The following is a 453,546-nucleotide window of genomic DNA, read 5'->3' on the forward strand; positions in this document are numbered from 1 at the left end:
ACGAGCAGCGACGTGCCGCGGAAGAACTCGATCACCACGCGAGCGAAGCCGCGGATCAGGATGTTGTCGAACCGGGCGAGGAGCCCGAGTGCGATGGCGATGATGAACGCCAGCAGGGCGCCGCCCACAGTGAGCTCGAGGGTGATGAGAAGCCCGTCGAGGATCTGGGGCAGCGCCCGCTGGAGCGCTTCGAGGTTGTCAGCCACTGAGAGAGATGGACTCAGCCGAGCTCACCGGCGCAGAGCTGTTCGGTGGTGAGGTCCGCCGGGGGCAGGTTCTCCGCGGTGAAGCCGAACGGCTCGACCAGGTCGAGATAGGTCTGCTCGTCGCCCGTGATCTTCGCGAGCTCCTCGTTGTACGCCTCGAGCAGTTCGGTGTCGTCCTGGCGGAACACCGTCGCACCGGCGCCGATCTGCTCGACACCGTCGATCGTCTGCACGAAGGCCTCGGTGGTCTCGAGGTCGTCCATGTCCTCGGTCATCCAGTTAAGCGAGACCGCAGTCAGAGCGAACGCATCCGCGAGGCCGGCCTGCACTGCCTCGAGGCCCGCGCTTGCGGAGTCGACCTCGACGGTGTTGGTGATTCCGAGATCCTTGGCGTAGCCGTCCTCGATCGCGCCGGACTGCACGGCGAGCTTGACGTCGCCTGCTTCAGCGACGGAGTCGAGGTCGGTGAGGTTCTTCGGGTTGCCCGCCGGGACCGCGAGGGTCGTGGTGTACATGATCTCGGGGTCGCTGAACGCGGCCTCGGCGCAGCGATCGGGAAGGATCGACATGCCGGCGCTCACGACGTCCCACCGGCCGGCGTTGAGGCCGGGGATGAGGTTGTCCCACGCGACTTCTTCGATCTCGATCTCGTCGATGCCGAGGCTGCTGAAGATCTCCTCGTGCATGGCGATCGTAGCTCCCGTGGGCTCGCCGTCCTCCACCCAGGAGTAGGGCTGCTCCGAGGCGATCGCGAGAGTGATCTTGCCCTCTTCCTGCGCCTTCTCGAGCGTGTTCATGCCTTCGGTGTCCTCGCCGCCGCCCGATGCGCATCCGGCCAGAAGGCCCAGGGTCAGGGTGCCGATCGCCGCAGTGGCGATGCCGATTCGTGTCGTTCTCCTGGTCATGATGTCCTCGCGTTCCGTATCGGGTTACGTTCTCGGGCGCGCCGTAGGGCGGCCTTCGACCGTGCCCCAGACTAAGGGAACCTGTCGGCCGATGTACAGTCAGACGCGCAGATTGTCGACACGTATACAAAAATGTGATCTTGAGGCAGACTGAATTGCCGGGTCGACTTCGCCATCCGGACGCGGAGGATCGACAATGAGATGTTCGCTGTTTCGCGCACGACAGGACGGCGACGGGCTGAAGGGATGCACATGGCCTCACACACTCCGCGCTCGGTGACCCCGATCTCGATGGTTCGCGTGGCGCGCCCGTCGACCGTCGACCTGATCACCGCAGAGCTGCGCAACGCCATCTTCACGGGCGCCCTTCCGGTGGGCAGCCCCATCGGCGAGGTCGAGATGTCGTCACAGCTCGGCGTCAGTCGCAGCCCGCTGCGGGAGTCCACGCAGCGCCTCGTGCAGGAGGGGCTGCTCACGGCATCCCCCGGCCGTGGCATGCGCGTCAGCGTCATCGGACCGGAGCACGTGGCCGATGTCTACGACGCCCGACTCGCGATCGAGGCGCAGGCGGCGCGCCTGATCATCAATGCCGGCGCTTCGGCGGTCATCGGCCCGCTCGAGCGCGCCTACGCGACGCTCGTCGAGGTCAGCAAGGGCGAGGATGCCGTCGCCATCGGCGATGCGGACATCGAGTTCCACCGGCTGCTCGTCGACTCGGCCGGCAGCAGGCGACTGAGTCACTACATGTCGACTCTGGTCATCGAGACGCGCATCGCCAGCTTCAGCGACCCGAACGGCTACACGGTGCGCCGTTCGATCTCGGAGACGTACCGACAGCTGCTCGACGCGCTCGCCGCGGGCGACACGTCGGCGGCGTTCTCCGCTCTCGAGCGGCAGTTCGCCGAGGCCGTCGCACGACTGACCGGCGTGGCTGAGAACATCGACACGGTCGAGCGCCCCGTCACCGAGGCGATCCCGACCATGACGCCGATCGAGTTCACCGAGGAGAGCTGACCCTTACTTCCTCGGCGACAGCACCAGCGTCTCGACAGTCGCCTCGTCGACGGCATCCGGCGTGTATGCCCAGACGGTCTGGATGCCGGCGGCCCAGTTGTCGGTCTGATCGACGTAGTGCGGGTGGAAGGCGTGGCCGGACGCACCGGTGAGGTGGTTCCACGATGAGGCATCGAAGTCCGCCAGGTCGATGACCATGCGCATCGAGGGCACAGTCGTGGTCGCGTAGGACTCGCCGATCATCCAGCCGGTGGCGTTGACGACGGATGCTCCGCCGCCGACCGGGTACGGACCACGGTTGAACAGAGCCTCGATCGGGGCGATGCCGGACGAGCCGAAAGTCTCGTTCGTCAGCGTGATGGCGTGCAGGCTGCCCCAGTTCCAGCGCGAGGAGACGTTTCCCTGCAGGGAGACGAGCTCGTCGTAGGCCTGCTCGGCAGAGAGGGCGAGCATCTCCTCCATGCCGGAGACATCGATCTGCTCGTTGGTCCACAGCGGGTCGGCAGGGTCGTCGAGCAGCGCGTCGACCACGGTGAACAGGCGCCCCTGGCTGTCGTACGGCAGCGGCTCCTCGCGGTTCGCGAACAGATTCAGTACCAGATTCGACCAGAGCACGTTGGCGTATGCCGCGGCGGGGGAGTCGGCGTTGTTCTGCGCGTCCCAGGTGCGCAGCAGCGCGACCGCCTCCTGCGGGCCCTTGCCTTCCACGTCGACGTCGCCCATGACGGTGGCGAGCTTCTTGCCGATCCACATCTCGTTGTCGTTCTGGATGTCGCGCAGGTCGGCGGCCGTGAGAGGGGCCGCGGCCGCCTTGCGCTCGATCAGGTGCGCGATGCGGGCGGCGCGGTAGCCGTAATCCCAGTCGCGCGAGAGGAAGTGGTCGTAGTCGTCCGTGACGATCGCGTTGTTCGCCGTGACGATGTAGCCGGAGCTCGGGTTGTACGCCACCGGCAGCTCTTCGAAGGGGATGTAGTCGGTCCAGTCGTACGCGCTGTCCCAGCCCGGCTGCGGCAGCCAGCCGTCGCCCGCGCCGCGGATCGGCAGTCGGCCCGGCGCCTGATACCCGATGTTGCCGTCGACGTCGGCATAGATGAGATTCTGCGCGGGGACGTCGAAGAGGGATGCCGCTTTGCGGAAGCCGTCGAAGTCCTGCGCGACGTTCATCGCGAAGAGGGCCTGCGCGGTGGTGCCGGGATCGAGAGCCGTCCAGCGCAGGCTCACGGCGTAGTCGCCCGACATGCCGGCCGCGGCATCCGTCTCGCCCTGGCGGATGTCGGTGTCGTCCGCCCAGACCTCACCCTCGGCGATCGCGGTGAAGTCGTCGGTGAGTCCGGAGATGATCGGGCCGTGCACGGTGGATCGGATCGTGAGGTCGATGTCGTCGCCGCCCGCCACCTCGATCGTCTCCTCGCGGATCTCGAGCGGCTCGAGAGCGCCGTCACGCCAGTACTGGTCGCCGTCGACCCTCTCGACGTACAGATCCGCCACGTCGGTGGTGAGGTTCGTGAAGCCCCATGCGATCCGGTCGTTGTGGCCGATCACGACGCCCGGCATGCCGGAGAACGAGAAGCCGCTGACATCGAAAGGGCACTCTTCGCTGACCGTCGAGCAGCGCAGCTGCACCTGGTACCAGACGCTCGGCAGGGCTGCCCCGAGGTGCGGATCGTTGGCGAGCAGCGGCATCCCGCTCTCGGTGAGCTCGCCGGAGACGACCCACGAGTTCGATCCGATGCCCTCGCCTGCGTCGCCGAGGAGCATGCCGGCGGCCTCGATGACGGTGTCGGCCTCGGCCCACTCGACCGTCGTGACGGCGTTCTGGATTCCGTCGCCGTCGCCGGGGTCGGTGAGGGATGCCGTGGCGGCATCCGTTCCCGCATCGACGGCGGGGACCGTGGAGATCTTCGGGACGATGACGGGGTTCTCGTCGAACGGGTAGGCGGGGTAGAGCTGTTCCAGGAGGTCGAGGCTGTCGTCGGGCGCTGTGGCGTCCCCGGTCTCCGCGACGAGGATCGCCCGCTCGATCTCGTCCTCGATGTTGGTGCGGAGATCCCAGGCCATGGCCTTGAGCCAGGCGACGGAATCCGCCGGCTCCCACGGCTCGATCTCGTAGTCGGGGTTCTGCATGCCGAGAACGGCATATTCGAGAGAGGCCGCGGCGCCGTCGTGCTCGGTGAGGTAGGCGTTCACGCCGTCGGCGTAGGACTGGTAGTACGCCAGACTCGTGTCGTCGAGCGCCTCGACCTCCTGCTCGGCGATGTCGCGCCACCCGAGCGTGCGCAGGAACATGTCGGTCGCCGCCTGGGACTCGCCGAACATCTCCGAAACGCGGCCGCTGGTGACGTGCCGGCGGAAGTCCATCTCGAAGAAGCGGTCCTGCGCGTGCACGTAACCCTGGGCATAGAACAGGTCGGCGGAGGAGTCGGCGGTGATGGTCGGCACCCCCAGCGCGTCGCGCTGCACGGTTACCTGCGACTGCAGACCGTCGACCTGGAGCTCGCCCGACGTCTGCGGGAAGGAGCGCTGGATCGTCCAGACGACGAAGAACGCGGCCGCGACCGCGATGACTGTGAGTCCGGCGACGACGAGGAAGGCGATCCGCCCGATTCTGGCACCCAGGCGCGGGCGGGCAGGGTCAACGGGTTCGGTCGTCATGACACAGCTTTCAGGGTCGGCAGTGGGATTCGGTCTCACCGCATCCCGGAGCGCGTTTCGGGTCCGCGCCCTGGAAGCCTAACCGATCAGGGGATTCCCGGCCCGGAGACATGTGGATGACCGCGTGAGCCGGACGATCCCCAAAGTGTCAGGGACGCCGGAGCAGGGGGCGGCCTCAGTCGGTGCCGGAGTCGAACGCGGCACCTTCGGACGCCGTGTCGACGGCATGGGTGAGCTTCTCGTCCGTGTCGGAGACCGAGCCCTCGACGCGATCCGTGATCTCGGATGCCTCGCCGGCCGTGACGCGTCCGACGAGCTCGCCGGTGGCGCCGCCGACGAGGCCCAGGCCGGCGTACTGCTCGAGGCGCGAGCGCGAGTCGGCGATGTCGAGGTTGCGCATGGTGAGCTGTCCGATGCGGTCGACCGGGCCGAACGCGGCGTCGCCGACGCGCTCCATGGAGAGCTTCTCGGGGCCGTACGACAGGTTCGGGCTGGTGGTGTCGAGGATCGTCCAGTCGTCGCCGCGACGCAGGCGGATCGTGACAGAGCCGGAGATCGTCAGGCCCACCCAGCGCTGGATCGACTCGCGCAGCATGAGCGACTGCGGCTCGAGCCAGCGGCCCTCGTACATGAGGCGGCCCAGGCGCCGGCCCTGCTCGTGGTAGGTCGCGAGGGTGTCCTCGTTGAGGATGCCGTTGACCAGTCGCTCGTACGCGATGAACAGCAGCGCCATGGCCGGAGCCTCGTAGATGCCGCGGGACTTCGCCTCGATGATGCGGTTCTCGATCTGGTCGCTCATGCCGAGGCCGTGGCGCCCGCCGATCGTGTTCGCCTCCTGCACCAGCGCCACGGGGTCGCTGTACTCGACGCCGTTGATGGCCACGGGGCGGCCGCCCTCGAACGTGACGGTGACGTCCTCGGACTCGATCGCGACCGAAGGATCCCAGAACTTCACGCCCATGATCGGGTCGACGGTCTCGAGCGAGACGTCCAGGTGCTCGAGGGTCTTCGCCTCGTGCGTGGCACCCCAGATGTTGGCGTCGGTCGAATAGGCCTTCTCGGCGGAGTCGCGGTAGGGGAAGCCGTGCGCGACGAGCCATTCGCTCATCTCCTGGCGTCCGCCGAGCTCGGTGACGAAGTCTGCGTCGAGCCAGGGCTTGTAGACGCGCAGGCGCGGGTTGGCGAGCAGGCCGTAGCGGTAGAACCGCTCGATGTCGTTGCCCTTGTAGGTGGAGCCGTCGCCCCAGATGTCGACGCCATCCTCCTTCATGGCGCGCACGAGCATGGTGCCGGTGACGGCGCGGCCCAGGGGTGTGGTGTTGAAGTAGGTCTTGCCGCCGGAGCGGATGTGGAACGCGCCGCACTGCAGCGCGACCAGGCCCTCTTCGACGAGTGCCGTCTTGCAGTCGATCAGACGCGAGGCCTCGGCGCCGTACTCGAGCGCACGGCCGGGGATCGACTCGATGTCGTCCTCGTCGTACTGCCCGAGATCGCCCGTGTAGGTATAGGGCACAGCACCCTTGTCGCGCATCCATGCGACGGCGACGGAGGTGTCGAGACCTCCGGAGAATGCGATGCCGACGCGCTCGCCGACGGGGAGGGACTGCAGGACCTTGGACATGCCCTCCAGTCTATCGGCGCGCGGCGTGTCGCCCTGCGGACTGGGGTCAGGGGGAGGCGAGCTCTCCCTGCGGAGCATCGGCGTCCACCATTCCGCGGAGGAACCGGATCACCGCCGCGCGGTCTTCGGTGCTGATCGCAGCGACAGAGGAGAACCGCCTGGCGTGCTGGCGCCCGATCGTGTCATGGGCGGATCTCCGGGTGGCCGCCGTCACTTCCAGGCAGGTGGTGCGGCGGTCCTTCGGATGCGGCACGCGAATGACGTGGCCTCCCGCGACGAGCCGGTCGACGAGTTTCGTCGTCGACGCGCTGGAGATCCCGACTTCTCGCGCGATGTCCTTCGGCGTGACGAGCAGGTCCTGATCCTCTGCGCGGATCATCATCCGGATCGCTCGCATGTCGCTCTCGTTGAGCTTCATGTAGCGATTGGATGCCTCCGACAGTGCCCGCGATGCGACCTGCCACTCCCGCAGCGCCTCGAGGACGCGGTAGCACTGGTCGATGTCTGCGTCCGAGAGGCCGGTGCGGTCGATGAGATCGGAATCCGTTGCGAAGTACCGGATCTCTTTCTCTTCGCCCCGCCCTCGCGTCGACTCGTGCATGATGACATCCTAGCTGTTACGCTAGGCATAATGTTTGCCAGGCGAGAGAAAAGGAGCATTTCGGGTGGAGATGGTCATTCTGGTCGACGACCACGGTGAAGCCGTCGGGACGCAGAGCAAGGAAAGCGTGCACGGCACGACAACGCCTCGGCATCTCGCGTTCTCCTGCCACATCGTCGACAACGCCGGCCGGGTGCTCGTGACTCGCCGGGCTCTTGCCAAGCGCACCTGGCCGGGAGTGTGGACGAACGCGGTGTGCGGGCATCCCGGTCCGGGGGAGCCGCTGGAGCAGGCAGTGCGCCGCCGGGCGGCGTTCGAGCTCGGCTCGGAGGTGTCTGACGTCGTCTGCGTCATCCCCGACTTCGGTTACTCCGCCCGCGATGCATCCGGCATCGAGGAGAACGAGCACTGCCCAGTGTTCGTCGCGAGGACCGCATCCCCCGTCGCACCGAACCCCGACGAAGTCGCCGAGTTCCAGTGGACAACGCCGTCGGCGCTGACCGCGGCCGTGGACGCGGCGCCGTGGGCGTTCAGCCCCTGGCTCGTCGCCCACCTGGACGAGCTCGCGCCGCACCTGGAGCGCATGACCGAGAACACCCATGTCTGAGATGGCCATTGCCACCGCGCATCTCGCGCCCACCTTCGACGCGCGCCTCGGCGAGCTGCTGGCAGCGGCGCGAGCGCGGGCGCGATCCTTCTCTCCGCCCTTCGAGCAGCTGTGGGAATCCCTCGAGCACATCGCACGTGGAGGCAAGCGGGTCCGGCCGCGAATGCTGATCGACGCCTACGCGGCCCTGGGCGGTACCGACGAGCGGGCAGCGATCGACGCGGCCTGTGCCGTGGAACTGCTGCACATCGCCCTGGTCATCCACGACGACGTGATCGACCGGGACCTGACCCGTCGAGGCGAGCTGAACATCACGGGCAGGTTCGCGACGGATGCGATGCTGCGCAGCGCCGAACGCGACGCCGCACGCGCGTGGGGTGAGGCATCCTCCATCCTCGCCGGCGACCTCATGCTCACGATGGCACACTCGATCCTCGCCCGGATGGACGTCGAGACGGAACGACGAGACGCGATGCTCGACGTCTTCGAGGATGCCGTGTACGAGAGCGCGGCGGGTGAGCACCGTGACGTGTGGCTCAGCCTGCATCTCGATGACGCCGGCCCGGACGAGGTGCTGAGGGTGGCGGAGCAGAAGACCGCCGCGTACTCGTTCCAGGCGCCGCTCGCTCTGGCGGCGATCCTCGCCGGCTCTGCAGAGCCGGTCGTCGCCCAGCTTGCCGAGATCGCACGGCGCATCGGGGTGATCTATCAGCTGCGCGACGACGTCCTCGGCCTGTTCGGCGACGAGCGGCTCACCGGGAAATCGACGCTCGGCGATCTGCGAGAGGGAAAGGAGACCCTCCTCGTCGCATACGCGCGCTCCGGGACCGGGTGGGCCGATGTCGCACCCTTGTTCGGAGACGAGCAACTCGACGAGATCGGCGGTCAGCGGCTTCGCCGGGTGATCGAGGAGTCGGGCGCGCTCGCCGCCGTCGAATCCGTCATCGCCGAACGCTGTGAAGATGTCCACCGGCTGATCAGGGACGCGCACGTCCCAGCGGCCCTGAGGGAACAGCTGGCGGCGTTGACCCACGCCTGCGGCTCGCGGGAATCATGAGCGACACGGGGATCGGCCTCTACAACGCGACCGCGAAGGCCAGCGCCTCGACGGTCATCCGCCGCTATTCGACGTCGTTCGGATGGGCGAGCAGACTCCTCGCCGCTCCCATGCGCGGGCATGTCGCGCACATCTACGCGCTCGTGCGTCTCGCCGACGAGCTCGTTGACGGGCCGGCCGAGAGCGCCGGCGTGGATGCCGCCACCTGTGGCATCCTGCTCGATGAACTCGAGGCCGACACTGCACGGGCACTCGAGCTGGGGTTCAGCACCAATCTCATCGTGCACGCGTTCGCGCTGACCGCTCGTGAGCACGGGATCGGCGTGGACCTGTGCCGGCCGTTCTTCGCATCGATGCGGAGAGATCTCGGCGATGCCACGTTCGACGAAGCCGGACTCGACGAGTACATCTACGGCTCGGCCGAGGTGGTGGGTCTGATGTGCCTCGCGGTGTTCGAGGCGGGCAGGGTGAGAGGGGAGGACGAGCGCCGCGTCCTGAGCGACGGCGCTCGTCGCCTGGGCGCCGCCTTCCAGAAGGTCAACTTCCTGCGCGACTTCGCCGAGGATCGCGACGAGCTGGGACGCGCATACTTCCCCGGCACGGCGAAGGAGCTCACGGAAGAGGCGAAGGATGAGATCGTCCGGTCCATCAGAGAAGACCTGTGTGCGGCGGATGCCGCCATCCCCCTGCTGACGAGAGCGTGCCGCCCGGCTGTCTGGGCCGCGCAGGCGATGTTCCGCGAGCTCACCGACCGCATCGAGTCGACGCCCGCATCCGTCGTGGCGCACGGCCGCGTTCGCGTGCCCGATCCCGTCAAGGCGCGCATCCTGATGCAGGCCATGGGAATGAAGGCCGCACGGTGAGGGGATCGCGCGTCGTCGTGATCGGCGGAGGCGTCAGCGGGCTCGCCGCAGCCTGCCTGCTCGCCCGTGACGGGCACCGTGTGACCGTACTCGAGAAGAACAACGGGTTCGGCGGCAGGGCGGGGTCGTGGCAGCAGGACGGGTTCACCTTCGACACGGGTCCGTCGTGGTACCTCATGCCCGAGGTGTTCGACCACTTCTACCGGATGATGGGCACGTCGACGGCGGAGCAGCTCGACCTGGTATCCCTCCAGCCCGGCTACCGCGTCTACCCGGAGCCGTCTGGCGACGTGCCCGGTGCGCCCACCGACGTGACGACAGGAACGGAGGTCGCCGCCGCACTGTTCGAGGAGCGGGAGCCTGGCGCGGGCATTCGCGTGCGCCGCTACCTCGCCTCTGCGACGAAGACATACCGCGCGGCCGTGCGCTCGTTCCTGTACAACCCGTTCTCCTCGCCGAGGAGCTTCCTGGCGAAGGAGGTGCTCCTTGCCGCCCCGGCGGTCGTGCCGCTGCTTGCGCGCCGCCTTTGGTCATTCGTCGCCAGGCGGTTCGACGATCGGATGCTGCGCCAGATCCTCGGCTACCCGGCGGTGTTCCTCGGCACCTCGCCCTTCGAGGCGCCCGCGCTGTACCACCTGATGAGCCACATGGACCTGGTGGACGGCGTGCAATACCCGCTCGGCGGATTCCGCTCCTTCGTGACCTCGCTCACCGACATCGCCGACGCCCAGGGCGTGGAGCTGATCGCCGACAGCGATGTGGTGGGGATCTCCAGCGCCGACGGCGCCGTCCGCGAGGTCGAGTACCTGCGCGACGGCCGGACGCACCGGCTGCCGGCGGACATGGTCGTCTCGACGATCGACGAGCACCATACCGAGACCGTCCTGCTCGCGCCGACGGACCGCTCGTACTCGCCGAAGCGGTGGGACCGGCAGGTCTCCGGTCCGAGCGCCGTGCTGGTCATGCTCGGCGTGAAAGGATCACTGCCCGAGCTTCTGCACCACACCCTGCTCTTCTCTGACGACTGGCACGACAACTTCGATGCGATCTTCGGCGGTGACAAGCGCGTGCCCGCGACGCCGTCACTCTACGTGTGCAAGCCCAGTGCGACAGATGCGGCGGTGGCGCCCGAAGGGCACGAGAACCTCTTCGTCCTCGTACCGCTGCCGCCGGATCCCGGATTCGGACGCGGGGGGATCGGGGGATTCGGCGATGCAGCCGTCGAGGCCGTCGCCGATCGGGCGATCGCCCAGATCGCAGAGTGGGCAGGAATCCCGGATCTCGCCCTGCGCGTCGTGGTGCGCCGCACCGTCGGCCCCGCCGATTTCGCCACGCAGTTCAACAGCTTCCGCGGCACGGCACTCGGACCCGCGCACGTCCTCGGCCAGAGTGCGTTCTTCCGGGGCGTCAACCGATCCAAGAGGGTCGACGGCCTGTTCTATGCCGGCGCGACGACAGTGCCGGGCGTCGGCCTGCCGATGTGCCTGATCAGCGCCGAACTGGTGCTCAAGCTCGTACGCGGCGATCACGCTCCAGGGCCCGCGGAGGTGCGATGAACGCCGTCTACGCCGCATCCCTCCTGGTCAGCGCGGCCTGCCTCGTGCTGCTGGACGTGCGGTTCGCGCTGGTGTTCCGCCGCCGGCCGGTCGCGGCGACCGTCACGATGGTCGTGGGGGTGCTGTTCTTCATCGCCTGGGATGCCGTCGGCATCGGCTTCGGCGTGTTCCGGCACGTCGACTCGCACTGGGCGACCGGGCTGCTGCTCGCACCGGAGTTTCCCGTCGAGGAGCTGGTGTTCCTCATCTTCCTCAGCTACCTCACTCTCATCTGCCTGAGCGGCTGGCAGCGGTGGCGGGAGAGGTCGGCGCGGCGATGACCTACCTGCTCTTCTCCCTTCCGTTCGTCGCTGTCGGCCTCGCGGTGTTCCTCGTCGGTGCGCTGCACAGCCGCCGCCGTGGCACGGGTCGTGCGTACCTCGGCTCGTGCGGCGCTGCGACCGTGATGCTGCTCGTGCTCACCGCGGTGTTCGACAACGTCATGATCGCGGCGGGATTCTTCGACTACGCGGACACCGGGATCTCCGGCATCCGACTCGGGCTCATGCCCGTCGAGGACTTGCTGTACCCGATCGCCGGTGCTCTGCTGCTCGCCGGCGTGTGGCAGTCGGCGGGCGGGAACCGTGACGCGGCGGAGAAGGGGATCGAGGCCCCCGATGCCTGAGCGTCCGTCCGTCCTCCGCGCCCTGTTCATCGCCTCGCGGCCGTTGAGCTGGATCAACACTGCCTTCCCGTTCGCCGCCGCCTACTACCTCTCGACCGGACGCATCGATGCGGCGCTCGTCATCGGCACGGTGTTCTTCCTGGTGCCGTACAACCTCGCGATGTACGGCGTGAACGACGTTTTCGACTACGAGTCCGATCTCGCCAATCCGCGCAAGGGCGGGGCGGAGGGGGCGAAACTCCCGCCCGACATCCATCGCGCGACTCTGCTCGCCTCCGGCATCCTCGTGGCGGTCTTCACCGTCGCGCTCGTGCTCCTCAGCGCGGACCGTCCGATGTCCTGGCTCGTGCTCGCGGTGAGCCTGTTCGCGGTGCTGGCGTACTCGGTGAAGGGGCTGCGGTTCAAGGAGATCCCGGTGCTCGACTCGATCACCTCGAGCACGCACTTCGTGTCGCCGGCGCTCTACGCCTTCGCGCTCGCCGGGACGACGATGACAGCGGCACTCATCGCCACGATGGTCGCGTTCTTCTGCTGGGGCATGGCCAGTCATGCGTTCGGCGCCGTGCAGGACATCGGTCCCGACCGCGAGGCGGGCATCGGCTCGATCGCGACGGTGTTCGGCGCGAAGGCCACGGTGCGGAGCGCGGTCGGCCTCTGGGCGGTCGCCGGACTGCTGATGCTGCTCGTGCCATGGCCCGCGAGCCTTGCCGCGCTCGCCGCCATCCCTTACATCGTCATCGTGGCGCCCTACCTGAACGTCGACGACATCCGTTCGGCGACCGCGAACCGCGCCTGGCGGCGCTTCCTCGCGATCAACTACGCCGTCGGCTTCGCGATCACGATGCTGCTCATCCTCTGCACGATGGAAGGAATGTTCTCGTGACCCGTGTCCTCGTCACCGGTGCGACCGGCTACGTCGGCGGACGCTTGGTTCCCCAGCTGCTCGATGCCGGCTTCGACGTGAGCGTGTACGTCCGCTCAGCGTGGAAACTGCGCGACGTGCCCTGGCGGAGCCGGGTCAGGCTCTTCTCCGGAGACCTTTCCGATCCGATCGCGACCCGACGGGCGATGAGCGGAGTCGACGTCGCGTTCTATCTCGTCCACGCCATGAGCGCCGGCCGCGGGTTCCGCGCCGCCGAGAGGAAGACTGCCGAGACCTTCGCCGATGCCGCGTCCGCCTCGCGTGTGAACCGCATCGTGTACCTCGGCGGGCTGCATCCCGACACTGGCGTCCTGTCGGAACATCTCGCATCCCGTGCCGAGGTCGGCCGGGTGTTCATCGACTGCCCGGTACCTGCCATCGTCTTCCAGGCCGGGATCGTGATCGGGTCGGGGTCGGCGTCCTTCGAGATGATCCGGCACCTGACCGAGGTGCTGCCTTACATGCCCGCACCGCGCTGGGTGCGCAACCACGTGCAGCCCATCGCCATCCGCGACGTGCTGCGCTATCTCGTCCGCGCAGTCGACGTCGCGGAGACGCTCAACCGGACGTTCGACATCGGCGGACCCGACATCCTCCGGTACGGGCAGATGATGAACGGCTACGCGGTCGAAGCCGGCCTTCCGCAGCGTCACATCGCAGCTCTCCCCGTTCTCACGCCATGGCTCGCTTCGCAGTGGGTGAGTCTGGTGAGCCCGGTCCCGCGACAGATCGCGGTGCCGATCATCGCCTCGCTGCAGAACGACTGCGTGGTGACCGAGCACGACATCGACGCATACATCCCGCCGCCCGGTGAGGGGCTGCTTCCCTATCGCACCGCCGTGCGGTTGGCGCTGCGTCGCGAAGCCGACGGCGAGGTCGAGACCAGCTGGCAGAGCGCGACCGTGCCCGGCGCGCCCAGCGATCCGCTGCCGAGCGACCCGGACTGGGCGGGGCACACGGTCTTCACCGACCTGCGTGAGCGCAGGACCGCGGCATCCTCCGACGCCGTGTGGGACGTCGTCGAGGCGATCGGCGGCGAGAAGGGCTGGCACTCCTTCCCGCTGGCGTGGGCCGCTCGCGGGTGGATCGATCGGTTCGTCGGCGGGGTCGGCATGCGTCGCGGCCGCCGGCATCCCTCGCGGGTGAACAGCGGAGACGTCATCGATGTGTGGCGGGTGGAGTCCATCGAGCGCGGACGGATGCTGCGGCTGCGCGCCGAGATGAGGATGCCGGGCCGCGGCTGGCTGGAACTCGGAGTGGAGCCGAGCGAGAACGGAAGCACGTATCGCCAGCGTGCCGTGTACTTCCCCAAGGGCCTGAGCGGCCGGCTCTACTGGCTCGTGCTGCTCCCGTTCCACGGCATCATCTTCAACGGCATGGCCGCCAGCATCCTGCGCGAAGCGGAGCAGAAGGACGGAAAGGAGCGAGGACGATGAGCGCTGACATGAACGCGCGACCCCGGCGGGAGACCAAGCCGCCGGCGGCCACGGCCGTGCACGTGGAGGACGGCGCCGCCGTCCCCTCCGCCACGGCTGCGACGCAAGAGGGGGCGGAGCACGCCACGCGACCGATGGCCTACGACGCCATCCTGCTCTCCGGATTCGGTGGCCCCGAGGGCCAGGACGATGTGCTTCCGTTCCTCCGCAACGTCACCCGCGGTCGCGGCATCCCGGATGAACGGCTCGAGGAGGTGGCGCATCACTACCGCCACTTCGGCGGTGTCAGCCCGATCAACGGACAGAACCGCGAGCTGCTGCAGGCGCTGCGCGCGGCGCTCGCGGGCGAGGGGATCGACCTCCCCGTGTACTGGGGCAATCGCAACTGGGCGCCCTATCTCGACGAGGCGCTGGCCCAGGCAGCCGGCGACGGCATCCGCACGATGATCGCCGTTCCGACGAGCGCGTACTCCTCGTACTCCTCGTGCCGTCAGTACCGGGAGGACTGGGCCGACGCCCTCGAGGCGGCGGGCCTTCAGCAGGAACTGCAGATCGACAAAGTTCGGCAGTACTTCTCGCATCCCGGTTTCATCCGCCCGTTCGTCGACGGTCTGCGCGACGCGCTCGCCGCCGCGCGTCAGGCCGGCCACGACGACACCCGCATCGAGGTGCTGTTCTCGACGCACAGCATCCCTTCCGACGACGCCGCACTGTCGGGCGGCGAGCCCTTCGCCGGTCTCGACGGGGGAGGCTACGTCGCGCAGCACCTGGCCGTGGCACGCGAGGTCGTCGCCAAGACCGCGCCGGAGATCTCCTGGCAGCTCGTCTTCCAGTCGCGCTCGGGCCCGCCGTCGCAGCCGTGGCTCGAGCCCGACGTCAACGACACGATCGAGGCTCTGCGGGATCGCAGCGCCGTGATCGTCGTTCCGCTCGGGTTCGTGAGCGACCACATGGAGGTCATGTGGGATCTCGACACGGAGGCGCGCGAGACGGCGGAGGAGCACGGCCTGTGGTTCGCGCGCACTCCTACTCCTGGCACGCACCCCGCCTTCGTCGCGGCGCTCGTCGACCTGGTGCGGGAGCGGATCGGCGGAATCCCCGTCGAGCAGCGTCTGAACGAGACCGAGATCGGCCCGTGGTACGACGTGTGCCGGGGCGGATGCTGCGCGAACCCGCGCCTGGGCTTCAAGCCGGCCATCGCGGGGTTGCAGCCGTAGTCCGGGACGCCCCCGCTACGGTGGCTGCATGGGCGAGGCGATCCTGTGGGGCGCGGTCGCGGCGGCGCCGCTGCTCGTCGGGGCAGTGCTGGCGATGCTGCGGAAGTGGCCGCCGCGCCTGCTCGGCATCGTGCTCGGCTTCGGTGCCGGAGCACTGATGGCGTCGATCGCGTTCGCTGTGGACCGGCGTCGCTATCGTGTGCGCCCTCGCGACGATCGCCGGTTTCGCACTGGCGGATGCCGTCGGGGCCGAGTTCCAGGCCGGCGCGAGCGGCTTCGCGGCCGGGGCGCTGCTCGTCATGCTCGTGGACTCGATGGTGCCTGACGCGCAGTCCAAGGCGAAGGAGTCGACCGGCCTCGCCACCGTCCTTGGCTTCGCGCTCGCCGTAGGGCTTTCGCTGGCGTCCTGACGGCTAGACCAGCCGGACGTCGACGCCGAGCCTGGCGTACGTCGGTTCCGCACGCCGGTCGCAAGAAAGCAGAGGAATCCCGGCGGCCCTCGCGGCGAGACCGACGAGCCCGTCGTACGCCGCGCCTCCCGCGATTCCCGCTCGCACGAACGTCTTCGTCGAATGCAGGGCCTCCGCTGCCGGCAGCGCGACCGACTCGGGGAATGCGCGTTCCATGATCTCGGCTACTCGATCGGGCCGCAGCCGCGCGGAGCCGGGGAGCCGCGTCAGAACCGAGAACGTCTCGAACAGGGCGTGACCGGCCAAGCCGAGAACCGAGCCCGCCGCCGCTTCACTCACGGCCTCGTGCGCCGGGTCTGCATCGCGGATCAACGCAAGCGCGGCGCTCGTGTCGAGGAGCAGATCAGCGCTGGTCGGCAAGACGCAGCTCGCGGATGTCTTCGGGGGTGAGGACAGGGCCACCCGTGATCACGAGCCTGCCATCCTTCTCGATGACGTTGTCGTGGGTCTCGATCTCGATGCGGATGCCGGTGCCGTCCATGACGAGATCCACCGGTCCGGGAACCATCCCGAGGCGCTCTCTCAACGAGGCAGGAATGACTATCCGACCCGCCTTGTCCATGGTTGCCTTCATGCCATCACGATACCATTCGAATGGCACGTACGGTCAGAACCCCGGGTACTCCCGCATCCGCTCCTCGAACTCGGCGCGGTCGTCCTCGCTGAGCAGCTGCGGCGCGAGGAAGTAGATCTGCAGCCCCTCCAGCGGCTCGCCGGTCTTCGCGCCGTCGGCCTCTCGCTCGGTGCGCAGCTCCCCCGACGGGTCGTTGGAGAGGTCGTACATCACGGCGTAGAAGCGCATCGGGTCGGGATAGTTGTCGGTGTACCACTCCCAGGTGTGCTGCGTGCGCGGGTCGGCCGATCCGTAGAAGTCCTGCAGGACCCCGTCATCGAGACTCGAAGACGGATCGTTGAACGAGTACATCCCGAACATCCCGTACTCGACGAGCACCTCCTCGATGACGCTCATCACGTCGAGCTTGCGCTCGTAGTCCTGGATCTTCTCGTTGGTCATCCACGGCACCGAGATGTACTGCACGAGCATCGATTCGCCGCTGTAGCCGTTGCGCTCCGGGCGCAGATCCTCCGGGCCGACCTCGGTCCAGGTGTACCCGTACCGGTCGCTGAGGCGACTCCTGATCTCGGCCAGCGCCGCATCGCTCTGCGCGCGCACCTCCTCGAGCGAGGGCTGCGCGAGAATCGTGCTCGAGGCGGTGTCCTTGACCCCGGGGAACGCCTCCTCGTGCTTCTGCTCGGAAGTCTTCTGACCGCCGTAACTGCCGGATGCCGACGTCTGCAGCGCGCTCGCCGCACCGACCGTCGCCACGTTCAGCAGCAGCGTGATGACCAGGGCGGATGCTCCGAGCACCCGACCGCGCCTAGTGAACATCGCCCCCACGACGACGCCGAGCACGATCAGCTGCAGGGCCAGCATCGTCGGGCCGTAGAGCAGCTCCGTGCCACCGGCCAGCAGCGCGCCGAGCAGCACCAGCGCGAACAGGATCGCGCTCACCAGGGCGACCCAGCCGATCGCGTTCGCCGGCTGCTTCTCCTTCGCCACCTCCGCGGTGCTGAGGATCGGCGAGGGCGCACCCGTCGGCGCCGTCGCGCGACGTGCGCCGTGGTACCCGCCGGGCGGCGGTACGGGAGGCGCACCCTCGACGCCTGCGATGTAACGTGCGCGCTGCGGATCTACCATGGCTTGTCCGTCCCGCCGCCAGGGCCCTCGTCGTCGCCCTGGTTCTCCTGACGCTCCTCCGCACCCTGCTCGAGCTTCTCCTGCAGCTCATCCAGGTCGTCCTGGCCGGGCTGTGGCTGCTCCTCGCCCTCTTCGCCGCTGTCCGGGTTCTGCTGCTGGTTCTGCTCGCTCTGCTGCTGCTTCTCCTGCAGCCGGTCCTTGATGTCGTCGAGCGTGTCGCTCATGTCGCGGTTCGGATCCGGCGACTGCTGATCGGCGTCTTCGCTGTTGCACTCCTCCGGCGTCTCCGCGGTCACGCGCAACGCCTCGCCGTAGAGCTCTGCGGCGCCCGGACCGTCGCCATCGCTCAGCGCCGCATCGCCCTGCCGCTCGATCACGAGGGCGAGATTGACCCGCACCGCGCACACCTCGAGACCGGATGCCAGCGTCAGCGCCTCACTGAGTTCGCCGCGCGCGGCGACCAGCTCCTCTGCGCCGGCGAGGGAGGTGCCGACGTTGTACGGTGCCTTGAACGGCTCGAACCAGTTCAGGAACTCCTGACCCTGCGCCGCGGTCGTCGAACCCGAGTAGTCGCCGACGACATAGGTCGAGATCGCCTGATGCGCGAAGCCGTACATGCTCAGCAGCTTGCCGACGAACAGCAGCGCGGCCAGCGTGATCGGCAGCGTGCCGATCACGACCCAGCGGCGGATGCTGCGACGCCGGCGATTCGCGGCGAGCAGGGCGGCCGCGGCATCCGCCTGCGTCGGAGTGGGCGTGGGGATCATGCGTCGCCTCCCCGCAGCGCGAGCCCGCGCAGCTGCGCGACGAGCATCGTGGCACGCGCGAGCTCGACGCCCAGCAACAGCACCATGATGATCGCGAACACCCAGTACAGCTCGGTCACGTTGCCGACCTCACCGGATTCGGCGTAGTTGGTCGTCGTCGTGGGCGCCTCCGGCAGGTCGATCGCGGTGCCTGCGTCGCGCACCTGCAGCGGCACGCCGAGCTCATCGGCGATGGTCTGCAGGTTGGCGTCGTCGCGCACCGACAGGGCCGGCTCGCCCTGGTATTCGATGTACCCGGGGTCTTCGGCCTCGAACGAGCCCGACGTGATCCGCATCGGGCCGCCCTCGCTCGTGCCGTAGCCGAGCACAGCGCCGCCGTCGACGAACTCGGCGCTGCCCGCGAACGACTCCGGGTCGCTGGCGGCCGTCTGCTCGCCGTCGCCGAGGTAGAACACCATCCGCGAGCGATCCGGTGCGCTCTGGGCGGCTCCGGCCAGCGTCTCCCGCAGCATGGCGCTGGCGATGCCGATCGAGCTGCCGCGCGAGCGCGAGGTGACCTCGGGGGTCAGGATCTCGAGCGACGACATCAGCGCCGTGGTGTCCGTCGTGAGGGGAAGACGCTGCTCGGCGGCCGCGTCGAAGGTGATGAGCGCGAAGCGCGCGCCCGGGTACTCGTCGACGATCGCCTGCACGTCTGCACGCGCCCCTTCGAGCCGCGGCCGGTCGGCGTCCCAGTCCTCCGCGACGATGCTCGCGGTGGTGTCGAGCACGATCACGACGTCGGTGTCGGTCGCGAGCGTCTGCACCGCCCCGCCCGGGATGCCGGGGCGCAGCAGCATCATGAAGCAGGCGAGCACCATCGCCAGACGCAGCGACCACATGACGGGCCCGGCGCCGGATGCGCTGTCGGCGGGGTGACGCGTCGAGCGCACCAGCATCCACACCGCCAGTCCCGCCATCGGCGCGAACAGCAGCACGAGGAGGAGGACGTTGAGCACGGGCTGGAAGATCACAGGCGTACCCTCCACAGCAGAGCGATGAACCCGAGGGTCAGCACGAGCAGCACGGCGATCCACAGATTGGGGGTGTCGGTCCACACCACCTGCGCCTGGCCGCGCAGCTCGGTGGCATCCTGCTCCTGCACGTCGGCGATGATGTCGGCGACGGTCGTCGTCTCGCGCAGTCCGTACGCCTCGCCGCCTGTGGCGCGTGCTGCCGCGACGAGTTCATCGCTGATCTCGGTGTTGACGCCCTGCACGGGATTCAGTGCGAAAACGCGGACCCCGGCGGATGCCGCATAGTTCGCGGCCTCCTCGAGCGACACGATCGAGGCCCCGGCGAGCTCGTTGTCGGTGGCGAGGATGATGGAGCGGCTGCGCTCGTCGTCCAGGTGGTCGAAGCGCATCGCGCACGAGGCCAGACCGTCGCCGATCAGCGAGGCGCCCGGGCCGTTGAGCGTGCCGACCCAGTGCTCCGGGATCTCCTCCATGAAGTCGAAGCTCGAGCGGATGCTCTCCAGGTGCGTGCGGATGAAGTCGTAGTCGTCGGTCAGCGGGAACACCTGCACCGGCGAGCTGTTGAAGATCGTCAGCCCGATGCGCTCGCCTTCGAAGCCGTCGAGCAGATCCTCGAACACCGTCAGCACCTCGACGTCGACGTCGCTCATGGAACCGGAGACGTCGAGACACAGCATGATGTCGCGGCTGGTGTTGACCGGCTGGATGGTCTGCGATGACATCGGCCGGGCGGCGACGACGCCGCCGACGACGGCGGCGATGATTCCGAGTGCGAGGACTCCGGCCAGCGCCGCGGTCCGCCGCTGCACGGCCCTGTGGAACGACGGCAGCGTGCGCAGACGCTCGGCGCGCGCGATGGGCGCGCTCGGCGCGGCACGGTGACGCGCACTGCGGCGGAGCCCGATCACGAGCCCGACTGCGATCGCGACGACGGAGACCACGGCCGCGACGAGAAGGATCCACCCGTTCGCTAGTGCCACGTCCTCACCACCAGGCGTGCGGCTTCGGCACCGGCGTGCGGGTCGACCGCGGATCCGCGGCGGAAGATGCTCGGGTAGTAGTGTCGGCCCACCGCGTCGACCAGCTCGGGCTGGACCCCCAGGCGCACGAGGTCGTTGAGGGTGAGGACGGGCGCCTCCAGCCCGCTGTACTCGTTCACGAACGTGCGCACGACGCGACTGAGCTCGAGGTTCGCGGCTCGCGCGTCGAGGGCGCCTGACCGGTATGCGCCCTCGATGCGATCGATCTCGCCGTTGTATTCCGTTCGGAGCATGGACAGGACATCGACGGTCGGCGGCGTGGACTGCTCGGCGCCGTGCAGGACGATGCTGCGCTTCGGGCGAGTGAGGAAGAAGAGCAGCCAGCCCAGCAGGATCAGCACCGCGATGATGCCGAGCGCCAGCAGCATCCATCCCCATCCGTACTGCGCCGGAGGGTAGAGCTCGTCAGCTGCGGACATGCGCCCTCCGGTTCAGCATGCGCAGCAGTTCGCCCACCGCGGCATCCTGGGTGTCGAGGGCGGCCCTGCTGATCTCGAGCCGGTCGAGCAGGTCGTCGCGCCGGGCGGCATCCGCCTGGTTCTGGGCGACGATCTCGCCCAGAACCTCCGCGTCGCCGTGCACGAAATCGGGGATCGCCCAGCGGGTGCCGACGTCGGCGCGCGATTCGTGCGAGGCATGGTCGAGCACCGGGTCGGCGTCGCGGAGCGTGACCCAGACGACGTCATGCTGCACGCGCAGCCGGCGCAGCATCCGCTCTGTCTCGTCAGTGACCGGCGCCTCGTCCGTGACGATGACGACGATGCAGCGGCGCGCGATCGTGCGCGCGACGAACGAGAGCAGCGCGTCGCGGTCGCTGGGCGCGCTCGCAGTGGCGATCGCCTGATCGATCGTGCGCAGGGCGTGCTCGAGCGCCCCCTCGCTGCGTCCGGGCGCGCGACGGCGGATGCGCTCCGTGTCGCCGTGGATGACGCTGAAGTCGTCGCCGTGCCGCAGGGCGAGGATGCCGAGGGCGCCAGTGGCGAGGATCGCGAGCTCCTTCTTCGGCTTCTCGTCGTGCGCGAGCGCGGTCATCGACAGTCCGGTGTCGACGACGAACAGGACCGTGTGCATCCGGTTGGCGCGATGCCGCTTGACCATCGGCACGTCCATCCGCGCCGTCGCCCGCCAGTCGATGTCGCGCACCTGATCGCCGTACTCGTACTTGCGCAGGTCCTCGAAGTCGAGGCTGCGACCGTGCAGCAGCGACGCGTACGCGCCGTCGAGTGCGTGCATCGACTTCTGCGACGAGTGGATGAAGAGCTTGCTCTTCACCTGCGTGATCAGGCTGGGCATGGTTACTACGGCGTCGGCACTGCGGAGAAGATCTCGTCGATGATCTCCTCGCTCCTGATGCCCTCGGCATCCGCCTCGAAAGTGAGCAGCACCCGGTGGCGGAGCACGACGTGGCGGAGTGTGCGGATGTCCTCCGGCAGTACATGCGCGCGGCCGTTCAGCAACGCGAGCGCGCGGGATGCCTGGAGGAAGGCGATGCTCGCGCGGGGGCTGGCGCCGTACTTGATGAACCGTGCGCGATCCTCGCCGATGTACGGCGCCGGGTTCCGGGTGACGTACGCGATCGAGACGATGTAGTTGCGGATGGCGGCGTCGACGTAGATGCGGGATGCGACGTCCTGCAGCAGCCGCACGTCCTCGAGCGAGACGGCACTGGCGACGTGCCGGTCGGGGTCGAGCACGCCGGAGTCGATGCGGCTGAGCACCTCGAGCTCCTCGGCGGGGCTCGGGTACTCGACGATCTCCTTGAGCAGGAACCGGTCCATCTGCGCTTCGGGCAGCTCGTACGTGCCCTCCTGCTCGATCGGGTTCTGCGTCGCGATCACCAGGAAGGGCTTCGGCAGGTGGTGCACCTCGCCGCCGATGGTCGTCTGGTGCTCCTGCATCGCCTCGAGCATGGCCGACTGCGTCTTCGCGCTCGAGCGGTTGATCTCGTCGAGGAGCACGAAGTTCGCGTGCACCGGGCCCAGCACGGTGCGGAACGAGCCGGCCTGGGCGTCGTAGATCTGGTTGCCGGTGATGTCGCTGGGCAGCAGATCGGGCGTGCACTGGATGCGCTTGAAGCTCGCCTTGACCGTGTCGGCCAGGGTGGATGCCGCAGTCGTCTTGGCGAGCCCGGGGACGGACTCGAGCAGGATATGGCCGCTCGCGATGAGCGAGATCAGCAGACTGGTGCGCAGGCGGTCCTGGCCGACCATCTTCGCCGAGTAGGAGTCGGAGATGACCTTCAGGATTCTGGAGGCGCGCGCCATCTCGGCGTCGGTGGGGGCGCTTCCCGCGCCAGTCGGCGCGGCCCCGGTCCCTGAGCCTGTCGAAGGGTCCGGAACGCGCGGTGTCGCCGGAGCCGCCGGCGGCCGAGGCGGGGGCGGCGGGGCGGCGGGTGTGCCCGTCGTCTGGGCGTGCGGCTCACTCATCACTGTCTCCTCGCATGCGGGACGGTCGCGCGCCCTCCCTCGGAACAGCGTAATCGTCACACCATGAGGACGATCGTCACATCATGAAGACGGTCACGCTACCGGGACGACGGCGGCAGCTGCATGCGCGACAGCCGCTTCGCGTCGGTGATCGACACGAGCGCGACGATCCGGCCATTGGCGACGGTGCAGGCCATGAGCGCGATCGGACGACCGGTCGGACCCCAGGCGAGGATGCCGGGCCGGCCGTTCACGCTCACCCGGCGCGCCTGGACGCGTTCGGGGTTGCCCTGCCGGACCGCGGTGAGCACTTCGTTCGCGCCGACCATCACGGTCGTGCCGTGCGCGGTGCGGTGCTGCCAGGTCACGTCGGGCGCGAGCGTGCGCATCAGCGCCTCGAAGTCGCCCTCGCGCGCCGCCGTGAGGAAGGCGTCGACGACCTCGCGGCGCCGGCGACGCTCCTCATGCGGCCGGGGCTGCTGCTGCACTTTGCGCCGTGCTCGGCTGGCGAGCATCTTTGCGGCATCCGTCGAACGGTCGAGGATCGGCCCCAGCTCGGAGAACGGCACGGCGAAGACGTCGTGCAGCACGAACGCGAGGCGCTCGGCGGGCTCGAGCGAGTCGAGGACGACCAGCATGGCCATTCCGATAGCGTCGGCCTCGACCGCGGCATCCTCGGGCCCGTCGGCATCCTCCGTGACGATCGGATCGCTGTCGTCGTCCTCCAGCGCCGATTCCGCGCGCGCGGACCTGCTGCGCAGTATGTCGATGCAGATGCGCCCGATGACGCGGGTCAGCCAGGCGCCGAGGTTCTCGATCTCGTCGCCGGCATGCCGGTCCAGCCGCAGCCAGGTCTCCTGCACGGCATCCTCGGCGTCGGCGTGCGAGCCGAGCACGCGCCTCGCGACCGCCAGCAGGCGCGGACGGTGCTGTTCGAACGCGGCGCTGAGTTCGATCTCATCCATCACCGTTACCTTTCCACGTCTTGATCCGTCATCACAGTGACCGGCCCGAACGGGCGAAGCGACCAGAAGGAACCCCATGAACATCGCACTGTGGATCATCACCGGATTGCTGGCCGTGGCTTACGGCGCCGGAGGCGTCAGCCAGATCGTCCTCACCAAGGAGCGCTACCGATCGCTGGCGACCAGCCAGCACTGGGTCGACGACTTCGACGCAGGGCACATCAAGGCGATCGGAACGATCAAGCTCGTCGGTGTCGTCGGCCTCGTGCTGCCGCCGCTGGTGGGCATCGCCCCGATCCTCTCGCCGATCGCGGCGTGCGGACTCGCCCTCCTCATGGCCGGCGCGGCCACGACGAGGTTCCGCCGCAGCGAGTGGGCGTTGATGGCCGGGGACACCGCCTTCATGCTGTTGTTCGTCTTCGTGGCGTGGGGTCGGTTCGCGTTCGCGCCCTATGGCGGGTGATCGCGGCCCGGCCACCGTGATCGCCAGGATCTTGCTCGGAGTCTCATACTTGTGCAGTCCTATATATGTGTTGTCTAATAGCGGCATGCAACTTCGCCACACGATCCTCGGCTTGCTCGATATCTCGCCCCAGAGCGGTTACGACCTCGGCCGTGCCTTCGCCGGTTCCGTTGCGCACTTCTGGCACGCCGACCAGTCGCAGATCTACCGGACCATCGATCGCCTGGAAGTCGACGGCGCCGTGGCGACCGAGGTGGTGGTGCAAACCGGACGCCCGGATCGTCGCGTGCACGCGTTGACGGAGGCCGGGCGTGCCGAGTTGCAGGAGTGGCTGCGGTCGCCGGTCGAGACTCCGCTGCCGAAAGAGCCGTTCCTGGCCAGGTTGTTCTTCGCCGAACCGCTCGGTGCCGAGGGGGTTCTCAGGCTGCTCGATGAACGGGCGGATGCCGTCCGCACCGAGCGTGCGCAATTGGATGACCTGCCCCGTGCCGCCGATGGGTCACGCGCCGCAGAAGGGCTCGGTGCCGTCCTGCGCACGGCGACGCTCGACGCCGGTCTTCGTGCGGCCGACGCGGAGCTCGCCTGGCTCGACGATGTCAGGGCCGCCGTGCAGACGCGGATGCCGTGATGGAGAGGTATCCGGTCGAGCACGGCGCACGGAGCGGGGAGTCGATCATCCTGCTGCACGGCGGGAACGTGGGCAACTGGATGTGGGAACCACAGGTCGAAGGACTCGCCGGCCGCCACGTCATCACTCCGGATGTGGTCGCCTTCAGCTCGCGCTCCGCAGAACCGTGGCCGGGGCTGCGCGCGGCAGCGGACGATATCGCCGGCATCATCCGAGCATGCGCGATCGATGGACGCGCGCACGTCGTGGGGCTGTCGATGGGCGGCGTCATCGGAGTGCACCTGGCGATGCGGCATCCCGACGTCGTGCGCTCGTGCATGGTGACCGGGGCGATGATGACCGGCGTGGGCGGATTTGAGCGCCGGCTGGCGGAGCTGCAGCTGCGGTTCTGGGACCGGCGCTGGTTCTGGAGCGCACAGGCGACGATGTTCCGGATTCCCAGCGACGCGCGCGGGCTGTTCATCAGCGATGGGATGGGCGTCGACCGGGCTGCCGCGAGCGGCATGTACCGGGAGATCTTCGATGGCTCGATGCCTGAGGGCCGCAGCGCCTACTCCGGACCGATGCTCGCGATCGCCGGCGAGAGGGAGTCCAAGAGCGTGGTCGCGGCGTTTCCGGCGCTCGTGGCGGCGATGCCGCAGACGCGCACGTGGATCGCGCCCCGCATGCGCCACGTGTGGAACATCCAGGACGCGGATCTGTTCACGAAGACGATCGTGGACTTCGTCGATCGCGACGTCGTCCCACCCACACCACGAACGCCGCCACCGCGATGATCGCGACGGCGATACCGACGATGTACGCGATGACGCCGAGGTAGCCGCCCTGCAGGTGCGGGTCGAGGAACGGGTACGGGTACCACCACGGGCCAGCCCCGTGAGCGCCGTGGTCACCGCCTTGCGCGCCGCCGCATCCGCGTGACGAGAACGCCGAGCAGAGAGAGCGCCCCGCCGATGAACATCATCGGCGTCGGCACCTCGCCGAGGATCATCCACGACATCAGGATCGCGATCGCCGGCACGACGTAAGTCGTCGCCGAGGTCTGTCCGGCGGTGCTGCGCTGAAGCACGTACGCCCAGGTGGTGAAGGCGATCGCCGTCGGGAAGATGCCCAGGTATACGACCCACAGGGTCGCGTCCAACGGCGCGGTATGCAGGTCGGCGACGAGACGGCCCGCTCAGGGCAGCAGGGCGACCGTGCCCGCGATGGCCCCGAGCCAGGTCAGAGTCGTCGCGTCGACCCCCGAGGTGAGCAGATGCTTCTGCACCAGCGTGCACCCCGCGTACATCACGGCGGCGAGCAGAGCCAGCAGCAGACCGGTGATGTCGAGCCCGGCGTCCGCGTCAAAGTTCATCCCGATCAGCACCACGCCGAGGAAGGCGATCGGTGCCCCGACCAGCAGCGGCTTGGGGAAGCCCTCGCGGAGGAAGAGGCCGCTGAAGACGACCACCATGAGAGGCGCGAGGTTCACGACCATCGCCGCCGTGCCGGCGTCGAGCGTGCGCTCGGCACTGTTCAGCGCCAGGTGGGCCCACGCGGCCAGAGGCTCAGCGCAGCGCGAAGCGATGCGCGGAGTGGCCGTGGGGAGAGACGCAGAACCAGCCGACGCCCCACACGATCACCAGCAGCCAGTGACGACGCGCCGGCAGACGGATGCCGTGCCTGAGGGCGAGGATGCTGAGCGCGGCCGCGCCGACGGCCATGCGCAGCAGTGCCAGTGCGCCCGCGTCGAAATGCGGGCCGGCACCGCGGATGCCGATGAAGGCCGATGCCCACAGCACGACGGTCACGAGAGCCGCGATGAGGGTGAGCGACCCGCGCGATCGCGGCACGGTCTCGTCTGACACGTGCGGTGCGGGGCGGATCGGCGATTTAGGCATGACCTGATCCTCGCAACGACCACCGACACCGTCGATCGGCCGGGAGGTCGACTGCCGTTCATTTCCTGCCAGCTTCGGGTGCGCCGTTTCGCCCAGGCAGGCGCTTCAGACCGCTTCGCTAGGATGGAATCGCCCGTTCGGGCCAGCTCATCCGCCGGTGCAATCCCGGCGAGAAGCACCATCCAGGGGGAACACCCATGCCAGGAATCGTGATCATCGGCGTCCAGTGGGGCGACGAGGGCAAGGGAAAGGCAACCGACCTGCTCGGTGACCGGACCGACTGGGTGGTGAAGTTCAACGGCGGCAACAACGCCGGTCACACGGTCGTGGTCGGCAACGAGAAGTACGCGCTGCACCTGCTGCCGTCCGGCATCCTGTCTCCCGGCGTCACGCCGGTCATCGGGAACGGCGTCGTCATCGACCTCGAGGTCCTCTTCGACGAGCTCACCGCGCTCTCCGCACGCGGCATCGACGTCTCCAAGCTCAAGGTGAGCGCCAACGCGCACATCATCACGCAGTACCACCGCACGCTCGACAAGGTCACCGAGCGCTTCCTCGGCAAGCGCAACATCGGCACCACCGGCCGCGGCATCGGCCCGGCCTATGCCGACAAGATCAACCGCGTCGGCATCCGAGTGCAGGACCTCTTCGACGAGAACATCCTGCGCCAGAAGGTCGAGGGCGCGCTGGATCAGAAGAACCACCTGCTGGTGAAGGTGTTCAACCGCCGCGCCGTCACGTGCGACGAGATCGTGGAAGACCTGCTGTCGTACGCCGAGCGGCTGCGTCCGATGGTCGCCGACACCGGGCACCTGCTCGACGAGGCGCTCGACCGCGGCGACATCGTCGTGTTCGAGGGCGGTCAGGCGACCATGCTCGACATCGACCACGGCACCTACCCGTTCGTCACCTCGTCCACCGCGACCGCGGCGGGGGCGGCATCCGGCTCGGGTGTGGGGCCGGGGCGGCTGGATCGCATCGTCGGCATCGTCAAGGCGTACACGACCCGCGTCGGCTCCGGTCCCTTCCCGACCGAGCTGTTCGACGAGCAGGGCGACTGGCTGCGCTCGGCCGGCTTCGAGTTCGGCACGACCACCGGCCGGCCGCGCCGCGTGGGATGGTACGACGCCCCGATCACGCGGTACGCCACGCGCATCAACGGCATCACCGACCTCGTACTCACCAAGCTCGACATCCTCACCGGGCTCGACCGGATCCCGGTGTGCGTCGCGTACGACGTCGACGGCACCCGCTTCGACGACGTGCCGGTGAACCAGACCGAGTTCCACCACGCGAAGCCGATCCTCGAGTACTTCCCCGGGTGGAAGGAAGACATCTCCACCGCCCGCACGTTCGAGGACCTGCCGCAGACGGCGCAGGACTACGTGCTCGCGCTCGAGAAGATGAGCAGGACCCGTATCTCCGTCATCGGCGTCGGCCCGGAGCGCGACCAGGTGATCGTCCGCCACGACCTCGTGTGACTCTTCGCACCGTTGGGGAGGGGCGCAGATGGTCGCTGAACCGCGTCCGGTGAGGCATTTAGCGCCCCCTCCCGCGGGGCGCCGTCCGGGAGGGGCGCAAATGGTCGCCTCAGCGGCGCGGAAGAGACCAGATGCGACCCCCGGCAGGGCTCGAGCGTGAGGATGCCATGACGCAGTTCTGGATCGGCGGGTACGGGCCGGACATGGACGGGGATGCCGGCGGCATCGGCCTGCTCGAAGGCGATGAGGGCCGCGAACCCGCGACGCTCGCGTACCGCGGAGTCGTCGCCGCGGCCGCATCGCCGTCCTGGCTCACCGCGCACCCGAGTCTCGACGTCGTCTACGCCGCGCTCGAGGGGTCGGGAACGGTGCAGGCGTTCGTGCGGAACGGCGAGCGGTCACTGACCTCGATCGGAGACGCGATCGATGCGGGCTCCGGCGTGTGCCATCTGGCCGTCGCGCCCGGCGGCGGATACCTGGTGGCGAGCTGTTACGGCGACGGGCGCGTCGTGCGCATCACTCTGGATGCCGCCGGACGGCTCGGCACGGCGTCGGCGGGGGATGCCGCGACCGATCCCTACGGGACCGATGCCGGTGACGACCAGCCGCGGGCGATCGACTTCGCCGAGGTGCTCGCGTCGCTGAAGGAGCCGCAGAGCGAGGCCCCGCGCACCGGACTGCTGTTGTTCGACGAGGCGCTCGGGCTGAACACGGCGCCCGCTACAGAACCGGAGCCTGAGCCCGAACCCGTCGAAGCCCCATCCCGCGCCTCGCACGCGCACGCCGCGGCGTTCCTTCCGGACGGCCGCATCGCGACCACCGACCTCGGGCTCGACCTCGTGCGCGTCTGGCGCCCCGGCCGGTCCGGGCTCGTGCTCGACCACCAGATCGTGCTGCCGCACGGTGTCGGACCGCGGCACATGGTCGTGCACCCCAGCGGTCACCTGCACGTGGTGACCGAGTACTCCTGCGAGGTGTTCACGCTCGCCGCCGGAGCGGACGGACGGTGGACGCTCGCCGCGGCGACGACCGTGAGCCCGGCGGCTCAGGTCGGCGTCGACTTCCCGTCCGAACTGTCGCGGTCGCGCGACGGCGAGACGCTCTATGCCGGGGTGCGCGGCAGCAACACGATCGCCGCCCTGCGCGTGCGAGGAGCCGGTGAGCTCGTCGAGCCATTCGCGCTCGCCGAATCGGGTGTGGACTGGCCGCGGCATCACCTCGTGCACGACGGATCGCTGCTCGTCGCCGGGCAGCGGTCGGGTGAGATCGCCGTGCTCGACCTCGACGAGCGCACCGGCGCGCCCCGCGGCATCCGCCACCGCACTGCGGTGCCGTCGCCGACCGGCATCCTGCTCGCCCGCTGACACTGATCGCGGCCGTTCGCCGGCGCGGTTCGCCGGTTCCGGCGACACGCATGCAGGGCGGATGCACGGATGCCGGGCGGGTGCACGGATGCATGGCCGATGCACGGATGCATGGCGAAACGCCGTCATTCGGCCATGCATCCGTACTTTCCCCCTGCATCCGTGCCGAACGCGGCACGCGCGCACGCTGCCCCGAACCACCCATACGGAACAAACCCCGTGACACGCGGTTGCAGTTCGGGAAGACTTGCCCCGCAGGCTGACCGGAAGAAGGCGTCACGATGTCGACAGACGAATACGACCTGATCGTCCTGGGCGGAGGGCCGGTGGGCGAGAACGTCGCCGACCGCGCCGTGCAGGCCGGTCTCACCGCGGTCATCATCGAAAGCGAACTCGTCGGCGGCGAATGCTCCTACTGGGCGTGCATGCCCTCGAAGGCGCTGCTGCGCTCGGCACAGGCGCTGCGCGCGGCGCAGCACGTCGACGGCGCGGCCGAGGCGGTGACAGGGCCGCTCGACGTGCGCGCCGTGCTCGCCCGCCGCAACTCCTTCACGAACGACTGGTCGGATGACGGTCAGGTGCAGTGGCTCGAGTCCGCCGGCATCGACCTGATGCGCGGGCACGGCCGCCTCAGCGGCGAACGCGAGGTGACGGTCACGGATGCCGAGGGCACCGCGCGCGTCCTGAAGGCGCGCCAGGCGGTCGCGATCACCACCGGCACGGATGCCGCCATCCCGCCGATCGACGGACTGAAGGGTGCCGCACCCTGGACGAGCCGTGAGGCGACGAGCGCGCAGGAGATCCCGGCATCCCTCGCGATCATCGGCGGCGGAGTCGTCGGCGTCGAGATGGCGACTGCCTACGCGGGGTTGGGCTCGGCGGTCACCCTGATCTCCCGCAGCGGTCTGCTCGAGCAGATGGACCCGTTCGCGGGCGAGCTCGTCGCAGAAGGCCTGCGCCAGCTGGGCGTCGACGTGCGCACCGGCACCGGCACGACCAGCGTGCGCCGCGACGAGGATGGCGTGACGGTCACCATCGGCGACGGTGAGCAGATCATCGCGGCCGAGGTGCTCGCCGCGACCGGCCGCACCCCGCGCAGCGGCGACATCGGCCTCGAGAAGGTCGGACTGGAGCCAGGGAAGTCGATCGAGACCGACGACACCCTGCTCGTCCCCGGCACCGACTGGCTGTACGCCGTCGGCGACGTGAACGGCCGCGTCCTGCTCACCCACCAGGGCAAGTACCAGGCGCGCGCCGCCGGCGATGTGATCGCCGCCCGCGCGAAGGGCGAGGACGTCGACGACGGCGCCTGGGGGCGGCACGTCGCGACCGCCGACCACGCCGCCGTCCCGCAGGTCGTGTTCGCCGAACCCGAGGTCGCCTCGGTCGGCCTCAGCGCACGGGCGGCAGAGGATGCCGGATACACGACGCGAGTCGTCGACTACGACCTCGGCTCCGTCGCCGGAGCGAGCCTTCGGGAGGACGGCTACCAGGGCAGGGCCCGCATGATCGTCGACACCGACCGGGACGTCATCCTCGGTGTCACCTTCGTCGGACCCGACGTCGCCGACCTGCTGCACGCCGCGACGATCGCGGTCGTGGGCGAGGTGCCGATCGCGCGACTGTGGCACGCCGTGCCGTCGTACCCCACCGTCAGCGAGATCTGGCTGCGGATGCTCGAGGAGTACGGGCGGGACTCCGCCTGAGGCCCATCCGTTCGCGGTTCTGCTCCGAACACCCAGTGCTTGTCAAGACCCACGGAATCTTCCCCGCATGTCTGCGGCATCCCATACGCTCGAAACCGAATCCGAGGAGGCATCACCATGAAAGCTGTACTCGCAGGAACCGTCATCGCCGAGGCCGACGAAAGCGACCTCATCCAGATCGAAGGCAACTGGTACTTCCCGCTGTCGTCCGTGAACGAAGGCGTGCTCGTCGAGAGTCCGACCCCGTACACGTGCCCCTGGAAGGGCGAAGCGCAGTACTACTCCGCCGTCGTCGACGGCGAGACCCACGTCGATGCGGCATGGGGCTATCCGAATCCTTACCCGACGGCGTTCGAGCGGGTAGGCAAGGACATCTCCGGGCACATCGCGTTCGCCCCCGACGTGGAGGTCGGACCATAGCCCGGGCGAGAGGACACGTCCGCGCATGATCGAGTTCCGCTCGGCATCCAAACGCTTCCCCGACGGCACGCTCGCCGTCGAGGATTTCAGCCTCGTGCTGCCCTCACGCAAGACGACCGTGTTCGTCGGATCGTCCGGATGCGGCAAGACGACGCTGCTGCGCATGATCAACCGCATGGTCGAGCCGACCGGCGGCGACGTCGAGATCGACGGCGAGAGCGTACTGGGCAAGAACCCGGTGGCCCTGCGCCGCAGCATCGGCTACGTCATGCAGAACTCCGGCCTCATGCCGCACTTCTCGGTCATCGACAACGTCGCGACCGTGCTGCGCCTGAACGGCACGCCGAAGAAGCAGTCCCACGAGCGCGCCCTCGACCTGCTCGACACCGTCGGGCTCGATCGTGCGCTCGCCGACCGCTATCCGAGTCAGCTCTCGGGCGGCCAGCAGCAGCGCGTCGGTGTGGCACGTGGCCTCGCGGCCGACCCGAACATCCTCCTGATGGACGAGCCGTTCGGTGCCGTCGATCCGATCGTGCGGGCCGATCTGCAGCAGGAGCTCATCCGGCTGCAGCGCGACCTCGACAAGACCGTCGTGTTCGTCACGCACGATATCGACGAGGCGTTCCTGATCGGCGACCAGGTCGTCATCCTCGACAAGGGCGCACGCGTCGTACAGGTCGGTAGCCCGAGCGAGATCATCGAGAACCCGGCCGACGACTTCGTCTCCGCCTTCATCGGCGCCGAACGCGGCCGCCGCGCGCTGCGGATCAAGGAGACACCGCGCGGCCGGGTCGTCGTCGATTCCGAGGGGCGCACTCAGGGGGCGCTGCTGGATGACGCGGCGAGCGTGGCCGGGGACGGCGGATGACGTGAACTGGGTCGCCGACAATCTCGATCTGATCCTCGAACTCACTCTCGTGCACCTGCGCCAGAGCGCGATCGCGATCGTGCTGGGCTTCATTCTGTCGCTGCCGCTGGGCTGGATCGCGTGGCGGTACCGGCTCGTCCGCGGCCCCGTGATCGTGCTCACCGGCCTGCTCTACACGATCCCTTCGCTCGCGCTGCTCATCCTGCTTCCCTCGGTGGTCGGCTACTCGGCACGAAGCGAGGCGAACCTCGTCGTCGGACTCACGATCTACGCCATCGCCATCCTCGTGCGCTCTGTCGCCGACGGTCTCGACTCGGTCGACCCCGACGTGCGACAGGCTGCCACGGCGGTCGGCTACGGCGGAGCCCGACGCTTCTGGATGGTCGACCTCCCGCTCGCGGGCCCCGTGATCCTCGCCGGTCTCCGGGTCGCGGCGGTGAGCACGATCTCACTCGCCACGGTCGGCATCCTCGTCGGCGTTACGAACCTCGGTTACCTGTTCACGAACGGGCTGCAGCGGCGCATCATCCCCGAAGTGCTCGCCGGGGTCCTCGCGGTCGTCGTCATCGCCCTGATCATCGACCTGCTGCTCCTCCTCGCCGGCCGCGCGATCATGCCGTGGACGCGCAGCGCCGGTGCGGCGGGCGCACGACGACGCATCCTCCCGATGAGGGCCGCCGCATGAACCTGTTCGCCGATGCCTTCGCCTGGTTGTTCTCTCCGGAACGATTGGAGGGCCAGTACGCGCTGCCGATCCTGCTCGGTCAGCACCTGTTCTACACCGTCATCTCGGTGCTGATCGCCGCGGTGATCGCCGTCCCGATCGGCTGGCTCATCGGCCACACCGGCCGGGGGCGCGAGGTCGCCGTCGCCGTCTCGGGGGCCGCGCGCGCCGTGCCGTCCTTCGGGCTCATGGTGCTGCTCGTGCTGCTGCTGGGCGTGCTGCGCGTGCCTGAGGCCGCCACCATCACGTTCGTGCTGCTGGCGATCCCGTCACTGCTCGCCGGCGCCTACACCGGACTCGAGGCGATCGACCGCCACGCGATCGACGCCGCTCGAGCGACCGGCATGACCCAGTGGCAGGTGTTCTGGAAGGTCGAGGTGCCCCTCGGCATGCCGCTGCTGGTCGGCGGTCTGCGCTCGGCAACCCTGCAGGTCATCGCCACCGTCACGATCGCCGCCTACGTCAATCTCGGTGGCCTCGGTTGGCCCATCATCCAGGGCATCCCGCTGCAGCGCTTCGACCAGGTGCTCGGCGGCGCGATCCTCGTCGCGGTGCTCGCCCTCATCGCGGATCTGCTGCTCGCCCTCGCCCAGCGTGCGGCCGTGCCGGCCGGCATCCGTGTCGCGAAGCCCGGCACCCGCACGCCGCGCGCGGCGCGGCGTGCGGCGTCCGCCACAGCATCTTCAGCTCCCGCCTGAACTCCCCACCAGAGAGGAACACCATGTTCACCGCACGCAAGTCACGTCTCGCACTCGCGACCGGAGTCGCACTCGCTGCGACCCTCGCCCTCGCCGGCTGCGCGAGCAGCAATCCGCTGGACACCCCCACCGACGAGTCCACCGCCGACGGCGGCTCCGACACGATCGTCATCGGCTCTCAGGCCTACTACTCCAACGAGATCATCGCCGAGATCTACGCTCAGGCGCTCGAGAACGCCGGGTACACGGTCGACAAGCAGTTCAACATCGGTCAGCGCGACGCGTACATGCCGGACGTCGAGTCCGGCGCGATCGATCTGTTCCCGGAGTACACCGGCAACCTGCTGGAGTTCTACGACGACTCGACGGACGCGACGAGCCCCGATGACGTCTACGCCGCGCTGCAGGACGCGCTGCCCGAGGGGCTGACGGCGCTCGACTACGCCGAGGCCAGCGACCAGGACACCTATACGGTGACGAAGGAGTTCGCCGATGCGAACAGCCTCACCTCGATCGCCGACCTCGCGGACGTCGACGGACAAGTGACGCTCGGCGGCGCGCCCGAGCTCGAGCAGCGTCCGTACGGCCCGGCCGGGGCCAAGGAGGTCTACGGGGTCGACCTCGCCTTCTCCGCGACCGGCGACACCACGTTCGAGGCCCTGATGGCGGACGAGATCCAGGTGGCCGATATCTACTCGGCGGATCCGCGATTCCAGACCGAGGACATCGTGGCGCTCGAAGACCCCGAGAGCCTGATCCTCGCCTCGAACGTGGTCCCGATCGCATCCAGCGAGATCGCCGACGAGATCGCCGATGTGATCAACGCCGTCAGCGTCGAGCTGAGCGTCGACGATCTTGTGGCGCTGGGTGTGCAGAGCACGGTCGACCAGATGTCGCCGGAGGACATCGCGACCGGATGGCTGACGGAGAAGGGTCTCGTCGAGTAAGGGACCCGGACGAGTGGTCTCGGACAGGAAGCGCCGGCGAGCGGCGAAGAAGGTCAAGCCCGGCGACGGGCACGCACTCCGGCGCTTCCGGTGGTGGCAGCTGTTCTCGCGCACGCTGTTCCACGCGCGCTTCGCCGAGGAAGACGGGCTTCCGCATACGTGGTCCGTTGACGTCCCGCTCTGGGGCGATTCGAACGGCGAGGTCATCGCTCGGCTCTACCGGGACGGCGTCAACGTGGCGATGTCGAAGCTGCCGGCCGCGTTCGCGGCGCCCGGCGGAACGATCGAGGTCGTGGCGAGCGGCTACGGCCTGAAGCGCTGCCACTTCATCGCCGCCGACGGCAGCGAGTCGCAGCTGTCACCGGATCGCGCATCCGCCGAAGGGCGTCGGGCGCGGCTGGACCGTGAACATCCCACCGCGAGCCGCGCGATCGGCGCGGGGTCCTTCATCGTGCTCGGCGTCGCTCTCGTGCTCGGTGTCCCGCAGATCGTCGAGCAGATCACGCACATCCCGTGGGTCGCGGAGAACATCGGGGCGTTCACGTCACCGGTCCAGTTGCCCGCGTGGGGGAACATCTCGCTCCTTGTGGCGACCCTGTTGGCCAGCACAGAGCGGGCCCTCCGTCTGCGCAACCACTGGCTGCTCGACGGAGGGCTCTTCGACGGCGACGCCTAGACCCGGGAGTCCTGGCGCGGGATCCACACCTTCTTGATGATGATGAGGATGGATGCCGTCACCGGCACGGCTACGAGTGCTCCGAGCAGGCCCAGCAGGGTGCCGCCGACGAGGGCGCCGATCACGACCAGTGAGCCGGGGATCGAGATCGCCCGGTTCATCACACGCGGCGTGAGGAAGTACGACTCGAGCTGCATGTACACGAGGTAGATCACCGCGAACACCAGCGCGAGGATCGGGTCGGCGAACAGGGCGATACCCGTGCCGATCACCCAGAAGATGAGCGATCCCACCAGCGGGATCAGCGTGATGAGGAATGCCACCACCGCGAGCAGCAACGGGAACGGCAGTGCCATCACCGTGTAGAGCAGCAGAACGACCATGGCGTTGATGAACGCGAGTGTGACCATCCCCATGACGTACCCGCCGACCGAGTCTGTGATCTGATCCGTGATGACCTCGGTGTTCGCGCGGTCGCGGGCCGGCACCAGACGCAGCATGGCCTGCTTCATACCGGGCAGCGTCGCGACGAAGTAGATGACGAGAACGAGCACGATCACCACGCCGGAGATGGCGTTCGCGATGGATGCACCGACCTGCAGCGCCCCGCCGCCGATGACCGCGATGTTGCCCGGGTCGGACAGGAAGCCCTGCACGTCGCTGACGAGATCCTCGAACTGATCCCCGAACTGCGCCTCGAGAGCGGAGTAGATGTCGCTGGCCATGAAGTCGCTGACGAGCGACGGCACGCTCTTGACGAACAGGGTGATCTGCTCGACGACCACCGGGATGATCGTCCAGAGGATCAGCGCGAGTACCGCGATCAGCACGACGAGCACGACGAGCACGCCCCAGCCGCGACCCAGCCCACGACGCTCGAGGAACCGCACGGCGGGATCCAGCCCGAGGGCGGCGAACAGGGCGAGTGCGATGTAGATGATCACCGTCGACAGGTTCGACAGCGCGAGTCCGAGCACGATCGCGGCGAGTGCGCCGAGCGTGACGAGGAAGCCGAACACGAACGGTTTGTCGATGCGCGTCCAGAACGAGCGGGACGACGGCACAGGCTCCACGACGGGCTTGGGCGTGAGCGGCGGGTCGACGGCCTCCGGCTTCTTCGTCTTTCGTCCTGCCTTCTTCGACGCGGCATCCGCACGCGAAGCGGGTGCGGGCTGTTCCGCCCCCGGCGCTTCCAGCGACGACGCCGCCGAGTCCTGCGGCGGCTGCGCCCCCTCCTGCGCGCGGGCGTCGTCTGTCGCGGGAGGCAGATCGTTGGTCATGCGCCAACTCTATGGCTCGGTCCCGCGATATCGTCTTAACCGCCGACGAACAGGGAGAGCCATGACCGACGCCGAGGACGCCCGGGCCGAACTGCTGCGCCTGCGCGGCACGATCGACAACATCGACGCCGCCCTGATCTACATGCTCGCCGAGCGCTTCCGCGCGACCCAGCAGGTCGGGGTGCTCAAGGCCCAGCACGCCATGCCGGCGTCCGACCCGGCGCGCGAAGAGCAGCAGGTGGCGCGCCTGCGCGCGCTCGCCGAACAGGCCCACCTCGACCCGGAATTCGCCGAGAAGTGGTTCAATTTCGTCGTCGCCGAGGTGATCCGTCACCACACCGAAGCGGCCGAAGGCCGCTAGAGCGTCAGGACGCGCCCGCGCACGAGTCCTTCGACCGCGAGCGTGTAGGCGCGCGCGATCTCAGCATCCGGCACCGGCCGCTGGCCGGCGAACAGCGCGTGCAGTCCGTCCGCGCTCTCGAGCACGTTCGGTGAGACGGCATTGATGCGGATGCCGCGCGGCGCCTCCGCCGCGGCCGTGACCACGAAAGACTCCACCGCCCCGTTGGCCACGGCGCCGGCCGCTCCTGTTGCGATCGGCTCGCGGGCGAGCACCCCGGTGGTCAGGGTGATCGAGCCTCCGTCGCGCACGTGGTCAAGCGCGCAGCGCACGATGTCGATCTGCGGCAGCGCCTTGGACATGAACGCCTTCAGATAGTCGTCTCTGTCCAGCTCGGTGAGGTGCGCGAACGGCACCGAACCGGCGGCGGCGACGACGGCATCCACCTCGCCCACCTCGTCGAACAGCGCGCGCACCGACGTGGGATCCGTGATGTCGACCGCCCACTCGCCGCTGCGTGACGCGCGCAGGACGTCGTGTCCGTGGGATTCGAAAGCCGAGGTGACGACGCTGCCGATGCGTCCGGATGCGCCGATGACCAGGATCCTCATGTCGTCGATCCTATGCGCGGAGCCCGCGAGCGAGCGCTGTCGCCGACACCACGTGTTCACCCGACGTTCCAATGCGAGTACGGCGGTCTCGTAATTCCCGGTCATCTTCGCGAGTTCGAATACAGGTGTTCTCGAAATCCGGAGGACACCCCACACCTCTGAAAGGTCACCCCCCCATGCGCCGCTACACCCTGCCCGCCGTGGGCATGTTCGGTATCGCTGCTCTCGCCCTCACCGGATGCACCGCCGCGGCATCCGACGCCTCGACCCCCGACGCCGACGCGCCCATCACCATCGCCACGCTCCCGCTCGGTGAGGATCCCACCGCCGAGAACCCGATCGAGGTCTTCGCCGAGCTGTTCGAGGAGGCCACCGGCCGCGACGTCGAGGTCACCGACGTGCCCGACTATCTCAGCGTCGTCGAGGCGATCCGCAACGACCACGTCGACATCGGCATCATGAGCGGGTTCCCGTCTGCGCTCGCGGTCAACACCGGCGAGGTCGACCCACTGGTCGCCTTCGAGGGCGACGACGAGCCGGTCTCGACCTGCGTCGTACTGAACGATTCCCCGATCCAGGAGGTCGAGGACTTCGAGGGCAAGACGGTCGCGTTCGCCGACCAGGCGTCGAGCTCGGGCTACTTCATGCCGGTCTACATGCTGCATGAGGCCGGACTCGAGCAGGGCGTCGACTACGAGGCGATCTTCGCCGGCGGCCACGAGGGCAGCTTCGCCGCGCTGGCCCAGGGCCAGGTGGATGCCGCGTGCACCGCGAACATGCTCACACAGCTCGGCGCACCGATGTTCCCGTTCGCCGACGGTGAATGGCGCGGTGTCGGACAGAGCCCGTCGATGAGCGTGCAGGGCACCGTCCTCGGACGTCAGTCGCTCGACGAGGAGACCCGCACCGTGATCGCCGAGGGCATCGCCGCGGTGTTCAGCCCCGAGAACGAGGAGCGCCTGGGGGCCATGGGCTCGTTTGCCACGCTCGAGCAGACGGTCGCCCCCGACGCGTCGCTGTACGCCTCGTTCGCGGAGATCGCGGGCGTCGCGGGCGTCGAGCTCGAGGACCTGGAATGAGCCAGGCGGTCAAGACGGTGAAGGGCGGGGCGGATGCTGCGGCACCCGCCCCGGGCCGGGCAGCGGCTGCGGGATCCGCTCCTGTGATCCGCACCAGCACCGAGGAGCTGCGCCAGGCGCTCCCGCTCGTGACCGTGCGCGACCTGCGCGTCGCCTACGACAGCGACACCGTGCTCGACGGCGTCGACCTCGACCTGTTCCCCGGCGAGATGGTCGCGCTGCTCGGCGCATCCGGATCGGGGAAGTCGACGCTGATGCGGAGCCTCACCGGATTCGCGCCGATCGCGGGCGGATCCGTGCGCGTCGCCGGACACGACGTCACCAACCTCGCCCGCGGTGAGCTGCGCACGCTGCGCTCCGAGGTCGGCCAGGTGTTCCAGCAGTTCAACCTGATCCCGCGCCTCAGCGTGCTCACCAACGTGCTCACCGGCGGGCTGCGGGGTGCTGGTGCCATCAACCTCGCCGGCGGGTTCTCCTCCGCCGACCGGCGCCGCGCTCTCGAACTGCTCGACCGCGTCGGCATCGCGTACAAGGCCAAGGCCCCGGCCCGATCGCTCAGCGGCGGGCAGCAGCAGCGGGTCGCGATCGCCCGTGCCCTCATGCAGCGGCCCCGCGTGATCCTCGCGGACGAGCCGGTGGCCTCCCTCGATCCGAAGCTCGCCGATTCGGTGCTGAGCCTGCTGCGCGAGATCGCCGTCGAGGACGGCATCCCGGTGCTGGTGAGCCTGCACGTGCTGCCGCTCGCGCTCGCGCACAGCGACCGGATCGTCGGGCTCCGCCACGGCGAGATGCTCGTGTCGGCGCCGACCTCCGACCTCGACCCCGAGAAGCTCGCACCGCTGTACGCGACCGAGGAGGACGACGATGACGACCACTGAGACGCGCACGCGCGAGCGTCCGACGCTCCCCGCCGCCGAGCGCGCCCGCATGGAGCGCGCCGTCTCCGTCCCGCGCGCCCGCTTCCTGATCGGCATCCCGGTCGCGCTCGTCATCCTGTTCTGGTCCGCCGGCGGCGTCGGATTCGACTTCGTGAAGCTCGGCGAGGGTGCGGTGAACATGGGCGAGTTCCTGTCGCGGCTGTTCCCGCCGGACTTCTCGAAGTTCGGCACGATCGCCCTGCTGCTGGTCGAGACGCTGCAGATGGCGATCATCGGCACCGTGCTCGGCGCCGTGCTCTCGCTGTTCGTGGCGGTCGCCGCGGCATCCAACATCGCTCCGAAGTGGCTGTACTACCCGGCACGCTGGCTGATGAACATCATCCGCTCGGTGCCGGATCTCGTCTTCGCGCTGATGTTCGTCTCCGCCGTCGGGCTCGGGCCGTTCGCCGGCATCCTCGCCATGACGCTCGGGTCGATCGGATCGATCGGCAAGATCTTCGCCGAATCGATGGAGTCCGTCGACCGCGGGCCGATCGTCGCGATGCAGGCCGTCGGCGCCTCCAAGCGACAGGTCATCCAGTACGGCGTGCTGCCCCAGGCTGCCCCTTTGCTCGTCTCGTACACACTGCTGCTGTTCGAGGGCAACGTGCGCGGAGCGACCATCCTCGGCCTCGTCGGCGCCGGCGGCATCGGACTCGAGCTGACCACCGCCATGCGCATGTACGACTACGGCCACCTCAGCGCGATCATCATCTGCATCATCGTGCTCGTCACCGCTCTCGACCAGGGGAGCGCGCTCATCAGAAGGAGAATCACATGACCACGATCGACATCACCCTGAGCGCACCGGTGAATCTGCGCGACCTCGGCGGCATCCCGATCGCCGGCGGCGTGCTCCGCGACAGGTTCGCGATCCGCACCGACGACATCGCCTACGTGACCGAAGAGGTCGCCGACGAGCTCGTCACGGCGGGCCTCACCGCGATCATCGACCTGCGCTCGCCGCTGGAGGTCGCCACCACCGGCCGCGGTCCGTTCGCCGATCGCCCCGTCTCGTACCACCACCTGCCGTTGATCGCCGATGTCGGCGACTCCATGAAGGAGGGCGCGCAGAACCGCCTCGGGCACGAGGCGATGGGCGAGATGTACGTCGCTATGGTCGAGCGGGCCGCGCCCCAGCTCGTCACGGCGCTGAACATCATCGCGTACGCGCCCGGCGCGACCGCGTTCCACTGCGCCGCCGGCCGCGACCGCACCGGCGTGCTCGCCGCGATGCTGCTGCTCGCGCTGGGCGCAGACGACGACGACATCGTCGCCGACTACGCGCGCACCGGTGAGAACATGGCCGCCATCATGGAGCGGAACCGCCCGGTGATGGGCGCGATGTGGAAGGCGCTCGGCTTCGACATCGACGCGTTCGACGGTCGCACGCTGCTGGAGGGATCGATGGAGGTCTCGATGCGGATGCTGCTGACGACACTGCGGGAACGGCACGGCGATGCACTCGCACCGCTGCGCGCCGCCGGTCTCGGCGACGACACGATCGCGCGGCTGCGCGCCAGGGCGCTGGCGTGACGATCGCGGACGCCGGGACCGTCGCGGATGCCGGGGCCGCCCGCCGCGGGCCCGGCCGCCCGCGCGACGAGGAGATCGACGGGCAGATCATCGCCGCGACGCTCGCCCTCATCGACGCCGAGGCGGAGGTCACGGTCTCGCGGATCGTCGAGCGCAGCGGCGTGAGCAGGGCGGCGCTGTACCGGCGCTGGCCGGCTCTGACGACACTGGTCGCCGCTGCGCTCGACGTCGGGCGCACCGTCCCGCCGGCAGTGGATGCCGAGGGCGATCTGCAGGCTGCGGTCATGGGAGCGGTGTTCGGCGACTCGGCGGCCGCGACGGCATCCGGCTATTCCGAGGTGCGGTTCCGGCATCGCATCCGTCTGGTGATGGCGGACCGTGCGCTGCAGAAGGCGTACTGGCGCTCGCACGTCTCGCGGCGGCGGGTGCCGGTCGAGGCCGCGCTGCGCCGGGGCATCGAACGCGGAATCCTGCGCGCCGATCTCGATGTCGAGGCGTGCTTCGACGCCATGGCCGGCGTGGCGTACTACCAGCTGGTCGTCCGCGGCGACCGCTTCGAGGAGCCGGAGTCCCAGGCGCGCATGAAGGCCGCGCTCGACGTCATCTGGTGCGGCATGCTCGCCTGAGCGCCAGGTCGCCGGTCGACGTGCTCAGGTCACCCGGCGCTGACGCGAAGCGGAGGGCGCCGCGGATGCAATCCGCGACGCCCTCCTGAGCAGTCGGTGTCCGTCGCTGCGTCCCCACGCATCCCCAGAGCGACCGCGTCACCCTCTTGCCCCGGTGGGGCTTCCGCGTGACACCTTCCGATGATCAAGAGCGCACCGGTCGCCTCCTGATACATCGAATGGAGAAATTCCTCAGAACCCCGTGCCGTGGCACTGGAACGGCGTGCGCAGTCCGGTCTGCGCGGATGCCGCCGCCAGCGCCGCCGCGGGGGGTTCGCCGGCGCTGAGTCCGGTGTGCAGGGCGCTGAGCAGCGCGCTCGCCTCGTCGTCCGGTACGAGGGCGGGGGCCGCGATCACGCTCCGGGTGCCGGCGTGCAGCCACACCCTGGTCATGCCGAGCGCCTCCTCGCCCCAGCGCACCGACGACCGGCCGAGCTCGCACGCCGAGAGCACGACGGTGTCCGGCACGCGCGGGATGAGGTCGATGTCGTACCCGAACAGCGCACCGTCGGCGAGCTCGAACCCGGCGAACAGCGGGTTGTCGGCGGTATGCCGGCCGTGCGCGGCGATGTGCAGCACGTCGACCTGCGCGGCCAGGCCGGTCACGGCATCCACCCTGGCGCTCGCGCCGGTCAGCACGGTCGCGCTCTCCCAGACGGATGCCGCGGCGCTCACCTCGTCACCGGCGCGCGGCACGCGCGGCCCTGCGGCGAAGCCGGCCGAACGCAGGTCGTGGGCGGCATGACGCTCATGCGCCCAGCGCGACATCGAGGTCGCCAGGGTGAACGGGCGGCCGGCCATGGTGGGCAGCATGGCCCAGGGGATGCCGGCGAGGATGCCGGGAACGGTCAGCACGACGCGGCGGTCGCCGATCAGGGTGCGGGCGGGGCCGAGGAGCGCGTCGTCGAGGCGTCGCATCCGATCGTCGAGCGCGCGGGCGACGATCCCGGCCATGGGACCGGAGCGGATCGAGGCCGACACGTCGAGGTCGGCGCGCAGGCCGTCGGCGGCGTGCATGATCGCCGCGTGGTCGAGGCTCACGATCGCGCTGGATGAGGCGGTCGTGACCACGCACAGCATGGTGTCGCCGGTGTAGACGAAGCAGAGGGCGGCCGTGGCGTCATCGCCGAGCTCGCGCTGCAGTGCGGCGAGGGCGATGCGCGGTCGGGTGTCGCCGGCGCCGGTCGAGGTCCACTGATGCTCGCGCACGCGGTCGCGCAGCAGGCGGACCCGCTGATGCGTCGACCAGTCCTGACCGGTCAGCTCTGTGCGCAGCATCCGCAGTTCTCCGAGATCGGCGGCGTGCTCGCTGTCGTGCGGCGGGCGCACCGGGGCGACCTGCTGGCTGAGGTGGCGGGCGCGCTCCGACCAATCGAACAGCACCTCGGGGTCGCGGCTCTCGCCGGCGGCGGACAGACCGGCGAACACGAGGTTCGTGCCGTGCATCGCGAGGGAGGCCTGCAGGTCGAGGGCGCCGAAGGACTGCTGCCAGTCGGCGAGCAGATCGAGGCCGTCGGCTGCGTGACGGCGTGCCTTCGCGCGCTGGGAGCGGGACCGCGCGCGTGCGGCGCGGACCTCGGCGGCCCGCAGTCGCAGCGGAACCGGGGCGTCGTCCGCCAGCCGGATCGCCGGGCTCGGCTCGTCACGGCGGGTCGCGGCGAGAGCGGCGCTCAGGCGCACGGCCGTGGCCTCGTTCGTGAAGCCGGCGCGCCGCAGCTCTGCGGCGTTCGCGGCGAAGTCCTCGGCGGGCGGGGCGGCGCCGGTATCCAGCTCGGCGTCCAGGCGGATCGCGTCACTGCGCGCGGCCCAGCTGTGCGCGCCCAGTGCGCGGAAGCGCCGCGCAGCGGCTTTCGCGACCTGTCGCGCACGCCTCGGGTCGTGCTGGAGGAGGGAGCGGGCGAGGTGGTACTCGGCCTCGGCGCGGGCCTGGCGCATCCGGGCGGCGCCGAAGGTGGTCGCGACGTCCTCGAGCAGGTGCTCGGCCTCGTCGACGAGGCCCGCATCGCGCAGCACCTCGGCGCGGTCCAGGTCGCTCATGGCGGCGTTGACCGGGGAGAGGGCGGCGATCACCGGCCGTGACTGCGCCATCAGTTCGAGCGCCTCGACGAGGTCGCCGCGCAGCAGGGCGGTGTAGCCGAGGTTGTGCCGCGCTTCGGCGGCGGCTGCCTCTTCGCCGGCATCCTCATAGATCGCCACTGCGCGCTCGAGATCTTCCGTGCAGGCGTCGAACGCACGGCGGTGCATGTGCACGACGGATCGGTTCAGGAGGCAGTTCGCCAGGGCCGTCCCGGTGAGCCGGTCGATGGCGCGAGTGAGCATGGTCTCGGCCTCGTCGAGGCGGCCGGCGCGGGTGAAGAGCACGCCGAGCTGGCCGGCCAGGATCGCCCTGGTCTCCTCGCCGGCGCCGTCCTGCTCGAGCGCCTCGCGGCAGAGGGCTTCGGCGCGTGCGGGTTCGCCGGTCTGCGCGAGCACATACGCGGTGGTGCCGGCGATGCGTGCGCGCAGGTCGGCATCGCCGACTTCGGCTGCAGCCGCCGCCGCGCGGCCGAGCAGACGTCGCGCCTCGGGGTAACGCTGTGCGTTCGATGCCGCGCGCCCGCGCTCGTACAGCTCACGAGCAGAATTCCCCATCCGTTCAGGATGCCCTGTCCGGTGCCTGCGCGGAAGCGGCGACTTCCGTGCGAGGCGTTGCGGGCGGGTCGTTGAGCGAGCGGAGCGAGACGAAACGGGGTGAGCGAGCCGGAGGCGAGTCGAAGCCACTCGTGCGGGTGTTGAGGCTTCGACTCCTCGCTGCGCTCGTCGCTCAGCCCGTTTCGTCTTCGGCGGCTGCGCCGCCTGCGCTCAACGACCCGCGGGGACGGCGACGACTCTGGTCGCGGGTCGTTGAGCGAGCGGAGCGAATCGAAGCCGCGCCAGGCGTACCGCTCAGCCGAGCGGGGCGTCGGGCGGCAGCGCGGCGAGCACCTCGCTGACGGCCTTCTTCGTCGCCGACGCGGATGCCGCAGCATCCAGCGGCAGCGCCCCCAGCAGCGCCGCGACCTTCCCCGCGACGTAGGGAGCTGCGAACGATGTGCCGCTCCACGCGACGAAACCGCCGCGGTAGTCGTCGGGGTCGACGGTCTGCCGTTCGAACCCGTCGAAGTCCGCCCGCGTCGCCGCCTGCGTGCCACCGGTGAACGCCGGAGTCGTCGAGACGACCATCGCGCCCGGAGCATAGGTGCGCACCCACGGGCCGACGTTCGAGAACAGCGCGAGCGACCGTCGCGACGGGTTCAGCGCCCCGACCGACACCAGCGGCACGGCCTTGTCCGGCCTCAGACCGTTGTCGGCTCCCGGCCACGCCCACAGCGACGCGGGGAACGAAGGGCGATCGATCGCATCGTTGCCCGCCGAGCAGATCACGACCGTGCCCAGCGACCGCGCGGTGTGCAGCAGCTCGTGCAGCACGAGCGAGAACTGTCCGTCCAGCGGCGTCTCGTGGTAATACCCGAGCGACAGGTTCAGCACGTCGACCGGATGCCCGCCGTCGTCGCCCTCCACGAACCGCCGCTGCAGCTCGATCACGGCTGCGAGCGCCTGCAGGAACGTGCTCTCGTCCACCACGCCGAGAGAATTCGCGATCCGGATCGAGAGGATGTCGGCATCCGGCGCCGTCTGGCGGATCAGTCCCGCGATGAACGTGCCGTGCCCCGCCACCGCGTCGATCTCGCCGTCGAGCTGGCCGTACAGATCCGGGTACCGCTCCGGGTCGTCGTCGCCGGTGAGCCCGACCGGCACCCCGTCGAGGTCGATCGACCTGGTCACGATGGAGTCGGGCAACCACTCGTGCTCGCCGCATCCAGTGTCCAGCACCGCCACGACGACGCGCCGGTCCTTGTCCGCGAGCCGGCTGCGCACCGGAGCCGCCCCGATCCACGCGATCGGCTGCCGACCGCCACGCCCCGGTTCGAGGTAGTCGTCGCTGCCGACGGTGCCCGCCCCACGCACCGGGTTGGTGCGGGTGAACGGGTTCGTCCTGGTGAACGGGTTGGTGCGGGTGAACGGGTTGAGGCCCACCGGATCGATGGCCAGCACGTGCTCGAGGCTCGCCCTGGGCATCGGCCCGCCGACGATCCGCCGCGCCCGCTGCAGCACCCGCCACGCGTCTGGCGGGACGGGCGACTCTCCCTCACGCGGGATCTCCGGCGTCGTCAGCACCGCACGGTGCACGCCCGGGATGCCGGGCAGCATCTGCGCGCCGCGACCGGAGCGCACGACGTCCGCGTCCTCGACCTCCAGGTTCCAGCCGAACGAGCCGGCGGCCTGTGTCAGTGCGCGGATGTCGCGGTCGTACGCACCGTTCTCACCGTCCAGATTCGCGGAGATGAGCATCCGGTCGGGCAGATACGCGGTGGGGAAGGCGCGGATGCCGTCTACCGGCTCCACGGTCGGATCCAGCGCCGCGCCGCGGGGGATCGACCCCTCCGCACGGTCCTGCCAACTCCACTTATCGGGCTGCGCCATCGCTTTCCCTCTCGGTTCGACGCTTCAGTCCTCACACCTCGAAGTGCGGTGTGAGCAGATCCTTCTGGTCGCCGCCGACGACGAGGCGTACGCGGCTGAGCCCCGGCGCGACATCCTCGAACGCGAAGCGCCCCTGGTCGTCGGGGGCGGTGGTCCAGGTGCGGTCGTCCTGGGTGAGGCGCACCTCGACGGCGCCGGCATCCACCCAGCCGTCCACGCGCCGGCGGCCGCGTTCGGTGTGCGTCACGTGCAGCAGGATGGTCGCCGACCCGTCGCTGAACTGGAGCGTCGTCGTCTCGCCGTCGCCGCGCTCGCCCTCGCCGCCGCGAACCTCGGCCTCGGCGTTCTCGATCAGGGTGAGCAGCGCGTACTCGCGTGAGATGTCGGACACGGCGATCGCCGCGATCACGCGGTCGACGAGATCGCGCGGAACGGGGTCGATCTCGCCCGCGGCCGTGCGCAGTCTTGCGAACAGCTCTGCGTCGGTGTCAGCCATCGCCGGTCCCCTCGGTCGAGTATCCGTCGCGCGTCAGCTGAGTGCGTAATTTGACCAGGCAGCGTCGGCGGGTCGGGCCGATGCTGCCGACCGGCATCTCGAGCTGAGTGGCCAGCGTGGCGTAGTCGGGGCGATCCTCGAACGCGACGACGCGCAGCAGCCGGCGGCAGCGCTCATCAAGGGCGGCGACAGCCTCCCACATGCGGCGCGACTCATCGGATGCCGCGACTTCGGACTCCGCGGATTCCTGTGCCGGCAGCAGCGGCTCGAGAACCTCGTCGGCCACGGCATCCGCTCGCCTTCGCCGGGTGGAGACCTTCCACGCCTCGCGGCGCGCGGTCGTCGTGAGCCAGCCGGAGATCGCACGGAAGTCGGCGATCTTCTCGTGGCTGCGCACGAGGGCGAGCCACGTCGACTGCACGACATCCTCGGCGAGGGCGCGATCGACGCCGTATGCGCGCACGACGTGCCACAGTACGGGCGTCATGAGGCGCACCAGGTCGTCCATGGCGCGCACATTGCCGGAACGCCAGTCGGCGAACAGATCGGCCGCACGCTCCCACCGCGCCGAACCGTCACTGACAGCGCCCCCGGGTGAAGGGTCGGTCATGAAGATCATTGTGCTCACACCTACCAGGAGCACGGCAAGCTTTTCCTGATACATCGGGCGCTTAGGCTGGAGCGGTGATCGCCCTCGCCGTGCTGCTCTTCCTCAACGCCGCCTTCAACGTGGTCGTGTGGCCGCAGTTCTACAAGCGGGTCGCTCGCGACCCGCGGGCCCGGGATGCCGAGGGCAGGGCCACCGCGTTCCTCAAGGTGCACGCGGTGCTGATCGCGGTCGCGCTGGTGCTCGCACTGGTCTCGGTGATCGCCGGAATCGCCGCGCTCGCCGGGGCGCTGTAGCCGCGGCATCCGCCCGCGTCACGCCATCAGGCACGGGCGACCGGCTGCTGCAGCTCGGTGACCCAGTCGGACTGATCGTCTGAGACCGCCCGCACGTACAGCTCGCGGCAGGGGCCGGCGGGAACGAAGCCGCGGGCGATGATCTCGGCATGGATCGCCTGCCAGCTGTCGGCGATGCCCGCCATCGATCCGAGATGGATGCCGCAGACGGCAGCGTCCTCGGCGGGGAGCTCCACGATCTCGAACCCGTCGCGCTCGGGGCCGCTGTACGCGTACCCGGCGACGATCGAGACGCCATCCTCGACGTTCTCGTACTGCGCGATCGGCGTCTCCAGCGCGCCGCGCAGATCGCCGATGATCTCCGCGACGGCATCGAACGCCGGCCCGACGACACCCGCGACGTCGGGTTGTGAGGCCACGACCGCGCGCTGCGCGGCGAGGCGGACGGCGGGCAGGGGCTTCTCGATGATCTCGATCTGGGACATCTGGTTCTCCTTCTCGATGAGGTGGAGCCTCCGCTCGACGTCGACGAGTCGTTCGGCCGCGATCCGGTGCTCGTCCTCGACCTCTGCGCGGCGCACACGCAGCAGCGCGCCGATGCGATCGGCGTCGACGCCCTGCTCGAGGATCATCGTGATGTGATCCAGGCCGAAGCCGAGCTGACGGAGCGCCACGATCCGGTGCAGCCTTTCGAGCTGCGACGGATCATAGGAGCGGTAGCCGCTGAACTCGTCCACGTGAGCGGGCACGAGCAATCCGGCGGTGTCCCAATGCCTCAGCATCCGGTGGGTCACCTGGCCGATCTGCGCGAACGCTCCGATGGACAGCATGCTTCCGTTCTCCTGCCTGCCACAGTGTCAGGGTCAAGTATCTCGTCGCGTGATCTACCGGATCGAGAACCGGGCGGCGTGGGCGGACCAGCCGGACTCGGCGGGAAGCGCGCGCAGCGCGGCGTTCGAGATCGCCAGCAGCACGGCGATCGCGCAGATCACGGCGCCGACGATGAGGGTCGCCTCGCGCCCGATCAGCGACAGGCCGGTGCCGGCGACGAGCGGTGCCAGCGGCATCGCTCCCATCCCGAGCACGGCGGAAGCGCTGTTGGCGCGCCCGAGCATCTCGGTGGGTGTCGCGACCATGAAGTAGCCCATCAGCGCCGCATTGACCGCGGGGATGAAGATCACGATCCCCGCCAGCACGAGCGTCAGCGGCAGTGGGTCGTGCATCGGGATGAGGCCGAAGACACCCACGGCCGAGACGGCCAGTCCGCCGATGATGACCGTCCCGGCCGGGACGCGTGAGACGAGAAGCGGGGCGAACAGGGCGCCGACGAGCATGGCGACCCCGGCGCCGGTCGCGAGCAGCCCGATCGTCACCGGCGACTGTCCCTGCTGCTGGAGCGCATAGATGACGGTTGTCAGGGCGCTGCTGAAGCCGAGGTTGATGATCGTCGCCACGAACAGCACGCCGCGCAGGTCGACGCGGGAGAACAGCCAGCCGAACCCCTCGCGCACTTCGCGCATGGCGTTGGGCCTGCCGACGGCGATCGCGGCTGCGACGAGGCCGGTGTCGGATACCGCGGCATCCGCGCCTCTTGCCTCATCTGCGACTTCAGTTGGAAAACCGGGAGCATCTGGCGTGTCGACGGCGAGTCCGGCCCCGACGCGCCGGCGACGCGCCGACTCGTCTCCGTTTTCCCCGGCGCGAGGGGCGGGAGGGGCGGGACGGGCGGTCTCTGGTCGCACGGCCGAGCGCTGCAGCATCCATGCCGTCAAGGCGGCGATCAGGTGGCACACGGCCATCGCGGCGCCGATCAGCCAGGCGCCTGCGGCGAGCAGCACGCCGCCGAGCGGCCCGCCGGCCAGCTGCAGCACGGCATCCCGGCCCTGATTCGCGGCCTGCGCCCTGCCCATCGCGGCGTCCGGCACGATCTCCTTCAGGGCGCTCTCGCCCGCGATGTCGAACAGTCCGGTGCGGGCGGCCAGCACGATCTCCATGATCAGCAGCGTCACGAACGTGAGCGCGTCGGTGAGCGCGAGCACCGTGAACGCGACCGAGAGGACGACGCCGACGAGCGAGCCCATCACCATCATCACGATGCGGCGGTGCCGGTCGGCGAGCACACCGCCGAACACGGTCGTGACCGTGCGGATCGTCATTCCGACGGCGCTGATCGCGCCGGCCTGAGCCGGCTCGTTCGTCACGAACAGAGCGATGAGCGGAATGGCGAAGCCGAACAGCGCGCTCGCGAGGCCCTTTGCCGTATCGCTGATCAGCCAGGCGAAGTAGCGCCCGTTGCGGATCAGGCTGTGCGGAGCGGTGGCGGTGGTCATGCGATCGATGGTAGATCCGCAACATCAATTGCGCAATAGAAGTTGCGCAAGTTTTGCTGTGGGTAGACTCGGGCCATGGCGGACGAGCGACCACAGCCGGTGCATCCGGACGCGAAGCAGGCGACGACGGAGATGCTGAAGGCCTACGCCCACCCACTGCGCCGTCGCATCGCCAAGGTCATCGCCGGCCGCGGGCACGCTCGGGCGGCCGATGTCGCCGCTGATCTCGACGTTCCGGCGAACAGCGTGAGCTTCCACCTGCGCGTTCTCGCCGACGCCGGGCTGATCGAAGAGGCGCCGGAGCACGCCCGCGACCGCCGCGACCGCGTCTGGAAGGCGGTCGAAGGTGCGTGGAACATCGGTTCGCCGGAGCATCCGGTAGCCGACGAGGTACTCGGCGGTGTGCTGATGAGCGCTCTCGCCGAGGATCACCTCGATGTGGTGCGGCGCGTGATGGCGTGGGCGCCCGATTACGTGTCCGGCCGCGATGCCGATGTGCATGGGACGTTCGCGCAGAGCAATCTGAGGCTCACGGCCGTGGAGTTCCGAGAACTCGAACGGCGGATCCAGGAGCTCATCAAAGAGGTGCAGGACGCCCACGACCCTGACGACCCCGACAACCGCCTCTGGGCCCTCGACATCATCGCCGCCGACGACACGATCTGAGGGGTGGATGCCGACAGCATCCACCCCTCAGATCTCAGGAAGCTACGGCTTCGCCCTCCGGAACGCGAGGAATGACACCAGCGAGAGGGCCGCGACCACCACCAGCCCCCACAGGGCGAGCCCGAGGGCGCCGAGGTTCATGATGGCTGCTCCGACGTCGCCCCACAGCTCGAGCCTGGTCACGAGGAACACGAGTCCGACCAGCACGAGTGCCAGCGTGACGCTCGCGATCGTCAGCACCACCGGGCCCCAGCTCTTGTAAACGGTCGCCCCGGTGAAGCCGACGACGAAGAAGAACAGCGCGAGCGTGAAGAAGATGACGAACGCGCCGAGCGGGCCGGCCTCCCACAGCCACGGCAGGTGGAACACGTAGCCGTTGACGCCCCAGCCGTTGGTGAGCAGCTCGATGCCGCCACCGATGAGGAACACGATCGCCATGAAGGCGCTGCCCATCACCGCGGTGAGGAGCGTTCCGACGAAGAACTCGCGTCGGGTGATGCTCATCGCCTGCGAGAAGGGGAACGTCAGGGTCATCGCCGACATCCCGACGGCGAAGAACACCCACAGCGGGGCTTGCCCGCCGCCGCCGTACTTCGGTTCAGAGACCGGGATCATCGCGTAGATCAGCACCGAGATGACCACGGAGGCTCCGAGCACGATCAACGGCACCCAGATGAAGGTCTGCTTGTTGATGAGCTGCAGACGGACGACATTCAGTGTGCGAGACATCAGCGGACCTCCTGGGTTCCTGCGCCGGCCGTCGCGCCGTTCTCCGCGGCGGCCTTCTGGGTGAGACGGACGATGAGCTGCTGGAGCGAGACCGGGGCGAGATCCAAGCCGGATGCCGCGACCTGCGCCCGCTCGTCGACGGAGAGGTGCCCGAGAACGGTGACCGACGCCACGGATCCGAGCGCCTCGCGATGCAGCACGTCGCGTCCGGATGCCCAGGTGTCGACCTTGGTCGCATCGCCCACCACGGTCACGGCGCGGTCGCGGACAGCATCCGTCTCCTCGTTCAGCAGGATTCGGCCGGTGTCGATCACGATCACGCGCTCGATGAGGTTGGCGACCTCGTCGATCAGGTGCGAGGAGAGGATGATCGTGCGCGGGTGCTCCGCGTAGTCCTCGAGCAGCCGGTCGTAGAAGATCTGCCTGGCGACGGCGTCGAGTCCGAGATACGGCTCGTCGAAGAACGTGAGCTCGGCGCGGGACGCGAGCCCGATGATCACGCCGACCGCCGAGAGCTGTCCGCGCGAGAGCTTCTTGATCGTCTGCTTCATCGGAAGCTGGAAGTCCTCGATCAGCTGCGCGGCGAACTCCTGGTCCCAGTTCTTGAAGAACAGGCTCGCCGCCTTGAACGCGTGGCGCGGCGTCGCGTCATCCGGATACTTCTGGCTCTCGCGGACGAAGCACATCCGGCTGAGCACACGGGAGTTCTCGTACGGGTGCTCGCCGAACACGCGGACTTCGCCCGACGAGGCGAAGTTCTGCGCGGTCAGGATCGACATCAGCGTGGTCTTGCCGGCGCCGTTGCGGCCGAGCAGGCCGTAGATCGCGCCGGCGTCGATGCTGAGCGAGACGTTGTCGAGCGCGTTCTTGTCCTTGTAGTGCTTGGTGAGGTTCTGCACCTCGATGACGGCGGTCATGCCGGGTTCCCTTCAGGTTTCGTGGATGACGCGGTGGTGTCGGACACTGCGGCTGCTCTTTCGCGCAGCAGAGCGGCCAGGTCTTCGGCGCCGAGCCCGAGCGTGCGGGCTTCGGCGAGGAGCGGATCGATGTACCGGTCGGCGAACGCGGAACGCCGCTCGGTGAGCAGCGTCGTGCGCGCGCCGGTGGCGACGAACATGCCGATTCCGCGGCGCTTGTACAGCACGCCCTTCTCGGTGAGCATGGCGACTCCCTTCGCGGCGGTGGCGGGGTTGATGCGGTAGAAGGCGGCGAGCTCGTTGGTGGAGGGAGCCTTCGACTCCTCCTGCAGCGAGCCGTCGAGGATCTGGTCCTCGATCTGCTCGGCGATCTGGAGGAAGAGCGCCTTGCCTTCTTCGATCACGATGCCTCCGCGGGTCAGTTGGTTACTTACTCGACTAGGTAACCATGTGACCAGCGATGTGTCAACCCGTTCTCCTAGCCATCTGCGCGGGCGGTCGTCAAGTCCCCTTCGGTCTGAGTGGTGAACGCGTATCGTCGCCGACGAGGCGCCGCCTGTGCGCCCACCGCCGCGGAAGGGCAGGAGACAGTGACGGACGTGATGCCAAAGGCGACGGCCTCGACGTATGAGCTCGGGGCCGTCTCGATCGAATCCCGCGGTGCGCTCAGCGATGCGATCCTCGGGGTCCTGGCCGGCGACGCGAATCGCGCGGACGACCTCATCGCCCTCGCCGCGGCCGCCGAGGGGGCGGACGATGCTACTCGGAACGAAGATCTTCAGCTGTCGCTGTTCCTCCTGTACGCGCTGAGCTACGGCTCCCTCGCGCAGCACGGCGCCGAGTGGGAATGGGACAGGCGCGTGATAGAGGCCCGCCTGATCCTCGAGCATGCTTTCGAGGCATCCGTTCGCCGGCAGGTCGGACCGCTCGCCGTTCCCGCACCGCGTTCGGCCGAGGTCGCCGAAGCTCTCTTCGAGATGACCAAGCCGACACCTGGTCCGAGCCTCTCCCGCTACATCGCGCGACACGCTGACGCCTCCCAGGCGCGCGAATACCTGGCCCAGCACAGCATCTACACCCTGCGCGAAGCGGACGCGCACTCGTGGGTCATCCCCCGGCTGACCGGCAGGGCGAAGGCGGCGCTGCTCGAGATCCAGGCCGACGAGTACGGCGGCGGAAGCCACCAGCGGATGCATCAGGTGATGTACGCGCGCAGCCTCCGCGCCGCTGGACTCGACGACACCTACGGCCGTTACGTCGACGCCGTTCCCGCGATCACGCTCGCGGCGTTCAATCTCATGACGATGTTCGGCATGAACCGGCGCCTTCGCGGAGCCGCTGTCGGACATCTCGCCGCGTTCGAGATGACGTCGTCCATTCCCTGCCGCTTCGTGGCCGAAGGGCTCCGTCGGTTGGGCTTCGACGACGACGTCGCCGCGTACTACGACGAGCATGTCGAGGCCGATGCGGTACATGAGCAGATCGCGGGGCGTGATCTCGCCGGATCGCTGGCCGAAGACGAGCCGGGGCTCGTGGACGACATAGTGTTCGGCGCGGCCGCCTGCCTCGCCCTCGAGGGCTGGGCCGGCGATCACATCCTCGAATGCTGGCAGGCGGGTGAGTCGTCGTTGCGAGACTCCGAAGCGGCACGCGGGGTCGACCGGACGGCCGCGGCATGACGGACAGGCCCGTCACCATCACTCCGTGTCCCAACGGCCCTCTCCTGGTGCGGGGTGACATCGAGATCGTCGACGACGAGGGCAGGCCGATTCCGCGCACGCGACGCACAGTGGCGCTCTGCCGTTGCGGGGTGTCGACGATCAAGCCGTACTGCGACGGCACGCACAAGTCGGTCGGCTTCCGCACCGACTGAGGCGCTTGCCCTCGCCGCGGTGGGCTGGCGTCAGCCGCGGAGGTCGCGGGCGCGCAATGCCAGAGCGGATGCCGCGGCGAGGGTCAGTGCGATGCCCCAGGTGAGTGCGAGCCCGCCGAAGTCGACGCCCTCCGCCAAGGGCGACTGCCGATACACCCAGGAGTACGGCGACAGCGCGTTCAGCCACTCCAGGTCGTCGGACTGCTTGGCCAGCGCCTGCAGGATGTATCCGAGCACCGCGATGCCGGCACCGACACCGGTGGCCCAGATGCGGCGGCCGGTCGCGGCTCCGGCCAGCAGCGCGGCGCCGGCCGCGAGGAATGCCAATCCGACGAGGGCGGCGCTCGCGCCGATGATGCGCACGGACTCGAGTTCGAGCTCAGCCGGTCCGTTCAGTCCCCACACCACGATGCCCGCGAACGCGCCGAGCCACAGCAGTCGCACGAGCACCGACAGCGCCGTCTCCAGTGCATACTGGCTGCGCCCGATGCCATGCGCGAGATCGAGTTCGGCGCGTCCGCTCTCCTCGGCCGAGGCGAGCGACGAGCCCCAGATGACGGCGGCGATCGTCAGCAGCAGGAATCCCATCAGTCCATAGAACGTCGCCTCGGCGTAGCCGGCACCGCTGGAGATCTGGTTGTACCCGAGGGTGTCGACGAGTTCCTTCGGCAGCGAGTCGATGAGTCCCTGCAGCTCGGCGCTCGCCCCGAAGCTCGGATACAGCGGCAGGTAGAGGAACAGCACGGCGGCGATGCCGATCGACCAGCCGAGGAGGCTGCGCCACGATTCGCGCATGCTGCGCCGGAACACCGGCAGGATGCTGCGCATGTCAGCGCCTCCTTCCGCGTGCCGAGCGGCGAGACCGGGGTGCGCCTTCATCGACGCCCCCGGTTGCCGCCGAGGCCCCCACCGGGCGGCGTCGTTTACTGGGGGCGTCGGCGGAAGGAGGGGGCGTCGACGCATCGGCGGCGCTCGCGTCGCCGTACAGCCGCAGCACCGACTCCTCGAGGTCGGGCTCCTCGACCGTGAGCTCCTGCACCTCGTACTGTGCGAGCGCTTTCACGAACGGATCGATCGCGCCCTCGATCGTCGCGGACAGCTGCACGCCCTCGGTGTGAGCCGCGGCATCCACGGTCTCGACTCCGGGAACCCGCTCGAACGCGGCGCGGGTGGCCGCGGCATCCGCCACCGCCAGCCGCACGCGCACGCGCCGCACGGATCCGAGTCGCAGCGAGGCGACGTCTCCCTCGGCGACGATGCGCCCGCTCGCGAGCACAGCGACCTCGTCGGCGGTCTGCTGGATCTCGCTGAGCACGTGCGAGCTCAGTAGCACGGTCTGCCCGGCATCCCTCGCCTCGCGCACGAGCTGCAGGAACTCGCGCTGCATGAGCGGGTCGAGGCCGCTGGTCGGTTCGTCGAGGATGAGGAGTTCCGGCCGGTGCATGAACGCCTGGATCAGGCCGAGCTTCTGCTTGTTGCCCTTCGACAGCGTGCGCACCGGCCGGTCGAGATCGACGCCGAGCCGGTCGGCCAAGTCGCGTGCGGTGCGGAGGACGGATGCCGCCCCACCGGCGGACCCCGACACCTGGGAGTAGAACGCGAGCAGGCGGTGGCCGCTCGATCGGCCCTCGAGGCGCAGCTCGCCGGGGACGTATCCGATCCGCCGGCGCAGCGCGGCCCCGCCGTGGCGCGGCTCCTCGCCGAGCACGCGCACGGTCCCCGACGATGGGCGGATGACGTCGACCAGCGTGCGCAGCGTCGTGGTCTTGCCCGCGCCGTTCGGTCCGATCAGGCCGAAGATCGTCCCGGGCCGCACGCGCAGGTCGAGCTCGTGCAGCGCGACATTGCGGCCGTACCGCTTGTGCAATGCGCGGACTTCGATCGTGTCGGTCATCGCTCCTCCTCGGTCTCTGCCGTGTCGGCGGCCGCGGCATCCGCGGTCATCGCGGCACGCGCCCCCTCGAGGAATGCATCGGTCGCGTAGATGCCGTGTGTGAGCAGCTCCATGGTCGGCAGGGTCGCGCGCCGGAGGCCGGCGGGGCTGAGCTGATCCTGGCCGAGCGCGCGGGCGATCTGCGCGCGCATCACGACCGGCCCGAGCCCCATCAGCGCCATCAGCAGCGCGGTCATCTCGGGATCGCTCATCGGTACGAGCAGGCCCGCGTCGCGCTGCTCGTCGAGCGTCGCTCGCGTTCCGGCGAGGATGCCGTCGAACAGGCGATCCGCGGCGGGAGAGCCGTCGACCAGCATGCGCCCGAGGTAGTCGATGTACGGGCCGTAGCGTTCGATGTCGTTCAGCGCCGCACGGATGCGATCGGTCGTCGGGGCATCGATGAGCTCGTGGTTCTCGTCGGTGAAGACGCTGACGACATGCTCGTCGCATGCCGCGCGCAGGGCGGCCTTGTCGCCGAAGTGGTGCACGATCAGCGCCGGGCTCACGCCCGCGTCGCTCGCGATCGTGCGCAGGGTCACGGCGTCGAATCCGCCACGGGCGAAGGCGATTATGGCTGCGTCCCGGATGCGGGCGCGAGCGGTGAGGTCATCGGATGCTGAACGCATGTACAGCATACTAAACAACTGTTCAGCCATCGTCAAGAGGTGCGGCTCGTACGCTGGGGACGTGGACTTCTCGTACGCGTCGCTGCGGCGCTTCCCCGATGTGGAGGCTCCGAACCTGCAGGCCTGGAATGCCACGGATGAGCTTCTCGCCCAGCGCGCACTGGCCGCCGGCGTCGATGGCGCGGAGATCGCGGTCATCGGCGACGAGTACGGCGCGATCACGCTGGCGCTCGTGGATGCCGGGCGGCGGGGTGTCCGCGTGCACCAGGACCTCGCGACCGGGCGGCGGGCGCTCGCGCGCAACGCCGCGGAGCTCGGGCTCGACGGATTCACACCGTGTGAATTGGGTCCGGAACTGCTGGAGGGCGCGCGGCTGGTGCTGCTGCAGCTGCCGAAGGCGCTCGCCGAGCTGGAGGAGATCGCGGATGCCGTCGCCCGCTGGGCGTTGCCGGATGTGACGCTCATCGCCGGCGGGCGCGTGAAGCACATGACCCTGGCGCAGAACGAGGTGCTCGGGCGGAGCTTCGAGAGCGTCCAGCCGCAGCGTGCCGAGCGGAAGTCGCGGCTGATCGTGGCGAGCGGGGGTCGGGAGGTTCCGGCCGAGCCGCCGTACCCCATCACCATGCAGCACGACGGACTCACGCTCGTCGCGCACGGCGGGGCGTTCGCCGGCGCGAAGCTCGACATCGGGACCCGGGTGCTGCTGGAGGTGCTGGAGCGGCTTCGACTCGCTCCGCTCGCTCACCCCGTTTCGTCTGCGGCGCTCCGCGCCTCCGCTCAACGACCCGCACCAGAGGCCCGCGAGCCTTCACGGGTCGTTGAGCGAGCCGAAGGCGAGACGAAACGCGTTGAGCGACGAGCGCAGCGAGGAGTCGAAACGGTCGTCGACCTCGGCTGCGGCACGGGCGCGCTCGCCGCGGCCTACGCCCTCGCCCACCCCGATGCGCGCGTCATCGCCACCGACCGCTCAGCGGCGGCCGTGGCATCCGCCCGTGCCACGATGATCGCGAACGGCATCCACGACCGCGTCACTGTGACCCACGACGACGCCGGCTCGGAAATCCCCGATCACAGCGCAGATCTGATCCTGCTGAACCCGCCGTTCCACCTGGGTGCCAGCATCCACACCGGCGCCGCGACGCGGCTGTTCGACGCGGCCGCCCGCATCCTCACACCGGGCGGCGAACTGCTCACGGTCTACAACTCGCACCTCGCCTACAAGCCCGAACTGACGCGCCGGATCGGCCCCACCGAGCAGCTCCACCGCACTCCGAAGTTCACCGTCACCCGCAGCATCCGACGCTGAATCCATTCCGCGCCGCAGATTGTCGACATTCGACACAGTCCGCGACTTTTGTTAGGTTGAAATGTAGACCTTTGGTCTGAGACCAGTCCGCGACCGCGTCCTTCTTTCGAAAAGCTGTGCTGCGAAGAGGCGCGGACGTATGGTCGATGTTCTTTGCGGCGGGACCGACTCCCGTCGCCAGTGCCGCCAGCGCAGCGATGTCGAAACGGCCGTGTGGATGTCACCCGGGCGCAACCGAAGCAGGCTCACCGTCACCCGAAGTCGGGAGCCGCGGGGGAAACGTGACCGAAACCGCTCTTGAAGCGCGCCATCTTTTCAAAGTTTTCGGACGGAATCCGAAGCAAGCCGTCCAGCGTCTGAAGTCCGGAGAATCCCGCGCCGAGGTACGGGATGCCGGAACCGCTGCCGTCATCGACGCCAGCTTCACCGTGAACAAAGGCGAGATCTTCGTCATCATGGGCCTGTCCGGATCGGGCAAGTCGACCATCATCCGCATGCTGAACGGCCTGCATGACATCACCGACGGCACCGTGACGATCGGCGGCGAGACGATCACCGGCATCCCGGCCGCGCGCCTGCGCGAGATCCGTCGCGAGAACGTGTCGATGGTGTTCCAGCACTTCGCGCTGCTGCCGCACCGCACGGTGGCCGACAACGTCGCCTACCCGCTCGAGCTGAAGGGCGTGCCGAGGTCCGAGCGCCTCGCGAAGGCCGAAGAGGTCCTCACGATGGTGGGGCTCGATGGCTGGGGCGACAAGCTGCCCAGCCAGCTCTCCGGCGGAATGCAGCAGCGCGTCGGCATCGCTCGCGCGCTCGCCGCCGACACCGAGATCCTGCTGATGGACGAGGCGTTCAGCGCCCTCGACCCGCTGATCCGCCGCGAGATGCAGGAGCAGCTGGTCGAGCTGCAGGAGAAGCTGCAGAAGACCATCGTCTTCATCACCCACGACCTCAACGAGGCCATGTTCCTCGGTGATCGCATCGCCGTGATGCGCGACGGCCGTATCGTCCAGATCGGCACGCCGGAGGACATCCTCACCGACCCGGCCAACGATTACGTCGCGCAGTTCGTCCAGGACGTCGACCGGGCACGTGTGCTCACGGCATCCAATGTCATGGAGCTGCCGCGCCCCGTCGTGGCAGAATCGGCGGGCCCCCGCACAGCGCTCCGCCAGATGCGCGACGCGTACATGTCGGCCGTGTACGTCACCGGCCGTGACAAGAAGCTCCTGGGCATGGTCACCGACCGGGATGCCGTGAAGCTCATCCGCAAGGGCGAGTCCGAGCTGTCGTCGATCATCAAGCCTGTTCCGCAGAGCGTGAACGAGGACGAGGTGCTGATGAACCTGTTCATCCCCGCCGTGGAGTCGCCGCTGCCGCTGGCAGTGACGGATGCCGACGATCGACTGGTCGGGGTCATCCCGCGCGTCACGCTGCTGGCGGCCCTCGGCCCCGGCCCAGGTGCGACCGAGGAGATCACCCTGCCGCTGCCGCCCGTGCCGCACGCAGAGATCGATGCGGTGCTCGAAGAGGCCGACGCCCTGCTCGGGGAGTCCGATGCCGTCGCGGCAGAGGCATCGAATGAAGGGACGGTGAACTGATGGACGGATTCCGCCTTCCCATCGGCCAGGCCGTGGACGTCGCTGTCGACTGGATCCGCGACAACCTCAAGATCCTGCTCGACATCATCTCGAACATCGTCGGCTTCCTCGTCGAGGGCCTTGCCGACGTGCTGAACTTCCTGCCGGCGCCGATCATGATCCTCGCGTTCGCGCTGGTCGCGTGGCTGCTGCGGTCGTGGCAGCTCGCAGTGGGAACCCTGGTGACCTTCACGATCATCGTCGGGATGGATCAGTGGGACCACGCCATGGAGACGCTCGCGCTGGTGCTCATCGCCGCGCTGGTCACCGTGGCGATCTCCGTGCCGCTCGGCATCTGGGCGGCACGCAACGACCGGGTCAGCGCGATCGTGAAACCCGTGCTCGACTTCATGCAGACGATGCCCTCGATGGTGTACCTGATTCCCGTGATCGTGTTCTTCGGCGTCGGCTTCGTGCCGGGCGTGATCGCGACCGTGATCTTCTCGCTGCCCCCTGGGGTGCGGCTCACCGAGCTGGGCATCCGCGGGGTGGACTCCGAGACCGTCGAGGCCGGGCACGCGTTCGGCGCGGCCCCGGGGCAGATCCTGCGCGGCATCCAGCTTCCGCTGGCGATGCCGACCATCATGGCCGGCATCAACCAGGTCATCATGCTCGCCCTGTCGATGGCGGTCATCGCCGGTATCGGCGGCGCCAACGGACTCGGTAAGGAGGTCGCTGCGGCCCTCGCGACCATCAACATCCCTCAGGGCGTCGAGGCGGGCCTCGGCGTCGTGTTCATCGCCGTGTTCCTCGACCGCGTCACCGCGGCGCTCGGAACGCCGGGCGATCATCCTTCGTCGCTGCTCCAGATTCTGTCGCGCCGCCGCTCCTCGCAGCAGGCGGCGAAGACGGACGCCACCGCGCAGCCCGTTCCCGCATGACCTCCCCGAACTCATACGAAACGCAGCAGAACATACGAAAGGAAGCACTATGAAGAAGTTCCGGCACATCACAGCCATCACAGCACTCGGTGTCACAGCATCCCTCGCCCTCGCGGGCTGTGCGGCAGGCGACGGCGGTGAAGGCGGCGAAGGCGGCGACAAGGGCACCATCACGCTCGGCTACCTGCCCAGCTGGACCGACGGCCTGAGCATGGCCTACCTCGCGCAGGACCAGCTCGAGAAGCTCGGCTACACCGTCGAGATGGAAGAGATGACCGAGGCCGGCCCGCTGTACACCGGTCTCGCCCAGGGCGACTTCGACGTGTACCCCTCGGCATGGCCCGAGGTGACGCACGCCGCGTACATGGAGCAGTACGGCGACGACCTCGAGGACCTCGGTGCCTACTACGAGGGCGCCGTGCTGACGCTCGCCGTTCCGACGTACATGGACGACGTCAACTCCATCGAAGACCTCAAGGGTCAGGCCGACCGCTTCGGCGGCCAGATCGTCGGCATCGAGCCGGGCGCCGGCCTTACCAAGCAGACCCAGGAAACGGCCATGCCCGAGTACGGCCTCGACGGCGAGTACGAGCTGCTCACCTCGTCGACTTCGGGCATGCTCGCAGAACTCGACACCGCATACGCGGCCGAAGAGGACATCGTCGTGACCCTGTGGCGTCCGTTCTGGGCGTACAACCAGTGGGAGATGAAGGACCTCGAGGACCCGAAGGGCGCCATGGGCGACCCCGAGACGCTCAACTTCATCGCGCACGCCGGTGTCACCGAGGAGTTCCCCGAGGCGGCCGAGCTGTTCGGCAAGATCAAGCTGGACGACGAGCAGTACGGCTCGCTCGAGGGTCTGGTCACCGGTGACGAGTACAAGGACGACCCGGTAGGTGCCGTGGACGCTTGGCTCGAGGAGAATGGCGACCAGTTCGATTGGGTCGTCGAGTAAGACCCGCTTCCCCGGCGCGCGGCGTTGGGCGGAGATCACGCCGATGGGCGGAGCTTTCCAGCTGGAGGCTCCGCCCATCGCTGTGTTCTCCTCCTGAGTGCGGGCGCGCAACCCCCTTTTCGGAGCGGGATCGCGCGCACGACGATGGCTGCATGGACGGATTCGCAGCTGTCGACTTCGGCTTCGCACGCGAGGTGCTGCAGCGCGGCATCGCGGCGCTGTACCTCGTCGCGTTCGTCTCGACGCTGAATCAGTTCCGTCCGCTGCTGGGTGAGCGCGGCCTGCTGCCCGCACCCGAGCTTCTCGAGTGGGCATCGGCGTCGAAGGCACGCAGGCGGATGCTGCGCCCCACCCTCTTCACGCGGATCCGCTACACCGACAGGCGCCTCGCTGCACTGTGCTGGGCCGGCATCGTGATCGCCGCCGCACTCATCCTCGGCGTCCCGCAGTTCGCGCCGCCCTGGGTGCCGATGATCTGCTTCCTGCTGCTGTGGGTCGGATACATGTCGATCTCGAGCATCGGGCAGACGTTCTACGGCTTCGGGTGGGAGATGCTGCTGCTCGAGGCCGGCTTCCTCGCGGCGTTCCTCGGCTCCCGCAACGAACCCCCGCCGACCGTCGTGATCGTGCTGTTCTGGTGGCTGTTGTTCCGGCTGGAGTTCGGTGCGGGCATGATCAAGATCCGCGGCGGGCGCGAATGGCGCGATCTCACCGCGCTCACCTATCACCACGAGACGCAGCCGATGCCGGGGCCGCTCAGCCGGCAGGCGCACCTGCTGCCGCGGTGGTTCCACAAGGGCGAGGTGCTCGGCAATCACTTCGCGCAGCTGGTGGTGCCGTTCTTCCTGTTCGCGCCGATCCTCGGGCTGTTCGTGCCCGGCCCTGTCCCCGCCATCGTCGGCGCGGTGTCCGGCGCGATCGTGATCCTCACCCAGACGTGGCTGGTCCTGACCGGCAATTTCGCCTGGCTGAACTGGGCGACGATCGTCATCGCGTTCTCGGCGATCGGGCTGCCCCACGCAGCGGTGCCCCGCGCCCCGGAGTTGGGTGTGGGGTGGCTGGTGATCACCTCGCTCGTCGGCATCCTGTACGTCGTCCTCAGCTGGCCGGCCCTGCACAACCTGTTCGCGAAGCGGCAACTGATGAACGCGAGCTTCAACCGCTGGCAGCTCGCGAACGCCTACGGCGCGTTCGGCACGGTCACGAAAGAGCGGATCGAGATCGTCGTGGAGGGCACCACGGTCGCCGACCCGGATGCCGCGGACTGGCGTGAGTACGAGTTCAAAGGCAAGCCCGGCGATGTGCGCCGCGTGCCGCGGCAGTTCGCCCCGTACCATCTGCGACTGGACTGGCTGATGTGGTTCCTGCCGCTCGGCCGCTCGCTGGAGGACTGGTTCACGGCGTTCCTGGTGCGGCTGCTGGAAGCCGACGAGCCGACGCTGCGGATGCTGCGCGACGACCCGTTCGCGGGCGAGCGGCCGCGATGGGTGCGGGCGGTGTCGTACCGCTACCGCTTCACGACGCGGGAGGAGAAGCGCGAGAGCGGCGCGGTGTGGGTGCGCGACCGGCGCCGGGACGTGCTCGGGCCGTTCGGGCTGCGGTAGCGCGAACGATCTGCCGAAGGCGTCAGTCCTGCCGCTTCTGCGGCATCCGCTCCGGTTCCGGGGCCGGAGCGGGGGCCGGAACCGGCGGGGTGGCGGGCCCGGTGATCTCCCGCGCGACCTGCTTCTCGAGCACCTCGACGGCCTGGTCGCTCAGCACGATGAGCCCGTCGAGCTCCTCGCGTACGCGCTTGTAGGCGACGTTCCGCTCGGCCTGGGTGGCGGAGTCGTCGACAGCGACCTTCAGCAGCTTCTGCGCCCGGTCGAGCTTCTTACGCTCGGCTTCGCTGAACGTGGAGTTGCGCAGTCGGCGGGCCTCTTTCTCGGCGATCTCGAATGCGACGGCGGTGTTGCCGACAGCATCCAGGTATTCGCTGACCTGCTGCTCGCTGATCTTGGCGTTCACGGATGACGGCCGCAACGTGTCGGCGGTCTTCTTCGCACGCAGGAATGCCGCGGTGAGCGGCTGGCGCCCGTCGCTCATGGCGGGGAAGGCGATGAGTTTCGCGACATCGAGCTCGTAGTCGAGCCAGCGCGCGGTGATCTCGTCATGCTCGGCGAAGAGGCGCTCGAGCAGCTCCTTCGACGAGAGCTGCGAATCGGATGCGACGTCCTGTGCCTTCGCCTTCGCGGGAAGTGCCTGTCCTCGCGCCGCGAGCTGCGCGGCCTTGAGTTCGCCCTTGAGGCGCAGCGTCTCGAGCCGGCGCTCGTGGCGGCGCTTCGCGCCCTGCTCCCACGCCTTGGCGGCACCGCCGGCCATCCCCATGATCGGGAAGATGAGCCACCAGAAGTTGCCCGCCCACTGCCAGAACTCTTGCATGATGCGTTCAGCCTACTGCGACGGGGTGTCGCAGAGACCGACGACTTCCCTGGCCTCGCACCCGACCACCGCGTAGCGTGGCACGCGCAGCATCCATCATCGAAGGAGGCCACGTGAGCACTGATCAGACCGCCCAGCAGGCGCTGACGCCGGAACCCGCAGACTCTGCCGCCGACTGGTGGCGGCAGGCGGCGGTGTACCAGATCTATCCGCGGAGCTTCGCGGATTCGAACGGCGACGGCATCGGCGATCTGCGCGGGATCCTCTCCCGGGTGCCCTACCTCGTACAGCTCGGCGTCGATGCGGTGTGGCTGAGCCCGTTCTACCCCTCGGCGCTCGCCGACGGCGGCTACGACGTGGACGACTATCGCGACGTCGACCCGAGGATCGGCACGCTCGCCGACTTCGACGAGATAACCGCGGCGCTGCACGACGTCGGCATCAAGGTGATCGTCGACATCGTGCCGAACCACTCGTCCGACCGGCACGCGTTCTTCCGCGCGGCGCTCGCATCTCCGGCGGGATCGCCTGAGCGGGACCGCTACATCTTCCGCGACGGGCTCGGCGAGAACGGCGAGCTGCCTCCGGCGGACTGGCGATCGGTGTTCGGCGGCTCCGCCTGGGAGCCCGTCGGCGATGGCCAGTGGTACCTGCACACGTTCGCGAAGGAGCAGCCCGACTTCAACTGGGACCACCCTGACGTCCGGCAGGAGTTCCTCACCACGCTGCGGTTCTGGTCGGATCGCGGCGTCGACGGATTCCGGGTCGACGTCGCCCATCTGCTCATGAAGGATCTGCCAGGTGACCTGCCGAGCGCCGCCGAGCTGGCGCTGCTCGACGAGACCTCCGGCCGCCACCCGCTGAAGGACCGTGACGAGGTCCACGACATCTACGCCGAGTGGCGCGAGCTGTTCGACGAGTACGACCCGCCGCGCACCGCGGTCGCGGAGGCGTGGGTGTCGACCCCGGAGCGGCGCGCGAGGTACGCCTCGCCGGAGGGACTCGGTCAGGCGTTCAACTTCGATCTACTCACGGCCGACTTCGATGCCGGCCAGTTCCACAGCATCGTCACCGACAACCTGCGTCACTCGGCGGCGTCGGGATCGTCGTCGACCTGGGTGCTCTCGAACCACGACGTCGTCCGGCACGCGACGCGGTACGGCCTGCCGCCGCTGCACGGGCGGGACGTGAAGCAGGGCGCCGAGTGGATCATCGCCGGTGCCCCGGCCGACGGTGTCGACCTCGAACGCGGAGAGCGCCGTGCACGCGCGGCGACGCTGTTCCTGCTCGCGCTCCCCGGCAGCGCCTACATCTACCAGGGCGAGGAGCTGGGCCTGCACGAAGTCGCCCGCATCCCCGGCGACCAGCGGCAGGACCCGGCCTACACCCGCTCGCTCGCCCAGGGGGAGTGGAGCTCCGACGGCCTCGGGAGGGACGGATGCCGCGTGCCGCTGCCCTGGACCACTAAGCCGCCCAGCTTCGGCTTCGGCGCCGACGGCGCGCACCTGCCCCAGCCCGAATGGTTCGCCGACTACTCGGTCGAGGCCGAGGAGGCAGCGCCCGACTCGACTCTGAACCTCTACCGCCGTGCGCTGGCGCTGCGGCATCAGCTGCAGACCGAGGAATCACTGGAGTGGGTGCCCACCGACGACGCCGACGTGCTCCACTTCCGCCGTCCGGACGGCTGGGAGGTCATGACCAACTTCGGCGAGGAACCGGTGCCGCTGCCGGGCGGACAGGTGATGCTGTCGAGCCGGCGGGTGGACGGCGAGCTGCCCGGTGAGACGACGGTGTGGATCGTCCGCTGAGGACGTGATCGCCCCGCCGCAACCCGATGCAAGGTGGTGGCATCCCGCCGATCGCCGTGCCAGGATGACCACGACTCGGCTCGCGAGGAGCCCGGATCGGGAGGAGCAGACATGCAGCTGGCCATGATCGGACTCGGCAGGATGGGCGCGAACATCGTCCGACGCCTCATGCGCGACGGGCACGAATGCGTCGTCTACGACGTGAACGCGGATGCCGTCGCCGCTCTCGTCGCGGAGGGCGCCACAGGCGCCGACAGCATGGCCGATCTCGCGGCGAAGCTCGAGCCGACCCGGGTGGTCTGGATGATGGTGCCCGCATCGCTCACCGGTTCCGTCGCCGAGGAGGTCGCGTCGGTGCTCGAGCCGGGCGACATCCTCATCGACGGCGGCAACTCGAACTACCGCGACGACGTGCGCCGGGCGAAGACGATGCGCGAGAAGGGGATCGAGTACGTCGACGTCGGCACCAGCGGCGGGGTGTTCGGCCTCGAACGCGGCTACTGCCTGATGGTCGGCGGCTCCGACGCGGCGTTCGAGCACATCGAGCCCATCCTCCGCACGGTCGCGCCGGGTACCGGAGAGGTCGAGCGTACGCCCGGTCGCACCGGCGACCTCACTGCTGAGGAGCAGGGCTTCCTGCACTGCGGCCCCTCGGGCTCGGGGCACTTCGTGAAGATGGTGCACAACGGCATCGAGTACGGCATCATGGCGGCGATCGCAGAGGGCCTCAACCTGCTCCAGAACGCGGATGCCGGCGTGCGCGAAGCGGAGCACTCCGCCGAGGTCGCGCCTCTCGAGGAGCCCGAGTACTACCAGTTCCCGATCAAGACCGACGAGGTGGCGGAACTGTGGCGGCGCGGATCGGTCATCTCGTCATGGCTGCTGGATCTCACCGCTGCCGCGCTGCACGAGAACCCGACGCTCGACGGGCTGGCCGGTCGCGTGTCCGACTCCGGGGAGGGCCGCTGGACGGTCAAGGCCGCGGTCGACGTCGGCGTTCCGGTTCCGGTGCTCGCGGCATCCCTGTTCGAGCGGTTCGCATCACGTGGCGAGGATCAGTTCGCCAACCAGGTGCTCTCGGCGATGCGCCTGCAGTTCGGCGGGCACAATGAACTCCCGGCGGGAGACGTTCTCGAGGCGGGCGGCCGCAAGTCCGACGTGCGCTGAGCCGCATTCCCGGTCATGAAAGGAGGAAACTGTACGCCACAGCGGTCTCAGGCGGGCAGTTTCCTCCTTTCAACGGGCGGGCGCGGGAGCGACACCTGAGATCCGGGGCCCGACCTCGTCAGGCGTCGGCATCCGTCTCGTCGGAATCGACGTCTTCGGCGCCGTCAGCGGCGTCGGCGTCGTCCTCGGCCTGCGCCGGCGGCAGGTCGTCGAGGAACGCACGGTCGTCGTTCGGGTCTCCGGTGCCCTTGTCGAAGCCGGCGGAGGGATCGTCGGTGCGGGGATCGCTCATGGGATACTCCTTCTCTTTGCTGGTCTGCGGTGGCTTGCGGTGGCTCAGTCCTCGGGGCCTCGGCCGGCGTCGAACGCGCGGTGATACCGTTCGGAGGCTTCGTCGAGCGCCCGTTGCGAGACGGAGGCGATCGCCATCGTGTCGACGAGCAGGGGCTCGCAGTCCGGTCCGCGTCCGGCGATGGCGCCCGTGAGCAGCCATGCGAATCGGCGCGGATTCTTGTCGGCGAGGTGCTGGTACTGGCACAGCTGGCGCGCGACCCAGTCCTCGACGGGGCGTGCCCACCACGACTCCGGGGTCATCGGGTTCACGGAGAGTCCTGGCAGTTCAAGCCTGCTCTCGAGGTCGAGGCTGCGCCCGCCGGCGTCGTGGTCCGGCCCCTCGCTGTACCGGACGTAGAGCGGCTCGATCTGCTCGACGAGGCCGACGACATCCCTCAGCGTCTCGCAGGCGAGCAGGCGCACTTCGCTGAGCGGCATGAGCGGTGGCTCATGCGCTTCCGAGATCGTGAACGACGAGGGTGCCATGGTGCGTCCAGCATCCTGGTTCGCGAGACCGGGTGCCAGAGGCTTGACAACCCGTGCGCGCAGCGCCCAGCCTTCAGCGCCCGAGCTTCTCCGCGCACGGCACGCAGAGTTCCGCGAACGGACGCACGCGCAGGCGAGCGACCGGGATGCCGCGACCGCAGTTCGCGCAGACGCCGTAGGTGCCGGCATCCATGCGCGCCAGCGCCTCGTCGACCTGCTTCAGCTCTTCGCGGGCGCCGTCGAGAAGCCCGCTGAGCCGCGACCACTCCGCAGAGAGCGGCACCCCCTCGGGGTCGTGCTCGTCGTCGTCGCTCTGGCTGCTGCGGTCGTGCGTGAGCTGCGCCAGCGTCGCCGATAACGCCTCGGTGCGGTCACTCGCCTCGCGCCGCAGCACGTCGAGGAGTGTGCGCAGCTCGTCGTCGCTCATGCCCATACCCTAGGCCCAGGGTTACGTCGAGCGGCTCTGGTGTGACGATCCGGTACGGACGGCTGGCGAAACGGACGGATGCCGGTCGGATCCGGGTGTTTCGCCAGCCAGGTGTGCGGATCACCAGCCATCTGGCGGGGGTCGACAGGCTCAGGGGTCGGCCGGGACCGGCCGACAGGCCTAGCCGAAGAGGAGGCTCAGCACGGTCGAGCCGCCGCCGACCAGGATGAGCGCGATGATCGTCACCCACGCGATCATGCGGATGCGACGGTTGCGGCGCTCACCGAGGTCGCCGTAGTCCTCGCTCGGGTTGTCGCTCATCTGCTGCTCCTGATCGTCTCGCTCGCCGCTTCGTGGTTGGCGGTTCGCGCTGCTGCTCCCTGGTTCGCGCTGCTCAGATCTGTTGACGATGCAGAAACTTCAGCAGCGTCGACAGATATCGACAGCGCGAGCGGCGGGGTCAAGCCACCGGCTCCGCGACGGTCGGGCCGAAGGCCGCGGGAAGCGTCGCCTGAGACACGGAGCGCAGCTCGGTTGCCGAGACCGTGAACAGCCCGGTCACCTCGAGGTCGGGCTCGGTGTCGGTCACGCCGATGCGCAGCACCGGGTAGCCGCGTCCCTCGCACAGGCCCTGGAACTTCACGTCCTCCTCGCGCGGCACGGTCACGATGACGCGCCCGGTCGACTCCGAGAAGAGAGCGGATGCTGCATCCACCCCGTCGCGATCCATGAGCTCGGTCAGCCAGACGCGGGCGCCGACGCCGAAGCGCATGACACCCTCGGCGAGTGCCTGGGCCAGGCCGCCCTCCGACACGTCGTGCGCCGAGGAGATCAACCACTCGTCGCGCGCGGCGGCGATGAGCCCGGCGAGGGTCCTCTCGCCGGCGAGGTCGACCTTCGGAGGGACGCCACCGAGGTGGCCGTGCACGACGTCGGCCCACGCCGAACCCGAGAGCTCGGTCGCGGTGGTGCCGAGCAGGTAGATGTTCTGCCCCTCGTCCTGCCAGCCCGACGGGATGCGGCGCGAGACGTCGTCGATGATGCCGAGCACGCCGACCAGCGGAGTCGGGTGGATCGGGGTGTCACCGGTCTGGTTGTAGAAAGAGACGTTGCCCCCGGTGACCGGGGTGCCGAGTTCGTAGCATCCATCGGCGAGGCCGTCGACGGTCTGCCCGAACTGCCACATGACCTCGGGGTTCTCCGGGCTGCCGAAGTTCAGGCAGTCGGTGATCGCGGTGGGCTCAGCCCCCGTGACGGCGACGTTCCGATAGGCCTCGGCGAGAGCCAGCTGGGCTCCCGCGTACGGGTCGAGCTGGCAGTAGCGTCCGTTGGCGTCGGTGGAGATCGCGAAGCCGAGACCGGACTCCTCGTCGACGCGGATCATGCCGGCGTCGTCGGGGAAGGCGAGGGCGGTGTTGCCGAGAACGTAGTAGTCGTACTGGTTGGTGATCCAGCGGGTGTCGGCGAGGTTCGGCGAGCCGACCAGCGCGAGGAACTGCTCGCGCAGCACGTCGCCGTCGTTCGACCGGGGCAGCAGCTCGGCGGCATCCGCCTGCAGCGCGTCGATCCACGTCGGGTAGGCGACCGGACGGTCGTAGACCGGGCCGTCGACCGCGACCGTCGACGGGTCGACGTCGACGATGCGCTCGCCCTGCCAGTCGATGACGAAGCGGCCGTCGCCGGTGACCTCGCCGAGCACGGACGTCTCGACGTCCCACTTCTTCACGACCTCGAGGAACGCGTCGAGCTTCTCGGGAGCAACGATCGCCATCATGCGCTCCTGCGACTCCGACATGAGGATCTCTTCGGCGGTCAGCGAGGGGTCGCGCAGCAGCACGTTGTCGAGCGAGACGTGCATGCCGGAGTTTCCGTTGGCGGCGAGCTCGCTGGTCGCGCACGAGATGCCGGCAGCGCCGAGGTCCTGGATGGCTTCGACCAGCTCGCCGCGGTACAGCTCGAGACAGCACTCGATGAGCACCTTCTCGGCGAACGGGTCGCCGACCTGGACGGCGGGGCGCTTGGTCGGGCCGGTGCTGTCGAAGGAATCGGATGCCAGGATGCTGGCGCCGCCGATCCCGTCGCCGCCGGTGCGCGCGCCGAAGAGGACGACCTTGTTGCCGACGCCCTCGGCGTTCGCGAGCTTGAGGGCTTCGTGGCGCAGGACGCCCACGGCCAGAGCATTCACGAGAGGGTTGGCCTGGTACACGGAGTCGAAGACCGTCTCGCCGCCGATGTTCGGCAGGCCCAGGCAGTTGCCGTAGAACGAGATGCCGGCGGTGACGCCGTGCACGACGCGGGCGGTGTCGGGGTGGTCGATCGCGCCGAAGCGGAGAGCATCCATCACGGCCACGGGCCGTGCGCCCATCGAGATGATGTCGCGGACGATGCCGCCGACGCCGGTGGCTGCGCCCTGGAACGGCTCGATGAAGCTCGGGTGGTTGTGCGACTCGGCCTTGAAGGTGACGGCCCAGCCCTCGCCGACGTCGACGACGCCCGCGTTCTGGCCCATGCCGACCATGAGGCGTTCCTTCATCTCGTCGGACACCTTCTGGCCGAACCTTCTGAGGTAGTTCTTGCTGCTCTTGTACGAGCAGTGCTCCGACCACATCACCGAGTACATGGCCAGTTCGCCCGAGGTGGGGCGGCGGCCGAGGATCTCGCGGATGCGGGCGTACTCGTCGTCCTTCAGCCCGAGGGCGCCGTAGGGCTGCTCCTTCTCGGGCGTCGCCTCGGCGTTGGAGACGGAGTCGGGGACGTGCTGACGAGCGGATGCTTCGGGGGCGGTGGTCACGCGCGCTCCAAGTGGCAGAAGAGGTGTGGCGGGGCGGTTTCAGTCTACTTGGGACCGGCGCCGACCGGTCTCGCCGGTCGGCCGGGGGCGTGCTGCGGCGGCGACTCGCTGGGCGAGCGCATCCGCCGCCGCGCGCAGCGGCTCGGGGCCGACGACCGTGAACGGGGCGTCGAAGCGTGCGACCGAGGCCAGCACTCCTGTCCACGACCAGGAGCCGACCGTGATGCGGCAGGAGTGCGCGTCGACGTCCTCGAGCGTCCCGTCGCCGATCCACGGCGCGACGTCACGGGCGGGAAGCGCGATCACGATTTCGCCGATGCAGGGCCAGCGGTCCTCGGCATCCGAGCCCTTCGCTCGTGCGGCGAGGTAGGTCTCGGCATCCGCCGCCGGCAGCGGGCGCGGCGTGAACGACGGGCCGGTCGGGACGCGGGGCGACATCCGATCGAGCCGGAACGTGCGCCAGTCGCCGGCCTCGAGATCCCAGGCGAGCAGGTACCAGCGGCCCTCGCGCACCACGACGGCATGCGGCTCAGTGCGCCGCGGCGGGCGGTCGTGGTTCGCGCCGTAGTCGAGCCGCAGCACGTGCCGGTCGCGCACGGCTGCGCTGACGGCTTCGAGCACGGCCGGGGCGACGCTGATACTCACGTCTATCGCGGGGCCGGTGAAGCGGATGCCGTCGACCCGATGCCGCAAGCGGGAGGGCATCACCTGCCGCACGGTGGCCAGGGCGCGGTCGGCTCCCTCGGCGATGTCGACGCCGGTGGCGGATGCCGTCTGCAGCGCGACCGCGATCGCCACGGCCTGCTCGTCATCGAACAGCAGCGGCGGCAGTTCGGAGCCCGCGGCCAGGCGGTAGCCGCCGTCGGGACCCTTGATCGCGCTGATGCGATACCCGAGCTCGCGCAGTCGGTCGACGTCGCGGCGCACGGTGCGCGGGCTCACGTCGAGCCGCTCGGCCAGCACGTGGCCAGGCCAGTCGCGCGGGGTCTGCAGCAGCGACAGCAGCGTGAGCATGCGCGACGAGCTTCCTGTCATGGCATCCAGTCTGCGCCCAGTAGAGGACTGAAACTGACCTCTACTGCTGTGATCGTGGTTCTCGACGGCAGTTCCGCCCGTCGACACGTTCCGCACCAGGAGAGAATCATGACCCTCACGACCACCACCCACTTCAACTTCCGCGGCGTCGCCCGGCAGGCGCTCGAGTTCTACCAGTCCGTGTTCGGCGGCGATCTCACGATCGCCACGTACGGCGACTTCGGGATGCCGGCGGGCGTACCCGGTGCCGACAAGGTCGTCTTCGGCGCGCTCGCCGCGGCCGACGGCATCCGGTTGATGGCCTACGACATCCCGGGGCAGGACGACGCCGATCCCGCGGCGACCGCAGGCTCGACGCGGCGCGAGAACGGTGTGACGATCACCGATCGCACGTTCTTCCAGGCGCTCGACGGCGGCTCGATCGCGGAGGTCAGCGTCTATTGGGAGCGGCTGGCCGATGGGGCGGCGATCATCGAGCCGCTGGCGGCATCCGCCTGGTCGGCCGGCTTCGGCATGCTCACGGACCGCTTCGGCGTGACCTGGACGTTCACCGTGACCGCTGATTAGTCGCGCCCCGGGAGGCGGCTGCGCGTCACGGACGGAAATGCGACGTGCGGCCGCACCGCGGCGGTCCTTAGATTGGTGGTTCCCCGCTGTGAAGGAGTTCCACCGTGTCCGAGATCCAGACGACGACCGCCGGCAGCCTGCCGCGTACCCGGGCGCTGCTCGACGCCAACGCGTCGCGCACGTTCGCCGAAGACGGCTTCACGCTCGAGTCGACGCCCGAGTTCGAGGCGCTGGTCGGCGAGGCCGTGGCCGACGTGGTCGAGCGTCAGCGCCGAGCGGGCATCACGCAGCCGGGCGACGGCGAGTTCGGCAAGGCGTCGTCGAGCTCTGTGGACTACGGCGCGTGGTGGGGCTACTCGTTCCAGCGGGTGAACGGCCTCTCGCTCACCGAGGTCAACGCGTTCAACGAGCCGGCGCGGCAGTCGTCGCCCGGGAACGTCGTGCTGACCAGCTTCCTCGACCGCCGCGACCGTCAGGCGTTCGCCGACGCCTACGCCGATCCGGAGGCCGGGATCGGCACCGGACGCAACGCGACGGCCTTCCCGACCACGACCGGTGCGATCTCGTACCGCGGTCAGGATGCCGTCGCCGCCGACATCGCGCACCTTCGCGGTGCGCTGCGCGAGGGCGAGACCGGTTTCCTCACGGCGATCGCCCCCGGTTCGGCGGCGCGCGTGCGCAACGAGTACTACCCGAGCGACGAGGCGCATATCGAGGCGTGGGCCGACGTGCTGCGCGAGGAGTACCGCGCGATCACCGACGCCGGGCTGATCCTGCAGCTCGACGACCCCTCGCTCGCCGAGAACTGGGACCAGATCACTCCCGAACCGACCGTCGCCGAGTACCAGGAATTCACCCGCATCCGCGTCGAGGCCATCAACCGGGCGATCGAGGGTCTGCCGAAGGAGCAGGTGCGCCTGCACCTCTGTTGGGGCTCGTGGCACGGACCGCACTCCACCGACATCGAGGTGCGTCACATCCTCCCGGTCGTGCTGCAGGCGAAAGTCGGGTCGATCTCGTTCGAGGCGGCGAACGCCCGTCACGAGCACGAGTGGGCGCAGTGGGCGGATGCCGCAGCCTCCGGCCTCATCCCCGACGACCTCGTGCTGGTGCCCGGAGTCGTCGGCCATTCCACGAACCTCATCGAGCACCCCGACCTGGTCGCGCAGCGGATCCAGCGCTACACGGACATCGTCGGTGCGGAGCGTGTGATCGCCTCGACCGACTGCGGCCTCGGCGGCCGCGTGCACCCCGACATCGCCTGGGCCAAGCTCGAGGCGCTCGGCGAGGGCGCGCGCCGGGCGGCACGGCCCGCGGCGGTCATCGCGTAGGGGGCGGGGGCGTCACCCCGGGCGTCCGATCGACCACGCGCCAGGTCGCGGGCAGCAGCGCCGACATCGCGGCGATCTTGATCGCGTCGCCGATGAGGAACGGCACGACGCCGAGCGTCAGCGCCGTGACGAGGTCGACGCCGAGGAACGCCGCGAGCCACGGCACGCCGCACGCGTAGATCGTCAGCGACCCTAGGGTCGCGAGTCCCAGCGTCGACCACACCGTGCGGTCCGAGCGACGGCGGGCCAGGATGCCGACGAGCAGAGTCGCGAGGACGTATCCGAGGATGTACCCGAACGACGAGAACGCCCAGCCGGACGAGCCGTTCGCGAACAGCGGCACTCCGACGATGCCGAGCGCGAGGTAGATGCCCGCACTGAGGCCGCCTCGGAGGGGCCCGAGCGCGGCGCCGGTGAGCAGCACGGCGAAGGTGGCGAGCGAGAGCGGTACTGGCGTCAACGGCAGCGGGATCGCGATGTACCCGGCGACGGTGATGAACGCCGTGCCGGCGAGCGTGAGGATCACGTCACGGACGCGGGCGCTGTTCCGCGAGTCAGCGCGGATCAGGTCGGCGAGCACGGGGACGCGGTCGAGGTGGGCGGCGGATGCGGACATGGTTCTCCTCGGGCTTCTCGAACACTGTTCACCTGAACACCGTTCTATAGAACGCTGTTCGGTAGACTAGCAGGATGAACGCCACACCAGCATCCGCTCGCAATGACAAGGCGGCCGTCGTCGCTGCGGCCATGCGCGTGCTGGCGGAGAGCGGTCTGCCCGGACTCTCAATGCGCCGCATCGCCGACGAGCTCGACGTGCAGGTCAGCGCGCTGTACTGGCACTTCCCGAACAAGCAGGCGCTGCTCGCGGCCGTCAGCGCGCAGATCGTCGGCGCGGCCCCGGCGGCGACCGAAATGGATGCCATCGCGCGAGGCCTGCGCGATCGACTGCTCGCGCACCAGGACGGGGCCGAGATCGTCTCCAGCTCGCTGGCGCTCGGCCGGCTCGACCTCCCGGCCCGCACCGCCCTCGTGACTGCCGCCCGGGAGGCCGGGCTGACGGATGCCGGCGCCGAGGTCGCCGCCAACACGATCGTTCACTACGTGATCGGCTACACCTTCCACGAGCAGCAGTGGCTGCATGCGTCGGTCGTCGGCGCCGCCGATGCGTCCGTCGACCTCGTCCCGGATCGCGCGGGCGAGCGTCGCGACGACTTCGACGCCGGACTCGCCATGGTCGTCGCAGGGGTTCGCGCGTCGGTCGCCGTCAACTGATCTCGGCGGGCGAAGCCGCAGCGGTCCGTCCGTCGGCGAACCGCGCCTGCGCACGATCATGGCGCTTGCCGACCGCGACGTGTTCGGTGGCCTTCGCGAGCCCCATCGGCTTGGTTGCGACGTAGACGCTCTCGGCGCGCTCGGTGAGGAAGGTCTCGTGCCAGATGCCGACGGCGCCCGGAGCCTTGCGGGCGCGCTTGTTGAACGCGGTCCAGGCCGGGCGATGCTCCTGCAAAGGAGCGGATGCATAGGCGTAGAGCTTCTCGATCGATGACCAGTACTGCACGACGTACGGGCCGCCGTCGCCGAACAGCAGCTGGTACCCGAGAAGGCCGGACTCCTTCTCCATGGACAGCTCGCGCAGCATCCGAGGCATCGCCACGAACGCCGGCATCCAGAGATCCGGGCGCCACCAGCGGTTGATCTGCATGCCGATGTGGAAGACGACCAACTCGCCTTCGTGGTGGTGGGTCGAGCGGGCGTTGACGACTTTCGACATGATGTCCTCCTGGCTAGATAGCGACACTATCCATAATGGATAGCGCTACTATCGAAGTCAAGAGGTGACGATGAGAATTTCCGAGCTGTCGGCGCAGGCAGGCGTTCCGGTGCCGACGATCAAGTACTACCTGCGCGAGGGGCTGCTGCCCGAGGGTGAGCGCAGCGCACCGACGCAGGCGGCCTATGGCGAGGCGCATGTGGAACGGCTGCGTGTCATCCGCGCGCTGATCGCGGCGGGGGTCAGCATCGCCGAGACGCGGCGGGTGATCGCTGCGCTGGACGGCCCGCACGAAAGCGCGCACGCGCTGCTGGGCGCGGCGCACTCGGCGATCACTCCGGCGGCGGACGACTCGCTCGACCTCACCGCGGCGATGGAGGTCGTCGAGGGTCTCGGCTGGAAGCCAGGCATGTGCGACGACGCCGTGCTGCACGAGGTCGCGCGTGCGCTGCGGGGGCTCGAGAGCGCGGGCTTCGAGGTCCCGGCGGAGACGATGCCGGTCTACCTCAAGAGCATGCGGGAGATCGCGGATGCCGAGATCGCCGGCGTTCCGACCGAATCCGCGGAGGCGGCCGTGCGATACGTCGTGCTCGGATCCGTGCTGGTCGAGCCGCTGCTGCTCGCGCTGCGACGAGTGGCGCAGCAGGTCGCGTCGGCCGAGAGGTTCGGCCCCCCGCCCTGAACGGTCGGGCTGGACGCGTTCGACCGGGATGTCGTGGCGCTCTGCGGCGGCAGCGAGATTCTTGTCGAAGGTGAGGATATGCGAGGGCTTACGCTGGAGGCGTGAACAAGAACACCCTGTGGACCATCGTCGGCGTCGTGATCGCCGTGGTCATCGCGTGGGCCCTCGTGAGCGTCCTGTTCAGCGTGCTCTGGTTCATCGCCAAGCTCGCCGTGGTGATCGTCGTCGCGGTGGTTGTGTTCCTGGTGCTGCGCGGGGTCTTCAGCAAGCAGGAGTAGTCGTCACTTCGGGGCAGGGCGGGTTCCCGGCGGAGCCTGCTGCTCGACCTCAGTCCACACCTCGGTGAGCTGCACGATGAGACCGTCCCTCATGCGGGCGAAGCTCGCGCATTCGAAGTGCTGAGCGCCGGCGGCGTCGCGACCCGTGATGTGCGATCGGCACGCGGCTTCGGTCGGACCGGCGACGATCTCCTCGATCGTCAGATGCTCGAATCCGGGATAGTCGCGGTTGAAGCGGATCCACTCAGCGCGATCGAACGATTCTCCGGTGTGCACGAGCCGGCAGACGAAGTCCGGGTGCAGAAAGCCCTCGAGATCCTCCCATCGCATCTCGTCGATGGCGGTCATGACTCCTCGCAGCGCAGCTTCGGCATCCATGACGGCAGGCTACGCGCGGCTGCCGACAATCAGGTGTCCGCAGGAATCAGAGATTCGTATTGACGTCTGGATCAGGACTGGTATCGTTACCAACACCGATCGAGGAGGATCACATGGGACAGAGGCACACAGCATTGAAGAGGGTGGGCGGCTTCGGCGCCGCCCTTGTACTGGCCGTAGGACTCGCAGCCTGCGCACAGGGGTCGTCTTCAGGGGGCGGCGACTCGAGCGTCGTCACACTGAACGGCGACCGCGCAGACTTCACCGAGGCATACGCCATCGCGGGTGAGGCGCTCCAAGAATCAGCCGGTTTCGGGCTCGAGGCACGCAACGTGCCCTCCACCGAGAACTACCAGCAGATCGTGCGCTCTTCGCTGAAGACCGACAGCACCACCGATCTGGTCAAGTGGTGGAACGGGTACCGGCTGCAAGAGCTCGCGCGGTCCGGTGGGCTCGCGGACCTCAGCGATTCCTGGGACGCCGCCGTCGAGAAGGGGTGGGTGAACGAAGACACCCGCGACAGCTTCTCCTACGACGGCAAGGTGTACGGTCTTCCGATCTACAAGTCCTACTGGACGATCTTCTACAACAAGAAGGTGTTCGAAGAGGTCGGCATCGAGGTTCCCACGACGTGGGCGGAGTTCGAATCGAACAATGACGCTCTCAAGGCAGCCGATGTCACGCCGCTGTTCGCCACTCAGCAGGCCGGTTGGACATCATTCATCTGGTACGCGGAGATCCTGTCGAAGCTCGATCCGGACTTCTACCAGAAGCTCATGGACGGCGAGGCGAAGTACACCGACCCGACTTCCCGCAAGGCCATGGAGATCTGGTCCGACATGTATGCCAAGGGTTGGTTCACCTCGCCTGACACCGCCTGGGACAACGAGCCCTCGCTGTTCGCAGCGGGCACCGTCGCACAGGTCCCGATGGGATCGTGGCGAAACGGCCTCTTCGCAGACACGATGGACCAGGCCGACTACGGCGCCTATCTGCTGCCGGTTGTCGAAGAGGGCGTGCAGCCGTCGGTGATCGTGGAGTCCGGAGTCATCACCATGGCCGAGAACGCACCGAACCCCGAAGGCGCGAAGGCCGTCATGGACAGCTGGTTGAGCCCTGAAGTGCAGCAGCCCTGGGCTGATGAGATCAAAGACACCTCGGCGAATCCGATGGTCGGCACCGACGACCCCGTGCTCGGCTCGATCCTTGAGCAGGTCGAAGCCAGCGAGCCGGTCGAGCTGGTGCGCTATTGGGAGGCAGGTCCTCCCGCGCTGATCGAGAGCGGCGTGCAGTTCTTCGGCGCATTCATGGCGAACCCCACGCCGGAGAACATCGATCCGACTCTGCAGAAGCTGCAGAATCTCGCTGACACCGAGTGGGCGAATTGGAAGGCAGACGAGAAGTGACAGAAACCGTCACGACGGCGACGCTGACCGGGGCGCCCCGGTCAGCGCGCCGTCGCGCGGGATCGCACGGCGAGCGGGTTCGCAGCATCCCGTTTCTGATCCCGGCCGTCGCGCTGGTGGGGATCATGCTGCTCGTGCCGTTCGTCGCGACCGTTTACCAGAGCCTGACGAACGATGACGGTTTCAATGCTGAGTTCATCGGGTTCGACAACTACGTCCGACTCTTCCGAGACCCGCTGTTCGGGCAATCGCTGCTGAACACGGTGATGTGGACGGTCGGCACCCTGGTGCTGCCGGTCGGCATCGGCCTGCTGGTTGCCGTCTTCACATCGCAGATGAGGGGCGGAAAGTGGCTACGGCTAGCCTTCATCCTGCCCTACGCGCTCTCGGGTGCGGCAACTGCGGTGATCTGGGGATTCATTCTTCGCTCGGATGGTGCGCTGAATCAGGCCATTGCCTTCTTCGGAGGCAGCCCGGCGGCATCCGGCTGGCTGCTGGAGTGGCCGACGAACACAATCGTCATGATCCTTGCCAACACGTGGCAGGCGACCGGAGTGGCCGTCATCCTCTTCCTCGTCGGGTTGCAGGCGATTCCTCCCGAGACGGTAGAGGCGGGAACGCTGGATGGTGCCACGGGCACCCGTCTGTTCTGGCACATCATCGTTCCGCAGTTGCGACCGGTCACCGTGGTCGTCATCGGCATGTCGATCGCCAACAGCCTGCGCGTGTTCGACATGATCTGGCTGCTTACCAAGGGCGGACCCGGAGGCTCGTCGGAGACCCTCGCCGTGACCATGTACCGAGAGACATTCATCATCAGCGACTACGGATACGGCGCTGCGGTCGCCGTTGTGCTGTCCATCATCGTCGTCGGCGCATCCTGGGTGTACCTGCGACAGCAGCTGAAGGAGAGCTGAGCCATGGGCCGCCTCATCCGCAACATCGTCCTATCGGCACTGGCGATCGTCTGGCTGGTGCCGGTCTACCTGCTGATCGTCAACGCGCTCACACCGATCTCGCAGTATCACGGAGAGCCACGCTGGTTCCCCGGCGGCTTCGCGATCGTGGAGAACATCGTCGCCGCGTGGAACCAATCCTCGCTGGGCCTCGGAATGCTCAACAGTCTGCTGTACGCGACCTGCTCCGCATTGATCGCCGTGCTGGCTGCTGGACTCGCTGGATTCGCCGTCGTCGTGATGCCGGTCCGCCGGCCGACGGTGTGGTTCTGGCTGATCTATCTCGGCACGCTGCTTCCGTTGCAGATCTTCCTCGCACCGCTGTTCAAGGCCTATGTCGGGGCGAAGATGTACGACACGTCGATCGGCATGATCCTGATCTACGCCGCGATCTGCGTTCCGTTCGCGTTCTTCATCGTGCGCAACTACCTCACGACCATCCCGCCGGAGATCGCCGAGGCGGCGAAGCTGGACGGCGCGGGGTGGGGAAGGCTGTTCGCACAGATCCATCTGCCGCTGATCCGATCTTCGCTCTTCGCAGCCTTCATCTTCCAGTTCACCTGGGTGTGGAACGACCTGCTGTTCGGCATCACTCTCACGACCAGTCCGGATCGACGTCCGGTGATGGCGGCCCTGGCCGAGATAAACGGCGGATTCGTGAACGTCGGCCCACCGGTCGTTCTGGCCGCCGCGCTGCTGGCTTCGCTGCCCACGGTGGTGTTGTTCCTGTCGTGCCAGAGATTCTTCGTGAGCAGTCTGCGCGCCTCTACTTGAGCAGGTCACAGAGCTGGGAGGTCACATCATGCGATGGCACGGCGACCCGAACTGGCTGATCGACGATCCTGAGCACCGATGGATGCTGTCGGGCGAGGCGGATCGTCTGCGGAGCTTCTTCGCCCAGCCATCCGGGTGGAAACGATACGGCTGGCGCGGATTCGACGGATCGGTTGACGCGGAACGACCGCTCGAACTTTACAGCGCCGCTCGGCTCGTCCACTGCTTCGGCATCGCGCGGATGCTGGGCGACGAGCAGGCAGGCGGCTGGGCCGCCGAGGGCGTGAGGCTGCTGCTTTCCGTGTTCATCGACCCGCGCGGTGGCTTCCTCGACATCGTGGCACCGGACGGTTCGCCGGTCTCTGGGCGGCGCAACGCCTACGGGCATGCGTTCGCCCTGCTCGCCGGCGCGACTGCGGTTCAGGCCGGCCTGCCCCGTGGGGCCGAGCTGCTCGGTCGCGCTCGAGAAGCGATCGACGAACTCTTCTGGGACGACGACGCCGGAGCCGCGGTCGACGAGGTCGATCCGCAGGGGCTTCCGGTGTCCGACTACCGGGGGCAGAACGCGAACATGCACCTGACCGAAGCGTTCCTCGCGTGCTTCGAGCTCACGGGAGAGGCCGAGTTCCTGAAGCGCGCGCGTCGACTCGCTGAGCGCTTCGTGATCACAGGCGCGGCGCCACGTGGATGGCGGGTGCCGGAGCACTACACCCGCGAATGGGAAGTCGACGAGGAGTACGGACGCGAGCAGCCTCTCGATCAGTTCCGACCCTTCGGCGTGATGCCGGGGCACGCCCTCGAGTGGTCGCGATTGATCCTCGGCATCGCTGCCCACGATCCGAGCTTCGTCCGTGCTGACGAGGCCGCGCGCGGTCTGTTCACCCGTGCCGTGCAGGACGGGTGGGATGAGGACAACGGCGGTGTGCGCTACACCACGGACTTCCACGGCGCGGTCGTCGGGTCCGCGCGGATGCACTGGGTGATCGCAGAAGCGCTCGCAGCGTCCGTCTGGTTGGCGCGGACCACTGGCGACTCGGGGTACGCGGACTGGTACCGAAGGTTCTGGGACTGGACGAATCGGCACGTGATCGATCGCGTTGGCGGCTCGTGGTGGCACGAGCTCGACGCAGACAATCGTCCGGCATCACGCACGTGGCCGGGTAAGCCGGATCTCTACCACGCGTATCAGGCGGTGCTCAGCGCCCGTCTGCTGCGGCCGGCCGGGTTCGCGGCCGCAGCGCATCACGACCTGTGAGCCTTCGCTGAACCGGGGTCTCCGGTTCAGTTGTCGCTCGTGCGTGATCCTCGCACGTAAGCCTTGATCGTCGCGAGGCGCTCGCTTCGCGTGCGCTCGGTGCGTTCGACGCGGTACGCCCCGACGGCGGCCGGGACGATGAACGTCTCGGCGTAGTGCACGACGAACGGCTCGAACGCCCCGGTCGGGCTGACGATGCGAGCTTCGTCTCCCTCGACCAGGTTCAGCACGTTCACGGTTCCCTCGGTGTCGTGATCGGCGCCCTGGGCGAACCAGTGGCGTCGGGTCTCGATGAACTCGAGCTCGTGCAGGCCGGTGCGCTCTTCGACGACGTCGCCATCGGTTCGCAGCGTCTCGACCTGCTCGAGCAGGTGCTCGTTCACCCACTCGGTGTCGCGGTCCCACTGGATGTTCTTCACACCGTGGTCGAGATGCACAGGGCGAGGGATGCCGTCGAGCCCGACCCGACCCCAGTCCCAGAGCTTGAACGTGAAGGTCGACGGGGTGGCCGAGATCTCGAGAACCATCGAGTTGGCGCCCGAGCAGTGGATCGTCCCCGCTGGGATCGCGAAGTGGTCGTGCTTTCTGGCGGGGAAGGAGTTGATGTACTTCTCCGCGGGGAAGGGGGCGCCGCCCTCCTGCGCCGTGGTGAGGTCCTCGACCATCTGCTGCCGGTCGATGCCGGTCTTGGTGCCGAGGAACACCACGGCGTCATCGTCGGCGTCGAGCAGGTAGTAGCTCTCGTCCTGCGTGTAGGCCATGCCGAACGTGTTGCGGATGTAGTCCTGGAGCGGATGCACCTGCAGGCTGAGGTTGCCGCCGCCCATGGTGTCGAGGAAGTCGAAGCGGATCGGGAAATCCGCACCGAAGCGCGAGAAGTTCTTGGCGCCGAGCAGGTCGACCGGCTGCGCGAACACGAGGTCGATCGAAGGGATCTCGACGACGCCGCCGTCGCCCTCGAGCAGCAGAGAGTTCTCCTCCGGCACGCAGTCGAAGCACCAGGCGTAGTTGTCCTTCGCCGGATCGAGCCCGATGAGATTCTTCATCCACTGCCCGCCCCACACTCCGGGGTCGAAGAACGGCACGACGCGGAACGGCCGCGCCGCGGCATCCTGTAGTGCCTGACGGAAGGCATCGCCGGTGATCATGCCCGCATCGGGGGAATCGGGATGCGGAACGGTCGGCGCGATCGCGTTGCCGTCCACGACGAAATCGACCGTGTCGAAGAGCGTGCGCTTGTGGCGATCGGCGGTGCGCCACTCGACGTAGAAGCCACGCTTGTACTTGCGGAGACTGTCTTCGCCGGCGTTGTCGGCGCGCCAGTTGGTGGCGCCGGCGCGCTGGCGCAGCTGAATCTCCCAGCGGGCCATGTCGACGAGCACCGTGGCGGGGTTCTCGAGTCGGTCTGCGAGCAGGGCGGCGCCCCAGCCGATGACGACCGTGGATGCCGCGACGCTCTGCGCCAGCTCGGAGAGGCGCTCCGAATCGTAGAAGTCGCCGAGCGCGAAGTGGCTCATGACGCCGAGCACGCGGTCGTCGGTGAGGTGCGGGGCGATGAGCTGCTCGACCTCGGCGCCCGGGCGGGCGGCATCCTCGACATTCACGATCGTCCAGTCGGGAAGCGCCTCCTGGATCTGCGCGCTGAGGGCCGGGATGTCGACGCCGGGGTAGGTGTCGACGAGGAGAACCGGTGTTGCGCCGCGCACGGCCGCATACTCGGCAGCGGCCTGCCAGCCGGCGGATCCGCGGAGAATGCGCTCGCCGCTGGGTAGCGGCACCGTGGGCTGGGTGTCGTAGCGGCCGCGTTCGGTGTGTCCCTCGTGCATGTCGCTGATCGGCGTGCTCAATGTGTCTCCTGGTCTTTCTCGGTGCGGGCGTGCGCGTGGCGGGCGAGCGTGCTCAGCCCGCGCGCGACGGAGTATTCGGGCTCTGGCGGCACGATGAAGCGGGGCGCGGTCATCGACGGCCAGAGGTGTTCGCGGACGTAGGTCTCGATCGGCGTGCGGACGGCGTCGCCGGCGCGCAGGATGCCGCCGGAGAGGATGACGACCGTCGAGTCGTACATGTGGCAGAGGGTGACGACGGTCGCGCTCCACACCTGCAGGAAGTGCTCGCGAGTCTCGGCGTGCTCGTCCGACGCGAACAGGTCCTTGACGGTGCCGTTTTTCAGCGCCCACGCACTCGCCAGCGCCTCCGCGCACCCGACGTTCCCACAGGGGCACACGGGCCCATGGATACCGGTCGTCACGTGCCCGCCGAGGATCCCGGCATGCCCGGTGACTCCGCGCAGCGCGACGCCGTCGATCATGGCGGCGGTGCCGATTCCCGTGCCGAGGGTGACGAGCACCGCGTCGCGCTCGCCGCCGGCGGATCCGGTGGACGTCTCGCCGATCAGCGCCGCGCGTGCGTCGTTCTCGATGGCCGCGGGGAGGCCGAGCCGGTCGCTCGCCCAGTCGTGCAGATCGAAGCCCTGGAGGAAGTCGTATTTGTCGTTGGCGTGCAGCATGCGTCCGGATGTCGGGTCGACGACGCCGGGAACGGCGATGCCGACGGCGATCGGGTGGCCTTCGACGCTCTCGATCAGTGCGCGGGATGCCGTGACAGCCGCGTCGAGATCGGCGGTGCCGCCCGTGACCGGAACGCGGTCGGATGCCAGAATGCCGACGCCATCGATGATCGCGAGCTTGATCTCGGTGCCACCGAAGTCGATGCACAGCTCCATCGCCACACTCCTGTTCTCTGGTAATTGGTAACGTTACCAAGAGCCGATGAGAGTGTCAACATCTCGGCGGGTCGCAGGGCTGCCGGAGCGCCCCCGGCATCCCGCAGCGGCCACTACCGCAGGTGCATCCGCAACTGCACCGGAAGCTCCACTTCGCGCACGGCGCCGGTGTCGTCACCGGCATCCAGTCGATCGAGAAGCAGCCGCGCAGCGGTCCTGCCGAGCTCTCTCGGGTCGTGGTCGATGACGCTGATCGGCACGGGCGAGAGCTCTGCGAGCTCGAAGTCATCGAAGCTCATCACCTCGGGGAACTCTGCCGCCGGCTTGAGTCCCGATGTGATCTGCTGGTTGATCTCCTTGAGCGCGCCGATGGCGTTGCGGTTGTTGGCGCAGAACACGGCGGTAGGCGGATTCGCCATGCGTAGCATGGCGCGGGTGGCTTCTCGCGCCTCGTCCACCGTCTGCTGTCCGACGGCGATCAGCGTCGGGTCGAGGGGGATGCCGCGGTCCTTCAGGGCTCGGATGAAGCCATCGTGGCGACGCTGGCCGGTGAAGATGGCCAGGGTGTTGCCGAGGTAGCCGATGCGGCTATGGCCTGCATCGATGAGTGCGGTGGCGCCCTGATGGGCCCCTTCTTCGTCGGCGAGCACGACGTTGTCGGCATCCAGTCCCTCGATGCGACGTGAGGCGAGGACGACCGGAACGCCCTGCTTCTGACTTTGGGCGAGATGGTCTGGCGCGGTGCTGGCCGGGACGACGATGAGCCCCTCGACGCGGCGGCCGAGGAAGTCGCTGACCAGCTCAGCCTCGCGATCCGCATCCTCCGATGTGTTGCCGAGCAGGATGCGTCGGCCGGTGAGTGCCGCTTCTTCTTCGACGCCCAGCGCGAAGGTGCTGTAGTACGGGTTCGCGATGTTGGTGATCGCGATGCCGATGAGTCCGCTCGAATGGCCAGGCCGGATGCTGCGCGCATTCTCGTTGCGGTGATACCCGAGCTCGGCGACTGCGGCGAGCACGCGCTCCTGCACATCAGGTTTGACGTTCACGCCGCCGGAGAGCGTGCGAGAGACGGTCATCGGGCTCACGCCGGCGTGCTGCGCGACCTCTTTGATGGTCGGGCGGTGTGCGGCCATGCCCAGCCTCCCTCCGATGTAGGGAACGTTACCAGTCACCAGGAGCCTGAGTGCCCGACCATCCGAGGGGTCTACCCTGGCGGCATGAATACGGACGCTCAGACTCCTGACCGCGACGACGATTCTGCAGGGAGCGCTCTGGACAGGGACTTCCTGCAGCAGTCGGTGAAACTTGCTCTCGAGAATGTCGCCGACGGCGGCGGCCCGTTCGGCGCGGTGGTCGTGCGCGACGGCGAGGTCATCGGCACCGGTCAGAACAGGGTGACGCGCGACCACGACCCCAGCGCGCACGCCGAAATCGTGGCGCTTCGCGCGGCCGGGCAGCAGATTGGTGACTTCTCGATGGAGGGCGCCACACTGTACTCGTCATGTGAGCCGTGCCCGATGTGCATGGCCGCCGCCCTTTGGGCACGCGTCGATCGCGTCGTCTACGCCGCCGATCGTCATGATGCCGCTGACGGCGGTTTCGATGACCTTGCTTTCTATCGGATGTTCGAAGCCGAGCGCTCCGAATGGGCGGTGCCGGTGGAGGCGATGCCCCTCGCCGAAGCGACGGCGCCGTTCGAGCGGTGGTTGAGCACGGCGGACCGCACCGAATACTGACGCCGGGGCCGGACTCCCGGCGGGAGGGGGCGCGAAGTGTCGCCAAATCGCGCGTGAAGCGAACGTTTGCGACCCCTGCCCCGCCCACGGACCCCGCGCCGCGCCCACCCCGGCCTTACGGCCGCGTGTCGTCGTGGTGCACGACGCGGCTCAGCTCGATGACGCCGCCGGCCAGCTCCCAGTAGTGCAGCCGCCGCGCTCCCGGAGCGTTCTGCTCGATCGACGACCGCCAGCAGCGCGCGCCGTCCGACCGCACGACGTACGGGTCATCGCCGCCCTCACCCGAGCGCAGCCGGTGCAGCTCGCGCGCCGGGATCTCGCGGTCGCGCCCGGTGATGGCATCCACGCAGGCGCGCACGGCCTTGCTCAGCTGGTTCTCGTCGAGCGCGTCCAGCGAGTCGATGAACGCGGGGCCGAACGAGAACTCGCGCAGCGGCCACCGTTCCCGCTCACCGGGTGCGGTGCGATTGCCCCAGGTGCGTTCGATCTCTATCCGGATGCCGTCCGCCGTCGGATCCACGTGCGCCCGCTCGGCCGCCCGACGCGCGTCACGCAGCGCCCGCCCGGCTTCGCGACGATCCTGCGAGGCATCGGCCAGCCGCGCTTCGACCTTCGCGCGCTCGGCCCGCTCGTCGGCCAGGCCGGCGCGCAGCTGCTCGTTCTCCGTCCGCAGGCTCTCCAGCTCCGACGCGTCGGGAGCCGACCGTCCGCCTCGCGCGACGAGGTTGGTGAGTGCGAGGATGTCGCGCCTCGCCGCCGCCACCTCGCTCGACAGCTCGTTCAGATCGTGCCGGATAGCGGAGTCGTCGCCGGGCGACACCCGAGGCTCGGATGCCGGCACCGCCGCCTCCGCCACAACCGGCGCCACGGCATCCGGCGCGGAGGCACCGGCCGAACGCCCCTCACTCAACCACGGAGCTCCGCCGGCGACGAGCGCGAGCGGCGGGGTGAGTGCGGCATCCGGCTCGACGTCCTCGCAGCTGAGCGCGACCTCGGCGCCCGCATCGCGATGCACCCGCACGCGGATGACGTCGCCGACGTGCAGCAGCTCGCTGACCGGCCCCTCATCCACGTCGACATCGCGGCGCCTCAGCACAACCGAGACGCGCGGATGCAGCTGCACGGTCGCGCGCAGCTCGGTCACCTTCACGACGAGCGCGAGCGTCTGGGAGCCGTCGGCGAAGACCGAGAGGTCGGGCGCGAGCGGCTCGGGGTGCAGCTCGAGTTCGTCGAGGACGCCGGTGACCGGCCCGCCCTCGACGAGAGCCGCGATCAGCGGGATGTCGGGCGGCAGCAGCGCGCCGGTGGCCGTCACGGTCGTGCCGTCGTCGAGGCGGACGATCGCGACGGTCCCGTCGGCGACGAAGCCCCGCACGGTGCCGCTCGCGCGGCGGATGCTGGACGCGGGAGCCGACTCGACCGTGCGCCGGCCGGTCTGACCCATCGCATCCTCTATGAGATCGTCGGCGTCGGAGTGGCCAGGGAAGCGGAGCTGCGAGCGGGTCCATTCCGGCGCCTCACCGAAGTCGGGCGGATACGAGCGCGCGGCACCGCCGAACGCGTGCGTCTTCGGCGGCAGCAGGTGCTCGAGGTCGTGGCTGGCCGAGTCGGTCTCGATCGTGACGACCTCGGCGATCCCGTCGAGCTCCGTGCGCAGCCGCGCCAGATCGAAGTGGAACAGCCCGTCGGCGTCGGCCGACACGAGTACGAGCGGACGCTCGCGGCGCCCGAGGATGCGCGTCGCGAGCGCTTCGACCTCGGCAGCGGTGCGGACGTCGGCGAGGCTCATGGGTGCGAGTGTAGGCGAGGCATCCGACGATCGATCCGGGGCGCGGCGCGGACTCGAGAGCGCCGTCGTCTGCCACTCTCAAGGAATGGAATCTGAGACCACCCCGGTGTCCGGGCGAGCGCCCGCGTGGCCGTCGCTGCTGATCGGCGTCGCATCCGCCGCCGTCATGCTGTTCCCGTCGTGGGTGGGCGGTGGCCGTCTGCCGCTGCAGAACCTGTGGCACGTGCAGACCATGCCGGACGACATGCCGTTCGCGCTGCTCCCAGTGAGCCAGTACTACGCGATCAACATCTTCGTCATGCTGCTGCTCGGTGGCGTCGTCGCGGGTCTCGTGGTGCGCGTCGTCCGACGGAATCGGATGCTGCGCACCGGCGCCGCCGCGCTCGGCGTGCTGCTCGTGCACCTGGTCGTCACCGTGCAGGCGTTCGCGGTCGTCGGCGCCGGGCACGGCATCTGGGAAGGCTCGGCCGGCGGCCGCGAGATGCTGTACTTCGCCGGGATGCTGGGCGGGGTGATCGCCGGCATCCTGCTCGCGCAGCTCGGCCTGTGGCTGACCTCGCGCGCGTCGGTGACCCCCGTAGCGCTGGGAATCGTGCTCGCCGCGGTGCCGTTCGCGAATTGGATCGGCACCGCGATCACCGCTTTCACGACGTACATGGGCTACCCGCAGTTCGTCGCCGAGATCCTGCGCTGGCTGCCCGCGGTCATCGTGGGTGTGACGCTCGCGTGGTGCGGTGTGCGTCCGCTCGTGCGGCTGATCGTATGGGTGGTCGGGGCGCTCGCCGTGTGGATCGTCCCGGCGCTGTTCACGGCGATCATGTACGCGCTCGGGTCGCGGGTGTTCCAGGGTGATCTGGAAGTGATGTCGGAGGCGGCGGCGCAGATCTTCCCGCAGGCGGTGGCCGTGCTGTGGCAGCCGGCCGTGGTCGCGCTCGTCATCGGTGCGGTCGGCGTCGTAGTGCGGATGCTGGTGACACGAGTGCGTTCACAGCCTCACGCGCGCAGCAACCCCGCCGCGGCCGAATGACGCCGGCTCAGAGATCGACCTTGCCGCTTTCGCCGCCGTCGTAGCGATCGCCGGTGATCTTCGACTTCACGAAACTGAACGCCGTCGCGATCTTGCCGCCCGGGGTGTCCCAGTACTCGGCCGAATCCGCGGTGAACTTGAGCACGCCGACAGCGGGGTCGCTCGGGCCATCGGGGAACCATGCCTCGACCACCGGATTCCACAGCTCCTCGATCTTCGCGCGGTCTTCGACGAGTCGTGCCGTGCCGGAGAGCGACACCCATGCGTCGTTCGAACTCAGCGAGACGTTGGCGTGAGAGTCGGCAGCGAGATCTCTGATCGGCGAGGAGGTCTTCGAGACGAGGAACCACAGGTCGCCGTCGAATTCCGCCTCCTGCACGGTGAGCGGGTGCGCGACGAGCGAGCCGTCGGGGCGGTGGGTGACGAACATTGCGAATCGGAATTTCTTCACGAGTTCTGCGACCTTCGTGCGATCGTCGGTGGAGTCAGTCATGGCGTTCACCTTTCTCTTCCGTTCCATCTGTCGCGGCCAACGATGCGCTCTTTCCGCGCTCGCGGGAAAGGGGTTGAAAGCGAAGCGTGCGCGGGTTACGGGCTCCATGGTCGCTACTCGCGATCTTCCGTCTCGGCAAGGGTCTCCTACCCACGAGGCAGATGTCGTACAAAGGACTCTGCGACAGATGGGAGGCCCGGACATGGCCGCAGGAGACATCGAGACGTTCCATCAGAACGGCACCTGGTTCAACCGGATCGAGGGCGAGTCGCGCACGCTCGGTGCGGGCTACGAGAACCGTGAGGATGCTGTCGCAGCGGGCCGTGAGGCAGCCGTCGCCCGCCAGGTCGAGCACTCCGTGAAGAGCGAGGAAGGCCCGTCGGACGATTACAGCCCCTACGGAACCAATCCGCGCGACCGGATCGGCTGACAGAAGCGCCGTCATGTTGATCCAGGCGTGCGTCAACGGAGTTCGAGACGTCACAGAGCATCATCGGCTCAGCGCCGACGAGCACGTCGTTGCGACCGAGGCGGCTCGCGCAGTCGCGGTCGGTGCAGGGGCGATCCACGTGCACGCGAAGGATGCCGAGGGGCGCGACAGTCTCGACGGTGTCGATGTCGCGCGGTGGCTCACCGCGGTGCGGAGTGCGTGCCCCGGCATCCCGATCGGCGTGACGACCGGAGCGTGGGCGGCGCCGGACCTCGAGGAGCGGCTCGCCGCGATCGCCGCATGGACGGAGCTGCCGGACTTCGCGTCGGTGAACTGGCACGAGGACGGTGCTGACGACGTGGCTGCCCTGCTGCTGAGCCGGGGCGTCGATGTCGAGGCCGGACTCTGGGATGCCGAGGGAGCAGAGGCGTGGTCGCGCTCTCCCGTGCGGGGTGAGTGCCAGCGGGTGATGGTCGAGCTGCCGGACATCCCCGTCGCGATGGTGCGCAGCGAGGCGCAGGATCTGGCCGCTCGGGTCAGACGAGTGGAGCAGGCCGTGCCCATCCTGCTTCACGGCGAGGACCTTTCGACCTGGGCCGCGTTCGATCTCGCCGTGGAGCACGGATGGGACACCCGCATCGGGTTGGAGGACTGCCTCACATTGCCCGACGGAAGGCACGCGTCTGGCAACGCCGCGCTGGTTCGGGCGGCGGTGGAGAGAATCCCCGTGCGGTGAGACTGTGCTTCGTTCCCGCACCGATCAGGCGCGCCCTGTCGTGTGCCTCGAAACGGCGGCGGACGGCTCAGAACGCGTAGGCGACTTGGTGCAAACCGTGCTGCGCGGTCGCCTGCTCTGAGGCCGACACGCTGACGGTGACGGGCGTATCGTGAAGCTTCAAGAACTCCACGTACATCGCCATCGACGTCGCCTCGTGCACCTGCTGGATCGGTGCAATGTCATGAGCGCCAGACCCGTTGATGAACTCGATCAGTGCGAGCCAGTCGGGAAACGCGACAAAGACGTTGGCTCGGCCGCCGAATGCTTCGACGCGCTCGAAGACGGTGTTCAGGTCGTCGTCCGGAAGCGCGACGACGACCGGTCGCGTACCGTCCTCAGCGAGGACTGGAAGAGGCTGAATCGTGGACCGGCGGGCGACGGTCTTCATCACACGACGAGTTGCGATGTTGCGCGCATCCATCAGTGTCCACCCCCGCAGTTCCGATCGTGGCGATCCTGTACCAGGTCGTATCCCCGGTCGAAACATTCTTGCACGTCGACATGGGAGTACAAGGGGCGCAGGTTCCGCGCATCGTTCGACTTACGATGGCCGGTCACGTGCTCGTGAAAGTGTCCGTGCCCGGTATCACAGGAGTACTGCTCTTCCCACGTCTCCAAGTCAACCTTCTTCGCCCACACAATCGCGAAATAGACCAGCGCGAAGTTGGAGGACACAAGGCGCTGCACGATGCGGCATCCGCACACGAGGTCCGTCGGATACGTCTCCTCGAGGAGGGCGAGATCGTTCGGCGCCTCGTAGAGGCTGAACTCGGTCTTCGCCCGATTGGCGCGCGCACGCTTCGCGTTGTGCATCCGCTCTTGTTTTCGGGCCATGCCGGGAGCGTATCGACTGCTTCGGACGTCGAGATCAGGCTCAGCGCTTGCGGGCTTCACGGATTGAGCGCGCTCTACTGCACCGACCACCCACCATCACTCGCGAGCACCGCTCCGTTGATGTTCACAGCGTCGTCGCTCAGCAGGAACGTGATCGACGCGGCGAGGTGCTCGGCCGTGGCGACGGTCGGGATCGCCTGCTGGAACGGCGCGAGGCGCGCGGAGCCGGCCTCGGACATGTTCGGGGGCATCGGGATGCCGGTGGCCACACCACCTGGAGCGACGGAGTTCACGCGGATGCCCTTCGGCCCGTACATGAACGCCGCGGACTTCGTGACTCCGATGATGCCGTGCTTGCTAGCCGTGTAGGCGTTGCCCGACGCGTTGCCGCGCAGGCCCGCTTCGCTCGCGACGTTGAGGATCGCGCCGCGGCCGGCGGCTTCCATGACCGGGAGAACCGCGCGCATGAGCTTGAACGGAGCGGTGAGGTTGATCGCGATGACGCGGTCCCACACGGCATCCGTCGTCTCGCCGGCGGGCGAGAAGTCGTCGTTGATTCCGGCGACGTTGGCGAGGCCGTCGATGCGGTCGCCGGCTGCGGCGAGCACGGCGTCGATCGCGTCCTGCTTGGTGAGGTCGCCGGCGACGGCAGTGATGTCGACATCCGGGAGTTCGGCCTTGAAGGCGTCGAGCTTGTCGGCGGCGATGTCGGAGGCGATCACGCGGCCGCCTTCGCGGGCGATGCGGGATGCCGTGGCCTTGCCGATTCCGGATGCCGCGCCCGTGACGATCACGGTCTTGCCGGCGAAGCGTCCGGCGGTGATCTGCTCGGTCCAGCCTGTTGCTGCGGCCTTTTCGAGGATCTCGCCGCCGTTCGCGGCGCGGACTAGGTCGTCGACGACCGACTGCGGCATCGCGCCCTGGCTCAGGGTGACGAGCTGCTGCAGCGGCAGGCCGAGAACCGGGGTGAGGGATTCGGGGTCGGCGCCGGACTGCGCGAGGAGCCCGCGGACGAGGTCGCCGCCCGTCGGGTCGTTCAACCATTCGCCGATGGTGGAGTGTGCGGTCAGTGCCATGATTCCTCCTGAGGTCGTATTCCGTATAACGCAACGCACCGTCTACTTATTGCATCGTACGCCCGATAACCTGGATCCGTGCCTCGTCCTCGCAGCGAAAAAGCCCGCCAGTCGGTTCTGGCGGCGATGCGTGCCGCGCTCGCGTCGGACGGATACGCGTCGGTGACCATCGAGGGTCTCGCCGCCGAGGCCGAGGTGTCGAAGCAGACGATCTACCGCTGGTGGTCGTCGAAGGCCGCGATCCTCGGGGAGGCGCTGCTGGAGGGTTCGCTGCCGACACCTTCCTTACCCGTGACGGATGACTTGGGTGCCGACCTGCGCGCCTGGTTCGCGGCGATGTCCGCCCAGGCCGGCAATGGCGCCAGCGTGGAACTCGCGCGGGCGCTGATCGCGGTGACCGCGACGGATGCCGAGCTCGGCGCCGCCCTGAACAAGAGGCTCGCCGACCCGATCGTGGAGCAGATCGTCGCGCGGCTTACGGTCGCAAAGAATGCGGGGCAGGTCCGCGAAGACGTGGATGCTGCGGCCGTCGCAGATCAGTTCATCGCGATGTCGTCCTACGCGGCGCTGCTGGGGCGGCCGTTGGATGAGGGGCGGCTGGATGCTTTGGTGGAGGTGCTGATGCGGGGGATCGGCGCTGGCGGCTGAGGGTCCGAGGTGAGCGGCTCGGCGTGAGCAATTGCGGTGACAGTGGGTTCAAATCCCACCGTCACCGCCAAAATGAAAGCCCCGATTCTCCTAGAAAGCACTGGGAAGTCGGGGCTTTCGTCATGTCCGGGAACGGGCCGCGGTAATGCAGCGGTAACAGAATTCTGGAGAGGCTCATCGCAGATGAGCCGCGTTCTGGAAGGATCGAGCCATGTCCGCCCCCTCTACAGCCGATGTGTTCTGGTCTTCCCACCCGATGCTCATGACGGCAGGTGAAGTCGCGCGGTTCCTTGACCGGACCGAGGTGACCGTCGTGTCGCTCGCACGGAAGCACGAGATCGGGGCGTACAAGGTGGCGGGAAAGTGGCTGATCGCACCGATCGACCTTCGTGGCTTCGCCGCCGGAGATGCGCGTGCGATGAAGTCCGACCTGCGCCTCGTGATCGAGCCGGCGCCCGAGTTCACAGGAGATGTCGGCGGTGCGCTGTCTCATCTGCCAGAGCGGTTGTCCGCGAGTGCGGTGGCGGAGGTGTTGCGCGTCGAGGTCGCAAGGCTGAGTGGCCTCGGGCTCGTCGCCGGTCCAGACGGGAACATCGAACAGGAAGGTGTCGTGGCATACCTCCGTTCTGTGTCGAATTTCGGGCCGCACTACTCGGACGCTTCCTGACGCCAACGCGCACAGCAGGCCACGAGTGCCAACGCATACTCCAGTGCGACAGCGCCACGCTCACTCGCAGTGTCGGCTGCATACGCCAGAATGAGTTATGCGGAAGGTGATGATGACGGGAACCACAATGATCGAGCCGCGGCACATCAAGTCTCGGGAGCGGGTGCGCGACCTTGGTGAGGTCTATACGCAGCCGCGTGAGGTGAATGCGATGCTCGATCTCATCCCCGATGCCTTCACCGACATCGACACGCGCTTCCTCGAACCCGCAGCCGGCGATGGCAACTTCCTCGTCGCGATCCTGGGACGGAAGATTGCAGCGATCGACGAAGTGAAGCACGGCGGGAGCGTGTACTGGTATGAGTTCGCCCTGCTTCGTTGTCTCGCCTCGATCTATGGGATCGACATCAGTGATGAGAACATCGACGAGGCTCGCGAACGGATGAGCGCGGTCATGGACGCGGCACGTGTCTTCCGGGGCGAACCCGCGACCGCGGGCTTCGACGGCGCCGTCGCCGCGATCCTCGCAACGAACATCGTCGTGGGCGACTCGCTGAATGGGGCGGATCAGATCGTCTTCGTCGAGTACACGCCGCTCCCGGGAGAACACTTCCAGCGTGTGCGATCGGAACTCGAAACTCCCGCGATGGACCTGTTCTATGAGCCTCCAGCCGCATTGCCGACGATCCACTACTCGGAGCTCGGCGCATGATCGCCGGGCCTGTCGCAGCATGAATGCGCCAAGCGATGCGCATGTTCCCGACGTGCTGGAGACGCTCGCTCAGCTGCCGAACGACGATGTCTATACCCCGCCGAAGGTCGTCGACGCGATGCTCGACACCTTGCCCAAGCACGTCTGGGCAGAGCCCACCTACCGGTGGTTGGACCCTGCCACGAAGTCGGGTATCTACCTGCGTGAGGCTTTCCGGCGGCTCATGGCTGGCCTCGTCGAGTGGGAGCCGGACGGAACCAAGCGCCGCGAGCACATCCTCAAGAACATGCTGTTCGGCGCTGCCACGACGCAGATCAACGGCGAGGTTGCCCGCCGCTCTCTCTACCAGACAAAGAACGCGACGGGCACGGAGATCGAAGACGTCTCCCTACTCGACCTCGTGATCAGCTTTGATCAGCCCGACGGCAACGTCCCCTTCGTCGATACCGAACATACTTTCAGAGGTGAGGGAACCAACCGGCGCTGCATCTGGTGCGGCGCGCCCGAGGCGCTAGTTCGTGAGAGCCGTGAGCAGTTCGCCTACTCGTTTGTGCACCACTCAACTATCGCGACAAGATGATCAACGACCGTCGTCTCGCGAAGCTGGTAGACAACCCCAAGCTCTTCGACGTGTTCCCGGGTGTCGAAATCAAGGGCGGTGTGTCCTACTTTCTGTGGGACCGCGAGCACAACGGTGACTGCGAGTTCTCGACTCGCATCGACGGCCGTGTCGTCTCCACCGCGACCCGTGACCTTCGCGAGGGGCACGGAGTCGTGATCCGCGACAACGTTGCGTCGGCACTCGTGCACAACGTGACGAAACACTCGAACGGGAGCGTCGAGGAGTGGTTTTATCCATCTCTTGCTTTCAACCAGGAGTGGCGGACTAACTACCGTGGCGAGAGCGACAGCCACTTCGCGGGGTCCGTCCCGCTCATCCACAACAGCGGCGTCGGTTACGTGTCGCCCGAGAACTTCGAGCGCAACCTGGACCTCGTCAACAAATGGAAGGTGCTGATTCCCAAGGCGAGCGACGGGCACGGCCGTGAGGTGTCGTACGTGATCGGGGAGCCGATCGCTCTGGCGCCGGGTTCGGTCTGTACGCAGTCGTACTATGTGGCTGGCGCGTTCGATTCCCGCGACGAGTGCGAGCATTACGCGCAGTACCTCTGCACCAAATTCGCTCGGTTCCTAGTGCTCCAGAGGAAGGCGACTCAGGACATCACATCAGAGAGGTTTCGCTTCGTGCCGGCCCTGCCCATGGATGCGCTCTGGAGCGACGAACGTCTCTACGCTCATTTTGGCTTAACAGACGCTGAAGCTGCCTACATCGATGCGAGCATCCACCCGCGGGAACCTGTCTTCTCGCTCGACTCCGCTATCCCAGCATCCCATCTTGCGGGAGGAAGCAAGCACCGCGCTGGCGACGTTGCTGTCGAATCCGACGATGAAGGTGATGACGAGTGAAGACCGACGTCGTAAAGCCTAAGGACGTCTTCTACAACCCGACGCGCCTTGTCGTACCGCTCTTCCAGCGTCCCTACGTTTGGTCGAAGGAAACGCAGTGGAGCCCGCTCTGGCAGGACATAGTTCGGCTGATCGAGGTGATCTCTCAGCACAACCAGACTGCGACGCACTTCCTGGGGGCGATCGTCATCCAGCAGGTGCCAACGACTCTCGGCGCCCTGCCCACCTGGAATGTCATCGATGGTCAGCAGCGCCTCACGACGTTGCAACTGCTACTCGACGCGCTGCACGCAGAGCTCGAACGTCGAGGGTGGGCGCAGTTGGCCGGCCAGATTCTGCCGCTCGTTGAGAATCCGTCCGACTATCGCGACGACGAGAACGATCGCTACAAACTGTGGCCGACTAATCGCGACCGCGACGGGTTTACCTCGGTGATGTCGGCTCCGACACCGGTCGATTACTCCGCACTCGTCAAGTCCCGACTTGGTGACGCGCACGAGTTCTTCGCGGAGTCGATCGCTGGTTGGCTCGGGGACGATAACGCGGCTGAACGGCGAGCACGGATGCTCGTGGCCACCGTCATGGATCGGCTGGAGATCGCGAGCATCCGTCTTGATGCGAATGAAGACGCACAGGCGATCTTCGAGACGCTCAACGCGCGGGGCACGCCTTTGTCGGCCGCTGACCTAATCAAAAACTTCGTGTTCCAGAATCTCGCAGGGACACCACATGACGCCGAGCAGGCCTACCTGAACTATTGGGCCGAGTTCGAGACGCCTTGGTGGGAGAAGGAGATCACGACCGGGCGCATCAAGAATTCACGCGCGTCGCTGTTCCTGTGGCAGTGGCTCACCGCCCGCACCCTCATCGACTTCCCGATTCGTGAGGTGTTCACGCAGTTCAAGCACTATGTGAACACCGTCGCGAAGGACATCGGCGTGCTGCTTCCACACATTAAGGCTGCGGCCGACCGGTATCGGTCGATCATCGAGGGCTCCGAGAACGTCAACGGCCAGCTCAGCCGACCGGAGTTGTTCAGCTACCGTGTCGGGACGCTCGACTCTGAGATCGCCCGTCCGCTGCTCATCTGGCTCGACGAGCCGGAACAGGCGTCGGTCCCCGTTGCTGATCGGGAGCGCATTCTCGAGATTCTTGAGAGCTGGTTCGTCCGCCGCGCGCTGGTCAAGGCGCCCTCACAAGGTTCGAACCGGTTCATCATCGACCTGATGCAGCATCTCAGCACGCAGCCGCACGACGCGCTCCCTGACGCGACCGAGGCATACCTCGTCGCCAATCACACAGCCGTTGGATACTGGCCGGGCGACGCCGAAGTCAGGGAAGCGTTGACCGGAGCGACAACGTACTGGAAGTATCTGCGGGGCCGCCTGCGCATGGTTCTCGAAGCGCTTGAGGACGCGAAACGCGGGTACCCGAGCGGGAAGCAGCTCGCGATGGGACCGGTCGTCCGAAGCAAGGGCACCATCGAACATCTGATGCCGCAGGGATGGCGCAAGCACTGGCCCGCTGAGCTGACCGACGAGCAAGAGGCTGCACGAGACCGCATTGTCCAGCAGCTCGGAAACCTCACCCTGGTCACCCAGAAGTTGAACAGCAAGATCAACAATGGGCCGTGGCATTCAAAGCGAGAGCACTTCCTCAACCATGACGATGTGTTGATCACGAAGGATGCGATGAACCTTGCGCCGAAGAGCTGGGGCGAGACGGCGATCGAGCAGCGCACCGCGATGCTCATCGATCAGATTCTTGATATCTGGCAAGCGCCGGCGGGGCACGTTGGTCTCGGGGGAGGCGCCACCGTCGCGCCGGCGACTTCTGTGACCGTCGACATCGCGCAGCTGGTCTCGTCGGGCTGGCTGGAGGTCGGCAGTGAGCTAACAACCCGGCACCCGAGATCGATGCACGCGGGTGTGCGTGCATCGGTGGCTCAGGACGGGCGCATCTTCATCGGCGACGTGGCATACGCAACGCCGTCCGCGGCGGCAGTGGCGGTGACCGAAACCGACACGAACGGCTGGTGGTGGTGGGTGGTTGCCGCCACCGGAAAGTCGCTTCAGGATCTCCGAGCTGAGTACCTGGCGAGCGTCGGCGAGGCCGACGCGGATGTCGTAGACGAGGTCTCCGACGACGTTCATGCACTCGACGCGGACGACCCTGAGCCGGCCGAGGAAGACACCGCGTGACCAAGTACATCTATGCCTATACGCATGCTGGAAACGCGAAGCCGTGGACTCGGCCGAGTGGGCAGGTAGGGGACACCTGGATCAAGGTCGGCGAGACCGTCAATCCGGGAATCGACCGCGTTCGCCAGCAGGTGGGAACTGCATTCCCAGGTCTTCATGGCGTCCAGATCCTCTTCCATTCCGAGCCCGCGCTACGTGCTGACGGCACCGAATTCAGCGACCGTGGTGTGCACCGTGTCCTGCGGAATGCAGGAATCGTTAATCCGGGCGGCGAGTGGTTCGAGGCGACTGAGGCTGAGGTCTGGGCAGCGATCAGATCGCTGCAGCGCGGGCTTCCGTTTGACCCGACACGTGTCCAGGACTTTGAGCCGCGGCCCGAGCAGAGACGTGCCGTCGAGCTCACGGCGGCGTTCTTTCGCGCGCACGGGACGCCAGAACTCGCAAGCGCACCGAAGTTCTTGTGGAACGCGAAGATGCGTTTCGGAAAGACCTTCACGACCTATCAGCTCGCGAAGGAGATGGGCTGGACTAAGCTGCTCATCCTCACCTACAAGCCTGCGGTGCGAAGCGCATGGCGCGACGACCTGTTGGGTCACGTCGACTTCATCGACTGGCAATACGTCGACCGCGACACCCCGCCTTACGAAGCGGATGCGCTGGTCGACAGTGGACGGCCAACCGCTTGGTTCGCGTCTTTCCAGGACGTCATTGGCCGCGACGCGAACGGCAAGCCCAAACCTCGAAACGAGACGCTCCATATCGTGGATTGGGACTGCATCGTCATCGACGAGTTCCACTTCGGCGCCTCGACCGCAGCAGCCCGGGAAGTCTACGACCCGCAGGACAGCGCGGAGGCAGCGCTGGCGCAGCTCTTCGAGAGGGCATCGGACGAGTCGAGCGACACGGACGCCGACGTCGTGCCAGAGCTCGACTACGGGCTGAAGACGAAGTACCATCTTCACCTGTCCGGCACGCCGTTCAAGGCCATCACCAATGGCGACTACGACGACTCTGAGGTATTCAACTGGACGTACATCGATGAGCAGCGCGCGAAGTCAGAATGGAACCCCAAAGCAGGACGCAATCCGTATGCGGAGTTGCCCCAGATGCGTATGTACACGTACGCGATGGGGGCGCCAACGGGCGACTGGGTCGATGGCGGCGAGTTTAATGGGTTCGACCTGAACACCTACTTCAAGGCGAAGCGAGTGGCGGGTGCCTATGAGTTCGAGAAGCCGGACTACGTGGCATCATTCCTGGACCTCATCCGTGGGAAGAAGGCGCTACCCGAGCGGATCGAGGACGGGGACGATGCAGATGCACAGTTCCCCTACGAGGCCGCTGAGTTCAAGGAGGCGGTGAAGCACTCGGTCTGGTACATGCCCGACGTTGCCGCCTGCGAGGCAATGGCAGCTCAATTGCGCGCAGACCCGTTCTTCTCCACATTCGAGATCTACGTCGCTGCCGGCGCGAAGGCGAGGATCGGGGCGCTGGCCCTTCCGCCGTTGCAGGCGGCGATACGACGTGCGGATGAGACCGGAAAATCGGGGTCGATCACGCTCTCGTGCGGAAAGCTGATGACAGGCGTGACCGTCCCCGAGTGGTCATCAATATTCATGCTTCGCTCGCTGAAAGCTCCCGAGTCCTACTTCCAGGCGGCGTTCCGGGTCCAGTCGCCATGGAAGGTCGACGGCGAGATCAAAAAGCAAACCGCCTACGTGTTCGAGTTCGACCCGAACAGGGCTCTATCGCTCATCGCTCTGTACGGGACGGAACTCGCGAACAACTCTGCCGACAAGAAGGCAACGCAGGCGTCGGTGCTGGGCGAGTTGATCAACTTCCTCCCGATCTTCGCGATCGATGGTGGCCGGATGGAGCAGCTCGATGTGCAAGCAATCCTCGACTGGGCGCACGGTGGCATCGGTGCAAACGCCCTCGCGCGACGCTGGAAGTCGACGGACCTGTACAACCTCAATGGGGTCACGATGGACCGACTCCTTCATGACGCGGACCTCATCGCAGAGTTGGAGCAGATCGAGGACTTCCGGAGCATTCGGGAGGAGGCCGAAAAGATCGTCACCGCGTCGAAGAAGCTTGCCACCGTCAAGCGCGACGGCGGGGGCGCGAAGGAGCAGCGCCCACACAAGAAGGCGATCGCGGATCAGCGTAAGGACATCCGAGCCAAACTGAAGAAGGTTTCGGCGAAGGTCTTGATCTTCATGTACCTCACCGACTTCCGCGAGGAGCGGCTGAAGCACGTCATCGAGTCACTCGATACCGAACTCTTCCTCCGCTCGACGGGGCTCTCGCTCGAGTCGTACGGCAAGCTCACGGAGATCGGCGTCATCGATGTCGGCAACATGACCGACGCCATCCAGAAGTTCCGCTACTTCGAGAAGAAGAGCATCGAGGCGCTGGTTGGATTGGATCGTGATGCCTGAACGATTGCGCCCTCAGCGGACCCAGCGTCGAGGCCGTTAGGGACGAGCACATGCATCCAGATTGGTTCGATTGGCTCAGCCTTGCGGTGACCGTGCTTGCGGCGGTTGTGCCGGCGTGGCTCGCCATCGCCCTGTGGCGGTCGGATCGTCAGAGTTCAATCCGCGAACGCCGCAGCGCGGCGACGCGCGAGTTCACGCACCTCCTCGCAACAGGCGACCCAGTTCTTGTGCGTTTCCGTGACCTTGGATACTTCGCCGAGACGATGGGTCGAGGTTCTAGTCCGCTCCTGCAACTGATTCATCGCTACATGGAGTGGGACCGGGATGAAGAGCGCGAGGAGGAGCGCCAGGTCAAGGGCGGCGAGATTCAGAAGTCGCGTGAACCGCGATTGGACTTGTCGGTTGATGCCAACACCGCGATCTTGCGCTGGAACCGTGACGCTGACTACCGGGCTGACCTCACCGAAGTCGTTCTTGCCAACGGTGAGATTTTCCCTGCCGAAGAGGACAACCGAATCATCTCTCCGACCACTCGTCGAGCCGCCGAGGATGAGATCCTGAGCGACCCCCGTGAGTACCGTGAGTGGCTGGCGGGAACGAGGCTTGCACCGGGCCGCATCCGTCGTCGTCGGCTGCTTGAGCGGCTGCGCTTCTGGCCCACGGGCACCGTGGTGCTCACGGAGCCGCTCAATCCGGCTGCGACCAAGGACTACCTTGACAACGACGAGATCGACGGCGACGAATGGCTGCGCGAGCGCTCGACAGTTCCGCCCGAAGAGCGCGACTGGTAGCGGCGCTACCTCGTCCAGAGCGGCAGTTCGTTCCAACCTTTGGGGAACCCCATGGTGTTCTCAAGAGTCATGCCGCCCACGGTTCCGAGCTTGTTCGCCTGTGTCGCAAGGGCTGACCACGCCCAAGTGCTTGAGGGGTTCGAACCCACGTGTCGTGCGCAGCCTTCCCCTCGCAGGTGCGCTCTCGCGTGTCGGATCATTCCGATCCGATGCGATGCCGAGCAGGTGTTGCGCGACGAGTAGGCACAGCAACTCAACATCGTTGAGTGCAGGTTTGCGCCCTGCACGATGATCCCGCGTGAACCCGATCGCGGGCAGGATGCGGTCATCGAGACAGGCCTCGAATCGCAATATCGGGTGGCTCTGAACCGCAATATTTAGTGGCCCTCAGACCTCCAAATACGCACACCGTCGCGCCGCCGAGTTGAGGGTTCGGGCTGGTCGCTTCGTCGGCACGGGGGATTCGAGCGGAAGCCACGCGCGAGACTGTTGCGCCAGCCGTCGCGCTCTTTGCGACGGCTGGCGCCCCCTATTCATCCGCAACTGACCACGGCGTACGGGCCGGTCGATGTGTTTGTCTTCCGCAGCTCTCCGTTGACGTAGATGTTGCACGTGATGTTCGAGCCGTTCATCGTCTGCGCGTTGAAGTTCCGATAGTCCGACTCGGTCTCCCAGGTCTTCTTCCAGGGTAGTTGCGCGTCTGTTGCCTGGCTGATGTCGAAGGTGCCCGGCGCAAACCAGGTGATCGTTGCCCGAGTCCCGTCGCCGACGACCTCGTATGCGACAGTGGGCGGAACTAGGGTGAGTTCGATCGCCTTCGCGGGGTCGGCGATCGTTCCTGCGGCCGGGCTCTGCTTCATCACCCGGTGTGTGCCGTACGCTGACCCGTCCACGCTGAAGTCGGCGTCCTTCAGGATCGTGACTGCATTCCCTTCAGTCTCGCCAACGACATCAGGGACCTTGACGCCCCACTTCAGCTGCACGCTCGAGCCGATCGGCAGTTGCCCGTCTGCTGGGGCTGGATCCATCGTTCGAACGAGTATGGCGCCTGCCGCGTGGGTGAACGGCATGGATGAGAACCCGGCGGCGAGTCCGACTGATTCGAGCTCCGTTTTCGCCTCGTCGAAGGGCATCCCAACGACCTCGGGTACATCCACAAGCGGGGTGTCGAGGACGACTTCGAGCATCGTCCCGGCGTGGACTGTCGCGCCGGCCGCGGGCGTTTGCGAGAGAATCGTCCAGTCTCCGTAGCCCGAAAGCTGCCGAATCAGCTCGTTCTCAGACCTCAGGTCGAGGTGCGCCTCGAGGGCGCGATCGCGTGCCGCATCAAAAGCTAGACCGACCACATCAGGCGCGGATGTTTCCGCAAGCTCAATTGCGATGACGAGAGCCGTTCCGGGACGAACCCGCTCGTCCGGCGTGAGGGACTGTCGCGTCACCTCGCAGAAGTCCGACAGCGGGGGTTCTATCGTGCACTCCACGTCCGAAGCAGCATCGTCGCTCTCGTATTCGAGCCCCGCGTCGGTGATCGCTTCCAGGGCTTCCGCACGGGCTTGGCCTACGACGTCCGGAACGGCCACCCTGTCAAGACTGTCGACTACTATGATCGCGGCGACGACTGCCAGGACCAGCGCGACGAGCCCACCGAGCGCGAAGTAGTGAACTCGCCGTGGCGGCCAGAACCGGCCCCAGAACGTGCGGTTAACTCGATCCTCGACGATCGTCACGTGCGCCTCCCCCAGCGACGGCTCCAACGGTTCTTCAGGAGCGCGATGAACGGCAACGGGCCGGCGCACCTGCCATGAGCTTAGCCAACGATCGACAGGCCGTTGGCGCCCCGCCCCCTTCCTGCGCGGACGCCCCGTGCAGGAAGGGGCCCCCAGGAGCCCTCAAGCACACGTAGCCAGCCGTGAGGTCGCGCAGCACGGTGCCGCACTGCTGAAGTGTCACTCGGCGTGATTGCCCACTCGCCTGCAAGAGACGGGTTCTTACGCATCCACCCAGCGGCGACGAACTCAGAGCTGGCAGACCGTCAGTTTGTAGCATCCCTGGGCAAGCTTCTTGTGTTGAGCTCTGACTCGAGGTGCAGGGGGAGTCGCGTGCCGGACACGCCAACGGGATTGGGATGCGAACGCAAACGGGGGTTCGGGCAACTGGCCCGGACCCCCGTTCACGTATAGAGCCTTACGGCTGAACGAAGACCTCGTCAGCGAACATCCCGGGGCTTACCCGGATCAGCGCGGTCTCACCGTCCGGCACGAGGAAGGCCTCTGAGCCCGTCGCCGATGCGCCGTTGTAAAGCTCGTCCATGCCGAAGCCGTCTTCGAGAATGACGATGTTGTCGTAGCTGTTAACGACGTTCCCTGCGCTCGTGACGAACGCGACGCTGGCCTCGGCGGCCAGCCCCGACTCGTCACCCGTGTAGGTGACGGTGTAGTTGACGACTTCGTAGTGCGAACCCGCGGGAGCAGGGTCGTTGAAGCCGTTGGCGGCAACGGCAGCAGCACCGTCGACCGTGTGGCTGTTCACGACGACGGTCCAGTCCGATGAACTGATCTGAGAGCCGAGCGGGTACGGGTTCTCACGCGTGCCCTCGGCCGCAGCATCCGCCGGCTCTTCCTCGGCAGCAGCCTCGGCATCCTCGTCGGCGGGCTGCGAGACCACGGTGTCGCCGCTGCCGAACTCCTCGTCGAACGCCTCGCTCGCCGCATTGGCGACCACGGCGAAGAAGACCACGAAGCCGACGATCGTGCCGATGACGGAGAGGACCAGGCCGACGACGCCCATCCACTTGCGGTCGCCCTTGAGGAACAGCGAAACGATGCTGATCACGAAGGCGATCGGCAGCAGGATCCAGCCGATGATCAGCGCGCCCGGCACGCACGCGAAGACGAATCCGACGGCTGCGGTGATGAGCGCGATGAGCGCCAGGACGTTCGTCTTCTTCGGTGTGGTTGCCGGCGCGTCAGCCGGCGGCATCGAGGGAGGCATCGGCTGCGACGACGGCGCAGCGGGAGGGGTGGGTACGGACATGTGATTCCTTCAGGAGTGTGCGCGGAGCACCGGCCTGCCCCACGACGGATGCCGTAGGGCGCGCAGGTTCGCACGCACTCAGATGCTGCTCTGAATCAGGGTATGAATCGGGAGCGCGGGTAAGGCTCCGTGGTTCGTGCGGACCGGCTTGGAATCACAGTATCGAAAGGTGGGGACATTGGTTGCGCCCCACGTTCGTGGATCAATCCCAGCGACCATCATCAACGTGGCCATCACTTCCTGCTGCATGATCGGCTCATCCAGAATCGCATGCGGAACGCCACCGCGAACTAGGCTCAACCCGTGCCCTGGAGAACCGTCGAACTGCGCGTCGACCGCGACAGCGTCGCGATGGGCGATGACGTCGAGTCCCACGCGAGAACAGTGACCGTCCCACGCGGGACGCCGTTGAGCGTTGCGATCGAGCAGTCTTCACCTGAGATCAGAGCCCGAGGCTGGTCGTGGGTCGCGGTCGTGGACCGCGAGGTCGTTGCCGTCTGGTCCGTCGATCACGGAGCACAACTGCTCGTCCAAGACCGCAAGCTCACTCGCGGCCCGGTCGACATCCACTTCCGGTACTTCGTTCAGATCGACCCCGGCTGGCTCTTCGATCGCCTGGCGCAGGGCGCTGCGGCCAACCGCCGCGAACTCGAAGCGGAGTACGCGCCGATCGCGCGCGAGAGGTACCTAGCCGAACTGCGTCGCCGCGAGCGCGTGATCGATGCCCGACTGCTGAGCGCCGAGTGTATCGAGGCTATTCAGCACCTCGGGGCCGTCATCACTCTGCATGCCGACGTCGCCTGCGACTTCACCCACGCCGGCGACGCCTGGGCGGTGCGCCGCGCCGACACGATGCTCCAGGTGTTCGTCGGCGGCGGGGCGCCGTTCGCGTCGATTCGACCGCACGCCCTCGGTGAAGCGTGGCTCGTCGGAACCCTCGGCGCCTCCGCGCGCATCGCGGCGGGTCTGCCAGACCTGCCCGACGTCGACCCCCTGCCGGGCCTGGAACTCACCCAGCACGGTGGGCGCTGGATGTCACACGGAGCGACGGTCGTGCAAGTCAGAACAGAACTCGCGGCCCGCGTCGCGAGACTCGTCTTCGGGCGTTCAGTCGCTGAGGTGCGGGCACTTCTCGAGGTCTGAACCCGTTACCCGACGTCCCCGAGTCCACCACCGCTCACGGAGCCGTGTATCCACCATCCACGAGGTGGTAGCTGCCGGTGATGAAGCTTGCGGCGTCGCTCGCAAGGAAGACGATGAGGTTCGCGACCTCGTCGGCCTGCCCGAGCCGGCCGATCGGATGCTTCGACACGAGGAACTCTCTCGCCTCAGCATCCATCTGCGCCAGCAGAGGAGTGTCGATGAAGCCGGGACCGACCGAGTTCACACGCACGCCCTGCGCCGAGTACTCCAGCGCGGCCGTCTTGGTCATTCCGACGACGCCGTGCTTCGCCGCGACGTACGCGGGGGAGGTGGCGAAGCCGACGCTGCCCAGGATCGACGCGACGTTCACCACAGATCCACCGCCGTTGTCGAGGATCGAGGGGATCTGCGCCTTCATGTTGCGGAACACCGCGTTCAGGTTGATCGCGATGACCTTGTCCCAGTCATCGTCCCCGTACTCGGCAGTCGGGGCGGCCGCGCCGCCGATGCCGGCATTGTTCACGCCGATGCGCAGAGGGGCAAGGCTGTTCGCCTGCTCGATGGATGACGCGATCCACTTGGTGTCGGTCGCGTCGCCCGGGGATGCCTCGGCGACACCACCTGCGGCGCGAATCTCGTCGACCACCGACTGGGCCGCCTCGGCGTTCAGGTCGTTCACGACCACGGATGCGCCGTTCTGCGCCAGCAGCAGCGCGGTGGACTTGCCGATGCCGCTCCCTGCTCCGGTGACGATCGCCGATCGGTCTGAAACGTCGTATTGCGCCATGACGACTCCCTCCAGGGCGAGCACTGCACCGGGAGAGCTTCTCGGTCGGTCCGCCCTCCTCGACCATACGTCGCGTGCGCATTCGTCGCCGTGGCCTTGACATTGACGGGTGCGGCCGTCGGCCGTCGCCGTGATCTGCCGACGGCCGCCCCTTCTACCGCTCTTCCGGCTGCTCCGCCCCGACGAACTCGCCCTCGCGCGCACCACGACGGTTCGGGGCTTCGACCTCGGCGGCATCCAGGAAGGCCCGCGCCACAACGGCGCCCGCAGCATCCGTCGCCCAGATCACGAACCGGCCGGCACCGTCGCGCGCGGGCACGCCGAGCGGCACAGCATCCGACAGCGCGAACGGGGCGACCTCGAAACGAGACGTCGACGCGAACCCGGCCGAGGGCAGGGCGTCCGTCGGTGCACCGGCCGGCACCCACGCGCCGTGCACTGCGACCGACACGGTCGAGCGCCCGTGGTGCGAGACGTGCACGTCGAGGTCGAACGCGGACACCGGCAGCGCCAGATCGGCGCCGGCCCGGGAAGGAACTAGATCGAGCACGAGCACGGTCTCGGCGTTCACGTCGGCCGGGACGCATCCGCCCCAGTCCTTCGTCCGCCGATCCTCGGTCAGCAGCCCGGCGCACTCGTGCTCGACATCCGAGAACTCGGTGTACACGTACCCGGAGTAGCGGTCGTGGCGACGCAGCTCCTGCGTCTCCCACCGCAGGTGCCACGCCCGCTCGAGGCTTGTGAACCCCTCGCCGTACTCGCTGTTCAGGATCGGCACCCCGGTACGCGGGAACGACGCCGACCCGTAGAACGACTTGTCGACGGTGAAGTCCGGGCCCAGACGCACGGGGAAAGTCTCGCGCTCACCGGAGGCCAGGTCCTCCACCGCCTGCTTCCACGTCGCGAGGTCAGGCTCGTAGTAGTGCCAGTCGACGAGGTCGCTCTTCACGTGCGACCAGCCGGAGTTCTCCACGATGGGCCTCGTGTCGTCGAGCGCGCGCAACAGGCCATAGGCCCGCACTGCGGCCTCGGCGCGAGCGGCGCTGCCCGGGATGTCCCAGTCCAGGCCCCACTCCTCGTTGTACAAGCCCCAGATGACGATGCTCGGGTGGTTGCCGTCACGCTCGACCATCGCGGGCAGCTGCGCCTCGAACGCGGCGGCGGCCTCCGACGAGAAGCGACTCGGACACGCGGGCTCCGCCCACACGAGCATGCCGGTGACATCGGCCTCCTGCAGCCAGATCGGGTCCTCGAACTTCAGGTGCTTGCGCACGAGGTTGTAACCGAGCTCACGAGCCAGCGCGATATCCCGGCGCAGCGCCTCGGCATCGGGCGCCGTGAGACCGGTGTCGGGCCAGTACCCCTGGTCGAGCACGCCGCGCACGTACAGCCGCGACCCGTTCAGCACGAGCTCCTCGCCGCGCGTCTCGATCCGCCGCAGGCCGGTCGTCGCGATGACGCGGTCCGCGAGCTCGCCGTCGCCCACCGTGATCTCGACGCGGTACAGGTGCGGATCCTCCGGCGACCACAACCGCGGCTCGGCGAACTCGATGCGACCGGAGGCGTGCCCCGTAGCATCCGAGACCAGCTCGACCGCGACCCCGTCGACGAGAGCCCGCACGACCGTGCCGCCCACCTCATCGCCCGCCAGCCCGACAGAGATGTCGATACCGGTCAGGCTGTCGCCGCGCAGCGCGACAGTACGTGCGTAGGTGCGCCCTCGCGCTTCCAGCCAGACCGACTGCCAGATGCCCGAGGTCGGCGTGAACGAGACGCCGTCGTAGTCGTCGCGAGGGATCGACCGCTGCTTGCCGTGCGCGATCGCGCGCTTGTCGGCCGGGGCCTCCACCTCGACCTCGAGCTCGGACGCGACGCCGGAAACGACGAAGTCGGTGACGTCGAACTCGAACGACTCGTAGCCGCCGACGTGCTCGCCGATCGTCGTGCCGTCGATGCGCACCACGGCACGGTGGTGAACGGCGCCGAAGCTCAGCACGACACGGCGACCCGTCCACTCGACCGGAACGACGACCTGCCGACGATAGACCCCGCGCTCGAGCCACGTGCGGCGGATGCCCGACGCCTCGCTCTCCCAGGCGAACGGCACCGTGATGTCCGACCGGATGCCGTCGGCCTCGAAGTCCCAGCGGCCGTTGAGCGTCAGCCAGCGCTCCGAGCGGTCGCGGTCGGGCCGCGGGTACTCGGGCCGGGGGGCGGCTCCGGTCTCAGAGGAGACGAGGGCCTGGTCGGTGATGGAGAGTGACACGTTCAGCCTTTCACGCTGCCGGCGAGGATGCCGTTGATGAAGTGACGCTGGAGCACGATGAAGAGCACCAGCAGGGGAATGAGGGCGATGGAACTCGCCGCGAGGAGCTCGCCGGTGACCGTCGCGTAGTCCGCGCCGATCCGGTTGCCGGTGATGTTCTGCGCGAGCGTGGACAGCACGACCTGCAGAGTCGCCATCTGCTCGGAGCTGGCCACGATCACCGGCCAGACGAAGTCGTTGTAAATGTTCATGATCGTCAGGACCGCGAGACCGGCGAGGCCCGGGCGGATGACGGGCACGATCACGCGCCAGAAGATGCCGAACTCGCTGCAGCCGTCGACGCGGGCGGCATCGAGCAGCTCGTCGGGGACGGCGCTGATCACCTGCCGCATCCAGAAGATCGCGAACGCGTCGATCGCTCCGGGCAGGATCAGTGCCTGGTACGTGTTGACCCAGCCGAGCGCCTTCATCTCGAGCAGCAGCGGGATGATCAGCACGATCGTCGGCAGCATCAGCGTGATGAGCACTGTGCCGAAGATCAGGTTCTTGCCGACGAAGCTGTACTTCGCGAAGGCGAAGGCGGCCAGCGGCGCGAAGAACAGCGTGATGCCGCCCTTCACGACGAGCACAATCCCGGTGTTGAGGAACCCGTGAGCGATCGGCACGTCCTGGAACATCGCGGTGAAGTTCTCGAGCGTGAAGGTGCTCGGGTCGAATCCGAGCGGGTCGCGGATGATGTCGTTCGGCTGCTTGAAAGACGACACGATCGCCCAGGCGACCGGCGCGAGGAACGCGACCAGCAGGATCATCAGGAAGACGTGCGATCCGATTCGCAGGCTCGGACGGCGCGTGATTCGGGTTCGAGGGGCGGATGCCGCGGCATCCGTCTCGGGGCGGATCAAGGTATCGGTCATGATCAGTCCTTCGCTCTCAGCATCCGGACGAAGAACAGCGAGAGCACCATCACGAGGATCACGAGCAGGAACGAGTTCGCCGCTCCCGTGCCGAGGTCGCCGCGCGTGATGTGGTTGTAGAGGTAGTAGCCCGCCGTGGTCGTGGAGTTGTACGGACCGCCCTGAGTGACGACGAACGGCTCGGCGAACATCTGGAACACGGCGAGCGTCTGCAGCACCACCGCGAACATGATGGTGCGGCGCAGCAGCGGCACGGTGATGCTCCACAGCTGCCGGAGCCGCGATGCGCCGTCGAGTTCTGCCGCCTCGTACATCGAGTTGTCGATCGACTGCAGGCCCGACAGCAGGATGATGACGATGAATCCCGTCGTCTTCCACAGGAACAGCAGCGCGAGTGTCGGCTTCGCCCACGCGCTCGTCGTGAGCCAGCCGATGTCGGAGATGCCGAACATGCCGAGGAACGCGTTGATCGCACCGTACTGCTGATCGAACAGCACCACCCAGATCTGGGCGACGGCGACGAGCGGGGTGACGAACGGCACGATGAACGCGACGCGGTAGAGGCCGCGCAGCTTGAGCTTCGCCGAGTTCAGCAGCACCGCGACGATGATCGACAGGACGATCTGGATCGGGACGATCAGCAGCCACAGGATGGCCGAGTTGCCCAGCGAGCTCCAGAACGCCTCGCTCGTCAGCAGGTAGGTGTAGTTGCCCCAGCCCACCCACTCCGCGGCCCCGGATCCGCGCCAGTTCGTGAAGCTCAGCCGCGCCGTGAAGATCAGCGGGTAGACGCTGAACGCGACGAAGATCACGAGGAACGGCAGGACGAAGAGGTACGGCGCGGAGCGCCGCCTGAACTTCGCCATGCTGTTCCGGCGCGTGACGCCGGGGGATGCGTCACGGCCTGGGCGCGGTGGCGCCGCGGAGGGGAGGGTGGAGGTCGTCATCGTGGGGAGTCCGTCACTGCCTGTCGATGAGGTTGGTCTGGATCGCCTCGGTCGAGCTGCTGATGACCTCGGCGGGAGTCAGATCGCCGTCCAGCATCTTCTGGATGTCGTTGCCGAGGTAGTCGACGGCGCCGTTCCACCAGGACGGGATCGAGGTGCCGCTCGGGATCTCGGCACCGGCCGTCGTCGCGACCTCCCAGAGGTCCTGTCCGCCGAGGGCTTCGAGGGGCTGGAAGAGAGGCTTCGCCGGATCGGCCGCGGGGAGGTAGGCGGGGATCGACGTGTTCAGCCCGGTCGGGTAGATCTCGTTCTCACCCCAGACCGCGCTGTAGCCGGCCTCGTCGTACATGAGGAACTCGTAGAACAGCCAGGCCAGTTCGGAGTTCTCGCCCTTGGGGAGGACGAACGACGAGCCGCCCATCGCACCGCTGCGGGCTCCGCCGTCCTCCCACGCCGGGAGCTCCATCGCGCGCCAGTCTCCGCTGGTCTCGGGGAGCAGCTGCTGGGGTGCGAAGTCGTACCAGATCGCCCACGGGTAGAAGACCTGGTTGCCGTTCTCGAGCTCTGCGATATCGGTCGGGCTCAGGTACTCGGCGCGCGTTCCGAGGCCCTCGGACTGCACGGTGTCGAGGAAGGTCAGGATCTGCTCGTACTCCGGGCTGTCCAGGCGCAACTCGCCGTCGGCATCCGCGATCGACGTTCCGAGCTGGCTCGCGTACATCTCGAGCTGGAGCTGCCCGAGGAACGCGCTCTGCTCGAGGTGGATCGGGTGCGACTCGGGGTTCGCCTCCTGGTAGGCGCGGGCGGCGTCGAGCAGGTCGTCGTAGGTCTCGATCGCCGTGGCGTCCACGCCGGCCGACTCGAGCGCCGCGGCGTTGTAGAACAGCAGGCCGGGATTGAGATCGTACGGAACGCCGTAGATGCCGTCGCCGACCGTGGTCGCGTCGATCTTCTGAGGCGCGATGTCGTCGGCGTAGGGGGCGAGGACGTCGGTGAGATCCCACAGGTGATCGGCGAAGCCGCCGACCAGTGCGTCGTCGAGGAACACGCCGTCCGGAACGTCGGTGCCGGTGATGAGCGTGTTCTGCAGCTTGGCGTTGATGTCGACGGCTTCGTGGTTGACCTTGATGCCGGGGTACTTCTCGTTGAAGTCGTCGATCACGGCGTCGAAGACCTCGTACAGGTCGCCGGAGCGGTCCCAGATGGTGATCTCGCCCTCGGGCTGCTCGGCCGTGGGCGCCTGGAGGCGATCGGCTGCCGCCTCGTCGCCGGCACCGGCCGTGATGTCGGGACCGCAGGCGGTCAGAGCCAGCGCGGTGACGGCGGTGGCGCCGACGGCGGCCAGGCGCAGGCCGGGCCGTTTCGGGTTGCTGTTCATGAACACTCCTTTGTGTTGTGGTGCAGGGTCGGGTTTGTGTTGTGGTGCCGGGTGCGGTGCAGGGACGTTGTTTGCCAACGTATGCAAACTGTAACCCAACTTTGCACACGTTGCAAACGATAGGATGCTGTCATGCCGGCCACACTTCGCGACGTCGCAGAGCGCGCACAGGTGTCGATGCGCACCGTCTCGAACGTCGTGAGCGGATATACGCACGTGAGCGAACGGATGCGGACGAAGGTGCTTGCCGCGATCGAGGAGCTCGACTACCGGCCCAACCCCGTAGCGCGGACGCTGCGCACCGGTCGCACCGGGATGCTGGCACTCGTCGTGCCCGAGATCGACGTGCCGTACTTCAGCGAGCTCGCGCGGGACGTGATCGAGGCCGCCGCCGAGGTCGGGTACCGCGTGATGATCGACCAGACCGGGCACGATCACGAGCGCGAGCGGCAGCTGCTGACGGGCGAGGATCGGACGATGCTCTTCGATGGGCTGCTGTTCAGCCCGCTCGTGACCAAGTCGGAGCTATTGGATATGCACGGCTCGTCGCGCGTGCCGCTGATCCTCCTCGGCGAGCACGACTTCGACGGCCGCTACGACCACGTCGCGATCGACAACGTCGCAGCCGCTCGGGATGCTGTCGGCCATCTCATTGCGTCCGGGCGCGAGCGGATCGCGGCCATCGGGTCGCAGCCTCTCGAGGAGTACGCCACCCCGCTACAGCGCTCGGCCGGATACGAAGCGGCGCTCGCGGATGCGGGGATAACCGTTCACGCGGACTACGTCACGACCGCCGCGCACTACAGCCGCACCGAGGGTTACGCCGCGGCGCGTGCGCTGCTCGAACTCGACCCGCGCCCCGACGCCATCTTCTGCTTCTCGGACCTGCTCGCGATCGGTGCGATGCGTGCGGTGTTCGATGCAGGATTGAGCGTGCCGGAGGACGTCGCAGTCATCGGCATCGACGACGTCGAGGAGGGGCGGTTCGCGCGCCCATCACTCAGCACGATCTCGCTGGACACGACCTTCATCGCACGGGAATCCGTGCGTCGGATCATCGAGCGGATCGAGGATCCGGAGCTTTCCGCGACCGAGATCGTCGCCCCGCACAAGCTCGTCGTGCGGGAGAGCACCGCGGTGTCTCCAGAATCCTGACCGGCCACGCACCTCACGCCGCGAACTTCGACACCAAGCCGACGATGGAGTGCCGTCTACCCGACGCCGGGCTGTCACGCTCTCGCTTGCGTGGGTAGAAAGATTCGATTTTGATGCGCTTGCGTGGAGATCGCGTCGAAGTCGGGCGCCTGATTTTGGTGTGTTCAGTCGAGAATATCGAATAAAACTTCGATAAAGTGACAGCATTGCGGTAGCATGAGGATATGCCAAAGCTGACTGGTCTGCACGAGGCGATCTCTCGCCTCGATGAGGTGTGGGCGGATGCCGGCGACTCGAACGATCTTTCGCGGGAGCAGCTGATCGCGGCCAATGAGGCGATCGGAATATTGCAGCGTCGTGTGGACGCTCTGCATGTGGAGGTTGCAGCGGGCATCGCGAGCGAGTCGCGCACCGAGTTGGGCGCGGACTCTTTGGCGAAGCAGCAGGGATTCCGTACGCCGGCGAAGTTGATCGCAGCGGCTACGGGCGTCTCGACGGGTGACGCCATTCGCCTGATCAAGGTGGGCGAGGCGACGGCGACGCGCACCGATCTGCTCGGTGCTCGGTTGCCCGCGAAGTATCCGCTGGTGAGTGAGGCGTTGTCGACCGGATCTCTCAGCGCGCAGGCAGCAGCATTGATCACCGCAGTGCTGGAGAGGTGCCGCATCGCCGCTGGACCGCTGCGGACGTCCGAAGGCGAGCAGCTGCTGGTCGACGCTGCTCCGGGGCTCGCGCTCGATGAGGTGCGCCGACTCGTGGTGCGAATCGAGGCGTGGCTCGATCCTGATGGCGTCGAGCCACGCCTCGACGAAGAGCGCGGCAAGCGTTCGCTGACTTTCTATGAGCGCAATGGCCGCCTGCATCTCGACGGGAGCTTCGACGTCGAGACCGGTGCGCCGATCGTCGCTGCGCTCCGCGGGTATGTGAGCGCCTCGTTCGCGTCGCGGGAGGACTCCCCCGATCAGGATGCTCCGGATGCCGACCATCGCTCGATCGCGATGCTGCAAGCTGACGCGCTCGCGCTGTTCTGTGCGCATGTGCTGGGCTGCAAGAGTGAGAAGCTTCCGTTGGCAGGGGCGACTGTTGTCGTCAGGATGAACGTCAGCGACCTGGAGTCCGCCAAGGGAACGGCGACGATCGACGGCATCGACCAGCCGATCAGCGCGGCAGCCGCCCGCCGGATGGCGGCCGACGGCGGCGTGATCCCCTGCGTTCTCGGGGGAGACAGCGAGATTCTCGATTGGGGCCGCAAGAAGCGCTTCTTCACCAAGGCGCAGCGTCTCGCTCTCGTAGAACGCGACGGCGGATGCGCGATGTGCTACCTGCCACCCGAGATGGTCAGAGCGCACCATTTGCGATGGTGGAAACGGCATCACGGTCGAACCGATCTCTCCAACGGAATACTCCTGTGTGAGAGCTGTCACCATCGCATCCATGACAACGGCTGGGACATCCACATCGATGGCACCGGCGTGAACGCGCGGGTCTGGTTCATTCCGCCCGCTCACGTCGATCCTGCCCGCATGCCCAGACTCGGTGGGCGCGCACGCTTCGATGTTGCCGCCTGACGGCAGCGGTGTGACCTGAGTCCTAAGCCGTGAAAGCCGGCACGGCCTCGATCAGCATCCGCGTGTACTCCTCCTGCGGATCCGTGAAGATCTGCGCGGCATCCGCGCACTCGACGAGCTTTCCGTTCTTGAGCACCGCGACCCGGTCGGCGGTCTCGGCCACGACGCCGAGGTCGTGCGTGATGAAGAGATAGCTGAGCTCGCGCTGTCGCTGCAGGTCGTCCAACAGCTTCAGGATCTGCGCCTGCACCGAGACGTCGAGCGCCGACACGGCCTCGTCGAGCACGATGAACTCAGGGTCGAGCGCGAGCGCGCGAGCGATCGCCACGCGCTGCCGCTGCCCGCCCGACAGCTCGTCGGGGTAGCGGTCCAGCATCCCGTCGGGAAGCGCGACCTGCTCCGACAGCTCGACAGCGCGCTTCGACCGTGAGCCCCGGTCTCCTTCGCCGAACGATAGTAGCGGCTCGGTGATGAGCTGCTCGATCGTCATGCGCGGGTTCAGCGAGTCGAACGGGCTCTGGTAGACCATCTGGAACCGCCGCCGCAGCTGCCGCAGCTTCTCGCCCTTGGTGTGCGTGATGTCCTCACCGGCGAACGAGATCGCACCCGTCGTCGGCTCGTCCAGGCGCAGTACGAGTCGTGCCAGCGTGCTCTTGCCCGACCCCGACTCGCCCACGACCGCCAGTGTCTCACCGCGCCGCACCTCGAGCGATACAGCATCCACGGCGGTCAACGAACGGCGCCCGCCCTCGCCCTTGGGCAGCGGAAAGACCTTCGTCAGATCAGTCACCTGCACGATCGGCTCGCCGTCGAACTCGATCCGGGCCTGCGTGGCTGCCGTGCGCCGCTCATGCGCACTCAGACGCGGAGCGGCGGCGATGAGCTTGCGCGTGTACTCGTGCGTCGGTGCGGTCATCACCTGCGCCGCCGGGCCGGAATCCACGATCTCGCCCTGCTTCATGACGACGACCCGGTCGGCTCGCTCGGCGGCCATGCCCAGGTCATGGGTGATGAGCAGGATCGCCGTACCGAGCTCGCGCGTGAGGTGCGCGAGATGGTCGAGGATCTGCTTCTGGACGGTGACGTCGAGCGCACTGGTCGGCTCGTCCGCGATGACCAGGCTCGGCTGCGCGGCCAGCGCTCCTGCGATCAGCGCACGCTGCTTCATGCCGCCGGAGAACTGATGCGGATACTGCTTCGCCCGCTCGGCCGGATAGGTCAGCCCGGCCATCTCGAGCAGCTCGACCGCTCGATCCTCAGCGTCGTGCTTCGACGCGAGGCCGTGCACGAGCAGCGGCTCCGCCACCTGCACGCCCACTTTCCGCACCGGGTTCAGCGACAGCGCCGGGTCCTGCGGAACCAGCCCCATCAGCCGGCCCCGGATGCTGCGCCACCGGCGCTCGCTCAGCGGAAGAAGATCCTCGCCATCGAGTTCGACCCGGCCGCCGGTGATCTCGGCGTTCGGCGCGAGAAGGTTCATGATCGCCTGCGCGACAGTGCTCTTGCCCGACCCGGATTCGCCCACGATCGCTACGACCTCGCCGCGCTTCACGCTCAGGCTCACGCCCCGAACCGCGTCGACCTCGCGGTCGCCGATCCGGTACGCGACGCGCAGATCCTCGACGCGCAGGATGTCGTCCTGCACGCGGTCGTCCTGCACCGGGTCACCCTGTACTACCGGGTCACCCTGTACTGCGCGATCAGACGATGGATGCTGCGCGGCAGCCTCCTCACCCGGAGCGGGTTCGACCGACCCGGCCTGTCGAGCGGGTTCATCGACGGTCGCGGCGACGTCGTCCTGCAGCATGCGTCCTCCTCGTCGAGCACGTTGGTCTTCATCGAGCACTGATCATGTTCTCGTTCACGCTATGCGGGCGGATTCATCCTGATCAAGACCTACATGCGCATTGGGCAATGCGCACGCTGCATGGATCACTCGTCTCCGTCCACCTCTTCGACCAGGCTCAGCAGTCGTTCGACGAGAGGATTGGGCGACTCGGAGTTCCATGCGATGTCGAGCTCGACGCTGTTCACCCGCGACGACGGATCAGCCTCGCTGATCGGGAGCAGAGTCACCGTGTCGGGAGCGATGCGCGCGGCCGACTCCGGCACCAGCGTGAACCCGAGCCCGGCACTCACCAGTGCCAGCAGCGCGGGCACCTGCCCGGCGTACTGCACGATGTGCGGGTGCACCCCGCTCGCGACGAACATCGACAGCAGCAGGTCATGGAAGTACCGTGCGACGCTCGGCGAGTACATCAGCAGCTGCTCGTCCTTCAGGTCGATGAGCTTCAGCGGCCCTTCGCGCTGCGCCAGATCGGAGTCGCTCGGCACCGCCACCGCGAGCCGCTCGCGGAACACAGGCCGACTGCTGATCTGCTGCCGCGCGAGCAGCGGCCGCATCAGGCCGACGTCGACCGTGCCCTTCTCGAGCTCCTCCATCTGATCGAGCGACACGAGCTCACGCAGCAGCAGCGTGACACCCGGGAGTTCGGCAGCCGCGCGCCGCAGCAGGTCGGGCACGACGGCCTGGCCCGCCATCGCCGTGTACGCGATCGTGATGGTGCCAGCGGCGCCCTGCCCGACTGAGCGCACATCCGCGACCGCCTTGGCGGCGAGGTCGATGAGCCGGCGAGCGTTCGGCAGCAGCGCCCGCCCGGCCTGGGTGAGCGCGACCCGGCGGCTGGTGCGATCGAACAGCCGTGTGCCCAGCTCGCGCTCGAGCTGCTGGATCTGGCGACTCAGCGGCGGCTGCGTCATCTTCAGGCGCGTCGCCGCCGCTCCGAAGTGCAGCTCCTCCGCGACGGCGATGAAGCATTCGAGTTGCACCAGTGAGATCATCGATCCACTCCTGATATCAGTCAGTGCGCATTTTGGTTTGTCCGCGCATCCGTCCCACCATAGTCTCGGGGGCATCCCGACGCACCGAATCCACCAACGGAGGCGCGATGCCTGAAGAGATCCTGCTGTCCGTCCCTGCCGCCACCCGGCTGCCGGAGAACGCCGTGCGGTCGATCCGCATCACCCCCGTCGCGTTCCAGGACCCGCCGCTGCTCAACACCGTCGGCGTGCACGAGCCGCTCGCGCTCCGCGCCATCGTGCAGGTGACCACCGAGTCCGGAGTGCTCGGGCTCGGTGAGACCTATGGAGACTCCGCGCACCTTCAGCGCCTGCGGGTCGCTGCTGACGCCGTGCTCGGCTGCGACGCGTTCGCCGGCAACGACCTGCGGGCGCGGGTCGAGCGCAGCCTCGCCGGTGACGGCATCCAGGGCGGTCACGGCATGTCGGGCATGGTGACCCGCACGAGCACTGGCGACCGCGTGCTCTCGCCCTTCGACGTCGCGGCCATCGACATCCGCGGGAAGCTGCTCGGGATGCCGGCCAGCGAACTGCTCGGCGGGCGCGTGCGGGATGCCGTGCCCTTCAGTGGATACCTCTTCTACAAGTGGGCGGGCCACCCGGACGCAGCATCCGATCAATGGGGCGAGGCACTGACGCCTGCGGGCATCGTCACGCAGGCCCAGCACATCGTAGACGGGTACGGATTCACCGCTCTCAAGCTCAAGGCCGGCGTGCTGCCGCCCGACGAGGAGATCGCCGCGATCCTCGCGCTGCGCGAGGCGTTCCCGGATCACCCGCTGCGCATCGACCCGAACGGCGCCTGGACCGTTGAGACCTCGCTGCGCGTCGCCGACGCGCTGAAGGACGTGCTCGAATACCTCGAAGACCCCACCCCGGGGCTCGAGGGCATGGCCGAGGTCCGCAAGGGCACCGACCTGCCGCTCGCGACGAACATGTGCGTGGTCGCGTTCTCGCACATCGCGGATGCCGTGCGCCTCGGCTCGATCGACATCGTGCTGTCGGATCACCACTTCTGGGGCGGTCTGGAACGCTCGCGCCTGCTCGCCGGGTTCGCCGAGACTCTCGGGTGGGGCCTTTCGATGCACTCGAACTCCCACCTCGGCATCAGCCTGGCCGCGATGACGCATCTCGCCGCCGCGACCCCCGGTGTCGGCTACGCCTGCGACACCCACTGGCCATGGAAGCGAGAGGACGAGGACGTCATCGCGCCCGGGGTGCTGTCGTTCACGGACGGCGCCGTCGCCGTGCCCACCGCACCGGGACTCGGCGTCGAGCTCGACCCTGACGCACTCGAGCGGCTGCACCGCCAGTACGTCGATGGCGGCATCCGCGAACGCGACGACACCGGGTACATGCAGCGCGTCGATTCCGGATTCGTGCTTGAAAGCCCGCGCTGGTGACTGCTCCGCTGCGGATCGCCGTCACCGACCCGATCATCTCCGCCTTCGCCGACGACCTGCGCCGCACCGAGCGGGAGCACGAGTGGACGTTCGCGGATGCTGCCGACCCGGCATCCGTCCGAGCGGCCATCGACGGCGCCGATGTGGTCGTGTGCTCACGGCTCACCGCCGACGACATGAACGGAGGCGGGCATGTACGCCTCGTGCACTCGATAGGCGCCGGCGTCGACCGTATCGATCTCGCGCAGCTCCCCGCGGGGGCAGCCCTCTGCAACACCGGCCACCATGGTTTCGCGATCGCCGAGCACGTGCTGATGACCGCGCTCATGCTGCGTCGCCGGGCGATCGAGGCCGATGCGCAGATGCGCGGCGGCGAATGGCGCACGATCGCCACGGCGCCCGGAACCCCGTACCACCGCACCCTCGACGGAAGCACGCTCGGCCTGATCGGCTACGGCGAGATCGGCCGCTCGGTCGCCCAGCTCGCGAAGGCGTTCGGCATGCGCGTGATCGCGATGCGCCGTCATCCCGACGCCGCGGGCCCCGGGAGCGAACTGCTCGACCGGGTGTACGGCGAGCATCAGCTGCATCCGTTGCTCGGCGAGAGCGACGTGGTGGTCGTCACAGCACCCCTCACCGAGAGCACCCGCGGGCTGATCGATGCCGAGGCGCTGTCGCACCTGCATCCCGAAACCCTGATCATCAATGTCGCCCGCGGTCCGATCATCGACGAGGATGCGCTGTACAGCGCGCTCGCTGACGGCCGAATCGGGGGAGCGGCGATCGACGTGTGGTGGGATGCTCCGCAGGGCACCGAGGCTCCTCCGGTCGTGCACCGCTTCGCGGCGCTCGACCGCGTCGTGCTCACGCCGCACTACTCGGGCCACGCGCGGGAGGTCTTCATCGCGCGGGCCGCTGACATCGCCAGGAACATCGACCTGCTCGACGCCGGGCTGCCGCTGGAGCGGCAGGTGCGCTGACCGCGCTCGCCGCCGCGGCATCCTGATTCGGATCAGCCCAGCCCGGCGAGACGGGTGACGATCAGCGTCAGCGCGCCGAGAGCCGAAGCGCCGAGCGCGATCGCGCGCGTGCGACGGCGATTCAGGAACCGGTTCACGAAGCGCGACAGCACGACGCCGGCAACGGCGAACGGCGTCATCCACGCGGCCGTGACGAGGGCGTGCGGCGGCACCACACCCCACAGGAACAGCGCGACCAGTGACAGCGACGAGCCGACGAGGAAGAACGCCGACATCGTGCCGCGCAACCGTGGCCCCTCGGCTGCCTGCCAGACGATCGCCATCGGGGCACCGCCGACCGAGGTGGTCGTGCCCATGATCCCCGACATCGCCCCCGCGAACGCCTGAGTGGTCCGGGTCACCCGCGGCCGCCAGCCGCGCAGCGAGACGACCACGCCCAGGAGCACGACCGCGGCGACCGCCCATGACAGAACGGCCGTCGACATGATCGTGAGCAGGCCCGCGCCCACGACGCTGCCGGGAACTCTGCCGGCAAGCGCCCAGCCGGCACCGCGGAGGTCGAGTGATGCGCGATCGAGGATGACGACGATCAGAGTCACGATCATCGCGAGCACGATCACGAGCACCGGCAGCAGAGTGGCGTCGATGAGGGCGATGAACGGGGCCGCCAGCATCCCCATGCCGAACCCGATCGAGCCCTGTAGGCAGGCGGCGGCGAGGATGACGAGCGCGAGCAGCGCGAACTGAAGGGGTATCACCGACGGGGGACGACGGAGCCGATCAGCCGACGCCGCTTCCTGGTCTGCAGGCGCCAGCGCTGCCCCGGGTCGGTCGCCAGGCGCAGCCAGGCGGCGAGCACGTTCGCGGAGACGGTGGTGATCACGATCGCGAGACCGGGGAGCACCGACTGCCACCATGCCTCGGCGAGGTACTGGCGCCCCTGAGCGACCATGAGACCCCAGCTGACGTCCGGCGGCTGGATGCCGATGCCGAGGAAGCTCAGCGACGACTCGGCGAGCATCACGTAGCAGAACTCGAGCGTCGCGAGCGTGACCAGGGTCGGGAGCACGTTCGGGACGATGTGCCGGAACACGATCGCGCCCTGCTTGGCGCCGAAGTTCGTCGCGGCGTCCACGAACATGCGCGAGCGCAGCTCGGCCGCATCCGCCCGCGCGGTGCGCAGGTACAGCGGGATGCGGGTGATCGCGAGGACCAGGACGATGTTCGCCGCGCTCGGGTTGAACACGTACAGGATCACGACGGCGAGCAGCAGCGATGGGAAGCTCATGATCACATCGGCGATCCGCATCGAGACCGACTCGCGCCAGCCGCGATGGAAGCCGGCCCACATGCCCCAGATCGAACCCACGACGGCCGAGACGAGCACAGCGGCCGCGGCCACGCCCAGCGTCGTGCCGGCAGCGGCGATGATGCGGGCGAGCAGGCTGCGGCCCAGCGAATCGCTGCCGAGGATGTACTCCCATCCGAGCTGCATGCTGAACGGCGGCATGTTGCGGGCGCCGAGATCCTGACGCTGCGCGAGCTCGCCGAACACCGGCGGACCCACGATCGCGGTGAGGACGATGAAGGCCAGGACGATCGCGGCCACGGTCGCGACCTTGTCCTTCAGCAGCAGCTGCCAGAGGTTCAGCCGACCCGAGGCGCGGTTCTTGCGCGTCTGGTGGGTGAGGACGGTGACGGTGGATGCGGAGTCTTCAGACATTGGTCAGCTCCTCTGCCTTCGTGTCGGAGATCACGCCGGGGCCCTTGCGACGAGCGCGGGCTCCGGAGGTCGGCCGCACTCGCGGATCGAGCAGCGCGTAGCCGAGGTCGATGATGATGTTCAGGGCGAAGATCGCCAGCGCCGTGAGGAGCACGGCGGCCTGCAGGACGGCGAAGTCGCGCTGCAGGATCGAGTCGATCATGAGCTTGCCGATGCCGGGCCAGCCGAAGATCGACTCGACGACGACCGCGCCGTTGATGAGACCGACAGTGAGGTCACCGGCCACGGTGAGGGCGGGAGCGGCGGCGTTGCGCAGCGCGTGCTTGCTGACGATGTGCATCTCGCCGGCACCGCGACTGCGGGCGACCTTGATGTACGGCTGGCCCAGGACCGTCACCATCGAACCGCGGACCACCTGGGCGAGGACGCCCACCGGCCGCAGCATCAGCGTCGCGACGGGCAGGATCCACACGAGCGCGCCGGAGGTGCCGGAGGTGGGCAGCCAGCCGAGAGTGATCGCGAAGATCCAGATACCGAGGATCGCGACCCAGAAGTCCGGGACACTCGCCGCGGTCATCGAGAAGAAGCTCACGATGCGGTCTGCGACGCCGTTCGGCTTCAGCGAGGCCCAGCTGCCGAGGATCACGGCGATGATGATCGCCAGGACCATGGTCACCGCAGCGAGCTGCAGGGTGGCGGGGAAGGCGCGCAGCGCCATCTCGGCGGCCGGCTCCCCGGTGCGCAGCGACTCACCGAAGTCGAGCCGCAGTACACCGAGGAAGTAGTCGCCCATCTGCTCCCAGATCGGCTTGTCGAAGCCGTTGCGGGCGGCGAAGTCCGCGCGCATCTGATCCGTCGCGTTCAGCGGCAGGTACAGCTTGGACGGATCGCCGGTGAGACGGGCGAGCACGAAGACACCCAGTACGACTGCGATCAGCGGCAATGCGCTCTGCAGGATCCGTCTTCTCAGGTAGGTCCACATGTTCGCCCGCCTCTCTCAACGCTCGCGGGTCAGCCCGCGAGCGTCACTTCCTTGATCCGCAGCTCGTCGCCGGTGGACGAGTTCGGCTCGTAGTTCACCCGGTCGGACAGACCCAGCATGACGGTCTGGTGCGCGATCGGGGCGAGAGCGACGACGTTTTCACGCTCGTACGCGAACACCTCTTCGTACGCGGCCTGGCGCTCGTCGCCGGTGAGCAGGCGCGCCTCGCCGATGAGTTCGTCCAGACCCGGGTCGCCGAATTCCGCCTGGGCTCCGCCGGTGAGCATGTACTGCTCGACGGTGAACTGCGCGTCGCCGGCCTGGTTGCCGTGCTGGATCAGCATCGAGATCGGGCCCTCATCGGTCACGAACGGGCTCAGCTGATACTGCAGGTGCTGAGTGGTGTCGACCATGCGGAGGTCGACGTTCAAGCCGATAGCCGCGAGCTGCTCGCGGAGCACTTCACCGAGCTCGCTGACCTTCGGGAACTGCGCGGTGCGCACAGGCATGACGATCTTCGTGTCGACCGGAACGCCGTCGGCCCTGGCCTCCTCGACGAGCGACTTCGCCTCCTCGGGGTCGTACGGCCAAGGCTCGAGCTCGGAGTTGAACCCGACGATGCCCTCGGGGATCAGCTGGGCCGCGACCTTGTCGCCGTCGGGGTACAGCGACGACACGATGCCCTCGCGGTCGATGGCGTAGTTGATCGCCTGGCGGATGCGGATGTCATCCAGAGGAGCGGTCTCGCCTGAGAATCGCAGGGCGATCGTCTCGTTGTTCGGGTAGCTGACGCCCATGTCGTCGATGCCGTCCTCGGCGCTGAGGCCCAGGGCGATGTCGGCCTCGCCGCTGGTGATCATCGCCGCGCGGACCGTGCCCTCCGAGCGCCACTGGTACTCGACCGTGGCGAACTGCGGCGCGTCGCCCCAGTAGTCCTCATTGCGCTCGAGGGTGAGCTTCGTGCCGGCCTGCCATTCACCGATCGAGTACGGGCCGGTGCCGATCGGCTCGCGCACGAATTCCTCGTTGGACGTCTCGGGGGAGACGATCTCGATGAACGAGAGCTTCAGCGGGAGGATCGGGTCGGGATTCGGCGTGGTGACCGTGAGCGTCGTGGCGTCCGTGGCCTCGACCTCGAGGTCGTCGTCGCCGAAGATGTACCCCTCGACGTTGCAGCCGAGGTCTCGGTTGACGGCGCGATCGATGGAGTAGGCGGCCGCCTCGGCGTCGAAGGGCGTGCCGTCCTGGAAGGTGACGTCGTCGCGGACGCTGAAGGTCCACTCGGTGTCGCCGGTCTGCTCCCACTCGGTGGCGAGCAGGGGCTCGAGATCACCGGTGGACGGGTTGCGCTCGACGAGCGGCTCGGTGACCGTGCTGCGGACGACCACACCCGTCGAGGTGAGGTTCGCGTCGCAGGCCTCGAGGGTGGGCGGCTCCTGAGTGAGCACGACACGGAGGGTCTCATCGGTTCCGCCGCCGCCGTCGCCTCCTTGCGGGTCGGAGTTCGCGACAGAGCACGAGGCGAGAAGTGCGATCGACGCGATGCCGGCTGTGACGGCGGCTGCTCGGGTGCCTCTGCGTCGAGGGGAAGAAAGCTTCATCGGGTTCCTCCAGATAGGGATGGCTGAGGCCCACTGTGGCTCTCGGCTTGTTGCGAATGTCGCAGAGCGCTTCACGAGCGTCAACCGATTCGCCGCATGGATCTGTCGCGGACCCCGGCCCTCAGAGCCGGGTGGCGTTCAGCGGCCGCAACGCGATCCGCGGGATTCCGCCACTCTCCCCCCATGGATACAGCAGGCGCATCAATCCATGCAAGTTCGCTTTTGGACGTGCATCGTTCGCCCGCCGTAGTCTCGCGCCATGACGAACATCCCCGATCCCGCTTCCCCGGTCGACCCCGGCACGATCGCCCAGGCCGGCCCGCTTCTCGCATCACTCGAGCAGATCCTGCAGGACGAGCACTCCGTGGTGCGCCTCCCCGACGACGTCGCCGCTCTCGATCCGGCGGATGCCGCGAAGGTTCGCGCCGTCGTCACGAGCGGTCGCGTCGGTGTTCCGACCGACCTCATGGCGGCGCTGCCGAACCTCGAGATCGTGACGAACTTCGGGGTGGGATACGACACCACCGACGTCGCGCAGGCGGCGGCTCGCGGCATCCAGGTCACGAACACGCCGGACGTGCTCACCGACTGCGTCGCCGACACCGCGCTCGGACTCATGCTCGATGTGTTCCGCCGGTTCGGAGCATCCGAGAGATTCCTGCGCGACGGGAAGTGGGAGTCGGGTGGATTCCCGCTGACGCGACGCTTCTCGGGCAGCACGGTCGGCGTTCTCGGCCTCGGTCGCATCGGCCAGGCGATCGCGCGACGCGCTGCCGCCTTCGACACGACGATCGTGTACACGACCCGGCGTCCCGTCGAGGGCGTGCCGTGGGAGCACGTGGCGTCCGCCGTCGAACTCGCGCGGCGATCGGACGTCCTCGTCGTCGCCGTGCCCGGAGGGCCGTCGACCGTGAATCTCGTGGATGCCGAGGTGCTCCGCGCGCTCGGACCGGACGGTTTCCTGGTGAACATCGCTCGCGGCACGGTGGTCGACGAGGATGCCCTGATCGAAGCTCTGGAGGCGGGCGAGATCGCCGGGGCCGGGCTCGACGTGTTCGCGAACGAGCCGAATGTCCCCGAGCGGCTGATCCGCGATGACGTAACCCTGCTGCCCCATGTCGGAAGTGGCACCCAAGAGACCCGTCAGGACATGCGGGACCTCACGCTGGCGAACCTGCGGGCGTATCTCGCCGGCGAGCAGCTGCCCACGCCCGTCCCTGAGACGTCCGGAGTTTGATGCACGCACTGTATTGATCTATCCACCATTTGGTTTGTAAGCGCATCGTTTCGCGCATAGCGTGACGATTGTCCAGATCCGCGCCGGACCCCGGCGAGAACCCCAGGAGTGCACCGTGGCACGATTCACGCCCACCGAACTGGCCGACCACCTCCGCGATGGTCTCCTCTCCTTCCCCGCAACGGCGTTCACGCCCGAGCTCGACTTCGACGAGAAGCGCTACCGCGAGCACGTGGAGTGGCAGGCCGGCTACGACGTCGCCGGTCTCTTCGCCGCGGGTGGCACCGGCGAGGGTTTCAGCCTCGACCCGGCCGAGGCCGCAGCTGTCGTCCGCGCGGCGGTGGAGTCGTCGCGGCCGGAGGTGCCGGTGCTCGCATCAGCCGGCGGCTGGACCCGCAACGCGATCGCGAACGCTCGCGCCGCCGAGGAGGCGGGCGCCGAGGGCGTCCTCGTGCTGCCGCCGTACCTGACGGAGTGCGACCAGGCAGGTCTCGTCGAGCACGTCTCGGCGATCGCCGCCGCCACGAGTCTCGCGATCATCGTCTACAACCGTGGCAACGCGATCTACTCGGCCGAGACCATGGCCACGCTCGCCGCGCGGCACGAGAACGTGATCGGGTTCAAGGATGCGACCGGGGACATCGAGCACCTGGCATCCGTCTACGTCCGCAACGGCGAGCGGCTGTTCTACCTCGGCGGTCTGCCGACCGCGGAGACCTACGCCCTGCCGCTGCTGCAGATGGGCATGAGCACGTACTCGTCGGCGATGTTCAACTTCGTGCCCGAGTTCGCGCTCGACTTCTACCGCGACGTCCGGGCGCAGGATCGCGCCGCCGTCACCGAGAAGCTCGGCCGGTTCGTGCTGCCCTACCTCGCGATCCGCGACCGCGGCCGCGGGTATGGTGTGTCCATCATCAAGGCCGGGCTCCGGGTGACCGGACGTGGTGTCGGACCGGTGCGTCCGCCCCTGCACGATCTGTCGGAGCAGGACGACGCCGACCTCGCCGCCCTGATCGAGCGCGCCGGATTGCGCGTATCCGTTCCTGCCTGACCCGTCCCCGCTGGACTCTCGACCGCAAGGAGTGTGTGACATGACCGCCGCCGTTCTCACCGGGCATTCATCGATCGCCGGACGTTCCGTTCCGGGCAACGGCGCGCCGCTGCACGCGATCGCACCCGCCACCGACGAGAAGCTCGATCCGCCGTACTCGCAGATCGACGTCGAGCAGCTTCGTGAGGCGACGGCGGCGGCGAACGACGCGTTCGAGTCGTTCTCGCGCCTCGCTCCCGAGGCTCATGCCGCCTTCCTCGAGACGGTCGCCGACGAGATCGACGCGCTCGGCGACGCGCTGATCGAGCGGGCGATGCAGGAGACCGGGCTGCCGCAGGCGCGGATCCTCGGCGAGCGGGCGCGCACGACCGGACAGCTGCGGCTGTTCGCCTCGGTCGTCCGCGCCGGCCTGCATCGCGGAGTGCGGATCGACCCTGCGCAGCCGGAGCGCACGCCGGTGCCGCGTCTCGACATCCGTCAGCGAAAGATTCCGCTCGGGCCGGTCGCCGTGTTCGGGGCATCGAACTTCCCGCTCGCGTTCTCGACGGCCGGGGGAGACACGGCATCTGCGCTCGCCGCAGGCTGCCCGGTCGTGTTCAAGGCGCACAGCTCGCACCCGGGCACGAGTGAGCTCGTCGCCTCGGCGATCGCTCGCGCCATCGATGCGCACGACCTGCACCCCGGGGTGTTCTCGCACATCTTCGGCCCCGGCCGCAGCGTCGGTCAGGCGCTCGTCGCCGATCCCGGCATCCATGCTGTCGGATTCACCGGGTCGCGAGAGGGCGGTCTCGCGCTCGTGCGCACGGCGCAGGAGCGGCCGGTGCCGATCCCCGTGTACGCCGAGATGAGCTCGGTGAACCCGGTCTTCATCCTTCCCGGTGCGCTGGAAGGCGACATCGAGGCACTTGCCGCGGGGTATGTGCAGAGCGCGACCGGATCGAGCGGGCAGCTGTGCACGCAGCCCGGGATCGTGTTCGTTCCGCGCGGAGAGCAGGGGGAATCGTTCCTGCTGGCTGTCGGGGCGGCAGTGAAGGGCGCGTCCGGACAGACCATGCTGTCACCGAGCATCGCCGGCGCATGGCGCGACGGCGTCGAGACGCGGGATGCCAACGCCGAGGTGCTCGCGCGCGGATCCGACGGCGAGGGCCCGCACGCGCCGGCGCCCGTGATCCACTCCGCGGAGATCGCGGAGTTCGAGGAGAACCATGTGCTGCACGAGGAGATCTTCGGAGCCGCGTCGCTGGTCGTCCGCTACGGCGATGCAGCGGAGCTGGTCGAGGCGGCATCGAGGCTTGAGGGTCAGCTGACGGCGACTTTGCAGCTCTCGCCCGATGACAACGAGCTCGCGGCGGCGCTGCTGCCGGTGCTCGAGCGCAAGGTCGGCCGGATTCTCGCGAACGGCTGGCCCACCGGGGTCGAGGTCGGGCACGCGATGGTGCACGGCGGTCCCTTCCCGGCAACGAGCGACTCGCGCACGACGAGCGTCGGAACGCTCGCGATCGAGCGGTTCTTGCGTCCGGTCGCGTATCAGAACCTTCCGGACGAGCTGCTGCCCGAGGCGCTGCGCGACGCGAACCCGTGGCAGTTGCCGCGTCTCGTCGACGGCCGGTTCGAGGCATCGGAATGAGCGCTGTTCCCACGATCGAACGGGTCGAGGTCGTGCCGGTCGCCGGCCACGACTCCATGCTGCTCAACCTCTCGGGTGCTCATGCGCCGTTCTTCACGCGGAACATCGTCATCGCGACCGACTCGGATGGACGCGAAGGGCTGGGTGAGGTTCCGGGAGGCGAGGCGATCAGGGCAACGATCGCCGAGGCCGGGGAACTGCTCGGGGGAGAGCCGGTCAGCAGGTACCGCTCGCTGCTGCGGATGATCGCGACGCGGTTCGCCGACCGCGACGCTTCGGGCCGCGGGCTGCAGACGTTCGACCTGCGTACGACCGTCCACGCCGTCACCGGAATCGAGTCGGCGCTGCTCGACCTGCATGCTCAGCACCTGGGCGTGCCGGTCGCGGAGCTGCTCGGCGACGGCCAGCAGCGCGACAGCGTGCCGATGCTGGGTTACCTGTTCTTCGTGGGCGACGCCGACCGCACCGACCTGCCCTACCTGCGTGAAAGCGGCGACGCCGGCTCGTGGGAGAGCGTGCGTCGTGAGGAGGCGATGACGGCCGAGGGCGTCGTGCGTCTGGCCGAGGCTGCGCAGAAGCGGTACGGCTTCGCCGACTTCAAGCTCAAGGGCGGCGTGCTCGACGGCAAGGTCGAAGCCGACGTGGTCACCGCTCTCGCGCAGCGGTTCCCGGAGGCGCGGATCACGCTCGACCCGAACGGTGCGTGGCTGCTGGAGGATGCTGTGCGCATCGGCCGTCGTCTTCGCGACGTGCTGGCGTACGCCGAGGATCCGTGCGGCGCGGAGGGTCGGTTCTCGGGACGCGAGGTGATGGCCGAGTTCCGTCGGCGCACCGGGCTGCGCACCGCGACGAACATGATCGCGACGGACTGGCGCGAGATGGCGCATGCCATCCGATCGGATGCCGTCGACATCCCGCTCGCCGATCCGCACTTCTGGACCATGGCGGGTTCGGTGCGGGTCGCGCAGCTGTGCAACGACTTCGATCTCACCTGGGGCTCGCACTCGAACAACCACTTCGACATCTCGCTGGCGATGTTCACGCAGGTGGGGGCCGCGGCTCCCGGCGAGATCACGGCTCTCGACACGCACTGGATCTGGCAGGACGGGCAGCAGCTGACCGTCGATGCGCCGCAGATCCGCGACGGCGCGGTGCGTGTGCCCGACCGTCCCGGGCTCGGTGTGACCGTCGATCGCGCTCGGCTCGCCGAGGCGCACGAGCTGTACGTCGAACACGGGCTCGGGGCGCGCGACGACGCGATCGGGATGCAGTACCTCGTGAAGGACTGGGTCTTCGACAGCAAGCGGGCGTGCCTGGTGCGCTGACTACTCCTCGGGCTCCCATCGCAGCAGGTCCCCCGGCTGGCACTCCAGCACCTCGCACAGGGCATCGAGAGTCGTGAAGCGCACGGCCTTCGCGCGGCCGTTCTTCAGCACCGCGAGGTTCGTCGGCGTGATGCCGATGCGGTCGGCGAGCTCGCCGACGGCCATCTTGCGGCGGGCGAGCATGACGTCGATGTCGACGATGACGGGCATCAGATCACCTCGCCGAGCTCGGTGCGCAGCTTCTGCGCCTCGTTCTCGCGCTCGATGGCCTGGCGCAGCAGCGCCTTCATCACGAACACCAGCAATGCCATGCCGCCGAGCACCAGCGCGGCTCCGCACACGAGCCCCACGACTCCGGGTGCGATGTCCGTCGGCGCGAGCACGAACGCGAACGTCAGTGCCAGAAGGGCGGCAGCCCCGATCGCACCGATGATCACGTCGACGTAGCGGAACGACGACTCCTGGAAGATAGATCCGCGCCGCACCTTGGTCAGCAGCATCCATACGCACACGGCGAAGACCTGCATCGTCAGCACGCCCAGAATCACGACCACGACGAAGCTCACGCGGAACCACATCGGGGCACCGTCGAGGTCGATCCACATCAGCGGAGCGATCACCGTCTGCACCACCAGTGAACCCAGTAGCGCCAGTGCGATCACTACGCGCAGGATCACGATCGTCGTTCGTCCCATGACGACATCCTCTCATCGAATTACAGGCATAATCTATCGTTAATCGTTCGATTTCGGAAACTGCTCGACCGATTGCCCAGAAGCGTCGCTGCGGCGGGAATGGCGTTCGGAGCGTGGTGCGCCTCGTACGATCGTTCATATGGCTTCTTCTGCTCTCGTCGAGAGACCCCTGCGCCGCGCGCGCGTCGGCGTCGCCCTGCTGTTCCTCACCAACGGGGCGCTGTTCGCCAACATCCTGCCGCGCTACCCCGAGATCAAGGACGCGCTCGGGCTGGATGCCGCCACCTACGGCCTCGCGATCGCCGCCTTCCCCGCCGGCGCGATCGTCGCGGGCCTCGCGGCCGCGATGTTCATCCGTCGATTCGGCTCGGCACGGGTCGCGGTCGCCGGAACCATCATCACCAGCCTCGGCATCCTCGCCGCCGGCTTCTCTCCGTCGGTGATCCTGTTCGCTCTGGGCCTGTTCCTCGGAGGGGCAGCGGATGCCATCACCGACGTCGCCCAGAATGCGCACGCGCTGCGCGTTCAGCGCGGCTTCGGACGCTCGATCATCAACTCCTTCCACGCGATCTGGTCGATCGGCGCGGTACTCGGGGGATCGATGGCGGCTGCGGCGATCGCAGTCGCTCTGCCCCTCGGCATCCACTTGATCATCTCCGCCGTCATCTTCGGCACCGTGTCGCTCATCGCGCTGCACCTGTGCCTGCCGGGCCGCGACGACCGCACCGAAGAGGACGCGATCGCCGATGGCGAGGAGATCGGCGGCGCGCTGCAGCGCATCACGGCGAAGACGGTCATCATCATCGTCGCGCTGGTTCTGATCTCGATCGCCGGTGCGCTCGTCGAGGATGCCGGGATGTCGTGGGCGACCCTCTACCTCGCCACCTCGCTCGACGCCCCCGCAGCGCTCGCCGCCACCGGCTACATCGCCCTCGTGGGCGCACAGTTCGTCGGACGCATCGTCGGTGACGGCCTCACCGACCGGTTCGGCCAGCGCGTCGTGGCGATCACGGGCGGGTTGATCACGTCCGTCGGCATGGGTCTCGCGCTCGCGTTCCCGTCGATCCCCGGCACGATCCTCGGGTTCGCGGCCGCCGGCTACGGCGTCGCCACCCTCATCCCCGCCGCCATGCACGTCGCCGATGAGCTGCCGGGACTCAAGCACGGCGCCGGCCTCACGATCGTGTCGTGGCTGCTGCGCCTCGGATTCCTGTTCTCCCCTCCCATCGTCGGGCTCGTCGCCGACAACGCCGGGCTGCGGACCGGCCTGCTCGTCGTGCCGATCGCGGGCGTCGTGGCGGTGTTGTGCGCGTGGGCGCTGACGGGGCGGCCGAAACGCAATGTGCAACTCTAGGGTTGCGCTCAGGCTCCGATAGTGCAATCCTGGGGTTGCAGATGACCACCCGGTCGTCGCATACTCGATTCAGGAGGTTCACTCATGGTCAGCACGACTCAGAACCCGGCAGCCGTCGTCGATGAGGACACGTTCTCGATCCGCCGAACGATCCGGGTCGCCGCATCCATCGACAAGGTCTGGCAGGTGGTCGCAGAGCCCGCGCACATCTCGCGATGGTTCGGTCGCACCGAGCTCAATGGCACCGGCGTCGGAGCCACCGGGACGGTGACGTTCCCCGATACGGAACCGTTCTCGCTGCGCGTCGAGGCCCGCGAGGAGCGGCGACTCATCGCCTATCGCTGGAACAACGACGATGCCTACCGTGACGCCCACGGTGGCTCCGTCGGCGATCACGCCGACCCTCTCGCGGAGGATCGCACGACGGTGTTCACCTTCACTCTGGAAGAGGTCGACGGCGGCACGCAGCTCACGGTCGTCGAGGCCGGATTCGAGCACACATCCGACCCGGCCGTGAACCTCGAGAGCCACCGCACCGGCTGGACCGAAGAGCTCGACAAGCTCGTCGTGCTGCTCGAGAGTGCGGCATGACAGCCGCCACACTCGCCCCCATGTTCGCGGCACTCGCCGACGAGACGCGGTGGAGCATTCTGGTGGCGCTCGGCGAGGGGGATGCTTCGGCATCCGCCCTCGCCGGGCAGCTGCCCGTCTCTCGTCAGGCCATCGCGAAGCACCTCGCCGTGCTCCAGGAGGTGGGGCTCGTCGAGCCGGTGCCGGCGGGGCGCGAGGTGCGGTTCCGGGTGGTCGGCGCGTCTCTGAGCGCGACGGCTCGGCGGCTCGATGAGATCGGCCGCGAGTGGGATCGCCGTCTCGCCGCGATCAAGGAGATCGCGGAGGGGCTTTAAACCTTCGCGGCGTCCGCGTAGGCGAGCCCCTTGCGCATCGCCTCGCGCGACGCGGCATCCCACGGTCCGGAGCACGCGAGCGGGATCTCGGTCATGTGCCGCCGCACGGCGTCCAGCCGGCATCTCGGAACGCGCGCTCGGCATCGTGGTGGGTGGCATCCGCGGGCAGGCTGTCGACGATGGCAGTCATGGTCTCCATCGTGAGGCAAAATGCTGTCTGCCAACTCAAAATGGCAAAACTGAAGCAAATCGCCAAGCCAGCGCGTGAGTCTAGTTCTCAGTCTGTTGTTCGGTTTGGAAAGCGAGCCAGTGCGGCGCGATACTCATGGCGAATCAGAGCCCCTCTTCATCAGCTCTGCGAACACGACATGAAGCCATCGAACTCCCTTCTCTCGGCATCCGCGCGCGTCGCCGTCATCGGCGCCGGTCGCCTCGGCGGCGTGCTCGCCGGCGCCCTCCGCGCAGCCGGGCTCGACGTGCACGGACCGTTCGGGCGCGACGCCGCCGTGCCCACCGTCGACATCGCCCTGCTCTGCGTGCCCGACGCCGCGATCGCCGCCGCCGCCGACGCCGTGAGGGACCGCGCGCGGTTCGTCGGTCATGTCTCCGGCGCGACGACCCTGGATGACGTCGACTTCAGCGTGCACCCGCTGCAGACCTTCACCGGCGACGAGACGCCGGACGTCTTCCGCGGCATCGGCTGCGCCATCGACGCGCGCACCGACGAGGCGCTCGCGGTCGCGACCGGTCTCGCCGACGCGCTCGGGGCTCGCGCGTTCCGCGTCGGCGATGCCCAGCGCGCGGGCTATCACGCCGCGGCATCCACGGCCTCGAATCTGCTGCTCACGGTACTGGACGCTGCCGAGCAGCTCGCCGTGACCGCCGGCCTTCCGTCGGCTGACGCGCGCGCTCTCCTCGCACCGCTCGTGCGCCGCACGGTCGAGAACTGGGCGGATGCCGGTGCCGAGGCATCCCTCACCGGCCCGATCGCACGGGGCGACGAGGGAACAGTCGCACGCCAGCGCGCTGCTGTAGCCGGCGCCACCCCCGACCTCGTCGCGCTGTTCGATCAGCTGTGCGGCAGCACCCGCGAGCTCGCCGGCCGTACGCAGGAAGAAGCAGCATGAGGATCATCGGCACGATCGACGAGATGCGCGCCGCCGTCCGCACGGCGCGCGCGGCAGGCCAGACCGTCGGCCTCGTCCCCACCATGGGTGCCTTCCACGAGGGGCATCTCTCCCTCATGCGGCGGGCGCGCGCGGCATCCGATCTCGTCGTGGTCTCGCTCTTCGTCAACCCGACCCAGTTCGGCCAGAACGAAGATCTCAGCTCGTACCCGCGCGACGAAGCGCGCGATGCGGCGCTGGCCGAGAACGAAGGCGTCGACATCCTCTTCGCGCCCGAGGCGGCCGAGATCTATCCGGACGGCTTCGCCACCAGCATCCATGTCTCGGGAATCACCGATGTGCTCGACGGCGCCTCGCGCGGAGCGTTCCATTTCGACGGCGTCGCGACCGTCGTCACGAAACTGTTCGGCATCGTCGCCCCCGACGTCGCCTACTTCGGGCAGAAGGACGCGCAGCAGATCCTCGTGGTGCGTCGTGTCGTCGCCGATCTGAACCTCGAGGTGCGCATCGAGGCGTGCCCCATCGTGCGCGAGGCCGACGGGCTGGCCATGAGCTCGCGCAACGTCTACCTCGACCCGGCGGCGCGTCAGCAGGCGACGGCCCTGAACCGCGCGTTGGATGCCGCGGCAGCCGTGCGCGGGTCGGGCGAGCGAGACGGCGAGCGGATTCTGGATGCCGCCCGCCGCGTCCTCGCCGACGCCGACATCACGCCCGAGTACCTCGAACTTCGCGACGTTCTCACCCTGAACACCGTCACCCGCGTCGAGTCCGACGCCCTCCTCGCCGTCGCCGCACGCGTCGGCGCCGCACGTCTGATCGACAACCACATCCTGAAAGGCGACGTCTGATGCGACGCACCATGCTGAAGTCGAAGATCCACCGCGCGACCATCACCGGAAGCGACCTCAACTACGTCGGCTCGATCACGATCGACGCCGACCTGCTTGAGGCCGCCGACATCCTCGAGCACGAGCAGGTCCACGTGCTCGACGTCGACAACGGCGCGCGCTTCGAGACCTATACGATCGCCGGCGCTCGCGGCTCGGGTGTCATGCAGGTCAATGGAGCGGCCGCTCGGCTCGTGCACTCCGGCGACACGATCATCGTCGTCTCCTACGCCGAGTACTCGGCCCAGGAGCTCGAAGCCTATGAGCCCGTCGTCGTTCATGTCGATCGCGGCAACGGAATCATCCAGGTCGACGATGCGGTCGACCAGCTGCTGACCGGGGCATCGAAGTGAGCGTCCACCCGGCGTCCCGTTCGCGGGTCACCCTGGGATCTCTCGCCGCGAAGAAGGCGGCCGGCGAGAAGATCGTCATGGTCACGGCGTACGACTATCCGGGCGCGCAGATCGTCGAGGCCGCCGGAGTCGATGTCGTGCTCGTCGGGGATTCCGCGGCGATGACGGTGCTCGGCTACGACAGCACCGTGCCGGTGACCATCGATGAGATGATCATGCTCACCGCCGCGGTGCGCCGCGGACTCTCTGCCCCGCTGCTGGTGGCGGATCTGCCGTTCGGCTCGTACGAGGCGTCGGATGAGCTCGCGATCGCGACGGCGCAGCGCTTCATCAAGGAGACCGGGGCGGATGCCGTCAAGATCGAGCGCGGCGGCACCACGGTCGATCGGGCCCGCGCTCTCGTGGCCGCCGGAGTACCCGTCGTCGGGCACGTCGGACTCACGCCGCAGACCGCCACGTCGCTCGGCGGCTACCGCGCGCAGGGGCGCACCGCCGACAAGGCCGCTCGGGTGATCGAGGATGCCGTTGCGCTGCAGGATGCCGGATGCTCACTGATCGTCGTCGAAGCAGTGCCCTCTTCGGTGACGGCCGCACTCATACCGCGCATGGAGATCCCGGTGATCGGGATCGGCGCAGGAGCGGATGCCGACGGCCAGGTTCTCGTCTTCCACGACCTGCTCGGCATCTACGACGGCGGGGCCGCCCGATTCGTGAAGAGGTATGCCGATCTGCGCACGGATGCCGTCGCCGGCGTCACGGCGTACGCGAACGAGGTGCGTACCGGGGAGTACCCCGCTCCCGAGCACGGCTACGCGATGCCGGCGGACGAAGTGGCGCGGCTGGGCGAGCTGCTTCCGCAGCGGTGATCAGGTCGCGTCTGAGGCCTGGTGCAGAACACCGCGAGCAGTCCGTCACACCCCTCGCGCTCGCGGATACGCTTCCGCGGTGGACCTGCCCCGGGAATGGTCGCGTCAGTCCTCGCTGGAGTGCAAGCCTCTTCGCGCCGACAGCAGCGTGATCTCCGGATGCTCTTCGGCCAGCATCCGATCCGCTCGATCGAGCACGTCTCTCACGTGGGCGGCGTCCGCGCCGATCACGGACACGCCGATCGCAGCTCTGCGGTGCAGGTCGTGGTCGCCGACTTCGGCCGCCGCGGCCTCCGTGCGCCGCGACAGGTCGGCGATGAGCGGGCGGATCACGCTGCGCTTCTCCTTCAGCGACTGCACGTCGCCGAGCAGGATGTCGAACTCCACCCAGCCGATCCACATGCCGAAGAGTCTGTCATGCGTCCGACCGATGCCGCGAGTTGCAACCCAGGGTTGCAAGAGGTTTGCCAAGCCGTCGAGTGAGGGCGGGGCGAGTTATCCATAGTGCGAACAAATCTTCGAGAATGTCGGAGGCGGTGCGTACGCTGGAGATATGTCAAAGCTGGCCGCACTGCACGAAGCGATATCTCGCCTCGACGAGGTATGGGCGGATGCCGATGATTCGAACGACCTTTCGAGGGCGCAGCTGCTGGCCGTCAATCAAGCGGCCGCGGTTCTCCAGCGCCGACTGGATGCCTTCCACGTCGATGTCGCCGCGGGATTGGCGCGCGAGTCGCGGCCGGAGCTCGGCGCCGAGAGCCTTGCGAAGCAGCAGGGATTCCGCACGCCGGCGAAGTTCATCGCCGCCACCATGGGCGTGTCGACCGGCGATGCCATGCGGCTGATCAAGGTCGGCGAAGGGACGGCGCCGCGCAGTGACCTGATCGGGTCGCGACTGCCCGCCAAGTATCCGCTGGTACGTGAGGCGCTCGAATCGGGTGCGCTGAGCGCGCAGGCGGCGGCGATGATCATCGGGCTGCTCGACCGATGCCGCGTGGCGGCCGGCGCCGAGCGTATAGCCGAGGGCGAGCGGATGCTGGCCGAGGGGGCTTTCGGGCTCGGCCTCGACGAGCTGCGCAAGCTCATCACGCGCGCTGAGGCGTGGCTCGACCCGGACGGTGTTGAACCGCGCGAAGACGAGAAGCGCGCCCAGAGGTCGCTGACGGTCTTCGCGCGCGATGGCATGGTGCACCTGGAGGGGAGGCTCGATGCGGAGAGCGCCGCGCCCGTGGTCGCGGCGCTGCGCGGATATGTCACGGCGACGTTCGCCGCCCGAAAGGACGCGGTCGATCCCGACGCGCCGGATGCCGATCGTCGCACGGTTCCGATGCTCCAGGCCGATGCGCTCAGCCTGTTCTGTGCACACGTGCTGGGATGCACCACGACCGGGCTCCCTCTTGCGGGCGCGACAGTGATCGTCCGCATGACCCTCGAGGATCTCGAGTCGGGCACGGGATCCGCGACAGTCGACGGCATCGACCGGCCGATCAGCGCCGGGGCGGCACGACGGATGGCCGCCAGCGGCGGAGTGATCCCCTGGGTCCTCGGCGGCGATAGCGAGATCCTCGACTGGGGGCGGCGAAAGCGACTGTTCACGCGAAGCCAGCGGCTCGCTCTCGTCGAACGGGATGGTGGCTGCGCGATGTGCGGACTGCCACCCGAGATGACGAAGGTGCATCACATTCGATGGTGGCGACGAGATACGGGAAGAACCGACCTTTCGAATGGCGTGCTGCTGTGCGAGACCTGCCACCATCGCATACATGACAACGGGTGGGAAGTCCGCGTCGAGGGGGCGGGAACGAGTGCACGGGTGTGGTTCATTCCACCTCCATACGTCGACCCGGCGAGGACGCCGCGGCTCGGCGGTCGAGCGCGATTCGACATCGCGGCGTGAGCCGGGTGTGGGTTCGCTGGGAACACTTCCTGAACGACTTATAGCGATATATCGTTGACGCAATCGGCGTGCACGTCCGCGCACCGTGATCCAGGAGGTCATCATGAACGGCTCATCCCCCAACAACGGATTCGGATCAGGCTCGCCATTCGGCGGTTTCGGCGGCCTGGGTTCTGGCGGTTTCGGCGGCGCAGGCGGTCCGGGAACCGCGATCTTCGATGCGCTTGATCAGATCCGCAAGTCGTTCGAGTCCCGCCCCAGCGGATCCACGCGCATGGCGCGCGGCGACGTGCGCGCGGCGGTCCTGTCGCTGCTCGCCGAGGAGCCGATGCACGGCTACCAGATCATCCGCGAGATCGAAGACCGTTCCGGTGGATCGTGGAAGCCGAGCGCCGGTTCGGTCTACCCGACGTTGCAGCTGCTTGCCGACGAGGGCCTCGTCTCCGCCGAGGAGCAGAACGGTCGCAAGACGTACTCGCTGACCGAAGCCGGTCGCGCGGTGGCCGATGAGGCGGAGGCACCTGCTCCGTGGAAGTCTTCTGGTGGCGCCCAGGACGGTGCTCGGCATGGTGGTGAGAGCCAGCGCGCGCTCGCGAAGGCGGGTGTCGACCTCGCAGGCGCGGCCGCGCAGTTCGCCCGCAGCAACCCCGAGCAGATCGACCAGGCCGTCGAGGTTCTCGAAGACGCCCGCCGTAAGCTGTACGCGATCCTTGCCCAGGACTGAGCTGTACCGGCACGGCGTCGCGGGAGGGGCATGATGGCTGACGCGGGACATCCCGGGCCCCATCGCGCCCGATACCGCCGGATTCTGCGATTCGCATCCCTTCAGCTCATCCAGCTGTGGTGGTTCGAACTCTTCCTGCCGCGCATCGGGCTCGCCCGCATCGCCGAGCGCACCAGAACCGACCGGATGCTCCGGATCGCCCGCCGCTTCCACGTGCTCGCTGTCGAACTCGGCGGGCTGATGATCAAGGTCGGCCAGTTCATGTCGTCACGCCTCGACGTGCTGCCGCCCGAGATCACCGCTGAGCTCGCAGGGCTCCAGGACGAGGTTCCCGCGGTGCCGTTCACCGAGATCAAAGCCCTCGCAGAGCGCGAACTGGGTGTTCCGTTCGACCGCGCCTTCGCCTGGGTCGACGAGACCGCGCTCGCCGCGGCATCCCTCGGCCAGGTGCACCGGGCGCGACTGTCCGAACTCGACGCCGCCGACACCGGGCTCGAGAACGTCGTCGTGAAGGTGCAGCGTCCCGGCATCGACGGGATCGTCGCCGTGGATCTCGCCGCTCTCCGGAAGGTCGCCGGCTGGCTGCGGCGCGTGCGCATCGTGTCCGACCGGGTCGACGCGCCGGCGCTCGTCGAGGAGTTCGCGCACACGTGCATGGAGGAGATCGACTACCTGCACGAGGCCGCGAACGCCGAGCGGTTCGCGGAGAACTTCGCCGGCGATCCGCGCGTGTCGACCCCCGAGGTCGTGTGGGAGCGGACGACCCGGCGTGTGCTGACCCTCGAGGACGTCACGGCGATCAAGATCAACGACACCGCTGCCCTGCGCGCCGCGGGCATCGACCCGGCCGAGGTCGCTGACACCTTCGCGGAGGTCATGTTCGGGCAGGTGTTCACGCACAGCTTCTTCCATGCAGACCCGCATCCGGGGAACATCTTCGTGACGCCGGCATCCTCGTCAGGCGGACCGGGCTGGCGCCTCACCTTCGTCGACTTCGGGATGATGGGCGAGGTGCCGGAGGGGCTGCGCGGCGGACTGCGCGCGGTCGTGATCGCCGTCGCCGCCCGCGACGGCCGCAAGCTGGTGGATGCTGCGCAGGAGGTCGGCGTGCTGCTGCCCTCCGGCGACACCAAGGAGTTCGAGAAGGCGCTGAGCGCACTGTTCGCGCGTTTCGGCGGCATGGGGTTCGCCGAACTCAGCCACGTCGACCCGCGGGAGTTCCGCGACTTCGCGCTGGAGTTCGGCGACACCGTGCGGGCGCTGCCGTTCCAGCTGCCGGAGGGGATGCTGCTGCTCTTCCGTGCCGTCGCACTGACGTCGGGCATGTGCAGCGGGCTGAACCCGGCGTTCAACGTGTGGGATGCCGTGGAACCCTATGCCGCGCAGCTGCTGCGCGACGAGTCCGGCAACACAGTGAAGGCGTTCGCCGAGCAGGCGTGGACGACGGTCGCAGTCGCAGCCCGGCTGCCCGGCCGGATCGACGCGGTCATCACCGAGATCGAAGAGGGCACGATCACCTTCGACACCTCACGTCTGGAGCGGCGGCTGGACTCGCTGATCCGCATCGGCCGGCGCGTCGTCTCGGGCGTACTGTTCGCCGGGCTCGTGGTCGGTGGGGCGCTGCTGCTGGGCGTGGCTCCGCCGCTCGGAATCGTGCTGCTCTCGGTGTCGCTCGTGCCACTGGCGCACGCGGTGTTCGCGGGAGTCGGACGGCGCTGAGAGTCGCGTCGTCTCGCCGTTTGCGGCTGACTTCGGCAAGAACATCGCGCTGGGCAGGCGGATCTTCGTCAACTCCGGATGCCGGTTCCAGGACCAGGGCGGCATCACGATCGGCGACGACTGCCTGATCGGGCACAACGTCGTGATCGCCACCCTCAACCACGACCTTGCGCCGAGCCGCCGCGCCGACATGCATCCGGCGCCGGTCGTCATCGGCTGGAACGTCTGGATCGGCGCGAACGCGACGATCCTCCCCGGTGTCACCATCGGAGACGACGCGGTCGTGGGTGCGGCATCCGTCGTCACCAAGGACGTGCCGGCCGGCGCGATCGCCGTCGGATCACCGGCGCGGGTGGTGCGGTCCGTTCCGGAGTGATCCGGTCTTCAGAAAGCTCTTGACACGGCATCCGCTCAGTCGTAACGTACAACCAAATGGTTACACAATCTGGACTGAGCGAGACGGAGATCGACCGTGTGTTCCATGCACTGGCGACGGCGACCCGGCGTGACATCCTGCGCCGCACGATCACGGAGGAGCAGTCGGTGTCGGCCCTTGCGGGCGATTACGAGATGTCCTTCGCGGCCGTGCAGAAGCACGTCGCCGTCCTCGAGGCCGCGGGCCTCATCATCAAGCGCGCCGAGGGACGCGAGCGGCTCGTCCGCGCGAATCCTGAGATGATCGCGCGCGCCCGGGCGCTCCTCGCCCGCTACGAAGAGCTCTGGCGGGCTCGCATCTCCCGCCTCGACGACCTGCTCGCCTCCGATGCACCCAACGAGAACAAGGGAGTTTGAAATGCCTGTCACCGATGTCGCCACCGACACCGAGAACCTGACGATGACCGTCACGGCCGACTTCGCCGCTCCGATCGAGCGCGTGTGGAACGCCTACAGCGACCCGCGCCAGCTCGAGCGCTTCTGGGGCCCGCCCGGATGGCCCGCCACCTTCACCGCGTGGGATCACACGATCGGCGGCCGCGCGAACTACTCGATGTCCGGCCCGCGCGGCGAGAAGTCATCCGGCTACTGGGAGTTCCTCGCGATCGAGGAACCGCGCCGCTTCGAGGTGCTCGACGGCTTCACCGACGAGGAGGGCAACCCGAACGAACAGTTCCCCGCTATGCGGATGGAGTTCACCTTCGCGCCCACCTCCGACGGCACGCACATGGTGACCACGAGTCACTTCGCCTCGCTCGAAGCGCTCGAACAGGTCGTCGAGATGGGCATGGTCGAGGGCACCAAGATGGCGATGGCGCAGCTGGATGCCGTGCTGCAGGACCTTCGCGAGTACGCCGAGGGCAAGGGCACGCGCGTCGAGATGCTCGACGACACGCACGTGCGCATCACGCGGCTCGTCAACGGCCCGCGCGAGCTGGTCTGGCGCGCGCACCACGAGCCGGAGCTGATCCGGCAGTGGATGCTCGGCCCCGACGGGTGGGAGATGACGGAGTGCGTCGCCACGACCACGGTCGGCGAGAGCTATCGCAACTCGTGGGCTCCGGTCGGCGACACCGAGGGGCAGCCGTTCGGCTTCGAGGGCGAAGTGCTGCTGAGCGACGCTCCGCGACGCGCGGTCACGACCGAGCGGATGCAGGGACAGCCCGTCGAGACGCTGAACGATCTGAACCTCTATGAGGAGGACGGCGCGACCCTCGTCACTGTGCTCATCGAGTACCCGGACAAGGACACGCGCGACATGATCCTCGCCACCGGCATGGCCGACGGCATGGAGGCCTCGTTCGAGCGGCTGGAGCGCGAGGTGCTGGCAGCGGCGCGGTCGTAATCCCTCAGAAATCAGCGAGTTCGGCCCCGGATCTGGTGGATTCGGGGCCGAACTGCTGTGAACCTTCGGATCCCCGCCGGTTATGCGCGAATAGATAAGTCTTATGTAGAAAACACGCGGAAGCGGTTAGCCTGAGGAGAGCGAAGACGCCCGTCCCACAGAGAGTGAGCGCTGATGCTTCTCGAGCGAGACCTCATCCAGTCCGTCGGATTCCGCAATGTCCGCGAGGGCGGCGAGATCACCGGTTTCCAGTTCCGAGTGCGCATGCCGTCGTACCGCGGCATGGCCGCGTCTCTGATCGACGGCATCGGCGTCCGCATCCCTGGCCTGGTCGATGTCGCGCCGGACGTGCCGATATGGACTCTGCAGGGCCAGACCTACACGCTCGACGAGCTGTGGCAGAGCGAGGGCATCCGCTGGCAGCTGGAAGACGCAGCCGTCGTCACCGTGCCGCTCGCAGGTGGACTGCCCGACGGCATCCATGAGCTGTCCATCGACCTTCGCCTGCGGATGTCGTACATCCCGCAGGAGCATCAGCCCAGCCAGTACCAGGTCACCAAGCACGTCACCCTGTCGCCGGAAGCTGAAGGCGCGCCGTTCAAGTACGGCGTCTCGCTTTACAGTTTCATGGGCGACTACGGCACGAACCTCGACCTCGAGACGGCCCTGCGCTCCATCGCCGATCTCGGCGCGACGGGAGTCGAGATCCTCGGCGAGGGGCACGTGCCGAACTATCCCGACCCTCCTCAGGAATGGGTCGACGAGTGGTTCCGCCTGCTCGATGTTTACGGCCTCGAACCCACCAACTACGGATCCTGGATCGACACCCGCCTGCACTCCAGTGGCGAGCACGGGCGCGACATGAGCGTCGAAGAGGGCGCCGCCGCGCTGCAGCGCGACCTCCGGCTCGCGAAGCGGCTCGGCTTCCGCTTCGTGCGGCCGAAGATCGGCGTCGTCTCGGGTGACCTGATCCCGCACCCGATCTGGACCGAGGTCGTCGAGGCGAGCCTTCCCCTGGCCGAAGAGCTCGATGTCATCATCTGCCCGGAGATCCACTCTCCGACACCCATCAAGCACGAGGTCGTCGACGACTACATCGATCTGATCACGCGCACCGGAACGAAGCACTTCGGGCTCCTTCTCGACACCGGTATCTTCCAGGACCGGCCCATCCCGCTGAAGCCGGGCGAGCTGCCGGGTCGTCGCCCGGCGTTCCTCGACGGCATCGGCGTCGACCCTGCCGACGTCTTCGACATCATCGACCATGTCGTCTTCATCCAGGCGAAGTTCCACGACATCGACGATGCGCTCGAAGATCAGCAGATCCCGTGGGAGCCGGAACTCCGCGCCCTCAAGGATGCCGGGTACACCGGCTACCTCTCCAGCGAGTACGAGGGCGACCGCATCCCATGGCGATCCATCGAGCAGGTTCGCCGCCAGCACTCGCTCATGCGCCAGGTCGCAGACAAGCTCTGAACGGAAAGACATCATGCCCAACGGACTCATCCACGCCGACAGCCTCCGCCCGCACCCGGACGGCCTCGCACTGCGCCTCACCATCCCCTGGTACCGCAGCCTCTGGCTGTCATCGGTGACCAGCCTCGAGCTGACCGTCGACGGCCAACAGGTGCCCCAGGAGAACCTCCGCCTCGTGCTGCACGATCGCGAGTACCAGCTGGACGAGCTGCCCGACCAGAGCGAGACGCTGTGGTTCCTGCAGGATCATCCGCTTCTGGTGGCCAAGGGGGAACGCCCGGTCGAGGCGGGCGAGCAGTACCAGGTCACCCTCGTCGGTCAGCTGCGCCTGCCGTACATGCAGATCGCTCCGGGGCAGGACGGCGGCCCCGGCATGTATGTGCCGAACTTCGTCCGCGACTCGTTCTCGCTCACCGTGACGGATGTCGATGCACCCGCTCCGGCGCTCATCAGTGACGTTCCGGAGGCTCCGCCTGCGACCGAGGCCGACCCCTTCCAGCTCGGCCTCACCCTCTACTCGGCATCCGCGGAGTTCCGAGCCGGCTGGTACGACTTCGACGGACTGCTCGACCGTGTCGCCGAACTCGGCATCGGCCCCGGCATCGAGATCGTCGCCTCCCAGATGGTGCCGACGTACCCCCTCGTATCCGACGAGTTCGAGCGCACCTGGCGCACGGCTTTCGACCGCCACGGCTTCGACGCCAGCTCCTTCGGCGCGAACCTCGACATGGGCCGCCGGCGCGACCGCGACATGACCCCCGACGAGGAGTTCGAGTTCAGCGAGCTGATGTTCCGCGGTGCGAAGAAGCTCGGCTTTCCGCTGGTGCGCATCCAGAGTGCGAAGCCCGAACTGCTGCGCCGCCTGCTGCCGATCGCCGAGGAACTCGAGCTGAAGCTCGCCTACGAGATCCACGCACCGATGGGCCCGAACGCCGAGCCCATCATGAAGGTGCGCGACACCTACGCCGCCCTCGACTCGCCGCTGCTCGGTTTCGTCGCCGACTTCTCGTCGACCATGCATGCGATGTCTCCCACGCTTCTGCGTGCCGTGCAGCGCGCCGGCCTCGACAGCGAGGCTCTCGCCCGTCTGCAGCAGATCTGGGCGACGGATGCCACGATGCAGGAGCGCCAGCAGGAGTTCATCGGATACCTCAAGGGGCGCGATTTCGACCCTGGCCGGCTCGGATCCTTCGCGCACCTCGCCTTCAACATGCACGGCCACGTCGACCCGCGCGAGTGGGCCGACATCATGCCGCAGATCATGCACGTGCACGCGAAGTTCTACGACATCGACGAGAACGGCCAGGAGCCCGCGATCGACTACCCCGAGCTGGTTCGGGTCTTCGTCGAGGGCGGGTACCGCGGCTACTGGTCGAGCGAATGGGAGGGGCATGCGTTCGCCGAACTCGGCGAGGTCGACCCGCTCGTGCTCGTGCGCAGGCAGCACGACCTGATCCGCACGACGATGAGGTCGCTGCAGGCCGTGTGAGCTCAGGCGAGATCGTTCAGGCGTGCTCGCCCGCCTGAACGACCTCGCCAGCCTCGCGGAGGAGGTCGATCATCCAGGCGTGCTCGGGGTCTCGGCCATGCACGGGATGCCACCACACCGCGTTGACGATCGGCGTCGCATCGAACGGCAGCCCGACGACCCGCACGCCGCCGAGGCGCGTGACCACGGGCGCCAGCGCTCGCTGCACGAAGCCGACGCGATCTGTCCCCGAGACGAACAGCGGCATCGACAGGAAGCTCTCCACGACCGCCTCGACGCGCGGCTCGATGCCGAGCTGCTGAATCTGCCTGCTCGCCGATGTGAACGCCGATCGCGACTGGTACGTCATCACGAAGGGCAGGGAGCCGAGATCCTCCATGGTCAGCTCCTCGCCGACCGACGGATGGTCGTCGGAGACGATCGCGACCCAGTCGTCCCGCCACAGATCGGCGTACGCGAGATCGGTGAGGAACCCGTGCGGGATGATCAGCGCGTCCGCGGAGCGCAGACGCGTGGCGGCATCTTCGACGACGGACGGGTTGTGCAGCATGAACCGGAACCGGATGCCGAGACCGCGGTCGGCCGCGAGCTTCGAGACAGCAGCGCCGACCGTGGCGAACCCGTAGTCGGAGCCGTAGATCGAGAACTCCCGGGTGGAGTCGGACGGTGTCCACGTGGCCTGGCTCTCGAACACGCGGCGCGCGGCCTCCAGCGCCGTCGAAGTGTGCTCCGACAACCGCAGCGCGAACGGCGTGAGCTCATACGTGTTGCCGCGTCGCGCAAGGATCTGGTCGTTGAAATGCGTCCTCAACCGCGCGAGCGACGCGCTCAGCGCCGGCTGGCTGAGGTGAAGGCGGTCTGCGGCTCTCGTCACACTGCGCTCGGTGAGCAGCGCATCGAGTGAGACCAGGAGGTTGAGGTCGAGACGAGAAAGAAGCGCGTGATCTGTCACAGCGATGTGACCCTTCGGGAGAGGGGATCGGGTGACATCAGTTTATCGACGCAATCTATGTGCACGCCAGGCGTCATCGTTCAGCCGGATGCGGACGCTCGCGATTCCGGTTCGTGGCGGCTTATGCCGCATATCGAAACAACTTATGTGTGTTTCTGGCACATCCGGACGATACTGGCAGAACAGCGGGTGGCTCGACGAACGAGCCGCCGACAACGAAGTCAGAAAGGCTGGACATGACACAGCACCGCCGCACTCACGTCCTCCGCACCGGCACTCTCGCCGTCGCGACCGTGGGAGCCCTCATCCTCGCCGGCTGCTCCGCCGGTGGAACCGACGACGCCGGCGACGGAGGCGAGTCGCAGTCGTTCTCGTTCACTTTCGCCACGTCCAACAACCTCGAGAGCCCGTACGAGTCGCTCGCCAAGGCCTACATGGAGGCGAACCCGGACGTCGAGATCACCACCAACCCGACCCCGAACGACAAGTACGGCGAGACCATCCGCACGCAGCTGCAGGCCGGCAACGCCGCGGACGTCATCCAGACGACCCCCGGATCAGGCGACGCGCGCGGCGTCATCCCCCTCGCCGAGGCCGGATTCCTCGAGCCGCTCGGCGCGACTGCCGAGGACCTCGTGCCGGACGGCAGTGAGTCGATCTTCGAGATCGACGGCAAGACCTACGGCCAGCCGATGGACTTCACGATCGCCGCAGTCGTCACGAGCATGGGCACCGCCGCGATGAACGGCCTCGACGAGTGGCCGGCCACCGAGGCCGCGATGTACGAGGCGTGCAGTGCGCTCGCGGCAGACGGCAAGTCGCTCATCGCCCTGGCAGGTGCAGCCGGACCGAACGCGGGTCTCACGGCGCAGGGCATCGCGGCGACGCGGGTGTACGCCGAGACGCCCGACTGGAACCAGCAGCGCGCGGACGGCGAGACGACCTTCGCCGAGAGCGAGGGCTGGGCCGAGACCCTGCAGACGCTCATGGACATGCACGACGGCGGCTGCTTCCAGCCGGGTGCTGAAGGCGCCGGCTTCGACGCCATCACGAACGGTCTCGCTCAGGGCGGATCGGTCGGCAGCTTCATCCCGTCCGGTTCGGCCGTCGAGATCGCAGCGGCCGCCCCGCCGGAGGCGAACTTCAAGGTCCAGCCCTTCCCGGCAGCCGACGGCGGCGATCCCTACATCCTCGCCAGCTCGAACTACACGATCTCGATCAACGCGGAGTCGGAGGCCAAGGATGCCGCGACGGCCTTCGTCGAGTGGCTCGCATCCCCCGAGGCGCAGACCCTGTACTACGAGAAGTCCGGGCTGCTGCCGGTGTCGTCGTACCAGGACCTCGATCTCGAGGACACGATCTACTCCCCGGTCGTCGACCTTCTCGCTGAGGGCGCGTACACGCCGCTGCCGAACAACATCTGGCCGAACCCGTCGGTATACGAGGCGCTGCAGGTAGGCGTCCAGGGACTGCTGACCGGGCAGAAGGACATCGACCAGGTCCTCCAGGACATGGACGCCGCTTACGGCGACTGATCGCGCGACTGCCCGGGGAGCCCAGCTTCCCGGGCAGTCGTCGCCCCAAAGCAACCGACGAGCACACGAGGACCTCATGCCCACCAAGATGATCGACACGGAAACAGAGACAGAGCTGGTGATCGTCCCGAAGCGCACGCGCCGGGGCCGTCACCGTAATCCCGCGCCGCGCCGCCCGGGGCTGCTGAAGTTCGGGCACTGGTGGTGGGCACTGCCCGGCATCCTCCTCGTCATCGCGATCCACTACGCCGCGACGACCGTCGGAGGCTTCTTCGCATTCACCGACTGGTCGGGAATCGGAGCGTTCAACTGGATCGGATTCGCCAACTTCGTCAAGATCTTCGGCGACCCCACGCAGGTGGGCGCCCTCAGCAACACCCTGTTCCTGGCGTTCGTCTCGGTCATCCTCAGCAACATCGTCGGTCTCGCACTGGCACTCGGTCTCAACCGCGGACTCAAGACCCGCTACGCCCTGCGCGTGCTGTTCTTCATGCCCGTCGTGCTCAGCCCGCTCGCCGTCTCGTACGTGTGGAAGTTCATCTTCGACTTCAACGGACCGATCAACGCGTTCCTGCGCAGCATCGGCCTCGAGGAATTCGCCAAGGCCTGGGTCGCCGATCCGATCTTCGCCATCTGGACCATCCTCATCGTGGTCGTGTGGCAGAACACCGGGTTCGCGATGGTCATCTACATGGCAGGGCTCGCCGCCGTCCCGGTCGAGATCGAAGAGGCCGCCGCGATCGACGGCGCGAACCTGCGTCAGCGGTTCATGCACGTCACGTTCCCCTCCATCCGTCCCGCCGTCGCGATCGCGACGACGCTCGGCCTCGTCAACGGGCTGCGCGTCTTCGACCAGATCATGGCGATGACCGGCGGCGGTCCTGCCGGGGCCACCGAGACGCTCGCCACCCAGGTGTACAAGGAGTCGTTCGCGCTCGGCAACTTCGGCTACGGCGCTGCGCTCGCCCTGCTGCTCACCGTCGTCATCCTGGTCTTCGCGATCATCCAGCAGCGCGTGACCAACGGCCGCCCAGAGGAGTCCTGACATGTTCCGCTACACGAAGCTCACCGCGCTCCGCGAGGTCCTCATCTGGGTGTTCGCCCTGATCTTCCTCGCCCCGTTCTACTTCCTGATCACCACGGCGCTGAAGTCGGACCAGGAGGTCATCACCTCGTCCAACCTCGCCCCGCCCACGAGCGTCGACTTCTCCAACTTCGTCGAGGTGCTCACTGCGCAGGGGAACTCGAACGTCGTGATGGGCCTGGTCAACAGCATCCTCATCACGGCGGGAAGCATCCTCGGGCTCGTGCTGCTGGGGGCGCTGACGGGATACGTCATCTCCCGCAGCACCCGGCGCTGGAGCCGGACGGTCTACTACCTCTTCCTCATCGCCATCGTGCTGCCCACCCAGCTCGGCACCGTGCCGCTGTACATCGGCGCGCGTACGATCGGCCTCACCGGATCGATCTGGGGCATGATCATCCTCTACACCGGGATGCTGCTGCCGCTGTCGATCTTCCTCTACGCCGGCTTCTTCCGGAGTCTCGGCACCGAGTACGAAGAGGCGGCAACGATCGACGGCGCATCGCGCACGCAGATCTTCTTCCGCATCGTGCTGCCGCTGATGTCGCCGGCGACCGGCACCGTCGCGATCCTCGCGGGACTGATCGTGTGGAACGACTTCTTCACCTCGCTCATCTTCCTCGGCGGCTCGGAGAATCAGACCCTCCCGGTCGCGATGTACTACTACATCGGCTCGCTCGTGTCGTCCTGGAACAAGATCTTCGCGATCGTCATCGTCTCGATGATCCCGATCCTCGCCTTCTACCTGTTCGCCCAGAAGCGCTTCATCCAGGGCTTTGCCGGCGGGCTCAAGGGCTGATCACGACGGATGCCGCGGCATCCGTCAGCGCGCCCTCTCCCTGAACACGACTCACGAAAGAGCATCATGTACCAGCTGTCCCCCAACATCGAACTCCTCTTCACCGAAGCCGGCGATTATCACGATCGGGTCCGCGCTGCGGCCGCCGCAGGGTTCACCGCGGTCGAGATGTGGGGGCCCACCGGCGTCGATGCACCTGCGACGCCGAAGGACCTGCCGGCGCTCAAGGCCGCCCTCGAGGAGACCGGCACGCAGCTCACGGCCCAACTGTCCGAGCCGCGCACGCAGTTCATGATCCCGCCGTGGGATCACTCGGAGTTCTACCGCAGGCTCGACGAGGGCGTCGCGATCGCACACGACCTCGGCTGCCCGCGCATCGTCGTCGGCAGCGGTACGGGTTTCGGCGGCTGGAAGCGCCAGGTGCAGCTCGACAAGCTCGTCGAGATCTACCAGCAGGTGATCACCCAGATCGAGGGCTCCGGCGTCACGCTGGTCCTCGAGCCCGTAAACGTCCGCGTCGACCACCCCGGTTCGCTCCTGGATCGCACCGCAGAGGCCGTGTACGTCGCGCGCGGGGTCGGCTCCGCCCACTTCGGGGTGCTCTACGACATCTACCACTCGGCCGTGGAAGGGGAGGATATGGCCGCCGAGCTCGAGAACGGCGGCGACCTCATTAAGTACGTTCAGCTCGCTGACGCCCCCGGTCGCGGTGAGCCGGGAACCGGCGAGCTCGACTGGGCCGACCGTCTCGGCATCCTGCGCCGCTCGGGGTACGACGGCCCGATCGGTCTCGAGTACTACCCGCAGACCGCCTCGGAGGCCTCCGTCGAGCGGATCGTCCGAGTGGCGGCCGAGGTATGAGTTCCCGGTCTTATCCGCGGAACGTCGACGTCGTCATCGTCGGGAGCGGCCCGACAGGGTCGGCTTACGCCCGCGTCCTGACCGAGCGCGCGCCGGATGCGACGATCGCTATGTTCGAGGTCGGCCCGACCGTCTCGGATCCGGCAGGTGCACACGTCAAGAACATCGACGACGCCGACAAGCGCGCCGCGGCTCAGCGCGCCTCCGAGGGGCCGGGCGCTCGCGCGGCGACCGTCGACTCGCCCGGTGCGGTGAAGTCCGGCCAGCGCCGTGCCCGTCCCGGCACCTACCTGCTGGAGGACGGATTCCAGGAACCAGGCGAAGACGGGATGCCGGTCGCCGCGATGTCGAGCAATGTCGGTGGGATGGCTGCGCACTGGACAGCGGCATGTCCGCGTCCCGGAGGGAGCGAGCGCATCGCGTTCCTGGACGACCTCGATGAGCTGCTCGATGAGGCCGAGCGGCTGCTCGGCGTCACGACCGACGCCTTCGACGCGACACCCTTCGGTGACATCATCCGGGAACGGCTCGCCGAGGCTGTCGACGAGGGCCGCGTTCCGTCTTCACGCGTGCAGAGGATGCCGCTGGCGGTGCACCGCCGCGACGATGGCCGGCTCATGTGGTCGGGCTCGGACGTCGTGCTCGGCGATGTCACGCGCGACAATCCTCGATTCACCCTTCACGACGAGTCGCTCGTGACTGAGATCCTCGTCGAGAACGACCGAGCCGCCGGTGTGCGGGTCACCGACCTGCGCACGAAGGAGAGCAGCGAGGTCCGCGCACGCTTCGTGATCGTCGCCGCCGATGCGCTGCGCACTCCGCAGCTGCTGTGGGCATCCGGCATCCGGCCCGCCGCCCTCGGGCGGTACCTCAACGACCAGGCGCAGATCGTGTTCGCGACCCGCATCCGGGATGCCGCCGAGGTGACCACCACCGCGCGCGCCGGGGCAGGTCTCAGCGAGTACAGCGGCGTCACGTGGGTGCCGTTTACCGACGACACGCCGTTCCACGGCCAGGTCATGCAGCTGGACGCCTCACCCGTGCCACTCGCCGAAGACGACCCAGTCGTTCCCGGGTCGATCATCGGAATCGGATTCTTCTGCGCAAAGGATCTTCGCGCCGACGATCGCGTCGAGTTCTCCGAGACGAAGACCGACGGCTACGGGATGCCGGCGCCGCGAATCCGCTACCGCCTCACCGAGACCGACCACGCGATCCTCGAGCGCGCGGAACGCGAGATCGTGGAGCTCGGCAAGGCAGTCGGCGACCCGCTCGATGACCGTCCCTTCCGGATGCCGATCGGCAGCTCGCTGCACTACCAGGGCACCACCCGCATGGGCGAGACCGACGACGGCACGAGCGTGTGCGGTCCCGACAGCGAGGTGTGGTCGACGCCTGGCCTGTTCGTCGCGGGCAACGGCGTCATCCCGACCGCGACGGCGTGCAATCCGACCCTCACCGGCGTCGCGCTCGCCGTCCGGGGCGCACGTGCCATCGCCGCCGCCATCAGCGGTTGAGCGTTGCTTATGTCGGAAAAGAACATTAGACTGCAGGAATACGAAAGAAGAACGAGGAGGTTCTCGTGATCCCGGATCGCATCATCGAACAGGGGACGCTGACGACCGAGGGCGGCCGTGCCGCCGTCGAGGTTCGCATCCCCTGGTACCGCGCACTTCCCGGTTCGTGCATCGCCGGAGCCAGTCTCACCGTGGACGGCGTCGCCGCCCCAGCCGCGTCCCTGCGCTGGCAGATGAACGGCAAGGAGTTCACCTTCGAGGAGCTGGCGACGAACACCGAGGAGTGGTGGTTCCCCGTCGACTCCGCCGTGCTGTCGGGGGATCTCGATCTGGCTGTCGACGCGGAGCACTCGGTCGAGGTGGGTCTCACGCTGTTCATCCCGTACATCATCATCTCCGACTCCGAGGTGCTCCACATCGAGGAGCACGATCGCAAGACCATGAAGGCGGTGGCGGCATGACCGACCTCGGCACTCCGATCCAGGGCGTGACGCTCTACAGCTTCACGCGGGCGTTCCACGGTCGCGAGTACGACCTCGATGCGCTCATCCGAAAGGTCGCAGCGGAGGGCTACGGCCCGGGCCTCGAGATCATCGGCTTCTCGAGCTTCCGCGGATTCCCCGAGATCGATGACGCCTTCGCCGGGCGCTTCCGCGACCTGGTCGACGAGGTCGGGCTCGTCACCACCTCGCTCGCCGTCAACGCCGACATCGGCATCCACCGGGACCGCCTGCTCGACCAGGACGAGCTCGTCGCCTACATGCGCCGGCAGATCGCCGCCGCCGCGAAGCTCGGGTTCCCCATCGCCCGTGTGCAGATCTCGATCACGCCCGACTCGATGGAACAGCTCGCGCCGATCGCCGAGGAGTACGGCGTGACGCTCGCGCTCGAGGTCCACGCCGATCAGTACGCCTCGCACCCGCGCATCCTCGCGTTGCGGGACCGTTACGAGAAGGTCGGCTCGCCATTCCTGGGATTCACGATGGACTGGGGCGCCACGGTCTCCGGCTTCGCGCCCTCGCTCATCGAGTCGTACCGTCGACGCGGCGCGTCCGAAGACCTGCTCTCGCAGGTCGTGTCGCTGTGGGATGAGTTCTATCAGCAGGGGCCGCCCGCTGATCAGGCCGAGCACGGGCAGCGCTTCGGACGCTTCATCGGACTGGCCGCCCAGAACGGCCGTCCCGAGCTCGGGATCGACTTCGGCATCAACGGCACGGGCTTGTTCGGTCCCGCGCGAGTCGACGACTGGCTTGAGATCATGCCGTGGGTCAAGCACGTCCACGGCAAGTTCTTCGGCATCGACGAGAACAAGGAGGAGCCCTCGGTTCCGGTCCGCGATCTCATCGGCCTTCTCGTCGAGAACGGCTACTCCGGCGCGGTGTCGAGCGAGTACGAAGGCTGGCACTGGAACAACTGGGAGAGCCCGTTCGACATCGTCCGCGATGAGCAGGCCGTGCAGCGGTCGGCCGCGCAGAACGCCGGCAGTCGCATGATCACGGATGCTGCGGAGGCGCGCGCCGCGCTCGCCGCTCACCTGCCGCACGCAGCTCTGAAGGGAGCCCGCGCATGACCGTTCGACCAGCTCAGGGATCGGGGATCGCCGGCACCGGCATCAAGCTCGGCATCACCCTGTACTCGCTCACCAGCGAGTTCGCCGCCGGTCTCTACACGCCCGAGACGCTGATCGCCGCGGCGGCCCAGAACGGGCTCGGTCCCGGCGTCGAGTTCAACATCGCGCAACTGCTGCGCACCTACCCGGACGTCGACGACGAGTTCATCAAGCTCTGGTTCGACAGCCTGGAGAAGTACGAGCTCGAGCCCAGCGCCGTGGGAACGAACCTCGACATGGGGCGCCGCAAGAACCGTGACATGACCCCTGACGAGGAGCATGACTTCCTCGCGCGCCAGCTGAAGACCGCGCACCGGCTCGGGTTCAAGAACATCGTCATCCGTTCGCACGGCAAGGAGCTGCTGCGCAGTCTCCTGCCGCTGGCGGAGAAGTACGACCAGCGCCTCGGGTACGAGATCCACGCGCCGTCGGGGCCCAACAACCCCCAGGTGCTGCAGATGCGCGAGATGTACGACGAGCTGCAGTCGGAGCGACTCGGGTTCACAGCCGACTTCTCGTCGACGATGCACTCGCTCTCGCCGACGCTGCTGCGGACGCTCAGCCAGATGGGCATGGACGAGAAGCACTTCCCGGTCATGGACGAGATCTGGCACGAGCCGACACCCATGCATGCGCGGAACCAGAAGTTCGAGGACTACCTCACCGGCGAGGGTGTGGACTTCCTCCGTTTCGGGCCGTTCACGCGCCTGGCGTTCAACATGCACGGGCTCGTCCGGCCGGAGGAGTGGCTCGACATCATGCCGCAGATCTTCCACGTGCACGCGAAGTTCTATGACATCGGCGCGGACGGCGAGGAGCCGGCCATGGACATCCCGCGCATCGTGCGGCAGTTCGTCGCGGGCGGCTACCAGGGCTACCTCTCCAGCGAATGGGAGGGCCACGCGTTCTCCGACCTCGGCGAATCCGACCCGATCGACCTCGTCCAGAAGCAGCACGCGCTCATGCGGCGTGCGATCGAAGAAGCCGTCGTCCCGGCCTGAGGTCGGGCGCAGACAGGAGCCGACATGGCAACGCACAATTCGCTCTTCGCCGAGAAGGACGTCCGTCGCACCGACGACGGGATCGCCGTCTCGGTGCAGCTTCCCTGGTATCGCAGCCTCTGGCTCTCGGCCGTCGACGACGTCGCGGCGACCGTGAACGGCGTAGCGATCCCCAAGGACGATCTGCGCTTCGAGCTCGAGGGCCGCTCCTACACGATCGACGAACTGCCCGAGCAGTCCGAGACGCTGTGGTTCGTGGCCGACCGCCCCGACGTCGTGATCAGGCTCGACTCGCCCCCGGCCGCAGGCGAGAGCCTCACCGTCGAGGTCGTCCTCACCATGCGGCTGCTCTACATGCAGATCATGCCCGGTGAGGACGGCGGCCCCGGCCGCTACGTGACCAACCGCGTCCCGGTCGAACGAGAGGTCGTGCTGGCATGACCGCGAGTGCGGCGTTGCGTGTCGCCATGATCGGCTACGGCTTCATGGGTGCGGCGCACTCGGTCGGCTGGCGCCAGGCGCCGCGGATGTTCTCGCTTCCGAGTGGCGTGGAGATGGCGGTCGTCGTCGGACGCAACGAGTCGGCTGTGGCGGATGCCGCGGCGCAGTGGGGCTGGGCGGAGCACGCCACCGACTGGCGGGAGGTCATCGCCCGCGACGACATCGACATCGTCGACATCGTCACCCCGGGGGACTCCCACGCCGAGATCGCGATCGCGGCGCTGGGTGCCGGCAAGCACGTGCTGTGCGAGAAACCCCTCGCCAACACCGTCGCAGAGGCCGAGGAGATGCTCGTCGCGGCCGAGCGTGCCGCCGCGCGGGGCATCGTCTCGATGGTCGGCTTCACCTACCGACGGGTCCCGGCTGTCACGCACCTGCGCGACCTGATCGCAGCCGGCGCGATCGGCACGGTCCAGCAGGTGCGTGCCGCCTACCGACAGGATTGGCTCGTCGACCCGCAGGCCCCGCTCGCATGGCGCCTGCAGAAAGAGCACGCCGGTTCCGGCGCGCTCGGCGACATCGGCGCGCACATCATCGACATGACCCAGTTCGTCACCGGGCAGGGCGTGGATGCAGTCGCCGGCGTCGTCGATACGATCGTCACGCGGCGCCCCCTCCACGACGGAGGATCCGGACTCTCCGCAACGGCCGGCGATGGCTACGGCGACGTCACCGTCGACGATCTCGCGATCTTCACCGGACGGCTCGAGGGCGGCGCGCTCGTCTCATTCGAGGCGAGCCGGTTCGCGACCGGGCGCAAGAACGCCCTCACGATCGAGGTGTCCGGCGACCGCGGAGCACTCGCTTTCGACCTCGAAGACCTGAACTCCCTGCAGTTCTATGACCGCACCGCACCCGCCGATCGTCAGGGTTTCGCGAAGATCATCGTGACCGAGGCATCCCACCCCTATGTCTCGGCGTGGTGGCCGTCCGGTCACCTGCTCGGGTACGAGCACGGCTTCTCGCACCAGGTGGTCGACCTCGTGAAGGCCATCACGGACGGCACCCAGCCGCACTCGAGCTTCGCCGAGGGGCTGGCGGTCCAGCGCGTGCTCGCCGCCGTGGAGGCGAGTGCCGAACGCGACTCCGCCTGGGTGGGCGTAGGCGCCATGGCGACGGCATCCGTCTGACAACGCCTTTCGAACCAGAGCGAAGGAGCTCACGATATGACCGATGTCCTCAACGTCCTCATCCTCTCGGGGCACATGACCCGCGAGCACGACAACGAGTTCCGCAGCTTCCGGCAGCACAACCAGTGGCTCACCACGCTGCTGGAGGACACCGGTCGCTTCCGGGTCCGCGTCGTCGAGGACCCGCGGGGTCTCGGCGCCGAGATCATCGACAAGTACGACGTCGTCATCGTCGTCTTCGAGGGTCGCGACGGCTACCACGAGAAGGCGGTCGGCTTCGGGCCGGAGACGGATGCCGCGCTGCTGCGCTTCGTGCACGAGGACGGCAAGGGGATCGTGTGGTTCCACGGCTCCGCGGCGCAGGAGGACGACTGGGGATACCCGGAGGAGTACAACGTCATGCGCGGCGCCAAGCTGAGCGTGGCGACAGGCCTGCGACCGCGGCCGTGGGGTGAGGCGCTGCTGCGCACCGCAGAGCCGCGTCACGCCATCACCGAGGGCATCAGCGAGACCTGGACGGTCACCGGTGACGACATCCTCACCGGCGTCGAGCTCTACGACGGTGCGCAGGTGCTGCTGACCACGTTCGACGATCTCGAGTCCTACGAGAAGGCGCCGATGTGGCCGATGTCGCACTACCCCGTCGCGATCCCCGAAGGCGGAATCGCCGACCTTCCGGGCATGAACACCGATCAACCCATCGCCTGGATCAATGAGTACGGCGCGGGTCGCTCGTTCACGATCACGATCGGCCATGACATCGACACCTTCCGTCGCATCGAGTTCATCCGGATCTTCCCGCGCGGCGTCGAATGGGCGGCGACCGGCGAGATCACCCTCGACGGCCCGGACCGTCGCGGCGAGCGGCGCTTCCTGCCCTGGCCGTATTACAACCACGAGGGCTGAACACCAGGGCGTGCCCCGCTGACGTCAGTCGTTCAGCGCGGGCCGCGCGAGTTCGAGGTGTCGTCGGGTCATCTCCGTCGCGTCGTCATCGAGCCACTCATGGCCGCCCCACTCGCTGGTGAGTGAGCCGGTGAATCCGGCTGCGCGCAGCTCGGTCGCGAAGTCGCGGATGGGTCGCGAGACGCGACCATCGGCATCGTGGAGGTCCCAGAACTTCAGGTGTGCTGCGCCCGCGAACGGGAGCACGTCGTGGAGGTCGGCGGCATCGGAGCGACCGAAGCGCACGAGCAGGTTCATGAACATGGTGTGCACGTCGGGCGGCACTGCCCCTGCGCGCAGCAGCGCGACGGCGGCATCCGACGTCGCCGCATCCTGCCATTCGCGCTCGAGTCGATCGACGAACGCGGCGGGAAGATCGCTCTGGCGGAGCCGGTCGAGATAGGTGACGGGAAGCGCGGGCATCAGCATGCTGATGTCGATGAGCAGCCTCAGATGCGGGTCGTCGAAGCTCGCGATCGCCTCGTAGTGCGCCCGATGCGCGGGCGACGACGGGGTCTGCGGACCCTGTGCCTCTTCGAACAGCACGAGGTCCAGGTCGTGGAGCTCCGGCAGCAGCCGCTCGAGGAGCGCGTCGCCGGCCTGGCCGATCGGCAGGCGGACGCCGGTGGCGCCGAGTCGCTGCGCTGCGCGCAGCTGCGGCAGGAGGAACGCGAGTCGCTCGTCCTCGTCGCGCCTCCGCGACGGCGACGCCCAGTCGTCGATGCTCGCACCGACGATCGAGATGCGACCTCCAACTGTGGCGAGTGCATCCCGCAGCGCTTCGGCCTCGGCATCCGAGGTCACGGGGAACGAGCGCCAGAGCTGGCCGAGCTCGACTTCGATCACGGAAGCGATACCGCCGTAGACGATCCCGACCGCGATGTCGGTGGCGCTGGATTCGGCGCGGATCAGATCGGGTGTCCAGTTGAAGGCGCTCGCGGCAACGGTCCAAGCGGGGGAGGGCGTGGTCATGTTCGGTGCCTCCGGTTCAGGCGACGTCGAGCGCCACGGTGGTGAGCGCCGAGGGGTCATTCAGACTCAGCGTTCGGTCGAAGCGGAAGGGCAGCCGCAGCGGGCCGTCCGGACCGGCCTGGAGGTACGGCACGACCAGATAGAAGGAGACGCTCACCTCGTGATCGCCGGGAAGGACGGTCTGATCCCCGCGCAGTACGAGGCGATCCTGCACGAACCACCAGCCCGGCTCGTCCGCGAGGTCCGGAGGCGCGATCGCCCGGCCACCCATCTCGATCCGCAGCCGGGGTTCGGGGCAGCCGTCGATCGTGACCTCGAGCTCCGTGAGGCTCCACAGCGGTAACGAGCGGATCCACGGCAGCGAGAGCCGGAGCACGAAGCCGTCGCCGGTCGTGCCGAGAGCATCCTCGCGCAACGCACTGAGCATGGCACTCCTTCGTGTCTGTTCAGACTGGTCAGTTCAGACAGAAAGATACACGCTTATGTCGATTTATGGAATAAGACCCAGGTGGTCACTGTCAGTGGAATCGGGCGAGCGTCGGCTTTCCGTCCGCGAACCAGCGCGGGAACGTGACCTCGAAGAGCTGTTCGCGTGCGAGCTCCGCACCTCCGCGCAGCGGCTCCCCCTCGTCGTTGACGGAGTTGACGATCGTCAGATCGCGCGTGGCCAGCGGGAGCGAGAGCTCATAGACCCGCTGACGCACCTCGGCGAGATAGAGCTCGCCGGTGCCGGCTACCACGCCTCCGATGACGATGACACTGGGGTTGAACATGTTCACGAGGGCGGCGATCGACTCGCCGACGATCCGCGCGGACTGCTGGAGCAGGCCGGTCGAGAGCGCATCTCCGGCCTCGGCGGCGCGGGTGATGTCCTCGGGAGTGATCGCCTCACCGGCGGCGTGCTGCGCGGCCAGTGGCCCGTCGGCGCCCTCCGCGATCGCGGCCTCGGCCTGATTGACGAGCGCCCATCCGCTCGCGACCGCTTCCAGGCAGCCGCTCTTCCCGCACCGGCAGAGCGCGTCGGATTCGCGCACGCGCACGTGTCCGATGTCGCCGGCGGCCCCGTTCGTACCGCGGTGCACGCGGCCTTGAGAGAGCAGGCCGGCGCCGATGCCCGAACCGATCTTCACGTAGATCAGGTTGGCGTCCTCGCCGGCGCGACGAACGAGCTCGCCGAAGGCCAGGAGGTTCACGTCGTTGTCGACCCACGTGGGGGCGTCGTAGCGCTGCTCGAACGCGGAGCGGATGTCGAAGCCGTTCCATCCGGGCATGATCGGCGGCGCCACAGGGCGACCGGTCTCGAAGTCCACAGGGCCCGGCACGCCGACCGTGACAGCCCAGATCGGGGCACCGGGAGTGCGTGCGATCAGCTCGTCGATCAGCTTCATGGCCGTCTCGAGCGTCTCCGCAGGGCCGCGGGAGATCTCCCACGGCGTATGCGCCTGGTCGACGATGTCGCCCTCGAGGTCCGCGATGCCCACGCGGATGTGCAGCGCGCCGAGCGCGCAGACGATCAGTCGACCGCGGTCGGAACGGAACCGTACATGCCGAGGTGCGCGGCCACCGGATGACGGACCGTAATCGCCGTCGGCCAGATAGCCCATCTCGTACGCCTGGTCGACGCGCTGCGTGACGACACCTCGGCCGAGCCCGGTGATCCTGCCGATCTCGGGACGCGTGGTCGCTCCGCCCGTCCGGACCATGTTCACGATGCGAAGGAGACTCGTCACTTCGTCGGTCTGGGCGCCGAAGCGCAGCGTGGATTCGTTGGCCATGCTTGATTTTTACATGCCGTTCAGCGCGGACAGCGCGCAATCGCCGATCTATGGTCAACTATCTCGCAACTTACGTATACTTCTGACAAAAGCGAGGAGGCGAAGATGCCATCGGGAGTCGGGGTCATCGGTGCAGGGCCGGGTGCATCTGCGCTGCACCTCGCGACCCTCGCCCGGCTGAGCGACCGATTCACCGTCGTGCACGTCTCGGATGGCGGCGGCGGCCGTGCTGAGGAGCTCGCGGCGCGTTTAGGTGCAACGGCGTCCACCGGGACGGACGAGCTGCTCGCCGACCCGCGGGTGGAGGTCGTCGCGATCTGCAGTCCGCCGGATGCGCACGCGTCGCAGATCCTCGCCGCCGTCGCCGCAGGCAAGCACGCGATCCTCTGCGAGAAGCCGATCGCGACCTCGCCCGACGACGCGGCGCGCGTCATCGACGCCTGCCGGAACGCCGGCATCGCGCTCGTGGTCGGAACGAATCATCTCTTCGATCCGGCATGGGGGCGGGCACAGCATCACCTCACCGCCGGGGGCGCGCCGGTGCGCGCGATCTCCATCACCGTCGCGCTCCCCCCGAACGAGCGGTATCACGACGCCGTGAGCGAACTGCCGCCGGCCGCCGCTCCCGCCAGAGGCGCGCCCGACTGGGGTGACCCCTCCGTCGCCGCAGCGGTGCTCCGCCAGCTCACCCTCGGTCTGGCCATCCACGACCTGCCGCTCGTGCGCGACCTCGCCCGGCGTCTCGATCGCGTCGTCTTCGCCCGTCCCGTCTCCCCGATCGGCTACGTCATCGGATTCCTCGCCGAAGACATCGCCGTGCGACTCACCGCGGTCATGGTGCCGGGTGGTGCGGACGCGCTCTGGCGCATCGGAATCGTCACCTCGCGCGATCTCATCGACATCGAGTTCCCGCCCGCCTTCGTGCACGTTGGAAGCGCCGCGGTGCGGGTGCGGACGCCGGACGGCCGTCGCACCTCGTTCCCCCTCACCGCGGACGACGGTTATGTCGCCGAATGGCGTGCACTCGCGTCGATCCTCGACGGCGACGCGGTCGTCGAGTACGACGAGATCCTCGCGGATGCCGGTTTCGCGTTCGATCTCGCGGATGCCGTGGAGGCTGCGGTCCGCGCGGGGGCGATCGCATGATCGGGGTCTGCACGAGCGTTCCCGCTTACCGCGTCGCCGCCGTCGAACTACCGTTGAGCGTCAGGCTCGTGGCGAGCGCCGAGCGCGCGATCGTCGTCGTGCCGGGTGATCGCCGATGGGCGCAGACAGCGTGCGCCGTTCTCGAGGACGGCGCCGCCGCAGTGGTCATCGCCGATCCGGATGCCGTCGACATCGACGAGTGCATCCGCCTGCAGGAAGCCGCCGACGGACGGCCGATCGTCATCGACCGTCCGATGCTACGCGCCGACCTCGTCGAGGTGGCGTCTGCGCATATCTCGCCGCCGAACTACGCCGCCGTCGACGTCGCCGCGGTGGCAGGATGTCGGTCCGCGGGCATCCGCGACGCCGCGGGCTGGATGCGGGTGCTTCTCGGTGGCCCATGCGAGGTGCTGGAGGTCGACCGCACGGGTTCCGCCGTCCTCGCACTCCTGCAGCGCGCGAACGGCATGGTGCCTGGCGCGCTCACCGCGACGACGATCACGGGCGCCGATGAGGGGCCATGGATCCGCGCCGTGGCGGTCGCCCCCACACGCGTCGAGGTGGTCATCGACGAAGCGGATGCGCAGGCGTCGGTCGATGTGGCGACGAGGGAGGGCGTACTGCGCGCCCCTCGTCTGTTCGAGACGCACCAGCGGGTGTCGCTGCGTCGCGCCGTCCACGCCCTGTCGACCGCGGCCCAGCCGGTCACCGACCTCGCCGATCTCCGCGCCGACGACGCCGTGGCGGAGGCCCTCAGGCAGGAGCGCCGGTGATAAACAGCGCTGATCCCCCGCATAGGAAGAATCGGGTTCCTTGATGGTCGATTTCCGACAAAAGTAGGAAGCGGGGCAGATCCCAGAGCCCCGTCGGAAAGGAAAGATCGAGGATGATCAAGCTACTGTCCCACCTCTCGTATGTCGCGATCACATCGCCCGACGTCGAGGCGTCCGTGAAGTTCTATGAGGAGCAGGTCGGGCTCACGGTCGTGGATCGCGTCGACGGCGCCGTCTACCTCCGCTGCTGGGGCGACTACTACGCCTACTCGCTGGTCGTCGTTCCCGGTGACGAGCCGGCGCTCGAGACGATGGCATGGCGCACCTCCAGCGCCGAGGCGCTCGAAGAGGCCGCGAAGCGCGTGGAAGCCGCCGGCATCGCGGGCGAATGGCTCGACGCCGTGCCGCACATCGGCCGCGCCTACCGTTTCACCGGTCCTTTCGGCCACTCGATGACGCTGCACTGGGACGTCACGCGTCATCAGTCATCGGGCGAGACCGCGTCGATCTACCCCGACCGTCCCGAGAAGCGCTCCAAGGTCGCCGGCGCGCCGCGTCAGCTCGACCACGTCACCGTCGCGACGAGCGACGTCGACGCGTTCGTCAAGTGGTACGTCGATGTCCTGGGCTTCCGTTTCATGGCGCGCACCGTGCTGGACGAGGCCCCGGTCTCGGTCTTCTCGGTGCTCACCACCAACGAGAAGTCGCACGACCTCGGCGTCGTACTCGACGGCTCCACCCGCGCCGGACGCGTCAACCACTACGCGTTCTGGGTCGACACCCGTGAAGAGCTGCTCATCGCAGCGGACGTCCTCATGGAGAACGGCATCCCGATCGAGTACGGCCCCAACATCCATGGCATCGGCGAGCAGACGTTCCTCTACTACCGCGAGCCCTCGACGCTGCGCATCGAGCTCAACACCGGTGGCTACCGCAACTACGTCCCCGACTGGGAGGCGAACACCTGGAAGCCATCGCAGGGTTCGAACAACTTCTACCGCAACGGCGCCATGCCCATGTCGATGACCGAGTCGTTCCCGCGCGCAGACGGACCGAGCGCGACCGAGGAGGGCGTTCCCGACGAGATCAAGGACGCTCTGCTCAACCCGTACGCCAAGCACGGGCACGGCTGACAGACTTCCCGGCGCGACGGATGCTCCTTCATCCGCCGCGCCGGGAAACCAAACGCGCGAAGATGAGCGAGAGGATCACCGAATGACGACCACCACCCCCGAGGCACCGTTCGCTCTGGTGCGCTACCGAGACGCCGACCGCGCGCAGCTCGGGCTCGCGGTCGAGAACCGGGTGCGTGCGCTGACGCCGGCCGACCTCGGAGCCGCGGATCTGAACGCGTTCCTCGCACAGCCGGACTGGGACCGCATCGCCGCACTCGCAGCTCCGGACGAGACCTGGCTCCCTCTCGCCGACGTCACGCTCGCCGCTCCCGTGGAGCCACGGCAGGTGCTGCAGACCGGTGCCAACTACCGCCAGCACGTCATCGAGCTCGTCGCCGCGGGTCTCACCCAGAACACCGAGCGAACGCCCGACGAGGCGCGTGTCTTCGCCGCGAAGATGATGGATGACCGCAAGGCGAACGGCGAGCCCTACTTCTTCATCGGGCTGCCGTCCTGCGTCGTGGGTGACGACGTGCCCCTCGAGCTGCCCGCCTACAGCGAGGTGCACGACTGGGAGCTCGAACTCGCGATCGTCGTCGGCCGTGAGGCGTTCCGGGTGTCGCGCGCCGACGCCTGGAGCCACATCGCGGGGTACACGATCGTCAACGACGTCACGACGCGCGATCTCGTATTCCGCAAGGACATGAAGGAGATCGGCACCGACTGGTACCGCGCCAAGAACGCCCCCGGCTTTCTGCCGACAGGGCCGTTCCTCGTGCCGGCGCACTTCGTCGACGCGGAGGACGCGCGCGTCACGCTCGCGCTCAACGGCGAGGTGATGCAGGACGCTTCGACGAGCGACCTGCTGTTCGACATCCCCGCACTCCTGTCGGCCGCTTCGCAGACGCAGCGCCTCCTCCCGGGCGATCTGCTTCTGACCGGCAGCCCGGCCGGCAACGGCCAGCACTGGAAGCGATTCCTGCGTGACGGCGACGTGATGACGGGCACGATCGCCAACCTCGGCACCCAGGTGGTGCGGTGCGCCGCGGAAGGAGCCGCATCGTGAGCCTTCCGAGCGCGAACCCCGCAGAACTCGACCGCCAGGATCCCGCCGCCGAGATCGCCGCGCGCGCCGAAGCGTTCCGCAACTGGGGCCGGTGGGGCGCGGACGACGTGCTCGGCACCCTCAACTTCATCGACGAGGCCAAGCGCGTCGAAGCCGCAGCGCTCGTGCGCTCCGGTCGGGTCATCTCGCTCGCCCAATCCTTCGACACGAACGGTCCGCAGAAGGGCTGGCGCCGTCGCACCAACCCGGTGCACACGATGACCGACACCGGCACCGACGCCGAGCGCGGCAACCAGGGCTTCCCGCACGGCATGGGTGGGGCGGATGACGTCATCTCGATGCCGCTGCAGTGCTCGACGCAGTGGGACGGACTGGGCCATATCTTCGACGGGGGCATGGCCTGGAACGGCCGCCGCGCCGGCGACGTCGTCACCAGCGACGGCGACCTCGTCACGGGCATCGAGCACGCGGCATCCGTCATCGTGTCCCGCGGTGTGCTGCTGGATGTCGCCCGCCATCTGCGTCCCGACACCGGCGAGCTCGACGACGGTCACGCCATCACGGTCGCCGACCTCGAGGCGACCGCCGCAGCGCAGGACGTCACGATCGGCCGGGGCGACATCGTCCTAGTGCGCACCGGACAGTATGCCCGCGCCCGCCGAGACGGATGGAACGACTACGCCGGCGGACCGGCTCCCGGACTCTCGCTCACGACGGCAGGCTGGCTCCACGCCACCGAGCTCGCCGCGATCGCGACGGACACGTGGGGATTCGAAGTGCGCCCGAACGAGTTCGACGTCCCGGCCTTCCAGCCGCTGCACCAGGTCGTCATCCCCAACATGGGGCTGACGATCGGCGAGATGTGGAACCTCGACGAACTCGCCGATGCATGCGCGCAGCGCGGCATCTGGGACTTCCTGCTCTCGGCCGCACCGCTGCCGATCACCGGAGCGGTCGGCTCGCCGATCAACCCCGTCGCCATCCTCTGACAACCGCACGAACACCACCGCACAGAACAGGGAGGTTCTGAAATGACCGCAGTGCACAAGGTCGCCATCGCCGGAAGCGGCGTCGTCGGGCTCGCCGCCGCCATCCAGCTCGCGGACGCCGGCGTCGCCGTCGACGTCTTCGAGGCCAAGCCGGAGTTCAACACACAGGGCTCGGGCATCTCGCTGCAGGGCAACGCGCTGCGCGCGTTCGGCCAGCTCGGCATCTGGGACGACATCCGCGCCGCCGGCTACCCCTTCGAGGGCCTCAAGCTGCGCGCACCCGGGCCGGACGCTCCGGTCGTCGCCGCGCTTCCGGACGTGAAGATGGGCGGTCCTGACTATCCCGCTGCGATGGGCATGCCGCGCCCCGCACTCGCGCGGATCATGTTCGACCACGCGCAGCGAGCCGGCGCGAACATCCGTTTCGGAGCGAGGGTCTCCGGCATCGACGTGCGCGAAAACGGTGACGTCGAGGTGTTCGTCAACGATGAGTCCGCCGGCGTGTACGACCTGCTGATCGGCGCTGATGGTCTCCATTCAGCAGTGCGCGACCTCATCGGCATCGAGACCAGACCCGAGGCGAACGGGATGGGCATCTGGCGCACCTTCGTGTCGCGGCCGGCAGAGGTGGAGAGCAGCGAGCTCTACTACGGCGGACCGGTGTACATCGCCGGCTACACGCCGACCGGAGACGACACCATGTACGCCTTCCTCGTGGAGAAGGCGCAGGACCGCTTCGACGTGTCGCCGGAGGATGCAACGCGCATCATGCTCGAGGAATCACGCGCCTACGGCGGCCCCTGGAACTCGATCCGCGCCGACCTCGAACAGGGCGCCACGGCGAACTACACCTGGTTCACGAAGCACATCGTGGAGGAGCCGTGGAACCGCGGTCCGGTCGTCATCATCGGCGACGCGGCGCACTCCTGCCCTCCCACGATCGCGCAGGGGGCCGCGCAGGGTCTCGAGGATGCCGTCGTGCTGACCGAGCTGCTCCTGAACCGGGATCACATCGACCAGGGGATGTGGGACGAGTTCCACGCCCGGCGTCTGCCGCGGGCGAAGACCGTCGTCGACGCCTCGTCGCAGCTCGCACAGTGGCAGATCGACGGCGATCGCGATGCCGACGCCGGCGGATTGATCTTCGGTGTCGCGCAGAAGATGGCGGAGCCGGCATGACGATCGATGTCCACGCACACGTGCTGCTGCCCTCGCTCCAGGCAGGCGTCGAGGCGCGCGCTCCAGAGCTCGTGCAGGAGGCCGCCGCGCTCGAGCTCAGACGCAACGGTGCCGAGAGCCTCGCGGTGTCGGGGCCGATGGTGGGCTCGCGCATCCCCAGGCTCACGCAGGTGACGGAGCGGATCGCCGCGATGGACGCGCAGGGCGTCGACGTGCAGTGGGTCAGCGCATCGCCCAACCACTTCTATCCCTGGGCGCCGGAGGGCCTCGCGGTCTGGGCCGCGAACGAGGCCAACCGGCTCGTGGCAGAGCACGTCGCGCAGGTCCCGGACCGGCTCGTCGGTCTCGGTCTCGTTCCGCTGCAGCATCCCGAGCGCATCGTCGAATGCCTCGATGACGCGGTCCTCGGGCGGGGACTCGCCGGCGTCGAGATCTCGTCGTTCGCGGGGGACGTCGAGCTGTCGGACGAGCGGCTCGAGCCGTTCTGGGCGCGCGCCGCCGAACTCGGCTGCGTCGTCTTCCTGCACCCGTTCGGCTGCAGCCTCGACGAGCGGCTCGACCGCTTCTACCTCTCGAACACCGTCGGTCAGCCGACAGAGAATGCCGTGGCGCTGTCGCACCTCATCTTCGCGGGAGTGCTGGACCGGCATCCGAGTCTCAAGCTGGTCGTGGCGCACGGCGGCGGATACCTGCCGTTCGCGATCGGGCGCTCCGACCGCGCGTGGCAGGTGCGCCCGGAGGCACGGCGCTGCGCGCACGCGCCGTCGTCGTACCTGTCGAAGATCTGGTTCGACACCGTCGTGCACGATCCGTCTGCGCTGCAGCATCTGATCGCCGCCGCCGGTGCCTCGCAGGTCGTGCTCGGCAGCGATTACCCCTTCGACATGGGACTCGATGAACCGGTCGATTTCGTCCGCGGCGCCGGCCTCTCCGCGGACATCACCGACGGCATCCTCGCCGGCAACGCCGCGGCGCTGCTCGCGACGAAGGTGCCGGCGTGAGGATCGCGCGCTGGCTCACCGACGCAGGTCACGCGGAAGGTTTCGTCGACGGCGACGTCGTCATCCCCTTCCCCGATGCGCTGCGCGTCGCCGACGTGCTCGAGCAGGGGCTGGATGCCGCGCACGCGCTGTTCGTCCGACGTGATCAGGCGGCTGCCCAGCCGTTGGCCGGCGTGACGCTTCTCGCGCCGCTCGTTCCGGCCGCGATCCGCGATTTCGTCGCCTTCGAGGAGCACGTCGAGGGCGTGAGCGCCTCCGTCGACGGCAAGAGCGAGGTCGTGCCGGAATGGTACGAGGCACCGACGTTCTACTTCACGAACCCGCACACCGTGCGCGGACCGGGCGAGGTCGTTCCGGTGCCCGAGACGTCTCGGCTGGACTTCGAACTCGAGATCGCCGCGGTCATCGGCGGTGCCGGCGGGGAGAACCTCGACGTGGATGCCGCGGCCTCCGCGATCTTCGGCTACACGATCATGAACGACTGGTCCGCACGCGACCTGCAGTCGCGTGAGATGAAGGTGCGCCTGGGACCGGCGAAGGGCAAGGACTTCGCCACGACGCTCGGCCCCTGGATCGTCACCGCCGACGAACTCGCGCCGTACCTCGACGCCGAGGGGTTCCTCGCCGTGCGCGCCGAAGTGCACGTCAACGGGGAGCTGATCGGCGAGGACCTCGTCTCGAACATGGGCTGGCCGTTCGCCGAACTCGTCGCATACGCCTCACGCAACTCCAGGGTCGTCCCCGGAGACGTGCTCGGCAGCGGCACGGTGGGCAACGGCGGATGCCTCGGCGAGCTGTGGGGCAGACACGGTGAGCTGAGCCCGCCGCCGCTGAAGACCGATGACGAGGTGCGCATGGTCGTCGAGGGCATCGGCGAGCTACGGGGCGTCGTGGGCGAGATCGTGGCGGCTCCCGTCGTGCCGGCGGCGCGGACGCGCAACCGGGCGCGGTATCGCACCTGACTTATGTTGAAAACAAACTAAAGGTCGGGTAGGATGGACGTGGCGTCGGGGTTCTGCGGAACCCGATCTCTGCGCGAAGATGCCGCAGAGGCACACAAGGTCGCGTCGACTGCCCGATCTCTCGGGCGACTCGCCATGCCACTGACTCCCCTGCGGCTTCGTCTGCTGGTCGCATCCCTCCTCACCGTCTCCTTCTTGGGGGCGCTCGACCACACCGTCGTCTCGACGTCTCTCGCCACCGTTGCGGGTGAACTCGGCGCGCTCGAGCACATGAGCTGGGTCGTGGTCGGGTACACCCTGGCCAGCACCGTCCTGCTGCCCGTGCTCGGCAAGCTCGGTGACGTCGTCGGTCCCCGCAGCATCTTCCTGGTGTCGCTCGTCGCGTTCCTCGCAGCATCCCTCGCGTGCGGTTTCGCCCCGAGCATGGTCTGGTTGATCGTCGGGCGCGTGCTGCAGGGGATGAGCTCGGCAGGGCTGCAGCTGATGTCCCAGACGATCATGGCGCAGGTCACGACGCCGAGACAGCGTCCCCGGTACATGGCGATCATCGGCGCGGCATTCCCGATCGCGATCCTCATCGGTCCAGTGCTCGGCGGTCTCATCACCGACTTCTGGGGATGGCAGTGGATCTTCTGGGTGAATCTGCCCTTCGGAGTCGCGGCGCTGGTGCTGGCGGTCTTCGCCATCCCGCACATCGCCCCCGGCGCCCGCCGCTCGTTCGACGGCGCCGGGGCGGTCACCTTCACGATCGCGCTCGTCGCACTGGTGCTCGCCGTCACCTGGTTGCCGGATCCGGGGCTGCGCCTGGGCGCTCTGGTGGCGACGACGATCGCGGTCCTCGCGTTCGCCGGATTCGTGCTCGCGGAGATGCGGGCGCCAGAGCCGATCGTGCCGTTCCGGCTGCTGCGCAACAGGACCGTGGGCGCCTCGATCGCGCTCTCGGCGATCATCGGCGTCGGGATCTTCTCGATCACGGCCTACCTGCCGACCTACTTCCAGATGGCCTATCGCACCAGCGCGACCGTCTCGGGGCTCGTGCCGATCGCGACCGTCTTCGGCATGCTGGTCAGCAACCTGACCACCGGGCATCTCGCCAGCCGGACGGGTCGCTATCGGGCCTTCCCGATCCTGGGAACGGCGCTGGGCGCCATGGGGCTCGTGGTGATGGCCGCCCTGCCTGTCGGCCTGCCGCTGTGGGTGCCCATGCTCGTGATGTTCGTGGTCGGGGTGGGCACTGGCGCGTTCATGAGCCTGATCATCACCGTCGTCCAGAGTGCTGTCCCCAGCAGCGAGACGGGCGCGATCACCGCGACGACCAACCTCGTCCGCCAGATCGGCGCGACCGTGACCACGGCGATCATCGGCGGCGTCGTCGGCTTCGGAGTCGGAGCGCTCCTGCCCGGCGGTCTGGATGCCGCATCGCTCACACCGCAGCAGGTGCACGGCATGGATGCTGCGACGCAGCTCCTCGTGGCCGGCATCTACCGCGACGTGTTCGCGCCGATCTTCCTGGCGCTCTCCGCCGTCTACCTCGTGGGGTTCATCGCCGCGCTGATGATGCCGCAAGGCCGCCTGTCCGACGAGCATGTGTCCGCCGCCGCCACCGAGCCCCTTCCCGCCTGACCCCTTGAGGAGACAGCATGACCGAACAGCCCACCGTCGCCATCGTCGGCAGCGGACCGATCGGCTCCGCCTACGCGCGCACGATCCTCGAACAGCTCCCGACCGCGCGCGTGGTGCTGTTCGAGGCCGGTCCGCAGCTCACCGAACGGCCCGGCGCGAGCGTGCGGAACATCGCCGATCCCGATGAGAAGTCGCGCGCGCGGGAGATGTCACAGGGCCCGCAGGCCGGGGCCTTCCGGGAATCACTCGGCATCCCGGAGAGCGTCGTCGTCGAGGGCATGTTCACGGCGAGGCAGGGAACGCACCTATTGGACTTCGGCGGAGAAGGATCCGCTCATGCGCCGACGTTCCCGGCCGTGGCGGCGGCAACCAACGTCGGAGGGCAGGGCGCGCACTGGACCTGCGCCATTCCGCGGCCGGCGTTCAGCGAGAAGATCTCGTTCATCGACGACGACGAGTGGGAGGACCTCGTCTCCACGGCCGAGCGACTGCTACACCATCAGGCCGCGGCTTTCGCCGATTCGCCGATCGGCGGTGCGATCCGGTCGCTGCTCAGCGACGAGTTCGGAGCAGGGCTGCCCGACGGCTACGGCGTCGGCACGCTGCCCGTCGCCGGCGACCCGCAGCCGGACGGATCGATGGTGTGGGCCGGGGCCGACATGATCCTCGGGCCGCTCATCGAGGAGGGCACGGAGGAGAGTGCACGGTTCGAGCTGCGCGACCTCACTCTGGTGCGCCGTGTCGAGCACGAGGACGGACGGGTGCGCGGGGTGACGGTCGAAGACCTCCGCACGAAGGAGAGCTCCTTCGTCGCGGCTGATCTCGTCGTCGTCGCGGCAGACGCGTTCCGGTCTCCGCAACTGCTGTGGGCGTCCGGTATCCGTCCCGCTGCGCTCGGGCGCTACCTGACCGAACATCACGTCGTCATCAGCACGGTCTCGCTGGACGGCGACCGCATGAGCGCGCTCGTCACGGAAGAGCAGCTGTCCGCAGAGCTCGAGCACCGCGCCGTGCACGCGGCGGATCCAGTCGCGGCGGTCAACCGCATCCCGTTCTCTGAACCCGATCATCCGTTCTCGCTGCAGGTCATGTACGCGGAGAACCCGCCGTTCCCGCTCGACCCCGCGAGCCCCGAGGCCGGCAATCGCTGGGGATACGTGAACATGGGGTACGGCGTGCGCAAGCACCCGCGAGTCGAGGACGGCGTGCGGTTCTCAGATGAGGAACTCGACTACCGCGGGTTCCCGAACATGACGATCGAGTACGCCCTCACCGAGCGCGAGGAGGCGGAGATCGCCCAGGTGACCGAGCGGCTCGAGCGCGCCGGAGCGGCGCTCGGCACGTTCGTCGCGCCGCCGCGGCTGCTGCCGAACGGCTCGAGCCTGCACTACATGGGCACGATGCGCATGGGTGAGAGCGACGACGGCACGTCCGTCGCCGACCCGTACTCGCGGGTGTGGGGCGTTTCGAACCTGCTGGTCGGCGGCAACGCGCTGATCCCCACGGCGAACACCATGAACCCGACGCTCACCAGCGTCGCGATCGCGGTGCGCGGGGCACGCAAGGCGGCGGAGGAGCTGCAGAAGCGAGGCTGACGGCTACCGCTGGGCGGCGAGCCGGATCGGCGCGTTCGCGCCGCCATACCCGTCGTAGCCGCCGCGACGCTCGACCACCTCGAAGAACACGTCGCCGATCGTGCGCGTGTAGAAGTGGATGAACTCGCCGTCGGCATCCCGGTCGTACAGCAGGTCGAGTTCCCGCAGCGACGTCAGCATCCCGTCCGGCAGGTCGAACCGGGCCGCGAGGTCGTCGTAGTAGTTCGCCGGGATCCGCAGGTGGTCGATGCCGCGCTCGCGCGCTCGCCGCGCCACCTCGAACACGTCGGCGCAGCGCACCGCGATGTGCCGCGCCGGCGGCTTCGCCGTCGGGGGAGCGAGGTTGATCGGTACCCGGATGATGCCGTCCGGCGTGCGCATCACCTGGCTGCGGATGAGCCCGAGAGGCCCGGGCACGTCCGCCGGCGCATCCGCCTGCAGCGACAGCGCGCTCGACATGAACAGCACGGCTTCGTCGAAGTCCTGCCAGGCGTAGGCGAGGTTGATGTGGTCGACCTCGCCCACCAGGCCGCCCGTGCCCGCCGTCCCTCCCTCGAACTCCTGCAGCCACGACCGCTCTGCCGGCAGCGAGCTCCAGAACACCTGCGTGCCGTCCGGGGCTGCGACGCCCTGGAGGTCCTGCTCGCCCTCATAGGTCCGCCGGAACACCGACGGCGACCCGAGAGCCAGCGCGCGAGAGACCGCGGCCCCGGCATCCGCCGTCTGCAGACCGATCCCGGCGAGCACCGGCTCGCCGTGCCGCACCTGCTCGTTCAGGATGATCCGCGCCGACCCCGCGCTCCACAGCCGCACCGGCTTCGACCGATGCTGCCCCTCGAACGCGAATCCGAGCTGGGCGAGCAGCTCGTCGACCTCGGCGAGATCCGCCCCGGCCACCTCGACGAAGTCCAGCCCCGTCGTTGCCGGTGCCTCGCCCAGCCGTCCGTCCTCCCAGTCATTCGCCGCCGCCGTGCGATCGGCGAGCCAGACCAGCGAACGGTGCGCGTGCGCGGCCGTGCGCACGGTGTCGGTCTGCCGGAACGTGTCGTTGAACACCTCCAGCGACCATGGCCCCGCGTACCCGGCCCGCATCACATGCGTCATGAAGCCCACCAGATCGAAATCGCCCTCACCGGGGAACAGTCGATGGTGACGGCTCCACGACAGCACGTCCATGTCGAGCGCCGGCGCATCCGCCAGCTGCAGGAAGAAGATCTTCTCGGCATCGATCTGCTCGATGCCCGCCGGGTCATGTGCGAGCGAGAGGATGTGGAAGCTGTCCAGGCAGACGCCGAGATTGGCCCGGTCCGCGCGCTTCACGATCTCCCAGGTGCGGCGGTAGTCGTCGACGTACCGGCCCCAGGCGAGCGCCTCATACGCGAGACGGATGCCGTGCACCGCCGCCCTGTCGGCCAGCTCGCCGAGCTGCCTGGCCACGACCTCGTCGTCATCGACGGTCGCTGTGGCGACGTTGCTGCACACGAGCATCAGATCGGTGCCCAGCCGCTTCATGATCTGGAACTTCGCCTCCGCGCGCCGCAGCGTGTCGGCGAACAGGTCGTCCGAGACCCCCTCTGCATCGCGGAACGGCTGGAACATCTCGATCCTCAGCCCGAGGCGATCGCACAGGGCGCGGATCTCCTCGGGCGACTCGGGTGCGGCGATGAGGTCGGCATCCATGATCTCGATGCCGTCGAAGCCTGCTTCCGCGCAGGCATGGAGCTTTTCGACGAGTCCGCCCGAGATGCAGACGGAGGCGATTGAGGTGCGCATGGCAGTGAACGTACCAGTTTGTACATTAATTTCCCAGAGATCTTGCCCAAACAATGTACTAACCAGTACATTCAGTTCCAGCACCCGATCCACCTATGACGAAGGCGTCTTGTGACCTCAGATCAGCAACATCAGCGAACCGGCATCCTGCGCCGGATCGCGCGATACATCACCGGCTTCGAGCTGGTCATCGGCGGTGTCTCCGTCATGATGATCCTCGTCCTGGTCTTCTACCAGGCACTGCAGCGCTACCTGCCGTTCGAGAGCGTCGCATGGACGGGCGAACTCGCCCGATTCGCGCTGCTGTGGGCGACGTTCGCCGCCATGGGCGTGCTCGTCACGACGCATGGGCACATCGCGCTCGAGCTCGTGGACTCCATTCGCAACCCCATGACCGTCCGCGTCATCCAGGTGATCTCCCTGCTCGTGGTCGCCGCGACCGCCTTCGGAATGGCGATGGAGGCCTGGGCACTAGTCGAGACCCAGAGCATCGTGAAGTCGCCCGTGCTGCGCGTGCCGATGTCGTGGGTGTACGTCCCCGTGCTGATCGGCGTGATCAGCACGACGATCCGCGCGCTCATCGCCGCGGCCGACATCGCCCTGCACGGGCCGATCGTCGCCGACGTCGAAGAGGACCTCCCGGAGGTGACAGGACTGTGACTCTCCTCCTCCTCGCCCTCGCGATCGCCGTCCTGCTCGCGATCCGCGTGCCCGTCCCGTTCGCCTTCCTGGGGCCGTCCCTGGTGTACATGGCGATCGAGGGCCAGTCGCTCGGCATGGCACTGCGCACCGTCACGAACGCCGCCAGCAGCTTCCCGCTGCTCGCTGTCCCGCTGTTCATCTTCCTCGGCGCGCTGGCCAACCATGCGGGTATCGCCGACCGGCTGTTCCGCTTCGCGCAGGCGCTTCTCGCCAACGTCCGCGGCAACCTCGGCTATGTCGCCGTCGGCACCAGTGTCGGCTTCGCGTGGATGAGCGGCTCCGCCGTCGCCGACGCCGCAGCCCTCGGCAAGGTGCAGATCCCCGCGATGATCCGCGCCGGCTACGGCCGCCGCTTCGCCACCGGCGTCTCGGCCACCTCCGCACTGATCGCCCCGGTCATGCCGCCGAGCATCCCCGCGGTCATCTACGCGGGACTGGCAGCGGTCTCCACCGGCGCGCTGTTCGCGGCATCCGTCATCCCCGCCCTGCTCATGGCCATCGGCCTGTGCATCGTGGTGTGGATGCTGGTGCGTCGCATGCAGAACGTCAAGAAGGGCACCTTCGACCGCGCGGAGTTCGTCGCCTCGAGCAAGGGCGTCATCCTGCCGCTGATCGCACCGTTCATCATCCTCGGCGGCATCCTTGGCGGATTCTTCACCCCGACCGAGGCCGCGGCCGTCGGCGTCGCCTACATCGCCCTGGTCGGCGTGCTGCAGCGCTCGCTCAGCCTGAAGAGCTTCATCAAGGCGCTCACCGAGACGGTCACCACCACCGCGTCGATCATGATCATCGTCGCCTCCGCGTCGCTGCTCGGCTACATCCTCGCCCGCGAGCGGCTGCCGCAGATGCTCACCGAGCTGGTCTTCGCGATCACCGACAGCCCTGTCGTGTTCATGATCCTCGTCACCGTGCTGATGCTGATCCTCGGCACCGTGATCGACGCGACCGCGATCCTCGTGCTCACGGTGCCGATCATCCTTCCGATCGCGAACCAGATCGGCGTCGACCCGATCGTGCTCGGCGTGCTCATGATCCTGTCGCTCATGATCGGGCTGCTCACCCCACCCGTCGGCACCGTGTTGTTCGTCACGGCGGCGGTGTCGAAGACGCGCATCGGCGAGGTGTTCCGCGGCAGCCTGCCGTTCATCGTGCCGCTGCTGGTCATCTGCGTGCTCATCATCCTGCTGCCCGATGCCGTGATGTGGCTGCCGGGGGTGCTGGGCCTGTGACCCTCGCCGACTTCCCCGGGACGGTCAGCGCTCGCCGGCCGGCCGTGCTGATCGGACTCATCGGCGAGGGAGTGACCCCGTCTCTCACCCCGCCGATGCACGAGCTCGAGGGCGCGCGGCACGGCATGCACTACGTGTACCGCACCATCGACCTCGCGCGGGCGGAAGGCACGCCGGAGTACCTCGGCATGCTGCTGCGCGCTGCGCGGCGCCTCGGCTTCAACGGTCTGAACATCACGCATCCGGTCAAGCAGGCCGTCATCCCGCTGCTCGACGATCTCTCCGACAGTGCGCGGGCGGTCGGAGCGGTGAACACCGTCGTGTTCACGGATGCCGGTGCCATCGGCCACAACACGGATGTGACGGGTTTCGGCGCCGCGCTGACCGACGCCTTCGGCGCGGACCCCCTCGGCCGCGTGGTGCTGCTCGGCGCCGGCGGTGCGGGCTCCGCCGTCGCGACGGCACTGGTGCAGCATCCGGTGGACGAGCTCATGCTGATCGATCAGGTCGGCGAACGCGCCGACGCCCTCGCCGCCCAGGTGAGCGCACTCGGCGGCGCCGGCGCACGGGTCGTCCCTCTCGGCGCCCTGCCCGCAGCGCTCGCCGGCGCCGATCTCGTCGTCAACGCCACGCCGATCGGCATGGCTGCGCACCCCGGCGCACCGTTCGACCCCGCGCTGCTGTCGGGCGCCATCCGCGTCGCCGACATCGTCTACCGCCCGGCCGACACCGCGCTGCTGCAGGCGGCGCGCTCCCGCGGCATCCGCACCATGTCGGGCCTGGGCATGGCCATGCACCAGGCAGCGGACGCCTTCGAGATCTTCACCGGAGAGCGCGCGGACCGCACGGCCATGCTCGCCGACCTCCACGACCTGGTCGCCGGCGAGGCGGCCGCATCCCCCGCACCCGTGACGACAGACGCAACACCCGAAACAGCACCAGAAAGAGGAGAGAACCGATGAACGCACGACGCACGCGGCGAACGATGTGGATCGCCCTTGCCGCAGCACCGGCGATGATGCTGGTGGCCTGCGCAGGCGCAGACACGGGCACCGGTGGCGACGGCGATGCCGGCGCGACGCAGAAGCTCACGCTCGCCCACAGCTACAACGAGGATCAGCCGCAGCACCGTTGCGGCGCACAGATCATCGCCGACGAGGTGAATGCTGCCGAGGTCGGACTCGAGATCGAGATCTTCCCATCCAGCCAGCTCGGCGGCGACGCCGACCGCATCGCCTCCGTCGCCTCCGGGGACATCGACATCGACATCCAGGGCGCCTCGGCGCTCGGAGCCGTGTACGAGCCGATCAGCGTGCTCGACGCGGCATACGCGTTCGACGATGCCGACCACCTCGCGCGCTTCATGGCCAGCGACGAATCCGATACGGTCACGGAGGCGTTCGAGGAGGCATCCGGCGTGCACACGCTCGGTGCCTGGTCGGCCGGCGCCCGCCAGTTCACGGCGAACACGCCGATCCGGACACCGGAGGACCTCGAGGGGCTGCGCATGCGCTTCCCCGGCTCGCCGCAGTTCCTCATGAACGCCAAGGCGCTCGGCGCCGAGGCCACCGAGGTGGCTTACGAGGAGCTCTACCTCGCGCTGCAGCAGGGCACGGTCGACGGCCAGGAGAACCCGATCACCAACATCGTGGCCTCCAACCTCAAGGAGGTGCAGGACTACGTCAGCATGAGCTCGCACCAGCTCAACACCAACCTCGTCATCGTCGGACCGGTCTGGAACGACCTCGGCGAGGAGCAGCAGCAGGCGCTGACCGACGCGACCGAGAAGGCCGTCACCGAGGTCACCTCCTGCGTCGCAGAAGACGAGGAGGCCATCCTCGAGGAGTGGCGCACCGGCGGCGAGTGGGAGGTCATCGAGGACGTCGACCGCGACGCGTTCAGCGAGAAGGCCGAGGAGTACCTCTCGGGCGTGCTCACCGGTGACTCGCTCAGCGTCTACGAGGCCATCCGCTCCACCTCGGAGTGATCCTTCCTGCATGGCGCGTTCGATACCGACGTTCACGGGTTCGCTTGACGGGGATGCGCTCGGGATCACTCTGATCCACGAGCACGTCTTCGTCACCGACCCCGAGCTCGACGTCAATATGCCTCATCCGGAATGGGATGAGCAGGCGTGGATCGAACGCGCCGTGCAGACTCTCTCGTCGCTGTTCGACCACGGCGTGCGCACGGTCGTCGATCTCACCGTGATCGGGCTCGGCCGGGATGTGCGCCGGGTCGCCGAGGTCGCCGCCCGAGTGCCGGTGCGGATGATCGCTTCGACCGGATGCTACGCCGCAGAGGTCCTGCCGCCGTACTTCCGGCTGAACGGGCCTGGACTCATCGTCGACGGCCCCGACCCGCTCGTCGAGCTGTTCACGGGGGACATCGAGCGCGGGATCGCTGGCACGGACGTGCGGGCGGGCATGATCAAGATCGCCTCGGATGCCGGCGGCCTCACCCCCGACGCCTCCCGTGTGTTCGCGGCCGCCGCGGAGGTCCATCGGCGCACCGGCGTGCCGATCACGACGCACTCGCACGCGGCATCCCGCGGCGGGATCGTCCAACAGGATGCGCTCGAGCGTCTGGGGGTGCCGCTGGACCACGTCGTCATCGGCCACAGCGGCGACTCGACCGACCTCGCATACCTGCGCGGGCTCGCCGATCGCGGCTCGTTCCTCGGCTTCGACCGGTTCGGCATGGAGCACGTCGGCCGCGATGCGGATCGCGAGCGGATGCTGCTGCAGCTGCTCGACGCCGGATACGCCGACCGCATCGTGCTCTCGCACGACGCCGCCGTGTTCAGTCGGGTCACCCCGCCGTCCTGGCGGGCGGTGCACACGCCGTCGTGGACCATGTCGCATCTGTTCGAGAACGTGCTGCCGCGGCTGCGCGCCGCCGGACTCGATGAGGCCACCGAGCACCAGCTCATGGTCGCGAATCCGCGGCGGGTCCTGGCGGGTGGGGCATGATGTGGGAGTGGACAGCATGAGCGAACCGGTGGTGCGCAAGCGCGACGCCGAGCGGACGCGGGCAGAGCTGCTCGAGGTCGCCACCGAGGCGTTCGCCGAGTCGGGGTACTCCGGCACGCGCGTCGACGAGATCGCCGAACGCACGCAGACGACGAAGCGGATGATCTACTACTACTTCGGCGGCAAGGAGCAGCTCTACCTCGCCGTGCTCGAGAACGCGTACCGCGGCATCCGCGAGACCGAGCAGTCGATCCACGCCGGGGATCTGCCTCCGGTGGAGGCGCTGCGGCAGATCGCGGAGCTCACCTACGACCACCACCTGAACCACACCGCGTTCATCCGGCTGGTCTCGATCGAGAACATCCACCGCGGAGAGTTCATCAAGCGGCTCGAGGGCCTGCGCACGCTGAACCAGCCGGCCGTCGACGTGCTCGAGACCGTGCTGGAGCGCGGGCGGGCAGAGGGATCGGTGCGCAGCGACGTGGATGCGCTGGACGTGCACCTGCTGATCAGCTCGTACTGCTTCTTCCAGGTCGCCAACCAGCACACCTTCGGGTACCTGTTCGACCGTGACCTGCTCGCCGCCGACCGGCGCGAGCACCTGCGCTCGATGATCGGCGACGTCGTCGTCGCGTGGATGACGGCCGGAATCTGAGTCGACGTTTCGACTCGCCTGCGCTCAACGACCCGCGGCTTCCGCTGCGATGTTCGTGGTGCGAGTCGTTGAGCGAGGAGCGTCAGCGACGAGTCGAAGCGAACCGGTTCAGATCAACCGGCGGAGCGCCTCTTCCAGCGAGATGCCCTGCGCCTCAGCGCGGTCGCGCAGCCGGGCGTGCTCATCGGGCGTGAGCGCGAGCTGCAGCTCGATGGGGGATGCCGCGGGCTCGTTGAACACGTCCAGGAGTGAGGATGCCTCGGCCCACAGCGGCTGGTCCGCAGCAGCAGAGACGGCTGCAGAAGAAGCCAGGTCTCCGGCCGGCACCATGGTTCCGGCATCCACCCCGACCATCGTGAATCCGGGACCGCGTCGCGGCTCCCGCTTCGCCTGGTACGCCTTCGCCGCCGCGTTCGCGCGCTCGTCGGCCGCCTCGTTCAGGTCGTGGCCTGCGTGCCCCTTGACCCACGCGAACTTCACGTCGCGCCCCTGCATCGCCTCGTCGAGAGACTCCATCAGGTCGCGGTTCAGCACCGGGCCGCCGTCGGCCTTGCGCCAGCCGCGGCGCTTCCACCCCGGCATCCACTTGGTGATCGAGTCGATCACGTACTTGCTGTCGCACATGATGATCAGCGACTCGTCGGTGCCGGCGGTCGCGCGCAGCAGCTCGAGCACGGCCTGCAGCTCGCCCTGATTGTTCGTGCCGTGCGGCGATCCGCCTGCTGCCCAATTGTCGTCGTCGATGTACCAGGCCCAGCCGTTGGGGCCGGGATTGCCGAGGGCGGAGCCGTCTGCCGCGGCGGTGATCGTCATGATTCAACCGTAACGGGGGACGCGGCGAGCTCACGCCCGGCGGGACACCGCGGGCACTACCGCAGCATCGACAGCAGATGGGATGCGACCTGCACGGGCGTGAGTGCTGTCATGGAAGGCAGCAGCAGCACGTAGCGTGCGAAGATCACCCCGATGATCGCCGTCGCCATGCGCCTCGCGCGTTCCTGTCCGAAGTCGGCGGCCAGATCTGCGAACACCGTGTTCTGCAGATACGACATCAGCGTCGGGGAACGCTCGTCTCCTGTCGCGAGCCGGCGGGCGAACTCGACCAGCCGCGCGCCGTTGTCCGGATGCTCCCACACACGGACCAGCCCGTGCACGAGGCGGGCGAGATCGATGTGCCCGTCATCGTCCCTCGCCGATGCGAGCACCTGGTGCGGGGCGGCCCGCAGCGATACGGCCGCTGCGATCAGGGCGTCGCGCGAACCGAAGTGATAATTGACCAGCGTGTGGCTCACACCCACTTCAGCCGCGATCTGCCGCGCGGACAGCGAAGTCGGATCCCCGGCCTCGAAGTGCCGATGCGCGGCATCCAGAAGTCGCTGACGCGCCGTCGCATCCCCTCGCGGCCGACCACGAAGTTTATTGACCATGCTCGCATCCTGCCACGCACGGGATCATCGTGGACCCATGAGCACCCACATCGAAACCGACTGCGTGATCGTCGGCGGCGGCCCGGCCGGACTCATGACGGCGCTGCTCCTGCTGCGCCAGGGGCTGGCGGTGACCGTCGTCGAGAAGCACGCCGACTTCCTGCGCGACTTCCGCGGAGACACGATCCACCCCTCCACCCAGGAGCTGCTCGGCGAACTCGGCATCCTCGACGAGTTCCTCACCCGTCCGCACGCCGACATGGCCCGCGTCAGCCTGAGCTGGCACGGTACCGAGCTCACCCTGGCCGACTTCAGTCGTCTGCCCACTCGCCGCAGGGTGATGACGTTCATGCCGCAGTGGGACTTCCTCGATCTGCTCGCCGACAGCGCGACGCGGCATCCCGGATTCCGCCTGCTCCGCAAGACGCGCATCGACGACCTGATCCGCGACGGCGGCTCAGCAGACGGTCGTGTGGTCGGCGTCACGGGAACCGGGCCCGACGGTGACGTCATCGTGCGCGCGCGCCTGGTCATCGACGCATCCGGCCGAGACTCGGAGGTGCGCGCAGCCGCCGGCCTCACCCCGGTCGGCAGCGCCGCGGCGATGGACGTGCTGTGGTTCCGACTGGCGAAGCACGCGGGTGAGACCTACCCCTTCGTGCAGGCGGGAGCCGGGATGATCATCACGATCGACCGAGGAGACTTCTTCCAGATCGCGCACGTGATCCCCGCCGGCACCTGGCACGGCACGGACGCCGACCTCGCGAGCATGCAGGATCGCATCGGGCGCATCTCACCCCGGATGGCGGATGCCGCCACAGCTGTCACCATCGACGACGTGCACCTGCTGCGGGTGCGTCTCGAGCGGCTGCGCCGCTGGTTCACCGACGGGATGCTGTGCCTCGGCGACTCCGCGCACGCGATGTCGCCTGCCGGGGGTGTGGGCATCAACCTGGCGATCCAGGATGCCGTCGCCGCAGCCCGCATCCTCGGACCGGTGCTGCGCGACGGCGATCCCACGACCTCGGATCTGCGCCGCGTGCAGCGCCGCCGCGCCTGGCCGACACGGATCACCCAATTCGTGCAGCGCCGGCTGCAGGGACCGCTGATCGCATCGCGCGAGGCCGACGCGCCGCTGCCGCTGCCGTTGCGGCTGCTGCGCGATCATCCGCGGCTCACGCACCTGACGGGGCGCTTCGTCGGCATCGGCGCGCGCCCGGAACGGCTCGACCTCACCTGAGGCCTACGGCCGTTCGATCGCGATCACGGTCGTACGCTGCACGCCGTCTCCGCGTGCCGAGACTGCATTCCGCGGATGACTCGCCGCGGAATTCCCGGCATCTCGGCCGCGGAGTGCAGTCTCGGAGGAGGCTTCGGGGTGGGTCTCGTAGCGCACCGGCATCCCGGGGTGCGCGGTCGCGAACCAGAACGTGTCTGGCTCGGCATCCGCGGATTCCCGCACCTCGTAGCGCAGGCACTCCACGCGTCCGATCGGCAGCTTGAGCGTCTCCGACGACAGGGTCGTGAGGTCGGCGGGGAACGCGGCGTGCCCCTGCAGCTCGCGCCAGGTCACGCGCGAGCTTGTGATCTCCCCCTCGACGATGCCGGTCGGGCCCGAGGTCCAGCGCTCGAGCATCGCGCCCTCGTCGTCCGGGTCACGGAACCTGTTCACACGGAAGCGCGTGGAGCCGTCGGGCTCCTCGACCAGCATCCGGATCGTCTTGCCGCCCCGCGCCGCGTCGCGGATCTGGTCGGCCGTGAACGGGGTCGGCAGGAGTCCCGGACCGAGCACGTGCGGGTCGGGTTCTTCGGCGAGCGGGTCCTTCGGCGCGGCGTCGCTCGCCTCGGCCGCTTCCGGCGCCGGAGGTGCGACGGGGAACACGATCGACGTGTACTGCGCACCCAGGCCGACGGTGAGCGGATCGACCGTGGATGCCGCATCGAGCACGTCCGCGGCATCCTGATCGCGCGGTTCGCCCGGCAGCGCCGCCCAGGTGTTCTCCTCATCCTTGCGCTGCGAGAAAAGTCCCATGGGTCTCCAGAACGTTCAGAAGTCGGCGATGATGAGCTTCTTCATCTCCATCATCTTCGCGTATGCGCCGGGACGCTCCATGAGTTCGCCCATGTTCGCCGGCACGATCTGCCAGCTGAGCCCGTAGCGATCGGCGAGCCACCCGCACACCTCGGCGTCGGGCACTGCGGTGAGCGCGTCCCAGTAGTGGTCGATCTCGTCCTGGTCGGCGCAGCGGACCTCGAGAGAGACGCCGCACGTGAACGAGAAGTCCTGTTCGGCGGCGGAGTCCATCATCGAGAACCACTGCCCTGCGAGCCGGAACTCACCGAACATGACGTCGCCGCCCTCGGCCGCTCCCCTGTGCTCGGGGTACTCGGCGATGTAGCCGACACCGGCATCGGGGAACAGCGACGAGTAGAACTCGGCCGCCTCGCGCGCGTTGCCCTCTGCGGGCCCGCCGAACATCAGCTGCGGGATGAGGAAGGGGCGCGAGTCGCCCTCGGGGTGGGTGAGGATCAGCTGCCAGCTCACGCCGTAGCGATCCTCGACCCAGCCGTAGCGGGGGCTGAACGGATACTCGTCGAGCTCCATGAGCACGCGGCCGCCGTCGGCCAGCGCCGCCCAGGTCTCGTCGAGGCGCGCGCGGGCGGCATCCCGGTCTCCGTCGAACCGCAGCGGATCGAAGTTCAGCATGAACGACACCGACGGATTCGGACGGAACTCCGACCCGGCGTTGATCAGCGTCAGCCGGTACCCGTCGATCACGACATCCACCGTCAGGGTCTTGCCTGCGAACTCGGCCTGCCAGTCGGGGACGTCGTCCGGGTAGGTGGCGACGACCGTGGCGGTCGCATTCGGGAAGACCTCGGCATAGAACTCGCCGGCCTCGTCGGCATTCCGGTCGAACCAGATGTTGGGGATGATCTTCTGAGACATCTCGACTCCTTTGTCGCGACAGTTCCCGCGTGAGTACAGCGTGCTCCGGAGCGCATGGGGAAACAAGGGGGTTGTGCCCCTTTCGCCCACCGTGCTTAGGGTGGAGCGATGGCTTCTCTCGCAGAGTTCACGCTCGAATGGACCTCCTGGCTCGGCACGCTCATCGCCGCGCTCGTGGCGATCGTCGTGGTGGCGGCGATCGTGATCGGCGTGCGGTTCATCGCGGGGCGCACCCGCGGCCGCTCCGCCTGGATCGCCGACCTGGAACGCCGCATCCGCACACCCGGGATGACGCTGGCACTCGTCATCGCCGCCTGGATCGTGTGCGCGGCGACCGCTCCGGCGGCGCTGCCCTGGTGGCCGGTTCTGGAGCGCCTCCTCCTGATCGTGACCGTGCTGGTCGGCGCCTGGCTGCTCTCGACGCTGGTGACGTTCGGCATGGAGCGGCTCATGCAGTACGACAGCCGGAAGGGCACGACGGGTGCCGAGGCGCGTCGCCGGCAGACGCAGCTCACGGTGCTCAATCGCCTCGTCGTCGTGCTGATCGGCGTCATCGCGATCGGCGTCGTGCTGTTCTCGTTCCCCGAGGTGCGGGCGGTGGGCACCAGCATCCTGGCGTCGGCCGGTGTGGTCAGCATCATCGCGGGCCTCGCGGCGCAGTCGACCCTCGGCAACCTGATCGCCGGGGTGCAGATCGCGTTCACCGATGCCATCCGCGTCGGCGACGTGGTCGTGATCGAGGGCGAGTGGGGGCGGATCGGCGAGATCAACCTGTCGTACGTCGTCGTCTACATCTGGGACGAGCGCCGGCTGATCCTGCCGTGCACCTACTTCACGTCGCAGCCGGTGGAGAGCTGGACGCGGAGATCCGACAAGATCCTCGGCACCGTCTACATGGACCTCGACTGGCGGGTACCCGTGGATGCCGCGCGCGAGAAGTTCATGGAGATCATCGAGGGATCGGATGCCTGGGATCGTCGTGCCGCGAACGTCCTGGTGACCGGGTCAGAGGGCGGGCACGTGACGCTGCGGTTCCTGATGTCGTCGAAGGACTCGGGTGACCAGTGGGATCTGCGGTGCCTGGTGCGCGAGCAGATGGTCACCTGGCTGCAGCGGGAGCACCCGGAGGCGCTGCCGGTCAGTCGCGTGGTGCTCGATCGTCAGGAGTAGCCGCATCACGGACGGCGTCGACGAGTTCGCGCCATGCGCCCTGCAGTTCCGAATCGGCGAGTTCTCGCTCGCGCTGCTCCTGCGCCATGCGCACGCGGATGCTCCACACATAGCGGTCGGCCCCGGCATCCGTGTCGGACGGAGCATCCCAGGGGCAGCGCTCGATGAGCGCGATCCAGACGCGGGCCTCGGGTCGCGGCGGTTCGACCTGCCAGCGACGGCGGATGCCGGCGATGCCGCCCGAGCGGACGACGGCCACGACGACACGGTCGTCGTCGTCCGGTGTCTCGCTCGGTGTCTCGTCACTCGGTGCGTCGAGTTCCCTCGGCATCCAGCACTCCCACGGTCGTCCACGCGTCGCGTACTGCGGCGGTCACCTCCTCACCGTACTCGCGCTCGGCCGCGGACACAGTGGCATCCGCGAACTCGCGGAACGTCGCCGTGGCCGACAGCCCACCGGTGAGCGCCCGGTACCAGACGGTGCCCGCGCGCTCCCAGGCATTGCCGCCGAGCGTGCGGGCGGCCAGGGCGAAGGCCCGGTTCGGGATGCCCGAGTTGATGTGCACTCCGCCGTTGTCCTCGGCGGTCTGCACGAAGTCGCTCATGTGCGCCGGCTGCGGATCCTTGCCGAGCTCGTCGTCGTCGTAGGCCGTGCCGGGCTCGATCATGGATCGCAGCGCCTTGCCCTGCACCTCGTCGGTGAAGATGCCCGCACCGATCAGCCAGGTCGCCTGCTCGGCGGTCTGCCCCTCGGCGAACTGTTCGGTGAGCGCGCCGAAGACGTCGGCGATCGACTCGTTCAGGGCGCCGGGTTGCCCCTGGTACTCGAGGTTCGCGGTGTGCTGGATCACGCCGTGCGCGAGCTCGTGGCCGATCACCGTGAGCGATCGTGTGAAGCCCAGGAACACCTCGCCGTCGCCGTCGCCGAACACCATGCGCTCGCCGTCCCAGAAGGCGTTGTCGTAGTCGGTGCCGTAGTGCACCGTGGCGTTCAGCGGTGCGCCGGCGCCGTCGAACGAATTGCGCTGGAACGCCGAGAGCAGCAGCTCGAACGTGGCGCCGAGACCGTCGAACGCCTCGTTCACCGACGCGTCGTCGACGGGTGGGTCGTCCTCTGCGCGCACCACGGCGCCCGGCAGGGTCTCGGTGCCACCCGCGTCGCTGATCGTGCGGTTCGGGGCATCCCCGAGTTCGGCGACGAGAGTGCCGTTCGCATCGATCGAGAAGTTGAGGCGGGCGCGGAACTGCGGGCGCCCGGCGAGCAGGGTCTGGCGCGCAGCATCCGCCGCCTTCACGAAGCGCTCCGACTGGGCGAGGCGTGCGAGCAGGTACGCGGGAACGATGCTGTGGTCCATGTCGCTGACGATACGCGCGGGTGCCGACAGTGTCACGGCCTCTCCCAGCTCGCTCGCGTAGAATCGGCCCAATGACCGGAGCCTTCACCGACAGCGCAGCCGACCTCGGCGACGGCCTCGATCCGGACGATCTCGCCACCACGCTGCGCGTGCTGAAGCAACTGGACAGCATCAGCGAACAGCATCCGGATTACATCGCGGTCCGCCGCGCGACCGCCGCCATGTTCAAGGCCGTGAAGCGCGTGCGCCGCAAGGAGATCCGCGATGCGATCGCCGAGGCCGACAAGGCCGTCGTCGCGAAGACCGCGACCGGCGCTCCCGACCGCATCGACGACGAGACGCGCGGCCACGACCTGAAGACGACGGCGGATGCTCCGACCGCAGGAGAATTGCTCAAGCCCCGCAACTGCTACATCTGCAAGCAGCCGTACACGCTCGTCGACGCGTTCTACCACCAGCTCTGCCCGGACTGCGCGCGCTTCAGCCACGGCAAGCGCAACGCCCGCACCGACCTCACCGGCCGCCGCGCGCTGCTCACCGGCGGGCGCGCGAAGATCGGCATGCACATCGCGCTGCGCCTGCTCCGCGACGGCGCGCACCTGACGATCACGACGCGCTTCCCCCGCGACGCCGTGCGCCGCTTCTCGTCCCTGCCGGACGCCTCGGACTGGCTGCACCGGCTGCGCATCGTCGGCATCGACCTGCGCGACCCCGCCCAGGTGATCGCGCTCGCCGACTCCGTCGCCGCGCAGGGCCCGCTCGACATCCTCATCAACAACGCCGCACAGACCGTGCGGCGCTCGCCGGGTGCCTACTCGCTGCTGGCGGATGCCGAGATGCAGCCGCTTCCCGACGGGCCACTGCCCGAGATGGAGACGTTCGGGCACACCGCCGACCCGCATCCGCAGGCGCTGCAGGCATCCGTCGACGCCAATCCGCTGCTGTCGGTCGCAGCCCTCGGCGGCACCGTGGCCGAGCAGGGCGGCCAGGCGCTGACGGCCGAAGACCTCGCAAGGCTCGCGATGGCACCGGGATCGTCGTCACTGGAGAAGCACGCCGACGGCTCGGCGATCGACGCCGGCGGTCTCGTGCCTGACACCGACCACGTCAACAGCTGGGTGCAGTCGGTCGAGCAGGTCGATCCGCTCGAGATGCTCGAGGTGCAGCTGGCGAACACCACCGCGCCGTTCCTGCTGATCAGCCGGCTGCGCGCCTCGATGGCGGCGTCGCCGGCGCACCGCAAGTACGTCGTGAACGTCTCGGCGATGGAGGGGCAGTTCTCGCGCCGCTACAAGGGCCCAGGGCATCCGCACACCAACATGGCCAAGGCGGCGCTGAACATGCTCACGCGCACCAGCGCCGGCGAGATGCTGGAGACCGACGGCATCCTGATGACCGCGGTCGACACCGGCTGGATCACCGACGAGCGCCCGCACCACACCAAGGTGCGCCTCGCGGAGGAGGGCTTCCATGCCCCGCTCGACCTCGTCGACGGTGCGGCGCGCGTGTATGACCCGATCGTGCAGGGCGAGGCCGGAGTCGATGTGCACGGCGTCTTCCTGAAGGATTACAAGCCGAACCCCTGGTGAGTTCAGCTGCTACGGCTGTTCGTCCTCAGCACGGCTTCGCTTCCCGCCATCCACGCGGCGAACACGGCGGCGCCCGCGCTGAAGGAGACCAGCCTGGAATCCCATCTGCGGCGCCCGGAGGCGACGCCGCGCACGAGCGCGAGTCCGCCGAGAAGGTTCATGAGCCCCCACACGGCATTGACCCAGCGCGAGGAGTGGCGGCCTCCCAACGGCGTCAGATGCTCGTGGCCGGTTACGGCGGTGGCCAGGTGCGGTAGGGAGTTGGCACACAGAACGCCTGCGGCAACGGCGCCGGCCAGACGCTTCCGGTCACGCATCTCGGTGCTCCTCTGCTCGTGTCGTATTCTTGCAGACCGCCGGCTTTGCTCGTCGACGAATCGCAGGACGATCTCGTAAGCGTGCGATCATGTCGGCGACGATCTTGGCCGATCCGTCCGACATCCGTGCAACGGGCCCCCGGGTGACGACGGGCCGGCGGTCGAGGCGACGCGCCGGCCCGTAGCCTCCTCAGCTGACGAGGGTGATCACCAGCCGGATCGACAGCAGCACCACGGCCACCAGTCCGATGATCCCGCACAGGTTCTGCCACCAGCGGTTGCGCATGTCGCCCATCAGCGTCACGCGGTTCGCCATGATGATGATCAGCGCTGCGAGGATCGGCGCGATGAGAACGGTCAGTGCCTGCGCGATGACGATCAGCTGCACCGGCGACGACTGGAAGACGACCGCGATGAGCACGCCGAACGCCAGGATGCCGCCGCTGACCAGCTTCGCTGTGGCCGAGCTCGACGAAGGACCCTTGCCCAGTCCGTCGGAGAGCATGGTCCCGCCCGCGGTGGCGTTGGCGATCATCGAGGAGAACGCCGCGGCGAAGAAGCCCAGCCCGAAGATGGTCGCGCCGACCGGTCCGGCGAGGGGCTCGAAGACGCCGGCGAGGGCCACGATGGTCGGGGCGGCCTCACCGGTGTGGCCGAGGACGGCTGCGGCGACCACGATCACCAGTGCCGTCATGATCCCGGGCGCGACGATCCCGGGGATCGTGTCCACCACGGTGACGTCGCGGTAGTCCGCCTCGGACCGGCCGCGCTCCTTCGTGCCGTACGAGGTGTAGAACGCGGCATTCACCGAGAAGTTGGTCCCGACGAGCGCCACGATCAGCAGCCAGGCGCCTCCCGGAGCTGTGGGGAGCAGACCGGCGCCGGCCGCAGCCCAATCCGGGTTCGCGATGAAAGCCGATGCGATGAACGTGATGGACATGAGCGCCACCGCGACGACGAGAACCTTCTCGATGACGCGGTAGACGTTGCGCAGCAGCAGGATGCCGGCCACCACGACAGTGCAGATGACCGTCCACATGATCGGGCTGCCGCCGAGGAGCATCGACAGCCCGAGTCCCGAGCCGACCGCGTTGCCGACCGAGAAGCAGAGGGTGATCAGGAAGACGCCGATTCCGGCGACGACGCCCACCCAGCCGCCCAGGTGATCCTTGATCGAGGAGATGAGCGAGATCGGCGACTTGATACCCAGTCGCACGCTCATGTCGGTGAGGAAGATCATGAGGATCGTCGATACGACGATCACCCAGATCAGCGCATACTGATAGCCGCTGCCGGCCTGGACAGCGGTGGTGAGGTTGCCCGGTCCGAACTGCCATGCCCCGGCCACGAAGGCCGGCCCGATGAGCGTCAGCTGCTGCCAGAACGACCGGCGGGTTCTGCGAGTTTCGACGATGTTCCTCATCGTCTCAGTCGAGACCCGGCCGTAGCCAGTGCCCGGGGTGGTCGAGGTGCGCCGCGTGGTCGATCGGTCACTCATGTGTGTTCTCCTTCATTGGAGGGCGACCCGATGGCCGCATAGTCGTCATTGACTGAGGTTCGACGCCTCGGTGACGCGCCGATGGTTCCGTCGGTGCTGCGACCGTGGGGCCGCAGCACCGACGGGGTTCATGCGGGGACAGCGACCTTGCCGAGTCCGGCCAGGGCGAACGCCGCCGCGATCTCGGCATCCGCTCCTTCCGGCAGGGGCAGGAGGGGAGTGCGGACCGTCGCGTGATCCAGGATGCCGCGCTGCACGAGGCCCCACTTGAGGGCAACCGTGCCCTCCATGTGGGAGCCGCGGTGGTACACGTTCTGGGTCACAGGGAGCAGTCGTTCGTGGATGGCGTGCGCGGTCTCGTAGTCGCGCGCCTTGCCCGCAGCGATGAGCTCGACGAGCGGCTCCGGTGCGATGTTTCCGTAGCCGACGAGCAGCCCGTCCACATCGAACATCGTCGGCAGGAGGTACTCGTCGTGGCAGGAGAGGATCTGCAGCTCGGGGTACGCGGCCCGAAGCGCGGGGATCTCGGTGTACCAGCGGCGCATGTTCCGCACGCCGTTCTTGGTCGCGAACACGCCCTCCTGGCCGGCGATCTCCAGCTGCGTGTCGAGGTCGTAGGTCGCCTTGGTGTTGTCGGGGTACTGGAACAGGATCAGCGGCAGGCCCGACTCCTCGTAGATCTCGCGATACCGCGACTGCGGCGCGCCCTGCTGGTATCCGAACCGCAGCCAGCCGTGGGAGGGGTAGACGAGCCCTGCCGCAGCGCCCGCGTCGACGGCGGCCTTCGCCTCCAGAGCGGCGGTCTTGTTGCCCTCCTTGGTGATGCCGGCCACGACCGGGACGCGTCCGTCCGTCGAGGCGACGAACGCCCGGATGACGTCGAGCTGCTCGCGCTCGGTGAGGAAGGTGCCCTCACCCGCGTGGCCGAGCACGACGAGGCTCTTGACGCCTTCGATCGAGCCGAGCCAGGAGCCGAGTCGCTGGATCGCGTCGAAGTCGACGTCTCCGTCCTCGGTGAACGGGGTGACAGGTGCGGGGCTGAGGCCGCGGAGATCGAGAGTCATCATCGTTTCCTTCTCTGGTTGCTCTTCTTCGAGATTCTCGCGTGAGATCGTTACCGGGAACGTTTGCAAGAACGATTGCAAGTATCATCGACAGTGCGCATCGTGTCAAGAGGCCGAAGCTAGAATCGCGAGGGGAGGGGGTCGTGATGGATACTCACGCCGAACGGCGCATCGTGACGCTGAAGGATGTCGCCGCGGCATCCGGAGTCAGCGTCTCGACGGTCAGCCGCATCCTCGACGACCGGACGCCGCCTTCGCGCTCCGCCACCGCGGAGCGCGTGCGAGGCGTGGCGGACGATCTCGGCTACCGGCGGAACGTCTTCGCCTCCGGCCTTCGCCGCGGCGCGACCGGAACCATCGGTGTGCTGGTGCCCCGGCTCACCGACAACGTCATGGCCCTGATGTTCGAGGCGATCGAGAGGGCGGCGCGGTCGCGCAGTTCGTTCGCCGTCGTCGCGACCTGCGGTGATGACCCGAACGAGGAGCGGCGCGCCACCGAGACGCTGCTCGGGCGCAACGTCGACGGGTTGATCCTTGCGACGGCCCGCTTGGACGACACGCTGCCGGCATCCCTGCGTGAGCGTGGCGTGCCGCACGCGCTGGTGCTGCGCACCGATGGGCAGAGCCCTTCGGCGCTCGGAGATGACGAGTCGGGCGGTTACTTCGCTGTCCGCCATCTGATCGACCTCGGCCACCGTGACATCGCCCTGATCACCGGCCCGTGGTTCACCTCGAGCGCCCGCGACCGTCTTTCCGGGGCGCGGCGCGCGCTGGCGGAGGCGGGCCTGGAGCTGCCGGATGAACGTGTCATCTCGACCGGGTACGGCATCGAATCGGGCAATGAGGCCGCATCGCGACTTCTTGCAGACGAGCCCCGGCGCCCTACGGCGATTTTCGCGGCCAACGACAATCTCGCGATCGGCGCGATGACGGCCGTCGGCGCGGCCGGATTGACGGTCGGCACGGAGGTGTCCATCGTCGGGTACAACGACATCCCGCTCGCAGGGATGCTCCCGGTCCCTCTGACGACGGTGCGCACACCGTTCGACCAGATCGCCGCCAGCGCGATCGAGCTGTTGGATGCGACGGGCATCGGCCAGCATGTCACTCGCACGCTTCCCACCCTGATCCCGCGATCGTCCACAGCACCGCGCGCCGACCGGTAGAGATGCGACCGGCGAACGTATCGCTCTCGACAACCGAGTCGAATCGGCGGATGCTGGACGCATGGCAGCTTTCACAGTGGATGGTGCGTTCAGCGGTTTCAGCGTCGACGACATCGACGCGGCGAAGGAGTTCTACGGAACGACGCTCGGGCTCGAGGTCGAGTCCAACCCGATGGGGTTCCTCGATCTGAAGCTGCCCGGCGGCGGATCGATCCTCGTCTACTCGAAGCCGAACCATACGCCGGCGAGCTTCACGATCCTGAACTTCCCGGTGGCCGATATCGATGCGGCGGTCGATGACCTCATCTCCCGCGGTGTGCAGACGAAGATCTACAGCGATGCGGAGTTCGCATCCGACGAGCGCGGCATCGTGCGGGGCGAAGGCCAGGGGCCCGACATCGCGTGGTTCCGCGACCCGGCGGGCAACGTGCTCGCGGTCATGCAGGGCTGACTGCGGCGACATGGACGCCACAGCCGAAGACCTGATCGCCCTCGAACACGACGGCTGGCGATCCCTGTGCGACGGGACCGGCGGCGACTACTACGGCGACCTCATGACCGCAGAGGGCACGATGATCCTGGCTCACGGATTCGCGCTGACGCGGGCAGAGGTGATCGCATCCCTCGCCGATGCACCGCCGTGGGAACGGTACGAGATCGAAGACGAGCGGGTGATCGCACTCGCTGAGGACGTCGCCTCGCTCGTCTACACGGGCCGCGGATTCCGGCCGGACGAGCCGCCGTTCGTCGCCCTGATGTCGAGCACCTACGTCCGTGAGGGCGGGCGTTGGCGGCTCGCGATCTACCAGCAGACCCCGGTGCCCCAGGACTCGTAGGAGGCGGGCGATTCAGAGCCGGTCGACGGCGGTGACCGTGACGACGGCTTCGCCGGCCTCGTCGGATGCTGCGAGGTCCACGGTCGCGGAGATGCCCCAGTCGTGGTCGCCGGACGGGTCGTCGAAGATCTGACGCGCGGTCCATTCGCTCGCGCCCTCGGTGAGGATCAGCAGCTTCGCGCCGCGGGCATCCGGACCGGTGAGGATCTCGTCGTGCTCGGCGAAGTAGGCATCCAGCGCGGCATCCCACGCGTCGGCCCCGAAGTCCGGATCGAGTTCGGCGAGAGCATCCACGTCCTCGAGGGCGGCGAGCTGGACGCGCCGGAACAGCTCGTTGCGCACCAGCGTCCGGAACGCTCGCACATTCGACGTGAGTCGCTTGGGCGCCGGAGGGACGATCGGTTCGTCGACGTGATCCGCTGCCTTCAATGCGCGCAGATCGACGACGCCGTCGTCGGTGCCGGCGCGCAGCTCCTCCCACTCATCGAGCAGACTCGAGTCGACCTGCCGCACGAGCTCGCCGAGCCACTCGATGAGATCTCGCAGATCCTCGTTCTTCAGCTCCTCGGGAATCGTCTGCGACGCCGCCCGATACGCGTCAGACAGGTATCGCAGCACCACGCCCTCTGAGCGCGCGATCTTGTAGTACGCGACATATTCCCCGAACGACATGGCACGCTCGTACATGTCGCGGACGACGGATTTCGGATGCAGCTCGAAGTCGCGGATCCACGGCTGCGCCGAGCCGTACGTCTCGAACGCCTGCTCGAGCAGCTCCTGCAACGGCTTCGGATACGTGATCTGTTCGAGCAGCTCCATCCGCTCGTCGTACTCGATGCCCTCGCGCTTCATCTCGGCGACGGCATCCCCGCGCGCGAGGAACTCCTGCTGGCTCAGTACCGCGCGCGGGTCGTCGAGCGTCGACTCCACGATCGAGATCATGTCGAGGGCGTAGGTGGCGGCATCCGCATCGAGCAGCTCGAAAGCGGCCAGTGCGAACGGCGACAGCGGCTGGTTCAGCGCGAAGTTGGGCTGCAGATCGACGGTGAGGCGGATCTCGGTGCGGCCGCTGATCTCGTCGAACCGCTGCTCGACGATCCCCGACTCCCGCAGCGTGCGGTAGATGCCGAGCGCGCGCAGCGCGAGGAGTCGCTGACGTGCACGCGGTTCGTGGTTGTCGTATACCAGCGCGCGCATATTGGCGAACACATCGCCGCCGCGGCCGATGACGTTGAGCATCATCGCGCTGGTGATCTGCATGTGCGAGGTCAGCGTCTCGGGATCGGCATCCACGAGCTTGCGGAAAGAGGGCTCGCCCCACGACACGAACCCGTCCGGGGCTTTCTTGCGGATGAGCTTGCGCTTCTTCTTCGGGTCGTCGCCGGCCTTCCTGATCGCCGCCGCGTTCTCCGACTCGTGCTCCGGCGCCTGTGCGACGACCGTGCCGGCGGTGTCGTATCCGGCCCGGCCCGCGCGTCCGGCGATCTGATGGAACTCGCGGGCGTTCAGCTGCCGCATCCGCGTGCCGTCGAACTTCGTCAGCGCCGTCAGCAGCACCGTGCGGATCGGCACGTTGATGCCGACGCCGAGCGTGTCGGTGCCGCAGATGACGCGCAGCAGGCCGCGCTGTGCGAGCTGCTCGACGAGCCGGCGGTATTTCGGCAGCATCCCGGCGTGATGCACGCCGATGCCGGCGCGCAGGAACCTCGACAGTGTCTTGCCGAACGCCGTCGTGAAGCGGAACTCGCCGATCAGCGCCGCGATCTCGTCCCGCTGCTCCCGCGTGGCGATCTTCGTGCTCGACAGCGCCTGCGCGCGCTCCATCGCGGCGGCCTGCGAGAAGTGCACGACATAGATCGGCGCCTGCCCGGTCCTGAGCAGGTCCTCGACGGTCTCGTGGATCGGCGTGAGCTCGTAGTAGAAGTGCAGCGGCACCGGCCGCTCGACCCCCGTCACGGTCGCGGTCTCGCGCCCGGTGCGACGGGTCAGATCCTCGGCCAGCTCGGTGACGTCGCCGAGTGTGGCCGACATCAGGACGAATTGCGCCTGCGGCAGTGTCAGCAGGGGAACCTGCCACGCCCACCCGCGATCGGGGTCGGCGTAGAAGTGGAACTCGTCCATCACGACCTGGCCGACTTCGGCCGACGGGCCTTGCCGCAGGGCGATGTTCGCGAGGATCTCGGCGGTGCAGCAGATGATCGGGGCCTCCGCGTTGACCGACGAATCCCCGGTGACCATGCCGACGTTGTCCGGCCCGAAGATGTCGACCAGCGCGAAGAACTTCTCGCTCACGAGAGCCTTGATCGGCGCCGTGTAGTAGCTGCGGCGGCCTTCGACGAGTGCGGCGAAGTGCGCCCCGATCGCGACGAGCGACTTCCCGGTTCCGGTAGGGGTCGACAGGATCAGGTTGTTGCCCGAGACGATCTCGATGACCGCCTCGTCCTGGGCGGGGTACAGCTGGATGCCGGTCGACTCCGCCCATTCCACGAACGCCGTGTAGACGGCATCGGCATCGGAGCCGTCGGGAAGGGTGGCCGGGTCGAGAAGCGAAGGCATGATCCTTCGATCATCCCTCATGCGCCACCGGCGACGGGGCGGTGGCGCAAGGCGTTCTCAACCCTGTGCGAAAACTTCCAGGAATGGCGGGTTCGAGCGAAGGTCGACTTCGAGCGCAAGGCGCAGTGCACCATGGGCGGAAGAGGCGAGGGGCTCTACAACAATCGCGTCAGGCCGCGCGGCGAGAAGCTCCGAACGGAACGACTCGAGAACGAGGTCGCCCGCGGCGAAGACGCCGCCGGCCCACGAGAACACCGGACCGACGTCGCGCGCTGCGGCCGCGGCGGTCAGCGCCAGGTGCCGGCCGGCTTCGCGCCAGATCGCCTGAGCGATCGCGTCGCCGGCGCGCGCGGCGTCTGCGACAGCCGGCGCGAACTGTCCGAACAGGATCGCCGGGGCGCTTGATGCGTACAGCTGACGAACGAGGCGGTCGGTGCCGTCGAAGCGATCGATGAGTGAGTCGAGCAGCATCATCGACCCGCCGCGACGGCCGTCTGCGGCGTGCATGGCCGCGCGCAGTCCGCGCTGACCGATCCATGCGCCGCCACCCTGGTCGCCGAGAAGGAGGCCCCAGCCGTCGGCACGCACCCATGCCGTGTCGTGGTCTGTTCCGAGCGCGATCACGCCGGTGCCGGCGGCGACGACGGTGCCCGATCTGAGGCCCAGAGCGCCGACGTGCGACGTGTACGCATCGGCGGCGAGCACCACGCGACGTGCGCCGAGCTGCGACAGAAGCATGTCGGCCAGACGGCGCGGTGAGTCGACGAGGTCGGGAAAACCGGCCATTCCGATGGTCACCGCATCGATCGTGGGAGAGCTCTCCGAGAGCTGGGCCCGCACCTTTGCTCCCAGCAGGCGCGCGAGCGCCTCGACATCGACATGCCCGTTGAGTCGGGGCAGCGGTTCCTCGGTGACGATATCCGCTCTCACGCCATCGAGGAGCGTTGCGATCCGGATTCCACTTGCTCCGACGTCGATTCCGACCGCTCCCTGCGTCGGGCTCATATCTTGCTCATGGCGCGTCGTACCGATCCCGTTTCGTGCAGAGCCTTTGTGGCGGAATCCACCGTACCGCCGGTGAGAAGGGCGATGAGCGCTACCGGCACCCGTCCCGCGGCCTCATCGAGAACTTCACGGCATCGCGCCTCGGGCGCCTCCGATGCCTCGACCAGAATCTGTATCGCGCGCTCGCGCAGTTTCCGGTTCGTCGCGACCATCTCGATCATCAGGTTCGAGTATGTGCGACCGAGGCCGATCATGACAGCGCTGGAGAACGCGTTTAGCGCGACCTTCGTCGCTGTTCCTGCCTTCATGCGCGTCGAGCCGGTGATGGGTTCGGGACCGGTGTCGAGGGCGACGAGGATGTCGGCGAGCGCGCCGAGGTCGCTCGCCGGGTCGTTCGTGACGAGCGCGGTGAGCGCGCCCTGCGCCCTGGCTGAGGCGAGGGCGCCCTTCACATATGGCGTCAGGCCCGATGCTGTGATCCCGACGACGACGTCGTCGCCGGTCACCTCCGTGGCGTCCCGCGCTCCGGCGTCTTCGGCATCTTCTTCGTCGATCGAGGAATCGGCCAATGCGGCCGGCCCGCCGGGAAAGTGAGCGATCACGCGATCGCGCGGATAGCCGTATGTCGGGTTCAGCTCGGTGGCGTCGAGCACCGCCAGCCGACCGGATGCACCGGCGCCGAAATAGTGCAGGCGCCCTCCAGCAGCCAGGCGCTCGCGTGCGCCATCGACGAGCTTCGCCAGGGAGGGGATCGCGCTGCGCACAGCCGTGACGGCGACGGAATCCTCGTGGACGATCATCTCAAGAGCCCGCGCGCTGTCGACGAGGTCGATGTCGGTCGTCGCGGGATTGCGTTGCTCCGTCGGCCGATCGATCATGACCGGTGCTCCGTCTTCTCTCGTGTCGTGTCGCCTCGCGGTCGCACCAGGGTGCGATAGATCTCATCGAATCGCAGGAGAGCGGCGCGGGTCAGCGTGGTGATGTCGTCGGCTGTCCGCGGTGCTTCGCGCACGCCGGTTTCGATGAACTCGCGCCACACCTCGTCGAGCCGTCGTTCGAGGTCGTCGCCGTCGTACTCGAACCAGGCCTGCCACCGGTGCCGGTAGTAGCCGAGGAGGCCGTGCCAGGCGCGTGCCGAGTAGTCGTCGAGCTGACGGCGCGGCTCGTTGTTCCAGCTGGTGAGGATCTGACGCGAGGCTCGGATGGAGACTTCGTCGCTCGACGGCGACCCATCGGTGCCGCCGAGCCATGTGGACAGGCGGAGCTCCGGCCGGGTCGCCAGCACGGCATCGAGCGCATCAATGACGGCGAGCACCTCTTTCGCCTGAGCCGGGTTGCCGAGAGCCTCGGCCGCGGACCGATTCGCCCGTGCGGCGACGGCGTCGAACAGCCGGCTCGCCCACGCGATCGTCGCATCGGCGAGGTCGTGGCCAAGAGGCCCGGCCACCAGGTCGGCATTCGTCTCCGCGGCGCTCGCGAACAGCGCGACCGCCTGTTGAAGTCGGGCGGGGTCGAACCAGACGAGAGACTGCACCGAATCTTCGACGACCGCGGCGCCGGGCGCCAGAGCGGTCGTCGGCCTCCTCGTCATCAACCCCAGGAAGTCCTCCGGAAATACCCTCTGACCGCTCGGACTGTAGACGGTGTCGAGCAGTGCCTGCCACGCCTCGACGGCATCCGGCATCGCGCGCCCGTAGCGTTCGACGGCGAACCGGGCCGTCCATGTCCGCACATCAGGGATCTCCGCCCAGGCGAGATCGGCGACCAGCTCGAAGAAGTAGGGGTTGTTGCGCGTCGCCTCCATCGTCAGGCCCAGTCCGACGGGGCCTCTTCCGCTGTCGCGTGCCCTTTCGAACTCGTCGACGGCTTTCTGGACATCGCCGATCGGCTCGCTGCGTCCGCCGAAGTTGAGCAGAGCACACCACATCCATGGACGGCCGAAGAAGCCGTCGAAGGATTCCCACTGCGGGTCTTCCTCCGCCCACAGGTCGAGCACGATGAGCTTGTTCGGCGGAATCGCTTCGAGGAATGCCCGTACCCGCTCCGCCGACCAGAACTCCGGCTGGTAGGAGAACGGCCACGACTGCAGCACCCAGGTCGCATCCGGGTCGACGTCGACGAGCGAACCGAGCAGGGCATCGGCGACGATCGCGGGGTAATCGACGCTGTCGTCGACCGGGAGCATTTCGATGAAGGGATCGGCGGCGTACAGGTGGTCGGTTCCGAAGCGTGCCTGCTGCGCTCGGGCGATGGCGGTTGCGACTTCCGCGAAGGCCGGATCGCCGGGGTGCAGCACATGCGTCGTGAACCCCTGCCATTCGCGAGGGGTGACGCGATCGGCGAAAAGCTCGCGTGGCACGTTCCCGTTGAAGGCGGGTAGCACCGGCGTCATTCCGAGTGAACGCTCGCGATCGAGGATGCGACGCCCGAGCTGTGCGCGAGCGTCGATCTGCTCACGTGTGGGCGAGCCGATCGCCGAATCCAGGTTGCCCATCAGCGTGAAGGCCGCATACGCATCGGCTCCGATGAAGCGGAGTGCGTCCTGCTCGCTCAGTCCGAGCTCTCGGTACGCGTCGAGCAGCACGGCCTCATGGCCGGTGGCGGCGAGCGGAAGAGTGACGCCGTGCAGCGCCATCCAGTCGATCTCGCGCTCCCACTGCTCCCACGTCCAATGGGCCATGGTGTAGCTGAACGTGCAGAAGTTGAAGATGTACTGCTGCGATACGCGGGCCTCCCTCTCTACGGGCGGCACGTCGGGGATGGTCGCCACCCGAACCGGAAGCGCTGTGTCCCAGTGAACAGCCACGCCCGCGATCTCGCGCAGGAAGCTGTGAACGGCCACGCACGCGCTCACGGCATCGGTGGCCGCGATCGTCAACGCGCCAGCGGTCGCACTGTAGTGGTATCGCCGGCCGGGCGCTGTCAGGCGGCGCACGATGAGGCGGCCGGGCAGGCCGCCCGTGACGCGGGTGACGAGGGCGGCGACAGCATCGGCCCAGGGGGCCTCTTCGACATCGAATTCGTATGGCATCGGGGCGATGCTATCCACAAGAACTTAGTTTTGTACAGTCCGTATGTATGTTACGGTGACCAAGAATTGCCAATGAAGTCAGGGAGACTCGTGCGCACCCAAGTCGCTGTCGACACGCAGATCATGCGAGGTATCAACGCCTCCGCCATCCTCAGCGTGCTGCGCACCGAAGAGCGGATGAGCGTTTCGGACCTCTCCCGGCGAACCGGAATCTCGCGTCAGGCCGTCACGCGCTCGCTGACGGCTCTCGAGACCGCGGGCTTGGTCGCCTTCAGTAAGCCCGATGCCGCCGAACCGCGATCAGGCCGCCCCGCGCAGCTGGTCAGGTTTCGCGCGGAAGCGGGTGTCGTGCTCGGCGCGTCGGTCACGCCGCGGGAGGTCCGGGTGGTCATCGCCGATCTTGGCGGGACGATAACGAGCGATCGGGTGGTCGCGATGTCGGCCGACGACCCGGTGAAGTCGGTTACCGAGGCGATCGCCCTGGCGCTGGAGAGTGCAGAGGCGTCGAGCGGCGATGTCTGGGCCGCCACGATCGGTTCGCCCGGCATCGTCGACACCGACCTCGGGGAGGTGCGCTTCATCCCCAGTCTTAGCGCCCTGCAGGGCGACGTGCTCGTGCGCGCCGTCGCGGGTGCGCTGGAATGTCCGGTCGAGATCGACAACGACCTGAACCTCGCCACCGAGGGCGAGCTCTGGCGCGGCGATCTGCATGACGTCTCGTCGATGGTGCTGATCGAATGGGGAGAGCGGGTCGGCGCCGGGCTGGTGCTGAACGGCGCGCTCCATCGCGGAGCCTCCAACGACGCCGGCGACGTCGGCTTCATCCCCGTGCTGACCCAGGTCGGTGAGCCTCCCACTGTCCTGCCGGGACAGACGCTCGGACCATTCGAGAACTGGGTCGGCGCACGGGCGATCATCTCCGCCGCAGAGCGCGCCGCCGAAGAGGCATCCGACGCCGACCTCCTCGCCGCCCTCGACGGCAGCGACGACGCCTCCGGGCTCGATACGGTGCTCAGGGCCGTCGCCGAGGGGGACGACGCCGCGCTTCGGGCGATCGAGGTCATCGCCGGGCGCTTCGCGTCCGGGCTGACTGTCATCCGTGCCCTCATCGATCCGCAGCTCGTGCTCATCGGCGGACCAGTGGCCGGCTTCGGTGACGTGCTCGTGAACGCCCTGCGCGAAGCCCTCGAGCAATCCGTCCTCAATCCTCCCGCGATCGAGCTCTCGGCGCTGGGCGACGACGCGATCGTCCACGGAGCGATCCATCGCGCCCTCGAGCACGTGCAATCGACTCGCTTCGCTCCGTTCGAGATGACCGAACGGGCGAAGCCCCAAGCCAGGCACCACAGCAGGTAACGCATCCAACGAAGGAGAAATCATGCAGTCACACGCACGTCGTATTCGACGCGGTGCGACGGTCGTCGCGGCCGGCACGGCTTTCGCTATCGCGCTCAGCGCATGCGCGTCGTCGGGAGGCAGCCCCGCTGACTCCGTCGATGTGTCGACGGAGATCACTACCGATCCCGTGACGCTGACGCTGTCGTACACTGACGACCCGCCCGCGCAGGCACTGATCGACGGGTTCACGACGAAGTACCCGAACGTCACGATCGAGGCTCAGCAGACGCCGTTCACCGACTACGTCAAGGCGATCAAGCTCTCGATGTCGTCGAGCACGCCGCCGGACATTGCCCAGTACAACCCCGGCGCGATGCGCTCGCTCATCCCCGGTGGGCTCGTGCTCGACCTGGCGCCTTGGGCGGACGCCTACGGCTGGGACGACAAGTTCCCGGCTTCGAGCCTCGAAGTGCTGACCTCGGACACCGACGCGAAGTCGTTCGGCGAGGGCGGCCTGTACGCCGCACCCGGTGCGCTCTCCGTGCTCGGCGTGTACTACAACCAGGATCTGCTCGAGCAGGCGGGCATCACTGAGCCGCCGGCGACGCTCGCCGACTTCGAAGATCAGCTCGGACAGCTGGCCGACGCCGGGATCCAGCCGCTCAGTGTCGCCGGTCTCGAGGTGGGCACGATCCACGTCTGGGGCGCACTGCTGAACGTGATCGGCGACCCCGACGCGTACCGCGATTGGGTGTTCGGACGATCGGGCGCGACCATCGAGACGCCGGGGGCGCTGGAAGCGACCAACGTGCTCGTCGACTGGATCGAGCAGGGATACATCTCCGAGTCGGCGAACGCCGTCGGCTATGCCGACGCGCTGGCAGACTTCACCAGCGGGAACGCGGCGTTCCACATCAGCGGCAACTGGGCGGCCTCGGCGATCGAGACCGAGATGGGCGAGGCGGGTGGGTTCTTCCTCCTGCCCGGCACCGAGGCGGATGCTCCGGCGATCGCATCGGGCGCATCGGTGGCGTACTCGATCTCCTCGAAGTCGAAGAACGCGAACGTCGCGGCAGCGTTCCTGGACTACCTCTCCTCGCCGGAGGCTGCGGCGATCCAGGTCGAGACCGGGTTCATGCCGGTCGACGTCACCGCCGATGTGTCGGCCGAGGGCCTGAAGGGACAGATCTCGACCGATTTCGCGAACGTTCTCGCCGGTCAGGGGACTCTTCCGTTCCCCGACTTCGCGACCCCGGCGATGCTCGACACGTTGATCGCAGGGACCCAGGGCCTGATCAGCAAGCGGATGACTGCTGAGGACTATCTCGCCGAGCTGCAGAATTCGTGGAACGAGTACCATGGCTGACCTTCTGGTCACTCCGGTCGTCCCGCCGGAGGCACGCGCCTCCGGCGGGACGACCGTCCCCCGCCTCCGCCGACGGCGACGGCTGATCGGCCTGCTCTACGTGGCACCGGCGGCGGCCGTATATCTGTACTTCGCCATCTGGCCGACGCTCACGACACTGGGCCTGTCGTTCACGACCTGGGACGGCATCGTTCCCGCACGATGGACCGGCATCGACAACTACGTCCGCATCTTCACGGACTCCACGCTGCTCGACGCCATCCTGCACAGCCTCGTGCTCATCGTGTTCTTCTCGGTCATTCCCGTGATCATCGGTCTCGTCCTCACCGGCTTGCTCACCCAGCGCGTGCGTCGCGGTATGACCTTCTTCCGCGTCGTCTTCTTCCTTCCCCAGGTGCTCCCGCTCGTCGTCGTGGGCATCACCTGGCGTTGGCTGTACAGCGAGCAGGGTGTGGTCAACCAGTTCCTGTCGGCCGTCGGGCTCGATGCGATCACGCGCGCCTGGCTCGGCGATTACGACTTCGCGCTCATCGCGCTCGGGCTCATCGGCACCTGGACCATGAGCGGTCTGTGCATGGTGCTCTTCCTCAGCGGCGCGCAGAAGATCGATCCGCAGTACTTCGAGGCGGCGAAGCTCGACGGCGCCGGAGCGGTCCGTCAGTTCGTCTCCATCGCGCTGCCGGAACTGCGCAAGGAGATCACGATCGCCGCGGTGATCACGACGATCGCCGCGTTGGCGAGCTTCGATCTGGTGTTCGTGACGACCGCGGGCGGTCCCGCCAACCAGACCACCGTGCCCGGACTGCTCGTCTATCGGCTGGCCTTCAACGAAGGCAACATCGGTGGGGCGAGTGCACTCGCCGTCGTGTTGTCCGTGATCGTCATCGGCATGGTGACCCTCATCCGCTACATCGCCCGGGAGAAGCCGTGAAGACCCCCGTCGTTTCCACCTCGCTGCGTTACGCCGTGCTCATCGCCATGACGGTGGTGGTGATCGTCCCGTTCATCGGAATCATCCTGGCGGCGCTGCATCCCGCCGACGGACAAGTGCGCGGCCTGGAGGTGCCCGCGGAGCTGTCGTGGGAGAACTTCGTTCTCGCCTGGGAAGGGGCCAACTTCGACCGTCTCGTCGGGTCGAGCGTTCTCATCGCCGTCGCGGTGGTTCCGTTGGCACTCGTGCTGGCGACTCTCGCCGCTTATGCGCTCGCGATCCTCAAGGTTCCCGGTAACCGGTTCATCACCCCCGCGTTCGTGTTCGGGCTCACGCTCCCGGTCGAGCTCGTCGTAGTGGCGCTGTTCTTCAACCTCCGCTCGGTCGGGCTGCTCGATTCTTACGTGGGTGTGATCCTCGCCGAGGCCGCGTTGTTCATGCCCTTCGGCATCTATTGGATGCACGCTCACTTCTCGTCGGTGCCGATGGAGCTCGTCGAAGCGAGCCGCATAGATGGAGCCCGCGACTTCGTCGTGCTGGCACGCGTGCTGCTGCCGATATCGTGGCCGGCGATCACGACGCTCGCCGTGCTGTACTTCATGTGGTCGTGGAACCAGTTCCTGCTCGTCCTCGTGCTCATGCAGGATCCCAACAAGCGCACCGCCCCGGCGGGCCTCGGCTACTTCGTCGGCCAGTACTCGACCAACATCCCGCTGCTGTCGGCGGCGAGTCTGATAGTGATCGCCCCGATCGTGATCATGTACCTCGTCTTCCAGCGCAGCTTCGTCAGCGGCCTGACGCAGGGCGCGGTCAAGTGACCGACATCGGCGGCCGATTTCGATTCGCGCTGTGAACCCTCCTGTCCCGTCGGCTGCCTGGGCCGGCGGGACAGGAGTCTCTGAGATCACGCACGGCCATGGATAGATCACGGTCGTGCATGGCCTGGATCGGCGTTCGATCCCACGATGGAATCGACAAGCCGTTCCGACCCGGAGGACCATCATGCACATTTCGTCCACCGCTCCCGCACCCTTTCCGTGGGAGCGGACGCTCTTCGATCCGCCGGCCGTGTTCGCCGATCATCGCGAGCACGAGCCCATCCGGCCGCTTCTCTACCCGGACGGCGAGATCGGCTGGCTCGTGACGACGCACGACCTCGTACGCCAGGTGCTGGGCGACGCGCGCTTCACCATGACGAAGCCGGCGCGCGTCGTCGGGGAGACCTTCATCCTCCCCGCTGGCGGAGACAGTGTGCGCGCCGCGTTCAGCGACGTCATGGCGCCGATGCGCGCGGGAACGTTCATCAATATGGATGCTCCCGACCACACGCGTTTCCGCCGTGCCCTGGGCGGACGGTTCTCGCCGAAGCAGGTCGGCGGCCTCGCCGATGTCATCGAGGCGATCGTCGCCGAGCGCCTCGACGCCATGGCCACGTCGCCACACCCTTTCGAATTCGTCGAGGGCTTCGCCGTCCCCGTCGCGCTGCGCACGATCTGTCACGTGCTGGGTCTTCCGGTGCGGCCGGAATGGCACGAGATCTCGGTGCTCATGGAGGTTGATCCGCCGATCGACGTCGAGCTGTTGGGGCAGTACTCGCGGTTCCTGGAGGCCATGACCGCGGATGTGCACGCGCTGCGCGATCAGCCGAACGACGGCGTTCTGAGCATGCTCCTGCACAGTGGCGACTTCACCGAGGAGGAGATCATCGGGCTCGGCCAGTTCTTGGTCATCGCCGGGCACCACACGACCTCGAACATGATGTCGCTGGGCGCTCTCGTGCTTCAGCAGGATCGGTCCCACTGGGACGCGGTCGTCGCCGACCCGGACTCTCTGAGCGCGACGATCGAAGAGCTGGTCCGCTACATCACCGTCCTCCAGCTGGCGCCGTTCACGCGCACGGCCACCGAGGACGTCGCCATCGGCGGTGTGCTCGTGCGCGCCGGGGAGCGCGTTCAGGTGTCGGCCCTGTCGGCGAACCGCGATGCTGCGTTCTTCTCGAACCCCGACAGGTTCGAGCCCGGTCGCGACACCGCCGGCCACGTCGCGTTCGGCTACGGCATCCACCAGTGCCTCGGCCAGCATCTCGCCCGTCTCGAGCTGCGCATCGTCTTCACGCGCCTCGTCGAGCGATTCCCCGATCTGCGCCCGGCCGTCCCGGTGGACGAGCTCGTGACCTACCCGGGCTGGTATCCAGGGCACGGAGTGCAAGAGCTGCCCGTCGTGTGGGGATCGGATGCCGAAGGAGAGAACTCGTGATCCGCATCGAGGTCGACGAAGACCGCTGTGTCGCAGGCGGGCAGTGCGTGATGGTCGCACCCCGGCTGTTCGATCAGCGAGAGGACGATGGAGTCGTCGTTGTTCTCGAAGAGGCGCCCGGCGACGACGAGCTGCAGGATGCCCGAACCGCTGAGCTCGTGTGTCCGGCGGCCGCGATTCGCGTGCTCGTGACGCCGTGATCGCCCCCGTCGTCGTCGTCGGGACCGGTGCAGCCGGGCTCACCGTCGCCGAGGCTCTGCGACGGGAGGGATACGACGGACGGCTGGTGCTCATCGGTGAGGAGAACCACCTGCCTTACGATCGCCCGCCCCTGTCGAAAGGGGTGCTCCTGGGGGCGGTCGAGACGTCTCGGCTGGCGCTTCGCGCTCCGGCCGTGATCGAGGCGCTGGACGCCGATCTGCTGCTCGGCCGACGCGCAAAGGGACTCGACATCGGGCAGCGGATCGTCACGCTCGAGGACGGCACCGCTCTCGGCTATGGCACGCTCGTGATCGCGACCGGCGTCCGCGCACGACGCCTTCCCGCAGCGTCTCCCGGCGCGACCGTGCACACGGTCCGGACGATCGAGGACACGCTCGCGCTCGCCGAGGATCTCGTGGACGCCGATTCGGTCGTCGTGATCGGTGGCGGCCTGCTCGGTTACGAACTCGCGGCGACGACCCGCATGCTCGGGCTCGAAGTGACGCTGCTGGATCGCAGCGTCCGCCCGCTTGTACGAATGCTCGGCCCCGATGTCGGCGCGATGCTCGCGACGATCCACGCCGAGCGCGGCGTCGGCGTCCGCACTGCGGCCGCCGTGTCGCGGATCGCTTCGCATCCGCACGGCATCCAAGTCGTCGACCGCGGCACGCCTATGCACGCATCGGTCGTCATCGCCGCGGTCGGCTCGGTCACCAACACGGAGTGGCTCCGCGGCAGCCGCCTGAGGGTCGACGACGGCGTGGTCTGCGACCGGAACGGCCGTGCGGCGGCAGACGTCTACGCCGTCGGCGACGTCGCGCGCTGGGCGGATGACGACGGCGACGGAGAGCGCATCGAGCACCGCACGAGCGCGAGCGAGCAGGCGATGGCCGTGGCGCGTTCGATCATGCAGGGCGACGAACGGCCCCGTCCGCCGCGATACTTCTGGACCGACCAGTTCGACATCAAGGTGCAGGTCGCCGGAGCCGTCGACGGCTCCTCGACCTTTATGATCGCCGAGGGAGAGATCGCCGCTGGTCGCTTCGTCGCACTCACGCGCTCGTCGGGCGGTCGCGGGGTCATCGGCTGGCGGATGCCCCGAGAATTCGCCAAGCATCGCGCAGCGCTCGCGAGCGAACAATGGGGTGCATGATGTCTGCCGATGAGATCCTGCCGCCGATCCGCTTCTGCTGGGCCGGCTCGACCTCTGTGCCCGCCGGGTCGACTTACGGTCCGTACACGACCGACCGGTGGGAGTTCATCTGGTGCCTGGAAGGATCGGCGGAGGTCGAGTCGGGTGACGATCGCTTCACGTTCACGGTCGGTTCGGCGCAGCTCACGCCGCCGGGCGTCTGCAACAGCTATCGCTGGACGAAGGAGGCACGCAGCAGCTACGGTTACGCGATTTTCACCCTCGATGCCGACCCCGGCTGGGTGCGTTTCCGCCCCGGCCTGGCGGGTGACATCGTGCCGCATCTGCTCGATCACGTCCTGTGGCTCGACTCGGTGCGCCCAGCCGGATGGGATGCGGCATCCACCGCAGCGCTCGGCTACGCGATCGTCGCCTTCGCGACCGGGCACTCCGCGACTCAGCTCGACCGCGACCTCGAGATGCCCGACGCGCTGATCCGCTCGCTCGCCGCGCTTCGCGACCGGTGGGACGATGCGAGCGACACTCCGCTCGCGTTGGACGACCTCGCGCGGGCGGCGGGCGTGAGCCGCGAGCATCTGTCACGGCTGTATCAGCGCTACACCGGGATGGGGCCGATGGCCGCCATCCGCACGCTGCGCCTCGCGCGAGCCTCCGAGCTGCTGTCGCATACCAATCTGGGTGTCGCAGAGATCGCCCGCGCGGTCGGCTTCGCCAACGAGTTCCACTTCTCGCGGGCCTTCCGAGCTCTCGCCGGCCAGTCGCCATCGTCGTTTCGGCGCGACCCGGATGCTCGGGTCGATCTCTCGGTCGCTCTCCGGCGGCTCAACACTCAGCTGCCGCCGATCTGAGAGCGAGTCGACCCAATCTGCTGATCACAGTCGTCGCGGGTCGGCGAGCACCTCCAGGGCGATGATCCGCCCGTCTGCCACCTCGAACGTCATCAGGGAGACGACGCGCTCCCCGAACATCGCGGCGACGCCGGGCAGACCGTCGATGAGGACGGGCGTGGAATGCGCGGCGAGGCGGGCGGCGAGCACGGCCTGCGCGGCGATCTTCTCAGCACCACGCAGGGTCTGAGTGGTGGTGCCGTAATCGGCGTGCAGCGTCGCGTCGTCGTGCAACAGATCCATGAGGGCCGCGAGATCACCCTCCTGCACCGCCGTCAGCCAGGCCTCCACCAGCGCGCGTCCGCGACGCCGGTCGGCGCGGGCGGGCGCGGATGCCGCACGCAGTCGCCGCCGCGCCCGGGAAGCCAGCTGGCGTGCCGCTTCGGGAGACCGTTCCACCGCCTCGGCGACTTCGTCGAAAGGCTGCCCGAAGACGTCGTGCAGGACGAACGCGATGCGCTCGGCAGGTGTCAGGGCATCCAGGACGACGAGGAGGGCGACGTTCACACGATCCGACTGGGCGACGAGGTCTGCGAGATCCGGTGCGGGGTCGACGGGCTCGTCGCGCCACGGTTCCACGTTCCAGGAGCGCTCCCGGGTCGACCGCGGCGCACGGAGCATGTCGAGGCTGATGCGGGAGACGACCGTCGTGCACCATGCATCGAGGTTCTCGATCTCGGAGGCATCCGCCCGCGCCAGGCGCAGCCACGTCTCCTGCACGGCATCGTCGGCGTCGGCGTTCGACCCGAGCAGCCGTGTCGCGATGGCCCTCAGCCGCGGCCGGGCGGACTCGAACCGCTGGGCGAGTTCTTCGTCGTTCATGTCACATCTCCTCGTCGTCGTTCGTCTACATATCGACGGCTGCACCGGCCGAAACGTGACGAACCCCGTCACGGACCGGTGCGCTGGACGAAAGGACGACGTTCATGAGCACTCCCATTCTGGTCACAGGCGGCACCGGAAACATCGGGCGGCACACCGTGCCCCTGTTGCGCGCGGAAGGAAGAGAGGTCCGTATCCTCAGCCGGCACCCGCGGACCGACGAACCAGGGGTCCAATATCTGCAAGGCGACACCGTCAAGGGCACCGGGCTCGAACGGGCGCTCGAAGGCGTCGACACCGTGCTTCATCTCGCCGGCGGAGCAAAGGGCGACGACGTCGCCGCACGCAATCTCGTCGCCGCCGCGCGATCGGCCCGTGTGAAGCACCTCGTACTCATCTCGGTCGTGGGCGCCGACCGCATGCCGATCGGCTACTTCCGGATGAAGGCCGCGGCCGAGAAGTCGTTCGAGAACTCGGGCGTTCCGTTCACGGTGCTGCGCGTCGCGCAACTGCACGACTTCGCGCTGCCGATGGTGAAGGTGCTCTCGAAGATGCGGCTCGCACCGCGTGGGCTGCGTTTCGAGTCGGTCGGGGTGCAGGAGGTCGCCGAGCGGCTGGCCGAGCTCACCCTGGGCGATCCGGCCGGCCGCGTCGCGGACCTGGCGGGCCCGCAGGTGCGAGAGGTCGCCGAGATGGTGCGCGCGTATGACCGCGGGCGCGGGCGCGTGCATCGGCTGCTGCCGATCCGGCTGCCCGGTGCCATCGGGCGGGCATATCGCGCCGGGGAGAATCTCGCTGCCGACACCGCGACGCGGGGCACGACGACGTGGGAGGAGTTCCTCGCACATCGCGACCCGCAGCCGGCATCGGTCGCGTGACGCGGCGAGTACGGTTCAGGCCGTAGCCGCCCGCAGCGCGATCTCGATCATCTCGCCGAACGTCTGCTCGCGCTCCTGCGCCGTCGTCTGCTCACCGGTGACGAGATGGTCGGACACGGTGCAGATGCCGAGCGCCCGGCGTCCGTAGTACGCCGCCAGCGTGTACAGCCCGCTGGTCTCCATCTCGACGGCGAGCGCGCCGTGCTCGACCAGCGGCTTCGTGAGCTCGGGCCGTGTGCTGTAGAACTGGTCGCTCGAGAACAGCAGTCCGACGTGAACCGCCGACGACAGCGGCAGCGATTCGCTCGCCTCCACCGCCGCGCGCAGCAGCGAGAAATCGGCCACCGGAGCGTAGTCCTGCCCGTGGAACCGCACACGATTGATGCCCGAGTCGGTGCACGCGCCGTTCGCGATGATGATGTCGCGCATCCCGACCTTCTCGGTCAGTGCCCCGCACGATCCGACGCGCACGATCGTCTGGACGTCGTACTCCTCGAACAGCTCGTTCGCGTAGATGGCCATCGACGGCTGTCCCATGCCCGATCCCTGGACGGACACGCGGTGGCCTTCCCAGGTGCCGGTGAATCCCAGCATCCCTCGCGTGTCGGAGTAGAGCGAGGCGTCCGTGAGGAACGTCTCGGCGATCCACTTCGCGCGCAGAGGGTCGCCGGGGAACAGGACGACGGGGGCGATCTGGCCGGGTTCGGCAGCGATGTGCGTGCTCATTCCTCGAGCGTACCCAGGACGTGCTCGCCGTTCTCAGCCCTGTCCCGGCAGCACCACCGGGCACCCGTACACCGGTCGATGATGACGCGGGCGTCCAGCCCGAACAGCTCGTGGATGAGTTCGGCGGTGACGATGTCCCCCGGTCGGCCCTCGGCGACGATGCGTCCGTCCTTCATCGCGATGAGGTGAGTGGCGAACCGGGATGCCTGATTGATGTCGTGCAGCACCGCGACGATCGTGCGTTCGCCGTCGCGCATGTCCGAGATGAGCTCGAGCACGTCATTCTCGACGCGGCGCTCAGCGCGCTGGCGCGCTCGGTGGGCTGGCAGCATGAGCGGACGATTCCGCTGGGCTGGGGGATCGAAGCGGCAGTGCTACGAGGCGACTGAGCCCGCTCAGCCAGTTCCCTCGCGTCGCCGCACCATCTCCTCGATCCAGATCGGCGCGAACGGCGAGATGCAGCCAGGGGCCGTGGGGTAGTCGGCGAGCACCTGCAGCTCGTCGCCGATCGCGAGGGCCCGCGGGCGCAGGTCCGGGTTGCGGATGCCGATGTTCGCGAGCGTCTCGTTCATCGCCCACTGCGGGCGGGTCGGAGCGTCCTTCATGTCGCGCTCGATCAGGTCGAGCAGGTGCTCGAGGTCGAGGCCCTCGGGCTTCTTCACGACGCGCTCGGAGGTCAGTGACCAGGCCGCCGCCGCGACGGTCGGGTCGGCGTCGCCGAACCAGCGCAGCCGCATCTCCTCGGCCAGCGGGGACTTCTTGGCGATGTAGCTGACGAACCACTCGTTGACCTTCGGGGGCCGGGTCTCTCGCAGCATCCCGTCGAGCTCGTCCGCCGAGAACTCCCGCGGCTTGCAGATCAGCAGCGAGAGCAGACGCGCGGCGGTCCCACCCGTCTCCCACAGCTCCTTCGCGAGAGCGTGGTCCGTCTTCACCTGCTTCGTGAGCGCCCGCAGCTTCGACAGGTGGATGCCGTGATCGTCGCCGCGCTTCTCGTTCGCGGCGCGCATCTTCGGATCCTCGAGGGCTTCGAGCTCGGTGAGCACCTCGGGGACGGTCATCGTGGCGGGCATGACTCCAGCGTACGGCGGTATCGGTGTCTGAGCTGTTGCGGGTGCGTCGGCCTGCAACCCGCAACAACCCGGACATGCCGTTCTGGCGTGTCCGACAACTGACGGGTCAGGCTGGCGGCGACCCGCAACTCCCCGGACATGCTCGCCGGCGCCTAGTCAGTCCCCGACGAGCTCCTCGCGGATCCGGCGCAGGTCCTCCATGAGAGAACCGACCAGGATCCAATGACCGGATGCCGGCGGCTTCAGCTGCAGCGGAGCGGTCAGCGCCGGAATCGCCGACGTCTCAGCCGCCGGCTCCGGCGCCACATCGGCGACCTGCACGGCCAGCCGGACGTCGTGCCCCGCCCGCCGCAGCTGCTCGGCGATCGCGTGCACGGTCGGCTCGTCCGCGAGGGTGTCGTCGTAGTGGTCGAAGAACGCCCGCGTCATCCCGATCACCTGCGTGACGATCGGCGACAGCCTGCCGAACAGCGTGCGCATCTCGGCGATCTCGCCCCTGGCCGCGCGGCGCGGGTTGAGGGTGAGCGATTCCTCGCCGGCGGCGATGGATGCCTCGGCCGCCGCCTGCATCGGACGCAGCAGCCGCGCCTCGAGCATGAGCTCGTGCAGCTGCGGCGGCTGCTGCGTGCTGAGCAGGCCGGTGGCCAGCCGGTCGAGGCTCGCGGCGATCTCGGTTCCCAGCAGCCCGAGGTCGCGACGGGCGGGCGCTGTGAGCACCGGAGGCACGACGAGCGCGTTCACGATCAGCGCGAAGGTGACTCCGATGAGCGTCTCGAGGATCCGGTCGACCGCGTACTCGGGGTTCGACGACCCCAGCGCCAGCACGAGCATCGCCGAGATCGCGACCTGATTTCCCGTCCCCGGCGACGCGCGGAACGTCCAGGCCACCAGCATCGCCACGACGATGGCGAGCAGCACCACCCAGCTCTGCGGCCCGAGCAGCAGGCTGAGCAGCACCGCGATGACGACGCCGACGATGACGCCGATGCTGCGCTCGAGCGCTTTCGCGAAAGACTGGTTCACGCTCGGCTGGACGACCAGCAGGGCGGCGATCGCCGCGAACACCGGCAGCGGTCCAGGGATGAGCCAGCCGGCGATCAGCCAGGCGCCAAGCGTGGCGACGGCCGACTTGACGACCTGCAGCAGCGGAGAGCGCTTCGCGCTCCGCACCGCCGCTGTCACCCGCATGGCACAACGTTAGCCCCGGAGTGGAACGGGATCGGCAACTGAGGACACCCTAACCTCGTGCTACATTAGGCGAGGCTTACCAAAGCCTCCCGGCCCCAGTGGCCGCTCCCGAACCCACCACACCTCGAATGGAAACGCCCGTGCGTACCTCCCGACTTCTCGCCCTCGGCGCAGCAGCGGCCCTCGCCGTCAGCCTCAGCGCCTGCGCGAGCACCGCTCCGACCAGCACCGACGACTCCGCGGCCGGCTCGAACCCGGCATCCGACGACGCCTTCCCCGTCACCGTCGAGCACATCTACGGCGAGACCACCATCACGGAGAAGCCCGAGCGCGTCGCGACCGTCGCCTGGGCGAACCACGAGGTTCCGCTCGCCCTCGGCATCGTGCCGGTCGGCATGAGCAGGGTCGCCTGGGGCGACGACGACGACAGCGGCGTCCTGCCGTGGGTCGAGGACAAGCTCGAGGAGCTCGGCGCCGACACTCCGGTCCTGTTCGATGAGGCCGACGGCATCGACTTCGAGGCCGTCGCCGATACCAACCCCGATGTGATCCTCGCCTCCTACTCCGGCATCACGCAGGAGGATTACGACACGCTCTCCAAGATCGCCCCCACCATCGCGTACCCCGAGGTCGCGTGGGGCACCTCGGTCGATGACATGATCACCATGAACTCGACCGCGCTGGGACTTGCGGAGGAGGGCGAGGCACTGATCGAGGACCTGCAGGCCCAGACGGATGCCGCGCTCGAGGCGCATCCGGCCCTGAAGGACGCCACGCTGCTGTTCACCTACATCGACCCGAACGACTTCAGCCAGGTCGGCTTCTACACCCCGGTCGACACGCGGCCCGGGTTCCTGCTCGACCAGGGCCTCCCCGAGCCGGAGATCCTCAAGGCGAACGCGGACAGCACCGACTTCTACCTCATGGTCAGCGCCGAAGAGGTCGACAAGTTCGATGACGTCGACGTGTTCATCACCTACGGCGACGAGTCGATGATCCCGGCACTCCAGGCCGACCCGCTGCTCGGCAAGATCCCGGCGATCGCCGCGGGCAACATCGCAGTTCTCCCGGACGCGACCCCGATGGCGAACTCGGCCAACCCGTCGCCGCTGTCGATCCCGTGGGGCATCGACGAGTACTTCTCGATCCTCGAGGCCCCGCTGACCGGCGAGTGACCTCAGCCGCCACAGTCCTGAGGCCGGGCGCCGCGAACCTGCGGCGTCCGGCGCTCGTGCGCGCTGCGTGGCTGCTCATCGGCGTCGGCGTCATCCTGGTCCTCAGCATCCTGTCCGTGTCTTTCGGCGTGCGCGCCGTCTCGATGGGCGACATCCTCGCGGCGCTGAGTGGCCAGGACGAAACGGTCGCCCAGGCCGCGATCATCAAGCGCATCCCGCGCACGGTGCTCGCGATCCTGGTGGGCGCGGCCCTCGCGCTCTCCGGCGCGACCATGCAGGCCGTCACCCGCAACCCGATCGCCGATCCCGGCATCCTCGGCGTCTCGAACGGCGCCTCGCTCGCCGTCGTCATAGGCCTCGCGTTCTTCGGCGCTGCGGATGCCGTCACCCAGATGTTCGTCGCGATCGTCGGCGCCGCCGTCGCCGCTGTGTTCGTGTACACGGTCGGATCCCTCGGACGGGGAGGAGCGACACCCCTCAAGCTCGCGCTCGCGGGAGCGGCGACGTCCGCCGCGCTCGCGTCGCTGATCAGCGCGATCCTTCTGCCCCGTGTCGACCTGCTGCAGGCGTTCCAGTCCTGGCAGGTCGGTGGTGTCGGGGGAGCGGAATGGCCGCGCATCGCGATCACCGCACCCGCGCTGGCGCTCGGCGCCCTGATCTGCTTCGCCTCCTCGCGCGGGATGAACTCGCTCGCGCTCGGAGATGACATGGCGACCGGGCTCGGCGAGAACGTGTTCCGCACGCGGCTGATGTCCGCCGCCGGCGCCGTGATCCTCGCCGGCGCCGCGACCGCGATCGCCGGCCCCATCGGCTTCGTCGGGCTCGTGATCCCGCACATGTGCCGGATGCTGATCGGCACCGACCACCGCTGGCTGCTGCCCTTCTCCGCCGTCGCCGGTGCGTCGCTGCTGCTCGCCGCCGACATCATCGGGCGGGTCATCGCGCCCTCCGGCGAGGAGATCCAGGTCGGCATCATCACCGCGATCATCGGCGCTCCTTTCTTCATCTGGATCGTCCGTCGCCAGAAGGTGCGTGAACTGTGAGCGCCACCACGACGATCGCCCCCTCCACGTCGAACGCCGCCGCCGCGATCGCCGCCGGCCGGCGCGCCCGCCACCGCCGTCACGCCACCGCGAGCATCGTCCTCGGCATCCTGCTCGTGGCGCTCGCCGCGACGGCGCTCATGATCGGCAACACGTTCTACACGCCCGACGAGGTCGCCCGCGTCATTCTGGGGCAGACGGTGCCGGGGGCATCCTTCACCGTCGGCGAGCTGCGTCTGCCGCGTACCGTCCTCGCGATCCTCGCCGGCTGTGCGTTCGGCGTCGCGGGTGTCTCGTTCCAGACGCTGCTGCGCAACCCGCTGGCCTCCCCCGACATCATCGGGATCACCCAGGGCGCGAGCGCCGCGGCCGTGGTCGGGATCATCGTGCTCGGTCTCAGCGGCCCCGCGATCTCGGCGTTCGCGGTCGTCGGTGCGCTGATCACGGCCATCGCCATCTATCTGCTCTCCAACAAGGGCGGCTTCGCGGGCACCCGCTTGATCCTGATCGGCATCGGCGTCGCCGCCATGCTGCAGAGCGTCGTCTCGTACGTGCTCTCGCGCGCTGCGCAGTGGGACATCCAGACGGCGATGCGGTGGATCACGGGAAGCCTGAACAACGCATCGTGGGACGAGATCGCACCGCTCGCGATCGCGAGCCTCGTCATCCTGCCGTTCTTGTTCTCGCAGGCGAAATCCCTCGGGATGCTGCGACTGGGTGACGACTCGGCCGCCGGCCTCGGCGTCCGAGTGACGCTCACGCGCCTGCTGTTCATCGTCGGCGCCGTCACGCTGCTGGCCTTCGCCACCGCGGCCACCGGCCCGATCGCGTTCGTCGCGTTCATGGCAGGTCCCATCGCCGCGCGCATCACGGGGCCCGGCGCGAACCTGCTGCTGCCCTCTGCGTTCGTCGGCGCCGTCCTCGTGCTCGCCGGAGACCTGATCGGCCAGTTCGCGTTCGGCGCGCGGTACCCCGTCGGCGTCATCACCGGCGTGCTGGGCGCCCCGTACCTGATCTACCTGCTCATCCGCACCAACCGCTCGGGAGGATCGCTGTGACCGAAGCGCACACTCTGAACGCCGAGGGGCTCACCCTCGGCTACGGCGACCGCACCGTCATCGAGGAACTCGACCTCGCCATCGCCCCGGGCCGGATCACTGCGATCGTCGGCGCGAACGGATGCGGCAAGTCGACGCTGCTGCGTTCACTCGCGCGGCTCCTGTCGCCGGCATCCGGTCAGGTCGTCCTCGACGGCGAATCCGTGCACTCCCGGCCCACCAAAGAGGTCGCCCGCGTGCTCGGACTGCTGCCGCAGTCGCCGATCGCCCCGGAGGGGATCGCGGTGGCCGACCTGGTCGGGCGCGGGCGGCATCCGCATCAGAAGGTGCTCGCCCGCTGGACCGCGCACGACTACGAGGTCGTCGCAGACGCGCTCGAGGCGACCGGCATCTCGGACCTCGCCGATCGCAGCGTCGACGAGCTCTCCGGCGGCCAGCGCCAGCGCGTCTGGATCGCCATGGCACTCGCACAGGAGACCGACATCCTGCTGCTCGACGAGCCGACGACGTTCCTCGACGTCGCCCACCAGGTCGAGGTGCTCGACCTGCTCACAGACCTCAGTCACGCCCGCGGCACCACCATCGTGATGGTGCTGCACGACCTCAATCTCGCCGCCCGCTACAGCGACGAGCTCGTCGCGATGCGGCACGGCAAGGTGCACGCCGCAGGCGCGCCTGGCCAGGTCCTCACCCACTCGCTGGTCGAAGAGGTCTTCGGCATGGCGAATCAGATCACCACGGATCCGGTCTCCGGAAAGCCGATGGTCACCCCGATCGGGAGGCATCATGTCCGCTGAACCCACCACCCGCACGCGTCCGCCGTACGTCCTCGCCCGCGCCGAGGTGCGCGCCGTCGAACGGGTGTCGCCGAACTTCGTGCGGGTCACCTTCGGCGGCGACGAGCTGTACGACTTCGGCACGCCGGGGGACGTGTACGACGCGCGGATCAAGCTCGTGTTCCCGCCGGCGTCCGGCGTCCTGCCCGATATCGACCGCGACACCGACGACTGGTGGGGCGCGTACCTCGCCGTTCCGGAGGACGAGCGCGGGTCGATGCGCACCTACTCGGTGCGCTCTCTTCTGGTGACGGATGCCGGCACCGAGGTCGTCGTCGATTTCGTGCTGCATCTCGCACCGGGACTGACCGGCCCCGCCTCCCTGTGGGCGAGCAGCGCGGCCGTCGGCGACGAGCTGTGGGTCGTCGGCCCGCGTCGCGGCCGCGAGGGCCGTAGCGGGATCGAGTACGCGCCGGGTGCGGCGTCGCAGGTGTTCCTGGTCGGCGATGAGACCGCCGCACCGGCGATCGCCCGCATCCTGGAGGATGCTCCGCGGGACCTCCGCGGGCTCGCGTTCATCGAGGTTCCAGTCATCGAGGACATCCTGCCGATCGATGCCCCGGAGGGCGTCGAGGTGCACTGGCTGCCGCGCGGCGAGGCGGCGCACGGCCTGCGTCTGATCCCCACGGTGCTCGACTGCCTCGGCGACACGGGCCACACCGAGATCGTGGTGCAGGATGCCGAGGGCGAGGAGATGGTCTGGGAGACTCCGATCTACTCGGGCAGCGGCGAAGAGGTCGCAGGCGAGAGCTCGGGTGAGAGATACTTCTGGATCGCCGGCGAGAGCGGCGTCGTCACGACGCTGCGCCGGCACCTGGTGAAGGACCTCGGGATCGACCGCGCACAGGTGGCCTTCATGGGCTACTGGCGCCGCGGCGTCGCCATGCGCGGCTGACACCGCCCGTCCAGAACGCACGAACCGCCCTTCCCGCTGGTCGCGAAGGGCGGTTTGCGCGTTGTCGGCGCGGCTGCATGGTTCGATGGAGGCATGGACACCGAGCAGCGGATGGCGCGGGAGACCCGGGCGATCTGGGCCACGGTCATCTGCTTCGTCGCCGGCGCTCTGGCGGGCTCCGTCCTGCTGTGGGGCAATCCGCGGCCGGTCGCCGGGGACGGCTCGGTCGGAATCCCGGTCGCCGTGGTCGCGGGCGTCCTCGCCGCGGCATCCTTCGTGGTCTCGACGCAGCTCCATCGCCGCGGAGAACACGCCTCGATGCCGCGCTGGCAGGTCATCATCTCGTCGCTGTCCGCAGTCGCGCTGACGATCGCGTTCGCCGGGGTCACCGCCCTCGGGGTGCTGCTGGCCACCGAGGTGCTGGGCGTCGGGTTGCAGGGACTCGAGCTGCCGCCCATCGGCGGCGGCCTCGTCACAGGAGTCGCCGCCGCCGTCGCCGGGCGCCTCACGTTCGAAGCCGGCATCGGGCTGCGCACCTCCGATCTCGCGAACCTGCTGTTCGGCTACCTCATCATCGGCACGCTGTTCGCGATGCTCACGGCTGCCGACCCGCGCTGGTGGGAGCGCAACTTCTCGCAGCTCGGCATCGGCGCCGGCGCCTGGGCGTTCAACGGGACGCTCGTGGTCGCCGGCATCCTCATCGCCACTGTCGGGTCGTACATCGGCCGTGACCTGCACCGCATCCGCGGCGACGTCGCGCTCGGCCGGCTCGCATGGGTCGTCGCCCTGTGGGCGGCCACCGGGCTCGCGCTCGCCGGCGTCGGACTGCTGTCGCTGGAGCGGATCATCATTCTGCACAACATCGCAGCGCTGGCGACGCTGGTGCTGTTCGTCGCGGCCGGCATTCTGACCACGATCGTGATGCCCGGTCCGCCGCGAGCGCTGCTGCTGACCTCGGCCGGCATCGCGCTGCTGATCGTCGTCGCCGTCCTCCTGGCGTTCGTCTTCGATCTGTACCCGGTGACGGCGCTCGAGGCGATCGTGATCGGCCTCGGGCTGCTGTGGCTCACGACGCTCGTGCGCATCCTCGCCGTGTTCACGCCGGTCGGCACCAGGCCGTCCGTCCGCCGGTCGCTGCTGCGCGGTTAGGACCCCGCCTCAGGCGCTCTCGCGGACCACGAGCTCGGTGTCGAGGATCACCGACCGGGGCTCTGCGCCCGCGATCACCTCGAGCAGCACGTTCACCATCTGGGCGCTGATCTGCTCCCAGGGCTGACGCATGGTCGTCAGTGCCGGCTCATGCGTCGCGGCGAGCCCGGAATCGTCGAACCCGGCGACGGCCACATCCTCCGGCACGCGGAGTCCCGCGCGACGGGCCGCAGCGATCGCCCCGGCCGCCATCCGGTCGTTCGCCGCGAACACGGCATCCACACCGCGCTCCAGCAATCGGGTCATCGCCGCCTGTCCCGACTCGAACGAGTAGTCGCCGATCTGCACGCGCGCCTCGTCGAACCGGTCGCCCAGCTCCTCGCGGAAGCCGACGAGCCGGTACCGGCCGCCCGGTGTGTCGTCCGGGCCGGCGATCATCCCGATCCGCTCGTGGCCCTTATCGCGCAGGTGCGCGACCATCCTCCTGGCCGAAGCGGCCTCTTCGACCGACACCGTCGAGAGCTCGCCCTCGTGCCCGAGCGGAATGCCGCAGCTCACGATCGGGATGCCGTCATCGAGGAGCTGCTCGAGCAGGGGCTCCGACTCGTGCGACGAGATCAGAAGAACACCGTCGACGTGCCCGGCCCGGATGAAGTGGGCGACGCTTTCGCGCTCGGCCGGCGTTCCCGCGACGAGCAGCACCAGCGTCATGGAGCGCTGTGCCAGCGCCTCGGCCGCACCGCGCAGCAGCAGCGCGAACGTCGGATCGTCGAACAGCAGGTGCTGCGGCTCGGTGAGCAGGAACGCCATCGAGCCCGCGCGGCCGGTAGCGAGACTGCGCGCATGATGGTTGGCGGTGTAGCCGGTGGCGACGATCGCCTTCTCGACGGCGACACGGGCATCGGGCGAGACCCAGTGCCCGCCGTTGATCACGCGGGAGACCGTGCTGCGCGAGACACCTGCCTGCACGGCCACATCGCGGATCGTCGGTTTGCGCCGCGGGTTACTCTCGCTCACCGCACTGACTCTACTCACTCCGCGACCGCAATCGCGGAACGCCACTGGGACCGGTCTCAGTTGGGTAACGGTTCGTAACGGCCCGGTGGCGGTTCCGAGGCGCATGGGGTAGAACTGAGACCGGTCCCAGGATGACGCATCCGAAAACCTGAGACCGGTCCCAGCCTGGTTCGCCCTGCTGAGACAGCACCTGCACCGACCCGATGGAGTGACGATGACCGCCCCCCACGCCTGGCCCGAGCTCACGGGAATCGCCTATGGCGGCGACTACAACCCCGAGCAGTGGCCCCGCGAGACGTGGCGCGAAGACGTCGAGCTCATGCGGAACGCGGGGGTAAACCTGGTCAGCGTCGGCATCTTCTCCTGGGCGCTCATCGAGATCGCCGAGGGCGAGTTCGACTTCTCCTGGCTCGACGAGCTGCTCGATCTGCTGCACGAGAACGGCATCGCCGTCGATCTCGGCACCCCGACGGCCTCGCCGCCGGCCTGGTTCTTCGCCGAGCACCCCGACGCCCGTGTCATCGACCGCGACGGACGGGTGATGGGCTTCGGCTCCCGGGGCATGGCCTCGCACTCGGCGCCCGCGTACCGCGAGGCCATCGTCCGCTACGCCGACGCGCTCGCGGCACGCTACGCGCAGCATCCGGCCGTCGTCCTCTGGCACGTGCACAACGAGTACGGCGTGCCAGTGGGTGAGGATCACTCCGACCACGCGCAGGCGGCCTTCCGCGTCTGGCTGCAGGAGAAGTACGGCACACTCGACGCACTCAACAGCGCCTGGGGCACCGCTTTCTGGGGACAGCACTACACCGACTGGCAGCACATCAGCACGCCCACCACGGCACCCAGCGTCGTCAACCCCGCCCAGCGCCTCGACTTCGCCCGCTTCACCGACCACCAGCTGCGTGCGTGCTTCATCGCCGAGCGCGACGCCATCCGCGCGCACAGCGACCGCCCGGTCACCACGAACTTCATGGCCAACCAGAGCTGGACCACCGATCTGTGGGCGTGGGGCCGCGAGGTCGACATCGTCTCCGACGACCACTACCTGTGGGCGGCCGATGAGGACGCGCACATCGGACTGGCGATCGCCGCCGACCTCAGCCGCTCGGTCGGCGGCGGCAAGCCGTGGATCCTCATGGAGCACTCGACATCCGCCGTGAACTGGCAGCCCCGCAACATCGCCAAGCGTCCGGGTGAAATGGCGCGCAACTCGCTCACGCACCTGGGGCGCGGCGCCGACGGCATCCTGTTCTTCCAATGGCGCGCCGGCCGCTCGGGCGCCGAGAAGTTCCACTCCGCGATGCTGCCGCACGCCGGGGTCGATTCCCGCATCTTCCGCGAGGTGACCGCCCTCGGCGCGGACCTTCAGCGCCTCGAAGCCGTGCAGGGCAGCAGGGTCCAGGCCGAGGTGGCGATCCTGTGGGACTTCGAGTCGTTCTGGGCGCAGGACCTCGAGTGGCGTCCCACCGACGACGTGTCACACCAGGAGCGCATCCGCGCCTTCTACGAGCGGCTGTGGCGCGACGGCATCACGATCGACTTCGCTCTGCCCGGGCAGGACCTCTCGGCGTACAAGCTCGTGATCGCGCCGGCGCAGTATCTGCTGCGCGCAGCGGATGCCGAGAACCTCACCGACTACGTCGAGAGCGGCGGCACGCTGCTCGTCTCGTACTTCTCCGCCGTGGTCGACGAGAACGACGCCGTGCATCCCGGCGGCTTCCTCGCGCCGCTTCGCGATGCGCTCGGCGTCGATGTCGAAGAGCATCTTCCGCTGCGCGAGGGCCAGACCGCGGCCGTCACCACGGCGGTCGGCGACAGTTTGAACGCCGACCACTGGCAGGAGGCTCTCCGGCTGCACGGAGCCGAGGTCGTCGGCACGTACCGGGACGGGCCGGCCGCGGGAGAGGCGGCCATCACCCGCAACCGCCGGGGCGAGGGCACCGGCTGGTACGTCAGCACCCGTCTCGACGCCGAGGGACTCAGCCGGCTCATGTCGCAGGTGTACGCCGACGCCGCGGTCGCCCCGGCCGGACTGCCCGAGGACCTCGAGGTGATCACCCGGCACGGTGACGACGCGAGCTACCGGATCGTCATCAACCACGCGGACGACGACGCCGCACTGGCCGCCACCGGGCAGGACCTGCTCACCGGCATCGAGATCGACGACAGCTTCACGATCCCCGCGGGCGGCGTCGCCGTCATCCGCTCGAAGAAGACCCGCACCACCTGACACAACTCCACACGCTGCAGGTCGCCCGACCCGCAGCACACACCGGTCGTAATGATGCGACTCGCCCAGCGAAGCGCATCAGCGACCACAGACAGATTGGAACCAGCATGCGCAAGCACATCGGAGTCGGCGCGTTCGCGCTGGCAGCGGCCGTCGTCCTGACCGGCTGCAGTTCGAGCGCCCCGGAGACCGGCGACGACGTTCCGGCCGGCGACGGCGCAGAACTCGTCATCTGGACGGATGCCGAGCGCGAAGCGGCGCTCACGGCCGCCGCCGAGGCGTTCGAGGAGGAGACCGGGGCCACCGTCACCCTCGTGCAGAAGAACTTCGAGGACCTCCGCAACGACTTCATCGCGCAGGTCCCGACCGGTGAAGGCCCCGACATCACGGTCGGCGCGCACGACTGGCTGGGAGCGCTCGTCGCCGCCGGCGTCGTCGACACCATCGATCTCGGCGACACCGCCGACGAGTTCGAGCAGGTCGCGCTGGACGCCATGACGTATGACGGCCAGCTCTACGCCCTTCCGTACTCGCTGGAGACCATCGCACTCATCCAGAACGTCGACCTCGTGGGCGATGCGGCACCGGCCACCTGGGACGAGATGATCCAGAGCGGCATCGACTCGGGCGCGGAGCGGCCGTTCGTGATCAACACGGCCGGCGAGACCGGCGACGGCTACACGATGTACGGCTTCCAGACCTCATTCGGCGCCCCGGTGTTCGTGCAGGACTCCTCGGGGTCGTACACGTCCGAGGTCGGCATGGGCGGTGCCCCTGGTGAGGCGTTCGCCGACTGGCTGGGTGCCAACGGCTCCGCGGGCACCGGATACATCTCCACCACCGTCGACTACGACATCAACAACGAGCTGTTCTCGTCGGGCAAGGCGCCCTACACGATCCAGGGGCCGTGGGCGATGAGCACGTTCGAGGGCATGAACGTCACGGTCAACCCGATCCCGTCGGCCGGCGGCGAGACGGCTGCCCCGTTCGTGGGCGTGCAGGGCTTCTACCTCTCCAGCGAGAGCAGCAACGCGCTGCTCGCGCAGGAGTTCCTGGTGAACTACCTCGGCACCGAGGACGCGCAGCGCGCGCTCTACGAGGCCGACCCGCGCATCCCGGCGTGGAGCACGCTCGCCGAGGAGGTCTCCTCCGACCCGATCACCGCCGGTTTCGTCGCCTCCGCCCAGGACGGCGTACCGATGCCGTCGATCCCCGAGATGGGATCGGTCTGGGATCTGTGGAACGCCGCCCAGGTGCAGATCATCAACGGCGCCGATCCGGTCGCCACGTGGAACACCATGATCACCGACCTCGAAGCCACTCTGGCCGGTTGATCCATCGGTGCGGGAGGCGAGAACGCCTCCCGCACCGCACGAGAAGGAGCCATTGATGCCGACCGAGACACCGACCGAGATCGACACCGCGACCTCTCGGCGCGCCCCGAGCGCCGTGCGCGAGTCCCACGCCAGGCGCTGGCGCGGATTCGGATGGGGCTTCATCGTCAAGCTCGCGCTGATGGCGCTGATCAATGCCTTCGGCATCATGACCGCGATCGCCGCGTGGCGGGTGGAATCGTGGATCGTGCTGGCGGTCATCGTCGTGCTGGTCGCCGCCGCCGACTGGGTGTACTTCAGCAAGAAGATGCTGCCGATGAAGTACCTGTTGCCGGGGCTCGTCTTCCTGCTGGTGTTCCAGATCTTCATCTTCGGCTACACCGCCTACATCGCCTTCACCAACTACGGCACCGGGCACATCGGCACCCAGGAGCAGGCCGTCGAGGCCGCTCTGATCCAGGGCGAGCGACGACTCGACGACTCGCCCACCTATCCGCTCTCGGTGGTGCAGCGCGGCGACGAGCTGGGGTTCGCGGTCGCGACAGACGATGACGGCGTGCTCGTCGGATCCGCCATCGATCCTCTCGCAGAGGCTCCCGATGCCTCGGTCGGGGCCAGCGGAGCGCCGACCGAGGTTCCCGGCTGGGCCGTCCTGCCCCGAGCCGCCGTGCTGTCGGACCCCGCGCTGCAGTCTGAGATCACCCAGCTGCGGGTCCCCGTCTCCGACGACCCCAACGACGGCTCGATCCGCACCCGCGAAGGATCGACGGGCGCGGTCTACGAGTCGACGCTGATCTGGGATGCCGACGCGCAGACGATCACCGACACCTCCACCGGAACGGTCTACAGCGCGAGCGACCGCGGAAGCTTCGTCTCGGACGACGGGGAGGCGCTCCCCACCGGCTGGTACGTGAACGTCGGCTTCGAGAACTTCCTGAAGCTGTTCACGGATGCCACGCTCGCGAGCACCCTCGGGAGCGTCACGATCTGGACCTTCGCCTTCGCGATCCTCTCGGTCGGACTCAGCTTCGCCGTCGGACTCGGTCTTGCGATGGTCTACAACGATCCGAGGGTCAAGGGCCGGCGCATCCTGCGCGCGCTGTTCATCCTGCCCTACGCGTTCCCCGCCTTCATGGCGGCGCTGCTCTTCCGCGGCATGTTCAACGCCGAGTTCGGCGTGATCAACGAGCTGTTCTTCTTCGGCGGCCACATCAACTGGCTCGGAGATCCGTGGCTCACCAGAGCCGCGGTGATCTTCGTCAACGTCTGGTTGAGCTATCCGTACTGGTTCCTGGTGTGTACGGGCGCGCTGCAGTCGCTGCCCGGCGACACGCTCGAGGCGGCCGAGATCGACGGCGCCGGGCGCTGGCAGCGGTTCCGGTCGATCGTGCTGCCGCTGCTGCTGGTGTCGACGGCTCCTCTGCTGATCGCATCCTTCGCGGTCGCGTTCAACAACTTCACGGTCATCTACACGTTCAACAACGGCGGGCCGTCGATACCGGGCGCACCCTATGCGCTGGGTTCGACCGACATCCTCGTCTCGGCGATCTACGACGTCTCCGGCGTCTCGGGCGGCGCATCGGACTACGGTCTCGCGAGCGCCCTGTCGATCGTCGCGTTCGTCGTCATCGGCATCATCTCGGCCGTGAGCTTCCGCCAGACCCGCAGACTCGAGGAGTACCAGTGATGTCCACTCAGACAAGAGCAGTGGTGACCGGATCCTCGGATGCCACGGCATCCCGCGCCGGCGCACGTCGACGCCGCTGGTGGGCCGAAGTCGGCTGGAAGTACGGCCTCGCGGCCGTCGTGCTCGTTTTCGCGGCGTTCCCGCTCGTGTACGTGCTCTCGGCGTCGCTGAATCCGCAGGGCAGCCTCGCGGCGAGCAACGACCTGTTCGCCGTCGTCGACATCGCCAACTACGTCGCACTCGGCGAATCCCGCTACTGGGTGTGGTTCGGGAACACCCTGCTGATCGGCGTGGTCACGTCCGTCGGCTCGGTGATCATGGGAGCGGCCGCCGCGTACGCGTTCTCGCGGTTCCGCTTCACCGGACGCCGCGTCAGCCTGACCACGCTGCTGGTCGTGCAGATGTTCCCGCAGGCGCTCGCGTTCGTCGCGATCTTCCTGATGCTGCTCACGATCGGCGAGGTCATCCCGGCTCTCGGCATCAACTCGAAGATCGCCCTCATCTGCGTGTACCTCGGCGGTGCACTCGGGGCGAACACCTTCCTCATGTACGGCTTCTTCAACACCATCCCGGTCGAGATCGACGAGTCGGCGAAGATCGACGGCGCGAGCCACGCGCAGATCTTCTGGAAGCTGATCATGCCCCTGGTCGTGCCGATCCTCGCGGTCGTCGCCCTGCTGTCGTTCCTGGCGTGCTTCGGGGACTTCATCCTGTCGAAGATCATCCTGACCTCCGAGGACAACTGGACGCTCGCCGTCGGCATGTACCAGTGGGTCTCGAACCAGCTGACTTCCCGCTGGGGGCTGTTCGCCGCCGGTGTCGTCATCGCCGCGGTCCCCGTGCTCGCCCTGTTCTTCTCCCTGCAGAAGTACATCGTCGGAGGACTCACCCAGGGCGCCGTCAAGGGCTGACCCGCTCCCGCTCACCGAAAGGCCGTCATGCAACGTCGCACACGTCCCCTCCTGTCCGCAGCCCTCGCCGCCCTCACCGCGCTCGTGCTGATCGGCACGGCAGTGCCATCGGCCACCGCGTCGACGGCCGTGCCGTCCGCGGCATCCGCGCCCGTCGACGCCACGATCACCGTGCCCCGTGTCGAGAACCTCCCCGCCGACTTCATCGGCGGCGTGGACGTCTCCTCGGTGCTCTCGCTCGAGGCATCCGGCGTCGTGTTCCGCCATCCCGACGGCACCCCGGGCGACCTGTTCGACATCCTCGCCGGATCCGGCGTCACGGATGTGCGCGTGCGCGTGTGGAACGACCCGTTCGACGCATCGGGCAACGGGTACGGCGGCGGCAGCGTCGACGTCGACCGCGCGATCGAGATCGCAACGCGGGCGACGGATGCCGGTCTCGGCGTGCTCATCGACTTCCACTACTCCGACTTCTGGGCGGACCCGGCCAAGCAGCAGGCGCCCAAGGCGTGGGCGGGGCTGGATGCGGACGAGACGGCCGTGCGCGTCGAGCAGTTCACGCGTGACGCCGTGCGGCGGCTGGTCGCGGCCGGCGTCGACCTGCGGATGGTGCAGGTGGGCAACGAGACCAACGGCGGCGTCGCGGGCGTGACCGGCTGGGACGACATGGCGAAGGTGTTCTCCGCCGGGGCGGCGGCGGTGCGCGCCGAGGCGCCGGACGCGCTCGTCGCCGTGCACTTCACGAACCCCGAGCGGGCGGGCTTCTACGCGAATGTCGCCGCTCAGCTCGACAGCCGAACCGTCGACTACGACGTCTTCGCGTCCTCCTACTACCCGTTCTGGCACGGCAGCCCCGAGAACCTCACGGCCGTCCTGACGCACGTCGCCGAGACCTACGACAAGAAGGTCATGGTCGCCGAGACCTCGTGGGCGTACACGCTCGAGGACGGCGACGGGCACGGCAACGTGATCGACCTGCCGGAGGAGGCGACGCGGTACCCGGTGAGCAGGCAGGGTCAGGCGAGCGCCATGCGCGACGTCGTCCAGGCGGTCGCCGACGTCGGAGACGCCGGTCTCGGCGTCTTCTACTGGGAGCCGGCGTGGCTCCCGGTCGGTCCGCCGGAACAGCTCGAGCAGAATCGGGCGCTCTGGGAGCGCGACGGATCGGGCTGGGCGTCGAGCTACGCCGGAGAATACGATCCCGAGGACGCCGGGCAGTGGTTCGGCGGATCGGCCTGGGACAACCAGGCGCTGTTCGCCTTCGACGGCACCGCTTCTGATGTGCTGAACATCTTCTCGTATGTGCGCACGGGAGCCGTCGCCCCTCGTGAGGTCGATGCGGTTCTCCCGGTCACGATGACGCTCACCGAGGGGGATGCCGTCGAGCTTCCCGCCGTGGTCACGGTGACCTACACCGACGGCACGAGCGAACAGCATCCGGTCACGTGGTCCGGCGCCGAAGAGATCGACGGCCCCGGCGTCTACACCGTGACGGGTGTCACAGATACGGGGCTCTCGGCAACCGCCGCGATCACGGTCAACGCGCGGAACTTCCTGCGCAACGGCGGGTTCGAGGAGGAGGATCTCAGCATGTGGGCACCGTCGGGGGAGGGCCTCACGCTGCGCGCGTGGGACGACCCGCGTTCGGGTACGCATTCCGCGCACTTCTATGCGGATGCCGCGTACTCGTTCACCCTCTCGCAGACCGTCTCCGGGCTCGACGAGGGCTGGTACCTCGCGCGCGCCGCCCTGCAGGGCGACGGCGAAGGCGCGGACGGCGCGGTGACGCTGTCGTTGTCGACCGACGTGCATTCCGGAGAGCCCGTCGCGTTCGGTCTCGACGGCTGGCGGGCATGGTCCGTCCCGGCGACCGGCGCGGTGTACATCGGCGCGGACGACGTCGCGACCGTGACGGTGACAGGAACTCTCCCCGCCGGAGCATGGGGAACGCTGGACGACCTCGAGCTGGTTCGGGCAGCTGCCCCGGCCGACGGCGCGACGGCGGTGCCGGCGCGCGGGGTGCTGTCGCACGACAACGGGCACGACACCGGACTGCGCGACGGCGACTACACCGTGACCATGAACCTGTGGTGGGGCCAGAACGCCACGCTGCTGCGCGTCTTCGAGAACGGCGCGCCGATCGCCGCCGTGCCGCTGACGTACGACGGCCATACGGCGCAGACAGCGCGCATCCCTGTCACCGGCCGGACGAACGGAACCTACGAATACACCGCACACCTGGTCAACTCTCAGGGCGCGACCGAGGTCGTGCCGGTCACGGTGACGGTGAAGGACGTCGCTCCCGGAGCGCCCGTGCTCTCGAGCGACAACAGCGATCGCGACGGCAGCTTCACGATCACAGGCGACATGTGGTGGGGCACGAACGCCACCGGCTATCGGCTGTTCGAGGACGGCGTGCTGCTGACGGAGGGGACGCTCGCGGCGAAGACGCCCGCAGCCCAGCGGGTCTCGGTGCCGGTGACCGGCCGCGAGGCCGGTGCGCACACGTACCGGATGGAGTTCAGCAACGCCGCCGGAGTCGCTTCCAGCAAGGAGCTGAGGGTGACCGTCGACCGCTGATGTGCGCGGAGGTCTGGCCTCCGGCATCCGTCCCTGTCAGTATCGGGGGAACCGATCTGCAACGAAAGGACGACGATGTCCGATCAAGTGTTCATCTTCATCGCACTGGGGCTGTACTTCGCGGCGATGCTCCTCATCGGATATCTGGCGTTCCGCCGGACCACCGATCACGAGGACTACATGCTCGGCGGACGGAACCTCCCGCCGTGGGTCGCCGCGCTCAGCGCCGGAGCATCCGACATGTCCGGCTGGCTCGTCATGGGTCTGCCCGGTGCGATCTACCTCTCCGGTCTCATCGAGGCGTGGATCGCCGTGGGCCTCACGATCGGCGCGTATCTGAACTGGCTGCTCGTCGCGCCGCGCCTGCGCGCGTACACCCAGGTGTCGCGCAACTCCATCACGGTGCCGAGCTTCTTCGAGAACCGGCTGCGCGACTCGTCGCGACTGCTGCGGATCCTCGCCGGCGTCGTCATCCTGGTGTTCTTCACGCTGTACATCTCCAGCGGCATGGTCGCCGGCGGCGTGTTCTTCGAGAGTTCGTTCAACTCCGACTACCTGCTCGGCATGATCCTCGTCGCCGGCGTCACGCTGCTGTACACGCTGTTCGGGGGCTTCCTCGGCGCCTCCTTCACGGATGTCGTTCAGGGCCTCATGATGGTGATCGCCCTGATCGTCGTCCCCCTCGCCGCGGTGATCGCAATCGGGGGCTTCGGCGAGATGGGGGCGGCCATCGACGAACTCGCGCCGAACCACCTGTCGCTCATCGGCGGGACTGCCCTCACCGGCGGCACCGTGCTGGCGATCGTGTCGGCGCTCGCCTGGGGCCTGGGCTACTTCGGCCAGCCGCACATCATCGTGCGGTTCATGGCGCTGCGCAGCCCGCGTGAGGCCAAGAGTGCGCGCAGGATCGGCATGACCTGGATGATCCTCTCGCTGGTGGGTGCGGTGTTCTCGGGTCTCGTCGGCATCGCCTACATGGCGGCGCAGGGAATCGATCTCGGCAATCCCGAGACGGTCGTGCTGGTGATGTCGCAGACACTGCTGCACCCGTTCGTCGCAGGACTCGTGCTCGCCGCCGTGCTCGCCGCGATCATGAGCACGATCTCCAGTCAGTTGATCGTGGCGTCGTCGGCTCTCGTCGAGGACCTGTTCAAAGTGGTGAAGAAGGAGCCGTCACCCAAGCTGCTGGTGCTCCTCGGGCGACTGACCGTGCTCGGCGTCGGCATCATCGCGGCGCTGCTCGCGATCGTGCCGAACGACACCATCCTCGGGCTGGTCTCGTTCGCATGGGCCGGCTTCGGCGCGGCGTTCGGTCCACTTATCCTGCTGAGTCTGTTCTGGCGGAAGCTCACGAACTGGGGTGCGCTCGCCGGGATGTTCACCGGCGCCGCCGGCGTCTTCGTGTTCAAGGCGATCTGGCCGGAGCTGTACGAACTGCTGCCGGGATTCATCTGCGCCATGATCGTCGCGGTCGTGGTGAGCCTGCTCACGCACCGCGATGGCTCCGAGCGGCAGAACGAGATCCTGCAGGAGTTCACCGACACCGGCACCCTGCTGACGGTCAACGGCGTCGGTCGCGGAGCACGGGCCGATCGCATGACGCCGTAGGCGTCGAATCGGGCGGCTGCCGAAGATAAGGCATCTGCCCGATGCCGCGGGGGTGCCTTAGAGCGGAGTGTGGACTCAGATCACCAGAGGAGTCCACGACATGTACGAGCACCCGTCCTACATCCACAACACCATCCTCGTCGAGCAGGAGCGCATCGACCGCGAGAACGAGCTGCGCCGAATCATCACGGAGAACCCGGATCGCGTCATCAGGCGCCGCGGGTCTGTGCTGAGCCGGGTGAGCGGCTGGTTCCGCACCCGGCAGGCGGATGCCGCAGCCTCGGTCGTCGCAGCCGACAGCCCGCGTGCCATCTGCGACACCACCGCGCGTCCCGCGCACGCGCGGTGAGTTCTCTCACCGCGATCACCGGCCCGAATGTCCGTGGCCGGTGGCACCATGAAGTGGTGACCGTTCCGACGATCAGCACAGACATGGTGGGTCGCGATGACGACCTCGCCGAACTGCGGCGCGCGTTCGATCGTGCCGCGGGCGGCGAGCCCTCGGCCGTGCTCATCGAGGGCGAGGCCGGCATCGGCAAGTCACGCCTGCTGCGCGAGTTCCAGGGCGAGCTCGCCGGGGCCGCCGATGTGCATGTCGGCCGCTGCTTCGACCTCGGGTCCGCGCGCTCTGCGTACGGACCGCTCACCAGCATCCTGCGATCGATGGTCGAGCGCCTCGGCCTCGCAGAGGCGAAGGCGGCGATCGGCGTCGGAGCCGAGGCGCTGCGCATGCTCGTGCCCGAGCTCGGTGAGGGCATCGCGGTGCGCGAGAGCACCAGCCCCGACGCCCTGCGCGACGCCGTCGCGACCCTCATCGAGGCGGCGGCCGACAGCGCACCGCAAGTGCTCGTGGTCGAAGACCTGCACTGGGTCGACGATTCCACGCTCGTCATGCTCACCTATCTGCTGCGCACACTGCAGCAGGGGCGAGTGCTGCTGCTGATCACGTGCCGCACCGACGACGTCCGCCGGGGCGACGCGGTGAGCCGCTTCATCGCTGAGACGACACGTGCGCGGATCATCGAGCGCATCACCCTCGAGCGCCTCGACCGCGATGCCACGCGGCGGCTCGTCGAGCAGCTGCACGGCGGCGAACTCAGCGAGACGTCGCTGGATCGCCTGATGGACCGCGCCGAGGGCGTGCCGTTCTTCGTCGAAGAGGTGGCCTGCTGCGCGGCCGGCCCGCTGCCCGATTCGCTGCGCGACATGCTGCTGGTGCGCTTCGACCAGCTCGACGACGACGCCCGCCATGTCGTCCGCGTGGTGTCGGGAGCCGAGGGGATGCTGTCGCACACGCTGCTCGCCCGGCTCGTCGGCCTGCCTGATGACCGCCTCGACGCGGCGATCCGTGCGGCGTCCCACGTGGGCATCCTGTCCGTGCACGATGACGAGTACACCTTCCGGCACGCGCTGCTCCGCGAGGCCGTGCACGAGGACCTTCTTCCCGGTGAGCGCGCGCGGCTGCACCGGGCCTACGCCGAGGCGCTCGAGGCGAAGGCGACGGCGCTCGACCGCTGCGACCGGTCCTCTCTCGCTCACCACTGGCATCTCGCCCAGGTGCCCGACCGTGCGCTGGTCGCCTCCGTCGCGGCGATGCAGGAGGCCAAGGCCCGGTTCGCGTTCGCGTCGGCGGCACGGTTCGGCGAGCTGGCGCTGGAGCTGTGGGAGCAGGTGCCCGATCCCGAGGCGGTCGCAGGGCTCACCCATGTGCGGCTGATGAGGCAGATCGGCTCGATCCTCCGCAACGCGGGCGAGGCGGAGCGCGCGCTCTCCGTCGCCGAACGCGCCCTGGCCGAGATCGACGAGAGCATAGATCCCGCCGAGCACGCCCGGCTGCTGCGCGACAAGGGGCTGTTCCTCGCGAACCTCGGGCTGCCCGGAGCGATGGAGCTGTTCCTCGAAGCGCTCGAGATCATCGATCGCGCGGTCGATGACGATCAGCTGCATGCCACGCTCCTGAACGGCCTGGCCGGAAAGTACATGCTCGCCTCGATGCCGCGCGAGGCCATCATCACGGCCACGCAGGCGCTGGAGATCGCCACTCGTGCGGATGACCCGCGTGAGATCTCCGTCGCCCACAACCTCCGTGGCACGTGCCGGACGTACCTCGGGCAGCTCGATGAGGCCTTCGCCGATTTCCGTGAGGCTGCCCGCTTCGCGCCTCGCAGCAACGGCGGCGCGGAGCTGCGATTCCACGTCAACTACTCCGACATGCTGGGGCTGCTGGGCAGACACCGCGAGGCGTTCGACGTGGCCGCAGCCGGGATCGTGCGTGCACGCGAGCTGGGCGTCGAGCGCGCGTCGGGCACGCTCATGGTGCAGAACATGGTCGAGCCGCTGCTCACCCTCGGCGACATCGACGGCGCGACGTCCCGCCTGTCGGCGGTGCCGATCGGACGGCCGCAGGTGCTCAACGACCAGTACGTCGTCCTGACCCGCATCCGCGTGCTCGCCTGGCAGGGCAAGGTCGATGAGGCCGAGCGAATGCGCGAGGAATGGATGCCGTCGCTGCGCCGCACCGGCGAGCTCGAGCGGCAGGCCTGGTACCGCGTCGTAGAGAACGACATCGCCCTCGACATCGCCCGCGGGCAGTGGACGGATGCTCTGAATGCCGTCGTCGCGATGACACAGGACGAGGGCTTCGTGCTGCTGCACGCGTATCGTCTGCTGCTCGAGTCCGGGTGGGTCGTCGCCGAGGTGCGCGCGTCCGGGGGGAACGTCGACGCGGCCATCGCGGCGATCCGCGGGCTCTGGGCCGAGATCCCCGAAACCGTGCGCGACGATGACTGGGCCGCCATGCTCGATGCGCTGCTCGATCCGTCGATCGCCGGTGTGCGCGCGGCGGTGGACCTCGCGGAGAGTGATGACGTGCCCGCCATCATGCGCGGTGTCACCCGGCTCGAACTCGCACGCATGCTGGTGGCGGACGCACAGCGTCCCGAGGCGCAGGCCGTGCTGGCGGATGCCGCGGCCGCCGCCGCGACGATCGGGCACGTGCCGTTGCAGAACAGCATCGCGGCCTTCGGTCGTGCGAGCGGGCTGATGTCCCACGCCGCTGCGCCGGACGAGCTGGAGCTCACGGCGCGCGAACGGCAGGTGGTCGACCTGGTCGCAGAGGGCCTCAGCAACAAGCAGATCGGCGAGCGCCTGTTCATCAGCTCGAAGACGGCGAGCGTGCACGTCTCCGCGATCCTGCGCAAACTCGGCGTCTCCACCCGCACCGAGGCCGCCATGGTCGCGGCCCGGCGGTGAATTCGGCCGGGGCGTCAGAGCACCAGCCGGTATCCCATCCCCGACTCGGTCAGCAGATGCGCCGGTGACGCGGGCGTCGCCTCGAGCTTCTTGCGCAGCTGCGACATGTACAGCCGCAGGTAACCCGAGTCGGACACCTGATCGCTGCCCCAGATCTGCTTGAGCAGGTCCTGCCGGGTGACCAGGGCCCCGGGATGACGGGCGAGGTGCTCCAGCATCCGCCACTCGGTCGGCGTCAGGTGCACCCGATGTCCGCCGCGCGTCACCGTCTTGGTGGCCAGGTCGACGACCACGTCGCCGAAGGCGACGGTCGCCTCGCCGGTGGCACCCTGCGTGCGGCGGGACAGCGCGCGCAGGCGCGCGAGAAGCTCATCGATCTGGAACGGCTTGGTGACGAAGTCATCGGCGCCGGCATCCAGCGCCTCCACCTTGTCAGCCGAGCCGGTGCGCCCGGACACGACGATGATCGGTGCCTCCGTCCAGCCGCGCAGCGCCTGGATCACCTGGATGCCGTCGAGCCGAGGCATCCCGAGATCGAGCAGGATGATGTCGGGCCGGGCCTGCGCGGCGGCCGTGATCGCGGCGGCGCCGTCCGCTGCGGCGAGGACTTCGTATCCGTGCGCGGAAAGGGTGATGCGCAGGGCGCGCACGAGCTGCGGGTCGTCGTCGGCGATGAGGAGCTTCATTCCATCTCCTGCTCAGGTGCCATCACGGGAAGCGAGACGACCATTGTGAGGCCGCCGCCCGGGGTCCCCTCCGCCGTGAGCGTGCCGCCCATGCCCTCCGTGAATCCTTTCGAGAGGGCGAGGCCGAGGCCGAGGCCGGTGGTGTTGTCGGTGTCGCCGTGGCGCTGGAAGGGCTGGAACATGCTCTCGCGGCGCCCGGTCGGCACGCCCCTGCCGTGATCGATGATGCGGATCTCGCCGCGCTCGCCGCGAGCGGTGGTCGACACGGTGATCTTCCGATCCTGCGGCGAATGCCGATGCGCATTGGCGAGCACGTTGACGAGCACCCGCTGCAGGAGTACGGGATCCGCGCGCAGCGCGGGCAGCACGGTGTCGAGATCGAGCTCGACGGCCGTGGGGCCGAGTGACAGCTCGTCGAGCGCCGAGACGATGCTGCCCACGGCATCCACCGGTGTCAGCGACACCGCGAGCACTCCTGCTTGCACGCGGCTCACATCCAGCAGGTCGGTGACCAGCGCGGTCAGCGTGCCCAGGCTCTCTTCGGCCGTGGCGAGGAGCTCGCGGCGATCCGGCTCGGAGAGCTCCTGGTGGCCGCGCAGACCGCCGACCGCGGCCACGGCGGCGGCGAGCGGCCGGCGCAGGTCGTGGCTGACGGCGGAGAGCAGCGCCGATCGCACCTGGTCCGTCTCGGCGAGGGCCTCGGCCTCGCGTGCCGTCGCGGTCAGCTCCCTGCGCTCCAGGGCTGCAGCGAGCTGCGTGACGATCACGTCGAGCAGCCGTCGGGACGGCGCATCCAACGCACCGCCGTGCAACTCGAGGACGGCGCGCGGACCTCCGTCGTCGGCATGCCCCACCGGCACCGATGTCGACCGGCCGTCGAGCACCGGCTCCCCGTCACGGGCGATCACGTCGCCGTCGTGGTCGACGAGGCGAACGCCGCTCAGGCCGAACGCCTCCCTCGTTCGACTGACCAGCGCGAGCACGGCACTGTCACCGCGCAGCACGTTGCCGGCGACTGACGCCAGCAGCTCTGCCTCGGCCGTGGCACGCTGGGCAGTGCGTGCCCGGCGCGCGGCTTGGGCGACGATCAGACCGACCAGCACCGCGATGATCACATAGAGGGCAAGGGCGACGACGTGCAGCGGGTGCTCGATCGCGATCGAGAACGCCGGTGCGACGAAGAGCAGGTCCAGGGTGATGCCGGAGAGCACGGCAGCGGTGACGGCGGGACGCACACCGCCGATCAGCGCGACGATGACGACCAGCAGCTGGTACGAGAGCACCTCGTAGGTGATCGACTGCGGACTGCGCAGGGCGAACAGCAGCCACGACAGCAGCGGCCCGCCGAGGAACGTGACGACGAACCCGAGCACCTCGCGGCGCCAGCCGAGGACCGCGCCGGTGATGCGCGGCAGCCGGGACTCCGGCTCGGTGAGCGCGCTCATGGAGTGAAGCCTAGACTCCGACATGACCACCGCGCTCCTGGCCGGGGATGGGACGCGACCGCCGCCCGTAGATGAGCTCGGACGAGTCGAGCAGCCAGGGAACCAGCGTGATCGAGACGCCGTGCACCAGCATGAGCTGGTTCGCGATGCGGCGCGCGCGCCGGTTGTGCAGCAGCCGCTCCCACCAGTGACCGACGATGTACTGCGGCAGGTAGACGGTGACCACCGACGAGCCGTGCTTCTCGCGGTACCGCTCGATGAACTGCGCGACCGGCTGCGCGAAGGTGCGGTACGGGGAATCCAGGATGACCAGCGGGATCGGGATGCCGTGCGCGCGCCATTCCCGGTGCAGGTCTTCGCCGTCCTCGGAGGCGAACGCGACATGCACGGCGAGCGTCTTGTCGTGCTCGGCGGCGATCGCGTAGTCGAGCGCTTTCAGCGCAGGCTTCTGCAGGCGATTCACGAGCACGATCGCGACGTCGCCGGACGCGCCGAAGCGGATGCCGTCGTCCATGGCGACCTCGTGCTCGACGTCGCGGTAGTAGCGCTTCACGCCGATCATGAGCAGCGCGAGCAGCGGGATGGCGAAGAACACCAGATAGGCGCCATGCGTGAACTTGGTTACCGTCACGATGATCAGCACCAGCACGGTGAAGACCGCCCCGACCGCGTTGATCACGAGGCCCGAGTGCGCGGAGCGCCGTTCGGACGCCGTCGCCGCCGTCTTCACGCGGAGCGGGCCGCGCAGCATCCGCCGCCAGTGCCGGACCATGCCGATCTGGCCCACCGAGAACGACACGAAGACGCCGATGATGTACAGCTGGATCAGGGTCGTCAGCCGCGCCTGGAACACGATGAGGACGGCGATCGCCGCGAGTCCCAGAAGCAGCATGCCGTTCGAGAACACCAGGCGATCGCCGCGGGTGTTCAGCGCCTTGGGGGCGTACCCGTCGCGGGCGAGGACGGCGCCGAGCAGCGGGAACCCGTTGAACGCGGTGTTGGCGGCGAGCAGGAGCACGCAGGCGGTCGCGGCCTGGATGATGAAGAACGGGATGCTGCCGCCGCCGAACGTCGCCGCCGCCACCTGTGCCATGAGGCTCGGCTGCGGGTCGGCGCAGTCGAACCCGATCAGGTCGCACGGGTTCTCGGCATAGTGCACGCCGGTGATGAGCGCGAGGGCGGTGAGGCCGGCGAACAGGCAGATCGCGATCGAACCCATCAGCACCAGGGTCGCCTGCGCGTTTCGCACCTTCGGGGTGCGGAAGGCGGGGACGCCGTTCGAGACCGCTTCGACCCCGGTGAGGGCGGAGCATCCGCTGGAGAACGCGCGGAGGATCAACAGGATCACGGCGACCTGGCTGAGGCTCTCGGCGTGCACGGTGAACTCGGCGCTGGAGGCGACCGGGGCGTCGCCGAGCGCGGCACGGACGAGGCCCGTGACGATCATGACGCCGACCGAGCCGATGAACACGTAGGTGGGGATCGCGAACACCGTGGATGCCTCGCGGACGCCGCGGAGGTTCACGATGATGATCAGCACGACGAATCCGACGGCGAGTTCGACGCGCCACGGGTTCAGCCCCGGCAGGGCCGAGATGATGTTGTCGACGCCGGATGCCACGGACACCGCGACGGTGAGCACATAGTCGACCAGGAGAGCGGCCGCCACGACGACGCCGGGGATCTCGCCGAGGTTCGTGCGGGCGACCTCGTAGTCCCCACCGCCGGATGGGTACGCCTTGATGAGCTGGCGGTAGCTGAGCACCACCACGATGAGCAGCAGGATGACTGCCGCCGCGACCATCGGGCTGAACGCGAGGAAGGCGAGCCCGCCGATCAGGAGGATCATCACGAGTTCCTGGGGCGCGTAGGCGACCGAGCTCAGTGCGTCGGAGGCGAAGATCGGCAGTGCACGGCGCTTGGGCAGGAGCTGTCCGTCGACCTGCTGCGAGGTCAGCGGGTCGCCGATCAGGAGGCGCTTCGCGAGCGGCGGGGCGTCGGGTGTCTGGTCTGTCACGAACGACGAACGTACGCTCGCCGACACGGCTCGGACGGCATCCTTACGGAATCCCTACGACCGCTCTTGCGTCCCTTACGGAATTCTCGCGTGCCAGCGCCGCATCGGCGACCGGTGGTGAGGTGAGTTTGACCCTCACGCCACGTGAGGATCCAGACTCGCTCACATGGCTGACTACTTCAATGCATTCGAGATGAGCCCCGTTCCGGACGGACCGGACGCAGTCGCGCCGGAGCCGTTCCTCGGTATCTACGCGATGCCGATGTTCGTGAAGATCCCGACGAGAGACCTTCGCGCGTCGACTGATTTCTGGGTCCGCGGATTGGGGTTCGTCGACTTGTTCAGCGTTCCCGGCCAGATCGTGCATCTGCGACGGTGGGCGTTCCAGGACGTTCTTCTCGTTCCCGCGGACGACGATGCGGCACCGCCGGCGGCAGCGCCCACGGTTCAGGTCTTCGTGTCCTGCGTCCTCGGCCAGCTCGAATCCGTGGCCGACGCATGTCGAGAACTGTCTCCTGATTCGGTGACCGGCCCGTACGACACGGCGTGGAGAACTCGCGACATCGTTGTCGTCACCCCCGAGGGAGCGCACGTCACGTTCACGGCGGCGACGCCCTTCATTCCCGATAGTGACGTGGGGCGTGATCTCGCATCCGTCGGCATCTTCGCACCGGATGGCGAGCGAGGAGGAGCACAATGACATCGATGGTTGACAACGAGATCGATGAGGATGCGACGGTCGGTGTGGCCGCCGACCTCCTCGGGCTGACCGTGCGCACTCTGCACCACTGGGACGAGATCGGTCTCGCGTCGCCGTCCCGCCGCACGCCCGCCGGCTACCGCCTCTACACGTGGGATGACCTCGAGCGGCTCAGCCGAGTCGTGGCCTATCGCGAGGCCGGCCTGACTCTCGACGCGATTCGAGACGTGCTCGATGATGCGACCGCGGAGATCGGCGACACGCTGCGCGAGCAGCGGGCGCAGCTGGCCGAACGGATTCATGATCTTCGGCAGCTCGATGAACGGCTCGAGCGCATGACGACCGCGCACGAGCGCGGCATCCTGATGAGTGACGACGAGCAGCGTGAGGTCTTCGGCGAGGATTGGGACCCGCAGCAATCGCGCGCGGCCCGCTTCGTGTGGGGAGGATCGAAGCAGTGGGCGCAGTTCGCGGAGCGCTCCGCATCCCGGTCGCCGAGCCAGTGGCGGGCGCTCTCGGAGGCCATGTCCGCGCTCCAGCGCGACCTCGCCGACGCGGTGGGTCGAGGGGTCGAGCCGGGGAGTGAAGAGGCGGATGGACTCGCCGAGCGCCACCGCGAGCTGTTCTCGAACTTCTTCCCGCTGACCAGGCAGATGCAGGTGTGTCTGGGGCGGATGTTCGAGGCCGACCCGGGATTCTCGTCGTACTACAACGGGATCGGTGACGGCCTCGCCGCATGGTTCCGCCAGAGCGTCGACGAATCCGCGCGCCACCACGGGATCGATCCGGATACCGCGACCTGGGAGTAGTCAGGCTCTTCTCACACCGGCCACTCCTCCGCGAGCAGGCCGTAGTTCATGCCGTCCATCCACTCGCCCGAACGGTGCAGCGCGGTCTTGCGGCTGAACTCCTCCCGGCGCATCCCGAGCCGCTCCATCAGACGCCAGGACGGCTCGTTGTCGGCGAAGCATCCGGCGTGCACGCGGCGCAGCCCCAGAGCGCCGAAGCACACGTCGATCACAGCGCGCACCGCCTCGATCGCGTACCCCTGGCCCGTGAAGGCCGGCGCGAGGGTCCAGCCGAGCTCGGCCTCGGTTCCGCGGGCCTGTTCGATGACCTCGCGCTGCGCCCAGGCGTCGCCGATCTTCAGCATGATGTCGCCGATGATCTCGTCGTCTGCGAGGCGCGTGACGATCAGTGTGGTCGCGAGGCGCTCCGGGTCGAGATAGAGCTCATCGAACGCCTCGCGCGTCTGGGGCGCTGGTCCCAGCCACCGGTTAACCTCGGGCAGGCGACGGTAGTCCCACACCGCGGCGAGGTCCTCAGCTGTGGCCGGGCGGATCTCGAGCCGTTCGGTGCGGACGGGCCATGGGTCGCGTCGTTGCGCATCGGTCATCGTCCGATTCTAGGAGCGGGAGGCGCCGCGGTTCGTTCCGCTCATGACGAACGCACAGCCGGTTCTGAATGCGGCCGCGTAACGTCGAAGCCATGACGACCATCGAGGTCACCGAAGATGCCATCCGCCAGACCAGAGAGCTCCGCGACGAGTTCCAGCGCTTCCTCCGCGAATACGAGTTCGGGATGCGCGAGGTCGAGACGAAGATCTCGATCCTGCGGGACGAATTCCTGCACGACCACTCGTACAACCCGATCGAGCACGTCAAGAGCAGGCTGAAGACACCGGACAGCATCGTCGAGAAGATCGCCCGGAAGGGGATCGAGGAGCCCGACTTCGACCGCATCCGCACCGAGATCACCGACATCGCCGGCGTCCGGGTCACCTGCAGCTTCGTCGCCGACGTCTATCTGCTGTTCGATCTGCTCACCAAGCAGGACGACATCACCGTCCGCGTCGTCAAGGACTACATCGCCGAGCCCAAGGACAACGGGTACAAGAGCCTGCACGCGATCATCGACGTGCCGGTGTTCCTCTCGACCGGGCCGCTCCTGGTGCCGGTGGAGGTGCAGTTCCGCACCATCGCCATGGACTTCTGGGCGAGTCTGGAGCACAAGATCTACTACAAGTTCTCCAACCAGGTGCCCTCGCACCTCGTGCAGAGCCTGGCGGACGCCGCGGATGCCGCGAGCGAGCTCGACGCCCGCATGGAGCGTCTTCACCGCGAGGCGCACGGCGTGCCGCAGCGTCAGTTGCCGTCCCCGCCGCCCCGCGTCGTCCAGGTGTAGTAAGGGTGGCCGAGGTGCGGCTTCGACGCGCTGCGCTTGCTCAATCCGTTTCGTCTCGCTGGCGCTCGCTCAACGTCCCGCTCAGGCCAAGAACTCCCGCACCGCGGTCGCCATCGCCGTCACGCCGACCTCGATCGTCGGGTGCGGCACCGGCGCGAAGTACGCGGAGTGATTCGTCGGGATCATGCTCGAGACCGTGCCGGCCGCCTCGGCCGCGGCGTACACCGCCGGATCCACCCCGCCCCAGAACCAGAACACCAGTGGCGCCCCCGCATCCCGCGCGAACCATGACACGTCCTCGCTGCCGGTGAACATCCCCGGATCCACGACCGTGCCCTCGCCGAGCACGCGGGTCAGGGCCGCGGTGACGCGGGCCGTCGCGTCCGCGTCGTTGATCGTCGGCGGCAGCGTGTGCTCGGTGCGGAACTCCGGCTCGCGCTCTGCGCCGGATGCCGCGGACTCCGCCCGCACGATGCGCTCGACGGAGGCGAGCACCCTCGCGCGCGCCTCATCGTCCGGGTAGCGCAGGCTGAGCTCGAGGGTCGCGTCGGCGGGGATGATGTTGTTCTTCGTCCCGGCGTGGATCGCACCGACCGTGACGACGCCGACTCCACGGGGATCGACTTCGCGCGACGCGATGGTCTGCAGGCGCATCACGGTCGCCGCGGCCATCACGACCGGGTCGATCGTGGTGTGCGGGCGCGACCCGTGACCGCCACGGCCGTGCAGCGTGACCGTGATCCCGTCCGCGGCAGCCATCTGCGGCCCGGGGCGCACACCGATCACGCCGGCCGGCAGGGGAGTGACGTGCTGGCCGAGCACGATGTCCGGCCGTGGGTAGCGGTCGAGGATGCCGGCATCCAGCATCGCGCGGGAACCGGCGCCGTGCTCCTCGGCCGGCTGGATCAGCACGACGAGCGTCCCCGTCCACGAATCGCGTTCGGCGACCAGGCGCTCCACCGCGCCGATCATCGCCGTGACGTGCATGTCGTGACCGCAGGCGTGCATGATCGACACGGTGTTGCCGGCAGGATCGATGCCGGTCGCCGTGCTCGCGTAGGGGAGTCCGGTGAGCTCCTCGACCGGAAGGCCGTCCATGTCGGCGCGCGCCCACACGACCGGCCCGTCACCGTTGCGCAGCATCCCGACGACGCCCGTGATCCCGACGCCCTCCTCGACCTCGAGCCCGAGAGCCCGCAGGTGGCCGGCGGCGATGCCGGCGGTGCGGGTCTCCTGGAACGACAGCTCAGGATGCCGGTGCAGATCGATGTACAGCGCTTCGAGGTCGATGCTCATGCGTCGACCCTAGCCCTGCGCGGGCTGCACTCCCCACGCATCGGCGCCTCGGCGGAGGGTGGTCAGGTGGCGTGCGCGTAGGTGCTCAGGTCGGGGCCGGGGCGCAGCACCGCGTTCACGATCGCGCGGATCGCGAACTCGCTGGTCTCGCCGAGCTCGACGACCCCGGGGTGGAGCAGCCACTGCAGCTGCAGGCCGTCCATGACCGCGAGGATCGCGGCGGATGCCGCGGCCACCGTATCCGGTTCGTCGACGCCCTCCTGCGTGCACAGCTCGGCGAACGCCTCGCTGATCTCGCGGCGCAGCGTCGTGTAGCGCTCCTCGAAGTAACTGCGGGCGGGATGGTCGTCGGTGATGGACTCCGCAGACAGCACGGTGTACGCCTGCACGATCCCAGGGCGCTGCGCGTTCATGAACGCCGTGCGCACGAGGTGCAGGAAGAGCTCGGGTCCGCCGGGGATATGCTTCTCATCGAGGTCCTGCACATCGGCTTGGTCTCGGTATGCGAGCACCTCGAGCAGTAGGTTCTGCTTGGAACCGAAGTGGTGCAGGACACCGGCATGCGTCATGCCGACCTGCTCTGCCACATCCGCGAGCGTGCCGCTCACCGAGCCCTTGTTGCCGAAGATCTCGACAGCGGCCTTGAGGATCTCGGTGCGCTTTCGGCGCGTGGCGGGACGCGTGCGTGTCGAGTGCGTTTCCGTGGCCACGGCATCCCCCTTTTTCTGGCGAGTGTAACGGTCTGGCATCCGCCACTTGCAAAGCTTACTGACTTGTAGGTAATCTCACTGCAGTTTACTTTCTCGTGAGTAAGCAAAGTACCACCGGGTACCCACCCGCCCCTGCACAAATGACCCGTGTCCAAGGAGAAGCAATGAAGCTCAGCAGATCTCTGATCGCGATCGGCGCGATCGCCGCCCTCAGCGTCGGCGCGCTCGCCGGCTGCTCGTCGACCGGCAGCACCGCCGACGACGATTCAGGCGCGACCGGCGCCGCCCTCACCATCGCCAAGCCCGACGGTGCGATCACCACCGAGTCGCACAACCCGTACCTCGGCGACTCGTCGGCATCCAAGTACGGATACGCCAAGGTCATCTTCGAGACGCTCGCGCTCGTCAACCCGACCGGCGACCTCGGCACCACCCCGTGGCTCGCGGAGTCGGTGGAGTGGAACGACGACTACACCGAGCTCACCGTCGTCCCGCGCAGCGGCGTGAAGTGGAGCGACGGCACCGACTTCACCGGTGACGACATCGTCTTCACCTTCGACCAGTACCTCAGCGGCAAGCTCGCCGACTCGTCCGGACTGAAGTACGAGGGCGCGACCGTCGACGGCGACAAGATCACCCTGAAGTTCGCCGACTCGAAGTTCACCGCCCAGTCCCGCGTGCTGCACACCCCGATCGTGCCCAAGCACATCTGGGAGAACATCGAAGACCCCAACACCGACCCGCTGACCGAAGACGGCCTCGCGGTCGGCACCGGACCGTACGTGCTCGACAGCTGGACCACCGAATCGGTCACCCTGACCGCGAACGAGGACTACTGGGGCGGCGACCTCGCCGTTCCCGAACTGCACTACGTCTCCTACGGCGACAACGCGGCCCTCACCACCGCGCTCGCCTCCGGCGAGGCCGACTGGGCGCAGGCGTTCATCCCGCAGATCCAGGCCAGTTATCTGGATGCCGATGAGAACAACCAGTTCCTCGTCTCGCCCACCGCCGGTGCCGGGACTCTGTTCTTCAACCTGCAGACCAAGCCTTTCAATGACCCGGCTCTGCGCGAGGCGCTCGCCTGGACGATCGACCGTGAGGCCTATGTGGACATCGCCCGGGAGGGCGCGAGCGAGGCGGTCTGGAACGTCACGGGTCTCGGCACGCTGCTCGAGGACGAGATCATCCCCGAGTACAAGGACGAGAACTACTCCGTCGACGTCGACAAGGCCAAGGAGATCCTCACCGACGCCGGTTACACCTGGGAGAGCGACAAGCTGATCGACCCCGACGGCGAGGCCGTCTCGTTCTCGATCTCGGTCCCGGCCGGCTGGAGCGACTGGAACACCGAGCAGGCCCTCATCGCCGAAGAGCTCGACGAGGCCCTCGGCATCGAGGTCAAGGTCGACCAGCCCGACTGGGGCGGTTGGGATGCCGCACGCCAGGAGGGCACCTTCCAGGCGATCATCCACTGGCTCGAGGACACCGGCAACGTGTACGGACTGTACACCTCGACCATGGACCCGAAGTGGATCGTGGACGACAAGGCCCAGTACAACTTCGGCCGCTTCGACGACCCCGCTGTCACCGAGGCGCTGAACACCTACGCCAACGCCTCCTCCGATGAGGACCGCGCTGCGGCATCCGCGGTGATGCAGAAGGCGTTCGCCGAGAACGTGCCGGCGATCCCGCTGGGTGCGCACCCGCTGCTGGGCGAGTTCAACACCCGCAACTACGTCGGATGGCCGAGCGAGGACGACCAGTACGCCTCCGGCGACCCGACCCAGCCGGGTATCGTCCAGGTCCTTACGGAACTCGAGCCCAAGTAAGGCGCGTGAGGGGCGGAGCGACGTTTCGACTCGTCGCTCCGCTTCTCGCTCAAACGCGTTTCGTCTCGTCGCTTTGCTCCTCGCTCAACGACCCACAGGGTCCCCGGGAATGTCCCGTGGGATCCGCCCACGCGGGTCGTTGAGCGAGCGAAGCGAGACGAAACGGACTGAGCGAGCGAAGCGAGTCGAAGTCGCCTCTGCAGCCCCAGCCATCCCAGACAAGGAACTCCATGACAGACCCCCTGCTGTCCGTCCGCGACTTCTCGGTCGTGTACGACGTCGATCCGCCTGTCGCGGCGGTCAAGGACGTCACACTCGAGCTGCAGCGCGGCGAGATCCTCGGCCTCGCCGGTGAATCCGGGTGCGGCAAGACGACTCTTGCGTACGGCATCCAGCGCCTGCTCAAGGCGCCCGCGGTGATCACCGGCGGATCCGTCGTCTTCCACGACACGAACGGTTCCGACATCGACGTGAACGAGCTCGGCCCCGAGCAGATGCGCCGGTTCCGCTGGGACAAGGTCTCGATGGTCTTCCAGGGTGCGATGAACGCCCTGAACCCGGTCGCCACGATCGGCTCGCAGCTCGAGGACGTCTTCGAGGTGCACCGGCCCGGCATGAGTCGCCGCGACCGGCGGGATGCCACAGCCGAGCTGCTCGAGATCGTCAAGGTCGGGTCGCAGCGATCCCGCTCGTTCCCGCACGAGCTCTCCGGCGGCATGCGCCAGCGAGTCATGATCGCGATGGCTCTCGCGCTCCGGCCCCAGCTGATGGTCATGGACGAGCCGACCACGGCGCTGGACGTGCTCGTGCAGCGCGAGATCCTGCGTCAGATCTCGCAGCTGCGCCGGGAGTTCGGCTTCTCGGTCATCTTCATCACCCACGATCTTCCCCTGCTGCTCGAGATCAGCGATCGCATCGCGATCATGCGGGAGGGCGAGATCGTCGAGCTCGCCACCGCGGAGCAGATCTGGCGCGACCCGCAGGACGAGTACACCAGGACGCTGCTGTCGTCCTTCCCGCGCCTCACCGGAGAGAAGGGGGTGGTGGTGCGATGAGCACTCTCGAGGTCCGCCACGTCACCAAGGTCTACAACGTCCGAGGCGCCGGTCACCTGACCGCGCTCGACGACGTGAGCTTCACCCTGAACTCCGGCCAGACGATCGGCCTGGTCGGCCAGTCCGGCAGCGGCAAGTCGACGATCGCGAAGATCCTCACCCAGCTGGAGACCCCGACCAGCGGCGAGGTGCTGCTCGACGGGCAGCCGATCCCGCGCCGCGGACGCGGTCTGCGAACCTACCGTCAGCAACTGCGAATGGTCTTCCAGGATCCGTTCGCCTCCCTCAACCCGTACCACTCGATCCGCTACCACCTCGAGCGCCCCCTGCGCCTCGACGACGTGGTGCCGAAGGACGAGACCGAGGCCGAGGTCCGCCGCCTCCTCGAGCGCGTGCGACTCGACCCCGACGCCGTGATCGACCGCCGGCCGCACGAGCTCTCCGGCGGTCAGCGCCAGCGCATCGCGATCGCCCGCGCCCTGGCATCCCGACCTGCGATCCTCGTCGCCGACGAGCCGGTCTCGATGCTCGACGTCTCGATCCGCCTCGGTGTGCTGAACCTGCTCGCCGACCTGCAGCGCGAGGAAGGTCTGGGCGTGCTCTACATCACCCACGATCTCGCCACCGCGCGGCACTTCAGCGACGAGATCATGGTGCTCAACCAGGGCCGCATCGTCGAGCACGGCACTGCGGACGACGTCATCCTCCACCCGCAGGATCCGTACACGCGGGAGCTCCGCGCCGCATCCCCCGATCCCGAGCGATTCTTTGCCGACACCCTCGGAGGTGCACGATGACCGCCGTCGAACCGCAGCTGCCCGCAGCAGAAGCGCACCCGGTGCCGGATGCCGTCGAGATCGGCACCACGGCAACCAAGGCCGTCGCCGGCCGCTCCCACGTGCCGTGGCGATTCCTCGGTGGCCGCGCCGTCTTCTACCTGTTCACGGTGTGGGCGGCCCTGACGATCAACTTCTTCCTGCCCCGCATGATGAAGGGCGACGCGGTCACGCAGTACCTCGCCCGCAACCGCAACGTCTCGCCCGAGGCCGCAGACGCACTGCGGGCACTGCTCGGCCTCGACACCGACAAGAGCCTGTGGCAGCAGTACCTCGACTACTGGGGGCTGCTGCTGCGCGGCGACCTCGGCGTCTCGCTGCTGCACGGCCTGCGTCCCGTCACTGAGGTGATCAGTCAGGCGCTGCCGTGGACGATCGGCCTGGTCGGACTCGCCACGATCGTGTCCTTCGCGATCGGCACCATCGGCGGAGCGTTCATCGGCTGGCGTCGTGGCAGCCGGCTCGACGTGTTCATCCCGGTCACCACGTTCCTGAGCACCATCCCCTATTTCTGGTTGGGATTGCTCGCGATCGCGCTGTTCTCGGTGAACCTCGGCTGGTTCCCGATCGGCAAGGCGTACGGCGTCGGCATGACGCCGGGGTGGAACTTCGAGTTCATCGGTCAGGTGATCCATCACGGCACGCTGCCGCTCGTCACGATCGTGATCGCCTCGCTCGGCGGATGGATGCTCGGCATGCGCAACATGATGCTCACCGTGCTCGACGAGGACTACATCACCGTCGCACAGGCCAAGGGCATGCCGAACCGGCGCGTGCTCTGGGGCTACGCCGCCCGCAACGCGGTGCTCCCGCAGATCCAGAGCTTCGCGCTCTCGATCGGCTTCATCGTCGGCGGCACGATCGTCATGGAGATGGTCTTCAGCTACCCCGGTGTCGGCAAGCTGCTGCTGGATGCCACCAACGCCAAGGACTACGCGCTGATGCAGGGCGTGTTCCTGGTGATCACCCTGTCGGTGCTGGTCGCGAACATCCTCGCCGACATCGCCTACGCATTCCTCGACCCGCGCACGCGCCAGACGGAGGCCTGAGCAATGACCACCACAGACGCCGCCCAGCGCCAGACCGGTGCGGGCACGCCCGAGACGTTCCTGATCCGCACGACCACCAGCGGTCCGGGCCGTCCGGACCAGAGCTTCTGGGCGAAGCTCGCCTCAGCGTTCGCGATGTTCCGCAACGGCAAGTCGATCGCGGGGCTGGTGATCCTCGGATTCTTCGTCCTCGTCGCCATCTTCGCCGACGTGCTCGCGCCGTACTCGCCGACCAAGGTCGACAACTCCGCCCGCCTCCAGCCGCCGTCCGCGGCGCACTGGCTGGGCACGACGCACATCGGCGAAGACGTGCTGAGCCAGGTGATCCACGGCACGCGCGGCGTCATCGTCGTCGGGTTCCTCGCCGCGATCATCGCGACGCTGATCGCGATCACGGTCGGCGTGATCGCCGGATACCTGTCCGGCTGGAAGAGCGAGGCGCTGTCGGCGCTGACCAACGTGTTCCTCGTGATCCCCGGCCTTCCGCTGATCATCATCGTCGCCGCGATGTTCGAGGAGCCGCCGCTCGTGCTGATCGCCGCGGTGCTGGGCATCACGGGGTGGGCGTGGGGCGCGCGCGTGCTGCGCGCCCAGACGATGTCGTTGCGCAACCGCGACTTCATCCAGGCCGCCCGCGCGAACGGCGAGCCGCTGCGCCGCATCATCACCGTCGAGATGCTGCCGAACCTCATGGCACTGATCGCCGCGAGCTTCGTCGGTACCGTGACGGCCGCCATCCTCGGTCTCACGACCCTGTCGTACATCGGCGTGATCCCGGTGACCACGTACAACTGGGGCACGATCCTGAACTGGGCATCCGCCCAGGGCGCGTTCGGCCAGAACCAGTGGTGGTGGTACCTGCCCCCGGGGCTCTGCATCGCCGCGATCGGCGTCGCCCTGTCGCTGATCAACTTCGGCATCGACGAGTACGTCAACCCGCGGCTGCGCTCCGCCGGGGAGCGGGCCCGCGCGATGAAGAAGAAGGGCCTCGACGTCAACGACGCCGTGACGGCCGTCCGCTCCGACCTCGCTCCCGCAGCGGGCCCAAAAGCAAGAGAACACAGGAAATGACTGAGACGCTCCTCGACCTCCACCCCTACCGCGACGCCACCCTCCCCATCTCCGAGCGCGTCGCCGACCTGCTCGGCCGGATGACGCTCGAGGAGAAGGTCGGGCAGATGCTGCAGCTCGACGCCCGAGACGACCTGGAAGACCACGTGCTGCGCCGGAACGCCGGCTCGATCCTGCACACCTCCCCCGAGCGCATCGTCGCCGCGCGAGAGCTGACGCTGCGTACGCGCCTGCAGATCCCGCTGATCGTCGGCGAGGACTGCATCCACGGCCACTCGTTCTGGCCGGGCGCGACGATCTATCCGACGCAGCTCGGGATGGCGGCATCCTGGGATGCCGCGCTCGTGGAGCGGGTCGCGCGTGCCACCGCCGTGGAGGTGGCCGCGACCGGCATCCACTGGACCTTCTCTCCCGTGCTCTGCATCGCCCGCGACCTCCGCTGGGGGCGCGTGAACGAGACGTTCGGTGAGGACTCGCACCTGATCGGCGAGCTCGCCAGCGCGATGGTGCGCGGCTACCAGGGCGACGGCCTCGACGACCCGACCGCGATCCTCGCGACCGCCAAGCACTTCGCCGGCTACTCCGAGACGCAGGGCGGCCGGGATGCCTCGGAGGCCGACATCTCGCGGCGCAAGCTCCGCAGCTGGTTCCTGCCGCCGTTCGAGCGCGTCGCCCGCGAGGGATGCCGCTCGTTCATGCTCGGCTACCAGACCACGGACGGCGTGCCGATCACCCTCAACGAGTGGCTTCTCAGCGACGTGCTGCGCGGTGAGTGGGGCTACACCGGCACGCTCATCACCGACTGGGACAACGTCGGCCGGATGGTCTGGGAGCAGCACGTGCAGCCCGACGTCACGCATGCCGCGGCCGCCGCCGTGCGGGCCGGAAACGACATGATCATGACGACGCCCACGTTCTTCGAAGGCGCGTTGGATGCCGTCGTGAAGGGCATGCTCGCGGAGGACGCGTTCGATGCCGCCGTGGCGAGGATCCTCACGTTGAAGTTCGAGCTGGGCCTGTTCGAGGACCCGCGTCAACCGCGCGAGGACGTAGCCGCTCTCGTCGGCACGGCCGAGCACGCTGCGCTGAACCTCGAGGTGACCCGGCGTTCGCTCGTGCTGCTGGAGAACGACGGGACGCTTCCTCTTGCCCCTGCGGCGACCAAGCGCATCGCGGTCGTCGGCCCGCTCGCGGACGACGACCAGGAGCAGCTCGGCGACTGGGCCGGCGGTTCAGGACAGGCCGGATGGCTCGACGGACAGCCGCGCGAGATGATCACGACCGTGCTCGACGGGCTGCGCGAGATCGCGCCGTGGGAGGTCGTGCACGCCCGCGGCGCCGACATCCTCACCCTCGAGCCCGACCCTGCCGGCGCCACCTGGCCGGACGGGCAGCCCCGGCCGCCGGTCGTGCGTCCCGTCGCGGCCGACGAGGCGCAGATCGCCGAGGCCGTGGCCGCGGCTTCGTCGGCGGATGCCGTGGTCGCCGTGGTCGGCGATGCGCGAGGACTCTACGGCGAGGGGCGCTCCACCGCGACCCTCGAACTCATCGGCGGGCAGATCGCCCTGCTCGATGCGCTGATCGAGACGGGCAAGCCCGTCATCGTGGTGCTCATGGCGTCCAAGCCGCTGGTGCTGCCGGCATCCGTGCAGCGCGCCGCGGCCGTGCTGTGGGTCGCGAATCCGGGCATGCAGGGCGGTCGCGCGATCGCAGAGCTCATCGCCGGAGCCATTGAGCCGACGGGCCGTCTGCCGATCTCGTTCGCGCGTCACGCCGGGCAGCAGCCGACGTACTACAACCAGATCCGCGGACAGCACGGCGACCGCTACGCCGACCTCACCCAGTCGCCGGCGTGGGCGTTCGGCGAGGGGCTGTCGTACACGACGGTGTCGTACTCCGATCTGGTCATCGACGAGGCTGCGCTCGCGGCATCCGGCACGGTCGTCGCGCACGTGAGCGTGACGAACACCGGTGCGCGTCCGACGATCGAGACCGTCCAGGTGTACGTGCGGGATGCCGTCACCAGCGTGAGTTGGGCCGACCGGGAGCTCAAGACGTACCGGCAGGTGCCGCTGGAGCCGGGGGAGTCGGTGCGTGTGCGCATCGAACTGCCGGTGGCCGAGTGCACGATCGTGGATGCCGCGGGCACCCGCGTCGTCGAACCGGGGGAGTTCGCGCTGCTGGTCGGACCGAGCTCGCGCGAGGAGTCCCTGCTCAGCGCGGAGTTCACGGTCGGCTGAGTCGGCTTCGACTCGCTCCGCTCGCTCACCCCGTTTCGTCTTCGGCGGCTGTGCCGCCTCCGCTCAACGACCCGCCGGCTGTCGACAGGTTCTCCGCGGGTCGTTGAGCGAGCGAAGCGAGACGAAAGGTCGGCGACACCCCCGGATACAGTTGATCTGCCCCAATCGGGGCGTTCACCCTTGGAGTCCGCATGGCAACCGTCGACGAGCGCGCCCGCTACCGGCCGAATCCGTCCGTCCTGACCGCGCTGAAGTCGCCGCGGCTGCTGACCCGCGAAGTCCTCGCCGGGCTCGTGGTCGGACTCGCGCTCATCCCCGAGGCGATCGCGTTCTCGATCATCGCCGGGGTCGACCCGAAGGTCGGACTGTTCTCGGCGTTCGTGATGGCCGTGTCGATCGCGTTCGTCGGCGGCCGCCCCGCCATGATCAGCGCCGCGACCGGAGCCGTCGCCCTCGTGATCGCCCCCGTCATGCGCGAGCACGGTATGGACTACTTCATCGCCACCGTCATCCTCGCCGGCGTCTTCCAGGTGCTGCTCGCCGTCCTCGGCGTCGCGAAGCTCATGCGCTTCATCCCCCGCAGCGTCATGGTCGGATTCGTCAACGCGCTCGCGATCCTGGTCTTCATGGCGCAGCTGCCGCACCTGATCGACGTGCCCTGGCTCGTCTACCCGCTGGTGGCCGGCGGCATCCTCGTCATGATCCTGATGCCGCGCCTGACGAAGATCGTGCCCGCGCCGCTGATCTCCATCATCCTGGTCACCGCCGTCGTCGTGCTGTTCGCCCTCGACGTCCCGACCGTCGGCGACGAGGGCGAGCTGCCGCGCAGCCTGCCCGAGCTGTTCATCCCGAACGTCCCGCTCACCTGGGAGACGTTCACGATCATCGCGCCGTTCTCCCTCGGGATGGCTCTGGTGGGGCTGCTCGAATCGCTCATGACGGCCAAGCTCGTCGACGAGATCACCGACACCCACTCGCGGAAGACCCGCGAGGCATGGGGGCAGGGCGTCGCGAACATGCTCTCCGGGTTCCTCGGAGGCATGGGCGGCTGCGCGATGATCGGCCAGACCATGATCAACGTGAAGGTCTCCGGAGCCCGCACCCGCATCTCGACGTTCTGCGCCGGCGTGTTCCTGCTCGTCCTCGTCGTCACCCTGGGCGACGTCGTCGCGATCATCCCGATGGCGGCGCTGGTCGCCGTGATGATCATGGTGTGCGTCGCGACGTTCGACTGGCACAGCATCCGCCCGTCGACCCTGCGCCGGATGCCCAAGAGCGAGACGATCGTCATGGTCGCCACCGTCGTGCTCGTCGTGCTCACCGAGAACCTGGCGATCGGGGTCGTCGCCGGCGTGATCGTGGCATCCGTCCTGTTCGTCCGCCGCGTCTCGCACTTCGCGACCGTGACGCGCAGCGTGTCAGCGGATGCTGCGCACTACACGGTCGACGGCGAGCTGTTCTTCGCCTCCAGCAACGACCTCACGACGCAGTTCGAGTACGCCGACGACCCGGAGCGCGTGGTGATCGACATGGCGCGCTCGCACATCTGGGATGCATCGACCGTCGCCGCCCTCGACGCGATCGAGACCAAGTACGCACAGCACGGCAAGACCGTCGAGCTCAGGGGACTCAACGACGCGAGCGGCCTGTTCCACGGCCGGCTGAGCGGCGGCTTCCCGCCGGCGTGAGGCCGACGCTGTCAGTCGCTCAGGGCGCGGACTCGGAGGCGCGATAGCGACGGTTGCGCAGACCCAGAAGAACGGATGCCAGGACCGCTGCCAGCACGGAGGCCGTGAGGATCGCGACCTTGGCGTGATCGTGCGCCTCGGTCCCCGCGGCGAAGCTGAGCTCGGCGACCAGGAGCGAAACCGTGAACCCGATCCCGGCGAGGACGCCGACGCCGAGGATGTCCAGCCAGCGCAGAGCGGGATCGAGGTCGATCCGCCGGATGCGGGTGATGGCCCACGTGGCGGCGGTGATGCCCAGCGGTTTGCCGAGCACGAGCGCCAGCACGATCCCGAGCACGATCGGGTCGGAGAACGCCGAGACGAAGCCCTCAGCGCCGCCGATCGCTACGCCTGCGGAGAAGAACGCGAACACCGGCACCGCGAACCCGGCCGACAGCGGACGGAACCGGTGCTCGAACACCTCGGCCAGGCCCGGACCTGCGTCCGGCCCGCGATCCGCCCGCTTGTGCAGCACCGGGATGGTGAAGCCGAGCAGAACCCCGGCGATCGTGGCGTGGATGCCGGACGCATGCAGCAGCACCCACGCGACGACCCCGATCGGCAGCAGGATGAGCCACGCGGCGGTCGGCCGCAGGTGGAAGAAGCGCCGGTACAGTTGGGCGATCGCGCCGTAGACCGCGATCACGACGAGCGCGAGCAGCAGCAGGACGACCTCGACCGTCTCGGTGTAGAACAGCGCGATGATCCCGATGGCGATCAGGTCATCGACCACGGCGAGGGTGAGCAGGAAGATCCGCAGCGCGCTCGGCAGATGCGAGCCGATCACGGCCAGCACGGCGACCGCGAAGGCGATGTCGGTCGCCGTCGGGATCGCCCACCCGCGGGATGCCTCCGCCGATTCCGCGACGACGGCGAGGTAGATGATCGCCGGCACGGCGACCCCGCCGACGGCCGCGACGATGGGCACGATCGCCGTGCTGAACTGCCGCAGGTCTCCACTGACGAACTCGCGTTTGAGCTCGAGACCGACGAGGAAGAAGAAGATCGCCAGCAGACCGTCGGCCGCCCATGCGCCGATGCTGAGCCGCAGGTGCCACGGCTCGTAGCCGATCTCGAAGTCCCTGATCGCGAAGTACGACTCCGACCAGGGCGAGTTCGCCCACACCAGCGCTACGACGGCGAGGGCGACCAGCAGGACACCGCCGACGGTCTCCTTGCGCAGGATCTCGGTGATGCGGAGCGATTCCGCCGCGGACGAGGAGGGGAAGAAGCGGCGGATACGGGGAGCGGAGGGCGACATGAGCGCCTTTCGGGTCGACGGCAGATTGCGTCGACCAGGCTTCCCGACTCTCCGCACTCAGCCTATCGCGGCATCCTCAGCGCTTCACCCGCCCGGTCTCGTACGCCCACATCGCGGCCTCCACACGATTGCGCACGCCGATCTTCGCGAGGATCGCGCCGATGTGCGTCTTGACGGTCCCGAGCGAGAGGAACAGACGTCCGCCGATCTCGACGTTGGTGAGGCCTGCGGCCAGCAGCGCCAGCACCTCCTCCTCGCGTGCGGTCAGCGGTTCGGCGGCCGGCCGGGAAGCGGATGCCGTCGGCGCGAACTCCGCGAGCAGCCTGGTCGTGATCCGCGGTGAGATCAGCGCATCGCCGGCGGCCGCCGCCCGCACGGCCTCCGCGATCAGCGTGGGTCCGGCATCCTTCAGCAGGAAGCCCCGCGCGCCCGCGCGCAGCGCCCCGTACACGTACTCGTCGAGGTCGAACGTCGTGATGATCACCACCGGAACCGGGTCGGCGACGCCCTCGCCCGCCAGCAGCTCGGTGGCCTGGATGCCGTCGAGCCCCGGCATCCGGATGTCGAGGAGCGCGACGTCCGGCCGGGTGCGCCGTGCCAGCGCGACCGCCTCGGCGCCGTCGGCGGCCTCCGCGACGACCTCGATGTCCGCGGCCGTGTCGAGCAAGAGCCGCAGCCCGGTGCGGACCGGCTCCTGGTCGTCGGCGATGAGGACGCGGATCATCGGACGCTTCTCGTCGGGATCACAGCGCGCAGCATCCATCCGCCGTCCGGAGCGGGCCCCGCCTCGACCGTGCCGCCCAGCAGTGCGGCGCGCTCGCTCATGCCGCGCAGCCCGTGACCGTCGCCGGAGGGCGATGCCGCGGATCGCCCGTCGTCGGTGACCGTCAGGTGCGTCGATCCGGGTGCCGAGGTCACGGCGACGCGGATCGACGTCGCGCCCGTGGCATGGCGGCGTGCGTTGGTGATGGCCTCCTGCGCGATGCGGAACAGGGTCGTCGCGACGATGTCGGGCACGGCCGCCGGCAGCTCGACCGTGACGACGACCTTCGGCGGCCCGTCGGCGGCGAAGTCCTCGATCTCGGCGATGCCGGGCGACGGCGCGTATTCGACAGGGCCGCGCAGCACCCCCACGAGGGCGCGCATGTCGTTCATCACGGCGGAGGCCTCGCGCTCGATCACCTCGAGTGAATCTCGGACGATGTCGTCGGCGGGCAGATTCGTCACCGCCATGCTCGCGACCTGCGCGCGGATCACGATCGCCGACGCGTGATGCGCGACCGTGTCGTGCAGGTCGCGCGCGAGGGCCTCGCGTTCCTGGGCACGGATCGCCGCGAAGTCCCTGGCTCTGGATGCCACGCGCTCCCGCCGCAGCGCGCCGATCAGCACGGCCCCGCCGACGAAGGCCACTCCGGCGACGACGCCGGCGATGCCCTCGGGCGTGAACAGATTCGTACCGCTCAGCGCGAGCGAGCACAGCAGGCCGGCCGCGAGGATCGCGCCGCCGATGGTCCGCTCCTTCGTCGAACCCCAGCGGAACAGCGCGTAGGGCGCCATGAGCAGGGCGAACATGGCGACGAGGCCGCCGGTCGGGATGCCGCCGAGCACCTGGGCGACCTCGAAGCCGGCCGACAGGGCCGTGGTCGTCGCGACGACGAGCAGCGGATGCGAGCGCCGCCACGGCAGGGCAGCCAGCGCGAGGGTCGTCACGGCCGCCGTCGCCACCGGCCACGACAGGTCGGTGCGGAGGGCGGTCTCGAGGATCGCCAGCACGACCAGCGCGATGACGAGCACCATGTCCCGCGGTCTCGGGCCGGCCGGGCTCATGTCGAACCGGGAGAGGCGCTCCGCGTCGCGTGGGGTCGGCACACTCGGCATGTTACCCACGCGACTGTGCTCACGCGGCGACGGTGTGCTCACGCGGCAGTCCGGCGGGCCGGCGCCGCAGGATCGTGCGGCGGATGATCACCTCGGCGGCGACGATGTTGATCAGCCACCCGGCGTCCATCTGCACCAGCCGCCAGAACTCGTCCGGCGCGCCGAACAGGATCGCGAACGGCGCCGAGGTGAGCACCTGCGTGCCGGCGCCCATGGCGAGTGCATACGCACGGATCATCCACGCGCCGTGCTGAGGGATGTCGCGGCGGGCGATCGCCACGAGCGCCAGCACGATGGACATGGCCATCAGCACGCCGACGACGTACCGGGAGATCTGCAGCGCGAGCCCGTCGATCGGCGGGGCGTCGTAGTACGCCGTCATCCACAGGCCGGTCAGCGCGACGGCGAGTCCGGCCGGCACGAGCAGGTAGCGCCCGGCGAACCGATGCCAGCCGAGGTGACGGCGGCGGAGCCCGGGGAGGAACTGGAACGCGCCGATCAGTGAGTACACCAGTGCGCCGATGATGTGCACGACCACGGGCAGCGGCATCTCCATGAAGCGTGCGTTGGCGGACGTGACGGGTGCGTCGGCGGCGATCTCGCCGACACGGACGGCTCCGGCGAGCGACGGGATGAGGGCGAGGATGATGAGGCCGGCGGCGATGAGCCATTCACGACGGGTGTTCATGCTTCGATGCTCGCCGGTGCGGCATCCGGCGCACATCGGCCACATGGCCGGTTCCGCCGTCGGGTCACCTGTCCTGGACGCGCGCCGTCGTGCCGCGCACGATCAGCTCGAACGGCAGTGCAGCCTGCGACGCCTGCTCGTCGGTCGCCTCGAGCTTGGCGAGTACGGCCGCAGCCGCCCGCTCGCCCTGCGCGAGCGGGAACTGGTCGACCGTCGTCAGGCGGAAGAACTCGCCGAGTTCGTGGCCGTCGATGCCGACGACCGAGAGATCCTCCGGCACCCGGTATCCCAGATCGCGCGCCGCGAGCACGGCGCCGACCGCCATCTCATCGGATGCCGCGAACACCGCCGTCGGGCGGGGTCCCGGCCGTCCCAGCAGCTGCTTGGCCGCGCGGTAGCCGCCGTCGACGGTGAAGTCGGCGGGCTCCAGGTAGGCGGGTTTCGGGGTGATTCCGGCATCCGCCAGCGCCTTCTCGAAGCCGAGCCGGCGATGGGTCGGGATGTGGAAGTCGATGTCGAACTCCGGGTTCGCGCCGATGTGCGCGATCTCGGTGTGCCCGAGGCGCAGCAGGTGCTGCGTGGCGAGCTGTGCGAGTCCGAAGTCGTCCACCGTGAGCGTGTCCAGGCGCGGATTCGGACCGCCGATCGCGATCACGGGCAGGCCCAGCGCGAGCAGCTGCTCGGTCTCATCCTCGTCGAGTTCGATGGCGACGGCGATCACGGCATCCACCCGCTGGCGCCGCAGCGCCGTCTCGAACACATCCTTGCGCACGTCCTCGTCGGCGGTGATGTTGTACAGCGTGATGTCGTACCCGTGGCGCATCAGGGCGCTGGAGACGCCCGAGAGCACCGTGCTGAAGAACCAGCGATCCAGGAACGGCACGACCACGCCGATGTTCCTGGTGCGTCCCGAGGCCAGGCTCGACGCCCGCGAGGAGACCACGTAGCCGAGCTCCTGTGCGGCGAGGCGGACCTTCTCGCGGGACGCCGCCGAGACATAGCCGCGGCCGCTGAGGGCGCGCGAGACCGTGGCTGTCGACAGCCCGGCCCTGCGCGCGACCTCATCGATGCTGACCATGCGCCGGCGTCAGCCCTTCGTGTACCAGGTGGCGTGATCGGTCGGCAGGGCGGTGCCGTCGAACGGCTGGCTCTGCACCACGAACGTCACGTCGTCGCCGAGCTCCAGCGGCGCATCGCCGAGGTTCACCGCGACGTGCAGGTCGCCGCGGCGGAACGCCACGGTCTGCTCGCCGAGGTCCTCCCACACCAGTGAGCCGATGCCGAGGTCCCGCTCGCGGCGCAGCCGCAGCAGCTCCTTGTAGAGGTTCAGAGTTGAGGTGGCATCCGCCTGCTCGACGTCGCGGGCGAACGTCGCCCACTCGCCGGGCTGCGGCAGCCAGGAGTCCCCGGTGGTGTTGAAGCCGAAGGCCGGGGCGCCTGACTCCCACGGGATCGGCACGCGGCAGCCGTCGCGGCCGTAGCGCTCGCCGTTCGTGCGGAACCAGGTCGGGTCCTGACGGAACTCGTCGGGGATCTCCATGGCCTCGGGCAGGCCGAGCTCCTCGCCCTGGTACAGGTACGACGAGCCGGGGAGCGCGAGCATGGCGGTGGTCGCGGCGCGTGCGCGCGACAGGCCGGCGGACGGGTCGGGCTTGCCCGCGGACAGAGGGCCGATGCCGTCGCCCTGCGGGCTGTCGGCGGTGAGCGCCAGGCGCGAGGCGTGCCGGATGACGTCGTGGTTCGACAGCACCCAGGTGCTCGGCGCGCCGACCTTGCCGAACTCGTCGAGCGACTCGCGGATGATGTCGCGGATCTTCGCCGCATCCCATTCGGTCATCATGTACGGGAAATTGAACGTCTGGTGCATCTCGTCGGGGCGCACCCAGAGCGCCGTCTTCTTCAGCGTCGGCAGCCAGGCCTCGCCGCACAGTGCGCGGTCGCCGTCGTACTCGGCCATGACCTGATGCCAGTCGCGATAGATGTCGTGCACGCCGTCCTGACCCCAGTACGGCACGTTCTCCTCGCCGCCGCCCATCGAGTCGGCGTCCGCCACCGGTGCGTAGTCCGGAAGACCGGCCTCCTTGACCATGCCGTGAGCAACGTCCACACGGAATCCGTCGACGCCGCGGTCGAGCCAGAAGCGCAGGATGGAGCGGAACTCCTCCTTGACCTCTTCGTTGGTCCAGTCGAAGTCGGGCTGGGTGGCGTCGAAGATGTGCAGGTACCACTGGCCGGGGGTGCCGTCGGCCTCGGTCACGCGCTGCCACATCCCGCCGCCGAACACGCTCTCCCAGTTGTTCGGGGGCAGCTCGCCGTTCTCGCCGCGGCCGTCGCGGAACACGTACCGCGCACGCTCGCGGCTGCCGGGGCCTGCCTTGAGCGCCTCCTGGAACCAGGCGTGCTGGTCGGAGGAGTGGTTCGGGACGAGGTCGACGATGACGCGGATGCCGCGGGCGTGGGCCTGCGCGAGCATCTCGTCGAAGTCGGCGAGGGTGCCGAAGATCGGGTCGACGTCGCGGTAGTCGGCGACGTCGTAGCCGGCATCCTTCTGGGGGCTCGTCATGAACGGGCTCAGCCAGATCGCGTCGATGCCGAGCTCCTGCAGCGCGTCGAGGCGGCCGGTGATACCGGGCAGGTCGCCGATGCCGTCTCCAGATGCGTCGGCGAAGGAACGGGGGTAGATCTGGTAGATCACGGCACTGCGCCACCACTCGGAACCGGGCGCGGCGAACTGTTCGAGCTCTGTCATGCGGTCGAGCCTACTGCAAACGCTTACAGACCCGCTAGATCGCCGATCGAATCGGTTCGGCAGTGGGTGGACGGATGCGTGCGCCGCCCGGCATCCGCGCGTCAAGAACTATAGCGCTAGCCGCCGATCACGACATTGACGGGGGCGTCGCCGCGCAGCATCCGCTCGATCTGCGTGCGGATCAGGCGCGCGATGCGCGGATTCATAGCGGTGGATGCCCCGCCGACGTGCGGCGAGATGAGGACGCCATCGGTCTTCCAGAGCGGATGCTGCGCCGGCAGCGGTTCCGGATCGAGAACATCCAGCGCCGCACGGATGCGACCCTGCTGGCGCACGAGCGCGTCTGTGTCGATCAGGGTGCCGCGGCCGACGTTGACCAGCAGCGCGCCGTCGGCCATCCGACCGAGCAGCTCGTCGTCGAACAGGTGGTGGGTCGCGTTGCCGCCAGGGAGGGCGAGGATGACGATCTCGGCATCCGGAAGCAGTGCCGGCAGCTCGTCGATCGCATGCACCTGCACCCGCCCGAGCCGCTCATGCCACACGGGGCGGGCGGTGCGCGCGACGACGGTCAGGTCGATCTCGAAGGGCTCCAGGCGCAGCGCGATCGCCTCGCCGACGCCGCCGAATCCTACGAGCAGCACCCTGCGATCGGCGAGGCTCTCGGCGAACACCGGCGACCATTCGCCGTCCTGCTGGGCGAGGACGAACCGGGGCAACTGCCGCTGCGCGGCGAGGGTCAGCGCGAGCGCGATCTCGGCCGTCGACGTCTCATGCACGCTCGCGGCGTTCGCGAACGGGATGCCGCCTGGCAGCACCTCCTCGACGCCGTCGTAGCCGATCGACTGGCTTTGGACGAGGCCGACGTCGAGTCCCTCCAGGCCGCCGAAGAACTTCGTGCCGCCCATGTACGGCGGGACGACCAGATCGATCCGCTCGCGCGGAGCCGGGGACGCCATGTCCCAGATCTCCAGCTCCACTCCTTCGGGGAGGGGGCCGATGTTCTCGGCGAGGCGGGCGGTCGGCACGGTGACGAAGAGACTCACGTTCTGAGCCTATCGACCGCGGAGAGCCTATCGACCGCGGGCGTCGCGGAACGATACGCTCGGCGTCAACCCACCCGAGGAGAGACCATGGTTCCCGAGATCAACTACTGGGCTGTGCTGCTCGCGATGCTCTCGAGCATGGTCGTCGGCTCGATCTGGTACACACCGAAGGTGTTCGGCACGCGCTGGGCGCGCCTGGCGAACGTCGACATGACCGGTTCCGCGAAGAGCGCGGTCTGGCCGATCATCACCACCGTGATCGTCAGCTTCATCACCGCGTGGGTGCTCGCCGGAGCATCCGCCATCGCCTGGCACTTCTACGAGGGATCGTTCTTCCTCGGCACGATCGTCACGGCCGTGCTCCTATGGGCCGGTTTCACGGCGGCGCGCTTCATCACGCACGACGCGTTCGAGGGCCGATCGACTTCGCTGACAACGCTGAACATCGCGCACGAGCTCGTCACCCTCGTCATCATGGCCGTGATCATCGGCGTGTGGCCGCCCGCCGGAACCGTTTGACATCACGCTTCGACTCGTCGCCGGCGCTCCTCGCTCACCGCGTTTCGTCTGCGGCGGCTGCGCCGCCTCCGCTCAACGACCCACAGACGCAGTTCCCGCGGGTCGTTGAGCGAGCGAAGCGAGACGAAACGGGCTGAGCGAGCCGCAGGCGAGTCGAAGCCGACTCCAGTCGACGGGCTACGCGGCGACGCGCGCGACGGCGTTGATGGCGGCCTGGAAGAAGCCCAGGCCGTCGACGCCCGAACGCATCGCGGCGGCGGTGTCCGGTCCGAAGCCGGGCTCGGTGGCGTGCTCGGGGTGCGGCATGAGGCCCACGACGTTCCCCGCCTCGTTCGTGACACCCGCGATGTCGCGCAGTGACCCGTTCGGGTTGACGCCGGCATAGCGGAACGCCACGAGCCCCTCGCCCTCGAGTCGGTCGAGGGTGTCCTCGGAGGCGATGTAGCCGCCTTCGCCGTTCTTCAGCGGGATGACGATCTCCTGGCCCCGGCGGAATGTGTTCGTCCACGCGGTGTCGGAGTTCTCGACCGTGAGTGTCTGGTCGCGGCGCACGAAGTGCTGGTGGTCGTTGCGGATCAGGCCCCCGGGCAGCAGGTGCGCCTCGACGAGCATCTGGAAGCCGTTGCAGATGCCGAGCACGGGCATGCCCTTGCCGGCGGCATCCTTCACCTCGGCCATGATCGGCGAGAGCGCAGCGATCGCACCGGAGCGCAGGTAGTCGCCGTAGCTGAATCCGCCGGGAAGAACCAGGGCGTCCACGCCCTCGAGGTCGTGCGAACCGTGCCAGAGCGCGACGGGCTCGGCGCCGGCGAGGCGCACGGCACGCTGCGCATCACGGTCGTCCAGGGAGCCCGGCCAGGTGATGACCCCGATGCGGACGGTCACTCGACGACCTCGATGCCCACGACGTCCTCGATCACGGAGTTCGAAAGCACATCCTCGGCCAGGCGGCGCGCCTCGGCGAGCACGGCATCCGTGACCTCGCCGTCGACCGAGAGCTCGAAGCGCTTGCCGATGCGAACGTCGCTGAAGCCCTCGACGCCGATGCGCGAGAACGCACCTGCGACAGCCTTCCCCTGCGGGTCGAGCAGTTCGGACTTGGGCATGACGTCGACGACGATGGTGGGCATGAACGGCTCCGGAAGTCGCGGGAAGGCGGGCAGCCCCAGTCTATCGGCACGGGCCGCACGCCCGGTCCTGGACGTAGACGGATGCTCGCACCCGGGTCTACGCTGTGCGCATCGGGATTCTGGGGCCCGGGCAAGGAGCATGAGATGCCCTGTGACGCAAGCGGCATGGCAGAGATCCACCGGTGGTTCAAGACCGGCTTCGGCGAGGGCGGCGCTCTCGTCCAAGGGGTGAAAGACGGCGATGCGGCGCACGCCGAGGTCGTCGCCGCACACCTCGGCATGCTGTCGGTCGGGCTGCACGGACATCACGAGTTCGAGGACGCCAATCTCTGGGATCGGCTGAGCGCGCAGGCACCGCCGTGCGCGCTGCACGTCGAGCGGATGAAGTCACAGCATGCTCAGATGCTCGTCCACCTCGACGAACTCGACGCGGCGTTGCCCGGGTGGCGCGCCACCGGCCGCTCGGCCGACGCGAAGGCTGTGCTCAGCGCGCTGTCCGGCATCAACGCGGCGCTGGTCGCGCACCTGCCGGACGAGGAGGAGAACATCGTCCCGGTCATGGAGCAGGTGCTCGATCAGAAGGACATGGTCGCGGCGAGCGAGCATGGCCGCAGATCGATTCCCCGAGGGCGGAACTGGCAGGCGATGGGCGCGATCCTCGCCGCTCAGCCCGATGGCGGCGACGTGTGGCTGCGAAAGAACCTCCCGGCACCGGTGCGCCTGATCTGGCGATTCGTCGGTCGCCCGAACTATGCGGCGAACCGACGCGCCCTCGTGGAGGGACCGCACTGAATCGCGCGCCGCAGGCGGGTCAGTGCACCCTGCGTCAGGAGTGGAAGACGGTGTGCAGGTCGCCGATGGCCTCGCGTCCGCCGAGTCCCTCGATCTCGAACAGCACGGAGATGCCGGCGACGTGTGATCCGAGGCGCTCGATGAGCTGACGGCCGGCTGCGAGCGTGCCGCCGGTGGCGAGCACATCGTCGATCAGCAGCACGCGAGACCCGGCCGGCAGATCGTCGTGCATCTCGATCGTGGCCGTACCGTACTCGAGCGCGTAGTCGACGGATGCCGCGGGGCGCGGCAGCTTGCCGGCCTTGCGGATCGGGATGAGGCCCGTGCCCGCCGCGATCGCGGCGGCTCCGGCGATGAGGAATCCGCGTGCCTCGATGCCGGCGATCACGTCGAACTGCCCGGCGAACGGCTCGATGATCGCGTCGGTGGTCGCGCGGAGCGCCTCGGCATCGGCCAGCAGCGGCGTGATGTCGCGGAACAGGATGCCGGGTTCCGGATAGTCCGGAACGGTGCCGATCAGTGAAGCGGCGCGGGTGAGGGCAGGGGACAGCGCGGAGGAGGGCACGCGCCAAGGCTACTCGTCCCGTGTGAACGCAATCCCGCTTGACAGCGATGGGAGCGCTCCCATACAGTGACTCAAGGATCGTGGGAGCGCTCCCATGGTCGTCCACGCGTTTGAAGTACCACTGCACACCCACCGCACCACCACCACAAAGGAGTGAACCGTGAACACACCCATCCGCCGACGCCTGCTGGCGACAGCAGCCGTCGCATCCGTCTCCGCCCTCGCCCTCGCCGGCTGCTCGGCCGGAGGCAGCGAGGCCGACGCCGGCTCCGACGCAGACGTCACGCTGACCGTCACGACCTTCGGCACCTTCGGGTATGAGGAGCTCTACGAGGAGTACGAGGAGCTGCACCCGAACGTCACGATCGAGGCGAGCAATATCGACACCGGCGGCAACGCCCGCACCGACGCGTTCACCAAGATCGCCGCAGGCTCCGGCCTCAGCGACATCGTCGCGATCGAAGAGGGCTGGCTCGGCGCCATCATGGACGTCTCCGACACCTTCGTCGACCTGCGCGACTACGGCATCGAGGACCGCAAGGACGACTGGGTCGACTGGAAGTACGCGCAGGGGACCGACGCGGAGGGCCGCGTGATCGGCTACGGCACCGACATCGGTCCGTCCGGCATCTGCTACAACGGCCCCGCGCTCGAGGCTGCAGGGCTCCCCAGCGACCGCGAGTCCGTCGCCGAGCTGCTGGACGGCGACTGGGCCCACTACTTCGAGGTCGGCGCCGAGTACACGGCGAAGACCGGCAAGGCCTGGTACGACCACTCCGGGTTCGTGTGGAACTCGATGGTGAACCAGCTCGATGAGGGCTACTACACCGCCGACGGCGAGCTCAACGTCGAGGGCAACGCGGAACTGCAGGAGCGCTTCGAGCTGTTGGGGGCGGCGACCGAGGGTGGCCAGTCCGCCGCGCAGGCGGCCTGGGACTGGAACGGCGGCAAGTCGTTCGTCGACGGCACGTTCGCGACGTTCGTCTGCCCCGGCTGGATGCTGGGGACCATCGCCGGGCAGCTCGAAGCCGGCGGCGGCGACGCGTCGACCGGCTGGGACTTCGCCGACGTCTTCCCGGGCGGTGCGGCCAACTGGGGTGGCGCCTGGCTCTCGATCCCCGAGACGTCCGAGCACAAGGAAGCGGCCGCTGAGCTCGCCGACTGGCTGACGCAGCCCGAGCAGCAGGTGAAGCAGTCCGCCGCGGCCGGCAACTTCCCCTCGACCGTCAAGGCGCAGGAGGAGCTGGCAGCCGCAGCCACGCCGAACGAGCTCTTCAACGGCGCACCCACCGGTGCCATCCTCGCCGAGCGCGCGAAGGGCGTCGTGGCGCAGTTCAAGGGTGAGCACGACTCGGTGATCCAGGAGAACGTCTTCGGCCCTGCGCTGAGCAGCCTGGACCGCGGCGAGACCGACACGCAGGGCGCTTGGGACCAGGCCATCCAGCTGCTGAACGACCTCGTCGGCTGACATCCGCCACGCTCAGGTCGCAGTTTCTGCCGCTTCGGCGCCGCCAAACCGGCAGAAACTGCGACCTGCAGCATCCGATCTTGAGGCAGAACTCATGACTCTCACCGCCCCGCCCCGCGAGCGCCGTGACACGGCATCCGCCGCGACGGCCCATGCCGCGCCGAAGCGCTCCTGGCGCCACCGCGTCTCGAGGTTCGACCAGAACGCCTCGCCGTACTTCTACGTCGCGCCGTTCTTCCTCCTGTTCGGCCTGGTCGGCCTGTTCCCGCTCGTGTACACCGTGTACGTGGCTGTGCACGACTGGGATCTGCTCAAGGGCGAGGGCGACTTCGTCGGCGTCGGCAACTTCGTCGAGATCCTCGGCGACGCGATGTTCTGGAACTCGATCTTCAACACCCTGAGCATCTTCCTGCTCTCCGCCATCCCGCAGCTCGCGGTCGCGCTGCTGGTCGCCTATCTTCTCGATCGCGGTCTGCGGGCGCCGACCATCTGGCGCATGAGCGTGCTGATCCCGTTCGTGGTGACGCCGGTCGCCGTCGCGATCATCTTCTCCAGCATCTTCAACGAGGCCGACGGCCTCGCTAACAACCTGCTGAACCTCATCGGCATCGCCGATCAGGAGTGGAAGCACGACACCTTCCTCTCGCACATCGCGATCGCGATCATGGTGAACTTCCGCTGGACCGGGTACAACGCCCTCATCCTGCTGGCCGCGATGCAGGCGGTTCCGCGCGACCTCTACGAGTCCGCCGCGATCGACGGAGCGGGCGCGGGGCGCCGCTTCTTCTCGATCACCGTCCCGACGATCCGCCCGACCCTGATCTTCGTCATCATCACGTCCACGATCGGCGGACTGCAGATCTTCGCAGAACCGCGGCTGTTCGACGTTTCCACGGCGGGCGGCATCGGCGGCAGCGACCGGCAGTTCCAGACCACGGTGCTGTTCCTGTGGGAGCTGGCCTTCTTCCGCCGCAACCTCGGCGAGGCATCCGCCGTCGCCATCCTGCTGTTCCTGCTCATCGTCGGGATCGGCGTGATCAACTTCCTGCTCTCCCGGCGCATCGCCACCGGAGACGCACCGAAGGCAAACCGCGCCGCGCGCCGCCGTGCGCGCAAGAACGCCGCACGCAAGAACGAGGAGATCGCACGATGACCGCCACGCAGGCATTGAGCGTGCCCGAGAAGATCCGCAGGCGCAGGCCGGCCGGCGGCACGGCCGGCATCGGCAGCCGACCGGGCTTCCTCACCTACGGACTCCTCGCCGCGTTCATCATCGGCAGCGTGTATCCGCTGTGGTGGTCGGTGGTCGTCGCCAGCGGCACCAACTCCACCCGGGGCGAGACACTGCCGCTCATCCCCGGCGGGAACTTCTTCGCCAACGCGGCGAAGGTGTTCGACGCCATCCCGTTCTGGCTCGCGCTGGGCAACTCGTTCATCATCTCCACGGTGATCACGGTCTCGGTCGTCACGTTCTCGACGCTGGCGGGGTACGCGTTCGCGAAGCTCCGCTTCAAGGGCCGCGAGGGACTCATGGTCTTCGTGATCGCGACCATGGCGATCCCGACCCAGCTCGGGATCATTCCGCTGTTCATGATCATGCGCGAACTCGGCTGGACTGGGTCGATCGGCGCGGTCATCATCCCGACTCTCGTCACGGCGTTCGGGGTGTTCTTCATGCGCCAGTACCTCGTCGACGTCATCCCGGATGAGCTGATCGAGGCGGCGCGCATGGACGGCGCGAACCAGTTCCGCACGTTCCTGACCGTCGGCATCCCGGCCGCGCGTCCCGCGATGGCGATCCTCGGGCTGTTCACGTTCATGACGGCGTGGACCGACTACTTGTGGCCGCTGATCGTGCTCTCCCCCCAGAACCCGACGCTGCAGACGGCGCTCAGCCAGCTGCAGTCCGGCTACTACATCGACTACTCGATCGTGCTCACCGGTGCGGTGCTCGCGACCCTGCCCCTGCTCATCCTCTTCGCGGTCGCAGGCAAGCAGCTGGTCAGTGGCATCATGGCGGGCGCGGTGAAAGGATGACGCATATGACCACCAGGCGGTTCCCGGACGACTTCCTCTTCGGTGCGGCCACCGCGGCCTACCAGATCGAGGGTGCGGCCTTCGAGGACGGCAGGACGGCGTCCATCTGGGATGCCTTCGCCCGGGTTCCCGGCGCCGTCATCGGCGGCGACAACGGCGACATCGCCTGCGACCATTACCGCCGGTACGGTGACGACGTCGCGCTCATGAAGAGCCTTGGGCTGCAGACGTACCGCTTCTCCACCTCGTGGTCGCGCGTGCGGCCCGACGGCGGTGCCGTCAACCAGGCGGGCGTCGACTTCTACAGTCGTCTCGTCGACGAACTCCTGGGTGCCGGCATCCTGCCGTGGCTGACGCTGTACCACTGGGACATGCCGCAGGCGCTGCAGGAGAACGGCGGCTGGACGAGCCGCGACATCGTCGACCGGTTCCTCGAGTACGCAGGAACCATGCATGACGCACTCGGTGACCGGGTGAACGTGTGGACGACCCTGAACGAGCCGTGGTGCTCGTCGTTCCTCTCCTACACGGGCGGCGAGCACGCGCCCGGGCACACCAGCATCGCCGAGGGACTGCTCGCCGCGCATCACCAGCTGCTCGCGCACGGCGAGACGATTCGTGAACTGCGCGGTCGAGACGCGAACCTCAATCTCGGAATCACGCTGAATCACACGGTCGCCGATCCGGCCGATCCCCAGAACCCGGCGGACGTGGATGCCGCGCGTCGCGTGGACGGTCAGTTCAACCGCTGGTTCCTCGACCCGATCTATCGCGGCGAGTACCCGGCCGACATCATCGAGGATCTCCGGGCCGTCGACGCGGATGCGGTCGCGCAGTTCGAGGTCGCCGTCCGCGACGGCGATCTCGAGACGATCTCGCAGCGGATCGACACGCAGGGCGTGAACTACTATCACGGCGATCTGCTCTCGGGCACGGCACCCGAGCATCCGCCGGTGTCGGGCGCACCGCGTACCGAGCGCAAGGGACGCAGCCCCTACCCGTCGGATGCCGGCATCCACGCCGTCGAGCGCGGGCTCGCGCGCACGGCGCAGAACTGGGAGATCCAGCCGGAGGGCCTCACGCGTCTGCTGCGCCGCCTGTCGGACGACTACACCGCAGAGCGCGGCGTGACGCTCTACGTCACCGAGAACGGCGCAGCCTTCGACGACGTGGTCGCGGAGGACGGTCAGGTGCACGACGAAGACCGCGTCGAGTACGTCCGCGCCCACCTGGCAGCAGTGCTGGATGCCGCGGATGCCGGCGTCGATGTGCGGGGCTTCTTCTACTGGTCGCTGATGGACAACTTCGAGTGGGCCTGGGGGTACGACAAGCGGTTCGGAATCGTGCGCGTCGACTACGACACCCAGAAGCGCACGGTGAAAGACAGCGGCCGCGAGTACGCTCGGATCATCGCCGCACGCTCCCTCTGATCGCGCGGCCGGAAGGAGAGCTGTGCCCGCTCGCGCGACCATCGAAGAGGTGGCGTCGACGGCAGGCGTGTCGCGGTCGACCGTCTCGCGCGTCGTCAACGGCTCGACGGCCGTCAGCCCTGAGGCGCTCAAGGCCGTGCAGGCCGCGATCGCAGAGCTCAGCTATGTCCCGAACCGGGCCGCGCGCTCGCTGGCGTCGCGGCAGACGAACGCGATCGCCCTGATCGTCCCCGAGGACACCACCCGATTCTTCGGCGATCCGTTCTTCGCGGCGATCGTGGCGGGCATCACCGGGGCCCTGGCCGGATCGGATTACATCCTGAACCTGCTCATCGCCAGCGATGACCCGGGCGACAAGATGGCGAGCTTCGTGCGCAACGGTGGCGTCGACGGCGCGCTCATCGTCTCGCATCACACCCATGACGCCTACATCGACACGATCGCGGATGCCGTGCCCACCGTGTTCGGCGGACGGCCAATCCGCGCACGCGAGAGCGACTACGTCGTCGATGTGGACAACTTCGCGGGAGCCAGGACGGCCACTCAGCACCTCATCGACACCGGACGCACACGGATAGCGACGGTGACCGGCCCCTTGACGATGCTCGCCGCCGGTGACCGTCTGCAGGCCTTCCGCGCCGGGCTGGCGGATGCCGGGCTCGAGCCGTTCGCCGTGGAAGAGGGTGACTACTTCGAAGCCGGCGGAGCGGAGGCCGCACGCCGCATCCTCGCCGCCGGAACACCGGACGCGATCTTCGTGGCGAGCGACCTGATGGCGCGCGGGGTCATCACCGCACTGCGCCGGGCCGGGCTGCGTGTTCCGGACGATGTCGCCGTGGTGGGCTACGACGACTCCTCGGTGGCTCTGACGACCGACCCGCTTCTGACGACGGTGCGTCAGCCGATGTACAAGCAGGGCGAGACCATGGCGGCGGTGCTGCTGTCGCGGCTCGCCGGCCAGGAGCCGCCGAAGGTCACGATCCTGCCGACCGAACTGGTCGTGCGCGACTCGGCGTGAGGCCGGCCGTTCGTCTCGGTGCTCTACCCTGGGCGCCGTGACGATCAGGGACGCAGCCGGATGACCCGCTACCGCGACATCGCCGACGACCTGCGTCGCCGCATCGTGCAGGGGGAGTTCGGCGCGGGGGAGCGGATGCCGGGCGAGCAGAACCTTGCCGGGAACTACGGCGTCTCGCGCGGCGTCGTCCGCAATGCGCTCGCCGCCCTGCAGCGCCGAGGACTCGTGGAATCGCATCCCGGCTCGGGCTGGCGCGTGCGCGCCGACTTCCGCACGCAGGAATTCGCCGAGATGCGGTCGTTCGCGCAGTGGGCGCAGTCGCGACGCATGACGCCCGGCGGTCGGGTCGTCCGGCAGGAGTACGGACCTGCGACGGCAGTCGACGCGCGCGTGCTGCGGATGCGGACAGGCGACGATGTACTGCGCGTGACACGGCTGCGCACCCTCGACGGCCGGCCGGTCATGGTCGAACGCACCACCTACGCGCCGCGCGTGGCGTCGGTCATCCAGTCGCTGCCGCCGGACGAGCCCTCCGTCATGGCCGCGCTGCAGGTCGCGGGGTTCGCGATGGCCTCGGGCACGCATCGGATCGACACGGTCGCGGCCTCGAGCGAGGATGCCGAACTCCTGGGTGTGCGCCGATCCACGCGACTGCTGCGGCTGCGCCGCGAGACGCAGACCCATGACGGCATCCCGATCGAATACGGCGACGACCGCTACGCACCCGGCACGATGACGTTCGAAGTGCACGCGTCGGCAACCGGCAACCTCGTGGGCCGGGCCTGAACCGCCCATTTCAGGACAGGTGCGCTTGAGCGGGCGTGCTGGTCCCGGCCGGGAGCGGGCCGGCCACACGGATGTCGTCCGGCGTTCACCTTGACGTCACGAAGCGCCGGTTCCGTCGAATCGGAGGTCAACCTCCGCGGCGCCGATGCTCCTTCGATGCCGCCTCCCTGCTCTGGAAGGAACGACCATGCACTCGCCCTCAACGCCCGCGGCACGCCGTCGCCGGGGTGCGACAGCTTTCGGCGCACTCGCCGTCTCCGGCGCACTGCTGCTGTCTCCCGCCCTCACGGCTGCGAGCGCAGAACCGGCGGCAGGCGCGGTCGCCGCTGCCGCATCCCAGTTGACGCTGGCGACCTCGACGGTCGGCGTCGGAGATTCGATCACCGCGGAGTACACCACCGACCGTCCCACCGCGAAGAACTGGGTCGCGATCTACTCGGCATCCGTCGATGCCCCGTGCTCCGGCTGCGGATTCGCGTGGGACTACGCGCCGGGCGAATCGGGCAGCGTCACGATCCCGCTCCACGACCGGTCGGGCGATCCGCTGCCGGCCGGCGACTACCGCCTCGAGTACCTGTACGACGACGGCTGGACCCGCGCCGGCGAGCCGGTCTCGTTCACGATCGAGGGCGCCGGCGCTGAGCCCGATCCGACGAAGCCTCAGCCCGGCGACCCGGACGCACCGGTCGAGATCGCCCCGGTCTCCACCGACATCTCGACCGACGGCGTCATCCACCGCGAGGGCTTCAGCCTCGAGGGCACGCCCGAAGGATGGACCGTCGAGTCCGAGACGGATGCTGCCGACTACGGTGCCTGGACTTTCAAGACGCGTGCCGACTGGACGAGCGAGGTCGACGAGATGCGCGGCCGCTTCGCCCGCCCGCTCGGCGCCCTCGCGGTCGCCGACGCGCAGCAGTCCGGCGGTGCGCTCGACACCACGCTCACCTCGGCCGCAGTGCCGGTCGACGGCCTGGCATCCGCCCGCCTCACCTTCGACAGCCACTACCGGGGAGCAGCCGGACAGTCCGGGGTCGTGCGGGTCAGCTTCGACGGTGGCGAGAGCACGGAGATCCTGCGTCTCGACTCCGAGAGCGTCGCAGACGGTTACGACGCTCGCCAGATGAACTACGCGCAGGACGTCGTCGTCGAGGTGCCGGAGGGTGCAGACGAAGCCGTCTTCTCCTGGCAGTTCACCGCCGAAGAGGGTGCTCGCTACTGGGCGATCGACTCGGTCGCCGTGCACGAGGTGCTGAAGGCGACCGACGCGACCCCGACGCAGGCCTGGGTCATGAGCGACATCCAGGGCCATCCAGGCGACTTCCAGCACGCGCTCGGCGACTACTCCGAGATCGCGCCGGAGGCCGACGGCATGCTGCTCGTCGGCGACATCGTGAACTCGGGTACGACCGGAGAATGGCAGGAGATCTATGACGTGATGGACGCGACGGCCGACATCCGTCCGCGTCAGACGATCGCCGCGAACGGCAACCATGAGCGCTATGCGGCGGGCGGCTTCGACGCCAACATGGAGCGCTTCTTCGCGTTCGCGGAGCGGGAGAAGCCGTGGGCGGAGTACGTCGTGGAGGGGCCGGCGGGCGACCTGCCGGTGATCGTCCTCGGGCAGGAGTTCGGATCGCCCACCGACGTCGCGATGTCGGATGCGCAGGTGGAGTTCTTCGAGGAGCGTCTGGCGCACTGGACCGCGCTCGACAAGCAGGTCGTGGTGATGACCCACTTCCCGCTCGGCGATACGGTCTCGGCATCCTGGATCCCCGGCTATCACGGTCATCACCAGATGAACGACCGCCTCACGAGCATCCTCGGCAACTACCCGAACGCGATCATCTTCACCGGTCACACGCACTACCCCGCCGAGCTCGGCGACTGGGCCGTGCAGCGCCGGACGGCCGACGGTCACGCAGATGGCTTCTGGGCGATCAACACGATCGCGATGCACATCGAGTGGGATGCGCGTGGCGAGAACACCGCCGGGATCACGGAGGTCACGACGCGCGACATCAACCAGGGGCTGACGCTCGACTCGTACGGCGACCGCGTCGTGGTGACGGCCTACGACTTCGCGACGGACGAGCAGCTGCGCCAGGTCGAGATTCCCAACCCGCTCGTCGCGTTCGACGGCGACGTTCGGCCGGAGACTCCGGAGCCCGGAAACCCGGAGCCCGAGGAGCCGGAGGCGCCTGCCGCGCCGTCCGAGGACGACCTGACGCCGGAACTGCGCGACGGCATCGCGATCCAGGGATCGGGCACGGTCCGTCCGGGTGAGCCGGTGATCATCGAGATGGATGCCGCATGGGCGGACGAGTCTGTGACCGGCTGGCTGTTCTCGGACCCGGTGTCGATGGGCGCGTACACGGTGCGGGCTGACGGGACGGCCGTGTTCACCGTTCCCCAGGATGCCGCGCTCGGTGCGCACCGCCTCGTCGTGACCGACAGCGAAGGGCAGGTCATCGGATGGGCTCCGGTGACCGTGGCGGCCGCGCCGGTCTCCGGCGGCGACGCGGCGGCACCCGGCGGCGACCTCGCCGTTACGGGTTCGGAAGTGCCGTGGGGCTTCGGCCTGGCGGCTGTCGCGCTGATCCTCGGCGGAATCGGGCTGGCGCTGCGCGCTCGCCGCAAGGCCTGATCCATCCCGACGCCCGGCCCCGTGCGCACCCCCCGAGCGCACGGGGCCGAGTCCTTCTCACGGAGTTCCGCAATGAACGATTCCTCTTCTGCTGTGCGTCGCCGACCCGCAGCGGTGCTGTGGGACATGGACGGCACGATCGTCGACACCGAGTCGCACTGGATCGCCGCCGCGGACGAGATCGCACGAGCGCATGGTCTCGAGCCGTCAGCGGATGCTCTCGCCGCTCTGGTCGGGACGTCTCTGATCGATGGCGTCGAGCTCATGCGCGCCTGGGGAGTCGACGCTCCGGCATCCGAGCTGATCGATCGTCATCTGGAGCTGGCGATGCGCAACACCGCGGCCGCGGGTCTCACCTGGCGGCCGGGCGCGGTCGAGATGCTGTCAGCGCTTCGGGCCGCCGCCATCCCGCTCGCGCTGGTGACGATGTCGTATCGGGAGTATGCGGACGCTGTCATCGCGGCGCTCCCGGTGGGCACGTTCGACGTCATCGTCACCGGCGATGCTGTCGAACGTGGCAAGCCGCATCCCGACGCGTATGTTCGGGCGGCGGGGCTGCTCGAGGTCGACGTGCGCGACTGCGTCGCCATCGAGGATTCACTCATCGGCCTGGCAGCCGCGCGAGCCGCGGGTGCTCACGTGATCGGCGTGCCGCACCACATCGCGATCCCGGCGGAGGCGGCGGATGCCGTCTGGCCGACGCTCGCGGGTCGTCGCCCCGGGGATCTACGGGTGCCCCTACCCCGATGACCCGTCTGAAGTGAGGACCAACGTCAGGGATGCGCACGCCGGATCTGGTGGTCGGGCTCGCACGCAACGTCCGCTGATCGGATAATCTCTGCTGCATGCGTCAGGCAGCCGGCATCGTGCTCTCCGCCGTGGCGACGGTGAGCGGGGTGATCGGGGCAGCGTGGTTCAACCTTGCCGGTCTCGGTTGGTCGGGCGGATTCTTCAAGAGGATCTACTGGGACGAGTCTGAAAGCGGGATCGGGGTCGCCTTCGGGGTCTTCGGTCTGCTGGTGTGGCTGGCGCTGCTCGGTGCTTCGTTCGCGGTGATGCGCGGCGGAGCCTCGCCGGCATCCCGTGCCGTCAGAGTCGTATCGGCGACCCTCCTCGCGATGAGCATCGGCGTGGTCGTCGTGTGCTGCGCCCTGGTGCTCGGGTGGCCCGAGCCGCCCAGCGAGTTCCCGACACCAGAGTGGGGTAGGGCCTGAGCGCCGGACCGGTACGCGGTGTGCGGGCTCTGCGAACCTGCTCCGAGTGGAGCACATCGCGGATAGTTACCGGTTCGTTGCGCCGGGCCGCCTCGGTGCATCTAACGTCGATGGTGAGGAGGGCACGATGCGACGGACTGCGGCGACCCTGTTGCTCGGCGTCGTTCTCGCGCTCGCCGGATGCGCGATCCTTCCCGGGCTCGGCCCCGATCCGCGTGTCGCCGCGACGCCCGTGTCTACGGTGACGTGCCCCGAGACATTCGCGGAAGGATACGCCGAGGCCGGGCTCGTACCCGAGGGGTTCGAAGCCGTCGCCGTGCTGCGATGCGAACCGTACGCCTCGCATCAGGACCGCGACGGGGTCTGGTCGGGGTCGCGCCTCGAGCGCTTGGAGGGAGAACTGGAACCTGTGCTCGCCGCCCTCGCGAGCCCGAGCGACCCGAGATCGAACGGGCCGTGCCCCGCCGTCGCATACCTCGCACCAGAGCTGTGGCTGGAAGGAACAAGCGGCGACGTCGTGCGCGTCGCCGTTCCTGCGGACGGATGCGGTGCGCCCAAACAGGTCGGTCTGGAGGCCGCCCTTGACACGCTCGCAGTGGCGGACGAGACGTTCACTCCCGCCTCGCTGGTCGAATCGATCGCGGCGATCCAGGCCGGCTGCGCGACACAGGCGGGGATGCTGGTGCTCGCCGGACTCGGCGAGGCGAACGGGCTGGATGCCGAACAGGTCATGCCCGAGGATGGCCAGGTCATCGGCGAGGAGCACCTCATCCCGTACGAGAGCCCGGCGTGGCCGGACGCGTCGGAGGTGACCGGGGCGCTGTTGTGCGACTACGTCACGACCGCAGTATCGGGCACAGCACCCGCGCCCGCCGGTGACGCCGGTGTGTTCGACGGAGTGCGGGAGCTGACAGCATCCGAGGCTCGAGCGGTCATCTCGGACGCACAGCTCGCTCCCGCTGCGCCGACCTGCGCCGACGTCGCGACGCGATTCGTCGTCGTGCACCTGCGCGCCGGTGAGAGCACCGCGGCCGCCTTCACCGTCGAACTCGACGGATGCCGGCGGCTGGCAGACCCGGTCTGGAACGCACACGCGGCGTCACCCGACTTGCTCGCGCTCCTGACGCCCGCAGAGTGACCCGCCTCAACACGATCCCCGCCGTGGCCTGCTCGCCGCGGCAACACTCCGGGGCGCGCCTCTCAGGCGGCGAGCTGAGCCTTGAGCGTGTTGTTCCAGGGGTCGCGGAACGTCAGCGCCTGCCCGTCGTCGGCGACCTGAGTGCCGAAGTGCGTGAGGCGCTCGTTCAGCTCGCCGAGAGCATCGGCGCTGGGCATGGCGAGGTCGACCTGGCCGAGCCCGAGCGCCGGCATCCGCGGGCCTGCGCCGCGCGAGTTCCAGACGTTCATCGCCATGTGGTGGTGGTAGCCGCCGGCGCTGACGAACAGCGCCTGATCCCCCATGGATGCCGTGGTGTCGAAGCCCAGGCGCCGCACGTAGAAGTCGCGCGCCGATGCGACATCGCCCACGGAGAGATGCACGTGGCCGATCTGCGCAGCATCCGTCGCCGTGGACCCGGCAGCGACCTCCTCGGTGAGGTGCTCCTGCAGGAACGAGTTCGGGTCGAGGTAGAGCGTCGCCATCTCGACCTGGCCGTGGGTCCACGACCATTCCGACCGGGCGCGATCCCAGTACAGCTCGATGCCGTTGCCCTCGGGGTCGGTCAGGTAGAACGCCTGGCTGACCAGGTGGTCGGCGCTGCCGGTGAAGGTCTGCGGGGCGCGCTGCGCGACCGAGTAGAGAGCGGACGCCAGCGCCGCCTGCGTCTCGAACAGGATGGCGGTGTGGAACAGGCCCGCCGAGCCGCGCGCCGCATGCTTCAGCGACGGCGAGTGCTGCAGGACGACGATCGGGATGCCGGCGCGGCCGAGCACGACGGTGTCGCCCTCGGAGCTGAGCACCTGGAGCGTGATGACGTCGCGGTAGAAGGCCGTCATCGCGTCGAGGTCGGCGACGAACAGGGTGACGGCTCCCATTGTTGTTGCCGCGGCAAGGTTTTCGTTCATGTCAGGTGAAACGTCTCCGCGCGGGATCTATTCCCGCTACCTCTTGCCCATCCGTGCGAACGCCCCGAGCACCAGCCGCTCGGACTGGATCAAGTAGTCCTCGAGGGCGTCGGCGGCGGCATCCGGCCCCTTGGTCAGCAGCGCATCGAGCACGATGCGATTCCTGCGGACGAACGGCTCGTGCAGCGCGCGCGGGTCGTCGATCTCGAGGAACACGAGCCGGAGCTCCGCGGCGAGGTTCTGGTAGGTGCGGGCCAGGCGCGGGCTGTCGGCGAGATCGATGATCGCGACGTGGAACGCCATGTTGGCGCTGCCCACGCGCTTCCACTCTTCCTGTGGCAGCCAGTGTTCCGACTCCGCGAGCGCGTCGCGCATGCGCTGCACGGCCGGATGCTCCGGCTCGCACTCGCGCATCACCGTGCACTCGATCGTGCGGCGGGCGCGGTAGATGTCGACCACGTCGGCGATCGTCGGCGCCGCGACGGAGACCCCGCGATGCGGCGTGTGCTCCAGAAGCCCCTGCTCGGCGAGCACGCGGAACGCCTCGCGGACCGTGTTGCGGGACACCTCGAACCGGCCGGCCAGCATCGCCTCGGACAGTTTCGAACCCGGCGCGAACTCGCCGTCGATGATGCTCTGCCGCAGTGCGTCAGCGAGCAGCCCCTGTTGGATCACGCCTTCATGCTAGGGGAGTGCGCGAGGTTCGTAGCATGCTGGAAACATTCTTGTAGAACAATCAGCCCCGTTCGTGTTCTACACTCGGTGTCATCCGACACCCAACAAAGACGATGGGATCCCCCTCCATGTCAGAGCAGACTCAGACCGACGCCCAGCTCGCGGCGGTGAAGAAGCGCGTAGGTCGCAGCGCCGTCATCGGCGCGATCTTCCTGATGGCCACCAGCGCCATCGGCCCCGGCTTCATCACGCAGACCGCCACCTTTACCGCCCGGATGGGTGCCGCATTCGCGTTCGCCATCCTCGTCTCGGTCCTGATCGACATCGCCGTGCAGCTGAACATCTGGCGGATGATCACCTCCTCCGGCAAGCGAGCCGGCGAGCTGGCCAACAGTGCCATCCCGTTCTCGGGCCACGTCATCGCCGTGCTCATCGTGATCGGCGGACTCGCCTTCAACATCGGCAACATCGCCGGCGGCGGACTCGGACTGAACGCCCTGCTCGGCATCGACCCGAAGATCGGCGGCCTGGTCACCGGCGCCCTCGCGATCATCATCTTCCTCATCAAGAAGGCCGGCCGCGTCATGGACATCGTCCTCGTGGTCCTCGGCATCGGCATGATCGGCATGACCGTGGCCGTCGCGATCATGTCGCAGCCACCGATCGGCGACGCGCTGCGCCAGACGTTCGTGCCCGACGAGCTGAACTTCGCCACCATCACGACGATCGTCGGCGGCACCGTCGGCGGCTACATCACCTACTCCGGCGCGCACCGCTATCTCGACTCAGGGCACGTCGGCCCCGACCAGGCGGGCCCCGTGATGCGCGCCGCCGCGAACGGCATCCTCATCACCGGCATCATGCGCTACGTGCTCTTCCTCGCGATCCTCGGCGTCGTGGCATCCGGCGTGACGCTCGACCTCACCACTCAGGCAGCCAACCCGGCCGGCCAGGCGTTCGGCGCAGTCCTGGGAGATGCGGGCCTGCGGATCTTCGGCGCGATCTTCTGGGCTGCGGCGCTCAGCTCCGTGATCGGCGCCGCGTACACGTCGGCGACGTTCCTCTCCACCTTCCACAAGCGCTTCCTCGGCGGCTGGTCGCTGCAGTGGGCGACCGTGATCTTCATCGTCGTCTCGCTGATCATCTACCTGCTCATCGGCACGGCCCCCGCCGCGATCCTCGTCTTCGTCGGCGGCTTCAACGGACTGATCCTGCCCATCGGACTGACCGTGTTCATGTACATCGGCTGGTTCCGCCGCGACCTGCTCGGCACGCGCAAGTACCCGCTGTGGCTGCTCATCGCCGGCACGCTGGTGACCCTGCTGACCTGGTACATGGGTATCGTCTCGGTCGGACCCATCTTCGCCTTCCTCGGAATCGGAGCCTGACAATGCCCATGATCGACCTGAACTCCGACCTCGGCGAGAACGTCCCCGACCGGGTCGTCAGCGACGATGCGGCGATGCTCGAGATCGTCACCAGCGCGAACGTGTCATGCGGGTTCCACGCAGGCAGCCCCGAGGGCATCCGCGCTACCCTCGCCGCGGCCGTGCGGGGCGGCGTCGTGATCGGTGCCCACCCCGGCTACCGCGACTACGAGAACTTCGGACGCACGAAGGTCGACATCGACTCGGCGACGCTGCAGGCGCACGTCGAATACCAGCTCGGTGCGCTGATCGGTCTGACCTCGGCGGTCGGCGGGACGGTCGCCTACGTCAAGCCGCACGGCGCGCTCTACAACACGATCGCCCGCGACGAGCGGCAGTCGAAGGACGTGGTCGCGGCGATCAAGGCGATCGATCCGAATCTGGTGCTGCTCGGTCTCGCCGGCGGCGTCGTGCTCGAGGTCGCTGCGAAGGCCGGGCTCGACGTCGCCGCCGAGGCGTTCGCCGATCGCGCCTACCAGCCGGACGGGCAGCTCGTCTCCCGCACCGACGAGGGCGCGGTGCTGCACGATCCCGCGGCGGTCGCCGAGCGCATGGTGCGCCTCGCCGATGCGGGCGTGATCCGCGCGATCGACGGTACGGACGTGCGCGTCGACGCGCAGTCGATCTGCGTGCACGGTGACAGCCCCGGGTCGGTTGCCATGGCCGCCGAGACGAAGCGGATGCTGCAGGACGCCGGCATCACGATCGCACCCTTCGCGACGGCCTGACATGTCCGTGACCGCAACCCCCGACCAGCTCGCCGCCGCCCGCGCCGCGCGTCAGGCGTACCGCGAAGGCCTGGCCGAGCCGACCAGCGGCGTCGCCGCAGGACTCACGCAGGCCAACCTCATCGCGGTGCCCGCGGACTGGGCGTTCGAGACCCTCCTGTACGCGCAACGCAATCCCAAGCCGTGCCCGGTGCTGGAGGTGATCGAGCACGGGCAGATCGAATCCGTGCTCGCACCCGGCAGCGACATCCGCACTGACATCGGCAGCTACCGCATCTGGCGCGACGGCGAACTGACCGAGGAGGTCACCGACGCACGACCGGCCTGGGAGGAGCATCCCGACCTCGTCGCCTTCCTGATCGGATGCAGCTTCACGTTCGAGACCGGGCTGGTCGACGCCGGCATCCCGATCCGCCACCAGGAACTCGGACGCAACGTGCCGATGTACCGCACGAACATCGACTGCACGCCCGCCGGCCGCGTGCGCGGCGAGATGGTCGTATCGATGCGGCCGATCCCGGCAGGGCGAGTGGCGGATGCCGTGCAGATCTCCGGCCGCACGCCGGCGGTGCACGGCGCTCCGGTGCACGTCGGCGACCCGGGCTCGCTCGGCATCGCCGACCTCGCGCGTCCGGACTTCGGCGATGCGCCCGAGGTGCGCGAAGGCGAGATCCCGGTGTTCTGGGCCTGCGGGGTCACTCCGCAGGCGGCGATCATGGCGTCCAAGCCCCCGTTCGCCGTCACGCACGCGCCCGGGTACATGTTCATCACCGATGTGCCCGACGCGGAGCACATCGTCTGATGCGCATCCTCACGGCATCCGACCGGTCGCTCCTGGTCGAGGCGGCCGACCTCGACGAGGCGATGCGCCTGAACCTCGCGTGGGACGGCGTGCCGGGCATCGTCGAGCGCATCCCCGGCGCGCGCACCGTGCTCGTGCGGTTCGACCCGGTGCGAACGTCGGCGCGCGAGCTCGCTTCGGTGCTGTCGGCGACCTCGGTGGATGCCGAGCACGTGCCGCACACGCGTGAGGTCACGGTGCCGGTGCGCTACGACGGCGAGGATCTTTCCGAAACTGCCGGACTGCTCGGCGTCTCGGCGGACGAGCTCGTGAACCGGCACCTCGCCGCAGACTGGCAGGTCGCCTTCTCGGGCTTCGCGCCGGGATTCGGGTATGTGGTCAGCAGCGACCCGCTGTTCGACGTGCCGCGCAGGTCGTCGCCGCGCACCCGCGTGCCGGCGGGATCCGTCGCGCTCGCCGGAGCCTTCACGGGCGTGTACCCGCGCGAGAGCCCCGGCGGCTGGCAGCTCATCGGACGCACGGATGCCGTCATGTGGGACATCGACCGCGATCCGCCCGCGCTGCTGGCGCCGGGGACGTCGGTGCGGTTCGAACGTGCTGCTCGTGATCGCTTCGCGATGGATGGTCGGAGCGAGGTTACGGAGGAGCGGCTTCGACTCGCTTCACTCGCTCAGCCCGTTTCGTCTCCGGCTGCTGCGCAGCCTGCGCTCAACGACCCGCAGAACTCCCGCGGGGCGTTCAGCTCCCCGACGGATGCTTCCCCACGCGGGTCGTTGAGCGAGCGAAGCGAGACGAAACGGGTTGAGCGAGCCGAAGGCGAGTCGAAGCCTCCCTCTTTCGAGCCGCCTCCTCCCTCCCTCGAAATCGTCAAGCCCTCGATGCAGCTGCTGGTTCAGGATGCCGGGCGCCCCGGCCACGCGGCCCTCGGCGTCTCGGCATCCGGGGCTGCCGACCGCACCGCCATGCGCGATGCGAACCTCGCAGTCGGCAACGAGCGGGATGCCGCGGTGCTGGAGAGCGTCGGCGGCGCGACGCTGCGCTTCCTCGGCGAGGGCGTCGCCGTCGTCACCGGCGCTATCGGCGACCTCACGCTGACCGAGGCGAACGGGGTCGTGCGCAGCATCCCGCACGGGGTGCCGTTCGCCACGGTCGACGGCGACGAACTGCAGCTCGCGCGTCCGGCCCGCGGCCTGCGCTATGTCATCGGCGTCCGCGGCGGCGTTGCCGCGGCATCGTCTCTCGGCAGTCGCGCCAGCGACACTCTCGCAGGCCTCGGGCCCGATCCGCTCCTAGCCGGCGACGTCGTCGCGATCGGCGACGCCCCCGCACGCGCGGTCGATCCAGTCGCACAGGTGCGGGAGTTCCCGGCATCCGGCGAGCTCGTCGAGCTCGACATCACTCTTGGCCCGCGGGACGACTGGTTCACGGCATCCGCTCTCGAGACCCTCACGACGCAGGAGTGGGTCGTCACGCCGCGCTCCGATCGCGTCGGCATCCGCCTGCATGGCGACGTGCCTCTGGAACGCGCCACGCAGGGTGAGCTGCCCAGCGAGGGCGCGGTGACCGGCGCGATCCAGGTGCCCGCCGACGGACAGCCCGTGCTGTTCCTGCCCGATCACCCGCTCACCGGCGGCTACCCGATCATCGGCGCGCTCACGGATCGCTGCCTCGATCTCGCCGCCCAGCTGCCTCCGGGCGTCCGTATCCGCTTCCGCATCGAAGAAGGACACTAATGAAGAAGGTACTGATCGCCAACCGCGGCGAGATCGCAGTGCGCGTGATCCGCGCGTGCGCCGAGGCCGGATACACCTCCATCGCCGTCTATGCCGATCAGGATGCCGAGGCGCTTCACGTGCGCCTTGCGGATGCGGCAGTGGGGCTCCGCGGTGCGACTGCCGCGGACACGTACCTGTCGATCTCCGCCCTGCTCGAGGCAGCGCACGCTTCGGGAGCCGACGCCGTGCACCCCGGGTACGGATTCCTCTCCGAGAGCGCCGCGTTCGCGCGCGCAGTGGAGGATGCCGGGCTCACGTGGATCGGCCCGTCGCCCGACAGCATCGACGCTCTGGGCGACAAGATGACCGCCCGTCGCATCGCGCAGAAGGTGGGTGCGCCGCTCGCCGCCGGAACCGACCAGCCGCTCTCGGGCCCGGCCGAGGCCGTCGCCTTCGCCGAGGAGCACGGCGTGCCGATCGCCATCAAGGCCGCGTACGGCGGCGGCGGGCGCGGCATCAAGGTGGTGCGCGAGCTGTCCGAGGTCGCAGAGGCCTTCGACGCCGCGACCCGCGAGGCGATCGTGGCGTTCGGACGCGGCGAGTGCTTCGTCGAGAGGTTCCTGGAGAGCCCACGGCACATCGAGGTGCAGGTCCTCGGTGACGGACACGGCGGCGTCGTCGCGGTCGGCGACCGGGACTGCTCGATGCAGCGCCGCAACCAGAAGCTCATCGAGGAGGCGCCGGCTCCCGGTCTGACCGACGATCAGCGTTCGGAGCTTCACGAAGCGGCGCGGCGGATCTGCGCCGAGGTGTCCTATCGCGGCGCCGGCACGGTCGAGTTCCTGCTCGCCGCCGACGGCACGATCTCGTTCCTCGAGGTGAACACGCGGCTGCAGGTGGAGCATCCGGTGACCGAGGAGGTCACCGGCGTCGACCTCGTGCGCGAGCAGTTCCGCATCGCGGAGGGCCTCGGGGTCTCGTTCGACGGGACGCCGGAACCGCGCGGGCACGCGTTCGAGTTCCGCATCAACGCCGAGGATCCGGGGCGCGGATTCCTGCCGAGCCCCGGTCTGGCCGAGTCGCTGCGGATCCCCGGCGGGCCCGGGGTCCGCTGGGACAGCGGGATCGAGGCGGGGGATGCCGTGCAGCCCGCGTTCGACTCGATGATCGCGAAGCTCATCGTGTACGCCGACACCCGGGATGCCGCGCTAGTGCGCGCGCGTCGTGCGCTGCGTGAGCTTGAGGTGTCAGGCCCCGCGACGGTGATCCCGTTCGCGCGGCTGGCCGTCGATGAGCCCGAATTCGCGACGGAGACGTTCGGAGTGCACACGCAGTGGATCGAGAGCACGCTGCTGCCTCGTCTCGAGCCGCAGTTGCGTCCGGCGCCGCTCGAGGATGCCGGTCTGCACCGCTTCGGCGTCGAGATCGACGGGCGCCGGGTGGTGCTCGGGGTGCCGGCGGCGCTGCTGCGCGGGTTCGCCGCTTCCTCTGGCGGTGAGGCTGCGTCGGCCGTGTCGGCTGACCCGGCTGAACTGCGTGCTCCTGCTCCGGGCAGCCTCGTGCGCTGGCTCGCCGACGACGGCGCCTCGGTCGAGGCGGGGGATGCCATCGCCGTGCTCGACGCGATGAAGATGGAGACCCAGGTCACCGCGCATCGCGCCGGAACCCTGTCGCACGCGGCATCCGCCGGCGACATGGTTGGTGCGGACGCCGTCATCGGGCGAATCGGCTGACGCCGCGGCATCCGGTCAGCGTCAGCGGCGAATCGAGCGGATCGCGGCGATCAGGATGCCGAAGGCGAAGACCGGGACGGCGGCGAAGATGGAACGCCAGTTGCCGTTGAGCAACGGGTAGCCAATTGCCACGATCACACCGACCGCGAAGATCGCGATGATGATGACGCGCCACAGCGTGTCGGTCTTGGGCCTGGCCGTGGTCGGTGTCGGGTCGCTCATGAATGCACTCTCAATCCGGTCGATTCAGACACGGTATCGTCCCGGCTCACGCGGCATGTCTCACCAGTGGTGGGTCTGCTGCGAATGACGTCACCATATGTGCGACAGGACGAAGGCGGGGTGTCGCAGAAACGGCGGGTCCGGGTGCCGGTAACCCGCCGTTTCTGTGAAATGCCCCTGCGCGTGCAGGGACGGCGGTGCCTACTCCGGGTCGCCGCCGAGCGGCCCGACGGCGGGGATGGGGCCACCGTCGTCCGCGCCGGTCTTGCGGGCGCGGGCGATCGCGTTGCCCAGGTGGTAGATCAGCAGGGCTGCGACCGTGCCGAGCACGATGGCGCCGAGCTGGAACGCGCCCCAGCTCATCGCGAAGCCGCCGACGGCGATCACGAACGACACCGCGACGGTGTACTGGTTGACCGGGCGCGAGAAGTCCACGCGGTTGTCGACCCAGATCTTGATGCCGATGACGCCGATCAGGCCGTACAGCGCGGTCGTGACGCCGCCGAGCACCCCGGGCGGGATGGTGTTGAAGATGACGCCGATCTTGGGCGAGAAGGCGAGGAGGATCGCGGCGAAGCCCGCCACCCAGTACGCGGCGGTCGAGTAGACGCGAGTCGCCGCCATCACGCCGATGTTCTCGCCGTAGGTGGTGGTCGCCGAACCGCCGAAGCCGCCGGCGAGCGTGGTGGCGAGCCCGTCCGCGACGAGCGCACGCCCGGTGTGCTTGTTGATCGAGGGGTCGTTCGTCATGGTCGCGACACCGCGCACGTGGCCGACGTTCTCGGCGATGAGTACGAGCACGACCGGCAGGAACATCGGCACATAGGCCCAGGCCATCGGGTCGGTGACGGCGGCGAGGTGGAAGTCGGGCAGGCCGATCCATGCGGCCTCGGCCACGCCGTCGAACTTCACCTGTCCGGTGAAGATGGCCACGACGTAGCCGACGATCACGCCCAGGAAGATCGAGATGCGGCCGAGGAATCCGCGGAACAGCACGCTGAACAGCACCACCGCGATGAGCGTCACCGAGGCGAGTTCGGGCTGCAGGGTGAAGTTGTTCCAGGCGGCGGGCGCGAGGTTGAAGCCGATCAGGGCGACGATGGACCCGGCGACCACCGGAGGCATGAAGCGGTCGATCCAGCCGACGCCGACGGCCTGGACCAGGAAGCCGATGCCCGCCAGCAGCACGCCGACGACGAGCACCCCGACGAGCGCCTGCGTGATCTGCTGGGCCGTCTCGAGCGACTGACCGGCGTTGATCGCGGTGATCGGCGCGAGGAAAGCGAACGACGAGCCGAGGTAGCTGGGCAGGCGATTGCGGGTCAGCAGCAGGAACAGCAGCGTGCCCACGCCCGAGAACAGCAGCGTCGTGGATACCGGGAACCCGGTGATGATCGGGACGAGGAAGGTCGCGCCGAACATGGCGACCACGTGCTGCGCGCCGATGGCGAAGGTCGCGGGCCAGTTCAGTCGCTCTTCGGGCCGGACGACTTCGTCGGGTGCGACGTTGCGGCCATCGCCGTGAATCTTCCACAGGGGCATGCGGGGGCTCCTCGAATTCGGGGTGGGATGCTGGAGAAACACTATCGATTACTGAGTGTTCGCCGGGTGCGGGCGCGGCGGCCCAGCCGGGGCGCGACAGTCTGGGGGCCGCAACGACGGATGTCGGACGCATCGGCCTGAGGCGACCCGCGTGTCGTGGAGTGGGCCCCGTGGTGTCGGGCCGTGGCTGTGAGGCGACCTACGCGGTCAGGCGTGCGATGAGCTCGCGATACCGGTCGGCGGTGCGCTCGACGACCTCTTCCGGCAGCGCCGGCGGCTCGCCCTGCTTGTCCCAGTTCGACGCGAGCCAGTCGCGGACGATCTGCTTGTCGAAGCTCGCCATCCGCTCGGACGGCGTCGAGCCGGACTCCCACGTGGCGGCATCCCAATAGCGGGACGAGTCGCTCGTGAGCACCTCGTCGGCGACGCGCAGGATGCCGTCGGCATCCGTCCCGAACTCGAACTTGGTGTCGGCGAGGATGAGGCCGTGCGCCTCGGCGATCGTGGCGGCGCGCGCGTACAGAGCCAGCGAGGTGTCGCGCAGCTCGGCGGCGCGCTCGGCTCCCACGAGCTCGACGGTCTTCTCGAACGTGATGTTCTCGTCGTGCTCGCCCATCGGTGCCTTGTACGCCGGGGTGAACAGCGGCTCCGGCAGGCGGTCGCCGTTTTCGAGGCCCATCGGCAGCGGGATGCCGCAGACCGTGCCGCTCTCCTGGTACTCGGCCCAGCCCGAACCGGTGATGTAGCCGCGCACGACGCACTCGATCGGCAGCATCTCCAGCGACTGCGCGAGCATCGCCCGGTCCGCGACGATCTCGGGGATCTCACCCTCGGCGAGATGGTTCGGGAACTCGCTCAGCTGCTCGAACCACCAGCGGCTCAGCTGCGTGAGCAGGGCCCCCTTGTCGGTGATGCCGGGGGAGAGCACGAAGTCGAAGGCACTGACCCGGTCGGATGCCACGACGAGGATTCGGGTGTCCGCGGGATCTTCGGAGGCGTACAGATCGCGGACCTTGCCGGAGTAGAGATGACGCCAGCCGGGGATCTGAAGAGGGGAGCTCACGAAGCTATCATCCCACCGGATCGGTACCCCCAAAGCGCTGGCGACATGCCGACGTGGGGCGGGGTTCCCCAAACCCCGCCCCACGCTCCCACGTCCCCAGCTCAGTGGGAGTTCAGCACCGCCCACGCGATCAGGCTGTCGATGCGTCGAACATCGGCGCCTTTCGCCAGCTTGACCTTGATGTGGCCGGCCTTGGTCCAAAGCTCGACTTCGGAATTCCAATCGAGCGTTCCCGCGTTCTCGGAAGACCACATCAGGATCGAGCTGTACGGCAACGAGTAGATCTCCACCTTCTTGCCGGTGATGCCCTGAGCGTCGCGCACGATGAGTCGTTTCGTGGTGAACGTCGCCGAATCGCGGAACGTCTTGAAGGAGGTGATCGCCTCCTCCCCTTGGGCGAGCAACGCGTGGACGTCGGGCGGGACGGGGATTTCCTGCTGGAGGGTCCAGCTCAGCATGGCGCCGGTTTCCATATCGATCCTTTCGGTGCGGAGGCTCAGTAGCCGACTTCGGTGAGAGCGAACTCGATCTGTTCCGGGGTGAAATCCTCGAAGGCCAGCTGGTCGTAGAGGCCTTGACGTGAGAACGACGAATAGTCGAGGTATGACTGAGCCTTCTGGGCGGCCTCCGCGTTCCAGTCCGCCCCAGCGTTGTCCGCACCGAACGTCGCGAGCTCGGTGGAGTACCCCTCGAACTCCAGCTGGCCGATGAGACCAGCGCGCGAGAATCCTGAGTAGTCGAGGTAGCTCTGCGCTTGATCGACCGCGTTCTGCTGCTCGAGGGACAGTTTCGGCTTCGGGGGCTCGACCGTGATGACCACCTCAGTGCCCTCTTCGACCTTCTCCCCGGCGGCGACAGATTGTGTTGCGATCACCGAGTCATCGTTCGCGTCCGCCGGCGCAGTGAACACGAGGCCGTACGCCTCGGCGATCGGTTGCGAAACGCTGATCGGCGTGCCGATCATGTCGGGCACCACCACGACATCCGGTTCGGGCGCGGCTTCCTCCGCCTCCTCGTCGGTCTGCGCCGGAGCCGCTACGGTCGGCTTGTCGAGTGCGGAGGAGTCCGGGGCCTGAGATGCGCCGATGCCGCCGGTGGCGATGCTGCTGATGAGGCTGATGAGAACCAGCGCTCCGGTGACGATCCAGGCGACCTTCTTGTGCTGTTCGTAGCCGGTGAGCGCGCGCCCCTTTGCGTCGCGCGCGGAGTTCGTGAGCACAAGAATCAGGTCCACAAGCCACCAGATGCCCGCGCCGCCGAGCGTGACGAGCTTCAGCATGCCGGTGCCGACCTTTCCGAGGTAGAACCGGTCGATTCCGAACAGGCCGAGGAAGAAGGCCAGCAGCCAGGTAGCGAGGAATGATTTGCCGTCCTCCGCGGTCGGAGGGCCACCCGCCGGAGCTTGCGCTCCGTATGACGGACCGGCCGGTCCGCCTGGGGGTGTGGCGGAGGCGAGCGGCGCGGTCGGCATCGGGACGGGCGTCGTCGCGGTGGGCGAAGAGGGTGCGACGGGCGGAACCGCGCCCGGAGGCGGTGGAGGGGTCGGGCTGGTGTTCTCGTAGCTCATGTGATCGTCTTTCGTCGGGCGCAGCACGCTTCGGGGGGCGTGCTACGCGGTAGCCGATGCCTCAGGGTGGCACCGATGCAACTGCATGGATCTGGTTGTATCAGCCGCCACGGACAAGGCAGCTGTCATTCATCGTGACGCTCTCCGCTGGCGACGCGGACCTGCCATCCGGGTAGAGCTTCCTCCGCCGTTCGGGGGAGATGCATTCGCCCGAGCGGCGCTCGCGGATGCTGACCGCCGGGCTCTACTCTCGGAATCGTGACCTACGTGAGCGCTCCCGACGATCGACGACCGGCCGAGCGCGCACTGTCTGCAGCGGGCGTTCTCGTGCTCTTCGTCGTGGGCGCCCTGATAGACATCTGCGCCGTGATCAACGTGCCGGGCGCCGCTGCCTTCACGGTCGGCGCGGAACAGAGGGTGTCGGTGACGCCGCTCGGCACCGTGCTCGCCCTGGTCGCTTTGGCCGCCTGGTCCAGCGCCTGTTGGCTCCGTCGCCGCCCGCTGATCCCGCTGATCGCAGGCGCCGCCATCAGCCTTGTCGGGATGTCGTACGCGTTGTTGCTCATCGCGGCTGTCGCCTGCATTGCGCGGTTCCCCCAGCGCACGCGAGTGATCAGCATCGCCGTGGCGGCATCGGTCGCCTTCCATGTGATCCGTGAGACTGTGACCCCCTGGGGGGCGGCGCTTCCCTGGCTCTTCACGAGTCGGACGGATGCGCAGTTCGAACCGGCGTGGGTCATCGCCCCGTCGGTCTTGGCGGTCGTCTCGCTCTCGGCCGCAGCTGCCGTGGTGCTCACGACACGTGCTCGGGTCAGCGCTCACCAGAGCGAGGCGCGCGCACAGCATGAGCATCGCCGCGCGGACGCGCTCACCGAACAGACGGTACGGCAGGCCGAGCGCGAACGCGTCGCGCGCGACATGCACGATGCCCTCGCGCACCGTCTCTCGGTCGTGTCGCTGCACGCTGGAGCCCTCGAGGCGGCCGCCTCGGCAGGCGGCGCCGCCATGGCCGGTTCGCCGACGGGTGAGATCGCACGCACAGTGCGCGAGCAGACCCATGCCGCGCTGGAGGACATGCGAGGGCTCATAGGCGACCTGCGTCGCGGCGACACCGCCGCGGCGAGCGCGCCGGCCTCCATGCGGGGGATCGGATCACTGCTCTCCGACCTGCATGCGAGCGGCGCATCAACACGGTCTTATGTCGTGATCGAATCGCCTGAGCGTGCGGGGGCGTTGTTCGACAGCGCCGTATTCCGCATCGTGCAGGAGGCGCTCACCAACGCGATCAAACACGCGATTGGAGCAGTCATCGACGTCTACGTGCACGTGGATCCGCAGAGCGGTGCTCGCGTCCGCGTGGCGAATCCGGTCGAAGCATTCGCCCCGAGTCCTGTTCCGGGTGGCGGCAACGGAACGTTGGGCATCCGCGAGCGTGTGGCCGTCCTGGGCGGTGAGGTCTGGATCGGCGAGTACGAGGGGTCGTTCATCGTCGACGTGACGCTGCCGTGGCAGGAACGCGGCTGAGGCGGTCGCTAAGCTCGGGGCGTGGCCAACGCTGACGTCCCTTCCCCCGTGCGCGTGCTGGTCGTCGACGATGAGCCGCTCATCCGCAGCGGCTTCCGCTTCGTGCTCGCGGTGGATACTGCGATCGAGGTGATCGGCGAGGCGGCCGACGGCGCGGCTGCCGTGGATTTCGTCCGCGCCCACCGTCCGGATGTCGTGCTCATGGACGTGCGGATGCCGGGAGTCGGCGGCCCGGAGGCGACGGCCGCGATCGTAGCCCAGTCGGAGGCTCGCGTGCTGGCGATGACGAGCATCGACGCCGAGGACCAGCTGCTGCGGATGCTGTCGGCCGGGGCCAGCGGCTACCTGCTGAAGGATGAACCACCCGCGCGGATCGCCGATGCCGTATTGCGCACCGCCGCAGGTGACACGGTCGTTTCAGGTCGAAGCACCGCGCAGCTCGTGCGCAGAGCGGTCGAGGCCGAAGGCGGCACCGGCCGTCGTGCGGCTGAGAAGCGGGTCGCGGTGCTCACCGGGCGAGAACGCGACGTCGCACAGGGTGTCGCCCGCGGGGAGACGAACCAGGAGATCGGCTCGGCGCTCCACGTCTCCGCAGGTACCGTCAAAACCCATCTCGAACAGGTGTTCGCCAAGCTCGGCGTCCGAAGTCGCGTTCAAGTGGGCATCATCCTGGAGCGCGCTGGTCTGGGGCCGGCAGACCTCTGACGAGCGGCCGTCCTCTCAGCCGCGGATGCCACCGCGCCGTCGGGGTGTCGCTGCCCGGGTGTAGCGTTGCCGGGTGACCGACGCCAGTACAGCTCGCGCAGCATCTCCGCAGACCGACGAACGCAGCCCGTGGCCAGCGCTGTGGGCGCTCGTCATCGGGTTCTTCATGATTCTCGTCGACACGACGATCGTCGGCGTCGCGAACCCGGCGATCAAAGCGGCGCTCGACCCGTCGTCGCCGAACCTCGACCGCGTCGTGTGGGTGACCAGCGCGTACCTGCTCGCGTACGCCGTGCCGCTGCTGATCACCGGGCGTCTCGGTGACCGCTTCGGACCGAAGAACCTCTACCTCATAGGCCTGGCGATCTTCACGCTCTCCTCGCTGTGGTGCGGACTGTCCACCACTCTCGATGGACTCATCTGGGCGCGCGCCGCCCAGGGGCTGGGCGCCGCGCTGCTGACACCGCAGACGATGGCCGTGATCACGCGCACCTTCCCGCCCGAGCGACGTGGTGCGGCCATGGGACTGTGGGGCGCGGCATCCGGTGTCGCCATGCTGGTCGGTCCGCTCGCGGGCGGCTTCCTCGTCGACGGCCTCGGCTGGGAATGGATCTTCTTCATCAACCTGCCCGTCGGCGTCGTCGGGTTCGTCCTCGCCTGGATCCTCGTGCCGAAGCTCGAGACGCATTCGCACCGCTTCGACATCCCCGGGGTCTTCCTCAGCGCGATCGCGATGTTCCTGATCGTCTTCGGCCTGCAGGAGGCCGAGACCTACGACTGGGGCGTCATCTGGGGGCCGGTCTCGGTATGGAGCCTGATCATCTCCGGCGTCGTCGTGCTGGCGCTGTTCCTCTGGTACCAGGCCCGCACCAAGAACGAGCCGCTGGTGCCGCTCGGCCTGTTCCGCAACCGAAACTTCGCGTGGTCGAACATCACGATCGCCATCGTCGGCTTCACGGTGACGGCGCAGGGGCTGCCGCTGATGTTCTTCCTCCAGCTCGCCCGCGGACTCACCCCGACCGAGTCGGCGCTGCTGCTGATCCCGATGGCACTCGCCGCCGGAATCGTGTCGCCGTTCGCCGGCAAGCTCCTCGACCGCATCGACCCTCGGATCATGCTCGTTCCCGGCCTGCTGCTGGTCGCGATCTCGCTGTTCCTGTTCGCGGTGATGATGAATACCGACACCCCCGTCTTGTGGATGCTGGTCCCGTCGCTGATCCTCGGCTTCGGCAACGCCGGCATGTGGGGTCCGCTCGCGACGACGGCGACCCGTGACCTGCCGATGCACCAGGCCGGCGCCGGTTCGGGCATCTACAACACCATGCGCACGATCGGATCCGTGCTCGGCTCCGCCGCGATCGCCGCCTTCATGCAGAGCCGCCTGGTCGCGAACCTGCCGGGTGCCGGCGACGCGACCGGCGGGTTCGGCGAGGGGGCGCTGCCGGATGCCGTCGCCGCTCCCTTCGCGGATGCCATGGCCCAGACGATGCTGATGCCCGCGGCGGTCATCCTCCTGGGGGTGGTCGCGGTGCTCTTCCTGCGGCGGCCCGCGCACCTCGGGGCGCGGAAGAAGTAGCGACGGTTTGCGCCCGCGGATGCCGGCGTGATGGGCTGACGACATGACGATCGCACTCATCCGGCCCGCCGCAGACCTCTTCGACTCCTGGGCGGCGGCGGTCACGGAGTTCGGCGGCGTGCACATCGACGGATCGGGGCTGTCTGCCCCGGTGGTCGGAGATCGGGCGACCCTGGACGAACTCATCCTCACCGCCGAACGCATGGCCGACACGAGCATCCCGGCGCCGAACGGCCGCGTGCACAACGACCTCTACTGGATCACCGACGACGGCGAGGTCGTCGGATTCGTGTCCATCCGTCACGAGCTGAACGAGTGGCTCCGCCACTTCGGCGGGCACATCGGCTACTCGGTGCGACCGACGCGTCGGCGGCAGGGCTATGCGCGCGCAGGGCTCGCCCTCGCGCTCGAGCGCACCCGCGAACTCGGCGTCGAGAGCGCCATGCTCACCTGCGACGACGACAACGTCGGCTCGTATCGCACGATCGAGGGCGCCGGCGGGGTGCTGCAGGACGTGGTGGATGCCGCCGAGCAGGGCCACCCGCGGCTGCGCCGCTACTGGATCGAGCTGTAACCACCAGCAGCGGGGCGACTCCGCTCAGCGGATCTGGAGCGTCTTCACTTCGTGGAGAAGGCAGAGTCGAACGCGGCATCCGACGGCCGGTACGACGACAGCTTCCGCACGAACTCCAGCGCCTCGGGGGCGCCGACGAGGCGGTCCATCCCGGCATCCTCCCACTCGACCGACAGCGGACCCTCGTACCCGATCGCGTTCATCATGCGGAACGCGTCCTCCCACGGCACGTCGCCGTGGCCGGTGGAGATGAAGTCCCACCCGCGCCGCGGATCGGCCCACGGCAGGTGCGACGAGAGTCGGCCGTTGCGGCCGTTGCCCAGCCGCTTCTTGGTGTCTTTGCAGTGCACGTGGTAGATCCGGTCCTGGAAATCCCACAGGAACGTGACAGGGTCGATGTCCTGCCACACCATGTGCGACGGGTCCCAGTTGAGCCCGAACGCCTCGCGGTGGCCGATCGCTTCGAGAGTGCGCTTGGTCGTCCAGTAGTCGTAGGCGATCTCCGACGGGTGCACCTCGTGGGCGAAGCGCACGCCGACCTCGTCGAACACGTCGAGGATCGGGTTCCAGCGGTCGGCGAAGTCCTGGTAACCGGCATCCACCATCTCGTCGGTCGCGGGCGGGAACATCGCGACGTACTTCCAGATCGACGACCCGGTGAACCCGGTGACGGTCTTCACCCCCAGAGCAGCGGCGAGGCGTGCGGTGTTCTTGAGCTCCTCCGCGGCGCGACGGCGCACGCCCTCGGGGTCGCCGTCGCCCCAGACCTCGTCCGAGACGATGTTGCGGTGACGCTGGTCGATCGGATCGTCGCAGACGACCTGCCCCTTCAGGTGGTTCGAGATCGTCCAGACCTTGAGCCCGTTGCGCTCGAGGATGTCGAGGCGGCCCTGCACGTACTCGGAGTCGTCCCAGCGCGAGGGGTCGAGGTGGTCGCCCCAGCACGCGATCTCGAGGCCGTCGTAGCCCCACTCGCCGGCGAGCCGGCAGACCTCTTCGAAAGGCAGATCGGCCCACTGGCCGGTGAACAGGGTGACAGGTCGTGACATCATCGTCCTCTTTCTCGCGGGATTCGTATCGTGGTCGTCAGACGCCGGTCCAGGACGAGCCGTCCTGCGCGCTGCGCTCGACGGCGTCGAGCACCCGCTGCACGTGCAGCCCGTCGGCGAACGTCGGGTGCGGGTCGGCACCCGCGGCGATCGCCTCGGCGAGGTCCTTCACCTGGTGGGAGAAGCCGTGCTCGTAGCCGAGCATATGGCCGGTGGGCCACCAGCCCGAGAGATAAGGATGCTCGGGCTCGGTGACCAGGATGCGGGTGAACCCCTGCTCGCTCGTGGGGGCGGTGGCGTCGTAGAAGTCGAGAACGTTCATGTCTTCGAGGTTCCAGTGCAGCGCACCGGCATCCCCCGAGATCTCGATGTCGAGGGCGTTCTTGCGTCCGGTCGCGAAGCGGGTCGCCTCGAAGGTCGCGAGGGTGCCCGATTCGAGCCGGCCGGTGAACAGGGCGACGTCGTCGACCGTGACCCGTCCGCGCTCGGTGCCTGCGGTGCCGCCGAGGCCGACCGCCTCACCCAGCAGGGGGCGCTCCTCGACGAGCGTCGCCAAGACGGCGGAAACCTCGGTCAGCGCCTGTCCGGTCACGAACTGCGTCATGTCGACGATGTGCGCGCCGATGTCGCCGAGTGCTCCGGAGCCCGCACGATCCTTGTCGAGGCGCCAGGTCATCGGCGACTCGGGATCGGACAGCCAGTCCTGGCGGTAGCTCGCACGCACCTGCCGGATCGTGCCGACGCGGCCGTCCGCGATCATGTCGCGCATGAGGGTGACGGCGGGGACGCGTCGGTACGTGAAGCCCACCATGGCGCGGATGCCGTGCGCTGAGGCATCCCGCGCGGCCTGCGCCATCGCCTCGGCCTCCAGGACCGAGTTCGCCAGCGGCTTCTCGCAGAGCACGTGCTTGCCGGCACCCAGCGCCGCGATCGCGATCTCGGCGTGGGAGTCTCCGGGGGTGACGATGTCGACCACGTCGATGTCATCGCGCTCGATGACCGCGCGCCAGTCGGTGGACGACTCGTCCCAGCCCCACTTGCGGGCGGCGGCCGCGGTCTTCTCGGGGTCGCGGCCCACCAGCACCGCCATCCGCGGCGCCAGGGGAAGGTCGAATGCGGCTGGCGCCTGCCGCCAGCCGACGGAGTGCGCCGCTCCCATGAATCCGTGGCCGATCATGGCCACTCGCAGCTCAGTTGTCATCTTCTACTCCCGGGAACGGTGCGGAATGGAACAGCGCGGGGCGAGCGCCGAGGCGCCCGCCCCGCAGATGGTGTCAGGACTCGAATGCGAGGTCGATGAACTCCTCGACGTTGTCCTTGGTCACCACGGGTGCGTCCAGCACGATGCGGTACGGAACGCTCGGCGTGATCAGGTCGCTCATCGTCTTGTCCTGCGCGATGAGGCGGGCCATGGCGATGCCGTCGGCTGCCTGCGTGGACGGGTAGATGACGGTCGCCTTGATGACGCTGTCATCCGCCTCGATGCGGTCCATCATGTTGATGCTGCCGGCTCCGCCGACGAGGAAGAACTCGTCGCGCCCTGCCGATTCGATCGCTGCCATGACGCCGACGCCCTGGTCGTCGTCGTGGTTCCAGATCGCATCGATCTGCGGGTTGGCTGCCAGAAGCTGGGATGCTGCGCTCTCACCGCCGGCGACCGTGAAGTCCGCGGCGACGCGCGGTCCGACCTCGAGGCCGCAGCCGTCGAGAGCGTCCGCGAAGCCCTGCGAACGGTCCTGGGTCAGCGGCAGCGAGTCGATACCGGCGATCTCTGCGACGACGGCATCGGTCTGGCCGTCGAGCTGCTCGCAGATGTAGGTGCCCGCGCTGACGCCCATGCCGTAGTTGTCGCCCAGGATCGTGATGCGGGAGGCGAACGGGTTGGAGAACTCGCGGTCGACGTTGATGACGGGGATGCCGGCCTCCATCGCCTTCATGGCGACCTCGGTGAGGGCTGCGCCGTCGGTCGGCAGGAGCACGATGGCATCCACGTCCTCGTTGATGAACTGCTCGACGGCAGCGATCTGCTGGTTGGCGTCGTTGGTGCCCTCCGCCTGACGCAGCTCGACGTCGTCGAAGCCCTCTGCGGCGTTGATGGCGCCGGAGTTGATGGCGCCGAGCCAGCCGTGGTCGGCCTCGGGACCGGACCAGCCGATGACGACCGTGTCGCCGGACGACGCGTTCTCCTCGCTGGTGGTGCCCTGGTTGCCGGAGTCCCCTTCGCTCTCGGTGCCGTCGCTGGTGCAGCCGGCCAGCAGGGTGATGGCGAACAGTGCTGCCGCTCCGGCCATCAGCGGGCGGATCCCGCGTGTGCGCATGCCGTGCATGTCTTTCCTCCTTGAAATGTGATGCAGATGCGTGCGGTGCGGGTACCGGCGATCGGATTCGATTCGGGTGCGCACCTGCACTGACAGAGTCAAGCTAACAGAAGGTGTCACCGCTTAGCCAGCTTTTGTTGAAATAAGATCAAAAGTCTTGATACGCGAGTGACCCCCGTGAAATCAGGACGATCGCCGCTCTCAGGCGCGCGTGCGCGAAACGATCGATCAGATGATCACCTCTCGCGCTCACCATTCGAGCATGTTATGTTCACTCCTGTGATCAAAGATGACCATTCACCGGCATTACTGGAGATGCGCGGCGTCGAGAAGAGCTTCGTCGGCGTGCGCGCCCTGCGCGGGGTCGACCTCGAAGTGCGTCCCGGCGAGGTGCACTGCCTGCTGGGCCAGAACGGCGCAGGCAAGTCGACGCTGATCAAGACGCTCGCGGGTGTGCACACCCCCGACGCCGGCGAGATCCGCTGGATGGGCGAGGTCGTCGAGGTCGCGAACCCCCAGGCCGCGATCTCCCTCGGCATCTCGACGATGTACCAGGAACTCGACGTCGTCGACGGGCTCACGATCGCGGAGAACGTCTTCCTCGGGCACGAGTTCGACCGGTTCGGCTTCACCCGCCGCCGCCAGCTCGTGCAGGAGACGCGCAGGCTGCTGCACCGCCTGGGCCACGGCTCGATGTCACCGCACGCCGACGTCGGATCGCTGAGTGCCGCAGAGAAGCAGATCGTCAGCATGACGCGCGCACTCTCGCACGACACCAAGCTCATCATCATGGACGAGCCGTCTGCAGTGCTCGACTCGGAAGAGGTGCGAAACCTCTTCGCGGTGGTCAGGGAGCTGACCGCGCAGGGGATCGCCGTGGTCTACATCACCCATCGCCTCGAGGAGATCCGCGAGATCGGTGATCGCATCACCGTCCTCAAGGACGGCTCGACCGTCGCGAGCAACCTCTCCGTCGCCGACACCCCGACCGCCGAGCTCATCAAGCACATGACCGGTCGCGCTGTGCAGAACGTCTTCCCGCCCGCCGAGCCGATCGCCGCCGACGCACCCGTGCTTCTCGACGTCGACAGCCTCGGCCTCGACGGCGTGTTCGAGGACGTCTCCTTCTCGGTGCGCGCCGGCGAGATCATCGGACTCGCAGGTCTCGTCGGCTCCGGCCGCAGCGAGATCGTCGAGACGGTCTACGGCGCGCGAAAGGCCTCAGCCGGAACCGTCCGCATCGGTGGGAAGAACCTGCCCCGGGGGTCGGTCTCCGCCGCGGTCGCGGCAGGCGTCGGGCTCAGTCCTGAGGAGCGCAAATCGCAAGGGCTGGTGCTCGGCGAGCCGATCTTCAAGAACGTCACCCTGTCGTCGTTCACGCGGTTCGCCAAGGGCATCCTGCTCGACGAGCGCAGCGAGCGCCGCACCACCAAGGAGCAGATCGCGGCCCTCGAGCTGCGCCCGGCCGACCCGGAGCGGCCCGCCGCGACGCTGTCGGGCGGCAACCAGCAGAAGATCCTGCTCGCGCGCTGGCTCGTGCACGGCAGCTCCGTGCTGCTTCTCGATGAGCCGACCCGCGGCGTCGATATCGGTGCACGGTCGGAGATCTATGCGCTGATCCGCAGGCTCGCGGCATCCGGCCACGCCATCGTGATCGTCTCCAGCGAGATCGAAGAGGTCCTCGGCCTCGCCGATTCGGTCCTCGTGATCGGAGACGGGCGCGTCCTCACCACACTTCCCGCATCTGAGATCGACGAGCACGGAGTGCTCGACCTCGTCATGAAAGGAGTCGCCGCGTGAGCGTGCAGACCACACCCACCGCCTCGCCGGGACAGGCCCCGGATGAAACCATCTCGCCCCTGCGCCGGCTGCTCTCCGGATCCGTCGGCCGCAACCTCGGGCTTGTTCTGGCGCTGCTTCTGCTCGTCGTCGTGGGGGCCGTGACCTCCTCGAACTTCCTGAACTTCGACAACGCGCTGGTGATCCTGCGTCAGGCGTCGATCATCGGCGTCGTCAGCATCGGCATGACCTTCGTCATCATCTCCGGCGGCATCGACCTCTCCGTCGGGGCGGTCGTGGCGCTGGCATCCGTCGTCGCCTCGCTCGCAGCGATCCAGGACATCGCCGCGTCCAGCCATTGGATCGTCACCGTCGTCGTGGCGCTTCTCGTCGGCCTCGGCGCGGGACTGATCAACGGTGTGGTGATCGCGTACGGGAAAGTCGCGGCGTTCATGGCCACGCTCGCGATGATGGTCGGCGCGCGCGGACTGGCGGAGATTCTGGCGAACAACCGCACGCTGGTCGTGAGTGACCGTGACTTCGTCCGCGCCATGAACGTCGATCTGCTCGGCGTCGACATCCTCATCTGGATCTTCGCCGTCGTCGCGGTCGCGGGCTGGTTCCTGCTCAACCGCACGACGTTCGGGCGGCGCACGGTCGCGATCGGCGGCAATCCGGAGGCTGCGCGCCTCGCCGGTATCAAGGTGAAGCAGCACACGATGTGGCTGTACGGGCTCGTCGGCCTGACCACCGGCATCGCCGCCTTGATGTACCTGGGCCGTACCACGGCGGGGACGTCGACGCACGGCACCCTGCTGGAGCTGGATGTCATCGCCGCCGTCGTGGTCGGCGGAACGCTGCTGGTCGGCGGGCGCGGCACGATCACCGGCACAGTGTTCGGCGTACTGATCTTCGCGACCCTGTCGAACGTGTTCGTGCAGAACAACCTCTCCTCGTCGGTGCAGTCCGTAGCCAAGGGCGTGATCATCGTCGTGGCCGTCCTGCTGCAGCAGCGGTTCGCCGTCGGTCGCGTCAAGAAGAACCGGTTGCGGCCGGCGGGGCAGACGCCGCCGGCCGAGGTGCCGTCCGCGTAGACTTCGGGCCAGACGAAGACGTGCCGAGCACAGGGCCGTTGACAGGTACAGAACGTTGACGGGCATGGCCGTTCACGAGAAGCACAGGGTGGGAATGGCAAGTAATCTCAGCGCCGTCGGCGTCGGTGAGCTCTTCCAGCTGTTGCGAGACGGAGTGCCGCGCACGCGTGCGGAGCTGGCGAAGTCGTCGGGCCTCGCCCGGTCGACCGTGGCCGCTCGCGTCGACGAGCTCATGCGCATGGGCCTGATCGCCCCGGTCGCCGATGCCGCGTCGACGGGTGGTCGCCCGCCATCCCAGTTCGCGCTGAACCCGGCGGCGAAGGTGGTCGTGGCGGCTGACATCGGCGCCTCCCACACCACCGTCGCGGTGACCGATCTCGCCGGCACGATCCTGGCCGAACGCACGGGACGGATGGCGGTGTCGCTCGGGCCAGAGCCGGTGCTGACGTGGATGGTCGAGACCACGAACGCACTCATCGCCGAGGCGGGGCTCCGCCACGACCAGGTCGCCGCGATCGGCGTGGGAGTGCCAGGGCCCGTGGAGTACTCGACCGGCCGGCCCGCGAAGCCCCCGATCATGCCGGGGTGGGACGGCTTCGACGTCCCCGGCTGGGTGCAGCAGCACCTGCAGGTGCCCGTGCTGGTCGACAACGACGTGAACATCTCTGCGCTCGGCGAGCGGGCGGCGGCATGGCCCGCCACCGACCACCTCATCTTCGTCAAGGTCGCGACCGGCATCGGCGCCGGCATCATCTCCGACGGCCGGCTGCTGCGCGGTGCGCAGGGCATCGCCGGTGACTTCGGGCACGTGCGCGTCGCGCGCGGGGCGGACGTGCCGTGCCACTGCGGGAACACCGGATGCCTCGAGGCGCTGGCGTCCGGCCCCGCGATCGCCCGCTCGCTCGCGGCCCGCGGCATCGAGGCGAAGGACGGCAACGACGTCGTCGAACTCGTCAAGGGCGGGAGCCTTGAGGCCATCCAGGCGGTGCGGCAGGCCGGTCGCGACCTGGGCGAGGTGCTCACGGCATCCGTCAGTCTGCTGAACCCGTCGGTGATCTCGATCGGCGGCGCCATGGCTCGGGTCGGCGAGCACCTCATCGCCGGCGTCCGCGAGGTGGTCTACACGCGGTCGATGCCGCTCGCCACCGAGCATCTGGCGATCGTGCAGTCGGTCACTGCCGGTGAGGCCGCCGTACGCGGGGCCAGCATGCTGGCTGTCGAGTACGCGCTGTCGCCTGAGATCCTGCCGCAGAGCTTCGGCTTCGACGGCTGACGGCGGCTGCCGGCGGCGGCCGGCTCACCTTCCGCGTGCCACGAGGCGTGTCGCAGAAGTGGTGGGTGTCGGGGCGGCCTACCCGCCGATTCTCGGACACGGGCGGGGATCGTGTCGCACAAGTGGCGGGTGCTGAACGCGCGAACCCACCATTAGTGAGACACGCTGCAGCCGACCGCTCCGGCTACTCGGCGACGCGTGCGGCGATGTCGCGGCGGAAGTGCGCGCCGTCCAGGCTGATGCGCTCCATCGCTTCGTACGCCTGCGCGCGCGCAGCGGCGAAGTCCGAGCCGACCGCGACGACGTTCAGCACGCGGCCGCCAGTGGCGACGAGGTCGCCGCCCGGAGCATCGGGCCCTGCCGTCGCCGCGTGGACGATCCGCACGCCGTCCACCTTCGCCGCTGAAGAGAGTCCCGAGATCTGGCGGCCGGTGTGCGGCGCCTCCGGGTATCCCTCGCTGGCGAGCACGACCGTGATCGCGACATCGTCTGAGAACGCGGGCTGCGGTTGGGCCTCCAGATTTCCGGATGCCGCGGCGAGCAGCAGCTCCGACAGTGGAGTGCGCAGCCGGGGAAGAACGACCTGGGTCTCGGGATCGCCGAAGCGGGCGTTGAACTCGATGACCTTGACGCCTGCGGGGGTGAGGATGAGGCCGGCGTAGAGGAGTCCGATGAATGGGGTGCCCTCGGCATCCAGCTGGCGGATGACCGGCAGCGCGACCTGCTCCGTGACCAGGTCGACGAACTCGCGCTCGCTGCCGAACTGCTCGGCGAGCCACGGCAGTGGCGAGTACGCGCCCATGCCGCCGGTGTTCGGACCCTCGTCGCCGTCGAAGGCGCGCTTGAAGTCCTGCGCGGGGCTGAGCGCCCGCACGGTGTCGCCGTCGGACAGGAAGAACAGTGACACCTCGGGGCCGGAGAGGAACTCCTCGACGAGCACCGGGCCGGACGGGAGAAACTGCGCTGCGTGCGCGAGCGCCTCTGCGCGGTCGGAGGTGACGATGACGCCCTTGCCTGCGGCCAGCCCGTCGGCCTTGACGACATAGGGCGCTCCGAGGTCGTCGAACGCCGCCTCGACGTCGGCGGCGGATGCCGCGCGCACCGCGCGTCCGGTCGGCACGCCCGCGGCATCCATCACGCGCTTCGCGAAGGCCTTCGAGCCCTCGAGCTGCGCGGCCGCCTTGCCGGGACCGAACACCGGGATGCCGCGCTCGCGCAGTGCGTCCGCGACGCCTGCGACGAGCGGGGCCTCGGGGCCGATGACGACGAGGTCGATGGAGTGCTCGTTCGCGAACGCCGTGACCGCGCGGCCGTCGAGCTGATCGACCGTGACGAGAGTGGCATCCGCGGCGATGCCGGCGTTGCCGGGGGACGCGAACAGCTCGTGCCTCGCGCCTTCGGCCTTGAGGGCGAGGATGATCGCGTGCTCACGGGCACCGGAACCGAGGACGAGGATCTTCACCCGTCCAGACTACCGAGCCGCGTCAGGGGATGACGGGCCGCTCGCGCGTCTCGTCCCAGGGCACGGTCCAGCCGCAGACATCGAACAGCCGGTCGAGCACCATCGCGGTGAAGCCCCAGACGATCGTGCCGTCGACGTCGAACGCCGGACCCTTGAACGTCAGCCGACCGCGCGATGTCACCGACCGGAAGCGCGTCGCCGGATCCAGCAGCTGCGCCACCGGTACCCGGAACACCTCCACCGTCTCGGCATGATCGACCGCCGCGACCTTCGACGGCTTGGTCCACCACCCCAGCACCGGCGTCACGTGATGGTTGCTCACGGCCAGTGGCAGCGCGGGCAGCGTGGCCAGGACCTCGACGCCCGTCGGGTCGAGTCCGGTCTCCTCCTCGGCCTCGCGCAGCGCCGTGGCGACATCGTCGCGGTCGGCGGGCTCGCGTCCTCCGCCCGGGAAGGACACCTGCCCCGGGTGCGATGAAAGCGTGGGCGAGCGCCGCTGCAGCAGCACGTCGAGGTCCTTCGCGACGGCCGCATCGGGCGTGGGAGCCGGGATGCGGTCGAGCACCCCGAACAGGATCAGGACGGCCGACCGCCGAGCCTCGACGCCATCCGCCAGTGGCGGAAACACCTGTGGATTCCAGTCACCGCGCTGCGCCGCGGTGAGCAGCTGGGCGCGGGCGCCTTCCGGATGCTGGCTGTCGGTCACGCTTTCGAGCCTACGCCCGCCATAGGCTGGGCAGATGGCTCGCAGGATCGACACCATCGAGGGGCGGACGGCGCTGGATGCCGTGCGCACCGCGACCGCGGCGGGGGAGAAGCCCGCGCGGACAGCGCTGGCGACCGCGGTCCGCTACCTGCTGCAACTGCTCGACGAGAAGGCTCCGGGAAACAGCGTCGAGGTTCGCGTGCCGCCGTTCGGTGCGGCGCAGGTCGTGCAGGGCCCGCGGCACACGCGCGGCACGCCCCCGAACGTGATCGAGATGGATGCCGCGACCTGGATCGCCCTCGCCACCGGCGCAGAGGTGTGGGCGGATGCCGTCGCGGCCGGCCGCGTGCATGCATCCGGTGTCCGGGCCGACCTCGAGGGGCTGCTGCCGCTGCGTCCCTGAGCTCGCCCGAGCACCTGGCCGTCGGTCTGCACCGCTGCACGTCGATCGGCCGGGTTTCGCCAGCCATTCGTGCGTTCCTCCAGCCAGGTGTACGCGGCGTATGACTTACCGCCGGGCGACGACCAAGGGCACACCCGTCGCCGGGTGCGGGAAGACGTCGACACTCTGGCCGTACACCCGCTCGACGCGTTCGGCCGTGAGCACCTCCGCCGGGGTCCCTGTTGCGACGACCCGTCCTGCGGCGAGCAGCGTCGCCCGATCGGCGTGAGCGAGCGCCGCATTGAGATCGTGCAGCACCACGGCAACGGCGGTGCCGGCATCCGCGCTCGCCCGCACCAGCCGCATGACGTCCTCATGATGCTTGAGATCGAGCGAAGCCGTCGGCTCGTCGAGCAGCATGATCGGCGTCGACTGCGCGAGCACGCGTGCCAGCGCGGCTCTGGCGCGCTCGCCGCCGGAGAGCGACGACACCGATCGGTGGGCGAGCCCGTCCACCTCGGTGGCGCGCATCGCGGATGCGACGACCGCATCGTCGTCGGCCTCCGACGCGGTTCGCGCCCAGGGCGCCCGGCCCATCCGCACGACCTGCTCCACCGAGAACGGGAACGAGACAGTGTTCTCCTGGAGCAGTACGGCGCGGGTGCGCGCGAGCTCCCTAGGGCGGATCGTGCCCAATCCCCGTCCGTCGATCGAGACGGCTCCCGACTCGATCGCGACGTCTCCGGCCAGCACCCCGAACAGGGTCGACTTTCCTGCGCCGTTCGGCCCCACCAGCGCGTGGATCTCCCCGGGTTCCACGTCGATCGCGGCATCCTCGAGGATGGTGCGTCCACCCGCGACGGGCCGTACCGTGATCCCGGATGCCGTGATGCCAGATGCCGCGATGCCGGAAGCCGCGAGGACGCTCATGCCCAGCCCCCCGACCGGCGCCGCGTGCGCACCAGCAGCCACAGGAAGAACGGGCCGCCCACGAGCGAGGTGATCATCCCGATCGGCATGTCCGCCAGCGGCACGGCCGTGCGCGCGACGAGATCCGCGAGGGCGATGAGCAGCGCGCCGCCGGCGGCGGACGAGATGATGAGCGGCAGGTGAGCCGGGCCGATCAGCATGCGCATGAGATGCGGGACGACCAGGCCGACGAAACCGATGATGCCGGCGAACGCGACCGCCGCGCAGACCAGCACAGCGACCGTGACGATGACGACGATCCGCAGGAGCTCGACATTGAGCCCGAGGTGACGAGCGGTGCGCTCGCCGAGGGCGAAGAGGTCGAGTCTGTGCGCGACGAACAGCGCGACGACGATGCCCATGACGGTCAGCGGAGCGACGATCGCGATGTTCGGCCACAGCGCTCCGTTCAGCGATCCGAGCTGCCAGAACACGATCTGCTCGCGCGTCGACGTCGTTCCGAGGAAGGTCAGGAATGCCATTCCGGCCCCGCCGATCGCGTTGATCGCGATGCCGGTGAGCAGCAGGGTCACGACTTCGGTGCGTCCCCCGGACCGACTGATGAAGTACACCGAGAACACCGCGACGAGACCGCCGATGAACGCCATCGCCGGGGTCGTCCACATCCCGAACGTCGAAATCCCGAACGTGAGGCTGGCGGCGGCGCCGAGAGCCGCGCCCGACGAGACTCCGACGACACCGGCATCCGCCAGAGGGTTTCCGAAGATCGCCTGCATGAGCACTCCCGAGACCGCGAGCGCGGCGCCGACGAGCACGCCGAGCACGAGCCGCGGCAGGCGGATGTTGAAAATCACGCCGCTCGCAGACGCGTCCTCGGGTGCCCACGCTGTGTCGATCCCGACCCCTTGCAGCAGGATGCCGATGATCTCCGTCGGTGCCAGCGAATACTGACCGCTCCCCAGCGAGATCAGGCACGTGACCACGAGAACCGCGGCGAGCGTCGTCGTGACCGCAGCGAACCGCAGCCGGCGGTGCCGGGAGGGAGTCGCCGTGACGACCTCCCCGGTCATTCGGCGGTCTCGCCGGCGGGTTTGCCCGAATCGGGCGCGTACAGGGCGCGCGCGATCGCACGGATGATCTCGGGCGAGCGGGGTCCGAAGCTGAGGATCTCGCCGTCGGCCATGTCGATCACGCGGCGGTTCGCGCCGGCGCGGGTCTCTGCGACGGCTGGGACGCGCTCGATCAGTCCGTCGATGCCGCCCACCGACTCCAGCCCGTCGGTCATCATCACCAGCACATCCGGCTGTGCGGCGACGAGCGCCTCGGCAGTCATCGGCTTGTTGCCCTCCCAGCCGATCTCACTCGCGACGTCGATCCCCCCGACGGCCTCGATGAGTGCATCCGCCCCGGAGTCCTTGCCGAAGATGTAGTACACGTTCGCGCTGCCGCGCACGTAGAGGAACAGCATCCGTGCGCGGTCCGCCTCGTCGGCGGGAACCACGGGTGCGATCTCGGCAAGGGCGGCATCGAGTTCTGTGCCGACCCGCGTGATCAGCGCGTCGCCGCGGGACGGGATGCCGAGCGCCGTGGCGACCTCGGTGATGAGCTGGTCGGTGGTCTCCAGGCGGAGCTCATCGGAGATGATGACGATCGGGATGCCGGCATCGCGCAGCTGCTGGCGCACCTCCTTCGGTCCGATGGTGGTGTCGGTGAGGATCACGGTCGGCGCGAGCTCCAGGATCGCCTCGGGGTTGAGCGAGTGTCCGGTCCTGGTCACGACGGGAAGATCCGCAGCGCCGTCGAACGTCGTAGACGAGTCGCGTCCGACGACCCTGTCGCCCATGCCCAGTGCGAACACCGTCGACGCGATCGTGCCGGAGATGTCGATGGCGAGGATGCGGTCGACATCAGTCACCTCTACTTCACGACCCTCCGCATCGGTCACCGTGACCGGAAGCTCAGGAGCGGTCTCGTCGGACACCGGCTCGATCGAGTGCGTCGGCAGGCAGGCGGTCGAACCGCCCGTCGCCGTGCGGACGTCTTCGACTAGATCGAGACCCGCGAGCTGCTGCGATGCCGAGGGGCAGGAATCGGATGCTTCGCTCTCCGCCCCGGCGTTCGCCATGGGGGCCGCGCAGCCGGCCAGTGCGACGACGAGCACGGCCGAGATGAGGAGGGAGAGACGCGATCGCATTTAGGGAAGCCTGTCCTAATCTTTGACGTGGAGACGCAGATCAGTCTATGGTCAGAAACGTAGGTTAGCTAAGCCTAACCACATTCACCCGCAACAGCTTTCGACCCCGACGAGGGGTCAATCGTCGCGCCCGCACAGGGGCGCGATCGCACGCCTGGAGGCACCCGTGAATCACCCTGAGTCCCACGCGACGAGCAGTCGCCCCAGAGCAGCGCTGGCGGCCGTGCTCGCCGTGCTCATGACGATGTTCGGAACGTTGACCGCGCCGGCGGCGCTCGCCGCCGAAGGCGCGACCGTCGCACCGCAGGTCGCCGCGGCATCCGAGTCCGGACTGACGATCCAGGTGAACGCCTCAGGGCTCCCGGAAGGAGTGGCGGGCGCGTACGCAGCCCTCATCGTGCAGGGCGAGGACGAGGCGCTGAACAGCATGCAGTACGTCGCGTTCGCGCTGCCTTTCCCTGCGGTCAGTGCGGGATCGACGTCATTCTCGCTCAACGCGCCGGTCGCGAAGCTCGACCGCTCGCTGACCTATGAGGTCGTGATGTGGAAGCAGCACAGCGGCTTCACGCCCGAGAACCTGTACGGCCGCTCGGTCGTATCAGTCTCGGACGGGCAGTGGGATGCGGTCTTCCCGCCGGCTCCCGAGCCTGAGCCCGAGCCTGAGCCCGCCCCGGCCGTCGCTGTCTCCGTCTCTGCGGCGTCCGCCGCGGAAGGCCTGGTCGTGAGCGTCGACGGTGCGGACTTCGCCGGAGCGACCGGTGCCTACGTCGCGCTGATCGAGAAGGGCACGGAGTCGGAGGTCACCGCCGGTGGCGGGTTCCTCGCGATGCAGTTCGTCCGGGGGATCTCCGACGGTGCGTTCCAGGTGAATCTGACGGCATCGGCCGACGCGCTCGAGAAGACGACGTCGTACGAGGTGATCGCGTGGCAGCAGCACACTCTGCCGACCTCCGCCACGATCTACACCCGCGCGGACGTCGCGATCAGCGAGGCGCAGTGGGCGGCGTTGCACTCCGTGGCGCAGCCGTCCATCGAGGTGTTCCTCGCCGACGGCGCGACGCCGGCCGGTGAGACGACGTTGCGCGCCGGCGACGAGATCGTCGTCAAGGGCAGCGGCTACGACCCCGGCGCGAACGTCGGTGGTCGCGGTGTGCCGATCCCTTCGAACCTGCCCCAGGGCACTTACGTCGTGTTCGGCGACTTCGCTTCCAACTGGCAGCCGTCCACGGGTGCGGCCTCCAGCACGCGCTCCGTCGGAGCCCAGGTGTGGGCGCTCGCCGAGAGCGTGCTCGAGCAGGTCCCGGAGCGTTACCAGGGGGCCATCAGGGCGCAGTGGGTGGACATCGCCGATGACGGCACCTTCCAGGCGACGTTGACGCTGAAGGACGCACCGGCTTCACCCGAGGGCGGCTCATACGGCGTGTTCACCTACGCGGCAGGCGGCGTGGTGAACGCCGCGCAGGAGCAGGGCGCGATGTTGAACTACTCCACTGAGCCGGAGTCCGGGCCGGCGATGACCGTGACGAACGCGGCATCCGTCGACGGCACCGACCTCGTCGTCGACCTCGAGGGTGCGGGGTTCACCGACATCCCCGGTGTGTATGCGGCACTGATCGAGGCGGGCACCGAAGCCGATGTCACCGCCGGCGGCGGGTTCCTCGGGATGGAGTACGTGCGCGGGATCGCGGACGGCGCGTTCACGACCGCGCTGACCGCCGCGGGGGACGCGCTCGATTCGTCGAAGAAGTACGAAGTGATCGTGTGGCAGCAGCACACGCAGCCGACCGCGGAGACGATCTACGCGCGCAGCGAGGTCACGATCACGGCTGAGCAGTGGAAGAAGCTCGCGGGCGACACCACGACACCGCCCACGACACCTCCGACCGAGCCGACGAATCCGCCGACCGCTCCGGCCACGCCGGTGGCCGGAGGATCGCTGCGCTGGGCGATCTCCTCGACGTTCGTGAACTACATCACGACGACCGCGCAGGGTGAGATCTTCGTCTCCGGCGGCGCGACCCGCTCGGGCAGTCAGTTCCAGTTCGGTCAGGCCGCAGGCACCACGTACAACCCGGCGACCGGCCTCGGCCACGTCGGCTACAACGGCTCGGTGCGCTTCACAGGACACCACGGTGTGCTCGACGTGACCGTGTCGAACCCGCGGGTCGAGATCGCATCCGCGACGTCGGCGACTCTGTACGTCACCTCCGGAGGGGCGCGCGTGCCGTTCGCCACGCTGAACCTCGCCGGCACCGCGAAGACGACGTCGAACGGCGCTGTCACCTACACGGCGGCTCCCGCGACGCTCACCTCGTCCGGTCGCGATCAGGTCCTCAGCGGATTCACGACCTCGCTGAACCCGGTGACCTTCACGATCGGCACCCCGGCCGCGGCGCCCAACGGCGCGGTGGGGACGGTGGCGGCGGCATCAGTTCAGCCGGACGCCCAGCTCCCATCGACCCCTCCCGCAAGTGACGGTCTCGAGATCGATGAGGCGAACCTCGAAGCGCTGCAGACCGGCGCATCCGCGACGGTCACGGCATCCGGATTCCAGTCGAACGAGCAGGACATCAAGGTCGTCGTCTATTCGACGCCTGTGCTGCTCGGGACCGTCGAGGCCGACGCGAACGGCGTCGCCACGTGGACAGGAGCCCTGCCCGCGACGCTCGCGGACGGCGAGCACACGCTCACCTTCCAGGGCTCGGTCGACCGTGGTCTGACGTTCACGCTCGACCGCGCGGCCACGACCGCGATCGGGCAATGCGCGGTCGGGGGCGCAACACTCGACTGGGGGTACAAGGAGAGCTTCCGCAACTACATCGAGGGCATCGCGCACGGCGGATGGGATCTCGCGGGGGTCGCGTACGAATTCCCCGAGTTCGTCTGGTCCGACGGCTCCGGGTCGTATGACGCGGAGTCGGAAGCCGGCCTGGTCGACTTCGGGGGAACCATCGCGTTCCACGGGCACGACGGCGCCCTCGACACGAAACTGAACAACGCACGGATCGAACTCGCCGGTGACACGGGGTACGTCGTGTTCGACATCGCCGGAACGACGCAGGGTGGCGAGGCGATCGACCAGAAGGACGTGCGGTTCGTCGAGTTCTCCCTCGCGGATGCCGCGAACGCCGAGGGCGTGCTGACGCTCGCGGATGCCGCGACGGCACTGACCGAGGCGGGCGCCGCCGCCTTCGGCACTTACGCCGCGGGAGAGTCATTCGACTCCGTGTCGTTCAGCATCCCGGTGGGCGCAGACTGCGGGGCAGCGCCGGTCGACGAGGTCGTGGAGGATGCCGAGGCTCCGGTGGTCGCCGCTGCCATCGCGCCGATCTCGACGGATGCGGGCTTCCCCGTCTGGGCGTGGATCGTCATCGGGCTGCTCGTGGTCGGCGCAGGTGCCGGCACCGGGATCGCCGTGCAGCGACGCCGTGCTGCGGCATCCGCCGCCGTCAGCGAGGATTGAACCGACCAGCGGTCCGAGGAGCGCGACCGGCCAGGTGCCGGTTCGCGTCCTCGGATCGACGTGCGTGCACGACAGAGGAGAACCGATGACCACCCGGGACCGTCCCCAGCGCCCGCAGCGCCCGCAGATCGTGCTGGAGGTCATCGAGCGCGTCCGTCTGACACCGCATCTCGTGCGGATCGTGGCGGGAGGCCCCGGGATCTCCGCCGTGGTGGACAACGGCTTCACCGACGCCTACACGAAAATGCTGTTCGCGCCGGCCGGGGCCGGGCTCACGCCGCCGTACGATATGGAGCGGCTGCGCGAGGAGTTGCCGATCGAGCTGCTGCCGACGCAGCGCACGTATTCGATCCGCCGCTTCGACCTGGACGCCGGCCGGATCTGGATCGACTTCGTCACGCACGGCGATGAGGGCGTCGCAGGGCCATGGGCGGCGAACGCGAAGCCGGGCGACCCCGTCGTGCTCGGCGGAATCGGCGGCGGGTACGCGCCGGACGCCACCGCCGACTGGCACCTGCTGGTCGGTGACGAGTCCGCGATCCCGGCGATCGCATCGGCACTGGAAGCGATGCCGGCGGATGCCGTGGGCACGGCGCTCCTCGAGGTGCAGGACGAGTCCGAGCAACTCGAACTCGTCGCCCCGGCCGGGGTCGAGGTGCGCTGGCTGCACCGCGGCGAGCGGGTCGCAGGCACGACCGAACTGCTGTTCGATGCGGTACGCGCGCTGGAATGGCGGGACGGCCGCGTGCAGGTCTTCGCATACGGCGAGCGCGGAGCGATGAAGCAGCTGCGGCCGCACCTCACCGATGAGCGCGGCCTCGACCGGACGCAGCTGTCGCTGTCGGCGTACTGGGCGTACGGGCGCCGCGAGGACGCATTTCAGGCCGAGAAGCGCGAGGCTGTCGGGCAGATCTGAGAGGGCTCAGAGCTGCTCGCCTGGGCGTTCGGAGACCGTGGGACAATGGAGGCATGTCCTCCCCCGAACCGCATGAGACCGTCGAAGCGACCGTGCGGCGCGTGCCGCGCTACGGCGTGTTCATGGCCATCGGCGTCATCCTGGGCATCGTCGCCGCCGGAATCCTGACGATGGTGGGCAGCTACGAGCCGTCCGAGACGCTCGACGTCGTCTACCCGCCAGGACAGGTCTTCGGTTTCGCGCTGCTGTGGACCGTTCCGATCGGCCTGGCGCTCGGAGGAATCGTCGCCGTCGTGCTCGAGCGCATCGCCCGACGCCACGACCGCGTCGTGCGGGTGGACCGCGAGACGATCATCGAGTCGGACTGAGCTCGACGTTTCGACTCGCCTCCTGCTCGCTCAACGATCCGCGGGGTGCAGCTCCACGGAAGGCTCCAAGCGCGAGTCGAAGTGTCGACGCCACACTCTCAGGCCAGCTCGCCGATGATCGGGCGGATGGCGGCGTCGAACGCCACGACATCGCGTCGCAGACCGTCGGTCACGGCCACGGTGAGGGCACCGATCCACCAGAGTCCTCGCTGAGAGAACGGCAGCACCTGCACGTTCAACTCGAACGAGTGCGCTCGCCTGCCCACCTCTCGCTCGAACTCGGCGATCGCGCTCGCATAAGCCCGGTATGCGCCGCCGCCGGTGGCCGTCTTCATCGTGCTGACGTAGCGGTTGTGCGCGGCATGCGCGTACTGCAGAGCGGTTGACGCAAGTGGAGTGATCGCCTCGCACAGCTCCTCGGCCCCGGTGGCGGGCAGCGCGACCAGAGTGTCGAAGCCCTCGATCAGCTCGAGCGGCACATCGGAGGGGTGCGCCCGCGGCTCGACCGTCATATCCCAGTACTCGCGCCATTGCTCCTCGAGCGCCGGAGTCGCGTCCGTGGCATCCGGCGCCCGCACCTGCAGGTCGCGCAGGCTCGGCAGATCCTCCGGTTCGCGGATGCCGAGCATCTGCCGCAGCGCGAGCGCGATCAGCACCGGCACCCCGGCGTCTTCGCGGATCAACCACTGCGGCTTGTCGGCCATGGCCCCATCCTAGGGAGGTCACGCGGGCTTCGGAGTGGTCACGCGGAATGCCGACGGCCTGCGCGGCGGTAGTCTTGTCTGGTGGCTGCCTCCCCCACCAACCCCTATTCCGAAGCCGGTGTCGACACCGCTGCCGGTGACCTCGCCGTCGAGCTGATGAAGTCGTCCGTCCGTGCGACGCACGGCCCCGAAGTCCTCGGCGGAGTCGGCGGCTTCGCCGGCCTCTTCGATGCCAGCGCGCTGCTCGGCTACACCAAGCCGCTGCTCGCGACCAGCACCGACGGCGTCGGGACGAAGGTCGCGATCGCGCAGGCCATCGACAAGCACGACACGATCGGCCAGGACCTGGTCGGCATGGTCGTCGACGACATCGTCGTGGTCGGCGCCAAGCCGCTGTTCATGACCGACTACATCGCCTGCGGCAAGGTCGTCCCCGAGCGCATCGCCGACATCGTGCGCGGCATCGCCGACGCGTGCACGGCGACCGGCACGGCACTCGTGGGCGGCGAGACCGCTGAGCACCCCGGCCTGCTCGGCCCCCGCGACTACGACGTGGCGGGAGCCGCGACGGGCATCGTCGAGGCGGATGCCGTGCTCGGCGCCGATCGCGTGCAGGACGGCGACGTCGTGCTGGCCCTGGCCTCCAGCGGGCTGCACTCGAACGGCTACTCGCTCGTGCGCCACATCATCACGGGCGCCGGCATCGGCTACGGCGACAACGCCGCCGACTTCGGCGCGACGTGGGGTGAGACGCTCCTCGAGCCCACCCGCTTGTACACGCTGCCGCTGCTGCGCCTGATCGACGCCCTCGCGGACGGCAGCATCCACTCGCTCAGCCACGTCACCGGCGGCGGCATCGCCGCCAACCTCGCCCGCGTGCTGCCGGTGGGCAGCTGGGCCGACGTCGACCGCTCGACCTGGTCGCCCGGCCCCGTGTTCCGCGTGCTCAGCGACATCGCCGGGTCCACGCTGGAATCCGCCGAGGGCACCTGGAACCTCGGCATCGGCTTCCTCGCGGTGATCGACCAGACCCAGAAGGATGCCGCGATCGCGGCGCTGGCGGCAGAGGGCATCGACGCCTGGCAGGTCGCGACGGTCTCGACAGGAGCCCGTCCGGCCGGTGAATTCGAAGAAGGCGCCAAGGGCGTCGACGGCGGTGCGGTGCGCCTGGTGGGCGCATACGCGGACGGAGCGAAGTAACACCCCATGTGCGGAATCGTCGGAGTGGTCGCAGGTGGCCCCGTCAACCAGGACATCTACGACGCACTGCTGCTGCTGCAGCACCGCGGACAGGATGCCACCGGCATGGCCACAGCCGAGCCGAACGGTGTCATGCACACGGCCAAGGCCGAGGGCATGGTGCGCGAGGCCTTCCGCACCCGCGACATGCGGTCCCTGCTCGGCAACGTCGGCCTCGGCCACGTCCGCTACGCCACCAAGGGCACGGCGTCCAGCGAAGAGGAGATGCAGCCGTTCTACGTGAACGCGCCGTACGGCATCGTCCTCATCCACAACGGCAACCTCACCAACACGCGTGAACTCACCGCAGACATGGCCAAGCGCGACCGCCGGCACCTGAACTCATCCAGCGACACCGAGCTGCTGCTGAACGTGCTCGCCGGCGAGCTGCAGGCCACGACCTCCCACGTCGACCTCGACCCCGAGCGCATCTTCGAGGCCGTCACCCGCACGCATGAGCGCATCGAAGGCGCCTACGCCGTCATCGCCGTGATCGCCGGTTACGGGCTGCTCGCGTTCCGCGACCCGTTCGGCATCCGACCGCTGATCCTCGGACGCCGTGACGGCAAGGCGACCGACGGCGGCAGCCGGGACGAGTGGATCGTCGCGAGCGAATCGCTCGTGCTCGAGAACGGCGACTACGAGGTCGTCCGCGAGGTCGCGCCGGGTGAGGCGGTCTTCATCACGGAGCAGGGCGAGCTGTTCACGCAGCAGTGCGCCACCGACGCGAAACTGTTCCCGTGCGCGTTCGAGTACGTCTACCTCGCCCGCCCAGACTCGATCATGAACGGCATCGCCGTCTACGAGTCGCGCCTGCGCATGGGGGAGCGCCTGGCCGACACGATCGCCAAGCACGTGCCGCGCGACAAGATCGATGTCGTCATGCCGATCCCCGACTCCGCTCGCCCCTCGGCCATGGAGGTCGCCCGCAAGCTCGGCATCGAGTACCGCGAGGGCTTCTACAAGAACCGCTACGTCGGACGCACCTTCATCATGCCGGGGCAGGCTGTGCGCAAGAAGAGCGTGCGCCAGAAGCTCAACGCGATGTCGACCGAGTTCCAGGGCAAGAACGTGCTGCTGATCGACGACTCGATCGTGCGCGGAACGACCAGCAAGCAGATCATCCAGATGGCTCGGGATGCGGGTGCGCTCTCGGTCACGTTCGCCTCAGCCGCCCCGCCGGTGCGCTACCCGCACGTGTACGGCATCAACATGCCGTCCAAGCACGAGCTGATCGCCCACGGCCGCACCATCCCTGAGATCGCCAAGGAGCTCGGGGTCGACCACCTCGTGTACCAGGAGGTCGAAGATCTCAAGGCGGCGATCATCGAGGGATCCGAGGTCGCCGACCTCGACATGAGCTGCTTCGACGGACGCTACGTCACCGGCACGGTCACCGACGAATACCTGGAATGGGTGGAGAGCTCCCAGAGTTCGTGACGTCGCCCCTGCCGCCGTGGCGGGGACGCACTCTCGCCGTCCTCGGGATCCTGCTCTGCGCGTTCTCGCTGCGCTCGGCCGTCGCCTCGCTGTCGCCGCTGCTCGATCACGTCGCCGCCGACTTCCCGCTGCCCACGGCCATCGTCGGCCTGATCGGCACGGCCCCGCCGGTATGTTTCGCGGTGTTCGGCCTGTGCACGCCGCTGCTCGAACGCCGCCTCGGCATCGAGCGGGTGACCGTCATCGCCCTCCTGGTGATCGCCGCTGGGCTGATCCTGCGGGGGCTCTCGTTCGCGTCGATCCCGCTGCTGCTCACCTCGGCGCTCATCTTCGCCGGCGTCGGCATGGGCAACATCCTGCTGCCGCCGCTGGTGAAGAAGTACTTCCCCGACCGCATCGGCACGATGATGACGCTCTATACGACGGCGATGTCCCTGTCGACGTTCCTGCCGCCGCTCGTGGCCGTGCCGGTGGCGGATGCCGCGGGCTGGCGCGTCTCGCTCGGACTCTGGGGCGTCTTCGCGATCGCCGGAGCGGTGCCGTGGATCATGATGCTCGTCACCGGGCGGACCGCGGGGCAGCCGGCAGCCCCCCGACCTGTCGTGCAGGTCGCTGAAACGATCGATCCCGCCGAGCTCTCCACCGGCCCGATCGCCGTCGCGCCCGCGAACTCACGCGTATTCGCGCGGCTGCTGCGGCTGCCGCTGGCCTGGGCGATCGCCGTCGTGTTCGGCACATCGTCGATCATGGCGTACGTCTCGTTCGCATGGCTGCCGGCGATCGTCACGGACGTCGCCGGCGTCTCCCCGGCCGTCGCGGGACTCCTGCTGTCGCTGTTCGCAGCCATGGGACTGCCGGCTTCACTGCTCGTTCCGGTGCTGGTGGTGCGCTTCCAGGCGACACGGACGCTGTTCGCCGTGGCCGTCGCCTGCGGGATCGGCGGCGTCCTCGGGCTGCTGTTCTGGTCGAACAGCGTCACCGTCTGGCTCTGGGTCGCGATCTTCGGGACCGTCGGCGTCCTGTTCCCCCTGGCGCTCGTACTCATCAGCATCCGCGCACGCACGCCCGAGAGCGCCGTCGCGCTGAGCAGCTTCGTGCAGAGCTCCGGCTACATCTTCGCCGCGATCTTCCCGCTGCTCGTGGGCGTGCTGCACGACGTCACTGGCGGATGGACCGTCTCGCTGATCGTCATCGGCGCCGTGCTCGTCGTGTCGATCCCGTTCGGGGTCATCGCCGGCCGGCGACGCACTGTCGAGGACGAGTGGGAGTCGCGTCACGGCGACTGGTGATCGCACCGGCCGCCGGGGGATCGGCCGGACGGAGACACGACGAAGACCCCGCTACCGATGTGGCGGGGTCTTCGAGCGCGAGAGGTCAGGCCTTCTCGAGCTCGTCTTCGTCTTCGTCCGCGTACTCGTCGGCCCACTTGTCGACGTAGGCGTTCTCGTCATCCGACGGGTGAGCAAGCTCGCGCTCCAGCGCAGAGTAATTCACCGACGGACTGTACGCCTTGAGTTCGCGGGCGATTTTGGTGTGTTTCGCCTTCTGACGGCCACGGCCCATGCGCGAGACCCCCTAACGAGTTCAGCTGCCGGGCGATCAGGCGCCCGGGGCATTTCACGACACCGGCGTGCGGCCGGTAAGAGTAGCATTCAGGATAGCACGAGGGCCAGGTCCTCTGGCCTTCGCCGGCAGGTGAAGGGAACGATATTCATGAGTGACGCAACCTCCTCCCCGTCCGACGAAGTGGCCCAGAATGCCGCGCTGCAGAAGGCTGTGATCGTGGGTATGCAGCCCGGTCAGTCCTCTCATGTGCTGGGGGAGGCCGCGCGCTTCGCGAAGCTGCTGAGCGTCCCCCTCGTCGTCGTCCATGTCGACGTCACGCGTTTCGTGACGTACGAGGATCCGGACGGCTACGTCCACTCCGCGCCGATCGACCTGAACATCGAAGCCGGCGCCGCCGAGTTCGACGAGGTGCAGGCCGAGGCGGCGACCGCGCTGCAAGGCAGCGGCCTGAACTGGACTGCACGCCAGCTCGTCGGCGATCCCGCCCTGGCGATCAAGCAGCTCGCGAACAAGCTCGACGCACAGCTCATCGTCGTCGGCACCCGCAAGCGCGGCCTGGGCGAATCGATCCGCGAGTTCTTCACCGGTTCGGTGGCCGCCCGTCTGGCTCACCGGCAGCACCGTTCGATCCTGGTGGTGCCGCTGGAGGAATCCGTTCCGGACGACCAGACCGAGATCTGGACCGAGTAGCGCCAGGGCGAGTCAGCGGTCGGGTGAGCCGAGCGCTCGGGTCACCGCGCGAGCCGCGGCATCCAGAGCGGTCTCGAGTTCCGCCACGACGTTCTCGGCGAGCACGCCACCGCGTGCGACGTGGGTCCGAAGATCGGTGCGCACACGCGCGCGGAACGCATTGACCGCCGCATCGGCGCGATGCAGCTGCTCGCGACTGGTGACCCGCTCGTCGCCCATGGGACGTGCGGTCGACGGGCGCGTCTTCGCGGCGGTCCGCTCATCGTTCGCGGCGGCGGCGAGATCGGCGCGAAGGCTCTTCATCGCGTCCTGCACGCTCTGGCGCACTTCGCTCGCGATGAGGCGGACCGAATCGGCGAGACCCGACTCGATGCCGGCGAGGTCTCCCTCGCGACCGGCGAGCTCAGCGCGACCGGCATCCGTGATCGCGTAGATCGTGGTGCGGCCGTCGACGGTCTTGGTGACCAGGCCCTCCTCCTCGAGCTTCGCGAGCCGCGGGTAGATGGTGCCGGCGCTCGGTGTGTACGTGCCGCCGGTGCGGTCAGTGAGCGCCTGGATGATGCCGTAGCCGTGCTGCGGCGCCTCGGCGAGCAGCGAAAGCAGATACAGCCGCAGGTCGCCGTGCGAGAAGACGGCGGGGGTCATGAGTCCCACTCCTCGTCGTCGGCGACCGTGGTCAACGGCCGGCGCAGCACCGTCGTGTCTCCGGACACCGAGTTGGTGCGCAGGTCGACGAACGAGCCGGCGAGCTCGCCCGTGGAGCCGGTGAAATTCGTCGGTCCCGAGCCTGCGCGATCGACGCCGTCGATCATGACGCCGCCGCTCATCGAGCGCACGACGTAGTTGGCCGGCAGCGTCTCCTCGAGGCGGATCGTGCTGTTGCCCGAGACGGTGTTCAGGTTGATGGTGTTCACAGCGCCCGCGGCATCCACCCAGATGCTGCCGGAGACCGTGTCGACGGTCGCCTTGCGCACCGAGCCGGTGAGTGCGACATCGCCGGAGACGCTGTTCGCGTTCGCGGTGCCGGTGAGACCGCGCACCTGAACGTCGCCGGAGACGGAGTTCAGGGTCAGGTCGCCCGAGTGCGTGTCGACGATGATGTCGCCGGAGACGGTGTTGAGCCGGGCATCGTTCGCGAGGCCCGAGACGAGTGCGCCGGCGCTGACGACGCCGAGGTTCAGGGCGATGCTGCGGGGGACGGCGACGCTGACCTCGGCGCGGGGTCCGCCCGAGCCGAAGTTGCGGAACACCTCGAGGAAGTTGTCCCAGCCCAGCTGGGGGTGGTCGATCTCGATCTGCGTCCCGTCGGATTCGATGCGGAGGTCTTTCACCGTCACGCCGCTCACTTCGATGCGGATGCCGGGTTCGTCGTGGGCGATGACGTCGACCTGACCGCCGACCAGGCCGACCTTGAGCCGTGTCGCCTGGGCGATGTCGATGACGCGTTCCTCGCCGGGGGCGATGAGCCACTTCTCGGTCATGGGGTTCTCCTTGGTTGGTTCACGGGCTGCGTGATCGCGATATATCGCGTTGGGAAGAGAATAACACGATATATCGCGAGTTCGCCAAGAAATCTTCTCGGAAGCGCTTGACCTTGACGCAACGTCAACTTCTACCGTGGAGACATCGGAGAGAAGGGCGAATGCCGTGAGCACACGCGACTGGTCGATCCAGGAGATCGCCCGGCTGGCCGGAACCACGAGCAGGACACTGCGTCACTACGACGACATCGGACTGCTCACCCCCTCGCGCATCGCGCACAACGGCTACCGCCATTACGACCAGGCGGCTCTCGTGCGCCTGCAGCGGATCCTTCTGCTGCGGGAGCTCGGGCTCGGTCTGCCGCAGATCGGCGAGGTGCTCGGCACATCGCCCGAAGGTGCCGCCGAGGCATCCGCTCTCGAGACGCACCTCGCGTACCTGCGCGAGGAGCGGAACCGGCTGGCGCGGCAGATCGCGTCGGTCGAATCAACCATCAACGCATTGAAAGCAGGTGAATCCCTCATGGCAGAGAACATGTTCGACGGGTTCGACCACCAGCACAAGGACGAGGTCGAACAGCGCTGGGGCAAGAAGGCCTATGCCGACAGCGACCGCTGGTGGCGCGGGATGACGGACGTCGAGCGCGCCGAATGGCAGCAGCTCGTGTCCGATCTCGGGCGCGACTGGATCGCCGCAGCCGAGACCGGCGCGACGCCCGAGTCCGATGAGGCACAGGCGCTCGCTCAGCGCCACGTGGACTGGCTGACCGGGGTGCCCGGCACGCCGGCATCCGCCCCTGGTGGCGACACCAAGGCGTACGTGATCGGTCTCGGCGAGATGTACGTCGCCGACCCGCGCTTCGGCGCGAACTACGCGACGGCCGACGGCAGCACGCGAGGAGCGGAGTTCGTCCGCGACGCGCTGCGCATCTACGCCGAGGCGAACCTCTAGTCCCGGGCGGCGACGCGTAGGGTCGAGGCATGTTCCGCCGCAGGAGCCCCTCGACCGCAGTGCCGCTGTTCGCGGCGGCGGCGGTCAGCTACGCCGCGAACAGCGCGCTGGGGTCGGCGGTCGCCGTGAAGCTCATCGACAGCAGCGGCTTCCGGTGGCTGCACCACGCGCTGTACATCATCACCTGCGTCGCCGTGGCCGCTGCCGTCGGCGTCGGGTGGTGGGCACGGCCGCAGTCGGCGAACCGGCCGGCCGCGATGGCACTGCTGCCCGCCGCCGTGCCACTCACCGCCATCCCGTTCGTGAGAACGCACAGCCGACGGCATCCGCTCGTCGCGCTCGCCGCCGCACCCTTCATCGTCGCGGGCCTCCTGCGCTCGCTCCGCCCGTCCGATCGGAAGTGACCGCATGGAACTGCTCGACGCCATCCACCGCCGCAAGACCACGAACGGGCCGTTCCTGCCCGAGCCGGTCTCGGAGGAGCACCAGAAGATCCTCCTCGAGGCCGCCGGGCGGGCGCCCTCGCAGCTGAACAGCCAGCCGTGGCGATTCGTCGTCGTCGAGACTCGGGAGACGATCGAAGAGATCGCGCGCATCTCGGGCGAGAGCACGACCGAAGCGATGTCCAACGGCACGTTCTTCGAACGGTACAAGCCGTACTTCCGGTTCAGTCAGGCCGAGATGGATGAGAAGCGAAGCGGAATGCTGTTCGACAAGCTGCCCGCAGCCCTGCGCCCCTTCACGAGCCAGGTGTTCACCAGACGCGGTCAGAAGCTGATGAACACGTTCGGAGTGCCCAGAACCCTCGGCGAGGAGAATCGCAGGCTGGTGGCGGGCTCTCCGCTCCTGCTCGGTGTCATGCTCGACCGGAGCGAGCACCGCCCGGGGGAGCTGTCGTCGTTCTATTCGGTGTTCAGCATGGGCGCCGCGATGGAGAACGTGTGGCTGACGACGGTCGAGCTCGGCATGGGCATCCAGTTCGTCTCCTTCCCGATGGAGGTTCCCGGCCGGTGGGAGGAGATCGTGCGCCTGCTGCGGGTGCCTGACGACCTTGAACTGATGGCCGTCTATCGGCTGGGCTATCTGCCCGCAGAGCAGCGGCGGCCGGCGATCGACTGGTCGAGCAGTCAGCGCAGGCTCGCTTCACAGTACGTCTTCCGCGAGGACTGCGAGACTCCGCAACAGGGCTGGGACGAGAGCTGAGGCTCAGTCCTTCGCGCGGGGAACCGCGCGGGGAACACGTCGCAGATCACGAAGCGCCGGACCTTCGATGCGCGTGCCGTCGGGTGCGAAGCGCGAGGCGTGCAGCGGGCAGTCCCAGGTGCACTCCGCGTCGTTCCAGTCCAGCACGCCGCCCATATGGGTGCAGATCGCGCCGACGCCGCGGGTGACGCCGTCGACGGTCGAGATGCCCACCGGACGGGCGGACCGGTTGGCCACTACGCCGTTGCCCTCCGCGGGCCGGGCGACGGGGACGGACCTCGACTCGGCATCCTTCCAGCCGGAGGCGAGCTCGGCGGCGACCTTGGCGCCCTCCGCGGCGCCGCGCGCGATGTCGGCCGGCACCGTCAGTCTCGTGCCGATCGTAGTCATCCACTCCGGCCGGTCGCGCCGGGAGGTGCCGAGGATCTCGGCGGTGAGGCGCAGCGCCGCCGCGGGCGCATTCGAGAGGCCCCACTTCGCGTAGCCGGTCGCGAACCGGATGCGGCCGAGGCCACGGGGCATCGCTCCGACGAAGGGGATCAGGTTGTGCGACTCGTAGTCCTGAGCCGACCATCGATGCGTCTCCTCCGCGCCGGGGAAATACTGCCGGGTCCACGCCACGATGTCCTCGATCGCCGCGGTCTCACCGTCGGAACGCCCGACCGGATGGCCGTTGCCGCCCACGACCAGCTGCGCCGCATCGTGTGGCCCGTCGGCTTCTGAGACGGGACGGATAGAACGGGTGGCTCCGTCGACGGAGATGAAGGTGCCCTCCGGCAGCCCGCTCGGAACGCGGAACGACACGCAGTAGGAACGCATCCCTCGCACCTTCGCGAAGTAGAGACCGCGGTCGATGATCGGGGTGCCGGTCGCGAGCACGATGTGCTCGGCGAACACGGGGCCCTCCGCGGTGTCGACTCGCGCTCTGGGGAGCGCGTGCGCCCCCGTCACGCGGATGCCGGTGTGCAGAGTCCCGCCGGCTTCGAGCAGGGCCCCCGCCAGCGCTCGCGTGACCTGCACCGGATCGATGGTCACCTGATCGTCGAGCGCGACGGCCCCGGCCGCCGGGAACGGTGCTGTCGACAGGTCGCTCGCCGCGAGCATCCGGGCGGGCAGGCCCGCTTCGCGTGCGGCGTCGTACGTGGACTTCGCGGCATCCAGGCCTTCGACGGTCGTCGCGTACGAATGGTCCGTGCGCCGGCGATACCGGACTCCCGACGAATCCGCGAATCCCGTAAGCCACTGCATGCCGGCCCGGTTGGCGTCCACATAGGCGCGCACGAGCGATCCCGGATGATGCCGGCGGATCCGGGCGAGCTGCTGGCCCTGCAGCAGCGATACCTTGCCGGTGTTGCCGCCCGATGTCAGCTCGGCGACGTCACCGGAATCGATCACCGCGACATCCAGGCCCTCGCGAGCCAGCATCACCGCGGTCGACAAGCCGGTGAGGCCCGCGCCGACGATGACAGCGTCATGGTGCGACTCGGGCGCGAACGGCGAGCCGAGCGGAACGGTCGGGTTGAGCTTCCACAGAGGTGTCATGGTGTCAGTCAACGCCGCCAGTATCCCTGCACCCACAGCCTTGACATCCGTGCGATGCGTTCTATGCAGGGACGGATTCCAGACGGCCGGCGTCCCACCAGTCGAGCACGCGTGTGCCGATGAGGGTCAGCCAGCGTGACGACTGCCCCTCAGGGACGTCGATGTCGAACCAGGTTCTTCCGCGGAGCGGAGCCGCCTGCAGCCAGGTTCCGTCGGGTTGCCGCTTCGAGCGCACCAGTTCGACGGCGCCCGCCAGCCGGTCGTCCGGCGGCGACTGCTCGGCGAGCGACACGTCGCGGAAGTGGTCGAGCGCCGCCAGCGCGCTGTAGCGGTGACGATTCGGGTACACGAACTCGCTCACGAAGCTCCCGACGACCTCTCCGGTGGACAACCGGCGCATCAGCCGCCTCTCGAGGAGGTACTCCTCGCCGCGGTGACGCGCACCGCGCATCGACAGGTCGCCCGTGATCCGCTCGTAGGCCAGGATGCCGCGGACGGCGTTCAGCGTCGAGTGGAAGGACGAGCGGATCGAGTCGCCCTCCTCGGCCTCGCAGTTCCAGCCGCCGTCGGCGAGCCGGTGGGTGGGGAACCACTCCACCAGCCGCGAGACGTCCGCGCCGAGCCAGGCGCCGGCCGAGAGCGTGAACGCGTTGATGCAGACGTCGACCTCGCCGCCCCAGAAGGGCATGTCGTCATACTCCCAGTGGCAGTTCGCCGCGAGCTTCTCGGCCGTGCCGGCGAGAGCTGCGGCATCCACACCCCACTCCCGCAGATCCTTGAGCGACCAACTCGTTGCGACCCACGGCTGACCAGGATCCTCACGTTCTGCGCTGTCGAAGAATCCGGCCGGGAAATGCGCGCCTCCGGCCCACGGGCCGTCGGCGTCCTGCTTCGCGAGCAGCGCCGAGCCGAATCCTTCGGTCACCACGCGGGCTCGCGTCGCCTGCCACACCTCGTCGCCGGCGCCGAGCAGGTCGCGTTCGACCTGCCATCGGATGGCCGGGTCGGAGTCGAGGAGCCATTCCAGGGTGCGCGCGGGAGCCGACATGCTCGCACGCTACTCCGGTCGGGTGCGCTTCGACAGACTCGGCGATCGGCCGCGGCTAGAGTTGCCGACGTGACCCTCGGCCGTCTGCTCCTCGTCGTGCTGGGCGGGATGCTGGGCACGGCGGGCCGGCTGGGCATCGGGCTCCTGGTGCCGGATGCCGCCGGCATCCCTCTTGCGACCCTTTCCGTCAACATCTTCGGTGCGCTGCTCATCGGCCTGCTGGCGGCTCGCCTGCCGCGAGCGTCTGGTACGCGCGTCTTCCTCGGCACCGGCATCCTGGGTGGGTTCACCACCTACAGCGCGTTCGTGGTCGGATCGGTGGAACTGTGGTCGAGCACTCCGCTGGTCGCTGTGGCCTATGCGGTACTCACTCTCGGGCTGGGAATCGCCGCCGCAGCGGCCGGCCTGCGCCTCGGACGCCCCGGCCCACGGGCGAGGAGTCAGCGATGACGCCGCTCGTCTTCGTGTATGCATCCATCGCCGGCGGCGCCGGCGCCGGCCTGCGGTACCTCGTCGACGTCGGCACGATGACATTGATAGGCGCTGGGTCGCTCACGAAGGGACGATTCCCCTGGGGGATCGTCATCGTGAACGTCACTGGGTCGTTCGCGCTCGGGGTGGTCACGGCATCCGTCCCCGATGCCGCGTTCGTCGTCGGCGCCGGCCTCCTCGGCGGCTACACGACGTTCAGCACCGCGATGCTCGACACCCTGGCGCTGTGGTGCGACGGCGAACGTCCGGCCGCGGCCGGGCACCTGCTCGGGACGTTCGCGGCGACGGTCATCGCGGCGCTCGCCGGCCTCGGGCTCGGCACGCTTCTCTGAAACTGAACTCAGCCGCTGCACAGGCCTGTTCTGTACAAAAGTACATGTACTGAAGTCCAGGAGATCCATGCCCGATTCCCCGCGCCGCCGACGAGACCCGGAGGCCCGCCGCAACGCGATCGTGCTCGCCGCGGCTGAGTTGATCATCGAGGTCGGCGTCGATGCGATCACGCACCGCATGGTCGCCGCGCGCGCCGACGTTCCTCTCGGTGCGACGACGCAGTACTTCGACACTCTCGACGATCTCCGCGAAGCAGCCCTCCAGCTGCTCGTCTCGCACGTCGAGGTGCAGATGCAGCGGATGCGCGAGACGCTCGACGCCGACGGAGCGACCGCGTCGGTGATCGCCGCGCTCCTCTCCCGGGCGATGGCCGATGTGCAGAGCATGCAGGCCGACCGCGCGGTCGTCACTGCCGCTGTGCACGATCCGAAGCTGCGCGAGATCGCGCGCAGCTGGTCGCGCGATCTCGTGGCCATCCTCGAGCCGGTGCACGGATCCGCGCGCGCGACGGCTGCTGCCGTCTTCCTGGACGGCGTACTCTGGCACTCGCAGATCAACGATGCTCCGCTCCCGCGCCACATCATCGAAACCGCACTCGCCGGCATCCTCGGCGACGACAGCCGCACCACCTGATCCGGGAGAACAAGCCGTGTCGAACCTCGCCGTCCTCAGCCTTCGCAACCGTGCGCTGATCGCTCTCATCACGATCGTGGCCGCAGTGTTCGGCGGGCTCGCACTGACGAACCTGAAGCAGGAGCTCATTCCCTCGCTCGAGCTGCCGGCGCTCGTCGTCATGACGACGTACCCGGGTGCTTCGCCCGAGGTCGTCGAAAACGATGTGTCGACCCCGATCGAGACGGCGATCCAGGGCGTGCCGGGTCTCGAATCGACCAGCGCGACGAGCACGACGAACGCGTCGATCATCCAGGCGACGTTCGCCTACGGCGAGAACCTCGCGACGGCAGAGCAGAAGATGCAGCAGTCGATCAACCGCATCTCCTCCCAGCTTCCGGAGGACGTCGAGCCGCAGGTTCTGTCGGTGTCGATCGACGACTTCCCCGTCATCCAGGTCGCCGTCACCGGTTTCGATGACGCCGAGACCGCGCAGGCTGACCTTGAGAACGTCGCGATCCCGGCGCTGGAGGACGTCGACGGCGTCAACGCCGCAGAGATCGTCGGCGGGCTGGGGCAGCAGATCACCATCACGCCCGACCAGGCGGACCTCGCCGCTGCGGGCGTGAGCACCCAGGCGATCCGGGATGCCCTGCAGCAGAACGGCACGCTCTTCCCTGGCGGCGACATCACCGAGGACGGCCAGACCCTCACTGTGCAGACCGGTGCGAAGATCGCCTCGGTCGACGAGATCGCCGCGCTTCCGCTCGTCGGGACGGATGCCACGATCGCCGACGTCGCGACCGTGGCGCTCGAGTCCGAACCGGTCTCGTCGATCTCGCGCGTCAACGGCGAGGACGCCCTGTCGATCTCGATCACGAAGCTCCCCGCCGCGAACACCGTCGAGGTGTCGAACGGCGTGGTGACCGCGATCGATGAGCTCCGGGAGAGCTTCCCGGATGCCGATTTCACTGTCGTCTTCGATCAGGCGCCGTTCATCGTCCAGTCGATCGAGACGCTCGCCACCGAGGGCCTGCTCGGTCTCGTGTTCGCCGTCATCGTCATCCTGGTGTTCCTGCTGTCGATCCGCTCGACCCTGGTGACGGCGATCTCGATCCCCACCAGCGTCCTGATCACCTTCATCGGGCTTCAGGCCTTCGGTTACTCGCTGAACATCCTGACCCTGGGCGCCCTCACGATCGCGATCGGCCGTGTGGTCGACGACTCCATCGTCGTGATCGAGAACATCAAGCGGCACTACGTCGGAGATGCCGACAAGGGAGACGCGATCCGCCTCGCGGTGCGCGAGGTGGCCGCGGCCATCACGGCATCCACCATCACCACCGTCGCAGTGTTCGTGCCGATCGTGTTCGTCGGCGACATGGTCGGGGAGCTCTTCCGCCCGTTCGCGATGACCGTGACGATCGCGATGGTCGCGTCGCTGCTGGTGGCGCTGACGATCGTGCCGGTGCTGGCGTACTGGTTCCTCAAGCCCGGCAAGGAGCTGAAGGATGAGAACGGGCAGGTGGTCGATCCGGAGCACCCGGATGCTCCGCCCACTGCGCTGCAGCGCGCATACCGCCCGATCCTCAACTGGACGCTCAAGCACTCCGGCCTTACGGTGATCATCGCGGTCGTCGTGCTCGGCGGGACGCTGGCAGCAGCTCCGCTGATGAAGATCAACTTCCTCAGCGACACCGGTCAGAACACGATGACCGTCACGCAGGACCTCGGTCCGACGGCGAGCCTCGAGGCGAAGGATGCCGCGGCCGCGGAGGTCGAGGATGCGCTCGAGGGCGTCGACGGCATCGAGAACGTGCAGGTCTCGATCGGCTCCAGCGGCTCCTCTCTCATGGACGCCTTCTCGGGAGGGGCCGGCGTGACGTACTCGATCATGACGTCGTCCGACGTCGATCAGGAGCAGCTCCGCGCCGACGTGCTGGATGCCACGGCCGATCTCGAGGGCGTCGGCGATATCAGCGTCGCAGCCTCTGCCGGGTTCGGCTCGACCGACATCGAGGTGAACATCACCGCCCCGAACGGCGAAGCGCTCACCGAGGCGACCGCAGCGGTGACCGATGAGCTGGAGGGGCGTGACGGCATCGGACAGGTCACTGACAACCTGGCCGCCTCCCTGCCGTACATCGCCGTGGTCGTCGACCGCGACGCCGCAGCCGATCTCGGCCTGTCAGAAGCCGCCGTCGGTCAGATCGTGTCGAGCACGATGCGCCCGCAGCAGATCGGATCGGTCGAGCTGAACGACACCGCGCTCACCGTCCTGCTCGCGGCCGAAGAGCCGCCGGCGACCGCGGACGACCTGCGTGCGCTCACGATCCCGACGCCCACCGGTCTCGTGCAGCTGACGGATGTCGCCTCGGTCGAGGAGGCCGAGGGGCCGACCTCGATCACGACCGAGCAGGGGCGCCGGACGGCGACTATCACCGTTCCGCCGGCGTCGGACAACCTCGCGACGGCGACCGCGTCGGTCACCGCGGCGCTCGAGACCGTCGAACTGCCTGACGGCGCTTCGGCAGAGGTCGGCGGCGTCGCCTCGCAGCAGGCCGACTCGTTCTCGCAGCTGGGGCTGGCGATGCTCGCCGCGATCCTCATCGTCTACGTCGTGATGGTGGCGACGTTCAAGTCGCTGCGCCAGCCGCTGCTGCTGCTCATCTCGGTGCCGTTCGCGGCGACCGGCGCGATCCTGCTGCAGATCGCGACCGGCGTGCCGCTGGGCGTGGCATCCCTCATCGGCGTGCTGATGCTGATCGGCATCGTGGTGACGAACGCGATCGTGCTCGTCGACCTGGTGAATCAGTACCGGGAGAGGGGCCTGCCGACCAGGGATGCTGTGATGGCGGGCGGCGAGAAGCGTCTGCGGCCGATCCTCATGACGGCGCTCGCGACGATCTTCGCGCTCACGCCGATGGCGCTCGGCATCACCGGTCACGGCGGATTCATCTCGCAGCCGCTGGCGATCGTCGTGATCGGCGGACTCGTGTCGTCGACCGTGCTGACGCTGATCGTGCTGCCGACCCTTTACAACCTCGTCGAGGGCGCGCGCGAGCGCCGGCGGGCGCGCAAGGGCGGTCCGGATGGCGGAGTCTCGAGTGCCGATGGTGCGCCCGAGCCCGACGAGCCGGAGCACCCGCTGAGCCGTCGCGAGCTGCGCGAGCACCACAGCTGAGGTGGTCGTTCGGGCGAGGCGGTGCGGCTGAAGGAGGGCGCGCGGCTGGGTGAGGCTTCGACTCGTCGCTGCGCTCCTCGCTCAGCCCGTTTCGTGTCGCTCCGCTCGCTCAACGACCCGCGGGGAGAGCTCCGCGCGCAGGGAGAGACACCGCGGAACGACGGCCCGCAGGCATCATCAGTTGCGGGTCGTTGAGCGGAGGCGCGGAGCGCCGAAGACGACGGGTTGAGCGGAGGCGGCGCAGCCGCCGCAGTCGAAACCTCAGATCCGACCTCAGCCGAGCTCGATCCCCCACGACGCTTCCCACGTCTCGCCCGGCGCGAGCCGCCGGATGCCGAGACCGCTGTTGAGCGCATCCGCCGGTGCCGTCATCGGCTCGATCGCGACAGCGAACTCCTGCCCTGGATACCCCGTCGTCGTGTACACCTGCACGAAGTCGAAGCCCGCGCCCTGCCACAGTGTGACGCGACGGCCGTCCGGAGCGGTGATCGAATGCCGAACCCGGCCGTCGTCGTCACGGCTCAGGTCGGTGAAGCCGGTGTCGAGCGAGATGCCGCCGAGACGGATGCCCTCGCGCAGCGCTGAAGGCGCCGGCGACGTTCCCGTCGGCAGCATCCGCTCGTCCGTGTCGAACTGCGTGGCTGCCGGCACGCGCAGGACGAGCTCGCGCGGATCCGCATCGCCGATCGTCACGAACGGATGTGTTCCGAGGGCGACCGGGGCCGGAGCATCCGACCGGTTCGTGAGGGTGTGCGTGACCTGGATGCCGGCATCCGTCAGCGTGTACGTGACCGACGTCGCGATCTCGTACGGGTATCCGGTCTGCGGGTGGATCGTCGCGCGGAGGGTGGCCGCGGCATCCGCCTGCTCGATCTCGTACGCCGTGAAGCGGAGCAGACCGTGGCTGGCGTTGCCGAACTTGGGCTCCGTGATCGCGAGCTGGCGCCCGGTGCCGGCATCCTGCCAGGCGCCGTCGCGCACGCGATTCGGCCAGGGCGCGAGAACGACGCCGGAGCACGACGGCGTCGGGACGTCCTCGGGGTATCGCGAGATGAGGTCCACGCCGCCGACGGCGAGCCCGCGCAGGGATGCTCCCACCTGCGCGATCTGGGCGGTGACGCGACCGCGCGTCAGTTGGATCTGGGTGCCGGTGGGGGAGAGAGTCGTCACCCGGACATCGTACGGGGGTCTTTCCCAGGTGCCGCCGGTAGACTGTCCCGGTCGGCTTCGAGCACCCGCCGTTCGCGCGGGGTCTTGCAAGTGTGAGCTCAGGGGCCGATGGTTCATAAACCATCACATGAATGGCCCCGGCCGACGAATGCCCGGGTATGTCTGCCGCGCTCTGATCTCTGTGCGCGCGAGCGGCGCTGTTCTCGTGTCAGAGACAGTCAGGAAACACCATGCCAAAGAATGGCAAGCCCAAGGGCGGTCGCCCGTCCCGCAACTTCGAGCCGCGCTACGCGAAGAAGACGTCGTTCCACGACCGTCACGCCGGCGCCGGATCCCGCCCCGCAGGCGCTCGCGATGAGCGATCGGATGCCGGAGACCGCGGCTTCTCGTCGGATCGCCCTCGCACGTCGGATCGCGGCTTCGATCGCCGTCCCGGCAGCAAGAGCCCGAACCACCGTGGCTTCCGTCCGGCCGAGGCCGACGGCGGTGCGCCCAAGCGTCGCTGGAGCGACCAGGAGCGTGCCGGCCGCGACGAGGCTCGCGGCATCCGCGGCCGCGCAGAGTCCGGCCGTCGCGAGGCGCCGCACCACCGTGACGAGCGCCCGCGATACAACAGCGAGCGCCCCTCTGAAGGGCGTCGCTACGACGACCGCCCCCGCCGTGACGAGCGCGGGGGCGAGCGTCCCCGCTTCCAGGGCGACCGGCCGCGTTTCAACGGCGACCGCAACGACCGTCCGCGGTACAACGATGACCGTGGCGGTGACCGTTCCCGCGTCAACAGCGACCGTGGTGGTGACCGCCCGCGTTTCAACACCGATCGTGGTGGCGACCGCCCGCGTTTCAACAGCGACCGTGGTGGTGACCGCCCCCGTTACAACAGCGACCGTGGTGGTGACCGCCCCCGTTACAACAGCGACCGCGGTGCGGACCGCCCGCGGTTCAATCGAGACGAACGCCCCCGCTTCAACGATGACCGTGGCGGTGACCGCCCCCGTTATGACCGCGACCGCAACGACCGCAACGACCGCGACCGCAACGACCGCGGTGCCGAGCGTCCGCGTTTCAACCGCGATGACCGATCGAACCGCCACGAGCGTCCGAACCGCGATGACCGCCCGCGTTACAACGACGACCGGCGCAGCGAGCGTCCTCGCCGTGACGACCGCGCGCAGCGCCCGACCCGCAGTGACTGGAACGCCTCCCCGGCGAAGCCGTTCGAGCCGACCGAGGACGTCGTCCACGAGAAGCTCGCGGCGAAGGTCGTCGCCGCTCCCGAGGTCGAGGGCACCTCGTTCGCCGATCTCGGACTCGGCTCGAACATCGTCGAGACGCTGAGCAATATGGGCGCGGCCTCGCCGTTCCCGATCCAGGCAGCGACGATCCCGTCGATCCTCGAGGGGCGCGACGTGCTCGGCCGGGGTCGCACCGGCTCCGGCAAGACCATCGCGTTCGGCGCTCCGCTCGTCGAGAGCATCCTGAAGGCGCAGGCGGGCAAGCGCCGCGAGTTCGGCCGCAACCCGCAGGCGATCATCCTCGCGCCGACCCGCGAGCTTGCCCTGCAGATCGACCGCACGGTGCAGCCGATCGCCCGCAGCGTCGGCCTGTTCACCACGCAGATCTACGGCGGCGTCCCGCAGGGACGTCAGGTCGGTGCTCTGAAGAAGGGCGTCGACATCGTGATCGGCACCCCCGGCCGCATCGAGGACCTGATCAACCAGGGCAAGCTCGACCTGTCGGACTGCCGCATCGCCGTGCTCGACGAGGCCGACCACATGTGCGAGCTCGGATTCGTCGAGCCCGTGCAGCGCATCCTGCGTCACACGGCCGAGGGCAGCCAGAAGCTGCTGTTCTCGGCGACGCTCGACCGTGAGGTCGCAGCCCTCGTCGAAGAGTTCCTCGTGGACCCCGCCGTCTACGAGGTCGCCGGTGAGGACCAGGATTCCAGCACGATCGAGCATCGCGTGCTCGTGATCGAGCATCGCGACAAAGCGGAGATCCTGAACACCCTGGTCGACCGCGACGGCAAGACGCTCGTCTTCGCCCGCACCCGCGCCTATGCCGAGATGCTGGCGGAGCAGTTCGAGGATGCCGGCATCCCCGCCGCAGCCCTGCACGGCGACCTCAACCAGGCCAAGCGCACGCGCAACCTGCAGAAGATGACGTCCGGCCGGGTCAACGTGCTCGTCGCGACGGATGTGGCTGCCCGCGGCATCCACGTCGACGACATCGACCTGGTCATCCAGGCCGATGCCCCCGACGAGTACAAGACGTACATGCACCGCTCCGGCCGCACCGGCCGCGCGGGCCGCTCCGGCCGCGTCGTCACGCTGATCACGCGTCAGCGCCAGCGCCGGACGTCGGAGCTGCTCGGCCGCGCCGAGATCGACGCACCATTCGAGCAGGCGCGCCTCGGCGACGACATCCTCGAGGAGATCGCGGGCCGCATGCCGAGCGCGGCCGAGCTCACCGCCTGATCGCATTCCGCGGAAGCGCGCGGATCCGAGGGGCCGGAATCTGATTCCGGCCCCTTTCCGTTCCTGCTCGGCGATGTGATCGAGGTCGCCGCGATGGCCGCGCGGCTTCCGGTGACCTGGGGCGTGGTCGATCGCGTGCGGTGCTGAAGCGCGGGGCCACCGCAGCCTGACCAGGAGGTGGTTGTTCGTGCCGCACAGGCGGCACCGAAGCGGGGTGACGCGACACCTCCGGGAGGGCGGACGCGACGGCGCGACCAGGAGGTGACGCTACATGTCGCTCGACCGGTGTCTACGCGGCACGAGGCGACACTTCCCGCCGCATCTTCGTTGCGGAGTTGTGAACAGCGAGTCAGACGGCGGAGTGAGTGTGCACGGCGGAGCTGAGCGTCGTGCCGTTGAGATCCAGGTACAGCTGCCCCTCGGTGACCGTCAGCGTGACGGTGCTGCGCCGTTCGAGCAGACGGACGGCGTCGTCGACGAATCCGGGGTCGAAACTGAACACCTGGATGGCCCCGGCGTTGTGGATGCGCTTGCCCGCCCAGGGAGCCTTGACCTTGGCGGGATCACGATGCGTGTACACCGCGACGCGGTCGGCCAGTCTGCTGCCGTGGTGCAGGCGCTCCGCGTCCGGCGCGCCGACCTCCACCCACGCTGTGACACTGCCGGTCAGGTCGCGCACGACCACCGCGGGTTCCTCTGTGGACGAGATGCCCTCGCCGAACGCGATCCCCTCCGCGTACTCGAGGCAGTAGGCGAGCAGGCGGGTCACCATGTAAGCATCGGTCTCGGAAGGATGCCGCGCCGCACGGAGCGTGAAATCGTCGTAGACGCCGCGATCCATGTCTGCCAGCTGCACCGCGAACGTGTAGATCGTCGAACCGATTGCCATAGTCCCGAGCCTACGCGTGGCGGAGTCGACTGCCCCATGTCAGAACAGCATCGGCTGCGGCGGGGGCGCGGCGGGAGTCAGCACGGCGGGTCGCGTGAGCGTGCGCGTCGGATACGCGTCGTCGGAGTGCCGCGCCTCCAGCCCGTGCGCGCGGATCAGCGGCCGGATGCGCTTGGCGAGCCACTGCCGGTACGCCTTCGGTGCATCCGCGGCGGTGCCGGGATACAGTCCGCGATACGACGACATGAGCTCCGGATGCTCGCGCTCCAGCCATTGCATGAACCAGGGCTTCACGCCGGCCCGCAGGTGCAGTGCGCCGTAGATGACGTGGTCGGCGCCCGATGCCCTGACGCGCCGGAGCGCATGGTCGATCGCGGCGACCGAGTCGGTGAGGTGCGGCAGGATCGGCATGAGGAAGACGCCGACTCGGAGTCCGGCATCGGTCAGTGCCCGGACGGTGTCGAGACGCGCCTGAGTCGACGGTGTTCCCGGTTCGATCGAATGCTGCAGCTCATCGTCGTACATGGCTATCGACATCGAGACGTCGACGGGCACGTCCTTCGCGGCCTCCACCAGCAGCGGGATATCGCGGCGGATCAGCGTGCCCTTGGTGAGGATCGAGATCGGCGTTCCGGACTCAGCGAGGGTGCGAATGATGTCGGGCATCAGCCGGTACCGGCCCTCGGCGCGCTGGTACGGATCGGTGTTCGTCCCGAGCGCGACGGTCTCGTGCTGCCAGCTGCCGCGCCGGAGTTCGCGCTGCAGCACCTCGGCGACGTTGGTCTTCACGACGATCTGCGAATCGAAGTCTCCGCCGCCGTCGAGGTCGAGGTACTGATGCGTGCCGCGCGCGAAGCAATAGACACATGCATGGCTGCATCCGCGGTACGGATTGATCGTCCAGCTGAACGGCATGCGCGATCCACCCGGAACGTGATTGAGCGCCGACTTCGCCAGCACCTCATGGAAGGTCATGCCCGCGAACTCCGGCGTCGTCACCGAGCGCATGATCCCGGTGCGATTCTCGAGACCGGGGAGCGCGGCGGCATCCGTGTCTTCGAGCGTCTGTCCCTGCCATCTCATCCTGAAAGTCGAACAAAAAACCGAATCCAAGTCAAGCGCGAATGAGATCTATCTTCGAGTCAGTCGAGGTGCCAGATCTCCTCGAGCATCTCCCAGTTGGGCGCTGTCGAGCCGGCGTGGAAGGGCGACTGGCAGGGGCCGGTCCGCGACCACCACAGCTGCGTCGCTTCATCGGCGGCCATGATCGCCTGATCCGCCTCGTAATCCTCGCCGGCGTACTCGAAATAGCCGACGATCACATCGCCGGTGATGAAGATCGAGAAATTGCGGATGCCCGTGGCGCTGATCGTCGCCTCGACCTGTGGCCACACCGCCGCATGCAGGTCGAGGTACTCCTGCCGTTTCTCCGGTCTCAGTCGAGCGATCATCCCGAATCGCCGGGTCATCGGATCAGCCCTTGGTGGCGCCGGCCGTCACGCCGGCCGAGATCTGCCGCTGGAAGATCAGGTAGATGACGATGATCGGCAGGACCGCGAGCATCACGCCGGCGATGTATGTCGGCACGTTGTCCGGGTACTGGCCACGCAGTGCGCTGACGCCGACCATGACCGTGCGGTTCGAAGGAGACTGCATGATGAGCAGCGCGATGAGGATGTCGTTCCAGACGAACAGCGAGTTCAGGATGCCCATCGAGATCAACGCGGGCTTTCCCACCGGCACCATGATGCGCCACCACGTGCCGAAGAGTCCGTTGCCGTCGACCCGAGCGGCCTCGGTGAGCTCCTTCGGCACGCCGGAGTAGTACGAGGTCATGAAGTAGACGGTGAACGGCAGGAACTGTGCGACGTAGGCGGCGATGAGGCCGGGGAACGTGTTGATCAGGCCCATGTCGCTGAGAACCTTGATCGTCGGCACCATGATCACCTGGAAGGGGATCATCATCATCGCCAGGATGAGCAGGAACGCGAGCTTGCTGCCGCGGAACGTCAGGTGGCTGAGCGCGTAGCCGCACATCGACGAAAGCAGCAGGATGATCGTCACCGAACACACGGTCGCGATGATCGTGTTGAGGAAGTAGCGCCCCATGTCGGCGTTTACCCAGGCGTCGATGTAGTTCTGGACGTTGAAGGTCTGCGTGACGCCGAGGCGGTCGAGTACGTAGTCCTTGCGTGTCTTCAGCGAGATGTTGAGCCCGTAGAGCATCGGATAGATCGTCGCCAGCGCGAGCAGCATCATCGGGACGGCGAGAGCCCAGCGGGCGGCGCGTTGCCTGCGCATCAGGCCTCCTTCGTCGCGCGACGCAGCACGCGGATCTGGATCAGTCCGATCACGAGGACGATCAGCAGCAGGAACACGGAAGCGGCCGACGCAAGAGCGGGGCGCGCTTCGCCGTTGAGCTTCCAGATGAGGAACTCGGGAAGGTACGACGCGGCCCCCGGGCCGCCCGCGGTCATCGTGTAGAGCAGGGCGAAAAGGCCCGTGAGCATCCCGATGGTCGTCGTCACGAAGACGAACTGGATCGTCTGGCTGAGCCCAGGGATGATGATGTGCACGATCTGCTGGCGCATGTTCGCGCCGTCGATCTTCGCGGCATCCAGCAACTCTGCGTCAAGCGTGGCGAAGCCCGCGAGGAAGATGGTGAACGCCATGCCGAACGTCGCCCAGATGTGTACGACGAGCACTGTCGGAAGGGCGGTCTCGGGCAGACCCAGCCAGTCGACACCGGGGATGTGCAGCACCCCGAGCGCATTGTTCAGGGGGCCGTTGGCGGCGAGGATGATGTTGAAGATCGCGCCGATGATGATCGGCGAGAGCACCACCGGGAGGAAGTACACGCTCCGGTAGAAGCGGTGTCCGGGAATCTTCAGGAAGACGAATGTCGCGAGGATGCCGGCGACGAAGACCTGGATCGGCACGAACAGCAGCACGACGAGCACGTTGCGCGCGGATGCCTGGAATCGCGCGTCGCCGAGCAGGGTGACGTAGTTGTCAAGGCCGATGAACTGGCCGTTGAGCTCCTTGTCGCCCGTGAAGGAGAAGTTGATCCCCAGCACGAGCGGATACAACCGGAAGATCGCAAGGATGAGCAGGACCGGCAGCACCATGAGGTAAGGCGCGAGCCGTTCGAACGTCCACGGCTTCTTCCGCAGCGGGCGATCTGTCGCGATGCGCCCTCGGCCCGGGGCCTTGCCCCTCAGGACAAGGCTCCGGGTCGAGGTGGTGTCGGTCGACAAAGGATCAGCCCTCCGAAGCTGCCAGCTGGGCGGCTGCATCGGAGACAGCCACATCGCCGCTGAGAAGCTGCTGTCCGAGTCGGTGCAGCAGATCGAGCGTTTCCGCGCTGAGCGCGGTGTGCAGCAGCGGCTTGCTGTCGGGAAGGTTCGCGACGATGTCGTTCGCGGCCTCGATGTCCGTCTCCAGCTCGATCGTCGTGTCGGATGCGATCTGACCACCGGCGAGGGAGAACTTCGCCAGAGCATCCGAGTCGACCGATGCCTTGATCCAGTCGACGCCCAGGTCCTTCTTGTCCTCGTTGAGGAGGGCGTATCCCGTTCCGCCTTCGGCAGGGAGGGCGATTTCAGCGCCGTCGTTCACGGTCACCGGCATCATGAACCCGAGGTCGGCTCCGAGGAACTCGTCGAACTGACTCCAGTGAGCGGTGTCGCTCATCAGAGCCGTGACCATTGCGGCGTTGCCTGCGGAGAAGATGTCGAACGAGTCGTTGAACATCGCGGTCGAGTTCGCGCCGTCGTTGTACCAGCCGCTCGCCGAGCTGTCGGCCCAGAGCTGCAGGATCTGCGTGGCGTGCTCGCCGGTCCAGTCGCGCTCGCCGTCGATCCATGCGTCGTACTCCTCCGGGGTGAAGACCCCCGAGCCGAATCCGGAGAGGAAGAACTCGATGCCGAGGCCCTCCTTGTTGCCGAGCGCGAAGCACGACGCATCGGTCTCGGCGAGAATCGCCGCGCAGGCTTCGTCCAGTTCGTCCCATGTGGCGGGCGGGTTATCGGCGTCGAGCCCGGCCGCTTCGAAGATCGCCTTGTTGTAGTAGATCGGGAAGCCCTGCAGGAACCGAGGCGCGGAGTACGTCTCTCCATCAGCCTGGAAGGCGGGCCAGCCGGCGATGGTGTCCTCAAGATCTGCCAACTCGTCGGTCAGCGGAACGAGGATGTCTGCGCGACTGCGCAGCTGGGTCCCGCCGTTGAACAGTGCGATGTCCGGGCCCGTGCCGGCTTCGACCGCGCTGCCGAGCAGGGTGTAGTACTGGTCGAACGGCTGGTTGACGATTTCGACATCGACGTCGGGGTGCGTTTCGGCGAACACCGCCGTGATGTCCTCCGTGTAGGTCGCGGCCGACTCGTCCGCGTCCCCCCAGTTCCAGATGACGAGCTTGTCGCTCGAACCGGAGCTTCCGGCCGAACCCGACGGCGATGCGCCGCCGCAACCGGTCAGGATGAGTGCGGCCGCTCCTACGGCTGCGGTGACAGCGATGCTTCGCTTCATTGCGATCCTCTCGACGTTGAATGTCTTCGTGCTGTGGTCGGCCTGGCTGCAGGTCTCGAGTTGGAAATGTACTACGTCTGATGTACCAAGTCAAAGAAACATCACACGAATGATGTTCCCGGGCGGGCGCGATCAAAGGGTCACGCTGGGTGTGGCGTGCCTCGCTCGCTCGGTGTTCAGTCGTTCGAGCGCCGTGCGGACGGGAGGCGCCGACGTTCCCACGAGCCGAGAATGTGAGCGCTCATCGCGATGCGGGCGGCCTCCGGGTCGCCAGCGGCGATCGCTTCGACGATGCTCTCGTGCTCGGCGATCGTCAGCTCGAAAGCGTGCGACGGATCCTGGCCGGTGAACCGGTCGCTGCCGACGGCGTGGGTGATGAGGACGCGCGCGATGTTCTCCGCCAAGCCGTTCTGGGAAAGTCGCATGATGGCCAGGTGGAATCGCACGTCCGCCTCGCGGAAGGCGGCCGAGTCCTCGGTGCGCTCGACCATGGCCTCGAGGTGTTCGCGCAGGTCGGCTCGAGCATCGGCATCCGCTGTGTCAGCTGCTGCCGCCGCCATGGCGGCCTCGAGGGACGCGCGGACGACGCTGAGTTCGTCCAGCACTCCCAGGGTGCTGTCGTTGCCGATCATCGTCGAGAGGACCAGGGGGTCGAGCACGTTCCACGTCGTCGCCGGGGTGACGTGAGTGCCTCGCCCCTGAGCGACGGTGACCATGCCCTTCTCCTGCAGGCGCTTCATCGTCTCGCGGATCACGGTGCGGCTGACGCCGAACTGCAGGCTCAGTTCGCCCTCGGGCGGGAGCGCTTCACCGGGTGCGAACTCGCGGGTGACGATGGCCTCTACGAGGTCCTTGAGCACGGTCACGCCGATTCGGTCGATCGGGGTGCGGGTGCGTCCGGAGGCCGGCTCGGCGGGCGAAGTCATGGGTCAAACTCTATTGGCGTCTCGCGGCAGCGGGAACGGGACACTCCCAAACCGCAGACATATGATGTATGGTGTTTAGGTCTCATCCGGTCTGACAATCAAGGGCGAAATGAAGATCACGGGCTACCGCACGCTGAACACGTTCCATGACTGGAGGCGCCCCATCGGCGATGTCAATGGGTGCATCGCCTCCGGCATCACCGATGTGCCGCTGGTCGTCCTCGAGACGGATGAGGGCATCGAGGGCGTAGGGATGGGCTCGCACGCCGATCTCGAGCGTCTCTTCCCTGCGCTGGAGGGGAAAGATCCGCGGGCCGTCGCGTCCCTGTACGACTCGATGATCTCGCGCGTCTTCAAGTCGTCGCACGCGGGCGCGACCTTCGGCGGCATCGGAGCCTTCGACACCGCGCTGTGGGACCTCAAAGCGAAGATCGCAGGCGAACCGCTCTGGCGTCTGCTGGGTGCCGGCGACCGTTTCGTGCACGGATATGCTTCCGCACTCGACGCCGCGCTCAGCGACGAGCAGCTCGTCGGGGTCTATCGCTCCTTCGCCGAACGTGGGTTCACCTCCGCGAAGCTCAAAGGCGGACGCGTTCTCGAGAACGATGTGCGTCGCTTCGGCCTCGTGGCGGACCTGCTCTCCGGTTCGGGTGTGACGCCCGCTCTGATGCTCGACTCCAACGAGTCCTGGAACCTCAAGCAGGCGGTGCGTTACATCAGCGCCCTGGAGGAGAAGTTCGATCTCACCTGGGTCGAAGAACCCCTGCGCCGCTGGGACTCGATCGGTCTCGCGCGCCTCAGCGCATCGATCCGATCTGCGGTCGCGACCGGCGAGAACCTGACCGGGCTCGAGCAGTATCGACCGCTGCTGGATGCCGGCGCGGCCGACATCGTGCAGGCGGGTGCATGCTGGGGGATAACCCATTTCCTGAGGGTGGCAGTCGTCGCGCACAGCCGCGATCTGCCCGTGAGTCCCGTCGGCCTGACCGCCAATCACGCCGTCACAGCGGCCGCCGCGGCCGTGCCGAATCACCTCACGGCCGAAGTTCAGGATTTCGGATCCCCGTTCGGTCTGACGCTCGATCAGGAATTCGCCGACGGCGGGATCGTACTCGGAGACCGCCCCGGTGTCGGCATCGAGATCGACGAGGCCGCGATCGACGGCGCTCGCATGTCCGGAGACTGGCAGGAGCCTGCTGGGCCGCACGTGCGGTCCTCTCGCGCGGGATTGCGCATGGTCGACCGAGGAGTTCTGGAGGAATGATGCACGAGATCCGCCCCGGACTGCACCGGATTCAGGCCCCACTCGGCGAGCGTTTCATCGCCATGTATCTGCTCACCGGGCCCGGCGGGGCGCTGCTCTTCGACACCGGCATCGCCGATTCCGTCACCGGGACTCTGCTGCCCTACCTGGATGAGGCAGGTATCCACCCCACCCGGATCCGCTGGGTGATCAGCTCGCACTGCGACTTCGATCACACCGGAGGCAACGCGGCGCTGCGCGCCGCAGCCCCTGACGCGGAGTTCCTCGCCGGTCGAGCGGACGTGCCGATGACCGAGGACGTCGAACTGCTGATCAACGGACGATACGGCGAATTCGCCGAACGCGACGGCTTCGACGACCCCCCGGAGACGACGGCAGAGGTGCGTCGCGCCACCGGTCTGGTCCCGGTCGCGCGGGCGCTCGACGGCGGGGAGACGTTCGACCTCGGCGGTGGCCGGATCATCGAGGTGCTCGCCGTCCCCGGACATTCCCCCGGACATCTTGCGCTGTGGGATGCAGCGAATGACGCGCTGCTCATCTCCGATGCGGTGCTCGGCGAGACCGTGCCCACGGCTGACGGCCGGGCGGCGTTTCCGCCGACCTACCGTGACACGCCCGACTACGTCGACAGCATCCGCCGACTGCGCGGATACGGTGCGAACCTGCTCCTCACCGCGCACTACCCGATCTACGAGGGCGAGGCGGTCAACGCGTTTCTCGATGGTTCGCTGGCTTACACAGAGCGCATCGACGCGGCGATCACCCAGGTGCTGGCCGGCAGCGAGGAACTCACCACCCTGGAGATCATCCGCCGTTGCGCCGCGGGCCTCGGCCCGTGGGACGGAGCTGCCGCCGATTACCTGATCTTCCCCGTGACCGGAAACCTCGAACGTCTGCTGCGGCAGCACATGGTGGCCGAGGGCGAACGTGACGGCATCCGCACCTGGAGGTGGACGGCATGAGCGAGCGCACCGTGCGCCTGGGCGCCATCGGCGCGGGCTGGTGGGCGACGAGCAACCACTTCCCGATCTTCGCGTCTCGCGACGACGTGGATCTCGTCGGCGTCTGCGGCAAGGGGCCGGGACTCGAGACGACGCGTGAGAAGTTCGGCTTCGACTTCGCCACGGAGGACAGCGCCGAGCTGCTCGATGCAGACATCGACGCCGTCGTGATCTCGACACCGCACGACCTGCATCACCCGCTCGCCGTGCAGGCGCTCGAGCGCGGACTGCACGTTCTGTGTGAGAAGCCGATGACTCTCCGCGCCGATCAGGCGTGGGATCTGGCGGCGCGCGCCGAGCAGGCCGGCACCGTCTTCCTCGTGCCGTACGGCTGGAACTACAAGCCGTTCACCGTGGCCGCCAAGCGGATGCTGGACGCCGGGGACATCGGCGAGATCCAATACGCCCTGTGCCATATGGCCTCTCCCACGCGGGGGCTGTTCGGCACCGACCCGTCCCACATGCTCGAGCGCTGGAACTCCGAGACCGCGCCGGATCCCTCCACCTGGTCGAGCCCCGAGCGTGGCGGCGGCTATGCCCACGGGCAGATCACGCACTCCTCCGCACTGCTGTTCTGGCTCACCGGCCTGCGCGCGGCATCCGTGGCGGGACGAGTGCTCAACGCGGGTGCACCGGTCGATCTGTTCGACGCGGGTGTGATCCGCTTCGACAATGGTGCGCTCGGGTCTCTCTCGGGCGCTGCGACTCTCGCCGACGGCGACAAGTACCAGGTCGACATCCGTCTGTTCGGCACGGACGGCGTACTCATGATCGACGTCGAGCGTGAGCGCGTCAGCCTCAGCCGCTACGACGGTCGCCGCGAGGAGTTGACGATCGCAGCCGGCGAGGGCGAGTACGAGTGCCTGACGCCTCCCGTCCGCTTCATCGAGCTGATCACCGGCGCGAGCACCGAGAACAACTCTGATGTCACCGTGGCCGCACGCTCCGTGGAGCTCATCGATGCCCTGATCCGGTCGTCCGCCTCCGGCGGTGCCGACACCCCTGTTCGCTGAACTGAAACCGAGGAAACATGACTGACTCGTCCGCACGCGGCGTCCTCGACGGCTACCGCGTCATCGACTGCTCCATCGCGATGGCGGGCCCGTTCGCCGCCCAGCGGCTCGGCGATCTCGGCGCCGATGTCATCAAGGTCGAGCCGACCGCCGGCGAATGGCAGCGCTTCGCCGCGGCCGGAGGTGCGAAGGGAAACGAGATCAACGTCTCCTTCCTCTCCCTCAATCGCAACAAGCGCTCACTCGCCGTCGACCTGAAGTCGGACGACGGCAAGGAGATCGTGCGCGAGCTCATCGCCGGGGCCGACGTCTTCCTGCAGAACTACCGCCCGGGCGTCGCAGCGCGCCTCGGCCTGGACTACGAGACGCTCTCGGCGATCAATCCGTCGCTGGTCTACGTGTCGATGTCCGGTTACGGCGAGGACGGACCGTACCGCGATCGTCCGGGGCAGGACCTGATCCTGCAGGCGATGAGCGGTGCCATGCTCTCGGCAGGACGCGAGGGCGAGCCGCCGACCCCCGCCGGTCAGTATCTGGCCGATGCCGTCACGGCATCCACCGCGTTCGAGGGCGTGCTTGCGGCACTGCTGCATCGTGAGCGCACCGGCGAGGGGCAGCTGGTCACGGTCAACATGCTCGACGCCCTCACGACGCTGCAGATGCAGGAACTCAGCGTCTACACCGTCGGCGGCGTGCCGCAGCGGCGCGGTCAGGAACCGAACGCCCATGTCTACATCCGTGCGCCGTACGGCGTCTTCGAGACGGCGGACGGGTACCTCGCACTCGGGTTCGCCGACCTGGAGAAGCTGGGGGAGATCTTCGACGAGCCGAGCTTCGCAGGCATGGATCCGGAAGTGCACGGCTGGACCCATCGTGACGAGCTGTACGCGACTGTCGGGCGTCACCTGCGAGAGAACACGACGCAGCACTGGCTGGACACGCTGCTGGCCGCGGGCATGTGGGTCGGGCCGGTCTACGGCTACGAGGACCTCGTGAAGGATCCGCAGATCATCCACAACGGCACCTTCGTCGAATACGACCACCCGACAGAGGGACATGTGAAGACGCCGGGCTTCCCGTACCGCTTCGCGAAGACGCCACCGCGTATCGACCGGGGTGCGCCGCGGGTGGGCGAGCACACCGAAGAGATCCTTGCCGAACTCGGGGTGGACTCCGACCGCGTGCGCGCGCTGCTGGATGCCGGAGTCATTGCCCGGACGAAGACGACGGTTCCCGCATGACCGAGTACGTCGGCCTGACCTGGGACCATCCACGCGGTCGGGACGCCCTGGAGGCGGCGGCGGGCGATCTCGGGGGCGGCGACAGCCTGCGCTGGGAGGTGCAGTCGCTCGAAGGGTTCGAGTCCGCGCCCATCGAAGAACTGTCGCGACGGTACGATCTGCTCGTGCTGGATCACCCTCACCTGGGCGACGCACTGGAACACGACAGCATCCGCCCCATCGAGGAACTCTTCCCGCCCGAACAGGTGACGGAGTGGGAACGGGGCGCCGTCGGTCCGAGCATCTCGTCGTATCGGGTCTCCGGCCGACTGTGGGCGCTGCCGCTGGACGCCGCCACGCAGGTCTCGGCGCGCCGACGCGACCTCGTGCTCGAGGCGCCAGCGACATGGGACGACGCGCTCGCACTCGTCGACCGCGGTCTCGTCGCGACGAGTCTTGCAGGACCGCACGCCTTCCTCTCGCTGTGCTCGATCGTCGTCTCGCTCGGCGGCGTCCCGGGGGCGGGTGGCGATCTCTTCGGCCGGGAGGCGGCGCTTCGTGCGCTCGAACTTCTGACGCGTCTCTCCTCGCGAGCACCGGAGGGCTCAGACGGACTCAACCCGATAGGTCTGCTCGACCGGATGCGCGACGTCGGGGACATCGGCTACGTCCCACTCGTGTACGGGTACGTGAACTACAGCTCCCGGGCCCTCGCGTTCGGCGCTCCTCCCGCGCAGGAAGGGCGCATCGGATCGACCATCGGCGGCACCGGCATCGCTGTGACACGTCGCTCCGAACCCTCGAGAGCGTTGCTTGCGCACCTGCGGATGCTGCTCTCCGAAGAAGCGCAGCGCGGGTTCATCCCCAGCCATGCGGGTCAGCCCAGCGCGCGCGCCGCGTGGACCGATCCGGCGGTGGATGCCGCAGCGCATGGCTTCTACTCCGCGACACTCTCTACGATCGAATCCGCCTGGATCCGACCGCGAGTGACCGGATACATCCCCTTCCAATCCGAGGCATCCGCCCTGGTGCGACAAGCCGTGTCCGGCGCACGTCGGGCAGAGGACGTCCTCGCCGACCTCGAGGAGCGCTTCGCCTCCGTGCTGGCCGCCGCATCCGACAACGAGGAGTACGCATGACCGTCGCGTCCGACACAGACCTGATCGTCGTGGAGAGCGCGGGGCACGTCGCCACCGTGCGACTGAATCGTCCTGAGAAGCTCAACGCCGTCACGCAGCACATGAGCGATTCGCTCGTGCAGATCGTCCGGGCCCTCAACGACGATCCGGAGATCCGCGCCGTCGTCTACACCGGCACCGGACGCGCTTTCAGCGCCGGCAGTGACATCTCCACGCTCGACCAGTACGCGACCCCGTGGGAGTTCCGCAACCGCCGCGACTACTGCGATGCGCTGCGAGAACTGCGCAAACCCGTGATCGCAGCGGTGAACGGGTACGCCTTCGGAGGCGGGCTGGAGGCATCACTCACCTGCGACATCCGCCTGGCCGCCGACACGGCGAGTTTCGCTGCGCCCGAGATCAAGCTCGGCTGGATCGGCGGGGGCGGCATGTCGGTGCTTCTGGCGAACTCGATCGGAGCCAGCAACGCGGCTCTCATGCTGATGAGCGGTGACCCGATCGACGCGCAGCGCGCGCTCGCGTGGGGGCTCGTCAGCGAGATCGTTCCCGTCGACGAACTCCTCGCTCGTGCGCAGGAACTGGCTGCGACGATCGCCTCGCGTCCTCCGATCGCCGCTCAGACGGCGAAGGCGAATCTGCGCGCCGCGTGGAACATGCCGCAGGACCAGGCGATCGCCTACGAGCGCGAGATGCAGGGCATCACCTTCGCCACAGAGGACGCCGCCGAAGGGCGGGCGGCTTTCGCCGAGAAGCGCTCCGGAGTCTTCCACGCCCGCTGAGCCCCACCCACCGAGGAGAGACATGACAGAGAACTGGATCGGGGATGCCGCGGGCATCCTTCCCGACGACGCCGCCGACGCTCTGCTGATCGGACGCGCCCAGCTGCCGGAGGGACCGGCCGTGGTCGTACTGCGCGACGGCGTGCTGCACGACCTGTCGGCGACCTTCCCGACGACGCGGGACCTGATCGAGAGCCCCGCTCCCGCAGCCGCGGTCCGCTCAGCCGAGGGGCCGGCGATCGGCGCCTTCGCCGATGTCTGGGCGAATACCGCTCCCGACACGCGTGACGTCGCATCGCCGTGGCTGCTGTCCCCGATCGATCTGCAGGTGGTCAAGGCATCCGGTGTCACCTTCCCCGTCTCGATGCTGGAGCGCATCATCGAGGAACGAGCGCGTGGCGAGGCGGAGACCGCCGACGGCATCCGCGCCACGATCCTCAAGACGCTGGGCGGCGATGTCCGGGACCTCATCCCCGGATCGCCCGAAGCGGCTCGTCTCAAGGAGGTGCTGATCGCGGAGGGGCTGTGGAGCCAGTATCTCGAGGTCGGCATCGGTCCGGATGCCGAGATCTTCACCAAGGCGCCCGTGCTGGCCACCGTCGGCGCGGGCGTCGATGTCGGCATCCTCAGCGAGTCCGAGTGGAACAACCCCGAACCAGAGGTGGTGCTCGTCGTCTCGTCTGCCGGCGACATCCTCGGGGCGACGCTCGGCAACGACGTGAACCTGCGCGACATCGAGGGGCGCTCGGCGCTGCTGCTGGGCCGAGCCAAGGACAATAACGCCTCCGCGTCGGTCGGGCCGCTCATCCGCCTGTTCGACGACCGATTCGACCTCGATGACGTTCGCACTGAGACCGTGACGCTCGCCGTCGACGGGGCGGACGGCTTCCGCATGGCGGCCACCTCCCACATGGAGCAGATCAGCCGCGACCCGGCTGACCTCGCCCGTCAGGCGAGCGGAGCGCACCACGCCTATCCGGACGGATTCGTGCTGTATCTGGGCACCATGTTCGCCCCCACCGAAGACAGGGATGAGGCGGGTCACGGCTTCACCCATCACGTCGGCGATGTGGTGCGGATCTCCTCGCAGAAATTGGGAACGCTCGTCAACCGCGTGCAGCACAGCGAGGATCTGGCACCCTGGGACTTCGGCATCGGAGCCCTGATGACGAATCTGGCCGCACGAGGACTCATCGGAGGAAGCCGCGCATGACCACCCTGAACACCACAGACCCCCGCACCGGTGAGACTCGGCCGACCGCGATCGTGGCGACCGCCCCCGCTGAGGTGGCCGAGATCACGGCGCGCGCGGCTGCGGCGACAGCCCTTCTGCGTGCGCGGCCGCGGGCGTGGCGTGCCGGGCTGCTGCGCGCCCTCGCCGACGGCCTGGAAGCCGATCGCGAGACACTGGTGGACGCGGCCCTCCGTGAGACCGGTCTTGCTGCGGCGCGCCTGAACGGCGAACTCACGCGCAGCGCGTTCCAGTTCCGGCTGTTCGCCGACGCCGTGGAGGACGGCGGCTACCTCGAGGCGATCATCGACCACGCGGGGCCCACGCCGCTGGGACCCGGGCCCGATGTGCGAAGGATGCTCGTGCCGCTCGGTCCCGTCGCCGTCTTCGGCGCGAGCAACTTCCCGTTCGCGTTCTCCGTCGTCGGCGGGGACACCGCGTCGGCCGTCGCGGCCGGCAACCCGGTCGTCGTCAAGGCGCACAGCTCACATCTGCTGACCTCCCAGCGCTCCTTCGAGTCGCTCGCCGCGGCGGCATCGGCATATGGTGCGCCGGCCGGGCTGTTCGGCATCGTCTACGGCCAGGAGGCCGGGGGCGTACTGGTCGCAGACCCGCGCATCATGGCGGTCGGCTTCACCGGCTCGCTGTCCACGGGGCAGATCCTGCAGAGCATCATCGATGAGCGTGAGACGCCCATCCCGTTCTTCGGCGAGCTGTCGAGCCTCAACCCGCTCGTCGTCACCCCGGGGGCGGCATCCGCGCGAACGGCTGCCATCGGCGAGGGACTGTTCATCTCGATGAGCGGCTCCGCAGGCCAGCTGTGCACCAAGCCGGGCATCGCCTTCGTCCCGCATGGCGAAACCGGCGATCGGCTCGTCGCCGACGTCGTCGCCCGCGCCGAGGGCGCTGCGGCGCAGACCCTGCTGAACTCGCGCATCCATGGAGCGTTCGACGAGATCCGCGCGAGGCTGATCTCGTCCGGCGGAGCGCGCAGCCTGGTCGCTCCGATGCGCGGCGATGAGGGCTTCTCACTGACCCCCGCCGTGCTCGAGATCGATGCCGCCCGTGTCACCGCCGAGGTGGCAGAGGAGGCGTTCGGCCCGCTCATCGTGCTCGTGCGCTACGCCGAGCTCGACGAGGTGCGCCGGGCTCTGCGCGCCGTGCCTCATTCGCTGACGGCGACGATCCACAGCGAGCCGGAGGAGGCTACCCTGCGCGGTGAGCTCACCGATGCGGTCGAAGACATCGTCGGCCGCATCGTGTACAACGGCTATCCGACCGGGGTGCGGGTCTCATGGGCCATGAACCACGGCGGCCCGTGGCCGGCGACGAACACTCAGCACACGTCGGTGGGAGCGACGGCGATCCGCCGGTTCCTGCGTCCGCTCGCCTGGCAGGACGCTCCAGCCGATGTGCTCCCCGACGAGCTGCGCGATGGCGCGGTCGACGTGCCACGCCGCGTCGACGGTGTGCTGGAGCTGGCCTCGCGCTGACTCGGAACGCGCGAACGCGAGGGGCTCCGGACCGTTTCGGCGCTGCGCCCCTCGCGTTCTCTTCTTCAGGGAGCGCGGGTTCAGTCGCCGAAGACGCCTTCCGGCACGAGGCGGCGCTCGATCAGCGCATCCCAGAGCGCGGCGTCGACCTCCGCCTCGAGCCGGTCGAGGTTCGAGGCCGTCTGCGTGCGATCCCGGCATCCGATGACGATCGACGCGACGGCGGGATGCCGCAGGCTGAACTGCATCGCGGCGGTGGGGAGGTCCGTGCCGAACTCTTCGCAGACAGCGGCGATCGCATTCGCCCGTTCGATGAGCTCCGGCGGAGCAGGAAGGTAGTCGTACGTGGCGTCGGCGGCTACCCTCGGTCGCGCGAGCAGACCGGAGTTGTAGACGCCGGCGTTGACGATGCCGACGCCGCGCTCGAGCGCAGCGGGCAGCAGATCGTCGAGCGCCGGCTGCTCCAGAAGCGTGAAACGACCGGCCAGCATCACCACGTCGATGTCTGTCTCATGCACGAAGCGCGCCGGCATCGCCGACTGATTCATCCCGACGCCCACCGACTGCACGACGCCCTGCTCGCGCAACTCGATCAGCGCGCCGACACCCTCCGTCGACGCCTGTTCCCAGTGATCGTCCGGGTCATGGAGGTACACGATGTCCAAGCGATCCACGTCGAGGCGCGTCATGCTCTCCTCGACGCTCCGCATGATCCCGTCACGTGAGAAGTCCCACTCGCGGCGGTGCGCCGCGGGCACGGCGAAGCCGCCGTCGTCGAGCTCGCCGGGTGCGTGCTCCTGCGGTACGAGCGCGCGCCCCGCCTTCGTGGACAGCACGAACTCGTCTCGAGGGTGTTCTGCGAGCAGCGCGCCGAGGCGGCGTTCCGAGTATCCGAGTCCGTAGTGCGGGGCGGTGTCGAAGAGCCGCACCCCGCGCGCCCAGGCTTCCTCGACGGCGGCGCGCGCCTGCGCATCGGTCGTGACGCGGCCCAGGTTGCCGAGCTGCGCGCCGCCGAGACCGAAACGGGTGAGGGCGGTCCCGGTACGCAACGGTGCCGTGAGCATCAGCGGCCCAGCCATCCGCCGTCGACAGGAAGCACCGTACCGTTGACGTAGTCGGACGCCGGAGACGACAGGAACACCGCCGCCCCGCCCAGATCGGATGCCTCGCCCCAACGCCCCGCCGGGATCCGATCGAGGATCGCCCTGGAGCGCTCGGGATCATCGCGCAGCGCCTGTGTGTTGTCGGTGGCGATGTAGCCGGGCGCGATCGCATTGACGTTCACGCCCCGGCACGCCCACTCGTTGGCCAGCGCCTTCACCACGCCGGTGATGCCGGACTTCGCCGCCGCGTAGCCGGGGACGTTTATACCTCCCTGGAAACTCAGCAACGACGCGGTGAAGACGATCTTGCCGCGACCGCGCTCCAGCATCGAGGCGCCGACAGCCTGGGCGAGCGCGAACTGGCTCGTCAGATTGACCTGCACGACGCGTTCGAACCACTCCATCGGATGCTCGGCCGAAGGGGCGCGCAGGATGGTGCCGGCGTTGTTGATGAGGATGTCTACCTCCGCCGAACGCAGCTCTTCGCACAGTGTTGCCACGGACGTCGCATCCGACAGGTCGCAGCGGATGGCGCGGAACGCGCGTCCCCGCGCCAGCACAGCGGACTCGATCTCACTGCCGGAATCGGGGATGCTGGTGCTGACGCCGATGATGTCGGCGCCGGCGTCGGCGAGTGCTGTCGCCATTCCGAAGCCGATTCCGCGATTCGCGCCGGTGACGACGGCGCGAAGGCCAGTGAGATCGAAGAGATCGCTCATCGGGCGTCTCCATCCCGCACGTCGACGAGGATCTTCATCGCGCGGCCGGCCTCGAGCTCGGCGAATGCCGCCTGCGTGTCGGAGAGCGGCACGATGCGCGTGATGACGAGGTCGGTGGGGATGACGCCGTCGGCGATGAGCTCGACGGCCGTCTCGAAGTCGGCGCGCTCGTAGACGCGGGCGCCGAGCAGGCGGAGCTCGCGCCAGAACACGCGCTGCAGGTCGACTTCGCGAGGAGTGGGATGGATCGCCACGACGACGATCGTGCCGCGTACCTTCGCCAGGGCTGTCATCCCGCGTACTGCGGCCGCCGCGCCGGACACCTCGAACACCACATCCGCTCCTGCGCCGCCCGTCCATGCGTCCACCCAGTCGATCTGATCCACCGACGACGGATCGACGGTGGTGAATCCGAGACCCTCCGCCTGGGCGCGACGTGCGGCGTCGATCTCGATGACCGCGACGTCGGCACCGGTGTGGCGCGCGACGGTGGCGATGAGCGTTCCGATCGGCCCGCCGCCGATGACGACGGCCTTCTGGCCCGCTGCCAGTTCGGAACGGCGCACGTCGTGGACCGCGACGGCGACCGGTTCGACGAGCGCTGCATGCGCGAGCGGCACATCGGCCGGCACCGCAACCAGCGTCGGCGCAGGCACGTTCCACCGGGCCTGCAGCGATCCGGGCGAATCGATGCCGATGAAGTTCAGGTTCTGACAGATGTGCTGGTGGCCCGCCTCGCAGGCAGGGCAGGTGCCATCCCAATCGAGCGGCATGACGGTGACCTTGTCGCCGATCCGCCAGCCCGACACATCCTCGCCGAGAGAGGCGATCGTGCCGCTCATCTCATGCCCGAAGACGAGGGGCAGCTCGACGCGGGCATCCATGTTGCCGTGCAGGATGTGCAGATCGGTGCCGCAAAGGCCCGTATAGGCGACCGCGATCTGCACCTGGCCTGGCTGAGGACGCTCTGGCTGCGCCTCTCTGATCTCGATTGAGCGGTCTCCCACATAGTTGGCAGTCAGCACTGACATCTCCTCGTTCATCGGAGTTGCCAGATTACTATGACGTATGATGATTCGCCAAGGGCGCGTCGAGTACTGAGGGGCGCGGTGGCGTGCTCGGGAAACCGCGAGACAATGGAACCCATGAGCGACGCCAGGCACCCTCGGCACGCGTCGCGCCCTCCTCGCGTGCTGACGGCGGCCCTCCCGATCGGGCTGGCCGTGACCGCGCTCGGTGCACTGTGGGCGCTGACGGACGCGCCGCCCGCCGACGACGTCGCGCCGCCGGTGCCGATGGTCGCCGCTCAACTGCCAGGAGTCGATCGCACGACCGTGGATGCCGTCGACCCGTGCGCCGAGCCGGCTGTGATGGACGCCTTGGCATCGGGTGACGACGAAGCCGTGATCTCGGCCTTCGGAGGAGGCACGGCGTTCCGGGATGCCGTCGCCGCCCGCAACGCGCCCTGCATCTCGCTGACCGATCCCGCACGGCGATGGGTTGTTGTGAACAAGGCGTCCGCGGTCGCCCCCGCCGAGTTCGAGCCGGAAGGGCTCATCGAGGCGCCGATCCGCACGACGACGCCGTCGCGCCTGATCCGCGAGGATGCCGCGACTGCTCTCGGCGCGATGGCCGCGGAGCTCGAGACATCGGGCGCCGGCGCGATCGGCATGAACAACGCGTATCGCTCCTACCAGCTGCAAGTCTCCAACTACGCCGGGCAGGTGAGCTCTCAGGGGCAGGAAGCCGCAGATCTGGCCTCCGCGCGTCCCGGGTTCAGCGAGCACCAGACCGGTCTCGCGGTCGACGTCGTCGCCTGCGGCGACGGCTGCGGCGAGATCGGCGCGTTCGGCGGCACCACCGAGAGCGAGTGGATCGCTGCGCACGCCTGGAAGCACGGCTTCATCGTGCGCTACGAGACGGGTGCGACCGGTACGACCGGATACGAACCGGAGCCCTGGCATCTCCGCTACGTCGGCCCCGCGCTCGCGAGCGCTTACCACGAGGGCGGATTCCACTCGCTCGAGGAGTTCTTCGGCCTGCCGGCGGCCCCCGACTACGCGCACTGAACCCTCACGCCGACTCGCGCAGACCCTGATCTGTGGCTTCCCACAAATGCGGCACCCAGTGTCACACATTGCGGAATGCATTCTCACAACGCTCCGCCGCGGCATCCGCCCTCCGCAATAGACTCGCCGGAGCAAAGACGCCAGACACGTTCGGGAGGACGGCATGGAACGCGACATCTACGACGAAGACCACGAAGCATTCCGCGACCTGGTCAAGGACTTCGTCAAGCGCCACGTGAGCACCGAGAGCATCGAGAAGTGGGATGCCGCAGGCGAGATCGACCGCGACACGATGCTGGCCGCGGGTGAGGCCGGCCTCATCGGCCTTTCCGTGCCCGAGGAGTTCGGCGGCGCCGGCATGCTGCAGGACTACCGCTTCCGCACCGTCGTGATGGAGGAGGTCATCGCCTCCGGAGCAGGTTCCCTCGCCGGTGCCTTCGGCATCCAGGACGACCTGGCCGTGCCGTATCTGGTGCACATGGGCACGCAGCAGCAGAAGGAGAAGTGGCTTCCGCGCATGGCCACGGGCGAGGTGCTCGGCGCGCTCGCCATGACCGACCCCGGCGCGGGTTCGGACCTCCGCGGCATCAAGACCAATGCGAAGAAGGTCGACGGCGGCTACATCGTCAACGGCGCCAAGACGTTCATCTCGTCGGGCACGACCGCCGACGTCGTCGTCACGTTCGTGAAGACCGGCGAGGGCAACCGCCCCGATGCGTTCAGCCTGCTGCTCATCGAGAAGGGCATGGAGGGTTTCGACCAGGGCAAGAAGCTCAGCAAGATGGGCTTCCACGGCTGGGACACCGCTGAGCTCAGCTTCACCGACGTGTTCGTCCCCGACGAGAACCTGATCAGCGGCAAGGAGGGGCAGGGCTTCATCCAGCTGATGATGAACCTGCCGCTCGAGCGGCTGTCGATCGGCGTCGCAGCCGCGGCTGCAGCGCAGGCCGCGACCGACTGGACCATCTCCTATACGAAGGACCGCGAGGCCTTCGGCGAGCGGATTGCCGACTTCCAGAACACGCGCTTCCGCCTCGCCGACATGGTCACCACCACCGAGGTGATGTGGGCGTACATCGACCGCGCGCTGCTGGCTTACAAGGACAAGAAGCTCACCGCCGAGGACGCCGCGAAGGTCAAGTTCTGGGCGACGGAGCGCGAGTGGGAGGTGCTCGACACGGGTGTGCAGCTCCACGGCGGCTACGGCTACATCATGGAGTACCCGATCGCCCGCGCGTTCACCGACGCCCGCGTGCACCGCATCTACGGCGGCACCAACGAGATCATGCGCGACCTGGTCGGTCGTCAGATCGCCGGCAAGCGCTGACGCCGCATACCCTCACTCAGGTCGCAGATTCTGCCGTTCTGACACGTTCAGAGCGGCGAAATCTGCGACCTGAGTTTCGTGCTCCGGCGATCAGCGCCGCCCGACGCCGGCCGCACGCACGCGATCGGCGATGAGGATGCCGAGGGCCGTCGCCACAAGGCAGCTGATGAGCGTCGACGCGAAGAACAGCGCCTGTGCCCACAGGGGCTGCACGCCCATGTCGAAGAACGTCCAGGAGAAGATCGGGTACACGACGCCCAGCACGGCTGCTCCGGCGTAGTGCATCCAGGTCTTCCAGAATCGCCAGAGCACGACGAGGAACGGGAGCTCGGCGAACAGCGCCCACGATGCGTTGGTCACGACGCTCATGAATCCGTAACCGGAGAACGGCACGATCACGAGGCCGGCGATGATGCCGACGAGCAGGCCGACCAGCGGACGCCGCAGCAGACGCAGCGCGATGACGGCGGGTAGGATCCACAGCCCGGTGATAGCCACTGAGAGCGCGGGCATGCCGAGGCTCAGCAGGACGGTTGACAGCCAGTTGGCCGGGGTCAGCAGCAGCCCGCCGGCCACGCCGAGCGCAGCGCACGTCAGCAGCAGCGTCGTCGACACCCCGAATCTGCGGCGCGCGACCTCGCTCATGCGAGCGGCTCCGCAGCGATCTCGCGCGCGGTCTTCGACGTCGGCGATGCGGCCCCGACCTTCCAATAGCCGCAGAAGCTGACGGTGTTCTTGTCGACGCCGCGCTCGCTCACGAGCTGCTTGCGCACTCCGGAGGCGAGCGCCTGCTCGCCGGCCGCGTACGTGTGGAACGGAGCATCTGGCAGCGTCAGGGCGCGCAGCGCGGACAGCGCGAGAGACCCCGGTTCGACGTCGTGCGGGCGCACGAGCCACTCCACCGTGATGCCGTCGGGATGCGGGAACTCCAGGGCATCCTCCTCGGTCGGCACCTCGACGATCGCGGTGCCGGATGCCGTGGCGGGCAACGACGCGCAGATCGATGCGATCGCGGGCAGTGCCGTCTCATCGCCGACCAGGACGACCCGGTCGGTGCCTCGCTCCGGGTTGAAGGTGAGGCCCTCGTCGATGATCAGGACCCGGTCGCCGGGAGCGCAGGTCTCCGCCCAGCGGGATGCCGGGCCCGCGGTGCCCGCGCTGGCAGAGCCGTGCAGCACGAAGTCCACATCGATCTCGGTGCCGCGCGCGTCCGTCGCGGGCCGGTACGCGCGCACGCTGTAGTTGCGCATCACGGGCCGGTCGCCGTCGGGGATCCGCAGGAACTTCAGGTATCCGAACAGCTTGTGCGCCTTCGCCGGCACGCGTTCAAGGCCGGCTGCGCCTGTGACCGGGATGAACAACCGGAACCACTGGTCGAATCCCATCGGGCGGAACTTCTCGATCCCGCCGCCGCCGAGCGTGACGCGCATCCAATGCGGCGCGAGCCGTTCGGCGCGCAGCACCTCGAGCGGGATGAGCTCGGTTGTCTCAGGCTTGACCATCTTGCTGAACGCCATCGGTCGCCTTTCGGGGTCGTGGGTGAACTCAGGGCTGCCAGGGGAACGTGACGGTGAAGACGACGGCGGATGCCGCGACGAACAGCACGAAGAACACCGTGTCGCGCGTGCGGAAGGGCACCAGGTGCCTCTCCGTGCGCGTCGAGTGTGCACCGAAGGCGCGGGCATCCATCGCCAGGGCGACGCGCTCGGCGTGCCGGATGGCGCCGGCCAGCAGCGGGACGATGTAGCCCCAGCCTCGCGCGAGCCGCGCGAACGGACCGCGCCCGCCGTGATGCCCGCGTACGCGGTGGGCCGCGCGGATCACGCTGAGCTCGTAGCCGAAGCGGGGCACGAACCGGTACGCCGCCAGCGCCGTGTACCCGATCCGGTACGGCACGTGCAGCTGCTGGATGCTGGCGCGCACGAGGTCGGGCCCGGTTGTCGTGAGGCCCCCGATCAGCGCGAGCGCGAGGATCGCGGCCAGTCGCAGCGCCGTGGCGAAGCCGACCTGCAGGGCTCCGGTGAACAGCGTCCAGCTGCCGATCTGCAGGAAGGGCGGAGTGTCGTCGACGCCACCGGCATCCACCCAGATCGAGAAGCCGAAGCCGATCATGACCACGCCGACCGGCATGGCGACGAAGAGCAGCGCGGCCGTGCGCGGGGTGATCCGCGCCCCGAACAGGAGCAGCCCGTACGAGAGGATCACGAACAGCAGCGGCGTCGCGAGGTCGCGCACGAAGATGAGCAGCAGCATCGCCGGGAGAACCGCGGCCACTTTCGACAGCGGATTGAGATGGTTCAGGAAATGCCGTGAGGATGCCGGAGCACCCGGCGCGTACGGATCGATCGTGGCGGTCGGGGAGGTGATCTCGGTCATCGCGCAGCCTCCGTGAGGATGCCGCGCAGTTCGGGATTCAGCGCACGGTGCAGCGCGGGGAGCCGGAGACCCGCAGCTTCGAACAGACCCTCGGTCGCGAACAGCCCGGCGGTGTCGCCTGAGGCGTGCACGCGGCCGTCGGCGAGGATGACGGTGTGGGTGGTGTGGTCGGCGACCAGCTGCAGATCGTGGGTGACGATGATGATCGTCGTCCCCTCGTCCCGCAGATCCGAGAGCAGACGCAGCAGCTCGTCGGCGCGGGCGCGATCCTGGCCGAAGGTGGGCTCGTCGAGCGCCAGCACGCCGGGACGGGTGATGAGCGCGGTGCCGACGGACAGTCGCCTCTTCTCGCCACCCGATAGTAGGAACGGGTGCACGTCCGCCTTGTGCTCGAGCCCGAACCGCGCCAGCATCTCGCCGACGCGCTCGCCGATCTCTGGTTCGGGCGTATCGCGCAGCCGCAGTCCGTGCGCGAGCTCGTCGAAGACGGTGTGGGCGATGAACTGATGCTCGGGATTCTGGAACACGAACCCGATGCGTGCGGCGAGATCGCGCGGTGTCGCCCGGCCGGGATCGACATCGTCGATCGTGACCCGGTTCCTCGGCGGCGGCACGACCCCGGCGAGCGACTGGATGAGCGTGGTCTTCCCCGCGCCGTTGGCGCCGACGATGGCTGTGAGCGAGCCGGCGGGGATGTCGAGGTCGATGCCGTGCAGCACCTCTGTGCGCCCGCGCCTCACCGTGAGGTTCCGGGCCCGGACGATCGGGCGAGGAGGGTATGCGTGCGCGCTGTCCTCATGCGGGTCGTTGAGCGAAGACGGCGCAGCCGCCGAAGACGAAACGGGCTGAGCGACCGGAGGGAGTCGAAGCCTGCCCTCACCCAGCGCAGCTGCCAGTTCCTCCGGCGTCAGCGGCAGCGGCGCCTCTTCGGGCAGGATGCCGCGTGCGCGCAGCATCCGTCCCGCGAGTGTCGCCGCCGGCAGCCACACGCCCATCGCGATGAGCTCGTCGGTGTGCCCGCGCAGCACCTCGTCGACGGGGCCGTCGAAGACGAGACGACCCTGCTGATCCAGGACGATCGCGCGGGTCGCGAAGCGCATCGCGGCATCCAGGTTGTGCTCGACGAGGATGACGGCGCGGTCACCGGATGCCACCAGATCGGTCAGCGCGTCGTAGACGTCGTCGATGCCCTGCGGGTCGAGGTTCGCGGTCGGTTCGTCGAGCACGATGAGGGGCGATCCCATCGCGATGGCGCAGGCGATCGCGAGGCGCTGGCGTCCGCCGCCCGAGAGCCGGTCGGGGTTCCAGCTGCGGCGCTCCCACAGGCCGACCCGGCGCAGCGCCCGCTCCGTCCGGGAGAGCACGTCGGCGACGGGCAGCAGCAGGTTCTCGAGTGCGAAGGCGACCTCGTCGAGCACGGTGCCGGTGACGAGCTGCGCGTCGGGATCCTGGAACACCATCGCCACGTCGGAACTGAGCTGCGCGACCGGTGTGTCCACGGTGTCGCGGCCGTTCACCTCGACCGTGCCGGTGATTTCGGCGGGAACCGACTGGGGGATGAGTCCGTTCAGTGCCAGGGTGAGAGTCGACTTGCCGGAGCCGCTCGGCCCCAGCACGAGAACGACCTCGCCCGGATGCACCTCGAAGTTCACGTCTCCCGGCGACGGCTGCGCCGCACCGGCATGCGTGAGCGAGAGGTCACGCACGCGAAGCAGAGGCGCGGATGAGGGCACGTACCCCAGGTTAGCTTAGGCTTACCTGGCGGCGACGCCCGCCCTGCGCAGTGCGATGCCGATGCGCGCGCCGATGAAAGTCCACGCCACCGGGCCGACGATGAACATCACCATGTACAGCGCGCTCGCCCACGGCTCGAACCTGTCGAGATCGACGGCGAAGCCGATCGGCACGGCGAGGATGACGCCCACGATCACCGCGGACACCATGAACCGGCCGATGCCCCAGTAGCGATAGCGGCCGATCGCGGTGATGCCCTCCTGGATCAGCCCGATCAGCAGCGCGGTGCCGATGTAGCGCAGCACCCAGGCCGGGGCGAAGGCGCTCGAGACGAGCGCGGCGAGCAAGTGCGCGATCAGTGCGACGCCGGGAACGCGCAGCAGCGACTGGGCGACGATGCCGGGCAGCACATGCGAGCCGAGAACGAGTCCGTACAGCACGGGGACGGCCGCCGAGACCGGCACGCTGAGGTAGCCCGCAACCGCCGAGACGAGCCCCGTCGCGACTCCGACAGCAGCGCAGATCAGCAGCACGCGGGTCGACAGCACACGGTTCTTCGGCACTACAACAGCCTAGTCGCGCGGCGGTCCACGAGACCGGGCCGGGACCGGGAATATCCGGCGGCGGGCACCCTGGCGCAGCACGAGCGCGGGGCGGCAGACCGTCGTGATCGCAGACTGTCTCCTCGCCGAATATCGCAGAGCATCTGGCGATTCGTCCAATGGTGCAGCCCGCGATCGCGGATTAGGTTGATCGACTGTGTGGCGACGAGGCCGCACACCACAACCATCGGAGCAGACAATGGGTCGATCACCCCTCCGGTTGACGGTCGGCATCACACTCGCCGCACTCGTCATCGGAACCTCGGCAACCGCGAGTTTCGCAGGCGTCGAGGGGGTGACACATCCGACACCCGTCGAGGGGACGCCAGGGCACTACATCGTCGTCATGAAGGCCGATCCGCTCGCCACCTACGAGGGCGACACGAACGGGCTTCGCCGCACGAAGCCGAGCCCGGGGAAGTCGCTCGACGCGCACTCCGCGGATTCGCAGAAGTACATCGCGCACCTGGAGAACGAGCAGCGCGAGCTCGCCAAGTCCGAAGGCGTCACCCCGGACGTCGCTTATCAGGTGACGGTCAACGGCTTCAGCGCAGACCTCACCGGCGATCAGGTCGACGCACTACGCGCGTCGAAGGACGTCCTCGGCGTCTTCCCCGACGAGATCCGGCATCCCGACGCGCAGTCGTCCACCGACTTCCTCGGTCTCGGTGACGACGCCAAGGGCAAGGGCGGTGTGTGGCAGGCGACCGGAGGCGTGGGGCACGCCGGTGAGGGCGTCGTGGTCGGCGTCATCGACACCGGCATCGCGCCGGAGCATCCCTCGTTCGACGGCAAGAAGCTGAAGAAGCAGAAGAAGCCGAAGCAGAACAGGGGCGAACCGTACAGCGACGGATCCCACGTCTACTTCGACAAGTCGGATGGCACGCAATTCCGCAGCGCCATCGTCGAGGGTCAGGACTGGGACAAGCACGATTACACGACCAAGCTGATCGGCGGCCAGTACTTCTCGACGGGTGCGGCGGCGGCCGGGTTCGACTTCCAGTACGACTATCTCTCCCCCCGCGACGGCGACGGGCACGGCTCGCACACCGCGAGCACCGCGGCTGGGAACTTCGGCGTCAAGGCGAAGGTCGAGGGAGTGAAGCTGGGGTCGATCTCCGGCGTCGCACCCGCGGCCAAGGTCGCCGCGTACAAGGCCTGCTACGTCGGCCCCGACGCGGCTGTCACCGACGACGACATCTGCGCGCTCAGCGACCTGATCGCCGCGATCGATCAGGCGGTCGCCGACGGCGTCGACGTGATCAACTACTCGATCGGCGGAGGTGCGGCGACGTCCGTGCTGCAGCCAGACGACATCGCCTTCCTGAACGCCGCGGCAGCGGGCGTGTTCGTCTCGGTGAGTGCTGGAAACGCCGGCCCGGATGCCGTCACGGCAGATCACGCGTCGCCCTGGTACACCACGGTCGCGGCGTCGACGATCCCGACCTGGGAGGGGACGGTCAGCTTCGACGGATTCGCGCAGGCCGGAGCATCCGTATCGGTGCCGTTCGGCAAGACGATCACGGAGCCGTCGATCTACGCGGGTGACGCGGCGGCCGCCGGCGCGGCGGACGCGCAGCTCTGCCTGCCGGGCACGCTGGATCCGGCGAAGGTCGACGGGCACATCGTCGTCTGCGACCGGGGCAACAACGCCCGCGCCGAGAAATCGCAGGTCGTGAAGGATGCCGGTGGCGTCGGCATGGTGCTCGTCAACGTGCCCGGCGGTTCCGATTCGCTCGACAACGACTTCCACGTCGTGCCCACCGTGCATCTCGCGGCCGCGCATCGTGAGGCCGTCCTCGCATATGTGCAGGGCGGAACCGATCGTCCGATCACGCTCACCGGCGAGAACACCACCGGCGAGGAGACTCCGGTCCCGCAGATCGCCGGCTTCTCGAGCCGCGGACCCATGCACGCCGACGGCAGCGACATCATGAAGCCGGACATCGCGGCTCCAGGAGTTGCTATCCTCGCGGCGACCAACAACGCCAGGAAGGATCGTCCGACCTTCGGCATCCTCTCCGGTACGTCGATGGCGGCGCCGCACATCGCCGGTCTCGGTGCGCTGTACCTCGGCGAGCGGCCGACTGCGACGCCGGGTGAGGTGAAGTCGGCGATGATGACCACCGCCTACGACACCGTGAACGCCGACGGATCGAAGAACACCGATCCGTTCCAGCAGGGGGCAGGTCACGTGGACCCGACGCGGTTCTTCGACCCTGGCCTGCTGTACCTCAACGGCGTCGCGGACTGGGCGGCGTTCCTCGAGGGCAAGGGACTGGCGGAGTTCGACGGCGTCGAGCCCATCGACGGCAGCGACCTGAACCTCGCGTCGATCTCGATCGGCACGCTGGCCAGTGCGCAGTCGGTCACCCGCACGGTGACCTCCACCGAGGCGGGCACGTTCACGGCGCACGCCGACATCCCCGGTGTTGGTGTGAGCGTTGAGCCGTCGACTCTGACGTTCGGGGGAGCGGGCGAGACGGCGACGTACACCGTGACCTTCGACAACGAGAGCGCGCCGGTGGAGCAGTGGGCGACCGGCTCGCTGACGTGGACGAGCGACTCGAACTCGGTGCGCACGCCGATCGCGGTGTTCCCGGTCACGGCCGACGCTCCTGCCGAGGTCGAGGGCACCGGTGTCGACGGTTCGACGACCGTGGAGATCACGCCGGGTATCGACGGCGAGCTGCCGTTGAACCTGGCGGGGCTCACGCCGTTCGAGCTGCTCACCGATCCGGATCATCCGGTCGAGGGGCACTCGGGCGACGAGTCGTCCGGTGACGCGAACAAGGACGTCTCGTGGGTCGTCGACGTGCCCGAGGGTACGGCGCTGTCCCGCTTCGACCTCGACTCGTCGGACGATGAGGGCAGCGACCTCGACCTCACCGTGTACCGCGTGGTGGCGCCGGACGACCTGCGCTATTACGACGTGTGGCAGTCGGCGACGGCATCCGCCGATGAGCAGGTAACGCTCCCGGCTCCGACCGCGGGGACGTACCTGATCGTCGCGAACGTGTACTCCACCACAGGGCCGATGACGTGGGACATGACCTACGCCAACGTCTCTTCGCCGGGAGAGGGCGCGCTCACGGCGACGCCGAATCCGATCGCAGCGGTTCAGGGACAGGCGACCGGTTATGAGCTCAGCTGGAGCGGGCTCACGGCGGGCACGCGCTACCTCGGAGTCGTGCAGTACGACGATTCCGCCGTGCGGACGATCGTCTCGGTCGACGCGGCGGAGTAGGGATACGGAAGGGGTGCCCGTGCCATGCCGGCGCGGGCACCTCGCCGTGCGCCGTGGTCCGTGCTCGCCGCACGGATGCACGGCCGATGCACGGATGCATGACGAAACCACGGCGTGTCGCCGTGCATCCGTGCGATCGCCCTGCATCCGTGCTCGGTGCGCCCGCCGGCGGACCTGCCCGACGACAGGATCCCCTGGACTCGCGGGTCAGATCCGCCGGCGGCGCGGCTTCAGCGTGACGTGCGGAAGCTCTGGCGCCGGGATGCGCTCGTCGCCGTGGTTCACGACGCGGCCGAAACGAGCGGATGCGGCATCCGTCTCCCAGTCCGAACGGGCCTGTGCGATCTCGTCGTGGGTGCGTGCGGCGAAGTTCCACCACATGACGAGATCCTCGTCGAACGGCTCGCCGCCCAGTACGAAGATCAGTGCGCCGTGCCCGCTCGACACGGTCACCGAGGTGCGGGAATCGCCGAGGTAGAGCATGTCGTTCTGCGCGAGCATCCGGTCCTCGCCGGCGTCATCAGACACCGTGACGTCGCCCTCCACCAGGACTATCGCGTACTCCCACGCGGGATCGAACGGCAGGGTCACACGGCTTCCGGCTGTGAGCGCGATCTCCGCGCCGACGATCGGCGTGTGCACGGTCGCGGGCGAGCGGACGCCCGCGAACGCGCCCAGCACGACGGTGACCTCGGCATCCGACCCTGAATCGGCCTGCAGCGTCACGGTCGGCAGAGACCTGTGCTGCTCGAATCCCGGAGCGCCGTGACGCGCGGACTCGGGGAGCGCGACCCAGAACTGCAGCGCATCGAGCGCAATCGGCCCGTCGCCGAGCGAGTACTCCGAGTGCGAGATCCCGTTACCCGCCGTCATGAGGTTCAGCTGTCCGCGCCTGAGCGTCACGTCACTGTCGAGGGAATCGCGATGGCGTTGCTCGCCGACCAGCGGCCAGGTGACGGTCTGCAGGCCGATGTGCGGGTGAGGTTCGACACGCATGCGCACCTCATCGGGGCCGAAGCGGTCGAGGAAGCACCAGGCGCCGATCGTCGGGATGTCGCGGTTGGGCAGAGTGCGCAGCACGTTCATGCCGCGGACTCCGCCGAGGGGCACCTCGCGGGGCTCGAGCAGGATGCTGCGCTGACCGATCATCGGCCCTCGGCCGGGTCGTCCGGCAGCTGCGGCCAGCGGATGTTCGCACCCTCGACTTCGTTGCGCTTCAGGTAGCGGGCGATGTACGGGCAGTAGGGGACGATCGTGGCGCCCGAGCCCGCGGCATCCGCCAACGCCTGCGCCGCGAGAACCGGGGCCAGGCCCTTCCCCTGGAATGCGGGGTCGAGCTCCGTGTGCGTGAAGAGCATCTCGCCTGGTCGCTCCTTGTACTCGGCGAAGCCGGCCAGGGTGTCGCCGAGGCGGATCTCATAGCGCGAGTTCTCGGCGTTGCGGGTGACAGTGGGCTCATCGGTCATGGCTGCTCCCTTGCTCTCATCCCCACCTTAGGGCGGCCCGTGTCCGCCCGGGTCGTTACGCTGGAGGGATGCCGCAGACTCCTGGTGACCCGTACGAGGATCTGCCCTGGCCGGACGCGCCGTGGGATGACGCGCCTCCTCCCGAGGAGATGGATTGGGAGCCGCAGGGCGCGGGCTTCGAGCCGCCTCTCGACTGGGGTGACGGACCGACAACGCGTGTCCGAACGGCCGCGCCGTCCGCCGAGCCCCGCGCCACCCCGTCGCGCTATGCGACCGCAGGCGAAGCGTTGCACACGGTGTTCGGATACGACGCCTTCCGCGGTGACCAGGCGGCGATCGTCGAGCGGGTGATCGGCGGCGGGGATGCCGTGGTGCTGATGCCGACCGGCGGCGGAAAGAGCATCACATACCAGGTGCCGGCGCTCGTGCGCGAAGGCACCGGACTCGTGATCAGTCCGCTCATCGCGCTCATGCACGACCAGGTCGACGCGCTGCGCGCCAACGGCGTGAACGCGGCCTACCTGAACTCGACTCAGGCCGCGGGCGAGCGCGCCGAGGTGGAGCGCGCGTACCTCGCCGGCGAGCTCGACCTCATCTACGTCGCCCCGGAGCGACTGTCGTCGTCGGCGACCACGAGGCTCCTCCAGCGCGGCGTCCTCAGCGTCATCGCGATCGACGAGGCGCACTGCGTGTCGCAGTGGGGTCATGACTTCCGACCCGACTATCTCGCACTCGGCGATCTCGGCGAGCGGTTCCCCGGCGTCCCGCGCATGGCGCTCACCGCCACCGCGACCCGCGCCACGCACCAGGAGCTCACCGAGCGCCTGCACCTCGACGACGCCGAGCACTTCGTGGCGAGCTTCGACCGTCCGAACATCCAGTACCGGATCGTCCCGAAGGTTGATCCCCGCAAGCAGCTGGTGTCCTTCATCCACTCGATGCCCGACGGCGCCGCGGGCATCGTCTATGCGCTGAGCCGCAAGTCCGTCGAGCAGACCGCGACGTATCTCGCGGCGCAGGGGTTCGATGCGCTGCCGTACCACGCGGGCCTTCCCGCCGAGGTGCGGGCGTCGAACCAGTCGCGGTTCCTGCGTGAGGACGGCGTGGTCATGGTCGCCACGATCGCGTTCGGCATGGGCATCGACAAGCCCGACGTGCGGTTCGTCGCGCACATCGATCTGCCGAAGTCCGTCGAGGGGTACTACCAGGAGACCGGTCGCGCCGGCCGCGACGGTGAGCCGTCGGTCGGCTGGATGGCGTACGGTCTCGGCGACGTCGTGCAGCAGCGCCGGCTCATCGACCAGAGTCCCGGCGATCGCACGTTCAAGATGCGCATGGGGCAGCATTTGGATGCCATGCTCGCCTTGTGCGAGACGGTCGAGTGCCGCCGCCAGAACCTGCTGAACTACTTCGGTCAGCACTCCGGCGCATGCGGCAACTGCGACACCTGCCTCGAGAAGCCCGACACCTTCGACGGCCTGGTCCCGGCGCAGAAGCTGCTGTCCACGATCGTCCGGCTCAAGCGCGAGCGGAACCAGGCGTTCGGCGCCGGGCACCTCATCGACATCCTGCGCGGATCTTCGAACGATCGCATCCGCCAGCAGAAGCACGATGGCCTCGCCACCTACGGCATCGGGGCCGACCTGTCCGACCAGGACTGGCGTAGCGTCGTGCGGCAGCTGCTCGCCCGCGGCATCCTCGTCGCCCAGGGCGACTATGGGACGCTTGCGCCCGGCGAAGCGGCCGGCGGCGTGCTGAAGGGCGAGACGCCCGTGCCTCTGCGCAAGGACACGATGGGCCGGGTCAGCGCGAGCCGTGCGCGCAAGACGTCTGCGGCCTCGGATGCCGTGGCGGAGGATGACCGTTCACTGTTCGAGGCGCTGCGCGTCTGGCGTGCCGAGACGGCACGGGAGATCGGCAAACCGGCGTACATCGTGTTCGGCGATGCGACCCTGCGTGCGCTCGCCGAGTTGCGCCCGGCATCCATGGGCGACCTCGACGGCATCACCGGCATCGGCGAGAAGAAGCGCGAGGCCTACGGCGACGCCGTGCTGGCAGTCGTCGCCGCGAACTGATCATGGATGCCTCCCGTGCTCGCCTTGCCGGGAGGACGGCGCTCGTGACCGGTGCCAGTGACGGCGTCGGTCTCGAGATCGTTCGGTTGCTGGCGGATGCCGGCGCCGCGGTGATCATGCCGGTGCGCAACCGTGCGAAAGGCGAGGCGGCGATCGAGCGCATTCGCCAGGCGGTGTCCGACGCCCGCATCGTGCTGCTCAACCTCGACCTGGCGCGCCTCGATTCGGTCGACACCCTGACGGCGAGCCTCCGCGAAGATACGGCGATCGACATCTGCGTGCTCAACGCGGGCGTGGTGCTGCTCGGCGATCGGCGGCGGCACGTCACCGCCGACGGTTTCGAGCTTCACTTCCAGACGAACTTCCTCGGGCACGCGGCTCTGATCCGCGGCATCCTGCCGTTGCTCGAACGATCGCAGGCGCGGGTCGTGGTGCAGACCAGCATCGCCGCCGCGCGTGCGCGAATGGCCTGGGACGACCTCGACGGAGCGCGGCGCTACCGGCCGTACCGCGCCTACGCGTCATCGAAGCTCGCGCTGGGCCTGTACGGCTTGGAGCTCGCGCGGCGCGCCGGCGGGGTGACGGTGAACCTCAGTCATCCCGGCGTGGTCCCGAATACTGCGATCGCGGCACCCGTGAGGGCGCTGCTGCCGCACGACCTCGTGGACTGGGCAGTGCGCCGGGTCGGCAACGCGCCGTCGACAGCGGCGCAGACCGCTTTCGACGCCGCGACATCGGCCGCGGGTCCCCCGGTGATGTTCGCACCGTCCGGCCCGTTCGGACTCTGGGGGCCCGCAGTCTCGCGCACGCCGTTCCGCCGGTTGCTGGATGCCGATGAAGCCGGGCGGGTGTGGAGCGAGACGGATCGACTGCTCAGCTGACGGCGTACGTCTCCGCGTGTACGCGGACGGTCGCGGAATCCGCCAGCAGCTTCGAGACCGGGCAGCGGGCGTGCGCCGCGGTGAGTACCCGCTCCGTCTCAGCCGGATCCGCACCCTCGACCGACAGGTACGCGTCGACGTGGAACTCGTAGCCAGGGCCTTCTGTCGCGTCATGCAGCTCGACCACGACGCGTACGGCGGTGCGCTGGTCCCGCGGGACGAAGACTCGGGCGGTGGCGTTCAGACACGTCGCCCAGGCGAGAGCGAGCAGCTGCTCCGGATTGCTCGCGGCCGGGTCGCGGTCGGGGTTCAGTGGCGACGCGACCGCGATGCTCATGCCGCCCGCGACGCTGCTGACGCCTGTTCCGCCGTCGTCGTTGCTCGCCTCGGTCCGATACTTCACGCTCATCCCTCCATCTTCAGGCCTCCCGATTGTGCCGGATGCTGTATGACCTCTGTCGGTCATGCCGCCGGATAACCGACCGAACTGATACAGCACGCCCGAATGCGGACAACCTGTCGGCTCGCGACAACCCGCCCGTGCCATGCCCGCAAGATCGGTTGGAGGGACCATACATGGGTGTTGGATGCTGGTTGGAGGAGTCCTACGGTTGAAGCATCCTTACTTCTCTCTGAGAGGAACACCATGGTCGACGCCGCCGTCCGAACTTCGAAGCCAGCAGCCGCAGGAGATGACCCGCGCATCGATGTCGAGCGCGTGAACGACCTGCTGCTCGGCACATGGGCGGACACCCGCCGCACCGCACGCGAGATGATCAAGGACTCCGCATTCTGGCGCATCGACGACCTCGGCAAGGACGAGCACCGCGAGCGCGTGCTCAGCCAGCTGCACCTCCTCGTCGATCAGAAGGCGGTGCACCGCGCATTCCCGAAGGAGTTCGGCGGCGAGGCGAACAACGGCGCGAACATCTCCGGCTTCGAAGAGCTCGTCGCGGCCGATCCGAGCCTGCAGATCAAGGCCGGCGTGCAGTGGGGCCTGTTCGGGTCCGCCGTGCTCCAGCTGGGCACGGAAGAGCACCACCGCAAGTGGCTCCCCGGAATCATGAACCTCGAGATCCCGGGTGCGTTCGCGATGACCGAGATCGGGCACGGCTCCGACGTCGCCGCCGCAGGCACCACTGCGACCTACGATCCCGAGTCCGACGAGTTCGTCATCAACACGCCCTTCCGCGGCGCGACGAAGGAGTACCTCGGCAACGCCGCCCTGCACGGGATCGCCGCGACAGTCTTCGCGCAGCTCATCACCAACGGCGTCAACCACGGCGTGCACTGCTTCTATGTCCCGCTGCGCGGGGAGGACGGCAACGACCTGCCGGGCATCGGCCGTGAGGACGACGGTCTCAAGGGCGGCCTGAACGGCATCGACAACGGCCGCCTCTCCTTCGATCACGTGCGCATCCCGCGCACCAACCTGCTGAACAAGTACGGCGACGTCGACGCGGACGGCAACTACACGAGCCCGATCGACAGCCCAGGGCGCCGCTTCTTCACGATGCTCGGCACCCTGGTGCAGGGTCGCGTGTCCCTCGACGGTGCAGCATCCTGGGGATCGGCCCTCGGCCTGCACATCGCGATCACTTACGCGACGCAGCGCCGCCAGTTCGACGGCGCCGACGGGCAGGAGGTCGTGCTGCTCGACTACGGCAAGCACCAGCGCCGACTGCTCCCTCGCCTCGCGACCACGTACGCGCAGATCTTCGCGCACGACGAGTTCCTGCAGAAGTTCGACGGCGTCTTCTCGGGCCGCACCGACACCCCGGGCGACCGCGAAGACCTCGAGACGCTCGCCGCGGCGCTCAAGCCGCTCTCGACCTGGCACGCGCTCGACACGCTGCAGGAGGCTCGTGAGGCCTGCGGCGGTGCCGGCTACATGTTCGAGAACCGCCTGGTCGGACTCCGAGCGGACCTCGACATCTACGTCACCTTCGAGGGCGACAACAACGTCCTGCTGCAGCTGGTCGGCAAGCGCCTGCTCACCGACTTCGCGAAGCAGTTCAAGGACAAGGATGCTGCCGCGCTCGCCAAGTACGCCGTCGGCCAGACCGCCGGCAAGGTGTTCCACGGCGCGGGTCTGCGCCGCTTCGGGCAGAACATCGCCGACTTCGGCTCTACAGCGCGCTCGGTAGAGAACGGCCTTCGCGCCGACCAGCAGCACGAGCTGCTCGCCGACCGCGTGCAGCAGATGATCGCCGACATCGCCGGACGGCTGCGTCCGGCCGGCAAGGACAAGGTGCTCGGCGAGAAGCTGTTCAACGAGAACCAGGCCGACCTCATCGAGGCGGCCCGCGCGCACGGCGAGCTGCTGCAGTGGGAGGCGTTCACCGATGCCGTGAACAGCATCCCTGATGAGGACACCCGCAAGGTGCTCACCTGGCTGCGTGATCTGTTCGGCCTGCAGCTCGTCGAGAAGCACCTCGCCTGGCACATCATCAACGGCCGCCTTTCGACGCAGCGGGCCGCGGCGGTGTCGAGCTACATCGATCGGCTGTGCCTGCGTCTGCGCCCGCACGCCCTCGACCTGGTGGGCGCCTTCGGCTACGAGCCCGAGCACGTCCGCGCGCCGATCGCGAGCGGTGCCGAGCTCGAGCGCCAGAACGAGGCCCGCGAGTACTACGCCGCGCTCGCGGCGTCCGGTGAGGCGCCGATCTCGGAGAAGGCGCTGCGCAAGGCCGCGAAGAAGTAGGCCACCCCACCCCGAGAATTGCCTTGCGCGCCGAGAATGGCGCTGCCAGCGCGATTCTCGTGCGGCAAGGCAATTCTCGCGGTGCGTACGCTGGGGACATGACCTCACTGATCGCGGGCTCCGACGGACGAGCGCGCTGCGCGTGGGTCGGAACGGATGCCGAGTACCAGCGGTACCACGACGAGGAGTGGGGTGTGCCGCTGCACGGCGACCGTGCGCTGTTCGAGAAGATGTCGCTGGAGGGCTTCCAGGCCGGCCTCAGCTGGATCACGATCCTCCGCAAGCGCCCGCGCTTCCGCGAGGTGTTCGAGGGATTCGATCCCGAGCGCGTCGCCGCCTTCGGCGAAGACGACGTCGAGCGCCTGATGCAGGATGCCGGGATCATCCGCAATCGAGCCAAGATCCTCGCCACGATCGGCAACGCGCGACTGGTCACCGAGATGGCGGAGGGCGAGCTCGACGAGCTGATGTGGTCGTTCGCGCCAGCCCCCGGCATCCGCCCTCGTTCGTTCGACGAGGTGCCGGCCGTCACGGCGGAGTCGACCGCCATGAGCCTGGCGCTGCGCGGGCGGGGATTCCGATTCGTCGGCGCGACGACCGTGTACGCCCTGATGCAGTCGGCCGGCATGGTCGACGATCACATCGACGGATGCTGGCGCACGGCCTGATCGGATGGGTATCTCTCCCCGTCGAGCGGTTCAGGTGCGGCGGTTAGTATGAACCGGTGCGTCCGGGCAGCTCGGCTGCGAGGACGACGCGCGACGTGTACCGGGGGGAATACTGACGATGAAGGCGCTGTCATGGTTGCGCGCGAAGCCGAAGACCGCTGCCTCGGTGGCAGGAGTCACGGCTGCGGTCGTCGCGATCGGCACGCTCGCCTTCGCGTATGAGGGCAATCCCACCACCAAGGTCGACCTGAACGACGGCGGTGTGTGGATCACGAAGTCGTCCGCGCTGATGGTCGGCCACTTCAACAACGAGTCCACCCTGCTCGACGGGGGCCTTCGCACCACGGGCGAGAGCTTCGACATCCTGCAGGACGAGTCCACGATTCTCGTCACCGACCGCACCAATGCGACTCTCACTGCGGTCGACCCCGCCCGCGTCTCCCTCGGCGACACCACCACGATCCCCGGCTCGGCGAAGGTCGCGCTCGGCGCGCAGACCGCGGCGATCCTCGACAAGGACTCCGGAGACCTCTGGGTCGTCCCGGTCAAGGGCATCTCGGGCTTCGAGCTGCAGGGCGCCGATCCTCTCGTCGAGCTCGGCAAGAACTCCGACGTCACGGTCGGCCAGGACGGCACCGTGTACGCGGTCTCCGGCGAGGGCGCAGAGGTCGTCACGGTCCCGGTCGACAACGAGGGCGAGGCGCTCGAGCCTTCGACCGCACCGCTCGAGGGGCTCGACGCCTCGGTGGCACCCACGATCACCGCCGTCGGCACCACCCCTGTCGTGCTGTCGCCAGCCGACAGCGCCGTCATGACGCCCGGGGGCTTCAGCACCGAGATCCCCGAGGCCGACAGCGCCGTTCTGCAGTACGCGTCGACAGCGACCGATGACGTGACCGTCGCGACCGCGTCGCAACTGATCGATGTGCCGCTCGACGGCGGCGAGCCCGCGGTGACCAAGTCCGGCGGCAACGGGACGCCGGCCGCTCCGGTGTCGCTGCTCGGCTGCAGCTACGGCGCATGGTCCGGCTCCGGCACGTTCGTGCGCGAGTGCCCCGGCGACGGCGACGACGTCTCGGAGCAGATCCCCGGTGTCGAGAACTCGGCGTCGCTGACGTTCCGCGTCAACCGCAACGTGATCATCCTCAACGACACCGTAGGCGGTGCCGCCTGGCTGGCCGACGAGAGCCTCCAGCAGGTCGACAACTGGAACGACCTGACGCCGCCCGAGGGCGAAACCGAGGACGAAGAGGAGACCACCGAGGAGACGGTGGAGACCACGCTCCCTGTGCGCACCGACGTCAACACGCCCCCGGTCGCGGAGGACGATGAGTTCGGCGTCCGCCCCGGCCAGACGACGGCGCTCCCTGTGCTCGACAATGACAACGATCCGGACGGCGATGTCCTGGTGGCCGGGCTCGCAGAGCAGCAGCCTTCGGTCGGAGCCGTGCAGCCGATCTACGACGGCGGCTCGCTGCAGATCGCGGTCGAAGAGGACGCCTCGGGCGCGGCATCCTTCATGTACGAGGTGAACGACGGCCGGGGCGGGACCGACACGGCGCAGGTCAGCCTCTCGGTGAAGGACTGGGACACCAACACCGCCCCGAAGCCGAAGCGCACCACGACCCTCGCGATCGAGACCGGCGGCACCGTCTCGTACAACGTGCTGCCCGACTGGATCGATCCGGAGGGCGACGACATCTACCTCAGCGATGTCACCGCGGCGCCCGGCGACGAGGTCGAGTTCACCACCGACGGGCAGATCACCTACCGCGCCACGGCGAGCCTGCAGGGCCGCAAGGAAGTGCAGGTCATGGTCGCCGACGCGCTCGGCGAGGTAGCGACCGGCACTCTCGTTCTCGACGTCCGCCCGTCGGGCTCGACTCTGCCGAAGACGAACGCCGACCACGTGATGACGCGCGTCGGCGAGCAGGTGACCGTGTCGCCGCTTGCGAACGATTCCAGCTCAGGCCGCGAGCCGCTGCGGCTGACCCGCGTCAACGGCGACGAGACGCCCGGCGCGACCATCGTGCCGGACTACCCCAACAAGACCTTCACGTTCAGCGCGCCGTCCCCCGGCGTCTACTACGTGCTCTACGAGGTCGCGGCAGGTCCGAACGGCGTCCCGGGAATCGTCCGCGTCGACGTCGCCGACGCCGCGGAGCAGGATCTTCCGCCGGTGGCCGTGCGTGACGTCGCACTGCTGCCCACCGGCGGCGAAGTGCTGCTGGGCGTGCTCAACAACGACACCGACCCGTCCGGCGGCATCCTCGTCATCCAGTCGGTCAGCGTCGAACCGGGCAGCGGCATCTCGGTGTCGGTGCTGAACCACGAGTCGCTGCGCATCGGCGACCAGGGCGCGCTCGACGAACAGGTGCGCATCACGTATCGGATCTCGAACGGCTCGAAGACCGCAGAGGGCGAAGTGGTGGTCATCCCGATCCCCGCGCCCCAAAAGATCCTTCCTCCGGTGGCGAGCCCGGATCAGGCCGTGGTGCGGGTGAACGACGTCGTGACCATCCCGGTGCTCGACAACGACACCAGCCCCATCGGCGACGCGCTCACCCTCGAACCCGAGCTCATCGAGCCCTTCGTCGAGCCCGAGGACGGCGAGATCTTCGTCTCGCAGGATGCCGTGCGGTTCAGGGCGGGCCCGGAGGCGAAGACCGTCTACGCGACCTACGAGGTGTCGGACACCCGCGGCAACAAGGTCGGCGGTTACATCACGATCCAGATCGTGCCGGAGCAGGAGGAGAACGCCGCTCCGCGCCCGCAGGACATCACGACACGGGTGCTCAGCGGCAATACCGCCAACATCGCCGTCCCGTTGGACGGGATCGACGCCGACGGCGACTCCGTCGAGCTGATCGGCCTGGCCTCGAACCCCGCCAAGGGCCGTATCATCGAGGTCGCCCAGAACTACTTCGTCTATGAGGCCTACGCCGATTCCTCCGGCGTCGACACCTTCGCATACCGGGTCCGTGACCGCCTCGGCAAGGAGGGCACGGCCACGATCCGCGTCGGCATCGCGCCGGCCGAGGATATGAACCAGGCGCCGTATGCGGTCAAGGACTCCGTGGTCGTCCGCCCCGGACGCGAGATCGCCGTTCCCGTGATGCTGAACGACTCCGATCCCGAGGGTGACAAGATCGCTCTGGTCGAAGACGGCCTCGTCGAACCGGAGATCGACGACATGTCCGCCCGCGTGTCGGGGGACCGTGTGCTCGTCGAGGCGCCGAACCGCGCCGTCGAGACGTCGCTGCAGTACACGATCAGCGACGCTCGGGGCGCCACGGCGCAGGCCGTGCTGCAGATCACGGTCGACGAGGACGTGCCGCTGCTGGCGCCGATCGCCCGCGACGACCGCGTCCTGCCCACAGACCTCGTCGACGGGGGACTCACCTCCGATGTCGACATTCTCGCCAACGACGAGGATCCAGACGGCACGACCGACGGTCTCGAGGTCGAGGTCGGCCCAGGCGGCACTCTCCTCGACGACGGCAAGGTGCGCGTCGACGTCGGCGATGAGATGCAGCTGATCCGCTACACGCTCACCGATCGCGACGGTCTCGAGACCTCGGCGTTCATCTTCGTGCCGGCCGTTCAGGACCTGCGTCCCTCGCTCACCTCGACCAAGCCGGTCGAGGTCGTCAGCGGCGAGACCAAGGAGCTGCCTCTGGACGAGTACGTCGCTGTCGCGGGCGGCGGAACGGTGACGATCACGGAGCACGCCAAGGTGAGCGCGTCGCACGCCGACGGCGCCGACCTGGTGAAGGACGGCGGCACGCTCGTCTACACCTCGGCTGCCGGCTACTTCGGTGAGGACGGCATCACGTTCGAGGTCACCGACGGCACCGGCCCGGATGATCCAGAGGGCCGCAAGGCGACGCTGACGATCCCGATCACGGTGCTGCCGCCGGAGAACCAGCAGCCGACGTTCACGCGCGGCGAGGTCAACGTCGCACCCGGCGAGGAGGCGACCACTCTGGACCTTGCCGCTCTGACGGATGACCCCGACGTGGAGGATGCCGGCAAGCACACCTACTCCCTGCAGGGCAGTGCAGGCAACGGTGTCAGTGCGAACATCGTCGACGGCAGCACGCTGTCGGTCGAGGCCGCATCGAACGCCCAGAAGGGCACCGCGGAGACGCTTACCATCCGGGTGTCCGACGGCGAGACCGAGGCGATCGAGGGCACCGTCATCGTCAACGTCACGGCGTCCACCCGCGCCCCGGCCACGGCGAACACCGACACGATCGCCGAGGCCGATCAGGGCGAGACCATCATGGTTCCCGTGCTCGAGAACGACTTCAACCCGTTCCCCGAGACGCCGCTGGAGGTGCTTTCGGTCGCGACCGAGACCGGCGACGGCGCGGCAGCCGTCGAGGGCGACCAGGTCAGCGTGACGCCGGGCGCCGAGTTCGTCGGCACCCTGGTCGTGCGGTACACGATCGAGGATGCCACCGAGGATGCAGATCGCCATGTGGACGGCCGCATCGTTCTGACCGTGCAGGGCGTGCCGGAGGCACCTGGGCGGCCGCAGGTGACGAGCGTGCAGGATCGCACGGTGGTGGTGTCGTTCTCGGCGCCGTCGAACAACGGTGCGGAGATCACCCACTACACGGTCTCGAGCACCTCGGGAAGTCCGTACAGCAAGCAGTGCGATTCCACGACCTGCACGCTCGACGGGCTCACCAACAACGTCGAGTACACCTTCCAGGTCGTGGCGACCAATCGCGTCGGCGACTCCGAACCGTCCGGCGCCTCGCAGGTCGCCCGCCCGGATGCGCGCCCCGACACCCCGGTCGCGCCGACCCTGGTGTTCGGCGACAAGTCGCTGAAGGTCGCGTGGAAGACGCCGACGACCCCCGGATCACCGGTCGAGTCGTTCAACCTGCAGATCTCGCCGGCACCGCCGTCCGGAATCACGGAGAAGACCGGAGTGACGGGCAACTCCATGACCTGGGAGGGACTGGAGAACGGCTCGTCGTATCAGGTGCGGGTGCAGGCCGTGAACCGGGCTCCTGAACCGTCCACTTGGAGCGGGTGGTCGCTCGCAGAGATCCCCGCGGGGCCCCCGGCGCAGCCGGCGGCGCCGACGACGGCAGAACTGTCACCGGTGGGCGACCAGGCGCAGATGAGGGTCTCCTGGAACGCCCCGAACAACAACGGCGATGCGATCTCGCGCTACGAGCTGCAGGTGCTCGAGGGCGGGACCACCATGCGGACCATCCCCGTCGCCGCAGGGCAGACCAGCCAGGCGGTCGTGGTACCCACCTCAGAATCCGGGTACTCCTACATCGTCCGCGCCGAGAACAAGGCCGGGTGGGGTCAGTGGAGTCCGGCGTCGGCGGAGCGCCGTGGCGCGATCCGGCCGGATGCTCCGGCGACTCCGAAGATCACAGCCGACGACCGGTCGATCACGATCGCCGACAACTACACGCTCACGGCCGAGCAGCGCAACGGCGCCAAGGCGTCCGAGATCACCTATCAGTACCGCCTGAACAGCAACGGCTGGCAGAACCTCACCAACCGGACGATCGGCGGTCTGACCAACGGCGGCGACTACTCGGTGCAGATCCGCGCTCTGTCGAACACGGGCACCGGCAGCTACACCGGGGCCGAGTCGGCGCGGTCGAACACCGCAACGCCGTTCGGTATCCCGCCGAAGCCGAACGCCGATGCGAGGAACAACGGCGGCAACATCACGCTGAGCTGGAGCAACAACGGCAACAACGGCGCGGCGCTCGATCAGACGCAGATCCGCATCCGCAACCAGAACGGCAACTGGGGCGGCTGGGAAGGCGTGAACAACAGCGGCAGCCGCAACGTCGGCGGGCAGTACTCGCAGAATTGGGCGATCGAGGTGCGGGTGCACAACAAGGCCGGCTGGTCTGCGGTCGCCTCCGCGTCGGCGACCACCGACCCCAAGCCGAAGCCACGGGCCTGGACCACCCAGGGGCCGAACTCGGGGAAATGCTCGCCCGATGTCTGCCACTACCTCCGTTTCTCCGTCTCGGACTTCCCCGCTGGGCACTACACGGTCTGGTGCCTTGAGAACGGCCAACGCTTCGCTGGCGGAGCGCGGTGGTACATCCCCGCGAACGGCGCCGCGTACATCGACGACCCGGGCTGGTCGGGTTGCTACCACGGTGGATTCAACAGCAAGTACAACCTCCAGATGGAGATCGTCGGCTGGGGTACGACCGAAGGCATTCGCTGGGATTAGCGGTCGCCGCACGACGCAACGCGGTGCGGGTTTGCCGCGACGAAGATTCGAACTGAGATCAGACAGAGGAAGAACACAAATGAGCATGACCCCCGAGCAGGCCGCCTGGTTCCAGGGAACCTTCACGCGCCTCGTCGAGAACATCGACAAGGCCGTGCAGGGCAAGCACGAGGTGATCAGCCTGGTGCTGGCATCCATGCTGGCCGAAGGCCACGTCCTCCTCGAGGATGCACCGGGAACCGGCAAGACGAGCCTCGCGAAGGCGCTCGCCGCGACCGTGCAGGGCACGAGCTCCCGCATCCAGTTCACGCCCGACCTGCTGCCCTCAGACGTCACCGGTGTCACGATCTACGACCAGCAGTCGCACAAGTTCGAGTTCCACAAGGGTCCGATCTTCTCGTCGATCGTGCTCGCCGACGAGATCAACCGCGCGTCGCCCAAGACGCAGTCGGCGCTGCTCGAGGTCATGGAGGAGTCCAAGGTCACGGTCGACGGTGTCACGCACGAGGCCGGACGGCCGTTCCTCGTGATCGCGACGCAGAACCCGGTCGAGCAGGCGGGCACCTACAAGCTGCCCGAGGCGCAGCTGGACCGCTTCCTCATCAAGACGTCGATCGGCTACCCCGACCTCGCGGTGACCGAGAGCATCCTGGCCGGGGCCTCCGACCGCAACCCGTCATCGCACCTGTCGGCGATCATCACCACCGGCGCCGTCGCCGACATGGCCGATCTCGCGGCCACCGTGCACGTCGAGCCCGCCGTGCTGCGCTACGTCGCCGAGCTCGCGGAGGCCACGCGCGAGGACAGCGGAGTGCGGCTCGGCGTCTCGGTGCGCGGCGCGATCGCCATGATCCGCCTGGCGAAGGTGTGGGCGGCATCCCGCGGGCGCCACTACGTCCTCCCCGACGACATCAAGACGCTCATCGCGCCGGCGTGGCAGCACCGCCTGATGCTCGACGCCGAAGCCGAGTTCGCCGGCACGACGGCCGACGTCGTGATCGCCCGCGTGCTCGACGGCATCGCAGCACCCCAGGCGCGAACGGCGGCTTGATGACCGCAGAGACGCTGCCCGCCGCGACCGAGACCGCACGCGACGCCGGCTGGCGTGACATCGCGGCGCTCATCGGCGCGCGCATCGCAGATCGTCTGCAGAAGATCGCGAGCGTCGTCCGTCCGCTCGCCTGGGTGCTGATGGCCCTGACTCTCGTGTTCTGGATCGCGGGATTGAGCCTGGGCTGGAAGGAGCTGACCGTCACCGCCGTCATCGTGACGATCACGCTGCTGCTGTGCGCGCTCTTCCTCATCGGACGCACCGAGTACGACGTCGCCCTCGACCTCGCCCGCACTCGTGTCGTCGTCGGCGAACGCGCCGTCGGCGCGCTGACTCTCGCGAACCCCGGAGGGCGTGCCATCCTGCCGTCGCGGGTCGTGCTGCCGGTCGGCAGCGGCCGCGGCGAGTTCGGCATCCAGCGCCTCGCCCCAGGTGAGAAGGCGGAGGAGCTGTTCGCGATCCCGACCCAGCGCCGCGGCGTCGTCAAGGTCGGCCCCGTGAGCGTGGTCCGCGGGGACCCTCTCGGCCTGTTCGAGCGCGCACATCGCCGCGACGACCCGGTCGATCTGTTCGTCCACCCGAAGACCGTTCTGTTCGACGGTCAGTCGCTCGGCTTCCTGCGCGACCTCGAGGGCCTACCCGCCGCCGACCTCTCTCGCGACGACGTGTCATTCCACGCGCTCAACGAGTACCAGCCCGGTGACGATCTTCGGCACGTGCACTGGCGCTCCACCGCGCGCACCGGCGTCATGATGGTGCGCCAGTACGAGGAGACCCGCCGCTCGCACTTCGTCATCGGCCTCTCGCGCTCCATCGGCGACTACGCCAGGGCTCAGGACTTCGAGCTCGGCATCTCGGTCGCCGGCTCCATCGGCCTGCGCGCTCTTCGCGACTCGCAGCGCGTCGAGGTGCGCGTGCAGGGGCGCGAGCTGCGCGCGGGCACCGGCAAGCAGCTGCTCGACTCGCTCGCCGCGGTCGAGGAGAGCAAGCCCCGCGATGGCGGCATCTCCGACCTCAGCGGCGTGATCGCCGCGACCATGCCGCTCGCCAGCGTCGTCGTCCTGGTGTGCGGCGCGAAGGTCTCGAACGAGGACCTCCGGCTCGCCTGCTCGCGGCTGCCCTTCGGCGCACGCGTGATCGCGATCGTCGCGGACACCACCGTCGAGATCCCCGCGCTGCGCCGCATCGCAGACGCCGACGTGGTCAGCGTCGGCGCTCTCGCGCAGATCCCGCTCGCCCTGCAGAAGGTCCTCGCATGAGCGCCGCCGCAGTATCCGCCCCAGCCGCCGCGACCGTCGAACCAGGCGAGCGCACCCCGATCCGGCTGCGTCGCTGGATCCTCGATGTCGGGGCCGTCGCACTGCTTCTCGGAGTGGTCGCCGCCGGCTTCTGGCCGAGCTTCGCCGGTCCCGGTTATCTGGGCGCCGCCATCGGCGGCTCCATCCTCGGCATCGCCGTCGCCGTCGTCGCCGCGTGGCGCCGCTGGGGGATCCTCATCATCGCCGGTCTCACCGTGCTGGTTTACTTCGTGTTCGGCGGCGCGCTGGCGCTGCCGCACACCGCGATCATCGGCGTCATCCCCTCGCTCGAGACCCTGCAGCAGCTCGCGATCGGTGTCGTGACGTCGTGGAAGCAGATGCTCACCACGGTGGCGCCGGTCTCGGGCGCGGACGGGCACCTGATCGTGCCGTTCCTCCTGCTGCTCGCCGGTGCGGTGGTCACGGCATCCCTCGCTCTGCGCCTCACCCAGCCCGCCTGGGCGCTGATCCCCGCCGGTGCGCTGCTCGCGGCGGTCATCGCCCTCGGCACGCCGGAGCCGGCGGTTCCCGTCGTCCAGGGTGCGCTGTTCGCGGTCGTCAGCATCGTGTGGCTCGCGGTGCGGCAGATCTGGATGCCGCAGAACGCGGCGGTGTCGGTCAGCGAGGTCGACCCGAGCCGTGCGAACCAGATGCGGATGCGCCGCCTGGTCTCGGGCGCCGTGGTGCTCGCCGTCGCCGTCGGAGCAGGAGCGGCGACCAGCGCGTTCACCGCGCCCACCGAGGTCCGCCACGTGCTGCGCGACACGATCATCCCCCCGTTCGACGTGCGCGATTATCCGAGCGCGCTGCAGTCGTTCCGCGGTCACGTGCGCGATGACGCCGAGAACACGCTGTTCACTGTCCGCGGTCTGCCGGAGGGCGCGCGCATCCGCCTCGCGGCGATGGACGAGTTCGATGGCCAGGTCATCAACGTCACCGACGGCGGGCCGGGCTCATCGAGTGCGTTCACGCCGATCCGCTCCAACATGTCGCCCGACGCCGAGGGGCTGCCGGTGACCCTGCAGGTCGACGTCGACCAGTACGCCGGCGTCTGGGTACCGCAGGCGGGTCTCGTCTCGGAGTTCCGCTTCGCCGGCGACGATGCCGACGCCCTGCGTCGCGGCACCTACTACAGCACCGGGTCCGGCACGGCCGTCGCCACTCAGGGGCTGCGCCAGGGCGACAGCTACACCGTGAAGACGACGGTGCCGGCCGAGTACTCCGACGAGCAGCTCGCCGACGCCGAGTTCGGCAACGTGCAGCTGCCGAAGAACGACAACGTCCCCGAGGAGCTCTCGACGCTCGCGGGCGAGATCGTGTCCGAGGCCGAGACGCCGGCCGAGCAGGCGCAGGCGCTGGCGACGTACCTCTCCGAGGAGGGCTTCTTCAGTCACGGCCTGGAGGGCGAGGTCATCTCCCGCGCCGGCCACACCTCCGAGCGCATCGCCACCCTCATCAGCGGCGACCAGATGATCGGCGACGACGAGCAGTATGCGGTCGCCATGGCCCTGCTGGCGGGAGAGCTCGGCATCCCGGCGCGGGTCGTGATGGGGTTCTACCCCGACGAGAAGGATGCCGGCGCCGCCGCCTTCTCGGCCAACGGCGAGAACCTCCACGCCTGGGTCGAGGTCAATTTCGACGGCTTCGGCTGGGTGCCGTTCGACCCGACGCCGCCGGAGGATCAGGTCCCCAACGACCAGAACACCAAGCCGCGCGCCGACCCGAAGCCGCAGGTGCTGCAGCCGCCGCCCCCGCCGCAGGAGCCGGTCGACCTGCCGCCGACGCTGCCGGACGACCGCGAGTCGGAGGACGAATCGCTGAACATCGCGGGCATCATCGCCGCGATCCTCGCCATCGGCGGGATCTCGCTCGGCGTCATCGCCCTGCTCGCCTCGCCCTTCATCATCATCGGCGCATGGAAGGCCTCCCGCCGTCGCGCGCGTCGCATGGCCGACCGCACGGCCGACCGCATCGCCGGCGGATGGGACGAGCTCACGGACCGAGCCGTCGACTACGGCGCACGTATCACCCCTGGCGCCACTCGCGGTGAGGAGGCGGTTCTGGTCGCCGATTCCCTCGCCGTCCCCACGGTCACGACGCTGGCCGATCGCGCGGACGCCGAGGTGTTCGGCCCGAGCGACCCGAGCCCGGAGGACGTCGAGATGTTCTGGAAGGAGGTCGATGACATCGTCGCCGGTCTCGGCAGCGAGGCCGGCTTCTGGAAGCGGATGAAGGCGCGGCTGAGCCTGCGTTCGGTGCTGGGAGGCTCGGCACTGTCGAACGGATTCCAGAGCCTGAAGGATGCCGCGACCGCGCGCGTCCGGCGAGAACCTGGCACCATCAAGAACAGCACGACTGAAGCACCCGAGAGCGAGACACCATGACGCACACGTCGTTCGGCACCGTCGCCCCGACATCACGGCGCGCCGTGGCATACATCATCGATGCCGCGATCGCCGCCGGAATCGGGATCGTCCTGACGACCCTGGTCGTGGTCATCGCGTTCGCGTCCGGTCCCGACGGAATGCTCGCCGCCCTCGGCTTCGGCCTCATGATCGTGTGGCTGCTGATGGTCGGCTGGTTCGTCGTCTACACGGTCATGCAGAGCGGCAACGGCTCCATCGGGATGCGGGCACAGGGCCTGCGTCTCGTGAGCGAGGCCGACGGCGCCGCGCTCGGCTTCGGCCGGACGCTGGTGCGCAACATCATATTCGGGCTCGCGGCATCCATCGTCGTCGGGTACTTCACCCCGCTGTTCGACGGCTCAGGCCGCTTCCAGGGCTGGCACGACAAGGTCGCGAAGTCGCTGATGATGGATGCCAGGACCGGGCCCGCGACGGTCGGCACGCCTCCCGAGCAGGACGTGCGCGTCCCGCCGCGCCCGCCCCTGCCGCACTCGGCACCGCCGATCCCGGGCCTCGCGACGCCGATGGCCGCGCCGCAGGCTCCCGCGTTCCCGGCCGTTCCCGCCCCCGCCGCGCCGGCGCTGGACGAGACGGTGCGCGGTCCCGAGGCGCTGCGCGCGGCACCTGCTGCGCCGGTCGCGCACCCCGGTACCCCCGAGACGGGCGGTGATTCGCTCATCGCGTTCGTCCCCGGCATCACGCAGGACGGGCCTCCGGCGCGAGAGACTCCCGCGCCGGAACCGGTGGCCCCGGCCCCGGCCCCGGCATCGCCGGCCGCCTCGGCGCCCGCTGCGGCACCCGCTCCGATTCCGGCATCAGAGCCGGGCGAGGTCTCGGACATAGAGGACACCCGCATCAGCATCCCTGGCCACCGGCTCGTCTTCACCTGGGACGACGGCACCAGGGTGACGGTGTCGCGCCGCACGCTGTTCGGGCGCAACCCGTCGCCTGAGGACGGCGCGGTGGTCGTCCCCGTCCGCGACGAGACGCTGTCGCTGTCGAAGACGCACTTCGAGGCGGCCGCCGAGCCCTCCGGCGGCTGGATCATGGACCGGCACTCCACCAACGGCACGATCATCATGCGCGACGGCCACCGGATCAGCTGCGAGCCCGGTGAGCAGGTGCGCATCCGGCTCGGCGACGCCATCGAGATCGGCGACCGCATCGTCACGGTCGGAGGCTACGCGTGACCGCACCCCTGATCGTTTCGGCTGGATCCTCGACGCACGCCGGCCTCCGGCGCTCCCTGAACGAGGACGCCCTGCTCGCCAGCGCGCCGGTCTTCGTCGTCGCAGACGGCATGGGCGGGCACGAGGCCGGCGAGCGTGCGAGCGCCGCCGTCGTCGCGGAGTTCTCCCGGTACATCGGCCGGCAGAGCCTCGAGCTCGACGACGTGCTGGATGTGCTCAGTCGCTCCCGCGAGGCCGTCGAGGCACTCTCCGTGTCGGCGATGGCGCGCGCGGGCACGACCCTCAGCGGACTGGTGCTCGCCGACGTCGACGGCATGGGGTACTGGCTGAGCTTCAACATCGGCGACTCCCGCACGTACCGGCTCTCGGACGGCGAGCTCGAGCAGATCAGTGTGGACCACTCCGTCGTGCAGGAGCTCATCGAGTCGGGCGAGATCAGCATCGACGAGGCCGTGTCGGACCACCGGCGCAACATCATCACCAGGGCGATCGGCGCCGGCAGCACCGGCGACGCTGACTTCTGGATGTTCCCCGCCGAGCTCGGCGATCGCATGATGATCTGCTCCGACGGGCTCTCCTCGGAGGTGCAGGACCACCGGATCCGCGACATCCTGACCGCAGAGTCCGACCCGCAGCTCGCGGCCGCCTCGCTTGTCGCGGCCGCGGTCACCGCCGGCGGCAGGGACAACATCACGGTCGTGGTGGTGGATGCCGTCTCGGTGGCGTCCCGCCCCGGCGTGCAGATGCGCGCCGACGACGACATCGACGAGGACACCCGGCCGCGCGAGGCCGTCGCAGGAGGGATGGGCTGATGCGGACCACGTACCGACCGGGGGACTGGAACGTCCTGGTGGCTCCCGGTGCACTGATCGCCCTGTCGCCGGACGCGTCGGCGGACCTCGTCTCCACGCTGTGGGAGCGGCAACGCGGCGGGGGAGACCTCGCCGCCGTCATCGACACGCTCACGGATCACGCCGAGGGATCGTTCGCGACGATGCTTCCGTTCGCGGCCGTGGTCCTCGAGGGGCCGGATGTCAGGATCGCTGTGCGCGGCGATGTGACCGCGAGCGTCACCGGTCCCGACGGCGAGGAGAGCTTCACGGGCGCGAACGTGACCACGTGGAGTGAGCGCTTCGTCGCGGGCGCGAGCCGGATCGCCGTCGCCGTCGGCGATGCCGAGTCCAGCACCTCGCTCCCGATCGCCGGCGGCGTCGTGCATGCAGCCGGTGCGACCGCCGAGATCGAGCCTGCGGACGTGGCGGCGCGGGATGCTGCTGCGCTGCCGGATGCCGCGCCCGCTGCCGCCGCGCACGTCGAGGAGACATCCCGGATCGATGAGGCCGCTGCGGTCGAGCACGCTCTGACTGAGGACGCTTCGGTGGAGGAGACCGGGGTTGAGGAGGCCGCCGTCGAGGCGCCGATCGAAGAACCTCCGGTGGAGCAGTCGTCGGTGGCAGAGCCCTCCACGATCGAGGATGAGAATCCCGACGCCGAGGCAGAGCCGCCGACGGAGCAGATCCCCGAGGTGCCCGGCCCGATCGATGACGCGATCGACGGCGCCACGCTCACGCCCGAAGAGGTGACGTACGCCTCCGATTCGGACGATTTCGACCAGCTCTTCGGCGCGACCATCGCGTCGCCGAAGGCGCCCGTGCCGCCCGCCCCGCCCGTGCCGCCTGCTCCCGCCGGCGATCACGACGGCGAGACGATCTCGGTGTCCGAGGCGCGGGCGCTCCGCCAGAGCACCCCCACCGCCGAACCGGACGCCCCGACCGCCGTGCTCCCGGTGATCTCGAGCGCGGCGGGCCGGATCAGGGTGTCCACCGGCCAGGTCGTCACGCTCGACCGCACGGTCATCATCGGCCGCCGACCGCGCTCGACCCGTGCGAGCGGGGCCGATCTGCCCCACCTGGTCGCGGTGGACAGCCCGCAGCAGGACATCTCCCGCAGCCACCTGGAGATCCGTCCGGAGGGCGACACCGTCGTGGTCGTCGACCTGCACACGACCAACGGCTCGACCCTGCTGCGCCCCGGCGCCGATCCGCTGCGCCTGCACCCGGGCGAGCAGACGCTCGTCCTCTCCGGCGATGTCGTGGACCTCGGTGACGGCGTGACCGTCGCCTTCGAGGACCTCCCGTGAGCAGGCCCCCCTCTCCGCCGCCGGAGCTTCCCGGCTTCAGTTATCTCGAACCGCTCGGCACGGGCGGCTTCGCCGACGTCTTCCTGTATCAGCAGCAGATGCCCAAGCGCCGCGTCGCGGTGAAGGTCCTGCTCGCCGACCGCATCACGAGCGGCGCGGCGCAGGAGTTCGCCGACGAGGCGAACGTGATGGCGATGCTGTCGACGCACCCGGCGATCGTGACGATCTACCAGGCCGGCGTCGCCGGTGACGGGCGCCCGTACCTGGTGATGGAGTACTGCCCCAGGCCGAACCTGCAGATCCGTGCTCGCAAGGAGCCCTTCTCGGTCGCCGAGGCGCTGCGGGTCGGCATCCAGGTCGCGGGGGCGGTCGAGACCGCGCACCGCGCCGGTGTGCTGCACCGCGACATCAAGCCGGCGAACATCCTCGTCACCGAGTACAACCGCCCGGCGCTCACCGACTTCGGCATCGCGTCGACGACGGGCGCGGTTTCCGAGGGCACCGGCATGTCGATCCCGTGGTCGCCGCCGGAGTTCTTCGCCGACCCGCCGCAGAGCGGTCAGCGCTCGGACGTCTTCGCCCTCGGAGCGACGCTGTACACGCTGCTGGCGGGACGGTCGCCGTTCGAGCGTCCCGGTGAGCGGAACACCAGCGCCGACCTGATCGAGCGCATCGAGCGGACGCCGCTGCCGTCGCTGTCCCGGCCGGACTCACCCGGGAGCCTGCAGCAGGTGCTGGAGCGCGCGATGGCCAAGAGCCCCGAGGCCAGGTTCCCCAGCGCGGTCGCGTTCGCGCGAGCGCTGCAGAAGGTGCAGATCGAGCTCACCCATTCGGTCACCCCGATCGACATCGTCGACGACCATCCCCTTCCCGAGGACCTCGAGGACGACGACGACGGACTCACGCGCGTCCGCAACGTCGTCAGCATCGAACCGGATGCCGGGAACACCCGCCCGTCGGCGACGACCAGGCAGGTGGGAGCCCCTCAGCCCGCACCGCCCGTCGACGCTCCCGGCCCGCGCTTCGCCGCAGCGGCATCCCCCGCCGTCGAGGACACGGTCGTGCGCCCGGGCACTGCGGCGGCGGCATCCGCACCGGTCGATGAGGATCGGACCGTCCTGCGCGGCCCGCGCACGTTGTCCCCCGAGGCGCCCTCTGCACCGGTCGCCCCGGCTGCGCCCAGTGACCCCGCTGTCGAACCCGTCACTGCTGATGCGAAGCGCAAGCCCCGCATCGGCATGTGGATCGGCATCGCCGCTGCTGCCGTCGTGCTCGTCGGCGGTATGGTCGTGGCCATCAATCTGCTCAACGACGGCGCAGGCGAGCCGGAGCCGGTCGCCACTCAGGACGAGGTCGTCCCGCAGGACCCGGTGTCGGAAGCCGTGCCCATGGTCGACGAACTGGCCGGCACGCGCGAGGGCACGGCGATCACGTTCACCTGGACGAATCCGTCGCCGGAGGATGGCGACCTGTACCTGTGGAACACGGTGGATCTCGCAGGGAGCGGCGGCACCGAGACCACGAAGGAGACGAGGGTGATGTTCCAGGGCGAGGCATCCGGCCAGGTGTGCATCGATGTGATGCTGCGCCGCGGAGACGGGCGCGCCTCCGAGCCGGTGCGGGGGTGCGTGGAGTGACGCCTCGTACTGACGAACGGCCGGAGGCTTCCGAGCGCATGATCTGGGAGATCGAGGACAAGAAGGACGAGATCGAGGGCCTCGACGCGGACGGGCGTCCTGACCCGGCATACGCCGCCGCTCTCGGGCTGCTGCCGGCGCCGTTCGGGCGCCGGGCTCTGGCGCTCGTCTGCGACGTCATCGCCTGGATGCTGGTCCAGCTGCCACTGTGGATCGGTGCCGTCCCTCTGCTGCTCAAGCTCGCCGACGGATCGATCTCGGCCTACGGGTTCGTCAATCACCCCGGCTTCGTGCTCGCCGTGGTCATGGCCGCCGTAACCACGTTCCTCACCCTGGTGCTGAGCGTGCTGCAGCTGGTGATGCACGGACGCAGCGGTCGCACGATCGGCAAGGGCATCACCGGTATCAGGACGGTGGACGTGCGCACCCTTGAGCGCCCCGGGGTCGGCCGGGTGCTGCTGCGCTACCTGATGTTCTGCGCGTCGGGCATCTTGCCGCTGATCGGACCGGTGCTGCTCCTGGTGTCGCCCACGTTCGACCCGGAACGGCGTGGCCGTGGACTGCACGACACGGCGACGCGCGTCTGGCTCGTCGACGTGCGTCAGGGACTGAACCCATACGACGACAAGCGCCTGCGCGTCGCGCGCAAGCTCGTCAAGGCCGAGCCCACGCGCGGGCGGACGACGCTGCCTTCGCTGGCGACGCCGACCGATCCCGCACAGCAGCCCGCGTACCGTCCCGGCACCCGGGTCAGCGCGGGGGTCATCGGCATCGCGCGGCCGCACGCTCCAGAAGACCGCCCCGAGATCGGGCTGGCGCAGGCGGTTCCGCCGACGCTTCCGGCCGCGGCGGAGCTCGGCAAGCCCGTCTTCGGCGGGTACCGGCCCGCCGGCGAACGACCGGCCGATCCGGTGCCGGGTGCGGGCGCTCCCGAGCCGCAGCCCGCCCAGCCGCAGCCTGCCCAGCCGCAGCACTTAGCGCTGCACCTGGACACCGGTGAGAGCATCCCGGTGACCGTGCCCCTGCTGTTCGGACGCAATCCGGATCCGGCCGGGTACCCGACGGCTCGCCCGGTGCCTCTCGAGGACGAGAGCAAGTCGCTATCGAAGACCCACCTGCTGGTGAGTCCCGCAGATGGCGGGCTCGAGATCACAGACTGCGGTTCGACGAACGGATCGGGACTCGCCCGCGCCGGTATGGAGTACGTGATCGAAGCCGGCGTGCCGGTGATGACCGTCGAGGGAGACACGATCCGTTTCGGCGACCGCAGCGCGGTCGTGGTCCGGGTGTGACCGAGGGAGACGAATGAGACTCAAGCTGACCCTGCATCGACAGGCGGGCGATCCGGTCGACATCGTGATCACGGCGGATTCCACGGCGACTGCGGGCGACGTGGCACGCCACGTCGCGGAGGCCGATCCGACCCGGTCGGTCGCGGTCGCCGAGGGCGATGTGCTCACGCTCGCCGTCGCTCCTCCCACCGGCGAGCGGCTCGTCCCGCTGCAGCCCGACATCCCGATCGGCGAGGCGCCCATCGGCTCCGGCTTCGCGGCATCCATCCTGAACTACGGCCCTGACCACGTCTCCACCGGTCAGCGCGAGATCGTGGGCGTCCTGCACGCCACAGCCGGACCGGTCGCCGGCCAGGAGTTCCCGATCTCGTCCGGCCAGGTGGTCCTCGGGCGCGACAGCGGCAGCGATGTCGTGCTCGCCGATCCCATGGTGTCCAAGCGCCACGCGCGGATCGACGTCGGCCAGCACATCGAGGTCGTCGACCTGAACTCGGCCAACGGCGTGCTCGTCGACGGCGTCGCGGTGCAGCGAGTCCGTCTCGAGGAAGGCGAGCCGTTCGTCATCGGCGGTACGACGCTCGTGCTGCGCCTGGCACGCACCTACGACGGGACGGCGTCCGAGGAGCCGATCATCGAGCGGGGCGGCGGGCTGCTGTTCAACCGCAGCCCGCGCGTCGAGGTGCGGTATCCGGGTACGGGTTTCAAGCCTCCGCGCCTCCCGACCGAGAAGCTGGGCAAGATCTTCCCTTGGCCGATCCTGATCACGCCGATCCTGATGGGCGCCGCCCTGTTCGCGATGAACGGCAACCCGCGTTCGCTCCTGATGATCGTGATGACGCCGCTGATGGCGCTGGGCAACATCATCAACCAGTCGGTGCAGTCCAAGAAGAGCTCGAACCACGAGTATCTGCTGTTCGAGAGGCAGTACGAGCAGCTGGAAGAGGACTTCTTCCGCGGCAAGCCCGAGGAAGAGCAGGCGCGAAACGCCGAGGTGCCGCCGGTCGCCGAGGTCTTCGACCACGCCATGCGCCTGGGGCCCATGCTGTGGACCAGGCGACCGGAGCACTGGAACTTCCTCGGTCTGAGGCTGGGCAGCTGTCGCCTTCCCGCCCGCAACACGATCGCCGAGACCGAGACCCCTGACGGGCTTCCCGAGTTCATCGAGCGGATCGATCGTCTCCAGGAGCGATACGCGTTCGTCGATGATGTGCCGGTCTTCGAGCTGCTCGCGGATGCTGGTTCCATCGGCATCGCGGGGCCGCAGGGCGTGGCTGCCGACGCGATGCGCGGACTCGCCGTGCAGCTGTTCGGGCTCCACGCGCCCAACGACGTGGTCGCAGTCGCGTTCTCCGACTCGGCGTGGACACCGGAACTCGACTGGCTCAAGTGGATGCCGCACACGTCGAGTGAACGCAGTCCCTTCCGCGGCGTCGCGCTCGCCGACTCCGCGCCCACGGGCGCCGCTCTGCTGAGCGCCCTCGAGGAGTACGTGCAGCGGGCCGGCACTGGCGGGGGCGACGGCAACGAGCCGCGCGGCCCGTTCAAGGACGACTGGAATCCGCTGCTGTACGGCACCGACGTCGCGCGTGCGGCGACCGATCACAAGAAGACGCCGGAGGTGTCTGTCATCGTGTTCGTCAGCAGCGACGCCCCGATCGACCGCGGACGTCTCACGGACGTGCTGGATCGCGGAGCGGACCACGGCGTGCACGCAGTGTTCGTCTCTCCGACCGTCGAATCGCTCCCGGCGGTGTGTCGCAGCTACATCGATGTCACGGCGGGGCTCGAGGATGCGCAGGTCGGGCTGGTGCGCACCGGTGACAACTTCGAGCACGTGCGCATCGAGGGCGTCTCGAACGCGTACATGCACATGCTCGCACGCCGCATGGCCCCGGTAGTGGATGCCAGCACCGCAGTGCACGATGCATCCGACATCCCGAGCGCCGTGATGTTCCTGCAGCTGGTGGATCCCGCGATCGCCGAGGATCCGCAGGTCGTGATCGAGCGATGGCGTCAGAACAACACGATCGTCGACAGATCCCCGACCCCGCGCGCGAGGCTCAAGAAGGCGGGCACGCTGCGCGCCATCATCGGACAGGGCGCGAGCGATGCGATGGCGCTCGACCTGCGCACTCAGGGCCCGCACGCCCTGGTCGGCGGCACGACCGGCGCCGGAAAGTCCGAGTTCCTGCAGGCATGGGTGCTCGGCATGGCCGCGGCGCACAGCCCGGACCGCGTCACCTTCCTGTTCGTGGACTACAAGGGCGGATCGGCCTTCGCGGACTGCGTCGAGCTGCCGCACTGCGTGGGACTGGTCACCGACCTCAGCCCGCACCTCGTGAGGCGCGCCCTCACGAGCCTTCGCGCCGAACTGCACCATCGTGAGCATCTGCTCAACCGCAAGAAGGCGAAGGATCTGCTCGAACTCGAGAAGCGCCAGGATCCGGAGTGCCCTCCGGCCCTCGTGCTCGTGATCGACGAGTTCGCTGCGCTCGCGTCGGAGATGCCGGAGTTCGTGGACGGGGTCGTCGACATCGCACAGCGGGGCCGCTCTCTCGGCATCCACCTGATCATGGCGACGCAGCGCCCGGCCGGCGTCATCAAGGACAACCTGCGCGCGAACACGAACCTGCGCATCGCCCTGCGCATGGCCGACGAGGCGGACTCCCGCGACGTGGTCGACGACCCGATCGCGTCGACGTTCTCGGCGGCGATCCCCGGCCGGGCGATCGCGAAGACAGGACCGGGGCGGCTGGTGCCGTTCCAGTCCGCGTACGCGGGCGGCTGGACGAACGAGGACGATTCCGTGGCGGCCGAGGTACGCGTGGCGGAACTGCGGTTCGGCGCAAGCGCGGAATGGGAGCCCGATCGTCCGGCGGAGGCGGAGACGCACGATGAGGACCTCGGGCCGAACGACCAGAAGCGCATCGTCTCGACGCTCATCCGCGCCAGCGATGTCGCGGCGCTGCAGCTGCCGCGCAGGCCATGGCTCGACGATCTCGCGGCCGTGGTCGATCTGCAGGACCTGCCCAACGAGGGCGACACGCGCATCCCGCTCGCGATGATGGATGTGCCGGAGAAGCAGCTGCAGGAAGCGGGGGTCTTCGTTCCGGACCGGGACGGATCCCTCGTCGTGTACGGCACCTCCGGGTCGGGTAAATCGACACTGCTGAAGACCATCGCGACTGCTGCGGGCATGCGTCCCGACCAGGGCCGGGTACAGGTGTACTGCCTCGACTTCGCGTCGGGTGCGCTCGGCGCGCTCACCGGGCTGCCGCATGTCGGCTCGGTCGTCGACGGAGCCGATGTCGAGCGCATCCAGCGCCTGTTCCGCACGCTCGACCGCGAGATGGACCGACGCTCGGCGGCGTTCTCGGCGGCGAGCGCGGCATCGGTCCAGGAGTACCGCGAGCTAGCCGATCCGAACATGCCGCGCATTCTGCTGCTGATCGACAATTATCCCGAGTTCAAGAAGGACTGGGAGTACGCGCCGGGCAGGGGGCCCTTCTACCGCACCTTCATGCGCGTGCTCGGCGAGGGGCGAACGCTCGGCGTGCACACCGTGCTGACAGCGGATCGCGGAACCGCCGTGCCGAGCGCCGTGGCGTCGAACATCTCGCGTCGCGTCGTGCTGCGCATGGGCGACCCCAGCCAGTACATGCTGCTGAACGCGCCCAGGGACATCCTCGATGAGCAGTCCGCCCCGGGACGGGCGATCATCGACGGTCACGAAGCGCAGATCGCGGTGCTGGGCGGCACGACCAATGTCGTCGAGCAGACGAAGGCGCTCGGCGTCCTGGGTGACCGGCTGCGCGCGGAGGGCGTGCGCGACCTCCCCGAGATCGGTGCCCTTCCGACGACAGTGCCGGTCGCAGACATGCCGGCCGCCGCGGACGGGATGCCGGTGTTCGGCGTCGCGGACGACACGCTCGCTCCGCGCGGCTTCGAGCCGCTCGGACTGTTCGTGGTGGCTGGCCCCCCGGCGTCGGGGCGTACGAACGCGCTCAAGGCGCTGGTCATCGCCATGGAACGGTTCGACCCCGAGGTGCGCATGTACCACTTCGGCAGCCGGCGCTCCCAGCTCAAGGACTTCCGCCCGTGGGTGCGCAGCGCGGTCAAGCCCGAGGACGAGAAGGAGCTCGCCTCCGAACTGCTGGAGCTCGTCACCAGTGACTCGCCCGGCAGTCGCATCATGATCGTCGTCGAGGATGTCCCGCATCTCGCGGACGGGCCCGCTGACCGGCCGATGCGCGCGCTGCTGCAGGCGATGAACAACAGCGACCACCTGCTGATCGGCGACGCGGAGATCAGCCGCGTGAGTGGCAGCATCGGCGTCGTCGGTGAGTGGAAGGCAGGCAGGCAGGGGATCGTCCTCAAACCCGACACATACGACGGCGAGTCGATCTTCAAGACTCCGTTCGGCCGCGTCAAGCGCACGGACTTCCCGGTCGGCCGCGGCATCTTCGTGCAGGCCGGCCGCACCGTGACGATGCAGATGCCGTTCGTCCCGGAGGCCCCCGAGGTGGGTAGTGGTGCCATGGGTACCGCTCCCCGTTTGCGGGAGAGGAATCGTTGACTAGTCTCGTTCTCGAGGCCGCAGGGGCCTGAACCGGGCCGCAGAGGCTCGAACAAGACGAACGCGGGAGGCAGTTCTCATGGCACACGACTTTGGTGCAACATACAGCGAGATGGAGGGTGCTGCTCAGCGCCTCCGCGACGGACGCCAGAGCGTCTCTGACACGCTGAAGGAGCTTCAGGGCATCATCGACGACCTCGTCCAGGACGGGTTCAAGACCGAGAACGCCTCGGAGGCATACTCGACGTCGTACGAAGAGCTCACGGGCTCGCTGGACGACGCGGCTGAGGCCGTGAACGACATGGCCACCGCGCTCGACAAGATGGCCGACATGGTCCGCGACACCGACTCTGCGATGGCAGGCGGTTCCTGACCCACCACGCGGCAGAGGCCGTGGCGCCGGTTCCGGGGGGACTGGCACCGCGGCCTCTTCTCTGTGTGAGGCCCCCTGCCTGAAATCCACAGAACGACGCGGCGAATAGAATCGGGAAGATGAGCGGAGCACAGAGCTACTGGTACAACCTGACGACCCAGTCGGTGGTGCGTGCCGACGAGCGTCCGTCCGAGGACACGATCGGTCCGTTCGCGACGGCCGAAGAGGCAGAGGACTCGCCCGCCGTGCTGCTCGAGCATGCGCGCGCCTGGCTGGAGAGCGAAGAGAGCGAGCCGTTCCGGGCCATGGCCGAGGAGAACGGCGAAGACGCCGACTACTCGTGACGGCGGCGGCATGAGAGGAAGACGCCGCGTCGCGGCAGTGGGTGCCGCCGCTGGGCTCGCAGTCGCCCTGACGGCGTGTGCGCCGGCCCTGCCCGAGTCGGTCGTGCCGGGTTCGGCGGCTGTCGTGGGGTGGTCGGGCGAGTTCACCTCCGCGAACGCGGCCGCGTCGCCGACCCGGGGCAATGTCGACATCGCCGAGGCGATCCGAGCTGATTTCGGCGACGTGATCGATGGCGAGTTCGTCGCCGACGAGGGATTCGGCACCGTCACGATCACACGCGAGGACCCGTTCACGGTGCGGTATGACCTCGCGGAGCCGGTCTGGTCGGACGGCATCCCGCTCGATGCGGCCGACCTGCTTCTGGGATGGGCAGCCGCCTCCGGTCATCTCCCGCTGGAGGACGAGGCTCAGGACGGCGGCGAGGGGGCGGATGCCGAGCACCGGATGCCGGCCATCGACGAGTTCGCCCGTGCCATCGAGGTGACGTTCCCGCAGCCGATCATGCAGTGGCAGAGCGCGGTGTCGGCACCTGTTCCCGCGCACGTGGTCGGTGCCCGCGCGTTCGGCCTCGACGACCCGATGCAGGCGAAGCAGGCTGTCATCGCGGCGATCGAGGACGGTGACGAGCAGGCACTCGAGTCGATCGCGACGGTGTGGCACGAGGGCTTCGAGATCACCGATGGAGACGACGCATCCGGCGTGCTCTCGAGCGGTCCGTACACCGTGGACCGCATCGAGGCCTCCGATGACGGACAGAGCGTCAGCCTGGCTCCGAACCCTTCGTATCGCGGTCTCGAGTCCTCCAAGATCGCACGCATCGATCTCGTCCCGCCGGGCGACGACCCCATCGCGGCGATCGGCGACGTGCTGGACGTCGCTCAGGTCGCCCCGACCGCAGCCAACCGAGCGGTGATCCGTGAACTCGAGCGTACGGATCACGTCATCGACATCCAGCACGACGGCACCATGTGGGCGCTGCTCCTGAATCCGAGCGGCGTATTCGGGCAGCATGCCGCGCGCACCGCGTTCATCCACGCATCGCCGGCGACCGCGATGTCGGATGGAGGCGCAGGGGAGTGGACGTCGGCGTACACGGCGACCACCTCGATGGTGTCGGCTCCCGGCTCTCGCACGTACGACATCGTCAACGAGGATTCCGGTTTCACCGAGACGCTGGGCACCCCGGGAGACGACCCGGCTCTCGAGCGCGAGGCATCCGGCCATCCCGCCGGAACACGGGTCTGCGTGCTCTACGACCGGGGCAGCGAGTTCGCCGCAGGGGCGTTCAACGCGCTGAGAGCCGTCGCCGCGGATTCCGGCTGGAGCGTCGCCGACTGCGGGAGCGACGATTTCGACGCCGCCGTCGAGCAGCGCGACTGGAACGCCGTGATCGCCCGGGTGCCGATCCCCCAGTCGCCTGACGGAATCGCCGATCAGTGGGGGGCCCAGGGCGCGGCATCCATCACGGGGGACGCGTCGGCGGAGCGCGACGCGCTGATCGCGCAGCTCGCCCGGACGCCGGACGTCTACGAGGCACGCGATGTGACGGCGCAGATCGAGGCGACTATCGTGCGGTCCGCGATCGCCGTCCCGATCGCCGTGAATCCCCGGCTGAGCATCATCGACCGGGACGTGACGGGGGCGGCGCCGCGTAGCGGCGCTGAGGCACCGCTGACCCACGGACTCACCCGGTGGGCGGTCGTGCAGTGAGCGTGTGGGTCGTTCTCCCCATCGCGGGTGACCTGAAGAGCCGCCTAAAGTCGTCGGTGGAGGTTGTGCCGTGGGAATGATGTTGCCGAATGAGCTGATCTGGGTGATGGAGAAGCTCGGGTTCGAGTGGCCGGACGTCGACGAGGACGAGCTGCGGCGCGGTGCCGAGATCGTGCGCGTCTTCCGCGACGACCTCGAATCGAAGCTGGTCGCCATGGACCGGAAGGTCAACGGCGATCTCGCAGTGGCGATGCGTGGCCAGGCCGGTCCGGCGTACGTCGCGGCATGGAACACGAACCGCTCGCAGAACCTGCAGAAGCTGCTGGACCTCCTCGGCCCGGTGCCGACCGGAACGAACATCGCCGCGGACGTCGTGTTCGGACTGAAGATCAAGGTGATCGCCGACGTCACGACCACGATGATCTCTCTCGTGGCGATGCTGACCAACCCGGTGACGGCCCTCGGCGCGGGGCCGATGCTGCTCATCAAGAAGCGGCTCCTCAACGCCGCCGTCGACGTCGCGATCGAGCAGGTGCTGAACCAGGTTCTTCCGATGGTGATCGAGCCGCTAGTGCAGGAACTGCCCGTCGTGATCATGGCCGCGCTGGACTCTCCACTCGTCGAGTCGGTTGCCGGCGATCCCGAGGAGTTCTATGCGGACCTGCAGGCGCTGGAGCAGGCGGAGGGCGACATGGAGCTGCACGCGTCCGATGTCGAGACGCTGACCGAACGGCTGATGGCGGATCTCGCCGGCTTGAATCTCACGGGGGACTGACTTATGGGTATTGGCAGCTCGGTCATCAGACCATTGAAGGACGCGCTGGACGGCATGCCGGTGCACGTTCGTCAGCTCTCGGAGATGTTCCGCAAACACGGACAAGGACACACGCGGAACAGAAGCGACATCGCTGACCTCGACACCACGGACGTGCCGGATGCGTTGCGCGATGGCTGGCGCAGGGACACCGACTGGACGCCGGATGCGGTGACCAGCTGGAAGGGCGACGCGCCCGACCCGAGCGAGTATCTCGACGCCGACTACATCGACCAGCACCTCGCGCGGTTCGACGACGGTGCGAGCCGGATCTACTTCTCGGACTCGCTGCACAAGTACGGGCCGGGCCAGGCCGATCACTCGACCTTCGTGTTCCCGCGGTCCGAGCTGCAGCAGATCCTCGACGAGACCGGCGGCGATGCGAACCAGATCGCCGACAGGCTCGGCATCGACCGGCAGTGGTTCTTCGATGCGAACGGCGACCCGGTGCCGGTGGAGATCAGGCACTTCGAACCGTCCGAGCTCACCAACCTCCGGGTGCCGAACGGCAACGAGGCGGGTGCGAACGAGAACTGGATTCCGGGCGGATACCTCCCGACCGGTGTGCCCGAGGCGGTCATCGACGTGCCCGAATCCGCCACCGGCACCGCATCCGACTACAATCCCGGCCTCTGGCCGGGCACGGCGCAGAGTCTGACGCTTCATTGATGAACACCGAGTCGCGCGCTTCACGCGGGTCCGGCGTGTTCGACCCGGAGTCGGTCGGCGTCGGGGCGGTGATCTCCCACAGCGGCGACACGCTCGTCACGAACGGCGATGAGATCATCGCGGCCGTCGAGGAGCTGACGGATCGCACGTTCCCGGCGGATCCGACTGACGGATGGCTCACGGACGACGTGCCGGTCCTCGCGCGGAGCGACAGCTGGATAGTCCCGCTGGCGTGGGTTCCGGAGCTCCCCGGTGACGCTGCTGCCCCTCGCCGCCAGATGCTCCGCAGTCGTGTGGGCGACCTGTGGACGAGCGTGCGAAGTGCATGTGAGTACCGGCACGGCAGTCAGATCGGCATCGGCCTGGAAAGCGCCGCCGATGGGAAGAACCGCTACGTGTCCGAGCTGGTGCGCACGGGTGTGCGGCGAGCCGACTGGTGGGCGTTCGGCGAATGGGCCGTGGTCCTCGTCGTGCACGGTGAACCGGTACCTGCACCCGTCTCGCAGATGGCCGTCCACGTCGTTCCCATCGGATGGGTGTCGGAGCGTCGCGCGGCGAAGAGGGTGCCTGAGATCGACCTCGGCTGGTCGTGGTCCGACGTGGTGGGTCTCGCGGGTTCACGCGGCACCGAGGGTAGCCTGGCAGATGTGAAGGAAGAGGATCAGGGCTCATGACAGGTGCATTTGGGAACGTCGACGTCACCGTGATCCCGCGGATCTACGGCGCGAGCGAACTAGGCGTGCTGTCGATCACCGCTCCCGATGACGCCCACCCGCGGGTGGAGTACATCGGCGGCGAGCTGTTCGTCGGTCTCGATGAGACCGACGTGGCCGTGACTCGGGGACAGGCGGAGGCGTGGACGCGTCCCTTCCGTGAGGTGCTGGCCGAGTCCGCCTCGGCAGCAGGGCCCCTTCCGGAGCCTGCGGACGGGGTGATCCTCGTCGAGGACGAGGCGCTCGCAGCCGCCGTTCTGATCGATCCCGTCGCACGTCTCGCGGCGGCGCAGGTCGAAGGCGATCCGGTCGTGTTCGTTCTCTCGCGCGCGCGTCTGGCGATCGTCGGCGCCGACGACGAATCCGGCGTCGCACGGGTGCTGGACCTCGCCGAGGAGCTGTACGAAGCTGGTGGCGCGCTCGTGAGCGCGCACCCGATCACGCTGTCCGACGGTGCGTGGGCTCCGTTCCCCTGGCGCGAGCGGTTCGCGTCGCTCACGCTCCGGTTCGAGCGCGTGCTGCGGCTGTTCAGCGTGCGCGCCTACGAGGCGCAGACCGCGGCTCTGGCGCGACCGGACGTGCGCTACATCGATCCGAAGATCCGGGTGCTCGACACGGGCGTCACCACGACGTTCGCCACGTGGCCGAGGGGCGTCGCGTCCTTGCTGCCGGTGGTCGACAACGTGATCGTCGCCGACGCCTCATCGGACGGCACGCAGCTCAGCGTTGCGACGATGGCGCAGTTCCTCGAGGCGGGCGGCGAGGCGATCATCCGCACGGGACTGTCGCCGGCGCGGTACTTCGTTCCCGGCGACCAGCCGAGCTGACCGGCCCCGGCGGCGGGTCGCGGCGGTCGCGGAGTGCTGGGCGGCGAGCCGAGATGGGCTGCTCTCCCCATCGCGTACCGCGCGCGCACCTCGGTAGCGTCGTCGCCGGAGGTGGTCGCCGTGGGCATGATGCTGCCGAACGACCTGATCTGGGTCATGGACAAACTGGGCCTGGAGTGGCCCGATATCGACGAGGACGAGGTTCGCAGGGCGGCGACGCTCGTTCGCGGCTACAGCGGTGACCTGGAGGCGCTCGTTCAGGCCGCCGATCGCCGGATCAACGGCGATATCGCCGCCGCGATGACCGGCCGAACCGGAACCGCGCACCTCACGGGGTGGAACCGCAACCGGTCGGAGAACGTGCAGCGCCTGCTGGACCTTCTCGACCCCGCTGCTACCGGCATCGACATCGCGGCCGACATCGTTCTGGCGCTCAAGATCAAGGTGATCGCCGAGATCACTCTGACGCTCATCCAGCTGATCCCGCTGCTGGCCGCCGGTCCATTGGGTGCGGGAGGGGCGGCCCTGCTCATCCTCGCGCGCAAGAAGCTGTTCTCGATGGCCATGGAGGCCACGATCGAGCAGGTCATCAACGAGGTACTGCCGCTCGCGCTCGAGCCGCTGGCCGAGCAGGTGCCGGGGCTCGTCATCGCGCTGCTGGACGCCCCTGTCGTCGAGGACAATCTCGGCGACATCGACGAGTTCCAGGCGGACCTCGCCGCGCTCGATCAGGCCGCTGACGACATGGACGCCCACGCGATCGACGTCGAGGAGCTGACCGATCGGCTGCTCGCCGACCTCGCGAATCTTCAGATCTCGGGGGACTGACACATGCAACTGCAGAAGCTGATGCGCGATCTGGTCGATGCCGTCGATGGCGCCGGACGTGAGTTCAAGACCGGCTTCGCCGGAGCATTCCGCAAGCGCGGTGGGAAGCACCGCGCTGATGCCGACGCCATCCGCCGCACTGACCGGCGCGGGCGCGACAGCACACCGAGGCACCGTGCGGAGCCCACGACCTCGCACGCCAAGAAGTACGACATCCTCAGCGACGTCACCCGCGGCATCCAGTCCCACGGGCACGTGCCGCGGCATCGCGACCCGGACTACAGCTCCGCGCGCGATCTCGGGCACTCCGTGGGCGATGGCATCCGCGAGATCCCGCGCGACATCGTCGACGGGGTCAAGGGCGTTCCGAAGAACGTGCCGAAGCAGCTCGTCGAAGAGCTCTACGAGGATGCCATCGGGCAGGACGATCCCGACAAGTACGGCAGGCAGAGCGGCGACATGCGATTCCTCGCACCGGCGAGCGAATCGGCGGATCTGAGCGCACTGAGTCAGGGTGAGATCGAGGTGCGCTTCGGGCTGGAGCCGGGTGCGCTGGACGGCGCGAACGTCCGGATCGCGCCGATTCCCGGCTCCCGGTTCGTCAGCGTCGAGATCGACCACCCGGGGCGCGACTGACCTTCCTGGTCTCCACGGTGGGAAGCGCTACCCATAGTGAGCGGCATCCCGTCTGCCTACAGTCGTAGCAGGAGGGGGTGCGATCGTGGGAATGATGTTGCCGAACGAGCTCGTCTGGGTGATGGAGAAGCTCGGCTTCGACTGGCCTGACATCGACGAGGACGAGGTCCGCAAGGGCGCGACGCTGGTGCGCAACCTGGGGACGGATCTGGAGTCGGTGGTCCAATCGATCGACCGGAAGATGAGCGGCGACATCTCTGCGGCGATGCGGGGGCAGGCGGGGCCTGCGACGCTGAGCGCGTGGACCGTGAACCGCTCGCAGAATCTGCAGAAGCTGATCGATATCATGCCGCCTGCGGCGACCGCGATGGATGTCGGTGCGGAGGCGATTCTCGCGCTGAAGCTGAAGGTGATCCTCGACGTGACGACGACGATGATCGCTCTGGTGGGCATGCTGACCAACCCGGTCACGGCGCTGGGCGCCGGGCCGATGCTCCTGGTGAAGAAGAAGCTGCTGAATGCGGCGGTGGACATCGCCGTGGAGCAGTTGCTGAATCAGCTCCTGCCGATGGCGATCGAACCGTTGTCGGCGCAGCTCCCGGCGGTGATCGACGCGGTTCTGGACGCACCGATGGTGGAGGGTGCTGTGGGCGACTCGGACGAGTTCTACGCGGATCTGCAGGCGCTGGAGACCGCACAATCGGAGATGCAGATCCACGGGACGGACATCTCGACGGTGACATCGACGTTCTTCGCGGAGTTCTCCGCTCTCGACTTCGGAGGAGACGACTGATGAGCGCGGCGTTCCGCTCGGCATTCCGGCAGCTGAAGAATGTGGGTGGTGACGCGGGGCGCGTCCTGGACGACAAGCTCCACCAGGTCGCGGACAACCTGAACGAGCATCTCGACACCGTCATCAAGACGGTGAAGGACAAGGACAGGTTCGACGGCAAGCCCGGCCCCGTGAAGGAGTTCGACACGGGTTCTTACAAAGACCTCAAGGCTCGTGAGACAGTCGGGGATGCGATGCAGCACGATCACATCCCGTCCTCTGCGGCACTGAGGCGAGCCAGAGAGAACGAGCTCGGCCGCAAACTCACCCCCGAGGAACGCCGGGAACTGCACAACGACGCCACCGCTGTCGAGCTCAGCGACCTGCTGCACTCCCAGAGCCGAACATTCCGCGGTAAGAACACCCAGGCGCAGATCGATCTCGACGCGGGCGATCTCCGGGTGGCGATGGAGCGCGACCTCAGGACTCTTCGCCAGAACCTGGTCAACGACGGCCGTCTCTCCTCCGGCGAGATCGATAGTCTGTTGAACGGGATTCGCGACTTGAACCAGAGGCGAGGTATCGGATGATCCACGGCGACGCGTCCACATTCCTGAACGCGCTCGGTGCGCGAGAAGGCGATCCTCGGCTGACGCAGGCAGTCTCCGCGGTCGGCGGCGAGTACGCGGTCGAGGTCTACGACGACGACGGCGTGGTCGAGAAGTATCTCATCATGGCGGATCGCGGGGCCGACTTCCTTCTGGAGGACGGTGAACTCGAGACGGTCTTCATCTACGCGGCTGCGACGAAGACGCGCGGGATGTATGACGGCTGGGCGACGCTGATCGACGGAGTCGGGCCGGACGCATCGCCCGACGAGGTCGTGCGCGCTCTGGGCGCGCCGCTGCGCTCGACGCGCGCCTACCTGACATACGAAGCCGACCCGGGGTTCGTGCAGTTCGAGTTCGACGGCGAGAAGCTGACCATGGCGGTCGTCATGCGGCGGGTCATCGGCGGCCAGACCCCGGTGGAGGAGTCCGCGGAGAGCGAGGAGCCGGGGACGGTCGATGGCGAGGCGGCGACGTTCATGCGCGCGGTCGGCACGGCGATGTTCTCGGCGGAGCACATGGCGGTGATCGAACTCGCCGGACCAGCGATCGAGACCCGCGATGACATCCGCGATGGCGTCGCCTGGCAGTACGACCACTTCCCGAACACGGGCGTCACCCTTCAGTTCAAGGGTGAAGACCTGGTCGGGGTGCTGATCCGGTTGCGGAGCGACGATGGCGAATCGACGTATCCCACGCCGGATCTGCTGATCGCAGGACTGCCGCTGCCGTCCTCCCGCGAGGCGGTGACCGACCGCTTCGGCGCCCCCAACCTGTCGAGTGAGCAGATGGATCTGTATCTGGTCGATGACCGCTACCTGAGGTTCGAATACGAGGACGGCCAGAACACCGCTCTGACGGTGGTACTGCCGGGTGCGGAGGTCTGAGGCAGCGCAGATTCACACGGTGGACGCTTCCGCGTGGCAGGATGTTCGCGGAGGGGGTCGATACGTGACTGACATGGATGCTGCCACGGCGCTGGACGACGACGCCGATACGAAGGGGCCCCGTGAGGCCTCACCGTTGCGCCTCGAGTTCGCCGGGGAATGGCACGAACTGCCTCCTGGCAGCCCCTTCATCATCGGGCGCGAGGGCGATCTCGAGATCGATGACAATCCGTACCTGCACCGGCACTTCCTCGAGCTTCAGCACCATGACGGCCTGTGGTGGCTTGCGAACGTGGGCGTGCGTCTCGCCGCGACCGTCTCCAGCGCCGGTGGCGCCGTGCAGTCCTGGCTGTCGCCGGGGGCACGGATGCCGCTCGTCTTCGAGCGCAATGTCATCGTGTTCACGGCGGGTCCGGTCACGTACGAACTGAATCTGCACACCGAGGAGGCGCCGTACGAGGTGTCGAGTCAGGTGGAGGCGTCGATGAGCGGCGAGACGACGGTCATGCCGGTCAGCTTCACGGCTATGCAGAAGCAGCTGATCGTGGCACTTGCCGAGCCCATGCTGCGCCGCGAGGGCGTGAGCATGAACGAGCTCCCGTCGTCGAGCGACGCCGCCAAGCGCCTCGGCTGGAGCATGAGCAAGTTCAACCGCAAGCTCGACAACGTGTGCGACAAGCTCGATCGCATGGGCGTCCAGGGCCTCCGTGGCGGTCCTGGCAAGCTCGCCACCAACCGTCGTGCGCGCCTGGTCGAGTACGTCGTGACGTCGCAGGTCGTCACCCGCGCCGACCTCCCACTGCTCGACGACGAGGCGCTGCGGAACCAGAGCGATTCCGACGACTGATCGCGGCATGATCGCGTGGGCAGTCATGCCCATCGTCGCACCCGCGCATCTGTCCTAGCGTGTGTCTCGGGTCGTGGCGGCCCGGATCGCACCGGGACGACGGGAGGCTGAGTGGGCGACGTCGACATCTTCCGAGCTGAGCTGAACGGTGCGTCCAGCGCTCTGAGCGTCGCCATGACGGAGCTGCTCACGCAGGCCGCGGAATTGCAGACGGAGGACGTCGGGATCGAGAACCCCGCTTCCCGCGTGGCGTTGCGGCTCGAGATGCACCGCCGCCTGACGGCCCTGCGTGCGGCATCGTCGGCACGCATCGAGGGGGCATCCCAGCTCGCCGCCGCCGCGCAGGGAATCGCCGACAGGTTTCACGAGCTCGAAGACGAGCTCACCGGTCGGAGGACACCGTGACGGCCACGGGCTCGCCGCCGCAGCGGATCGAGGGCGACGTCGGCAGCATGGCCTGGTGGTCCGGGCAGTTCACGCGGGTGCAGGACCGGCTCGAAGACCTTCGCGATGCCGTCGTTCTGGCGAAGAACGTCCCGGGTGCGGGAGTGTCGGTCAGCGCCATGCGCGACGATGCGGAACGCCTGATCACCACGATCGACGCCGACATCGGTGAAGCGGCGCTGCTCGCGGTCGTGCTGCAGGGCTACGCCGACGCGCACGAGCGGCACGCGCAGCGCGCGAATGCTCTGGTCGACGACATCGAGACGGCCCAGGCCCAGTGGATGCAGCGCAGCGCGGATGCTGCCGATGCCGCCGGGCTCGCCATTGCCGTCGCCGGTGCGGGCGCCGGCCTGTTCACGGATCTGGCGCAGAACGTCGCGACTGAGACTGCGCAGGCCCGTGACCTGTCCTGGCAGCATCTTTCGGCACTGAGGTCGGAGTACGAGCGTCATTTCGCGAACTGGGATGCCGCCTACGACGCAAGCCTCGCCGCGCTTGCCGGCGGCGCTTCCGCGTCTCTCACGGCCGAGGCGAGAGCCGTGTTCGACCGGCTTCTCGGCGCCGATGGCAGTGCGGAGGTCCGAGCGCTCTGGAACGCGCATCCGGAGCTCCATGACCGGCTTCTCGATGCTCATCCCGATGTGCTCGGCAACCTCGACGGCATCCCGTGGGATGTGCGCGCAGACGTGAACAGGGACCGGCTGGATGCGATGCTCGCGACGGAGCCGCCCGGGGAGCGCCGGGACGAGCTCGAAGCGATCCAGCGCGCACTCGAGGCGGAGGGCTCGCCGCGGCCGAGCCTGATCGGCTTCGACCCGGACGGTGCGGAGCAGATGACGGCGGCCATCGCGCACGGAGATCTCGCGACCGCATCCGAGATCAATACGCTGGTTCCCGGCATGAACGGCAACGTCGGCGACATGCACGCCTGGGGCGAATCGGCCAGAGCGCTGAATCGCTCGGTGGGCGAGGGGTCCGCAACCGTCGTCTGGTTCGGGTACGACACCCCGAACCTTGCGGAGGAGCCCGGAATGGCGCGAGCCGAAGACGGCGCCGCCGCACTCGCCTCGTATCTGCAGGGGCTCCGGTCACTCGCCCCGGACGCCGACGTCAACGTCGTCGCCCACTCCTACGGCAGCACGACCGCCGCACTCGCGATCGGGTCTGATCCAGACGGCGCCGGCGTCACCGCTTTCATCGCGGTCGGCTCGGCCGGTTTCCCCGACGACGACGCCGTACTCGCCAACCTGTCCGATGGCGACCCGCGGGTCTACGCGACGATCTCCGAGGACGATGCCGTCGCGCGTATCGGCCGCGGAACGACCTTCGAGCACTCCGTCTCTCCCGAGCGCCTGGCAGGGGTAACCGTGTTCGGCAGCGACGGCGGTGTCGACGGCACCGGCGGTGCTCTGCCCGCCGCGACCGGACACGATGCCCTCGGGCCCGGGGCCTACCTCGAGCCCGGATCGGAGTCGTTCTTCAACGTGTCCGAGATCATCCGCACCGAAGAACCCGGAACGCAGCGTGATGGCGAGGGCAGCACACAGGGATTCTGGGACGAGAGCAACTGGTGGATCAGCGATGAGTACGCTTTCATCGACTTCTGAGTGGATGGTGGACTGATGCGCGGCGTGCTCCGGCGAGTACTGATGGCGGCTCTGGCCGCCGGGATGGTGGTGACGATGACGGGATGCGGCGCGGCGGTGCCGACGGGCGACGCCCTCTACAGAGACGGTGAGAAGCGGTACACCGACTACTCGACCGTGATGCACGACGTGATCATGGCGATTCACGAGGGCGAATGGACGGTGGAGTCCTATGGTGCGTCCCCGATCGCCTGCAGAGCCGACGGTGACCTCGCGGGTTACGCGTTCTCCTGGGTGCGGACGCTCGAGCCGGAGCAGCTCGATGTCGATGCCGTCGTCGCCGACGCCTCATCCGCATTCGAGGAGGCGGGCATGGCACCCGAGACGTCCGTGCTCGGAGACGGCGAACGACGTGAGATCAACGTCATCGCCACAGGGGGCGCGGTCGGTCGCGGTGTGGTGATCGTCCGGCCCGGGCGCGGGATCATCGAGGTGTCCGCCGCGCCGGGATGCTTCCCGGGGGATGCCGGCGACCTGTCCGACATGGTCTTCGACGGTCTCGTGTACACGGGAGCCTCGCAGCGGTTCCCCGCGTTCGAGGGGCCCGTATGGCAGCCGAGGTTCTACTTCCCCGAGGGCGGGAGTCCGATCTACCGCGACGAGGACGGCGCGCCTGTGCAGCCGCAGCCCGACGTCACGGAGTTCCCCGTCGCGCCGTACGGCGACTGACTCTTCCCAGCCGGCCCTCGAGCCTGTCGGCGGGTCGCTGAGCCTGTCGAAGGGTCAGCGCTCGGCGTCGGCGAGGTGCCGTGCGTGGTGGCCGAGCACCTTCACCATGATCCCGCGGCTGCGCAGCGCCGCCACCGTGCGGGTCTCCTCGTCGCGATCGCGCCCGAGGGCGTGCACGTTCGCGACGACGAGCACGTCACCGCGCTGCAGCGTGTCGAGGAGGCGGGACAGTCGATCGCCCCAGGTCTCCAGGATGTCCGGGGCAGGATGCCGGAACCCCTCGATCGGCACTCCGAAGCGCGTGAGTTCCGTGCGCTGCTCCGTCACCGACGGCATCCCGTCGCGCGCGACGACCAGGCCGACCAGCCGTGCACCCTCCGGACGGGCCGACCACCAGTCGTGATCGGCGTCCGCCAGGCACTTCGGGCACGACGCCGCGGCATGCGGCAGGTGCAGCGGGCTCGTCAGTGCAGCATCCGCCATCTCGTTCACATCGCTCATCGCTGAACCTCCCGCATCCATTCTGCCTTGTGCAGCGGTGATCACAGCACCCCGAGCGCGCGCACCGCCTCGCGTTCGTCGATGAGCTCGGCGACCGACGCGCCGATGCGGGCCCGAGCCCAGTCGCTCAGCTCGAGATCTTCCACGATCTGCCACTCGCCGTCCACAGCCCGCACCGGGAACGACGACACGATGCCCTCGGGGACTCCGTACTCGCCGTGCGAGACGACGCCCGCGCTGGTCCAGTCATCCGTCCCGCGCACCCAGTCGCGGGTGTGCTCGATCGTCGCGTTCGCGGCGGATGCCACCGACGACGAGCCGCGCACCTCGATGATCTCGGCACCGCGCTTCGCGACCCGCGGGATGAAGGTCCGATCCAGCCACCCCTGCACGTCGTCGAAGCGTTCGGCGAGAGCATCGAGTGCCGGGCGGCCGTCGACGGTCGCGTGCGTGACGTCGGGGAACTGCGTCGCCGAGTGATTGCCCCAGATCGACACGCGCCGGATGCCGGTGATCGGGGCCTCCAGCGCCACGGAGAGCTGCGCCCTGGCGCGGTGCTCGTCGAGACGGGTGAGCGCGGTGAAGCGCTCCGCGGGAACTCCTTCGGCGGATGCCGCGGCGATCAGCGCGTTCGTGTTGGCGGGGTTGCCGACGACGGTGATGCGCACGCCGGGGTTCGCGTTCTCGGCGATCGCACGCCCCTGGGGGCCGAAGATCCCGGCGTTCGCCGCGAGCAGATCGGCGCGTTCCATGCCGGGGCCGCGTGGGCGGGCGCCCACGAGCAGGGCGATGTCGCATCCGTCGAAGCCGACGTCCGCAGCATCGGTCACCTCGACGTGCTCCAGCAGGTCGAATGCCCCGTCCTGCAGCTCGAGAGCCGCGCCCTCGGCGGCCCCGAGTCCCTGCGGGATCTCGAGCAGTCGCAGCCGCACCTTCTCGTCGGGGCCGAGCATGTCGCCGGCGGCGATGCGGAACAGCAGCGCATATCCGATCTGTCCGCCCGCGCCCGTGATCGTGATCGTGGTCGCCATACGCCGAGCCTACGTCGGCCGTGGGCGCGGGGGTACTCTCATCCAATGACGTTCAACCCTGACTCCGACATCTCGGGTCACCGCACCCGTCGTCCCGGTCGGACAGCGGCGATCGCCGGTGGCGGCGTCGGCGTCCTGGCGATCATCGCGCTGCTCGCCGGCCCTCTGCTCGGCATCGACCTGTCCGGGCTGCTGGGCGGCGGAACGCAGGGCGGCGGCAGCCCATCGGAATCCGGCAGCACCGTGCTGGCGTGCGAGACGGGCGAGGACGCCAACATGCAGGACGACTGCCGCATGGCCGGCGCCCAGGTGCTGCTGGACGACTACTGGGCGCAGCATGTCGAGGGGTACACGCCTCCGCAGCTGTACGTGTTCGAGGGCCAGACGTCGACGCAGTGCGGCACGGCATCCAACTCGGTCGGCCCGTTCTACTGCCCGCCCGAGCAGGGCGTGTACATCGACCCCGACTTCTTCCAGATCATGCGGCAGCAGTTCGACGCCTCGGCCGGCGAACTCGCGCAGCTGTACATCGTGGGCCACGAGTGGGGCCACCACATCCAGAACATCACCGGCGTCATGGCCGACCACCCGGGACGCGAGAGCGGACCGGGAAGCGATGGAGTGCGCATCGAGCTGCAGGCCGACTGCTATGCGGGCGCATGGCTGGCCGACGCGGCCGAGCTGACCGACGAGAACGGCGTCCGCTATCTGGAGACGCCGACCGAGGCGCAGCTGGAAGACGCGCTCAATGCCGCCCTCGTCGTGGGTGACGATCACATCCAGGAGATGTCGGGCTTCTCGAACCCCGAGTCGTTCACGCACGGGTCGAGCAAGAACCGGCAGTACTGGTTCGCGAACGGCTATCAGAACGGTGCGGGCGTGTGCGACACCTTCGACGACTCCGTGGGGGTCGATCTCGTGTCGTGACGCGGGGCCCGGTGCCGGGCCTCACGGAGGGTACGCGGTACGGTGAAGGCAGCGCCGATCACGGCGGCGGGTTCTGATTCACCGGGGGACGACCATGGACACGGATGCACTGTATCCGCCGATCGAACCGCACGACAGCGGGATGCTGCTCGTCGGAGACGGTCAGCGCATCGCCTGGGAGGTCAGCGGGAACCCGGACGGCAAGCCGGTGGTGTTCCTCCACGGCGGGCCTGGAGGCGGAACGGCGCCCTGGCATCGTCGGTTCTTCGACCCCGAGAAGTACCGGATCGTGCTGTTCGATCAGCGCGGCTGCGGGCGGAGCATCCCGCATGCGAGCGACCCCGAGGCCGACCTCCGGTTCAACACCACGGCGCACCTCATCGCCGACATCGAGCTGCTGCGCAAGAACCTCGGAATCGAGAATTGGCAGGTCTTCGGAGGATCGTGGGGAAGCGCGCTGGCCCTCGCCTACGCGCAGGCGCACCCGGATGCCGTGACCGAACTCGTGCTGCGCGGCATCTTCACGCTGCGCCGCGAAGAGCTGGAGTGGTTCTACGAGGGCGGCGCTGGTGCGCTGTTCCCCGACCTCTGGGAGGACTTCGTCGCGCTGATCCCGCCGGTCGAACGCAATCGCATGATCGAGGCGTACCATCGGCGGCTGTTCGATCCGGATCCCGCCGTCCATGTTCCCGCCGCACGGGCATGGTCGAAGTGGGAGGGTTCGACGATCACGCTGCGACCGGACCGCGGCACGATCGAGCGGATGACCGAGGATGCCACGGCCGTCGCCTTCGCGCGGATCGAGAACCACTTCTTCGTGAACCACGGCTGGTGGACCGAGGGGCAGCTGATCGCCGGAGTGGATGCGATCCGGCACATCCCGGCGGTCATCGTTCAGGGGCGGTACGACATCTGCACGCCGATGATGACCGCGTGGGATCTGCATCGCGCCTGGCCCGAGGCCGAGTTCGTCGTCGTCGATGACGCCGGGCACGCGGCATCCGAGCCCGGCATCCAGCAGGCCCTCCGCGACGCGACCGACGCCTTCGCGGGCTGAGCCCAGGCTTCGCTGTTCCGGGCAGCACTCTCCGCGGGTCGTTGAGCGGAGGCGGCGGAGCCGCCGCAGACGAAACGCGTTGAGCGAGCCGCAGGCGAGTCGAAGCGTCCCTACGCCCGCAGCGCCTGCACGAGCGTCTTCAGCAGGCCCAGCATCCCGCCGTTCGCGCGGAACCTGGTGAGACCCTCACTCACGACCGCGCCGGTGCGCGCCGTCACGAACCACGGCGGCTTCGGCAGGATCGTGAAGCGGCCGCCGCCGTTCACGATCGGCAGTGAGCGGGGGAAGGGTCGGAACGGCCCGTGCAGCACGGAGCGCTCGACGTGGTCGAGCAGCAGCGCGTTGTGCACCACGCCGATGCCGCTGCCCACGTCCTGCAGGGTGTTGCCGGGGAATGCTCCCCAGGTCAGCGTCGGGGTGATGAACCCGAACGCCGTCCAGGCGTTGACGGCGATCGACCCGTAGCGCAGTTCGGTGATGGCCCGCTCGAACCCGGTGCCGAGCGCCTTCTGCGTGGCGGGGTCGATCAGCAGATTGGCGCCGAGCGTGCCCTGCAGCTTCTCGTTCGCGTGGGCGACCGCGGCATCCAGGAACTCCTGCCCTGCGCCGGGCAGAGCGACGACGCCGAGCACCGGGGCGAAGTACTCGGTGTTCTCCACCGCCGTGGCGTCGCCCTCGGGGTCGATCTCGACGAGCAGCCGATCGCCGAGCACCAGGGCGTCCGGGTAGTCGTCGTTCGCCTGCCGCATCCTGTCGTCCGAACGCGGGTACCAGATCGGGCGTTCCGGAGCCTTGGCGTAGGCGCGGCGGAGCGCCGCACGGAAGGCATCTGCCTGCGCCCAGTCGGACGACATGATCACTACCTGCCCGGCGATGCAGTTGTGCCCGCTGTTCTGCAGCCGCATCGTCGCGATGTGCTCGGCGTGGAAGCGCAGGTCGGCATCCGTCCACTCGCCGGGCACGACGATGATGGGGGAGACGCCGCCGAGCTCCGCCGTGATCGGCTTCTTCAGAAGCGGCCGGTCCTCTCGGCGCCGGCGCTTCGCGGCAGCGGCATCCGGACCGTTCGACGGCCCCCACGCGATCGCGCCGAACGTGGCGGCCGATCCCGTGATGTGCACGTGCGCGAGGCGCTTGTGGCCGGTGAGATATGCCCCGACGTCGCCGCCGCCGCGGACGATGCGGAGGAAACCGGGCTCGATGAGCGCCGCGAAGGCGTGCTCGAAGAGGGGCACGAGTGCGTCCTGGGTGGGGTTGACCTTGAGCAGTGCGGTGCGATTGTGCGCGAGCAGTTCGTACAGCACGTCGAGCACCGGGATCGAGGTGACGTTGCCGGCGCCGAGTACGAGCCCCACGCCACCGGATTCGTGCGGGGTGCGCTGGGCGAGTCCCGCGCTCGCGCGAGCGGCACGGGGAGTCGTGCCGGGTTCGAGCCACACCTCGCCGCTGAATCCGGACAGCAGCACCCTGTCGAGGCCCGTCAGCGGAAATGCGTGCACGCGGGTGCGGCCGCCCGGTGCGCGGCCGATGCGGATGCCCTCAAGCGCGTTGCGGCCCTCGCCGATGCGGGTGAGGGTCTCGGCATACGCGTCGAGCGCGCCGAGGACGCTGTAGGGCCCTGCGAGCCATTCCTCGCCGCGCAGCGGGTGGCTGCCGCCCAACCCCTTGGAGGCGGATGCCGTGTGCGCCCACTCCTCGACGGATGCCGCCACCGCCGTGCGCACTGCCCGCAGCAGCGTTGCGCGCTGTCCGACGCTCAGCGCCGTCCAGGTGCGCGATCCGGCCTCGAGGTCGTCGATCGCGGCATCCAGGCGTGCGCGCTCATCGTCGTCGAGGCCTGCGGCGGGGTTCACGGCGGTCGCTGACGTCATCGGCATCTCCTTCGTGCGGGTGCTCCCAGCCTAAGCGGACAGCGTCTGGGCGGCGTCAATGTCGCTTCGCCGCAGGCGGTAGCGCGACAGCGGCAGGATGCTGAGCGCCATCAGCGCGGCGGGCAGGATGCTGAAGCTGAGGACGATGCCGGTGACGGCGGCGTCCGGCTGCACGGTGTCCGCGCCGGCCACGCTCGAGATATACCCGGTCGCGGCGAGCACGAGCGAGACGGCGGTGGCGCCGAGCGCGAAGCCGACGGTCTCCCCGGCGGTCCAGATGCCGGTGAACGTCCCCGCTTGTCCGCTTCCGCCGGTGCGCGCGTCGTGCGAGATCACGTCGGGCAGCATCGCCATCGGCAGCGACTGCAGTCCCGCGTACGCGATGCCGGCGATGGCGACGGATGCGTAGATCCAGACGCCCGGCGTCCACACGGCGGCGGCGATGCTCGCCGAGGCGACCAGGAACAGGATGCTGGCGCCGAGGAATGCCCTCTCCTTGCCGGTGCGCCGGGAGATGGCGGTCCAGGCGGGAGTCGCAATGAGCGCCGGCCCGACGAGTGCGACGAACAGGACCTCGACCGCCGCCTCGTCGCCGAGCACCCAGCGGGCGACGTACTGCGCTCCGGCGAGCATGGTGCCGGTGGCGAGCGCCTGCAGCAGGAAGGCTGCCAGCAGTGCGCGGAACGGGGCGCTGCGGCGAAGGGCGCGGAATCCGGAGGCGTACTGCTCGCGCAGCCCCTGAGACTGCATTCCGCGGCCGAGACCGCCGGCATTGCGGCGCGTCTCATCCGCGGAATGCAACCTCGCGGGGGTGGCATCCCGCGCCGTGCGGCTGGCGATCAGCATCCCGACGCCGATCGCGATGCCTGCGACGACGCCCATCAGCAGGTAGCCGCTCACGGGATCGCCGGTCGCGCGCCGCAGCATCGGACCGCCCGCGCCGAACAGCAGGATGCTGGCGGTGAGCACGACGACGCGCCAGCCGAGCAGCCGGGTGCGCTCGTCGTAACCGTCGGTGAGCTCCGCAGGCAGCGCCACGTACGGCACCTGGAAGAGGCTGAACGACGTCGCGGTACCGACGAACGCCAGCAGCACGCAGATCGCGCCGGCCACCGGTCCCCACGACGGCGGCACCGCGAAGGTGAGGGCGAAGAACACCGGCAGCGTGAGCGCCCCGGCCACCATGAAACCTCGTCGCGACCCGGTGCGGGCGAGCTGGCGATCGGATGCCGCGCCGATAAGCGGGTCGATCACGACATCCCACACCTTCGCCGCCGTGACGATGAGCCCTGCGGCGAGGGCCGCGACGCCGAGATTGTCCGTGAGGAAGTAGGTGAGGACGAGCCCGGGCAGCGTGGCGTAGCCGCCGGTGCCGAGAGAGCCGACTGCGTAGGTGGCGATCGTGCGGGCGGACAGACGGGAAGGAGCTCGTTCGGGTCGAGCGTCACTGCTCATCGCGCCAGTGTATCGGCGCGGGGGCTCGACTCGGGAAGGGTCAGATCAACGAGAGCTCGCGCAGCTTGGCGGCGACGTCATCGTTCGACGGCTCGACGTGGTGCGTGGCATCCGGGTAGACGACCACCGGGATGTTCGTGCGGCCGGAGATCTCCTTCGCGACGTCCGCGGCGGCCGGCTCGTCGACGAGGTTGACATAGGTGTACTCGATGCCGAGCTCGTCGAGCTGCTTCTTGGTGCGGATGCAGTCGCGGCACCAGTCGGCGCCGAACATGGTGATCGTATCGGGAGCGGTCGAAGTCATACATCCAGGATATTCGTCCCCAGGTCGACGGGCTCCGTCCCGTCACACAGCCTCGGCGTGGGACGATGGATGCCGTCGCGCCAGCGAGTACGGAAGGGGACGCACGTGGGCATCGCCGTCACGGTCATCGTCCCCACCTTCAACGAGCGTGACAACGTCGCCGAGCTGGTGAAGCGCACTGCGGCCGCGCTCGAAGGGCACGATGCCGAGATCCTGTTCGTCGACGACAGCGCCGACGACACCGCGGCCGAGGTCGAACGGATCGCGAAGACCGCGCCGCTGCCCGTGCGAGTGATCCACCGCCGCGCGAACACCGGGGGTCTGGGCGGCGCCGTCGTCGTCGGCTTCGCGGCAGCGGACGGCGACGTCTGCGTCGTCATGGACGGCGATCTGCAGCATCCGCCCGAGCTGATCCCGACCATGCTCGATCGCTTCTCGGCCGGTGACGCCGACATCGTCGCGGCGTCGCGCTATGTCGGCGGCGGCGACTCCGCGGGGCTCGGCACCGCAGTGCGCTTCGGCGTCTCGCGCGTATCGACGTGGGTGACCAGGGCGATGTTCCCCCGGCGGCTGTCCGGCGCGACGGACCCGATGACCGGCTTCTTCCTGGTCGACCGTCGTCGCCTCGATCTATCCGTGCTGCGCCCGCAGGGGTTCAAGATCCTGCTTGAGATCCTCGCCCGCAGCGACATGCGCATCGCCGAGGTGCCGATGGAATTCTCCGAGCGGCGCAGCGGCGCCTCGAAGGCCTCGCTGCGCCAGGGAGCGACCTTCATCGCCCACCTCACCCGGCTGCGGTTCGGCAAGATGTCACTGTTCGCGCTCATCGGCCTGATCGGGGCGCTGGCCAATCTCGGCATCATGTGGCTGCTGACGACCCTGGGCATGCCGTATGTATGGGCGGCGGTCATCGGCGCCGAGGCCACCATCATCGGCAACTTCCTGCTGCAGGAGCGGTTCGTGTTCGGCGACATGCGCGGGGACGCCCGCGGCGTGTGGGCCCGGTTCGCGGCATCCTTCACCTTCAACAACGTCGAGGCGGCACTGCGGATCCCGATCATGGTGCTCATGGTCGAGACCTGGCACATCTCCAGCGTGCTCGCGACCGCGATCTCGCTGGTGGTCGCGTTCTTCGCGCGTTTCCTGTTCCACTCGCTGTTCGTGTACGCGCCGCGGCGTGAGCGCGCACGCGCGGAGAAGGGCGGGCCGGCGACCGACACGGCATCCCAGCGCATCCTCCGCGCGATCGACGCCGAGGCCATGCGCCCCGGCGAGCTCTGACTTCATAAGCGGGTCATAGCTCCCACAGAGAACCGTCCTCAGGACGCAGCGGAGCATGACAGACATGAACCGCATTCCCGACCCCACCCCGACTCCCGGCGGACCCGCTTATGAGGGTCGCCTGCTCGATCACCCCGACGAGGAGGTCGTCGATCAGGGCGCACCCTTCGACATCCGCACCCTCATCACCCGCCGCAGTGTATTCAGCCTCGCCGGCCTCGGAATCGGTGCTGCCGTGCTCGCCGCCTGCACACCGGCCGCGACCGGCACATCCTCGTCCGGTGACGCCTCGTCGGCGCCCGGTCAGGAGATCCCCGATGAAACCGCGGGGCCGTACCCGGGCGACGGCTCGAACGGGCCGGACGTGCTCGAGGAGTCGGGCATCGTCCGCCAGGACATCCGCTCCTCGATCGACGGCTCCGCCACCGCGGACGGCGTCCCGCTCACGTTCGAGCTCGAGGTGCTCGACATGGCGAACGGCAACGTGCCCTTCGCCGGCGTCGCGGTCTACGCCTGGCACTGCACGGCGCAGGGCGAGTACTCGATGTACTCGTCGGGAATCGAGGGTGCGACCTATCTGCGCGGCGTCCAGGTCGCGGATGCCGAGGGCAAGGTCTCGTTCACGTCGATCTTTCCCGGCTGCTACTCCGGTCGCTGGCCGCACATCCACTTCGAGGTGTATCCCGACGCGAACTCGATCAGCGACTCCGCGAACGCCATCGCGACCTCGCAGATCGCGCTGCCCGAGGACACCTGCCGCACGGTCTACGCAGACTCGCGGTACAGCGGGTCGACGGCGAATCTCGCGAACATCACGCTGGACGGCGACAACGTGTTCGGGGACGACGGCGGCAGGCTGCAACTGGCGACCGTGACCGGCGACGCGAGCAGCGGATACGCCGCCCGGCTGCAGGTCTTCGTCGACACCACGACGACCCCGTCCGCGGGTTCCGCCCCGTCCGGCGGCGGTTCCGGAGGTGCTCCCGGAGGTGGCCCCGGCAATGGCGACGCTCCAGGTCCGCCGTCGAGGTGACACCCGTCGGGGCTCGTTCCGCCCACTGCTGGTAGACTGATTGTGCAACGTGATGTTTTCGCCGCGATTTCGGCACGCACGTCGCCACTGATCATGGCCGTAAAGGACCGCGCACACCGACGCGCGCGGCATCCGCCTTCGATCTCGAGAATTCAGGATGTGCTCGCGCGCGTCCGCACACAGCAATGAGCAACACCATGAGCAACACCACCACCCATTCATCCATCCTCACCTGGAAACAGGCCGACGACGACGTGCACGTCGCCACCCGCGACGGCGAGTTCGCCGGCTTCGTCGAACTCGACGCCGACGGCCACGTCGTCCGCGACAACCACGGCGCCGAGCTCGGCTCCTTCGCGACCCTCGCCGATGCCCGTCACGCGCTCGAGGGCTCCACTCAGCGTCGCCCTCGCTCGTTCGTGCAGACCCTCCGCGGACACCTCAGCCGTACCGGAGTCTGACCGGGAGACAGCCCGACGTATACGCGGTGCCGTATACGGCCCGAGTTACCCTTGGACGAAGCGATCGGCAGCTGCCTTTGGCTTCACAGCTCAAGGGCTCCGATCGACAGGAGAGCATCATCTCCACTGCACAGGTCGAACAGACCGCAAGCACTCTTGGACGCGTACGCCAGACGTACTCCGGCAAGGCCGATTTCCCTCCGATGGCCAAGGCCTACCAGAACGTCTCACAGGTCGTTCGCGAGACGGGACTCCTGCAGCGCGCGCCGCGCTTCTACAGCTTCGTCGCCGCCGGCATCGCTCTCGCCCTCGGCGGAGCGGTCACCGGGTTCATCCTTCTCGGTGACAGCTGGTTCCAGCTCCTCATCGCGGGCGCGCTCGGCATCATCTTCACCCAGATCGCGTTTCTCGCTCATGAGGCCGCGCACCGGCAGATCCTGGCCTCGGGGCCCGCGAACTTCCGTCTCGCGCGCATTCTCGCCGGTTCCATCGGCATGAGCTATTCGTGGTGGGATTCCAAACACACCAAGCACCACGGCAACCCGAACATGGTCGGCCGAGACCCCGACATCGAGGTCGACACGATCTCGTTCCTCGAGGAGGATGCTGCGAAGTCACGCGGACTCATCCGCCTGATCACCCGCAAGCAGGGCTGGCTGTTCTTCCCGCTGCTCACGCTCGAGGGCCTGAACCTGCACTACCTCAGCATCAAGTACCTCCTCACCGAGAAGAAGGTCAAGGGACGGTGGATCGAGCTCGGCATCATCGCGCTGCGCTTCGCCATCCTGCTGACCCCGATCTTCCTGTTCCTGCCGCTGGGCATGGCCTTCGCCTTCGTGGGCGTGCAGATGGCGGTGTTCGGCGTCTACATGGGAGCGTCGTTCGCCCCGAACCACAAGGGCATGCCGATCATCGAACCGGGTGCCCGGCTCGACTTCTTCACGAAGCAGGTGCGCACCTCACGCAACATCAGCGGGGGCTGGTGGGCGACCTGGCTCATGGGCGGGCTGAACTACCAGGTGGAGCACCACCTGTTCCCGAGCATGCCGCGTCTGCACCTGTCGAAGGCCCGCGGAATCGTCCGCGACTACTGCGCGTCCAACGACGTTCCCTACACCGAGACCACGCTGATCCGCTCCTACGCGATCGTCATCGAGTACCTGAATCGCGTGGGACTCGCGGCGGGCGACCCGTTCGACTGCCCGGCGGTGGCGCAGTTCCAGCGGGCGTAGCGCCGGGACCGATCAGTCGTACAGATCGTCCGGCCACGCCTCGGGGAACGTGCCGTCTTCGGCGGCGGTCACCTGCTGCCACGGCGTGATGCCCTCCCAGCCGTTGCCCGTGCTGCGCAGGAACAGGACCACACTGTCATCCAGCTCGAACTGCGCCATGCTGTCGCTCGAGTCACCGCAACTGCGGGGGAGCGAGACGACGTCGATCGAATCCCCACCGCCGCCCTTCAGCCACTCGACGACCTCGACGGTCCAGATGTTCGCCGCCATGCCCTCATACTGCGTCGACCCGCTCTGTCCGGTGACCGACCCGAGAGCGACTGCGGATGCTTCGGCTGCGGCATCCGCGGGCGTCTCGAAGTACACCCAGTCGATGCAGGACTGGGACGTGACCACGCCAGGCACGCCGCATCCGCTGAAGGTGACCGCGAGCGCGCCGACGAGAGCGGTGGCGGCGAGTCCCCGGCGGAGCATGGGGCGATCATCCCACACGGGCTGGCGCGGCGGAATCAGCCGTAGGCTCGAAGCATGGCTGAGCTGCACGACCTGACCGCGATCGAGCAGCTGGCGGCCCTGCGGGCCCGCGAGATCAGCCCGGTCGAGCTCACCCGGCACTATCTCGACCGCATCGGCCGACTGGATGAGGGGCTCGGCGCGTTCGTCGAGGTGACGACGGATGCCGCGCTCACCCGCGCTCGCGGCCTGGCTGATGCCGAACCCGCCGGTGCCCTCTGGGGGCTGCCGTTCGGCGACAAGGACCTCGTGCCTCGGGCCGGTGTGCCGACCCGCTTCGGCTCGCGCTTGCACCGCGACTTCGTGCCCGATTCCACCGCCGATCAGGCCGCCGTGCTCGATGAGGCCGGCGGCATCAGTCTCGGCAAGACCAGCACACCGGAGTTCGGTCTCACCGGGTACACCGAGACGCAGTTCGGTCCGCCCGCCCGCGACCCGTGGAATCCCGCGAACGGTGCCGGAGGCTCGAGCGGTGGAGCCGCGACTGCGGTGGCGGCGGGACTACTGCCGCTCGCCCCGGCATCGGATGGCGGTGGGTCGATCCGCATCCCGGCCGCGACCGTCGGTGTCGTCGGCATCAAGCCCTCGCGCGGGCGGGTGCCGTTCGCGTCGGGGCTCGACAGCCCCGGCGGGCTGCCGGTCGCAGGTCCCATCGCCCGGACCGTGGCCGACGCGGCGCTGCTGCTCGACGTGCAGGTCGCCGGTCGCCCTCATCCGTACGCGACGGTGGCACCGCACGCCGGGCCGTTCCTTGACGCGGCGCAAGTCGCGGCCACAACGGCATCCGCTCGAGTCGGCGTCACCACGGTCTCGCCGTGGGATGACGCCGAAGACATCCGGCTCGACCCCGAAGCGGCGCGCGCCGTGGCGATCGCGGCGGATCTGCTGGCGGATACCGGCACGGCCGTCGACGCGTTGGACTGGCGTCCGCGCGGCTACGCCGAGATGTTCACGACGATCTGGCGCACCAGCGCAGCGCGGATGACGCTCACGGATGCCGAGCTGGACCTCGTCGAGCCGATCACCGCCTGGCTGGTGCGCGAAGGGCGGCGGCTCACCGGAGCGGAGGTGCTCGCCGCGCTCGCCGCGGCGACGGTGTTCGAGCGCGAGACGATCACGGCGTTCGCGCCGTTCGACGCCGTGCTGACGCCCGCGCTCGCGCTCCCGCCGCAGCCGATCGGCTGGTTCGATGCCCAGGATGCGGCGCGGAACTTCTCGCAGCAGGTGCAGTACGCGCCGTACTCGAGTTTCGTGAACGTCGCCGGCCTGCCGGCGATCGTCGTGCCGGTGACGCCGGACGCGACCGGACATCCGGTGAGCGTGCAGCTGATCGGGCGGCCCGGCGGTGAGGCGGCCATCATCGCGCTCGCCGCCGCGTTGGAGGAGCGGGTCGGACGGCTGCCGCATCCGCCCGTGTGGAGTCTCAGCGCCTGAGGCGGGCGCGCGACTTCGAGACGGTGGAGAGTGTGGCGCGCAGCGGCGTGCCGAGGTAGAGACCCAGCGAGGCGCCGGCAGCGAGTCCGATCCCGATGGAGCCGGCGAGCACGAGCGGACTTACGCCGACCAGCATTCCCTCGGCTGTCCCATCGGAGTCGACGATGCCGAGCAGGCCGCGGAAGACCGCAGTACCCGGCACGAGCGGGACGATCGCCGCGGTCGTGACCGCGACCGAGGGCACGTGCACGCCGCGCGCCGTGAGGATGCCGATGAAGCTCGCCAGCAGCGCGCCGATGGCGCTCGCGCCGCCGGGCTGGACGCCCAGCGCGATCGTCGCACTGTACGCCAGGATCGCCAGAGTGCTGAGGACCGCGCTGATGAGGATGATGCGAACGCCAGCGCCGTTGAACAGCGCGACCGCGACCGAGATGATGATCGCGCCGCCGATCTGCGCCACGACGGATCCGAACGGGATCGCATCGGTCGGCAGGGGGATGCTGATGCCGACGAGACGCGAGAGCTCGAGGCCGATGAGGATGCCGAGTACCACGCCGAGTGTCTGCATCGTCAGGTCGAGGATGCGTCCGCCCGCTGTCAGCATGAAGCCGTCGATGGCGTCCTGTGCGGCGCCGACGACGGTGAGCCCGGAGAGCATGAGCACGATTCCCGAGGCGACGATGATCGACGGCTCCACGGCGACGAAGGGCGGGATGCCCGCGGCGCCGAGCGCGGAGACGACGGTCGTGACGGCCGTGATGACGAACCCGCCGGCGATCTGGCTGAAGAACAGCGGCACCTGCAGTCGTGCGAGCCCGGCCTGGGTGAAGGCGGCGCCGAGCGCGGCGAGGAAGCTCAACAGGATGATGATCGGGGAGGCGTCATAGAGGATGGCGACGCCTACCGTGAGCAGGGCGCGGGCGAAGATGACGACGATCGGGCGGTAGAGGAAGGGCGTGCGCCGAATGACCCGGAACGCCAGTCGTGCCTCATCGAGATCCATGCCGTCGCTGATGTCGACGAGCAGCGCCTGGAGTCGCTGCAGCTTCGCGTAGTCGGGGGAGGCGGCGCGCACGACCCGGATCATCGTGGTCGGCCAGTCCTCCTCGCCGCGGTGGTACGAGACGCTGATCGCGTTGAAGTTGACGTCCACGTGCACGCCGGTGAGGCCGTAGACGCGAGCGACGCGGATGATGGCGAATGTCACGTCGTGCGCCGACGCGCCGACGGCGAACATCGATTCGCCGAGCCGCAGCGCGAGGTCGAGGATCTTGACGACCACCGTCTCGTTCAGGACGGTGTACGCCTCGGTGAGCGCGACCTTGTCGGGGTCGGTCCGGATCGCGCGGCGCACGGAGTTCAGCAGGTGGAAGCGTCGTTCTGTGGCCATGTCTCCATTGTCTCGAGTCGTGGCGGCGGTGTCGGCATCCGGTCGGGGATGCCGGGGGTCAGCGGGCGAGCCTCGAGATCAGGTTCGCGATCTCGTCGACATCCGCGGCGGTTACGGCGACGAGCGGGTAGGCGTCCTCGTCCTCCGGATCCTCGATGTGGACGAGGTGCAGTCCGTGCGCGCCGAGGAGCTCGTTCGCACGGTTGACGGCGGCGGTGAGATCATCGACGTCGCCTACCTCGTCGACATCGACTCCGGTGCGGAACACGCGGGGCAGGGCGGGGAGGGCCTCGGCCAGTTCGACGCCGGTGTCGCCGAGATCGAGATAAGCGAGAGCGCCGGCATCATCGAGCGCGTCGATGAGCGCGTCCCACGGATCGTCGCCCGCTTCGACGGCGTCGAGTACGGCGGGCGCGAACTCGGGGTCTTCGTCCAGCAGGTTGCACAGACGGGTCCAGTCTTCGATCGTGTCGGTCATGAGTCCTCGTTCCGCTCTGATGTCTGCTTCGGCGTCCTGTCAGGACCAGAATCGTCTGGCGTGCGGCATGAGCTCCAGCATCCCGTTCCCATCGAGAATCACGTGCCGCTCGTCGATGCCGAACGAGGGCCACTGCACGACCAGTTCGATAGGGCCAGGGGGAGGCGCGGGCCAGAGCCACAACCCGTCGCTTCCAGAGTACGAGTTCCCGTCTCCACCGCCTCCGCCGCCTCGGCGGTTCAAGGTGTGATGCGTCGGCGCGACCATCGGATCGCCGTCGCCGAAGAACCGCGAGTGGTCTGCGAGAACTCGTTCACCGTCGCCCAGCACGAGGCCGAACCGGAGACGGCCTCCCGGATCCGACGGGCCTCCCCACGGTTGGTGCTCCATGAAGGTTCCGCACAATTCGTTCCACTCCCGCGCCGGGAGGCCGTTGCGCCGCAGGCGGCGTTCGATGCGGAACTCGACACCGTCGCTGTACACCGCGGCGCCCATCAGGGCGATGGCGACATGATCCGTCGTTGCAAGGATCTCGGAGGCGGGAAAGAGCGAGGGCAGCTCGTCTTCGGGCGCTGACCACCACCGCGGCTGGTTCGACTCGCGCTCCTCGGGTTCGGGAATCTCGGGGTCCGGCGGGAAGAACGTCATGTCGACAGACGATCACATGTGCTCAGGTGCGCACAAGAGTCGGTCGCGTCGCGTCGGATCGCGGCTACGGAAGCGGTACGGGATGCAGTCGCGTGATCTCGCGTGTCGACAGATCGATCATCACCGCAGTGTCCTCGGGGATCCGCGTCCACCCCTCCGCGTCGACGCCGCTGGAGATGACGTGGACGGCGTCGTCGGTGATGCGGTAGTCCATCGCGTAATACTCGGTCGCGTGACTGGCAGGCATCGCCTCGACTGATTCGAAGAGCTCTCGGAGGGATTCGACGGGCGAATCGACACGGCTGTTGATGTGAATCGCGAACAGCCTGCTCGGCGTCAGGAGCAGCGCGTTGAGGCTCGAGTTCGGGAACTCGCGCACAAGGATCTCGAGCGCACGCGTGACGCCTTCGGCTTCGTCGCCGTGCGCCTCGTCGATGCACTGCATGATCAGACGGAAGTAGCGCTCGCTGTCGGTGTCGCCGACGAGCTTCGTTCGCGAAGACGGACTGAGCTGCGCCTCGAGGTGATCGATCGGCGCGATGTGGCCATTGTGGGCGAACGCGTACCCGGTATCGGTGAACGGGTGGGTGTTCTCCGGCGAGACCGGCAGCCCACCCGTCGCCCAGCGCAGATGCACGAGTCCGCAGCATCCGAGCGCCTGTTCCGAGAGCGCCTTGTACTGCGGATCTATCGACGCGTTGCGCGCCGACGAGACCGCCTCGGTCTCGTCACCGAGCGAGCGATGCCACGCCATTCCCCACCCATCGCTGTGCACCTCCGTGAGCGCGGTGAAGGTGTCGAAGTCGTCGCGTCCGAGAACGTCGACGACCGAAGTCGGGCGGGTGGTGACGTAGCCAAGCAGTCGGCACACAGTGCGGGTCTCCTCTCGTTGACCCCATCGAGCCTGCTCCCATCGGGGCGATGAGGCAACCTCATACGGCAGGGTGCGCTGTGCGCGCAATCCCTTCGGCCCGATTCGGGTCGGCTGGCACACTGGGGCCATGCGTACCGTCGGTGTGGAAGAAGAACTGCTGCTCGTGGATGCCGAGAGCGGGCGACCGCTGTCGGTGGCCGCGCGCACGTTGCGATTCGCGGCCGAAGCCGCCGAGCCCGTCGATGCCACCTCGGACGATGTGCCGGGAGGATCCCTCGAGCACGAGCTTCAGCAACAGCAGGTTGAGACCGACACGGTTCCGCACACCGACATGGCAGCGCTCGGCGACGGCGTTCGTGCGTGGCGTGACCACGCGATCACCGCGGCACGTCGTGCAGGTGCACGGGTGATCGCCTCGGGAACGTCACCGTTGCCGGTGGGTGCCGCGGTCGTCGGCAAACCCCGATACCTGCAGATGGTGGAGCACTTCGGGCTCACGACGAGCGAGCAGCTCACGGGAGCGTGTCATGTGCACGTTTCCGTGGAGTCCGATGACGAGGGCATCGGGGTGCTCGACCGCATCCGGGGCTGGTTGCCGCAGTTGCTGGCGTTGAGCGCGAACTCGCCGTTCTGGCGAGGCGAGGACACGAAATACGCGAGTTTTCGCTCGCAGGCGATCGTACGCTGGCCGACGGCCGGTCCGACGGAGACGTTCGGGACTGCCGAGCGCTATCACGAGCTCGTCGCGTCGATGATCGCGTCGGGTGCCATTCTCGACGAGGGCATGATCTACTTCGACGCGCGCCTGTCGCACCATTATCCGACGGTGGAGATCCGCGTCGCGGACGTCTGCCCGGATGCCGCGGACACCGTGCTCATCGCGGCGCTGTGCCGCGGCCTCGTCGACACGGCTGCGGCAGCTTGGCGCGCGGAGGACGAGCCGACGCCTCTCGCGGTCTCGATGCTCCGGCTCATGAGCTGGCAGGCAGGCCGGTACGGCATCGAGGGCGACCTGATCGACCCGCGAACGCTCAAGCCGCGCCCGGCACGCGAGATCGTCGGCGATCTCGTCGATCACGTGCGGGATGCTCTGCGCGAGAACGGGGATGAGGCGTTCGTCGAGGAACAGATCGAGCGGATCTTCGCACGCGGAAACGGTGCGATGCGCCAGCGCGCGATGCTCGAGAAGACCGGGCAGCTGAGCGATGTCGTCGCGGAGCTGGCGAGGGTCACCGCCGGTCTCGACGACTGAGCCTCGACTCGAGGCACAAAGAAACCCCCGTGAGTAGAAGCCTCACGAGGGTCTCAGTGGCTCCGACGGGCGTCGATCCCGTGACCTCACGATTTTCAGTTAGATTTCGTGGGTCAGCGGGTACCCGTTGGTCGCCGTTTGCCCCGTGATTCCGCGGAAGTTGTCATCGTTGGTCGTGGCTGGTTGAGAGTGGTTTCAGCGGAGGTACCGGCACAGAACCGGCACACATTCTTCCTCCTACCCCTAAAGCGCCGGAACCTCAGTCCAGTCATCCGTCGGATGTTCTTCGCGCGCCATCATCATCGCGTAGTGCTGGTTCTGTTTGGTCTCCGCAAAGATGCGCTCGAACACGCTGAGGTAGGTCTCGACCGAGTGCATGGAGGGTGAATGATCGTTGTCATCAAAGATGCTGTGCGAGCCGCCATTCGCCCACATGAAGAGTGAGTGACAGATGAGCCGGTCGTCGCCCGTGAACTTGTCGAGGATGCTGTCCTGACCAACGTCGCCGAGAACGTTGAAGTAGGTCTCCAGGATTCGACGCATCGTGTTTTCAAGCCCGATCGGCGTCTCATATCCCCCAGCACGTCCCGCGTTCCGTACTTCGTCCCAGAGCCTCCCGTATGAGGACTTGATGGGATTCGTATCAAAGGGCTCTATGGCGTGAGCGCGGTCGGCGTACTTCCGGATTGTGAAGTAACGCCGACGCCTATCCGGCTTCCGGCTGCGCTGGTACGTGATCTCCTTGTGGAAATGGACGTTGTGCGTCAGAATCACTACCTGCGCGACCAGCCCATCGCCCTTCATCGCCTCGTCCACAAGACCGCGGATCAGCGCGCTCACGACCACCATGACATCGCTATCCATCGAAGAAATCGGATCATCGATGACGGCGAGAATCGGTGCAGTCGAACCACCAGTGCGAGTACTCCGGAGCAGGTGATAGTAGTACAGGAAAGATAGGAAGGTTCGTTCCCCTTCGCTAAGTGAACCGGCATCGAATGCCCCGTCACTCCGGGTGATCGTGTAGCCGTCTTCAAGCTCGTCTGACGCAGCGAGCCGGAACGAGGTGAACCCCGTGTCCGAGAGCACTCGATTCATGCGTTCGATCGTTGGCTTGCTCGAAACCAATTGTGCGCTGAGGGCCAACTCTCGACGCACGATGTCAGCAAGCTCTTCGGTGACCGCCTGCAAAGCGGCCTCGATGCCTGAAACTGCGGGTTCGAGCCGGTCCACGTCTCGTTGGTACGCGGCAAGTTCTGAGTTCACCACATAAGCCGCGAAGTAGTTCCAGCATCGCTCGACCAACAAGGGTCGTGCTTGCGCTCGTGTTCGCACGCGCGTGTTGTGCTCGTCGATCGCCGCATTTGCTGCAGTGAACACTGCGTTGATTCGCTCGATCTCGGTCGTGAGATCGTCGATGGAGACTTCCGTGGAGGGCGAGGCGAGTTTCTGATGTATCGAGACTCGAATCTTTTCGACGGCGAGTTCGAGTGCTGACGCGGGCGCTTCGAGCGCTGCTGTATTGAGGTGGGGACTGTGACCCTCAAGTAGGCGGCGAACCGTTCCGAGAATCGCCTCGGTCTGCCTCGCGAACGCCTCCTCGAAGCGCTGGAGCTTCTCGACTTGATCCTCGTAGGACCGGTCGAACAACTCCTCCAGGTGGTGCACGAAATCCGAGGGAGTTTCTTGCTGGCAGAACGGGCAGACGCCGTCGGCTTGTTCGACGAACTTGCGACCGGCGGACACCCAGTCCGCGTTTCCAAGTCGCTGCACGAGGTCGCTGAGCCTTGCGTCTTCGCTGCCCACCACTCTCTTTGCGAAGAGGTCATAGCCTGGAATTGCCTCGACCCGGAGCACGGTGAGCGGTGCGAATCTGGATGCCTCTGTCGCTTGGTCGTTGAAGACGCTCTGCGCCTCAGCAATCAGTACTGCCTCATCGGCGTCGGTCGCTCCTGATACAGCCGACGCCGCCTCCAGCAATCTCGTCACGAACCGATCCTTCGAACCATTGAACCCGTCAAAAGCAGTTGTCAGTTCAGGCGCGAGGTCACTCCGTTTGCCCCAAACATCGTCGGTCAACCGTCGCTTTGCGGATGCCAGTTCGTCTCGGTGCTTCGTGAGGTTAGACGCAGTGCGCTTCTTCTTCGTCTCCGCCTTGGGCTTCTCGCCGTTCTCACCAACTATCGCCTCCAGCGCAGTGCGCTTCTCAACGTTTTCCTCACCGAGAAGGAACACACCCTCCAAACGCGAGTATTGTTCGATGACCTTCTCGACGAAGTCCCTGTTGTAGACCTGCACATCGAGTGGCGTGTCGTCCTTCCAATGGTGCTTCGTGCCGGGGAATCGCGATGGGTCTGCAAGCGCACGACTGATCGAGGTTTTCCCCGAGCCATTCGGGCCGAACACGAACGTGGCAACGCCGAAGGGCGCCACCGGTAGCGGATCAGCACCCAAACACGCCACCCCTGAGACGGTTAAAGATTCAAGCACCGACGACCTCCAGTGGCGGCAGCCCGCCGACGATCTTGACGGTCTCGACGCTGACCGTGGTAATGCGCTGCAGGAGTTCGAGGATGTAGCGCTGGTTGCCGTGCTCGTCGCCCCAGGCGTTCGGGTCATTGACGATCCCGGATGCCTTGTCGGGCCTCACCTGGTAGCGCTCGAGAACCCAGTCCAACGCCGAGCGAGAGCCGAGCATGTACTCGTGAGCCTCGACTGGGATGCCTGAGACGGTGATGTCGTCGTTGTAGATGACGGTGCTCTTGTCATCGACCTTCTTGCCGTCCTCAGTCTTCTTGCCGTAGCGCATCTTCGTCACACGCAGCGGGGCGCCCTCGCGCTCCGTGACCGTCAGCGGATATTTGGGCACGTTCTCGTAATCCAGATGGAACGCAGAAAGCTCCCGACCGGCCTTCACGAACTCCCGGAAGGCCTTCACCTTCGGGATCCGCGGCAGCATCTTCTTCAGATCGGACTCGAACTCGGCGCGGTACTCGGGTGAGTGGAGCAAGCCGTAAATGTAGAAGAAGATGTCGTCCTTCGTCACGCTCTTTCCATAGGCGTCCCGGTAGTCGCGCAGGATCTCGTCGGTGATGTTGTCGACGCGCTCGTATTTTGGCGCGTCCTCGCCTGTACCACTGAGGTCCAGCCTGCCCTCGATCTCATCGAAGACCGGGAGGGTTCCGGAGCCGGGAAACAGGGTCGTCGGGTCGTCCTCGATCTCCCGGTAGGCGTAGCGGGGGAAGAACTGGCCCCCGCTGCCGGCTCCAGTCAAGTGGAGATCGGGGGTACAGTCGAGCATCATCGTAGAGAACGCGACAACCGACCCCACACCTGTCACATAGATCCCAAGGTTCGAGGCTCCAGCGGTCGGAAAAGCCTGCCTCAGTTGGCCTTGGCGGTGGTTGAGAATCGGATCGAAGTAGAGGTGCTGCTTGAAGAACGGGCGATACATGCCGACGTACTCAAGGTGCTTCTTCACTACCTGGGCTGTTGTGTCTCGTACGAACTCGGCGCGCAAGGTGCTCGTCCACTTGATCTCCGACTCGGGCTGACGGGTGAAGGCAGCCGCATCCTTTGGTGAGCCCGCATCTCGCCATACCTGTCGAGCATCCTGGAAGGCAGAGATCATCTCCGTGACCTGCTGCTTCAGCGGCGCCGACGCAGAGGAGTACACCCATGCGTCTCGCCCCGTCTCGACGCCTCTGGAGAAGACATCAAACACCCGGGTCTCGCGTGCCTTCGCCTTGTCCTTCTCGCCGATGGGCGCGAACCCCGCGAACGCACCGCTGCGCTTACCGATCCAGTCGCCTTCGGGCGACGACTCGAGCTGCTTCCACGGCATCGCGCTCACTGAGCCGAAGCCAGCGATCTTGCCCAGCTTTTGCTCAGTCGTGAGGTAGTCGCCGATGTCGTAGTAGTAGAGCTTCCCCGGAGCGTGTTGCTTCGGGTTCTTCACGAGCAGCAGGATTGCGATCGTGGTTCGCGACCCCTGCCCGAATACGTTGTCCTTCTCCTTTCGACGCTGCTCGCCAGAACCGCGTGCGTGACCTCGCAGGTTGAAAACGTACACGCTGGTGAACTCGTCAATTAGTGAGAGTCTGAGGCCATCCGCGGTATTCCCGTCGATGTACCCGCCGTTGGAAACGTAGGCGACGATGCCCTCGTCGCCGATCCGATCGGACGCCCAACGGATCGCCCTGATGTAGCTGTCGTAGAGGTTGTTCTTGTTTTTGGCCGTCGACCTTGCCGCGTACGTGTCGCGAATACTCTCGTCAAGGGTCTTGTAGTGGTTGTTCGCGTTGTCGTCGTTGCCCGAGCTCTGCCCCTTGGAGTACGGCGGGTTGCCGATCACGACTCGGATGTCGCGCTCCTTCTGCGCGATCACACGGTCGTTGTTGGCCGCGAAGACGCCGAGGTCGTCCATCTTGTCGTCGTCCTCGAACATCTGGAAGGTGTCCGTGAGCACGATGCCGTCGAAGGGCACGTAGTTGCCGCCCTGCAGCGAGTGGTAGGTCTCTTCGATGTTGATCGCCGCCACGTAGTACGCCAGCAGCACGATCTCGTTCGCGTGCAGCTCGTAGCGGTACTTCCGCGCTAGATCAGTCTGCTTGATGAGCCCGGACTGCAGCAGCCGCACCATGAAGGTCCCGGTCCCGGTGAACGGGTCCAGCACGTGTACACCCTCATCCGAGAGCGATGAGCCGAACTCGTCCTTCAGAATGTCCTCGACGGAGTGGATGATGAAGTCCACGATCTCGTTGGGCGTGTAGACGATGCCGAGCTTCTCGCTGGTCTTGGAGAAAGCGGTGGAGAAGAACTTCTCGTAGAGCTCCTTGACGATCGTCTGCTTCGCACCGGCGTCATCGATACCCGCTGCTCGAGTCCTCACACTTTCGTAGAACTGCTCGAGCTTGTCGGTCTCGTTCTCGAGATTCTGGCCGTCAAGCACCTCGACCATCCGGTTCATCACCTGCGATACTGGGTTGTTCTCGCTGAACGCGTACCCCTCGAACAGGGCATCGAACACCGGCTGCGTGATCAGGTGCTGCGAGAGCATCTGCACCGCGTCGTCGTGGGTGATGTCCGGGTTCAGATTCAGCCGGAGCCCTTCGGTGAACGCCTCGAACTCCTCGTGGATCAACTTGTTCTCACCCCCGACGAGCGCGTTGATCCGATCGGAGTGAGCTTGGGCAATTTCGGCAACATCCGTCGCCCAGTTCTCCCAGTAGCGTCGCTGACCGACCTTCTGCACGATCTTGGAGAGGATCGCATCACGCCAGGCTTCGATCTTCGAGAAGTCAAGCTGCAGCGCACCCTGGACCTTGTCGGCGCCCTTGGTTGCGGAGTCTTCCTCGTCGTCGCTCTTGCCGCCGCCCGCGCCGATCACATCGACCATGAGCCGGTTGGTCTTCTTCGTGAGGTCGATCTTGTTGACCTCTGCATCGAACCGCTCATCGTGTGCTCGTAGAGCCTGGAGCACCTGCCAGACGACTCGGTACTTGTCGTTGTTATTCAGCGCTTCGTCGGGTTCGACGCCACCGGGAATCGCGATCGGGAGGATCACGTACCCGAACTTCTTTCCCGCCATCTTGCGCATGACGCGACCGACCGACTGCACCACATCCACGACCGACTTGCGCGGGTTCATGAACATCACCGCGTCGAGCGCCGGAACGTCCACACCCTCGGATAGGCACTTCGCGTTGGAGAGGATGCGGACGGTGCTCTCTGGCGACGACTCCTTGAGCCAGTCGAGCTTCTCGTTTCGCACGAGCATCGACTGCGTGCCGTCAACGTGACGGGCTTCGGCGTTGAGCAACCGAGAGGTGTCCGCGCCTAACCCCGCAATGCGCTCGATCTCACCCTCAACGACTTGCTGGAAAGCATCCGCGAGCTTGCGTGAGGTCGCGATGTCCTTCGCGAACATGACCGCACGCTGCATCGGCGAGGGGTCATCCTCGTACTCTCCGGGGATCACCGACCGCTTCGAGAGTCCATTCCAGGTTCCGACGATCTTCGCGGTGTCTTCCATGGCGAGTTCGTAGCCGTCCTGCGACATGAGCGACTGGAACTCCCGCGCGACGAAGCCCTCGTCCACAGCGAGAACAAGCACCTTGTAGTCGGTGAGGCGACCCATGCTGACTGCCTGACCGAAGCCGAGCCGGTGGAACTCCGGTCCGTAGACCGCCTCGTCATCCATGTCGGCGAGCTTCGCGCCGATCTCCCCCGCCTTCTTGCGAGTGCCATCCGAAAAGATGCGCGGCGTTGCGGTCATGTAGAGGCGCTTCTTGCCCTGCACGAAGCTCTGGTCGTGCACCTTCATAAACGCTGACTCATCGTCGTCCGACATCGCAGCGCCCGTCGTCCGGTGCGCCTCGTCGCTGACGATCAGGTCGAACTCGGGCAGCCCCATTCCCTGCGCCTTCGAGATCACGGGGAGCGACTGGTACGTCGAGAAGATCACGGTGAGTTTGTCGGAGCCGTCACCCTGCGAGAACTGCTTGACGAGCGCCGAAGCGTTCGTCGTCGCGGGGAATGCAAGGTCAGTGATCGGGATGTCTTCCTCGGTGCGACGCTTACCGACCGACACGTCCGAGCACACCGCGAACGAGCGGATCGGCACCTCTGCCTGGATCGTCCACTCCTTGAGCGTCTGAGACAACAGAGCAATCGATGGCATCAGGAACAGCACGGTTCCGCCCAGCGGCACGACCTTCTCCGCGAGGCGCAGCGACGTGAAGGTCTTCCCCGTGCCGCACGCCATGATGAGCTTCCCGCGGTCGCGTTCGGCGAAGCCCGCGACGACATCGTCAATGGCGGTGCGCTGGTAGTCGAACGGGGTCTTGAGGCGCTTCTTTTCGAGCTTCGCGGGCTCGTTCCACACAAACTGCGACCAGTCGATCGACGAGTCATCGAGGTCTTGAACGCGCAGACGCTCGATGGGGATCGACTGCCCCGAGATCGCGTCCTCGGCGTTCTTCCCCCACTTGTCTGAGGTCGAGATCACCAGTCGCCCGGCGAACTCAGGAATGTAGTCGACTGTCATCTTGCCGGAGGCAGAAAGGAAGGAGTCGAGCATCGGCTTCGTCACAGTGGTCGTAGGCGCGAAAAACTTGCACTGGATCGCGGTGAGCTCTCCCGTGTCTCGATTGCGGGCGACTAGGTCGACTCCCGTGTCAGTGCGGTTGCCACGCTCTGGGTACTCCGACCAACGCCAGACCCGGTCATACAGTTCGGCGTACTGCGGCTCGGTGCGGAGAAACGCCTGCATGAGCCTCTCGAAGTGCGAGCCTTTGTCGTACTCGTCGAAGGCAACCTTGCGGTATTGGTCGAGCACGTCGTGGATGCTCGCGATTGAGGAGTTTGTCATTTGAACCGCGTTCGCTATGTAGTCGGTTGGTCAGCTACAACTTACCGAGAAGTGGGCCGATGGATCTTCGGTGGAGAGGGTGCGTTCGGCGAGGAGCGCCCGGACCGCAGCGGAGCGAGGACCGGACGCACCGCAGACGGACGCACCCTCTCCGATAGCCGGCCGTCAGGCCGGCCTTGAACGAGTAAAGAAAGTTCTCACAGCTCGACCTCGTCTTGAGCGAGGAGCGACCTCACTCCGTAAGATGTCTAGATGACTGAGTTCCCGATCGATACTCTCCGAGCAGTGGTACGCGCTGATACTCGACCGGCGTATGCGCAGATTGCGGATCAACTCCGGCGAGTGATCCGTGATTCGAAGCTTGAGCCCGGCACGCAGTTGCCTTCGGAGCCTGATCTCGTGAAGCGATTTGGTGTTTCGCGTATGACGGTCCGCGAGGGGCTGCGCGTGCTGCGGCAAGATGACGTTCTTCGTGTTCAGCATGGAGTGGGTGTATTCGTGGGGGAGCGGCGATCCGTTGGATCCGTCCAGGCGGGTGGAGCAATGATGCCTTCAGAGCCATCGTGGCGGGAAGCTGTCGCGGGGGCGCTACAGGTTGATCCGCAAGTCTCGCCGGTTGAGTCAGGCATCGAGATGTGGGCCGAATCACTCATGGAGCGACCGCATGCTGAGCTCTCCTCGATCCGACTCCGGATTGAGGATCTGAACCTGCGACCAGAGGTCGTCACGATCGTTGTTCCCGGTGCTGAAGGTCGTGCGGTTGACGCCGCTTTGCGGGCGATTGAGCAAGCATCGAGCTGGGTGGTGTCCGTCCGCGCGGCTGGGGCCGGCGATGGGAGTCGGCAAGAAGGCGATCTGATCGTCACCCGTGTCGGGCGCAGCGATGGCGAAGAGGCGCCTCTACTTCTAGCGCGAAGCCAACGCGCAGGCTCCTGGGCAGTCACGACAATCGAACGTCAATAGGCACCTCTTGACAGCTCATCTATATGTCTGTCAGTCTTAACTCATCTAGACGAGTAGACGCCTAGATGTTCTCAAATCCAAAGGAGCCATTATGGCAATTCAGTCAGCAATCCCGGTCAGCTTCGAGACCTATTTCCCTCAGGGCGCATACGTCGTGGGTGAAGTCGAGCAGGTCATGAAGTGGTCCGACGACGGCAAGCAGCAGGGTCAGGATCTCGACAAGAACACGGGCCACCCGATGTGGCGGGTGCGTGTCTTCGACGCGGATCCGGCAGCCAAGAGGGGGCAGGGGGAGGTCATGGTCAAGATCGCGAGCATCTCCGAGCCCCAGCTGCCGCCCGCGCTCAACGGACTCCCGTTCCGCCCGGTCATCTTCGAAGGGCTGGCCGTCATGCCGTACACGCCCGATACCCCGGGACGCAGCCGAGTGGCGTACTCGCTCCGCGCTCGCGAGATGAAGGCGGCGCCCAAGCCTCGGGGGAGTGAGTAATGGGTGAGTCCGTCCCACGCCAGCTGCGCAGCTGGGGAGATGAAGTCAGCATCCTCGTTCGACGATGGTGGTGGGCCGCAGTGCTCGTTCTCGTGATCTCGTGGCTGCCGCCCGTCCCCGTGGTGCAGGCCGCATTCACGATCGGCTGCCTGGCGCTCGTGGCCCTGGTTGGCATCTGGTTCTTCATTACCGCTCGGCGGATGCCGCGAAGCTCCGACGACAGGTGGAGGCGCGACGTGTCGCGACAGATCGTCTCGACCTGGTCCAACACGTCAATGAATCTCGGGCTGTCGGTGCGAGATCACGTGACGGGCGGGCCGATCATCCCGGGCATAAGCGAGCCGATCTGGAACGGATCGACGTGTGCGCTCGGCGTCGCACTGCCGCAGGGGCTGGGGCGTGAGCATCTCCATGCTCAGGCGGATCTCCTCGCCCAGGCATTCGGCGCTCAGCGAGCAATTGTCGAGGGCAAGCACATTGGCGCGCTTGTACTTCGACTTGAGTACGGCGATGCGCTCGAGGAGCCATTCGTACTCGACCTCCCCATCGCATGGGATGGCAAGACGGTCCCAATGGGTCTGAACGCCAGCGGCGCCCTGTGGTCGATTCGCCTCGGCGCGCACACGCTCGTTGCTGGCGCATCAGGCAGCGGAAAAGCGTCGCTCGTCTGGGGCATGCTGCTAGGCCTCGCTGAGCCGATCCATGCTGGTCTCGTCGAGGTCTGGGGAATCGATCGCAAGGGCGGTATGGAGCTGGCGCTCGGCCAGTCGTTGCTCACGCGATTCGCATCGGATGCCGAACGATCAGTGATCGTCCTGGAGGAGGCTGTCGAGGCGATGCAGCAGCGCGCTCGGGACCTCGCTGGCAAGACACGTCAACACGTAGCGAGCATCGACAGCCCGACCGTCATGATCCTGATCGACGAGCTCGCAGCGCTCACCGCATATGAGACCGATCGCGATCGCCTGCGCCGAGCGAACGCAGCACTCGCAACGCTCGCATCACAAGGCCGAGCCGTGGGATTCATGGTCTTCGCGTGCCTCCAGGATCCCCGCAAGGAGACGCTTCCTGCTCGTGGGCTTTTCACGCAGACGGTCGGTCTCCGACTGCGTGACCGCATGGAGACGGCGATGGTGCTCGGGGATGGTGCTGTCGCAGCCGGAGCGCGATGCCATGAGATCTCGCCCGATACGCAGGGGGTCGCATACGTGCTCCCCGACGATGGGCGTCCGCCCGAGCGAGTTCGTGCCGGATTGATCACCGACGACATGATCCGCGACATCGCGTCGAGGTTCGCCGCACCGCGGCAGATCCCGGTCGTGGTCCCTGAACCTCCTGCATCAACGGAACGTCCACCACGTGCGCCTCGGGCCCCGCGTCGCACTCCACGAAAGGAAGCCGCATCATGAAGAACTCGACGACCGTACTTGTGCTCGCTGCCGCGAGCTTGGTGATGCTCGCGGGATGCTCGACACAAGCCGCAGAAGACGCAGCGCCCGTGGCGACGCCAGCACCCACGTCGCCGACGTTCACTTGCAATCTCGGATGGAAGCACGGTGCCGATCCGACCAACATCCTCGCGCGATACGACGAACCGACGGGGGATGAGTGGGAGGAGGACTACGGTGCGCACGTCGCGAACCCGGAGTGCACGGATCTGCAGATTCTCGAATGGCAAAAACTGCGCCGTGAAGCTGGCGAGAGCGATGAGATTTGCCGTGTAACGATTGCATTCACCGCTGATCAGGCGCATGTCCTCGGTTGCGTTGTCCCCGTCCTGGTGGTCAGCGATGCTTCTTGACGAATCTGTCGCCCGCCGGCTGCGCAGCGAGGGCTACGACCGCTGGATGCGCAACCTCGCGTCGACGGGATACTGTCACAACCCGGTGCGGCTCGTGGGCTCCTCCACGACGCTGCGCGAGGCATCCGGCGAAGTGCTGTCGGAGTACGCATCAGCGAACGAACCAGACGGCGTCACCTTCACTCGTTGCGGCAACCGCCGCGCGACCCGCTGCGAGTCGTGCAGTCACGAGTACAAGGGCGACACCTGGCACATGATCATGGCGGGTGCCGCTGGCGGCATGAAGGACGTCCCGGAGGATGTCTCCGAGCATCCGATGGTCTTCCTGACGCTGACGGCGCCCTCCTTCGGGACGGTGCATTCGACCGCCACCGATCGGCGCAGCGGGGTCTGCGAGCATGGCAACCCGACCGGATGCCGTTGCCACCACGACGACGATGATCCTCGTCGGGGCGATGCCGTTTGCGCTCAGTGCTATGACTATGCGGGTCACATCGCGTGGCAGTTCCACGCTCCTGAGTTGTGGCGACGGTTCACGATTCGGCTCAGGCGTGAACTGGCTCGCTCCCTCGGGATGACCCAGCGCGTAGCTGCTCGCGTCGTGCGTCTGCAGTTCGCAAAGGTCGCCGAGTTCCAGCGACGGGGCGTCGTGCACTTTCATGCGATCGTCCGGTTGGACGGTGTCCATCCCGAGCAGATGTTTCCCGTCCCTCCTGTCGCCGTAACCACCGAGCATCTCGTCGCTGCCGTCCACGCTGCGGTCCGTAAGACCTCGGTCACGGCCGCGCCGCTTCCGGGCGACGAACATGCTCGAGTTCTTCACTGGGGCAAGCAATTCGATGTCCGACCAATCGTCCGTCGGGAGGGACTTGACGGTTCTCTCTCGGATCGTGCAGTCGCTGCGTACATCGCTAAGTACGCGACGAAGGCGACCGAAGACCTCGAGCCGACAGGCGAAGGACGAGATCACATCAAGCGCATCAAGTCGATGGTTCGCGACCTCGCCACTCAAGTCGATCCGGATGGGCCATACACGCAGCTTCATCGCTGGGACGGGATGCTCGGATTCCGCGGACACTTCTCGACCAAGTCGCGCCGGTACTCGGTGACGCTCAGCTCGCTCCGTGGTGCGCGTCGCACGTGGAGGTTGAAGCACCTGCTCGCCAAGACCAAACCGACCGAGGAGATTGCACCTGACGAGGTGCTCGTCATCGGCTCATGGTCGTACGCAGGCATGGGCTGGCTCACTGACGGTGACCGAGCGCTCGCGACAGAGGCCGCCGAAGCAGCGCGACAGTGGCGCCAGCACCGCGCTCACGATCGAAAGAACCCACCCAACGAAAGGAGTACGACATGACCATCCAGACGCTCATCGAAGACACCGAGATCGTCGAGCACGTCGAGCAGAACGACTATTTGACCCGTCGCGAGGCAGCCTCACTCTGCCGCGTGCCGCTGTCTACGTTCGACTCGCTGCGCAGGCAGAACCGCTTCCCGTTCCCGGACGCGCACATGGGCAAGCACATGCTGTGGCGGGCGTCGACGGTCGCCGCCTTCCTCGAGGCGGGAGGGACTGGCCGTGTCGGCTGATCGTGACGCACGGATCGACCCGAAGACGCGTCGGCCGCTCCCGGAGGGGATTCGGTTCCGCAAGGATCGGGGCAAGTATCAAGTGCGGGTGTGGGGGATCGGGCTTAACGGGGAGCAGCGCGAGCGGAGCTTCTATGCCGACACCCTCGCGGCGGCCAAGAAGATTCGCAATGAGTCTGTAGTCCGGAATCACCCGGACGGCGACATGACGCTTGCTCAGTGGCACAGGCGGTACTGGCCTGTGCTTCAGGGCAGCATTCGCGCATCGACTGCTCGCGCCTACGAGCGTGGCTGGCGTCTGCGGGTCAAACCTTGGCTGGGGCACATCAAACTCGAGAACCTGACGGCCGGGAAGATCGAAGAGGCCATGGCGGGGTGGACGGGCCAGTCGTCGACGCTCATCGATGCTCTCTCGGTGCTGAGTCGCCTACTCGACGGCGCGGTCCGTGCGCGACTGGTGCCGCTAAATCAAGCACGGCTTGCGCGGCGTCCGAGGTCGGATACGTCGATTAGCTTGCGGTCTCGGGCACTGACTGCCGCGGAAGTACCGATCCTTCTGGCTGCGATCGATGATGTGCACTACCGGCGCTACATCGCCTCCCTCGTCTATACCGGCATGCGTGCCAACGAGGCGACGGCGCTGCGCATCGAGGATGTCGATCTTGCGCACCGAACGATTCATGTGCGCCGCGCTTTCAGCATTGGTGCGGATGGCCTAGGCGTGGAACTGACTCCGAAGGGGCATACGGAGCGAGATGTTCCGATACCGACGCCACTCGTTGCTTTGTTGACGGATGCCATGTCGGGCAAGCGTCGCGGCGACCTTCTCTTCACCGGACCGAGGGGCGGGCGAATCAACGCTTCCAACGTCCGGCGTGCGGTCGACTGGAAGACGCTGCGTAGAAAGCTGTACCGGGACGATCTACGTATCCACGATCTGCGGCACACCTTCGCGACCATGATGTTCGACGCTGGGGCGTCCGCGAACGACGTGCAAGCCATCCTCGGCCACTCGACCATGCAGATGACCGAGCGCTACAGCCGGGCTCGCTCCGATGCTGCCCAGCGCGCTGCGGCCGCAATTGACTCTCTGTTCGGCAAGGGGGAGTGATGAACGCTCGCGACGATCTCGAGCGCCTGCTCGCGAACCCTGAATGCTATGCGATCCTCGTCAACGCGCTGGAGGACTACGCCGGAACGCTGAGAGGTCACGTTGAGACCTTCGTGAACGAGGCTGAAGCTGCGTACTTCGAGCGGTGCATTCAACACGTAGAGGTGCTGCGGGACGTGTTCGAGCGCTGGCCGTGATCTTTCTTCGGAGTCCGGTGTCCGCGAACCGCTGATTCGACGGCTTATATGAGGAAGGCGCGAGAGGAGCGCCCACAACAAGGAGGAGGATCTCATGGGACATTGGCTGCGAGTAGTCGTGAAGGTGTCGAACAACGTTGGCGATGTGCAGGGGTGGCTGGTCGGCCCCGATACTGAGCTTGAGGTGATTCCCGGGGCAGGAGATCTTCTCTCGTTTGACGACGATCGAGCAGCCGCGCTAAGCACAGTCCTCGGCTCGGGTCCGTTCGTGGTTCAGGCGCGACACTTCCGGACCGCTGTCGAGAAGCGCGACGGCCTGGCGGCTCGCATCGTTGTGGGTGCGAGGGCGGAGGAGCAGCTTGAATTGCTTCGACGCAGGGACGAGTGGCTTGACTTCTCGACCGCAGCGGTCGGGTGTGTGTACGGAGGCTGCGTACGAGACCGGAAGCGGGAAGCGGACAGCGCACTCTGGACCTGCACGACATCGGGTCACAACCTTTGCCTCAGTTGCGATCGTCCGGTTCGCGGGTCGATGGCCTTCTGCGCTTACCATGATGCATCCGAGTTCTGACCGCCACGTTGGCGATGACGGGGAGCGAATGTGAGCGACTTCGACTTCGACGCGATCGACTTCGTGACGAGTGACCACCACTTCGGTCACGCACGGATCAGCGAACTCGCCGGCCGGCCTTTCTCGTCGGTCGATGAGATGAACGCTGTGATGATCGAACGATGGAATGCGCTCGTGAAGCCGGATGAGGTAGTGCTGCACCTCGGGGATCTTGCCCTCGGCCCTATCGAGCAGAGCGTCGGACTCACGTCGCGGCTGAACGGCAAGCGCCTTCTCGTCCCGGGGAATCATGACCGTGTCTCCCCAGCGACGCAGTCGAACCGGGCGATTGAGCGATTTCGACCGATCTACGAGGACGCTGGCTGGACGGTTCTTCCTGAGGTTGTCGAGGGCACGCGTCACGGCGCACGGCTCCTGGCCTCACACTATCCGTATGCGGGCGACAGCACCGGCGTCGAGCGTCACAGTTCGCATCGTCCCGCCGACGCCGGTATTCCGCTGATCCACGGACACACGCACGAGAACGACTTCGGGCCGCATGGCTCGCACGAGTTTCACGTCGGTGTAGATGCCTTCGGCTTCGCGCCGATCCAGTTCGAACTGATCGACGCTTGGCTCGAAGACTTGCGCCGCGAAGAAGAGAGCATCGCTGCGATCGTGCGTGAACGTACGGTTGCAGGCGAGAGTACCCCGCTGGATGAGCTGGCCCGCGAGTTTGGTGTCGATCTCGGCGGGGGAGACGCAGTCTAGGATTGCTCGATCTCGGAGGGTTACGCTTCAGTGCGTCCCGAGGTAGCCTGCCAGGTTATGAAAAAACACGAAGCTACCACGGTCGAGATCGACGGTGAGATCCACGAAGTCATCTTCGTTGGTGATCTCAGCGATGCGGAGCGGGCCGCTCAAGATATTCCCCCGAGGGGAACGAAGTGTGCCTGTGATCGCTGCACATGCGAGAACGAGGGTGATGCCGGAACCATCGAACACCCGATATGCGGATGCTGTCGTGCCGACTGTCCAGACGTGCATCCCGACGCCGAGATCAACGCAAAATGAGGGGCAACCGGCCCCAGACCGGCCCAAGCGCCTCTGACGGGCCTGCTCTGGTGGGATTCGCTCGCTCAACGATCGGCGTGAGTCTGGGCCCTTCGATAAGCTCAGGGACCTAAGCCGCCGACTCTGGAAACCCGCCCCCATCAGGGCAAAGCAAAACCCCCGCCATGTAGAAGCTAGGCGAGGGTTTCTAGGATCACTGTAATGATGACCCCTGTGGCTCCGACGGGCGTCGATCCCGTGACCTCACGATTTTCAGTCGTGCGCTCTACCAACTGAGCTACAGAGCCATGCGGCACATCGTAAATCCGCCGCATCCTAGACGAAAGGCCCTCTTCGAAAAAAGGGCCCGTCGCATAGAGCGACCCTGACGGGACTTGAACCCGCGACCTCCGCCGTGACAGGGCGGCACGCTAACCAACTGCGCTACAGGGCCATACTTTTAAATTGTATCGGATGGAGTGACCCCAACGGGATTCGAACCCGTGCTACCGCCGTGAAAGGGCGGCGTCCTAGGCCGCTAAACGATGGGGCCGAAGGGCGTCCCGGGGGACTTCCTTGCCGACGCTCAAGCATAAAGGATGACGCGGCGAAAACACCAATCGAGGGCGAGCCTGCTGGCCGCCCGGGCGTTTCGGGAGGACGATGGACGGTGCGCAGTGCGACCGCTCGACAGGAATTTCTTGTTGCGGATGTTAAAGATGTTGTTAGTGTGGCATGTGTGATTTCGGCGGAAGGGGCCGTGTGAACGTGGAGCAGTCCGCCGTGGATGCTGCGCTCGAAGCAGGGGACTCCTGTGGCTGCGCGCCCAGCATCGCCGAGCGCCGTACCCTCTGGGGCAAAGGTGCACTCACCCGCCGTAACGCCCTCGGGCTCGGCGCGATCGGCGTCGTCGCTATCAGTGCTTTCGGGATCGGTTCCGGCATCAATGCCGCATACGCCGCCGACTACCCGAGCTGGGATGACGTCCAGCGGGCCAAGAAGAACGAGGCGTCGAAGGCCGCCGAGGTCTCCCGCATCAAGGGTCTGATCCAGTCGCTCGCCCAGCGCGTCACCGAGACCCAGGCCGCGGCCGAAGCCGCCGCCGCCGAGTACTACGAAGCGCAGCAGGAGTACTTCGCCGCCATCGCCACCGCAGAGTCGCTGCAAGCGCAGGCCGATGAGCAGGCGCTGCTCGCCGACGACTCCGCACGCAAAGCAGGCCAGGTGGCCACCCAGCTATACCGCAACGGCGGGGACGACACGGCCCTCGAGCTCTTCTTCGCCGGCTCGGCGACCAACGCCGACGACCTGCTCTCGCGCCTCGGCACGATGGACAAGCTCCTCGAATACAACCAGTCGGTGTACGACGACGCCGTCGCCGCACGCAACTCGGCACAGGCCCTCAGCGACCAGGCCGTCGTCGCCCGCGACGAGCGCGATCGCCTGCAGAAGGTCGCCGAAGAGAAGATGGTCGCGGCCCAGGAGGCCGCTCAGGCCGCTCAGGCCGCGCTCGACGAGCAGTCCGCGAACCTCGAGACGCTGAAGGCTCAGCTGGAAGCGCTGCAGAGCAACACCAGCAAGACGGTCGCCGAGTACCAGGAAGGCGTTCGCGTCCGCAAAGCCGAAGAAGCGCGGCGGCGGGCTGCGGCCGCGGCTGCTGCCGCCAAGGCCGCGGAGGAAGCCGCGAAGAACAACGGCGGCGGCGGTGGCGGAGGCGGTTCTGCCGGTAGCGGCGGCTGGGTCCGCCCGCACGGCGGTTACCGTTCCTCGGGTTACGGCCCGCGCTCGCAGCAGTGCAACAACAACGGCTGCTCGTCCAGCTGGCACTACGGCGTCGACCTCGCCAACGGCTGCGGCGCCCCGATCTACGCGGCGCACTCCGGCACCGTGGACTACGCCGGCCTCAACGGCGGCTGGACCTGGGGCTACGGCAACTACATCCGCATCCAGCACGGCGGCGGCGTCGGCACCGGCTACGGACACCTGAGCAGCATCGCGGTGCGCTACGGGCAGCGGGTCAACGCCGGACAGGTCATCGGATACTCGGGCAACACCGGCGGGTCCTTCGGCTGCCACCTCCACTTCGAGGTCTACATCAACGGCGGGTACACGAACCCGATCAACTTCATGGCGGCGCGCGGCATCTCGGTCTGAGCGTCCCCCGCTACGAAGAAGCCCTCGGCCGCGATCGCGCAGCCGAGGGCTTCTTCGTGTCCGGAGAGGTCAGTGACCCTGCTCGCCGAAGCGGGCGATCGACTCGTCGAGGATGCGCTGCGCCTCGGCGGCGTTGCCCCACTCGTCGACCTTGACCCACTTGTTCGGCTCGAGGTCCTTGTAGTGCTCGAAGAAGTGCGCGATCTCTTTCTTCGTGTACTCGGCCAGGTCGTCGACGTCCTGGATGTGCGACCAGCGCGGGTCCTTGCTCAGCACGGCGACGAGCTTGTCGTCTCCGCCGGCTTCGTCGCTCATCTTCAGCACGGCGACGGGGCGGACCTCGACGACCACGCCGGGGTAGATCGCGTGGTCGAGCAGCACGAGCACGTCGAGCGGGTCGCCGTCCTCGCCGAGCGTGTTGTCGAAGTAGCCGTAGTCGGCCGGGTAACCGAAGGTCGTGTACAGAACGCGGTCGAGGTGGACCCGCCCGGTCTCGTGGTCGACCTCGTACTTGACGCGGCTGCCGCGCGGAATCTCGATGACGGCGTCGTGTGCGCCCATGCGTGTGCTCCTCAGAAATGACGGTTGGATGCCGCGGACAAGCCTACCTGCGTGCGCGCAGCAGCAGTTTCTCGAGCGGGTCCGACAGCGCGACCAGCAACAGCGCGAAGTACCCGATGCAGGGGAGCGGTGTCCATCTGACCGAGCATCGCCGTCGGCACCGGCAGCCACACGATGGTCAGCATCCATGCGACTGTGATCCACAGCAGCGCTGCCCGCTGTGCTCGACGAGGAATTCGCCGGTGTCCGTGCCGGCGTCCGCTGCCTCCGAGACCGACTCCAGCAACGGCAGGATCAGCAGGGTCATCGCGATCGCCACAACGGCATCGACGAACGCCTTCAATCGCTCCGGTGCGAACGTCGCCTGGTCGGTCACCCGCTCAGAGTACGACCGTGAGGGACGCCGATGGTAGGGGGAGCCCGGTGTCGTAGCGTTGGAGGATGCCATCGCTTCCGCCCGCCGTCGCAGAGATCCGCCTCGCCGTACGCACCGCGCTCACGAGTCTCCCGGACGGGGTGACGGTCATCGTCGCGCTCTCCGGCGGCGCGGACTCGCTCGCGCTCGCTGCCGCGACCGCGTTCGAGGCGCGCTCGCGGGGGATGCAGGTGCTGAGCGCCACGATCGATCACGGGTTGCAGGACGGGTCGCCGGATGCCGCGGCATCCGCTGCCTCGAAGGCGGAGTCCCTCGGCATCCGGGCGCGGGCCGAGCGGGTGCAGGTGGATGCAGAATCGGATGCCGGCACCGAGGCGGCTGCTCGCGACGCGCGCTACGCCGCGCTCCGCCGCATCGCGACGGACGAGCGTGCTGCGGCCGTCCTGCTGGGCCACACGCTCGACGATCAAGCCGAGACCGTGCTGCTCGGCCTCGCCCGCGGCTCCGGTGCCGCGAGTCTGCAGGGCATGGCGGCGCGTCGGGAGGACGAGGACGGCACGGTGTGGCTGCGACCGATGCTCGGGGTGCGCCGGGTGACGACCGAGGCCTTCTGCACAGCATCCGACCTCGAACCGTGGCACGATCCGCACAACCGTGAGCACCGCTTCGCGCGCGTGCGGGTGCGCGAGAGCGTGATGCCCGTCCTCGAGTCGGAGCTCGGGCCCGGCGTCGCGGAGGCCCTCGCCCGCACCGCCGAGCAGCTGCGGGAGGATGCCGAGGCGTTCGACGAGATCATCCACGAGACGATCGAGGACATCGTCGAGCACGCCGAGGCCGGCATCTCCGTCAGCGTTCCAGCGCTCGCCGCGAACCCCGCAGCGCTGCGCAACCGGATCATCCGCCTCGTCGCGCACAGCGAGTTCGGTGCGAGCCTCACTCGCACCCAGACGCTCGAGGTCGCACGCCTGGTCACCGACTGGTCGGGTCAGGGGCCGATCGATCTTCCCGGCTGCTCGGCTGCACGCGTCGACGGGCGAGTCGTGTTCACCGCGCGATAGCGAGGAGCACGGCGAGGAGCCGAAGCGGCCACTTCCCACCGAACAGGCCGCCCAGCAGATCGCCGATCCCGCCGCGAGACGCCGAATTGCCGAACCCACGGGATCCGTCACCTAAAATCGAGTCATGCGTGCGGCTGAGATCCAGGATGACCTTGCAGAGATCCTCATCACAGAGGAGGAGATCAAAGCGAAGCTCGAAGAGCTCGCAGCTCAGGTGACGAAGGACTACGAAGGCAAGGACCTGCTCCTGGTCGGCGTCCTCAAGGGCGCCGTGATGGTGATGGCCGATTTCGCCCGCGCACTTCCCGTCCACGCGCCGATGGACTGGATGGCGGTGTCGAGCTACGGCTCCAGCACGAAGTCGAGCGGTGTCGTCCAGATCCGCAAGGACCTCGACACCGATCTGCACGGCAAGCACGTGCTCATCGTCGAAGACATCATCGACTCCGGTCTCACCCTCAGCTGGCTGCTCGAGAACTTCGAGTCGCGCGGCCCCGAGTCGCTCGAGGTGCTGGCGCTGCTGCGCAAGCCCGACGCCGCGAAGGTCGAGATCGACTGCAAGTACGTCGGATTCGACATCCCCACCGACTTCGTCGTCGGCTACGGCCTCGACTACGACGAGCGCTACCGCAACCTGCGCGACATCGCCGTGCTCGCGCCGCACGTCTACTCCTGACGCCCTCTGTCCCTGACGCCCGACGAGCCGTACGCCGTGGGCGAATCACAGCGGGGCCCAAGGACGCGCGCGATACGCTGAACGGATCATGGACGTGAAGAAGATCACCCGCAACCCACTGCTCTACGTGGTGCTGATCGGTGTGCTGCTGTTCGGCGGGTTCCTGCTGATCTCGAACCTGGGCGCTCCGAAGACGATCACGACGCAGCAGGGTCTCGACCTGCTCGCGGGCGAGACCGTCACCGAGGTCACCACGACAGACGGTGATCAGCGCGTCGACATGACGCTCTCGAAGGCGTTCGAGGACTCCACGCAGGTGCAGTTCTACTACGTCGAGGCGCGTGCGGACGAGGTCGTCTCCGCCATCAACTCCGCCGAGCCCAAGGACGGCTTCAACGACGTCGTACCCCGTGCCACCTGGTTCGACGGGTTCCTCTCTCTGCTCCTTCCGCTCGTGCTGCTCGGCCTGCTGTTCTGGTGGCTCCTCTCGTCCATGCAGGGCGGCGGCGGCAAGGTCATGCAGTTCGGCAAGTCCAAGGCCAAGCTCGTCAGCAAGGAGACGCCGACAGTCACCTTCGCCGACGTCGCCGGCGCCGACGAGGCCATCGAGGAGCTCGAGGAGATCAAGGAGTTCCTCCAGGACCCCGCGAAGTTCCAGGCGATCGGCGCCCGCATCCCGAAGGGCGTGCTGCTGTACGGCCCTCCCGGCACCGGTAAGACCCTTCTCGCGCGCGCGGTCGCCGGTGAGGCCGGTGCTCCGTTCTACTCGATCTCCGGTTCGGACTTCGTCGAGATGTTCGTCGGCGTCGGAGCATCCCGCGTGCGCGACCTGTTCAACCAGGCCAAGGAGAACGCCCCCGCGATCATCTTCATCGACGAGATCGACGCCGTCGGCCGTCACCGTGGCGCCGGCATGGGCGGCGGCAACGACGAGCGCGAGCAGACGCTGAACCAGATGCTCGTCGAGATGGACGGCTTCGACCCGAACGCGAACGTCATCGTGATCGCGGCCACGAACCGTCCCGACATCCTCGACCCCGCGCTGCTGCGCCCCGGCCGCTTCGACCGCCAGATCGGCGTGGATGCTCCGGACCTCAAGGGCCGTCTGCACATCCTCGAGGTGCACTCGAAGGGCAAGCCTCTCTCCAAGAGCGTCGACCTCGAGGTCGTCGCCCGCAAGACGCCGGGATTCACCGGCGCCGATCTCGCCAACGTCCTCAACGAGGCAGCCCTGCTGACGGCGCGCTCGAACGCACAGCTGGTCGACAACCGTGCTCTCGACGAGGCCATCGACCGCGTGATCGCCGGCCCGCAGCGCCGCACCCGCGTCATGAAGGATCGCGAGAAGCTCATCACGGCGTACCACGAGGGCGGTCACGCGCTGGCCGCGGCGGCGATGAACTACACCGACCCCGTGACCAAGATCACGATCCTGCCGCGCGGCAAGGCGCTCGGATACACGATGGTCATGCCGGTCGACGACAAGTACTCCGTCACCCGCAACGAACTGCAGGACCAGCTCACCTACGCCATGGGCGGACGCGTCGCGGAGGAGCTCGTCTTCCACGACCCGACCACCGGCGCATCGAACGACATCGAGAAGGCCACCGGCATCGCCCGCAAGATGGTCATCGAGTACGGCATGACCACCGAACTCGGGCCGGTCAAGCTCGGCTCCGAGGGCGGCGAACCGTTCGCGGGTCGCGACATGGGCCGCGGCCGCGAGTACTCCGAGTCGGTTGCCGAGCGCGTCGACGTCGAGGTGCGCGGACTGATCGAGCAGGCGCACGACGAGGCGTACCAGGTGATCAGCGACAACCGAGACATCCTCGACCGCCTGGCTCTCGCGCTGCTCGAGGAGGAGACGCTCGACCACAACCAGATCGCCGAGATCTTCAAGGACGTGCGCAAGCTTCCGGAGCGCCCGCTGTGGCTGTCGAGCTCCGACCGTCCGGTGTCCGATCGCCCGCCGATCGAGATGCCCAAGCGCGTGGTCCCCGCCGACGCCGCGGCATCCGTCGACGGCTCGGCGGACGCGACGGCGCTGCGCGGCGCCACCGGCGGCGCTCCCGCCTCTGGTCAGGCGCGCCCGGCGACGGCCTGATCGTGGCCGTCGACCGGGAACGGATCGAGCGGCTGACACGAGAGCTGCTCGAGGCGATCGGCGAGGACCCCGACCGGCCGGGTCTCAAGCAGACGCCGGCGCGCGTCGCCGAGTTGTACGACGAGTTCTTCTCGGGCGTCGGTGAGGATGCGGCATCCCCCCTCGCCCGCACCATCAGCGTCTCTCGGGGCCCCGCCCCTGAGACCCTGCCCTCCGGGGCCGTCCTGCTGCGCGACATCCGCTTCCGCTCCGTGTGCGAGCACCATCTGCTGCCCTTCGCCGGTCACGCGCACATCGCCTACCAGCCCGGTGAACAGGTCGTCGGGCTCGGCGCGCTCGTCCGCGTCGTCGAGACCATCGCGGCACGCCCGCAGGTGCAGGAGCGCCTCGGCGAGCAGATCGCCGACACGATCGCCGAGCACCTTGACACGCGCGGGGTGCTCGTCGTGCTGGATGCCGTGCACGGATGCGTCACGATGCGGGGCGGACGTCAGACGGATGCCTCGACCCTCACCATCGCGGCACGCGGCGAGTACACCGACCCTGTCGCGCGCGCAGAACTGATCGCTCTCATCGGATCCCTCCGACCGGCTCAGGGAGCGGAACGGTGACCGTGATCTGGGGAATCGTCAACGTCACCACCGACTCGTTCAGCGACGGCGGCCGGTACATCGATCCGGAGCGCGCGATCGCGCACGGATTGGCACTGCAGGATGCCGGGGCGACCATCCTCGACATCGGCGGGGAGTCCACGCGCCCCGGCTCCGAGCGCGTCGAGCCGGCGGTCGAGCAGCAGCGCGTGGTCCCGGTGATCCAGGAGCTCGCCGCGCGCGGCATCGCCGTGAGCATCGACACCCTGAACGCCTCCACGGCCGCCGCGGCCGTCCGGGCCGGCGCCCGCATCGTCAACGACGTCTCCGGTGGTCTTGCCGACCCCGAGATGCGCGCGGCCGTCGCCGAGTCCGGCGCCGACTTCGCCATCGGTCACTGGCGCGGCCCGTCCACCGACATGTACGCGCGCGCGGAGTACCGGCGGGCATCGCGGGAGGTCGCAGGTGAGCTGCGCGAGCGCGTCGGCGAGGCCGCGGCCGCCGGCATCGCCCCCTCTCGCATCATCCTCGACCCCGGCATCGGCTTCGCGAAAGCGGGCGACCAGAACTGGGACGTGCTGCGCGGACTCGACGACATCACCGCCCTCGGCCATCGCGTGCTCATCGGCACCTCGCGCAAGCGCTTCCTCGCAGAGGCACTCGGCGGCGGCGAGGTGTCCGAGGAGCGTCGTGACCTCGCCACCGCCGTCACGAGCGCCCTTGCCGTCCGCCACGATGTCTGGGCGGTGCGCGTCCACAACGTCGCCGCGACCCGTGACGCCCTGGCGATCGCTCACGCGTGGGAGGGCTGAGATGACGCGCCAGGAGATGACGAGCGACGAGATCCGCCTCACGGGCCTCACCGTCTTCGGTCGGCACGGCGTCTTCGCGCACGAGCGCGAGAACGGGCAGGAGTTCACGATCGATCTGAGCCTGCAGCTGTCGCTGGCGGATGCCGCGGCATCCGACGACGTCGCCGACACCGTGCACTACGGCGAGCTCGCCGAGAGCGTCGCCGCGGTCGTGGCCGGTGAACCGGTGAACCTCATCGAGACGCTCGCGCAACGAATCGCGGACGTCGCACTCGGCGACCGGCGGGTCCGCGCCGTCGAAGTCACCGTCCACAAGCCGCACGCCCCGATCCCGCTGACGTTCGCGGACGTCGCCGTCACACTCCGCCGCGCTCGCACCGAGGAGGCCTGATGGTCCGGATGCCTCCGATGCCGGCACCCGACCCGCGGCCGGGCCGCGATGCGGTCGAGGCGGTCATCGCCCTCGGAGCGAACCTCGGAGATCGCACCGAGACCATCCGGCGGGCGGCCGCGCGCATCGCCCGCCTGCCCCTCGTCGACGACCTGCGCCTGTCCGATCTGCACGAGACGGTCGCCGTCCGCCTGGACGGTCCGGATCCCGACGCGCCGAGCTACGTGAACGCCGTGGCGCTGATGACCACCCGGCTCGCGCCGCAGGTGCTGCTCGGGCTGCTGCACGCCATCGAGGAGGAACACGGCCGCGAGCGCCGCGAGCGCTGGGGTGACCGTACGCTCGACCTCGACCTCATCGCTTACGGCGGGCTGCGATCCGACGATCCGCACGTGCTGCTCCCGCACCCGCGCGCAGCCGAGCGGCTGTTCGTGCTCGAGCCGTGGCTGAGCCTCGACCCCGATGCCGCGATCCCCGGCCGCGGGCGCGTCGCCGATCTGATCGAGGCCCTGCGCCGATGAAGCGCACCTCGGCGCTCGCCCTCATCCTCCTGGCCCTGGCCGGAGGAGGGATCGGCTATCTCATCGACCACCTGCTCACAGTCGGCGGACGGGCGACGTTCTCACCGTCAGGGTTCCTGCCGCTGCTTCTGCTCGTGCTCGCGGCATCCGTGATCACCCTTGCGTGGCCTGTGCGGCGAAGTGTGCGCGGGCCGTCGCGCGCGCGTATCGACCCGTTCCGCGCGATGCGTGTGGCGACCCTGGCACGTGCATCCAGCCTGCTCGGCGCGATCATGACGGGATTCGGATCCGGACTGCTGGCGTTCCTCCTGTCGCGTCCCGTCGCACCCCAGGTAGGGTCGGTTGTGGCGATGGCGGCGCTCGTGGCGAGTTCGCTCGCACTCGTTGTCGCAGCCCTCGTCGCCGAACAGTTCTGCACCCTGCCGAAGGATCCTGATGACAGACAGCCAGATGACCCCGCCGGAGCCGACGGGAGCTGATCGGCCGCAGCCCGCTGCCGCCCCCGTTCTCGACGAGGGCACCTATGAGCAGCTGCGCGAGCCGCGAGGCGCCGGACGTCTCGCACTCGATGGCCGATGGCACCAGATCTCGCCGCGCTACGTCACCTCGCAGTTCCTGCAGAACGGCCTCGTTCTCGCGCTCCTGGTCATCGTGGTGCTGGTGCTGACGCTCGTGCTGGACCAGACCTGGGCGTGGATCCCCGGGGGCATCCTCGCTGCGGTCATCCTCGTGACGCTGGCGATCCTGCCGCGCCAGGCGAGGGCGATCGGCTACATGCTGCGTGAGGACGACATCGTGTTCCGCAAGGGCATCCTCTGGCAGCGCATCATCGCCGTCCCCTACGGCAGGATGCAGCTCGTCGATATCACGCACGGGCCGCTCGATCGCGCATTCGGCGTCGCCCAGCTGAAGATGGTCACCGCGGCCGCGACCACCGGCGTGCAGATCCCCGGACTCACGCAGGCCGCGGCCGAGTCGCTGCGCGACACGCTGATCGACGTCGCCGAGACGCGCCGGACGGGCCTGTGAGCACGCCCGAGCAGCCGGAGCAGTTCGCGGGACAGGCGCCCGCACAACCGCCGCTGCCGCCCGTCCCCGAGCCGCCCGCCGACGTCGACTCGCTCGCGGACGGCGAATGGCATCGCCTGCACCCGCTGACACCGCTGTTCAAGGGCGGACTGGTGCTGATCATCGTGGCGGGCATCGTGCTCAACAGCTTCCGCGATCGCATCATCTACTGGATGGTCAACGCATTCGCGCCGCAGGCGCACGTCGAGGACTACTCGGCCGGAGACCCGGTCGACTGGGTGCTGTCGAACAATTTCATCCTGATCGCACTGCTCATCGTGCTCGGCGTGCTGATCGTGCTGATCGCGGCGTTCTGGATGGTGTGGCGGTTCCAGCAGTTCCGCATCTCGGAGGAGCACGTCGAGGTGCGCAAGGGCATCATCTTCCGGTCGCAGCGGCGTGCGCCCCTCGACCGCGTGCAGGGCGTGAACCTCACGAGACCGTTCCCCGCCCGCCTGATCGGCATGGCCAAGCTCGAGGTGGTCGGCGCAGGCACCGACGCGAACGTCCCGCTGGAGTACCTGTCGACCCCCAAGGCCGAGAGCGTGCGCGCGGACATCCTGCGCCTGGCATCCGGCGCTCGTGCGGCCCGCGCCGCCCGGCAGCGCGGAACGCAGGACGCTCCGGCCGGCACCCGCCGCTCCCAGCTCGTCGGTTCGATGAACACCGGCGTGAGCGGACTCATCGAAGGTGTCGACCTCGCCGACGTCGCGCCTGAGAGCGTCGTCAAGATCCCCACAGGGCGCCTCGTCGGATCGCAGCTGCTGGCGGGCCTGCTGTGGCTGGTGTTCTTCCTGGTGCTGTTCGGCATCACGATGGCGTTCACCGTGCCGGCGATCCTGGCCGACGGCGGCCCCGATGCCGGGTTCGGGATCCTCGGTGTCGCGCTCGGCATCGGCATCCCGTTCGTTATCGCCGCCGTGGCGATCACCTGGGCGCAGATCTCGAAGTCGCTGCGCTACTCGATCGCGCCGACGCCGGACGGTGTGCGCATCACCTATGGGCTGTTCACGACGATCACCGAGACCATCCCGCCGGGGCGCATCTTCGCCGTCGAGGTCACGCAGTCGATGCTGTGGCGCCCGTTCGGGTGGTGGGCGATCAAGATCAACCGCATGAGCGGCAAGAGCCTCGCGCAGCAGCAGTCGAGCACCGCGCAGCAGTTCAACATCGTGCTGCCGGTCGGCGTCGCCGCCGACGTGCAGCGGGTGCTCGGGCTGATCCTGCCCGATCTGCCGGAGGCCGACCTGCCACTGGTGTGGGAGCACGGAATCCAGGGCCCGCAGAAGCAGGGCGAGGATCCGTACCGGACCATGGCCCGACGCGCCTGGTGGCGCCGGCCCTTCTCCTGGAAGCGGCACGGCCTCGCCGTCACCGATTTCGGAATGCTGCTGCGCCGAGGCAACCTGTGGCGCAAGCTGGCGGTGTTCCCGCTGGTCCGGCTGCAGGGCATCTCCGCGGAGCAGGGTCCGATCGACCGGCTGCAGAAGGTGGCGGCGCTGAAGGCGCACAGTGTCACGGGGCCCGTGCTCGGCGAGATCGTCGGCATCGAGAGCGTCGAGGTCAATGCCGCTGTGAACGACATCGCGCATCGTGCCTCGGTCGCCGTACAGCGCGACCACAGCCACCGGTGGGCGATGGAGATCGAGGCGGAGGCGCCCGGTGCCGCGGAACCAGGAACGCAGGCGCCCGAGACCGTGGCGCCCGTCGAGATGGAGGCGCAGGTCCGGACCGAGGAGCCGCGTGAGTCGTGACGGCCGTCTCGGCGTCGGCATCGTCGGCGCCGGCCGCGTCGGACCTGTGATCGGTGCAGCGCTCGGCGGGGCCGGACACGCGATCACCGGCATCACCAGCGGATCGGACGACGACCGGGTCGCGGGGATCCTCCCCGGCGTGCCGGTGCTCGACGCCCCGGAAGTGCTGCGCCGAAGTGAACTGGTGATCCTGGCAGTCCCGCACGATGAGCTTCCGGGACTTGTGAGCGGACTCGCCGATCTGGGCGCGTGGCAGCCCGGGCAGCTCGTGCTGCACACCGATCCGGCCTACGGCATCGCGGTGCTGGAGCCCGCGCAGCGGTCGGGCGCGATCCCGCTCGCCGTGCATCCCGCGATCTCGTTCACCGGCACCTCGATCGACCTCCGCCAGCTGCAGGCCGGGTTCGCCGCGGTCACGGCACCCGCGCCGGTGCTGCCGATCGCGCAGGCGCTCGCGGTCGAGCTCGGCTGCGAGCCGGTCGTCATCGACGAGGAGGACCGTGCGGCGTACGCGGAGGCGATCGCGACGGCATCCGAGTTCTCCCGCGCCATCATCGGCCAGTCGACGTCGCTGCTGCGCGGCATCGGGATCGAGAACCCGGGCGGGTACCTGTCGGCACTCGTGCAGTCGACCGTCGAGACCGCTTTGCGCGAGGCATCCGACCCGCCCGCGATCTGACGCGCGTCGGCTGTGAACATTTCGACTCGCTGCGCTCGCTCAAGGCGTTTCGTCTGCGGCGGCTGGGCCGCCTCCGCTCAACGACCCGCGGGGCCGAAGCCTGTTCAGCAGCAGCGCCCCGCGGGTTGTTGAGCGAGTCGAAGGCGAGACGAAACGGGCTGAGCGACCGGAGGGAGCCGAAGCCTTCTCGGCAACGCGCTCAGCGTCCGCCCGAGAACCCGCCGCCGCCCCCGCCCCCGGAGAAGCCGCCCCCGGCGGAGCCGCCGAAACCCGACGAACTGCCGCTGCTGGGCGAGGAGTAGGTCGACGATGCGCGGGTGGCCGAGGCGATCAGTGCGACGCGCAGGGCGATGCCGTAGCTCGTGCCGTCGATCCAGCCCGGCTCCTGCTGCGCCGCGCCGTACGCGTGCTCGAGCACGGTGCCCCACTCGCGCTCCTGCCCGAACAGGATCGCGTAGGGCAGCAGCCGCTCGTACACGTGGATGATGTCGACGCCGCCGTCGCTGCGCCGCTCCGCGCCGCTGTACGACTGCAGCATCCGCAGTCGGTCCTCCTCCGCGACGCGGATGAACTCGCGCACTCCCTCGAGGTACTCCAGCTGCAGTGCGCCCTCGGGCGTGAGCACGGTGTGCTTCGAGAACGCCACGATGCTCGAGATCAGCACCAGCGCGCCGCACAGCAGCGTCACGAAGAACACCGGGCCAGCCGAGTCGCGGCCCATCGCGATGCTCCACACCAACAGTGCCACCATGACGGCGAACGCGAGCAGCGCGCCGGCCTGGACGATGCGCGCCGCCGTGCTCCGTGCCTTGGTCGTGAAACCGCGCTTCTCCGCCTCGCGCGCGGCCGATCTCAACAGCTTCTGCACGCGTCCTGCGAAGGACTTGCTGTTCTTCGGCATCTTCATCACGATGCCGATCTCGTCGCTGCCGAACAGCGCTTTGAGAGAGCGCTCGTCGATCGGGTCGGGGATCGGCGCATCCAGCCGGCGGAGTCGCGGGCGGCGCTTCTTCTCACCCTCGTCCGGGATGTCCTCCAGGCGCAGCATCCCGCGCACGGCGAGATGGATGATCTGCGCCGTGAGCGGGTTCTTCGCACCGGGGATGAGGCTGCTCGCCACTAGGGGCGGCATGGCATCCGGCACGTCGTACTGCGCGACGACGATCCCAGTGCCGCGCCGGCGGCGGCGGATCATCATGCTCGTCGCGAGCCAGCCGCAGACGGACAGGAGCGCAGCCCCGCCGCCGACGGCGTAGGGCAGCACATCGGTCGCCGGGCTCGGCAGGCGCGCCGGCGGCTGCGTCACGGTGCCGGGCTCGAGCGCGATAGCCAAGGTGACACCCTCACCGGCGGTGAGTGCCTCGGCCGAGACGGTGAACGTGCCGCCGGAGGCATCCAGTTCGCACGTGTCGACCGCGCCCTGACGCCCCTGATAGCAGGACGCGTCGCCGGTCAGGTGCTGGGCGAGGCCCTCGTCGAAGCGGACCTCCGCCTGGAACGATCCGATGTCCTGCGTGCTGTCGAGCGGGAGCAGATCCCAGTAGAACTCGTCGACCTCGGTGCCCGACGCGGCGATGACGACGTCGCGCATCTCGTACTCGATGACGTACGTCGTCGAGCCGTGCACGTAGTCGTCGTTCCCGGTGAGGACGTACAGCACGCCGTCGTCGTCCTCGGTCTCGTACGGCACGTCCTCGCCGTTCTCGTCGCGCACGGAGAGGATCGTGGTCTCGAGGCTTGCGCCCTGGTAGCGCTCCGGATAGCCGGCGACGATGCCGCGATTCTGGTCGGACTCGGGAAACTCGGCGACCCGCGTCTCCACGACGTGCAGTGTGGAGCGGCCGTCGTCGTCGATCCCGACGTCGAACGTCGCCTCCCACGAGGAGAAGTCGAAGTCGTCGACGTCGCCCGCAGCGGATGCCGAGGCGACGGTTCCGGCGAACAGCGCGGACGCTGCGACGGCCGCAAGCGAAAGGGAGCGGAGGAGCATGCTTCGAGGGTACTTGGCAGTGAACTCAGGCTCAGGGAACGTCTCTGAGGGCCGACGCTGCGGCGCCTCTGGCCGCAGGGGACGGGAGGCGCTCAGCCCCGCCCGGTAAACTCGGAGGCGACTTCCGAGGAGCCGCTATGACCACCGCGCCTGACGCGCCCGTTTCCACCCCAGACGCCGCCGAAGGCGAGGACGTCCACGAGCAGAAGGCCGTCCGTCTCGCCAAGCGCGAGCGCCTCATCGAGCAGCGGGCGAATGCCGCGGGCGGGGCGTTCCCTGTCGGCGTGCCGGTGACGCACCACATCCCGGCGCTGCGCGCCGAGTACGACGGCCTCGAGGCGGGCGCGGAGACCGGAGTCGTCGTCGGAGTCGCCGGCCGTGTCGTCTTCAGCCGCAACACGGGCAAGCTCTGCTTCGCCACGCTGCAGGCCGGTGACGGCTCGCGCATCCAGGCGATGATCTCGCTCGCGGAGGTGGGCGAGGACTCGCTTGCGCGCTGGAAGGAGTTCGTCGACCTCGGCGACCACGTCTTCGTGCACGGCCAGGTCATCTCCAGCCGGCGCGGCGAGCTGTCGATCATGGCCGACGACTGGGCGATCGCGTCCAAGGCGATCCTGCCGCTGCCGAACGCCTACGCCGAACTGAACGAGGAGAGCCGCGTACGCAGCCGCTACCTCGACCTGATCGTGCGCGAGCAGGCCCGCAGCAGCGTGCGCGCCCGCGCTGCGGTCAATGCGAGCCTGCGTGCGACGTTCGGATCGCACGACTACCTCGAGGTGGAGACCCCGATGCTGCAGGTGCAGCACGGCGGAGCATCCGCCCGCCCCTTCATCACCCACTCGAACGCGTTCGACACCGAGCTGTACCTGCGCATCGCGCCGGAGCTGTATCTCAAGCGCGCCGTCGTCGGCGGCATCGAGCGGGTCTTCGAGATCAACCGCAACTTCCGCAACGAGGGTGCCGACTCCACGCACAGCCCCGAGTTCGCGATGCTCGAGGCGTACCAGGCGTACGGCGACTACGACCAGATGGCCGAGCTCACGCAGGAGCTCGTGCAGCAGGCCGCGATCGCCGTCGCCGGATCCACGACGGTCACCTGGGCCGACGGCACCGACTACGACCTCGGCGGCGAGTGGGATCGCGTCTCGATGTACGAGTCGCTCTCGCAGGCGGCCGGACGCACCTTCACCCCCGAGGACGCGGTGGAGGATCTCATCGCGTTCGCCGAGGCCAACGGCGTCGACGTGCCGCCCCATGCGATCCACGGCAAGCTCATCGAGGAGCTGTGGGAGCACTTCGTCAAGCGCGATCTGGTGCGCCCGACGTTCGTCATGGACTTCCCCGTCGACACCTCTCCGCTGGTGCGCGAGCACCGCTCGATCCCCGGCGTCGTCGAGAAGTGGGACCTGTACGTGCGCGGCTTCGAGCTCGCCACCGGGTACTCCGAGCTGGTGGACCCTGTCATCCAGCGCGAGCGCTTCGTCGAGCAGGCCAAGCTCGCGGCATCCGGTGACGTCGAGGCGATGCGCGTCGACGAGGAGTTCCTGCGGGCGCTCGAGCACGGCATGCCGCCCTCCGGTGGCATGGGCATGGGCATCGACCGCCTTCTGATGGCGATCACGGGGCTGGGCATCCGCGAGACGATCCTCTTCCCGCTGGTCAAGTAGCTCAGCCGGCGTCCAGGCCGCTGCCGCGGCGGAACGTCCACTCGGGAAGCACGGCGGCGTCGATCAGGGCGCACAGCAGGCGCGCCAGCGGGTAGTCGGGGTCGATCTCGCCGGCCGCTTCGAGGTAGCGCGCCGCATGGGTCGAGCGCCCGAGCGCCCAGGACAGCCACGCGGCCGCGGTCAGCGGCGCCGTGCGCGACGCGCGCGGCGCGCGGGCCGCGACGTTGCGCACCAGCGAGAGGGCCACGCGCAGCCGGTCGGGATCCGGCGCGTCGCCCTGGCCGACGAACAGCCGCCCCAGCTCCGGCGGCACGGTCATGCCCTCGTGCGTGAAGGCGAGCTGTGCGTCGAGAGCGCGGATTCCGGTGGGCAGGTCCGTCGCCCACTGCAGCAGCGCGGCATCGCGGAAGGCCGGGCGGTTCAGGCACCACAGCAGCGCGGCCGACATGAACGGCGGCAGGTTCTCCGGACGCTCCAGCGCCGTCTCGAAGAACAGCGGGATGTCGTCGAGCAGGAGTGTCGCGGCCAGCGCCTGCGGATTCTCGCGCTCGGCGTGCGGCGACCCGTCGTGCGCGAGCACGTCCGACAGGTCGCGCAGAGCCCGTCCCACACGCTCCTTCTCCGCGAAGTCGACGGACGGCAGATCGGCACCGGCATCCTGGTCGCCCGAGACGTCGGCGATGCCGGGGAGCGCCGGCGTCTCGGGGATCTCGTCGAGCGGGTACAGCTCGGGCTCGTCCCCGACGTAGCTCGACCAGCCGCACGGCATGACGCACAGGGCGTCCACGATGCGCAGCCCGGAGTCCGCGGCGAGCGACAGCAGGTCCTCGACGACGACGGTCTCGGGAAGGACCATGCCGTCACGGGTGTGCTGCGGCAGCTCATCCGTGTAGACGATCACGGCGACGGCATCCGTCCCGCTGACGCGGGAGAGCAATCCGATCGCGGTGTCCACGTACTCGTCGAAGTCGGCGTCGTCGTGGGGGAGATCGATGCGCATCGCGCCGTGCGCGCGCGATCGCTGGAACGGCAGCAGCACGACGCTCTGCCGTGGCGTGAATCCGGCCAGGGCCGGGACGAGGCCGAGGAAATCGGCGGAATCTGTGGCTTTCAGGACTGTGCTCATGCCGCGAGTGTGGCCGAGCAGGCACCTCGAGAACCGGTACTCACAGGCCGGGTCCCGCATCCGCCGCTGTGCAGGAGGAGTGGGCTGAGCCACAGGATGACCGCGTACGATGGAGGCATGGACAACTTCTGGCTGGCGGTGGCGTGGTCGATCCTGCCGACCCTGGGAGTGAGCGTCGTCTTCTTCTTCGTGCTGCGCGGAATCATCCGCTTCGACCGCACCGAGCGCAAGGTCCACGCGCAGATCGAGGCCGAGGAGCGCGCGGCGCGCGGACTGCCTCCCCGCATCTGACGGCGAGGTCTGCAGCACCGGCTACGCTGAGTCCAGCGCCGGACCCGGCGTCTGATGCCGGATGCCCGGGGGTGAAGCGCATGGAACGGTGGCCGTTGTGGGTGCTGATCTTCGCCCTCGTGATCGACATCGCCATCCGCATCACCGCGATCATCATCATCCCGCGCAACCGTCGCCCGACCGCGGCGATGGCCTGGTTGCTCGCCGTCTTCTTCATCCCCTACGTCGGCGTCCTGCTGTTCCTTCTCATCGGGAACCCCCGATTGCCGCGCGCGCGTCGGCGCAAACAGGACCAGATCAACCGGTACATAGCCGAGACCAGCCACCAGCTGCACTTCGGTACCCTGCGCCCGAATGCGCCGGAGTGGCTCCGGTCAGTGGTGCACATGAACGAGAAGATGGGGGCGCTGCCGATCTCGGGTGACAACGGCGCTCACCTGATCAGCGGCTATCAGGAGTCACTGGACGCCATGGCGGAGGCGATCCGGGCGGCCGAAGAGTACGTCCATGTCGAGTTCTACATCCTGCAGTCGGATGCCTCGACCGACAACTTCTTCCGCGCGCTCGAGGAGGTCGCCGCCCGCGGCATCCCGGTGCGCGTACTTCTCGACCACTGGGCGAACCGGTGGAAGCCGCGGTACCGCGACACGATCCGTCGCCTGGACGCGATGGGAGCCGCGTGGCATCTGATGCTGCCCATGCAGCCGCTGAAGGGGCGGATGCAGCGTCCCGACCTGCGCAACCATCGCAAGCTCCTCGTGGTCGACGGCAAGGTCGGCTACCTCGGTTCGCAGAACATCACGGATTCCACCTACAACCTGCCGAAGAACATCAAGCGCGGCCTGCACTGGGTCGACCTGATGGTTCGTGTGGACGGGCCCATCGTGCTCGCGCTGAACGCGGTGTTCCTCAGCGACTGGTACAGCGAGACGGACGAGATCCTCGGCGAGATCGAGCTCACTCGCGCCGAGATCGGCACCGGCGACCTCGACTGCCAGATCGTGCCGTCCGGTCCCGGCTTCGTGGTGGAGAACAACCTGCGCCTCTTCCTCGCGCTGCTGTACGGCGCGCAGAGCAAGGCCATGATCATCAGCCCGTACTTCGTTCCCGACGAAGCGCTCCTGCTCGCGGTGAGCGCGGCGTGCGACCGAGGGGTGAAGGTCGAGCTGTTCGTATCAGAGGAGGGCGACCAGGCCGTCGTCTACCACGCCCAGCGCAGCTACTACGAAGCGCTGCTGCGGGCGGGCGTTCGTATCTGGATGTATCGCAAGCCCTACATCCTGCACACCAAGAGCCTGACGATCGACGACGATGTCGCGGTGATCGGCTCGAGCAACATGGACATGCGCTCCTTCGGCCTCAATCTCGAGATCTCGATGCTGGTCAGGGGCGAAGAGTTCGTCGCCGAGATGCGCGCCCTCGAGGACGAGTACCGCGCGCTCAGCCGCGAGCTCACCCTCGAGGAGTGGATGCAGCAGCCGCTGCGCTCGCGGGTGCTGGACAATCTCGCGCGCCTCACTTCCGCGCTCCAGTAACTGGCGCCGAGAGGGCGGTTCGGCACGGTCGAACGGCTCGTCACCGTGCCGGAATGCCCTTTCGAGACAGCCTGCGGCGTCCGCCGCGCCGGAGTAACCTGAACGCATGGTCACCTCGCGTCTGGCGCTCTCTGCTGCCGCTGCGCTCGCCGCGGCTCTCCTTCTCACCGGTTGCGCCTGGTCCCCGGGCGGGCAATCGCCGGAGAGCAGTGCGACGCCCGATGACGGCGGCACCACGGCGCCCGTCTCGAGCGACGACGTCGAAGCCGCCTGGCTCGACGACGGACGCATGTTCGCGATCGTCACGTGGGGCTCCTCCACCTGCATCCCGGTCGTCGACGAGATCACCGCCGAAGGGCAGAACGTCGCGGTCTCTCTCATCGATGCGCCGAGCGCCGACGGCGCCGAGCAGGCCTGTACGGCCGACCTCGCACCGAGGGCGAGCGTCGGGGCGTTCCCGGAGGGCGTCGACCCCACCAAGGACGTCGAGTTCACGGTCACCATGGGCGATGTCACGGATGACGTGGACCTCGACGGCAACGCGGCGCTCACGGGCGTCCCCGGCGACACCACCGAGTTCGCGCCGAGCGCCGGATGGTTCGACGACGAGGGCATCGTGCTCCTCACCTGGGGCTCGTCCACCTGCCCGCCGATGGTCGAGGGCGTGGAGGAGCAGGCCGGCGGCGCGACCGTGACGTTCACCACGCAGGACGGCGTGTGCACCATGGACATGGCCGGGCGCGCCACCGTCATCGGGCTCAGCGACGATGACGCCGCTGACGACGACGCCGATCGCGACGACGGCGAATTCACCCTCACGCTCGTCGGCGACAACCTCGACGGCACGGTGAGCGTCATCCGCGGCTGAGGCATCAGAGTCTCTCGACGGGATGCCCCTCCGGCAGCGCGAGCAGCAGCGCATCCGGCGCAACTCGGCAGCGGATGCGTACGGCGAGACCGAACTCATCCCCGTCCAGTTCGATCGCCGTCGGCGCGATCGGCCCGACCTCGGCTGACTGCCCGCGCAGATAGCGCACCGAGGCGTCCCTGCCGCGCCGCTGCAGCACCAGGCGTCCGGCGCGGAACCGGCGCAGCACCGAGTTGTCCCACCAGATCTTGCGCCAGACGCCCAGCCAGCCGAGGGGACCGGTGGGCTGGATGAGCGCCACGTCCATGACGCCGTCGGCGATCGATGCGGAGGGGATGAGGGCGATGCCGGCGGGGAGCGTGCCGCAGTTGGCGAACAGGACGCTGTGCACCTTGGTCGAGTGCAGCCGGGATTCGTCGACCTGGTAGACGATGCGAAACGGCTTCGCGCTCGGCAGCGAGCGTGCGGCACCGTCGACATACGCGACCCAGCCGACGGACCTCTTCAGATCCGGCCGGGTGTTCGCGATCATGTCGGCATCCAGGCCCATGCCCGCGAGAACGACGAAGGCATGCTCGCTCGACTCGCCGTCCTCCCTGGTGAGCTCTGCCCAACCGATGTCGATCGGATGCCGGAGATCACCGAGCGCCGCGCGGATCATCTTGTCGGGATCGAGGAGCGGAAGACCGAGGTTGCGGGCGAGCAGATTGCCCGTGCCGCTGGGGACGATCGCCAGCGGCACATCGGTGCCCGCCATCGCCTCGGCGACCGCGCGCACTGTGCCGTCGCCGCCGGCCACGAGCACGACGTCGACGCCTTCGGCGATCGCTTCGCGGGTCGCCTGCTGGCCGGCATCCTCGACCGTCGTCGGATAGAACAGCGGAGGCGCCCAGTCGGCTTCCCTGCACTGATGCCGCAGCGCGGCGCGCAGGCGCTTCTCATCGACCTTGATCGGGTTGTAGACGAGGGCCGCCTGGCGGTGCAGTGCCGTGCTCTTCGTCATGGCGATCACTCTACGGCGCGACGAAGTGGCACACCCTAAACTTGAGGAATGATCGACCTCGCCCTCCTCCGCGACCAGCCCGAGATCGTCCGCCGCTCGCAGTCCGCGCGCGGCCACGATGCCTCCACCGTCGACGCAGCGATCGAGGCGGACCGATCGCGTCGCGCAGCGCTCACCGCCTTCGAGGACCTGCGCGCCGAGCAGAACGCCTTCGGAAAGCAGGTCGCCAAGGCGCCCAAAGAGGAGAAGGCCGCGCTCGTCGCGCAGGCCAAGGAGCTCGCCGACCGCGTCAAGCAGGCGCAGCAGGAGGCGAACCAGGCGGCGGATGCCGCGGCATCCGCTCTCGCGCGCATCGAGAACGTCGTGATCGACGGCGTGCCCGCCGGCGGAGAGGCCGACTTCATCGAGCTGCGCCGCGTCGGCGAGACCCCCGTGTTCTCCTTCGAACCGCGCGACCACCTCGAGCTCGGCGAGCTGCTCGGCGCGATCGACATGGAACGCGGGGCGAAGGTGTCCGGTGCACGGTTCTACTTCCTGAAGGGGATCGGCGCGCGGCTCGAGATCGCGCTGATGAACCTCGCCCTCGACAAGGCGCTGCAGAACGGCTTCGTGCCGATGATCACGCCCACGCTGGTGCGTCCGGAGATCAT

The 453,546-nt window shown here is 68.2% G+C and carries 428 protein-coding genes, 3 tRNA genes and 2 pseudogenes (2 of these 433 running past the window's edge); 266 read left to right on the forward strand and 167 right to left on the reverse strand.

Translation table 11 applies throughout. The features are described 5' to 3' along the window. Both ehuC and IM776_RS00300 read right to left on the reverse strand, forming a co-directional pair. A protein-coding gene (gene ehuC / locus IM776_RS00295; RefSeq protein WP_194421117.1) for an ectoine/hydroxyectoine ABC transporter permease subunit EhuC crosses the window boundary here: on the reverse strand, positions 1 to 206 show its beginning. The gene continues 553 nt to the left of window position 1, outside the view; only the first 206 of its 759 coding nucleotides appear in the window; the start codon lies at positions 204 to 206; its stop codon lies off the left edge, out of view. Positions 207 to 220: 14 nt separating this feature from the next. Further along, positions 221 to 1,111, reverse strand: coding sequence for a transporter substrate-binding domain-containing protein (locus tag IM776_RS00300; RefSeq protein WP_194421118.1), 891 nt, complete (start codon positions 1,109 to 1,111; stop codon positions 221 to 223). A gap of 252 nt (positions 1,112 to 1,363) precedes the next feature. On the opposite strand from IM776_RS00300, the gene IM776_RS00305 reads away from it, so the two are divergent. Next, entirely contained in the window at positions 1,364 to 2,125 is a 762-nt protein-coding gene (locus IM776_RS00305; protein ID WP_194421119.1) for a GntR family transcriptional regulator, read from the forward strand. A gap of 3 nt (positions 2,126 to 2,128) precedes the next feature. Here IM776_RS00305 and IM776_RS00310 read toward each other — a convergent pair whose 3' ends face one another. The 3 genes from IM776_RS00310 to IM776_RS00320 all read right to left on the reverse strand — a co-directional run bounded on the left by IM776_RS00310 (position 2,129) and on the right by IM776_RS00320 (position 6,999). After that, entirely contained in the window at positions 2,129 to 4,777 is a 2,649-nt protein-coding gene (locus IM776_RS00310; protein ID WP_194421120.1) for a penicillin acylase family protein, read from the reverse strand. Between the two features lie 175 nt (positions 4,778 to 4,952). Next, the gene (gene argG, locus IM776_RS00315) at positions 4,953 to 6,398 is read right to left on the reverse strand and encodes an argininosuccinate synthase (protein WP_194421121.1); all 1,446 of its coding nucleotides are present in this window, start codon (positions 6,396 to 6,398) and stop codon (positions 4,953 to 4,955) included. 46 nt (positions 6,399 to 6,444) lie between these two features. Next, positions 6,445 to 6,999 (reverse strand): MarR family winged helix-turn-helix transcriptional regulator, encoded by a 555-nt coding sequence (locus tag IM776_RS00320; protein ID WP_194421122.1) that lies wholly within the window; start codon positions 6,997 to 6,999, stop codon positions 6,445 to 6,447. Between the two features lie 70 nt (positions 7,000 to 7,069). Here IM776_RS00320 and idi point away from each other — a divergent pair, with 70 nt between their 5' ends. From idi to IM776_RS15795, 10 genes are all read left to right on the forward strand, one after another. Next, on the forward strand, positions 7,070 to 7,606 hold the full coding sequence (gene idi, locus IM776_RS00325; protein WP_194422431.1) for an isopentenyl-diphosphate Delta-isomerase: 537 nt from the start codon (positions 7,070 to 7,072) through the stop codon (positions 7,604 to 7,606). Further along, a complete protein-coding gene (locus IM776_RS00330) occupies positions 7,599 to 8,663 on the forward strand; it encodes a polyprenyl synthetase family protein (RefSeq protein WP_194421123.1) in 1,065 nt (354 codons plus the stop codon). Before idi ends, IM776_RS00330 begins: the two co-directional genes overlap by 8 nt. Beyond that, positions 8,660 to 9,526: a phytoene/squalene synthase family protein gene (locus tag IM776_RS00335; RefSeq protein WP_194421124.1), complete on the forward strand. Its 867-nt coding sequence runs from the start codon at positions 8,660 to 8,662 to the stop codon at positions 9,524 to 9,526. The genes IM776_RS00330 and IM776_RS00335 overlap by 4 nt, the downstream gene beginning before the upstream one ends. Then, a complete protein-coding gene (crtI, locus tag IM776_RS00340; protein WP_194421125.1) occupies positions 9,523 to 11,082 on the forward strand; it encodes a phytoene desaturase family protein in 1,560 nt (519 codons plus the stop codon). The genes IM776_RS00335 and crtI overlap by 4 nt, the downstream gene beginning before the upstream one ends. Further along, positions 11,079 to 11,402 (forward strand): lycopene cyclase domain-containing protein, encoded by a 324-nt coding sequence (locus IM776_RS00345; protein ID WP_194421126.1) that lies wholly within the window; start codon positions 11,079 to 11,081, stop codon positions 11,400 to 11,402. Before crtI ends, IM776_RS00345 begins: the two co-directional genes overlap by 4 nt. After that, positions 11,399 to 11,746, forward strand: a complete 348-nt coding sequence (locus IM776_RS00350) for a lycopene cyclase domain-containing protein (protein WP_194421127.1) — start codon at positions 11,399 to 11,401, stop codon at positions 11,744 to 11,746. Before IM776_RS00345 ends, IM776_RS00350 begins: the two co-directional genes overlap by 4 nt. Continuing rightward, a complete protein-coding gene (locus IM776_RS15790; RefSeq protein WP_228479818.1) occupies positions 11,739 to 12,629 on the forward strand; it encodes a prenyltransferase in 891 nt (296 codons plus the stop codon). The genes IM776_RS00350 and IM776_RS15790 overlap by 8 nt, the downstream gene beginning before the upstream one ends. After that, positions 12,626 to 14,104 (forward strand): SDR family oxidoreductase, encoded by a 1,479-nt coding sequence (locus IM776_RS00355; protein ID WP_228479820.1) that lies wholly within the window; start codon positions 12,626 to 12,628, stop codon positions 14,102 to 14,104. The genes IM776_RS15790 and IM776_RS00355 overlap by 4 nt, the downstream gene beginning before the upstream one ends. Beyond that, complete coding sequence (locus IM776_RS00360; RefSeq protein WP_194421129.1) at positions 14,101 to 15,321, forward strand: ferrochelatase; 1,221 nt, start codon at positions 14,101 to 14,103, stop codon at positions 15,319 to 15,321. Before IM776_RS00355 ends, IM776_RS00360 begins: the two co-directional genes overlap by 4 nt. A gap of 197 nt (positions 15,322 to 15,518) precedes the next feature. Then, positions 15,519 to 15,731 (forward strand): hypothetical protein, encoded by a 213-nt coding sequence (locus IM776_RS15795; RefSeq protein ID WP_228479822.1) that lies wholly within the window; start codon positions 15,519 to 15,521, stop codon positions 15,729 to 15,731. A gap of 3 nt (positions 15,732 to 15,734) precedes the next feature. On the opposite strand, the gene IM776_RS00370 is transcribed toward IM776_RS15795, so the two are convergent. The 10 genes from IM776_RS00370 to IM776_RS00415 form a co-directional block, all read right to left on the reverse strand. Further along, on the reverse strand, positions 15,735 to 16,151 hold the full coding sequence (locus tag IM776_RS00370; protein WP_194421130.1) for a PIN domain-containing protein: 417 nt from the start codon (positions 16,149 to 16,151) through the stop codon (positions 15,735 to 15,737). Further along, the gene (locus tag IM776_RS00375; protein WP_228479824.1) at positions 16,135 to 16,365 is read right to left on the reverse strand and encodes an AbrB/MazE/SpoVT family DNA-binding domain-containing protein; all 231 of its coding nucleotides are present in this window, start codon (positions 16,363 to 16,365) and stop codon (positions 16,135 to 16,137) included. The genes IM776_RS00370 and IM776_RS00375 overlap by 17 nt, the downstream gene beginning before the upstream one ends. A 33-nt stretch (positions 16,366 to 16,398) precedes the next feature. Further along, a complete protein-coding gene (locus IM776_RS00380) occupies positions 16,399 to 17,490 on the reverse strand; it encodes a hypothetical protein (RefSeq protein WP_194421131.1) in 1,092 nt (363 codons plus the stop codon). Continuing rightward, complete coding sequence (locus tag IM776_RS00385; protein ID WP_194421132.1) at positions 17,484 to 18,257, reverse strand: hypothetical protein; 774 nt, start codon at positions 18,255 to 18,257, stop codon at positions 17,484 to 17,486. Before IM776_RS00385 ends, IM776_RS00380 begins: the two co-directional genes overlap by 7 nt. After that, positions 18,254 to 19,270: a vWA domain-containing protein gene (locus IM776_RS00390; RefSeq protein WP_194421133.1), complete on the reverse strand. Its 1,017-nt coding sequence runs from the start codon at positions 19,268 to 19,270 to the stop codon at positions 18,254 to 18,256. Before IM776_RS00390 ends, IM776_RS00385 begins: the two co-directional genes overlap by 4 nt. After that, on the reverse strand, positions 19,267 to 20,253 hold the full coding sequence (locus IM776_RS00395; RefSeq protein ID WP_228479825.1) for a vWA domain-containing protein: 987 nt from the start codon (positions 20,251 to 20,253) through the stop codon (positions 19,267 to 19,269). The genes IM776_RS00390 and IM776_RS00395 overlap by 4 nt, the downstream gene beginning before the upstream one ends. Beyond that, positions 20,244 to 20,732 (reverse strand): hypothetical protein, encoded by a 489-nt coding sequence (locus tag IM776_RS00400; protein ID WP_194421134.1) that lies wholly within the window; start codon positions 20,730 to 20,732, stop codon positions 20,244 to 20,246. The genes IM776_RS00395 and IM776_RS00400 overlap by 10 nt, the downstream gene beginning before the upstream one ends. Further along, positions 20,719 to 21,606, reverse strand: a complete 888-nt coding sequence (locus IM776_RS00405; protein WP_194421135.1) for a DUF58 domain-containing protein — start codon at positions 21,604 to 21,606, stop codon at positions 20,719 to 20,721. The genes IM776_RS00400 and IM776_RS00405 overlap by 14 nt, the downstream gene beginning before the upstream one ends. Before the next feature lie 5 nt (positions 21,607 to 21,611). Beyond that, the gene (locus IM776_RS00410) at positions 21,612 to 22,739 is read right to left on the reverse strand and encodes an AAA family ATPase (RefSeq protein ID WP_422730925.1); all 1,128 of its coding nucleotides are present in this window, start codon (positions 22,737 to 22,739) and stop codon (positions 21,612 to 21,614) included. A gap of 98 nt (positions 22,740 to 22,837) precedes the next feature. Further along, entirely contained in the window at positions 22,838 to 23,704 is an 867-nt protein-coding gene (locus IM776_RS00415; RefSeq protein WP_194421136.1) for a sigma-70 family RNA polymerase sigma factor, read from the reverse strand. A 76-nt stretch (positions 23,705 to 23,780) separates the two neighbouring features. Here IM776_RS00415 and IM776_RS00420 point away from each other — a divergent pair, with 76 nt between their 5' ends. From IM776_RS00420 to IM776_RS00430, 3 genes are all read left to right on the forward strand, one after another. After that, positions 23,781 to 24,167 carry a DoxX family protein gene (locus IM776_RS00420; RefSeq protein ID WP_194421137.1) on the forward strand — a complete coding sequence of 129 codons (387 nt, stop codon included), beginning with the start codon at positions 23,781 to 23,783 and terminating at the stop codon, positions 24,165 to 24,167. An 85-nt stretch (positions 24,168 to 24,252) separates the two neighbouring features. Beyond that, positions 24,253 to 24,795 (forward strand): PadR family transcriptional regulator, encoded by a 543-nt coding sequence (locus IM776_RS00425; protein WP_194421138.1) that lies wholly within the window; start codon positions 24,253 to 24,255, stop codon positions 24,793 to 24,795. Next, positions 24,795 to 25,571 (forward strand): alpha/beta fold hydrolase, encoded by a 777-nt coding sequence (locus tag IM776_RS00430; RefSeq protein ID WP_194421139.1) that lies wholly within the window; start codon positions 24,795 to 24,797, stop codon positions 25,569 to 25,571. The genes IM776_RS00425 and IM776_RS00430 overlap by 1 nt, the downstream gene beginning before the upstream one ends. A 113-nt stretch (positions 25,572 to 25,684) precedes the next feature. Here the strand turns inward: IM776_RS00430 and IM776_RS15800 are convergent, their stop codons facing one another. The 3 genes from IM776_RS15800 to IM776_RS15810 form a co-directional block, all read right to left on the reverse strand. Beyond that, the gene (locus IM776_RS15800) at positions 25,685 to 25,936 is read right to left on the reverse strand and encodes a DMT family transporter (RefSeq protein WP_228479826.1); all 252 of its coding nucleotides are present in this window, start codon (positions 25,934 to 25,936) and stop codon (positions 25,685 to 25,687) included. 36 nt (positions 25,937 to 25,972) lie between these two features. Beyond that, the gene (locus IM776_RS15805) at positions 25,973 to 26,266 is read right to left on the reverse strand and encodes a hypothetical protein (RefSeq protein ID WP_267237930.1); all 294 of its coding nucleotides are present in this window, start codon (positions 26,264 to 26,266) and stop codon (positions 25,973 to 25,975) included. A gap of 76 nt (positions 26,267 to 26,342) precedes the next feature. Further along, entirely contained in the window at positions 26,343 to 26,675 is a 333-nt protein-coding gene (locus IM776_RS15810; RefSeq protein WP_228479827.1) for a DMT family transporter, read from the reverse strand. Between the two features lie 197 nt (positions 26,676 to 26,872). Between IM776_RS15810 and IM776_RS00440 the strand changes: the two genes are divergently transcribed. The 9 genes from IM776_RS00440 (at position 26,873) to IM776_RS00480 (ending at position 35,559) form a co-directional block, all read left to right on the forward strand. Beyond that, positions 26,873 to 28,156: an adenylosuccinate synthase gene (locus tag IM776_RS00440; protein ID WP_194421140.1), complete on the forward strand. Its 1,284-nt coding sequence runs from the start codon at positions 26,873 to 26,875 to the stop codon at positions 28,154 to 28,156. 131 nt (positions 28,157 to 28,287) lie between these two features. Further along, entirely contained in the window at positions 28,288 to 29,520 is a 1,233-nt protein-coding gene (locus IM776_RS00445; RefSeq protein ID WP_228479828.1) for a lactonase family protein, read from the forward strand. A gap of 281 nt (positions 29,521 to 29,801) precedes the next feature. Further along, positions 29,802 to 31,226, forward strand: a complete 1,425-nt coding sequence (locus tag IM776_RS00450) for a dihydrolipoyl dehydrogenase family protein (RefSeq protein ID WP_194421141.1) — start codon at positions 29,802 to 29,804, stop codon at positions 31,224 to 31,226. A 117-nt stretch (positions 31,227 to 31,343) separates the two neighbouring features. Continuing rightward, positions 31,344 to 31,646 (forward strand): DUF427 domain-containing protein, encoded by a 303-nt coding sequence (locus IM776_RS00455; protein ID WP_194421142.1) that lies wholly within the window; start codon positions 31,344 to 31,346, stop codon positions 31,644 to 31,646. A gap of 25 nt (positions 31,647 to 31,671) precedes the next feature. Beyond that, positions 31,672 to 32,514 carry an ABC transporter ATP-binding protein gene (locus tag IM776_RS00460; protein ID WP_194421143.1) on the forward strand — a complete coding sequence of 281 codons (843 nt, stop codon included), beginning with the start codon at positions 31,672 to 31,674 and terminating at the stop codon, positions 32,512 to 32,514. A 1-nt stretch (position 32,515) separates the two neighbouring features. Continuing rightward, positions 32,516 to 33,199 (forward strand): ABC transporter permease, encoded by a 684-nt coding sequence (locus IM776_RS00465; RefSeq protein WP_194421144.1) that lies wholly within the window; start codon positions 32,516 to 32,518, stop codon positions 33,197 to 33,199. Further along, positions 33,196 to 33,936 carry an ABC transporter permease gene (locus IM776_RS00470; RefSeq protein WP_194421145.1) on the forward strand — a complete coding sequence of 247 codons (741 nt, stop codon included), beginning with the start codon at positions 33,196 to 33,198 and terminating at the stop codon, positions 33,934 to 33,936. Before IM776_RS00465 ends, IM776_RS00470 begins: the two co-directional genes overlap by 4 nt. 23 nt (positions 33,937 to 33,959) lie before the next feature. Further along, positions 33,960 to 34,883 carry an ABC transporter substrate-binding protein gene (locus IM776_RS00475; RefSeq protein ID WP_194421146.1) on the forward strand — a complete coding sequence of 308 codons (924 nt, stop codon included), beginning with the start codon at positions 33,960 to 33,962 and terminating at the stop codon, positions 34,881 to 34,883. Between the two features lie 13 nt (positions 34,884 to 34,896). After that, the gene (locus IM776_RS00480; protein WP_194421147.1) at positions 34,897 to 35,559 is read left to right on the forward strand and encodes a hypothetical protein; all 663 of its coding nucleotides are present in this window, start codon (positions 34,897 to 34,899) and stop codon (positions 35,557 to 35,559) included. On the opposite strand, the gene IM776_RS00485 is transcribed toward IM776_RS00480, so the two are convergent. Beyond that, a complete protein-coding gene (locus IM776_RS00485) occupies positions 35,556 to 36,839 on the reverse strand; it encodes an AI-2E family transporter (RefSeq protein WP_194421148.1) in 1,284 nt (427 codons plus the stop codon). The two genes, IM776_RS00480 and IM776_RS00485, sit on opposite strands and share 4 nt — an antisense overlap. Positions 36,840 to 36,900: 61 nt before the next feature. Here IM776_RS00485 and IM776_RS00490 point away from each other — a divergent pair, with 61 nt between their 5' ends. Further along, complete coding sequence (locus IM776_RS00490) at positions 36,901 to 37,200, forward strand: chorismate mutase (protein WP_194421149.1); 300 nt, start codon at positions 36,901 to 36,903, stop codon at positions 37,198 to 37,200. On the opposite strand, the gene IM776_RS00495 is transcribed toward IM776_RS00490, so the two are convergent. Further along, positions 37,197 to 37,790: a short chain dehydrogenase gene (locus IM776_RS00495; protein WP_194421150.1), complete on the reverse strand. Its 594-nt coding sequence runs from the start codon at positions 37,788 to 37,790 to the stop codon at positions 37,197 to 37,199. The genes IM776_RS00490 and IM776_RS00495 overlap by 4 nt on opposite strands. 176 nt (positions 37,791 to 37,966) lie before the next feature. Here IM776_RS00495 and phnD point away from each other — a divergent pair, with 176 nt between their 5' ends. From phnD to IM776_RS00520, 5 genes are read left to right on the forward strand one after another with little or no spacing between them, the layout of a single operon-like run. Next, positions 37,967 to 38,869, forward strand: a complete 903-nt coding sequence (gene phnD, locus IM776_RS00500) for a phosphate/phosphite/phosphonate ABC transporter substrate-binding protein (protein WP_194421151.1) — start codon at positions 37,967 to 37,969, stop codon at positions 38,867 to 38,869. Further along, the gene (locus IM776_RS00505) at positions 38,866 to 39,747 is read left to right on the forward strand and encodes a phosphonate ABC transporter ATP-binding protein (protein WP_194421152.1); all 882 of its coding nucleotides are present in this window, start codon (positions 38,866 to 38,868) and stop codon (positions 39,745 to 39,747) included. Before phnD ends, IM776_RS00505 begins: the two co-directional genes overlap by 4 nt. Further along, positions 39,734 to 40,567, forward strand: coding sequence for a phosphonate ABC transporter, permease protein PhnE (phnE, locus tag IM776_RS00510; RefSeq protein WP_194421153.1), 834 nt, complete (start codon positions 39,734 to 39,736; stop codon positions 40,565 to 40,567). The genes IM776_RS00505 and phnE overlap by 14 nt, the downstream gene beginning before the upstream one ends. Further along, the gene (locus IM776_RS00515; protein ID WP_194421154.1) at positions 40,564 to 41,322 is read left to right on the forward strand and encodes a tyrosine-protein phosphatase; all 759 of its coding nucleotides are present in this window, start codon (positions 40,564 to 40,566) and stop codon (positions 41,320 to 41,322) included. Before phnE ends, IM776_RS00515 begins: the two co-directional genes overlap by 4 nt. After that, on the forward strand, positions 41,319 to 41,948 hold the full coding sequence (locus tag IM776_RS00520; RefSeq protein WP_228479829.1) for a TetR/AcrR family transcriptional regulator: 630 nt from the start codon (positions 41,319 to 41,321) through the stop codon (positions 41,946 to 41,948). The genes IM776_RS00515 and IM776_RS00520 overlap by 4 nt, the downstream gene beginning before the upstream one ends. A 231-nt stretch (positions 41,949 to 42,179) precedes the next feature. Here the strand turns inward: IM776_RS00520 and IM776_RS00525 are convergent, their stop codons facing one another. From IM776_RS00525 to IM776_RS00540, 4 genes are all read right to left on the reverse strand, one after another. Then, complete coding sequence (locus tag IM776_RS00525) at positions 42,180 to 44,618, reverse strand: CHAT domain-containing protein (protein ID WP_194421155.1); 2,439 nt, start codon at positions 44,616 to 44,618, stop codon at positions 42,180 to 42,182. 294 nt (positions 44,619 to 44,912) lie between these two features. After that, complete coding sequence (locus tag IM776_RS00530; RefSeq protein WP_194421156.1) at positions 44,913 to 46,490, reverse strand: S8 family peptidase; 1,578 nt, start codon at positions 46,488 to 46,490, stop codon at positions 44,913 to 44,915. A 31-nt stretch (positions 46,491 to 46,521) separates the two neighbouring features. Further along, complete coding sequence (locus tag IM776_RS00535) at positions 46,522 to 46,986, reverse strand: hypothetical protein (RefSeq protein WP_194421157.1); 465 nt, start codon at positions 46,984 to 46,986, stop codon at positions 46,522 to 46,524. Then, a complete protein-coding gene (locus IM776_RS00540) occupies positions 46,979 to 47,596 on the reverse strand; it encodes an RNA polymerase sigma factor (RefSeq protein WP_228479830.1) in 618 nt (205 codons plus the stop codon). The genes IM776_RS00535 and IM776_RS00540 overlap by 8 nt, the downstream gene beginning before the upstream one ends. A 74-nt stretch (positions 47,597 to 47,670) precedes the next feature. Between IM776_RS00540 and IM776_RS00545 the strand changes: the two genes are divergently transcribed. Beyond that, positions 47,671 to 47,889: an SCO4848 family membrane protein gene (locus IM776_RS00545; protein WP_194421159.1), complete on the forward strand. Its 219-nt coding sequence runs from the start codon at positions 47,671 to 47,673 to the stop codon at positions 47,887 to 47,889. A 26-nt stretch (positions 47,890 to 47,915) separates the two neighbouring features. On the opposite strand, the gene IM776_RS00550 is transcribed toward IM776_RS00545, so the two are convergent. Next, positions 47,916 to 48,719, reverse strand: coding sequence for a MerR family transcriptional regulator (locus tag IM776_RS00550; protein ID WP_194421160.1), 804 nt, complete (start codon positions 48,717 to 48,719; stop codon positions 47,916 to 47,918). 54 nt (positions 48,720 to 48,773) lie between these two features. Then, entirely contained in the window at positions 48,774 to 50,219 is a 1,446-nt protein-coding gene (locus IM776_RS00555) for an MFS transporter (protein ID WP_194421161.1), read from the reverse strand. A 75-nt stretch (positions 50,220 to 50,294) separates the two neighbouring features. Between IM776_RS00555 and IM776_RS00560 the strand changes: the two genes are divergently transcribed. Then, entirely contained in the window at positions 50,295 to 50,885 is a 591-nt protein-coding gene (locus IM776_RS00560) for a winged helix-turn-helix domain-containing protein (protein ID WP_194421162.1), read from the forward strand. Between the two features lie 42 nt (positions 50,886 to 50,927). Here IM776_RS00560 and IM776_RS00565 read toward each other — a convergent pair whose 3' ends face one another. Genes IM776_RS00565 through IM776_RS00575 form a run of 3 tightly spaced genes read right to left on the reverse strand, consistent with a single transcriptional unit; the run spans position 50,928 to position 52,935 of the window. Further along, on the reverse strand, positions 50,928 to 51,614 hold the full coding sequence (locus IM776_RS00565) for a hypothetical protein (RefSeq protein WP_194421163.1): 687 nt from the start codon (positions 51,612 to 51,614) through the stop codon (positions 50,928 to 50,930). Beyond that, positions 51,614 to 52,531, reverse strand: a complete 918-nt coding sequence (locus tag IM776_RS00570) for an ABC transporter ATP-binding protein (RefSeq protein ID WP_194421164.1) — start codon at positions 52,529 to 52,531, stop codon at positions 51,614 to 51,616. The genes IM776_RS00565 and IM776_RS00570 overlap by 1 nt, the downstream gene beginning before the upstream one ends. Then, positions 52,528 to 52,935 carry a GntR family transcriptional regulator gene (locus tag IM776_RS00575; protein WP_194421165.1) on the reverse strand — a complete coding sequence of 136 codons (408 nt, stop codon included), beginning with the start codon at positions 52,933 to 52,935 and terminating at the stop codon, positions 52,528 to 52,530. The genes IM776_RS00570 and IM776_RS00575 overlap by 4 nt, the downstream gene beginning before the upstream one ends. Before the next feature lie 198 nt (positions 52,936 to 53,133). Here IM776_RS00575 and IM776_RS00580 point away from each other — a divergent pair, with 198 nt between their 5' ends. Both IM776_RS00580 and IM776_RS00585 read left to right on the forward strand, forming a co-directional pair. Then, positions 53,134 to 54,210 carry an iron-containing redox enzyme family protein gene (locus IM776_RS00580; RefSeq protein ID WP_194421166.1) on the forward strand — a complete coding sequence of 359 codons (1,077 nt, stop codon included), beginning with the start codon at positions 53,134 to 53,136 and terminating at the stop codon, positions 54,208 to 54,210. Beyond that, entirely contained in the window at positions 54,207 to 54,404 is a 198-nt protein-coding gene (locus IM776_RS00585) for a CDGSH iron-sulfur domain-containing protein (RefSeq protein ID WP_194421167.1), read from the forward strand. The genes IM776_RS00580 and IM776_RS00585 overlap by 4 nt, the downstream gene beginning before the upstream one ends. Positions 54,405 to 54,434: 30 nt before the next feature. On the opposite strand, the gene IM776_RS00590 is transcribed toward IM776_RS00585, so the two are convergent. Genes IM776_RS00590 through IM776_RS00600 form a run of 3 tightly spaced genes read right to left on the reverse strand, consistent with a single transcriptional unit; the run spans position 54,435 to position 56,963 of the window. Continuing rightward, a complete protein-coding gene (locus IM776_RS00590) occupies positions 54,435 to 55,232 on the reverse strand; it encodes an ABC-2 transporter permease (protein WP_194421168.1) in 798 nt (265 codons plus the stop codon). A gap of 1 nt (position 55,233) precedes the next feature. Next, positions 55,234 to 56,298: an ABC transporter ATP-binding protein gene (locus tag IM776_RS00595; RefSeq protein WP_194421169.1), complete on the reverse strand. Its 1,065-nt coding sequence runs from the start codon at positions 56,296 to 56,298 to the stop codon at positions 55,234 to 55,236. Beyond that, positions 56,295 to 56,963 carry a TetR/AcrR family transcriptional regulator gene (locus IM776_RS00600; RefSeq protein ID WP_194421170.1) on the reverse strand — a complete coding sequence of 223 codons (669 nt, stop codon included), beginning with the start codon at positions 56,961 to 56,963 and terminating at the stop codon, positions 56,295 to 56,297. The genes IM776_RS00595 and IM776_RS00600 overlap by 4 nt, the downstream gene beginning before the upstream one ends. A gap of 61 nt (positions 56,964 to 57,024) precedes the next feature. Here IM776_RS00600 and IM776_RS00605 point away from each other — a divergent pair, with 61 nt between their 5' ends. From IM776_RS00605 to IM776_RS00625, 5 genes are all read left to right on the forward strand, one after another. Next, positions 57,025 to 58,269 (forward strand): class I SAM-dependent methyltransferase, encoded by a 1,245-nt coding sequence (locus IM776_RS00605; RefSeq protein ID WP_228479831.1) that lies wholly within the window; start codon positions 57,025 to 57,027, stop codon positions 58,267 to 58,269. A 281-nt stretch (positions 58,270 to 58,550) separates the two neighbouring features. Continuing rightward, complete coding sequence (locus IM776_RS00610) at positions 58,551 to 59,870, forward strand: quaternary amine ABC transporter ATP-binding protein (protein ID WP_228479832.1); 1,320 nt, start codon at positions 58,551 to 58,553, stop codon at positions 59,868 to 59,870. Further along, complete coding sequence (locus IM776_RS00615) at positions 59,870 to 60,790, forward strand: ABC transporter permease (protein WP_194421172.1); 921 nt, start codon at positions 59,870 to 59,872, stop codon at positions 60,788 to 60,790. The genes IM776_RS00610 and IM776_RS00615 overlap by 1 nt, the downstream gene beginning before the upstream one ends. Before the next feature lie 49 nt (positions 60,791 to 60,839). Continuing rightward, on the forward strand, positions 60,840 to 61,745 hold the full coding sequence (locus IM776_RS00620; protein ID WP_194421173.1) for a glycine betaine ABC transporter substrate-binding protein: 906 nt from the start codon (positions 60,840 to 60,842) through the stop codon (positions 61,743 to 61,745). Between the two features lie 152 nt (positions 61,746 to 61,897). After that, a complete protein-coding gene (locus IM776_RS00625) occupies positions 61,898 to 63,349 on the forward strand; it encodes a lipase maturation factor family protein (protein ID WP_194421174.1) in 1,452 nt (483 codons plus the stop codon). A gap of 22 nt (positions 63,350 to 63,371) precedes the next feature. Here IM776_RS00625 and IM776_RS00630 read toward each other — a convergent pair whose 3' ends face one another. Then, positions 63,372 to 64,166 (reverse strand): hypothetical protein, encoded by a 795-nt coding sequence (locus IM776_RS00630; RefSeq protein WP_194421175.1) that lies wholly within the window; start codon positions 64,164 to 64,166, stop codon positions 63,372 to 63,374. Positions 64,167 to 64,279: 113 nt separating this feature from the next. Between IM776_RS00630 and IM776_RS00635 the strand changes: the two genes are divergently transcribed. Both IM776_RS00635 and gnd read left to right on the forward strand, forming a co-directional pair. Beyond that, positions 64,280 to 65,974 (forward strand): glycoside hydrolase family 13 protein, encoded by a 1,695-nt coding sequence (locus tag IM776_RS00635; protein WP_228479833.1) that lies wholly within the window; start codon positions 64,280 to 64,282, stop codon positions 65,972 to 65,974. Positions 65,975 to 66,085: 111 nt separating this feature from the next. Continuing rightward, on the forward strand, positions 66,086 to 67,141 hold the full coding sequence (gene gnd / locus IM776_RS00640) for a phosphogluconate dehydrogenase (NAD(+)-dependent, decarboxylating) (RefSeq protein WP_194421176.1): 1,056 nt from the start codon (positions 66,086 to 66,088) through the stop codon (positions 67,139 to 67,141). Positions 67,142 to 67,259: 118 nt separating this feature from the next. On the opposite strand, the gene IM776_RS00645 is transcribed toward gnd, so the two are convergent. The 6 genes from IM776_RS00645 to IM776_RS00670 all read right to left on the reverse strand — a co-directional run bounded on the left by IM776_RS00645 (position 67,260) and on the right by IM776_RS00670 (position 72,213). After that, on the reverse strand, positions 67,260 to 67,433 hold the full coding sequence (locus IM776_RS00645; RefSeq protein WP_194421177.1) for a hypothetical protein: 174 nt from the start codon (positions 67,431 to 67,433) through the stop codon (positions 67,260 to 67,262). Positions 67,434 to 67,477: 44 nt separating this feature from the next. Further along, positions 67,478 to 67,960, reverse strand: a complete 483-nt coding sequence (locus tag IM776_RS00650; RefSeq protein WP_228479834.1) for a DUF6098 family protein — start codon at positions 67,958 to 67,960, stop codon at positions 67,478 to 67,480. A gap of 73 nt (positions 67,961 to 68,033) precedes the next feature. After that, positions 68,034 to 68,387 (reverse strand): TraR/DksA family transcriptional regulator, encoded by a 354-nt coding sequence (locus IM776_RS00655; RefSeq protein WP_194421178.1) that lies wholly within the window; start codon positions 68,385 to 68,387, stop codon positions 68,034 to 68,036. 180 nt (positions 68,388 to 68,567) lie between these two features. Beyond that, positions 68,568 to 68,708: a hypothetical protein gene (locus tag IM776_RS00660; RefSeq protein WP_194421179.1), complete on the reverse strand. Its 141-nt coding sequence runs from the start codon at positions 68,706 to 68,708 to the stop codon at positions 68,568 to 68,570. Positions 68,709 to 68,847: 139 nt separating this feature from the next. After that, a complete protein-coding gene (gene purL, locus IM776_RS00665) occupies positions 68,848 to 71,178 on the reverse strand; it encodes a phosphoribosylformylglycinamidine synthase subunit PurL (RefSeq protein WP_194421180.1) in 2,331 nt (776 codons plus the stop codon). A gap of 39 nt (positions 71,179 to 71,217) precedes the next feature. Next, positions 71,218 to 72,213 (reverse strand): helix-turn-helix transcriptional regulator, encoded by a 996-nt coding sequence (locus tag IM776_RS00670; protein WP_194421181.1) that lies wholly within the window; start codon positions 72,211 to 72,213, stop codon positions 71,218 to 71,220. A gap of 108 nt (positions 72,214 to 72,321) precedes the next feature. Between IM776_RS00670 and IM776_RS00675 the strand changes: the two genes are divergently transcribed. Then, entirely contained in the window at positions 72,322 to 72,780 is a 459-nt protein-coding gene (locus tag IM776_RS00675; RefSeq protein ID WP_194421182.1) for a VOC family protein, read from the forward strand. Positions 72,781 to 72,884: 104 nt separating this feature from the next. Then, positions 72,885 to 74,111 carry a cobalamin-independent methionine synthase II family protein gene (locus IM776_RS00680; protein ID WP_194421183.1) on the forward strand — a complete coding sequence of 409 codons (1,227 nt, stop codon included), beginning with the start codon at positions 72,885 to 72,887 and terminating at the stop codon, positions 74,109 to 74,111. On the opposite strand, the gene IM776_RS00685 is transcribed toward IM776_RS00680, so the two are convergent. After that, complete coding sequence (locus tag IM776_RS00685) at positions 74,101 to 74,727, reverse strand: biotin transporter BioY (RefSeq protein WP_194421184.1); 627 nt, start codon at positions 74,725 to 74,727, stop codon at positions 74,101 to 74,103. The genes IM776_RS00680 and IM776_RS00685 overlap by 11 nt on opposite strands. Positions 74,728 to 74,801: 74 nt before the next feature. On the opposite strand from IM776_RS00685, the gene IM776_RS00690 reads away from it, so the two are divergent. Beyond that, positions 74,802 to 75,383 carry a TetR family transcriptional regulator gene (locus tag IM776_RS00690; RefSeq protein WP_194421185.1) on the forward strand — a complete coding sequence of 194 codons (582 nt, stop codon included), beginning with the start codon at positions 74,802 to 74,804 and terminating at the stop codon, positions 75,381 to 75,383. Here the strand turns inward: IM776_RS00690 and IM776_RS00695 are convergent. Then, positions 75,376 to 75,882: a DUF4188 domain-containing protein gene (locus IM776_RS00695; RefSeq protein ID WP_194421186.1), complete on the reverse strand. Its 507-nt coding sequence runs from the start codon at positions 75,880 to 75,882 to the stop codon at positions 75,376 to 75,378. The genes IM776_RS00690 and IM776_RS00695 overlap by 8 nt on opposite strands. A gap of 70 nt (positions 75,883 to 75,952) precedes the next feature. Here IM776_RS00695 and IM776_RS00700 point away from each other — a divergent pair, with 70 nt between their 5' ends. Together IM776_RS00700 and IM776_RS00705 are read left to right on the forward strand one after the other, a co-directional pair. Next, entirely contained in the window at positions 75,953 to 76,564 is a 612-nt protein-coding gene (locus IM776_RS00700) for a MerR family transcriptional regulator (protein ID WP_194421187.1), read from the forward strand. Between the two features lie 101 nt (positions 76,565 to 76,665). Further along, the gene (locus IM776_RS00705) at positions 76,666 to 76,842 is read left to right on the forward strand and encodes a hypothetical protein (protein WP_194421188.1); all 177 of its coding nucleotides are present in this window, start codon (positions 76,666 to 76,668) and stop codon (positions 76,840 to 76,842) included. Positions 76,843 to 76,845: 3 nt separating this feature from the next. Here IM776_RS00705 and IM776_RS00710 read toward each other — a convergent pair whose 3' ends face one another. Further along, positions 76,846 to 77,220 carry a nuclear transport factor 2 family protein gene (locus IM776_RS00710; RefSeq protein WP_194421189.1) on the reverse strand — a complete coding sequence of 125 codons (375 nt, stop codon included), beginning with the start codon at positions 77,218 to 77,220 and terminating at the stop codon, positions 76,846 to 76,848. A gap of 113 nt (positions 77,221 to 77,333) precedes the next feature. Between IM776_RS00710 and IM776_RS00715 the strand changes: the two genes are divergently transcribed. The 4 genes from IM776_RS00715 to IM776_RS00730 are packed head-to-tail and all read left to right on the forward strand — an operon-like array spanning position 77,334 to position 81,611. Further along, positions 77,334 to 78,626 (forward strand): ABC transporter substrate-binding protein, encoded by a 1,293-nt coding sequence (locus IM776_RS00715; RefSeq protein ID WP_194421190.1) that lies wholly within the window; start codon positions 77,334 to 77,336, stop codon positions 78,624 to 78,626. Further along, entirely contained in the window at positions 78,623 to 79,543 is a 921-nt protein-coding gene (locus IM776_RS00720) for a carbohydrate ABC transporter permease (protein WP_228479835.1), read from the forward strand. The genes IM776_RS00715 and IM776_RS00720 overlap by 4 nt, the downstream gene beginning before the upstream one ends. A gap of 3 nt (positions 79,544 to 79,546) precedes the next feature. Then, positions 79,547 to 80,356 carry a carbohydrate ABC transporter permease gene (locus IM776_RS00725; protein WP_194421191.1) on the forward strand — a complete coding sequence of 270 codons (810 nt, stop codon included), beginning with the start codon at positions 79,547 to 79,549 and terminating at the stop codon, positions 80,354 to 80,356. A gap of 28 nt (positions 80,357 to 80,384) precedes the next feature. Continuing rightward, complete coding sequence (locus IM776_RS00730; protein ID WP_194421192.1) at positions 80,385 to 81,611, forward strand: AGE family epimerase/isomerase; 1,227 nt, start codon at positions 80,385 to 80,387, stop codon at positions 81,609 to 81,611. 26 nt (positions 81,612 to 81,637) lie between these two features. Here IM776_RS00730 and IM776_RS00735 read toward each other — a convergent pair whose 3' ends face one another. From IM776_RS00735 to IM776_RS00745, 3 genes are all read right to left on the reverse strand, one after another. Then, entirely contained in the window at positions 81,638 to 83,458 is a 1,821-nt protein-coding gene (locus IM776_RS00735) for a class I mannose-6-phosphate isomerase (RefSeq protein WP_194421193.1), read from the reverse strand. After that, positions 83,455 to 84,333: an ROK family protein gene (locus IM776_RS00740; protein ID WP_194421194.1), complete on the reverse strand. Its 879-nt coding sequence runs from the start codon at positions 84,331 to 84,333 to the stop codon at positions 83,455 to 83,457. The genes IM776_RS00735 and IM776_RS00740 overlap by 4 nt, the downstream gene beginning before the upstream one ends. Before the next feature lie 113 nt (positions 84,334 to 84,446). Further along, the gene (locus tag IM776_RS00745) at positions 84,447 to 85,466 is read right to left on the reverse strand and encodes a LacI family DNA-binding transcriptional regulator (RefSeq protein ID WP_194421195.1); all 1,020 of its coding nucleotides are present in this window, start codon (positions 85,464 to 85,466) and stop codon (positions 84,447 to 84,449) included. An 84-nt stretch (positions 85,467 to 85,550) separates the two neighbouring features. Between IM776_RS00745 and IM776_RS00750 the strand changes: the two genes are divergently transcribed. Then, positions 85,551 to 86,069 (forward strand): nucleoside deaminase, encoded by a 519-nt coding sequence (locus IM776_RS00750; RefSeq protein ID WP_194421196.1) that lies wholly within the window; start codon positions 85,551 to 85,553, stop codon positions 86,067 to 86,069. Positions 86,070 to 86,184: 115 nt separating this feature from the next. On the opposite strand, the gene IM776_RS00755 is transcribed toward IM776_RS00750, so the two are convergent. Beyond that, positions 86,185 to 87,858 carry a S1 domain-containing protein gene (locus IM776_RS00755; protein WP_194421197.1) on the reverse strand — a complete coding sequence of 558 codons (1,674 nt, stop codon included), beginning with the start codon at positions 87,856 to 87,858 and terminating at the stop codon, positions 86,185 to 86,187. Positions 87,859 to 87,943: 85 nt separating this feature from the next. Here IM776_RS00755 and IM776_RS00760 point away from each other — a divergent pair, with 85 nt between their 5' ends. Then, entirely contained in the window at positions 87,944 to 88,885 is a 942-nt protein-coding gene (locus IM776_RS00760) for a hypothetical protein (protein ID WP_194421198.1), read from the forward strand. Between the two features lie 7 nt (positions 88,886 to 88,892). Here the strand turns inward: IM776_RS00760 and IM776_RS00765 are convergent, their stop codons facing one another. Beyond that, the gene (locus tag IM776_RS00765) at positions 88,893 to 89,378 is read right to left on the reverse strand and encodes a pyridoxamine 5'-phosphate oxidase family protein (RefSeq protein WP_194421199.1); all 486 of its coding nucleotides are present in this window, start codon (positions 89,376 to 89,378) and stop codon (positions 88,893 to 88,895) included. A 187-nt stretch (positions 89,379 to 89,565) separates the two neighbouring features. Between IM776_RS00765 and IM776_RS00770 the strand changes: the two genes are divergently transcribed. Continuing rightward, entirely contained in the window at positions 89,566 to 89,808 is a 243-nt protein-coding gene (locus IM776_RS00770; RefSeq protein ID WP_228479836.1) for a DUF2188 domain-containing protein, read from the forward strand. A 13-nt stretch (positions 89,809 to 89,821) separates the two neighbouring features. After that, positions 89,822 to 90,544 (forward strand): 3-keto-5-aminohexanoate cleavage protein, encoded by a 723-nt coding sequence (locus IM776_RS00775; RefSeq protein ID WP_194421200.1) that lies wholly within the window; start codon positions 89,822 to 89,824, stop codon positions 90,542 to 90,544. A gap of 67 nt (positions 90,545 to 90,611) precedes the next feature. On the opposite strand, the gene IM776_RS00780 is transcribed toward IM776_RS00775, so the two are convergent. From IM776_RS00780 to IM776_RS00790, 3 genes are all read right to left on the reverse strand, one after another. Beyond that, a complete protein-coding gene (locus tag IM776_RS00780) occupies positions 90,612 to 91,007 on the reverse strand; it encodes a hypothetical protein (RefSeq protein ID WP_194421201.1) in 396 nt (131 codons plus the stop codon). Beyond that, positions 91,007 to 91,420, reverse strand: a complete 414-nt coding sequence (locus IM776_RS00785) for a hypothetical protein (protein WP_194421202.1) — start codon at positions 91,418 to 91,420, stop codon at positions 91,007 to 91,009. Before IM776_RS00785 ends, IM776_RS00780 begins: the two co-directional genes overlap by 1 nt. Before the next feature lie 74 nt (positions 91,421 to 91,494). Further along, positions 91,495 to 92,496 carry an SDR family NAD(P)-dependent oxidoreductase gene (locus IM776_RS00790; RefSeq protein ID WP_194421203.1) on the reverse strand — a complete coding sequence of 334 codons (1,002 nt, stop codon included), beginning with the start codon at positions 92,494 to 92,496 and terminating at the stop codon, positions 91,495 to 91,497. A gap of 78 nt (positions 92,497 to 92,574) precedes the next feature. On the opposite strand from IM776_RS00790, the gene IM776_RS00795 reads away from it, so the two are divergent. The 8 genes from IM776_RS00795 to IM776_RS00825 all read left to right on the forward strand — a co-directional run bounded on the left by IM776_RS00795 (position 92,575) and on the right by IM776_RS00825 (position 101,423). After that, positions 92,575 to 93,144, forward strand: a complete 570-nt coding sequence (locus tag IM776_RS00795) for a TetR/AcrR family transcriptional regulator (RefSeq protein WP_228479837.1) — start codon at positions 92,575 to 92,577, stop codon at positions 93,142 to 93,144. 211 nt (positions 93,145 to 93,355) lie between these two features. Next, on the forward strand, positions 93,356 to 93,811 hold the full coding sequence (locus tag IM776_RS00800) for a helix-turn-helix domain-containing protein (RefSeq protein ID WP_194421204.1): 456 nt from the start codon (positions 93,356 to 93,358) through the stop codon (positions 93,809 to 93,811). Between the two features lie 112 nt (positions 93,812 to 93,923). Further along, on the forward strand, positions 93,924 to 94,523 hold the full coding sequence (locus tag IM776_RS00805; RefSeq protein WP_194421205.1) for a DNA methyltransferase family protein: 600 nt from the start codon (positions 93,924 to 93,926) through the stop codon (positions 94,521 to 94,523). A gap of 52 nt (positions 94,524 to 94,575) precedes the next feature. Further along, positions 94,576 to 95,103 carry a hypothetical protein gene (locus IM776_RS15815; protein WP_228479838.1) on the forward strand — a complete coding sequence of 176 codons (528 nt, stop codon included), beginning with the start codon at positions 94,576 to 94,578 and terminating at the stop codon, positions 95,101 to 95,103. Beyond that, complete coding sequence (locus tag IM776_RS15820; RefSeq protein ID WP_228479839.1) at positions 95,100 to 95,990, forward strand: class I SAM-dependent methyltransferase; 891 nt, start codon at positions 95,100 to 95,102, stop codon at positions 95,988 to 95,990. The genes IM776_RS15815 and IM776_RS15820 overlap by 4 nt, the downstream gene beginning before the upstream one ends. Beyond that, on the forward strand, positions 95,987 to 98,191 hold the full coding sequence (locus IM776_RS00815; protein WP_194421206.1) for a GmrSD restriction endonuclease domain-containing protein: 2,205 nt from the start codon (positions 95,987 to 95,989) through the stop codon (positions 98,189 to 98,191). The genes IM776_RS15820 and IM776_RS00815 overlap by 4 nt, the downstream gene beginning before the upstream one ends. Then, positions 98,188 to 100,632, forward strand: coding sequence for a GIY-YIG nuclease family protein (locus tag IM776_RS00820; RefSeq protein ID WP_194421207.1), 2,445 nt, complete (start codon positions 98,188 to 98,190; stop codon positions 100,630 to 100,632). The genes IM776_RS00815 and IM776_RS00820 overlap by 4 nt, the downstream gene beginning before the upstream one ends. Positions 100,633 to 100,682: 50 nt before the next feature. Beyond that, a complete protein-coding gene (locus IM776_RS00825) occupies positions 100,683 to 101,423 on the forward strand; it encodes a hypothetical protein (protein ID WP_194421208.1) in 741 nt (246 codons plus the stop codon). Between the two features lie 533 nt (positions 101,424 to 101,956). Here the strand turns inward: IM776_RS00825 and IM776_RS00830 are convergent. Together IM776_RS00830 and IM776_RS00835 are read right to left on the reverse strand one after the other, a co-directional pair. Continuing rightward, complete coding sequence (locus IM776_RS00830; protein WP_194421209.1) at positions 101,957 to 103,150, reverse strand: MmpS family transport accessory protein; 1,194 nt, start codon at positions 103,148 to 103,150, stop codon at positions 101,957 to 101,959. Between the two features lie 457 nt (positions 103,151 to 103,607). Then, positions 103,608 to 104,456: a hypothetical protein gene (locus IM776_RS00835; RefSeq protein ID WP_228479840.1), complete on the reverse strand. Its 849-nt coding sequence runs from the start codon at positions 104,454 to 104,456 to the stop codon at positions 103,608 to 103,610. A 303-nt stretch (positions 104,457 to 104,759) separates the two neighbouring features. Here IM776_RS00835 and IM776_RS00840 point away from each other — a divergent pair, with 303 nt between their 5' ends. Further along, positions 104,760 to 105,599 (forward strand): hypothetical protein, encoded by an 840-nt coding sequence (locus tag IM776_RS00840; RefSeq protein WP_228479841.1) that lies wholly within the window; start codon positions 104,760 to 104,762, stop codon positions 105,597 to 105,599. Positions 105,600 to 105,633: 34 nt separating this feature from the next. On the opposite strand, the gene IM776_RS00845 is transcribed toward IM776_RS00840, so the two are convergent. The 5 genes from IM776_RS00845 to IM776_RS00865 all read right to left on the reverse strand — a co-directional run bounded on the left by IM776_RS00845 (position 105,634) and on the right by IM776_RS00865 (position 111,891). Beyond that, positions 105,634 to 106,386, reverse strand: coding sequence for an SDR family NAD(P)-dependent oxidoreductase (locus IM776_RS00845; RefSeq protein ID WP_194421210.1), 753 nt, complete (start codon positions 106,384 to 106,386; stop codon positions 105,634 to 105,636). Positions 106,387 to 106,540: 154 nt separating this feature from the next. Then, positions 106,541 to 108,652 (reverse strand): glycoside hydrolase family 2 protein, encoded by a 2,112-nt coding sequence (locus IM776_RS00850; protein WP_228479842.1) that lies wholly within the window; start codon positions 108,650 to 108,652, stop codon positions 106,541 to 106,543. 2 nt (positions 108,653 to 108,654) lie between these two features. Beyond that, entirely contained in the window at positions 108,655 to 109,566 is a 912-nt protein-coding gene (locus tag IM776_RS00855) for a carbohydrate ABC transporter permease (RefSeq protein ID WP_194421211.1), read from the reverse strand. A gap of 2 nt (positions 109,567 to 109,568) precedes the next feature. Continuing rightward, positions 109,569 to 110,513 carry a carbohydrate ABC transporter permease gene (locus tag IM776_RS00860; protein WP_194421212.1) on the reverse strand — a complete coding sequence of 315 codons (945 nt, stop codon included), beginning with the start codon at positions 110,511 to 110,513 and terminating at the stop codon, positions 109,569 to 109,571. A gap of 13 nt (positions 110,514 to 110,526) precedes the next feature. Further along, positions 110,527 to 111,891, reverse strand: coding sequence for an ABC transporter substrate-binding protein (locus tag IM776_RS00865; RefSeq protein WP_194421213.1), 1,365 nt, complete (start codon positions 111,889 to 111,891; stop codon positions 110,527 to 110,529). A 132-nt stretch (positions 111,892 to 112,023) separates the two neighbouring features. On the opposite strand from IM776_RS00865, the gene IM776_RS00870 reads away from it, so the two are divergent. Both IM776_RS00870 and IM776_RS00875 read left to right on the forward strand, forming a co-directional pair. Then, a complete protein-coding gene (locus tag IM776_RS00870; protein ID WP_194421214.1) occupies positions 112,024 to 113,046 on the forward strand; it encodes a LacI family DNA-binding transcriptional regulator in 1,023 nt (340 codons plus the stop codon). Positions 113,047 to 113,270: 224 nt separating this feature from the next. After that, positions 113,271 to 114,614, forward strand: coding sequence for an HNH endonuclease signature motif containing protein (locus IM776_RS00875; protein WP_194421215.1), 1,344 nt, complete (start codon positions 113,271 to 113,273; stop codon positions 114,612 to 114,614). A gap of 22 nt (positions 114,615 to 114,636) precedes the next feature. Here IM776_RS00875 and IM776_RS00880 read toward each other — a convergent pair whose 3' ends face one another. Next, the gene (locus IM776_RS00880; RefSeq protein WP_194421216.1) at positions 114,637 to 116,421 is read right to left on the reverse strand and encodes a dipeptide ABC transporter ATP-binding protein; all 1,785 of its coding nucleotides are present in this window, start codon (positions 116,419 to 116,421) and stop codon (positions 114,637 to 114,639) included. A gap of 125 nt (positions 116,422 to 116,546) precedes the next feature. Beyond that, positions 116,547 to 117,455, reverse strand: a complete 909-nt coding sequence (locus IM776_RS00885) for a LysR family transcriptional regulator (RefSeq protein ID WP_194421217.1) — start codon at positions 117,453 to 117,455, stop codon at positions 116,547 to 116,549. A gap of 107 nt (positions 117,456 to 117,562) precedes the next feature. Here IM776_RS00885 and IM776_RS00890 point away from each other — a divergent pair, with 107 nt between their 5' ends. Both IM776_RS00890 and IM776_RS00895 read left to right on the forward strand, forming a co-directional pair. Continuing rightward, positions 117,563 to 118,876 (forward strand): glucarate dehydratase family protein, encoded by a 1,314-nt coding sequence (locus IM776_RS00890; RefSeq protein WP_194421218.1) that lies wholly within the window; start codon positions 117,563 to 117,565, stop codon positions 118,874 to 118,876. Next, positions 118,873 to 119,856 (forward strand): 2-hydroxyacid dehydrogenase, encoded by a 984-nt coding sequence (locus IM776_RS00895; protein WP_228479843.1) that lies wholly within the window; start codon positions 118,873 to 118,875, stop codon positions 119,854 to 119,856. Before IM776_RS00890 ends, IM776_RS00895 begins: the two co-directional genes overlap by 4 nt. Positions 119,857 to 119,888: 32 nt before the next feature. Here the strand turns inward: IM776_RS00895 and IM776_RS00900 are convergent, their stop codons facing one another. Genes IM776_RS00900 through IM776_RS00915 form a run of 4 tightly spaced genes read right to left on the reverse strand, consistent with a single transcriptional unit; the run spans position 119,889 to position 124,162 of the window. Continuing rightward, entirely contained in the window at positions 119,889 to 120,614 is a 726-nt protein-coding gene (locus tag IM776_RS00900; protein ID WP_194421219.1) for a sulfite exporter TauE/SafE family protein, read from the reverse strand. Then, a complete protein-coding gene (locus IM776_RS00905; RefSeq protein ID WP_194421220.1) occupies positions 120,611 to 121,579 on the reverse strand; it encodes an ABC transporter permease in 969 nt (322 codons plus the stop codon). Before IM776_RS00905 ends, IM776_RS00900 begins: the two co-directional genes overlap by 4 nt. Beyond that, the gene (locus IM776_RS00910) at positions 121,572 to 122,561 is read right to left on the reverse strand and encodes an ABC transporter permease (RefSeq protein WP_194421221.1); all 990 of its coding nucleotides are present in this window, start codon (positions 122,559 to 122,561) and stop codon (positions 121,572 to 121,574) included. The genes IM776_RS00905 and IM776_RS00910 overlap by 8 nt, the downstream gene beginning before the upstream one ends. A gap of 29 nt (positions 122,562 to 122,590) precedes the next feature. Beyond that, a complete protein-coding gene (locus IM776_RS00915) occupies positions 122,591 to 124,162 on the reverse strand; it encodes an ABC transporter substrate-binding protein (RefSeq protein ID WP_194421222.1) in 1,572 nt (523 codons plus the stop codon). A gap of 259 nt (positions 124,163 to 124,421) precedes the next feature. Here IM776_RS00915 and IM776_RS00920 point away from each other — a divergent pair, with 259 nt between their 5' ends. The 4 genes from IM776_RS00920 (at position 124,422) to IM776_RS00935 (ending at position 129,402) form a co-directional block, all read left to right on the forward strand. Further along, complete coding sequence (locus IM776_RS00920) at positions 124,422 to 125,399, forward strand: 2-hydroxyacid dehydrogenase (protein WP_194421223.1); 978 nt, start codon at positions 124,422 to 124,424, stop codon at positions 125,397 to 125,399. A 115-nt stretch (positions 125,400 to 125,514) separates the two neighbouring features. After that, positions 125,515 to 126,450 (forward strand): 5-dehydro-4-deoxyglucarate dehydratase, encoded by a 936-nt coding sequence (locus IM776_RS00925; RefSeq protein ID WP_194421224.1) that lies wholly within the window; start codon positions 125,515 to 125,517, stop codon positions 126,448 to 126,450. Positions 126,451 to 126,490: 40 nt separating this feature from the next. Further along, on the forward strand, positions 126,491 to 128,077 hold the full coding sequence (locus IM776_RS00930) for an aldehyde dehydrogenase (NADP(+)) (RefSeq protein WP_194421225.1): 1,587 nt from the start codon (positions 126,491 to 126,493) through the stop codon (positions 128,075 to 128,077). Continuing rightward, a complete protein-coding gene (locus IM776_RS00935; protein ID WP_194421226.1) occupies positions 128,074 to 129,402 on the forward strand; it encodes an enolase C-terminal domain-like protein in 1,329 nt (442 codons plus the stop codon). Before IM776_RS00930 ends, IM776_RS00935 begins: the two co-directional genes overlap by 4 nt. On the opposite strand, the gene IM776_RS00940 is transcribed toward IM776_RS00935, so the two are convergent. Together IM776_RS00940 and IM776_RS00945 are read right to left on the reverse strand one after the other, a co-directional pair. Beyond that, complete coding sequence (locus tag IM776_RS00940; protein WP_194421227.1) at positions 129,403 to 129,612, reverse strand: helix-turn-helix domain-containing protein; 210 nt, start codon at positions 129,610 to 129,612, stop codon at positions 129,403 to 129,405. Next, entirely contained in the window at positions 129,612 to 130,097 is a 486-nt protein-coding gene (locus tag IM776_RS00945) for a DUF2975 domain-containing protein (RefSeq protein ID WP_194421228.1), read from the reverse strand. The genes IM776_RS00940 and IM776_RS00945 overlap by 1 nt, the downstream gene beginning before the upstream one ends. A 139-nt stretch (positions 130,098 to 130,236) precedes the next feature. On the opposite strand from IM776_RS00945, the gene IM776_RS00950 reads away from it, so the two are divergent. The 7 genes from IM776_RS00950 to panB all read left to right on the forward strand — a co-directional run bounded on the left by IM776_RS00950 (position 130,237) and on the right by panB (position 135,589). After that, on the forward strand, positions 130,237 to 131,451 hold the full coding sequence (locus IM776_RS00950) for an MFS transporter (RefSeq protein ID WP_194421229.1): 1,215 nt from the start codon (positions 130,237 to 130,239) through the stop codon (positions 131,449 to 131,451). An 84-nt stretch (positions 131,452 to 131,535) separates the two neighbouring features. Next, a complete protein-coding gene (locus IM776_RS00955) occupies positions 131,536 to 132,042 on the forward strand; it encodes an SRPBCC domain-containing protein (RefSeq protein ID WP_194421230.1) in 507 nt (168 codons plus the stop codon). Further along, a complete protein-coding gene (locus IM776_RS00960) occupies positions 132,039 to 132,356 on the forward strand; it encodes an ArsR/SmtB family transcription factor (protein WP_194421231.1) in 318 nt (105 codons plus the stop codon). Before IM776_RS00955 ends, IM776_RS00960 begins: the two co-directional genes overlap by 4 nt. Positions 132,357 to 132,724: 368 nt before the next feature. Next, the gene (locus IM776_RS00965; RefSeq protein ID WP_194421232.1) at positions 132,725 to 133,483 is read left to right on the forward strand and encodes a DUF2520 domain-containing protein; all 759 of its coding nucleotides are present in this window, start codon (positions 132,725 to 132,727) and stop codon (positions 133,481 to 133,483) included. Beyond that, the gene (gene panC, locus IM776_RS00970) at positions 133,480 to 134,331 is read left to right on the forward strand and encodes a pantoate--beta-alanine ligase (protein ID WP_194421233.1); all 852 of its coding nucleotides are present in this window, start codon (positions 133,480 to 133,482) and stop codon (positions 134,329 to 134,331) included. Before IM776_RS00965 ends, panC begins: the two co-directional genes overlap by 4 nt. Beyond that, the gene (gene panD, locus IM776_RS00975; protein ID WP_194421234.1) at positions 134,331 to 134,723 is read left to right on the forward strand and encodes an aspartate 1-decarboxylase; all 393 of its coding nucleotides are present in this window, start codon (positions 134,331 to 134,333) and stop codon (positions 134,721 to 134,723) included. Before panC ends, panD begins: the two co-directional genes overlap by 1 nt. Beyond that, positions 134,720 to 135,589 carry a 3-methyl-2-oxobutanoate hydroxymethyltransferase gene (gene panB, locus IM776_RS00980; RefSeq protein WP_194421235.1) on the forward strand — a complete coding sequence of 290 codons (870 nt, stop codon included), beginning with the start codon at positions 134,720 to 134,722 and terminating at the stop codon, positions 135,587 to 135,589. Before panD ends, panB begins: the two co-directional genes overlap by 4 nt. 105 nt (positions 135,590 to 135,694) lie before the next feature. Here panB and IM776_RS00985 read toward each other — a convergent pair whose 3' ends face one another. After that, positions 135,695 to 135,991 (reverse strand): DUF503 domain-containing protein, encoded by a 297-nt coding sequence (locus IM776_RS00985; protein WP_194421236.1) that lies wholly within the window; start codon positions 135,989 to 135,991, stop codon positions 135,695 to 135,697. Positions 135,992 to 136,142: 151 nt separating this feature from the next. Between IM776_RS00985 and IM776_RS00990 the strand changes: the two genes are divergently transcribed. From IM776_RS00990 to IM776_RS01025, 8 genes are all read left to right on the forward strand, one after another. After that, a complete protein-coding gene (locus IM776_RS00990) occupies positions 136,143 to 137,486 on the forward strand; it encodes an HNH endonuclease (protein ID WP_194421237.1) in 1,344 nt (447 codons plus the stop codon). A gap of 103 nt (positions 137,487 to 137,589) precedes the next feature. After that, entirely contained in the window at positions 137,590 to 138,210 is a 621-nt protein-coding gene (locus IM776_RS00995; RefSeq protein ID WP_194421238.1) for a PadR family transcriptional regulator, read from the forward strand. A gap of 33 nt (positions 138,211 to 138,243) precedes the next feature. After that, the gene (locus tag IM776_RS01000) at positions 138,244 to 139,929 is read left to right on the forward strand and encodes an ABC1 kinase family protein (RefSeq protein ID WP_194421239.1); all 1,686 of its coding nucleotides are present in this window, start codon (positions 138,244 to 138,246) and stop codon (positions 139,927 to 139,929) included. After that, the gene (locus tag IM776_RS01005) at positions 139,823 to 140,305 is read left to right on the forward strand and encodes a DapH/DapD/GlmU-related protein (RefSeq protein ID WP_422730926.1); all 483 of its coding nucleotides are present in this window, start codon (positions 139,823 to 139,825) and stop codon (positions 140,303 to 140,305) included. Before IM776_RS01000 ends, IM776_RS01005 begins: the two co-directional genes overlap by 107 nt. 56 nt (positions 140,306 to 140,361) lie before the next feature. Further along, entirely contained in the window at positions 140,362 to 140,721 is a 360-nt protein-coding gene (locus IM776_RS01010) for an ArsR/SmtB family transcription factor (RefSeq protein WP_194421240.1), read from the forward strand. Position 140,722: 1 nt separating this feature from the next. Continuing rightward, positions 140,723 to 141,709, forward strand: coding sequence for an SRPBCC family protein (locus tag IM776_RS01015; protein ID WP_194421241.1), 987 nt, complete (start codon positions 140,723 to 140,725; stop codon positions 141,707 to 141,709). Between the two features lie 174 nt (positions 141,710 to 141,883). After that, on the forward strand, positions 141,884 to 143,185 hold the full coding sequence (locus IM776_RS01020) for a C-glycoside deglycosidase beta subunit domain-containing protein (RefSeq protein ID WP_194421242.1): 1,302 nt from the start codon (positions 141,884 to 141,886) through the stop codon (positions 143,183 to 143,185). Between the two features lie 13 nt (positions 143,186 to 143,198). Then, the gene (locus IM776_RS01025) at positions 143,199 to 144,674 is read left to right on the forward strand and encodes a C-glycoside deglycosidase beta subunit domain-containing protein (RefSeq protein ID WP_194421243.1); all 1,476 of its coding nucleotides are present in this window, start codon (positions 143,199 to 143,201) and stop codon (positions 144,672 to 144,674) included. A 16-nt stretch (positions 144,675 to 144,690) separates the two neighbouring features. Here IM776_RS01025 and IM776_RS01030 read toward each other — a convergent pair whose 3' ends face one another. Beyond that, positions 144,691 to 145,626, reverse strand: a complete 936-nt coding sequence (locus IM776_RS01030) for a LysR family transcriptional regulator (protein WP_194421244.1) — start codon at positions 145,624 to 145,626, stop codon at positions 144,691 to 144,693. A 236-nt stretch (positions 145,627 to 145,862) separates the two neighbouring features. On the opposite strand from IM776_RS01030, the gene IM776_RS01035 reads away from it, so the two are divergent. The 11 genes from IM776_RS01035 (at position 145,863) to IM776_RS01085 (ending at position 156,569) form a co-directional block, all read left to right on the forward strand. Next, a complete protein-coding gene (locus tag IM776_RS01035; protein WP_194421245.1) occupies positions 145,863 to 147,161 on the forward strand; it encodes an extracellular solute-binding protein in 1,299 nt (432 codons plus the stop codon). Between the two features lie 76 nt (positions 147,162 to 147,237). Further along, positions 147,238 to 148,206, forward strand: coding sequence for a carbohydrate ABC transporter permease (locus IM776_RS01040; protein WP_228479844.1), 969 nt, complete (start codon positions 147,238 to 147,240; stop codon positions 148,204 to 148,206). A 1-nt stretch (position 148,207) separates the two neighbouring features. After that, positions 148,208 to 149,044 carry a carbohydrate ABC transporter permease gene (locus IM776_RS01045; RefSeq protein ID WP_194421246.1) on the forward strand — a complete coding sequence of 279 codons (837 nt, stop codon included), beginning with the start codon at positions 148,208 to 148,210 and terminating at the stop codon, positions 149,042 to 149,044. 66 nt (positions 149,045 to 149,110) lie between these two features. After that, on the forward strand, positions 149,111 to 149,905 hold the full coding sequence (locus IM776_RS01050; protein WP_194421247.1) for a TIM barrel protein: 795 nt from the start codon (positions 149,111 to 149,113) through the stop codon (positions 149,903 to 149,905). Further along, a complete protein-coding gene (locus IM776_RS01055) occupies positions 149,902 to 151,422 on the forward strand; it encodes a GMC oxidoreductase (RefSeq protein WP_194421248.1) in 1,521 nt (506 codons plus the stop codon). Before IM776_RS01050 ends, IM776_RS01055 begins: the two co-directional genes overlap by 4 nt. 65 nt (positions 151,423 to 151,487) lie before the next feature. Next, on the forward strand, positions 151,488 to 151,883 hold the full coding sequence (locus tag IM776_RS01060) for a C-glycoside deglycosidase beta subunit domain-containing protein (protein WP_194421249.1): 396 nt from the start codon (positions 151,488 to 151,490) through the stop codon (positions 151,881 to 151,883). Beyond that, positions 151,880 to 152,992: a sugar phosphate isomerase/epimerase family protein gene (locus IM776_RS01065; RefSeq protein WP_194421250.1), complete on the forward strand. Its 1,113-nt coding sequence runs from the start codon at positions 151,880 to 151,882 to the stop codon at positions 152,990 to 152,992. The genes IM776_RS01060 and IM776_RS01065 overlap by 4 nt, the downstream gene beginning before the upstream one ends. After that, positions 152,989 to 154,032, forward strand: coding sequence for a sugar phosphate isomerase/epimerase family protein (locus tag IM776_RS01070; RefSeq protein WP_194421251.1), 1,044 nt, complete (start codon positions 152,989 to 152,991; stop codon positions 154,030 to 154,032). The genes IM776_RS01065 and IM776_RS01070 overlap by 4 nt, the downstream gene beginning before the upstream one ends. 24 nt (positions 154,033 to 154,056) lie before the next feature. Continuing rightward, positions 154,057 to 154,473 carry a C-glycoside deglycosidase beta subunit domain-containing protein gene (locus tag IM776_RS01075; protein WP_194421252.1) on the forward strand — a complete coding sequence of 139 codons (417 nt, stop codon included), beginning with the start codon at positions 154,057 to 154,059 and terminating at the stop codon, positions 154,471 to 154,473. Beyond that, entirely contained in the window at positions 154,470 to 155,663 is a 1,194-nt protein-coding gene (locus tag IM776_RS01080) for a Gfo/Idh/MocA family protein (protein WP_228479845.1), read from the forward strand. Before IM776_RS01075 ends, IM776_RS01080 begins: the two co-directional genes overlap by 4 nt. 36 nt (positions 155,664 to 155,699) lie before the next feature. Continuing rightward, positions 155,700 to 156,569, forward strand: a complete 870-nt coding sequence (locus IM776_RS01085) for a ThuA domain-containing protein (protein ID WP_194421253.1) — start codon at positions 155,700 to 155,702, stop codon at positions 156,567 to 156,569. A gap of 24 nt (positions 156,570 to 156,593) precedes the next feature. Here IM776_RS01085 and IM776_RS01090 read toward each other — a convergent pair whose 3' ends face one another. From IM776_RS01090 to IM776_RS01100, 3 genes are all read right to left on the reverse strand, one after another. After that, positions 156,594 to 157,580, reverse strand: a complete 987-nt coding sequence (locus tag IM776_RS01090; protein WP_194421254.1) for an apurinic/apyrimidinic endonuclease family protein — start codon at positions 157,578 to 157,580, stop codon at positions 156,594 to 156,596. A gap of 16 nt (positions 157,581 to 157,596) precedes the next feature. Further along, positions 157,597 to 158,007, reverse strand: a complete 411-nt coding sequence (locus tag IM776_RS01095) for a hypothetical protein (protein ID WP_194421255.1) — start codon at positions 158,005 to 158,007, stop codon at positions 157,597 to 157,599. Positions 158,008 to 158,098: 91 nt separating this feature from the next. Further along, entirely contained in the window at positions 158,099 to 159,355 is a 1,257-nt protein-coding gene (locus IM776_RS01100) for an ROK family protein (RefSeq protein WP_194421256.1), read from the reverse strand. Between the two features lie 105 nt (positions 159,356 to 159,460). Between IM776_RS01100 and IM776_RS01105 the strand changes: the two genes are divergently transcribed. The 10 genes from IM776_RS01105 (at position 159,461) to IM776_RS01150 (ending at position 170,804) form a co-directional block, all read left to right on the forward strand. Continuing rightward, positions 159,461 to 160,501: a Gfo/Idh/MocA family protein gene (locus tag IM776_RS01105; protein WP_194421257.1), complete on the forward strand. Its 1,041-nt coding sequence runs from the start codon at positions 159,461 to 159,463 to the stop codon at positions 160,499 to 160,501. Further along, a complete protein-coding gene (locus tag IM776_RS01110) occupies positions 160,498 to 161,274 on the forward strand; it encodes a hypothetical protein (RefSeq protein WP_194421258.1) in 777 nt (258 codons plus the stop codon). The genes IM776_RS01105 and IM776_RS01110 overlap by 4 nt, the downstream gene beginning before the upstream one ends. 113 nt (positions 161,275 to 161,387) lie before the next feature. After that, entirely contained in the window at positions 161,388 to 162,407 is a 1,020-nt protein-coding gene (locus tag IM776_RS01115) for a VOC family protein (RefSeq protein WP_194421259.1), read from the forward strand. An 82-nt stretch (positions 162,408 to 162,489) separates the two neighbouring features. Beyond that, complete coding sequence (locus IM776_RS01120; RefSeq protein ID WP_194421260.1) at positions 162,490 to 163,455, forward strand: fumarylacetoacetate hydrolase family protein; 966 nt, start codon at positions 162,490 to 162,492, stop codon at positions 163,453 to 163,455. Then, a complete protein-coding gene (locus IM776_RS01125; protein WP_194421261.1) occupies positions 163,452 to 164,444 on the forward strand; it encodes a cyclase family protein in 993 nt (330 codons plus the stop codon). Before IM776_RS01120 ends, IM776_RS01125 begins: the two co-directional genes overlap by 4 nt. A gap of 42 nt (positions 164,445 to 164,486) precedes the next feature. Next, entirely contained in the window at positions 164,487 to 165,623 is a 1,137-nt protein-coding gene (locus IM776_RS01130; RefSeq protein ID WP_194421262.1) for an FAD-dependent monooxygenase, read from the forward strand. Further along, positions 165,620 to 166,624, forward strand: coding sequence for an amidohydrolase family protein (locus IM776_RS01135; RefSeq protein WP_194421263.1), 1,005 nt, complete (start codon positions 165,620 to 165,622; stop codon positions 166,622 to 166,624). Before IM776_RS01130 ends, IM776_RS01135 begins: the two co-directional genes overlap by 4 nt. Next, on the forward strand, positions 166,621 to 167,586 hold the full coding sequence (locus tag IM776_RS01140) for a fumarylacetoacetate hydrolase family protein (RefSeq protein WP_194421264.1): 966 nt from the start codon (positions 166,621 to 166,623) through the stop codon (positions 167,584 to 167,586). Before IM776_RS01135 ends, IM776_RS01140 begins: the two co-directional genes overlap by 4 nt. Positions 167,587 to 167,721: 135 nt before the next feature. Next, positions 167,722 to 169,209, forward strand: coding sequence for an MFS transporter (locus IM776_RS01145; protein ID WP_194421265.1), 1,488 nt, complete (start codon positions 167,722 to 167,724; stop codon positions 169,207 to 169,209). Between the two features lie 17 nt (positions 169,210 to 169,226). Beyond that, positions 169,227 to 170,804, forward strand: a complete 1,578-nt coding sequence (locus IM776_RS01150) for a GMC oxidoreductase (RefSeq protein ID WP_194421266.1) — start codon at positions 169,227 to 169,229, stop codon at positions 170,802 to 170,804. 3 nt (positions 170,805 to 170,807) lie between these two features. On the opposite strand, the gene IM776_RS01155 is transcribed toward IM776_RS01150, so the two are convergent. Beyond that, positions 170,808 to 172,577, reverse strand: coding sequence for a sugar phosphate isomerase/epimerase and 4-hydroxyphenylpyruvate domain-containing protein (locus tag IM776_RS01155; RefSeq protein WP_194421267.1), 1,770 nt, complete (start codon positions 172,575 to 172,577; stop codon positions 170,808 to 170,810). 111 nt (positions 172,578 to 172,688) lie between these two features. Between IM776_RS01155 and IM776_RS01160 the strand changes: the two genes are divergently transcribed. The 6 genes from IM776_RS01160 to IM776_RS01185 are packed head-to-tail and all read left to right on the forward strand — an operon-like array spanning position 172,689 to position 178,135. Then, positions 172,689 to 173,237: a TRAP transporter small permease gene (locus tag IM776_RS01160; RefSeq protein WP_194421268.1), complete on the forward strand. Its 549-nt coding sequence runs from the start codon at positions 172,689 to 172,691 to the stop codon at positions 173,235 to 173,237. Further along, on the forward strand, positions 173,234 to 174,508 hold the full coding sequence (locus IM776_RS01165) for a TRAP transporter large permease (RefSeq protein ID WP_194421269.1): 1,275 nt from the start codon (positions 173,234 to 173,236) through the stop codon (positions 174,506 to 174,508). Before IM776_RS01160 ends, IM776_RS01165 begins: the two co-directional genes overlap by 4 nt. Then, on the forward strand, positions 174,505 to 175,470 hold the full coding sequence (locus tag IM776_RS01170; protein WP_194421270.1) for a shikimate dehydrogenase: 966 nt from the start codon (positions 174,505 to 174,507) through the stop codon (positions 175,468 to 175,470). Before IM776_RS01165 ends, IM776_RS01170 begins: the two co-directional genes overlap by 4 nt. Continuing rightward, positions 175,467 to 176,495 carry a DctP family TRAP transporter solute-binding subunit gene (locus IM776_RS01175; RefSeq protein ID WP_194421271.1) on the forward strand — a complete coding sequence of 343 codons (1,029 nt, stop codon included), beginning with the start codon at positions 175,467 to 175,469 and terminating at the stop codon, positions 176,493 to 176,495. The genes IM776_RS01170 and IM776_RS01175 overlap by 4 nt, the downstream gene beginning before the upstream one ends. A 10-nt stretch (positions 176,496 to 176,505) precedes the next feature. After that, positions 176,506 to 177,480, forward strand: a complete 975-nt coding sequence (locus IM776_RS01180) for a phosphotriesterase family protein (protein ID WP_194421272.1) — start codon at positions 176,506 to 176,508, stop codon at positions 177,478 to 177,480. 16 nt (positions 177,481 to 177,496) lie between these two features. After that, complete coding sequence (locus IM776_RS01185) at positions 177,497 to 178,135, forward strand: TetR/AcrR family transcriptional regulator (RefSeq protein WP_194421273.1); 639 nt, start codon at positions 177,497 to 177,499, stop codon at positions 178,133 to 178,135. 108 nt (positions 178,136 to 178,243) lie between these two features. On the opposite strand, the gene IM776_RS01190 is transcribed toward IM776_RS01185, so the two are convergent. Both IM776_RS01190 and IM776_RS01195 read right to left on the reverse strand, forming a co-directional pair. Then, positions 178,244 to 178,948 carry a ribonuclease H family protein gene (locus tag IM776_RS01190; protein WP_194421274.1) on the reverse strand — a complete coding sequence of 235 codons (705 nt, stop codon included), beginning with the start codon at positions 178,946 to 178,948 and terminating at the stop codon, positions 178,244 to 178,246. Positions 178,949 to 179,004: 56 nt separating this feature from the next. Continuing rightward, on the reverse strand, positions 179,005 to 179,562 hold the full coding sequence (locus tag IM776_RS01195) for a TetR/AcrR family transcriptional regulator (protein ID WP_194421275.1): 558 nt from the start codon (positions 179,560 to 179,562) through the stop codon (positions 179,005 to 179,007). 37 nt (positions 179,563 to 179,599) lie between these two features. Here IM776_RS01195 and IM776_RS01200 point away from each other — a divergent pair, with 37 nt between their 5' ends. Further along, positions 179,600 to 180,802 (forward strand): FAD-dependent oxidoreductase, encoded by a 1,203-nt coding sequence (locus IM776_RS01200; protein WP_228479846.1) that lies wholly within the window; start codon positions 179,600 to 179,602, stop codon positions 180,800 to 180,802. A gap of 3 nt (positions 180,803 to 180,805) precedes the next feature. Here the strand turns inward: IM776_RS01200 and IM776_RS01205 are convergent, their stop codons facing one another. After that, positions 180,806 to 181,594, reverse strand: a complete 789-nt coding sequence (locus IM776_RS01205; RefSeq protein ID WP_194421277.1) for a hypothetical protein — start codon at positions 181,592 to 181,594, stop codon at positions 180,806 to 180,808. A gap of 15 nt (positions 181,595 to 181,609) precedes the next feature. Further along, positions 181,610 to 182,512, reverse strand: coding sequence for a VOC family protein (locus IM776_RS01210; RefSeq protein ID WP_194421278.1), 903 nt, complete (start codon positions 182,510 to 182,512; stop codon positions 181,610 to 181,612). Between the two features lie 108 nt (positions 182,513 to 182,620). Between IM776_RS01210 and IM776_RS01215 the strand changes: the two genes are divergently transcribed. After that, positions 182,621 to 183,682 carry a mechanosensitive ion channel family protein gene (locus tag IM776_RS01215; protein WP_194421279.1) on the forward strand — a complete coding sequence of 354 codons (1,062 nt, stop codon included), beginning with the start codon at positions 182,621 to 182,623 and terminating at the stop codon, positions 183,680 to 183,682. Here the strand turns inward: IM776_RS01215 and IM776_RS01220 are convergent. Both IM776_RS01220 and IM776_RS01225 read right to left on the reverse strand, forming a co-directional pair. Continuing rightward, positions 183,651 to 184,013, reverse strand: coding sequence for a protealysin inhibitor emfourin (locus IM776_RS01220; protein ID WP_194421280.1), 363 nt, complete (start codon positions 184,011 to 184,013; stop codon positions 183,651 to 183,653). The genes IM776_RS01215 and IM776_RS01220 overlap by 32 nt on opposite strands. Continuing rightward, positions 183,985 to 185,037, reverse strand: coding sequence for a M4 family metallopeptidase (locus tag IM776_RS01225; RefSeq protein WP_194421281.1), 1,053 nt, complete (start codon positions 185,035 to 185,037; stop codon positions 183,985 to 183,987). Before IM776_RS01225 ends, IM776_RS01220 begins: the two co-directional genes overlap by 29 nt. A 71-nt stretch (positions 185,038 to 185,108) precedes the next feature. Between IM776_RS01225 and IM776_RS01230 the strand changes: the two genes are divergently transcribed. Then, a complete protein-coding gene (locus IM776_RS01230; protein ID WP_194421282.1) occupies positions 185,109 to 186,626 on the forward strand; it encodes an SDR family NAD(P)-dependent oxidoreductase in 1,518 nt (505 codons plus the stop codon). A gap of 2 nt (positions 186,627 to 186,628) precedes the next feature. Here IM776_RS01230 and IM776_RS01235 read toward each other — a convergent pair whose 3' ends face one another. From IM776_RS01235 to IM776_RS01245, 3 genes are all read right to left on the reverse strand, one after another. Continuing rightward, positions 186,629 to 186,943 (reverse strand): hypothetical protein, encoded by a 315-nt coding sequence (locus IM776_RS01235; protein ID WP_194421283.1) that lies wholly within the window; start codon positions 186,941 to 186,943, stop codon positions 186,629 to 186,631. A gap of 190 nt (positions 186,944 to 187,133) precedes the next feature. Beyond that, entirely contained in the window at positions 187,134 to 188,441 is a 1,308-nt protein-coding gene (locus tag IM776_RS01240) for an Nramp family divalent metal transporter (protein WP_194421284.1), read from the reverse strand. 128 nt (positions 188,442 to 188,569) lie between these two features. Then, on the reverse strand, positions 188,570 to 189,505 hold the full coding sequence (locus tag IM776_RS01245) for a dihydrodipicolinate synthase family protein (protein ID WP_194421285.1): 936 nt from the start codon (positions 189,503 to 189,505) through the stop codon (positions 188,570 to 188,572). 146 nt (positions 189,506 to 189,651) lie between these two features. Here IM776_RS01245 and IM776_RS01250 point away from each other — a divergent pair, with 146 nt between their 5' ends. The 3 genes from IM776_RS01250 (at position 189,652) to IM776_RS01260 (ending at position 191,507) form a co-directional block, all read left to right on the forward strand. Then, a complete protein-coding gene (locus tag IM776_RS01250) occupies positions 189,652 to 190,671 on the forward strand; it encodes a LacI family DNA-binding transcriptional regulator (protein ID WP_194421286.1) in 1,020 nt (339 codons plus the stop codon). A gap of 61 nt (positions 190,672 to 190,732) precedes the next feature. Beyond that, a complete protein-coding gene (locus IM776_RS01255; RefSeq protein WP_194421287.1) occupies positions 190,733 to 191,122 on the forward strand; it encodes a VOC family protein in 390 nt (129 codons plus the stop codon). A 10-nt stretch (positions 191,123 to 191,132) separates the two neighbouring features. Then, positions 191,133 to 191,507, forward strand: coding sequence for a nuclear transport factor 2 family protein (locus IM776_RS01260; protein ID WP_194421288.1), 375 nt, complete (start codon positions 191,133 to 191,135; stop codon positions 191,505 to 191,507). A 12-nt stretch (positions 191,508 to 191,519) separates the two neighbouring features. Here IM776_RS01260 and IM776_RS01265 read toward each other — a convergent pair whose 3' ends face one another. The 4 genes from IM776_RS01265 to IM776_RS01280 are packed head-to-tail and all read right to left on the reverse strand — an operon-like array spanning position 191,520 to position 198,099. Beyond that, complete coding sequence (locus tag IM776_RS01265) at positions 191,520 to 194,063, reverse strand: DEAD/DEAH box helicase (protein ID WP_194421289.1); 2,544 nt, start codon at positions 194,061 to 194,063, stop codon at positions 191,520 to 191,522. Positions 194,064 to 194,120: 57 nt separating this feature from the next. After that, a complete protein-coding gene (locus IM776_RS01270) occupies positions 194,121 to 195,068 on the reverse strand; it encodes a BadF/BadG/BcrA/BcrD ATPase family protein (protein ID WP_194421290.1) in 948 nt (315 codons plus the stop codon). Beyond that, positions 195,065 to 195,946 carry an N-acetylmuramic acid 6-phosphate etherase gene (locus IM776_RS01275; protein WP_194421291.1) on the reverse strand — a complete coding sequence of 294 codons (882 nt, stop codon included), beginning with the start codon at positions 195,944 to 195,946 and terminating at the stop codon, positions 195,065 to 195,067. Before IM776_RS01275 ends, IM776_RS01270 begins: the two co-directional genes overlap by 4 nt. Next, positions 195,943 to 198,099, reverse strand: a complete 2,157-nt coding sequence (locus IM776_RS01280; RefSeq protein WP_194421292.1) for an alpha-N-acetylglucosaminidase TIM-barrel domain-containing protein — start codon at positions 198,097 to 198,099, stop codon at positions 195,943 to 195,945. Before IM776_RS01280 ends, IM776_RS01275 begins: the two co-directional genes overlap by 4 nt. A 72-nt stretch (positions 198,100 to 198,171) precedes the next feature. Here IM776_RS01280 and IM776_RS01285 point away from each other — a divergent pair, with 72 nt between their 5' ends. From IM776_RS01285 to IM776_RS01320, 8 genes are all read left to right on the forward strand, one after another. Continuing rightward, positions 198,172 to 199,455 (forward strand): ROK family transcriptional regulator, encoded by a 1,284-nt coding sequence (locus IM776_RS01285; protein ID WP_194421293.1) that lies wholly within the window; start codon positions 198,172 to 198,174, stop codon positions 199,453 to 199,455. Positions 199,456 to 199,477: 22 nt separating this feature from the next. Then, positions 199,478 to 200,803, forward strand: coding sequence for an ABC transporter substrate-binding protein (locus tag IM776_RS01290; RefSeq protein WP_194421294.1), 1,326 nt, complete (start codon positions 199,478 to 199,480; stop codon positions 200,801 to 200,803). Further along, a complete protein-coding gene (locus IM776_RS01295; protein WP_194421295.1) occupies positions 200,796 to 201,734 on the forward strand; it encodes a carbohydrate ABC transporter permease in 939 nt (312 codons plus the stop codon). Before IM776_RS01290 ends, IM776_RS01295 begins: the two co-directional genes overlap by 8 nt. Beyond that, complete coding sequence (locus tag IM776_RS01300; protein WP_228479847.1) at positions 201,731 to 202,552, forward strand: carbohydrate ABC transporter permease; 822 nt, start codon at positions 201,731 to 201,733, stop codon at positions 202,550 to 202,552. Before IM776_RS01295 ends, IM776_RS01300 begins: the two co-directional genes overlap by 4 nt. Positions 202,553 to 202,736: 184 nt before the next feature. Beyond that, the gene (locus IM776_RS01305; protein ID WP_194421296.1) at positions 202,737 to 203,990 is read left to right on the forward strand and encodes a cytochrome P450; all 1,254 of its coding nucleotides are present in this window, start codon (positions 202,737 to 202,739) and stop codon (positions 203,988 to 203,990) included. Further along, positions 203,987 to 204,190 (forward strand): ferredoxin, encoded by a 204-nt coding sequence (locus IM776_RS01310; protein ID WP_228479848.1) that lies wholly within the window; start codon positions 203,987 to 203,989, stop codon positions 204,188 to 204,190. The genes IM776_RS01305 and IM776_RS01310 overlap by 4 nt, the downstream gene beginning before the upstream one ends. Next, positions 204,187 to 205,344: an NAD(P)/FAD-dependent oxidoreductase gene (locus tag IM776_RS01315; protein ID WP_194421297.1), complete on the forward strand. Its 1,158-nt coding sequence runs from the start codon at positions 204,187 to 204,189 to the stop codon at positions 205,342 to 205,344. The genes IM776_RS01310 and IM776_RS01315 overlap by 4 nt, the downstream gene beginning before the upstream one ends. Beyond that, complete coding sequence (locus IM776_RS01320; protein WP_194421298.1) at positions 205,341 to 206,192, forward strand: AraC family transcriptional regulator; 852 nt, start codon at positions 205,341 to 205,343, stop codon at positions 206,190 to 206,192. The genes IM776_RS01315 and IM776_RS01320 overlap by 4 nt, the downstream gene beginning before the upstream one ends. A 24-nt stretch (positions 206,193 to 206,216) precedes the next feature. Here the strand turns inward: IM776_RS01320 and IM776_RS01325 are convergent, their stop codons facing one another. Further along, a complete protein-coding gene (locus tag IM776_RS01325; protein WP_194421299.1) occupies positions 206,217 to 207,053 on the reverse strand; it encodes a sigma-70 family RNA polymerase sigma factor in 837 nt (278 codons plus the stop codon). A gap of 104 nt (positions 207,054 to 207,157) precedes the next feature. Between IM776_RS01325 and IM776_RS01330 the strand changes: the two genes are divergently transcribed. After that, on the forward strand, positions 207,158 to 207,931 hold the full coding sequence (locus tag IM776_RS01330) for an SDR family oxidoreductase (RefSeq protein WP_194421300.1): 774 nt from the start codon (positions 207,158 to 207,160) through the stop codon (positions 207,929 to 207,931). A 15-nt stretch (positions 207,932 to 207,946) separates the two neighbouring features. Here IM776_RS01330 and deoD read toward each other — a convergent pair whose 3' ends face one another. From deoD to IM776_RS01350, 4 genes are all read right to left on the reverse strand, one after another. Further along, the gene (gene deoD, locus IM776_RS01335; RefSeq protein WP_194421301.1) at positions 207,947 to 208,657 is read right to left on the reverse strand and encodes a purine-nucleoside phosphorylase; all 711 of its coding nucleotides are present in this window, start codon (positions 208,655 to 208,657) and stop codon (positions 207,947 to 207,949) included. Next, positions 208,654 to 208,989, reverse strand: a complete 336-nt coding sequence (locus tag IM776_RS01340) for an ABC transporter ATP-binding protein (RefSeq protein WP_194421302.1) — start codon at positions 208,987 to 208,989, stop codon at positions 208,654 to 208,656. Before IM776_RS01340 ends, deoD begins: the two co-directional genes overlap by 4 nt. Before the next feature lie 63 nt (positions 208,990 to 209,052). After that, positions 209,053 to 209,730, reverse strand: a complete 678-nt coding sequence (locus IM776_RS01345) for a DNA alkylation repair protein (RefSeq protein ID WP_194421303.1) — start codon at positions 209,728 to 209,730, stop codon at positions 209,053 to 209,055. 156 nt (positions 209,731 to 209,886) lie between these two features. Next, on the reverse strand, positions 209,887 to 210,918 hold the full coding sequence (locus tag IM776_RS01350) for an FUSC family protein (protein ID WP_194421304.1): 1,032 nt from the start codon (positions 210,916 to 210,918) through the stop codon (positions 209,887 to 209,889). Between the two features lie 140 nt (positions 210,919 to 211,058). Between IM776_RS01350 and IM776_RS01355 the strand changes: the two genes are divergently transcribed. The 6 genes from IM776_RS01355 to IM776_RS01380 all read left to right on the forward strand — a co-directional run bounded on the left by IM776_RS01355 (position 211,059) and on the right by IM776_RS01380 (position 217,074). After that, complete coding sequence (locus IM776_RS01355; protein ID WP_194421305.1) at positions 211,059 to 212,093, forward strand: iron-siderophore ABC transporter substrate-binding protein; 1,035 nt, start codon at positions 211,059 to 211,061, stop codon at positions 212,091 to 212,093. Next, positions 212,090 to 213,136 carry a FecCD family ABC transporter permease gene (locus IM776_RS01360; RefSeq protein ID WP_194421306.1) on the forward strand — a complete coding sequence of 349 codons (1,047 nt, stop codon included), beginning with the start codon at positions 212,090 to 212,092 and terminating at the stop codon, positions 213,134 to 213,136. The genes IM776_RS01355 and IM776_RS01360 overlap by 4 nt, the downstream gene beginning before the upstream one ends. Further along, positions 213,133 to 214,194, forward strand: coding sequence for a FecCD family ABC transporter permease (locus tag IM776_RS01365; RefSeq protein ID WP_228479849.1), 1,062 nt, complete (start codon positions 213,133 to 213,135; stop codon positions 214,192 to 214,194). The genes IM776_RS01360 and IM776_RS01365 overlap by 4 nt, the downstream gene beginning before the upstream one ends. Beyond that, positions 214,191 to 214,991 (forward strand): ABC transporter ATP-binding protein, encoded by an 801-nt coding sequence (locus IM776_RS01370; protein WP_194421307.1) that lies wholly within the window; start codon positions 214,191 to 214,193, stop codon positions 214,989 to 214,991. Before IM776_RS01365 ends, IM776_RS01370 begins: the two co-directional genes overlap by 4 nt. Further along, complete coding sequence (locus tag IM776_RS01375) at positions 214,981 to 215,925, forward strand: siderophore-interacting protein (protein WP_194421308.1); 945 nt, start codon at positions 214,981 to 214,983, stop codon at positions 215,923 to 215,925. The genes IM776_RS01370 and IM776_RS01375 overlap by 11 nt, the downstream gene beginning before the upstream one ends. A gap of 93 nt (positions 215,926 to 216,018) precedes the next feature. Further along, positions 216,019 to 217,074, forward strand: a complete 1,056-nt coding sequence (locus IM776_RS01380; protein ID WP_228479850.1) for a DUF998 domain-containing protein — start codon at positions 216,019 to 216,021, stop codon at positions 217,072 to 217,074. A 9-nt stretch (positions 217,075 to 217,083) separates the two neighbouring features. On the opposite strand, the gene IM776_RS01385 is transcribed toward IM776_RS01380, so the two are convergent. Then, positions 217,084 to 218,091: a LacI family DNA-binding transcriptional regulator gene (locus IM776_RS01385; protein WP_228479851.1), complete on the reverse strand. Its 1,008-nt coding sequence runs from the start codon at positions 218,089 to 218,091 to the stop codon at positions 217,084 to 217,086. 214 nt (positions 218,092 to 218,305) lie between these two features. Between IM776_RS01385 and IM776_RS01390 the strand changes: the two genes are divergently transcribed. From IM776_RS01390 to IM776_RS01425, 8 genes are all read left to right on the forward strand, one after another. Next, positions 218,306 to 220,324: a beta-galactosidase gene (locus IM776_RS01390; RefSeq protein ID WP_194421310.1), complete on the forward strand. Its 2,019-nt coding sequence runs from the start codon at positions 218,306 to 218,308 to the stop codon at positions 220,322 to 220,324. Positions 220,325 to 220,431: 107 nt separating this feature from the next. Further along, positions 220,432 to 221,658, forward strand: a complete 1,227-nt coding sequence (locus IM776_RS01395) for a sugar ABC transporter substrate-binding protein (protein WP_194421311.1) — start codon at positions 220,432 to 220,434, stop codon at positions 221,656 to 221,658. A 55-nt stretch (positions 221,659 to 221,713) separates the two neighbouring features. After that, positions 221,714 to 223,345 (forward strand): ABC transporter permease subunit, encoded by a 1,632-nt coding sequence (locus tag IM776_RS01400; protein ID WP_194421312.1) that lies wholly within the window; start codon positions 221,714 to 221,716, stop codon positions 223,343 to 223,345. After that, a complete protein-coding gene (locus IM776_RS01405) occupies positions 223,345 to 224,256 on the forward strand; it encodes a sugar ABC transporter permease (RefSeq protein WP_194421313.1) in 912 nt (303 codons plus the stop codon). The genes IM776_RS01400 and IM776_RS01405 overlap by 1 nt, the downstream gene beginning before the upstream one ends. A 27-nt stretch (positions 224,257 to 224,283) precedes the next feature. Then, positions 224,284 to 226,836: a glycosyl hydrolase 53 family protein gene (locus tag IM776_RS01410; protein ID WP_194421314.1), complete on the forward strand. Its 2,553-nt coding sequence runs from the start codon at positions 224,284 to 224,286 to the stop codon at positions 226,834 to 226,836. Positions 226,837 to 226,911: 75 nt separating this feature from the next. Further along, positions 226,912 to 228,444, forward strand: coding sequence for a sodium/proline symporter PutP (putP, locus tag IM776_RS01415; protein ID WP_194421315.1), 1,533 nt, complete (start codon positions 226,912 to 226,914; stop codon positions 228,442 to 228,444). Between the two features lie 100 nt (positions 228,445 to 228,544). Then, positions 228,545 to 228,793, forward strand: a complete 249-nt coding sequence (locus IM776_RS01420) for a hypothetical protein (protein WP_194421316.1) — start codon at positions 228,545 to 228,547, stop codon at positions 228,791 to 228,793. A gap of 56 nt (positions 228,794 to 228,849) precedes the next feature. Further along, a complete protein-coding gene (locus tag IM776_RS01425; protein ID WP_194421317.1) occupies positions 228,850 to 231,696 on the forward strand; it encodes a helix-turn-helix transcriptional regulator in 2,847 nt (948 codons plus the stop codon). A gap of 14 nt (positions 231,697 to 231,710) precedes the next feature. On the opposite strand, the gene IM776_RS01430 is transcribed toward IM776_RS01425, so the two are convergent. The 3 genes and pseudogenes from IM776_RS01430 to IM776_RS01440 form a co-directional block, all read right to left on the reverse strand. Further along, positions 231,711 to 232,382 (reverse strand): response regulator, encoded by a 672-nt coding sequence (locus IM776_RS01430; RefSeq protein WP_194421318.1) that lies wholly within the window; start codon positions 232,380 to 232,382, stop codon positions 231,711 to 231,713. Further along, positions 232,379 to 233,797 (reverse strand): annotated as a pseudogene (locus IM776_RS01435) (sensor histidine kinase); the annotation flags it as partial. The pseudogene IM776_RS01435 and the gene IM776_RS01430, both read right to left, overlap by 4 nt. 40 nt (positions 233,798 to 233,837) lie before the next feature. Beyond that, positions 233,838 to 235,844, reverse strand: a complete 2,007-nt coding sequence (locus tag IM776_RS01440; protein WP_228479852.1) for an APC family permease — start codon at positions 235,842 to 235,844, stop codon at positions 233,838 to 233,840. Between the two features lie 166 nt (positions 235,845 to 236,010). Here IM776_RS01440 and IM776_RS01445 point away from each other — a divergent pair, with 166 nt between their 5' ends. Then, a complete protein-coding gene (locus IM776_RS01445) occupies positions 236,011 to 236,544 on the forward strand; it encodes a VOC family protein (protein WP_194421320.1) in 534 nt (177 codons plus the stop codon). After that, entirely contained in the window at positions 236,541 to 237,353 is an 813-nt protein-coding gene (locus IM776_RS01450; RefSeq protein WP_194421321.1) for a MerR family transcriptional regulator, read from the forward strand. The genes IM776_RS01445 and IM776_RS01450 overlap by 4 nt, the downstream gene beginning before the upstream one ends. An 11-nt stretch (positions 237,354 to 237,364) precedes the next feature. On the opposite strand, the gene IM776_RS01455 is transcribed toward IM776_RS01450, so the two are convergent. Next, positions 237,365 to 237,940 carry a GNAT family N-acetyltransferase gene (locus IM776_RS01455; protein ID WP_194421322.1) on the reverse strand — a complete coding sequence of 192 codons (576 nt, stop codon included), beginning with the start codon at positions 237,938 to 237,940 and terminating at the stop codon, positions 237,365 to 237,367. Positions 237,941 to 238,032: 92 nt separating this feature from the next. Here IM776_RS01455 and IM776_RS01460 point away from each other — a divergent pair, with 92 nt between their 5' ends. After that, positions 238,033 to 238,728, forward strand: a complete 696-nt coding sequence (locus tag IM776_RS01460; RefSeq protein ID WP_194421323.1) for a GTP pyrophosphokinase — start codon at positions 238,033 to 238,035, stop codon at positions 238,726 to 238,728. 81 nt (positions 238,729 to 238,809) lie between these two features. On the opposite strand, the gene IM776_RS01465 is transcribed toward IM776_RS01460, so the two are convergent. Both IM776_RS01465 and IM776_RS01470 read right to left on the reverse strand, forming a co-directional pair. Beyond that, positions 238,810 to 240,024 carry an amidohydrolase gene (locus tag IM776_RS01465; protein WP_194421324.1) on the reverse strand — a complete coding sequence of 405 codons (1,215 nt, stop codon included), beginning with the start codon at positions 240,022 to 240,024 and terminating at the stop codon, positions 238,810 to 238,812. A 62-nt stretch (positions 240,025 to 240,086) separates the two neighbouring features. After that, positions 240,087 to 240,734, reverse strand: a complete 648-nt coding sequence (locus tag IM776_RS01470; protein WP_228479853.1) for a TetR/AcrR family transcriptional regulator — start codon at positions 240,732 to 240,734, stop codon at positions 240,087 to 240,089. 164 nt (positions 240,735 to 240,898) lie between these two features. Between IM776_RS01470 and IM776_RS01475 the strand changes: the two genes are divergently transcribed. The 7 genes and pseudogenes from IM776_RS01475 (at position 240,899) to IM776_RS01505 (ending at position 250,505) form a co-directional block, all read left to right on the forward strand. After that, positions 240,899 to 242,566: an ABC transporter substrate-binding protein gene (locus tag IM776_RS01475; protein ID WP_194421326.1), complete on the forward strand. Its 1,668-nt coding sequence runs from the start codon at positions 240,899 to 240,901 to the stop codon at positions 242,564 to 242,566. Positions 242,567 to 242,796: 230 nt separating this feature from the next. Further along, on the forward strand, positions 242,797 to 243,621 hold the full coding sequence (locus IM776_RS01480; RefSeq protein ID WP_194421327.1) for an ABC transporter ATP-binding protein: 825 nt from the start codon (positions 242,797 to 242,799) through the stop codon (positions 243,619 to 243,621). Positions 243,622 to 243,719: 98 nt separating this feature from the next. Continuing rightward, positions 243,720 to 244,418: pseudogene (locus tag IM776_RS01485) on the forward strand (ABC transporter ATP-binding protein); the annotation flags it as partial. Then, complete coding sequence (locus tag IM776_RS01490) at positions 244,415 to 245,506, forward strand: ABC transporter permease (RefSeq protein ID WP_194421329.1); 1,092 nt, start codon at positions 244,415 to 244,417, stop codon at positions 245,504 to 245,506. The pseudogene IM776_RS01485 and the gene IM776_RS01490, both read left to right, overlap by 4 nt. Positions 245,507 to 245,509: 3 nt before the next feature. After that, positions 245,510 to 246,577, forward strand: a complete 1,068-nt coding sequence (locus IM776_RS01495) for an ABC transporter permease (RefSeq protein WP_422730927.1) — start codon at positions 245,510 to 245,512, stop codon at positions 246,575 to 246,577. After that, complete coding sequence (locus IM776_RS01500) at positions 246,574 to 248,817, forward strand: exo-beta-d-1,3/1,6-glucosidase (protein WP_194421330.1); 2,244 nt, start codon at positions 246,574 to 246,576, stop codon at positions 248,815 to 248,817. Before IM776_RS01495 ends, IM776_RS01500 begins: the two co-directional genes overlap by 4 nt. Positions 248,818 to 249,008: 191 nt before the next feature. Continuing rightward, the gene (locus tag IM776_RS01505; RefSeq protein ID WP_194421331.1) at positions 249,009 to 250,505 is read left to right on the forward strand and encodes a SulP family inorganic anion transporter; all 1,497 of its coding nucleotides are present in this window, start codon (positions 249,009 to 249,011) and stop codon (positions 250,503 to 250,505) included. Positions 250,506 to 250,524: 19 nt separating this feature from the next. Here IM776_RS01505 and nhaA read toward each other — a convergent pair whose 3' ends face one another. The 7 genes from nhaA to IM776_RS01540 form a co-directional block, all read right to left on the reverse strand. Next, positions 250,525 to 251,805 carry a Na+/H+ antiporter NhaA gene (gene nhaA / locus IM776_RS01510; protein ID WP_194421332.1) on the reverse strand — a complete coding sequence of 427 codons (1,281 nt, stop codon included), beginning with the start codon at positions 251,803 to 251,805 and terminating at the stop codon, positions 250,525 to 250,527. A 76-nt stretch (positions 251,806 to 251,881) separates the two neighbouring features. Beyond that, complete coding sequence (locus tag IM776_RS01515; RefSeq protein ID WP_194421333.1) at positions 251,882 to 252,529, reverse strand: response regulator; 648 nt, start codon at positions 252,527 to 252,529, stop codon at positions 251,882 to 251,884. Next, the gene (locus IM776_RS01520; RefSeq protein WP_194421334.1) at positions 252,526 to 253,674 is read right to left on the reverse strand and encodes a sensor histidine kinase; all 1,149 of its coding nucleotides are present in this window, start codon (positions 253,672 to 253,674) and stop codon (positions 252,526 to 252,528) included. The genes IM776_RS01515 and IM776_RS01520 overlap by 4 nt, the downstream gene beginning before the upstream one ends. Before the next feature lie 28 nt (positions 253,675 to 253,702). Continuing rightward, on the reverse strand, positions 253,703 to 254,371 hold the full coding sequence (locus IM776_RS01525; protein ID WP_194421335.1) for a DUF2306 domain-containing protein: 669 nt from the start codon (positions 254,369 to 254,371) through the stop codon (positions 253,703 to 253,705). A gap of 64 nt (positions 254,372 to 254,435) precedes the next feature. Next, positions 254,436 to 255,449, reverse strand: coding sequence for a LacI family DNA-binding transcriptional regulator (locus tag IM776_RS01530; RefSeq protein ID WP_194421336.1), 1,014 nt, complete (start codon positions 255,447 to 255,449; stop codon positions 254,436 to 254,438). A 9-nt stretch (positions 255,450 to 255,458) separates the two neighbouring features. Beyond that, positions 255,459 to 257,120 (reverse strand): glycoside hydrolase family 13 protein, encoded by a 1,662-nt coding sequence (locus IM776_RS01535; RefSeq protein ID WP_194421337.1) that lies wholly within the window; start codon positions 257,118 to 257,120, stop codon positions 255,459 to 255,461. Positions 257,121 to 257,236: 116 nt separating this feature from the next. After that, positions 257,237 to 258,163: a 2-hydroxyacid dehydrogenase gene (locus IM776_RS01540; protein WP_228479854.1), complete on the reverse strand. Its 927-nt coding sequence runs from the start codon at positions 258,161 to 258,163 to the stop codon at positions 257,237 to 257,239. A gap of 87 nt (positions 258,164 to 258,250) precedes the next feature. On the opposite strand from IM776_RS01540, the gene IM776_RS01545 reads away from it, so the two are divergent. Then, positions 258,251 to 258,682 carry a DUF1761 domain-containing protein gene (locus IM776_RS01545; protein WP_194421338.1) on the forward strand — a complete coding sequence of 144 codons (432 nt, stop codon included), beginning with the start codon at positions 258,251 to 258,253 and terminating at the stop codon, positions 258,680 to 258,682. Positions 258,683 to 258,859: 177 nt separating this feature from the next. Here the strand turns inward: IM776_RS01545 and purQ are convergent, their stop codons facing one another. Then, the gene (gene purQ, locus IM776_RS01550; RefSeq protein ID WP_194421339.1) at positions 258,860 to 259,567 is read right to left on the reverse strand and encodes a phosphoribosylformylglycinamidine synthase subunit PurQ; all 708 of its coding nucleotides are present in this window, start codon (positions 259,565 to 259,567) and stop codon (positions 258,860 to 258,862) included. Beyond that, on the reverse strand, positions 259,564 to 259,812 hold the full coding sequence (purS, locus tag IM776_RS01555; RefSeq protein WP_194421340.1) for a phosphoribosylformylglycinamidine synthase subunit PurS: 249 nt from the start codon (positions 259,810 to 259,812) through the stop codon (positions 259,564 to 259,566). Before purS ends, purQ begins: the two co-directional genes overlap by 4 nt. A gap of 144 nt (positions 259,813 to 259,956) precedes the next feature. Between purS and IM776_RS01560 the strand changes: the two genes are divergently transcribed. Further along, positions 259,957 to 260,604 carry a hemerythrin domain-containing protein gene (locus IM776_RS01560; protein WP_194421341.1) on the forward strand — a complete coding sequence of 216 codons (648 nt, stop codon included), beginning with the start codon at positions 259,957 to 259,959 and terminating at the stop codon, positions 260,602 to 260,604. 34 nt (positions 260,605 to 260,638) lie between these two features. Here the strand turns inward: IM776_RS01560 and IM776_RS01565 are convergent, their stop codons facing one another. Next, a complete protein-coding gene (locus IM776_RS01565; RefSeq protein ID WP_194421342.1) occupies positions 260,639 to 261,169 on the reverse strand; it encodes an adenine phosphoribosyltransferase in 531 nt (176 codons plus the stop codon). A 160-nt stretch (positions 261,170 to 261,329) separates the two neighbouring features. Between IM776_RS01565 and IM776_RS01570 the strand changes: the two genes are divergently transcribed. The 10 genes from IM776_RS01570 (at position 261,330) to IM776_RS01615 (ending at position 272,904) form a co-directional block, all read left to right on the forward strand. Continuing rightward, positions 261,330 to 262,637 (forward strand): ABC transporter substrate-binding protein, encoded by a 1,308-nt coding sequence (locus IM776_RS01570; RefSeq protein ID WP_194421343.1) that lies wholly within the window; start codon positions 261,330 to 261,332, stop codon positions 262,635 to 262,637. Positions 262,638 to 262,731: 94 nt separating this feature from the next. After that, positions 262,732 to 263,790, forward strand: coding sequence for a carbohydrate ABC transporter permease (locus tag IM776_RS01575; RefSeq protein WP_194421344.1), 1,059 nt, complete (start codon positions 262,732 to 262,734; stop codon positions 263,788 to 263,790). Next, a complete protein-coding gene (locus IM776_RS01580; RefSeq protein ID WP_194421345.1) occupies positions 263,787 to 264,674 on the forward strand; it encodes a carbohydrate ABC transporter permease in 888 nt (295 codons plus the stop codon). The genes IM776_RS01575 and IM776_RS01580 overlap by 4 nt, the downstream gene beginning before the upstream one ends. A gap of 5 nt (positions 264,675 to 264,679) precedes the next feature. Then, positions 264,680 to 266,104, forward strand: a complete 1,425-nt coding sequence (locus IM776_RS01585; protein WP_194421346.1) for a GH1 family beta-glucosidase — start codon at positions 264,680 to 264,682, stop codon at positions 266,102 to 266,104. A gap of 22 nt (positions 266,105 to 266,126) precedes the next feature. Then, positions 266,127 to 267,122: a LacI family DNA-binding transcriptional regulator gene (locus IM776_RS01590; protein WP_194421347.1), complete on the forward strand. Its 996-nt coding sequence runs from the start codon at positions 266,127 to 266,129 to the stop codon at positions 267,120 to 267,122. Between the two features lie 60 nt (positions 267,123 to 267,182). After that, positions 267,183 to 267,908, forward strand: coding sequence for a GntR family transcriptional regulator (locus IM776_RS01595; protein ID WP_194421348.1), 726 nt, complete (start codon positions 267,183 to 267,185; stop codon positions 267,906 to 267,908). 187 nt (positions 267,909 to 268,095) lie between these two features. After that, positions 268,096 to 270,552, forward strand: a complete 2,457-nt coding sequence (locus tag IM776_RS01600) for a DUF4073 domain-containing protein (protein ID WP_194421349.1) — start codon at positions 268,096 to 268,098, stop codon at positions 270,550 to 270,552. Positions 270,553 to 270,624: 72 nt separating this feature from the next. Beyond that, positions 270,625 to 271,302 carry an HAD family hydrolase gene (locus IM776_RS01605; protein ID WP_194421350.1) on the forward strand — a complete coding sequence of 226 codons (678 nt, stop codon included), beginning with the start codon at positions 270,625 to 270,627 and terminating at the stop codon, positions 271,300 to 271,302. 95 nt (positions 271,303 to 271,397) lie between these two features. After that, entirely contained in the window at positions 271,398 to 271,766 is a 369-nt protein-coding gene (locus tag IM776_RS01610; protein WP_194421351.1) for a hypothetical protein, read from the forward strand. A 127-nt stretch (positions 271,767 to 271,893) separates the two neighbouring features. Next, on the forward strand, positions 271,894 to 272,904 hold the full coding sequence (locus IM776_RS01615) for a hypothetical protein (RefSeq protein WP_194421352.1): 1,011 nt from the start codon (positions 271,894 to 271,896) through the stop codon (positions 272,902 to 272,904). A 62-nt stretch (positions 272,905 to 272,966) separates the two neighbouring features. Here the strand turns inward: IM776_RS01615 and IM776_RS01620 are convergent, their stop codons facing one another. Both IM776_RS01620 and IM776_RS01625 read right to left on the reverse strand, forming a co-directional pair. Beyond that, a complete protein-coding gene (locus IM776_RS01620; RefSeq protein WP_228479855.1) occupies positions 272,967 to 273,830 on the reverse strand; it encodes a VOC family protein in 864 nt (287 codons plus the stop codon). A gap of 36 nt (positions 273,831 to 273,866) precedes the next feature. Continuing rightward, on the reverse strand, positions 273,867 to 274,505 hold the full coding sequence (locus tag IM776_RS01625) for a GntR family transcriptional regulator (protein WP_194421353.1): 639 nt from the start codon (positions 274,503 to 274,505) through the stop codon (positions 273,867 to 273,869). 128 nt (positions 274,506 to 274,633) lie between these two features. Here IM776_RS01625 and IM776_RS01630 point away from each other — a divergent pair, with 128 nt between their 5' ends. From IM776_RS01630 to IM776_RS01650, 5 genes are read left to right on the forward strand one after another with little or no spacing between them, the layout of a single operon-like run. After that, positions 274,634 to 275,893 (forward strand): NRAMP family divalent metal transporter, encoded by a 1,260-nt coding sequence (locus IM776_RS01630; RefSeq protein WP_194421354.1) that lies wholly within the window; start codon positions 274,634 to 274,636, stop codon positions 275,891 to 275,893. A gap of 2 nt (positions 275,894 to 275,895) precedes the next feature. Next, positions 275,896 to 276,660 (forward strand): LamB/YcsF family protein, encoded by a 765-nt coding sequence (locus IM776_RS01635; RefSeq protein ID WP_194421355.1) that lies wholly within the window; start codon positions 275,896 to 275,898, stop codon positions 276,658 to 276,660. 1 nt (position 276,661) lies between these two features. After that, positions 276,662 to 277,462: a putative hydro-lyase gene (locus tag IM776_RS01640; protein ID WP_228479856.1), complete on the forward strand. Its 801-nt coding sequence runs from the start codon at positions 276,662 to 276,664 to the stop codon at positions 277,460 to 277,462. After that, the gene (locus tag IM776_RS01645; protein WP_194421356.1) at positions 277,462 to 279,195 is read left to right on the forward strand and encodes a 5-oxoprolinase subunit B/C family protein; all 1,734 of its coding nucleotides are present in this window, start codon (positions 277,462 to 277,464) and stop codon (positions 279,193 to 279,195) included. Before IM776_RS01640 ends, IM776_RS01645 begins: the two co-directional genes overlap by 1 nt. Then, the gene (locus IM776_RS01650) at positions 279,195 to 280,910 is read left to right on the forward strand and encodes an acetyl/propionyl/methylcrotonyl-CoA carboxylase subunit alpha (protein ID WP_194421357.1); all 1,716 of its coding nucleotides are present in this window, start codon (positions 279,195 to 279,197) and stop codon (positions 280,908 to 280,910) included. The genes IM776_RS01645 and IM776_RS01650 overlap by 1 nt, the downstream gene beginning before the upstream one ends. A gap of 21 nt (positions 280,911 to 280,931) precedes the next feature. Here the strand turns inward: IM776_RS01650 and IM776_RS01655 are convergent, their stop codons facing one another. From IM776_RS01655 to IM776_RS15825, 5 genes are all read right to left on the reverse strand, one after another. Then, positions 280,932 to 281,132, reverse strand: a complete 201-nt coding sequence (locus tag IM776_RS01655; RefSeq protein WP_194421358.1) for a hypothetical protein — start codon at positions 281,130 to 281,132, stop codon at positions 280,932 to 280,934. Positions 281,133 to 281,333: 201 nt separating this feature from the next. Beyond that, on the reverse strand, positions 281,334 to 282,674 hold the full coding sequence (locus IM776_RS01660) for a uracil-xanthine permease family protein (RefSeq protein WP_194421359.1): 1,341 nt from the start codon (positions 282,672 to 282,674) through the stop codon (positions 281,334 to 281,336). A 199-nt stretch (positions 282,675 to 282,873) separates the two neighbouring features. Continuing rightward, positions 282,874 to 283,737 (reverse strand): phosphoribosylaminoimidazolesuccinocarboxamide synthase, encoded by an 864-nt coding sequence (locus tag IM776_RS01665; RefSeq protein WP_194421360.1) that lies wholly within the window; start codon positions 283,735 to 283,737, stop codon positions 282,874 to 282,876. 101 nt (positions 283,738 to 283,838) lie between these two features. After that, entirely contained in the window at positions 283,839 to 284,210 is a 372-nt protein-coding gene (locus IM776_RS01670) for a PH domain-containing protein (protein ID WP_194421361.1), read from the reverse strand. Between the two features lie 23 nt (positions 284,211 to 284,233). Continuing rightward, positions 284,234 to 285,304, reverse strand: a complete 1,071-nt coding sequence (locus IM776_RS15825; RefSeq protein ID WP_228479857.1) for an Ltp family lipoprotein — start codon at positions 285,302 to 285,304, stop codon at positions 284,234 to 284,236. A gap of 258 nt (positions 285,305 to 285,562) precedes the next feature. Here IM776_RS15825 and IM776_RS01685 point away from each other — a divergent pair, with 258 nt between their 5' ends. The 4 genes from IM776_RS01685 to IM776_RS01700 all read left to right on the forward strand — a co-directional run bounded on the left by IM776_RS01685 (position 285,563) and on the right by IM776_RS01700 (position 289,683). Next, the gene (locus IM776_RS01685) at positions 285,563 to 286,828 is read left to right on the forward strand and encodes a sensor histidine kinase (protein ID WP_194421362.1); all 1,266 of its coding nucleotides are present in this window, start codon (positions 285,563 to 285,565) and stop codon (positions 286,826 to 286,828) included. A gap of 21 nt (positions 286,829 to 286,849) precedes the next feature. Continuing rightward, entirely contained in the window at positions 286,850 to 287,533 is a 684-nt protein-coding gene (locus IM776_RS01690) for a response regulator transcription factor (RefSeq protein ID WP_194421363.1), read from the forward strand. A gap of 73 nt (positions 287,534 to 287,606) precedes the next feature. Further along, a complete protein-coding gene (locus tag IM776_RS01695) occupies positions 287,607 to 289,109 on the forward strand; it encodes a DHA2 family efflux MFS transporter permease subunit (protein WP_228479858.1) in 1,503 nt (500 codons plus the stop codon). 43 nt (positions 289,110 to 289,152) lie between these two features. After that, positions 289,153 to 289,683: a GNAT family N-acetyltransferase gene (locus IM776_RS01700; RefSeq protein ID WP_194421364.1), complete on the forward strand. Its 531-nt coding sequence runs from the start codon at positions 289,153 to 289,155 to the stop codon at positions 289,681 to 289,683. A gap of 44 nt (positions 289,684 to 289,727) precedes the next feature. Here the strand turns inward: IM776_RS01700 and IM776_RS01705 are convergent, their stop codons facing one another. The 3 genes from IM776_RS01705 to IM776_RS01715 form a co-directional block, all read right to left on the reverse strand. Beyond that, the gene (locus IM776_RS01705; protein ID WP_194422460.1) at positions 289,728 to 290,732 is read right to left on the reverse strand and encodes a sugar phosphate isomerase/epimerase family protein; all 1,005 of its coding nucleotides are present in this window, start codon (positions 290,730 to 290,732) and stop codon (positions 289,728 to 289,730) included. Positions 290,733 to 290,769: 37 nt separating this feature from the next. Continuing rightward, complete coding sequence (locus tag IM776_RS01710; protein ID WP_194422461.1) at positions 290,770 to 291,909, reverse strand: Gfo/Idh/MocA family protein; 1,140 nt, start codon at positions 291,907 to 291,909, stop codon at positions 290,770 to 290,772. A gap of 97 nt (positions 291,910 to 292,006) precedes the next feature. Next, positions 292,007 to 293,050 (reverse strand): substrate-binding domain-containing protein, encoded by a 1,044-nt coding sequence (locus IM776_RS01715; RefSeq protein WP_194422462.1) that lies wholly within the window; start codon positions 293,048 to 293,050, stop codon positions 292,007 to 292,009. Between the two features lie 315 nt (positions 293,051 to 293,365). Between IM776_RS01715 and IM776_RS01720 the strand changes: the two genes are divergently transcribed. The 3 genes from IM776_RS01720 to IM776_RS01730 all read left to right on the forward strand — a co-directional run bounded on the left by IM776_RS01720 (position 293,366) and on the right by IM776_RS01730 (position 297,196). Continuing rightward, complete coding sequence (locus IM776_RS01720) at positions 293,366 to 294,850, forward strand: sugar ABC transporter ATP-binding protein (protein ID WP_228480005.1); 1,485 nt, start codon at positions 293,366 to 293,368, stop codon at positions 294,848 to 294,850. After that, positions 294,847 to 295,923: an ABC transporter permease gene (locus IM776_RS01725; RefSeq protein WP_194421366.1), complete on the forward strand. Its 1,077-nt coding sequence runs from the start codon at positions 294,847 to 294,849 to the stop codon at positions 295,921 to 295,923. The genes IM776_RS01720 and IM776_RS01725 overlap by 4 nt, the downstream gene beginning before the upstream one ends. Before the next feature lie 64 nt (positions 295,924 to 295,987). Continuing rightward, positions 295,988 to 297,196: an ROK family transcriptional regulator gene (locus IM776_RS01730; RefSeq protein WP_422730929.1), complete on the forward strand. Its 1,209-nt coding sequence runs from the start codon at positions 295,988 to 295,990 to the stop codon at positions 297,194 to 297,196. 184 nt (positions 297,197 to 297,380) lie between these two features. On the opposite strand, the gene purD is transcribed toward IM776_RS01730, so the two are convergent. Both purD and IM776_RS01740 read right to left on the reverse strand, forming a co-directional pair. Beyond that, a complete protein-coding gene (gene purD, locus IM776_RS01735; protein WP_194421367.1) occupies positions 297,381 to 298,658 on the reverse strand; it encodes a phosphoribosylamine--glycine ligase in 1,278 nt (425 codons plus the stop codon). 22 nt (positions 298,659 to 298,680) lie between these two features. Beyond that, on the reverse strand, positions 298,681 to 299,364 hold the full coding sequence (locus tag IM776_RS01740; protein ID WP_228479861.1) for an NUDIX hydrolase: 684 nt from the start codon (positions 299,362 to 299,364) through the stop codon (positions 298,681 to 298,683). 34 nt (positions 299,365 to 299,398) lie between these two features. Between IM776_RS01740 and IM776_RS01745 the strand changes: the two genes are divergently transcribed. Further along, the gene (locus tag IM776_RS01745) at positions 299,399 to 299,767 is read left to right on the forward strand and encodes a sterol carrier family protein (protein ID WP_194421369.1); all 369 of its coding nucleotides are present in this window, start codon (positions 299,399 to 299,401) and stop codon (positions 299,765 to 299,767) included. Between the two features lie 105 nt (positions 299,768 to 299,872). Here the strand turns inward: IM776_RS01745 and IM776_RS01750 are convergent, their stop codons facing one another. From IM776_RS01750 to IM776_RS01760, 3 genes are read right to left on the reverse strand one after another with little or no spacing between them, the layout of a single operon-like run. Continuing rightward, a complete protein-coding gene (locus IM776_RS01750) occupies positions 299,873 to 300,676 on the reverse strand; it encodes a heme ABC transporter ATP-binding protein (protein ID WP_194421370.1) in 804 nt (267 codons plus the stop codon). Beyond that, entirely contained in the window at positions 300,673 to 301,746 is a 1,074-nt protein-coding gene (locus IM776_RS01755; protein ID WP_194421371.1) for a FecCD family ABC transporter permease, read from the reverse strand. Before IM776_RS01755 ends, IM776_RS01750 begins: the two co-directional genes overlap by 4 nt. Next, positions 301,743 to 302,870, reverse strand: coding sequence for a heme/hemin ABC transporter substrate-binding protein (locus tag IM776_RS01760; protein ID WP_194421372.1), 1,128 nt, complete (start codon positions 302,868 to 302,870; stop codon positions 301,743 to 301,745). Before IM776_RS01760 ends, IM776_RS01755 begins: the two co-directional genes overlap by 4 nt. 166 nt (positions 302,871 to 303,036) lie before the next feature. Between IM776_RS01760 and IM776_RS01765 the strand changes: the two genes are divergently transcribed. The 3 genes from IM776_RS01765 (at position 303,037) to IM776_RS01775 (ending at position 307,617) form a co-directional block, all read left to right on the forward strand. Next, positions 303,037 to 306,333: an HtaA domain-containing protein gene (locus IM776_RS01765; protein ID WP_194421373.1), complete on the forward strand. Its 3,297-nt coding sequence runs from the start codon at positions 303,037 to 303,039 to the stop codon at positions 306,331 to 306,333. A gap of 85 nt (positions 306,334 to 306,418) precedes the next feature. Beyond that, positions 306,419 to 307,249 carry a siderophore-interacting protein gene (locus IM776_RS01770; RefSeq protein WP_194421374.1) on the forward strand — a complete coding sequence of 277 codons (831 nt, stop codon included), beginning with the start codon at positions 306,419 to 306,421 and terminating at the stop codon, positions 307,247 to 307,249. 53 nt (positions 307,250 to 307,302) lie between these two features. Then, positions 307,303 to 307,617 (forward strand): potassium transporter Trk, encoded by a 315-nt coding sequence (locus IM776_RS01775; RefSeq protein WP_194421375.1) that lies wholly within the window; start codon positions 307,303 to 307,305, stop codon positions 307,615 to 307,617. Between the two features lie 98 nt (positions 307,618 to 307,715). Here IM776_RS01775 and IM776_RS01780 read toward each other — a convergent pair whose 3' ends face one another. Then, positions 307,716 to 308,321, reverse strand: a complete 606-nt coding sequence (locus IM776_RS01780; RefSeq protein WP_194421376.1) for a zinc-binding alcohol dehydrogenase — start codon at positions 308,319 to 308,321, stop codon at positions 307,716 to 307,718. An 81-nt stretch (positions 308,322 to 308,402) separates the two neighbouring features. On the opposite strand from IM776_RS01780, the gene purM reads away from it, so the two are divergent. Genes purM through IM776_RS01795 form a run of 3 tightly spaced genes read left to right on the forward strand, consistent with a single transcriptional unit; the run spans position 308,403 to position 312,289 of the window. Beyond that, positions 308,403 to 309,521, forward strand: coding sequence for a phosphoribosylformylglycinamidine cyclo-ligase (purM, locus tag IM776_RS01785; RefSeq protein ID WP_194421377.1), 1,119 nt, complete (start codon positions 308,403 to 308,405; stop codon positions 309,519 to 309,521). Positions 309,522 to 309,527: 6 nt separating this feature from the next. Further along, positions 309,528 to 311,000 carry an amidophosphoribosyltransferase gene (gene purF / locus IM776_RS01790; RefSeq protein ID WP_194421378.1) on the forward strand — a complete coding sequence of 491 codons (1,473 nt, stop codon included), beginning with the start codon at positions 309,528 to 309,530 and terminating at the stop codon, positions 310,998 to 311,000. After that, positions 310,997 to 312,289, forward strand: a complete 1,293-nt coding sequence (locus IM776_RS01795) for an MFS transporter (RefSeq protein WP_422730930.1) — start codon at positions 310,997 to 310,999, stop codon at positions 312,287 to 312,289. The genes purF and IM776_RS01795 overlap by 4 nt, the downstream gene beginning before the upstream one ends. A gap of 85 nt (positions 312,290 to 312,374) precedes the next feature. On the opposite strand, the gene IM776_RS01800 is transcribed toward IM776_RS01795, so the two are convergent. After that, the gene (locus IM776_RS01800; protein WP_144794491.1) at positions 312,375 to 312,563 is read right to left on the reverse strand and encodes a DUF3073 domain-containing protein; all 189 of its coding nucleotides are present in this window, start codon (positions 312,561 to 312,563) and stop codon (positions 312,375 to 312,377) included. 150 nt (positions 312,564 to 312,713) lie between these two features. Between IM776_RS01800 and IM776_RS01805 the strand changes: the two genes are divergently transcribed. After that, positions 312,714 to 313,256 carry a universal stress protein gene (locus IM776_RS01805; protein WP_194421380.1) on the forward strand — a complete coding sequence of 181 codons (543 nt, stop codon included), beginning with the start codon at positions 312,714 to 312,716 and terminating at the stop codon, positions 313,254 to 313,256. 12 nt (positions 313,257 to 313,268) lie between these two features. Here the strand turns inward: IM776_RS01805 and IM776_RS01810 are convergent, their stop codons facing one another. Beyond that, on the reverse strand, positions 313,269 to 313,901 hold the full coding sequence (locus IM776_RS01810) for a PadR family transcriptional regulator (RefSeq protein ID WP_194421381.1): 633 nt from the start codon (positions 313,899 to 313,901) through the stop codon (positions 313,269 to 313,271). Further along, positions 313,898 to 314,737 (reverse strand): DUF4097 family beta strand repeat-containing protein, encoded by an 840-nt coding sequence (locus IM776_RS01815; RefSeq protein WP_194421383.1) that lies wholly within the window; start codon positions 314,735 to 314,737, stop codon positions 313,898 to 313,900. The genes IM776_RS01810 and IM776_RS01815 overlap by 4 nt, the downstream gene beginning before the upstream one ends. A gap of 166 nt (positions 314,738 to 314,903) precedes the next feature. Between IM776_RS01815 and IM776_RS01820 the strand changes: the two genes are divergently transcribed. Genes IM776_RS01820 through IM776_RS01830 form a run of 3 tightly spaced genes read left to right on the forward strand, consistent with a single transcriptional unit; the run spans position 314,904 to position 316,892 of the window. Continuing rightward, a complete protein-coding gene (locus IM776_RS01820; RefSeq protein ID WP_194421385.1) occupies positions 314,904 to 315,689 on the forward strand; it encodes a MerR family transcriptional regulator in 786 nt (261 codons plus the stop codon). A 29-nt stretch (positions 315,690 to 315,718) separates the two neighbouring features. Beyond that, entirely contained in the window at positions 315,719 to 316,093 is a 375-nt protein-coding gene (locus tag IM776_RS01825; protein WP_194421386.1) for a hypothetical protein, read from the forward strand. 4 nt (positions 316,094 to 316,097) lie between these two features. Further along, a complete protein-coding gene (locus tag IM776_RS01830; RefSeq protein WP_194421387.1) occupies positions 316,098 to 316,892 on the forward strand; it encodes a nitroreductase family protein in 795 nt (264 codons plus the stop codon). Between the two features lie 3 nt (positions 316,893 to 316,895). Here the strand turns inward: IM776_RS01830 and IM776_RS01835 are convergent, their stop codons facing one another. Continuing rightward, complete coding sequence (locus IM776_RS01835) at positions 316,896 to 318,434, reverse strand: FAD-dependent oxidoreductase (protein WP_194421388.1); 1,539 nt, start codon at positions 318,432 to 318,434, stop codon at positions 316,896 to 316,898. A 61-nt stretch (positions 318,435 to 318,495) separates the two neighbouring features. After that, positions 318,496 to 319,482 (reverse strand): squalene cyclase, encoded by a 987-nt coding sequence (locus IM776_RS01840; RefSeq protein ID WP_194421389.1) that lies wholly within the window; start codon positions 319,480 to 319,482, stop codon positions 318,496 to 318,498. A gap of 69 nt (positions 319,483 to 319,551) precedes the next feature. Here IM776_RS01840 and IM776_RS01845 point away from each other — a divergent pair, with 69 nt between their 5' ends. From IM776_RS01845 to IM776_RS01860, 4 genes are all read left to right on the forward strand, one after another. Continuing rightward, positions 319,552 to 319,932, forward strand: coding sequence for a fluoride efflux transporter FluC (locus IM776_RS01845; RefSeq protein WP_228479862.1), 381 nt, complete (start codon positions 319,552 to 319,554; stop codon positions 319,930 to 319,932). After that, positions 319,929 to 320,306: a fluoride efflux transporter FluC gene (locus IM776_RS01850; protein WP_194421390.1), complete on the forward strand. Its 378-nt coding sequence runs from the start codon at positions 319,929 to 319,931 to the stop codon at positions 320,304 to 320,306. The genes IM776_RS01845 and IM776_RS01850 overlap by 4 nt, the downstream gene beginning before the upstream one ends. 67 nt (positions 320,307 to 320,373) lie before the next feature. Beyond that, on the forward strand, positions 320,374 to 320,940 hold the full coding sequence (locus IM776_RS01855; protein WP_194421391.1) for a TetR/AcrR family transcriptional regulator: 567 nt from the start codon (positions 320,374 to 320,376) through the stop codon (positions 320,938 to 320,940). Positions 320,941 to 320,956: 16 nt separating this feature from the next. Then, the gene (locus IM776_RS01860; RefSeq protein WP_194421392.1) at positions 320,957 to 324,103 is read left to right on the forward strand and encodes an efflux RND transporter permease subunit; all 3,147 of its coding nucleotides are present in this window, start codon (positions 320,957 to 320,959) and stop codon (positions 324,101 to 324,103) included. A gap of 273 nt (positions 324,104 to 324,376) precedes the next feature. Here the strand turns inward: IM776_RS01860 and IM776_RS01865 are convergent, their stop codons facing one another. Next, positions 324,377 to 325,273 (reverse strand): aldose 1-epimerase family protein, encoded by an 897-nt coding sequence (locus IM776_RS01865; RefSeq protein ID WP_228479863.1) that lies wholly within the window; start codon positions 325,271 to 325,273, stop codon positions 324,377 to 324,379. A 230-nt stretch (positions 325,274 to 325,503) separates the two neighbouring features. Here IM776_RS01865 and IM776_RS01870 point away from each other — a divergent pair, with 230 nt between their 5' ends. Next, complete coding sequence (locus IM776_RS01870) at positions 325,504 to 327,747, forward strand: DEAD/DEAH box helicase (RefSeq protein ID WP_194421394.1); 2,244 nt, start codon at positions 325,504 to 325,506, stop codon at positions 327,745 to 327,747. Positions 327,748 to 328,096: 349 nt separating this feature from the next. Here the strand turns inward: IM776_RS01870 and IM776_RS01875 are convergent, their stop codons facing one another. The 7 genes from IM776_RS01875 to IM776_RS01905 all read right to left on the reverse strand — a co-directional run bounded on the left by IM776_RS01875 (position 328,097) and on the right by IM776_RS01905 (position 334,086). Next, positions 328,097 to 328,636, reverse strand: a complete 540-nt coding sequence (locus IM776_RS01875; protein ID WP_194421395.1) for a YaeQ family protein — start codon at positions 328,634 to 328,636, stop codon at positions 328,097 to 328,099. 39 nt (positions 328,637 to 328,675) lie between these two features. Next, positions 328,676 to 329,719 carry an Rv2578c family radical SAM protein gene (locus IM776_RS01880; protein WP_194421396.1) on the reverse strand — a complete coding sequence of 348 codons (1,044 nt, stop codon included), beginning with the start codon at positions 329,717 to 329,719 and terminating at the stop codon, positions 328,676 to 328,678. Positions 329,720 to 329,778: 59 nt separating this feature from the next. Then, positions 329,779 to 330,105 (reverse strand): L-rhamnose mutarotase, encoded by a 327-nt coding sequence (locus IM776_RS01885; protein WP_194421397.1) that lies wholly within the window; start codon positions 330,103 to 330,105, stop codon positions 329,779 to 329,781. Positions 330,106 to 330,109: 4 nt separating this feature from the next. Beyond that, positions 330,110 to 330,937, reverse strand: a complete 828-nt coding sequence (locus IM776_RS01890) for a carbohydrate ABC transporter permease (RefSeq protein WP_194421398.1) — start codon at positions 330,935 to 330,937, stop codon at positions 330,110 to 330,112. Next, positions 330,937 to 331,764 (reverse strand): carbohydrate ABC transporter permease, encoded by an 828-nt coding sequence (locus tag IM776_RS01895; RefSeq protein WP_194421399.1) that lies wholly within the window; start codon positions 331,762 to 331,764, stop codon positions 330,937 to 330,939. The genes IM776_RS01890 and IM776_RS01895 overlap by 1 nt, the downstream gene beginning before the upstream one ends. Positions 331,765 to 331,897: 133 nt before the next feature. Then, positions 331,898 to 333,160, reverse strand: coding sequence for an ABC transporter substrate-binding protein (locus tag IM776_RS01900; RefSeq protein ID WP_194421400.1), 1,263 nt, complete (start codon positions 333,158 to 333,160; stop codon positions 331,898 to 331,900). Positions 333,161 to 333,336: 176 nt separating this feature from the next. Beyond that, positions 333,337 to 334,086: a FadR/GntR family transcriptional regulator gene (locus IM776_RS01905; RefSeq protein ID WP_194421401.1), complete on the reverse strand. Its 750-nt coding sequence runs from the start codon at positions 334,084 to 334,086 to the stop codon at positions 333,337 to 333,339. 109 nt (positions 334,087 to 334,195) lie between these two features. Here IM776_RS01905 and IM776_RS01910 point away from each other — a divergent pair, with 109 nt between their 5' ends. Genes IM776_RS01910 through IM776_RS01945 form a run of 8 tightly spaced genes read left to right on the forward strand, consistent with a single transcriptional unit; the run spans position 334,196 to position 343,226 of the window. Then, positions 334,196 to 335,350, forward strand: coding sequence for a mandelate racemase/muconate lactonizing enzyme family protein (locus IM776_RS01910; protein ID WP_194421402.1), 1,155 nt, complete (start codon positions 334,196 to 334,198; stop codon positions 335,348 to 335,350). Further along, positions 335,347 to 336,312, forward strand: a complete 966-nt coding sequence (locus IM776_RS01915; RefSeq protein ID WP_194421403.1) for an MBL fold metallo-hydrolase — start codon at positions 335,347 to 335,349, stop codon at positions 336,310 to 336,312. The genes IM776_RS01910 and IM776_RS01915 overlap by 4 nt, the downstream gene beginning before the upstream one ends. Further along, positions 336,309 to 337,364, forward strand: a complete 1,056-nt coding sequence (locus tag IM776_RS01920; protein WP_194421404.1) for a Gfo/Idh/MocA family protein — start codon at positions 336,309 to 336,311, stop codon at positions 337,362 to 337,364. Before IM776_RS01915 ends, IM776_RS01920 begins: the two co-directional genes overlap by 4 nt. Before the next feature lie 17 nt (positions 337,365 to 337,381). Beyond that, the gene (locus IM776_RS01925; RefSeq protein ID WP_194421405.1) at positions 337,382 to 338,605 is read left to right on the forward strand and encodes a CaiB/BaiF CoA transferase family protein; all 1,224 of its coding nucleotides are present in this window, start codon (positions 337,382 to 337,384) and stop codon (positions 338,603 to 338,605) included. Next, positions 338,602 to 339,723, forward strand: a complete 1,122-nt coding sequence (locus IM776_RS01930; protein ID WP_194421406.1) for a type 2 periplasmic-binding domain-containing protein — start codon at positions 338,602 to 338,604, stop codon at positions 339,721 to 339,723. The genes IM776_RS01925 and IM776_RS01930 overlap by 4 nt, the downstream gene beginning before the upstream one ends. Next, positions 339,720 to 340,502, forward strand: a complete 783-nt coding sequence (locus tag IM776_RS01935) for an enoyl-CoA hydratase/isomerase family protein (RefSeq protein ID WP_194421407.1) — start codon at positions 339,720 to 339,722, stop codon at positions 340,500 to 340,502. Before IM776_RS01930 ends, IM776_RS01935 begins: the two co-directional genes overlap by 4 nt. Before the next feature lie 22 nt (positions 340,503 to 340,524). Beyond that, a complete protein-coding gene (locus IM776_RS01940) occupies positions 340,525 to 341,715 on the forward strand; it encodes a fumarylacetoacetate hydrolase family protein (protein ID WP_194421408.1) in 1,191 nt (396 codons plus the stop codon). Further along, a complete protein-coding gene (locus tag IM776_RS01945) occupies positions 341,712 to 343,226 on the forward strand; it encodes an aldehyde dehydrogenase (NADP(+)) (protein WP_194421409.1) in 1,515 nt (504 codons plus the stop codon). The genes IM776_RS01940 and IM776_RS01945 overlap by 4 nt, the downstream gene beginning before the upstream one ends. 80 nt (positions 343,227 to 343,306) lie before the next feature. On the opposite strand, the gene IM776_RS01950 is transcribed toward IM776_RS01945, so the two are convergent. From IM776_RS01950 to IM776_RS01960, 3 genes are read right to left on the reverse strand one after another with little or no spacing between them, the layout of a single operon-like run. Then, the gene (locus IM776_RS01950) at positions 343,307 to 344,305 is read right to left on the reverse strand and encodes an aldo/keto reductase (protein ID WP_228479864.1); all 999 of its coding nucleotides are present in this window, start codon (positions 344,303 to 344,305) and stop codon (positions 343,307 to 343,309) included. Continuing rightward, complete coding sequence (locus IM776_RS01955) at positions 344,290 to 345,048, reverse strand: SDR family oxidoreductase (protein WP_194421410.1); 759 nt, start codon at positions 345,046 to 345,048, stop codon at positions 344,290 to 344,292. The genes IM776_RS01950 and IM776_RS01955 overlap by 16 nt, the downstream gene beginning before the upstream one ends. Then, a complete protein-coding gene (locus IM776_RS01960) occupies positions 345,045 to 346,073 on the reverse strand; it encodes a zinc-dependent alcohol dehydrogenase (protein WP_194421411.1) in 1,029 nt (342 codons plus the stop codon). The genes IM776_RS01955 and IM776_RS01960 overlap by 4 nt, the downstream gene beginning before the upstream one ends. Before the next feature lie 120 nt (positions 346,074 to 346,193). Here IM776_RS01960 and IM776_RS01965 point away from each other — a divergent pair, with 120 nt between their 5' ends. Next, positions 346,194 to 347,117, forward strand: coding sequence for a M15 family metallopeptidase (locus IM776_RS01965; protein WP_194421412.1), 924 nt, complete (start codon positions 346,194 to 346,196; stop codon positions 347,115 to 347,117). Between the two features lie 163 nt (positions 347,118 to 347,280). Beyond that, positions 347,281 to 348,444 (forward strand): acyl-CoA dehydrogenase family protein, encoded by a 1,164-nt coding sequence (locus IM776_RS01970; RefSeq protein ID WP_194421413.1) that lies wholly within the window; start codon positions 347,281 to 347,283, stop codon positions 348,442 to 348,444. Between the two features lie 90 nt (positions 348,445 to 348,534). On the opposite strand, the gene IM776_RS01975 is transcribed toward IM776_RS01970, so the two are convergent. Genes IM776_RS01975 through IM776_RS01995 form a run of 5 tightly spaced genes read right to left on the reverse strand, consistent with a single transcriptional unit; the run spans position 348,535 to position 353,117 of the window. Further along, on the reverse strand, positions 348,535 to 349,089 hold the full coding sequence (locus IM776_RS01975; RefSeq protein ID WP_194421414.1) for an ECF transporter S component: 555 nt from the start codon (positions 349,087 to 349,089) through the stop codon (positions 348,535 to 348,537). Beyond that, positions 349,086 to 349,961 (reverse strand): siderophore-interacting protein, encoded by an 876-nt coding sequence (locus tag IM776_RS01980; RefSeq protein ID WP_194421415.1) that lies wholly within the window; start codon positions 349,959 to 349,961, stop codon positions 349,086 to 349,088. The genes IM776_RS01975 and IM776_RS01980 overlap by 4 nt, the downstream gene beginning before the upstream one ends. Positions 349,962 to 349,989: 28 nt before the next feature. Beyond that, on the reverse strand, positions 349,990 to 350,820 hold the full coding sequence (locus IM776_RS01985; RefSeq protein WP_194421416.1) for an energy-coupling factor transporter transmembrane component T family protein: 831 nt from the start codon (positions 350,818 to 350,820) through the stop codon (positions 349,990 to 349,992). Then, positions 350,817 to 352,553 carry an ABC transporter ATP-binding protein gene (locus IM776_RS01990; RefSeq protein ID WP_194421417.1) on the reverse strand — a complete coding sequence of 579 codons (1,737 nt, stop codon included), beginning with the start codon at positions 352,551 to 352,553 and terminating at the stop codon, positions 350,817 to 350,819. Before IM776_RS01990 ends, IM776_RS01985 begins: the two co-directional genes overlap by 4 nt. A 21-nt stretch (positions 352,554 to 352,574) precedes the next feature. Next, positions 352,575 to 353,117 (reverse strand): ECF transporter S component, encoded by a 543-nt coding sequence (locus IM776_RS01995; RefSeq protein ID WP_194421418.1) that lies wholly within the window; start codon positions 353,115 to 353,117, stop codon positions 352,575 to 352,577. Between the two features lie 238 nt (positions 353,118 to 353,355). Between IM776_RS01995 and IM776_RS02000 the strand changes: the two genes are divergently transcribed. Further along, positions 353,356 to 356,403 carry a S8 family peptidase gene (locus IM776_RS02000; RefSeq protein ID WP_194421419.1) on the forward strand — a complete coding sequence of 1,016 codons (3,048 nt, stop codon included), beginning with the start codon at positions 353,356 to 353,358 and terminating at the stop codon, positions 356,401 to 356,403. A gap of 207 nt (positions 356,404 to 356,610) precedes the next feature. Here the strand turns inward: IM776_RS02000 and IM776_RS02005 are convergent, their stop codons facing one another. Next, positions 356,611 to 357,552: a pirin family protein gene (locus tag IM776_RS02005; protein WP_194421420.1), complete on the reverse strand. Its 942-nt coding sequence runs from the start codon at positions 357,550 to 357,552 to the stop codon at positions 356,611 to 356,613. Then, the gene (locus IM776_RS02010) at positions 357,549 to 357,869 is read right to left on the reverse strand and encodes a GNAT family N-acetyltransferase (RefSeq protein ID WP_194421421.1); all 321 of its coding nucleotides are present in this window, start codon (positions 357,867 to 357,869) and stop codon (positions 357,549 to 357,551) included. The genes IM776_RS02005 and IM776_RS02010 overlap by 4 nt, the downstream gene beginning before the upstream one ends. A gap of 68 nt (positions 357,870 to 357,937) precedes the next feature. Between IM776_RS02010 and recQ the strand changes: the two genes are divergently transcribed. After that, entirely contained in the window at positions 357,938 to 359,944 is a 2,007-nt protein-coding gene (recQ, locus tag IM776_RS02015) for a DNA helicase RecQ (RefSeq protein ID WP_194421422.1), read from the forward strand. Positions 359,945 to 359,988: 44 nt separating this feature from the next. Then, positions 359,989 to 360,825: an SDR family NAD(P)-dependent oxidoreductase gene (locus IM776_RS02020; protein ID WP_267237932.1), complete on the forward strand. Its 837-nt coding sequence runs from the start codon at positions 359,989 to 359,991 to the stop codon at positions 360,823 to 360,825. Here the strand turns inward: IM776_RS02020 and IM776_RS02025 are convergent. After that, positions 360,818 to 361,234 carry an OsmC family protein gene (locus IM776_RS02025; protein ID WP_194421424.1) on the reverse strand — a complete coding sequence of 139 codons (417 nt, stop codon included), beginning with the start codon at positions 361,232 to 361,234 and terminating at the stop codon, positions 360,818 to 360,820. The two genes, IM776_RS02020 and IM776_RS02025, sit on opposite strands and share 8 nt — an antisense overlap. Positions 361,235 to 361,471: 237 nt before the next feature. Here IM776_RS02025 and IM776_RS02030 point away from each other — a divergent pair, with 237 nt between their 5' ends. The 28 genes from IM776_RS02030 (at position 361,472) to IM776_RS02165 (ending at position 398,803) form a co-directional block, all read left to right on the forward strand. Continuing rightward, complete coding sequence (locus tag IM776_RS02030; protein WP_194421425.1) at positions 361,472 to 363,529, forward strand: acyl-CoA dehydrogenase family protein; 2,058 nt, start codon at positions 361,472 to 361,474, stop codon at positions 363,527 to 363,529. A gap of 98 nt (positions 363,530 to 363,627) precedes the next feature. Continuing rightward, positions 363,628 to 364,197: a DNA-3-methyladenine glycosylase I gene (locus IM776_RS02035; protein ID WP_194421426.1), complete on the forward strand. Its 570-nt coding sequence runs from the start codon at positions 363,628 to 363,630 to the stop codon at positions 364,195 to 364,197. A 118-nt stretch (positions 364,198 to 364,315) separates the two neighbouring features. Next, positions 364,316 to 370,426, forward strand: a complete 6,111-nt coding sequence (locus IM776_RS02040; RefSeq protein ID WP_194421427.1) for an Ig-like domain-containing protein — start codon at positions 364,316 to 364,318, stop codon at positions 370,424 to 370,426. Positions 370,427 to 370,505: 79 nt separating this feature from the next. Next, entirely contained in the window at positions 370,506 to 371,477 is a 972-nt protein-coding gene (locus IM776_RS02045; RefSeq protein WP_194421428.1) for an AAA family ATPase, read from the forward strand. Continuing rightward, positions 371,477 to 372,736 carry a DUF58 domain-containing protein gene (locus IM776_RS02050; protein ID WP_194421429.1) on the forward strand — a complete coding sequence of 420 codons (1,260 nt, stop codon included), beginning with the start codon at positions 371,477 to 371,479 and terminating at the stop codon, positions 372,734 to 372,736. Before IM776_RS02045 ends, IM776_RS02050 begins: the two co-directional genes overlap by 1 nt. Further along, positions 372,733 to 375,159, forward strand: coding sequence for a transglutaminase domain-containing protein (locus tag IM776_RS02055; protein WP_194421430.1), 2,427 nt, complete (start codon positions 372,733 to 372,735; stop codon positions 375,157 to 375,159). The genes IM776_RS02050 and IM776_RS02055 overlap by 4 nt, the downstream gene beginning before the upstream one ends. Further along, complete coding sequence (locus IM776_RS02060) at positions 375,156 to 376,370, forward strand: RDD family protein (protein ID WP_194421431.1); 1,215 nt, start codon at positions 375,156 to 375,158, stop codon at positions 376,368 to 376,370. The genes IM776_RS02055 and IM776_RS02060 overlap by 4 nt, the downstream gene beginning before the upstream one ends. Further along, complete coding sequence (locus tag IM776_RS02065; RefSeq protein ID WP_194421432.1) at positions 376,367 to 377,182, forward strand: PP2C family protein-serine/threonine phosphatase; 816 nt, start codon at positions 376,367 to 376,369, stop codon at positions 377,180 to 377,182. Before IM776_RS02060 ends, IM776_RS02065 begins: the two co-directional genes overlap by 4 nt. Then, on the forward strand, positions 377,182 to 378,510 hold the full coding sequence (locus tag IM776_RS02070; protein WP_194421433.1) for an FHA domain-containing protein: 1,329 nt from the start codon (positions 377,182 to 377,184) through the stop codon (positions 378,508 to 378,510). Before IM776_RS02065 ends, IM776_RS02070 begins: the two co-directional genes overlap by 1 nt. After that, complete coding sequence (locus IM776_RS02075) at positions 378,507 to 380,147, forward strand: serine/threonine-protein kinase (protein ID WP_194421434.1); 1,641 nt, start codon at positions 378,507 to 378,509, stop codon at positions 380,145 to 380,147. The genes IM776_RS02070 and IM776_RS02075 overlap by 4 nt, the downstream gene beginning before the upstream one ends. Before the next feature lie 38 nt (positions 380,148 to 380,185). Continuing rightward, a complete protein-coding gene (locus tag IM776_RS02080) occupies positions 380,186 to 381,439 on the forward strand; it encodes an RDD family protein (protein ID WP_194421435.1) in 1,254 nt (417 codons plus the stop codon). A 13-nt stretch (positions 381,440 to 381,452) separates the two neighbouring features. Continuing rightward, positions 381,453 to 386,015 carry an FtsK/SpoIIIE domain-containing protein gene (locus IM776_RS02085; protein ID WP_194421436.1) on the forward strand — a complete coding sequence of 1,521 codons (4,563 nt, stop codon included), beginning with the start codon at positions 381,453 to 381,455 and terminating at the stop codon, positions 386,013 to 386,015. A gap of 79 nt (positions 386,016 to 386,094) precedes the next feature. Then, positions 386,095 to 386,388, forward strand: coding sequence for a WXG100 family type VII secretion target (locus IM776_RS02090; protein WP_228479865.1), 294 nt, complete (start codon positions 386,095 to 386,097; stop codon positions 386,386 to 386,388). Positions 386,389 to 386,507: 119 nt separating this feature from the next. Beyond that, the gene (locus tag IM776_RS02095) at positions 386,508 to 386,732 is read left to right on the forward strand and encodes a hypothetical protein (protein ID WP_194421437.1); all 225 of its coding nucleotides are present in this window, start codon (positions 386,508 to 386,510) and stop codon (positions 386,730 to 386,732) included. Positions 386,733 to 386,742: 10 nt separating this feature from the next. Next, positions 386,743 to 388,443 (forward strand): ABC transporter substrate-binding protein, encoded by a 1,701-nt coding sequence (locus IM776_RS02100; RefSeq protein ID WP_194421438.1) that lies wholly within the window; start codon positions 386,743 to 386,745, stop codon positions 388,441 to 388,443. 76 nt (positions 388,444 to 388,519) lie between these two features. Continuing rightward, entirely contained in the window at positions 388,520 to 389,218 is a 699-nt protein-coding gene (locus IM776_RS02105) for a WXG100-like domain-containing protein (RefSeq protein ID WP_194421439.1), read from the forward strand. 3 nt (positions 389,219 to 389,221) lie between these two features. Beyond that, complete coding sequence (locus IM776_RS02110) at positions 389,222 to 389,926, forward strand: hypothetical protein (RefSeq protein WP_194421440.1); 705 nt, start codon at positions 389,222 to 389,224, stop codon at positions 389,924 to 389,926. Beyond that, the gene (locus IM776_RS02115; protein ID WP_194421441.1) at positions 389,926 to 390,600 is read left to right on the forward strand and encodes a hypothetical protein; all 675 of its coding nucleotides are present in this window, start codon (positions 389,926 to 389,928) and stop codon (positions 390,598 to 390,600) included. The genes IM776_RS02110 and IM776_RS02115 overlap by 1 nt, the downstream gene beginning before the upstream one ends. Continuing rightward, on the forward strand, positions 390,597 to 391,466 hold the full coding sequence (locus IM776_RS02120) for a hypothetical protein (RefSeq protein WP_194421442.1): 870 nt from the start codon (positions 390,597 to 390,599) through the stop codon (positions 391,464 to 391,466). The genes IM776_RS02115 and IM776_RS02120 overlap by 4 nt, the downstream gene beginning before the upstream one ends. 126 nt (positions 391,467 to 391,592) lie before the next feature. Continuing rightward, positions 391,593 to 392,294, forward strand: coding sequence for a WXG100-like domain-containing protein (locus tag IM776_RS02125; protein ID WP_194422467.1), 702 nt, complete (start codon positions 391,593 to 391,595; stop codon positions 392,292 to 392,294). Positions 392,295 to 392,297: 3 nt separating this feature from the next. Next, entirely contained in the window at positions 392,298 to 392,930 is a 633-nt protein-coding gene (locus IM776_RS02130) for a hypothetical protein (protein WP_194421443.1), read from the forward strand. 91 nt (positions 392,931 to 393,021) lie between these two features. Continuing rightward, entirely contained in the window at positions 393,022 to 393,723 is a 702-nt protein-coding gene (locus tag IM776_RS02135) for a WXG100-like domain-containing protein (RefSeq protein WP_194421444.1), read from the forward strand. Beyond that, on the forward strand, positions 393,723 to 394,292 hold the full coding sequence (locus IM776_RS02140) for a hypothetical protein (RefSeq protein WP_194421445.1): 570 nt from the start codon (positions 393,723 to 393,725) through the stop codon (positions 394,290 to 394,292). Before IM776_RS02135 ends, IM776_RS02140 begins: the two co-directional genes overlap by 1 nt. Continuing rightward, positions 394,289 to 395,197 carry a hypothetical protein gene (locus IM776_RS02145; RefSeq protein WP_194421446.1) on the forward strand — a complete coding sequence of 303 codons (909 nt, stop codon included), beginning with the start codon at positions 394,289 to 394,291 and terminating at the stop codon, positions 395,195 to 395,197. Before IM776_RS02140 ends, IM776_RS02145 begins: the two co-directional genes overlap by 4 nt. A gap of 73 nt (positions 395,198 to 395,270) precedes the next feature. Then, positions 395,271 to 396,044, forward strand: coding sequence for an FHA domain-containing protein (locus tag IM776_RS02150; protein WP_228480007.1), 774 nt, complete (start codon positions 395,271 to 395,273; stop codon positions 396,042 to 396,044). A gap of 111 nt (positions 396,045 to 396,155) precedes the next feature. Next, positions 396,156 to 396,449 carry a hypothetical protein gene (locus IM776_RS02155; RefSeq protein ID WP_194421447.1) on the forward strand — a complete coding sequence of 98 codons (294 nt, stop codon included), beginning with the start codon at positions 396,156 to 396,158 and terminating at the stop codon, positions 396,447 to 396,449. Beyond that, entirely contained in the window at positions 396,446 to 398,095 is a 1,650-nt protein-coding gene (locus tag IM776_RS02160) for an alpha/beta hydrolase (RefSeq protein WP_194421448.1), read from the forward strand. The genes IM776_RS02155 and IM776_RS02160 overlap by 4 nt, the downstream gene beginning before the upstream one ends. Positions 398,096 to 398,110: 15 nt before the next feature. Continuing rightward, entirely contained in the window at positions 398,111 to 398,803 is a 693-nt protein-coding gene (locus IM776_RS02165; protein WP_194421449.1) for a hypothetical protein, read from the forward strand. 54 nt (positions 398,804 to 398,857) lie between these two features. On the opposite strand, the gene IM776_RS02170 is transcribed toward IM776_RS02165, so the two are convergent. Both IM776_RS02170 and IM776_RS02175 read right to left on the reverse strand, forming a co-directional pair. Next, positions 398,858 to 399,304, reverse strand: coding sequence for a recombinase family protein (locus tag IM776_RS02170; protein ID WP_194421450.1), 447 nt, complete (start codon positions 399,302 to 399,304; stop codon positions 398,858 to 398,860). A gap of 41 nt (positions 399,305 to 399,345) precedes the next feature. After that, positions 399,346 to 400,335, reverse strand: a complete 990-nt coding sequence (locus IM776_RS02175; protein ID WP_194421451.1) for a malate dehydrogenase — start codon at positions 400,333 to 400,335, stop codon at positions 399,346 to 399,348. Between the two features lie 45 nt (positions 400,336 to 400,380). Between IM776_RS02175 and ypfJ the strand changes: the two genes are divergently transcribed. Next, positions 400,381 to 401,262: a KPN_02809 family neutral zinc metallopeptidase gene (gene ypfJ, locus IM776_RS02180; protein WP_194421452.1), complete on the forward strand. Its 882-nt coding sequence runs from the start codon at positions 400,381 to 400,383 to the stop codon at positions 401,260 to 401,262. 94 nt (positions 401,263 to 401,356) lie between these two features. Beyond that, positions 401,357 to 402,319 carry a prolyl aminopeptidase gene (gene pip, locus IM776_RS02185; protein ID WP_194421453.1) on the forward strand — a complete coding sequence of 321 codons (963 nt, stop codon included), beginning with the start codon at positions 401,357 to 401,359 and terminating at the stop codon, positions 402,317 to 402,319. A 110-nt stretch (positions 402,320 to 402,429) separates the two neighbouring features. Here the strand turns inward: pip and IM776_RS02190 are convergent, their stop codons facing one another. The 3 genes from IM776_RS02190 to IM776_RS02200 are packed head-to-tail and all read right to left on the reverse strand — an operon-like array spanning position 402,430 to position 405,949. Continuing rightward, positions 402,430 to 404,196 (reverse strand): aldehyde dehydrogenase family protein, encoded by a 1,767-nt coding sequence (locus IM776_RS02190; RefSeq protein ID WP_194421454.1) that lies wholly within the window; start codon positions 404,194 to 404,196, stop codon positions 402,430 to 402,432. A 24-nt stretch (positions 404,197 to 404,220) separates the two neighbouring features. After that, entirely contained in the window at positions 404,221 to 405,645 is a 1,425-nt protein-coding gene (locus IM776_RS02195; protein ID WP_194421455.1) for an MFS transporter, read from the reverse strand. Between the two features lie 40 nt (positions 405,646 to 405,685). Then, positions 405,686 to 405,949, reverse strand: a complete 264-nt coding sequence (locus IM776_RS02200) for a glutaredoxin family protein (protein ID WP_194421456.1) — start codon at positions 405,947 to 405,949, stop codon at positions 405,686 to 405,688. A gap of 111 nt (positions 405,950 to 406,060) precedes the next feature. On the opposite strand from IM776_RS02200, the gene IM776_RS02205 reads away from it, so the two are divergent. The 4 genes from IM776_RS02205 to IM776_RS02220 all read left to right on the forward strand — a co-directional run bounded on the left by IM776_RS02205 (position 406,061) and on the right by IM776_RS02220 (position 409,956). Continuing rightward, positions 406,061 to 407,230 carry a glycosyltransferase gene (locus IM776_RS02205; RefSeq protein WP_228480008.1) on the forward strand — a complete coding sequence of 390 codons (1,170 nt, stop codon included), beginning with the start codon at positions 406,061 to 406,063 and terminating at the stop codon, positions 407,228 to 407,230. A gap of 64 nt (positions 407,231 to 407,294) precedes the next feature. Next, positions 407,295 to 408,263, forward strand: a complete 969-nt coding sequence (locus IM776_RS02210) for an intradiol ring-cleavage dioxygenase (protein WP_194421458.1) — start codon at positions 407,295 to 407,297, stop codon at positions 408,261 to 408,263. Between the two features lie 197 nt (positions 408,264 to 408,460). After that, a complete protein-coding gene (locus tag IM776_RS02215; protein WP_194421459.1) occupies positions 408,461 to 408,724 on the forward strand; it encodes a hypothetical protein in 264 nt (87 codons plus the stop codon). Positions 408,725 to 408,840: 116 nt separating this feature from the next. Then, entirely contained in the window at positions 408,841 to 409,956 is a 1,116-nt protein-coding gene (locus IM776_RS02220) for a fatty acid desaturase family protein (RefSeq protein WP_228480009.1), read from the forward strand. 12 nt (positions 409,957 to 409,968) lie between these two features. On the opposite strand, the gene IM776_RS02225 is transcribed toward IM776_RS02220, so the two are convergent. Further along, entirely contained in the window at positions 409,969 to 410,430 is a 462-nt protein-coding gene (locus IM776_RS02225) for a hypothetical protein (RefSeq protein WP_194421460.1), read from the reverse strand. A 54-nt stretch (positions 410,431 to 410,484) separates the two neighbouring features. Between IM776_RS02225 and IM776_RS02230 the strand changes: the two genes are divergently transcribed. Next, the gene (locus IM776_RS02230; RefSeq protein WP_194421461.1) at positions 410,485 to 411,903 is read left to right on the forward strand and encodes an amidase; all 1,419 of its coding nucleotides are present in this window, start codon (positions 410,485 to 410,487) and stop codon (positions 411,901 to 411,903) included. On the opposite strand, the gene IM776_RS02235 is transcribed toward IM776_RS02230, so the two are convergent. From IM776_RS02235 to IM776_RS02250, 4 genes are all read right to left on the reverse strand, one after another. Further along, complete coding sequence (locus IM776_RS02235; RefSeq protein ID WP_194421462.1) at positions 411,893 to 413,293, reverse strand: threonine/serine exporter family protein; 1,401 nt, start codon at positions 413,291 to 413,293, stop codon at positions 411,893 to 411,895. The genes IM776_RS02230 and IM776_RS02235 overlap by 11 nt on opposite strands. A 58-nt stretch (positions 413,294 to 413,351) precedes the next feature. Continuing rightward, positions 413,352 to 413,771 carry a DUF6630 family protein gene (locus IM776_RS02240; RefSeq protein ID WP_194421463.1) on the reverse strand — a complete coding sequence of 140 codons (420 nt, stop codon included), beginning with the start codon at positions 413,769 to 413,771 and terminating at the stop codon, positions 413,352 to 413,354. Positions 413,772 to 413,810: 39 nt separating this feature from the next. Further along, positions 413,811 to 414,419 (reverse strand): hypothetical protein, encoded by a 609-nt coding sequence (locus IM776_RS02245; RefSeq protein WP_194421464.1) that lies wholly within the window; start codon positions 414,417 to 414,419, stop codon positions 413,811 to 413,813. A 64-nt stretch (positions 414,420 to 414,483) separates the two neighbouring features. Next, positions 414,484 to 415,290: a class II glutamine amidotransferase gene (locus IM776_RS02250; protein ID WP_194421465.1), complete on the reverse strand. Its 807-nt coding sequence runs from the start codon at positions 415,288 to 415,290 to the stop codon at positions 414,484 to 414,486. Positions 415,291 to 415,420: 130 nt separating this feature from the next. Between IM776_RS02250 and IM776_RS02255 the strand changes: the two genes are divergently transcribed. Then, the gene (locus tag IM776_RS02255; RefSeq protein ID WP_194421466.1) at positions 415,421 to 416,545 is read left to right on the forward strand and encodes a carboxylate-amine ligase; all 1,125 of its coding nucleotides are present in this window, start codon (positions 415,421 to 415,423) and stop codon (positions 416,543 to 416,545) included. 243 nt (positions 416,546 to 416,788) lie between these two features. On the opposite strand, the gene IM776_RS02260 is transcribed toward IM776_RS02255, so the two are convergent. After that, positions 416,789 to 418,978, reverse strand: a complete 2,190-nt coding sequence (locus IM776_RS02260; RefSeq protein ID WP_194421467.1) for an AAA family ATPase — start codon at positions 418,976 to 418,978, stop codon at positions 416,789 to 416,791. Positions 418,979 to 419,027: 49 nt separating this feature from the next. Then, the gene (locus tag IM776_RS02265; RefSeq protein WP_194421468.1) at positions 419,028 to 423,917 is read right to left on the reverse strand and encodes a DEAD/DEAH box helicase; all 4,890 of its coding nucleotides are present in this window, start codon (positions 423,915 to 423,917) and stop codon (positions 419,028 to 419,030) included. 252 nt (positions 423,918 to 424,169) lie between these two features. On the opposite strand from IM776_RS02265, the gene IM776_RS02270 reads away from it, so the two are divergent. From IM776_RS02270 to IM776_RS02310, 9 genes are all read left to right on the forward strand, one after another. Then, complete coding sequence (locus IM776_RS02270; RefSeq protein ID WP_194421469.1) at positions 424,170 to 424,880, forward strand: GntR family transcriptional regulator; 711 nt, start codon at positions 424,170 to 424,172, stop codon at positions 424,878 to 424,880. A 91-nt stretch (positions 424,881 to 424,971) separates the two neighbouring features. Further along, positions 424,972 to 425,370 (forward strand): plasmid replication, integration and excision activator, encoded by a 399-nt coding sequence (locus IM776_RS02275; RefSeq protein ID WP_194421470.1) that lies wholly within the window; start codon positions 424,972 to 424,974, stop codon positions 425,368 to 425,370. Continuing rightward, complete coding sequence (locus IM776_RS02280) at positions 425,370 to 426,779, forward strand: FtsK/SpoIIIE domain-containing protein (protein WP_194421471.1); 1,410 nt, start codon at positions 425,370 to 425,372, stop codon at positions 426,777 to 426,779. Before IM776_RS02275 ends, IM776_RS02280 begins: the two co-directional genes overlap by 1 nt. Next, positions 426,776 to 427,171 carry a hypothetical protein gene (locus tag IM776_RS02285; RefSeq protein ID WP_194421472.1) on the forward strand — a complete coding sequence of 132 codons (396 nt, stop codon included), beginning with the start codon at positions 426,776 to 426,778 and terminating at the stop codon, positions 427,169 to 427,171. Before IM776_RS02280 ends, IM776_RS02285 begins: the two co-directional genes overlap by 4 nt. After that, complete coding sequence (locus IM776_RS02290) at positions 427,161 to 428,528, forward strand: replication initiator (RefSeq protein ID WP_194421473.1); 1,368 nt, start codon at positions 427,161 to 427,163, stop codon at positions 428,526 to 428,528. Before IM776_RS02285 ends, IM776_RS02290 begins: the two co-directional genes overlap by 11 nt. Next, positions 428,525 to 428,761, forward strand: coding sequence for a helix-turn-helix transcriptional regulator (locus tag IM776_RS02295; RefSeq protein ID WP_194421474.1), 237 nt, complete (start codon positions 428,525 to 428,527; stop codon positions 428,759 to 428,761). Before IM776_RS02290 ends, IM776_RS02295 begins: the two co-directional genes overlap by 4 nt. After that, positions 428,751 to 429,872 (forward strand): tyrosine-type recombinase/integrase, encoded by a 1,122-nt coding sequence (locus IM776_RS02300; protein WP_194421475.1) that lies wholly within the window; start codon positions 428,751 to 428,753, stop codon positions 429,870 to 429,872. Before IM776_RS02295 ends, IM776_RS02300 begins: the two co-directional genes overlap by 11 nt. Continuing rightward, positions 429,872 to 430,069, forward strand: a complete 198-nt coding sequence (locus IM776_RS02305; RefSeq protein WP_194421476.1) for a hypothetical protein — start codon at positions 429,872 to 429,874, stop codon at positions 430,067 to 430,069. The genes IM776_RS02300 and IM776_RS02305 overlap by 1 nt, the downstream gene beginning before the upstream one ends. Before the next feature lie 601 nt (positions 430,070 to 430,670). Then, a complete protein-coding gene (locus IM776_RS02310) occupies positions 430,671 to 431,390 on the forward strand; it encodes a hypothetical protein (RefSeq protein WP_194421477.1) in 720 nt (239 codons plus the stop codon). 27 nt (positions 431,391 to 431,417) lie between these two features. On the opposite strand, the gene IM776_RS02315 is transcribed toward IM776_RS02310, so the two are convergent. The 4 genes from IM776_RS02315 to IM776_RS02330 all read right to left on the reverse strand — a co-directional run bounded on the left by IM776_RS02315 (position 431,418) and on the right by IM776_RS02330 (position 432,225). Then, entirely contained in the window at positions 431,418 to 431,666 is a 249-nt protein-coding gene (locus IM776_RS02315; RefSeq protein WP_194421478.1) for a hypothetical protein, read from the reverse strand. 241 nt (positions 431,667 to 431,907) lie between these two features. Further along, positions 431,908 to 431,980, reverse strand: a tRNA-Phe gene (locus IM776_RS02320). Positions 431,981 to 432,052: 72 nt separating this feature from the next. Continuing rightward, a tRNA-Asp gene (locus IM776_RS02325) sits at positions 432,053 to 432,126 on the reverse strand. Between the two features lie 26 nt (positions 432,127 to 432,152). Continuing rightward, positions 432,153 to 432,225 (reverse strand) — tRNA-Glu (locus IM776_RS02330). Positions 432,226 to 432,434: 209 nt separating this feature from the next. Between IM776_RS02330 and IM776_RS02335 the strand changes: the two genes are divergently transcribed. Beyond that, positions 432,435 to 433,826 (forward strand): M23 family metallopeptidase, encoded by a 1,392-nt coding sequence (locus IM776_RS02335; RefSeq protein ID WP_228479867.1) that lies wholly within the window; start codon positions 432,435 to 432,437, stop codon positions 433,824 to 433,826. A 69-nt stretch (positions 433,827 to 433,895) separates the two neighbouring features. On the opposite strand, the gene ppa is transcribed toward IM776_RS02335, so the two are convergent. Beyond that, positions 433,896 to 434,387, reverse strand: coding sequence for an inorganic diphosphatase (gene ppa, locus IM776_RS02340; protein ID WP_194421480.1), 492 nt, complete (start codon positions 434,385 to 434,387; stop codon positions 433,896 to 433,898). A 178-nt stretch (positions 434,388 to 434,565) separates the two neighbouring features. Then, entirely contained in the window at positions 434,566 to 434,763 is a 198-nt protein-coding gene (locus IM776_RS15830; protein ID WP_228479868.1) for a TMEM175 family protein, read from the reverse strand. A 65-nt stretch (positions 434,764 to 434,828) separates the two neighbouring features. Between IM776_RS15830 and tilS the strand changes: the two genes are divergently transcribed. From tilS to IM776_RS02400, 11 genes are all read left to right on the forward strand, one after another. Then, complete coding sequence (gene tilS / locus IM776_RS02350; RefSeq protein WP_194421481.1) at positions 434,829 to 435,821, forward strand: tRNA lysidine(34) synthetase TilS; 993 nt, start codon at positions 434,829 to 434,831, stop codon at positions 435,819 to 435,821. Positions 435,822 to 435,945: 124 nt separating this feature from the next. After that, positions 435,946 to 436,497 (forward strand): hypoxanthine phosphoribosyltransferase, encoded by a 552-nt coding sequence (gene hpt / locus IM776_RS02355; RefSeq protein WP_194421482.1) that lies wholly within the window; start codon positions 435,946 to 435,948, stop codon positions 436,495 to 436,497. 88 nt (positions 436,498 to 436,585) lie between these two features. Then, the gene (gene ftsH / locus IM776_RS02360) at positions 436,586 to 438,601 is read left to right on the forward strand and encodes an ATP-dependent zinc metalloprotease FtsH (RefSeq protein ID WP_194421483.1); all 2,016 of its coding nucleotides are present in this window, start codon (positions 436,586 to 436,588) and stop codon (positions 438,599 to 438,601) included. A 2-nt stretch (positions 438,602 to 438,603) separates the two neighbouring features. Next, the gene (gene folE / locus IM776_RS02365) at positions 438,604 to 439,212 is read left to right on the forward strand and encodes a GTP cyclohydrolase I (protein WP_194421484.1); all 609 of its coding nucleotides are present in this window, start codon (positions 438,604 to 438,606) and stop codon (positions 439,210 to 439,212) included. Beyond that, positions 439,209 to 440,003, forward strand: a complete 795-nt coding sequence (gene folP, locus IM776_RS02370) for a dihydropteroate synthase (RefSeq protein ID WP_194421485.1) — start codon at positions 439,209 to 439,211, stop codon at positions 440,001 to 440,003. Before folE ends, folP begins: the two co-directional genes overlap by 4 nt. A 1-nt stretch (position 440,004) precedes the next feature. After that, positions 440,005 to 440,394 carry a dihydroneopterin aldolase gene (gene folB, locus IM776_RS02375; RefSeq protein WP_228479869.1) on the forward strand — a complete coding sequence of 130 codons (390 nt, stop codon included), beginning with the start codon at positions 440,005 to 440,007 and terminating at the stop codon, positions 440,392 to 440,394. Further along, on the forward strand, positions 440,394 to 440,915 hold the full coding sequence (folK, locus tag IM776_RS02380; RefSeq protein WP_228479870.1) for a 2-amino-4-hydroxy-6-hydroxymethyldihydropteridine diphosphokinase: 522 nt from the start codon (positions 440,394 to 440,396) through the stop codon (positions 440,913 to 440,915). The genes folB and folK overlap by 1 nt, the downstream gene beginning before the upstream one ends. Beyond that, complete coding sequence (locus IM776_RS02385) at positions 440,912 to 441,394, forward strand: DUF3180 domain-containing protein (protein WP_194421486.1); 483 nt, start codon at positions 440,912 to 440,914, stop codon at positions 441,392 to 441,394. The genes folK and IM776_RS02385 overlap by 4 nt, the downstream gene beginning before the upstream one ends. Further along, positions 441,351 to 441,944 (forward strand): PH domain-containing protein, encoded by a 594-nt coding sequence (locus tag IM776_RS02390; RefSeq protein WP_422730931.1) that lies wholly within the window; start codon positions 441,351 to 441,353, stop codon positions 441,942 to 441,944. The genes IM776_RS02385 and IM776_RS02390 overlap by 44 nt, the downstream gene beginning before the upstream one ends. Next, positions 441,941 to 443,737, forward strand: a complete 1,797-nt coding sequence (locus tag IM776_RS02395; RefSeq protein WP_194421487.1) for a PH domain-containing protein — start codon at positions 441,941 to 441,943, stop codon at positions 443,735 to 443,737. The genes IM776_RS02390 and IM776_RS02395 overlap by 4 nt, the downstream gene beginning before the upstream one ends. Then, positions 443,727 to 444,416: a DUF2520 domain-containing protein gene (locus IM776_RS02400; RefSeq protein WP_194421488.1), complete on the forward strand. Its 690-nt coding sequence runs from the start codon at positions 443,727 to 443,729 to the stop codon at positions 444,414 to 444,416. Before IM776_RS02395 ends, IM776_RS02400 begins: the two co-directional genes overlap by 11 nt. A gap of 199 nt (positions 444,417 to 444,615) precedes the next feature. On the opposite strand, the gene IM776_RS02405 is transcribed toward IM776_RS02400, so the two are convergent. Further along, entirely contained in the window at positions 444,616 to 446,406 is a 1,791-nt protein-coding gene (locus IM776_RS02405; protein WP_194421489.1) for a DUF2207 domain-containing protein, read from the reverse strand. A 137-nt stretch (positions 446,407 to 446,543) separates the two neighbouring features. Between IM776_RS02405 and lysS the strand changes: the two genes are divergently transcribed. Then, complete coding sequence (gene lysS / locus IM776_RS02410) at positions 446,544 to 448,073, forward strand: lysine--tRNA ligase (RefSeq protein WP_194421490.1); 1,530 nt, start codon at positions 446,544 to 446,546, stop codon at positions 448,071 to 448,073. A 1-nt stretch (position 448,074) separates the two neighbouring features. Here the strand turns inward: lysS and IM776_RS02415 are convergent, their stop codons facing one another. Further along, positions 448,075 to 449,199 (reverse strand): DUF4192 family protein, encoded by a 1,125-nt coding sequence (locus IM776_RS02415; protein ID WP_194421491.1) that lies wholly within the window; start codon positions 449,197 to 449,199, stop codon positions 448,075 to 448,077. Positions 449,200 to 449,316: 117 nt separating this feature from the next. Here IM776_RS02415 and IM776_RS02420 point away from each other — a divergent pair, with 117 nt between their 5' ends. From IM776_RS02420 to IM776_RS02430, 3 genes are all read left to right on the forward strand, one after another. Next, positions 449,317 to 449,490 carry a hypothetical protein gene (locus tag IM776_RS02420; protein ID WP_194421492.1) on the forward strand — a complete coding sequence of 58 codons (174 nt, stop codon included), beginning with the start codon at positions 449,317 to 449,319 and terminating at the stop codon, positions 449,488 to 449,490. 80 nt (positions 449,491 to 449,570) lie between these two features. Further along, a complete protein-coding gene (cls, locus tag IM776_RS02425; protein WP_194421493.1) occupies positions 449,571 to 451,025 on the forward strand; it encodes a cardiolipin synthase in 1,455 nt (484 codons plus the stop codon). A gap of 106 nt (positions 451,026 to 451,131) precedes the next feature. Continuing rightward, on the forward strand, positions 451,132 to 451,893 hold the full coding sequence (locus IM776_RS02430; protein ID WP_194421494.1) for a hypothetical protein: 762 nt from the start codon (positions 451,132 to 451,134) through the stop codon (positions 451,891 to 451,893). 4 nt (positions 451,894 to 451,897) lie between these two features. Here the strand turns inward: IM776_RS02430 and IM776_RS02435 are convergent, their stop codons facing one another. Continuing rightward, positions 451,898 to 452,896 carry a diacylglycerol/lipid kinase family protein gene (locus IM776_RS02435; protein ID WP_194421495.1) on the reverse strand — a complete coding sequence of 333 codons (999 nt, stop codon included), beginning with the start codon at positions 452,894 to 452,896 and terminating at the stop codon, positions 451,898 to 451,900. A 48-nt stretch (positions 452,897 to 452,944) separates the two neighbouring features. On the opposite strand from IM776_RS02435, the gene serS reads away from it, so the two are divergent. Further along, on the forward strand, positions 452,945 to 453,546 hold the start of the coding sequence (gene serS, locus IM776_RS02440) for a serine--tRNA ligase (RefSeq protein ID WP_194421496.1). 706 nt of this gene lie beyond the right edge of the window; the window shows 602 of its 1,308 coding nt (coding positions 1-602); the start codon lies at positions 452,945 to 452,947; its stop codon lies beyond the right edge, outside the window.

This window comes from Microbacterium abyssi (assembly GCF_015277895.1).
GTDB lineage: Bacteria > Actinomycetota > Actinomycetes > Actinomycetales > Microbacteriaceae > Microbacterium > Microbacterium abyssi.

What these genes read in the sequence shown, in the direction of transcription:
- IM776_RS00300 (WP_194421118.1), bottom strand. Translation starts at nt 1,111, where the DNA reads ATGACCAGGAGAACGACACGAATCGGCATCGCCACTGCGGCGATCGGC.
- IM776_RS00305 (WP_194421119.1), top strand. Translation starts at nt 1,364, where the DNA reads ATGGCCTCACACACTCCGCGCTCGGTGACCCCGATCTCGATGGTTCGC.
- IM776_RS00310 (WP_194421120.1), bottom strand. Translation starts at nt 4,777, where the DNA reads ATGACGACCGAACCCGTTGACCCTGCCCGCCCGCGCCTGGGTGCCAGA.
- argG (WP_194421121.1), bottom strand. Translation starts at nt 6,398, where the DNA reads ATGTCCAAGGTCCTGCAGTCCCTCCCCGTCGGCGAGCGCGTCGGCATC.
- IM776_RS00320 (WP_194421122.1), bottom strand. Translation starts at nt 6,999, where the DNA reads ATGCACGAGTCGACGCGAGGGCGGGGCGAAGAGAAAGAGATCCGGTAC.
- idi (WP_194422431.1), top strand. Translation starts at nt 7,070, where the DNA reads ATGGTCATTCTGGTCGACGACCACGGTGAAGCCGTCGGGACGCAGAGC.
- IM776_RS00330 (WP_194421123.1), top strand. Translation starts at nt 7,599, where the DNA reads ATGTCTGAGATGGCCATTGCCACCGCGCATCTCGCGCCCACCTTCGAC.
- IM776_RS00335 (WP_194421124.1), top strand. Translation starts at nt 8,660, where the DNA reads ATGAGCGACACGGGGATCGGCCTCTACAACGCGACCGCGAAGGCCAGC.
- IM776_RS00345 (WP_194421126.1), top strand. Translation starts at nt 11,079, where the DNA reads ATGAACGCCGTCTACGCCGCATCCCTCCTGGTCAGCGCGGCCTGCCTC.
- IM776_RS00350 (WP_194421127.1), top strand. Translation starts at nt 11,399, where the DNA reads ATGACCTACCTGCTCTTCTCCCTTCCGTTCGTCGCTGTCGGCCTCGCG.
- IM776_RS15790 (WP_228479818.1), top strand. Translation starts at nt 11,739, where the DNA reads ATGCCTGAGCGTCCGTCCGTCCTCCGCGCCCTGTTCATCGCCTCGCGG.
- IM776_RS00360 (WP_194421129.1), top strand. Translation starts at nt 14,101, where the DNA reads ATGAGCGCTGACATGAACGCGCGACCCCGGCGGGAGACCAAGCCGCCG.
- IM776_RS00375 (WP_228479824.1), bottom strand. Translation starts at nt 16,365, where the DNA reads ATGAAGGCAACCATGGACAAGGCGGGTCGGATAGTCATTCCTGCCTCG.
- IM776_RS00380 (WP_194421131.1), bottom strand. Translation starts at nt 17,490, where the DNA reads ATGGTAGATCCGCAGCGCGCACGTTACATCGCAGGCGTCGAGGGTGCG.
- IM776_RS00385 (WP_194421132.1), bottom strand. Translation starts at nt 18,257, where the DNA reads ATGATCCCCACGCCCACTCCGACGCAGGCGGATGCCGCGGCCGCCCTG.
- IM776_RS00400 (WP_194421134.1), bottom strand. Translation starts at nt 20,732, where the DNA reads ATGTCCGCAGCTGACGAGCTCTACCCTCCGGCGCAGTACGGATGGGGA.
- IM776_RS00405 (WP_194421135.1), bottom strand. Translation starts at nt 21,606, where the DNA reads ATGCCCAGCCTGATCACGCAGGTGAAGAGCAAGCTCTTCATCCACTCG.
- IM776_RS00410 (WP_422730925.1), bottom strand. Translation starts at nt 22,739, where the DNA reads ATGAGTGAGCCGCACGCCCAGACGACGGGCACACCCGCCGCCCCGCCG.
- IM776_RS00415 (WP_194421136.1), bottom strand. Translation starts at nt 23,704, where the DNA reads ATGGATGAGATCGAACTCAGCGCCGCGTTCGAACAGCACCGTCCGCGC.
- IM776_RS00420 (WP_194421137.1), top strand. Translation starts at nt 23,781, where the DNA reads ATGAACATCGCACTGTGGATCATCACCGGATTGCTGGCCGTGGCTTAC.
- IM776_RS00425 (WP_194421138.1), top strand. Translation starts at nt 24,253, where the DNA reads ATGCAACTTCGCCACACGATCCTCGGCTTGCTCGATATCTCGCCCCAG.
- IM776_RS00430 (WP_194421139.1), top strand. Translation starts at nt 24,795, where the DNA reads ATGGAGAGGTATCCGGTCGAGCACGGCGCACGGAGCGGGGAGTCGATC.
- IM776_RS15810 (WP_228479827.1), bottom strand. Translation starts at nt 26,675, where the DNA reads ATGCCTAAATCGCCGATCCGCCCCGCACCGCACGTGTCAGACGAGACC.
- IM776_RS00440 (WP_194421140.1), top strand. Translation starts at nt 26,873, where the DNA reads ATGCCAGGAATCGTGATCATCGGCGTCCAGTGGGGCGACGAGGGCAAG.
- IM776_RS00445 (WP_228479828.1), top strand. Translation starts at nt 28,288, where the DNA reads ATGCGACCCCCGGCAGGGCTCGAGCGTGAGGATGCCATGACGCAGTTC.
- IM776_RS00450 (WP_194421141.1), top strand. Translation starts at nt 29,802, where the DNA reads ATGTCGACAGACGAATACGACCTGATCGTCCTGGGCGGAGGGCCGGTG.
- IM776_RS00455 (WP_194421142.1), top strand. Translation starts at nt 31,344, where the DNA reads ATGAAAGCTGTACTCGCAGGAACCGTCATCGCCGAGGCCGACGAAAGC.
- IM776_RS00460 (WP_194421143.1), top strand. Translation starts at nt 31,672, where the DNA reads ATGATCGAGTTCCGCTCGGCATCCAAACGCTTCCCCGACGGCACGCTC.
- IM776_RS00470 (WP_194421145.1), top strand. Translation starts at nt 33,196, where the DNA reads ATGAACCTGTTCGCCGATGCCTTCGCCTGGTTGTTCTCTCCGGAACGA.
- IM776_RS00475 (WP_194421146.1), top strand. Translation starts at nt 33,960, where the DNA reads ATGTTCACCGCACGCAAGTCACGTCTCGCACTCGCGACCGGAGTCGCA.
- IM776_RS00485 (WP_194421148.1), bottom strand. Translation starts at nt 36,839, where the DNA reads ATGACCAACGATCTGCCTCCCGCGACAGACGACGCCCGCGCGCAGGAG.
- IM776_RS00490 (WP_194421149.1), top strand. Translation starts at nt 36,901, where the DNA reads ATGACCGACGCCGAGGACGCCCGGGCCGAACTGCTGCGCCTGCGCGGC.
- IM776_RS00495 (WP_194421150.1), bottom strand. Translation starts at nt 37,790, where the DNA reads ATGAGGATCCTGGTCATCGGCGCATCCGGACGCATCGGCAGCGTCGTC.
- phnD (WP_194421151.1), top strand. Translation starts at nt 37,967, where the DNA reads ATGCGCCGCTACACCCTGCCCGCCGTGGGCATGTTCGGTATCGCTGCT.
- IM776_RS00505 (WP_194421152.1), top strand. Translation starts at nt 38,866, where the DNA reads ATGAGCCAGGCGGTCAAGACGGTGAAGGGCGGGGCGGATGCTGCGGCA.
- phnE (WP_194421153.1), top strand. Translation starts at nt 39,734, where the DNA reads ATGACGACCACTGAGACGCGCACGCGCGAGCGTCCGACGCTCCCCGCC.
- IM776_RS00515 (WP_194421154.1), top strand. Translation starts at nt 40,564, where the DNA reads ATGACCACGATCGACATCACCCTGAGCGCACCGGTGAATCTGCGCGAC.
- IM776_RS00525 (WP_194421155.1), bottom strand. Translation starts at nt 44,618, where the DNA reads ATGGGGAATTCTGCTCGTGAGCTGTACGAGCGCGGGCGCGCGGCATCG.
- IM776_RS00530 (WP_194421156.1), bottom strand. Translation starts at nt 46,490, where the DNA reads ATGGCGCAGCCCGATAAGTGGAGTTGGCAGGACCGTGCGGAGGGGTCG.
- IM776_RS00535 (WP_194421157.1), bottom strand. Translation starts at nt 46,986, where the DNA reads ATGGCTGACACCGACGCAGAGCTGTTCGCAAGACTGCGCACGGCCGCG.
- IM776_RS00540 (WP_228479830.1), bottom strand. Translation starts at nt 47,596, where the DNA reads ATGACCGACCCTTCACCCGGGGGCGCTGTCAGTGACGGTTCGGCGCGG.
- IM776_RS00550 (WP_194421160.1), bottom strand. Translation starts at nt 48,719, where the DNA reads ATGCTGTCCATCGGAGCGTTCGCGCAGATCGGCCAGGTGACCCACCGG.
- IM776_RS00555 (WP_194421161.1), bottom strand. Translation starts at nt 50,219, where the DNA reads ATGACCACCGCCACCGCTCCGCACAGCCTGATCCGCAACGGGCGCTAC.
- IM776_RS00560 (WP_194421162.1), top strand. Translation starts at nt 50,295, where the DNA reads ATGGCGGACGAGCGACCACAGCCGGTGCATCCGGACGCGAAGCAGGCG.
- IM776_RS00565 (WP_194421163.1), bottom strand. Translation starts at nt 51,614, where the DNA reads ATGTCTCGCACACTGAATGTCGTCCGTCTGCAGCTCATCAACAAGCAG.
- IM776_RS00570 (WP_194421164.1), bottom strand. Translation starts at nt 52,531, where the DNA reads ATGACCGCCGTCATCGAGGTGCAGAACCTCACCAAGCACTACAAGGAC.
- IM776_RS00580 (WP_194421166.1), top strand. Translation starts at nt 53,134, where the DNA reads ATGCCAAAGGCGACGGCCTCGACGTATGAGCTCGGGGCCGTCTCGATC.
- IM776_RS00585 (WP_194421167.1), top strand. Translation starts at nt 54,207, where the DNA reads ATGACGGACAGGCCCGTCACCATCACTCCGTGTCCCAACGGCCCTCTC.
- IM776_RS00590 (WP_194421168.1), bottom strand. Translation starts at nt 55,232, where the DNA reads ATGCGCAGCATCCTGCCGGTGTTCCGGCGCAGCATGCGCGAATCGTGG.
- IM776_RS00595 (WP_194421169.1), bottom strand. Translation starts at nt 56,298, where the DNA reads ATGACCGACACGATCGAAGTCCGCGCATTGCACAAGCGGTACGGCCGC.
- IM776_RS00600 (WP_194421170.1), bottom strand. Translation starts at nt 56,963, where the DNA reads ATGCGTTCAGCATCCGATGACCTCACCGCTCGCGCCCGCATCCGGGAC.
- IM776_RS00615 (WP_194421172.1), top strand. Translation starts at nt 59,870, where the DNA reads ATGGACGGATTCCGCCTTCCCATCGGCCAGGCCGTGGACGTCGCTGTC.
- IM776_RS00620 (WP_194421173.1), top strand. Translation starts at nt 60,840, where the DNA reads ATGAAGAAGTTCCGGCACATCACAGCCATCACAGCACTCGGTGTCACA.
- IM776_RS00625 (WP_194421174.1), top strand. Translation starts at nt 61,898, where the DNA reads ATGGACGGATTCGCAGCTGTCGACTTCGGCTTCGCACGCGAGGTGCTG.
- IM776_RS00630 (WP_194421175.1), bottom strand. Translation starts at nt 64,166, where the DNA reads ATGCAAGAGTTCTGGCAGTGGGCGGGCAACTTCTGGTGGCTCATCTTC.
- gnd (WP_194421176.1), top strand. Translation starts at nt 66,086, where the DNA reads ATGCAGCTGGCCATGATCGGACTCGGCAGGATGGGCGCGAACATCGTC.
- IM776_RS00645 (WP_194421177.1), bottom strand. Translation starts at nt 67,433, where the DNA reads ATGAGCGATCCCCGCACCGACGATCCCTCCGCCGGCTTCGACAAGGGC.
- IM776_RS00650 (WP_228479834.1), bottom strand. Translation starts at nt 67,960, where the DNA reads ATGGCACCCTCGTCGTTCACGATCTCGGAAGCGCATGAGCCACCGCTC.
- IM776_RS00655 (WP_194421178.1), bottom strand. Translation starts at nt 68,387, where the DNA reads ATGAGCGACGACGAGCTGCGCACACTCCTCGACGTGCTGCGGCGCGAG.
- IM776_RS00660 (WP_194421179.1), bottom strand. Translation starts at nt 68,708, where the DNA reads ATGAGCGACAACCCGAGCGAGGACTACGGCGACCTCGGTGAGCGCCGC.
- IM776_RS00670 (WP_194421181.1), bottom strand. Translation starts at nt 72,213, where the DNA reads ATGACAGGAAGCTCGTCGCGCATGCTCACGCTGCTGTCGCTGCTGCAG.
- IM776_RS00675 (WP_194421182.1), top strand. Translation starts at nt 72,322, where the DNA reads ATGACCCTCACGACCACCACCCACTTCAACTTCCGCGGCGTCGCCCGG.
- IM776_RS00685 (WP_194421184.1), bottom strand. Translation starts at nt 74,727, where the DNA reads ATGTCCGCATCCGCCGCCCACCTCGACCGCGTCCCCGTGCTCGCCGAC.
- IM776_RS00690 (WP_194421185.1), top strand. Translation starts at nt 74,802, where the DNA reads ATGAACGCCACACCAGCATCCGCTCGCAATGACAAGGCGGCCGTCGTC.
- IM776_RS00695 (WP_194421186.1), bottom strand. Translation starts at nt 75,882, where the DNA reads ATGTCGAAAGTCGTCAACGCCCGCTCGACCCACCACCACGAAGGCGAG.
- IM776_RS00700 (WP_194421187.1), top strand. Translation starts at nt 75,953, where the DNA reads ATGAGAATTTCCGAGCTGTCGGCGCAGGCAGGCGTTCCGGTGCCGACG.
- IM776_RS00710 (WP_194421189.1), bottom strand. Translation starts at nt 77,220, where the DNA reads ATGGATGCCGAAGCTGCGCTGCGAGGAGTCATGACCGCCATCGACGAG.
- IM776_RS00715 (WP_194421190.1), top strand. Translation starts at nt 77,334, where the DNA reads ATGGGACAGAGGCACACAGCATTGAAGAGGGTGGGCGGCTTCGGCGCC.
- IM776_RS00725 (WP_194421191.1), top strand. Translation starts at nt 79,547, where the DNA reads ATGGGCCGCCTCATCCGCAACATCGTCCTATCGGCACTGGCGATCGTC.
- IM776_RS00730 (WP_194421192.1), top strand. Translation starts at nt 80,385, where the DNA reads ATGCGATGGCACGGCGACCCGAACTGGCTGATCGACGATCCTGAGCAC.
- IM776_RS00740 (WP_194421194.1), bottom strand. Translation starts at nt 84,333, where the DNA reads ATGGAGCTGTGCATCGACTTCGGTGGCACCGAGATCAAGCTCGCGATC.
- IM776_RS00745 (WP_194421195.1), bottom strand. Translation starts at nt 85,466, where the DNA reads ATGGCCGCACACCGCCCGACCATCAAAGAGGTCGCGCAGCACGCCGGC.
- IM776_RS00750 (WP_194421196.1), top strand. Translation starts at nt 85,551, where the DNA reads ATGAATACGGACGCTCAGACTCCTGACCGCGACGACGATTCTGCAGGG.
- IM776_RS00755 (WP_194421197.1), bottom strand. Translation starts at nt 87,858, where the DNA reads ATGAGCCTCGCCGACGTCCGCACCGCTGCCGAGGTCGAAGCGCTCGCG.
- IM776_RS00760 (WP_194421198.1), top strand. Translation starts at nt 87,944, where the DNA reads ATGGAATCTGAGACCACCCCGGTGTCCGGGCGAGCGCCCGCGTGGCCG.
- IM776_RS00765 (WP_194421199.1), bottom strand. Translation starts at nt 89,378, where the DNA reads ATGACTGACTCCACCGACGATCGCACGAAGGTCGCAGAACTCGTGAAG.
- IM776_RS00770 (WP_228479836.1), top strand. Translation starts at nt 89,566, where the DNA reads ATGGGAGGCCCGGACATGGCCGCAGGAGACATCGAGACGTTCCATCAG.
- IM776_RS00775 (WP_194421200.1), top strand. Translation starts at nt 89,822, where the DNA reads ATGTTGATCCAGGCGTGCGTCAACGGAGTTCGAGACGTCACAGAGCAT.
- IM776_RS00780 (WP_194421201.1), bottom strand. Translation starts at nt 91,007, where the DNA reads ATGGATGCGCGCAACATCGCAACTCGTCGTGTGATGAAGACCGTCGCC.
- IM776_RS00785 (WP_194421202.1), bottom strand. Translation starts at nt 91,420, where the DNA reads ATGGCCCGAAAACAAGAGCGGATGCACAACGCGAAGCGTGCGCGCGCC.
- IM776_RS00790 (WP_194421203.1), bottom strand. Translation starts at nt 92,496, where the DNA reads ATGGCACTGACCGCACACTCCACCATCGGCGAATGGTTGAACGACCCG.
- IM776_RS00800 (WP_194421204.1), top strand. Translation starts at nt 93,356, where the DNA reads ATGTCCGCCCCCTCTACAGCCGATGTGTTCTGGTCTTCCCACCCGATG.
- IM776_RS00805 (WP_194421205.1), top strand. Translation starts at nt 93,924, where the DNA reads ATGACGGGAACCACAATGATCGAGCCGCGGCACATCAAGTCTCGGGAG.
- IM776_RS15820 (WP_228479839.1), top strand. Translation starts at nt 95,100, where the DNA reads ATGATCAACGACCGTCGTCTCGCGAAGCTGGTAGACAACCCCAAGCTC.
- IM776_RS00825 (WP_194421208.1), top strand. Translation starts at nt 100,683, where the DNA reads ATGCATCCAGATTGGTTCGATTGGCTCAGCCTTGCGGTGACCGTGCTT.
- IM776_RS00835 (WP_228479840.1), bottom strand. Translation starts at nt 104,456, where the DNA reads ATGTCCGTACCCACCCCTCCCGCTGCGCCGTCGTCGCAGCCGATGCCT.
- IM776_RS00845 (WP_194421210.1), bottom strand. Translation starts at nt 106,386, where the DNA reads ATGGCGCAATACGACGTTTCAGACCGATCGGCGATCGTCACCGGAGCA.
- IM776_RS00855 (WP_194421211.1), bottom strand. Translation starts at nt 109,566, where the DNA reads ATGACCGATACCTTGATCCGCCCCGAGACGGATGCCGCGGCATCCGCC.
- IM776_RS00860 (WP_194421212.1), bottom strand. Translation starts at nt 110,513, where the DNA reads ATGACGACCTCCACCCTCCCCTCCGCGGCGCCACCGCGCCCAGGCCGT.
- IM776_RS00865 (WP_194421213.1), bottom strand. Translation starts at nt 111,891, where the DNA reads ATGAACAGCAACCCGAAACGGCCCGGCCTGCGCCTGGCCGCCGTCGGC.
- IM776_RS00870 (WP_194421214.1), top strand. Translation starts at nt 112,024, where the DNA reads ATGCCGGCCACACTTCGCGACGTCGCAGAGCGCGCACAGGTGTCGATG.
- IM776_RS00875 (WP_194421215.1), top strand. Translation starts at nt 113,271, where the DNA reads ATGCCAAAGCTGACTGGTCTGCACGAGGCGATCTCTCGCCTCGATGAG.
- IM776_RS00880 (WP_194421216.1), bottom strand. Translation starts at nt 116,421, where the DNA reads ATGCTGCAGGACGACGTCGCCGCGACCGTCGATGAACCCGCTCGACAG.
- IM776_RS00885 (WP_194421217.1), bottom strand. Translation starts at nt 117,455, where the DNA reads ATGATCTCACTGGTGCAACTCGAATGCTTCATCGCCGTCGCGGAGGAG.
- IM776_RS00890 (WP_194421218.1), top strand. Translation starts at nt 117,563, where the DNA reads ATGCCTGAAGAGATCCTGCTGTCCGTCCCTGCCGCCACCCGGCTGCCG.
- IM776_RS00905 (WP_194421220.1), bottom strand. Translation starts at nt 121,579, where the DNA reads ATGTCTGAAGACTCCGCATCCACCGTCACCGTCCTCACCCACCAGACG.
- IM776_RS00910 (WP_194421221.1), bottom strand. Translation starts at nt 122,561, where the DNA reads ATGTGGACCTACCTGAGAAGACGGATCCTGCAGAGCGCATTGCCGCTG.
- IM776_RS00915 (WP_194421222.1), bottom strand. Translation starts at nt 124,162, where the DNA reads ATGAAGCTTTCTTCCCCTCGACGCAGAGGCACCCGAGCAGCCGCCGTC.
- IM776_RS00920 (WP_194421223.1), top strand. Translation starts at nt 124,422, where the DNA reads ATGACGAACATCCCCGATCCCGCTTCCCCGGTCGACCCCGGCACGATC.
- IM776_RS00930 (WP_194421225.1), top strand. Translation starts at nt 126,491, where the DNA reads ATGACCGCCGCCGTTCTCACCGGGCATTCATCGATCGCCGGACGTTCC.
- IM776_RS00935 (WP_194421226.1), top strand. Translation starts at nt 128,074, where the DNA reads ATGAGCGCTGTTCCCACGATCGAACGGGTCGAGGTCGTGCCGGTCGCC.
- IM776_RS00940 (WP_194421227.1), bottom strand. Translation starts at nt 129,612, where the DNA reads ATGCCCGTCATCGTCGACATCGACGTCATGCTCGCCCGCCGCAAGATG.
- IM776_RS00945 (WP_194421228.1), bottom strand. Translation starts at nt 130,097, where the DNA reads ATGGGACGAACGACGATCGTGATCCTGCGCGTAGTGATCGCACTGGCG.
- IM776_RS00950 (WP_194421229.1), top strand. Translation starts at nt 130,237, where the DNA reads ATGGCTTCTTCTGCTCTCGTCGAGAGACCCCTGCGCCGCGCGCGCGTC.
- IM776_RS00955 (WP_194421230.1), top strand. Translation starts at nt 131,536, where the DNA reads ATGGTCAGCACGACTCAGAACCCGGCAGCCGTCGTCGATGAGGACACG.
- IM776_RS00960 (WP_194421231.1), top strand. Translation starts at nt 132,039, where the DNA reads ATGACAGCCGCCACACTCGCCCCCATGTTCGCGGCACTCGCCGACGAG.
- IM776_RS00965 (WP_194421232.1), top strand. Translation starts at nt 132,725, where the DNA reads ATGAAGCCATCGAACTCCCTTCTCTCGGCATCCGCGCGCGTCGCCGTC.
- panC (WP_194421233.1), top strand. Translation starts at nt 133,480, where the DNA reads ATGAGGATCATCGGCACGATCGACGAGATGCGCGCCGCCGTCCGCACG.
- panD (WP_194421234.1), top strand. Translation starts at nt 134,331, where the DNA reads ATGCGACGCACCATGCTGAAGTCGAAGATCCACCGCGCGACCATCACC.
- IM776_RS00985 (WP_194421236.1), bottom strand. Translation starts at nt 135,991, where the DNA reads ATGTGGATCGGCTGGGTGGAGTTCGACATCCTGCTCGGCGACGTGCAG.
- IM776_RS00990 (WP_194421237.1), top strand. Translation starts at nt 136,143, where the DNA reads ATGTCAAAGCTGGCCGCACTGCACGAAGCGATATCTCGCCTCGACGAG.
- IM776_RS00995 (WP_194421238.1), top strand. Translation starts at nt 137,590, where the DNA reads ATGAACGGCTCATCCCCCAACAACGGATTCGGATCAGGCTCGCCATTC.
- IM776_RS01000 (WP_194421239.1), top strand. Translation starts at nt 138,244, where the DNA reads ATGGCTGACGCGGGACATCCCGGGCCCCATCGCGCCCGATACCGCCGG.
- IM776_RS01010 (WP_194421240.1), top strand. Translation starts at nt 140,362, where the DNA reads ATGGTTACACAATCTGGACTGAGCGAGACGGAGATCGACCGTGTGTTC.
- IM776_RS01015 (WP_194421241.1), top strand. Translation starts at nt 140,723, where the DNA reads ATGCCTGTCACCGATGTCGCCACCGACACCGAGAACCTGACGATGACC.
- IM776_RS01020 (WP_194421242.1), top strand. Translation starts at nt 141,884, where the DNA reads ATGCTTCTCGAGCGAGACCTCATCCAGTCCGTCGGATTCCGCAATGTC.
- IM776_RS01025 (WP_194421243.1), top strand. Translation starts at nt 143,199, where the DNA reads ATGCCCAACGGACTCATCCACGCCGACAGCCTCCGCCCGCACCCGGAC.
- IM776_RS01035 (WP_194421245.1), top strand. Translation starts at nt 145,863, where the DNA reads ATGACACAGCACCGCCGCACTCACGTCCTCCGCACCGGCACTCTCGCC.
- IM776_RS01040 (WP_228479844.1), top strand. Translation starts at nt 147,238, where the DNA reads ATGCCCACCAAGATGATCGACACGGAAACAGAGACAGAGCTGGTGATC.
- IM776_RS01045 (WP_194421246.1), top strand. Translation starts at nt 148,208, where the DNA reads ATGTTCCGCTACACGAAGCTCACCGCGCTCCGCGAGGTCCTCATCTGG.
- IM776_RS01050 (WP_194421247.1), top strand. Translation starts at nt 149,111, where the DNA reads ATGTACCAGCTGTCCCCCAACATCGAACTCCTCTTCACCGAAGCCGGC.
- IM776_RS01055 (WP_194421248.1), top strand. Translation starts at nt 149,902, where the DNA reads ATGAGTTCCCGGTCTTATCCGCGGAACGTCGACGTCGTCATCGTCGGG.
- IM776_RS01065 (WP_194421250.1), top strand. Translation starts at nt 151,880, where the DNA reads ATGACCGACCTCGGCACTCCGATCCAGGGCGTGACGCTCTACAGCTTC.
- IM776_RS01070 (WP_194421251.1), top strand. Translation starts at nt 152,989, where the DNA reads ATGACCGTTCGACCAGCTCAGGGATCGGGGATCGCCGGCACCGGCATC.
- IM776_RS01075 (WP_194421252.1), top strand. Translation starts at nt 154,057, where the DNA reads ATGGCAACGCACAATTCGCTCTTCGCCGAGAAGGACGTCCGTCGCACC.
- IM776_RS01080 (WP_228479845.1), top strand. Translation starts at nt 154,470, where the DNA reads ATGACCGCGAGTGCGGCGTTGCGTGTCGCCATGATCGGCTACGGCTTC.
- IM776_RS01085 (WP_194421253.1), top strand. Translation starts at nt 155,700, where the DNA reads ATGACCGATGTCCTCAACGTCCTCATCCTCTCGGGGCACATGACCCGC.
- IM776_RS01090 (WP_194421254.1), bottom strand. Translation starts at nt 157,580, where the DNA reads ATGACCACGCCCTCCCCCGCTTGGACCGTTGCCGCGAGCGCCTTCAAC.
- IM776_RS01095 (WP_194421255.1), bottom strand. Translation starts at nt 158,007, where the DNA reads ATGCTCAGTGCGTTGCGCGAGGATGCTCTCGGCACGACCGGCGACGGC.
- IM776_RS01100 (WP_194421256.1), bottom strand. Translation starts at nt 159,355, where the DNA reads ATGGCCAACGAATCCACGCTGCGCTTCGGCGCCCAGACCGACGAAGTG.
- IM776_RS01105 (WP_194421257.1), top strand. Translation starts at nt 159,461, where the DNA reads ATGCCATCGGGAGTCGGGGTCATCGGTGCAGGGCCGGGTGCATCTGCG.
- IM776_RS01110 (WP_194421258.1), top strand. Translation starts at nt 160,498, where the DNA reads ATGATCGGGGTCTGCACGAGCGTTCCCGCTTACCGCGTCGCCGCCGTC.
- IM776_RS01115 (WP_194421259.1), top strand. Translation starts at nt 161,388, where the DNA reads ATGATCAAGCTACTGTCCCACCTCTCGTATGTCGCGATCACATCGCCC.
- IM776_RS01120 (WP_194421260.1), top strand. Translation starts at nt 162,490, where the DNA reads ATGACGACCACCACCCCCGAGGCACCGTTCGCTCTGGTGCGCTACCGA.
- IM776_RS01130 (WP_194421262.1), top strand. Translation starts at nt 164,487, where the DNA reads ATGACCGCAGTGCACAAGGTCGCCATCGCCGGAAGCGGCGTCGTCGGG.
- IM776_RS01135 (WP_194421263.1), top strand. Translation starts at nt 165,620, where the DNA reads ATGACGATCGATGTCCACGCACACGTGCTGCTGCCCTCGCTCCAGGCA.
- IM776_RS01145 (WP_194421265.1), top strand. Translation starts at nt 167,722, where the DNA reads ATGCCACTGACTCCCCTGCGGCTTCGTCTGCTGGTCGCATCCCTCCTC.
- IM776_RS01150 (WP_194421266.1), top strand. Translation starts at nt 169,227, where the DNA reads ATGACCGAACAGCCCACCGTCGCCATCGTCGGCAGCGGACCGATCGGC.
- IM776_RS01155 (WP_194421267.1), bottom strand. Translation starts at nt 172,577, where the DNA reads ATGCGCACCTCAATCGCCTCCGTCTGCATCTCGGGCGGACTCGTCGAA.
- IM776_RS01175 (WP_194421271.1), top strand. Translation starts at nt 175,467, where the DNA reads ATGAACGCACGACGCACGCGGCGAACGATGTGGATCGCCCTTGCCGCA.
- IM776_RS01180 (WP_194421272.1), top strand. Translation starts at nt 176,506, where the DNA reads ATGGCGCGTTCGATACCGACGTTCACGGGTTCGCTTGACGGGGATGCG.
- IM776_RS01185 (WP_194421273.1), top strand. Translation starts at nt 177,497, where the DNA reads ATGAGCGAACCGGTGGTGCGCAAGCGCGACGCCGAGCGGACGCGGGCA.
- IM776_RS01190 (WP_194421274.1), bottom strand. Translation starts at nt 178,948, where the DNA reads ATGACGATCACCGCCGCGGCAGACGGCTCCGCCCTCGGCAATCCCGGC.
- IM776_RS01195 (WP_194421275.1), bottom strand. Translation starts at nt 179,562, where the DNA reads ATGGTCAATAAACTTCGTGGTCGGCCGCGAGGGGATGCGACGGCGCGT.
- IM776_RS01200 (WP_228479846.1), top strand. Translation starts at nt 179,600, where the DNA reads ATGAGCACCCACATCGAAACCGACTGCGTGATCGTCGGCGGCGGCCCG.
- IM776_RS01205 (WP_194421277.1), bottom strand. Translation starts at nt 181,594, where the DNA reads ATGGGACTTTTCTCGCAGCGCAAGGATGAGGAGAACACCTGGGCGGCG.
- IM776_RS01210 (WP_194421278.1), bottom strand. Translation starts at nt 182,512, where the DNA reads ATGTCTCAGAAGATCATCCCCAACATCTGGTTCGACCGGAATGCCGAC.
- IM776_RS01215 (WP_194421279.1), top strand. Translation starts at nt 182,621, where the DNA reads ATGGCTTCTCTCGCAGAGTTCACGCTCGAATGGACCTCCTGGCTCGGC.
- IM776_RS01220 (WP_194421280.1), bottom strand. Translation starts at nt 184,013, where the DNA reads ATGCCGAGGGAACTCGACGCACCGAGTGACGAGACACCGAGCGAGACA.
- IM776_RS01225 (WP_194421281.1), bottom strand. Translation starts at nt 185,037, where the DNA reads ATGGACCACAGCATCGTTCCCGCGTACCTGCTCGCACGCCTCGCCCAG.
- IM776_RS01230 (WP_194421282.1), top strand. Translation starts at nt 185,109, where the DNA reads ATGACCGGAGCCTTCACCGACAGCGCAGCCGACCTCGGCGACGGCCTC.
- IM776_RS01235 (WP_194421283.1), bottom strand. Translation starts at nt 186,943, where the DNA reads ATGCGTGACCGGAAGCGTCTGGCCGGCGCCGTTGCCGCAGGCGTTCTG.
- IM776_RS01240 (WP_194421284.1), bottom strand. Translation starts at nt 188,441, where the DNA reads ATGAGTGACCGATCGACCACGCGGCGCACCTCGACCACCCCGGGCACT.
- IM776_RS01245 (WP_194421285.1), bottom strand. Translation starts at nt 189,505, where the DNA reads ATGACTCTCGATCTCCGCGGCCTCAGCCCCGCACCTGTCACCCCGTTC.
- IM776_RS01250 (WP_194421286.1), top strand. Translation starts at nt 189,652, where the DNA reads ATGGATACTCACGCCGAACGGCGCATCGTGACGCTGAAGGATGTCGCC.
- IM776_RS01255 (WP_194421287.1), top strand. Translation starts at nt 190,733, where the DNA reads ATGGCAGCTTTCACAGTGGATGGTGCGTTCAGCGGTTTCAGCGTCGAC.
- IM776_RS01260 (WP_194421288.1), top strand. Translation starts at nt 191,133, where the DNA reads ATGGACGCCACAGCCGAAGACCTGATCGCCCTCGAACACGACGGCTGG.
- IM776_RS01265 (WP_194421289.1), bottom strand. Translation starts at nt 194,063, where the DNA reads ATGCCTTCGCTTCTCGACCCGGCCACCCTTCCCGACGGCTCCGATGCC.
- IM776_RS01270 (WP_194421290.1), bottom strand. Translation starts at nt 195,068, where the DNA reads ATGAGCCCGACGCAGGGAGCGGTCGGAATCGACGTCGGAGCAAGTGGA.
- IM776_RS01275 (WP_194421291.1), bottom strand. Translation starts at nt 195,946, where the DNA reads ATGATCGATCGGCCGACGGAGCAACGCAATCCCGCGACGACCGACATC.
- IM776_RS01280 (WP_194421292.1), bottom strand. Translation starts at nt 198,099, where the DNA reads ATGCCATACGAATTCGATGTCGAAGAGGCCCCCTGGGCCGATGCTGTC.
- IM776_RS01285 (WP_194421293.1), top strand. Translation starts at nt 198,172, where the DNA reads ATGAAGTCAGGGAGACTCGTGCGCACCCAAGTCGCTGTCGACACGCAG.
- IM776_RS01290 (WP_194421294.1), top strand. Translation starts at nt 199,478, where the DNA reads ATGCAGTCACACGCACGTCGTATTCGACGCGGTGCGACGGTCGTCGCG.
- IM776_RS01295 (WP_194421295.1), top strand. Translation starts at nt 200,796, where the DNA reads ATGGCTGACCTTCTGGTCACTCCGGTCGTCCCGCCGGAGGCACGCGCC.
- IM776_RS01305 (WP_194421296.1), top strand. Translation starts at nt 202,737, where the DNA reads ATGCACATTTCGTCCACCGCTCCCGCACCCTTTCCGTGGGAGCGGACG.
- IM776_RS01320 (WP_194421298.1), top strand. Translation starts at nt 205,341, where the DNA reads ATGATGTCTGCCGATGAGATCCTGCCGCCGATCCGCTTCTGCTGGGCC.
- IM776_RS01325 (WP_194421299.1), bottom strand. Translation starts at nt 207,053, where the DNA reads ATGAACGACGAAGAACTCGCCCAGCGGTTCGAGTCCGCCCGGCCGCGG.
- IM776_RS01330 (WP_194421300.1), top strand. Translation starts at nt 207,158, where the DNA reads ATGAGCACTCCCATTCTGGTCACAGGCGGCACCGGAAACATCGGGCGG.
- deoD (WP_194421301.1), bottom strand. Translation starts at nt 208,657, where the DNA reads ATGAGCACGCACATCGCTGCCGAACCCGGCCAGATCGCCCCCGTCGTC.
- IM776_RS01340 (WP_194421302.1), bottom strand. Translation starts at nt 208,989, where the DNA reads ATGCTGCCAGCCCACCGAGCGCGCCAGCGCGCTGAGCGCCGCGTCGAG.
- IM776_RS01345 (WP_194421303.1), bottom strand. Translation starts at nt 209,730, where the DNA reads ATGCCCGCCACGATGACCGTCCCCGAGGTGCTCACCGAGCTCGAAGCC.
- IM776_RS01350 (WP_194421304.1), bottom strand. Translation starts at nt 210,918, where the DNA reads ATGCGGGTGACAGCGGCGGTGCGGAGCGCGAAGCGCTCTCCGCTGCTG.
- IM776_RS01375 (WP_194421308.1), top strand. Translation starts at nt 214,981, where the DNA reads ATGTCCGCTGAACCCACCACCCGCACGCGTCCGCCGTACGTCCTCGCC.
- IM776_RS01380 (WP_228479850.1), top strand. Translation starts at nt 216,019, where the DNA reads ATGGACACCGAGCAGCGGATGGCGCGGGAGACCCGGGCGATCTGGGCC.
- IM776_RS01390 (WP_194421310.1), top strand. Translation starts at nt 218,306, where the DNA reads ATGACCGCCCCCCACGCCTGGCCCGAGCTCACGGGAATCGCCTATGGC.
- IM776_RS01395 (WP_194421311.1), top strand. Translation starts at nt 220,432, where the DNA reads ATGCGCAAGCACATCGGAGTCGGCGCGTTCGCGCTGGCAGCGGCCGTC.
- IM776_RS01400 (WP_194421312.1), top strand. Translation starts at nt 221,714, where the DNA reads ATGCCGACCGAGACACCGACCGAGATCGACACCGCGACCTCTCGGCGC.
- IM776_RS01405 (WP_194421313.1), top strand. Translation starts at nt 223,345, where the DNA reads ATGTCCACTCAGACAAGAGCAGTGGTGACCGGATCCTCGGATGCCACG.
- IM776_RS01410 (WP_194421314.1), top strand. Translation starts at nt 224,284, where the DNA reads ATGCAACGTCGCACACGTCCCCTCCTGTCCGCAGCCCTCGCCGCCCTC.
- putP (WP_194421315.1), top strand. Translation starts at nt 226,912, where the DNA reads ATGTCCGATCAAGTGTTCATCTTCATCGCACTGGGGCTGTACTTCGCG.
- IM776_RS01420 (WP_194421316.1), top strand. Translation starts at nt 228,545, where the DNA reads ATGTACGAGCACCCGTCCTACATCCACAACACCATCCTCGTCGAGCAG.
- IM776_RS01430 (WP_194421318.1), bottom strand. Translation starts at nt 232,382, where the DNA reads ATGAAGCTCCTCATCGCCGACGACGACCCGCAGCTCGTGCGCGCCCTG.
- IM776_RS01445 (WP_194421320.1), top strand. Translation starts at nt 236,011, where the DNA reads ATGGCTGACTACTTCAATGCATTCGAGATGAGCCCCGTTCCGGACGGA.
- IM776_RS01450 (WP_194421321.1), top strand. Translation starts at nt 236,541, where the DNA reads ATGACATCGATGGTTGACAACGAGATCGATGAGGATGCGACGGTCGGT.
- IM776_RS01455 (WP_194421322.1), bottom strand. Translation starts at nt 237,940, where the DNA reads ATGACCGATGCGCAACGACGCGACCCATGGCCCGTCCGCACCGAACGG.
- IM776_RS01460 (WP_194421323.1), top strand. Translation starts at nt 238,033, where the DNA reads ATGACGACCATCGAGGTCACCGAAGATGCCATCCGCCAGACCAGAGAG.
- IM776_RS01465 (WP_194421324.1), bottom strand. Translation starts at nt 240,024, where the DNA reads ATGAGCATCGACCTCGAAGCGCTGTACATCGATCTGCACCGGCATCCT.
- IM776_RS01475 (WP_194421326.1), top strand. Translation starts at nt 240,899, where the DNA reads ATGAAGCTCAGCAGATCTCTGATCGCGATCGGCGCGATCGCCGCCCTC.
- IM776_RS01480 (WP_194421327.1), top strand. Translation starts at nt 242,797, where the DNA reads ATGACAGACCCCCTGCTGTCCGTCCGCGACTTCTCGGTCGTGTACGAC.
- IM776_RS01490 (WP_194421329.1), top strand. Translation starts at nt 244,415, where the DNA reads ATGACCGCCGTCGAACCGCAGCTGCCCGCAGCAGAAGCGCACCCGGTG.
- IM776_RS01495 (WP_422730927.1), top strand. Translation starts at nt 245,510, where the DNA reads ATGACCACCACAGACGCCGCCCAGCGCCAGACCGGTGCGGGCACGCCC.
- IM776_RS01500 (WP_194421330.1), top strand. Translation starts at nt 246,574, where the DNA reads ATGACTGAGACGCTCCTCGACCTCCACCCCTACCGCGACGCCACCCTC.
- IM776_RS01505 (WP_194421331.1), top strand. Translation starts at nt 249,009, where the DNA reads ATGGCAACCGTCGACGAGCGCGCCCGCTACCGGCCGAATCCGTCCGTC.
- nhaA (WP_194421332.1), bottom strand. Translation starts at nt 251,805, where the DNA reads ATGTCGCCCTCCGCTCCCCGTATCCGCCGCTTCTTCCCCTCCTCGTCC.
- IM776_RS01515 (WP_194421333.1), bottom strand. Translation starts at nt 252,529, where the DNA reads ATGATCCGCGTCCTCATCGCCGACGACCAGGAGCCGGTCCGCACCGGG.
- IM776_RS01525 (WP_194421335.1), bottom strand. Translation starts at nt 254,371, where the DNA reads ATGAACACCCGTCGTGAATGGCTCATCGCCGCCGGCCTCATCATCCTC.
- IM776_RS01530 (WP_194421336.1), bottom strand. Translation starts at nt 255,449, where the DNA reads ATGGTCAGCATCGATGAGGTCGCGCGCAGGGCCGGGCTGTCGACAGCC.
- IM776_RS01535 (WP_194421337.1), bottom strand. Translation starts at nt 257,120, where the DNA reads ATGACAGAGCTCGAACAGTTCGCCGCGCCCGGTTCCGAGTGGTGGCGC.
- IM776_RS01545 (WP_194421338.1), top strand. Translation starts at nt 258,251, where the DNA reads ATGGTTCCCGAGATCAACTACTGGGCTGTGCTGCTCGCGATGCTCTCG.
- purS (WP_194421340.1), bottom strand. Translation starts at nt 259,812, where the DNA reads ATGCCCACCATCGTCGTCGACGTCATGCCCAAGTCCGAACTGCTCGAC.
- IM776_RS01560 (WP_194421341.1), top strand. Translation starts at nt 259,957, where the DNA reads ATGCCCTGTGACGCAAGCGGCATGGCAGAGATCCACCGGTGGTTCAAG.
- IM776_RS01575 (WP_194421344.1), top strand. Translation starts at nt 262,732, where the DNA reads ATGACTCTCACCGCCCCGCCCCGCGAGCGCCGTGACACGGCATCCGCC.
- IM776_RS01580 (WP_194421345.1), top strand. Translation starts at nt 263,787, where the DNA reads ATGACCGCCACGCAGGCATTGAGCGTGCCCGAGAAGATCCGCAGGCGC.
- IM776_RS01585 (WP_194421346.1), top strand. Translation starts at nt 264,680, where the DNA reads ATGACCACCAGGCGGTTCCCGGACGACTTCCTCTTCGGTGCGGCCACC.
- IM776_RS01595 (WP_194421348.1), top strand. Translation starts at nt 267,183, where the DNA reads ATGACCCGCTACCGCGACATCGCCGACGACCTGCGTCGCCGCATCGTG.
- IM776_RS01600 (WP_194421349.1), top strand. Translation starts at nt 268,096, where the DNA reads ATGCACTCGCCCTCAACGCCCGCGGCACGCCGTCGCCGGGGTGCGACA.
- IM776_RS01605 (WP_194421350.1), top strand. Translation starts at nt 270,625, where the DNA reads ATGAACGATTCCTCTTCTGCTGTGCGTCGCCGACCCGCAGCGGTGCTG.
- IM776_RS01610 (WP_194421351.1), top strand. Translation starts at nt 271,398, where the DNA reads ATGCGTCAGGCAGCCGGCATCGTGCTCTCCGCCGTGGCGACGGTGAGC.
- IM776_RS01615 (WP_194421352.1), top strand. Translation starts at nt 271,894, where the DNA reads ATGCGACGGACTGCGGCGACCCTGTTGCTCGGCGTCGTTCTCGCGCTC.
- IM776_RS01620 (WP_228479855.1), bottom strand. Translation starts at nt 273,830, where the DNA reads ATGAACGAAAACCTTGCCGCGGCAACAACAATGGGAGCCGTCACCCTG.
- IM776_RS01630 (WP_194421354.1), top strand. Translation starts at nt 274,634, where the DNA reads ATGTCAGAGCAGACTCAGACCGACGCCCAGCTCGCGGCGGTGAAGAAG.
- IM776_RS01635 (WP_194421355.1), top strand. Translation starts at nt 275,896, where the DNA reads ATGCCCATGATCGACCTGAACTCCGACCTCGGCGAGAACGTCCCCGAC.
- IM776_RS01640 (WP_228479856.1), top strand. Translation starts at nt 276,662, where the DNA reads ATGTCCGTGACCGCAACCCCCGACCAGCTCGCCGCCGCCCGCGCCGCG.
- IM776_RS01645 (WP_194421356.1), top strand. Translation starts at nt 277,462, where the DNA reads ATGCGCATCCTCACGGCATCCGACCGGTCGCTCCTGGTCGAGGCGGCC.
- IM776_RS01650 (WP_194421357.1), top strand. Translation starts at nt 279,195, where the DNA reads ATGAAGAAGGTACTGATCGCCAACCGCGGCGAGATCGCAGTGCGCGTG.
- IM776_RS01655 (WP_194421358.1), bottom strand. Translation starts at nt 281,132, where the DNA reads ATGAGCGACCCGACACCGACCACGGCCAGGCCCAAGACCGACACGCTG.
- IM776_RS01660 (WP_194421359.1), bottom strand. Translation starts at nt 282,674, where the DNA reads ATGCCCCTGTGGAAGATTCACGGCGATGGCCGCAACGTCGCACCCGAC.
- IM776_RS01670 (WP_194421361.1), bottom strand. Translation starts at nt 284,210, where the DNA reads ATGGAAACCGGCGCCATGCTGAGCTGGACCCTCCAGCAGGAAATCCCC.
- IM776_RS15825 (WP_228479857.1), bottom strand. Translation starts at nt 285,304, where the DNA reads ATGAGCTACGAGAACACCAGCCCGACCCCTCCACCGCCTCCGGGCGCG.
- IM776_RS01700 (WP_194421364.1), top strand. Translation starts at nt 289,153, where the DNA reads ATGACGATCGCACTCATCCGGCCCGCCGCAGACCTCTTCGACTCCTGG.
- IM776_RS01705 (WP_194422460.1), bottom strand. Translation starts at nt 290,732, where the DNA reads ATGTCACGACCTGTCACCCTGTTCACCGGCCAGTGGGCCGATCTGCCT.
- IM776_RS01710 (WP_194422461.1), bottom strand. Translation starts at nt 291,909, where the DNA reads ATGATCGGCCACGGATTCATGGGAGCGGCGCACTCCGTCGGCTGGCGG.
- IM776_RS01715 (WP_194422462.1), bottom strand. Translation starts at nt 293,050, where the DNA reads ATGCGCACACGCGGGATCCGCCCGCTGATGGCCGGAGCGGCAGCACTG.
- IM776_RS01720 (WP_228480005.1), top strand. Translation starts at nt 293,366, where the DNA reads ATGCGCGGCGTCGAGAAGAGCTTCGTCGGCGTGCGCGCCCTGCGCGGG.
- IM776_RS01730 (WP_422730929.1), top strand. Translation starts at nt 295,988, where the DNA reads ATGGCCGTTCACGAGAAGCACAGGGTGGGAATGGCAAGTAATCTCAGC.
- IM776_RS01745 (WP_194421369.1), top strand. Translation starts at nt 299,399, where the DNA reads ATGGCTCGCAGGATCGACACCATCGAGGGGCGGACGGCGCTGGATGCC.
- IM776_RS01750 (WP_194421370.1), bottom strand. Translation starts at nt 300,676, where the DNA reads ATGAGCGTCCTCGCGGCTTCCGGCATCGCGGCATCTGGCATCACGGCA.
- IM776_RS01755 (WP_194421371.1), bottom strand. Translation starts at nt 301,746, where the DNA reads ATGACCGGGGAGGTCGTCACGGCGACTCCCTCCCGGCACCGCCGGCTG.
- IM776_RS01760 (WP_194421372.1), bottom strand. Translation starts at nt 302,870, where the DNA reads ATGCGATCGCGTCTCTCCCTCCTCATCTCGGCCGTGCTCGTCGTCGCA.
- IM776_RS01770 (WP_194421374.1), top strand. Translation starts at nt 306,419, where the DNA reads ATGACCACCCGGGACCGTCCCCAGCGCCCGCAGCGCCCGCAGATCGTG.
- IM776_RS01775 (WP_194421375.1), top strand. Translation starts at nt 307,303, where the DNA reads ATGTCCTCCCCCGAACCGCATGAGACCGTCGAAGCGACCGTGCGGCGC.
- IM776_RS01780 (WP_194421376.1), bottom strand. Translation starts at nt 308,321, where the DNA reads ATGGCCGACAAGCCGCAGTGGTTGATCCGCGAAGACGCCGGGGTGCCG.
- purF (WP_194421378.1), top strand. Translation starts at nt 309,528, where the DNA reads ATGTGCGGAATCGTCGGAGTGGTCGCAGGTGGCCCCGTCAACCAGGAC.
- IM776_RS01800 (WP_144794491.1), bottom strand. Translation starts at nt 312,563, where the DNA reads ATGGGCCGTGGCCGTCAGAAGGCGAAACACACCAAAATCGCCCGCGAA.
- IM776_RS01805 (WP_194421380.1), top strand. Translation starts at nt 312,714, where the DNA reads ATGAGTGACGCAACCTCCTCCCCGTCCGACGAAGTGGCCCAGAATGCC.
- IM776_RS01810 (WP_194421381.1), bottom strand. Translation starts at nt 313,901, where the DNA reads ATGACCCCCGCCGTCTTCTCGCACGGCGACCTGCGGCTGTATCTGCTT.
- IM776_RS01815 (WP_194421383.1), bottom strand. Translation starts at nt 314,737, where the DNA reads ATGACCGAGAAGTGGCTCATCGCCCCCGGCGAGGAACGCGTCATCGAC.
- IM776_RS01825 (WP_194421386.1), top strand. Translation starts at nt 315,719, where the DNA reads ATGTTCCGCCGCAGGAGCCCCTCGACCGCAGTGCCGCTGTTCGCGGCG.
- IM776_RS01830 (WP_194421387.1), top strand. Translation starts at nt 316,098, where the DNA reads ATGGAACTGCTCGACGCCATCCACCGCCGCAAGACCACGAACGGGCCG.
- IM776_RS01835 (WP_194421388.1), bottom strand. Translation starts at nt 318,434, where the DNA reads ATGACACCTCTGTGGAAGCTCAACCCGACCGTTCCGCTCGGCTCGCCG.
- IM776_RS01840 (WP_194421389.1), bottom strand. Translation starts at nt 319,482, where the DNA reads ATGTCGGCTCCCGCGCGCACCCTGGAATGGCTCCTCGACTCCGACCCG.
- IM776_RS01850 (WP_194421390.1), top strand. Translation starts at nt 319,929, where the DNA reads ATGACGCCGCTCGTCTTCGTGTATGCATCCATCGCCGGCGGCGCCGGC.
- IM776_RS01855 (WP_194421391.1), top strand. Translation starts at nt 320,374, where the DNA reads ATGCCCGATTCCCCGCGCCGCCGACGAGACCCGGAGGCCCGCCGCAAC.
- IM776_RS01870 (WP_194421394.1), top strand. Translation starts at nt 325,504, where the DNA reads ATGCCAAAGAATGGCAAGCCCAAGGGCGGTCGCCCGTCCCGCAACTTC.
- IM776_RS01875 (WP_194421395.1), bottom strand. Translation starts at nt 328,636, where the DNA reads ATGGCAATCGGTTCGACGATCTACACGTTCGCGGTGCAGCTGGCAGAC.
- IM776_RS01880 (WP_194421396.1), bottom strand. Translation starts at nt 329,719, where the DNA reads ATGAGATGGCAGGGACAGACGCTCGAAGACACGGATGCCGCCGCGCTC.
- IM776_RS01885 (WP_194421397.1), bottom strand. Translation starts at nt 330,105, where the DNA reads ATGACCCGGCGATTCGGGATGATCGCTCGACTGAGACCGGAGAAACGG.
- IM776_RS01890 (WP_194421398.1), bottom strand. Translation starts at nt 330,937, where the DNA reads ATGCGCAGGCAACGCGCCGCCCGCTGGGCTCTCGCCGTCCCGATGATG.
- IM776_RS01895 (WP_194421399.1), bottom strand. Translation starts at nt 331,764, where the DNA reads ATGGTGCTGCCGGTCCTGCTCATCCTTGCGATCTTCCGGTTGTATCCG.
- IM776_RS01900 (WP_194421400.1), bottom strand. Translation starts at nt 333,160, where the DNA reads ATGAAGCGAAGCATCGCTGTCACCGCAGCCGTAGGAGCGGCCGCACTC.
- IM776_RS01905 (WP_194421401.1), bottom strand. Translation starts at nt 334,086, where the DNA reads ATGACTTCGCCCGCCGAGCCGGCCTCCGGACGCACCCGCACCCCGATC.
- IM776_RS01910 (WP_194421402.1), top strand. Translation starts at nt 334,196, where the DNA reads ATGAAGATCACGGGCTACCGCACGCTGAACACGTTCCATGACTGGAGG.
- IM776_RS01915 (WP_194421403.1), top strand. Translation starts at nt 335,347, where the DNA reads ATGATGCACGAGATCCGCCCCGGACTGCACCGGATTCAGGCCCCACTC.
- IM776_RS01920 (WP_194421404.1), top strand. Translation starts at nt 336,309, where the DNA reads ATGAGCGAGCGCACCGTGCGCCTGGGCGCCATCGGCGCGGGCTGGTGG.
- IM776_RS01925 (WP_194421405.1), top strand. Translation starts at nt 337,382, where the DNA reads ATGACTGACTCGTCCGCACGCGGCGTCCTCGACGGCTACCGCGTCATC.
- IM776_RS01930 (WP_194421406.1), top strand. Translation starts at nt 338,602, where the DNA reads ATGACCGAGTACGTCGGCCTGACCTGGGACCATCCACGCGGTCGGGAC.
- IM776_RS01935 (WP_194421407.1), top strand. Translation starts at nt 339,720, where the DNA reads ATGACCGTCGCGTCCGACACAGACCTGATCGTCGTGGAGAGCGCGGGG.
- IM776_RS01940 (WP_194421408.1), top strand. Translation starts at nt 340,525, where the DNA reads ATGACAGAGAACTGGATCGGGGATGCCGCGGGCATCCTTCCCGACGAC.
- IM776_RS01945 (WP_194421409.1), top strand. Translation starts at nt 341,712, where the DNA reads ATGACCACCCTGAACACCACAGACCCCCGCACCGGTGAGACTCGGCCG.
- IM776_RS01950 (WP_228479864.1), bottom strand. Translation starts at nt 344,305, where the DNA reads ATGGCTGGGCCGCTGATGCTCACGGCACCGTTGCGTACCGGGACCGCC.
- IM776_RS01955 (WP_194421410.1), bottom strand. Translation starts at nt 345,048, where the DNA reads ATGAGCGATCTCTTCGATCTCACTGGCCTTCGCGCCGTCGTCACCGGC.
- IM776_RS01965 (WP_194421412.1), top strand. Translation starts at nt 346,194, where the DNA reads ATGAGCGACGCCAGGCACCCTCGGCACGCGTCGCGCCCTCCTCGCGTG.
- IM776_RS01970 (WP_194421413.1), top strand. Translation starts at nt 347,281, where the DNA reads ATGGAACGCGACATCTACGACGAAGACCACGAAGCATTCCGCGACCTG.
- IM776_RS01975 (WP_194421414.1), bottom strand. Translation starts at nt 349,089, where the DNA reads ATGAGCGAGGTCGCGCGCCGCAGATTCGGGGTGTCGACGACGCTGCTG.
- IM776_RS01980 (WP_194421415.1), bottom strand. Translation starts at nt 349,961, where the DNA reads ATGGCGTTCAGCAAGATGGTCAAGCCTGAGACAACCGAGCTCATCCCG.
- IM776_RS01985 (WP_194421416.1), bottom strand. Translation starts at nt 350,820, where the DNA reads ATGACCGAGATCACCTCCCCGACCGCCACGATCGATCCGTACGCGCCG.
- IM776_RS02000 (WP_194421419.1), top strand. Translation starts at nt 353,356, where the DNA reads ATGGGTCGATCACCCCTCCGGTTGACGGTCGGCATCACACTCGCCGCA.
- IM776_RS02005 (WP_194421420.1), bottom strand. Translation starts at nt 357,552, where the DNA reads ATGATCGGTCAGCGCAGCATCCTGCTCGAGCCCCGCGAGGTGCCCCTC.
- IM776_RS02010 (WP_194421421.1), bottom strand. Translation starts at nt 357,869, where the DNA reads ATGACCGATGAGCCCACTGTCACCCGCAACGCCGAGAACTCGCGCTAT.
- recQ (WP_194421422.1), top strand. Translation starts at nt 357,938, where the DNA reads ATGCCGCAGACTCCTGGTGACCCGTACGAGGATCTGCCCTGGCCGGAC.
- IM776_RS02025 (WP_194421424.1), bottom strand. Translation starts at nt 361,234, where the DNA reads ATGAGCGTGAAGTATCGGACCGAGGCGAGCAACGACGACGGCGGAACA.
- IM776_RS02030 (WP_194421425.1), top strand. Translation starts at nt 361,472, where the DNA reads ATGGTCGACGCCGCCGTCCGAACTTCGAAGCCAGCAGCCGCAGGAGAT.
- IM776_RS02035 (WP_194421426.1), top strand. Translation starts at nt 363,628, where the DNA reads ATGACCTCACTGATCGCGGGCTCCGACGGACGAGCGCGCTGCGCGTGG.
- IM776_RS02040 (WP_194421427.1), top strand. Translation starts at nt 364,316, where the DNA reads ATGAAGGCGCTGTCATGGTTGCGCGCGAAGCCGAAGACCGCTGCCTCG.
- IM776_RS02045 (WP_194421428.1), top strand. Translation starts at nt 370,506, where the DNA reads ATGAGCATGACCCCCGAGCAGGCCGCCTGGTTCCAGGGAACCTTCACG.
- IM776_RS02050 (WP_194421429.1), top strand. Translation starts at nt 371,477, where the DNA reads ATGACCGCAGAGACGCTGCCCGCCGCGACCGAGACCGCACGCGACGCC.
- IM776_RS02055 (WP_194421430.1), top strand. Translation starts at nt 372,733, where the DNA reads ATGAGCGCCGCCGCAGTATCCGCCCCAGCCGCCGCGACCGTCGAACCA.
- IM776_RS02060 (WP_194421431.1), top strand. Translation starts at nt 375,156, where the DNA reads ATGACGCACACGTCGTTCGGCACCGTCGCCCCGACATCACGGCGCGCC.
- IM776_RS02070 (WP_194421433.1), top strand. Translation starts at nt 377,182, where the DNA reads ATGCGGACCACGTACCGACCGGGGGACTGGAACGTCCTGGTGGCTCCC.
- IM776_RS02080 (WP_194421435.1), top strand. Translation starts at nt 380,186, where the DNA reads ATGATCTGGGAGATCGAGGACAAGAAGGACGAGATCGAGGGCCTCGAC.
- IM776_RS02085 (WP_194421436.1), top strand. Translation starts at nt 381,453, where the DNA reads ATGAGACTCAAGCTGACCCTGCATCGACAGGCGGGCGATCCGGTCGAC.
- IM776_RS02090 (WP_228479865.1), top strand. Translation starts at nt 386,095, where the DNA reads ATGGCACACGACTTTGGTGCAACATACAGCGAGATGGAGGGTGCTGCT.
- IM776_RS02095 (WP_194421437.1), top strand. Translation starts at nt 386,508, where the DNA reads ATGAGCGGAGCACAGAGCTACTGGTACAACCTGACGACCCAGTCGGTG.
- IM776_RS02100 (WP_194421438.1), top strand. Translation starts at nt 386,743, where the DNA reads ATGAGAGGAAGACGCCGCGTCGCGGCAGTGGGTGCCGCCGCTGGGCTC.
- IM776_RS02105 (WP_194421439.1), top strand. Translation starts at nt 388,520, where the DNA reads ATGATGTTGCCGAATGAGCTGATCTGGGTGATGGAGAAGCTCGGGTTC.
- IM776_RS02110 (WP_194421440.1), top strand. Translation starts at nt 389,222, where the DNA reads ATGGGTATTGGCAGCTCGGTCATCAGACCATTGAAGGACGCGCTGGAC.
- IM776_RS02115 (WP_194421441.1), top strand. Translation starts at nt 389,926, where the DNA reads ATGAACACCGAGTCGCGCGCTTCACGCGGGTCCGGCGTGTTCGACCCG.
- IM776_RS02120 (WP_194421442.1), top strand. Translation starts at nt 390,597, where the DNA reads ATGACAGGTGCATTTGGGAACGTCGACGTCACCGTGATCCCGCGGATC.
- IM776_RS02125 (WP_194422467.1), top strand. Translation starts at nt 391,593, where the DNA reads ATGATGCTGCCGAACGACCTGATCTGGGTCATGGACAAACTGGGCCTG.
- IM776_RS02130 (WP_194421443.1), top strand. Translation starts at nt 392,298, where the DNA reads ATGCAACTGCAGAAGCTGATGCGCGATCTGGTCGATGCCGTCGATGGC.
- IM776_RS02135 (WP_194421444.1), top strand. Translation starts at nt 393,022, where the DNA reads ATGATGTTGCCGAACGAGCTCGTCTGGGTGATGGAGAAGCTCGGCTTC.
- IM776_RS02140 (WP_194421445.1), top strand. Translation starts at nt 393,723, where the DNA reads ATGAGCGCGGCGTTCCGCTCGGCATTCCGGCAGCTGAAGAATGTGGGT.
- IM776_RS02145 (WP_194421446.1), top strand. Translation starts at nt 394,289, where the DNA reads ATGATCCACGGCGACGCGTCCACATTCCTGAACGCGCTCGGTGCGCGA.
- IM776_RS02150 (WP_228480007.1), top strand. Translation starts at nt 395,271, where the DNA reads ATGGATGCTGCCACGGCGCTGGACGACGACGCCGATACGAAGGGGCCC.
- IM776_RS02165 (WP_194421449.1), top strand. Translation starts at nt 398,111, where the DNA reads ATGCGCGGCGTGCTCCGGCGAGTACTGATGGCGGCTCTGGCCGCCGGG.
- IM776_RS02170 (WP_194421450.1), bottom strand. Translation starts at nt 399,304, where the DNA reads ATGAGCGATGTGAACGAGATGGCGGATGCTGCACTGACGAGCCCGCTG.
- IM776_RS02175 (WP_194421451.1), bottom strand. Translation starts at nt 400,335, where the DNA reads ATGGCGACCACGATCACGATCACGGGCGCGGGCGGACAGATCGGATAT.
- ypfJ (WP_194421452.1), top strand. Translation starts at nt 400,381, where the DNA reads ATGACGTTCAACCCTGACTCCGACATCTCGGGTCACCGCACCCGTCGT.
- pip (WP_194421453.1), top strand. Translation starts at nt 401,357, where the DNA reads ATGGACACGGATGCACTGTATCCGCCGATCGAACCGCACGACAGCGGG.
- IM776_RS02190 (WP_194421454.1), bottom strand. Translation starts at nt 404,196, where the DNA reads ATGCCGATGACGTCAGCGACCGCCGTGAACCCCGCCGCAGGCCTCGAC.
- IM776_RS02195 (WP_194421455.1), bottom strand. Translation starts at nt 405,645, where the DNA reads ATGAGCAGTGACGCTCGACCCGAACGAGCTCCTTCCCGTCTGTCCGCC.
- IM776_RS02200 (WP_194421456.1), bottom strand. Translation starts at nt 405,949, where the DNA reads ATGACTTCGACCGCTCCCGATACGATCACCATGTTCGGCGCCGACTGG.
- IM776_RS02210 (WP_194421458.1), top strand. Translation starts at nt 407,295, where the DNA reads ATGAACCGCATTCCCGACCCCACCCCGACTCCCGGCGGACCCGCTTAT.
- IM776_RS02215 (WP_194421459.1), top strand. Translation starts at nt 408,461, where the DNA reads ATGAGCAACACCACCACCCATTCATCCATCCTCACCTGGAAACAGGCC.
- IM776_RS02225 (WP_194421460.1), bottom strand. Translation starts at nt 410,430, where the DNA reads ATGCTCCGCCGGGGACTCGCCGCCACCGCTCTCGTCGGCGCGCTCGCG.
- IM776_RS02230 (WP_194421461.1), top strand. Translation starts at nt 410,485, where the DNA reads ATGGCTGAGCTGCACGACCTGACCGCGATCGAGCAGCTGGCGGCCCTG.
- IM776_RS02235 (WP_194421462.1), bottom strand. Translation starts at nt 413,293, where the DNA reads ATGGCCACAGAACGACGCTTCCACCTGCTGAACTCCGTGCGCCGCGCG.
- IM776_RS02240 (WP_194421463.1), bottom strand. Translation starts at nt 413,771, where the DNA reads ATGACCGACACGATCGAAGACTGGACCCGTCTGTGCAACCTGCTGGAC.
- IM776_RS02245 (WP_194421464.1), bottom strand. Translation starts at nt 414,419, where the DNA reads ATGACGTTCTTCCCGCCGGACCCCGAGATTCCCGAACCCGAGGAGCGC.
- IM776_RS02255 (WP_194421466.1), top strand. Translation starts at nt 415,421, where the DNA reads ATGCGTACCGTCGGTGTGGAAGAAGAACTGCTGCTCGTGGATGCCGAG.
- IM776_RS02265 (WP_194421468.1), bottom strand. Translation starts at nt 423,917, where the DNA reads ATGACAAACTCCTCAATCGCGAGCATCCACGACGTGCTCGACCAATAC.
- IM776_RS02270 (WP_194421469.1), top strand. Translation starts at nt 424,170, where the DNA reads ATGACTGAGTTCCCGATCGATACTCTCCGAGCAGTGGTACGCGCTGAT.
- IM776_RS02275 (WP_194421470.1), top strand. Translation starts at nt 424,972, where the DNA reads ATGGCAATTCAGTCAGCAATCCCGGTCAGCTTCGAGACCTATTTCCCT.
- IM776_RS02280 (WP_194421471.1), top strand. Translation starts at nt 425,370, where the DNA reads ATGGGTGAGTCCGTCCCACGCCAGCTGCGCAGCTGGGGAGATGAAGTC.
- IM776_RS02285 (WP_194421472.1), top strand. Translation starts at nt 426,776, where the DNA reads ATGAAGAACTCGACGACCGTACTTGTGCTCGCTGCCGCGAGCTTGGTG.
- IM776_RS02290 (WP_194421473.1), top strand. Translation starts at nt 427,161, where the DNA reads ATGCTTCTTGACGAATCTGTCGCCCGCCGGCTGCGCAGCGAGGGCTAC.
- IM776_RS02295 (WP_194421474.1), top strand. Translation starts at nt 428,525, where the DNA reads ATGACCATCCAGACGCTCATCGAAGACACCGAGATCGTCGAGCACGTC.
- IM776_RS02305 (WP_194421476.1), top strand. Translation starts at nt 429,872, where the DNA reads ATGAACGCTCGCGACGATCTCGAGCGCCTGCTCGCGAACCCTGAATGC.
- IM776_RS02315 (WP_194421478.1), bottom strand. Translation starts at nt 431,666, where the DNA reads ATGCACGTCTGGACAGTCGGCACGACAGCATCCGCATATCGGGTGTTC.
- ppa (WP_194421480.1), bottom strand. Translation starts at nt 434,387, where the DNA reads ATGGGCGCACACGACGCCGTCATCGAGATTCCGCGCGGCAGCCGCGTC.
- tilS (WP_194421481.1), top strand. Translation starts at nt 434,829, where the DNA reads ATGCCATCGCTTCCGCCCGCCGTCGCAGAGATCCGCCTCGCCGTACGC.
- hpt (WP_194421482.1), top strand. Translation starts at nt 435,946, where the DNA reads ATGCGTGCGGCTGAGATCCAGGATGACCTTGCAGAGATCCTCATCACA.
- ftsH (WP_194421483.1), top strand. Translation starts at nt 436,586, where the DNA reads ATGGACGTGAAGAAGATCACCCGCAACCCACTGCTCTACGTGGTGCTG.
- folB (WP_228479869.1), top strand. Translation starts at nt 440,005, where the DNA reads ATGACGCGCCAGGAGATGACGAGCGACGAGATCCGCCTCACGGGCCTC.
- folK (WP_228479870.1), top strand. Translation starts at nt 440,394, where the DNA reads ATGGTCCGGATGCCTCCGATGCCGGCACCCGACCCGCGGCCGGGCCGC.
- IM776_RS02385 (WP_194421486.1), top strand. Translation starts at nt 440,912, where the DNA reads ATGAAGCGCACCTCGGCGCTCGCCCTCATCCTCCTGGCCCTGGCCGGA.
- IM776_RS02390 (WP_422730931.1), top strand. Translation starts at nt 441,351, where the DNA reads ATGACAGACAGCCAGATGACCCCGCCGGAGCCGACGGGAGCTGATCGG.
- IM776_RS02405 (WP_194421489.1), bottom strand. Translation starts at nt 446,406, where the DNA reads ATGCTCCTCCGCTCCCTTTCGCTTGCGGCCGTCGCAGCGTCCGCGCTG.
- lysS (WP_194421490.1), top strand. Translation starts at nt 446,544, where the DNA reads ATGACCACCGCGCCTGACGCGCCCGTTTCCACCCCAGACGCCGCCGAA.
- IM776_RS02415 (WP_194421491.1), bottom strand. Translation starts at nt 449,199, where the DNA reads ATGAGCACAGTCCTGAAAGCCACAGATTCCGCCGATTTCCTCGGCCTC.
- IM776_RS02420 (WP_194421492.1), top strand. Translation starts at nt 449,317, where the DNA reads ATGGACAACTTCTGGCTGGCGGTGGCGTGGTCGATCCTGCCGACCCTG.
- cls (WP_194421493.1), top strand. Translation starts at nt 449,571, where the DNA reads ATGGAACGGTGGCCGTTGTGGGTGCTGATCTTCGCCCTCGTGATCGAC.
- IM776_RS02430 (WP_194421494.1), top strand. Translation starts at nt 451,132, where the DNA reads ATGGTCACCTCGCGTCTGGCGCTCTCTGCTGCCGCTGCGCTCGCCGCG.
- IM776_RS02435 (WP_194421495.1), bottom strand. Translation starts at nt 452,896, where the DNA reads ATGACGAAGAGCACGGCACTGCACCGCCAGGCGGCCCTCGTCTACAAC.